This is a genomic window from Streptomyces sp. Ag109_O5-10 (genome assembly GCF_900105755.1).
Lineage (GTDB): Bacteria > Actinomycetota > Actinomycetes > Streptomycetales > Streptomycetaceae > Streptomyces.
The window spans coordinates 6967821-7421137 of sequence record NZ_FNTQ01000001.1 but is presented as its reverse complement, the minus strand read 5'-3'; the positions used below and the strand labels follow the sequence as shown (position 1 = coordinate 7421137).

Sequence of the window (453317 nt, the reverse complement as noted above, 5' to 3'; positions counted from 1 at the left end):
CCGTCGGAGATGCTCCGCCTGAACACGTCCATCAAGCCCACCGCCAAGCCCAAGCGGCTCGGTGTGCTGGACGGTGACAACCAGGGCTTCCCGAACGGGCGCCGGCTCACCGACGACGTGATCGACGAGGCGCTCCAGGTCATGGAGGGCGAACTGGTCGGCTCCAAGAACGACCTGGGCGACGCGGTCGACAAGAACGACAAGAGCTTCGAGAAGTACTTCCCGTACGTGGCCGAGCCGACGGCGGGCTCGCGCGGCAAGGTCGCCAAGGCGGCGGCCGGCAGCAGCACGAAGAGTGCGCTGGGCGACGCGCTGACCGGTTCCGGTGACAACAACATGACGCTGATCGCGGGGTCGGCGGCCGCGGGTGCGGCGGGCGTGCTGCTGATCGGCACCGGGTTCGGCTGGTGGCGACGGCGGATGCGGCGGCCGTACTGATCGCCTTTCCCACCGGGGCAGTCGGGTGGCTGCGGGTCGGCGGCAGCTGATCGCGCAGTTCCTCCCCCAGCACCCCTTACGGGGCGTCCGATGCACGCCCCTCATGTACTGGCGCGGCCCGCACCCACTCAATCCCCCACGGCGCGGGCCGCGCCGCCCCGCGCGAACAGTCAGTCACTAGGAGAGGGCATGGCCCCGGGTACGAACGACAAGCAGCCCGCCGAGACGAAGGACGACGAGCGTGTCACCGCCCTGCGCCGGTTCGCCGCCGCGGGGCGGAACTGGCGGCGGGCCCAACTCGCGGGTTCCGCGCTGCTGATGGCGATCGCGCTGACCGGCGGGGCGATCGCCTTCGGGTCCTCGCGGGACGGCGGGACGGCTCCGGTGGCCACGTCGAGCGCGGTGGACCCGGCGCTGCTGGCGAGTGGGGACCTCGACTCGACGATCGCCTCCCTCCAGGCTCATCTCCGCACCCAGCCGAAGGACTCCGACGGCTGGGCCACCCTCGGCCTCGCCTATGTCGAGCAGGCCCGCACCAAGGGCGATCCGTCCCGCTATCCGCAGGCCGAGAAGTCCCTCAAGCAGGCGCTCCGGATCACCCCGGACAACGACCAGGCGCTGGCCGGCGAGGCCGCGCTGGCCGCCGCCCGGCACGAGTTCGCGCAGGCACTCGGCTACGCGGACCAGGCCCTGAAGCAGAACCCGTACAGCGCGAACGCCCTGGCCTCCCGCATCGACGCCCTGGTCGAACTGGGCCGCTACGACGAGGCCGGCACGGCGGCCGACCTCGCCGACCAACGCAAGCCGGGAGTGCCGGTGTTCACCCGTTACGCGTACGTGCGCGAACTGCGCGGTGACGTCAAGGGCGCCCAGCGGGTGCTGGAGCAGGCCTTGTCCACGGCGACGTCGAAGGGCGACATCTCCTACGTGGCCGCCCAGCTCGGTCTGCTCGCCTGGAACCAGGGCGACTACAAGACCGCGGAGAGCTACTACGCCCGCGCTCTGACGGCCGACGACACCTACATCCCGGCGTTGGAGGGCCGGGCGCGTGTCCAGGCGGCACTCGGCGACCGGGCCGACGCGATCAAGGGCATGGAGCTGGTTGTCTCCCGCTATCCGCTCCCCCAGCAGCTCGTCGAACTCGGCGAGTTGTACGAGGACCGCGACGCCAGGGGTGACAAGGCGAGGGCCGCGGACCAGTACGCGCTCGTCGAGGCCTGGGTCGCGCTGGCCCGCGCCAACGGCGTCAACGCCGACCTGGACACCGCCCTCGCCGCCGCCGACCACGGCAACAGGGCCGAGGCGCTGAAGGCCGCCCGCGCCGAATGGGCCCGCCGCCACACCGTGCACACGGCGGACGCGCTGGCCTGGGCCCTGTACGTCAACGGAAAGCAGAGGGAAGCGCTGCCGTACGCCCGGCAGGCCACCGCCACCGGCTACCACAACGCATCCTTCGTCTACCATCTCGGCGTGATCGAGCTGGCCAACGGCGCGAAGGCGGCCGGCCGGGCCGCCCTCTCCAAGGCCCTCGAGCTCAACCCGGGCTTCTCCCCGCTGGGTGCCCGTGCGGCCCGCAAGGCGCTGGAGGCCACGAAGTGAACCTCCGCCGGATCGCCGCCGTCTTCACCCTGGCCTGCACCGCGACCCTGTTGTCCGCCACGGGCGCGAGCGCGCACCCGCTCGGCAACTTCACCGTCAACAAGTACGACGGTCTCGTCGCCGCCCCCGGGCAGCTCCGCGTGGACCACGTCGAGGACCTCGCCGAGATCCCGGCGACCCAGGCCAAGCCCGACCTGAAGCGGCTGGGCACCGCCAGGTGGGCCGAGCAGCGCTGTACTTCCGCGGCCGACGGCAGCAGGCTCACCGTGGACGGCCGTACCACCGCGCTGACCGTGCGCACCAGCCACGCCGAACTCCGCCCCGGCCAGGCGGGCCTGAACACGCTCCGCGTGGAGTGCCGCTTCACCGCGCCCCTCCCCAAGGGCGCCACCGCCACCCTCACCTTCCACAGCGCGGGCGCCGACACCGGGCCGGGCTGGCGGGAGATCACGGCGCGCGGCGACCGGATGACGCTGACGAAGTCGGACGTGCCGAAGACGTCGGTCTCCCGCGAACTCACCAGCTACCCCAAGGACCTCCTCTCCTCCCCCGCCGACACCACCACCGCCGCCGTCCACGTACGGCCGGGCGGCCCGGCCCTCGGCCGGGAACGGCAGGACACCCCGGGCGCGGAGATCCTCCCCCGGGGCATCGACCGCTGGACCCAGGCCCTGACCGACCTGGTCGCCCGCAACCACCTCACCGTCGGCTTCGCGGTGCTGGCGCTCTTCATCTCGATCGGCCTCGGCGCGATGCACGCCCTCGCACCGGGCCACGGCAAGACCCTGATGGCGGCGACCGCGGCGGCCCGCGGCGGCCGCGCCCGCCTCCGCGACGTCCTCCCGCTCGCCGCGTCGGTCACGGTCACCCACACGCTGGGCGTGGTCGCCCTCGGCGTCCTGGTGACGGCGGGCTCGGCGGCCACCCCGTCGGTGATCGCCTGGCTTGGCATCGCGAGCGGCCTCATGGTCCTGGCCGCGGGCGCCAACCTGACCCGCAGGGCCTGGCGGAACAGGGCCCACGAGCAGGCGCATGCCCACGGCCACCACCACCATCACGACCACCACCATCACGACCACGAGCACGACTCGCCCGAGAAGCGGGAACTGGCCCTCGTGGGGGCGCACGACCACGGCCACCACCACCCTCATGACCACGACCATGCTCATGGCCACGACCACCCTCACGGGCACGACCACGGCGCTCAGCCCCACACTTCAGCCCGTCCGGCGTTTGCGGACGAGGCCGTTCAGGCCGAAGGGGGGTCCGGGGGCGCGGCCCCCGAGCACGGCCACACCAGCGTGCCGCATAGTCACGGCGGGTTCACCCACACCCACCCCACGGCCCCCACCCTCCGCGGCACCCTCCTCCTCGGCTTCGCCGGCGGGCTCGTCCCCAGCCCCTCCGCCGTGGTCGTGCTCGTCGGCGCCGCCGCCCTCGGCCAGGCCTGGTTCGGCCTGCTTCTGGTCGTCGCCTACGGGGTCGGTCTCGCGCTGACACTGACCGCCGCCGGGTTCGCCGTCGTCAGGCTGGGTACGGGAATGACTCGGGTGATGGACAAACGCCCTCGCTGGACCACCCACCCGACGGCGGTGCTGGTCCACAGGACCATTCCGCTCGTCTCGGCACTCGTGGTCGTGGCCCTGGGCGCCGGACTGGTGCTCAAGGGGGCCGCATCCGCACTCCTCTGAGTTACGTTTGTGATGCATTCGCGCGAGCTGCCGTGGGGGGCACCCGTGACCGAAGAGCCGGGCCGTGAGCGAGTGATCGCGGGCCGCTACCGACTGCTCTCCCCGCTGGGCGAGGGCGGCATGGGCGCCGTGTGGCGGGCCCGTGACGAGGTGCTGGGCCGCGACGTCGCCGTCAAGGAGGTGCGGGCGCCCGCGGGGCTGCCCGGCTCGGACGTCGAGCGGATGTACGCCCGGCTGGAGCGTGAGGCCTGGGCCGCGGCCCGGATCGCGAACCGCAACGTGGTGACGGTGTACGACGTGGCGATGGAGGGCGGACGGCCCTGGATCGTCATGGAGCTGATCCCTGGCGTGTCCCTCGCCGACGTGCTGGAGGCGGAGGGGCCGATGTCCCCGCAGCGGGCGGCCGGCGTCGGCGCCGAGGTGCTGTCCGCGCTGCGGGCCGCGCACGCCGCCGGGGTGCTGCACCGGGACGTCAAGCCCGGCAACGTGCTGCTGTCGAACGACGGCCGGGTGGTGCTCACCGACTTCGGGATCGCCACCGTGGAGGGCAGCTCGGCGCTGACCATGACCGGCGAGGTGATCGGCTCACCGGAGTTCCTCGCCCCGGAGCGGGCGCTGGGGCGGGCGTTCGGCCCCGAGTCCGACCTGTGGTCGCTGGGCGTCCTGCTGTACGCGGCGGTCGAAGGCGCCTCGCCCTTCCGGCAGGACACCCCGCTGAGTACGCTGCGGGCCGTGGTCGACGAGGAGTTGCCGCCGCCGTACCGGGCCGGACCGCTCACCCCCGTCATCGAGGGGCTGCTCCGCAAGGACCCGGCAGCACGGATCTCCCCCGAACAGGCCGAGCGGGACCTGCGGTTGGTCGCGGCGGGGGGCACGCCGCACACGGCCACCACCGTCCCGGTCCCGGCGCCGTACGAGGCCCCGACCCTGGTCGCCCAGCGGACCCCGCCGTTCTCCCCCACACCCCCGATGCCCACCCCCGCCGACACCCGGCCGCCCGCCGCCGGCCACGACGACGGCAACCGCAGGGCCGGCACCGTGCTGCTCATCGGCCTGGTGCTGGTGCTCCTCGCGCTCGGCGGACTGACGTACGCCCTGCTCAACCGCGACAACGGCGACGGCGGCGGCGACAACGCCGGGGCGAGCCAGTCGGCCGGCAACCTGAGCTCCCCGGCGCCCAGCCGGAGCAGCAGCGCCGCGTCCAGGTCCCCGTCGGCGTCCGCGAGCAGCAGCGCGCCCCGGCAGAGCGTGAAGGTCAATGTGGCCGGGTCCCGTACGGACTACTCGGGGACCTGTCCACCGTCGACGGCGCAGGCGCCCACGTTCACGGCGACGTTCACGGTGGGGAACGTGCCCGAGGACGTGCAGTACCGGTGGGTGCTGAAGAACGGGAAGCTCGACGACCACGGCTGGAAGACGCTGTCCTTCCCGGACGGCGGCGGGAAGACCCGGCAGACGCAGGTGACCGTGACGACCTGGTCCGACAGCGGGACGCTGAGCGACGCGATCGCCGTCGAGGTGCGCAGTCCGGTGGAGACGACGTCCGACTCGGTGCCGTTCTCGGTCACCTGCACCAAGACGACGGAGACCCCGACCGGCGGGGCCTCCGCGTCGCCCTCGCCCTCTGGTTCCTAGGGCTCAGGGCCTGGCGCTCAGGACGCGTTGCTGGTCAGGACCGGCAGGTAGCCGCCGGACTGGCCGGACGCGGTGGGGTGGTACGACTCGGTGATGTTCAGCCAGTTGACGCTGTGCAGCCAGGAGCTGCCGGAGCAGATCTCGTGGCTGGAGAACGCGCTGCGGACGTCGCCGAAGGTGAACCCGTGGTCGGCCGCGCGCTTGGCGATCGCGGTGTCGATGTAGTCGGCGGCGTTGTTGATGGCGGTGCGCTTGGTCGAGGAGAGGCCGAGGCAGGTCGTACCCAGCAGGTAGAAGCGGGGGTAGCCGAGGACGACGACCTTGGCGTTGGGGGCCTTGGCGCTGATCGCGTCGTACACGGTGTCGAGCTTGCCGGGGAGTGTGGAGTCGACGTACGCCTCGGCGGTGCTGATGCGGGACAGGCAGGTGCTGTCGGAGCTGAGCACACATGTCGTCATGACGTCGGTGAAGCCCGCGTCGTTGCCGCCGATGGTGACGGAGACCAGCGCGGTCGAGGAGCTGAGCGTGCCGAGCTGGCCGGAGAGCACGTCGTCGGTGGTGGCGCCCGAGCAGGCGAGGAACGAGAACGAGGACGGGCTGTGGGCCGCGTTCCACAGGTAGGGGTAGGCGTTGGTGCTGCGGTCGCAGCCGCCACTCGAGCTGATGTAGCTGCCGGCGCCGACGCCGGACGCGTACGAGTCGCCGAGTGCCACGTAGCCCCCGGTCGCGGCCTGCGCTTGCGACGCGGCCGCCCCGGTGAGGGCGAGGCCGGTGGCGAGGAGGAGTGAAGTCACGTATGCCGTAAGTCGGGAACGTCTCATGGAACCTCCCTTTAGCAGGATCTCCGCCACAACTGTCGTAGCAACTACGCGTGTTGACGGGAAGTGTCCATGCCAAAACTGTGCAGGAGTTCGACCTGACGGCCCTTCGGGAGAAACGCGCCCCTGACGCCCGTGTCGTAATCGATCATCAGAACGCGCCGGAATCGGGCGACTTGTTCCCCGGAGGCATCAGGTGCCTCTGGGGAACGGTCATGTCCGGAGACCTGCTTGACGCCCTCCGTTCGGCTGCGCGACATTGAAGCCCGGCATCCGACGCCTTGGGGGGCAAAGTCGGTCATGCAGACCATACGTCTGAAGACATCATCAACAGCGGACGAACAGGCACGGCCAGGACCGGGGAGGGACCTGGGTCCCCTGCTCGCGGGGACCACGACGGCGGTCGCCGGGACGGGTGCGCTGCTGGCGCTCACCGACTCGGGCTCGTCGCTGCGCGGGCCCCTGGCACTGTTCTTCCTGCTCGCCGCGCCGGCCGCGGCGATCGGTGCGGCACTGCGCGGGCTCGATCCGCCGGCCCGCGCGCTCACCGCGCTGGCGGGTGCCGTCGCCCTGGACATGCTGGTCGCCCAGGGCATGCTCGCGACTCACCACTGGTCCTGGCGCGGCGGCATCGTCGCCGTGGCCGCGATCAGCCTTCTGCTGCTTCTGCTGGTACTCCTGCGACCGGTGGAACGCATTCTCGAACGGATGCCCCGGCGAACCGGGAAAATCCGTTCGGGTTGAAGAGCAGGATCGGCCAAAATTTCGTAACGGCCAAACCAATAAAAACGTGAGGACCAGTTCCTGGACTTGCCATACTGGTTCAATCGTCAATACCGTCGTACATCTCACCCGCATCGGATCGTCATCTAGCGGCTCCAGGGGAGGGCTCAAGGACCGCGATGTTCCGGGGCGGGGCGCGGTAGGGGGGTGCCGTGCTCGGTGACCGCAATGACCACTTTCGTTTCTCGGGTGACCACTGTCGTTTCCGAGTCGTGCCGCGCGACCGACTGCCGTTCCGCGGCAGACCGGGCAGCTTTGCCAGCTCACCTGCGGGTACGGAGATTCTTTTTCCGTGCCATGGGTGAGAGAACCCCCCTTTCGAACCGGACACCAATGCGGGCCGCCCATGGGGCGGGCGGTCCACCGGACGAGAGGGACAAGACTCGTGAGTTCTGTTCTACGTCAGCCGACTTCGGGCCAAGATCCGTTCATGGCCACCGAATACCGGCCGATCTCCTCCCACCTGGCGATCACACCGCCGGTGAGTGTGGTGATTCCCGCGATGAATGAGGCGGAGAATCTCCCCTACGTCTTCAAGACGCTTCCCGCCTGGATACACGAAGTGGTCCTGGTGGACGGTAATTCCACCGACAACACCGTGGAAGTGGCGCGAGAGTTGTGGCCCGACGTGAAAGTCGTCGAACAGCGTGGCAAGGGCAAGGGAGATGCCCTGATCACCGGGTTCGAGGCGTGCACCGGCGACATCATCGTCATGGTGGACGCGGACGGCTCGGCCGACGGCCACGAGATCGTGTCGTACGTCTCCGCCCTGGTCTCGGGCGCCGACTTCGCCAAGGGCTCGCGCTTCGCCAACGGCGGCGGCACGGACGACATGACCTTCATCCGCAAGCTCGGCAACTGGGCCCTGTGCACGGTCGTCAACCGCAAGTTCGGCGCCCGCTACACGGACCTCTGCTACGGGTACAACGCCTTCTGGCGGCACTGCCTCGACAAGATCGACCTCGACTGCACCGGCTTCGAGATCGAGACCCTCATCAACATCCGCGTGGTCAAGGCGGGTCTGAAGGTGCAGGAGATCCCGAGCTACGAGTACCTCCGCATCCACGGCACCAGCAACCTGCGTGCCGTCCGCGACGGGCTGCGCGTGCTCAAGGTGATCCTGAAGGAGCGCTCCAACCGGCGTGACCGGCGCCGGCAGGTACGGCACTCCCCGATGCTCACCACGGGCCGGGGAGAGTCGTCTTGAGCGATCCCGACATCTCCGTCGTGATCTGCGTGTACACCGAGGACCGCTGGGAGGACATCCTCGCGGCGGTCTCCTCGGTGCGCGCCCAGTCGTGTCCGGCGCTGGAGACCCTGCTGGTCGTCGACCACAACCCGGCGCTCCTGGAACGGCTCACGAAGGAGTACGAAGAGGTCACCGGAGTGCGGGTGCTCGCCAACGCGGGCCCCCGCGGTCTGTCCGCGGGCCGCAACACGGGCATCGCCGCCTCCTACGGCGAGGTCATCGCCTTCCTCGACGACGACGCCGTGGCCGAGCGGGACTGGCTGCGCCGATTCGCCGAGGGGTACGCCGACCCGAAGGTGATGGCGGTCGGCGGCCGGACCCTGCCCGTCTGGGCCTCGGGCCGCCGGCCCGACTGGTTCCCGGAGGAGTTCGACTGGGTGGTCGGCTGCACCTACCGGGGGCTGCCGGCGGGCCGCGTCCGAGTCCGGAACGTCCTCGGCGGAAACGCTTCTTTCCGGCGCACGGCCTTCGACGCGGCGGGCGGCTTCGCCACCGGCATCGGCCGCGACGGCGACAAGCGCCCGCTGGGCTGCGAGGAGACCGAGCTGTGCATCCGGCTCACCCGGGCCCGCCCGGACGCCGTGCTGCTCATCGACGACCGTGCGGTGATCCACCACCGGGTCCCGGAGGTCCGCGAGCACTTCGGGTACTTCCGCACCCGCGCCTACGCCGAGGGCCTCTCCAAGGCCCTGGTCGCCCGCAGTGTGGGCGCCGGCAAGGGCCTGGAGTCCGAACGCCGTTACACCACGCGTGTGCTGCCCGCGGGGGTCGCTCGTGGCCTGCGGGACGCACTGCTGGCCCGGCCGGGCGGCGCGGGCCGGGCGGGTGCGATCGTCGCCGGGGTGCTGACGGCGGCGGGCGGCTACCTGGTGGGGAGCGTGCGGGCCCGGCGGAGCGGCGCGACCTTCGCCGTCGCCCGGATCGAGGAGGGCTCCCATGGCTGAGACCCCGGTCCCCATCCTCATGTACCACTCGGTCGCGACCTCGCCCAACGACGCCACCCGCGCGCTGTCGGTGGCGCCGGAGGCGTTCGCCGAGCAGATGGCGCTCGTCGGCGACCTGGGCCTCACGCCCATCGACACGGCGGATCTGGCGGCGGGCTGGCGCGACGGTGGCCCGCTCCCCGACCGTCCCGTCCTCATCACCTTCGACGACGGCTACGAGGGCGTCCACCGGCACGCCCTGCCCGTGCTCGCCAAGTACGGCTTCGTGTCCACGCTGTTCGTCTCGACGGGCTGGATCAGGGGCGCGCACGACACCGGAGGCGGCCTGGACGCCATGCTCGACTGGGACCAGGTACGCGCACTCGCGGGCGCCGGCTGCGAGATCGGCGGCCACAGTCACACCCACCCGCAGCTCGACCAGCTGGACGACGAGCGGCTGCGCACCGAGCTGGTGCGCAGCCGGGAGATCGTCACGGACGAACTCGGCGCGCCTCCGGCCTCGTTCGCCTACCCGTACGGCTACTCCAGCCGCAGGGTCCGGCAGGCCGTGCGGGCGGCCGGGTACGCCCAGGCGCTCGCCGTCGGCAACGGTCTCGCCCGCCGCCGTCAGGGTCCGTTCGCGCTGCAGCGCGTCACCGTGCGCCGCAGTACGGACGCCGCGGAGTTCGTACGGCTGCTCGAAGGCCGGTCGATCGCCCGCAACTTCGCCAGGGACCGTGCCCTCACCAAGGGGTACGCCGTTCTCCGCAGAGCACGCCAGGTCCGCCGGAAGGCCATCCGTTCCCGTGTCTGACACGACCACCACAACAGAGGCCAACACACCCGACACAGCGGCGCCCGAGCAGTCGGGGCGCCGCCTTCGCCTGCCCGGACGGGGCGGCTCGCCCGGGGGCAGTCCGCTCTTCCGGAACGCCTACGCGCTGATGCTGAACACCGGCATCTCGGCCGTCCTGGGCCTGGGGTTCTGGCTGGCCGCGGCCCGCTACTACTCCGAGTCGGCCGTCGGCCAGGGCTCCGCCGCCATCGCCGCCATGAAACTCCTCGCGGGCCTCACCGCGGTGACCCTGACCGGCGCCCTGGCCCGCTTCATCCCGGTCGCCGGACGCCAGACCGGCAGACTCATCTTCCGCACCTACGCGGGCAGTTCGCTGATCGTGGCGGTGGCGGCCGGCGTCTTCCTGATGACACTCGGCGTCTGGGGGCCGTCGTACCGCTTCCTGCACGGGCCGCTGCCCGGGCTCGGGTTCGTCGTGGCGGTGATCGCCTGGAACCTGCTCACGCTGCAGGACGGGGTGCTGACCGGGCTGCGCAACGCGCCCTGGGTGCCGGTCGGCAACACCGTGTTCTCGGCCGTCAAGCTGGCGCTGCTCGTCGCGTTCGCGGCGGCGGTCCCGGTGGCCGGTGTCTTCGTCTCCTGGGTCGCCGCGATCGCCACCTCGTTCGTGCCGCTGGGCTGGCTGGTGTTCCGGCGCCTGGTGCCCCGGCACGTCGAGGCGACCGCCGACCACGCGAAGCCGCCCACGCTCAGGGAGATCGGCAGGTTCCTGGCCGGCGACTACACCGGCTCGCTGTTCTCCCTGGCCGTGGTCTACCTGGTGCCGGTCATCATCGCCTCGCAGGTCAGCTCCGAGGACAACGCGTACTTCTACATCACCACCACCATCGGCGGCACCACCAACCTGCTCGCCATCAACATGGGCGCCTCGCTGACCGTCGAGGGCTCGCACGACCCGGCCCGGCTGGCCGGCAACGCGCGGGCCGCGCTGAAGCGGATGGCCCGGATCATGCTCCCCATCTGCGCGCTGCTGTTCTTCGGGGCGCCCTGGATCCTCGGCGTGTTCGGGCCCGGCTACGCGGACGCGGCGACCCCGCTGCTGCGCTGGTTCGCGGTCGGCGCGCTGCTCCGGGTCGTGATGGAGACGTACTTCGCGGTGCTGCGCGCGCAGAGCCGTACCGCGGGCCTGGCCTGGCTGCAGGGGCTGCTGTGCGTGCTGGTCCTCGGCCTGACCCTGCTGCTCCTGCCCCGGATGGGCCTGACCGGCGCGGGCGTGGCCGAGATCTCCAGCCTCGCGGTGATCGTGGCGATCGCGGCGCCCCGGCTGTGGTGGACGCTGCGCGCCGTCCCGGCCGAGGTCCCGGCGGACGCCGCGCCGGACGGGGACCTCGCCGACCTGGGGGCGCGCGAGGTGCCGTCCGCCGCCGCCCCGCGCAGGCGTGGTCCGGCCTGGGCGCTGGACACCGACACCCTCGCCCTCGGTATCCATGTGGACTTCGACCATGTGGAGCGGCGGCCGGACGTCCGGCCGGGGCCGGGAACTCCGCCCACGGGTCAACCCGTTGTCCGGACGGGCGACCGGCCGACGTGGGCACTGCGGCCGCCGCGGAACCTGGGGCTGCCGGTGGAGGAGAGGGAGCCGCACGCGGAGTCCTCGCTGGGACCCGCCGAGGCCTCACTGCTCGGGGAGGCGGTCGACGCGCCGTTCGGGAAGGACGCCGTACCGGAGGAGCCGGTCGGGCCGGCCGAGGTTCCGGAGGAGTCCGGTCCGGCGCGCCCGCTGCGGGAGCGGCTGACGCCCACCCGCCCGGGCGTCGTCCTCGGCTGTCTGCTGGCCGCCGCCTTGCTGCTCTACTGGGTGCCGGCGACCCGGCTCGACGACGCCGACCTGGACCGGATGGGCGGGCTCGGGCTGGTCTCGGTGCTGCCGCTGCCGACGCTGGTCGGGGCGGCGCTGCTGGTCACGGTGTTCGCCGCGCTGCTGTGGCTGCGCCGGGAGCACAAGGCGCTGCTCCTGGTCACGCTGCTGGCGACGGTCGTGTCGCTGCACGCGCTGCCCGCCGTGATCGAGACCGAGCCGCGCTTCCCGACCGCCTGGCAGCACCTCGGGTTCATCGACTACATCGACCGCACCGGCTCGGCCGTGCCCGACCTGGACGCCCGGTGGAGCTGGCCGGGCTTCTTCGCGGCGGCCGCGTTCATCGGCCGGGCGTGCGGGGTCACGGACTTCACCGAGGTCATCCGCTGGTGGCCGACGTTCATCCAGCTCGCCTACCTGGCGCCGATGTTCCTGCTCGTACGGTCGCTGCGGGCGAGCTGGCGGGCGAAGTGGACCGGCATCTGGATCTTCGTGCTGTGCGGCTGGGTCGGCCAGGACTACTTCTCCCCGCAGGGCTTCACGTACCTGCTCTACCTGATGTTCGTGGCGATCCTGCTCGTCTGGTTCCGTGCCCCGCACGTCGTCTGGACCAGGTTCCGGCCGGGCGAGGCGGAGGTCGAGCCGGCGAACCGCCGTCAGCAGGCCGTGCTGCTCATGGTGCTGATCGGCCTGTACGCGGCGACGGTGCCGGCGCACCAGCTCACCCCGTTCGTGATGCTGGGCGTGCTGGCGGTCCTGGTGCTGATCGGCCGGTCCGAACCGCGGGGGCTGCCTCTCCTGTTCGGGGTGGTCGCGGCCGTCTGGCTGGGTTTCATGGCCGAGCCGTACTGGTCGGGGCACTTCAACGAGCTGTTCGGCGGGGTCGGCGGGGTCGGCAGCAATGTCTCCACCTCGGTCTCCGGCCGTATCCAGGGCGGCAGTTCGACCCACAAGCTGGTCCTGTACGTCCGGGTGCTGCTGGCCGGGAGCATGATGGCGTTCGCCGTCTGGGGCTGGTGGCGCCGCCGCTTCCACCGGTACCGCGAGCGTTCCCTGCTGGTCCTGACCTTCGTCCCGTTCCTGGGCTTCGGCATGCAGTCGTACGGCGGCGAGATGGCGCTGCGCGTCTTCCTGTTCGCCGTGCCGGGCGCGGCACTGCTGGCCGGGCTGGCCCTGTTCCCGCGCACCGGGGCCACGGCGAAGGAGCGCGAGAAGGACGGGATCAGCCTGGCTCCGGTGGCCGCGCTGCTGGCGGGGCTGCTGCTCATGGGCGGTTTCCTGGTGGCCCGTTGGGGCAACGAGTCCTTCGAGCGGGTCCGGCCCGGCGAGGTCGCCGCCATGGACTACGTGTACGCCCACGACAGGCCGACGGTACGGCTGCTGTGGCTGAGCAACGACACCGTCAACGACGTGACCCCGGCGATCCCCTGGGGCGCGAAGGACATGGAGCGGGTCGACTATGTGCCGACGCTCGCCCCGACCGATCCGGTGCTGGTGTCGAGCCTGGTCAAGGCGTTGCGGGACGCGGGTCCGAACTCGTATCTGATGGTCAACAGGAGTCAGGTCGTCTATCTCCGGATGGATGCCGGGTACTCGGCGACCTGGGCGGGGCGGCTGATCCAGAACCTGGACGACCGGCAGGACCTGACGAAGGTCCTGGTCAACGACGACGTGACCATGTACGCGCTGCGGAAGCAGCCCGCGGGCGCGGTGGCGAAGCCGGATCCGGGGCCGATCGGACCGCGGATCACCTGGACGCCGTGGTCGGTGATCGGCGGTCTGGCCGCCGTGGCGCTGATCCTGCTGCTGACGGCGCGCGAGGTGGTCCGGGTCGCGATCCGGCCCGGGGTGCGTCAACTGCGGTTGCTGCAGGGCAGCTTCTGGTTCTCGCTGCCGCTGCTGGCGGTGCTGCTGGCCTCGTTGGCACAGCGGTTCATGACGCTCAAGTAGACGCTCGAGCTGGAGGAAGCCCTGCCGAAGTGGCTCACCGGGTTCACCTGGTGAGCCACTTCACCTCGTAGGCCCTCATGTCGAACCGCCTGCCGTCCACCTGGGCGCTGATCGCCCGGTCGAGGGTGTTGACCACCAGGACCGTGCGGTCGCTGGCGAGGACGCGCACGTTGGGCACGTCGTCCCGGGCGACGGAGACCGTCTCGTACTTCGTCCCCGGGGGGAACGCCTTTCCGAACCGCGACAGCAGGTCGTACATGGGCAGTGGCCGCCCGCCGTCCCCGCTGTCGGTGGTGGACCACAGGCAGCCGGCGCAGTCGCCGCCCTTCCCGTCCTCCGGGTTCCAGTAGAAGCCGGAGTCGGCGCCACCCCTGACCAGGGCGATCATCCCGGTGGCCTGGACGGCGACCCGGTGGTCCTCGGTCCAGCCGTCGCGTCGGTCCTGGCCGTCGGCGGGCTCGACGTAGTACTCGGCCCACCACAGCGGCAGGTCGTGCGTCCGCCCGCGCACCCACCGGCTGACGTAGGTCAGCTTCTCGGTGGCGGCGAACTCGTCCGGCAGCATGTCGTCGTCGTTGGTGTAGCTGGACCCGTCGACGACCACGAAGTCGGCGCCCGTCTTGTGGGTGTTCCAGTAGTCGAAGGCGTCGACGACCCGCTGGTCCATGACGCCCCAGTCACCCTTGAGGGTGGCCGAGGCGTTCTCGGTCTGACGCGGGTCGAAGCTGTCCATGACGAGGTAGGGCCCGCCGACCATGATGTTCTTGTCGACGGCCTTCAACGCCTTGTAGACGAGGTTGTAGAGCTCGGTGTAGCCCTCGTAGTCCCAGCGGCCCTTCGCGTTGTTCCAGAAGCCCTTGAACTCGTTCCAGACGATGAAGTGCCGTACGTCGGGATAGCGTCTGGCGACGGTCGCGGCGAGGTCGGCGTAGTCCTGGTAGTGGTCGGGGGTGGGCGCGGTCTCCAGGGCGGCCTGGCTCCAGTCGGTGTTGTCCACCCCGGCCCTGCCGCCCTTCATCCAGTCCGGGGAGCAGCACAGGGTGATCACCGGGGTGCCGCCCGACCTGCGCATGAAGTCGACGCGCCGGTCCAGCGCGCCGAAGTCGTAACGCCCCTTCACCGGCTCGGGGTTGTCGGCGCCCCAGCCCATGATCGCCTGGTCCTGAGGCATCCCGGCGTCCTGGGAGAGCCGGTCCTCGACCCGCTCGGTGGCGGTCGCACTGCCCTGGTCGGCGCTGTACTGGGTGTGCGTGAAGCCCCAGCCCACGGACGGCCCGGTGGTGCCCGGCCCGGTGGCGGGGGTGCCGTGCACCTTGTCGCCGTCGCGGGTCGTGCCCGCGGTGTCGGCGCCGCCCCCGGGAAGTGTGCCGACCAGTGTCACGATCAGGGCGAGCGCGGCCACACCCACCCCGAGCAGGGCGGTGAGCCGCCATCGCCCAGCCCCCGAATTCCACCCATGACGTCCCATCAAGGACAACTCTAACGACGGAAACCGCCCCCGGGGCGGGTATCGGGGATCGGCCGCCGTACAACAGGGGGGCGGGCGTTCGGGGGCCGGGCACGTGACCTCTTCGGGATACTCCGGAAGCTCGGTGCGCATCCGACACTCCTCTCCCACTTCGGAAAACGGGTGCGCCGCGGGCCCCGGTGACAGATCATGGCGGCATGTCTGCCAAGCCGCACGAGACGCTGCCGATCCGGCTCAACGTCGACGACTCCGACTCCCCGTCCGACGTCGTCGACGCGCTGTTCCTCGGCCGCTTCGCGACGGGCGAGCAGCCGTACTCGCACGCGGCCAACATCGACCGGGTGCGGTCCGGGGCGACCCTGCTGCCGAAGGAGGCGCGGGTGCTGCGGGTGGCGCGCGACGACGACCGCAGCGCGACGCTCGCGGAGGGCGAGGGCTGGACCCTGCTCGTCTCCCGCTGGAACCGGGGCGCCGACGTCACCGTCACCGCCACCACCGCCGAACTGGCCGCCAAGGTGCTCGACGAGGCGACGGACGGCGCGGCCGACGAGCCGGAACCGCAGCCGGAGAACGTGACGATGGGCTTCTGGTACGTCTCCCCGCGCCGCGGCCCGCACCGCACCACCCGGCAGATCTCCGCGGGCACCTGGGACGAGGTCCGCGCCAACTACACGGCGCCGGTCGCGGACGCGATGGACCGCCTGATGAAGACGACACCGGAGGACATCGCGGGCCGCCTCCTGCTGCTGCACGGGCCGCCGGGCACCGGCAAGACCTCCGCGCTGCGCACCCTCGCGCGGTCCTGGCGGGACTGGTGCCAGGTGGACTGCGTCCTCGACCCGGAGCGGCTCTTCTCCGACGTCGGCTATCTGATGGACATCGCGATCGGCGAGGAGGACGGCGCCGGCAAGGGCCGCTGGCGGCTCCTGCTCCTCGAGGACTGCGACGAACTGATCCGCGGCGAGGCCAAGCACACGGCCGGGCAGGCGCTGTCCCGTCTGCTCAACCTCACCGACGGCCTGCTCGGACAGGGCCGCAACGTCCTGGTCGGCGTCACCACCAACGAGGACCTGGAGCGGCTGCACCCCGCGGTGGTCCGCCCCGGCCGCTGCCTGGCCCGGATCGAGGTGGGCGCCCTGACCCACCGCGAGGCGGTGAACTGGCTCGGTACGGAGGAGGGCGTGGCCCGGGAGGGGGCGACCCTGGCGGAGCTGTACGCACTGCGCCGGGGCACGGCGCCGACGTCGGTGCCGGGGGCGCGGGAGGGCACGGACGCGGGCCTGTACCTCTAGCCGGTGCTTTGATGGAGGTATGCCCTTCTTCATCGGAACGTCGGGCTGGCAGTACCGGGACTGGCGGGGCGTCCTGTACCCGGCCGACGTGCCCGTGCGTGCGTGGCTGGAGGAGTACGCGGAGCACTTCACCACCGTCGAGCTGAACAACGCCTTCTACCGCCTCCCGACCCGGGAGAACTTCGAGTCCTGGCGGGACCGGGTCCCGCCGGACTTCGTGATCGCGGTCAAGGCGAGCCGCTATCTCACGCACATCAAACGCCTCAAGGAGCCGCAGGAGCCGGTCGACCGGCTGATGACCCACGCGGCGGGCCTCGGCGACCGGCTGGGCCCGGTCCTCCTCCAGCTCCCGCCGACGCTCCGGGCGGACCCGCCGCTGCTGGACGCCTGCCTGGCCTGTTTCCCCCGCGGGGTCCGCGTCGCGGTGGAACCCCGGCACGACTCCTGGTGGACGCGGCAGACCCGCGAGGTCCTGGAGTCCCGGGGCGCGGCCCTGTGCTGGGCCGACGTCCAGGCCCACCCCATGACCCCGCTCTGGCGCACCGCCGACTGGGCCTACGTCCGCTTCCACGAGGGCCGGGCCACCCCCTGGCCGCGCTACGGCCGCCGCTCCCTGGAGACGTGGGTCGACCGCATCGCCACGGCGTACCCCGAGAACCCCGACGTCTACACGTACTTCAACAACGACCCGGGCGGAGCGGCGGTACGGGACGCGGTGGCCTTCGGGAGGGCGGCGCAACGGGCGGGACTGACGGTGACGAGGACACCGGAGCTGAGCACCGCCGGGTGACACCGTGGTTCCCGTCCCGGGCCGAGCGGAGTACGGCACCGCCGAATGCCGCCGTCGTGGCTGGTCGCCGCCGCGGCGGGGTGGGTTTCACTCCTCGACGCCGCAGCGACGACCAGCCACGACGGCGCATCCCGGCGGTGCCGAGCCGCCCTCAGTCCTCCCCGTACGCCGCCCGCAGCGCGTCCCGTACCGCGGCCAGTGCCTCCTTCTCGGCCAGCCCCAGCCGCCGCGTCCGCTCGGCGTAGGCCTGGGCGGCCAGCGACGCCTCGCGCTCGGCGGCCGAGCCCGCCGCGGCGACGAACGTGCCGTTGCGCCCGCGCGTCTCGATCACCCCGTCGGTCTCCAGGGCCCGGTACGCCTTGGCCACCGTGTTCACCGCCAGGCCCAGCGACTCGGCCAGCCCCCGCACCGTCGGCAGCCGGTACCCCACCGGCAGCACCCCGCCCCGCGCCTGCTCGGAGATCTGCGCCCGCACCTGCTCGTACGGCGGCGCGCTGTCATCGATGTGGATCTTCAAGGTCACGGCCCGATTCTCCCGTACCCACGGGAAAATGAGAGGCATCCCGCACACGTCCCGCATAGCGTGCGCCCCATGACAGTGATCGTGCGTGACCTGCGCCCCGACGTCCGGTCCGACGCCGAGGGCTTCGCCCGGGTCCGGCAGCTCTCCCTCCCCTTCATGCTGTTCACCCCGGAGTCCCTGGTCCACGACCTCACGCACACCCACCCCGACGCCCGCTTCCGCCAACTGGTCGCCGAGGAGGACGGCGAGGTCGTCGGCACCGCCCAGGTCGGCCTCGCCCACGAGAGCACGGAGCCGGGCCAGGGCTTCGCCAACGTGTACGTGCATCCGGAGCGCACCGGCCGGGGCGCCGGCACCCTCCTGGCCCGTACGGCGGAGGCGCACCTGTCGGCCGTCGGCGCGAGCACCTCGTACGCCTGGGTCCTTGACGCCCCGTCCAACCGCGCCTTCGCCGAGCGCCGCGGCTACACCGCGAGCCGCTCCGCGCACTTCCTCCGGCTCGACCTCGCGCACGGCGCGCTCCCCCCGCTGCGGACTCCCCCGCCCGGCGTGGAGCTGCGCACCGGCGCCGACTTCGCCGACGACCCGCGCCCGCTCTTCACCCTCGACGCGGAGACGACGCGGGACGAACCGAGCGACATCGACACGGAGTTCGCCGACTACCGGGCCTGGCTGGACGGGACCTGGCGGCACCCGCTGTTCAGCCGCGAGCTGACCTCGGTGGTCCTGGTCGACGGCCGCCCCGCCGCCTTCAGCGCGGCCCGCACCGACGGCGGCACCCGGTACGGCACCGTCATGACCGGCACGGCCCGCGCCTTCCGCGGCCGGGGACTTGCCAAGCTCGCCAAGAACGACTCGCTGCACCGCGCCCGCGCCGCCGGCTTCACGCAGGCGTTCACGGGCAACGACAGCGGCAACGGCCCGATGCTCGCGATCAACAAGTGGTTCGGGTACGACATCTGCGCGACGGAGGTCAGGTATGTCCGCGAACTCGGCTGACCCGGCAGGCACGGTGGACGTCGTGCTGGTCAAGGCGGGCCGCACGAAGATCCGTTACCCCGCCGAGCTGCTGGCCGACGACGGTACCCGGATCGCCGTGCGCGCCCCCTGGGCCGGCGACACGCCACGCGACTTCGGCTTCGTCCGCTTCGAACGGGGCGATGTCTTCACCGAGTTCTACTGGCGGGACCGCTGGTACGCGGTGAAGGAGGTGCGCGCCGCCGACGGCACGCTGAAGGGCTGGTACTGCGACGTCACCCGTCCGGCGACGCTCAGCGGCGGCCGGCTGGTCGTCGAGGACCTCGACCTGGACCTGTGGCGCTCCGCCGACGGTACGGACGTACGCCGCCTGGACGAGGACGAGTTCGCCGAGAGCGGGCTGGCGGCGCGGGATCCGGCGGCCGCGGCGGCGGCCGCGGCCGCGCTCGACTCGCTGGAGGTCCTGGCCCGGGGACCGGATTTCGCCGCCCTGCTGGCCTGAAGCCCCCTGGCACCCGCCGGCACCCGCCGGCGCCCTCACACCGTCGCCACCACCGCGTACCGCTCGTCGTCCACCTGTTTCCCCCACAGTGCCGTCACCGCGGACAGCGGCTCCACGCGTACGTCCGCGGCGAGCGGCGCGAGCAGGGCGGTGAGCCGGCCGGCGGGTACGCCGACCGGGGTCACGGTCCCCCACACCCCCTCCACCAGCACGAACCGTCCCCCGGGCCGCAGCAGGCCCCGCCAGTGCCGCAGCACGCGCGCGGGGTCGGGCAGCGCCCACAGCACATGCCGTACGAGCACGACGTCGAAGAGCCGCTCGCCCACCGGCGGTGCCGCCGCGTCGCCGGGCAGGAACACCGCGTCACGGCCGGCCAGCTTGGCGCGGGCCCGCTCCACCATCGCCGGGGAGCTGTCGACCCCGGTGACGCGGTGGCCCTGCTCGGCGGCGAGGAGGGCCAGGCTGCCGGTGCCGCAGCCGAGGTCGAGGACGTCCGCGGGGCGCTCGGGCAGCCACGCCCGCAGCCGCGCCGTCCAGGCCGCGCGGACCTCGGGCACGCCGAGGCCGTGATCCGGCTCCTCGTCGAACCGGGCCGCCTCGGCATCCCAGTCGACACTCCCCGCAACCGTCCGATCACTTTCATTCCTCATGCCCCCAGCGTGACACCCGCCACTGACACTCATGTGACTGCGACCACTGACAGACCGCCACCGATGAGGAACTCTCGCCACAAGCGTCTATCTCCGTGACAACACGGAACCCGGTAGGCACTGAAGGAGGCAGTCATGCGCCGCACTACCGTGCAGAAGCCCCTGAAGAGGACGGACAGCCGCCGGATCCGCGAGGAGGCCGACGAGCGTCCCGCGGGACGCCCTGAGGTGCGAAAGGACATCGCACGCACCTGGTGGCCGGACGGCTGACCATGCGTCCTGCCGTGAACCTTCAGTCCAGCCGCTTGCGGTAGTGGACGCGGTCGTACGGCCCCTCCACCCGCCGCTCGACGACTTCGTACCCGTGCTTCGGGTAGATCTCCTGGTTCTCCCACATCAGCGCGTTCGTGTAGAGCCTGATCTCGGGCAGGCCGAGCGCACGCGCGCGTGCGTCCACGAACTCCAGCAGCCGCCGTCCCACCCCCTTGCCGCGCGCGTCGGGGTGGACGGCGATGCTGTCGAGGAACAGATGGTCGTCGTGGGCCTCGATGACGACGAGCCCGATGACCGGCTCCCCCACGACGAACACCCGGCCTGCGGCCACATTCGCCATGTGGTCCGCCTCCATGGGCTGCGGCACCACTCCGATCCGCGCGATGTAGTGGTGGTACGCCTTGTCGGTCACAGCCTTCACGGCCGGTACGTCGGCGGGCCGGGCGCGCCGGATCTCGTCGTTCGTCATGGCGTGAACGCTAGTGCCGCGGCAGGCAACGTTTGCCCGTCAAGGAGCGGCGTCCGGTGCGTGCTCTCGGCGTGCCGGCCGGAAGTCCTCGTACTGGATGTACTTGGGCTTTCGGCTGGTGCGGCGAGAGTGCGTGCCGGGCGTCGTGACGGGGCGAACGTTGCCTGTTGCGGCACTAGCTACCTCAGCGCAGCCCGAACACTCCCTTAAGGCGACCATAAGGATCTCCGTCGCCCGCCCCCAGCAGGCGATTTCACAGCTCCTTGGGGCTAGCTTTCTGATCGCCCCCACGGGATCCGGTCCGGCCGAGCCCGCGGTGCGGCGGCGGGCGCCGCGGCGCCGACCCCCATGGTTCCGGGGCCTGACCGGCGGCTCAGGCCGGACAGGCCCCGGCGGCGTTCAGTTGGGCGGCGGCTCAGCTGAACGCCGACGCGCAGGTGGTGGCGGTGGCGTGGGCCGGGTCGAGCGCGTTGGCCACCTCGTGGAAGGCGATCCGGTCGAAGAGCCCGATCGCCACGTGCTCGGAGAGGTCGAGCGAGCAGAGGTCCTGGAGCGAGACGTTGCGGACGTCGGAGCCGCTCAGGTACTGGCTCTGCCAGGGGGTGGCCACCTCGTCGTACTTGGTGGCGATGACCGTGTAGTGCACTCCGGGGACGGTGTCGCCGCCCGCGTTGAGCTTGGTGAGGAAGGCGGAGCCGGGGATCTGGTCGGCGAGGCCGGGGGTGGTGGCCTTGATCAGGTCCGAGGCGCCGGGGAAGTACGGCAGCAGGTTGGTGAGGCCACTGAGGGTGGCGCCGTGGTTGTCGGGGGCGAGGCCGACGAGGGCGTTCACCTTGGCGGAGCCGCCGAGGAACTTCAGGTAGTAGCGGGGCATCATGCCGCCCTGGGAGTGCCCGACGAGGTCGGCCTTGGCGGCGCCGGTCGCGGTGAGCACTTTGTCTACGAAGGCGGAGAGCTGCTCTGCCGACTGGTCGATGGGGCCGAGGCCGTAGAAGACGGGGACGCCGGTCAGCTGGCCGTAGTCGAGGGAGAACACGCAGTAGCCGCGGTCCTCCAGGTACGGGGCGAGGGAGAGCCAGTTGTCGACGGAGTTGCCGAGGGTGCCGTGGACCAGGATCACCGGGCGGGGGTGGGCGGCGGAGGGGCGGCAGGAGTAGTCGTTCCAGCCGGTGGTGGGGGCACTGGAGGCGTGGGCGGTGGCGGCGGGAACGGTGGCGACGGCGGCGGCGAGGAGCAGCGCGGTCAGGGGTCTGAACACTCGTTTCCAGGGCAGCATCGGGTGATCTCCTTGCGGCTCAAGGGAGTTACGACGGCCTTACGCCCTGTGATCCGGATCACGAAGGATGCTGTTCACTCATCAAGTTACGGACGAGTAGTGCAAGCGTGAAGTTACGCGTCGGTAAAACTTCCGAGTAACCGGTCGCACGGAGTCGCCTGATGGGGTGTCACCAGCTGGGCCTGAGGGGACCATAGGGCGCGATACGCCCCAAAGAGTCCCGCAACACGCGCACTCCACCCTCCCCCAGCACGTCACTCCAGCCCCGGACGACCTCCGCGGCCGCCTCCTCCGCGGCCCGCGTGCACGCCCACCCCCGTTCGGTGAGCACGATCAGCCGCGCCCGCGCGTCGCCGGGGTGCGGCCGGCGCTCGGCATACCCCTTGCGCACGATGTCGTCGACGAGCTGACTTGCCGCCTGCTTGGTCACCCCGAGGTGCGCGGCGAGTTCGGTGACGGTGGCCCCGTCCGGGGCGAGCCGGGAGAAGGCGAAGCCATGGGCGGGCCGCACCCCCTCGAAACCGCGGGCGACGACCCCGTCGTTGATGCGCTGGGTCAGTTCACCGGCTGCGGCGAGCAGGGCTGCGGACAGGGCCATGGCCTCGGAGTTCTGCACGGAGGAATTGAAACACCCTTGACAGACTGGTCAAGCAACTTGACCATATAGTCAATGCACTTGACCACTTCGCCAGGAGGCCCCCGTGCCCGTAGTCCGCTCCGCCGAGGCCACCACCCACGAGATCCACGGCGCCCGCTTCGTCTCGTACGCCACTCCCCGCACCGGCAGCAAGGAACTGTGCGCCTGGCGCGGGGAGATACCGGCCGGGACCAAGGCGCCCGCCCACACCGTCAACCGGGAGGAGATCCTCCACCTGCTGGTCGGCGAGCTCCTGGTCACCGTCGACGGCCGCACCGAGCGCGTCCGGGCCGGCGACACCGTCATCGTCAACCCTGGGGCCACCCTCACCGTCGAGAACCCGACCGACCACACCGCGCTCACCTGGGTCACCACGTCCGTCGGCCTGGAGGCCGAGCTGGCCGACGGCAGCCGCATCGTGCCGCCGTGGGCCAACTGACGTACCGGTGACCGATGTCAGCGGTGACGATTCACCTCAACAATCCGGAAGCCGTACGCCGGCGGGCTGACGGTGTACGCGTCACCGTCGACCGGGTCCGCTTCGCCTTCCTTGCAGAGGTCCTCGGACGTCTGGTGCGTGCCGTGCCGGTCAGGTCCACGGTGACGTCCTGTACAGGTCCCGGGGAGGTCGATCGCGGCATTCGGCCGGCGGGTGCCGGTCGTACCCACGTCCCGCACGAAGCCGTCGATACCCGTGTCGAGCCAGAACTTCTCGGTCGGCTCCACTGTCAGTTCGCCAGGGCGGCCGGCCGTACGGCTCCGGCCCCGAAGCGGCGGCGGGCGCGGTCCGCGGCGGCTTCGGCGGCGTAGGCGCGGGCGTCGCCGGGGTCCAGGGAGAGCTGCCGGTAGGCACCGTCGGCCGGCCGCAGCCCGTCGGCGCGGATCGCGAAGGCGCGGACCCGTGCGCGCTGCAGCCCGAGGGAGGCCAGCAGCGCCAGGGCCGTCGCGGCGAGGGCCGGCGAGTGGCCGGTGGGTTCCGGCAGGGGACGCGTGCGGGTGGTGGAGCTGCGGTCGGCGTACCGCGCGGTGAGGGTGAGCCGCTCGGCGACCTGGCTCTCGCCACGCAGTCGTTGGCCGATCCGGTCGGCGAGTCCCAGGACCGCCCGATGGTGCTGGGCAGGGTCGAGGGAGTCCCGCTCCAGCACGAGGTCGGCGGCCAGATGCGCCACCGGTTCCGAGGGGACGACCGGCCGGGGGTCGCGGCCGCGGGCGCGCTCGGCCAGCAGCCGGGCGGGGCCCGCACCGAGAAGCCGCTGCAGGGTCCCCGGGGGCAGGTCGACGATCTGCCCGATGGTGTGCAGGCCGTATCTGCCGAGCTTCTCCGCCGCGACCCGGCCGACCCCCGGAAGAGCGGTGACCGGCCGGGGATACAGCCAGTCGGCCGCGCCGGCGGCGGGAACCCAGGTGGTCTCGCCCGGCGCGGATGCGTCGGCCGCCATCGCCGCGAGCATGCGGTTGCCCGCGAGCCCGGCGCTGGTGTCGATGCCGTACAGGCCTTTCAGCCTCATCAACGCCATCTGGACCGTGTCGTAGGGGGACAGGCCGAAGTACCGGAGCGCCGACGTCAGGTCGAGTTGGACGGCGTTGGGCGGGACGGCCTGGACATGCGGCGTGATACCAGACACCAGTTCGATTATATGGGCGTACTGATCCTCCGTCAGCCTGGCGTGCAGGTGGAGGTGGGCGATGTGCCGCTGCCGCGTACCGGTCCCGCTCATCCGGCGCTCCCGGGGCTTCGGTGGCCGAACTTCTTCAGGTCGGCCGAGCGGGTGCCGGCGGGCTGGAGGTCGGCGTACGGGTGCAGGCGGGCGCCCGCGGTGCCGTCGGCCAGGGTGCGGTGCGGCTGAGCAGGGGTCGGGTGCGGGCGGTCGGCGCCGAGCAGGGCGAGCGCGGCCTGGGGGCCGTTGTCGCGGCGGGCCGCGGCGATCTCGTCCAGGTCCCAGGCCATGGAGCCGACGACAGTACGACGAGTGCCGCGCACCTGGACCGTGCCGCGCACCAGCAGCAGCCCGCTGTGGAACACGGTGTACGCGCACGCCGGATGGGAGTCCTCGAAGAACGCCAGATCGACCAGCCCGGACCCGTCCTCCAGCGTGACGAAGATGATCCGCTTGCCGCTCGCGATCGGCGGGGTCTGGGTGGAGGCCCGCACCCCCGCCACGAGAACCTGCTGACCGGCCCGCATCCCGGCCAGGTGCGCCGCGTCGGTCGCGCCGATCTCGCGGAGCAGCCGGTGGTGGTGCTCCATCAGGTGCCGGGAGACGTCGATGCCGAGCGTGCTCAGCTCGGCGCTCAGGGCCTCGCGACCGGTCATCTCCGGCAGCCCGCTCGGCTCCGCCCCGCCGACGGCCTCCGCGGTGATGGGCAGTTGGCCGGCACCAGCGGTCCGGTGGTGGGACTGGCGATGGAGTTCGGCGATCTGGAGCAGCAGGTCGCGGCGGGTGAGGCGGCCGTCGTGCAGACCGTCCAGGGCGCCGATCTCGGCGAGGCGTTCGGCGACCGGCCTGCTGGGGTGGGCCCGCTGCCAGAAGTCGGACAGCGATCCGTACGGCTGCCCCGCCTCGATCCGCGCGCACTCCGCCTCGCTGATGCCGCGCACCCCGGACAGCGCGAGGCGTACGCCCCACCGGTCTCCGTCGGCTTTCTCCACGGTGTGCTGCACGCGAGAGTTGTTGATGTCGACGGGCAGGACGGGAACCCCGCCCCGGCGGGCGTCGGCGACCAGGACCCGCTTGGGCCACATGCCGGGGTCGTGTTCGAGGAGGCCGGCCAGCAGGAACGCCGGGTAGTGCGCCTTGAGCCAGGCACTCTGCAGGGCGGGCACGGCGAAGGCGACCGCGTGGGCCCGGCAGAAGCCGTACGCGCCGAAGGCCTCGACGGTCTTCCACACCTCGTCCCGCACGGCCGCGCTGTAGCCACGCGCAACGGCCCGCTCGTGGAACCAGTCCCTGATCCTGGGCAGTTGGTCCTTGTCGCCGAGCGCCCGCCGGGTGATCTCCCCGAAGGCCCGGTCGCAGCCGGTCAGCACCCGCAGCGTCTCGATGATCTGCTCGTGCCAGATGGTCACACCGTAGGTGTCGGAGAGCACCGGCTCCAGGTCCGGGTGGGCGTAGGCGGGTGCGCCGCCGTGCCGGGCGGCGATGTACCGCTCGGGCATGCCGCCCGCGACCGGGCCGGGACGGAAGAGGCTAATGTCGGCGATGACGTCCTGCACGTCACGAGGCTGGAGTCGGGACAGCAGGTCCTGCTGACCGGGCGACTCCAGCTGGAACAGGCCCAGCGTCTGACTGGCCTGGATGAGTTTGAAGGCGAAGACGTCGTCCAGCGGCACCTGTTCGGAGTCGTCCAGGTCGATGTGGTTGCCGGTGGTGCGTTCGATCTCGGTGACGGCGTGGGCCATCGCGGACTGCATCCGGACGCCCAGGACGTCGAGTTTGATGTTGCCCAGCGCCTCGATCTCCTCCTTCGCTGCCATGGCCATGGGGTAGTCGCCCTGCGGGGTGGGCTGCACCGGCAGGCGGTCCAGGAGGGTGGCGTCGCTGATGACCACGCCGCAGGGGTGCATGGCCATGCCGTGGACGAGGGAGTCGAGCCCCTCGGCCAGCTCCCACAACGGTCCGTAGCGGGGGGCCTCGGCGGCCAGTTGCCGTAGTTCGGGCAGTTCGGCGAGGGCGCTGGTGATGTCGCAGGCGCGCAGGTGCGGGAAGCTCTTGGCGATCCGGTCCACGTCAGCGGGTGCGATCCCCAGCGCAAGACCGGTGTCACGAAGCGCCCGGCGCGCCCGGTAGGTCTCGGGCATCGCGGTGACCGCCACCCGCTCCTTGCCGAAGCGTTCGAAGATCGTGTCGTAGCACTCCAGGCGGCGGGCGGACTCCACGTCGATGTCGATGTCGGGCAGTGACTCCCGGCGCCTGCTGAGGAAGCGTTCGAACAGCAGGCTGTGGTCGAGCGGGTTGGCGGTGGCGATGTCCAGGGCGTGGCAGACCAGCGAACCGGCACCGGAGCCGCGGGCCGCGACCCGGATGCCCCTGGCCCGGACGTCGGCGACGACCTGGGCCACGGCGAGGAAGTACGCGTCGTAGTTCCAGTGGGAGATGACGGCGAGTTCCTCGTCCAGCCGGTCAAGTGCCGCGCGGTCACGGTCCAGGCCGCGTCGGGCCAGGCCGGCTTCGGACTTCTGCCGCAGCAGCCGGGCCGCGCCGCCGGCTCCGGGCTCGGCGCCGAAGAGCGCCGGCTCGGGGAGGTGCGGGGTGCCGAGGCCGAGGTCCGCCTTCGGATCGACGGTGCACGCGGCCGCGGTGGTGGCGGTGTCCGCCAGCAGCCGGCGGGCCCGGCGGAGGTCCGTTCCGGCGCAGTCGGTGATCATGCGGGCGACGGCCGCCATCCCTCTCTCGTCCCTGAGCCAGCGCTGTCCGCTGTCCAGCCGGCGCCGGTCGATCGGCCTGAGCAGCCGGGCGGCGTCCAGGACGTCGGCGAGGCGGTGCTGTTCGGGGTCGGCGTAGCGGACGGCGTTGGAGAGGACGGCGGTGGTGCCGGTGCGGTCGGCCAGGGCGAGGGTGCGGGCGGCCAGGCGGAGGGATCCCGGACCCGTGCCGGAACGTTTCTGCGCGGCGGCTTCCAATCGAACATCCCTCCCGAAGATCTCCTGCCAGGGCGCCAGCAGCTTCACCGCCACGTCCTCCCGGCCCACCGACAGTGCCCGTACCGGCTCCGAGAGCGGCCCGAGCAGCACGGTCAGGCCGGGGCCGCCGTACTCGCGCAGCGCCTCCCACGGCACCACCGGCGGTGTGCCGGACACGGCGCCGACATGGGCGGCCGAGGTGATCCGGCACAGCCGGGCCCAGCCCGCCCGGTCCTGGGCGAGCAGCACGAACCGCAGCGGCGGCTCGATCACGTGCGCGCCGCCGCGCGCCGGGGTGCGGCGCCGCGGGGCGGGCGGCGGGGGTGCCAAGGCCTCGACCGCGAGGTCGATGCCGAAGACCGGCCGGACCCCCTCCTTCGCACACGCCTGCGCGAATCGAACAGTTCCGGTGACCGTGTCCCGGTCGGTGAGCGCGAGCGCGGACATACCCCGCTCCGCCGCCCGCTGGACGAGCCGTTCGGGCTGGGAGGCGCCGTAGCGGGCGGAGTAACCGGACGCGACGTGCAGATGGGCGAAGCCCGTCATGCCGCACCTCCATCACTCCACCCCTTTTCGGACATACACCCGATATGTTCATCGTACTCGCGTTCGATTACTCTAACCCCACCAGCCTCGGACGACGACCCGCGGGGAGCTCACATTCGAACACATCAGCGATTCTTCGGTGAGGCGACAGCGCCGGCCGGAGGGCGAGGCGACAGCGTCGGCCGGAGAGGGCCGGCGGTGCGTGCCCATGGCCTCCCGCACGCGACACGGACGGCACGACAGGGGGAACGTCACGCGGGCAGGAGCGCCGGGCCACCCCGGGGAACCGGTCGGCGCCGCCGCGCACCGCGCGGACTTCCCGGCACCTGTCGCCGCCTCCGCCGTGACCTACCGCCCCGTCCGAGCCGCTCCGGCGCGGCCACCGCCCGCAAAGGGGAGCAGTTACGCTGAGGCCATGCCTGCCTCCCGCCGTACCGCGCGCCAGACCGATCTGCTGGAGCGTCTGGTCGCGCTGCTGACGGCTGAGGGCTTCGCGTCGTTCACCCTGGACGAGCTGACCGAGCGGCTGCGGTGCTCGAAGACGACGTTGTACCAACTGGCCGACAGCAGGCAGGAACTGGTCCGGGAAGCGGTCAAGCACTACTTCCGGGAGGCCACCAAGTCCGTCGAGAAGCAGGTGGCGATCGTCTCCGAGCCGTCGGACCGGGTGGTGGTCTATCTGAACGCCGTCGCCGCGGAACTCAAGCCGCTTTCCCGGCAGTTCCTCGACGACATGGCCGCTTTCGAGCCCGCCCGCGAGGTGTACGAGGCCAATACGCGCATCGCCGCGGGCCGGCTGAGGCAGCTCATCACGGAGGGCGTCGCGGCCGGCGCCTTCCGGGACGTCCACGCGGCGTTCGTGGGCGAGGTCGTCGCCGCCACCATGCAGGAGATCCAGCGGGGCGAGATCTCCACCCGCACCGGGCTGACCGACTCCGAGGCGTACGCCGAGCTGGCCTCGCTCATCGTCCACGCGGTCTCGCCCTGAGCGGGGCCGGCCACGGCCGGACGCCCCAGTCGCACAGCACCTCCTCGGCGTCGGCGCCGGGCACCCCGGGATGCAGTCGAGGTCGCACCCGGGAGCCCGCGCCGGCGGGCTCATGCGACCCGCACCACGTCGCCTCCGGGATCGGCCGGCTCGCGAACGCGCACACCCGCGAGGGGACCAACGGATCAGTCGCCGGGAAGCATGGCTTTGCCGTACACCGATCGATACGGTAGTACTGTTTTCCGTATCAATACTTCGCGGTGTTCACATCCAGGGGACTGCCATGCCCGCTACCCGAACGCTCCCCTCAGCCGAGGCCGTCGACCTGATCGGCCTGACCCGTGAGCTGGCCGAGAAGGAACTGGCGCCACGCGTCGGCGACGCCGAGGCCGAGGAACGGTTCCCCCGCGAGGTCTTCCGCACCCTCGGCCGGGCCGGCCTGCTGAGCCTGCCCTACCCCGAGGAGCACGGCGGCGGTGGCCAGCCGTACGAGATCTACCTGCAGGTCCTCGAAGAGATCGCGACCGTGTGGTCCAGCGTCGCGGTCGGCGTCTCGGTGCACGCGCTGTCCTGCTACGGCCTCGCCGCCTTCGGCACCGCGGAGCAGAAGCGGGAGTGGCTGCCCCGGATGCTCGGCGGCGACCTGCTCGGCGCCTACTGCCTGTCCGAGGCGCACGCCGGTTCCGACCCCGGGGCGCTGCGCACCCGGGCCGTGCGGGACGGCGACGACTACGTGCTCAACGGCGCGAAGGCATGGACCACGCACGCCGGCCACGCGGACTTCTACACGGTCATGGCGCGCACCTCCGACGACGGCTCGCACGGCATCTCGTGCTTCCTCGTGCCCGCCGACACCCCCGGCGTGAGCGCCGATCCTCCCGAGCGGAAGATGGGCCTGACCGGTTCGGCCACCGCCACCGTCCGGCTGACGGACGTGCGCGTCCCGGCCGGCCGCCGGCTCGGCGCGGAGGGCCAGGGGCTCGCCATCGCCCTGGCCTCGCTGGACTGCGGACGGCTCGGTATCGCGGCGGTGGCGGTCGGCCTGGCCCAGGGCGCACTGGACCACGCCGTGAACTACGCGCGGGAACGGGAGACGTTCGGCCGGGCCATCATCGACCACCAGGGCCTGGCCTTCGTCCTCGCGGACATGGCCGCGGCGGTCCAGTCCGCGCGCGCCACCACGCTCGCCGCGGCACGGCTCAAGGACCAGGGTCTGCCGTTCGGCAGCGAGGCGTCCATCGCCAAGCTGGTGGCCACCGACAACGCCATGAAGGTCACCACCGACGCGGTCCAGGTGCTGGGCGGCTACGGCTACACCCGCGACTTCCCGGTCGAGCGTTACATGCGCGAGGCCAAGGTCATGCAAATCTTCGAGGGCACCAACCAGATCCAGCGTCTGATCATCGGCCGGGCGCTGAAGCAGCACGACCGCGGCACCCTCAGGGTGCGGAACGGGGAGAACTGATGCGCATCGACAACACCGCCGCGATCGTCACCGGCGGAGCGTCCGGCCTCGGCGCGGCGACCGCGGCGGCCCTCGCCAAGCAGGGTGCCCGCGTCTTCGTCCTGGACCTCGCGGCCGGCTCCGCGGACGGCGAGGACATCACCTACCTCACGACCGACATCACCGACGGCGCCGCGGTGGAGGCGGCCGTGGCCACGGCGGCCTCCTGCGGGGCGCCCCTGCGCACCGTCGTCAACTGCGCCGGCATCGCCCCCTCGATGCGGATCCTCGGCAAGAAGGGCGTGCACGACCTGGCCCTGTACGCCAAGGTCGTGCAGGTCAACCTCATCGGCACCTTCAACGTCCTCGCACTCGCCGCCGAGGCCATCGCGCGGACCGAGGCCGACGAGCACGGCCAGCGCGGGGTGGTCGTCAACACCGCCTCCATCGCCGCGTACGAGGGCCAGGTCGGGCAGGCCGCGTATGCCTCCTCCAAGGGCGGCATCGTCGGGCTGACCCTGCCGGCCGCCCGTGACCTCGCCCAGTACGGCATCAGGGTGTGCACCATCGCGCCCGGCATCGTGGAGACCCCGATGCTCGCCACCGTCTCCGACGAGTTCCGCGCCGGACTGGCCGCGAGCGTGCCCTTCCCGCAGCGTCTCGCCCGGCCCGAGGAGTACGCCCGGCTCGCGCTGGCGATCATCGAGCACGACTACCTCAACGGCGAGACCATCCGCATGGACGGGGCGCTCCGGATGGCGCCGCGCTGACCCCGGGCGCGGCTCCCGCGCGGGCGCCGTCCTGTCCGTCCTCGAAGCGGGCCCGGACGCCGTCCACCGTTTCCCGCCGCCGTCCGAAGACCCTCGACCGGTGGCACTGCTGCGCATCGGCACCGCGGTCACGGCGGAGGGCGAAGGCCAGGGCGAGGCACCGACCGGGACGCGGATCCCGCCCGACGGGACATGACATGACATGACATGGCGAAAGGCCCTGCCCCCTTGGGGGGCAGGGCCTCGCCGTGACACGGTGTGTGCCGGACGGCCGAAGTGCCGGGAGCCGGGCCTGGCCTCAGCCGATCTGGGCCCCCGTCGCCGACAGTGCCTCCGTCACCGGCTGGAAGAACGTCTCGCCGCCGGAGGTGCAGTCGCCACTGCCGCCCGAGGTCAGGCCGATCGCGTTGCTGCCCGAGAAGAGCGAACCGCCGCTGTCGCCGGGCTCGGCGCACACGTCGGTCTGGATGAGCCCGCTCACCGTGCCCTCGGAGTAGTTCACGGTGGCGTCGAGGCCGGTGACCGTGCCGTCGTGGACCTGGGTGGTGGAGCCGCTGCGGGTCACCTTCATGCCGACGGTGGCCTCGGCCGCTCCGGTGATCTGCTGGGCGGAGCCGTTGTAGAGGTCGACCTCGCTCGGGTGGGCCACGTCCGAGGTGTACTTGACCAGCCCGAAGTCGTTGCCGGGGAAGCTGGACTGGGCGTTCTGGCCGATCACGTCGCCCGAGGAGTCCGACCAGGTGGAGATGGCCTGGGTGCAGTGGCCGGCGGTCAGGAAGTACGGCTCGCCGCCCTTGACCACGTTGAAGCCGAGCGAGCAGCGCCCGCCCGAGCCGGTGATCGCGTCGCCGCCGGCGACGAAGGGCTTGAACCTCCCCTCCGCGTGACGGAGTTCGGCCTTCTCGCCGAGCCCGTCGACGACCTGGGTGAGCTTGGCCAGCTCGGCCCCGGTGACCGTCCGGTCGGCGGTGACGACGACCTTGTTGCCGACCGGGTCGGTCGCCCACGAGGTGCCGGGGATGGTCGCGTCCTGCTTCAGGGTGGTGCGCGCGCCGTCGAGTTCGGCGAGGGAGTTGGCGACGAGTCTCGCCTTGGCCCCGGCCGCCTCGACGGCCTTGGCTGCGGTGTCGTCGAGCACGTTGACGACGAGGTTCCTCGACCGCGCGTCGTAGTAGGTGCCCGCCGCACCGGTGCCGAGGTCGGCGGCGAGCGTCGAGGCGAGCTTTCCGGCCGCCGGGGCGGACAGGATCCGCGGTGCGGCGGTCCTGGCGGGCTCGCTGGCGTTCGCACTCTGGAAGGTCACTCCGGCGGCGACGAGCGCGGCGACACCCGTGCCGGCGAGCGCCGCCCGGCGCCTGGGTATGCGTCGGTGCTTCAACTCATGTCCTCCTGTGGGGGGTCGGCCCGTGCGGTTGTGGGGACCGCGAGGGCCGGAAGGCTGGTTGACGGCCGCCCACTATTCCGAGCCCCACAGGGAGCACACAAGGTCGACTTCAGGTCTCGCGTGCGCGGATGTTGTGCGCCCCCCGTGCCCGGACCCTTCACAGTCGCCGATCACCGCAGGAGAATTCGTTCTGCAAACACCGCGGGCGAGCAACGGACGGCCGACAGCGACGTCAGCCCCGGCTGTCCCCCGGCTGTCCCTGGCCGGAATTCGCCCCCGCCGCCCCTTCGGTCCCGCCGGGACCATCGGCCCCGGCCGCTGGAGGCAGTTGCTGCTGCGCCCGCTCCAGGAACCTCAGCAGCTCCACCGGGAACGGCAGCACCAGCGTCGAGTTCTTCTCGGCGGCGACCGCCACCACCGTCTGCAGCAGCCGCAGCTGGAGCGCGGCGGGCTGCTCCGACATCTCCTTCGCCGCCTCCGCGAGCTTCTTGGACGCCTGCAGTTCGGCGTCGGCGTTGATGACGCGGGCCCTGCGTTCACGGTCGGCCTCGGCCTGCCGGGCCATGGACCGCTTCATGGTCTCCGGCAGCGAGACGTCCTTGATCTCGACGCGGTCGATGGTGACGCCCCACTCCACGGCCGGGCTGTCGATCATCAGCTCCAGGCCCTGGTTGAGCTTCTCCCGGTTGGACAGCAGGTCGTCCAGCTCGCTCTTGCCGATGATGGAGCGCAGCGAGGTCTGCGCCATCTGCGAGACGGCGAAGCGGTAGTCCTCGACCCGGACCACCGCCTCGGCGGGCCCGGTCACCTTGAAGTAGACGACGGCGTCGACGCGTACGGTCACGTTGTCCCGGGTGATGCCCTCCTGCGCGGGCACGGGCATCGTGACGATCTGCATGTTGACCTTCTGGAGCCGGTCCACGAACGGGACGATCATCGTGAACCCGGGCTCGCGGACCTCCGGTCGCAGCCGGCCGAGGCGGAACACCACGCCCCGTTCGTACTGCCTGACGACCCGTGCCGCGGCCAGCGCGTAGACCGCTCCGACGGACACGAGAGCGGCCCCGGCCGCCACCAACGCCTCGACCATGCCGGCCCCCCAGGGGGTGACTCCATTGGTCCTTCGACGGTAACTCCGCCACCCCGTCAAAAGGGAGCCCCCGCACGCCGGTTGCGTACGGGGGCCCACCGGAAGAGGCGATCCGGGAGGATCGTCAGCCGACGCTCACGCCGTAGTAGCTCAGCGCCTCGGTGACCGGCTGGAAGAAGGTCGTACCGCCGGAGGTGCAGTCGCCGCTGCCGCCGGAGGTCAGACCGTAGGCCACGGACCCGCCGTAGAGCGGGCCGCCGCTGTCGCCGCCCTCGGCGCAGACCGTGGTCTGGATCATGCCGTAGACGACGTCGCCGCTGCCGTAGTTGACGGTGGCGTTGAGCGCGGTGACCCGGCCGCTGTGGGTGCCGGTGGTCGAACCGCGGCGGTACACCGTCGTCCCGACGGCCGGGGTGGCCGCGCTGGTGATGGTCTGGCTGCCGACCGCGCTCGGGTGCGCGATCGAGCTGTTGGTGTACCGGACCAGCGCGAAGTCGTTGTTCGGGAAGCTGTAGCTGACGTTGGTGCCCAGGACCGTGGTGTGGCCGGAGTTGCTGTACCAGGTCGAGGCCACCTCACCGCAGTGCCCGGCGGTCAGGAAGTAGTAGGTGCTGCCGCTGTGCACGTTGAAGCCGAGGGAGCAGCGGTAGGAGCCGCCGTAGATGGCATCGCCGCCGGTGATCAGCTTCTTGAAGGTGCCGGGGGTGTGCTTGATGGTGAGCGCGCCGGAGTTGACGCCCGCCTGCCGCTTGATCTTGGCGATCTCGGCGTTGGAGACCGTGGAGTCGACGGTGACGACGACACGGTTGGTCTTGCTGTCGACGGCCCAGGCGGTGCCGGGGACGTCCGCCTTCAGGACGGAGCTGTTCACGGCCTTCAGCTCGCTGGCGTTGAAGGTGTGAACGTCACTCGCGCTCGCGGTGGGGACGGCGAACGCTGCCGCGGCCAGGAAACCGGAGGCCACGGCGATCAGCCGGGTCCGTCTCGCGATACCGCTGCGGGGGGTCGTGCGCTTGATCCTCACTTGTCGTTCCCTCCCAGGGGAAGTCGGGGGCCCGCGTGGGGTCGGGGCCCGTGAGGCGCAGCCAGTGGGTGGCGCCCGGATTTCGGACACGCAATGCCCCTGACAAGCGCTGTGGGGGAGTATTCGGGCGAACGACCGGTACCCGCAAGGGTGCCTTTCGGCCGTGCGACCGTGTTCGAACCATGCCGAATTTGTGTGATCCCGTTGCGGTCCGGGCGAGTTGACACCCTGCCCTGGTCCGTCGAATATCCGTCGAATGTCCGCCCGATGCCTCAGGCGAGCTGCCGCTCCCCCGCCTCGACGGCGAGGTCCAGCGTGTTGCCCGGCGGCGGGAAAGGGCAGATGAAGTGGTCCGCGAAGGCGCACTGCGGCAGCTGTGCCCGGTTGAAGTCGACGGTGGTCGAGCCGTCGGCGGCCGGAGCGGCCGAATAGAGGAACCCGAACCGGAAGCTGCCCGCTCCGCCGGTCGTGTCGGCGAACACCGCCCACAGCCGGCCGTCGGGCTGCTCGGCGCCCCGGAGCGTCAGCTCCCGCCCGGCCAGGGTGAAGCCGAGCTCCCCGGCGAGCACGAGCGCGCGCTCCACTCCGTCCGCGGTGCCGACGCGGACGGCGCGCGGTTGACCGGCGTACGGCGTGAAGCGTCCCGGCGCCGACCAACGCGGGTCGTACGGGGTGGCGTCGATGCCACGGAAGGCGCGGCGGGCCCCGGCGGCCGGGTCGTACTCCCGTATCCCCCATATGCCCTCGCGGACCAGGACGACCAGCCTGCGCTCGCCGAGCGTGACCCGGGCCGAGGGTTCGGGGTCGGCGGCGAGCCGGACCTCGCCGGTGAAGGGCTCGCCGTCCAGGGCCAGGCCGTCGGCCGTCGTCGCGGTGAGCACGACGCCGTCCCCGTCGGCCGCCCAGATTCCGGGGAGGGCGGGGAGCCGGCCGTCCGGATGGTCCTCGATCCAGTGACTGCCGACCAGCGCGAGCGGCCCGTACGGCGCCGACGCCGTCTCCTCGCGGTGTGCGTGCCAGTGCTTCCAGTCTCCGGCCGCGACCGCGTTCATACGATCAGTCCTTCCGTCGGCTCCGTCGTCGCTCCTGTCATGCCTCTCCTCTGCGCAAGGTATTTCACGGTGCCGTGAGTTGCCCGGCGGGCCGGGCGAGGCCGAGGTGCTCTCGCAGGGTGCTGCCCGGGTAGAAGGTGCGGAAGAGGCCGCGGTGCTGAAGGAGCGCCACGGTGCCGTTGACCAGGCGCTCCAGGTCGCGGCGCGACTCGGCGGGGACCAGGTGGAAGCCGTCGGTGGCGCCCTCGCCGTGCCAGCCGGCGACCAGCTCCGCCAGATCCACCGGACCACCCCGGTACAGCGGCCCCTGCACGGTCTGCCGGGGCCCGCCGCCCCCGTGCCCCGGCTCGGCCGCGCGCTCCCCGTCGCCCAGATCCACCAGAAGGCTCACCAGCACCCGCAGGGCCTCCGGCTCCCGCCCGAACTCCGCCGCCTGCCCCCGCAGTTCCTCCCGTACGGCGGCGGCCTGCGCGGAGGTCGCGGCCCGCACCAGGGCGACGTCGGCGTACCGGGCGGCGGCCTGCCGGGCGGCGGGCTCGGTGGCGTCGGCCACCCGGACCAACTGCTCCGGCGCGGCCTGCTCCGGCGCGGCCCCCGGGGTCTCGGTCCACCGGCCGACCCGGCCCCGGCTCACCCGGTCGAGGTGGGCGACGCCGGCCCCGGGGCCGGCCGTCACCGGCACCAGCCCGATCCGCCGGGTGGCCGGGGCCACCTGCGCCAGTGCGCCCACCGCGTCGGTCTCCGGCCACCCGAACCGGTCGTCGAGCGTCACGAAGTCCAGCCCGCCGCTCTCGGCCAGCCGCGCCAGCTCGACGCAGCGCTCCACGTCGAACACGCCGGCCTGATCCACCGCGGCGGCCAGATGCAGCGGCCCCCGGCCGTACGAGCCGGTCATCACCACGAACCTCCCTGTAGGACAGCTTGTAAGACAGACCCGCGCCGGCCGTGACGCCCGTTCATGACCCGGCTCCCGCCAGGTCGGCCAGGAAGGCGAGGGCCGCGCGCGCCGTGGCGTCGTTCTGCCGGAACGCCGGCCCTCCGGTGCGCGGCCGGGTGAACGCGCCGGGCGTACGGCCGTTCGTGAACGGCCCGAGCGCGAACCGCCGGGGATGCGGCCGCCCGGCCCCGTCGAGGATCCGCCCGTCGGCGGGGTCCACCCTGAGCAGGCCGTCGGCGGTCTCGGCGGCCTCGTCGGCGGGCAGCCCGCGCAGCAGCGTGTCCCGGGCCCGCCCGACGGTGGGCTCGGGCAGCCGCGCCTCGACCAGGGCCCGCGCCTCCACGGCGAACCCGGGAACCGTGTCGGCGGACGCCCGGAACACCCCGTCCTCGGCCGTCACCGTCATCCCGGCGCCGACGAACCGCAGCACCCCGGCCCGGGACAGCGCGAGCATCTGCCGCAGCCGGGGGCCGGGCGGCCCGGAGGCGAGGTAGCTGAAGAACCCGTGCCACCAGGACCCGATGTCGCCGAGGCGGACCAGCTGCCCGTAGACGGAGAGCAGTCCGAGGAACACCGCCAGGTCGGCGCTGTACGCGGGATCGTGCCGGCGGTCCAGGTCCGCCTCGAGGTAGCCGCGCAGCCCCTCCTGGAACTCCTCGTGGGACTCGTACCGCACCCCGTCCAGCGGGTGGTCCAGCGCCTCGAGGTCGAGCCGGTCGGCCGGGTCGGGTACGGCGGCCGCCACCAGCGCCCGCACTTCCGCCTCGCCCTCGGCCGCGGCGTACTTCTCCTCGAAGTCCGGCCAGGCGACGGCCGTCCGCTCGGGATGGACGGTGAACAGCCGGTGGTAGTGCGCGAAGCCCAGCTCCTTCGCCACCAGCGGCCACACGTCCCGCCGGAAGTCGAAGCCCCCGGTCCTGGCCAGCAGCGCGTCGGTCTCGGCGGGGCCGAGGAAACGGGGCAGCGGCGGGCGTTCGCCGGTCCAGTCGTACCCGATCTTCGAGTGGTACGGCACGCCGCGCCGCGACCCGACGTACAGCACCGGCTCCTGCCCGGACGGCACGTAGGTGTCGCCGTCGTAGTGGCCGCCCCGCCCCTCGGTGAGCAGCACCATCAGGTCGACGAAGGCGAGCCCGAACCCCCGCACGAGCACCGGTTCGCCGGGCCGCAGCGCGGACAGGTCGCTGTCGGCGGTGAAGTCGGGCGGCAGGTGGACCAGGCCGTGCTCGTCGGCGTACGCGGCCAACGCGGCCTGCTCCGGGTCGAGTTCGGCGTCCAGGTGGCCAAGGGCGAGGACGACGAGGTCGGCGAGGAGCGGGCGCGGGCGGCCCTCCAGCCAGACCTGCTGGCGGCCCTCGCGGGGCCCGCTGACCCGCAGGGCCCGGCGCGGGTGGTGGTGGACGGTGATGCCGTCCGGGAGGTCGGCGACGGCGCGGTCGTGGACGTGGCGCAGATAGCGGCCCTGGATCTGCCGGTCGGCGAAGGTACGGCCGTCCAGGCCGGCCCACTCGTGCAGGGTGGGGCCCTCCCGCACCGGGCCGGCCATCCGCACCGTCTCGTCCGTGAACATGGTGACGTCCTCGGCGTGCGAGTTCATCCACAGCAGCGGCGACTGGGCGGCCCGCCAGATGCGCCCGGCGCCCGGCGGATGCGGGTCGACCAGGTGGATGTCGAGCCCGCAACCGGCGTACAGTTCGGGCGCGTTGGCGGCGATCCGCTCCAGGAGTCCGGTCCCGCGCGGCCCGGCTCCCACGATCACCAGCTGGGGCCTCATCGGGCAGCCCCGGGCGCGGGTATGCCGGAGGCGCGGACGGTGGCGGTGGCGGTTCTGGCAAGGGTCTCGGAAGACATGCGAAGGCTCCGTGGCGGATCAATCGAACACGGTGGACGCGCACACGGGGTGCGGGTGCCTTCACACAGAGCGCCGGAGTACGGCGCCTTTACGGCCGAGCCCCTCAGCAGGGCCGTCCGTCGACTCTACGGTGCCGTTTCCCCTCGTTGTCAAGGGTGTCCAGAGTGTGAGCGGCGCGTCTCAGGTCGGTTGACGGAAAACCGGAGACCTGTTCCACTTGGCCCATGCATCCGCAGCAGTGGCTGGTCACCCGCTCCCACATCGACTTCGGTCGAGTGTGGTCCTGTTCCTGTTGAGCTGACCCCCTGCCTGCCCCGCGAACAGCGGGGACTCCTCGCGTTCTCCCTGCCTTCACACGCACCCCCTCCCCTCGAAAACAGCCGCCGCGTCAACGCACCCCCAAAGGGGCGCGGGGAACTGCGCGAGCAACCACGTACGACATGCACTCGCCGCACAACCCGCGCCCCACGGCGCCTGGCGCGCGGCCTCACGCCACCGGCGTATCCGGTGAGTTCCTTAATCAAGAAGCGAGTTGCCGGACGCGCGAACCGGGGAGAAATGGCTCCGCGCTCCGGCCGGCGAACCTATCCGGGCAGCGGGTACCCGATCATGTTTTTGTTTTACGACACGGAAACAGGATCAAGGTGAATCCCGAGGCGGCGGTCCGGCCGTCGTACTTCCGTATACGGTGACGGGCGCGCAACCCGGTTGACGCCGCCCGCCGCCGCACCCGAGCCGGGCGCGGCGACCTGAGTGGGCGTCAGACCGCCCCGCGGGCAGGTTGAAGAGGGCAGGAAGGCGCGGCGAGGAGACTCCGGGCCGCCTCCGCCCGTTCACCCGGACGCACCGTTCATCACCCGTACGCCGGGAACAATCATATTTCACTCTCAGTCAGCAGGAGTGTGAGCCACCGCCCTTGGGGTACCTGGGCTCTCGACGTTTTGGCTCTGCACCAGTACCGTCACAAACCCCCCGTGCGGCGTCTATCCACTTGGCGCGACATCCGCATCATGGACGACCATAGGGATGCGGAAGCAAGAAAGACCGCTGTGAGAGGAGGCGTCCATGGGATCGGTACGCAAGGCGAGTGCCTGGCTCGGCCTCGTCGACGACAACGATGACGAGCGTTACTACGACGACGACTACTCCGAAGGGACCGAGCAGCCCGGGGATGCCTGGGTCACCGACCCCCGGGTCAAGGTGGCCACGGACACCGCCGAGGAGAAGGGCCGCCGGATCGGCACGGTCACCCCGGACAGCTTCCGGGACGCCCGCGCGCTCGGCGAGCTGTTCCGCGAGGGCGTGCCGGTCATCGTGAACCTCACGGCCATGGAGCCGGGCGACGCCAAGCGTGTCGTCGACTTCGCGGCCGGGCTGACCTTCGGCCTGCGCGGCACGATCGAGCGGGTCGCCAACCGGGTCTTCCTGCTGACCCCCGCGAACACCGAGATCGTCAGCGGTGAGCCGGCCAGGCGCCGCGAGGACGGCTTCTTCAACCAGAGCTGAGGCAGGGCCCTCACCGGCCCTGCCCCCGCCGTGGGGTTCACCGGAAGGCGTCGAGCCCGGTGAGCGCCTTGCCCAGCACCAGCTGGTGCATCTCGACGGTGCCCTCGTAGGTGAGCACCGATTCGAGGTTGGTCGCGTGCCGCATCACGGGGTACTCCAGCGAGATCCCGTTCGCCCCGAGGATCGTCCGCGCGGTACGGCAGATCTCGATGGCCTCGCGTACGTTGTTGAGCTTGCCGAAGCTGACCTGCTCGGGACGCAGGCGGCCGGCATCCATCCGCCGCCCCAGGTGATGGGCGAGCAGGATCCCCTTGTGCAGTTCGACCGCCATGTCCGCGAGCTTCGCCTGGGTGAGCTGGAAGCCGCCGATGGGCCGGCCGAACTGCTCGCGCGACTTCGCGTAGTCGACGGCGGTCTCGAAGCAGGTGCGTGCCGCTCCCATGGCGCCCCACACGATCCCGTACCGGGCGTGCGACAGACAGCTGAGCGGCCCCTTCAGCCCGGTGACCTCCGGCAGCACGGCGTCGGCCGGCAGCCGCACGTCGTCCAGCACCAGCTCACTGGTGACACTGGCCCGCAGTGACCACTTGTGCCTGATCTCCGGTGCCGAGAACCCGGGGGTGTCCGTGGGCACGGCGAACCCCCGGATCCCGTTGTCCGTCTGCGCCCACACGACGGCGACGCCCGCGACCGACCCGTTGGTGATCCACATCTTCCGCCCGCTCAGCACCCAGTCGCCGCCGGCGTCACGCCGGGCGTAGGTCCGCATGGCGGCGGGGTCGGACCCGTGATCGGGTTCGGTGAGCCCGAAGCACCCGATGACGTCACCCGCGGCCATGCCCGGCAGCCACCGCGACTTCTGCTCCTCGCTCCCGAACCGATGAATGGCATACATCGCGAGCGACCCCTGCACGGACACGAGCGACCGGATGCCGGAGTCGGCGGCCTCCAGCTCCAGACAGGCGAGCCCGTACTGCACGGCGGACGCCCCGGCGCACCCGTACCCGGTGAGCGACATCCCGAGGGCCCCGATCGACCCGAGCTCCTTCGCGAGCTCCCGGATGCCGGGCAGTTCCCCGCTCTCGTACCACTCGGCGACGAACGGCAGCACCCGGTCCGCCGCCCAGCGCCGCACGGTCTCCCGTACGGCGAGATCCTCGGGCTCCAGGAGATCGTCGATCCCGAGCGGGTCACCGGCATCGAACGGAGGCAGCTTCACGGACGCGGACATTCAGAACCCTCCCAAAACTAGCAGCGCTAGTTGCAGTCTCCCTGTTCCCCCGCCCACGCACCACCCGCGCGAGCCACCCCGCCCCGCACCCGCCAACGAAGAACCACCCCCACAGGTCCCCCCACCCCTCCCCCAACCCGCACCGGCGGGACATGCGTGTGAGAAGTCCCGCCCCGCACCCGCCAACGAAGAACCAACCCCACAGATCCCCCCACCCCTCCCCCCACCCGCACGGGTGGTGCGTGGGTGGGAGAAGTCGGCGGCGAAGGCCCCGGTCGGCTACGCGGAGACGCGGGAGCGTTCCGCCTCCCTGGGGGCGGGGAGGTCCACCGGCACCCCGGCGTCGGCGTCCTCGCACTGCATCGCCCGCGGCAACCGCAGCGCCATCACCGCCCCCAGCAACAGCAGTCCCGCACTCACCAGCAACGTCACATGCAGCCCGTGCACATAGGAGTCCCGCGCCGCCCTCCGCAGCGCGGCCCCCGTCGGCCCGCCCAGCCGCCCGGCGACCTCGTACGCCTCGCCCAGCGAACGCCCCGCGGACGCGGACGCCGACGCCGGCACCCCCGGCACCCCGGCCAGCCCCGGCGCGTACGCCGCGTTCATCACGCTGCCGAGGAGCGCGATCCCGATCCCGGCGCCCAGCTGGTACGACGTCTCGCCGATCGCCGCCGCCCCGCCGGCCTGCGCCGCCGGCGCCTCGCTCAGCATCGACTCGTACGCCCCGAAGAGCGTGGTCTCCAGACCGAAGCCGAGCAGCAGGAAGCCGAGGAGCAGCAGACCCGCGTTGTCGGTCCCGCCCATCGACGTCAGCGTGAGCACCGCCGCCGCGGTCAGGCAGAAGCCGAAGCACACCATCCGGCGCGGCCCGAACCGTCGCAGCAGCCGCGCCCCGGCCAGCCCCGCCGCCATCGCGGCGAGCGTCAGCGGCAGCAGCCGCAGCCCCGTCTGCAAGGGCGAAAGGCCCAGCACCAATTGCAGGTACTGCGCGGCGATCAGCTCGAGACCCACCAGCGCCAGCATCGCCAGCACGATGCACCCCACCGCCGTGCAGAACGCGGGCCGCGCGAACATCTTCAGGTCGACCAGCGGGAACGTCCGCCGTCGTTGCCGTCGGACGAACAGCACCAGCAGCAGCGCGCCGAGCACGAGCGGCGCCACCGTCAGCGCACTGCCCGCCGGCTCGCCGCCGCCGAGGCGCTTCACGGCGAACACCACGCCGAACAGGCCGACCGCGGCCATCAGCGCGCCGAGCACGTCCCAGGGGCCGTCGCGGTCGCCGCGGGACTCGGGGAGGAGGAGACGCCCCACCGGGAGGCTCACCAGCATCAGCGGGATGTTGACCAGGAAGACGGAGCCCCACCAGAAGTGTTCGAGGAGGAAGCCGCCGAGGAGGGGGCCGACGGCCGCACCGACCGCCGCCACCGCGCTCCAGATGCCGATCGCGAGGGCCCGCTCACGCCGGTCGGGGAAGACCGCCCGGAGGATGGAGAGGGTCGCGGGCATGATCATCGCGCCGCCGACCCCGAGCAGTGCCCGGGCCCCGATCAACGCCGCCGCGCTCGGCGCGAGGGCGGCCGCCGCGGAGGCGATGCCGAACAGGGTGTAGCCGAGGAGGAGGACGCGCCGCCGGCCCACCCGGTCGCCGAGCGAGCCGAACAGGATCAGCAGCGAGGCGCAGACCAGCGGGTAGACGTCGACGATCCAGAGCAGTTCGATGGCGCCGGGCTTGAGGTCCTCGGTGACGGCGGGCATCGCGACGTGCAGCACGGTCGCGTCGAGGGCGACCAGCAGCAGGCTGACGCAGAGGACGACGAGGACGGCCCAGCGGTTGGCACCGGCACCGGCCCCGGACACCGCCGGACGACGCGGTCGTACGTTGGCCGTGGTCGTCCCGGACATGTACGTACCTCCCAGATGGTCACTCGCGTGGGCGGACCGGCGGGGTGGGGACTCCCCGTCGTACGGCCGGAGAGGAGCGGAAGTCTCCGGCCCGCGCGGCGAACGCGAGTGACATGTCAGCGTACGCGAGTCCGCCGCGGGGGCACGTGGCGGACCTCTCACCCTCTCCGGGGAACTCCTGTGGCGTACGCCACTGCCCCGCTCCGCACCACGCCCGGGCGAACCCCCGGTTCCGCGGCCCGTCGATAATCGAGCCCGTGACCGATCTTGAAACGCCCGTGGCGGCACCGCACGCCCACGCCCTGCGCCGGGCGGCGCCGGCCCTGCTCGGGTACGCGGCCGTACGCGCCCTCGGCCTGGCCGTGCTGGCCGGGTGGAGCGCGGCACGGGGCACGAGCGCGTACACCTTGTTGACGGCACGCTGGGACTCGCTGTGGTACACGCGGGTCGCCGACCTGGGCTACGGCTACGAGGTCCGGCTGCCGAACGGCGACGTCCACTCCAACCTGGCCTTCTTCCCGCTGCTGCCCTGGCTGGAGCGCCTGCTGCACGCGCTCGCGCCGCTGTCGTACGCCGACGCCGGATTCACGGTGAGCCTGCTCGCCTCGCTCGCCGCGGCCTGGGGGATCTTCGCGGTCGCGGACGTCGTGTACGGCCGGCGGGTGGGGGTCTGCGCGGTGCTGGTGTGGGCCGTGCTGCCCGTCGGGATCGTGCAGTCGATGGCGTACAGCGAGTCACTGTTCACGGCGCTGGCCGCGTGGTCGCTGTACGCCGTGCTGACCGGCCGCTGGGTGACCGCCGGGGTGCTGGCCGCGCTGGCGGGACTGACCCGGCCGGTGGGGCTGGCCGTCGTGGCGGCGTTGTGGGCGGCCGGGGTGGTCTCGTTCGTGCGGGATCGTGGCAGAGGCGCGCGGGACGGTGGTACGGATCAGCCGGACGGCGTGCGTCTCGGCGAACGCGCCCCCGAGGCGTCCAGCGCCGCCCGAGCCCGGCGTGCCCCGCGGGCAACCGGCGCACCATACGCGACACGCGCCCCCCTCAACACCACCCCCGGCGGCCCCGCCAGGCGCCGCGCCCTCGGCATGCTCCTCGCCCCCGTCGGCGCCACCGCCTATGTCCTGTGGGTGGGCCACCGCACCGGCCGGGGCCCACTCGGCTACCTGGATGTGCAGGCGGGCTGGCGCAACGGATTCGACGGCGGCTACGCGTTCGCGCACTTCGTCGCCGACAAGTTCACGTCATTTCCGTCCGCTCTGGCCGGAGCGGGTCTGATCCTCGGCGTCGGCCTGCTGCTGTGGCTCTACGTGACCGGCGTCCGCCAGCGGCAACCGCTCCCCTTGCTGGTCTACACGGGTGTCGTCCTCGCGCTCGCGCTGTGCGCGTCGAGCTACTTCGGGTCCAAGCCGCGGCTGCTGATGCCGGCCTTCCCGGTGCTGCTGCCCCTCGCCCGGGCCCTGGCCCGGCTGCGCGCCGGCAGATTGGCGCTGGTCACGGGGGCTGTGGCGCTGGCCTCGGCGGTCTATGGCGCGTTCTGGCTGAACGGCTCCGGACCTCCATGATCGCTTCCGCGCCCCGGTGAGCGGTCGGAGAATTCCACCCCATGCTCTGGTTAACGAATTCATAAGTGCCATAAAACGGCGACCCGACATGATCAAAGGAATTGAAGGGCCGACTCGCCGAGGATTACGGAATCCTTAGAATTCGGAGACCTCCTGAGAGGTTTCCCACATCACATCGTCATCACAAAGCCGCTGTTTCGTCCGGGAACAGAGCTCACTCGCTGTAACGTCGATTGGGTGCGTACCGAACGAAACCTCACCCGTCTGGACCGGGTGTTCGCCAGGCTGGACCGTGAGCCGGAACGGCCGGCCCACATTGATGTGCCGAAGATGAGCCGGCACCGGGTCGTGTTGTTCACCTCGACCCTCGCCTTCTACCTGGCGATCGTGTGGGCCGTCGTGATCACGTCCTGGCTGGTCCGGCTCGACTGGCAGGTCATGTTCTTCCGGCCGTACCAGCAGTGGTCGGGAATCCACTGGTTCGTCGACTACTACGTGGTCCTCGGCCAGCGCGGCCCGACCGCCGTGATGGTCGCGGCCTGGCTGGGCTGGCGCTCATGGCGGCAGCACACTCTGCGCCCGCTGCTCACGCTCGGCGCCTCGCTGCTGCTGCTCAACATCACGGTCGGCGCCGCCAAGCTCGGCATGGGGCGTCTCGGACCGCACTACGCGACCGTCATCGGCTCGAACGAGATGGGCCTGGGCGGCGATATATTCCCCAGCGGACACACCGCCAACGCGGTGGTGACCTGGGGAATTCTGGCATATCTGGCCTCCACCCCGAGAGCCCGCCGCTGGCTCTCCGCCGTCTCGGCGGTCACCTCCCTCGGCGTCGGCATGTCCACCGTCTACCTCGGTACGCACTGGCTGAGCGACGTGTTGCTGGGCTGGGCGGCGGGGCTGCTGATCCTGCTGGCGCTGCCGTGGTGCGAGCCGTTCATCGCCCGCGCCGAGACCTGGCTCTTCGACCTGCGCGACCGCTGGCGCGCCCGTGCCGGCAGCACGCTGCCCGCACCGGTCCCGGTGCCCGTGGTCCTCAAGCCGCGCCCGGCGCCCGTCGAGCAGGCGGCGCCGGAACGCGAGCCGGTCTCCCTGTCCCGCCCGCCCAGGGCCCCGATCCACCTGGCGCCCGGCCCGCACATGGCTCGCTCGGAGCGCACACCGGTGACCCCGGCGGGCAGTCGCCGCCCGCAGCACCCCGAGCGGCCGCCGCGCGGCACCGGCGCCCCCCAGGCGGTCCGCCCGCTGACGGGCGGCTGACGGCCGTACGGAGGCGTCAACGGGGTCCAGGTACGCACAGCCGCCCCGGCACGGCGAAGGCCCCGGTTCCCCACGGCGGGAACCGGGGCCTTCGCCGTCGTACGGTCAGCCCTTCCAGGCGCGCGCCACGACGCCGTCCCGCACCTCGAAGTTGAGCCGCCCCTGCCGGTACTCCATGGTGATGATCGCGCCCGGCGGCAGCGAGCGCACGGTGGTCCATCCGCGCTGCCGGGCGAGCCGTTCCGCGTCGCCCGCGTCGCGGCCTACGTACCCTTGCGGGCTGTCCTGGGGCTCCGTCGGCGGAGCGGTGTCCGGTGCCATGCGGCCCACGCTAGGCCGCTTCCCGCGGCGACGGAAGCCGGAGTCCCGCGTCCGCCCCCGGTCACACTTCTGTCACAGAACCACGACACGCGTTTCGGTCGGACTCCGTCACACGTACGAGCGGTTCCATGCGTCTTCCTGGCGCATTCGAGCGCAATTCCCCGATGCCGGTAGGGTCTTCCGAAAAGCCGCCGGAAAGAACCGGGAGCGGGGATCAGGGACACTCCGGCGCCCGCATTCCATTTCGATTCCGGGCTCCACGCCGAAGCTGACACCGCATAAGAGATTCACCGGTTCGGCACAGAACCCCCGTACCGCGCGGGCAGGCCCGGGGTTGCGGCAACGTGAACTCGGAGCGTGCCGTCCGCACATGAATCGCCCTCACATACGAGTACCCACCCTCATTCGGAGCATGCACATGCCCCCGCGAAACGCGGCGTGCCCCGCCCGGTCGGACCGGGCGGGGCACGGTGGTGCGGGGCAGGGGTTCGCGTCAGAGCGCGAGGCGCTGCCCGGGCATGATCAGGTTCGGGTCGTCGCCGATGACGGCCCTGTTGGCGGCGTAGAGGCGCTGCCAGGTGGTGCCGTGCCGCTCGGCGATACGGCTCAGGGTGTCGCCCTCGCGGACGGTGTAGTCGCCCTTGGCCGAGGTGCCGCCGGTGCCGGCCGTCGAGCGCTGCGGCGCCTTCGCCGCGGGGGCCGACGTCCGGGTGGTCGTCGTGGTCGACGACTTCGCGGACTTCGACGACTTCGTCGCCGACTCCGTGCTGCTCTTCGTGGTCACCGAGGCGTTCTCCGGCGCCGAGCCGGTCGCCCCGGCCCGTCCCGAGCAGACCGGCCACGCGCCCCAGCCCTGGGCGTGCTGGACCTTGGCGGCGACGGCGATCTGCGCTCCCCTGGAGGCCTGGTCGGCCGTCGCCGCGTAGGCGGTGCCGCCGTACGCGCGCCAGGTGGAGGCGGAGAACTGGAGTCCGCCGTAGTAGCCGTTGCCGGTGTTGATGTGCCAGTTGCCGCCGCTCTCGCACTGGGCGATGCGGTCCCACACTCCGTTGTCCGCCGCCGCGGCGTTGCCGGTGGCTGCCAGCAGGCCCAGCGGGGCGAGCAGTGCCGCTCCGGCCAGGGCGGCCGTCGTACGGCCCTTGCGGGAGCCGTTCTTGTTCGCGGCGGTCTCACGGGTGGTATCGGCACACTCGGACATGTATTTCCCTCTCCACGTACCCGGGGTCCCCCAGGCGGGACGCGGTCCCCGCGCAATGGACGCGGTTCCTCGCGCTCGCCCCGTCCGCCGTGGCCGGTCCTGCGGTGGTGCTCTGCCTGGTGCCGGCCGGCGGACGTACCCGAGCGGTGCTCGCTGCACACGGCGGAGGAATCTAGAGATCGGGAACGCCCGAAATCAACCAACTCCCTGTCGGGCCAGGCCAGTTCAGTGTTACCGTGGGTAGCGGCGATTTCCAGCCACCCACTACATTCCAGGATTTCGTGATTTGTCGACCACCGGTTCGACGGATCTGTGATTCACTTCACCGCGTCAAACTCCTTTGGCTTGCGAAGAGTTGACGGGGAGTGCCGGATTCCGCACCACGGGTGACCCTGCGCAGTGGATGGTTCGATCCCGATCCCCCCAATGCGTGACCCCCACCACAGATCGCCCGTTGTCTCCTTCATGAGCCCGCGACCCCGGGGGCTCACGGGCCGGGAGCCACCCGGGCCTTCACGTACCGCATCCCGAGGGAGCCACCGTGCCGCGCATGCTCGACGTCAGCGACGAGGTACGCGCCGAGATCGGCGACGAAGAAGCCGACCGGCTGCTCGCCGGAGACAACGCCCCCGGCAGCTACGACTGCACGTCCTGCCGCACCCCGGGCGACTCCGAACAGGAGCGCACCAGCACCGTCCTGTTCATCGGCGACGAGACCGCCGTCCTCGCCTTCGCCCACGCCACCTGCCTGCCCTCGCAGGTCGTCCAGGTCACCGAGGAGCAGTTGCAGGGCGCGGTCCGCTCCATCAGCGGCGACAGCGCACCCGGCGGCGGGGCGCGGAAGTCCGTGCCCGAGCAGGCGGTGCTCGGGGTGACCAGCGGACTCGTGCTGATCGCCGGGGAGTTGCACCCCGCGCTGGTCGTGGAGCCGACCTCGCCGATCGTGCGGCCCGGTACCGACGGGGTGGGCGACGACTTCCTGCCGCTCCTCATCGAGCAGGGCTTCATGCCGGTGCCGGAGCTGACGGCGGTGCCGCCGGTGCTGCACGGGTGGTCGGTGCTGCTCGCGGTGGGTCAGCTGCACGCGGTGCTGCAGCCCGGGCCGACGGGTGGGCAGCCGGTGGCATGGTGGCAGGCGCACCAGCCGCTGCAGGTGACCGACGGGTGGCGGGCGGCCGCCAACAAGCACCAGCAGGTGCTGATGTTCGCGGCACCGGTGGGGTCGATCGGACGGCAGCCCCGGGAGGATCTGCTGCGCGACGCGATCGACAAGGCGGCGGCGAACGGGAAGCTGGTGGCTGCCGCGCTGCCGCTCGCGGGGGTTTGAGGGGCGCCCCAGGGAATGGGGACTACTGCGTATGGGCGACGGCGGGTAGTTCATGGCCGGTCGCGCGGTTCCTCCCCCGGTCTTCGGCCGGGGGGACCCACCAGCCCAGCACCCCTAAAGGGGCGCCACCGGGCCGCATCTCTTCAAGAAGCCGGTCGTTTGGACATACGTGCACGCATACGACCTTCCCCCCCACCGGCCGTCCTTCTCCGCCGTTCCCGCCGCCCGGGTGGCTCAGGAGGCCTCGGGCAGCCTCTCGGCCACGCCGATCTACGACTCGCTCTACACGGAGTGGGTCAAGGCCTTCCGTACGCTGCCGGGTGACCGCAGCGGGGAGGAGTCCATGGGGTTCGTCGCCTTCGGGACCGCCCCGTTCAGTACCGGCACCCACGGCCTGGGGTCGTACGGAGGGAGCTCGTACAGCGCCTACAGCGCGGGCGCCTACAGCGCCCGGAGCGGCGGCGGGCAGCCGCAGCCGCCGCAGTGGCAGCGGATCGGGACGCTCGGGCGGACCCAGGAGAACGGGATGGCGCCCGTGCCGGTGGCGCTTCCCCCGGCGCCGCGCCGGGGGATGTGACGCATGGGAGAGGGGCGGCCACCGGGTCCGGTGGCCGCCCCTCTCCCATGCGTCCCTACTTCTTCTTCGCGCCGCGCTTCTCGCGCACCCGCACGGAGATATGGATCGGCGTGCCCTCGAAGCCGAACTCCTCGCGCAGTCGGCGTTCGATGAAGCGGCGGTAGCCCGCCTCGATGAAGCCGGAGGCGAACAGCACGAACCGCGGCGGCTTGGTGCCGGCCTGGGTGCCGAACAGGATGCGCGGCTGCTTGCCGCCCCGGACCGGGTGCGGGTGCGCCGAGACCAGCTCGCCCAGGAAGGCGTTGAGGCGCCCGGTGGGCACGCGGGTCTCCCAGCCCGCGAGGGCGGTCTCGATGGCGGGGACCAGCTTCTCCATGTGCCGGCCGGTGCGGGCCGAGACGTTGACCCGGGGCGCCCAGGCGACCTGGCCGAGCTCGGTCTCGATCTCGCGCTCCAGGTAGTAGCGGCGCTCCTCGTCGAGGGTGTCCCACTTGTTGAAGGCGAGGACGACCGCGCGGCCCGCCTCGACGGCCATGGTGACGATCCGCTGGTCCTGCACCGAGATGTTGTCGGAGGCGTCGAGCAGGATGACCGCGACCTCGGCCTTCTCGACGGCGGCCGCGGTGCGCAGCGAGGCGTAGTAGTCGGCGCCCTGCTGGAGGTGGACGCGCTTGCGGATGCCGGCGGTGTCGACGAACTTCCAGGTGATGCCGCCGAGTTCGATCAGCTCGTCGACCGGGTCGCGGGTGGTGCCGGCGAGTTCGTTGACGACGACGCGCTCCTCGCCCGCCACCTTGTTGAGGAGCGAGGACTTGCCGACGTTCGGGCGGCCGATGAGGGCGATCCGGCGGGGGCCGCCGACGCCGGGGCCGCCGAAGGTCTGTGCGGGCGCCTCGGGCAGCGCCTCCAGGACGGCGTCCAGCATGTCGCCGGTACCGCGGCCGTGCAGGGCGGAGACCGGGTGCGGCTCGCCGAGGCCGAGGGACCAGAGGTAGGCCGCGTCGGCCTCGCCGCTGGGGCCGTCGACCTTGTTGGCGGCGAGCACGACGGGCTTGCCGGCCTTGCGCAGCAGCCGTACGACCGCCTCGTCGGTGTCGGTCGCGCCGACCTTGGCGTCGACGACGAAGACGACGGCGTCGGCCGCCTCGATCGCGTACTCGGCCTGGGCGGCCACGGAGGCGTCGATGCCGAGGACGTCCTGCTCCCAGCCGCCGGTGTCGACGACCTTGAAGCGGCGGCCCGCCCACTCGGCCTCGTAGGTCACGCGGTCCCGGGTGACGCCGGGCTTGTCCTCGACGACGGCCTCACGGCGGCCGATGATGCGGTTGACCAGGGTCGACTTGCCGACGTTGGGGCGGCCGACGACGGCGAGGACGGGCAGCGGACCGTGTCCGGCAGCCTCGATGGCGCCCTCGACGTCCTCGATGTCGAAGCCCTCTTCGGCGGCGAGCTCCATGAACTCCGCGTACTCGGTGTCCCCGAGCGCCCCGTGGTCGTACTCGTGCTCAGCCGAGTCGCCGGGCTGGCTGTGGTCGTTCATGAAGTCCGTACCTCGTCGTTCATCGTGGTGATCGGTGGATCAGCCGCGAAAAGGGGCTGATCCACTACTAAGTGTCGCTTAGCGTCCGGTGAGACGCCTGGCGTTTTCCAGGTGGCCGGCGAGCTGCTTCTGGATGCGCTCGGTGGCCTCGTCCAGGGCCTTGCGGGTGCGCCGGCCGGTGCCGTCGCCCGCCTCGAAGGGGTCGCCGAAGACGACGTCGACGCGGGAGCGCAGCGGGGGCAGCCCCTTGACCAACCGTCCCCGCCGCTCGGAACTTCCCAGTACGGCCACCGGGACGATCGGTGCCCCGGAGCGGACCGCGAAGTAGGCCAGGCCCGCGCGGAGGGCGGCGAAGTCGCCGTCGCCGCGGCTGCCCTCGGGAAATATGCCGAGCACTCCCCCGGCCTCCAGGACGCCGAGCGCCCTGGTGACCGCCGTGCGGTCGGTGGAATGGCGGTCCACCTTCAGCTGCCCGATCCGGGTCAGGAACGGGTCGAGCGGGCCGACGAACGCCTCCTTCTTGATGAGGAAGTGCGTCGGCCGGGGCGCCACGCCCATGACCATCGGGCCGTCGATGTTGTGCGAGTGGTTCACGGCGAGGATCGCCGGGCCCTGCGCCGGCACCTTCCAGGCGCCGAGCACGCGCGGCTTCCACAGCCCGTACATCAGGCCGACCCCGATGCGGCGCCCGGTCTCGGCGCCGCGCTGCGACGGAAGGCTCACTTCCCGGCCCGCTTCTCCTCGACGAGGGTGACGACGCACTCGATGACCTGGGCCAGCGTCAGCTCGGTGGTGTCCACCTCGACCGCGTCGCCGGCCTTGGCGAGCGGAGAGGTCTTGCGGGACGAGTCGGCGGCGTCCCGCTTGACCAGGGCCTCGCGGGTGGCGTTGACGTCGGCGCCCTTCAGTTCGCCGCTGCGGCGGGCCGCGCGGGCCTCCGAGGAGGCGGTGAGGAAGACCTTCAGGTCGGCGTCGGGCAGCACGGTCGTGCCGATGTCGCGCCCCTCGACGACGATGCCGTCCGCGGCGGCGCGGGCCAGCGTCCGCTGCAGCTCGCTGATCCTGGTCCGCACCTCGGGCACCGCGCTGACCGCGCTGACCTTGGAGGTGACCTCCTCGGTGCGGATCGGACCGGAGACGTCCACGCCGTCGACGGTGATCGTCGGCTTGACCGGGTCGGTGCCCGAGACGATGTCCGGCTTGCCGGCCACCGCGGCGATCGCGGTCGGGTCGGTGAGGTCGATGCCGTTGTTCACCATCCACCAGGTGATCGCCCGGTACTGGGCGCCGGTGTCCAGGTAGCTCAGGCCGAGCTGCTCGGCCACGGCCTTGGACGTGCTCGACTTGCCGGTGCCCGAGGGGCCGTCGATCGCGACAATCACGGGCTTTACGGCGCCGTTTTCCACGGGTGGACACCTTCCGGGTGCAGGGTGGTGGGTGGTGTGGGGGCGGTAGTGCGCCCCGCACAAGGTTACCGGCCCCCGGGACCGCCGTTTCCAGCCCTACTGCCGCAGCGCCCAGCCCCGGTCCCGCAGCGCCGACGTGAGCACGGGCACCGCCTTCGGCTCCACCCAGAGCTGGACGTGACCGGCCTGCTGACCGGTCGCGTGCTCGATCCGGACGTCCTCGATGTTGACGCCGGCCGCCCCGGCGTCGGCGAAGATCCGGGCCAGCTGGCCGGGCTGGTCGTCGATGAGCACCGCCACGACCTCGTACGTGCGCGGCGCCGAGCCGTGCTTGCCGGGTACGCGCACCTGGCCGGCGTTGCCGCGGCGCAGCACGTCCTCGATGCCGGCCCCGCCCACGCGCCGCTTGGCCTCGTCCGAGGACTGCAGGGCGCGCAGGGCGCCGACCGTCTCGTCGAGGTCGGCGGAGACCTCGGCGAGCAGGTCGGCCACCGGACCGGGGTTCGCGGAGAGGATGTCGATCCACATCCCGGGGTCGGAGGCGGCGATCCGGGTGACGTCACGGATGCCCTGTCCGCACAGCCGTACGGCCGTCTCGTCGGCGTGCTCCAGGCGGGCCGCGACCATGCTGGAGACCAGGTGGGGCATGTGGGAGACCAGGGCCACGGCTCGGTCGTGGGCGTCGGCGTCCATGACGACCGGCAGGGCCCGGCAGAGCGAGACCAGCTCCAGGGCGAGGTTCAGCACCTCGGTGTCGGTGTCCCGGGTGGGGGTGAGCACCCAGGGCCGGCCCTCGAAGAGGTCGGCGGTGGCCGCCAGCGGCCCGGACTTCTCCCGGCCGGACATGGGGTGCGTCCCGATGTACGACGACAGGTCCAGGCCCTTCGCCTCCAGCTCCCGGCGCGGGCCGCCCTTGACGCTGGCCACGTCGGCGTAGCCGCGGGCCAGGCCCCTGGTCATCGCGTCCGCGAGGACGGCGGCGACGTGGGCGGGCGGTGCGGCGACGATCGCCAGGTCGACCGGTCCGTCGGGCGCCTGGTCGGTGCCGGCGCCGAGCGCCGCCGCGGTGCGGGCCTGCTCGGGGTCGTGGTCGGCCAGGTGGACGACGACGCCCCGCTGGGCGAGGGCCAGCGCGGCGGACGTGCCGATGAGACCGGTACCGATGACGAGCGCGGTCCTCACTGGGCGATGTCCTTGCGCAGGGCGGCCGCGGCTCCGAGGTAGACGTGGTTGATGTCGGCGCGGGGCCGCTCGGACTCGATGTGCGCCAGTATCCGCACGACACGGGGCATGGCGCCCGCGATGTCCAGCTCCTGGGCGCAGATCAGCGGCACGTCGACGATGCCGAGCTTGCGTGCGGCGGCCGCCGGGAAGTCGCTGTGCAGGTCGGGAGTGGCCGTGAACCAGATGCTGATCAGGTCGTCGGCGGTCAGGCCGTTCCGCTCCAGGATGGCCGTGAGCAGCGCTCCGACCTGCTCGTCCATGTGGCCGGCCTCGTCCCGCTCCAGCTGGACGGCCCCCCGGACCGCTCGTACCGCCACGGTGCTGCTCCTGTTCTGACGTCGCCCTCTTGCTCCGTCCAGCCTAGTCAGACCGCCGCCGGACCCGTGCGCCGTGCCCGCCCGCTGAGACGTCCCTGGTTTCCGGTCCTTCTGCGGTCCCTAGTCCTTCTGCGCGGCCGGCGCGGACTTCGCGAGGGTCTCCAGGAGCCCGCCGAGCGAGCCGCCGCCCTGGCCGTGGCTCATCGCGCCGATCAGCGTGGTCAGCCTCCCGCCGTCCTCGCCGTCGTCGCCCAGGAGGCTGCCGAGTATGTTTTCGAGGTCATTGCCTGCCATGGCCCCAATGTCACGCTTATGACCCAATTCCGCTACTCGGGGTGAGACGTCCCTGTGCGCCTCCGCACGCCGGGCCCGCCGGTCCGCTCTGATGGAGGCAGACACGCCTCGGGGAGGTCCGCCATGAAACGCCCCGGTCCGTTGCTGACCCTGCTCGCGGGTCTGCTGCTCGGCCTGCTCACGCTGACGCTCGACGCGACGGCGGGGACGAGGAACCTCTCGTCGTCGTACCAGGAGACGCACCGGGAGACGCACCTGGAGACGCCACCGAGTCCGACGCCGGCGATCAGCACGGCGCCCCCGGCCCCGTCGCCGGTGATCGCGCACTTCAGCGACGGGCAGAGCGAGGAGCCCTGGATCACGGGCCGGGTGCGCCCCGACGGCGGTACGAGGCCGGCCGGCGGCCACGGTGCCGCCACGGTGGACGGACAGCCGCTGACGGCGAACCCGGTGCGTCCCTGACATCCGGCCGTGACCCGAGGGAGCCGACCATGACCGTCGACCCGAACGCCGCCACCCAGAGCTGGCCGCCGCCCGAGCCGCACCGGCACAGCCCGCACCCCGCCCGCTACCTCGTCCCCGTCCTGGTGGCCTGCGCGGTCGCGGTCGCCCTCGGCGTGTACGGCACGGTCCACCACCCGACGGGGCGCGTCTTCGGCCTCGGCGCCTTCAGCAGCACATTCGCGGGGAAGTCGTGGCTGGCCTCGATCGCGCTCCTCTTCGCGCTCGTCCAGCTGGTCTCCGCGCTGATGCTGTACGGCCGGCTGCCGGGACCGCGCTGGTCCTCGGGCCTGCACCGCTGGTCGGGCCGGATCGCCTTCCTGCTCGCCGTTCCCGTGGCGGTGCACTGTCTGTACGCGTTGGGCTATCAGACGTACGAAACACGCGTTTTGTGGCACTCCATCCTGGGTTGCTTCTTCTTCGGTGTTTTCAGTGCCAAGATGCTGCTGCTCCGCTGGGAGCGACTCCCTGGCTGGCTGCTGCCGATCGTCGGTGGGCTCGTGTTCGCCCTGCTCACGCTCGTCTGGCTGACGTCCGCATTCTGGTTCTTCCGCATGTTCGGGGTGACGACATGACCGACAGCTCCACTCGGCGCACCGTGCTCACGACAGGTACGGCGGCGCTCGCCGTGGCCTGCGTGGGCTGCGGCAACAACAACGGCAACGGCTCCTCCACCACGTCCGGGACGCCCACCTCGTCAGGGACGCCCGCCTCCCCCGCGTCGCCCACCGCCGGGGCGTCCGCCTCCGGTTCGGCGAGCTCGGCCGCCGGGAACGCGCTGGCGCAGACGAGTGACATCCCCGAGGGCGGCGGCACGATCTTCAAGGACCACAAGATCGTGGTGACCCAGCCGACGAAGGGCGAGTTCAAGGCCTTCTCGGCGATCTGCACGCACGAGGGCTGCACGGTGAGCCGGGTGGTGGACGGCACCATCGACTGCCCCTGCCACGGCAGCAAGTTCCACATCGCCGACGGCTCGGTCGCCCACGGCCCGGCGACGCGGCCGCTGCCGGCCGAGTCGATCACGGTGAGCGGAAATTCGATCACCATGGGCTGACCGGCCACGTACGCTCCCCGGCATGCAGCCCGAGGACCTGGTACGCGACCACACCATCTACACCTGCGTCATGGGGTCGCGGGCCTTCGGTCTTGCCACCGAGGACAGCGACACCGACCGCCGCGGGGTGTTCCTCGCCCCCACCCCCCTGTTCTGGGGCTTCGAGAAGCCGCCCACCCACGTCGAGGGGCCGGGCGAGGAGCGGTTCTCCTGGGAGCTGGAGCGGTTCTGCGAGCTGGCGCTGCGGGGCAACCCGAACATCCTGGAGTGCCTGCACTCGCCCCTGGTCGAGCACGTCGACGACACGGGCCGCGAACTGCTCGCGCTGCGCGGCGCCTTCCTCTCCCGGCGCGCCTACGACACCTTCACCCGCTACGCCGTCGGCCAGCGCCGGAAGCTCGACGCGGACGTCCGGACGCACGGCGCCCCGCGCTGGAAGCACGCGATGCACCTGCTGCGGCTGCTGACGAGCGCCCGGGACCTGCTGCGCACCGGCGAGCTGACGATCGACGTCGGTGACCGGCGCGCGGAGTTCCTGGCGGTGAAGCGGGGTGAGGTCTCCTGGGCGGCGGTCGAGTCCCGGATGGCCCGGCTCGCCGCGGAGACCGAGCGGGCCCTGCGCTCCACCCCGCTCCCGGCGGAACCGGACCACGCGCGCGTGGCCGGCTTCCTGTTCCGGGCGCGCCGGGACTCAGCCCTCCAGACGCACGCGGACCACCAGGTCGTGCAGGGCGCCGTGCGCACTGGGAGCGTCGGGCAGCGCTGAGCCGTTCTGCGCCTCGTCGAGCAGGACGTGCAGCCGCTCCACGTCGGCCGCCACACGCGCGTGGTCCACAGCGGCCTCGCCGTGCTCCTGCTCGGCCTTGGCGGCGATCAGTTCGGGCAGGTGGGCGGGGGCCTCCGGCACCTCTTCGAGGAGTGTGGGCAGATGGGCCAGCACCTCGCCGCTGCGCATCAGATGGATGCCGGTGAGCAGCACCCGGAACGTGTAGAGCAGCGGCTTGAGCTCGCCGGTCTTCTCGAACAGCCGCCACTGGGTGACGGCGAACCCGCGGTAGTGGTGGGCGTGGTGGCCGGTGAGCACGCCGGGGGCGAGCGCGGCCAGCTCGCGGTGCGTGTCGCTCGTGTGCGCGACGAGCGGCGACAGGAGCTGCTCCAGCACGTAGCCGTTGCGGCGCAGCATCAGCCGGGCGAACTTGCGCAGGTCGTGGGTGACGAGGTCCATCTCGACGCCGTAACGCACCCAGGTCTTCGAGCGGGTCTCCTCCGGCTCGCGCAGCCCGACCAGGTCGGCGGCGGGCAGCAGGTGGACGCCCCGCAGGTCCAGGTCGGAGTCCCGGGACGGGAAGCCGTACAGGTGCGCGCCGGAGACGGTCGCGAACAGCAGGGGGTCGGGCTGTTCGGCTACGACGGGCGCCAGGTCGAGGTCCGGATCAAGGTCGTCGATCATGCGCTCAAGAGTCCCAGAGCGCGCCCAGGGTCAGCAGGTCGCCCCCGTACTCGATCCGGTCGGCCCACTCCGTCGGCCAGGCCTCAGCGCCCAGCCGGGCACCGGCGAACGCGCCGGTCAGGCAGGCGATCGAGTCCGAGTCGCCGGAGGAACAGGCGGCCCGGCGCAGCGCGAGCAGCGGCTCGCCGGGGAAGAGCAGGAAGCAGAGCAGCCCGGTGGCCAGGGCCTCCTCGGCGATCCAGCCGGCGCCGGTGGCCAGGCACGGGTCGGCCTCCGGCGAGGCGGTCCGCACGGCCTCCTGGAGGCGGTCGAGGACCTCCAGGCACTCGTCCCAGCCGCGCGCTATGAACGACTCCGGCGACGCGTCCTGGCTGCGCGTCCACAGGTCGCCGAGCCAGGTGTGGTGGTAGCGGGCACGGTTCTCGCGGGCGTACGACCGCAACTGCCCGACGAGCCCGTCCGGTTCGGCCCCCTGCGCGAGCAGGTGCACGGCCCGCGCGGTGAGGTCGGAGGCGGCCAGCGCGGTGGGGTGGCCGTGGGTGAGCCCGGCCTGCAACTGGGCGGCCCCGGCGCGCTGTTCGTCGCTCAGGCCCGGTGCGAGCCCGACGGGGGCGACCCGCATGTTGGCACCGCAGCCCTTGGAGTCGATCTGGCTGGCGTCCTGCCAGACGCGCCCCTCGTCCTTCAGGAGGTTGCAGGCGCGCAGGCAGGTCCGGCCGGGCGCCCGGTTGTTCTCGGGCGACTGGTACCAGTTCACGAACTCCTCGCGCAGCGGCCGCTCCAGCCGCTTGGGGGCGAGCACTCCCCGGTCCATGGCGGTGCGCATCGCGTGTCCCACGGCGAGGGTCATCTGCGTGTCGTCGGAGACGAAGGCCCGCTTCGGCAGCTGCATCTTTTGCCAGGGCCCGGACTTGGCGAGGATCGAGGGCACGTCGTTGAACTCGGTGGGGAAGCCGAGCGCGTCCCCGAGGGCGAGGCCGATCAGGGAGCCGGTGGCGGCGCGCTTGTCGCCGATGTTCGTGGTCATGCGGGGCGTCCTTCCCGGGACGGGCGGAGCAGGGGCGGGTGCAGCGCGGTGGCGGTGCCCGCGCGGTAGAGGGCGGCGGGTTTGCCGCGGCCGCCGGTCAGCCGGGCGGCGCCGGGGACGGGTTCGACGAAGCCGGGGGTGGCGAGCACCTTGCGGCGGAAATTGGGGCGGTCCAGCGGGACGCCCCACACGGTCTCGTAGACGTGCTGCAGCTCGCCGAGGGTGAACTCGGGCGGGCAGAAGGCGGTGGCGAGGCAGCTGTACTCCAGCTTCGCGCCGACCCGTTCATGGGCGTCGGCCAGGATCCGCTCGTGGTCGAAGGCGAGCGTCCTGCCCGGGTCGTACGGCAGCCAGCGCGCCTGGGCCGCGTCGCCGCCGCCGTGCGGCTCGGGGGCGTCGGGCAGCAGGGCGGTGAAGGCGACGGAGACGACCCGCATCCGCGGGTCGCGGTCCGGCTCGCTGTAGGTCCGCAGCTGCTCCAGGTGCAGTCCGGACACGTCCGACAGTCCGGTCTCCTCGGCGAGTTCCCGCCGGGCCGCCGTCTCGGCCGACTCCCGCGGCAGCAGGAAGCCGCCGGGCAGTGCCCACTGTCCGGCGTACGGCTCCTGCCCGCGCTCGACGAGCAGCACGTGCAGGGCGCCGGCGCGGAGGGTGAGGACGGCGAGGTCGACGGTGACGGCGAAGGGTTCGAAGGCGTACTTGTCGTAGCCCTGCATGCGCCCGTCCACCCCCTCGATGATCGATACGACTAATAGTCGCCACGACTATAAAGAGCGGGAGGGGGTCGCGCAAGCCCTCAGTGGCCGTTGGAGCCCCGTTCACGGATACGACGACGGCCGGGCCCGGAGTACCCGGGCCCGGCCGTCGGAGAGCCGGACACGCCCCCTCGCGGGGGTCGTACGGGCCCTGGAAGGGCCTAGAGGTCGACTTCCTTCATCAGCATCCCGACCTCGGTGTTGGACAGGCGGCGCAGCCAGCCCGACTTCTGGTCGCCGAGGGTGATCGGCCCGAAGGCGACCCGCACCAGCTTGTCGACCGGGAACCCGGCCTCCGCCAGCATGCGCCGCACGATGTGCTTGCGGCCCTCGTGCAGGGTGACCTCGACGAGGTAGTTCTTGCCGGTCTGCTCGACGACCCGGAAGTGGTCCGCGCGCGCGTACCCGTCCTCCAGCTGGATGCCGTCCTTGAGCTTCTTGCCCAGGTCGCGCGGGATCGGGCCGACGATGTGCGCGAGGTAGGTCTTCTTCACGCCGTACTTGGGATGGGTCAGCCGGTGCGCCAGCTCGCCGTGGTTGGTGAGCAGGATGACGCCCTCGGTCTCGGTGTCCAGGCGCCCCACGTGGAAGAGCCGGGTCTCCCGGTTGGTGACGTAGTCACCGAGGCACTGCCGCCCGTCCGGGTCCTCCATGGTGGAGACGACACCGGCCGGCTTGTTCAGCGAGAAGAACTGGTACGACTGCGTGGCGACGGTCAGCCCGTCGACGCGGACCTCGTCCTTCTCCGGGTCGACCCGCTTGCCCTGCTCCAGGACGATCTCACCGTTGACCTCGACCCTGGCCTGCTCGATCAGCTCCTCGCAGGCGCGCCGGGAGCCGTAGCCGGCGCGGGCGAGCACCTTCTGCAGCCGCTCGCCCTCCTGCTCGGCGCCCGGGAAGGTCTTGGGGAGCTTCACGTCCTTCTTGCCCGCGTACCGCTCGCGGTTGCGCTCCTCGGCCCGGGCGTCGTACTCACGGGAGCTCGCCGGAGCCGTACGGCCGCGCCCGGTGCTCTGGCCCTGCCTGGGGCCGCCCTTGGCGCCACCGCGCGCCGAGGCGCCCCGGCCGGACTTCGGGCCGTCCTGGGTGGCGCTCGGGCCTACGTCGTAACGCCGCTCCTCCGGGCGCGGCTTCTTCGGCCGGCCGGTGCCCTGCTTGTCGTCGCGGGCGTTCCCGGCGCCGCGGTAGTTACCGCGCCCCCCGCTGCTCCCGCCACGCCCACCGCTGCTCCCGCCGCGGCCGCCGCTGTTGCCACCACGGCTCCCGCCGTTGTTTCCGCTGCTGTTCCTGCCGCTGCTGCTTCGCATCAAGTTTCCGTCTAGTCGTCTGCGTCGTCTGCGTCCGGCGCATCGGGTGCGTCCGGATCGAACGACGGCACGCCCTCCTGGGTCTCGGCCTCGATCGCCTCCGCCTCCGGGAGGAAGGGCGCGAGCTCCGGGAGCTCGTCCAGGCCGCGCAGGCCCATCCGCTCCAGGAAGTAGTTCGTCGTCCTGTACAGGATCGCACCTGTTTCGGGTTCCGCGCCCGCCTCCTCGACCAGACCGCGCTGGAGCAGGGTACGCATCACACCGTCGCAGTTGACCCCGCGGACGACGGAGACCCGGCTGCGGCTCACCGGCTGGCGGTACGCGACGACCGCGAGGGTCTCCAGGGCGGCCTGGGTCAGCCGGGCGGTCTGCCCCTCCAGGACCAGCCGCTCGACGGCGGGCGCGTACGCGGCGCGCGTGTAGAAACGCCAGCCCCCCGCCACGTACCGCAGCTCGAAGCCGCGGCCCTGCGCGGTGTACTCGTCGGCCAGCGCCCGCAGCGCCTTCGTGATCGTCTGCTTCGGACGCTCCAGGAGCTTGGACAGGTGCTCGACGGTGGCCGGCTCGTCCACGACCATGAGGACGGCCTCCAGGGCCGGCTTGAGGTCGAGCTCGGCGACGGGCCGCAGCCCCGCCGGCAGCTCCGCGGTCTCCTCGCTCACGCCTTCTCCTTCTCCGCCTTGGGCGGCTCGGGCGGCCGGTCGAACTCGTCGGTCACCGTCGGCTGGGTCCCCGCGTCCCCGCCGGTCCACCGCACGATCAGGTCCCCGAGCGCGGTCTCCTGGTCGAGGGCGACGGCCTTCTCCCGGTACAGCTCCAGGAGCGCCAGGAAACGGGCCACGACGGTGAGCGTGTTGTCGGTGTCCTCGACGAGCACCCGGAAGCTGGCCTCCCCCAGCTCCCGCAACCGCGCCACCACGATCCCGGCCTGCTCCTGCACGCTGACCAGCGGGGCGTGGATGTGGTCGACGTACACCTGCGGCTTGGGCCTGGGCTGCATCGCCTTGACCGCGAGCTTGGCGAACCCCTCGGGACCGATGCTGATGACGACCTCGGGCAGCAGCTCGGCGAGATGCGGTTCCAGGCCGACCGTACGGGGCCAGCGGCGGGCCTCGTCGTCCAGGCGCCGGTTGAAGATGTCGGCGATCTGTTTGTACGCCCGGTACTGCAGCAGCCGCGCGAACAGAAGGTCCCGCGCCTCCAGCAGCGCCAGGTCGGCCTCGTCCTCGACCTCGGCGGCCGGCAGCAGCCGGGCGGCCTTCAGGTCGAGCAGCGTGGCGGCCACGACGAGGAACTCGGTCGTCTGGTCCAGGTCCCAGTCCGGCCCCATGGCCCGGATGTGCGCCATGAACTCGTCGGTCACCTTGGACAGCGCGACCTCGGTGACGTCCAGCTTGTGCTTGGAGATCAGCTGGAGGAGCAGGTCGAAGGGCCCCTCGAAGTTGGCGAGCCGGACTTTGAAGACGCCGTCGCGCTGTTCCCCGGGTTCTGGAGCTCCGGGTTCCTCGTGCGGCTCGCCCGCGTCGTGGGCAGGCGTTCCGCTCGGCGGCGGGGGTCCCTCCGCTCGAGCCGAGTCGGGAGCGGGGGAGGGTGGGGACAACGCCCCACCGGTCTCAGCCGGAGCCTCGACCTCGGCCGGCACCGTCTCCTCGTCCACCGACGGCACCGCTTCCGGCGCCGGAGGCGAAACCCCCGGCCCCCTCCCCAGCGCACGCCTACGCCCGGCGCCGGGGCCGGATGCGGGAACGTCGTTCGAGGTCATAGCCGTCGCAGGCTACCGCCTACCGCCCAGTCGGCCGACTACCGACCCCGCAGCCGTCGTACGAGGATGCTCGCGTCCCCGCGGGACTCCAGGTCCGCCAGGACCACGGCGACCGCCTCGCGGACGATCCGGCCCCGGTCCACGGCCAGCCCGTGCTCGCCCCGGAGCACGAGACGGGCGTGCTCCAGGTCCATCAGCTCCTCCGCGGAGACGTACACGGTGATCTTCTCGTCGTGCCGCTCCCGCCCGCTGGGCCGCCGGGCGGGCGCCCTGCCCCCACGCTTGCGCGGCTGGGCCTGGGCATCGGCGCCAGAACCTTCCTGCGGCCCCTGCCGGCGCGGCGCCGCGGCCGCCACCGTGGCCGCCCCGTGGTTGCGGGACTCCCCGGCGTCGGCCGGCTCGGCCTCCGCCGCCACGTGCTCCGCGCCCTCCCCGTCGCCACCCTGCACGGGCACCGACTGGGGCGCGTCATCGGCGGCCGCGGCCGCCGTCTCGTCGCTCTCCCCCGCGGGAGCCGGCACCCGGGCCTCGCCGTTGACCGGGCGCCTGGGCGTGGACGGCTGCAACGCCATCCCCCCGGTCGTACGGAACAGTTCGTCGGCCCCGGGCAGACTCACTCGGCGTGACACCGGGCGAGCACCTCCCTGGCGAGCTGGCGATAGGCGGCGGCACCGACGGAGTTGGAGGCGTACGTGGTGATCGGCTCACCGGCGACCGTGGTCTCCGGGAAGCGGACCGTGCGGCCGATGACCGTGTGGTAGACGTGGTCGTCGAACGCCTCGACCACACGGGCCAGCACCTCACGGCTGTGGACCGTGCGCGAGTCGTACATCGTGGCGAGGATGCCGTCGAGCTCCAGCTCCGGGTTGAGCCGCTCCTGGACCTTCTCGATGGTCTCGGTCAGCAGGGCGACACCGCGCAGGGCGAAGAACTCGCACTCGAGCGGCACGATCACCTTGTGCGCGGCCGTCAGCGCGTTGACCGTGAGCAGGCCGAGCGAGGGCTGGCAGTCGATCACGATGTAGTCGTAGTCGGGCAGCAGCGGCTTCAGGGCGCGCTGCAGCGTCGACTCGCGGGCCACCTCGGAGACCAGCTGGACCTCGGCGGCCGACAGGTCGATGTTCGAGGGCAGCAGGTCCATGTTGGGGACCGCGGTCTTCAGGAGGACCTCGTCGGCCGCCATGCCCCGCTCCATGAGCAGGTTGTAGACGGTGAGGTCGAGCTCCATCGGGTTGACGCCGAGACCCACCGACAGCGCGCCCTGCGGGTCGAAGTCCACGAGCAGCACCCGGCGGCCGTACTCCGCGAGCGCGGCACCCAGGTTGATGGTCGACGTGGTCTTGCCGACGCCGCCCTTCTGGTTGCACATCGCGATGATCGTGGCGGGGCCGTGACTGGTCACCGGGCCCGGGATCGGGAAGTACGGGAGCGGACGCCCGGTCGGGCCGACGCGCTCGCGGCGCTGGCGGGCCGCGTCGGGCGCGAGCGTGGCCGCGTACTCCGGATCGGGCTCGTACTCGGCGTCGGGGTCGTAGAAGTGCCCTTCGGGCAGTTCGTCGTAGTCGGCGAATTGGTTGTGGGGCGCGCCACTTCCGTCGCCGGCCATGGCGTTCACGTGATGGCCATCCATGCTCTGGTGTGCTGTCCGCGTGGTCAGCGGAGTCCGGGCTGCTGCGAAGGTACGCACCGCGACGGAGCCGACAGCCTCGAACCCCGCGGGACCCTGGTCCCGTACCGGCATTCCTGGTTGACCACCCCCGGGAGAAAATGTCGACTCATTCACAAGTCGTCTTACCTCCTTGGTGACCAGGAAACTTCTAGACAGGTCAGCGTGGCACTATGCCGACGGTTGGCGACTCTATGGCGTGTCGGGTGTTCGCAGCAACACAATCCGCCGGACCCGGCAGGATGTGTCGGCAATGAAACATCCCGCTGTCAAGGGCGTACGGCCGTCGCACAGCAGGTTTCACCGGTGTGCGAATCGGTCGAAGGGTTACGTTCGAGGCGAGTTGACCGCAAGTCGCAAAGTGACCATACACACATCCGGCCGGACCTTGTCGGGCAAGGTCCGGCCGGATGTGCGCGATTGACGCGGCTTGTTGACGTATCGCCTTTACGAAAAGGTGACTTGCCGGTCCGGGTCGGCTCAGCCGATGAGCGTGTCGAGGTCGACGTGCTCCAGGCCGTGCGCCTCGGCGACCTCCCTGTAGACGACCTTGCCGTCATGCGTGTTGAGGCCCTTGGCGAGCGCGGCGTCGCGGCGCAGCGCCTCGACCCAGCCGTTGTCCGCGAGCGAGACGATGTACGGGAGGGTGGCGTTGGTGAGCGCGTAGGTGGAGGTGTTGGGCACCGCGCCGGGCATGTTGGCGACGCAGTAGAAGACCGACTCGTGGACCTTGAAGGTCGGCTCGGCGTGCGTGGTGGGGCGAGAGTCCTCGAAGCAGCCGCCCTGGTCGATCGCGATGTCGACAAGGACACTTCCCGGCTTCATGCGGGAGACCAGCTCGTTGGTGACGAGCTTCGGGGCCTTGGCGCCCGGGATGAGCACCGCGCCGACCACGAGGTCGGCCTCCAGGCAGGCCTTCTCCAGCTCGAAGGCGTTGGACATGACGGCCTTGACCTTGGTGCCGAAGATCCGGTCGGCCTCGCGCAGCTTGTTGATGTCGCGGTCGAGCAGGGTCACGTCGAAGCCCATGCCGATGGCGATCTGCACGGCGTTCCAGCCGGAGACACCGCCGCCGATGACGACGGCCTTCGCGGGCAGCACGCCCGGGACACCGCCGGGCAGCACGCCGCGGCCGCCCGCGGCGCGCATCAGGTGGTAGGCGCCGACCTGCGGGGCGAGCCGGCCCGCGACCTCGGACATGGGCGCGAGCAGCGGCAGCGCACGGTTGGGCAGCTCGACGGTCTCGTAGGCGATCGCCGTGGTGCCGGACTCCAGAAGGGCGTCCGTGCATTCCTTGGAGGCGGCCAGGTGCAGGTACGTGAAGAGGGTCTGGTCCTTGCGGAGGTAGTGGTACTCCTCCGCGATCGGCTCCTTGACCTTCAGCAGCAGGTCGGCGGTGGCCCACACCTCGTCGGCGGTGTCCAGGATCGTGGCGCCGGCGGCGGTGTACTCGTCGTCCGGGATGGACGAGCCGAGGCCCGCGCCGCGCTCGATGACGACCTGGTGGCCGTGGCGCACCAGCTCGTGCACGCCGGCCGGGGTGATGGCCACCCGGAACTCGTTGTTCTTGACCTCGCGGGGGATGCCGACCTTCACGTCGATCACGGTCCTTGGCTCAGAGGATGTGGGGGCATAGATGCACATACCAGGCATGCGTCGGCATACCAGGAGACACCGCGGAAGAACCGGCGGCAGAGCCAGTTTAATGAAGGTGTTCCGACTGTCTAGCCTTTCATTGCATCAATCTTCGCCGGAAGCACTACGGATTTCGCAGGCGTTAGCGCCGTGTTCCGGGTCCGGGTCGGAGTCCGAGACCCCGAAGAGGTCCGGCGGCTCCTCCCCCAGCATGCGCTCGGCGGCCGAGCGGTGCAGGCTCGCGGCGGTGGAGTCGCCGAGGCGTTCCAGCGTGTCGGCGAGGCGCAGCTGGAGCGCGCCCTGGAGCCGGGTGTCCTCGGCGCGGCGCGCCCACTCCACCGCCTCCTGGCAGGTGCGCAGCGACTCCTCGGGCCGTCCCGCGTACTCCTGGACCCGGGCCAGCTCGCTCAACGCCCTTGCCTGCGCGGGCACGTCACCGCTCTTGCGGTGGCCGGAAACGGCCGCCCGCCAGGCCCGGAGCGCCTCGCCGTAGCGGCCCGCGTAGGTGTGCGCGCCGGCGATACGGCCGTAGAGCCGGGCCGCCTCGGCGCGGTCGCCGCGGGCCAGGCGCTCGGCGAGGGCGCGGCCGAACCAGTCGGCGGCCCGGTCGTAGTCCCCCCGTTCCAGGTAGGTGCCACCTACGGATTCCATTGCGCGGCCGGTCGCGTACGGGTCGTTTGCTCTGCGTCCGGCATCCAAAGCAGACCGATATCGCACCAGTGCGTCCGCCGTCCGCCCGGTCTGCGCGTCCAGGTCGCCGAGGTTCAGCAGCGCGGCGGCCTGCTCGCGGGGCAGGTCCCGGCGCCGGGCGACGTCGAGGACGAGCCCGTGGATGCCGTACAGGTCGGGGGCCGCGGCCTGGGTGCCGAGGTGCGCCACCATGGCCTTGACCAGCTGCGCCATCAGGCGGCGGGCCAGCGTGTCGAGCTCGCCGTCGGCGACCGCCGCGCGGGCGGCGGCCAGCAGGGCAGGACGCCGGACGCGCAGCCAGTCGGCGGCGGCCCGGGGGGTGGGGAAGCGCAGCTCGCGGGGCAGCGCCTGGAGCTTCTCGCGGGCCTGCGGGTTGTCGGTCTCGGTGATCGCCCGGCAGGACTGCAGCAGCCGTACCGTGCGCTCCAGCATCCGGGCGCGGGCCAGCTTGAGCTCGCCGGACCGCTCCTGGCTCTCGGCCAGCACCAGGAGGAGCGGGTGCAGGCAGCCGGGGACCTCGTACTGGGGGAACAGGGAGCCCACGGGGTGCAGCAGGCCCTGCCGGACCAGCTCGTCCAGGGTGGTGCGGGCGGTGTCGATCGTGCAGCCGGCCAGGGCGGAGGCGGTGTGCGGGTCCACCAGGCCGGCCGGGGCCAGGCACAGCAGGCGCAGTATCCGCGCGGACCGGTCCGGTAGCTGGTCGTGCACGAACCGGAGGACCCGGGCCAGCGCGGTGCCGTCGTCCGGCTCCGCGTGCAGCCGTTTGGCCAGGTCGGAGACTGCCGCCTGGGGGCGGGCGGCGAGCCAGCCGCCGGCCAGGACGAGCGCGGCGGGCTGCGCCTGGCAGACCTCGACCAGCGACTCGGCGGACCGGGGGTCGACGGTGATGCGGACCGCGCCGGTGTAGCGGCTGAGCAGTTCCACGGCCGACTTGGTGTCGAGGCCGCCCAGGGTGCAGGGGCGGACGTCCGAGATCCCGGTGAGCGGGCCGCCGGAGACCGCGACGGCCAGGCAGTCCGGGCTGTCGGGGAGCAGGACGTCGACCTCTTCGGCGCCGGGCGCGTCGTCGAGGAGCAGCAGCACCCTGCGCCCCGCGAGGGCGGTGCGCAGGGCGTGGGTGAGGTCGTCGGCAGCGGCGCCGGGCGGGGTGGGCAGTCGCAGGGCGGTGAGGAGGTCGCGGGCGGTGCGCTCCACGGGGACCGGGGTGCCGTCGGGCTCGGTGAGGCGGGCGCGCAGTACCCCGTCGGGGTAGCCGGCGGCGACCTGCCGGACCAGTTCCGCGGCGAGGGCGGTGCGGCCGGAGCCGGGTCGGCCGGCGATCAGCAGGACCCGGGCGCGGGGAGTCTTGCGGCCGGCGATGGTGTCCAGGCCCGCGCGCTCGATGTCGGCGCGCAGTTCCTTCAACTCCCTTGTACGGCCCAGGAACCGGTCGTCCGTGGCCGCGGGCGCCGACCGCCGCACGCCGCCTGTGTCCACCGCCTGATCCGTCACGGGCCACACTCCCGTCCCACCGCACACGCAGGCCCGCCGGGGCTCCGGTTCGGGCGTTTCGGCTCAATCGCGTCGAGCCTAGTTCACGTGCGCGGACGTTCCCGGCAGAGCGTGGCGGGCGCATCGCCCGATCGGATCAGGCGATGGTCACACCGGTACACCCGGAGGATGGGTTCAGGACTCGAAGGGTCGGGCCGGCCAGGGCGCGTCCGCCGGGCGCAGCGCGTCGAGGCCGTCGCCGGTGCGGGCGGCGACCAGCGAGAGGACGCCCGTCACCAGGCAGTTGTTGTGCAGGTCGCCGGCGAGGATCAGGCGGACCAGCTCGTCGACCGGCACGCGCGCGTACTCCAGGTCGATCTCCTCGTGCTCGGTCTCGAAGCGCTCCCCCTCGGCCTCGGCCAGGTCCCGGGCGAGGAAGATTCGCACCGCCTCGTCGCAGCCGCCGGGGGTGGTGTACAGGTCGGTCAGCACCCGCCAGTCCCCCGCCTTGACGTGTGCCTCCTCGTACAGCTCGCGCTGGGCGGCGTGCAGCGGGTTCTCGCCGGGGACGTCGAGCAGGCCGGCCGGGATCTCCCAGAGCTTCTGCCGGACCGGGTGCCGGTACTGGCGGATGAGCAGGACCCGGTCCTCCTCGTCGAGGGCCAGGACGGCGACCGAGCCGGGGTGGACCTGGTAGTCGCGGCGGACCACCGAGCCGTCTGGCATGACCACCTCGTCCGTGCGGACCGAGGTCTTGTTGCCCACGAAGGGGGTCTCCGTCGCCCGGATCTCCCACTCCTCGTGGATGTCCCTGATCGTCATGCCGTGCCGCCTTCCACGTGCAGAGAAGAAAACCGGGGTGCGCACCTTTGAAGGTATGCACCCCGGCCACCGTACAACCGGTGTGTTACTTCACATTCTCCTGCTCGACGGCGCCCTGCTGACGGGCGACCGCGGCCTTCACCAGGCCCGCGAAGAGCGGGTGCGGGCGGGTCGGGCGCGAACGCAGCTCCGGGTGGGCCTGGGTGGCGACCAGGTAGGGGTGGACGTCGCGCGGGTACTCGACGTACTCGACGAGCTTGCCGTCCGGGGAGGTGCCGGAGAACTGCAGGCCGGCCTTCTTCTCCAGCTCCGCGCGGTAGGCGTTGTTCACCTCGTAGCGGTGCCGGTGGCGCTCCTCGACGTACTCCTTGCCGTCGTAGACCTCGCGCACGATGGAACCCTCGGCCAGCTTGGCCGGGTACATGCCGAGGCGCATGGTGCCGCCCATGTCGCCCTCGCCGGCCACGATGTCGAGCTGCTCGGCCATGGTGGAGATGACCGGGTGACCGGTGGCGGAGTCGAACTCGGTGGAGTTGGCGTCCGGGATGCCGGCCAGGTTGCGGGCGGCCTCGATCACGATGCACTGCAGGCCCAGGCAGAGGCCGAGCAGCGGGATCCGGTTCTCGCGGGCGTAGCGGATGGCGCCGACCTTGCCGAGGACACCGCGGTCGCCGAAGCCGCCGGGGATGCAGATGCCGTCGACGTCGGCGAGCTGCTCGGCGGCGCCCGCCGGGGTCCTGCAGTCGTCCGACGTCACCCACTTGATCTTCACGCGGGCCTTGTTGGCGAACCCGCCGGCGCGCAGCGCCTCGGTGACCGAGAGGTAGGCGTCGGGCAGGTCGATGTACTTACCGACCAGCGCGAGGGTGATCTCGTGGTCGGGGTTGTGGACGCGGTCGAGCAGGTCGTCCCAGGTCCGCCAGTCCACGTCGCGGAACGGCAGGTCCAGCTTGCGGACCACGTAGGCGTCCAGGCCCTCGCCGTGCACGGTCTTCGGGATGTCGTAGATCGAGCGGGCGTCCGGGCAGGCGACGACCGCGGCCTCGTCGACGTCGCACATCAGCGAGATCTTGCGCTTGATGGCGGTGGGCACCTCGCGGTCGCAGCGCAGCACGATCGCGTCGGGCTGGATGCCGATGTTGCGCAGGGCGGCCACGGAGTGCTGGGTGGGCTTGGTCTTCAGCTCGCCGGACGGGCCGATGTACGGCAGGAGCGAGATGTGCACCACGAAGACGTTGTCCCGGCCGACCTCGTGCCGGACCTGGCGGACCGTCTCCAGGAACGGCAGCGACTCGATGTCGCCGACCGTGCCGCCGACCTCGGTGATGACCACGTCGACCTCGTCGGTGGCCATGCGGCGGATGCGGTGCTTGATCTCGTTGGTGATGTGCGGGATGACCTGGACCGTGTCGCCCAGGTACTCGCCGCGCCGCTCCTTGGCGATCACCGTCGAGTAGACCTGACCCGTGGTGACGTTGGCGGAGCCGTCCAGGTCGCGGTCAAGGAAACGCTCGTAGTGGCCGATGTCCAGGTCGGTCTCGGCACCATCGTTGGTGACGAACACCTCACCGTGCTGGAAGGGGTTCATCGTGCCCGGGTCGACGTTCAGGTACGGGTCGAGCTTCTGCATCACGACGCGCAGGCCCCGGGCCTTGAGCAGCATGCCCAGGCTGGAGGCCGTCAGGCCCTTGCCGAGCGAGGAGGCGACACCCCCGGTGACGAAGATGTGCTTGGTCGTCGTAGATTTCGGCGGCATGGCCAAGAGGGGGCTCCCGTGGTCGCGGTCTGTCGTGCGGTACGGCTGCCGTCCGGGCGTTTCCGGGGGTGGTGCCGTCGCTGCGGTTCGGGGGATTCACGCCCACCGGTCCACGGGCTACCAGGGTATCAGCGCCGCGGAGACATGGCTTCCGGCCACGCTCCGTACACACGTCGGCACGGACCTGGCCCCTCCCTTACCGGCTTTTCACCCAGGGCTCACCCGTTCGGCCCACGCAGGTTGCCCGGAGCGGCACGCAGATCATCTACGTGCGTCGTATCCTGCTCGGACACTCGCTGCCGAGCCCGGCCGGAAATCACGGCACACCCCCGCCCGCACTCCCGGAACAACGAGAGCTTGGCAGTTCGTTGAGCTATGACTGTCGTTTTGCCTCAGGGCACGGCGGGCTGCTTTGCTTCACCGCTCAACGACGTACAACAACAACCCCCCTTGACCGCACTAGCGACAGCCCCCCGTTTGCCCGGGGGGTGACGTGGCCGTTCGACTGGAGTTGCACGTGGCCGGGCGCATCGAAGACTACGCACTCATCGGAGACATGCAGACCGCTGCCCTGGTCTGCCGGGACGGCACAGTCGACTGGCTGTGCCTGCCCCGCTTCGACTCGCATGCCATCTTCGCCGGTCTGCTCGGCACCGAGGAACACGGCTTCTGGCGGCTCGGCCCGGCGCACGCGGCCGACTCCCAGCCGCCGACCGCGGCGCGCCGCACCTACCGCGGCGACTCGCTGATCCTGGAGTCCGAGTGGGACACCCCGCGCGGCACGGTCCGGGTGACCGATTTCATGCCCCCGCGTGACGGCGCGCCCCAGCTGATCCGCATCGTCGAGGGCGTCACCGGCCGGGTGCCGATGCGCTCGGTGCTGCGCATGCGGTTCTCCTACGGCCGGGTGGTCCCCTGGGTGCACAAGCACGACGGCCGTACGGTCGCCGTCGCGGGCCCCGACTCGGTGTGGTTCGACACGTCGGCCGAGACCTACGGCAAGGGGCTGACCACCTACGCGGACTTCACGGTGGCCCCCGGTGACCGGATCGCGTTCACGATCTCCTGGGAGCCCTCGCACAAGCAGCCGCCCGCGCTGCCGGAGCCGGAGCAGTCGCTGCAGGCGACCGAGGACTTCTGGCGGGAGTGGGTCGAGCACTGCACGTACCACGGCCCGTACCGCGAGGCGGTGGTCCGCTCGCTCATCACGCTGAAGGCCCTGACGTACGCCCCCACGGGCGGGATCGTGGCGGCCCCCACCACCTCCCTGCCGGAGGACGTCGGCGGCGTCCGCAACTGGGACTACCGCTACACCTGGCTCCGCGACGCGGCCATCACCCTGTCCTCGCTGCTGCGCACCGGCTACCGCGAGGAGGCCCGCGCCTGGCGGGAGTGGCTGCTGCGCGCGGTCGCCGGCGATCCCGAGAACCTGCAGATCATGTACGGCATCGCGGGCGAGCGCGAGCTGGGCGAGGCCGAGCTGGACTGGCTGCCCGGCTACGAGAACTCGGCGCCGGTCCGGGTCGGCAACGGCGCGGCGCACCAGCTCCAGCTGGACGTGTACGGCGAGGTCACCGAGGCCCTGCACCTGGCCCACATGACCGGCCTCGCCCGCAACGACTACGCCTCCCTCCTCCAGCTCAAGCTCATCCGCTACCTGGAGGACCACTGGGACGAGCCGGACGAGGGCATCTGGGAGGTGCGTGGACCGCGCCGGCACTTCGTGCACTCCAAGGTGATGGCCTGGGTCGCCGTCGACCGCACGATCAAGCTGATCGAGTCCGGGGACGCGGACGGCCCGCTGGAGCGCTGGAAGGAGCTGCGCGACGACATCCACCGGGACGTCTGCGAGCGGGGCTACGACAAGGAGCGCAACACCTTCACGCAGTCCTACGGCTCGCAGGAGCTGGACGCGTCACTGCTGCTGATCCCCCAGATGGGCTTCCTGCCGCCGGACGACAAGCGGGTCATCGGCACCATCGAGGCGATCCAGCGGGAGCTGTCCACCTCGGACGGCTTCATCCTGCGCTACCCGACCTCGGGCGGCGAGGAGGGCGTCGACGGCCTGTCCGGCGACGAGGGTGCCTTCCTGGCCTGCTCGTTCTGGATGGCCGACGACCTCGCGATGATCGGCCGGGTCGACGAGGCCCGCAAGCTGTTCGAGAAGCTGCTCGCGCTGCGCAACGACCTCGGGCTGCTGGCGGAGGAGTGGGACCCGCGGCTGAAGCGGCAGGTGGGGAACTTCCCGCAGGCGTTCAGTCACGTGCCGTTGATCGACACGGCGCTGCGCCTCACGGCTTCGGGGGCGTACGGGGGATAGTCACCGGGCGGGGCGGGCGAACGCCGTCGGCCGGGCCGGTGCCCGTTCCGGCGGGGGCCCGTTCCGGCGGGGGCCCGTTCCGGCGGGGGCCCGTTCCGACGGGGGCCCGTTCCGACGGGGGCCCGTTCCGGCGAGGTGGTGCCCATTCCGGCGGGGGTGCCCGTTCCGACGGGGGCCCGTTCCGACGGGGGCCCGTTCCGACGGGGGCCCGTTCCGACGGGGGCCCGTTCCGACGGGGGCCCGTTCCGACGGGGGCCCGTTCCGGCGAGGTGGTGCCCATTCCGGCGGGGGTGCCCGTTCCGGCCGAAAGCGCCCGTTCCGGCGGAAGGTGCCGTGAAGGCGTTCTCCCAGGTAGCGTCCGCTCCATGGACAGCGGTAGGGGCAGCGGGCCCGGCAACCAGGGCGCCGGGATCACCGTGCAGCGGGCGCTGGAGCTACCCACGCTGCGCAGCGGGCTGCCGGAGATCCTGGCGGGCGCCGACCGGCTCAGCCGCACCGTGCGCTGGGTGCACGCGGGCGAGGTGCCGAACATCGCGTCGCTGCTGAAGGGCGGCGAACTGCTGCTGACCACCGGCTACGGCCTGGGCACCCGCCCCGCCGAGCAGCGGGCGTTCGTGCGCACGCTCGCCGAGCGGGGCATCGCCGCGCTGGTGGTGGAGCTGGGCGCGCGGTTCTCCCGGCTGCCGGCCACCCTCGTCGACACCGCGAGGGCGACCGGGCTGCCGCTGGTCGTGCTGCACCGCGAGGTGCCGTTCGTGACGGTGACGGAGGAGATCCACACCGAGATCGTCAACCACCACTACACCCTCCTCCAGCGCGCCGAGGAAGTGCACCACCGCTGCACCGAGGCCCTGCTGGGCGGCGGCGGGGTCCCCCAGGTGCTGGCGATCCTGGCCGACTTCGGCGGCAACCCGGTCTTCCTGGAGACCGCCGACGGCAGACTCCTGTACGCCGCCGGTTCCGGGCCCGAGGGGGCCGATCCGCTCCAGGTGTGGGAGGGGCTGCGCGGCCAGCACAAGGACGCGCCGCCGCCGACCGGGGTGGTCCTGGTGGACGTGCCCGGCGGGGGACCGGGCGCGGGCTCGGTCCGGGCCCGGCTGGTGCTGCCCCCCGTCCGCGGGCCGCTCGCGCCCGTGCACCGCATCGCCGCCGAGCGCGCCGCCGGCATCCTGGCCGTCGTCCTGATGCAGGCCCGCCAGGAGGAGGAGCTCGCGGCGCGCGGGCGCGGCGACTTCCTGACCGACCTCGCCGAGGGCCGCATCACCGCCGAGGACGCCCCGGCGCAGGCCCGGGTCCTCGGCTTCAAGCCCGGCGGCAGCCCGCTGCTGCCGGTGGTCATGCGGGTCGGAGACTCCCTGTCCCCCGGCGGCGGCTGGGCGGTGCTGGCCCGCGCGGTGGGTGAGGAGCTGGCCGCCGTGGGCGTGCCCGTCCTGCTCGGCGTACGCCCGGTCGAGGGCCGCGTCCCCCTGCTCCTCGGCCTGCGCTCGGAGGCGGAGCGGACGACCGTCGCGGACCGGGTCGCGGCGGCGCTGCGGGCGGGAGTGGAACGCGCCGGGATGCAGCGCCCCGGCGCCGCTGCCCCGGTCGTCGTGGTCGGCGCGGCCGGCGGCTGGGCGGCGGCCTCGGCGGGTCTGCGGCACGCGGCCGAGACCGCGACGGCCGCCGAGGGCCTCGCCGACCGGCCCTGGTTCGACGCCCGCCGCCTCGACATCGACCTCCTGCTGTGGCGGCTGCGCGACCATCCCGACCTGGCGGCGTTCGTCGACCGCGCGATCGGTCCGCTGCGCGATCATGACCACCGCTCCAGGCCGCCGCTGCTGCCCACCCTGGAGACCTACCTGGCGCACGCGGGCCGCAAGGCGGAGACGGCCCGTGAACTCCACCTCAACCGGCAGACCCTCTACAACCGCCTCGCCCGCATCGGGGAGTTGCTGGGCACGGACCTCGACGACCCGCAGGTGGTCATGGCGTTGAGCCTGGCGCTGCGGGCCCGCCGGCACGTCCCCTAGGACCGCCCGGCCTCACGGTCTCAAGGCCTCACGGCCTCAAAGCCTCGCGGTCCCCCAAGCCCTCACGGCCTCAAAGCCTCACGGTCTCAAAGCCTCGGGTCTCAAGGCAGGGGTCGGGGCTGCGTCAACTCGTCGTAGACGCTGAGTACTTGGGCCACGGTCTCGTCCTCCGTGGGCCAGCTCGCCGCCTGCCGGGCACCCCGCTCGCGCAGCTCCGCACAGCGCTCGGGGTCGTCGAGGAGGCGTACGACGGCGGCGGCGAGAGCCCGTGCGTCGCCGTACGCGACCAGTTCGGCCGCGTCCCCCACCAGGTCGGGGACACCGCCGACGGAGGTCGCGACAAGCGGCACGCGCGCGTGCAGGGCCTCCTGGGCGAGGACGGAACGGGACTCCCAACTGCTGGGCAGCAGCGCCAGATCGGCGGCGGCGAGCAGTTCGGAGACGTCGTCGCGGCGCCCGAGCAGCCGCACGGGCAGCTCCTCGTCCTCGATCCGCCGCTGCAACGCGGGGCGCAGCGGCCCCTCGCCGGCGATGACGAGGAGCGGTACGGGGTCGAGCCGGCACCAGGCACGCGCCGCGTCCAGCAGGTGGTCGTAGCCGCGGTACCGGTCGAGGGAGCCGACGGCGATGAGCAACGGCCGCCCCATGGCGCCGAGTTCGGCACGGACCTTGGGCCGCAGCAACTCCGCCTCGTCCTGCTGCACGGGCTGCCGCGGGCCGGGCAGTGCCACGGCGGCGAGCCGGGCGTCGCGGGCGCCGGTACGGCGGGCCCGGTCCACCAGGTCGGAGGTGGTCCCGAGCACCACGGCGGCCGCCCGCACCACCCGCCGCTCCAGCATCCGCAGCAGGTGTCCTCTGGCGCCCTCGGCGTACGCGCGGTTGTGCCAGGTGACGACGAGCGGGGTGCTGCGGCCGCTCAGCGCCAGCGCCGCGCGGAAGGAGGCGTGCAGGCCGTGGGCGTGCACCAGGTCGGCGTCCGTGCAGGCCGCGCGGAGCGCCGCCACGGACCCCGGGTCGCTGCTGCGCGGCACGTGCACGTGGTCGGCGCCGACGCCCGAGAACCCGTAGGCGCGATCGGCATCGGCGGGGGCGCACACCGTGACCCGCACGCCCCGCGCGACGAGGCCGGCCGCCAGCGAACGCACGTGCACACTGCTGCCGGCGTTGCCACCGCCCAGCACCTGCACGGTGCGCAACGGCGACTGACCGTGCGGTGCGTTGCTGCTCACGGGGCTCACGCGGCCGGGGCTCCTGGTTCGGCGTGGGGCGGTCACGAGGGAACGTACAGAAGGTATCGGGGCCGAGGGCATCGCCGCGCGCCTCCCCCGGACACCGCGTTCCCCTCAAGGATGCCAGCACACAGGGGTGTTCCGGGTATTCCGAGAAGGCACATACCGAGGCGGGCCGGGGCAATGCGCCGAACCGTGTCACCCGGGAGGGTGACGAAAGCGCCGCCGCGGAGGAATCGGCCGACAGCTTCGGCCTGCGGAGGGAGCGGCGGGCGAACGCCGCAGGGGCGGGTGACGCACCGCCGCCCGCCCCCGGTCAGCGATGCGTCAGCGGTCCGCCCGTGCCGTCGCCAGCAGTTCCTCGGCGTGCGCCCGTGCCGTCTCCGAGTCCTCCTGGCCCGCCAGCATGCGGGACAGCTCGCGTACCCGCTCCTCGCCCTCCAGGACCTTCACGCCGGACCGGGTGACCGAGCCGTCGTTGGTCTTCTCGACCAGCAACTGGCGGTCGGCGAAGGCGGCGACCTGGGGAAGGTGGGTGACGACGACCACCTGGGCGGACCTGGCGAGTTTCGCCAGCCGTCGCCCGATCTCCACCGCCGCCTTGCCGCCGACACCGGCGTCGACCTCGTCGAAGAGGTACGTCGGGACCGGGTCGGTGCCCGCGAAGACGACCTCCACGGCGAGCATCACGCGGGACAGCTCACCGCCGGACGCGCCCTTGGCGATCGGGCGGGGCGGAGCGCCGGGGTGCGGGGCGAGCAGCAGCTCGACCTCGTCGGCGCCCGACGGGCCGTAGGCGACCGCCCGGCCGCCGACCTCCACGCCCTCCGGGTCCTCGGTCTGCCGGATGGCGAAGGACACGCGCGCGTGCGGCATCGCGAGGGAGCCCAGCTCGGCGGTGACGGCGGACGCGAAGCGTTCGGCGGCCTCGGTGCGGGCGTCCGTCAGGGCCTGGGCGAGACCGCCCAGTTCCGTCCGCAGGGCGTCCCGCTCGGCGGTCAGTTCGTCGATCCGCTCGTCGTCGCCGTCGAGTTCGGTGAGCCGCGCGGCGCCCTGCTCGGCCCACGCCAGCACCGCGTCGATGTTCTCGCCGTACTTGCGGGTCAGCGCGGTGAGCGCCGCCCGCCGCTCCTCCACGGCCGCGAGCCGCAGCGGATCGGCGTCCAGGTCGTCGGCGTACCCGGCCAGCTCGCCCGCCACATCGCCCAGCAGGATCCCGACCTCGCCGATCCGGTCGGCGAGCGCGGCGAGCGCCGGGTCGTGCGAGCGTACGGCCTCCAGGGCCCGGTGGGCGCCCGCGACGAGGGTGGCCGCGTCGATGCCCTCGGGGTCCTCTGGGTTGCCCGCGAGCGCGGAGTGCGCGGCGGTCGCGGCGGACGACAGCGCCTCGGCGTGCCCGAGCCGCTCGGCCTCCTCGGCGAGCTCGACGTCCTCGCCGGCCCGCGGGTCCACGCCGGCGATCTCGTCCAGCCCGTAGCGGAGCATGTCGGCCTCCTGGGCCCGCTCACGCGCGCGCGTGACGATCTCCTCCAGCTCGACCGCCACGGCCCGCAGCCGCCGGTAGGCCTCGCCGTACTTGGCGAGCGGCACGGCGACCCCGTCGCCGGCGTACCGGTCGAGGGCCTGCCGCTGCCGGGACAGCTTCAGCAGCCCCTGCTGGTCGGTCTGCCCGTGCACGGCCACCAGGTCGTCGGCCAGGTCGGCGAGCAGCCCCACGGGCACGCTCCGCCCGCCCAGGTGCGCCCGCGAGCGCCCCTCGGCGGAAACGGTACGGCTGATCAGCAGCGCACCGTCGTCCAGCTCGGCGCCGGCCTCCTCGGCCCGCAGGGCCGCCGAGGCTCCCTCGGGCACGGTGACCCGGCCCTCCACGACCGCCTTCTCGGACCCGATCCGCACGAGTGCGGGATCGGCCCGACCGCCCAGCAGCAGCCCCAGGCTGGTGACCACCATGGTCTTGCCCGCACCGGTCTCACCGGTGACAGCGGTGAACCCCGGCGACAACTCGACGACGGCGTCGTCGATGACCCCGAGTGACCGTATCCGCATTTCTTCCAGCACGGAGAAGACCTTACGAGGTCCGGGCCGAGAAGTGCGAGGTGCCCTTGTCACTCGGGCGGGTGTCCCTACCTGAAGGGGCAGGGGAACCGCGCGACAAGCCACGCACCACCCGCAGCCGCCGAAGCTCCCCGGCCGTCCCCCACGGACCGCTAGTGCGGCGCACCCCGCCACCCGGACACGGGCAGCGCGAACTTCGCCACCAACCGGTCCGTGAACGACGCGTGATGCAGCCGGGCCAGCCGTACCGGCACCGCCCCCCGCCGCACCTCGACCCGCGCCCCCGGCGGCAGCTCCACCGTCCGCCGCCCGTCGCACCACAGCACCCCCGGCTGGATGTGCGGCAGCACCTCCACCGCCAGCACCGAGTCCGGCGAGGTCACCAACGGCTTCGCGAACAGCGCGTGCGCGGAGATCGGCACCATCAGCAGCGCCTCCACCTCCGGCCACACCACCGGCCCGCCCGCGGAGAAGGCGTACGCCGTCGACCCGGTCGGCGTCGACAGCACGATCCCGTCGCAGCCGAACCCCGTCACCGGGCGCCCGTCGATCTCCAGCACCACTTCGAGCAGCTTCTCGGCGCCCGCCTTCTGCACGGCCGCCTCGTTCAGCGCCCAGTCGGTGTGCACGATGTCCCCGTTGCGGTGCACGACGACGTCGACGGTCATCCGCTCCTCGACCTCGTACGCCCGGCTCACCACCCGGTCCACGACCTTGTCGAGGTCGTCCCGCTCGGCCTCCGCGAGGAACCCGACGCTGCCGAGGTTGACGCCGAGCATCGGCACCCCGGAGGCCCGCGCGAACTCGGCGCCGCGCAGCAGCGTCCCGTCACCGCCGAGCACGATCAGCAGCTCGCAGCCGTCGAGGCTGTGCGGCGACGCCTCCTCGACGAGTTCGACCTCCGCCGGCAGCGGCAGGTCGCGGGCCTCGAAGTCCAGGACCCGTACGCCGACCCCGGCCGCCAGCAGCCCCTTCACCACGAGCTCGGCGCTGCGGATCGCCGCGGGCCGCCCGGTGTGGGCCAGCAGGAAAACAGTACGCGCTCGGTTCTGTGTCAACGCGGCCCCTCCGCCACTGCACGGTCAACGTCGGCCGGATCCAACTGGGGTGCGCCGGCCCGCAGCCACAGAAAGTACTCGACGTTGCCGGACGGGCCGGGCAGCGGGCTGGCGGTGACACCGTTCACCCCGAGCCCCAGCTCCCACGCCTTCTCGGCAACGCCCCGCACGGCCTCCGCCCGCAGCTGCGGACTCCGTACGACACCCCCGCTGCCCAGCCTCTCCTTGCCCACCTCGAACTGCGGCTTGACCATCATCACCAGGTCGGCGTCCGGCCTCACGCACCGCGCCAGGGCCGGCAGCACCAGCCCGAGCGGGATGAAGGACAGATCACCCACGACAAGATCCACAGGCTCCCCATCGATCGCTTCAAGCGTCAACTCGCGTACGTTCGTACGGTCCTTGACGGTGACGCGTTCATCGCTCTGCAGAGACCACGCGAGTTGTCCGTACCCGACGTCGACGGCGACGACGTGCGCGGCCCCCGCGCGCAGCAGCACATCGGTGAAGCCCCCGGTCGAGGCCCCCGCGTCCAGCGCCCGCCGGCCCTCGACCACCAGGCCCTGCGGGACGAACACCGCGAGCGCGCCGGCCAGCTTGTGGCCGCCCCGCGACACGTACTCGGGATCGCTGTCGTCGGACTGGACGACGATCGCGGCGGCGGTCTCCACTTGAGTGGCCGGCTTGGTCGCGAGGGTCTTGCCGACGGAGACCCGCCCGGCGGCGATCAGCTGGCTGGCGTGCTCGCGCGAGCGCGCCAGCTTCCGGCGGACCAGCTCCGCGTCCAGACGGCGACGTGCGACTCCTGCCACGGTGGGTTCAGCTCCTGCTCTGGTGGTACGACGGTGCGGGCGCCCGGTTGCCGTACGGCGGCGCGGGCGCCGGGGAGCCCGGAGGTCCCGAAGGTCCCGGACGGGCGTCGAGCGCGGTCAGCGCGTCACGCAGCCCCCTGTGTACATCCTCGTACACCTCCAGGTGGCCGTCGGTGGCGAGGTGGTCGGCGTCGGACAGCCGGTCGAGCTGTGCGTCGACCTCGGCGTTGCCGGTGGGGGCGCGGGGGACGTTCAGCGGGGCGGGCGCGGCGGGGTCGTGCTCGGGTTCGACGGCGGCCGCTGCCCCGGCCTCCGTCCCCGGGGCCGCCACCAGGCCTTCGGGCGCAGAGTCGGTCATGCCCCGACGCTACATGGAAGCCCTGGGGTACCGTCGATCGCGATGGCCACGATCGAGGAGTGCCGCGCCGCACTCGACAAGCTCTCGCACAGCATGGGCGGCGCCGAGGGCGACGTCCGCGCGGCCGCCGCCATGGACCGCACGGTCAGCTGCCACATCACCGACCTCGACGTCACCTTCGCCGGCCGGCTCACCGGCGGCCGGATCGAGGTCGAGGAGACGTTCCCCGGGCCGCCGCGGGAGAAGGCACAGATCAGACTCGCCATGGCCGGCGACGACCTGCTGGCCCTGGTCGACGGCGAGCTGAACTTCGCCGGCGCCTGGGGTTCGGGCCGGGTGAGGCTGGAGGCGAACCTGCTGGACCTGTTCCGGCTCAGGAAGCTGCTGTGACCCTCGCCCTGCGGGCCGCCGGCACCACCAGCGGGGTCCCCGTCTCCGGGTCCTCGATGATCTGGCAGCGCAGCCCGAAGACCTCCTCGACCAGTCCGGCGGTGACGATGTCGTTCGGGGCGCCCTCGGCGACGACCCGGCCGTCCTTGAGCGCGACGAGGTGGGTGGCGTACCGGGCCGCGTGGTTGAGGTCGTGCAGCACGGCGACCAGCGTCCGCCCCTGCTCCTCGTGGAGTTCGGCGCACAGGTCCAGGACGTCGATCTGGTGCTGGATGTCCAGGTAGGTCGTCGGCTCGTCGAGGAGCAGCAGCGGGGTCTGCTGGGCGAGCGCCATGGCGATCCAGACGCGCTGGCGCTGGCCGCCGGAGAGTTCGTCGACGTACCGGTCGGCGAGCTCGGCGACCCCGGTCTGTGCCATCGACTCCTGGACGACCCGTTCGTCCTCCGCGGACCACTGGCGCAGGATGCCTTGGTGCGGGTAGCGGCCGCGGCCGACGAGGTCGCCGACGGTGATGCCGTCGGGCGCGACGGACGACTGCGGGAGCAGGCCGAGCGCGCGGGCGACCTTCTTCGCGGGCATCGACTGGATGACCTGGCCGTCGAGGAGGACCCGGCCCTGGCTGGGCCTGAGCATCCGGGACAGCGCGCGCAGCAGCGTCGACTTGCCGCAGGCATTGGGGCCGACGATCACCGTGAAGGAGTTGTCGGGGATCTGCACCGACAGCTGCTCGGCGATGACGCGCTGGTCATAGGCGAGGGTGACGTTCTCGGCGGACAGGCGGTTCACGGTGCTCCTCTTGCGGTCCGGCTCACTGTCTGACGCGGTGTTCGGCTGGGGGGTCGTGCTCATATCCGGCCCGCCCGGCGCTCGGTGACGAGGAGCCAGATCAGGTAGACCCCGCCGAGGACACCGGTGACCACGCCCACGGGCAGCTGGTCGGAGCCGAAGGCGCGCTGGGAGGCCCAGTCGGCGGTGACCAGCAGGGTGGCGCCCGTACAGAGGGAGGGCACCAGATTGGGGCCGGGCGAGCGGGTGAGGCGCCGGGCGAGCTGGGGGGCGGTGAGGGCCACGAAGCTGACGGGGCCCGCGGCGGCGGTGGCCGCCGCGGTCAGCAGGACGGCGGCCACCATCAGCAGCATCCGCACCCGCTCGACCCGTACCCCGAGGGCGTTCGCCACGTCGTCGCCCATCTCCATCATCCTGAGGCCCCGCGCGTGGGCGAGGACCAGCGGGACGAGGACCGCGCACAGGGCGAGCAGCGGCCGGACCTGGCTCCAGTCACGGCCGTCGAGGGACCCGGTCATCCAGACGACCGCGCGGGTCGCGTCGACCAGATCGGCCTTGGTGAGCAGGTAGCCGTTGACCGCGGTGACGACCGCGGAGACGCCGATGCCGACCAGGACAAGACGGTAGCCGTGCACGCCCTGCTTCCAGGCCAGGAGGTAGAGGGCGAGGCCGGTCACCAGTCCGCCGAGCAGCGCGCCGACGGTGACCTGGGCGGCGGTTCCGGACATCAGCACGATGACGACGAGCGCCCCGGAGGTGGCGCCCTGGGAGAGGCCGAGGACGTCCGGGCTGCCCAGCGGGTTGCGGGAGACCGACTGGAACAGCGCGCCGCCGAGCCCCAGCGAGGCACCGACCAGCAGACCGACCAGCACCCGCGGCAGCCGCAGCTCGTTGACGATGAAGTCCTGCCCGGCGGTGCCGTTCCCGGCCAGTGTCCGCAGCACGTCGCCGAAGGAGATCGGGAAGTCCCCGGTGCCGATCAGCACGACACTCGCCGCGCACGCGGCCAGCACCAGCGCGACGACCACGGCCAGGGCACGCACGTCGGCCCGCAGGGAGAGCCCGCCGGGGGTGCGCAGCGTACGCGGGCTACGCCCGGTCCGCGCCGCGGCCTTCACGCCGGCCTTCACGCCGGCCTTCACTCCGGTCCTCACAGTTGGGCCGTCCTCCGCCGTCGTACGAGAAGAATGAAGACCGGCCCACCGATGATCGCGGTGACGATGCCGACCTGGAGTTCCGAGGGGCGGGCCACGACCCGGCCGATGACGTCGGCGCCGAGCAGCAGCACGGGCGACAGGACCGCCGCGTACGGCAGGATCCAGCGCAGGTCGGGGCCGGTGAGGGAGCGCACGGCGTGCGGGACCATCAGGCCGACGAAGGCGATCGGGCCGCAGGCGGCGGTGGCCGCGCCGCACAGCACGGTGGCGGCGAGCATGGCGAGGGCCCGGGTGCGGCCCAGGTGGGCGCCGAGGGCGCGGGCGGTGTCGTCGCCCATCGCCACCGCGTTCAGCGGCCGGGCGAGGCCCAGGGCGAGCAAAGTGCCGGCCGCGAGGAACGGCAGCACCTGCAGGATCGTCGAGTTGCCGGCCGAGGCCAGCGAACCCACCGTCCAGAAGCGCAGCTTGTTGAGCGCCGCGTCGTCCGTGATCATCACGGCCTGGAGGTAGCCGTAGAGCGCGGCGCTGATCGCCGTACCGGCGAGGGCCAGCCGGACCGGGGTGGCGCCCCGGCTGCCGCCCAGGAACCAGACCAGGGCGCCGACCACGGCGGACCCGAGGAAGGCGAACCACACGTAGCCACTGAGGGTGGTGACGCCGAAGTAGGTGATGGCGGTGACCACCGCGGCCGACGCGCCCGCGTTGATGCCGAGCAGGCCTGGGTCGGCGAGCGGGTTGCGGGTGAGCGCCTGGAGCACCGCCCCGGACAGGCCGAGGGCGGCCCCGGCCAGCAGGCCGAGGACGGTCCGCGACAGCCGTGTGCCGACGACGACGTCGCCGTACGTCCCCGTGTCGTGGAACAGGCCGTGCCAGACCTGGTCCAACGGCAGCTGTTTCGCCCCGATCGCGATGCTCGCCAAGGCGACGATCAGCAGGATCGCGACGGAGACGAGGAGCCCGAGGGCCCGTATCGCCCGACGGCTCGGGGGCGCGGGAGCGGTCTCCGCGCGCTGTTCGGGGGAACTGTCGACCAACACGAGGTTAGGTTAGCCTACCCTCTCATCGCGCTTCGAGGCCGCGTCCCCCCACCGCTCCCGCTGCCGGCGCGGACAGGGCCCGTCGCATACGCCGCCTCAGAGCCCCAGCCGCGCCAGTGACTTGCCTCCGTCCAGCTCGCAGGAGCCCTCCCCGGCCGTCGTCCAGGCCGCCGCGCAGAGCGCCCGCAGCCCGTCGAGCGCCTCGCCGTCGCCCTGCAGCTCCAGCCGGCCGTCCCCCGCCGTGGCCGTCCAGCCGCCGCACCGGAAGCCGTCGCCGTCGGCCGTGACCTCCGGCTGCCCGGTGAGCAGCCCGCGCAGGTCGGCGTCGACGTACGTCGGCCGGTGCTGCGGCGACGCGGCGAGCAGCTGACGCCCGTCGGTGACGCCGGTCAGCACGAGCAGCGAGTCGACCCCACCGTTGAACGCGCCCTCGATGTCGGTGTCCAGCCGGTCCCCGACCACCAACGGCCGCTCCGCCCCCGTCCGCAGGATCGTCTCCCGGTGCATCGGCGGCAGCGGCTTGCCCGCCACCTGCGGCTCCGCGCCCGTCGCGATCCGGACCACCTCCACAGCCGCTCCGTTGCCCGGCGCGATCCCGCGCCCGCTCGGGATCGTCAGATCGGTGTTGGACGCGAACCACGGCACCCCGCGCGCGACGGCGTACGACGCCTCGGCGAACCGCCCCCAGGGCAGGTCGAGACCGCCGTAGCCCTGCACCACGGCCGCCGGATCGTCGTCGGCGGACTCCACCGGCTCAAGTCCCCGCTCCCGCAGCGCGGCCCGCAGCCCCTCCCCGCCGATCACCAGCACCCGCGCCCCGGCCGGCACCTGCTCGCTGATCAGCCGCGCCACCGCCTGCGCCGAGGTGATGACATCACCGGCCCCCGTCGGAATGCCCAGCTCGGTGAGGTGCTCCGCCACCGCGTCCGGTGTGCGCAGCGCGTTGTTGGTGACGTACGCCAGACGCATGCCGCCCGCCCGGGCGACCTCCAGCGACTCCACGGCGTGCGCGATCGCGTTGCCGCCCGCGTACACCACCCCGTCCAGATCGAGCAGCGCCGTGTCGTACGCCGTGCTCAGGGCCTGTCCGCTGCCCTCGGGACCAGTCCTGACGCCCTGGCTCATCCCCATCGCTCCTCGTCACTCCTCGTCACTCTTCGTCCGCCCGCCTTTCACTGTCGATCATCCCGTACGCCACTGACACACGTACGATGCCGGGATGAACACTGCAGGTCACTCGGAAGCAACGGAGCGCCGAGGCCTGGAACTCACCCCGTTCCGAGGCCTTCGCTACGACCCGGACCGGGTCGGCAGTTTGGCCGCCGTCACCTCTCCGCCGTACGACGTCGTCGTGCGCCCCGACGGCGTGCACCACCTCCAGTCCGCCGACCCGCACAACATCGTCCGCCTCATCCTCCCCCAGGCCGGTACCCCCAGCGCCGGTACCGAACAGGCGGCCGACACCCTGCACCGCTGGCAGGCCGAGGGCATCCTCGCCGCGGATCCCGAGCCGGGCCTGTACGTCTACGAGCAGCAGGACGGAAACGGCCTGCTCCAGCGTGGAGTCATCGGCGCCCTGCGGGTCTCGGAGGCGTCCGAGGGCGTGGTCCTGCCGCACGAGGAGGTCATGGCCCCGGTCGTCGCCGACCGCGCGGCCCTGATGCGCGCCACCTCGGCCAACCTCGAACCGCTCCTGCTCACCTACCGGGGCAACGGCACGACCGCCGAGATCATCGAAACCGTCGTGGCCCGCCCCCCGCTCCTCACCACGACCACGGAGGACGGCTTCCAGCACCGCCTCTGGTCGATCACCGACCCCGCCGAGCTGGCCCTCGTCCAGTCCGACCTGGCCCACCACCAGGCCCTGATCGCCGACGGCCACCACCGCTGGGCCACCTACCTGCGTCTACGCGCGGAGCACCCTTCGCCCAGCCCCTGGGACTACGGCCTGGTCCTCCTCGTCGACACCGCCCGCTACCCGCTGCGCGTCCGCGCCATCCACCGCCTGCTGCACGGCCTGCCGGTCGCGGAGGCGCTGGAGCACGTCAAGGGCCTGTTCCGGGTACGCCGCCTCGACGTCCCCCTGGCCGCGGCCCAGGAGGCGCTGGCGGACGCGGCCTGCGTCGGCAACGCGTTCCTGCTGGCCGGCGACGGCGCCTTCCATCTCATCGACCACCCGGACCCGGACCTCCTGGCCCGTACGGTCCCGGACGACCGCCCGGCCGCCTGGCGCACCCTGGACGCGACCGTCCTGCACGCCGCGCTCCTCGACCACGTCTGGCGCATCCCCGAGGACTCGCCCGCACACATCGCGTACATCCACGACACGGCGGCGACGGTCGCCAAGGCCGAACGCGACGGCGGTACGGCCGTCCTCATGCACCCGGTGCGCGAGGAGGTCGTCCGCGACCTGGCCCGCCAGGGCGTGACGATGCCCCGCAAGTCGACGTCCTTCGGCCCGAAGCCGGCCTCGGGGCTGGTACTGCGGGCACTCGACGTCTGACGGAGAGAGGGCGGACCCCGGCCGGGGTCCGCCCTCTCTCCGTCACTCGATCACTCGGCGTGCGAACTCAGTCCTGCTCGGTGTCGGACTCGTCGGACTCGTCGGACTCGTCCCCGACCTCAGGCCCGGCCGAGGCCTCGGTCCCCTCGGGGGCCTCGGTTTCCTCCGGAGCCTGGGTTTCCTCCGGGGCCTCGGTTTCCTCCTCGTCCAGCGCGTCGACGAACTCGACCCCGTCCAGCTCGGCCAGCCGGTCGGAGGCGTCCGTGCTGCCGTCCCGGTCGGCCTCGACGGCCTTGGCGAACCACTCCCGCGCCTCGTCGGCACGCCCGGCCGCAAGCAGGGCGTCGGCGTAGGCGTACCGCAGCCGCGCGGTCCACGGCTGTACGGAGCTGGAGGCCAGCTCGGGGCTCTGCAGCGTCACGATGGCCGCGTCCAGCTGCCCCATGTCACGCCGGGCGCCGGCGGCGACGAGGCGCATCTCGACCTGGCCTGCCTTGTCGAGCTTGTGCACCTCGGGGGCACCGGCCATGTCCAGCGCCTTCTCCGGCCGCCCGAGCCCGCGCTCGCAGTCGGCCATCACAGGCCACAGGTCGGCGCTGCCGGTCATCCGCCGGGCGGCCCGGAACTCGGCGAGCGCCTCGGCGTACTTCTGGTTCGCGTACGCGGCGAACCCGGCGGCCTCGCGTACTGCGGCGACACGGGAGGCCAGCCGCAGGGCCACCCTGGAGTAGCCGTAGGCGCCCTCGGGGTCCTCGTCGATGAGCCGGGCGACCATCACCAGGTTCCTGGCGACGTCGTCCGCGAGCGTCTTGGGCAGGCTCTGCAGCTCCTGCCGTACGTCCTTGTCGATCTCCTCGCCGGTGACGTCCTCCGGGATGGGCAGCCGCTTGATCGGCTCGCGGTCCCGGTCCCGGTCGTCACGGAAGCGACCGCCACCGCTCCGGTCGTCACGGCGGTCGTCACGGCCCCGGTAGCCACCGCGGCTGTCGTCCCGACGGCCGTACCCGCCGGCGCCTCCACGGTTGTCGTCGCGACGGGGGCCGCGGCTGCGGTCATCACGGCCACGGTCGTCCCGCCGGTCGTCACGGCCTCGGAAGCCACCGCGGGTGTCGTCGCGACGGGCGTAGCCGCCGCCACCACCACGACTGTCGTCACGGCGGTCATCACGACGGCCGTAGCCGCCGCGGTCGTCGCGGTCGTCACGACGGAACGCGGGACGGTCACCGCGGTCGTCACGGCGATCGTCGCGGCGGTCGTCACGGCGGAACGCGGGACGGTCACCGCGGTCGTCACGGCGGAACGCAGGACGGTCACCGCGGTCGTCACGGCGGAACGCGGGACGGTCACCGCGGTCGTCGCGCTGGAACCCCGGACGAGACCCACGGTTGTCGTCACGCCGGCCGTAGCCGCCACCACCACCACGACTGTCGTCACGGCGGTCATCACGACGGTCGTCGCGCCGGAACGCGGGGCGATCCCCACGGTCATCACGGCGATCATCACGACGGTCGTCGCGCCGGTCGTCACGACGGAACGCGGGACGGTCACCGCGGTCGTCACGACGGAACGCGGGACGGTCACCGCGGTCGTCGCGCTGGAACCCCGGACGAGACCCACGATTGTCGTCACGCCGGCCGTAGCCGCCACCACCACCACGACTGTCGTCACGGCGGTCATCACGACGGAAGCCGCCACGGTCATCACGGCGATCGTCGCGCCGATCGTCACGACGGTCATCGCCCCGATCGTCGCGACGGAACGCGGGGCGATCCCCACGGTCGTCACGACGGGGACCACGATCCCGGTCGTCACGGCGCCCGTAGCCACCGCGGTCACCACCACGATCGTCGCGCTGGAACCCCGGACGAGACCCACGATTGTCGTCACGCCGGGCGTAACCGCCACCACCACGACTGTCGTCGCGACGGCCGTACCCGCCACCGCGGTTGTCGTCACGGCGCTCGTCACCGCGACGCTCGTCACCGCGGCGATCGTCCCGATGGCCGTGTCCGGCACCGCGGTTGTCGTCACGGCGGCCATAGCCACCGCTCCGGTTGTCGTCGCGACGGTCATCGCGGCGGGGGTAACCGCCGCGGTCTCCACGGTCGTTGCGGTCTCCGCGGTACCCGCCACGCTCGCCGCCGCGGTCACTACGGTCACCACTGTCCCGTCGCCGCTGGTCGCGCTCCGGTCGATCGTCGGGAGAGTTGGTGGACATGGTGACTCCTGTCTTCGGTACCGCAAGCATTGTAAAAACAAAAGGACCCCTGGTCCCAGCTGAACGCTGGGACCAGGGGTCCTCCAAAGATTGTTCGGCGGCGTCCTACTCTCCCACAGGGTCCCCCCTGCAGTACCATCGGCGCTGTGAGGCTTAGCTTCCGGGTTCGAAATGTAACCGGGCGTTTCCCTCACGCTATGGCCACCGAAACCCTAATGGTTTCGAGCGAACAAGCACACTCTTCAATTGTGTGTTCAGCTCTAGCCGGCAACGGTCGTTGCCTCAGAACTAACACAGTGGACGCGAGCAACTGAGGACAAGCCCTCGGCCTATTAGTACCGGTCACCTCCACCAGTTACCTGGCTTCCAGATCCGGCCTATCAACCCAGTCGTCTACTGGGAGCCTTACCCCATCAAGTGGGTGGGAGTCCTCATCTCGAAGCAGGCTTCCCGCTTAGATGCTTTCAGCGGTTATCCCTCCCGAACGTAGCCAACCAGCCATGCCCTTGGCAGAACAACTGGCACACCAGAGGTTCGTCCGTCCCGGTCCTCTCGTACTAGGGACAGCCCTTCTCAAGACTCCTACGCGCACAGCGGATAGGGACCGAACTGTCTCACGACGTTCTAAACCCAGCTCGCGTACCGCTTTAATGGGCGAACAGCCCAACCCTTGGGACCGACTCCAGCCCCAGGATGCGACGAGCCGACATCGAGGTGCCAAACCATCCCGTCGATATGGACTCTTGGGGAAGATCAGCCTGTTATCCCCGGGGTACCTTTTATCCGTTGAGCGACGGCGCTTCCACAAGCCACCGCCGGATCACTAGTCCCGACTTTCGTCCCTGCTCGACCCGTCGGTCTCACAGTCAAGCTCCCTTGTGCACTTACACTCAACACCTGATTGCCAACCAGGCTGAGGGAACCTTTGGGCGCCTCCGTTACTCTTTAGGAGGCAACCGCCCCAGTTAAACTACCCATCAGACACTGTCCCTGATCCGGATCACGGACCCAGGTTAGACATCCAGCACGACCAGACTGGTATTTCAACGACGACTCCACAACCACTGGCGTGGCCGCTTCAAAGTCTCCCAGCTATCCTACACAAGCCGAACCGAACACCAATATCAAACTGTAGTAAAGGTCCCGGGGTCTTTCCGTCCTGCTGCGCGAAACGAGCATCTTTACTCGTAGTGCAATTTCACCGGGCCTATGGTTGAGACAGTCGAGAAGTCGTTACGCCATTCGTGCAGGTCGGAACTTACCCGACAAGGAATTTCGCTACCTTAGGATGGTTATAGTTACCACCGCCGTTTACTGGCGCTTAAGTTCTCAGCTTCGCCCACCCGAAAGTGAGCTAACCGGTCCCCTTAACGTTCCAGCACCGGGCAGGCGTCAGTCCGTATACATCGCCTTACGGCTTCGCACGGACCTGTGTTTTTAGTAAACAGTCGCTTCTCGCTGGTCTCTGCGGCCACCCCCAGCTCGAGGAGCAAGTCCTCTCACCAAGCGTGGCCCCCCTTCTCCCGAAGTTACGGGGGCATTTTGCCGAGTTCCTTAACCATAGTTCACCCGAACGCCTCGGTATTCTCTACCTGACCACCTGAGTCGGTTTAGGGTACGGGCCGCCATGAAACTCGCTAGAGGCTTTTCTCGACAGCATAGGATCATCCACTTCACCACAATCGGCTCGGCATCAGGTCTCAGCCTTGATGTGCGACGGATTTACCTACCGCACGGCCTACACCCTTACCCCGGGACAACCACCGCCCGGGCTGGACTACCTTCCTGCGTCACCCCATCACTCACCTACTACAAGTCTGGTCCGTCGGCTCCACCACTCCCCTCAACTCCGAAGAGATCAGGGCGGCTTCACGGACTTAGCATCGCTCGGTTCGATGTTTGACGCTTCACAGCGGGTACCGGAATATCAACCGGTTATCCATCGACTACGCCTGTCGGCCTCGCCTTAGGTCCCGACTTACCCTGGGCAGATCAGCTTGACCCAGGAACCCTTAGTCAATCGGCGCACACGTTTCCCACGTGTGAATCGCTACTCATGCCTGCATTCTCACTCGTCAACCGTCCACAACTACCTTCCGGTGCTGCTTCACCCGGCAGACGACGCTCCCCTACCCATCCCAGAAGGCGTTGGCCCTATATTCTGGAATGACACGACTTCGGCGGTACGCTTGAGCCCCGCTACATTGTCGGCGCGGAATCACTAGACCAGTGAGCTATTACGCACTCTTTCAAGGGTGGCTGCTTCTAAGCCAACCTCCTGGTTGTCTCTGCGACTCCACATCCTTTCCCACTTAGCGTACGCTTAGGGGCCTTAGTCGATGCTCTGGGCTGTTTCCCTCTCGACCATGGAGCTTATCCCCCACAGTCTCACTGCCGCGCTCTCACTTACCGGCATTCGGAGTTTGGCTAAGGTCAGTAACCCGGTAGGGCCCATCGCCTATCCAGTGCTCTACCTCCGGCAAGAAACACACGACGCTGCACCTAAATGCATTTCGGGGAGAACCAGCTATCACGGAGTTTGATTGGCCTTTCACCCCTAACCACAGGTCATCCCCCAGGTTTTCAACCCTGGTGGGTTCGGTCCTCCACGAAGTCTTACCTCCGCTTCAACCTGCCCATGGCTAGATCACTCCGCTTCGGGTCTTGAGCGTGCTACTCCAACGCCCTATTCGGACTCGCTTTCGCTACGGCTACCCCACACGGGTTAACCTCGCAACACACCGCAAACTCGCAGGCTCATTCTTCAAAAGGCACGCAGTCACACCACAAGGATGCTCCCACGGCTTGTAGGCACACGGTTTCAGGTACTATTTCACTCCCCTCCCGGGGTACTTTTCACCATTCCCTCACGGTACTATCCGCTATCGGTCACCAGGGAATATTTAGGCTTAGCGGGTGGTCCCGCCAGATTCACACGGGATTTCTCGGGCCCCGTGCTACTTGGGTGTCTCTCAAACGAGCCGTCAATGTTTCAGCTACGGGGGTCTTACCCTCTACGCCGGACCTTTCGCATGTCCTTCGCCTACATCAACGGTTTCTGACTCGCCTCACAGCCGGCAGACTGCAAAAGAGAGATCCCACAACCCCGTATACGCAACCCCTGCCGGGTCTCACACGCATACGGTTTGGCCTCATCCGGTTTCGCTCGCCACTACTCCCGGAATCACGGTTGTTTTCTCTTCCTGAGGGTACTGAGATGTTTCACTTCCCCTCGTTCCCTCCACACTGCCTATGAGTTCAGCAGCGGGTGACAGCCCATGACGACTGCCGGGTTTCCCCATTCGGAAACCCCCGGATCAAAGCCTGGTTGACGACTCCCCGGGGACTATCGCGGCCTCCCACGTCCTTCATCGGTTCCTGGTGCCAAGGCATCCACCGTGCGCCCTTAAAAACTTGGCCACAGATGCTCGCGTCCACTGTGCAGTTCTCAAACAACGACCAGCCACCCATCACCCCACCCTTACCAGGTGAGTGCACTGGGGCCGGCGACTGAAGGAAGATCATTCCCTCAGACACCCAACAGCGTGCCCGACACCCTCGCCTCTTCCCTCATCCGTTCCACGCCCTTACGAGCAGTACTAGGAGGACAAGCAATCCGAGTGTGCCGAGTAGTCAACGTTCCACCCATGAGCTGACCACCGTCGGACATTTGCCGACGTAGTGGCTCTGGCTGCCTCGCGGCAGCTAGATGCTCCTTAGAAAGGAGGTGATCCAGCCGCACCTTCCGGTACGGCTACCTTGTTACGACTTCGTCCCAATCGCCAGTCCCACCTTCGACAGCTCCCTCCCACAAGGGGTTGGGCCACCGGCTTCGGGTGTTACCGACTTTCGTGACGTGACGGGCGGTGTGTACAAGGCCCGGGAACGTATTCACCGCAGCAATGCTGATCTGCGATTACTAGCGACTCCGACTTCATGGGGTCGAGTTGCAGACCCCAATCCGAACTGAGACCGGCTTTTTGAGATTCGCTCCACCTCACGGTATCGCAGCTCATTGTACCGGCCATTGTAGCACGTGTGCAGCCCAAGACATAAGGGGCATGATGACTTGACGTCGTCCCCACCTTCCTCCGAGTTGACCCCGGCGGTCTCCCGTGAGTCCCCAGCACCACAAGGGCCTGCTGGCAACACGGGACAAGGGTTGCGCTCGTTGCGGGACTTAACCCAACATCTCACGACACGAGCTGACGACAGCCATGCACCACCTGTACACCGACCACAAGGGGGCGCCTGTCTCCAGACGTTTCCGGTGTATGTCAAGCCTTGGTAAGGTTCTTCGCGTTGCGTCGAATTAAGCCACATGCTCCGCCGCTTGTGCGGGCCCCCGTCAATTCCTTTGAGTTTTAGCCTTGCGGCCGTACTCCCCAGGCGGGGAACTTAATGCGTTAGCTGCGGCACCGACGACGTGGAATGTCGCCAACACCTAGTTCCCACCGTTTACGGCGTGGACTACCAGGGTATCTAATCCTGTTCGCTCCCCACGCTTTCGCTCCTCAGCGTCAGTAATGGCCCAGAGATCCGCCTTCGCCACCGGTGTTCCTCCTGATATCTGCGCATTTCACCGCTACACCAGGAATTCCGATCTCCCCTACCACACTCTAGCTAGCCCGTATCGACTGCAGACCCGAGGTTAAGCCTCGGGCTTTCACAATCGACGTGACAAGCCGCCTACGAGCTCTTTACGCCCAATAATTCCGGACAACGCTTGCGCCCTACGTATTACCGCGGCTGCTGGCACGTAGTTAGCCGGCGCTTCTTCTGCAGGTACCGTCACTCTCGCTTCTTCCCTGCTGAAAGAGGTTTACAACCCGAAGGCCGTCATCCCTCACGCGGCGTCGCTGCATCAGGCTTTCGCCCATTGTGCAATATTCCCCACTGCTGCCTCCCGTAGGAGTCTGGGCCGTGTCTCAGTCCCAGTGTGGCCGGTCGCCCTCTCAGGCCGGCTACCCGTCGTCGCCTTGGTGAGCCATTACCTCACCAACAAGCTGATAGGCCGCGGGCTCATCCTTCACCGCCGGAGCTTTACAACCCAGGAGATGCCTCCCAGGCTCATATCCGGTATTAGACCCCGTTTCCAGGGCTTGTCCCAGAGTGAAGGGCAGATTGCCCACGTGTTACTCACCCGTTCGCCACTAATCCCCACCGAAGTGGTTCATCGTTCGACTTGCATGTGTTAAGCACGCCGCCAGCGTTCGTCCTGAGCCAGGATCAAACTCTCCGTGAATGTTTACCCGTAATCGGGTCGACACCACGAGAGCGGAACAGTCGGAGGAATGATCCGACCGTTCACAGCGTCCTCGCTGTGTATTCTTCAAAGGAACCACGCCCCAGCCATGACGGCCGGAGACGGGGTATCAACATATCTGGCGTTGACTTTTGGCACGCTGTTGAGTTCTCAAGGAACGGTCGCTTCCTTTGTACTCACCCTCTCGGGCTTTCCTCCGGGCTTCCCTTCGGTCTTGCGTTTCCGACTCTATCAGATCCTTTCTCGACCCGATTTCCTCGGTGCTTTCCAGGTTTCCGCTCTCGCGTTTCCCTTTCCGGCGGTTCCGACTCTATCAGATCCTTTCGGCGTCCGATTCCCGGTCGGCGGGATTGTCTTCTGGCTTTCCGGCTTTCGACCGTCGGCCTTTCGACATTCACTACGTTAGCCGATTCCCGCCGGGACTCATAATCGAGTTCCGCGAGCTCGAATTCGGGCATGCGGGCACGCCGAAATCGACCCCGTCAGGGGAAGTCGTAGGTAGTGGGTGGCCGCTTCCGGCTGCTGGCGATTGCCGTACCCGGTTCAAGCGGCTCGGGCTACATTACGCACCTTCCAGGGACGCGTCAACTTGAGCGGCGCCTCGGTGCATGGGCCCGATAAGGGCTCACGGTGGGGTCGTTGGCGATCCAGTAGCGCCAGGGATGGATGTCGCCGTCACCGCCCTCGCCGGCGACTCCGGTGCGCGGACCGTTGCGTACCTGGTCGGAGGGGGCGGGGGTGCCGGTCAGAATCCGCAACGGGGTCTCTCCGGCGGCGCACGCGTCCGTGCCGTCCAGGGCCCGGTCGACACCAAGGGCGGTGGCCAGCCGGGCCGGCCCTTTGGCCAGTTCTCTGTCATATCGGGCCGAAAGTCGACGTTTGCGGGCGAGTTCGGCGCCTTCGACGATCTCGCCGGCCCGGAGCAGGACCGCGCACGCGGTGCCCTCGGGACCGCAGACCAGGTTCATGCAGAACCACATGCCGTAGGTGAAGTAGACGTACACATGTCCGGGCGGACCGAACATCACGTCGTTGCGGGGGGTGCGACCGCGATAGGCGTGCGAACCGGGGTCGTTCGGGCCGTCGTAGGCCTCCACCTCTGTGAGGCGCACCGCGATCGGGCCGTCCGGGGTGGTGCGGACGAGGATGCGGCCGAGGAGGTCGGGGGCGACCTCCAGTACAGGGCGGTCGAAGAAGCTTCTGCGGAGTGGCGTACGGTCCGGGGGCGCGATCATGGCGTCCGAGCCTAGTCCAGACCGATGACGCCAAGGACTGGTCAAGGATTCGTCTGCTTGCCAGGGTGTGGGCCGGAACCGGTGGTGACCGGATCGCGTTTGTAGGGATCAAGGGTCCGTCCGTACGTAGTAGGCAGTAGTAGAGGAGAGTCATGGGGTTCAAGAAGCTGCTCGCGAGCCTGGGGGCCGGCGGGGCGTCCGTCGAGACGGTGCTCACCGAGGTGAACGTCGTACCGGGCGGTGTCGTCCAGGGCGAGGTGCGGATCCAGGGCGGCTCGGTGAACCAGGAGATCCAGGGACTGTCCGTGGGGCTCCAGGCGCGGGTCGAGGTGGAGAGCGGCGACGAGGAGTACAAGCAGAACATCGGCTTCGGCAAGACGCGGCTCGGCGGTGCCTTCGAGCTGCAGGCCGGGGCCGTGCACGCGGTGCCGTTCGGGCTGGAGATCCCGTGGGAGACGCCCGTCACGATGATCGACGGGCAGGCGCTGCGCGGGATGCACATCGGGGTGACCACCGAGCTGGAGATCGCGCGTGCCGTCGACTCCGGGGACCTGGACCCGATCAACGTGCATCCGCTGCCGGCGCAGAAGGCGATCCTGGACGCCTTCATCCAGCTGGGCTTCCGGTTCAAGAACGCGGACCTGGAGAAGGGGCACATCCGGGGGACGCGGCAGACGCTGCCGTTCTACCAGGAGGTGGAGTTCCACCCGCCGTCCCAGTACCGGGGGCTGAACCAGGTCGAGCTGAGCTTCGTGGCGGACGCGCACGCCATGGACGTCATCCTCGAAATGGACAAGAAGCCGGGGCTGTTCAGCGAGGGCAGTGACACCTTCCGGTCATTCCAGGTGGGTCTGCACGACTTCCACGGGACCGACTGGGCGGCTTATCTCAACCAGTGGCTGTCCGAGGTCGGCAGCAAGCGCAACTGGTTCTAGGCTCGGGAACTGCGGATTCCGTAACGGGTTCCGTAATCGATCAGTATCGATCAGGAGGTACCGAGGTGACCGAGCTCAAGCGGCGGCCTCTCCCCCATGACTTCCATCCGCCCGTCCCGTCGTTCACGGTGACGAGCGAGGACATCGAGGAAGGGGCGACGCTCAAGGACGCTCAGGTCTACGCCAAGGGCAACACCTCACCGCAGCTGCGGTGGGAGGGTTTCCCGGCCGGGACCAAGAGCTTCGCCGTGACCTGCTACGACCCGGACGCCCCGACGGGCAGCGGGTTCTGGCACTGGGTCCTGTTCGACATCCCGGTCTCGGTGACCGAGCTGCCGGCGGGCGCGGGCAGCGGCAAGTTCGAGGGGCTGCCCGAGGGCGCGGTCCAGGTGCGCAACGACTACGGGTCGAAGGACTTCGGCGGTGCCGCGCCGCCGCCCGGGGACGGGCCGCACCGGTACGTCTTCACGGTGTACGCGGTGGACCAGGAGAAGCTCGGTCCGGACGCCGACGTGTCGCCGGCCGTCGTCGGGTTCAACCTGCGGTTCCACGCGCTCGCGCGGGCGCAGCTCATCGGGGAGTACGAGAACCCCGAGCAAGGCTGACGCCGCGCGCGAAATCAGCTGAGCGTTCATTGAACGTTTGCCCGCCCCTGGTCATGGAAGTGATCAGGGGCGGGCAGTTTTTATTGCGTTGTCCATCTCGGCGCGCCCGTCCAGAGTTGATCCAAGCCCGCCGGGGGTGGGCAGGTGCACATGGGAGGTGGGCTGGATGCGTGACACGCTGGTGCTGAACGCGAGCTTCGAGCCGCTGTCTACGGTGACGTTGAACCGCGCCGTCGTTCTGGTGCTCCAGGACAAGGCCGTCGTCGAGCAGGCCCACCCCGAGCTGCGCATGCGCGGTGCCGAGGTGGACATACCTGCGCCTCGGGTCATAAGGCTGTGCAGGTACGTACGGGTGCCCTTTCGGAGACAGGCGCCGTGGTCGCGGCGGGGGGTGCTGGTCAGGGACCGGCACCGGTGCGCGTACTGCGGGCAGCGGGCGACGACCGTGGACCATGTGGTGCCGCGGGCTCAGGGTGGTGCCGACTCCTGGCTGAACACGGTGGCGTCGTGCGCGGAGGACAATCACCGGAAGGCGGACCGGACGCCGGAGCAGGCGGGTATGCCGTTGCTTCGGAAGCCGTTCGAGCCCTCGCCGCAGGATGCGATGCTGTTGGCGATGGGGGCCGAGGATCTGGCGACGTTGCCTGAGTGGCTCTCGGGGGATGTGGCGGCCGCCTAGTCGTCCGCCTGGCCGGGCCCGTCGTGCGGCTGTGGCTGTGTGGGGGCTTGTCGTGCAGTTCCCCGCGCCCCCCGAGAAGGGTGGGCGCGGGGAACGTCTGCTTGTGAGTGGCCCTAGTCGATGTTCGGCCTCTCGCGGCGTTCCTGCTGTGCCGGGACGTTGCCGCCGCCGTTGGAACCGCCGCCCAGGGGGCCGAAGTTGCCCATGGCGCCGGAGAGGCCCTTGAGGGCGTCGCCGATTTCGCTGGGGACGATCCAGAGCTTGTTGGCGTCGCCCTCGGCGATCTTCGGCAGCATCTGGAGGTACTGGTAGGACAGGAGCTTCTGGTCCGCGTCGCCGGCGTGGATCGCCTCGAAGACCGTACGGACCGCCTGGGCCTCGCCCTCCGCGCGCAGGGCCGCAGCCTTGGCCTCACCCTCGGCGCGCAGGATCTGGGACTGCTTCTCGCCCTCTGCGGTGAGGATCGCGGCCTGCCGCGTGCCTTCCGCCGTGAGGATCGCGGCGCGCTTGTCACGGTCGGCGCGCATCTGCTTCTCCATCGAGTCCTGGATGGAGGTCGGCGGCTCGATGGCCTTGAGTTCGACGCGGTTGACGCGGATGCCCCACTTGCCGGTGGCCTCGTCGAGGACGCCGCGCAGGGCCGCGTTGATCTCCTCGCGGGAGGTCAGGGTGCGCTCCAGGTCCATGCCGCCGATGATGTTGCGGAGCGTGGTGACCGTGAGCTGCTCGATGGCCTGGATGTAGCTGGCCACCTCGTAGGTGGCCGCGCGGGCGTCCGTGACCTGGTAGTAGATGACGGTGTCGATGTTCACGACCAGGTTGTCCTGGGTGATCACCGGCTGGGGCGGGAACGGTACGACCTGTTCACGCAGGTCGATGCGGTTGCGGATGGTGTCGATGAACGGGACCACGATGTTGAGGCCCGCGTTCAGGGTCCGCGTGTAGCGGCCGAAGCGCTCGACGATGGCGGCGCTCGCCTGTGGGATGACTTGGATCGTCTTGATCAGGGCGATGAAGACCAACACCACCAGAATGACCAGGACGATGATGACCGGTTCCATCGTCGCTCCCCGTACCCTTCTCCGCCTCGGCGCTTCGGCAGATCTTATGGTTGTTGAAGATCTTGCTGGATGAGTCTGACAGACGCACGCGCAACTCGGGGACTCTTCTGTTCAGTTGAGTCTTACGAGGTCAGATGACGATCGCGGTGGCCCCCTCGATCTCCACGACGTCGACTTCCTGACCCACTTCGTAAGCACGGCCCGGGTCGAGGGCGCGCGCCGACCAGATCTCGCCGGCGAGCTTGATCCGTCCGTCCGCGCCGCCGTCGACGCGTTCGAGTACGACGGCCTGTCTGCCCTTCAACGCGTCGACGCCGGTGGCGAGTTGGGGACGGTGGGCGGCGTGCCGGTTCGCGATGGGCCGGACGACGGCGATCAGTGCGACCGAGACGACGACGAAGACGAGCACCTGGATGACGGTGCCCGCGCCGAGGCCTGCGGTGCCTGCGGCGGCCACGGCGCCGACCGCGAACATGCCGAACTCCGGCATCGCGGTCACCACGAGCGGAATTCCGAGCGCCGCCGCGATGACGAGCCACCACACCCATGCGTCGATGCTGTTCACACAGTCATGGTAGGGCCGGGGGTGCCGACCACGACAGTGTGCTTTGCCGGGTCAGGGACCGTCAGTTCCGGTCAGGACAGGGGCAGTCCGTGGGCGGTCCAGCGGTCGCCGAGCTGCTCGACGACGAGCGGGAGGCCGAAGCAGAGGGAGAGGTTGCGGGAGGTGAGTTCGAGTTCCAGCGGGCCGGCGGCGAGGACCTTGCCCTGGCGGATCATCAGGACGTGGGTGAAGCCGGGGGCGATCTCCTCGACATGGTGGGTGACCATGATCATGGACGGGGCGATCGGGTCGCGGGCGAGCCGGCCGAGGCGGCGGACCAGGTCCTCGCGGCCGCCGAGGTCGAGTCCGGCGGCGGGTTCGTCGAGGAGGAGGAGCTCGGGGTCGGTCATCAGGGCGCGGGCGATCAGGGTGCGCTTGCGCTCGCCCTCGGAGAGGGTGCCGAACTTCCGGTCCACGTAGTCGGTCATGCCGAGGCGGTCCAGGAAGGCGCGGGCGCGCTGCTCGTCGACCTCGTCGTACTCCTCCTGCCAGTGGGCGGTCATGCCGTAGGCGGCGGTGAGCACGGTCTCCAGGACGGTCTGGCGCTTGGGGAGCTTCTCGGCCATGGCGACGCCGGCCATGCCGATGCGCGGGCGCAGGTCGAAGACGTCGACCTTGCCGAGGGTGTCGCCGAGGATGGTGGCGGTGCCCTTGCTGGGGAAGAGGTAGCTGGACGCGACGTTGAGGAGGGTGGTCTTGCCGGCGCCGTTGGGGCCGAGGATGACCCAGCGCTCGCCCTCCTTCACCGACCAGGAGACCTGGTCCACCAGAGCCCGGCCCTCCCGGACCACGGATACGTCCTGAAGCTCCAGAACATCGCTCATGAGCGCGTTGTCTCCCCTTGCAGTGTCGCCGTTCTCGGCTGTCGCGTACGCCTGTGGCCCGGGCCGCGGCGCCGGTGGGCGCGGCCCCCATGAAATCTACGCCACGAGCGCGCCGCTCCATTCCATCGGTCCTGTCCTTAGGGTGGGGGCATGCTCTCGGAACCGCGTTCAGGACGCCTCGCCGCTTGGGGTAATGCCCTTTTGGCCGGACTTGTCTCTCCAGATGACGCCGTGCTCGCCATCGTCGGCGAGGACGCGGTGCACCGGGTGGAGGGGCTGCCCGGTGAGGGCGCTCCGGTCGGGCTCACCCTTGCGTTGGGGCGGCTGCGGACGCTGGGGGCGACCGGGCTGCGGGTCGCGCTGCCGGCGTCGGGACATCCGCTGGGGCTGAGCGGGCCGCCGGAGTTCAACGCGCGGGCGCTGGAGGCCGAGGAGGCGGTGATCTGTCTCGGCGCCGCGGTCGGGCTGGTGCCGGAGGTCCACGAGGCCGGGCCGGCCGGTGATGTGCATGTCGAGGTGGTCTGGCACGTGCTGCCGGTGCGGGAGGCACCTCCGGCCGACGTGCCGTCGCTCGGTGAGGCGGAGCGCGAGCTGGCGGAGGCACTGCGGGACGCGACCGACGTGCTGTCGAAGCTGGACGTCGCGGGGTCGGGGCCGGTGGCGGAGGCGGCGATCGACGCGTACCGGGCGCGGGCGGAGCGGGGCCGGGAGGTGCTGGCCCCGGGGTATCCGCCGCGGGCGGTGCGGGTGCTGGAGCTGGCGCAGCGGGTGGGGCTGCTGGTCTCGCTGGCCTACGACAACGGGCACGGCGGGGCGGTGAGCGCGTCGGAGATGGCTGCGCGGTCGCTGGCACTGCGGCCGGTGGAGCGGACGGCCCGGCGCGCGCAGGTCGCGGCGTACAACTCGGTTGTGGAGGAGCGTGAGCGGGGGCGCTGAGCGCTGGGCGCTCCGCCGGCGGTGCCGCCGATGCCGTCGGTCGTCTGCGGCACCGTCGTGGCCGGTCGCGCAGTTCCTCCCCCAGCCTTCGGCCGGGGGTACCCCCCCAGCGCCCTACGGGGGGCGCTTCGCGACCGCGGACAAGCCGACGGCCTTCCGGGGGCGCCCGGAAGGCCGGAGGTCGGTGCCGCTGTGCGGCGCGGTCTCAGTGGTTGAGGCCGAGGTTGCCGAAGGCCGGGTTCAGCACGCCGATGACGTTGACGCTGTTGCCGACGACGTTGACGGGAACGTGCACCGGGGCCTGGATGACGTTGCCGGAGACGACGCCGGGAGAGCCCTGGGCGCGGCCGTCGGCGTGGGAACCGCCGGTGTGGGCGGAGGCCATCCCCGCGCCCGCGGCCACGATCCCGCCGGCCACCATCGTCACGGCCGCTGCCTTCTTCAGGTTCTTCACTTCTTGAGCCCTCCTTGGCGATCGCCACGGCGGTCGCCGCGGCACGCACTGAAGAACGGCGGCGGCCGGGCAGAGGATGCGCCGTCCGGGTGACATTCCCACGACGGTATGAATCTCAGCCCGGAAGGCGACCCTCCGGGTTGCCGTCGGTGAAGCGTTGCGGAGGGCGTTTCAGCCGGTCACGCCATGGCGAACGGCCCACAGAGCGGCCTGCGTGCGATCGGCGAGGTCGAGTTTCATCAGGATGTTCGAGACGTGCGTCTTGACGGTCTTCTCGGACAGCACCAGGGCACGCGCTATCTCCCGGTTGGAGCGGCCGTCGGCGATCAGCCCCAGCACCTCGCGCTCCCGCTCGGTGAGCGAGCCGCCCCGGCCCTGGCCGGAGGTGGCCTCCTCCTGGGTGAGCAGGGCGCCTGCCACCTCGGGCTGGAGCAGGACGTGCCCGGCGTGCACCGAGCGGATGGCGGTGGCGAGCGCGTCGGGATCGACGTCCTTGTAGACGTATCCGGCGGCGCCCGCGCGCAGGGCCGGGACCACCGTGCGCTGCTCGGTGAAGCTGGTGACGATCAGCACGCGCGCGGGGTTGTCGAGTTCGCGGAGCCTGCGCAGTGCCGCCACGCCGTCCAGGCCGGGCATCTTGACGTCCATGAGGACGACGTCGGGGGTCAGCTCCTGGGCGCGCTCGACCCCTTCGGCGCCGTCGGCGGCCTCGCCGACGACCTCGATGTCGTCCTGGACCTCCAGGAAGGTGCGCAGGCCCCGACGGACGACCTGGTGGTCGTCGACCAGCAGCACCCGGATTGCGTCAGCCACCGGGGACCTCCATCTCGATCGTGGTGCCCTTGCCGGGCGCCGATTCCACGGTCAGCGTGCCGCCGACGCCGCTCGCCCGGTCCCGCATGGAGACCAGGCCGAGGTGGCGTCCAGCGCGCCGGGTGAGGTGCGGGTCGAAGCCGCTGCCGTCGTCGGTGACCCGCAGGACGGCGCCACCGCCGCGCCGGTTCACCGTCACGTCGACGTGCTCGGCCCCGGAGTGCCGCAGGGCGTTGTGCAGTGCTTCCTGCGCGACCCGGAGCAGGGCCTCCTCCTGGGCGGCGGGCAGGGCGCGGAATCCGGCGGCGGCGAAGGTCACGCGCGCGGTGTGGGCGCGGTCGAGGACCTGGACCTGGGTGCGCAGGGTGGCGAGCAGGCCGTCCTCGTCGAGGGCGGCGGGGCGCAGCTCGACGACGGCGGCCCGCAGCTCGTCGACGGCCTCGGCGGCGAGCACGGCGACCTGCTGCAGCTCGCCCTTGGCGCGGGAGGGGTCGCGGTCGACCAGGGCGGCGGCGGCCTGGGCGGTCAGGCGGAGCGAGAAGAGCTTCTGGCTCACCGCGTCGTGCAGCTCGTGGGCGAGCCGGGAGCGCTCCTCGGCGATGGTCAGCTCGCGGCTGCGCTCGTAGAGGCGGGCGTTGGTGAGGGCGATGGCCGCATGCTGGGCGAGGATGGAGAGCAGTTCCTCGTCCTCGGCCGTGAAGCCGCAGCCGCCCTCGGGCTCGGGGCACGCGTCCTGTGCGGGGTGTGCCTCCACAGGCCTCAGCTTGTTGGCGAGGAAGAGGGCGCCGATGACCTCGTCGCCGTCCCGGATCGGCAGGCCCAGGAAGTCGGACATGTCGGGGTGGGCGGAGGGCCAGCCCTCGAAGCGGGGGTCCGTGCGGACGTCTGCCAGCCGCTCGACCTTCGCCTCGCGCAGCATGGCGGCGAGGATGCCGTGCTGGCGCGGGAGCGGGCCGATGGCCTTCCACTGGGCGTCGGTGACGCCGTCGACGACGAACTGGGCGAAGCCGCCGTGGTCGTCCGGCACCCCCAGCGCGGCGTACTGGGCGTCGAGCAGCTCACGGGCGGAGGCGACGATCGTCTTGAGGACGTCGCGCACCTCCAGGTGCCTGCTCATGGCCAGCAGCGCGGAACTCACCGCCGCCAGACCGGACCGGGGACCTTGACTCATGTCCTCACGGTACCGGCGGGGTCCGGCAGCGCGGATCGGGCCGACGGCGGCCGGGCCTGGGCCGGTGGCCGTAGGCCCGGGGACCTAGGGCCCGGGTCCCGGACCGGCGGCTTAGTCCGAAGGGCCCCGCCCGGTTGCGCCCCGCGTCCGAGGCGGCCGGGGCGGTCCGGTTCCTACGTTGGGATCACCGCCGACGCGGGCGGACGGAGCCGAGGGGACGGTTGTCATGCCGGTAGCGATCATCACGGGGGCCTCGAAGGGGCTGGGGCGGGCGCTGGCCGAGGCGCTGGCCGCGCGCGGCTGGGATCTGGTGCTGGACGCCAGGGGGGCCGGGCTGCTGAAGGAGACGGCGGAGGCCGTCGCGGGGCACGGGACACGGGTGACGGCGCTGCCCGGCGATGTCACCGACGCCGGGCACCGGGCCGGCCTGGTGGCCGCCGCACGGGAGCTGGGCGGGGTGGACCTGCTGGTGAGCAACGCCAGCGCGCTGGGCGCCGAGCCGCTGGTGCGCCTGGGCGAGCTGCCCCTGGCGGGGCTGCGCCGGGCGCTGGAGGTGAACGTGGTGGCCGCGCTGGGCCTGGTCCAGGAGGCGCTGCCGCTGTTGCGCGGCTCGGCGGCGGGCGCGGTGGTCACGGTCAGCTCGGACGCGGGCGCCGAGGCGTACGAGACCTGGGGCGGCTACGGCGCCTCGAAGGCGGCTCTGGACCAGCTGGCGGCCGTGCTCGGCGTGGAGGAACCGGGGCTTCGGGTGTGGGCGGTGGATCCCGGGGACATGGCGACCGGGCTGTACGCGGCGGCCGTACCGGACGACGGCGATCCGCGGCCGGCCCCGGAGTCGGTCGTACCGGCCTTCCTGCGGCTCCTGGAGGAGCGGCCCGCGAGCGGGCGGTACGCGGCGCCGGCTCTGGTGGAGGGGCGATGACGACGGTGGTGCGGGTGCCCGAGGAGCTGTCCGCGCGGGTGCCTGCCGAGCAGCGTGGGCCGGGTCTCGAACGGGACGCCGTGCGGCTGCTGGTGTCGCGCGGGACGGCGGTGTCGCACCACGCCTTCGCCGAGCTGCCGCCCCTGCTGCGGGCCGGGGACCTGCTGGTGGTGAACACCTCGCCGACGCTGGCGGCGGCCGTGGACGGGCGGGTCGGGCACGCGCGCGTGGTGGTGCACTTCTCCACGCGCGGGGACGACGGGCGGTGGGCGGTCGAGCTGCGGGAGCCGGACGGGAAGGGGACCACACGCGCGCGTGCGGGTACGCGCGCGGGAAGTGAGGTGCGGCTCCCCGGTGGCGGGCTGCTGTTCCTGGAGGAGCCGCTGAGCGAGCGGGGCGAGCGGCTGTGGTGGGCGCGGGCATCCGCGGACGTGCGCGGGGTGCTGCGGGAGCACGGGCGGCCCATCCGTTACTCCTATACGGACCGGGACCAGCCGCTGTCCGTGTACCAGACGGTGTTCGCGCTGCCGTCGGCGGACGGGGCGGGGAGTGCGGAGATGCCGAGTGCGGGCCGGCCCTTCACGGCGCGGCTGGTGGCGGAGCTGGTGAGCCGTGGGGTGCAGTTCGCGCCGATCAGGCTGCACACCGGGGTGTCGTCGGGGGAGGCGCACGAGCCGCCGTACGCGGAGCGGTTCGCCGTGCCGGAGGCGTCGGCGCGGCTGATCAACAACGTCAGGGCCGGTGACGGCAGGGTGGTCGCGGTGGGGACGACGGCCGTGCGGGCCGTGGAGTCGGCCGCCGGGGTCGACGGGGTGGTGCGGGCGGCGACGGGGTGGACGGAGCTCGTGGTGACGCCGGAGCGCGGGGTGCGGGTGGTGGACGGGCTGCTGACCGGGCTGCACGAGCCGGAGGCCTCGCATCTGCTGATGCTGGAGGCGGTGGCCGGGCGGCCCGCGGTCGACCGCAGCTACGAGGAGGCGCTGCGCGGTCTCTACCTCTGGCACGAGTTCGGCGACGTGCACCTCATCCTGCCGGAGGAGGACCTCACGCAGAGGATTGCGTCAGCAACTCCTGGTGAGATTGATGGGCGGCCGATGTGAGGCCGCACATAGGGCGCACATCACGTACGAACGGACATAGGAGATAAAGAGTCACGGCGCGAACGGGACAGACGTTCTAGTCTGTCCCGATTTGCCCATCTGGGCTCCACTACCGCGGTTCGTACGTCACATCTTTGCCACAGCTTTTTGCGGCCGCTAAGAATGGCTGCCGTCGCTCAGCACCGCGGGTTCCCCCGGCGGTGTTCGTGCAGGAGGAGCAGGTCTCCCCCGCGGACAACGAGCGACTCCGCGCTATTCGAAGAGGTCCACACCAATGCCCAAGCACGCCCACAGTCCCACCCTGACCAAGCACCACAAGATCGCGCTCGCCGGTGTCGCCACGCTCGGCGCCGCCGCCCTCGCCTTCTCGGCCGTGCCCAGCAGCGCCGACACGGTCGCCTCCGGCGCCCCCGAGGCGGCCGCCAGGACCGCCTACGGCACCGCACAGGTCAAGGACGTCACGGGCAAGGTCACGGACCAGCTGGCCCTGCAGAACGTCAAGGTCGAGGCCATCGCCGCCAAGAAGAAGGCCTCCGGCCACCAGCTGCACGTCGCCCACGTGAAGCAGGCCCACGCGGCCCACGTCGCCCACGTGAAGCAGGCCCGTGCGAAGAAGCTGCACGCGAAGCACCTCCACGCGGCCCACGTGAAGCACGCCGCCGCCGTCCAGCAGGCCGCCGCCAAGCGCGCCGCCCAGCAGGCCGCCAGCCGGTCCGCGCAGCGCCCGCAGATCCAGCAGGTCGCCGCGAAGACATACGGCAACAACCTCGACGGCTGGATCCGCCAGGCCCTCGACATCATGAACGCCAAGGGCATCCCGGGCTCCTACAGCGGCCTGCACCGCAACATCATGCGGGAGTCCTCCGGCAACCCGAACGCCATCAACAACTGGGACATCAACGCCATCAACGGCATCCCGTCCAAGGGCCTGCTCCAGGTCATCCCGCCGACCTTCGCGACCTACCACGTCTCCGGGACGTCCTGGAACATCTACGACCCGGTCGCCAACATCACCGCCGCCGCCAACTACGCGGCGCACCGGTACGGCACGATCGACAACGTCAACAGCGCGTACTGAGGCAGGCGCGGACCTCGGCACACACACGCCGAAGGGCGGCACCCCGTTGCGGGTGCCGCCCTTCGGCGTCGTACGGCGTTGGCAAGGACCGGCGCGTGCTACTTCCGCATGACCTCGGGCTCGTGGCGGCGCAGGAAGCGGGCCACAAGGAAGGCGCAGACCACACCGAGGGCGATCAGGGCGACCATGTCCAGGGTCCAGGCGCCGGCGGTGTGCGCCCACAGCGGGTCGTCGGGCTTGCCCTTGCCGGGCGGCGCGATCCCGTTGAAGTCCAGGGTGGCGCCCGCGGCGGCGACGGCCCAGCGCGACGGCATCAGGTACGAGAACTGGTTGACGCCGACCGTGCCGTTCAGGGCGAACAGGCAGCCGGTGAAGACGACCTGGATGATCGCGAACATGACCAGCAGCGGCATGGTCTTCTCGGAGGTCTTCACCAGGGCGGACATGACCAGGCCGAACATCATCGAGGTGAAGCCGAGCGCCATGACCGGCAGGCAGAGCTCCAGGAGCGTGAGGTGGCCGAAGACCACGCCCTCCGCCGGGATCTTCCGGCTGGCGAAGCCGATGACGCCGACCAGCAGGCCCTGCAGGAGTGTGACGACGCCGAGCACGAAGACCTTGGACATCAGGTACGCGGAGCGGGACAGGCCGGTGGCGCGTTCCCGTTCGTAGATGACCCGTTCCTTGATCAGCTCGCGGACGGAGTTCGCGGCACCGGCGAAGCAGGCGCCCACCGCCAGGATCAGCAGCACCGTGGTGGCCGTGCCGTTCGGGACGGGCTGCCCGGTCGCCGGATTGATCTCCGTGTTGACCAGCAGGTCCTTGCCCGAGTCGATGAGCAGGCTCACCGAGCCGAGGACCAGCGGCAGCACGACCGTCAGGATCAGGAAGCCCCTGTCGGAGGCGATCACCGACACGTACCGACGCACGAGGGTGACGAACTGCGACATCCAGCCCTGCGGCTTCTTCGGCTTCATCGCCTGCATCGGCGGCATCTGTACGGCCTGCGGGGCGACGGCGTCGATGTCCGCGGCGTACATCTGGTAGTGCTGCGAGCCCTTCCAGCGGCCCGCCCAGTCGTAGTCGCGGTAGTTCTCGAAGGCGGAGAAGACGTCGGCCCAGGTGTCGTAGCCGAAGAAGTTCAGCGCCTCCTCCGGCGGGCCGAAGTAGGCGACGGAGCCGCCCGGCGCCATCACCAGGAGCTTGTCGCACAGCGCCAGCTCGGCCACCGAGTGGGTGACGACGAGGACCGTGCGGCCGTCGTCGGCGAGACCGCGCAGCAGCTGCATGACATCGCGGTCCATGCCCGGGTCGAGGCCCGAGGTGGGCTCGTCGAGGAAGATCAGCGACGGCTTGGTGAGCAGCTCGAGGGCCACCGACACGCGCTTGCGCTGGCCGCCGGAGAGCGAGGTGACCTTCTTCTCCTTGTGGACGTCGAGCTTCAGCTCGCGCAGCACCTCGTCGATGCGGGCCTCGCGCTCCTCGGCCGTGGTGTCGGCGGGGAAACGCAGCTTGGCGGCGTACTTGAGGGCCTTCTTGACCGTCAGTTCCTTGTGCAGGATGTCGTCCTGCGGGACCAGACCGATGCGCTGGCGCAGCTCGGCGAACTGCTTGTACAGGTTGCGGTTGTCGTACAGCACCTCGCCCTCGTTGGCGGGGCGGTAGCCGGTGAGTGCCTTGAGCAGAGTCGACTTGCCGGATCCCGACGGGCCGATGACCGCGATCACGGACTTCTCCGGGACGCCGAAGGAGACGTCCTTGAGGATCTGCTTGCCGCCGTCGACCGTGACGGTCAGGTGACGCGCGGAGAAGGAGACCTCACCGGTGTCGACGAACTCCTCCAGCCGGTCGCCGACGATCCGGAAGGTGGAGTGGCCGACGCCCACGATGTCGTCCGCGTCGAGCAGCGCGCTGCCGCCCTTGGCGATCGGCATGCCGTTGACGTACGTGCCGTTGTGCGAGCCGAGGTCGCGGATCTCCATGCGGCCGTCGGGCATGGAGTGGAACTCGGCGTGGTGGCGCGAGACCTGCAGGTCGGAGACGACGAGTTCGTTGTCCAGGGCACGGCCGATGCGCATCACGCGACCGATGGAGAACTGGTGGAAGGTGGTCGGGCTGCGGTCGCCGTAGACCGGCGGCGCCCCCGCGCCACCACCGGAGGCCATGGCCGGAGCGCCCTGCTGCTGCGGGATCGCCGACGGGGCCTGCTGCCAGCCCTGTTGCGGAGCCGGCTGCTGCACGGCCGACGGCTGCGGGGCCGGCGGCTGGGACCAGCCCGGGCCACCCGCGCCCTGCGCCGCGAACGGCTGCTGCCGGGGCTGCGGTTGAGCGGCGGCCGCGGCGCCGGAGAGGCCCAGGCGCGGTCCGTCGTTCGCGTTGCCGAGATGAACGGCCGAGCCCGGGCCGATCTCCGAGCGCTGGACCCGGTTGTTCTGCACGAAGGTGCCGTTGGTACTGCCGTGGTCCTCGATGACCCAACTGCGGCCGTCGAAGCGGATCGTGGCGTGCCGCCAGGAGACCCTGGCGTCGTCGAACACGACGTCCCCCTGCGGATCCCGTCCGAGTGTGTATGACCTGGACGGATCGAGCGTCCAGGTGCGTCCGTTTGATTCCAGTACGAGTTCCGGCACTCCAAGCCCCATGAGTAGTCCCCCGAGTTACCCCCATCACAGGGAGTCTAGGGATGTCGAACATCGTCGGGAACTATTTCAGGCTCGGCCCTCTGACCGAAAGCCGGGCCTTGTGGCTGCCTCGGACGAACGCTTCGACTCTTTCCGTTGACGGGGTTGAAACCGGGCCGGAGAGTGGTAATCCACGCGAGGGGGACAAGCGCGGCGGAGTGGTCCGGCGCGGCTGCGGATCGGGGGGCCTGCCATGAGTACTGGTGCGTCCGGTACGGGAATCGAGCACGGAAGGTACGGCGGGCGGCTGCCGTGGGCCGACGTCCTGCTGTCCTCGACAGCCGCCGTGAGCTGGGCATTGATCGGTATGGCGGGTACGGCGGCGCTGGGCCTGCATCTGCTGCGGGCCGATGCGGCGGGCTCACTGGGCCCGATGACCGCGGCCGTTGTGGCGCTCGGGGCGGGTGGTTCGGTCACCCCGGACGGAGATCTGTCCGCTTTCGGGCTGAAGGGGGCAGAGGCCACCACGGCCATCGAGATCACGCCACTTGGGGTGAGCCTGGTCGGTGCGCTCCTTTTGTCATGGTTCTTCTTACGGTCCTTGCGCACGGCCGGAGTTGTGATCTCCCCGGCCGAACTGCTGGCCCGCGCGGGCTCGGTGGTGGTGCTGTTCGTGGCGGTCCTTGGCGGACTGGCCTGGGCGGGGCACTCCGTCGTGACGATCGACGGCGGTGCCCTCGGCCTGGACAGGCTGACGGGCGGCGGGAGCGGCGACGGGGGAGCCGGCGGCGGGCTGAAGATCCCCGGCATCGGTGACATCGGCGGGCTGCTGCCGGACCGCCTCGGCGACCTCGTGCACGCGAAAGCGGCGGTCGGCTTCAGCGTGGACACGACGGCGACCCTGCTCGGCGGACTCGGCTGGTCGGTGGGCATCCTGCTGATCGCCCTGCTGGCCTCGCGCCGCACTCCGCTGCCCCCCGGCTGGGCGCCGGTGCACCGGGTCGTACGGCCGGCGGCTTCGGCGCTGGTGACGGTCCTGCTGGTGGCCGTGGCGGCCGGCTGGGCGGCGGCGGTCTACGCGGCGATCGGCGACCCGCACCCAGCCCGGATCATGGGCGCGGCCCTGCTCGGCGCACCGAACGGCGTCTGGCTCGGCATCCCCATCGGGCTCTTCGTCCCCTTCGACGGCAGGGCCACGGGCGTCCTGACCATGTTCCTGCCGCACCCCCTGGACGAACTGCTGAACTCCGGGTCCGACCAGTCGGTGACCCTGGGCCACCTGGCAGGCCTGGACCGGCGGGTGTGGCTGTTGGCTGTCGCGGCGGCCCTGCTCATGCTGCTGGCCGGGGTGTTCACGGCGGTCCGGACGCCGGTGCGGCGGACTGCGCCCGGTTTCGCCGGGTGGTGTGCCGTGCGGCTGGGGATCGCCACCGCGCTCACGCTGCCGCTGCTGGCCTGGCTGGCGGACGTGTCGGTGGACGCCTCGCTGTCGGTGCTGGGCTTCGACGCGTTCGGGGCGGGGATCCGGCTGCACGGGGAGCTGGGCATGGCGCTGCTGCTCGGCGCGGTCTGGGGTGCGGCGGCGGGAGCCCTGGGGGCGCTGCTGGCGTGGGTGACCGGGGCGGCGGGGTCACGGGCGGCTCCCCTGGCCCTGGGTGGCGCCGCGGCCGCCGGCGGACCCGCAGGCCAGGGGGTCGAGCGGGCTCCGGGGCTGGTCGGCAGCGGCACGACGGGACCGTACGCACCGGGTACGCCGTACCGGCCGCCGAATCCGAACACGAACCCCTATCTCCGGGTGCCGGAGGAGCTGCGGGAGACCGGGGGCGGCCGAGGGGCCCGGCCCGGTGGAGTACCGGCGGCGGGGACGGCACCGCCGGGCGGTTCCGCGGCCCCGGGCCGTCGTGGGCCGGGCGCACCGCCCCCGGCGGACGATGGCCGCCGGGCCCCGGAGGGGAGCCGGGCGGGCGGCAACCCCTCCGACGTACCGCCGTCCGGCCCGGGCGACGTGTACGGCGCTCCGACCGTGGCGCGCCCCTTCGATCCGCCACCCCGCTCCGCGCGGCCCCGGCCGGGAACGCGGCGGCCCGACGCGCCCCAGAGCGGTCCCGGCGCCGGGCCCCCGCCACCGCCTCCTCCCCCGCCACCGCCGCCGCCCGGACGGCCCCGGAGGTGAGGCCCGGGCGCGCGGTTCGTGTCCTTCGTGCGCGTCACGGCGCGTCCGTGCGCGTCACGGCGCGTCCGTGCGGATCACGGGCGGCCGCCGCCGCGTGCGGGTCGGGGCGCTGAACCGTGCGTGAAGGCCCGGCGGGGTACGCCCCGGCCCCGGCCGTGGACTTCGCACGCACGTTCGTTCGTAGGGCGGCGGCAAGGCGTCCGACACCGGCTCGACATCTGTTGTTCCGTGTCCGTCAGGCGGACCACCTGCGCCGCAGGCACTGGGTGCCGGTTACCTTGGTTACACCATGAGCGATCCGCAGACCTCCGAGCTCCCCACCCTCCTCGTCAAGATCTTCGGCAAGGACAGGCCGGGCATCACGGCCGGCCTCTTCGACACGCTTGCCGCCTACATGGTCGACGTGGTCGACATCGAGCAGGTCGTCACGCGTGGCCGCCTGGTGCTGTGCGCGCTCGTGACCCAGCCCCCGGCGGGCCTGGAGGGCGACCTCAGGGCGACCGTGCACAGCTGGGCCGAGTCGATGAAGATGCAGGCGGAGATCATCTCCGGCCACGGCGACAACCGCCCGCGCGGCCTCGGCCGTTCCCTGGTCACCGTCCTCGGCCGCCCGCTGACCGCCGAGTCGACGGCCGCCATCGCCGCCCGGATCGCCAAGACCGGCGGCAACATCGACCGTATCTTCCGGCTCGCCAAGTACCCGGTGACCGCGGTGGAGTTCGCGGTGTCCGGCGTGGAGACCGAACCGCTGCGCACCGCCCTGGCCTCCGACGCGGCCGAGCTCGGCGTGGACATCGCGGTGGTCTCGGCGGGCCTGCACCGGCGGGCCCAGCGGCTGGTCGTCATGGACGTGGACTCGACGCTGATCCAGGACGAGGTGATCGAGCTCTTCGCGGCGCACGCCGGCTGCGAGGACCAGGTCGCCGAGGTGACGGCGGCCGCGATGCGCGGCGAGCTGGACTTCGAGCAGTCGCTGCACGCGCGCGTGGCGCTGCTGAAGGGGCTGGACGAGTCGGTCGTGCAGAAGGTGCGCGCGGAGGTCCGGCTGACGCCGGGCGCCCGGACCCTGATCCGTACGCTGAAGCGGCTCGGCTACCAAGTCGGTGTCGTCTCGGGCGGTTTCACCCAGGTCACCGACGACCTGAAGGAGCGGCTGGGGCTTGACTTCGCCCAAGCCAACACGCTGGAGATCGTCGACGGGAAGCTGACCGGCCGGGTGACCGGCGAGATCGTGGACCGGGCGGGCAAGGCGCGGCTGCTGCGCCGGTTCGCCGCCGAGGCGGGCGTGCCGCTGGTGCAGACGGTGGCCGTCGGTGACGGGGCCAACGACCTCGACATGCTGAACGCGGCCGGTCTCGGGGTCGCCTTCAACGCCAAGCCGGTGGTCCGCGAGGCCGCGCACACGGCGGTGAACTTTCCGTTCCTGGACACGGTCCTGTATCTGCTGGGCGTCACGCGCGAAGAGGTCGAGGCGGCGGACACCCACGACGAGAGCTGAGCGCCGTCCGGCCGGTCCGGACACGCGGGCCCGGCACCGGTCTCCACGGTGCCTGGCCCGCGTCGTGTCACGTCAGTGGCGGTGCGGTGGTGCCCGGTCTCACTCGGACGGTGCCCAGTAGTCCGCGAGCGTGGCCGCACCGGGCTCCAGGGCCTTCCAGGAGCCCTCGTACGTCAGGACGGCGAAGGCGGCGGCGGGAAAGCCCCGGCGGTCCATCCGATCACGGGCGTCGGTGTCCGCGCTGCCGGCGAGGATCTCGGCCAGGCCGTGCACGCCGGGGTTGTGGCCGATGAGGATGACGGTCTGCACCTCGTCGGGCACCTCGTTGAGCACGGCGATGAGCTCGCCCGGCGAGGCCTCGTACACCCGCTCCTCATAGACGGTTTTCGGCCGGTGCGCGAGCTCGTGGACGGCGAGCTTCCACGTCTCCCGGGTACGCACGGAGGTGGAGCACAGGGCCAGGTCGAAGGTGATGCCGCTGTCCGCGAGCTTACGTCCGGCGACGGCGGCGTCCATTCGGCCCCGCTCAGCGAGCGGTCGCTCGTGATCGGTCACCTGTGGCCAGTCGGCTTTCGCATGGCGGAAGAGGACAATCCTGCGGGATTCTGCGACGCTCATGGCACCCAGCTTCGCATGAAACAGGCCATCGGGCGCAGGGAGTTGACATGCGGCTTCGCCCGGTCCGCGGGTGCCGCGCCTGCGGCCGGGCCAGGCCCTGTCGGCACATCCCGTCGGCGCCCGGAGGGCGGACGGGAACGTGACGGGAAGGCCTAGCGGGAGACGATCTGCTGGACCCGCTCGACGAGGTGGGTGACGGCGGGGTCCCCGCCGGTCGCGTGGGCGTCCGCCGGGTTGAGTATCAGGATCAGCAGGGCGACGAAGGCGAGCGCGGGAAGGGCGAGCGCCCACCAGGGGAGCCGGATGTCGACGCTGCCCGGGGTCGCCGGGTGGGACCGGGTGTGCGTGGGGGCCGGCATGGTCGCCTCCGTTGGCTCCGGGGTCTGTCGGCCGCCCTCGCGGCCACACCTCGAAACTACGGAATCCGCGGGCGCCGCCCCATCCGGTGACCCACCCACTTGACCCTGACCCTCACCCCCTAGGGGATGGGGGTGCTAGCCCCACCCTCCGCGCCGCGGGGGCGGTGGGCGGCCGTGGTCAGGGGGACGCGAGCGTCGCGATGACGGCGATGACGATGAAGATGGCGAAGAACGAGCCGAAGACGATCAGCATCTTCTTCTGACCGTTCTGGGGGTTCGGGTCGAGCACTGGCATGGGGCCAGTCTGGCACCTCCGGGAGGGGACGGACCGCGCGGGGTGGCCGCGACACGGCCGACACCGCCGGCGAGGACCGGCGAGGACCGGCGAGGACCGGCGAGGACCGGCGAGGACCGGCGAGGACCGGCGAGGACCGGCGAGGACCGGCGAGGACCGGCGAGGGCCGACGGGGTACCACAGATTGACGGCGGCGGGAGGCAGTGGGACCCCGGTGCGGGGTCAGGCGGTCGCGGCCGCCTCGTCCTCCACGACCCGGTCGCGGCCGGCCAGGACGCCGACGGCCATCTGCGGGATCATCAGGCCGACCATGAGGGCGATCGGCAGGCCCCAGCCACCGCTGTGCTGGTAGAGCACGCCCACCAGCAACGGCCCGGGGATGGAGATCAGGTAGCCGGTGCTCTGGGCGAAGGCGGAGAGCTGGGCGACGCCCGCACCGGTCCTGGCCCGCATCCCGACCATGGTGAGGGCCAGCGGAAAGGCACAGTTCGAGATGCCGAGCAGGACGGCCCAGGCCCAGGCACCGCCGGCTGGCGCGAGGTAGAGGCCGGCGTATCCGGCGAGGCCGCAGACGCCGAGCGCGATCACGATCGGTCCCTGGTGCGGCAGCCGGGTGGCCACCCGCGGGATGACGAAGGCCAGCGGCACGCCCATCGCCATGGTGACGGCCAGCAGCAGTCCGGCCGTGCTCGCGGAGACGCCGGCGTCCCGGAAGATCTGTGCCATCCAGCCCATCGTGATGTAGGCGGCCGTGGCCTGGAGCCCGAAGAACACGGCGAGCGCCCAGGCGGTACGGCTGCGGGTGATCCGCAGGGCGGGCTCCTGCCGCTCCGCACGCGCGGGTGCCTCCGCCTCGGTGGCCGGCGCCGGCGCCGGTGCCGGTCCACGGTCGCGGTCGCGGTCGCGTACCAGCGGAATCCACGGCAGCACCGCGACCGCCGCGAGCCCGGCCCAGACCGCGAGACCGGTCTGCCAGCTGCCGCCCAGGGCGCCGGTCAGCGGCACGGTCACCGCGGCGGCCACCGAGGTGCCGGCGGCGAGGGCCATCGAGTACAGGCCGGTCATGGAGCCGACCCGGTCGGGGAACCAGCGCTTGACGATGACCGGCATCAGCACGTTGCTGACCGCGATGCCCATGAGCGCGAGCGCGCTGCCGGCCAGGAACCCGGCGGTGCTCCCGGCGTACGGCCGTGTCAGCAGGCCGGCCGTGACGGCCGCCATGCCCGCGCAGACCACGGCCGCCGGCCCGAAGCGGCGGGCGAGGCGGGGGGCCGTGACCCCGAAGACGGCGAAGCAGAGCGGGGGCACGGAGGTGAGCAGTCCGGCCACGCTGCCGCTCATGCCGAGACCGTCGCGGACCTCTTCCAGGAGTGCGCCGAGGCTGGTGATGGCGGGCCGGAGGTTGACGGCGGACAGCACGATGCCGACGACGACCAGCCGTGTCGCCCACGCGCGCGTGGCCGTCGCGGGGCTCCTTCCGGGTGCCGTCGTCCGTGCTGTCGCCGTGGTCGCGGTCTCGGTTTCCTTGCCTACCATGAGGCCCATCATAGAATCATAGGATGAATGGTTCATTCCCGGGCCTGCCCGGCAGCTCCCGTCGGGCCCTCGCGTGCGAAGGTGTGTCATGCCTCTGAGTCATCCGCGCCGCTCGGCGCTGTCCGAGCAGGTCATCGCCGCGCTGCGGAACCAGATCACCTCGGGTGAGTGGCCGGTCGGCTCGCGCATCCCCACCGAGCCGGAACTGGTCGAGCAGCTCGGGGTGGCCCGCAACACCGTCCGGGAGGCCGTCCGGGCGCTGGCCCACAACGGCCTGCTGGACATCCGCCAGGGCTCGGGAACGTACGTCTCGGCCACCAGTGAGCTGGCCGGCGTGATGCACCGCCGGTTCGCCGGCGCCGATCCCCGGCACATCGCCGAGTTGCGCTCCACGCTGGAGTCGTCGGCGGCCCGGCTGGCCGCGGCGCGCCGCACCGAGAAGGACCTCAGGCAGCTCGACGCTCTCCTGGCGCGCCGCGAGCAGGCCTGGCGGTCGGGCGACGCGGAGGCCTTCGTGACGGCGGACGCGACCCTGCACCTGGCCGTGGTGGCCGCCTCGCACAACGACGTGCTGACGGCGATGTACGCCGACCTGGGCGAGGTGCTGCGGGAGTGGCTGCGCGCGGACGTCGGCGCCGAGCTGACGCCCCAGTCGTACATGGACCACACCCGGCTGGTCGAGGCGATCCGCGCGGGTGACGCGGACGCGGCCGCCAAGGAGGCGGCGAGCTACCCGTTCCTGTGCCGTCCGGACCGGTTCAGGTCACCTTCCGGTGACTGATCCACACCGTGCGGACGTCCTTCCAGCAGCGGCCGGAGAGCCGTACGGTCATCGCGGGGCCGGTGTCGACCGGGGAGCCGTCGGTGTCGATGTCCCACCACTGGGCGCACTCGATGTGCAGCCGGACCTGGTCGGTGTCGACGTAGGGGTTGTGGCAGTAGGCCAGCACGTGGGAGCCGCGGACGGTGGTCCGGCACGAGGCACCGAAGAGCTGCGGGGCCGGCTTGTGTCCGTCCGGCACGCGCGCGTGGGACTCCGCAGTGGAGAGCGGCGACACCGCGAGGGCGAAGGCCAGGGTCACCGGGGCCAGGCTGCGGGAAAGGCGCACAAGGGGGACCTCCTCGGCCGGGCTGGGGAGGGACATCGCGCGGTGCACGCGCAACCGGGGTGTACCGCCGCGTCTCCAGGGTGCGCCGTCCGGCGGGTGAGCACCCGGCCGGTGGGCCGAACGGGTGAGGCCCGTACCCCTCGCGCGGGATACGGGCCTCGAAGAGCCTGTGCGGGTCAGGCGCCGATGGCGTGCAGACCGCCGTCCACGTGGATGATCTCGCCGGTGGTCTTCGGGAACCAGTCGCTCAGCAGGGCGACGATGCCCTTGCCGGCCGGCTCCGGGTCCTTGAGGTCCCACTCCAGCGGGGAACGGTGGTCCCAGACGGCGGCCAGGTCGCTGAAGCCCGGGATGGACTTGGCGGCCATGGAGCCGATGGGGCCGGCCGAGATGAGGTTGCAGCGGATGTTCTGCTTGCCCAGGTCGCGCGCGATGTAGCGGCTGGTGGCCTCCAGGGCGGCCTTGGCCGGGCCCATCCAGTCGTACTGCGGCCAGGCGTACTGGGCGTCGAAGGTGAGGCCGACGACCGAGCCGCCGTTCTGCATCAGCGGCAGGCAGGCCATGGTCAGCGACTTCAGGGAGTACGCCGAGACGTGCATGGCGGTGGCGACGGACTCGAACGGCGTGTTGAGGAAGTTGCCGCCGAGGGCGTCCTGGGGGGCGAAACCGATGGAGTGGACGACGCCGTCGAGGCCGCCGAGCTCCTCGCCGACGAGGTCGGCCAGGCGCCCGAGGTGCTCGTCGTTGGTGACGTCGAGCTCGATGACCTTGGTGGGCTTCGGCAGCTTCCTGGCGATGCGCTCGGTCAGCGTGGGCCGCGGGAACGCGGTGAGGATGATCTCGGCACCCTGCTCCTGAGCCAGCTTGGCCGCGTGGAAGGCGATGGAGGACTCCATCAGCACACCCGTGATCAGGATGCGCTTGCCCTCGAGGATTCCACTCATGGTGATCAGTGACCCATTCCCAGTCCGCCGTCAACGGGGATGACGGCTCCAGTGATGTACGAGGCGTCGTCCGAGGCGAGGAACCGCACCGTCGCGGCGACCTCCTCGGGCTCCGCGTACCGGCCGAGCGGCACCTGAGACACGATCGTGGCGCGCTGCTCGTCGGTGAGCACCTTGGTCATGTCGGTGTCGACGAAGCCGGGCGCGACGACGTTGAAGGTGATGTTGCGCGAGCCCAGCTCACGGGCGAGGGACCGCGCGAAGCCGACCAGGGCGGCCTTGGAGGCGGCGTAGTTGGCCTGGCCGGGGCCGCCGAAGAGGCCGACGACCGACGAGATGAGGACGACACGGCCCTTCTTGGCGCGCAGCATGCCGCGGTTGGCACGCTTGACGACCCGGAAGGTGCCGGTCAGGTTGGTGTCGACGACCGAGGTGAAGTCCTCCTCGGACATCCGCATCAGGAGCGTGTCCTTGGTGATGCCGGCGTTGGCGATCAGGACCTCGACCGGGCCGTGCGCGTCCTCGATCTCCTTGTAGGCCTGCTCCACCTGCTCGGAGTCGGTGATGTCGCACTTGACGGCCAGGACGCCCAGTTCCTTGAGCACGGCCGGCGGCTCACCGGAGCGGTACGTGACGGCGACCTTGTCGCCGTTGTCGGCGAAAGCGCGGGCGATGGCGAGGCCGATGCCCCGGTTGCCTCCAGTGACGAGAACCGAGCGGCTCAACGGATCACCCTTTCGTTCGGTCTGACACCCGCCCGAACAGCTGGCATGACAGGCGGCTTCATCGAAAACCTATCGGTCCCGCCATCGCCACGGGCAAGCGGGCACCGACAGTGGCTCGGGGGTGTCGCTGTCGGGTTTCTACAGTCGGCGGTCGAATCAGGGCGCCATTCCGGGAGCGTGGGCGGGCAGCCCTTCCTTGCGTGCCGCGTCGAGCATCCGACGGTCGTACGTCATGAACGCCGCCAGTTCCCCCTCCACCGAAAGAGCGCTCGCCACATGGAGGGCATCCAGTGCGCGCAGTCCGGGATCGACACGGGTGGCGAGGTCGCGGACCTCACGACCGAGGAGGATTTCCGTCACCCGCTCATCGAGATCGGCCAGAGCCCGTGGAAAGCTGCCGGCCCGGTCCAAATGCCGCACCGTCTCCACGAAGCCGATCGTGCAGGTGGCCAGCGTGGCCTGCGGGAAGCTCGTGAGGAACGATTCGAGCGCGGAGGCGTTCGCCCTGCCGGTCAGCAAGGTGATCAGCGCAGAGGAGTCCATGTAGATCACCGGTAGTACTCCTCACGCTCGGCGAGCAGGGACTCCAGCGGATCCAGCGCGTCGTCCGGGATGTCGTACCGGGGGAAGTCGGCGAGGTCGCCCACGGTCGCCGCCTTGAGTTTGATCCTCCCGCGGGCAACAAGGTGCGCGTACCGCTCCATGGGGCCCCCGCTCGGGACCAGTATCGCGATGACGTTGCCGTGCCGGGTGACCTCGACGGTCTCCCCCTTCTCCACGCGGGCGAAGACGGCGCTCGGGTTATGAGAGAACTCTCGGACGGAGATGGCACTCATGACGGGCTCCCTCGAAACCGGTCCGACCTCGTACCTACATTGAAGCAATTGTACCCACAATCTCCCAGCCCTGCCTTCTCAGGCATTCACCCGGCCGCGGGATTTCCGCAGCACTTTTTTGTACTTGCGCTCCGAACCGCACCAACATGGTCCATTGCGGGCCGGGGGCCAATCGATTGCCAGACGCCTGCGAGCCAGTTCGGCCGCACACCTGTACCGGGCGGCCGACAGGTCAGGGGACCCGCCCTTCTACGGCGTCCCAGTCGCCGTGGGGGCCGCCGAGCAGGCGTCGCACGCAGTGATGGCCGATGAGTAGTTCCTCAAGGCCGAAGGAGGCCCGAAAGCCGCCGACCACGTCCGCCGTCACCTCGGCGCCGGCGCCGAGGGCGTGCGTGACGCCCGTCGTGTACCACTCCCGCGCTCCGCCAGGCGTCGGCGGCCTCGCGGAGCAGTTCCTCCCGGTCCTCGGGGAACTGCTCCACCAACCGCTCGCACTCCTCCGCGGCTTGGGCGGGAGTGGCGGGGTGCCGGGCGGCACGGGTCTTCTTGTTCTTGCCGGACGTGCGGGGCTTGCCAGCCATGAACTCACCGTAGAGCGGCCGTAGTCGGCGCCGCCGGGGAACCTTGACACACCTCGGCGGATTCCCCACTCGCTTCGGCGAGCAGACCGGCGGCCTGCGGGATCGTGAGCGGAGGGCGGCGTACGAGGCGCCCGCTCGATTCCTCGACGGCTAGACCGACCGTGTCCTCGACCCAGACGGCCAGGGGGTCGCTGCACAGGGCTTCGTACTCGGTTGGCAGTTCGTCTGGGACGGCTGCCGCCCGACGCACGGCATCGCCGAGAGGAGCGCAAGGATGGACGCCAGGCGTGGCGTCGGGGCCGGGGTCAGTCGAACGCTCCAGCGTCTCGCCGATGACACGGTCCGGACGGATCTCCGTCCCGAACAGACGAGTGACGACCTTCGCGATCTCCTCCCGGGCCTCGACGAAGGTCACCCCGGTGGCCATGGTCGCCGACGTCCCGATGCACTGAAGCTCCGGCGCCTCGCAGGCGTCCCGCAGCCGTCGTACCAGGAGGGCGACGTCGGCGCCCTGGCGACCGCGGTATGTGTGCAGCTCGTCGAGGGCCAGGAAGCGGAGGCCCCGGGCCGCGCCGATCAGCTCCCGCCGTTCGCCGGGGCGGGTGAGGAGGTAGTCCAGCATCACGTAGTTGGTCAGCAGGATGTCCGGCTTGTTCCGCAGGACCTGGAGCTTCTGCTCGGCGGCCTCCTGGCCGGTGTACCGGGCGAAGGCGACCTTGCGGGACTCCTCCGGGACACCCCACGTGAGGTACTTCTCCAGTTCGTGGAGCTGGCTGTTGGCCAGTGCGTTCATGGGATAGACGACGATCGCCGAGATCCCGTCGGGGTTGGGCCGGTGCAGGACCTCGTGGACGATCGGCACGATGTAGGTCAGGCTCTTGCCGGAACCGGTACCCGTGGTCACGACGTACGAGTCACCACGGTCGGCGGCCACGATGGCCTCGCGCTGGTGCTGGTGGAGGGAGAGGGTGCGGCTGCCGGGGTCGTTCTCGTGTTCCTTGTGCCGGAAGTACTCGCGGCACAGTGGATGCAGCAGGCCGTCGTCGCACAGCGCGGCCACGGTCCTGCCGCTGCGGAAGGTGGGGTTCAGGGCGAGTTTGGGATCGGGCCAGCGGGTTTTCCGCTTCCGCTCGTCGTCCAGGTGGCTCTCGATGTCCGGATCCCGCACGGCCACGAGCGAGCTCGTGAACGCCTCGTACTCGGCGACGAGGTCGTGGTGGACACCGAAGGCGTCCATGGATCGGCAGGGCTCCCTCAGCTTTGTGCATCCGCTCGGTCGCATCGTGCCGACGAGCCGACCGCTCATCGGAAGACGAACCACGCAACCTGTTCACCTTACTGTCCCTCCCGAGCGCTTTCCCCCGGCTTTCGCTCCTCGCCTCCCCCCTCCGCCCCCGGAAATTTCCCGGGAATCCCGTATCCGGGACATGATTCACTGCCTGTGACGGTCACCACAGAAGCACCTCCGCACCTCGAAGGGACTCCCACCCGTGCCCCATGAAATCGATCAGTCGTTTCTGGCACTTCCGCTACGTCCCCTGGCCGACGCCGCGCTGGCGCGGGCGCGGGCGCTGGGGGCCGAACACGCGGACTTCCGGTTCGAGCGGGTGCGCAGCGCGTCCTTGAGTCTCAGGGACGCCAAGCCCGCCGGATCCTCGGACACCACCGACCTCGGGTACGCGGTCCGGGTCGTGCACGGCGGCACCTGGGGATTCGCGTCGGGGGTGGACCTGAGCCTCGATGCCGCGGCCAAGGTCGCGTCGCAGGCGGTGGCCATGGCGAAGCTCTCGGCACAGGTCATCAAGGCGGCCGGGTCCGACGAGCGGGTGGAGCTGGCCGGTGAGCCGGTGCACGCGGAGAAGACGTGGGTCTCGGCGTACGGGATCGACCCGTTCTCCGTGCCGGACGAGGAGAAGTCGGCGCTGCTCGCGGAGTGGAGCGCGCGGCTGCTGGCGGCGAACGGCGTCAACCATGTCGACGCCTCGCTGCTCACCGTCCACGAGAACAAGTTCTACGCGGACACGGCCGGGACCGTGACGACCCAGCAGCGGGTGCGGCTGCACCCGCAGCTGACGGCCGTGTCGGTCGACGAGTCCAGCGGCGAGTTCGACTCGATGCGGACCATCGCACCGCCGGTCGGCCGCGGCTGGGAGTACCTCACCGGCACCGGCTGGGACTGGGACGCCGAGCTGGAGCAGATCCCGGAGCTGCTGGCCGAGAAGATGCGGGCGCCGAGCGTGGAGGCGGGTCTGTACGACCTGGTGGTCGATCCCTCCAACCTGTGGCTGACCATCCACGAGTCCATCGGCCACGCCACCGAGCTGGACCGCGCGCTCGGCTACGAGGCCGCCTACGCCGGCACCTCCTTCGCCACCTTCGACCAGCTCGGCAAGCTGAGGTACGGCTCCGACCTGATGAACGTCACCGGCGACCGCACCGCCGAGCACGGCCTGGCGACCGTCGGGTACGACGACGAGGGCGTCGCGGCCCAGTCCTGGGACCTGATCAAGGACGGCACGCTCGTCGGCTACCAGTTGGACCGCAGGATCGCGCGGCTGACCGGCTTCGACCGCTCCAACGGGTGCGCGTACGCCGACTCGCCCGGGCACGTCCCCGTGCAGCGGATGGCCAACGTGTCGCTGCAACCCGATCCGGCCGGGCTGTCGACGGAGGACCTGATCGGCGGGGTCGACCGCGGGATCTACGTGGTCGGCGACCGTTCCTGGTCGATCGACATGCAGCGCTACAACTTCCAGTTCACCGGCCAGCGGTTCTTCAGGATCGAGAACGGCCGGATCACCGGGCAGCTGCGCGACGTCGCCTACCAGGCGACGACCACCGACTTCTGGGGCTCCATGACGGCCGTCGGCGGCCCCCAGACGTACGTCCTCGGCGGCGCCTTCAACTGCGGCAAGGCCCAGCCGGGACAGGTCGCCGCGGTGTCGCACGGCTGCCCCTCGGCCCTCTTCAAGGGCGTCAACATCCTCAACACCACGCAGGAGGCCGGTCGATGAGCGCCCGTAACAGCAAGCCGCACGAGATCGTCGAGCGCGCTCTCGAACTGTCCCGGGCCGACGGCTGCGTGGTCATCGCCGACGAGCACTCCACCGCCAACCTGCGCTGGGCCGGCAACGCGCTCACCACCAACGGCGTCACCCGGGGCCGTTCGCTCACCGTCGTCGCCACCGTGGACGGCAAGGAGGGCACGGCCTCGGGCGTCGTCTCCCGGTCGGCCGTGACCGCCGACGACCTGGAGCCCCTGGTGCGGGCCGCCGAGGCCGCCGCGCGCGGTGCCGGGCCCGCCGAGGACGCGCAGCCGCTGGTCACCGGCGTACCGGAGGCGCCGGACTTCACCGACGCGCCCGCCGAGACCTCATCCGCCGTGTTCGCCGACTTCGCCCCGGCGCTCGGCGAGGCCTTCGCACGCGCGCGTGCCGGTGGCCGCGAGCTGTACGGCTTCGCCAACCACGAGCTGGTGTCGACGTACGTGGGCACCTCGACCGGGCTGCGCCTGCGGCACGACCAGCCCACCGGCACGCTGGAGCTGAACGCCAAGTCGCCGGACCGTACCCGCTCGGCCTGGGCCGGACGCTCCACGCGGGACTTCAAGGACGTCGACCCCGGCACGCTCGACGCCGAGCTCGCGGTACGGCTCGGCTGGGCCGAGCGGCGGGTGGACCTGCCGGCCGGCCGGTACGAGACGCTGCTGCCGCCGACCGCGGTCGCCGACCTGCTGATCTACCAGCTGTGGTCGGCGTCCGCGCGGGACGCGGTCGAGGGCCGGACGGTGTTCTCCAAGCCGGGCGGCGGCACCCGTGTCGGCGAGAAGCTGACCGGACTGCCGCTGACCCTGCGCAGCGACCCGAACGAGCCGGGCCTGGAGTCCGCGCCCTTCGTCATCGCGCACTCCTCCGGCGGCGACCAGTCCGTCTTCGACAACGGGCTGCCCGTGGGTGCCACCGAGTGGGTGTCGCAGGGCGAGCTGAAGCACCTGACGACCACCCGGCACACCGCCGGTCTGACCGGGCTCCCGGTCGCCCCGGCGGGCGGGAACCTGATCCTGGACGGCGGCCGGGACCTGTCCCTGGAGGACATGGTCTCCGCCACCGAGCGCGGGCTGCTGCTGACCTGCCTCTGGTACATCCGCGAGGTCGACCCGGCGACGCTGCTGCTCACGGGCCTGACCCGGGACGGCGTCTACCTGGTGGAGAACGGCCAGGTCACCGGGCAGGTGAACAACTTCAGGTTCAACGAGTCGCCGGTGGACCTGCTGGGGCGGGCGACCGAGGCCGGGCGCACGGAAAAGACGCTGCCGCGGGAGTGGAGCGACTGGTTCACTAGGGCTGCGATGCCCGCGCTGCGGGTGCCCGACTTCAATATGAGCTCTGTCAGCCAGGGCGTATAACCTCGTACCTGATTACGAGACCACCCAAGGAGATACGAGAACCGTGACGGACATCGTCGACGAGCTGAAGTGGCGGGGGCTCATCGCCCTCTCCACGGACGAGGACGCATTGCGCAAGGCGTTCGCGGACGGTCCCGTCACGTTCTATTGCGGTTTCGACCCGACCGCGCCCAGCCTGCACCTCGGCAACCTCGTGCAGATCCTGACGATGCGCCGGATCCAGCAGGCGGGAAACCGCCCGCTGGGCCTGGTCGGGGGTGCCACCGGCCTGATCGGTGACCCGAAGCCGAACTCCGAGCGCACGCTCAACGCGCCCGAGGTCGTCGCCCAGTGGGTGGAGCGACTGCGCGCCCAGATCGCCCCGCTGCTGGACTTCGAGGGTCCGAACGCGGCGGTCATGGTCAACAACCTGGACTGGACGCAGGGCCTGTCGGCCATCGAGTTCCTTCGCGACATCGGCAAGCACTTCCGCGTGAACAAGATGATCGCGAAGGAGGCCGTGGCCCGGCGCCTGGAGTCGCAGGAGGGCATCAGCTACACGGAGTTCAGCTACCAGATCCTCCAGGGCATGGACTTCCTCCAGCTGTACCGGCGGTACGGCTGCACGCTGCAGACCGGTGGCAGCGACCAGTGGGGCAACCTCACCTCGGGCACCGACCTGATCCACAAGGTCGAGCCCGACGCCGTGGTGCACGCGCTGGGCACACCGCTGATCACCAAGGCCGACGGCACCAAGTTCGGCAAGACGGAGTCCGGCACGGTCTGGCTCGACCCGGAGATGACCACTCCGTACGCCTTCTACCAGTTCTGGCTGAACGCCGACGACCGGGACGTCTCCAAGTTCCTGCGGATCTTCAGCTTCAGGTCCCACGAGGAGATCGAGGAGCTGGAGCGGCAGACCCAGGAGCGTCCGCAGGCGCGGGCCGCGCAGCGGGCGCTGGCCGAGGAGCTGACGACGCTCGTCCATGGCGCCGACCAGACCGCCGCGGTGATCGCCGCGTCGAGGGCGCTGTTCGGGCAGGGCGAGCTGGCTGAGCTGGACGACCGGACGCTGGCGGCGGCACTGTCCGAGGTCCCGCACGTCAAGGTCGCCGAGCTGGGTCCGGTGGTCGACCTGTTCGCCGAGGTCGGGCTGGTGGCCTCCAAGTCCGCCGCGCGGCGGACCGTGAAGGAGGGTGGTGCCTACGTGAACAACGTGAAGGTGACCGCCGAGGACGCGGTGCCGGATCGTGCGGAGCTGCTGCACGGGCGGTGGCTGGTGCTGCGGCGGGGGAAGAAGAATCTGGCGGCCGTGGAGGTCGTCGGTTCGTGAGCGCCGTGGGGGTGCGGGTGCGTTGCGGAGTGCCGGTGCGTTGTAGCTGGTCACGCAATTGCCCGCGCCCCTTTCGGGATGCCTCGGTTCGAGTCGCTGTGAAGCTCGGAGCGCTCTGACGTTCGGGGCGCTCTGACGTTCGGGGCGCGTCAGATGCGCTGTCTGCGCTTTCCCAGGGTCGCCGTGTACGCCATGTCGCCCAGGAAGACGATGATGATCGCCGCCACCAGCTGGAAGAGGTGACGGGTCCAGTCGATGCCCGGTGTCGCCGCCACGCCGACCGCGCGGGCGACCGCGTTGCCGGCGATGGCGCCCAGGATGCCGAAGATGGTCGTCAGCCACAGAGGGCTGTGCTGCTTGCCCGGGATGACCGCCTTCGCGATGAGGCCCAGCACGAAACCCACGATGATCGCCCACAACCAGCCCATGACTGCCTCCTCGTACGGCTCGACGTGAGCATTACGCCAAGTCTCGGCCCGTACGCCGTACGGCGCATGTCGGTACCGCCGTACGCGCTACGGCGCAGGCCGTTCACGCAGGCGGGAGGGCGACCCGGTCTCGAAGGCGGCGCAGGCGCGGCGTAACGTGGGATGGGTCCTGACCCGGTTCCCCGAGCGGGTGCGGACCGGGTACGGGCCGGGGAGAGGCCGATGCGGGCGGATGGTGGAATGTGATGCGGAAGCAGCGCGGCGACGGCAACGTCCAGGTGTTCCGGATCACCGGAGCCCGTACCGGCCTGGCGGAGGACGTACGCGGCCGGCAGCGGCGGTACGTCATCTCGATGGGCATCCGGACCATGTCGGTGATCCTCGCGGTGACGTTGTGGAACGTCGAACGGTATGTCGCCGTCGTGGCCTTGGTGCTCGGGGCGCTGCTGCCCTATGTCGCCGTCGTCATCGCAAACGCCGGACGGGAGCGGCCGCAGTCGCTGCCTTCGACCTTCGGGGTCGCGCCGACCCGGCTGATGATCGCGCCGCCGCGGGCCGAGGAGGCCCAGGCGGAATCCGTCCCGGAGGACGTGGTGGCGGATCCGGCGGCGGGGGCCGTGAGCGGCGAGCGGCCGGAGTCGGTCTGACCATCATGGACGCCGCGCGGACGGGTGGCGGTTCCCCCGAAGCTCAAGAAATGCTCAGATCGATCGTGCTGTTCCAGTGCCGGGCCAAGGGTGACCCGTGACATACTGCGTACGCGCTCCGCATCCCCCGTCGGAGCGACGGACCGACGCCGGGCAGCTCCCCCCGTGGCTGCTCGGCGTCGCCTTGTTTGCGGGGCTTTTCTGCGAGACGAAGCGGTGCGAGACGAAGCAGTGAGTGACGTTGTCTGTTCAGCGAAGGGCTGTCGTGCCGCCGCGGTGTGGGTGCTGGCGTGGAACAACCCGAAGATCCACACGCCGGAACGGCGCAAGACCTGGCTCGCCTGCGAGGAACACCGGGAGCATCTCTCCCAGTTCCTCGGCGTGCGCGGGTTCCTGAAGGACGTCGTGCCGCTGCGGGAGTGGGAGTCGGCCCAGGCGCCCGAGCAGAACGGGTAGGCCGGGGCAGGCGGGTCGCGCGGGCCTAGCCGCCGATCGCGGACATCGGCCGGTCCGGCTGCACGAACTTCGGATCGTCCAGTCCCGCCCCCGCCTTCTTTCCCCACATCGCCAGCCGCCACCTGCGGGCGATCTCCTCGTCCGGCGCACCGGAGCGGAGCGCACCGCGCAGGTCCGTCTCCTCCCGTGCGAACAGGCAGGTCCGTATCTGGCCGTCGGCGGTGAGGCGGGTGCGGTCGCAGGCCGCGCAGAACGGGCGGGTGACCGAGGCGATGACGCCGACGCGGTACGGCCCGCCGTCGACCAGCCAGCGCTCCGCCGGGGCCGAGCCGCGGTCGTCCGCGCCCTCGGGGGTGAGGTCGAAGCGGGTGCGGAGGGAGGCGAGGATGTCCCCGGCCGTCACCATGCTGTCGCGCTTCCAGCCGTGCTGGGCGTCCAGCGGCATCTGCTCGATGAAACGCAGCTCGTAGTCGTGGGCCACCGCCCAGGCGAGCAGGTCGGGGGCCTCGTCCTCGTTCAGGCCGGGCATCAGGACCGTGTTGACCTTGACCGGGGTGAGGCCGGCGTCGTGGGCGGCCCGGAGGCCGTCCAGGACGTCCTGGTGGCGGTCGCGGCGGGTGAGGGTCTTGAAGACGTCCGGGCGGAGGGTGTCCAGGGAGACGTTGACCCGGTCCAGGCCGGCCGCCTTGAGGGCCGTCGCGGTGCGGCGCAGGCCGATGCCGTTGGTCGTCAGGGACATCCGGGGGCGGGGGGCCAGGTCCGCCACGCGCTCGACGATGCCGACCAGGCCGGGGCGCAGCAGTGGCTCGCCGCCGGTGAAGCGGACCTCCTCGACGCCCAGCAGCCGGACGGCGATGTCGACCAGCCGGACGATCTCGTCGTCCGTGAGCAGGTCGGGCTTGGCCAGCCACTGCAGGCCCTCCTCGGGCATGCAGTACGTACAGCGCAGGTTGCACCGGTCGGTCAGCGAGACTCTCAGGTCGGTGGCCACCCGGCCGTAGGTGTCGATGAGCACGCGGGCCCCCTCCCTCGTTGCGGGTCGGATCTCTGCCGTCCCTTCCCTTGTGAGCCTACGTGACGGCACTGACATCGGGAGAGGCCTGATACCACGAGGTACGACGCGGCCGCGTCGTAGGATCCTACGGTCCCGTCGACGCGGCCAGTCGTACGAAGCTCAGTGCGCTCCGGTGCCGGTCAGGGACCGCACCTCCAGTTCCGCGTACTTGGCGGCGTCCGGGGCCTCCTTGGAGAGGAGAGTGCCCACGACGCCGAGGAGGAATCCGACCGGGATCGAGATGATGCCCGGGTTCTCCAGCGGGAACCAGTGGAAGTCGACGCCGGGGAACATCGACGTCTCCTTTCCGGACACCACCGGCGAGAACAGCACCAGACCGACCGCGGTGACCAGGCCGCCGTAGATCGACCAGAGGGCTCCGGCGGTGGTGAACCGCTTCCAGAAGAGGCTGTAGAGGATGGTCGGCAGGTTGGCGGAGGCGGCGACCGCGAAGGCGAGCGCGACCAGGCCGGCGACGTTGAGGTCCCGGGCCAGGGCGCCGAGCACGATCGACACGGCGCCGATGCCGACGGTGGCGTAGCGGGCCGCGTTGATCTCCTGCTTCTCGGTGGCCTGGCCCTTCTTGATGACGTTGGCGTAGATGTCGTGCGCGAAGGACGACGAGGACGCCAGGGTGAGGCCCGCGACCACGGCGAGGATGGTCGCGAAGGCCACCGCGGAGATGGTGGCCAGCAGGACCGCGCCCCAGTTGGAGTCGACGCCGCCCAGGTGGAGGGCGAGGAGGGGAGCCGCGGTGTTGCCCGACTTGTTGGAGGCGATGATCTCGTCGGGTTTGATCAGCGCGGCCGCGCCGAAGCCGAGGGCGAGGGTCATCAGGTAGAAGGCGCCGATCAGGCCGATCGCCCAGAGGACGGACTTCCGCGCGGCCTTGGCGGTGGGCACGGTGTAGAACCGGATCAGGATGTGCGGCAGTCCGGCGGTGCCGAGGACCAGGGCGATGCCGAGGGACAGGAAGTCCAGCTTGCTGGTGCCGGTGGCGCCGTACTTCAGGCCTGGCTCCAGGAAGGCGGCACCCTTGCCGCTGTTGTCGGCGGCCTTGCCGAGCAGGTCGGAGACGTTGAAGTGGAACTTGGCCAGGACCATGAAGGTCAGCAGCAGGGCGCCCGCGATGAGCAGCACCGCCTTGACCATCTGGACCCAGGTGGTGCCCTTCATGCCGCCGATGGTGACGTAGACGATCATCAGGACGCCGACCAGGGCGACGATGCCGATCTTGCCGCCGTCGCTGGTGATGCCGAGGAGCAGGGAGACGAGGACGCCCGCTCCCGCCATCTGGGCCAGCAGGTAGAAGATCGAGACGACGATCGTGGAGGTGCCGGCCGCGGTGCGGACCGGGCGCTGGCGCATGCGGTAGGCCAGCACGTCGCCCATGGTGTAGCGGCCGGAGTTGCGCAGCGGCTCGGCGACCAGGAGCAGGGCGACCAGCCAGGCGACCAGGAAGCCGATGGAGTAGAGGAAGCCGTCGTAGCCGAACAGGGCGATGGCGCCGGCGATGCCCAGGAAGGACGCGGCGGACATGTAGTCGCCGGAGACGGCGAGGCCGTTCTGGAAGCCGGTGAACTGGCGGCCGCCCGCGTAGAAGTCTGCGGCGTCCTTGGTCTGGCGGCCCGCCCAGACGGTGATGACGAGGGTCGCGGCGACGAACACCGCGAACAGGGTGATGATCAGCGTCCGGTGCTGACTGGCCTCACCGGCCGCCGTCGTGATCGCGGGGCTCTCCGCCGCCAGCGTGATCGCGGGGCTCATGCGTCGCCCTCCATCCGGGACTTGATGGCCTCTGCCTTGGGGTCGAGCTTGGCGGCGGCGTGCCGGGCGTACCACCACGCGATGAGGAACGTGGTGAGGAACTGGGCGAGGCCGAGGACCAGGGCCACGTTGATGTTGCCGACGACCTTGGTGCCCATGAAGTCGCCCGCGTAGTTGGAGAGCAGGACGTACAGCAGGTACCAGGCGATGAAGGCGAAGGTCAGCGGGAAGGCGAAGGAGCGGTGGGAGTGCCGCAGTTCGGCGAACTCCGGACTCTGCTGCACCTCGGCGAACTCCTCGCCGGATGGGTGCCGGGTCTGCGTGTTCGAGGGCGGTGGTGTCTCGGTGGCCACGGAGTCTCCTCGCGATACGGACATGCGGATTCTGACCTCACTACAGGTGGATCACGCACGTGGAGTGATGGCGCGACTCCGGTGCGTGAGTCCGACGGGGGGCCTCGATCCTGCTGTGGCTCCCTCCCCGAGGTCACGGCGCCACGCGTGGTCGGGTTCAACTCGCCCGGGTTCTTTCGGAAGTCGTCGGTGCAAGTCACCTCCGGTCATTGCTGGCCGGTGAGTGCGGGAGATAGCTTCGGCCCTGCACCACCTGTCATGTACCTGCCCAAGCGCCACTCGCGTCCTGGGCAGGCCCGTTTTCGGTTGATGTTCCGGATGATGTGGAGACCCCATGGCTCATCTGCGTTCCAGACGCGGGCTGGCACTCGCCGTCCCGGTCGTCCTGTCGCTGACCGCCTCGCTCGGCCTCCTGCCGACGGCGGCTTCGGCGGCCCCGCCGTCCGCCCGGGCGACCCGGGCGGCGGACGGCCCGAACCTGGCCTACGTCGTCAACACCAGGACGGACCGTCGCACGGTCGAGTCGGTGCAGCGGGCGGTCACCCGCAACGGCGGCACGGTCATCGCGACGTACGACAAGATCGGCGTGCTCGTCGTGCACTCGGCGAACCCGGACTTCGGCGCGGCGCTGCGCGCGGTGCGCGGGGTGCAGTCGGCGGGCGCCACCCGGACGGCCGCGCTGAGCGCGGCGGGGACCACGGACGAGGGCGCCGTGCAGGTGCTGTCCAAGGCGGAGGCCGCGCAGGTCCAGCGGCGGGCGACGGCGGGCCAGGAGCCTCTTGAGGCCGACCAGTGGGACCTGCGGGCGATCGGCGCCGACAAGGCCGCCGCGGTCAACCCGGGGAGCCGCTCGGTGACGGTCGGCATCATCGACACCGGCGTCGACGACACCCACCCGGACATCGCCCCGAACTTCTCCGCCGCGCAGTCCGCCAACTGCGTGAGCGGCAAGGCGGACACGACGTACGGCGCCTGGCGGCCGGCGGACGCCGACCACTACCACGGCACCCATGTCGCCGGCGAGATAGCCGCGGCCCGCAACGGGATCGGCGTGGCCGGCGTGGCACCGGGCGTGAAGGTGGCGAGCATCACGGTGGCCCAGCCCGACGCGACGCAGCTGTTCTACCCGGAGAGCGTGGTCTGCGCCTTCGTCTTCGCCGCCGACCACGGCATCGAGATCACCAACAACAGCTACTACGTTGACCCATGGCTGTACAACTGCATGGACGACCCCGATCAACGTGCCATCGTTGACGCGGTCAACAGGGCGCAGTTGTACGCCCAGCGCAAGGGCACGCTCAACGTGGCCTCGGCGGGCAACTCGAACGACGACCTCGACTCGCACGCCCTCACGGACACCTCGAGCCCGGACGACTCGACGGCCACCACCCGGACGGTCGACCCGCACGAGTGCTTCGACGTACCGACCCAGCTGCCCGGCGTGGTCACCGTCAGCGCGGTCGGCGTCAACGACACGAAGTCCTACTACTCCAGCTACGGCCGGGGCGTCGTCGACGTGGCCGGCCCCGGCGGCGACAAGTACCAGATCCCGGACACGCCGTCGAAGAACGGCCGCATCCTGTCCACCCTGCCGAACGACCAGTACGGCTTCCTCCAGGGCACCTCGATGGCCTCCCCGCACGTGGCCGCGGTGGCCGCGCTGCTCAAGTCGACGCACCCGCACGCCACTCCGGCCCAGCTGTCGGCCCTCCTGAAGGCCGAGGCGGACAACCCGGGCTGCCCGGCGGGCCCGTACGACGGGGACGGCGACGGCGTCGTCGACGCCACCTGCGTGGGCGGCAAGCACGTCAACGGCTTCTACGGATCCGGTGTCGTCGACGCCCTCCGCGCGGTCGAGTAGGCCCCGCAGAGCAGGACTTCCCGCACGGCACGCCCCGCTCAGCGAACGAACTGGAGACCTCAGATGACCGCGCCCCAGCCGCGCCACCGTCGCGTCCTCGCCCTCCCGCTCGGCATGGCCATGGCCACGGCCCTCGCCTTCCTGCCCACTGTCCCGGCGTCCGCCGCCGACACCGGCGTGGCCACGGCCGCGGCCAGGCCCGCCGGTGACGACACGACGTCCCTCAGCTACGTCGTCAACGTCCGTCCCGGACACGGCACTTCCGAGCGCGTGCAGAAGGCGATCGCGCGGGCCGGCGGTTCGGCGGTGATCGCGTACGACGAGATCGGCGTGATAGTCGTCCATTCGTCGAACGCCGACTTCGCCAAGATCATCCGGAAGGTGCCCGGCGTGGACTCGGCCGGGAACACCCGCAACGCGCCGCTGCCCGCCCAGTCGACCACCGACGTGGGCACGCCCGAGGTGCTGAGCTCCGAGCAGATATCGGCGGCGGACGCTCGGGCGGCCGACGGGCAGGACCCGCTGGAGCCGCTGCAGTGGGACCTGCCGGCCATCAAGGCGGACAAGGCGCACGAGAAGACCCTCGGGAGTTCGAAGGTCACCGTCGCCGTCATCGACACGGGCGTGGACGACACCCACCCGGACATCGCCCCGAACTTCTCCGCCGCACAGTCCACCAACTGTGTCTCGGGCAGGCCGGACACGACATACGGCGCCTGGCGGCCCACCGCGGCGGAGAGCCCGCACGGCACGCACGTGGCGGGCGAGATCGCGGGCGCCAGGAACGGGGTCGGCATCACCGGTGTGGCGCCGGGCGTCAAGGTGGCCGGGATCAAGGTCGCCACCACCGCCGGGTACTTCTACACGGAGGCCGTGGTCTGCGGCTTCGTGTGGGCGGCGGAGCACCACATCGACGTCACCAACAACAGCTATTACACCGACCCCTGGTACTTCAACTGCACCGACGACCCGGACCAGAAGGCACTCGTCGACGCCATCACCCGGGCCTCGCAGTTCGCGGAGCGCAAGGGCACGGTCAATGTCGCGGCGGCCGGCAACGAGAGCTACGACCTGGCCTCCCACTCGATCACCGACCCGGTCTCGCCGAACGACGGCACGCCCGTCGACCGGGTGATCGACCCGCACAAGTGCTTCGACATCCCGACCCAGCTGCCGGGTGTGGTCACCGTCGCGGCGACCGGTGCGAAGGGCCTCAAGTCCTCGTTCTCCAACTACGGCCTCGGGGTCATCGACATCGCCGCACCCGGCGGCGACTCGACGGCCTACCAGGCGCCGGAACCCCCCGCCACCAGCGGCCTGATCCTCGGCCCGCTGCCGGGCGGCAAGTGGGGCTACATGGCCGGTACGTCGATGGCGACCCCGCACGTCGTCGGAGTCGCCGCACTGATCAAGTCGACCCATCCGCACGCTTCCGCCGCCCTGGTGAAGGCCCTGCTGTACGCCGAGGCGACCGCCACGCCGTGCACCGACCCGTACGACATCGACGGCGACGGCAAGGTCGACGCGGTGTGCGAGGGCTCCCGGAACCACAACGGCTTCTACGGCTGGGGCACGGCCGACGCACTGGCGGCGGTGACCAGGTAGCCTCCGAGTACATATATTGATCCAGTCAATAATGCATAGTTCAGTCATGACTGGAATCAAGTACGCGTGGTCCGCGCTGGGCGGCGATCCGTCGCTGCCCGCGCGGGTCACGACCGTGACGCGCATAGGCACGCTCCCGGCGCGTCTTCCGGTGCGTCAGCTCGCCCGCGCCTGCACGGGCGTGTGCGCACTGGCCGCCGCCGAGCTGGCGGCACGGCGGACCGGGGCCACGGAGGTGCCCCGCGTGCGGGTGGACGACGGAGCCGTGGCGACGGCGTTCACCAGCGAGCGGCACCTGCTGGTCGACGGGCGGGCGCCGGTTCAGTTCGCTCCGCTGTCCCGGTTCTGGCGCGCGGCGGACGGGTGGGTGCGCACCCACGCCAACTACCCCCACCACGGCGCTCGGCTGCTGCGTGCGCTCGGCCTGCCGGAGCACGCCTCCCCGGAGGAGGCCGCCGCCCGGATCGCCGCGCGGCCCGCACTGGACGTCGAGAACACGGTCTGCTCCGCCGGCGGACTCGCCGTGGCGCTGCGCTCCCCCGGCGAGTGGGCCCGGCACGAGCAGGCGGCCGCCGTGGCCGCGCACCCCCTCGTCGAGCGCGACCGCCTGGACACGGCACGCGCGCGCGTGCTCCCGCCGCTCGACGCCGGCGCCGCTCCCCTGCTGCCCGCCGCCGGGCTGCGCGTCCTGGACCTGACCCGGGTCCTCGCCGGACCGGTCGCCACCCGCACCCTCGGACTGCTGGGCGCCGACGTCCTGCGCCTGGACGCGCCCTGGCTGCCCGAACTCCCCGACCAGCACGCCGACACGGGCTTCGGGAAGCGCTCGGCGACGCTGGACCTGGCGACGGACCGGGCCGCCTTCGAGGAGCTGCTGGCCGCGGCGGACGTCGTGGTCACCGGCTACCGGCCGGGCGCCCTGGACCGGTTCGGGCTCTCCCCCGAGGCGCTGGCCGAGCGGCGGCCCGGGCTGGTCGTGGCCCAGGTGTCGGCGTGGGGCGCGTACGGGCCGTGGGGCGGGCGGCGCGGCTTCGACAGCCTGGTACAGGTCGCCACCGGCATCGCGGAGACCGAGGGCCCGGCGGACCGGCCGGGCACGCTGCCCGCGCAGGCCCTGGACCACGGCACCGGCTACCTGCTGGCCGCAGGCGTGCTGCGGGCCCTGACCGAGCAGTCGTACGACGGGGGCAGCAGGTTCGTGCGGCTGGCGCTGGCGCGGACCGCGCGGTGGCTCACGGAGGAACTGGAGCCGGAACCCGCGGCCGGCGAGCCGTACGAGGGGCCGGACGCCTGGCTCGCCGGGACGGACGGCCCGCTGGGTCGGCTGCGGTACGCGCGTCCGCCGTTGTCCTTCGAGGGCGGCCCGGCCGACTGGGCGCGCCCGCCGGTGCCGTGGGGGTCGAGCCCGGCCCGTTGGGCATGAACGCCGAGGCCCCGAGATGAGGACGGACCCGGGCCGCCCGGCGTGAGCGGGCCGCCGGGGTGGCCGGAAACCCATGAATGGGTGGTATGCCGTTCCGCCGGCTGTTTTCCTGTACTTGCCCGCTTCTGTCATGGCTGGTGGAGAACGGGGGGGCCGTTGACACGACCGACCGCCGAGGTGGCCGCGAGCGGCCCCGCGAGACATCCGGGGACCTGGCGGGCCGTCGCCGTCCTGCTGCTGGCGGCGGTGGCCGCCCTGATACCCCTGCTCGGGCCGTCCGCCGCGCTGCGGGGCACCGGGGAGGCCGCGGCGCCCGGGGTGGGCGGTATCGCGCTGCTGCGCGGGCTGCTGTTCGCCGCCCTGTGCGTGCCGGCGGGTGAGCTGTTCGTGGACCGGCTGGTCCGCCGGCTGCCGGACGCGCCGACCGAACGGCCCACCGGCTGGGCGGTGTTCGCGGCCGCCGCCGGGTTCGTCGCCGCGCTGGGGCTCGCGTCGGTCGTGTCGACGGGCAACCTGGTGCCGCGCTCGCTCGCCGACATCGACGTGGGCGGCCTGTACCGGTCGCGCGACGGCAAGCTGGCGCTGATCGAGGTCAACGCCTTTCTGCTGGCCGGTCTGTGCGCCCGCGCGCGCCGCCCGGCGACCCAGGTGTGGCCGCTTGCCGCGGTGGCCGTCGCCGAGGCGCTGCGGGCCCATCCCGCGCCCGAGCACAGCCCGTTGCTCGGTTCCGCGCTGACCCTGGTGCATCTGGCGTGCGCGACGCTGTGGGCGGGCGGCCTGCTGCACGCGCTGCGCATGCTGCGCCGGTGGCGGGGCCGGGAGGCCGGGGCGGCGCTGCTCGGGCTCTACGCGCGCGTGGCCGCCGTGCTGCTCGCGGCCATCACCGCGACGGGCGTGTGGAGTTCGCTGCGGCGGATGCCCGCGGGCACGGTCCTGGACCAGCTGACGACGACGGCGTACGGGCGCACCCTGCTGGCCAAGGTGACCCTCGTCGCCGCCGTCGCCGTGCTCGCGCTGTGGGCCCGGTACCGGCTGCGCCGGGCGGCCGACCCGCTGACCGCGTACGTCCCCGCGCGGGCCGAGGTGGCCGTGCTGGGGGTGGTGGTCGCGGTGTCGGGGGTGCTGACGGCACTGCCGCTGCCGATCAGGTGGACTTGATCAGGCCGACTTGACCAACTGGACTTGATCAACTGGGCCCGTGCCACAGTCGTCCGCCGGTCAACATGGGCAACGGCAGCCGTCCGTCAGTGATTCAGCCGTTCGTGACGAGCACCTTCAGGGCGGTGCGCTCGTCCATCGCCTTGTAGCCGTCGGGCACGCCCTCGATGCCGACGGTGAGGTCGAAGACCGGCGACGGGTCGATCGTGCCGTCGAGGACGTCGGGGAGCAGGTCGGGGATGTAGGCGCGGACCGGGGCGACACCGCCGCGCAGGGCGATGTTCCGGTCGAACATGACGCCGAGGTCCAGTCCGGTGCCGCTGCCGTGCGGGACGCCGACGAAGCCGATCGCACCGCCGTCGCGGGTGATGTTGACGGCCGTCCGCATGGACTGCTCGGTGCCCACGGCCTCGACGACGGCGTGCGCGCCCTGGCCCCGGGTGAGTGCGCGTACCGCATCCACGGCCGCGTCCCCGCGCTCGGCGACGACGTCGGTGGCGCCGAAGCGGCGCGCGATGTCGGTGCGCACCTCGTGCCGGCCCAGCGCGATGATCCGCTCGGCACCCAGCCGCTTGGCGGCCAGCACGGCGCACAGGCCGACCGCGCCGTCGCCGACGACGGCGACCGTGGCGCCGGGCCGGACGCCCGCGCCGAGGGCCGCGTGGTGGCCGGTGCCGAGCACGTCGGAGAGGGTCAGCAGAGCGGAGAGCAGGTGGTCGTCGGAGGCGGCGTCCTTGGGCAGCTGGACCAGGGTGCCGTCGGCGAACGGGACCCGTACGGCCTCGCCCTGGCCGCCGTCGTACCCGACCGCGCCCCAGAAGCCGCCGTGCTCGCAGGACGTGGTCAGGCCCTCGCGGCAGTAGTCGCAGACTCCGTCGGACCACATGAAGGGGGCGACCACGAGGTCGCCGCGCCGCACGGTGCCCACCTCGGAGCCGGTCTCCTCGACCACGCCGAGGAACTCGTGGCCGATGCGCTGCCCCGGCTGCCGGGCCGCCTCGCCCCGGTAGGCCCACAGGTCGCTGCCGCAGATGCAGGCGCGCAACACCCGTACGACGGCGTCGGTGGGCAGCTGCACCATGGGCTCGGGCACGTCCTCCACGCGCATGTCGAACGGGGCGTGGATGGTGGTGGCGCGCATGGCGAGGGTCCTTCTCGTGCGGTGTCGTGGGGGCGCTCAGGGGGTGGTCGAGCGCACTTCACGGTACGCCGTGCCCGGGGCACGGCGCGCGTCGAGGGTGCCGCGGACCAGCAGGAACTGTGCCGCCGCGTAGGTGAGCATGATCCAGAAGTCGGGTCGCGGCAGTTGCGGCCAGTCGGCGACGCCGGTCGCGATCAGCGTGTCGGAGAGCATGAAGAGCGCGCCGCCGAGCGCGGCCGCCGGACCGAGCCGGCCGGCGGCGGTGTACGCCATGGCGGTGAGCAGGGTGCTGTAGCCGGCCACGGGGACGCGCAGGCCGGCCGGCAGGTCGGGCCAGAGCAGGGCGACCAGGGTGACGAGGGCGGCGGCATAGGCGAGGCCGAGCAGACGCGCACGGGCGTGTGGCGGGCCCTGGCGGCGGAAGAGGACCAGATAGCAGACGTGTCCGGCGGCGAAGGAGGCCATGCCCGCCATGAAGGCGGAGTCGGCGCCGGAGAGGAGCAGGACGTCGCCGCCCCAGCCGCACAGCAGGGCGGCGACCAGGAGCCGCGGGGCGCCCGCGCGGGCGGCGGACGCGGCGAGCAGGGGCATCAGGAGCACCTTGGCGACGACGTGCCCGGTGCGGAAGCCGACGGCCAGGAAGGCGAGGTCGAGGAGGACGGCGAGGGCGAAGGCGGCGAGCAGCTCCCGGGACGCCCTCACGCGGCCACGGACTCCTCGGCCTGTTCCACCGCGGGAGCCGGTGCCCAGCCAGGTCCCCGGAACACCCGTCCGGCCCGCTCCCGCCAGCTGCGCGCGGCCCTGATGTCCTTGGCGATGGCGACGTACTCGTGGGTGGCCACCTTGACGGGGTTGAACGTGTTGATGTTCTTGGTCAACCCGTACACGGGCCGCTCGGTCTCCGCCACCCAGGACCCGAACAGCCGGTCCCAGACGATCAGGATCCCGCCGAAGTTGCGGTCCAGGTAGCCGCCCTGGGAGGCGTGGTGCACACGGTGGTGGGACGGCGTGTTGAACACGAACTCGAACCACCGGGGCATCTTGTCGATGCGTTCGGTGTGGATCCAGAACTGGTAGACGAGGTTGGCGGAGGAGCAGAAGGCGAGCGCGGCCGGGTGCACCCCCACGGCCACCAGCGGGACGTAGAACGGCCAGACGGTCAGCGAGGTCCAGGGCTGGCGCAGCGCGGTGGAGAGGTTGAACTTCTTGCTGGAGTGGTGGACGACGTGGCAGGCCCACAGGATCCGGATGACGTGGTGGCCGCGGTGGGACCAGTAGTAGAAGAAGTCCTGCGCGAGCAGCATCAGCGGGACCGTCCACCACAGGACGGGGACGCGCAGCGGGGTCAGTTCGTACACCGCCGTGTAGATCATGACGATCGGGATCTTCCACACGAAGTCGAAGACGAGCGACCCCAGTCCCATGCCGATGCTCGTGGCCGCGTCCTTGGCCTCGTACCCGGCCTCGTCGTCGTCGGGATGGACGCGGTAGCTGATCACCTCGATCACGGTCAGCAGCACGAAGGCGGGTATCGACCACGTCACGACATCGGGCAGGTTCGGCATGTGGGCACCGTAGAGCCGCCGGTCGACCGCGGCTAGACGTTGTTACCCACAAGTATTCACACCGGTACGCGCTTGCTTGTTGGCGATCTCCGCCAACGGGCTAGATCCCGGCCGCCCCCAGCAGCCTCCCCGCCGCGTACGTGACCCCCATGGCCAGCGCTCCGCCCAGGACGTTGCGCAGCACCGCCGGGCCCACCGCGGCCGCTCCCAGGCGGGCGCTGGCCCAGCCGGTCAGGACGAGCGCCGCAAGGACCGAGCCCACCGTCACCGGGAGCCGCCAGTCGGAGGGCGGCAGGACGATCGCGAGCAGCGGGAGCAGCGCCCCCACGGTGAACGCCAGGAAGCTGGCGAGGGCCGCGGTCCAGGGGCTGGTGAGCTCGTCGGGGTCGATGCCCAGCTCCACGCTCGCGTGGGCCTTCAGGGCGTCGCGTTCCGTCAGCTGGACCGCCGCCTCGCGGGCCACCTCCCGGGACAGGCCACGGCGTTCCAGCAGCTCGGTCAGCTCCTCCAGCTCCGCCTCGGGCTGCTCCTTCAGCTCCCGCTTCTCCAGCGCCAGCGCGGCGAGTTCGGAGTCGCGCTGGGTGGACACCGAGACGTACTCCCCGGCCGCCATCGACATGGATCCGGCGAGCAGGCCCGCCAGGCCCGCCGTCAGCAGGGTGTTGCGGTCGGCCGTGGCGCCCGCGACGCCGACGACGATGCCCGCCGTCGACACGATGCCGTCGTTCGCGCCCAGGACGGCCGCCCGCAGCCAGTTCAACCGGGAGCCGAGCGCTCCCCCGTGGGCCTCGTTGTCGTGCGTGGGTTCGGTCACAGCAGGGAGGATCGCATCCTGGGGCCGACGGGTGCCGTACCGACGTCACCAGACCCGGACCGAGGCCCCTCGCGCGAACACCGGGCTCGTCGCGTCCGCCGGCGGCTCCGGCAGCGGTTCGGCGATCTCCGCCACCGTCGGCCCCGCCTTCGCCGCGATCGGGTCCAGGAAGTCCAGGTCGAAGCCGTACACGCGGGCCGCGTTGCCGCCGAGCATCGCGGCGAGCTCGCCCTGCGGGACGCCGGCGAAGGCGAAGCGCAGGCCCTCCCTGGTGTACGGGAACGTGCCCTCGTCGTGCGGGTAGTCACTGCCCCACATGATCTTGTCCAGGCCGATGCGGTCGCGCAGCGGCACCTCGTGCGGGCGCATGAAGCTGGCGCCGACGAAGCAGTTCTCGTGCCACACCTCGGAGGGCGGCCTGCCCATCGCCTCCGCGAGGCCCACCCCGAACTTCGCCTCCGCGGTCGTCGCCCGCGCCGCCGCCAGCAGGCGGCCGTGGTAGTAGTCCAGCATGGCCAGGACCCCGGGGATCCAGCCGGAGCCCTGTTCGGTCAGGACCAGTTTCAGCTCGGGGTGGCGGCGGAAGGCGCCGCCGAAGACCAGGTGCCACAGCGCGCGGTGGGAGAACCAGGTCGTCTCGACCATGAAGACCGCGCGGGCCGCCGGTTCGTCGCCGAGCGGCGGGGAGGCGGAGCCCGCGTGGTGGTTGACGGGGACGCCGAGTTCCGCGCAGACGGCCCAGATCGGGTCGTACACGCGCGCGTGCAGTTCGGGCAGGCCCGAGCCGGGCGGGGTGCCGGGGAGCATCAGGCCGCCCTTCAGGCCCGCGCCGGCCGCCCACCGGATCTCCTTCACGGCCTCGTCGACGTCGTTGAGGAGGATCTGGAAGACGCCCGCCCGGCGCCCCGGCGCGTCGGCGCAGAAGTCGGCGAGCCAGCGGTTGTGGGCGCGCAGGCCGGCCCAGCGGCGCTCGAACTCCGCCGCCGTCGGCGCGGGGGCCATGAGGGAGCCGGACGGGAAGAACGGCGGGATGGTGTTCGGGAAGATCACCTCCGCGACGATCCCGTCCTCCTCCAGCTCCGCGAGCCGCCGCGCGGAGTTCCAGTTCCGGTCCGCCGAGTCGGCGAGCAGGTCCTCGTACGGGTTGACGTACGTCGCCGCCCACCCGTCGAAGTCGTCCTGGTACCGCCTCTCCAGGTAGGGGCGGTAGTCGAGGAGGTCCGCCCCCGCGTGGCAGTCGGCCGAGATCACCGTGTAGCGGTCGTCGCTCACGACGTCACCCCCAGAGCCGGGAAGTCGTTGCCGGTCAGCCAGTGGCGGCCCACCTCGCGCGAGCGGGCCCAGGACGCCTCCACCACCGCCTGGTCGGCCGGCTGGCCGAGGTCGGCGGGGGTGGGGCCGATGCGGCGGGCCAGCGGGGTCAGGCGGTCCACGTCGAAGCCGAAGGCCTCGGCCGCCGCGAGGCCGAGCATCCGGCGGGTCTCGGTCACCGGGATGTCGTGGAAGGTGCGGCGCAGCCACGCGCGCGTGTCGGGCCAGGTGCCCTCGGGGTGCGGGAAGTCGCTGCCCCAGAGGATGTTGTCGACGCCGATCTCGTAGCGCTGGGCGAGTTCGCGACGCTTGGTGTTGGTGGCGCAGACGAAGACCTGCCGGTCCAGGTACTCGTGCGGCGGGCGTTTCATCTCCTGGAAGGGGGAGAGTTTCTTGCCGCCGTGCGCGCCGAGGTAGAGGCGGTCCATGAACCACAGCAGGTTCGGCAGCCACCAGCAGCCCGACTCGGCGATGCCGAAGCGCAGCCCGGGATGGCGTTCGAAGACGCCGGACCAGAGCAGGAACCACAGCGGGCGGGCCGGCCACCACGTCACCTCGCTGACGTAGATGCCGAGATGGTCGCCGTACTCGCCGCGCGGGGCCGCGCCGGAGTGGGTGAGGACCGGCATCCCGCAGTCGGCGGCGGCCGCCCAGACGGGGTCGTAACGGCGGTCGTGGTACGGCTCCCTGTCGACCCACATGGCGGGGATCATCAGGGCGCCGAGTCCCGACTCCTTCGCGCGGTGCACCTCGGCGACCACGCGGTCCGCCGGGGCCGTGACGGGCAGCAGGGCCACCCCGCAGTGCCGTTCGGGGTGCTCGGACACGAAGTCGGCCAGCCAGCGGTTGTGGGCCTGCGCGCCCGCCATGCCGAGCTCCGGGTCGTGGTCCCCGGACAGGCCGAGGCCGACCCCGAAGGGCGCGGCGGTCCGGCTGTCGACCGCGTCGGCGTCGGGGAAGACCACCTCGGCGGTCACCCCGTCGCCGTCCAGCTCCTTCACCCGCTGCCCGGCGTCCCAGCCCCCGCGCAGTCCCTCCTCGTGGTCCTGGAACCACTTGGCCGCGAACGCCTCGTTGCGGATGCCGAGCCGGGTCATCTCCTCCCGGCGGTGCTCGCGCCCGGCGAGGAACTCGTCGAAGTCCCGGTGGAACCGGGCGTCCAGATAGGGCCGGTACTCCTCGGTGGGCAGCCCGGCGTGGCAGTCGGAGGAGATGATCAGATATGGGTCGTCGTACGCGGTCACCACTGCCCCCTGTTCAGTCCAGAATGAAGCTTTCGAGGTACGAGGGGTTCGTCCGGTCCAGCATCGAGCGCGCCCTGGCCCGGATCTGGGCGTCGCTGTGCGCACTCGCCGGCAGCAGCCAGAAGCGGTCCGCGCGGATGCCCGCCACGACGAGTCCGGCGACCTCCTCGACGGGTGTGAAGGCGACCTCCTTGCCCGCCGCCCGCATCGCCGCCTCCCACTGGTCGAGACTGCGGTACGGAGTCCGGCGCGGCCGTTCCTTGGCGTAGCGGTCGGGGCGGTTGCGGTGCGACTCCCACAGGCCGGTGCGCAGCATGTGGGGCCCCGGGAAGAGCACCGAGGCGCCCACGCGCGCGTGCTCCGCCCTGAGGTGGGCGTACAGGGACTCGGTCATCGTGACGACGGCCGCCTTCGTGACCGCGTACACGGAAGCCGTGGGCAGCGGGGCGATACCGCCGTCCCCGGAGGACGTATTGACCACATGACCGGGTTGACCCGACTTGATCATCCTGGGCAGGACAGCCTGGACGCCGTGGAAGACGCCCCACACGTTGACCTCGAACGCCCACTTCCAGTCGTTCGGTTCGTGCTCCCACATGCGGCCCTCGGCGCCCGAGCCGACCCCGGCGTTGTTGCACAGGACGTGCACCGCGCCGTAGGTGTCGTAGGCCGACTCGGCCAGCTCCAGGACCTGTTCGCGGACGCCGACGTCGACCACGCGCGCGTGCACGTCGGCGCCCTCGGCGCGCAGAGCGTCGGCGGCCTTCTCCAGGGCGGCCGGCTCCACGTCCGCGAGGACCACCTTCAGCCCCTCGGCGGCGAACCGCCGGGCCATCGCGAGCCCGATGCCGCTCGCCGCGCCGGTGACGACGGCGACCTGTCCTTCGCGCAGCTCCATCAGGACCCGCTCCCCTCGCCGTCCCGCGGGGGCGCGTCGTGGATCTGGAGCGGGTCGTCGTAGCGCTGGTGGACGTACGGCAACAGGGCCTGGGCGTCGACCCGTTCGGCGACCCGGCCGCGCTGGCCGCTGGTCTTCTCGCCGAGGGTGAGGTCCAGCAGGCGCAGCACCGGCAGGTCGGCGACCGGGTCGTACGCCGACTCGCGGAGGACAACCTCCCCGGTGACGCGCTCCAGCCGGCGGACCTTCTCCTCACGCACGCAGTGCACCAGAAGCGGGTCACCGTCGAAGCCCGAACCGTCCACCGCCGGAAGGAACTTGAAGTAGAAGTCGGTCTTCGGGGCGGGCTCGGGCAGCGGCAGCGGGCCGTCGACCGTGCCGCGCACCTCCACGAAGGCGATTCCGTGCCGGGCCAGGGCCGCGTGGATCCGCGCGCCCTCCCGCTCGACGGTCACCTCGCCGAGCTTCTTGGGTTCGCCGAAGACCTCGCGGCCGCCGGTGAGGGCGCGCTCGTGGGTCATCGGCATGACCAGCGGGTACCAGCCCTCGACCGCGCCGTGCGCGGCGGCGACCGCGAACGAGCCGGCGCCGAGCGGGTATCCGGGCAGTTCGACCTTGCTGACACTGACCCGGGCCAGGGGCCGGCCGGCCGGTTTGAGTGGCGGCGGCAGGACGGCCGCGACCGCGTCCGGGTCGGTCTCCCAGACGGCCACCACCCCGGTGGACCAGACGTCCGGGAGCTTCGTGGTGCGCGCGGCCGCGATCTCCGCCCCGGTCCGAGCGCCGTACCGTACGCGTGCCATCCGCCGTACCGCCCTTCCGTCGGCCGTCCGTGCTCATGGCGGGGTGCACGTTCGCACCGGGCGGCGAAAAGGTCCATAGCCGCGCGAAGGGCGATCAGGACAAAGTCCGCGGCCGTACGACGGGCCGTCAGGACGGACGAGGCATCAGGACATGCGAACGGGCGACCGCGGCGGGCGGCCTGACGGTCCGGGCTGTCGGTGCGGGCCCGTATCCTCAATGACCATGCTCGAAGACCGTACGACCACAGTGTCCCCCGGCACCCCGTGGCCCGCCGCGTATCCCAAGGGGTACGCCGTCGTCGACGTGGAGACCACCGGACTGGCCCGGGACGACCGGATAATCAGCGCCGCCGTCTACCGGCTGGACGAGCGCGGCGAGGTCGAGGACCACTGGTACACGCTGGTCAACCCCGAGCGCGACCCGGGTCCCGTGTGGATCCACGGCCTGACGAGCGAGGTGCTCGAAGGCGCGCCGCTCTTCACCGAGGTCGCCGAGGAGTTCTCGGCCCGGCTGGACGGCCGGGTGCTGGTCGCGCACAACGCGGTCTTCGACTGGCAGATGATCGCACGGGAGTACGCGCGCGCGAAGGCCGAGGCCCCGGTGCGGCAGCGGCTGTGCACGATCGCGCTCGCCAAGGAGCTGGACCTGCCGCTGCCCAACCACAAACTGGAGACCCTGGCGGCGCACTTCGGTGTCGTGCAGCGGCGGGCGCACCACGCCCTGGACGACGCGCGCGTGCTCGCGGAGGCGTTCCGGCCCAGTCTGCGGGCCGCGGCGGCGGGCAACGTACGGCTGCCGCTCCTGGAGTGCCGCCCCCTGACCGAGTGGTCGGACGCGCCCCGGATCGGACCCCAGGCGAGCGGCGGGTACGGCGGCTACCGGCCCGGCAGCTGGCGGCCGTCCCGCAAGCGGCCGGCCTGCCCCTACCCGAACCCGGGCCGGTACGAGGACGGCAGGCCGCTGAAGCAGGGCATGCGGGTGGCGTTCTCCGGGGACACCTCGATCGAGCGGGATCTCCTCGAGGACCGGGCCGTCGAGGCCGGTCTGCACGTCTCGACGAGCATCTCGCGGCTCACCAGCCTGCTCGTCACCAACGACCCCGACTCGGGCACCTCGAAGGTCCTCAAGGCCCGCCAGTTCGGGACCCCGGTGGTCGACGAGGCGGCCTTCGGGCAACTGCTGCGGGACGTGGCGCCGGCCACGGAGCAGTGACCGCCCGCGCGAGCAGTACGGACCGCCCGCACGAGCCGTACACCCGCCCGCACGAGCCGTACACCCGCCCGCGCGGCCGTACACCCGCCCGCGCGGGCCGTACGGACGGGTGATTGCCGTACGACTCGCCCGGCGCCCGCTCGCCCGTGCGCGGCCGACCGCCCACCCTGTGGCGCATGGCCAAATGTGAAGTTTGCGGCAATGACTACGGAATGACCTTCGAGGTGCACGCGCAGGGCGCGGTCCATGTCTTCGACTGCTTCTCCTGCGCGATCCACCGCATGGCCCCGGTCTGCGAGCACTGCAAGGTCTCGATCATCGGCCAGGGCGTGGAGGCGGACAACCAGTGGTTCTGCGGCGCCCACTGCGCCCGGGAGGCCGGGAAGGCGGGCATCGTCGACCGCGTCTGACCCGGTACCCGCCCGAACGCGCCCCACGACCGAGTTGTACGGTCGTGGGGTGTACCGCTTCCTGTTGACTCGGCAGTGGGTGATCCTCACCCTCATCTCGCTGCTTCTGATCCCGACGATGATCCGGCTGGGGTTCTGGCAGAAGCACCGGTACGAGGAGCGCAGCGCCCGCAACCAGCTGGTCGCCGACGCCCTCGGTGCCAAGCCGGTGCCGGCGGAGCAGGTGACCGAGCCGGGGCACGCCGTGACCCGCAAGGAGCGGTACCACACCGTCACCGCGACCGGCACCTTCGACACCGCCGACGAGGTCGTCGTCCGCCGACGTACCAACTCGGACGACGAGGTCGGCTATCACGTTCTCACCCCCTTCGTGCTGACCGACGGCAAGGTGCTGCTGGTCAACCGGGGCTGGATCCCGTCCGACGGTCCGAGCCAGACCACCTTCCCGAAGATCCCGGCGCCGCCGGCCGGCACGGTCACCGTCCAGGGCCGGCTGATGCCCGACGAGACCACCGCGGCGAGCGGCATCAAGGACCTCAAGGGCCTGCCCGACCGGCAGATCATGCTGATCAACAGCGAGGAGCAGGCGCGCCGGCTCGGCAGGCAGGTGCTCGGCGGCTACATCCAGCAGACGGCACCCGAGCCCAAGGGCGACACCCCGGAACAGATTTCCGACCCGGGCAAGGAAGACGCGCCGCTGAACTACGCGTACATGATCCAGTGGTGGCTGTTCGCGGCGGGCGTCCCCTGGGGCTTCTTCGTGCTGGCCCGCCGTGAGGCACGCACGCGTGCGGAGGCGGCGGAGCAGGAGACGGCCGAGGCGGCCGAACCGGCCGCCGTCTGACCTCCGTACCGCGTCACTCCCCCGGCCCACCCCCTGATTGGCCCCCCGGCGGGCAGGGAAACCGGCTCCCGTGGACCGACGCATCGAGGACTACGCGCTCATCGGTGACGAGCAGACCGCGGCCCTGGTCGGCCGGGACGGCTCCATCGACTGGTTGTGCCTGCCCCGCTTCGACTCGGCGGCCTGCTTCGCCAGGCTCCTGGGCGACGAGGACCACGGCCACTGGCGGATCGCCCCCGGCGGCGCCACCACCTGCACCCGGCGCGGCTACCGGCCCGACACCCTGGTCCTGGACACCGAGTGGGAGACCGCCGACGGCACGGTCCGCGTCACCGACCTGATGCCCCAGCGCGAGCACGCGCCCGACGTCGTGCGCATCGTCGAGGGCGTCAGCGGACGTGTCACCGTGCACAGCACGCTCCGGCTCCGCTTCGACTACGGCTCGGTCATCCCGTGGATGCGCCGCTCCGGCGGCCACCGGGTCGCGGTCGCCGGTCCCGACGCGGTGTGGCTGCGCAGCGAACCGTCCGTACGGACCTGGGGCGAGGACTTCGGCACGCACTCGGAGTTCACCGTCGCCGAGGGCGAGCGGGTCGCGTTCGTGCTCACCTGGCACCCCTCGCACCAGCCGCGGCCACCGCTCGTGGACCCGTACGAGGCGCTGCGGTCCAGCGTCACCGACTGGCGGCGCTGGACCGCCCGCTGCACCTACCACGGCCCACACCGGGACACGGTCGTGCGCTCCCTGATCACCCTCAAGGCGCTCAGCTACGCGCCGACCGGCGGCATCGTCGCCGCGGCCACCAGCTCGCTGCCCGAGGAGCCGGGCGGGGTGCGTAACTGGGACTACCGGTTCTGCTGGCTGCGCGACTCCACCCTCACCCTCGGCGCCCTGCTCGCGGCCGGCTACCACAAGGAGGCCGAGCGCTGGCGCGACTGGCTGGTGCGCGCGGTCGCCGGCGACCCGGCGGACCTGCAGATCATGTACGGCGTCGCGGGCGAGCGCCGGCTGCCCGAGTTCGAGCTGCCCTGGCTGCCCGGCTTCGCCGACTCCAGGCCGGTGCGCGTCGGCAACGGCGCCGTCGACCAGCTCCAGCTGGACGTGTACGGCGAGGTGATGGACTCGCTGTCGCTGGCCCGCACGGCTGGTCTGCCCACCAAGCCCCACATGTGGGCCATCCAGTGCGCGTTGATGAAGTTCCTGGAGGAGGCCTGGCGGCAGCCGGACGAAGGGCTGTGGGAGGTGCGCGGCGGCCGCCGCCACTTCGTGCACTCCAAGGTGCTGGTGTGGGTGGCCGCGGACCGGGCGGTACAGACCCTGGAGGAGCACGCGGAGCTCAAGGGCGAGTTGACGAAATGGCGTGCGCTGCGCGACGAGGTGCACCGGGAGGTGTGCGAGAAGGGCTACGACCCGAAGCGCAACACCTTCACGCAGTACTACGGCTCGCGCGAGCTCGACGCCGCCCTGCTGCTGATCCCGCGCGTCGGCTTCCTGCCCCCGGACGACCCCCGGGTGGTGGGCACGGTGGACGCGATCCGCGACGACCTGGGCCAGAGCGGGTTGCTGCGCCGCTACGACACCGACGCGATCGGCGTGGACGGGATGCCCGGCGGCGAGGGCTCCTTCCTGGCCTGCTCGTTCTGGCTCGCCGACGCGCTGCACATGACGGGCCGCACCGACGACGCGAAGGAACTGTTCGAACGGCTGGTGGGGCTCGTCAACGACGTGGGGCTGCTGTCCGAGGAGTACGACCCGGAGACCGGGCGTCAGCTGGGCAACTTCCCGCAGGCGTTCAGTCACATCGGACTTGTGAACACCGCCCTCACGCTCTTCGGCGGCGAGCAGGCAGGATAGGGGCCATGGATCTTGGACTGAAGGACCGGGTGTACGTCGTCACCGGAGCGACCCGCGGGCTGGGCCACGCGGCCGCGCGCGAGCTGGTCGCGGACGGTGCGAAGGTCGTGGTGACCGGCCGCGACGAGAAGCGGGCCGCCGACGTGGCGGCCGAACTGGGGCCGAACGCGGTGGGCGTGGGCGTCGACAACGCCGACCCGGCGGCGCCGGAGCGGCTGATCGCGACCGCGCGTGAGCGGTTCGGAGGGTTCGACGGGATTCTCGTGAGCGTGGGCGGGCCGCCGGCCGGGTTCGTCGCCGACAACACGGACGAGCAATGGCAGGCCGCGTTCGAGTCGGTGTTCCTCGGGGCCGTACGGCTCGCCCGCGCGGCCGCCGCCGAGATGGGGGACGGCGGCGTCATCGGGTTCGTGCTGTCCGCGTCGGTGTACGAGCCGATTCCCGGGCTGACGATCTCCAACGGGCTGCGGCCGGGTCTTGCCGGGTTCGCCAAGTCGCTGGCGGACGAACTGGGGCCGCGCGGGATCCGGGTGGTGGGGTTGCTGCCGTCCCGGATCGACACGGACCGGGTGCGGGAGCTGGACACGATGTCCGCCGACCCGGAGGCGACGCGGGCCGAGCACGAGGCGCGGATTCCGTTGCGGCGGTACGGGACTCCGGAGGAGTTCGGGCGGGTGGCGGCGTTCCTGATGTCCCCGGCCGCGTCCTATCTGACGGGGATCATGGTGCCCGTGGACGGGGGGATGCGGCACGGGTTCTGACCCTGCCGCGCGGGTCAGCCGGGTCCGCGGGGTGCTGTCGCCGCAGACCGTCCCGGCCGACACCGGCGTCCGGTTCGTGACCGGCCGCACCCCGCTGACCGACGGGTCCCCGACCGGGAGCACGCGCCCACGGGACGGACGGCGATCCGGCGCCCGTGTGCGCGCAGCCCCGGACGGCCTGTCAGGTCACCCTTTCCGCACGGTGCTTCACCGAGGTCAGCCGGACCTCCGCGGGGAGCTTCCGCAGGGCCGCCGAGTCCCGGGCATGTGCCAGGGCCTGAGCCGTCAGGGTGTCCAGGGCCTCTCCCGGGGCCACGTCCGGCTCCAGCTGGAGCCACACCCGTACCTGCGGGGCCGTGCTCGTGCCCCTCAGGACCGCCTGGGCGTGGGAGACACCCTCCTGGCGGGCGGCGTCCGTCGCCAGAACGGTCTCCAGGGCCCGGCCGCGCAGCAGCGCGTTCTCACCGTCTCCGGTGTCCACCAGGACCTCGGTCAGGCGGCGCCGGCGCAGCTGGGCGGTCAGCCACCACAGGGAGAGCAGGAACAGGACGGCCAGTGCGGAAAGGACCGCCGGCCACCACCAGCCCTCGGCGCGCCAGTGGGTGCGCTCGGCCGTGGTGAGCAGGACGTCGTGGCGGCCGTGGTGGATCCACCAGGACGGGGACGGGGCGCCGAGGCCGACGGCCAGGACGGAGCCGCCGAGGGCGAGGAGCAGGAGGCCCGCGAGGGCGAGCAGTACGCGGTTGACGGTGCCGAGCACGACGTCACCCCTTCCGGCCGGGGCGGATCACCTGCAGGGTCAGGGCGGGTACACGGGCCAGCCCCATGGCGTGGATCGCGTCGGTCAGGGCCGTATCCAGGTCGTCCCGCACCTCGTCGAGTTCGCGGAAGTGGGAGACGGCGAGGACGTGGGCGCGGGACCGGTGCAGCCGTACCCGCACCCGGCGCACACCGGAGATCTCCATGGCCCGGTCGCGCAGCAGCAGTTCGGCCGCGTCACGGCGCAGCCCGGCGCGGACGTCGGGGTGGGTGCGCCGCATGGGCAGCAGGTCCCGCAGGCCGGGCGTGACGGCCAGGGCGAGCAGCCACAGGCCGAGGGCCGCGGCGACGCCCGCGCCCACCAGGACCCAGGTGGCGTCGAGCGGCTGCGTCGCGAGCTGACGGGCCAGTTCGCGACGCCATTGCATGGCGGGGTGGCGGGCCCGTACGGCGCCGACGTCGTACAGGAAGGCGCCCGCGGTCACCAGGGCGACCACCGCGACCAGGGTGGCGGGGGCGCGGCGCGGGGACCAGAAGCGGGGCTCGCGGCCGGCCGGCGGTGCGGCTGCCGGTGCCGGTGGCTTCTCGATGACCGGTGTCTGCTCCGTGCTCATCACGCCCTCCCCTGCGTCCGGTCCGGGTGCAGCCGCTCGACGTGGACGGCGACCTCCCGGACGTCCATGTCCACCAACGCGCCTACCCGCTCGACCACATGTCGACGCACGGCCGCGCACCGGGCACCGATGTCGGACGGGTAGTCCAGTTCGAGGTGGACCCGGACCCGGGCCGTGCCGTGGTGCGTGACCACGGTGGCGTGCGGGGGTACGGCGTCCTTCGGGAGAGGGCCGAGCGCCTCGCGGGCCGCCTGTGCGGCGATCTTCGCCACCACCCGGTCGGCGATCCGGACGGCGCCCCGCTCGCCGGGCGCCACGGCCGTCGCGGCAGCGCGCGGCTCATCGCTCGCGGGGGTCATCGCCTGCGGTCGCGCCGGTCGTCACGGGTGCGGAAGAAGTCGCCGAGTTCGAGGTCTCCCTCCGCGAACCGCCCGACGACGAACCCGATGGCCCCGAGCGCCGCCACCAGCAGAAAGGCGCCGAACCCGCCGAAGTACCCGGCGAAGCCCAGCGCCATGCCGGCGATCATGCCGACGACGGCCATACTCATGGTGCGCTCCCCTCAACGGTCCCGGTCAACGGTCCCGGTCGGCGGTCACTGGAGACGGGACTCCGGCTCTTCTTCCTCTTCCTCCGGAAGCTTCACATCACTCACCGCGATGTTGACCTCCACCACTTCGAGACCGGTCATGCGCTCCACGGCGGCGATCACGTTCTCCCGGACCGCGCGGGCCACGTCGGCGATCGACACGCCGTAGTCCACGACGATCTCCAGGTCCAGCGCGGTCTGCACCTCGCCGACCTCGGCCTTCACGCCCCGGCTCACGGACTTGGCGCCTCCGGGCACCCGGTCGCGCACCACGCCGAAGGTACGGGCGAGGCCGCTGCCCATGGCGTGCACGCCGACCACGTCGCGGGCCGCCAGCCCGGCGATCTTCTCCACCACTCCGTCGGCGATCGTCGTCCGCCCCCGGGTCGCCGGATCGCCGCCACCGCGCCTGACCGTCTTCCGGGTCTGTACCGTCGGGTCCTTCTCGGGCTCCGCCGCCATCTCGGTCATCGCCGTGCGTCCCTTCCCGTCGTCGTCCTGCGACCACGGTACGTGCGGATGTCCTGTCGTGCCCCGGAGATGCGGCAGGCTGGAGCAATGACGGCGGAGCGACGGACAGACACGCTGCGGCACCTGCTGGGCCTGGGCAGGCTTCTCCCGCTGGGCGGGCCACAGGACGGGGCGTGGCTCACGGAGTCGGCGGCGGACGCGGTCCTGCGGCGGGCGGCGGCCGGGGTGGCGGGGGTGCGGCTGGGTGCGGTGCGGATCGCCCTGGCGGATCCGGCGGAGGTGGCGGAGGCCGTCGTACCGGCGCCGCCCGGGGCGGTGCCGCCGGGGCCGCTGCGGCTGTCGGCGGAGTTCGCGGCGACGGCCGCCGAGCCGCTGCCCGCGAGCGCGTCCCGGCTGCGCCGGGCACTGGCGACGGCCGTGGAGCGGCTGGGGCTGTGGGTCGTGGAGACGGACCTGCGGGTGACCGACCTGCTGACGGAGGAACCGGCGGAACCGGAGGCCGCCGTGCCCCGGCCGCCGTCGGTCCGTGAGGGGGCGGATCCCGAGGGGGCCCGGGTGACGGCGGCGGCGCTGGCGGTGCCGGGGGTGGTCCGGGTGACGGGAGCACTGAGCCGGGAGGTCCACTTCGACACCGCGCTGCCGCGCCGGCACGTGCGGGTGGAAGTGGCCCTGACCGCCGACGGCCCGCGAGCCGTGGAGGTGGCCCGCCGGGTCCGTACGGCGGTCGGCGAGGCACTGGACGACCGGCCGACGGTGGCTGTGCTGGTGACGGTCGTCAACTGAAGCGCCCCGTAAGGAGCGCGGGAACTGCGCAACCAGCCTCCACCGGCCCGCGGCGAACCGCGCGACCAGCCTCCACCGGCCCCCTCGGCCCGCGGCGAACCGCGCGACCAGCCCCGTCGGCCCCATCCGCCCCCGGCGAACCGCGCGACCAGCCCCATCGGCCCCATCCGCCCCCGGCGAACCGCGCGACCAGCCCCATCGGCCCCATCCGCCCCCGGCGAACCGCGCGACCAGCCCCATCGGCCCCATCCGCCCCCGGCGAACCGCGCGACCAGCCCCGTCGGCCCCATCCGCCCCCGGCGAACCGCGCGACCAGCCCCGTCGGCCCCATCCGCCCACAGGGGGCTACTCGCCCACCCCCGCAAGATCCCGCAGCCGCCGAGCCTGCGCCTGCCGCTCTGCGGCCCGCTGCTCGTCGTAGGTACGGCCGGCGGCCCCCCGCAGCAACGCCTTGGTCTCCACGACGGCGTCCCGCGGCGCGGCCAGCAGCGCCCCGGCCAGGTCCCGTACCGCCGCGTCGAGTTCACCCACCGGCACCGCGACGTTCGCCAGCCCGGAGGCCACCGCCTCCTCGGCCTGGACGTAGCGTCCGGTCGCGCAGATCTCCAGCGCGCGGGCGTAGCCCACCAAGGAGACGAGCGGGTGCGTGCCGGTCAGGTCGGGCACCAGCCCGAGGCTCGTCTCGCGCATGGCGAACTGCACGTCGTCCGCGACGACGCGCAGGTCACAGGCGAGGGCCAGCTGGAAGCCCGCCCCGATGGCGTGCCCCTGAACGGCGGCGATCGACACGATGTCGCTCTGCCGCCACCAGGTGAACGCCTCCTGGAACTCGGCGATGGACGCGTCGAGTTCGGCGTCGTCGCGGCGCGCGAGCTCGATGAAGGTCGGCTCTCCGGGGATCCCCTCCGGCGTGAACATCTGCCGGTCGAGGCCCGCGGAGAAGGACTGTCCCTCACCGCGCAGCACGACCACCCGGACCGACCCCGGCAGCGACCGCCCGGCCTCGGCCAACGCCCGCCACAGTGCGGGGCTCTGGGCGTTGCGCTTGGCCGGGTTGGTCAGGGACACCGTGGCGAGCGCGTCGTCGACGGTGAGCCGTACGCCGTCCTTGTCGAGAACAGGAGCGAGGTCCTGGTCGGGCGAAGCCATGGGGCGCCTCCGATGTGTGCGGTCATCACGCATTGCCGTACGGCATGCTAAGTGACTGCACAGTAACCACCCGGCCGATCACTCGACCGACCGGGTGGCCACCATCGAAGCCGATGGGCCGCCCGGGGTCAGGAAGCGGCTTTCTTGCCCCGCGTCGCCCCGCCACGCCCACGCAGCGTGACACCCGACTCGCTGAGCATCCGGTGGACGAAGCCATACGAGCGGCCGGTTTCCTCGGCCAGTGCCCGAATGCTCGCACCGGAGTCGTACTTCTTCTTCAGGTCTGCCGCGAGCTTGTCGCGCGCGGCGCCGGTCACCCGGCTGCCCTTCTTCAGAGTCTCGGCCACCCGTGCCTCCTCATGGGAAGTGCGCTCTGGTCCCCTCATGATCACCCCTCCGGGGCGTGATGGCCACCCATTCGGCAAGGTCCGTGAGACATCGTTGTGACGACAGGAGCGCATCACCACATGCGGAATTTATGATTCCGTCGCGCGCCATCCGTGAGCCCGAACGGGTTCTCCTGTGAAGTGCCAGGTCAGGAGCGCGAAACGGCCGATCCCTTGTCGACAAAGGGATCGGCCGCGAAATCGATGTAGGACACACCTCGATACGAGGAGATCTCACACAGATGATGGATCACCGATAGGCCGAATGATCCATAGCCAGTGGATCAGGCATTCGATCACAGCACGGCGACGGGACGGGTTCTCAGGCGAGGGCGACCAGATCCGCGTAGTCGGCGCCCCACAGGTCCTCGACGCCGTCGGGCAGCAGGATGATCCGCTCGGGCTGCAGCGCCTCCACGGCGCCCTCGTCGTGGGTGACGAGGACGACGGCGCCCTTGTAGGTGCGCAGGGCGCCGAGGATCTCCTCGCGGCTGGCGGGGTCGAGGTTGTTGGTCGGCTCGTCCAGGAGCAGGACGTTCGCGGAGGAGACGACCAGGGTGGCGAGGGCGAGCCGGGTCTTCTCGCCGCCGGAGAGGACCCCGGCCGGCTTGTCGACGTCGTCGCCGGAGAACAGGAACGAGCCCAGCACCTTGCGGACCTCGACGAGGTCCAGGTCGGGCGCCGACGAGCGCATGTTCTCCAGGACCGTGCGGTCCGGGTCCAGGGTCTCGTGCTCCTGCGCGTAGTAGCCGAGCTTGAGGCCGTGCCCCTCGATGACCTCGCCGGTGTCGGGCTGCTCGACGCCGCCGAGGAGGCGCAGCAGGGTGGTCTTGCCAGCGCCGTTGAGGCCGAGGATGACGACCCGGGAACCCTTGTCGATGGCCAGGTCGACGTCGGTGAAGATCTCCAGCGAGCCGTACGACTTCGACAGGCCCTCGGCGGTCAGCGGGGTCCTGCCGCAGGGCGCGGGCTCCGGGAAACGGAGCTTGGCGACCTTGTCGGAGACGCGGACGGCGTCCAGTCCTGCCAGCAGCTTGTCGGCGCGGCGGGCCATGTTCTGCGCGGCGACCGTCTTGGTGGCCTTGGCGCGCATCTTGTCGGCCTGGGAGTGCAGTGCGGCGGCCTTCTTCTCGGCGTTGGCACGCTCGCGCTTGCGGCGCTTCTCGTCGGCCTCGCGCTGCTGCTGGTAGAGCTTCCAGCCCATGTTGTAGACGTCGATCTGGGAGCGGTTGGCGTCCAGGTAGAAGACCTTGTTGACGACCGTCTCGACCAGGTCGACGTCGTGGGAGATCACGATGAAGCCGCCGCGGTAGGTCTTCAGGTAGTCGCGCAGCCAGATGATCGAGTCCGCGTCGAGGTGGTTGGTCGGCTCGTCGAGCAGCAGCGTGTCGGCGTCGGAGAACAGGATGCGGGCCAGCTCGATACGGCGGCGCTGACCGCCGGAGAGCGTGTGCAGGGGCTGGCCGAGCACCCGGTCGGGCAGGTTGAGCGCGGCGGCGATGGTGGCGGCCTCGGCCTCGGCGGAGTACCCGCCCTTGGTGAGGAACTCGGTCTCCTGGCGCTCGTACTGCCGGAGCGCCTTCTCGCGGGTGGCGCCCTGGCCGTTGGCGATGCGCTGCTCGTTCTCGCGCATCTTGCGGATCAGGATGTCCAGGCCGCGGGCGGAGAGGATGCGGTCGCGGGCGAGTACGTCGAGGTCGCCGGTGCGGGGGTCCTGCGGGAGGTAGCCGACCTCGCCGGAACGGGTGACGGTGCCCGCGGCGGGGATGCCGTCGCCGGCCAGCACCTTGGTGAGAGTCGTCTTGCCGGCGCCGTTGCGGCCGACCAGACCGATGCGGTCGCCCTTGGCGACACGGAACGTGGCGTTCTCGATGAGGATGCGGGCACCGGCGCGCAGCTCGATACCGGAGGCGGAGATCACGGACAGACTCCAGAGCGTACGGATAGTGACGGGTGGACGGCTGAGGACGTTCCCGCCGTCTAATGCGCGAGGAGAATGGCCATGGGCCAAGTCTAACGGGGCGGCGCAAGCGCTTTTTCGGTGCGCGGGTGTTCGGGGCGTCCCGCGCGGGACGGCTCGTTGCCCAGCGGGGTGCGGTGCGGGGCGATTCCGCCCAGGTCGTCCACGGCGACGAGCTGCGCGGTCCAGGCGCCGTGCGCGCAGGGCTGGGCGACGAGCAGGGCGTGGCCGTGACGAACGGCACGTTCGGGGCGGAAGGCGCAGCCCGCGCGGGCGGGCAGCACCCAGCGCAGGTCGCCGTCGGCGGTGCGGTACGCGGCGATCCGGGACGGTGTGACGACCGCGAGGATGCCGCGGCCCAGGGGGCGCAGGACGCCGGCGCCGCCCCGGGCGCGCAGCCAGTCGGTCGCCGCCGGCAGGGCGCGGTGCCAGCGCACGGAGCGGCCGTCGGTGTCGGTGACGAGCCCGTCGTCCCAGACGGTGATCGCCTGCCCGCGCGTGGGCAGCACGCTGAGCGGGCGCCGGCCCGGGCGCGCGTACCGCCAGCGCAGGGTCCGCCCGTCGTACGCCTCGACGACGCCGCCACGCGCGCGTGCGGTGTGTGCGGGCGGGCCGGAGGTGAGGTGGTCGCCGTAGGGGGCGGGGCGGATCTGGTGGGCGCCGGTGAGCAGCCCGGCCGCCAGGAACAGGGCGACGGCGAGGAGGCGCCCGACGGGTCGGCGGGCGGGGGTCGTCCCCGGGAGGGCGCTCGGCGGCCGGTGCGGGAAGGCGGCCGGGGGCCGTTGCCTGCGGGCCGTGACGGACTGCTCCAGGAGGGCTCCGGTGCCGGGTGGCGCGGTTCTCCTGTGCCGCAGAACGGCCACTCCTTCCCCCTTCGGTGCCCGGCCGGGCGGCCCTGTGCCACGGGTCAGGCGCAGAGCGTAGCCACGCCCACGGCAGGCGGCCGGGCGTGACGCGGGGGCGGGACGGGACGTCGCCCGTTCGGGCGTCGGTCCGGTCATCGGCGCGAAGTGGCGGCGCGGATGCCGCAAGGTGGTGGCAGGGGACGGTGCGAGCAGAAAGCGGTGCCCCATGCAGTTCGACGACGACGCGAACCTGGACACCTCCGAGGTGCAGGACGTGCGGGGCAGCCGGATCCCGGGCGGCAGGAAGACCGTGGGCGGTGGTCTGGCGGGTCTGATCGCGCTGCTTCTCGCCCTGTTCCTCGGTGTCGGCCCGGACCAGCTGGGGCTCTCCTCCGGGGACAGCCCGCCCGCGCCCGCCTCCTCCTCGCTGGCGCAGGTGCAGCGGAACTGCCGTACCGGGCAGGACGCGAACGCCAAGGAGGACTGCCGGATCGTGGCCGTGGTCAACAGCGTGCAGGACTTCTGGACGCAGGAGTTCCGGCGCCGCCACGGCACCTACACGGCCGCCCCGACGGTCTTCTTCAGCGGGCGGGTCGGCACCGCGTGCGGGACGGCGACCTCGGCGGTGGGCCCGTTCTACTGCCCGGGCGACCGGAAGGTCTATCTGGACCTCGGCTTCTTCGGCGATCTGCGGTCCAAGTTCGGCGCGAGCGGCGGGCCGTTCGCCCAGGCGTACGTCGTGGCGCACGAGTACGGGCACCATATACAGGACCTGATGGGCACGTTGCGCAGGTCGCGGTCCAACCTGACGGGGGTGAACAGCGATTCGGTGCGGCTGGAGCTGCAGGCCGACTGCTACGCCGGGGTGTGGGCGCACCACGCCACGACCACGAAGGACGAGTCGACCGGCCGCCCGCTGATCACCAGCCTGACGACCGCGGACATCCGGGACGGGCTGGACGCGGCGGCGGCCGTGGGCGACGACCGGATCCAGGAGCGGTTCCAGGGGCGGGTGACGCCGGAGACGTGGACGCACGGGTCGGCCGAGCAGCGGCAGCAGTGGTTCTACCAGGGCTACCGGAGCGGCGACATGGCGCGCTGCAACACCTTCGGATGAGTGGCTGACCTGCAACGACGATACGAGCCGCGGGTGTTGTCAGTGCCGGGTGCGAGACTGGGGACCAGGCCGGAACAACGGCTGTCGGGGGACCGACACACGAGGGAGTGATCGGGATGGCGGGCACGGGTGGCGGGCGGCCGAGCATCTATCCGTCGCTGCTTTACACGGATGCGAAGGCGGCGATCAAGCAGCTGACGGAGGCTTTCGGCTTCACCGAACTGTCGGTGTACGAGGCCGAGGACGGGATGGTGCTCCACGCCGAGCTGGTGCAGGGCAACGGCGCGGTCATGCTCGGCTCCAGGGGCCGCGGCGGCCGGTTCGACGCGGCGATGGAGGGCGGCGGCCCGACCGGCGTGTACATCGTCGTGGACGACGTCGACGCACACCACCAGCGCGCCGTCGACCACGGCGCCGAGATCCTGATGCCCCCGACCGACCAGGACTACGGTTCGCGCGACTACATGGCCCGCGACGTCGAGGGCAACATCTGGAGCTTCGGCACGTACGCCCCGGAGATAACCGGCTGAACTGTCCGGGCGGCGCCCCGTGAGGGGCGCTGGGGGTACCCCGGCCGAAGGCCGGGAGAGGAACTGCGCGACCAGCCACGACGAGCGCCGCGGCCGACGGGCGGCAGCGCCGGTCGCGGCGCTGCCGGCGGACCGTTCAGCCTCCGGTGTGCACCTGGAAGGCGGCCCGGCGGACGGCTTTGGCCAGCGCCGGGTCGGGGTGGGCGGCGGCGAGCGCGACCAGGACCTGCACGGTGCGCGGATGGCCGACGGCGCGGACCTCCTCGAGCAGCGCGGGGACGGTGGGCTGCAGCGCCGACTCCAGGTGGCGGACGAGCAGCGGGGCCTCGCCGTGGTCGGCGACCGCGGCGGCCGTGTCCACCCAGAGCCAGGTGGCCTCTTCCCGGGTGAGCACCTCGTGGGCGTCCTCGGGGTCGACCCCGTCGTGCTCGGCGAGCCACAGCAGGGCGTACGGCCGCAGGGTCGGCTCGTCGACGACCGCGCGGACGTCGGGTTCGGCGGGGGCGCCGACGACGCGCAGCGCCTCGAAGGCGAGGCCGCGCAGCAGGGCGTCCTCACCGCGGGCGGCGTCGACGAGTTCGGTGACGGCGCCGCCGACGGGGCGGGCGGCGAGCCAGGCGCGGTACTCGGCGCGGGCCGCGTTGGGGCGCAGCTGGGCGCAGCCGCGCAGCATCTCCTCCGCGGCGACCTCGATGTTGCCCGCGGGGCTCTGCGCGGCGACGCAGATCTGCTCCAGCTTGACCCAGACCGCCCAGCTGCCCAGCGGGGTGAGGGTGGCCTGGCCGTCGCCGTAGGTCAGCGCGCCGACGGAGGCGAGGGCGTGCAGGGCCCAGTCGAGAAGGGGGGCGAGCTCGGCCTCGTCGGCGGGGGCCGGGTCCTCGGCCGGGGCGTGCTCCGCCGGGTCGGCGTCGGCGGAGCGCACGGCGGCGAGGGGACGGGCGGTCCCGGTGCCGTGCTCCGTGTCGTAGGGGACCTCGCAACGCTCGGTGCGCAGCTCGGTGACCCGCTGTCCCAGCAGGTCCAGGAGCTGCTCGACCGGGACGGGGCCGGCGGACAGCTGGAGGAAGGAGAGCACCTGGGGCATGGCCGAGACGACTTCGGCGACGGCGGCGGGCTCGAACCCGGCGGGCTCCGGGTGGGCGAGCGACCAGGCGTCGAAGAGGGCGACCCAGCCGCGCAGCACGGCGCTGTCGTCGCGGTCCCAGGCGCGCAGGCGCCAGCCGGGGCGCGCGCTGTCCCCGTGCACCTCGACCAGGCCGGCGAGACGGGCGGTGTCCCAGTCCGCGCGGACCTGAGCGGTGGTCAGGCCCAGGTCCTCGGACGCGCGTTCGGCGGACGCGTCGGAGAGCGTGGCCTTGCCGTCGGCGGTCGCGCCGTCGCTGCCCGGCCCGAGGGCGGCGTCGGCCCAGTGGGCGACGCGGGCCGCGCCGGCCAGGCCGGAGCGTGCCATTCTGGCCAGCTCGGCGGGGGCCGGGGTGCCCTCCGGCGGGCGGGGTGCGGGGCGGCGCGCGGGCCGCTGGTTCATCGCTCGGGGGGCGGCGGCCAGGGGTCGCGTTCGGACGAGTCGAAGCCTTGAGTCGCGCGGGATACGGGACGTCACGGGTGCAGTCTTCCGGTTGACGGTCCGAAAACCCAAACGGAATGTCACGGCGGGCGACGGGGCTGGCCAACGCACGGGGGGCGAGGGGAGGCGAGGAGAGATGTTCAGGCCAGTGGTACGACGTTAAACGGAACCTCCGGAACCGGCTGGAGCCGGGGTCTGCGGCTCGGGCCGGAGAGCCGCGGGCACGCGGAGGGGAAGGACCGGCGGGTGCGGGGAGAATCACATCGGGGGCGCCGTCGGGTGCCGGGGCGCTCGCCCGGGATCGCTCCTCCAAGAGCGCGCGCCCGGGGAGCGCGCGCCGGAGCGCATCACATCAGGGGCGTGAGGAACCGGCGCAGTCGTTCCTCGTACTCCTCCGGGTCGGCGTTCCACATGGCGCCGTGCGGGGCGTCCGGGACGGTGTGCAGGGCCACCAGGTCGGGGCGCCGCTCGGCGAGCCTGCGGGAGTACACCCAGGGGGCCACCGCGTCGTCGGGGCCGTGCACGACCAGGGTGGGCACGGTGAGCTGGTCCGGGTCGACAGGGTCGCCGGCGTGGTCGGGGTGCAGGCCGGCGCGGCCCTGGGCGGCCCGCACGGCGAGCGGCAGCAGGGGCTCGGGGGTGTGCCGGGCCTGGGCGAGGGCACGCAGGGTGGCCTCCCAGCTGAGCACCGGGGAGTCCAGGACGAGGCCGGAGATCCGCTCGCGCAGTGCCGAGTGGGCGGCGGCGCGCAGGGCCATGGTGGCGCCGGTGGACCAGCCGTGCAGGACGACGCGGCGGGCGCCGTAGCGGACGGCGTAGCGGATCGCCGCGTCCAGGTCGCGCCACTCGCTCTCGCCGAGGTGGTTCAGTCCGTCCGGGGGGCGCGGGGCGCCGAGGTCGCCGCGGTAGGCGAGGGCGAGCACCGGCAGGCGCCGGGCGTGCAGGAACGCCATGACGTTCATGGCGAGCTCGCGGGTGGTGCCGAGGCCGTGCACCGCGATCACCCAGGTGTCCCGGTCGCCGGGCACGAACCAGGCGGGCAGCGGGCCGAGTTCGCCGGGCAGGTCGATGTCCGCGTACTCCAGGCCCAGGGCCGTGCCCGGGTTGCCGATGTGGACGTTGGCGGTGAGCCAGGCCCGGTCGCCGGTCTCGAAGGTGCCGTGGGTCACCCGTTCCAGCCGTCGCACGACGGTGTCGGGGGTGTCCGCGGCCGACTCCAGGACGGCCCCGACGACCGCGTGGGCGCCGTCGCCGGCCAGCCCGTAGGTGCCGGGGCGCAGCGAGGCGAGGTCGCGGGTGAGGGTGATGCGGCCGGCCGCGGTGCCGTGCACGGTGAGCCGGGGTTCGGTGGGCAGCGGCCGGCCGGGCGGTGCCTTCAGCGCGGCGTCACTCGCGAACCGCCCCGCGGCCACGCCGGCCGCACCGGCGGCGAGTACGGCACCGACGGCAGCGGCCGTGACTTTGACTGGGCGCACCTGTCCAGTGTCCGGGCGGACTCCGGTGTCGGCCAGCGGAGGAGGGAGAAATCGACGAAGCCACTGGATCCGCCTTCCCGCCCGGGCGGGGTTCACCCCTCCGTCTGCCCGTATCCCCTCAGCTGCTGCCCGGCCTGCGCCACCTGTTCCGGGGAGAGCAGGCTCGGGGTCAGGCCCGGTACCGCGGACGCCGTCAGCCACAGGCGGCACATCCACTCCAGCTGGGCGGTGCGGTCGTAGGCCTGGGTGAGGGTGGTGCCGTAGGTGATCGTGCCGTGGTTCTGGAGGAGGCAGGCGGAGCGGCCGGCCAGCGCGCGGAGCATGTTCTCGGCCAACTCGTCGGTGCCGTACGTCGCATAGGGGGCAACCCGGACCGCGCCGCCGAGGGCGGCGGACATGTAGTGAATGGCCGGCAGCTCGGGGACGAGCGTGGAGACGGCCGTCGCGTGGACGGCGTGGGTGTGGACGACGGCCCCGGCGTCGGTGCTGTTGTAGACCGCGAGGTGCATCGGCAGCTCGCTGGTCGGGACCCGGGTGCCGAGCACCCGGCGGCCGGCGAGGTCCACCCCCGTCACGTCGTCCGGACCGAGCCGGTCATAAGGCACACCCGACGGCGTGACCAGCACGGTGTCGCCGACGCGGACCGAGACGTTGCCCGAGGTGCCGACGACCAGTCCGTCGGAGACCGTGCGGCGGGCGGTGGCGACGAGTTCGAGCCAGGCGTCCGCCTCCTCCGCGCGCACATCCCGTCTTCGCGGCTCCGACACACCTGGGGGGCGGGCCCGTCCGCCCCGTCCGTCACGCTCGTCCCGCCGCTGCTCAGCCATGGCCCGATCCTGTCAGGCGACTCTCCAACCTGCCCGCACGGCAGGGCACTTTAGGCCTGGCGTCCCGAATCCAGTAGAGCGCAAATCGCCCCAAACGGTTCCATTTCACATCTTGGCCAAAGATCGCCGAGGACACGCCGATCTTCCAATAATCTCTGGACGATTTTTCGTACACGTCGCCATTCCGGGGGGAAACATGGCCCGTGACCGTATTCCGCCGTCCCGCCACCGCGTCCGCGTCCGCGTGCACAGTCGCGCCCTCGCGGTGTCCGTGGCGGCGCTCGCCCTCGCGACCGCCGTGACCGCGTTCACCGGGACACCCGCGTCCGCGGGGGGCCTACCGAAGGGACACGACGTCTCCTCGCACCAGAAGAACGTCGACTGGCCGGGCGCCAGGGCCAGGGGCGCCCGGTTCGTATACATCAAGGCCACCGAGTCCACCACCTACCGCAACCCGTACTTCGACCGGCAGTACACCGGCTCGCGGGCGGCCGGGATCAGGCGGGGCGCGTACCATTTCGCCCTGCCGGACAAGTCGTCGGGCGCCCGCCAGGCCGCGTACTTCGTGAGCCATGGCGGCACGTGGACGGCGGACGGCTGGACGCTGCCGCCCGCGCTCGACGTCGAGTACGACCCGTACGACAAGAAGCACAAGTGCTATGGGCTCAGCACCTCCCGGATGGTCGAGTGGATCAGGTCCTTCAGTGACGAGCTGAAGCGGGAGACCGGCAGGCGGCCGGTGATCTACACGACCACGAACTGGTGGAACCTCTGCACAGGCGGCAGCGGCGCCTTCGCCGCCGACCACGCGCTGTGGATCGCCCGCCACGGCTCGGCGGACGCCGGGACACTGCCGGCCGGCTGGTCGTCGTGGACCTTCTGGCAGTACGACAACAGCGGAACCCTGCCGGGTGACCAGAATCTCTTCAACGGGTCGGCGGGCCGCCTGAAGGCCGTCGCCCTCGGCCTCTGACCAACGGGCGACCGGGCCGTCGGACCGGAACCGGGACGACGGCCCCGCCACGCTCCGGGTGCGGCGGCCTCACATTCGATTTCATACACCACCACGACCGCCTCAGTTCACCTTCCGTTCATCCAGGTTGCCTACGGTCCAACCACCAATGACTTCGAACGATTGCCTGGGTAAATGGAAAACTTCTCGCTGATCCTCGCGATTGTGGTAGTAACCGCACTCGCGTTTGATTTCACGAACGGTTTCCACGACACCGCCAACGCGATGGCCACGACCATCTCGACCGGTGCGCTCAAGCCCAAGATCGCGGTGGCCATGTCCGCCGCGCTCAACCTGGTGGGCGCCTTCCTTTCGGTGGAGGTCGCCAACACGATCTCCAAGGGTCTCGTCGACGAGAACGGCATTCGTCCCGAGGTCATCTTCGCCGCCCTCGTCGGCGCCATCCTCTGGAACCTGGTGACCTGGCTGGTGGGCCTGCCCTCCAGTTCCTCGCACGCCCTCATGGGCGGTCTGATCGGCGCCACCGTCGCCTCCGCCGGCTTCGGCGCGGTCCACGGCGACGTGCTCGTCACCAAGGTCCTGCTCCCGGCGGTCGCCGCCCCCGTGGTCGCCGGCCTCGCGGCGGCGCTCTCCACCCGCCTCTCCTACACGCTGTCGAGGAACGCCGAGGACGAGGCCACCCGCAAGGGCTTCCGCGCCGGCCAGATCGCCTCCGCCGGCCTGGTCTCGCTCGCGCACGGCACGAACGACGCGCAGAAGACGATGGGCATCATCACCCTCGCGCTGATCGCGGGCGGCTCGATCGCCCCCGGTTCGAACCCTCCCACCTGGGTCATCCTCTCCGCCGGCCTCGCCATCGCGCTCGGCACCTACATCGGCGGCTGGCGGATCATCCGCACCATGGGCACGGGCCTGACCGACCTGCGGCCGCAGCAGGGCTTCGCCGCCCAGACCAGCGCGGCCACCGCCATCCTGGCCTCCTCCCACCTCGGCTTCTCGCTCTCCACCACGCACGTCGTCTCCGGCTCCGTGATGGGCGCGGGCCTCGGCCGCAAGGGCGGCACGGTCCGCTGGTCCACCGCGACCCGCATGGTGGTCGCCTGGGTGCTCACCCTCCCGGCCGCCGCCGTGGTCGGCGCGCTCGCCGAGTCCGTGACGGACCTCGGCGACTGGGGCACGGCCGCCGTCGCCGTCTTCCTCGTGGCCGCCAGCGCCGCGATCTGGAAGCTCTCCCGCCGCGAGGTCGTGGACAGCAGCAACGTCGTCGGCACCGAGGAACCGGCCGGCGTGGTGACCACGGCGATCGCCGCCGTGACCCCGCCGCCCGCGGGCCCGGTCACGGTCACGGACGGCCTGACCGCCACCATCCCCGCCCCTGCCTCCGCCCCGGCCGCTCCCGCGACCGACCCGGCCGCCACCGTCTGACCCCGAGGAAGATCCGACATGAACATCGACTGGGCAGCCATCGGCTCCGTCTTCGGCGTCAGCCTCGTGGCCACCGTGGGTCTGGTGGCCCTCTTCACCCTCGGCATCAAGGGCCTCTCCGCCCGCGAACGCGCCACCGCCCAGGGCGGATCCGCGGCCCTGGCCGTGACGGCCGCCTGGCTCTGCTTCGCCGCCTGCGCGGCCGCGGTGGCGTACGGCATCCACCTGATCGTGGCGAAGGCCTGACACCCGAAGGCCCGCCGCAAAGGGCCTCGTCGGAGCTCCGAAGGCTCCTCTCCGTCCGACAGGAGAGGAGCCTTCCGCATACCCCACAGGCCCCGCCGGACACTCGGTGTGGGCCTTCCCACACACTCCCCTCGCAGGTCAAAGGCAAGTTGACGGGTCTTCCGGGGGCGTGGTGGACTTCCGGAGCCATGTACGGCGGCAAGGGAGGAAGCCGGTGTGAATCCGGCGCGGTCCCGCCACTGTCACCGGGGGAGCAATCCCCGGAAGCCAGGAACTCCCACCGCCGGTCTCGTCGAACCAGGGCGCGGACACCCTGAGTGAGGACATAACGCCATGCGCGGCTGCCGATCGAGGTTGAGTACCCGGCCCGTCCCCGACCCCGCGGCCGGCTGAGCCGATGGGTGCCGATCGCGTCTTCGCGTACGGCGCCGCCGCCGGTCTTCTCGGTGATCTGCTGCTCGGCGATCCGCGCCGGGGGCATCCGGTCGCCGTGTTCGGACGGGCGGCCGGGGCCGTGGAGCGGGTGCTGTGGCGGGACCACCGCGGGTGGGGCGCGCTGCACACCGCCGTGTGTGCCGGGGGTGCCGTGGCGCTGGGTGCCGCGGCGCAGCGGGTCGTACGCCCGTCCGCCGTCGCGTCCGTCGCGCTCACGGCCGCCGCCACCTGGGCCGTCGTCGGGGGCACTTCGCTCTCCCGTGAGGCCCAGACCATCGGGCGGGCCCTGCAGGCGGGTGACGTCGAGGCGGCCCGTGCCCGGCTGCCGCATCTGTGCGGACGGGATCCGCAGGCCCTGGACGCCGGCGGGATCGCCCGTGCGGTCGTGGAGTCCGTCGCCGAGAACACCAGCGACGCGGTCGTGGGCGCACTGGTGTGGGGAGCCGTGGGGGGCGTCCCCGGGCTGCTGGGGTTCCGGGCCGTCAACACCCTGGACGCCATGGTGGGGCACAGGTCGCCCCGGTACCGGCGCTACGGGTGGGCTTCCGCGCGGCTCGACGACGTGGCCGGGTGGCCGGGGGCACGGCTCACCGCCGTACTGGCCGCGGTGGCCGGGGACGACCGGCAGGGGGCCGTACGGGCCTGGCGGGCCGATGCGGTGAAGCATCCGAGTCCCAACGCTGGGCCCGTCGAGGCGTCGTTCGCGGGGGCGTTGGGGGTGCGGCTCGGGGGGACGCTGTCGTACGGGGGGCGGATCGAGCACCGGCCGGTGCTGAACGGGGAGGGGCGGGCTGTGCAGGTCGCGGACATCGAACGGGCGGTGCGGTTGTCGCGGCGGGTGGGATGGCTGGCATTGGGGGTGAGCGCGGCGGGGGCGCTGCTGCGCGGATCGCTCCCGGGAAGGGCGTCATGAACAACGGCGGTCTCCTCGTGGCCGGTACCACCTCCGACGCCGGGAAGAGTGTCGTCACCGCCGGTATCTGCCGGTGGCTGGTGCGGCAGGGCGTGAAGGTGGCGCCGTTCAAGGCGCAGAACATGTCCCTCAACTCCTTCGTCACGCGTGAGGGTGCCGAGATCGGGCGGGCGCAGGCCATGCAGGCGCAGGCCTGCCGGGTGGAGCCGACCGCGCTGATGAACCCGGTGCTGCTCAAGCCCGGCGGCGAGCAGAGCAGTCAGGTCGTGCTGCTCGGCAAGCCCGTCGGCGAGCTGAGCGCGCGCGGGTACCACGGCGGCCGGCAGCAGAAGCTGCTCGGGACCGTGCTCGACTGTCTCGCCGAGTTGCGGGGCACGTATGACGCGGTGATCTGTGAGGGGGCGGGCAGTCCGGCGGAGATCAACCTGCGCCGGACCGACATCGTGAACATGGGGATGGCCCGCAACGCCGGGCTGCCCGTGCTCGTGGTCGGCGACATCGACCGCGGGGGCGTCTTCGCCTCCTTCTTCGGGACCGTCGCGCTGCTGTCGCCGGAGGACCAGGCCCTGGTCGCCGGTTTCCTCGTCAACAAGTTCCGCGGGGACGTCTCCCTCCTCGAACCGGGCCTCGGCATGCTGCACGGGCTCACCGGGCGGCACACCTACGGCGTCCTCCCCTTCCGGCACGGCCTCGGCATCGACGAGGAGGACGGACTGCGGGTGTCCCTGCGCGGGACCGTGCGCGAGTCGAACGTCGCCCCGCCCGTGGGCGACGACGTGCTCCGGGTCGCCGTCTGTGCCATCCCGCTGATGTCCAACTTCACGGACGTGGACGCGCTGGCCGCCGAACCCGGCGTCGTGGTGCGGTTCGTGGACCGGCCGGAGGAGCTGGCCGACGCCGACCTCGTCATCGTCCCCGGCACCCGGGGGACGGTGCGCGCCCTGGAGTGGCTGCGGGCACGGGGACTCGCGGACGCGCTGCGGCGCCGGGCCGCGGAGCAGCGGCCCGTGCTCGGCATCTGCGGGGGCTTCCAGATCCTCGGCGAGCACATCGAGGACGAGGTCGAGAGCCGCGAGGGGGCCGTCGACGGGCTCGGGGTGCTGCCCGTGCGCGTCCGGTTCGCCCGGGAGAAGACGCTCACCCGGCCCGTCGGGGAGGCCCTCGGCGAGCGGGTCGAGGGCTACGAGATCCATCACGGGGTCGGCGAGGTGACCGGAGGCGAGCCGTTCCTGGACGGCTGCCGGGTCGGGCAGGCCTGGGGCACGCACTGGCACGGTTCCCTGGAGTCGGACGGTTTCCGGCGGGCCTTCCTGCGCGAGGTGGCGGCCGCCGCGGGCCGCCGGTTCGTGCCGGCCCCCGGCACCTCGTTCGCCGCGCTGCGCGAGGAGCAGCTCGACCGGCTCGGCGACCTGATCGAACAGCACGCGGACACGGACGCGCTCTGGCGGCTCATCGAGTCGGGCGCGCCGCAAGGACTGCCTTTCATTCCACCGGGAGCGCCCGCATGAGCACTGTGTTGTTGTTGTCGACCGCCGACACCGATCTGCTGGCGGCCCGGGCCGCCTCCGGTGCCGACTACCGGATCGGCAATCCGACGCGCGTCGACGTCGCGGAGGAGCTGCCCGCGCTGGTCGCGGGCGCGGACATCGCCGTCGTGCGGCTGCTCGGCGGCAAGCGCGCCTGGGAGGACGGGCTCGCCGCGCTGAAGGCCGCCGGGATCCCGACCGTGCTGCTCGGCGGCGAGGCGGTGCCGGACGCCGAGCTGATGGCCGAGTCGTCGGTGCCGGCGGGCGTGGTCGCCGAGGCCCTGAGATACCTCGTCGAGGGCGGCCCGGCCAACCTCACCGAGCTGGCCCGGTTCCTCTCCGACACGGTGCTGCTGACCGGCGAGGGGTTCGTCGAACCGCAGAAGATGCCCGAGTACGGCGTCCACGGCGCCCGTGCCCGGCAGAGCGGCCGGCCGACCGTCGGGGTGCTCTTCTACCGGGCCCACGAACTGAGCGGCAACACCGGCTTCGTGGACACCCTGTGCGACGCGATCGAGGCGCACGGCGCCAACGCCCTTCCGGTGTACTGCGGTTCGCTGCGCGGCGCGGACGCCGGGCTGTACGAGCTCCTCGCCGAGGCCGACGCGCTGGTCGCGACCGTCCTGGCGGCCGGCGGCACGCACGCCTCGCAGGCCTCGGCCGGCGGCGACGAGGAGGCCTGGGACATCGGGGCGCTCGCCGACCTCGACGTGCCGGTGCTGCAAGGTCTCTGCCTGACCTCGTCGAAGAGCGCCTGGGCCGAGTCCGACGCGGCCCTCTCCCCCATGGACGCGGCGATGCAGGTCGCGATCCCGGAGTTCGACGGACGTCTGATCACGGTCCCGTTCTCCTTCAAGGAACAGGGACCCGACGACGTCCCGGTGTACGTCGCCGACCCCGAGCGGGCCGGACGCGTCGCCGGAATCGCCGTACGGCACGCCCGGCTCCGGCACCGGCCGAACGCCGAGAAGAGGATCGCGCTGGTCTTCACGGCGTACCCGACCAAGCACTCCCGGGTCGGCAACGCGGTGGGGCTCGACACCCCCGCCTCGGCGGTACGGGTGCTGGACGCGCTGCGGGACGCCGGATACGCGGTCGAGGGGCACCCGGACAACGGCGACGAGCTGATCCACCGGCTCATCAACGCCGGTGGCCACGACGTCGAATGGCTCACCGAGGAACAGCTGGCCGCGGCGCCCGCGCGAGTGCCGCTCGCGGACTACCGGGCGTGGTTCGAGAAGCTCGACCCGGAGCTGCGGGACGCGATGCGGGAGGCGTGGGGCGAGCCGCCTGGCTCGCTGTACGTCGACGGCGACGACATCGTGCTGGCCTCCCTGCAGTTCGGGAACGTCGTCGTCATGATCCAGCCGCCGCGCGGCTTCGGCGAGAACCCGATCGCGATCTACCACGACCCGGACATGCCGCCGTCCCACCACTACATAGCGGCCTACCGGTGGCTGGACAACTCGTTCGGCGCGGACGCGGTCGTGCACATGGGCAAGCACGGCACGATGGAGTGGCTGCCGGGCAAGGGCCTCGGCCTGAGCGCCGGTTGCGCCCCGGACGCGGTCCTCGGCGACCTGCCGCTGGTCTACCCGTTCATCGTGAACGACCCCGGCGAGGGCACCCAGGCCAAGCGGCGCGGGCACGCCACGGTCGTCGACCATCTGGTGCCGCCGATGGCCCGTGCCGACACCTACGGCGACCTGGCCAAGCTGGAGCAGCTGCTCGACGAGTACGCGCTGGTGTCGGACCTGGACCCGGGGAAGGCGCCGGCCGTCCGCGCGCAGATCTGGACGCTGGTGAAGGCGGCCGAGCTCCACCACGACCTGCACGTGGACGAGCAGCCGGAGGACGGCGACTTCGACGAGTTCGTCATGCACATCGACGGCTACCTGTGCGAGATCAAGGACGTGCAGATCCGCGACGGCCTGCACATCCTCGGCGGCGGTCCGGTCGGCGAACCGCGGGTGAACCTGGTGCTGGCCGTGCTGCGCGCCTCCCAGGTGTGGGGCGGGCAGGCGAACGCGCTGCCGGGCCTCAGGGCCTCGTTCGCGGCCCATTTCGGGCTCAGCGAGAAGGAGTTGCTGGCGGAGCCGGGCGCGCCGGTGAAGGTGCCGGTGGAACTGTCGGACCTGGTCGAGGGCCCGGCGCGAACCGCGGCCGACGCGGTCGACCTGCTGGAACAGCTGTGCCGCCGGGTCGCGGAGGGCATGGAGCAGCGGGACTGGGCGGTGGCGGAGAGCCGCGCGCTGGTGCGCGAGGTGCTCGGCACCGAACTCGCCGACGCCGTCGCCGTGCTGGAGTTCGCGTGCACCGAGGTCGTGCCGCGGCTCGCGCGCACCACGGACGAGATCGGGCACATCCTGAAGGCCCTGGCCGGCGGTTACGTCCCGGCCGGTCCGTCCGGCTCCCCCACCCGCGGGCTGGTCAACGTCCTGCCCACCGGCCGGAACTTCTACTCGGTCGACCCCAAGGCCATTCCCTCCCGGCTGAGCTGGGAGGTCGGCCAGTCGCTGGCCGACTCGCTCGTGCAGCGGTATCTGAGCGACACCGGCGCCTACCCGAAGTCCGTCGGCCTGACCGTGTGGGGCACCTCGGCGATGCGCACCCAGGGTGACGACATCGCCGAGATCCTGGCGCTGCTCGGCTGCCGTCCGGTCTGGGACGACGCGTCGAGGCGCGTCACCGGCTTCGAGGTGATCCCCCTGGCCGAGCTGGGCCGGCCCCGCATCGACGTCACGGTCCGCATCTCCGGCTTCTTCCGGGACGCGTTCCCGCACGTGGTCGGGCTGCTCGACGACGCGGTGCGCAGGGTCGCCGAGCTGGACGAGCCGGCCGAGTCCAACTACGTGCGGGCGCACGCCGACGAGGACACCGCCGAGCACGGCGACCGGCGGCGCGCCACCGCCCGCATCTTCGGCTCCAAGCCGGGGGCCTACGGTGCCGGGCTGCTTCCCCTGATCGACGCCCGCAACTGGCGCTCCGACGCCGACCTCGCCGAGGTGTACGCGGTGTGGGGCGGTTACGCCTACGGGCGCGGGCTCGACGGGCGGGCGGCGCGCGGGGACATGGAGACCGCCTTCCGGCGGATCGCGGTGGCCGCGAAGAACGTGGACACCCGCGAGCACGACCTCGTGGACGCCGACGACTACTTCCAGTACCACGGCGGCATGGTCGCCATGGTGCGCCATCTGACCGGCGCCAACCCCGAGGCGTACGTGGGCGATTCGGCTACGCCGGACCAGGTGCGGACCCGGACGCTGGGCGAGGAGACGCACCGCGTCTTCCGGGCCCGGGTGGTCAACCCCCGCTGGATGGCGGCCATGCGCCGGCACGGCTACAAGGGTGCCTTCGAGATGGCGGCGACCGTCGACTACCTCTTCGGCTACGACGCCACGGCGGGCGTGGTCGACGACTGGATGTACGAGAAGCTCAGCGTGGAGTACGTCTTCGACGCGGAGAACCGGGACTTCATGAAGAAGTCCAACCCGTGGGCGCTGCGCGGCATCACGGAACGGCTCCTGGAGGCCGCCGACCGGGGCCTGTGGGCCGAGCCGGACGCGGACACCCTGGAGCGCCTGCGGGCCACGTACCTGGAGCTCGAAGGCGACCTGGAAGGCAACTCGGAGGGCGACGACCAGTGACTACCCCGTTCCCGTTCACGGCCGTCGTCGGCCAGGACGACCTGCGGCTCGCGCTGCTGCTGAACGCCGTCTCGCCGGCGGTCGGCGGGGTGCTGGTGCGCGGCGAGAAGGGCACCGCGAAGAGCACGGCCGTACGTGCCCTGTCGGCGCTGCTGCCGGCCGTGGACGTCGTCGCCGGCTGCCGTTTCTCCTGCGACCCGGCCGCCCCGGACCCGGCCTGCCCGGACGGTCCGCACAACCCTCCCGGGGCCTTCGAGTCCCGCCCGGCACGCATGGTCGAACTGCCGGTCGGCGCCTCCGAGGACCGGCTGGTCGGCGCGCTGGACATAGAACGCGCCCTGGCGGAGGGCGTGAAGGCCTTCGAGCCGGGCCTGCTGGCCGACGCGCACCGGGGCATCCTGTACGTCGACGAGGTCAACCTCCTCCACGACCACCTGGTCGACCTGCTCCTCGACGCGGCCGCGATGGGCGCGTCGTACGTCGAGCGCGAGGGCGTGTCGGTCCGGCACGCGGCGCGCTTCCTGCTGGTCGGCACGATGAACCCCGAAGAGGGCGAGCTGCGGCCGCAGTTGCTCGACCGGTTCGGCCTCACCGTCGAGGTGGCCGCCTCCCGGGAGCCCGACCAGCGGGTGGAGGTGGTACGGCGGCGGCTCGCGTACGACGACGACCCGGCGGGGTTCGCGGCGCGCTGGGCCGGCGAGGAGGCCGCCGTCCGGCAGCGGGTCGTGGCGGCACGGGGGTTGCTGCCGTCGGTGCGGCTGGGCGACGGGGCGCTCCGGCAGATCGCGGCGACCTGCGCGGCCTTCGAGGTCGACGGGATGCGCGCCGACATCGTGATGGCCCGCACGGCGACCGCGCTGGCCGCGTGGGCCGGGCGGACCGAGGTGCTGGCGGAGGACGTGCGCCGGGCGGCGCTGCTCGCGCTGCCGCACCGGCGGCGCCGCAACCCCTTCGACGCGCCGGGCCTCGACGAGGACAAGCTGGACCAGGCGCTGGAGGAGTTCTCCGGGGAGGACGACGGCGACGACGATCCGGATCCGGGCGGTCCCGGTGGGGGTGGCGGACAGCCGGCGCCCGACGACGGCGGCCCGCAGGGCGGGGACACGGCTGCCCGGCCCGAGGCCGGAGCGGACGGCGAACCGCAGACGTCCGGCGGTACTTCGGGCGAGCAGGCCCCGGTGCGGGCCGCCGAGCCCTTTCGCGCCAAGGTGCTGAGCGTGCCGGGGATCGGCGAGGGCGCCGCCGGGCGGCGCTCCCGGGCGCGGACCGAGCACGGCCGTACGACCGGTGCGCGGCGGCCGCGGGGTGCCCTGACCAAGCTGCACCTGGCGGCGACCGTGCAGGCGGCCGCCCCGCACCAGCGGGCGCGCGGGCGGTCCGGGCCGGGGCTCGTGATCCGGCGGGACGACCTGCGGCAGGCGGCCCGGGAGGGCCGCGAGGGGAACCTCGTGCTGTTCGTGGTCGACGCGTCCGGGTCGATGGCGGCCCGGCAGCGGATGAGCGCGGTGAAGGGCGCCGTGCTGTCGCTGCTCCTCGACGCCTACCAGCGGCGGGACAAGGTGGGGCTGGTGACCTTCCGGGGCGCTGCGGCCGAAGTGGCGCTGCCGCCGACCTCGTCGGTGGACGCGGCGGCGGCCCGGCTGGAGTCGCTGCCGACCGGCGGTCGTACGCCGCTCGCCGCCGGACTGCTCAGGGCGCACGACGTGCTGCGGGTGGAGCGGCTGCGGGATCCGGCGCGGCGGGCGCTGGTGGTGGTGGTGACCGACGGGCGCGCCACCGGCGGGCCGGAGCCGGTCGCCCTCGCCGGGCGCGCGGCGCGGCTGTTCGCGGCGGACGGGGTCGCCTCCGTGGTCGTGGACTGCGAGTCCGGCCCGGTGCGGCTGGGGCTCGCCGGGCAGTTGGCGGATGAGCTGGGCGGTACCGCGGTGACGCTCGACGAGCTGCGCGCGGACTCGATCGCCGGGCTGGTGAAGGACGTTCAGGGTCGTTCGAGGAGGGCCGCGTAATGCCGCAGGGACAGCCGAGTGTCGTGCCCGACGACGGGCTGACCACCCGGCAGCGCCGTAACCGGCCGCTGGTGGTCGTGCACACCGGGATCGGGAAGGGCAAGTCCACCGCCGCGTTCGGGCTCGCGCTCCGGGCCTGGAACCAGGGGTGGCCCATCGGGGTGTTCCAGTTCGTCAAGTCGGCCAAGTGGAAGGTCGGCGAGGAGAACGCGCTGCGGGTGCTGGGCGCCTCCGGCGAGGGCGGGACCGTCGACTGGCACAAGATGGGCGAGGGCTGGTCCTGGGTCCAGCGCGACGCGCAGATGGACAACGAGGAGAAGGCCCGGGAGGGCTGGGAGCAGGTCAAGCGGGACCTGGCCGCCGAGACGTACCGGTTGTACGTCCTTGACGAGTTCGCGTACCCGATGCACTGGGGGTGGGTGGACACCGACGAGGTCGTCGACGTGCTGCGGAACCGGCCCGGGACCCAGCATGTCGTGATCACCGGGCGGAACGCGCCGGACAAGCTCGTCGGCCTCGCCGATCTCGTCACCGACATGTCCAAGGTCAAGCACCCGATGGACGCGGGGCAGAAGGGGCAGAGGGGCATCGAGTGGTGATGTCCTCGTCCGTGCCCCGGCTGGTCGTCGCCGCGCCGTCGTCCGGCAGCGGCAAGACCACCGTCGCCACCGGGCTGATGGCCGCGTTCACCGCCCGCGGGCTCGCCGTGTCCCCGCACAAGGTGGGGCCCGACTACATCGACCCCGGGTACCACGCGCTCGCGACCGGGCGGGTGGGGCGGAACCTCGACGCGTACCTGTGCGGGCCGGAGCTGGTCGGCCCGTTGTTCGCGCACGGCGCGCGGGGCTGTGACCTGGCCGTCGTCGAGGGTGTGATGGGGCTGTACGACGGTGCCGCGGGGGAAGGGGAGCTGGCGTCCACCGCTCATGTCGCCAAGCTGCTGCGGGCGCCGGTGGTGCTGGTCGTGGACGCGTCGGCGCAGTCGCGGTCGGTGGCGGCGCTGGTGCACGGGTTCGCGTCGTGGGATCCGGAGGTGCGGGTCGCGGGGGTGATCCTGAACAAGGTGGGGTCGGACCGGCACGAGGAGTTGCTGCGGGAGGCGCTGGATTCGGCGGGGGTGCCGGTGTTCGGGGTGCTGCGGCGGGCTCCGCAGGTCGCTGTGCCCTCGCGGCACCTCGGGCTGGTTCCTGTCGCCGAGCGGCGGGCGGCCGCGGTCGAGGCCGTCGCCCTGATGGCCGCGCGGGTCTCCGACGGGTGTGACCTGGAGGGGCTGATGGGGCTTGCGCGCGGGGCCGGGGTGCTGCCGGGTGCGGCCTGGGACGCGGCCGAGGCCCTGGTCTCCCCGCCCCCGCCTTCGGGGGCCGCCGCCCCCGGACCCCCGCTTCGGCCTGATGGGCCTCGTCCGCAGACGCCGGACGGGCCGGCGGGGGTGCGGGACGGCCTTCGCCCGCGGGTGGTCGAGAGGCCGCTTGTCGCTGTTGCCGGTGGGGCTGCCTTCACCTTCTCCTATGCCGAGCACGCCGAGTTGCTTGCCGCCGCCGGGGCCGAGGTCGTCGTGTTCGATCCGCTGCGGGACGAGCGGCTGCCGGACGGGACGCGTGGGCTGGTGATCGGCGGCGGGTTTCCCGAGGTGTACGGCGGACAGCTGGCGGCCAACGAGGTGCTGCGGAAGGACGTCGCCGCTCTCGCGGAGCGCGGTGGGCCGGTGGCGGCCGAGTGTGCGGGGCTGCTGTACCTGGGCCGGGAGCTGGACGGGCTGCCCATGTGCGGGGTGCTCGACGTGACCGCGCGGATGTCCGAACGGCTCACGCTGGGGTACCGGGACGCGGTTGCCGTGAGTGACAGCGTGCTGGCAGCCGCCGGGACGCGGATGCGCGGGCACGAGTTCCACCGGACCGTGGTGGAGCCGGGGGCGGGGGCGGCTCCCGCGTGGGGGGTGCGTGCGCCCCGGCCGCGGGTCGAAGGTTTTGTACAGCGGGGTGTGCACGCGAGTTATCTGCACACGCACTGGGCGTCCGAGCCCGGTGTGGCCCGGAGGTTCGTGGAGAGGTGCCGGACGTCATGAGCAGCAGCAGGTTGATCGGAGTCGGCGTGGGGCCCGGTGACCCGGAGCTGGTGACCGTCAAGGGGGTCAACGCCCTGCGCGCGGCCGATGTCGTCGTGGTGCCGGTCATGGACAGCGGTGAGCGGGGGCGGGCCGAGGCGACCGTGCTGCACTACGTCGGCGCGGAGAAGGTCGTACGGGTGGTCTTCGCGCTGAACGAGCGCAGTGACCGGGGGCGGCGGGAGGCCGCCTGGGACGCCGCGGGGGCCAGGGTGGCGGAGTTGCTGCGGGAGCACGGGGTGGTCGCCTTCGCCACCATCGGGGACCCGAACGTGTACTCCACCTTCACCTATCTCGCGCAGACCATCGCCGGGCTGGTGCCGGACGTGGTGGTGGAGACCGTACCCGGGATCACCGCCATGCAGGATCTCGCCGCCCGCTCCGGGGCCGTGCTCACCGAGGGGACCGAGCCGCTGACGCTGGTGCCGGTGACGGCGGGCGCCGAGGTGCTCAAGGACGCGCTGAGCGGGGCCGGGACGGTCGTGGCGTACAAGTTCGGGCGACAGGCCGGAGCGGTCGTGGCGGCGTTGCGGGAGACCGGACGGCTGGACGATGCCGTGTGGGGGTCGGCGCTGGGGCTCGCGGAGGAGTCCGTCCGGCCCGCCGCCGAGCTCGACGGCTCCCCGCTGCCGTACCTCTCCACGCTCATCGCACCCCCGCGCCGGGACGGTGGCAGAGGCGGGAAGCTGTGAGCGGTCGGGCGTCAGCTGGAGATGCCCACCACCAGCCAGATGAAGGCCGCGCCGGCGACCGTGCACAGCAGCGTCGAGCGGGCCGGGTGCTCGTGGTGGGCCTCGGGGAGGATCTCGGCGGCGGCCAGGTAGAGCAGGACGCCGCCGAAGAGGCCGAGATAGCCGCCGAGCAGGGCCTCCGGGATGGTGAAGAAGATCGTGGAGAGGGCGCCGAGGACCGGTGCGCAGGCGTCGGCGACCAGCATCGCTATCGCCCGGCGGCGCGCGTTGCCGTAGAGGCTCGTGATCGTGAAGGTGTTGAAGCCGTCCGCGAAGTCGTGCGCGATGACCGCGAGCGCCACCGCCGCGCCCATGCCGCCGCCCACCTGGAAGGCCGCGCCGATCGCCACGCCGTCCATCGCGCTGTGGCCGACCATCGCGCCGGCCGCCGTCAGGCCCACCTCGGGCGCCCGGTGGGCGTGCTCGTCGGCGCCGTGCGCGGCCTGGCGCAGGGCCAGGGTGCGTTCCACCAGATGGGCCAGCAGGAAGCCCGCCACGAACAGGAGCAGGGCGGCCGGCACCCCGAAGACCGCGCGGCCGGCGGCGCGCAGCGCCTCCGGCAGCAGGTCGAGGCCGACCACCCCGAGCATCAGACCGCCGGCCAGTCCGAGGACCAGGTGACGACGGTCGGTCACACGCTGTGCCGTCCAGCCGCCGGCCAGCGTCATCAGGAACGCGCCGAGCGCGACGAAGACCGCCATGTGCCCTTGCTATCCGATCGACCCGCCTCAGCGCACATCCAGCACCACCAGTAACACCCTTTGTCCAGAGAGGACCGAATTCTCATGGCCGATGCCGCCGCCTCCGGCGCTGTCCCCGCCGGCAAGGTGACCTTCGTCGGCGCCGGCCCCGGCGCCGCCGATCTGCTGACGTTCCGGGCCGCGCGCGCGATCGCCGAGGCCGACGTGGTGATCTGGGCCGCGAGCCTGGTCCAGGCCGAGGTCCTCCAGCACGCGCGCGCGGACGCGGAGGTCCTCGACTCCGCGACGATGTCGCTGGAAGACGTGGTCGCCGTGTACGGGAGGGCTCACGCCCACGGGCTGCGGGTGGCCCGCATCCACTCCGGGGACCCGGCGCTCTGGGGCGGCACGCAGGAGCAGGTCGACCGGTGTGCCGCGATCGGCATCGAGGTCGAGATCGTGCCCGGCGTCTCCTCCTTCTCGGCGGTGGCCGCGCTGGCCCAGCGCGAGCTGACGATTCCCGAGGTGGCGCAGTCCGTCGTACTCACCCGGCTGGGCGGCGGCAAGACGCCGATGCCGCCCGGGGAGGAGGTACGGGAGTTCGCCCGGCACGGGACGACGATGGCGGTCTTCCTCTCCGCCGCGCGCAGCGGGCAGCTGGTGCGCGAGCTGCTGGAGGGCGGCTACCCGACGTCCACCCCGGTCGTCGTCGCCTACCAGGCGACCTGGCCGGAGGAGCTGGTCGTGCGGTGCACGATCGAGACGCTGGAGGAGACGGTCAAGGAGCACAAGCTCTGGAAGCACACCCTCTTCCTGGTCGGCCCGGCCCTGGCCGCCCACGGCACCCGCTCGCACCTCTACCACCCCGGCCACTTCCACGGCTTCCGCAAGGCCGACCCCGAGGCCCGGCGGGAGCTGCGCGAGCGGGGGGCCAGTACATGATCACGGTCGTCGGTACCGGGACGGGCGCCCCGCTGCCGCCCGGTGTGCTGGCCGGCGCCCGGCTGGTCGTCGGCGGTCGGCGGCATCTGGCTGCCGCGCCGGTTCCGGAGGATGCCGAGCGGGTGGTGCTCGGTCCGCTGGCGCCCGCCCTCGACGTCGTCGAACGGCATCGGGACAAGGGGCACCGGGTGGTCGTGCTGGCCTCCGGCGACCCCGGGTTCTTCGGGATCGTGCGGGCCCTGGCCGAGCGGTTCGGGGCGGCGGCGCTGGACGTGCGCCCGGGTGTGTCCTCCGTGGCCACCGCCTTCGCGCGTCTCGGGCTGCCCTGGGACGACGCGGTGGTGGTCAGCGCGCACGGGCGGGAGCTGCGCACGGCGGTGCATGCCTGCCGGGCGCATCCCAAGGTGGCCGTGCTGACCGGACCGGGCGCCGGGCCCGCCGAGCTGGGGGCCGCGGTGCCCGCGGACCGGCTGCTCGTCGTGGCGAGCGCCCTCGGTGACCCGGAGCGGGAGCGGCTGGAGCGGGTCACCCCGGCCGAGGCCGCCGCGCGGGACTGGGGTACGGCCGTGAGTGTCGTCCTCTGCCTCGACGAGTCACGGGCGCTGAGCGCGGTGCGGACGGTGGCGGGCGGCCGGGCGCAGCCCGCCGGGTGGGCCCTCGCCGAGGACGAGTTCGCGCACCGCGACTCGATGATCACCAAGTTCGAGGTACGGGCGCTGGCGCTGGCCCGGCTCGGACCCCGCCTCGGCGACCTGGTCTGGGACGTCGGCGCGGGCTCCGGTTCGGTGGCGGTGGAGTGCGCACGGCTCGGCGCCGCGGTCGTCGCGGTGGAGAAGGCGGCGGACGGGGTGGCGCGGATCGCGGCGAACGCGCGGGCGCACGGGGTGTACGTGGATGTGGTGTGTGACATGGCACCGGACGCCCTGGCCGGGCTCCCCGACCCCGACGCCGTGTTCGTCGGCGGGGGCGGGGCCGAACTGCCCGCGATCGTCGCCGCCTGCGCCGCGCGCGCCCGGCGGACCGTGGTGGTCGCGCTGGCCGCCCTGGACCGGGTCCCGGCGGCGCGTGCGGCGCTGACCGGTGCCGGGTTCTCCTGCGACGGGGTGCTGCTCCAGTCCTCCCGTCTCGCGCCGCTGCCGGGTGACGTGACCCGGCTGGCGGCGGCCAACCCCGTGTTCCTGCTCTGGGGGACCCGAACCGGGACACGAACACTGACCCCCTTGTCTGAAGAAGGAGTTGCCCAGTGATCGGCCTCATTTCCGCCACCGCGGCGGGGGCGGCGGCGCGCGACAGGCTGGCCGCGGCATGGCCGGACCGCACGCGGGTGTACGACGGTCCCGTCAAGGACGCCGTCCGGTCCGCGTTCGCGGAGTGCGAGCAGCTGGTGTGTTTTCTGGCCACGGGTGCGGTGGTCCGGCTGATCGCCCCGCTGCTGGGCGCGAAGGCGACGGACCCGGGCGTGGTGTGCGTCGACGAGGGCGGCCGGTTCGCCGTGTCCCTGGTCGGCGGGCACGGCGGTGGCGCGAACGAACTCGCCCGCGAGGTGGGTGAGCTGCTGGCCGCACAGCCGGTGGTGACCACCGCGACCGACTCGGTCGGGCTGCCCGGCCTCGACACCCTCGGCCTCCCCGTCGAGGGCGCGGTGGCGGCCGTGTCGCGGGCCCTGCTGGACGGCGAACCGGTCGCGCTGCACGCCGAGTCGGCGTGGCCGCTGCCGCCGCTGCCGCTGGCCGAGGAGGGCGCCTTCGCCGTCCGGCTGACCGACCGCGCGGTCGAACCCGCCGCGAACGAGGTGCTGGTGCGGCCGCCGTCCCTCGTCGTCGGCGTCGGCGCCTCCCGGGGCGCCCCGGTCGACGAGGTGCTCGGCCTCGTCGGGACGGCGCTGCGGGAGGCGGGCCTCTCGCCGCGCAGCATCGCCGAACTCGCCACCGTCGACGCGAAGTCCGGGGAACCCGGACTCGTCGAGGCGGCCGCGCGGCTCGGTGTCCCGCTGGTGACGTACTCCGCCGAGGAGCTGGCCGGGGTGCAGGTCCCCCATCCCTCGGACGCCCCGCTCGCCGCCGTCGGCACCCCTTCGGTCGCCGAGGCGGCGGCACTCGTGCGGGGCGGCGAACTCCTGGTTCCCAAGCGGAAGTCGGAGCGGGCGGACGGCCGGCCCGCCATGGCGACCTGCGCCGTCGTACGGCGTCCGGCGCGCGGGCGGCTCGCGGTCGTCGGCCTCGGCCCCGGTGCCCGGGACCTGCTCACCCCGCGGGCCAGGGCCGAACTCCGGCGCGCCGCGGTGCTCGTCGGCCTCGACCAGTACGTCGACCAGATCCGCGACCTGCTGCGGCCCGGCACCCGGATCCTGGAGTCGGGGCTCGGCGCCGAGGAGGAGCGGGCGCGTACCGCGGTCGCCGAGGCACGTGCCGGGCACGCCGTCGCGCTGATCGGCAGCGGGGACGCGGGCGTGTACGCGATGGCCTCCCCCGCGCTCGCCGAGGCCTCCGACGACATCGACGTGATCGGCGTACCCGGGGTCACGGCCGCGCTCGCGGCCGGCGCGGTCCTGGGCGCGCCGCTCGGCCACGACCATGTCTCGATCAGCCTGTCCGACCTGCACACGCCGTGGGAGGTCATCGAGCGCCGGGTGCGCGCGGCGGCCGAGGCGGACATCGTCGTGACGTTCTACAACCCGCGTTCCCGGGGCCGCGACTGGCAGCTGCCGAAGGCGCTGGCGATCCTCGCCGGGCACCGGGAGCCCACGACACCCGTCGGGGTCGTCCGCAACGCCTCGCGCCCCGACGAGTCGAGCCGGGTGACCACCCTGGCCGCGCTGGACCCGGCGTGGGTCGACATGATGACCGTCGTGACCGTGGGCAACACGGCGACCCGGAACGTCGCCGGGCGCATGGTCACCCCGCGCGGCTACCGCTGGCAGCAGAACGGCCAGGAGGAGGGCAGGTGAACCGGGTCGTCCATCCCATCGAGCAGGAGTCCTACCGGCGGCTGCGCGCCCGTCTGGACACCTCGCACCTCCCGCCGCTGACCCGGGCGGTGGTGGAGCGGGTCGTCCACTCCGCCGCCGACCTGGAGTACGCGACCGACCTGGTGACCGACGAGGCCGACCTGGTGAAGGCGCACGCCGCGCTGCACGCCGGGGCGCCGGTCGTCGTGGACGTCGAGATGGTCGCCGCCGGGATCACCCGCCGCGAGACGGTGTGCAGACTGCGCGACGCCACGGCCGTTGCCGGCCTGACCCGTTCGGCACACGCGATCCGGCTCGCCCACGAACAGGTCGGGCCCGGCGCACTCTGGGTGATCGGCAACGCGCCGACCGCGCTGGAGGAACTGCTGACGCTGGACGCCGCTCCCGCGCTCGTCATCGGCCTGCCGGTCGGTTTCGTCGGCGCCGTCGAGTCCAAGGCCGCGTTGCGCGAGAGCGGGCTGCCCGCCGTCAGCAACGTGTCCGAGAAGGGCGGTTCGGCGGTCGCCGCCGCCGCGCTCAACGCCCTGCTGTACCACCCCACTTCCGAGGAGACCCTGTGACCACCCCGCCCGCCCTGCTCATCGCCGGCCACGGCACCCGGGACGAAGCCGGGGCCGAGGCGTTCCGCGACTTCGTGCGGGAACTCGGGCGCCGCCACCCCGAACTGCCCGTCGCGGGCGGCTTCATCGAGCTGTCCCCGCCGCCGCTCGGCGACGCCGTGGCCGAACTGGTGGAGCGGGGCGTACGGCGGTTCGCCGCGGTACCGCTGATGCTGGTCTCCGCCGGACACGCCAAGGGCGACATCCCGGCCGCGCTGGCCCGGGAGAAGGAGCGGCACCCGGGGATCTCGTACACCTACGGCCGTCCGCTGGGTCCCCACCCTTCCCTGCTGTCGGTCCTCGAACGGCGCCTGGACGAGGCGCTGGGCGGTTCCTCGCGGACCGCACGGGACCGCGCCGACGTGACCGTGCTGCTGGTGGGCCGGGGTTCGACGGACCCCGACGCCAACGCCGAGGTGCACAAGGCGGCCCGCCTGCTGTGGGAGGGCCGCGGGTACGCCGGGGTGGAGACGGCGTTCGTGTCGCTGGCGGCGCCGGACGTGCCGAGCGGTCTCGACCGGTGTCTGAAACTGGGGGCGCGCCGGATCGTCGTCCTGCCGTACTTTCTCTTCACCGGGATCCTGCCGGACCGGGTGCGGCAGCAGACCGAGGGCTGGGCGGCCGCGCACCCGGAGATCGAGGTGCGTTCGGCGGACGTCGTCGGGCCCGAGCCGGAGCTGCTGGACCTGGTGATGGAGCGGTACCGGGAGGCGGTCGAGGGTGATCTGCGGATGAACTGCGACTCGTGCGTGTACCGGATCGCGCTGCCCGGCTTCGAGGACAAGGTCGGGCTGCCGCAGCAGCCGCACTTCCACCCGGACGACGACGGCCACGACCACGGACACGGACACGGACACCCTCATCATGGCGGGCACGCGCATGCACACTGAGGACGCCGCCGGCGGCGGAGGCGACAGAGGCTCCGGAGGCGGGCACGATCTGCGGCACCACGGCGACGCCGAGGTCCGGGACGGCGGTCCGGCCCTCGTCGACCTCGCGGTCAACGTGCGGACCGGCACTCCCCCGGTCTGGCTGCGGGAGCGGATCGCGGAGTCGCTCGTCGGGCTCGCCGCCTACCCGGACGGGCGGGCGGCGCGGGCGGCGGTCGCGGCGCGGCACGGGCTGCCGGTGGAGCGGGTGCTGCTGACGGCGGGCGCCGCGGAGGCGTTCGTGCTGCTGGCGCGGGCGCTGAAGGTGCGCCGGCCGGTGGTGGTGCACCCGCAGTTCACCGAGCCGGAGGCGGCGCTGCGGGACGCCGGGCACACCGTGGACCGGGTGGTGCTGCGGGAGGCGGACGGGTTCCGGCTGGATCCGGCGGCCGTCCCGGAGGACGCCGACCTGGTGGTGATCGGCAATCCCACCAACCCGACGTCGGTGCTGCATCCGGCCGGGGCGGTCGCCGGGCTCGCGCGTCCGGGGCGGACGCTGGTGGTCGACGAGGCGTTCATGGACGCGGTGCCGGGCGAGCGGGAGGCGCTGGCCGGGCGGACCGACGTACCGGGTCTGGTGGTGCTGCGGAGCCTGACGAAGACGTGGGGACTGGCCGGGCTGCGGATCGGGTACGTGCTGGCCGCGCCTGAGGTCGTCGCCGAGCTGGAGCGGGCGCAGCCGTTGTGGCCGGTGTCCACGCCGGCGCTGGCCGCGGCCGAGGCGTGTGTGGCGCCGCGCGCGCTGGCGGAGGCGGCGCACGCGGCGCACCGGGTCGCCGCGGACCGGGCGCATCTGGTGGCGGGTCTCGAGGAGTTCACGCCGGAGGGGGTGCGGGTGGCGGGACCCGCCGAGGGGCCGTTCGTGCTCGTCCGGATGGCGGGGGCGGCGGCCGTGCGGCGGCAGCTGCGGGTGCTGGGGTACGCCGTGCGGCGGGGGGACACGTTTCCCGGGCTCGACGAGGAGTGGGTGCGGATCGCGGTGCGGGACCGGGTGACGGTGAACCGGTTCCTGCAGGCGCTGGACCAGGCGCTGACGTTGACACGGGTGTGAGCGGGGGAACTGCGGGCCGTCGTACGACCGCGGGTGGCCGTGGCCGGTCGCGCAGTTCCCCCGCGCCCCTCGAAAGCAGGGCGTCAGCGTCGGCGTCGGACCACGGTCACCGCTCCTGCGCCCACCAGAATCAGCGCCAGCGCTCCTCCCAGCACGTACGGCGTCACCGAACTGCCGCCCGTCTCGGCCAGCTTCGCCGGCTTCTCCGGGGCGCCCTGGACCTTCACGTCGGAGACCGGGTCGGCCGGATCGGCGGGGTCGGCCGGGGCCGCCGCGGGGGCGGGTGGCGTCTCGCAGGTCGCCTTCGCCAGGGTCAGGGTTCCCTCCACCTCGGCCACGTTGAGCTTCAGCGGGTTGATGGAGACCTTGAGTTCGAGGGCGACTGCCGCCGCCGTGGTCGAGGTCGTCTCGCGCCTGGACAGGTCGAGGCGGACCTCGCCGACACCGGGGACCTTGACGTCGGTGGGGCCGCCCGCGCTCAGTGTCACGCGCTTGCCGAGCACGGTGACGGCCCCGAGCACGTCGGCGTCGGCCTCCGGCCGTCTGCCGGTCTCGCAGGTGGCCTTGGACGTGACCGTGTCGAGTTCGACGAGGGACAGCAGGGGCAGGCCCGGCAGGTGCAGCCGGGCGTGGGCGAGGTGCACGGAGGCCTCGGCGCGGTCGGCGGTGACGGTCGCCTTCGCCGCGGCGGCGTCCGCGCCGAGGACGTTGAACGGCTTGCCGCCGTCGACTCCGTCGAGTGTGGCGGTCAGCGCCGTCCGGTCGGCGCTCTGCGGTGCCTGGACGGCGTTCAGGGAGACCGCGAGCGGGACGTTCACGGTCTTGTCGAGGAGGGAGACGTCGAGCCCGGTGCGCAGGACGACCGCGCTCGCGCGACCGTGGTCGGTGGTCGCGTGTGCGGTGCCCGTGCCGGCCAGGGCGGCGGGACCCGCGGCCAGGGCCGTGGCCGTCGCGAGGGTCGCGAGACGGCGTGCGGACGTACGGAACGTGTCGCTGTTCAAGGTGGTGGGACCCCCAGAGGAAACTTGCTCGGGACCCGCCAAGAATTACGCACTGTGGGTGAACGGGCGGCAATCCTGCGTCACTTCACTCAATAGTGGACTTTCCGTGCACGCATTCGACTCGGTCGGCACAGGAGTTCCCTTACTCCACGACCTGCCCGTTCAGCACCACTCTCCGGGGGGACGCGAGGACGCGTACGTCCGCGCGCGGGTCGCTCTCGTACACCACCAGGTCCGCCGGCGCGCCCTCCTCGAGGCCCGGCCTGCCGAGCCAGGCACGGGCCGCCCAGCTGGTCGCCGCGAGCGCGTCCAGGGCCGGGATCCCGGCGGTCACCAGCTCGGCGACCTCGCCCGCGACCAGGCCGTGGGCCAGGCTGCCGCCGGCGTCGGTGCCGACGTACACCGGGATCCCGGCGTCGTAGGCGGCCCGGACGGTGTCGTAGCGGTGCTCGTACAGCCGGCGCATGTGGGCCGACCAGCGGGGGAACTTGGCCTCGCCGCCCGCCGCCAGGTCCGGGAAGGTGGCGATGTTGACGAGGGTCGGGACGATCGCGACGCCCCGGGCGGCGAACAGGGGGATCAGGTCCTCGGTCAGTCCCGTGGCGTGCTCGATGCAGTCGATGCCGGCCTCGACCAGGTCCTGGAGCGAGTTCTCGGCGAAGCAGTGGGCGGTGACCCGGGCGCCGAGCCGGTGGGCCTCGGCGATGGCCGCCTCGACGGCGTCCCGGGGCCAGCTGGGGGCCAGGTCACCGAGGTCGCGGTCGATCCAGTCGCCGACCAGCTTGACCCAGCCGTCACCGCGCCGGGCCTCCTGGGCGACGTACGCGACCAGGTCGTCCGGCTCGATCTCGTGGGCGAAGTTCTTGATGTAGCGGCGGGTGCGGGCGATGTGCCGGCCGGCCCGGACGATCTTCGGGAGGTCGTCGCGGTCGTCGACCCAGCGGGTGTCGGACGGCGACCCGGCGTCCCGGATGAGGAGGGTGCCGGCCTCGCGGTCGGTGAGCGCCTGCTTCTCGGCCGTCGCCGCGTCGACGGGGCCGTGCGGGCCGAGGCCGACGTGACAGTGGGCGTCGACGAGACCGGGGAGCGCCCAGCCCGCCACGGTCCGGACGTCACGGGCGCCGGCGGGCCGGTCGTAGGAGATCCGGCCGTCCACCACCCACAGCTCGTCGCGGACGTCCTCGGGGCCCACGAGGACCCTGCCCTTCACGTGCAGCACCGCGTGATCGCTCATGGGCCTCAGCCTAGGACGACCGGCACCCCCTCTTCGATGCGGCCCGGCAGCCGGCCGCCGGCCCTTCCCGGCTAGTGCCGCGGCACTAGTCCGGGGTCTCCTCCTCCACCTGGGCCATGGCCGGGTCGAGGAGACGGGAGAGGAAGTGGCGGGTGCGCTCGTGGGCGGGGTTGCCGATGACCCGGTCCGGCGTGCCGTCCTCGACGACGACTCCACCGTCCATGAAGACGACCCGGTCGGCGACTTCCCGGGCGAAGGTCATCTCGTGGGTGACCACCATCATGGTCATGCCCTCCCGCGCCAGCATCCGCATCACCGCCAGGACGTCCCCGACCAGCTCCGGGTCGAGGGCGGAGGTCGGCTCGTCGAAGAGCATCACCTCGGGGCCCATGGAGAGCGAGCGGGCGATCGCCACCCGCTGCTGCTGGCCGCCGGAGAGGGCGGCGGGATAGGCGTCCGCCTTCTCGGTCAGGCCCACGCGGGCGAGGTTCTCGGCGGCGACCCGTGCCGCCGCCGCCTTGTCCCGGCGCAGCACCCGGCGTTGCGGCAGGGTGAGGTTCTCGGTGACCGTGAGGTGCGGGAACAGGTTGAACTGCTGGAAGACCATGCCGATCCGGCGGCGCACGGCGTCGATGTCGACGTCCGGGTCCGTCAACTCGGTGCCGCCGACGAACACCTGCCCCTGGGTGGGCTCTTCCAGGAGGTTGACGCAGCGCAGCAGGGTGGACTTGCCGGAGCCGGACGGGCCGATGACGCAGACCACCTCGCCCTGGCCGATCTCCAGGTCGATGCCGCGCAGCACCTCGTTGTCGCCGAAGGACTTGTGCAGGCCCTTCACCACGATCTCGGGTCGGCTCACTTGACGGCCTCCTGGGCCTTCGCCTCCATGCGGCGCACGACGAAGCCGAGCGGGATCGTGACCAGCAGGTAGCACAGGCCGGCGACGAGGATCGGCGTGGAGTTGGCGGTCGTACTGGCCAGGTCGCGGCCGTACTTGGACAGTTCGCGCTCCTCCAGGGTGACGCCGAGGAAGAGCACCAGGGAGGAGTCCTTGAAGAGGAGGACCAGTTCGTTGGTCAGCGGCGGGAGGATGATGCGGAACGCCTGCGGGATGACGATCGAGACCATGGCGCGGGCGGGCGAGAAGCCCAGTGAACGGGCCGCCTCCAGTTGTCCCTTGGGGACCGCCTGGATGCCCGCGCGGATCGTCTCGGCCATGTAGGCGGCGGCGACCAGGCCGAGCGCGAGGGCGACCTTGCCGTAGGTGCCGCCGACGATCTCGGTGCCGGGGAAGGCGAGCGGGACGGCGACGCCGATGAAGATGAAGATCAGCAGGGCGGGCAGGCCGCGGAAGATCTCGATGTAGATGCCGGCCAGCCAGCGGTAGGGCCCGACCGACGACAGCCTCATGAGCGCGATCACCATGCCGAGGGCCAGCCCGACGACGAAGCCGGACAGGGTGTAGAGCACGGTGTTCTTCAGCGCCAGCGTGATGACGTCCGGGAACATCTGTCTGGCGATGTCCCACTGGGCGAACTGGTTCTGCAGCCGTCCCCAGTCGGCGCCGACGGCGAAGGCGACGACGGCGGCGACGAAGACGACGTACTGCGCCCCGCGCGAGAGCCGGCGCTTCTGCCGCCGGGACAGGCCCGTGCGGCGCGGCTGGAGTTCCGTGTCCGTCCCTGCGGTCATGAGGCGGCGGGGGACGCGGCCGAGGCGTCGTAGGGACCGATCCACTTCTCGTACAGCTTCTTGTACGTGCCGTCGGCCTTGGCGTCGGTGATCGCCTTGTTGACGGCGGCGAGCAGCTTGGTGTTGCCCTTCTTCACCGTGAAGCCGTACTGCTCGCCGGTGTTGATGTTCCCGGCGACCTGGAAGGCGTCCGCGTTGGCCTTGTCCTTCAGCCAGCCCTGGACCACCGGGTAGTCGATGACGACGGCCTTGACCTGGCCGGTGCGCAGGCCGTTGAGGACGGCGTCGGAGGACTCGAAGGAGACCGGATCGAAGCCCTGCTTGCCGACGTAGTCCTCGCCGGTGGTCTGCGCCTGGGCGCCCAGCTTGATCTTCTTGGCCTTGGCGTCGGCCAGCGAGGTGATGCCGCTGTTCTTGCCGACGAGCAGGGCCTGGGTGGCGTCGAAGTACGGGTCGGAGAAGTCGACGTTCTTCTTCCGCTCGGCGGTGATGGTCATGCCGGCCGCGGCCAGGTCGCACTCGCCCGAGTTGAGGAAGGCACCGGTCTTGAAGTTCTCGAAGGGCGTGTCGAGGATCTGCTGCTTCACGCCGAGGTTTTCGGCGACCAGGTCGATCATCGACACGTCGAAGCCCTGCACCTTGCCGTCGATCTCCGACTGGAACGGCGGGTACGGCAGGTGGGTGCAGGTGGTGAGCTGCCCGGCCTTGACGAGTTCGACCCCGCCGGCTGCCGTCCTGGAGGCGCTGGAGCCGTTGCCGCTCGACGTGCAGCCGGCCACGAGGGCCAGCCCGGCCGCGGCGGTGGCGGCGGCCAGGGCGCGAGCCCGGCGGCGCCCGAGGAGCGTGGTCACGAGACCTCCCGTGAGTCTGTGGGTGAGCTCCCGTCGGTCTGTGAGGGAGCTTTGGATTCCGGTTCTACGGGTTCCGATTATAAGGAGATGTTTGGCTTTCCCAAACCAAACCGATGGCCAGCCGATCGCCCGGCCTAAGAAATCGCCGGTCGGGGCGGTGAAGGGGCGGCGGTTACGCTCGTCTTGATCCACCTGCCGCGACTGAGGAGAGCCCCGCCGTGACCCACCCCTTCCTCGACCTGCCCCCGCTGACCGCCGCCCGCTTCGCCGCGATCGAGGACCGGGTGGCCCGGCTGCTGGACACCCGCCAGGACGTCGTGATCATGCAGGGCGAGGCGCTGCTGCCCCTGGAGGGCGCGATCAGGGCCGCGGCCGGACCGGGGACGACCGCGCTGAACGTGATCACCGGCCCGTACGGGCAGACGTTCGGGAACTGGCTGCGGGACTGCGGCGCGACGGTGATCGACCTCGCGGTGCCGTTCCACACGGCGGTGACGGCCGGGCAGGTCCGGGAGGCGTTCGCCGAGCACCCGGAGATCGACTTCGTGTCCCTGGTGCACGCGGAGGCGGCGACCGGCAACACCAACCCGGTCGCGGAGATCGGCGAGGTGGTACGGGCCCACGGCGCCCTCTTCTACCTGGACGCGGTCGCCTCGGTCGGGGCCGAGCCGGTGCTGCCGGACGCGTGGGGCGTGGACCTGTGCGTGATCGGGGCGCAGAAGGCGATGGGCGGCCCGGCCGGCGTCTCGGCGGTTTCGGTGAGCGCGCGGGCGTGGGCCCGGATGGCGGCGAACCCGAACGCCCCGCGCCGCTCCTACCTCTCCCTGCTGGACTGGAAGGAGCGCTGGGTCGACGGTGGCCGCAAGGCGCTGCCGCACGCGCCGGCGCAGCTGGAGATGCTCGCCCTGGAGGCGTGCGTCGAGCGGATCGAGGCGGACGGCCCGGAGACCGTGATGGCCCGGCACCGCACGGCCGCACTGGCCACCCGCGCCGGGGCGGTGGCCCTCGGCGGCGGCCTGGAGCCGTACGTGTACGCGGAGTCCGACGCGGCACCGGTCGCCACGACGCTCCGGGTGCCGCCGGGCGTGGTCGCGTCGGAGCTGGTCGCCGAGGCGCTGGCGGGCGACGGAACCCTGCCACTGGCCGCGGGCGGGGGCGCCCTGGCCGGGGAGATGATCCGGGTCAACCACTACGGGGTGGACGCGACGGCCGGCACCGTCCGGTCGAGCCTGGCGGCGATCGGCGCGGGACTGGCGGAGCGGGGGCTCGCGGTGGACCCGGAGGGCGCCCGGCGGGCGGTCGAGTCCACCTGGCGGCAGCAGTCCGGACGGTTGCGGGAGCGGACACCCGGCGATATCGGCGCCTGAATTCAAGGAAATCTCGAATTCCTTTTCTGTGGATGGCTTACCCGAGTTCTTCTGCCCGGTTTTTGCGTAGCTAAACGGAGAAAATTTCGTCCAGGTTTCAACCCTGTGACACACTCCACACAGCGGGGTTATTCGCCCGAATTGTAGTGGTACATATTGGGACATACAGGCAGCCAAAATTCGGCCACCGGCGATGCTCGCCGTGCATTTTTGCATTTGCCTCGCTAAATTCAATTCGCATGACTGCCCCACAAGCAGACCTGATCGTCGACCGCCCGCTGGTGACCGACGGTGCCGCTCTCTGGCGTATCGCCAAGGATTCCGGAAGCCTCGATCTGAACTCCTCGTACAGCTATCTGCTGTGGTGCCGGGATTTCGCCGGCACCTCGGCGGTGGCGCGGGGCGCGGACGGCGAGCCCGTCGGGTTCGTGACCGGATACACCCGGCCGGACCGGCCGGACACGCTGCTCGTCTGGCAGGTGGCCGTGGACGCCACGCAGCGCGGGCGCGGCATCGCGGCACAACTGCTGGACGGGCTCACGGCGCGGGTGGCCGTCGACCGGCCGCTCACCGCCGTCGAGACCACCATCACGCCCGGCAACACCGCCTCCGAGCGCCTGTTCACCTCGTACGCCGCCCGGCACGGCGCCGTCGTCGAACGCACGGTGCTGTTCGAGGCCGGTGAGTTCCCCGACGGTCCGCACGACCCCGAAGTCCTGTACCGCATCGGCCCCTTGACCCCCACATCGCACTGAGGAGCCCCGCCGTGACCATCATCCAGCCCGACCTGAGCGTCTTCGAGACCCTGGAGTCCGAGGTCCGCAGCTACTGCCGCGGCTGGCCGACCGTGTTCGACCGGGCCCGGGGCAGCCGCATGTACGACGAGGACGGCCACGAGTACCTCGACTTCTTCGCCGGCGCCGGATCACTCAACTACGGCCACAACAACCCCGTACTGAAACGGGCGCTGCTCGACTACCTGGAACGGGACGGCGTCACCCACGGCCTCGACATGTCGACCACGGCCAAGCGGTCGTTCCTGCAGACGTTCCAGGACCTGGTGCTGCGGCCGCGCGAGCTGCCGTACAAGGTCATGTTCCCGGGGCCGACGGGGACGAACGCCGTCGAGTCGGCGCTCAAGCTCGCCCGGAAGGTGAAGGGGCGCGAGGCGATCGTGTCGTTCACCAACGCCTTCCACGGGATGTCCCTCGGCTCGCTCGCCGTCACCGGCAACGCTTTCAAGCGGGCCGGGGCCGGGATCCCGCTGGTGCACGGCACACCGATGCCCTTCGACAACTACTTCGAGGGGACCGTCCCGGACTTCCTGTGGTTCGAGCGGCTGCTCGAGGACCAGGGGTCCGGGCTCAACAAGCCGGCCGCGGTGATCGTGGAGACCGTGCAGGGCGAGGGCGGCATCAACGTCGCCCGGCCCGAGTGGCTGCGTGCCCTGAAGGAGCTCTGCGAGCGGCAGGACATGCTGCTGATCGTGGACGACATCCAGATGGGCTGCGGACGCACCGGCGCCTTCTTCTCCTTCGAGGAGTCGGGGATCGTCCCGGACATCGTCACCGTGTCCAAGTCCATCAGCGGCTACGGGCTGCCGATGTCGCTGTGCCTGTTCCGGCCCGAGCTGGACGTGTGGGAGCCGGGCGAGCACAACGGCACCTTCCGCGGCAACAACCCCGCGTTCGTCACCGCGGCCGCCGCCCTGGAGAGCTACTGGACCGACGGCCCGGCGATGGAGAAGCAGACCCGGACCAAGGGCGAGCAGGTCGAGCAGGGGCTCATCACGATCGTCGAGGAGAACCTGGCGGACGTGCGCGAGTACCGGGGGCGGGGCCTGGTGTGGGGCCTGGAGTTCCACGACAAGGAGCGGGCCGGGCGGATCGCCCGGCGCGCCTTCGAACTCGGGCTGCTCATCGAGACGTCTGGGCCGGAGAGCGAGGTCGTCAAGCTGCTGCCCGCCCTGACCGTCACCCCGGACGAACTGGACGAGGGGCTGAGCATCCTCGCCCGCGCCGTCCGCGAGACCGTCTGACCGGATCAGAACCAAGGAGGTTGTACACCACCGTGATCGTCCGTTCGTTCAAGGAGATCGAAGGCACCGACCGGCATGTGAAGTCCGCGTCCGGGACCTGGGAGAGCAAACGCATCGTCCTCGCGAAGGAGCGGGTCGGCTTCTCGCTGCACGAGACGATCCTCTACGCGGGCACCGAGACGACGATGTGGTACGCCAACCACATCGAGGCCGTCGTCTGCGTCGAGGGCGAGGCCGAGCTGACCGACCACGAGACCGGGACGTCGTACACGATCACCCCCGGGACCATGTACCTCCTCGACGGGCACGAGCGGCACTCGCTGCGCGTCAAGGCGGACTTCCGCTGCGTCTGCGTGTTCAACCCGCCGGTCACCGGCCGGGAGGACCACGACGAGAACGGCGTCTATCCCCTGCTGACGGAGGAGGGCTGACCATGACCACCGTCACCGACCTGTACCCGAGCCGGGGCCCCGTCGAGGTCGCCGTCCCCCGCAAGGACCCGGTCGTCTGGTCGGCGCCCGGCGCCGCCGGGCCGATCCCCACCGACCGGCTGAAGGCGTTCGAGCGGGACGGCTTCCTCACCGTCGACCAGCTCATCGGGGACGACGAGGTCGCCATGTACCAGCGGGAGCTGGAGCGGCTGATCACCGACCCGGCGATCCGGGCCGACGAACGCTCCGTCGTGGAGCCGAAGTCGAAGGAGATCCGGTCCGTCTTCGAGGTGCACCGGATCAGCGAGGTGTTCGCGAACCTGGTGCGCGACGAGCGGGTGGTCGGCCGGGCCCGGCAGATCCTCGGCTCGGACGTGTACGTCCACCAGTCCCGGATCAACGTCAAGCCGGGGTTCGGCGCCAGCGGCTTCTACTGGCACTCGGACTTCGAGACCTGGCACGCCGAGGACGGCCTGCCGAACATGCGCACGGTGTCCGTCTCGATCGCCCTGACCGAGAACCACGACACCAACGGCGGCCTGATGATCATGCCGGGCTCGCACCGGACGTTCCTGGGCTGCGCCGGTGCCACCCCGGAGGACAACTACAAGAAGTCGCTGCAGATGCAGGACGCGGGCACCCCGTCGGACGAGGCGCTGACGGAACTGGCCTCGCGGCACGGCATCAAGCTGTTCACCGGCCGGGCCGGGTCGGCGACCTGGTTCGACTGCAACTGCATGCACGGCTCGGGCGACAACATCACGCCGTTCCCGCGCAGCAACGTCTTCATCGTGTTCAACAGCGTGGAGAACACGGCGGTGGAGCCGTTCGCCGCGCCGGTGCGCCGGCCCGAGTTCATCGGGGCGCGGGACTTCACGCCGGTCCGCTGAGCGTCCGCCTCTCCCCTTCAGGGGCCGTCACGTCCGACGTGGCGGCCCCTGAGCCGTGTCACGGCGCGGGGTAGTCCGGGCAGCGCTCCTGCGCCCGGGGAACGCGGCGCGGACCTGACCGGCCCGAGCCGCCCGGGTCAGCCCGCGAGGGCGTCGAGCAGGCGGTCCACGTCGTCGGTCGTGTTGAAGAGGTGGAAGGCGGCGCGCAGGTTACCCGCGCGGTCGGAGACCTCGATGCCGGCCCGGCTCAGTGCGGGCTGCCGGCCGCCGAGCCCGGGGACCGAGACGATCGCCGAGCCGGGCGCGGGCACCGGCTCGTGCCCGAGGACCGCGAGCCCGGCACGGAACCGGTCGGCGAGGCCCACGTCGTGGGCGTGCACGGCGGCCATGCCGAGTTCCTCGATCAGGTCGAGCGAGCGGCGCAGGCCGGCGAACGTGAACAGGGCATGGGTGAGGTCGAACCGGCGGGCGGAGTGGGCGAGTTCGGCGACCGGGCCGTAGCAGCTCTGCCACGGCTCCTCGCCCGCGACCCAGCCCGCGAGCAGCGGGGTCAGGCCGCCGAAGTCCTCGGGGAGCACGAGGAAGGCCACGCCGTGCGGGCCGAGCAGCCACTTGAAGGAGACGGACGCGGTGAAGTCGTACCCGTCGGCGTCCATCGGCAGCCAGCCGGCCGCCTGGGAGAAGTCCACGTAGGTGCGGGCCCCGTGCGCACGGGCGGCCTCGCGGAGCGCGGGCAGGTCGGCGAGCCGGCCGTCCGCCGACTGGACCGCGCTGACCGCCACGAGGGCGGTGTCCGGGCGGACGGAGTCCGCGATGCGCTCCAGCGGCACCGCACGGACCTTCAGGTCGCCGCGGACGTGGAACGGGTTCAGTACGGAGGTGAAGTCGTCCTCGGCGGTGAGGACTTCGGCGCCGGCCGGCAGCGAGGCGGCGATCACGCCGGAGTGCGCGGCGACCGAGGCGCCCGCCGCGACCCGGGTCACCGGGACGCCGGCGAGCCGGGCGTAGGCGGCCCGGCACGCCTCCACGTCCTCGTACAGCGGGGTCAGCGGCCGGCCCTCGGCCCGCAGCAGCGCCGCCTCGTGCAGGGCGGCCACGGTACGGGCGGGCAGCAGGCTGTTGCTCGCGCTGTTGAGGTAGACGGTCTTCGGCGCGAACTCGGCGCGGACGAGGCTCTCGAACGACTCCGTGGTCTCCATGCGTCCACTCTGCGGCCCGGGGAACCCCCCGTCCATTGCGGATTTCTACGTGGATACGCTAAGCGACGCTTATACGACAGCCCTGACCTGGCCCTTCTCAGTGCTGCGGGACCGCGCACCCGTCCGGCCCGCAGGCCTCCGCGCCGCCCTGGTCGATCAGCTTCAGGGGGGAGCGCGCGCCCCAGGCCTGGGTGAGCGCCTGCGTGAACACCTCGGCGGGCTGGGCCCCCGAGACCCCGTACTTCCGGTCGAGGACGAAGAACGGCACCCCGTTGGCGCCGAGCTCCGCGGCCTCGCGCTCGTCGGCGCGCACCTCGTCGGCGTAGCGGGACGGGTCGGCGAGCACCGCGCGCACGGCCGCCGCGTCCAGTCCGGCCTCCACGGCCAGCTCCACGAGCCGGTCCTCGCCCTCGGTGAAGAGGGACCGCTCCTCGGCGAAGTTCGCCCGGTAGAGGATCTGGATCAGCTCGTCCTGACGCCCCTCGTCCTTGGCGAAGTGCAGCAGCCGGTGCAGGTCGAAGGTGTTGCCGTGGTCGCGGCCCCGGGTCAGGTACGCGAGGCCCTCGGACGCGGCCTGCGCGCCCAGGTTCTCCTCGCCCGCCTGGGCCTGGGCCTCGCTCATGCCGTACTTCTTGCTGAGCATGGCCAGCACCGGCTGGACGTCGTCCTTGGCGCGGCCGGGGTCCAGCTCGAAGGAGCGGTGCACGACCTCGACCTCGTCGCGGTGCGGGAAGGCGGCGAGCGCCTTCTCGAAGCGCGCCTTTCCGACATAGCACCAGGGGCAAGCGATATCGGACCAGATCTCGACCCGCATGTTCTCGGCTCTCCAGGTATCGGCAGAAGGTCTTCCAACTGCCTGAACCTTCAAACAGCCTCCGTCATTCCCCTCGTTCCCCGCTCACCGCGTACCGCAGGTAGAGGTGGTGGTCCCCCTCGGCCGGCGGGTGCTCGGAGTCCGGCACCCAGCCCTGGCGGGCGTAGAAGGCCTGAGCCCGCCGGTTGTCCACGTGCACGTCCAGCACGGCGGTCCGTCTGCCCTCGGCCCGCCACTGCTCCAGGCAGGCGGCGTGCAGGGCGGTGCCCGCCCCGGCCCGCCAGTGCCCGGGGTCTACATGGAACTGGAACAGCTCGACCGTTTCGGCACCGGCGCCCTCCGGGGTGCGGAACGAGGCGACCCCGATGACCGCCCCCGCTTCCACCACGCACAGCACCTGCCCGTCCGGCCGCTCGACGGCACCGCGCCAGGCGGCCGTCCAGTCGACGCCGTCATCGGGCAGGCCGTCCGGGTAGTACATCGACCGGGCCCGGTGGTGCAGCGCGGCGATGGTCTCCGCCTCGGCGGACAGGGCGGTACGGATCACCCGCAGCCCCTTCACACGGTCACTGATCACGCAACGGAGGACGTGGCCCCGCCCGCGCCGGTTCCGACCCGGCTGAACTGGGCGCGGTAGGCGCTCGGGGTCAGCCCGGTGCGGCGCACCACGTGGGCACGGAGGGAGTCGGCGGTGCCCAGGCCGCAGGCGGCGGCCACCCGGTCCATCGGCAGCGTGGTGGTCTCCAGCAGCTCCCTGGCCCGCTCGACGCGCTGGTGCAGCAGCCACTGCAGCGGACTGACCCCGCTCTCCGCGTGGAAACGGCGGGTGAGGGTGCGCACCGAGACCCCGGCGTGCCGGGCCAGGTCGGCGAGGGTGAGCGGCTTGTCGAGGTTGCGCATGGCCCAGCCGCGGGTGTCGGAGCAGGCGGTGCCGCGCTCGGGCGGCAGCGGGGTGTGGGTGAACTGGGTCTGCCCGCCCGGCCGTACCGGCGCGACCAGGGCGAGGCGGGCGACCTCGTTGGCGACGGCGGCGCCGTAGTCGGTGCGGATCAGGTGCAGGCACAGGTCGATGCCGGCCGCGTAGCCGGAAGAGGTGAGGAACGGGCCGTCCTGGGCGTAGAGGACGTCGCCCTGGACCTCGACGTCGGGGTGCCGGCGGCGCAGTTCGCCGGCGTGCGTCCAATAGGTGGTCGCCCTGCGGCCCTTGAGCAGTCCGGCCTCGGCGAGCGAGAAGGCGCCGGTGCAGAGGGAGGCGATCCGCACGCCGGCGCCGGCCGCCTCGCGCAGTGCCGTCAGCACCCGGGGATCCGGCGAGTGGAGCTTGCCGGTACCGGCCACGATCACCGTGTCCGCCTCCCGCAGCGCCTCCAGGCCGCACGGGACGTACAGGTCGAGTCCTCCCGTCGTGGGGACCGGGCCGGGGTCGGGCGCGCAGATCACCACTTCGTACCCGGGCCGCCCGTCGACCGTCGCCTTGTCGAACAGCATTTCCGGAATGGCGAGGTTGAACATCGACACGGGCGGGGACGCGACGACCGCGACTCGCAGCATGGCCAGAACCTCCGGATGCATGGCGTTCGGGCCACTACTGTACGCGGCGGCCGATCAGCAGCATGGAGTCATGCCAACCGACCAGACCCCACGGTCCGTCAGGATCGACGGCCAAGAGATCCATGCGGAGAAGGGGGAGGAGGGGCGGAGCCGCGCTCCCGCCCTCACCCTGGCCGCCGCCCTGCTGGGCTTCGCGCTCATCACCCTCGACGCGTCGGTGGTGAACGTGGCCCTGCCCGCGATCGGCTCGGCGCTCGGCGGCGGCCTGTCCGGGCTCCAGTGGACGGTGGACGCCTACACGCTGGCCTTCGCCGCGCTGATGCTCTCCACCGGCGCCTTCGCGGACCGGGCCGGGGCGAGCCGGGCGTACGGCCTCGGCATCGCCGTCTTCACCCTCGCCTCGGCTGCCTGCGGTCTGGCGCCGACCCTCCCGGTGCTGATCGGCGCGCGCGTGGCGCAGGGCGCCGCGGCGGCCGTCGTCCTGCCCGCCTCCCTCTCCCTGGTGCGGCACGCGTACGCCGATCCCGGCAGGCGTACGCGGGCGGTGGCGCTGTGGGGAGCCGGCGGCTCGGTCGCGCTGGCGCTGGGGCCGGTGGCGGGCGGCGCGCTGACCGCGGCCTGGGACTGGCGCGGGATCTTCTTCATCAACCTGCCGCTCGGGGCGGCCGCACTGCTCCTGCTGGTGCGCGCACCGCGCTCGGAGCGCCGCCCCGCCCCGCTGGACCTGCCCGGGCAGCTCACCGCGGTCGTCACGCTGACCGCCCTCACCTTCGCGGTCATCGAGGGCGGTACGACGGGACTCGCGGCCTTCGCCGTGGCGCTGGCCGGCGCCGTCCTGTTCGTCCGCGTCGAGCGCCGGCAGGCGCATCCGGTCGTTCCGCCGGCGCTGTTCCGGGACCGGGCGGTGCGGGTGGCCGTGACGACCGGGGCTGCGTGCAGCGTGGCCTTCTACGGCGTGGTGTTCGTCTTCTCTCTCTTCTTCCAGCAGGTCCAGGGCCGTTCGGCGTTGTACACCGGGCTGCTGTTCCTGCCGATGTCCGGGCTGATCGGCCTGACCAACGTGGTGTCCGGAAAGCTGGCCGCCCGCCACGGGCCACGGCTGCCGATGCTGATCGGCCAGGCACTGGCCGCGGCCGGCCTGCTGGGTCTGCTCGCCGTCGGTTCCGGCACGCCCGCGGCCTGGGTGGCCGTCCTGCTCGTCCCGATGGCCGTCGGCTGCGCGCTGACCGTGCCGCCGCTGACCGTCGTGATGATGGACGCCGTACCTGCCGAGCGAGCCGGTCTGGCGGCCGGGGTGCTCAACGCGGCACGGCAGGTGGCCGGCGGGCTCGGGATCGCGGTGTTCGGCGCCCTGGTCGGCGGCGGCTTCGTGGCCGGGATGCGGGCGAGCCTGGCACTGGCCGCGGCCCTGTTCGCGGTGAGCTTCGTGCTCAGCTTCCGTCGCGCAGGTCGGCCGGCCAGTCGGGTCTGAACTCGATGTGGTCGTAGGTCACCACGCACCCCTCCCCCATCGGCGACTGGGTCATGAAGCCGACCAGCGCGCCCGCCGTCTCCTTCTCACCGCCGAGGGTGAAGAGCCGGACGAAGACCCACTTCTTGCCGTCCCTGGAGGCGTGGAAGGCGAAGGCCCGGCCGGTCCGGCTGATCCGCAGCCAGACCGAACTGCCCTCCACCGTGAAGGCGTTGGCGTCGTCGGAGTGCCCCCGGGTGACCACCGTGCAGACGGTGGGCACGTCCGGGGAGTTCTCCAGGCAGAGCTTGGCCCAGGCCCGGTCGCCGACGTGCACGTACAGCACACCGGCGTCGAAGGCGGCACCGAACCCGACGGTGACCCGGGCGATCAGCTGGAAGTCCCCTTCGGGCGCCCCCAGCAGCCGGGGCGCGTCCGTGGCGGGGTCCAGCGCCTCCCCGGTCGGCGACACGAACCGATCCTGCCGGGCCCCGGCCCACCCGGTGAGCACCCCGTCCTCCTGGAACCAGTGCCCGTCGGGCCCGTAAGTGCGGAGCGGGAAAGGAAGTTCGGGAAGTTCGACGTCCATGGTCGGATTGTGTCAGCAGAACTTCTCGATGCGCGCGCCAGGTCAGCGCGTCCCGAAGGGGGCGCTGGGGGTGCCCCCGGCCGAAGGCTGGGGGAGGAACTGCGCGAGCGACCGCCCGCCGACACTCCCCACGCCCCCACAGCGCTACCGCTCGAGCACTCCGTTGAACCGCCGGGGAAGCCCGAGCGGATTCTCGTCCTTCAACTCCGCCGGCAGCAGAGCAGCGGGTGCCCCCTGGTAGGCCACCGGCCGCAGCCACCGCTCGATGGCCGTACCGCCCACGGAAGTCGACGTGGAGGTGGTGGCCGGGTAGGGGCCGCCATGGTGCTGGGCCGGGGCCACGGCGACCCCCGTCGGCCACCCGTTCACCAGCACGCGGCCCGCCAGCGGCGTCAGCTCCGCCAGGATCTCCGCCCCGAGCCCCTCCCCCGCGGCCTCCTCGGCGGAGACGTGCACCGTCGCCGTGAGGTTCCCCGGCAGCCGGGACAGCACCGCCGTCGCCTCGCCCCGGTCCTCGTAGCGGACCACCACGGTCACCGGCCCGAAGCACTCCTCCAGGAGCAGGTCGTACGCCCCGGCCTCGGCGAGCCGGCCCGCCGGCACCGTCAGGAAACCGGCGCTCACCGTGTGCTCGCCGCCGGCCCCCGGCGTCACCGGGCTCTCCACGTCGGGGAGTTCGGTGCGCTCGGCGACCCCGGCGACGAAGTTGTCCCGCATCCGGTGGTCGAGCAGGACGCCCGCGTCGGTGTTGCTGACCGCGTCCGTGAGGGACTTGACCAGGCCGTCACCGGCGGCGCCGGCCGGCACCAGCACCAGCCCCGGCTTCACGCAGAACTGCCCGACGCCCATGGTCATCGACCCGGCGAGCCCGGTGCCGATCTCCTCGGCCCGCTCGGTGGCCGCAGCCTCCGTGACGAGGACCGGGTTCAGGGAGCCCAGCTCGCCGTGGAAGGGGATCGGCACCGGACGCGCGGCGGCCGCGTCGAAGAGCGCGCGGCCGCCCCGGACGGAACCGGTGAAGCCCGCGGCGGCGATCAGCGGATGCCGGATCAGCTCGAGGCCGGCCTCGAAGCCGTGCACGAGTCCGACGACCGCCTCCGGGATGCCGTGCTCGGCGGCGGCCCGGCGCAGCACCTTCGCCACCAGCTCGGACAGGGCCGGGTGGTCGGGGTGGGCCTTGACCACGACGGGGTTCCCGGCGGCCAGCGCGCTCGCGGTGTCGCCGCCCGCGACGGAGAACGCGAAGGGGAAGTTGGAGGCCGAGTAGACGGCGACGACGCCCAGCGGGACCTTGTAGCGGCGCAGGTCCGGGACGGGCGGGGTGGCGGTGGCGTCGGGGTGGTTGATGATGACGTCGAGGAAGGCGCCCTCGTCGACGATGTCCGCGAACGCCCGCAGCTGGTAGACGGTACGGGCCAGTTCCCCGGTCAGCCGGACGGGGCCGAGCGCGGTCTCCGCGTCGGCGGCCTCGACCAGCCGGTCCTTGGCCGCGTCGAGCCCGGCGGCGGCCGAGCGCAGGAAGGCCGCACGGACGGTGCGGTCGGCGAGGGAGCCACGGGCGGCGTGCGCGGCCGTGACGACGGCGTCGACCTCCTCCGCTGTGGCCTCCACCGCAACCTGTTCACGCTGCTTCCCGGTGCGCGGGTCGACGCTCCAGACTGGTGCTGCTGCCACCGCGGGTCCCTCCATGATTGCGTTCTGCCGCAGTATCCGGATCATATTCAGGTCATATCCGGGTCGTTCACCAGCAACGTTCGATATACTGAACGCTGTCTCTGATGGTGAATATGCTGTTGGAGACTATAACCTCGGTTTCTCGTCCAACGAAGGGGTCAAGGGCGATGTCGGCAGGCGAGACAGGCGGCGGGGCACAGGTCAAGTCCGCGGTGCGGACCGTGGAGTTGCTGGAGTACTTCGCCGGCCGGCCCGGTATGCACTCCCTCGCGGCCGTCCAGGAAGCCGTCGGATATCCCAAGTCCAGCCTCTACATGTTGCTGCGCACCCTGGTGGAGCTGGGCTGGGTGGAGACGGACGCGACCGGCACCCGCTACGGCATCGGGGTGCGGGCGCTGCTGGTCGGCACGTCGTACATCGACGGCGACGAAGTGGTCGCGGCGGCCCGGCCGACCCTGGACCGGCTCTCCGACGACACCACGGAGACCATCCACCTGGCGCGCCTCGACGGCACGAACGTGGTCTACCTGGCCACCCGCCAGTCGCAGCACTACCTGCGCCCCTTCACCCGGGTCGGCCGCCGGCTGCCCGCGCACTCCACCTCGCTCGGCAAGGCGCTGCTCGCCACCCACACCGACGAGCAGGTCCGCAAGCTGCTGCCGGAGACCCTGCCGGCGCTGACCGAGCACACCCTCACCGACCGCGAGAAGCTCATCGAGGAGCTGCACCAGATCCGCGAGCAGGGCTTCGCGATCGACCGCGAGGAGAACACGCTGGGCCTGCGCTGCTTCGGCGTCGCGATCCCCTACCGCACGCCGGCCCGCGACGCGATCAGCTGCTCGGTCCCGGTGGCCCGCCTCACCCCCGGCCACGAGCAGATGATCAAGGACGCCCTGTTCGACGCGCGGGACCGCCTGACGCTGGCCACCCGGCGGCTCTGACCCCGGCGGGGCCCGGCGGCCCGCATGAGCGGACGATGAGAACAAGGCCGTACGGGAACGCGCACCCCCACTTCGTTCGTCTGTCTGAGCGGGATGAACAAGACGATCAGGCGGGCGTCCGTCTTCGCGCTGCTGCTCGTGCTCGCTCTGCTGGTCAGGGCGACATGGGTGCAGTTCTACGACGGCCAGGCCCTCGCGGACGACACGAGAAACCGGCGCAACGTCATCGAGACGTACTCTCAGCCGCTCGGGAACATCATCGTGGCCGGTGAGTCGATCACCGGCTCGGCCGGGACGTCGGGCGGCAGCGACCTCAAGTACAAGCGCACGTACACGAACGGCAAGCTCTACGCGGCGGTGACGGGCTACGCCTCGCAGAGTTATGCCCCGACCCAGCTGGAGGGGATCTACCAGGATCTGCTGAACGGCACCGACAGCAGGCTCAGGACGGTCATGGACACGGTCACCGGGAAGCGTGCCGAACCGGGCGACGTGATCACGACGATCGACCCGGCCGTGCAGAAGGCCGCGTACAGCGCGCTCGGGAACAAGAAGGGCGCGGCGGTCGCGATCGACCCGAGGACCGGCAAGATCCTCGCGGTCGTGTCGACCCCGTCGTACGACCCCTCCTCGCTCACCGACGCCAACAGCGCTGGCACGGCCTGGAAGCAGTTGAACGCCGACAGCGACAAGCCGCTCACCAACCGGGCGCTGCGCCAGCCGCTGCCGCCGGGCTCGACGTTCAAGCTGGTGGTCGCGGCGGCGGCCCTGGAGGACGGCCTCTACGCGAACGCCGACGCCAGGACCGACAGCCCCATCCCGTACACCCTGCCGGGCACGACGACCCCCCTGCGGAACGAGAGCGCCTCGGCGCCCTGCGAGAACGCCTCGATCCGCACGGCCCTGCGCTACTCCTGCAACAACGTCTTCGGGAAGATGGCCGTCGACCTGGGCCAGGACAAGGTCAGGGCGATGGCGGAGAAGTTCGGCTTCAACGACGACAGGCTGGACATCCCGGTGCGCGCCTACGCCAGCGTCTACCCGTCGCACATGGACCAGGCCCAGACCGGCCTCTCCGGCATCGGTCAGTTCGACGTCACGGCGACCCCGCTCCAGATGGCCATGGTGTCGGCCGCGATAGCCAACGGCGGCAAGCTGGTCTCCCCGCACATGGTCTCGCAGATCACCGACAGCGGCGGCGACGTGCTGAAGAACTACGACGACGAGGCGGACAGCAAGGAGATCGTCAGCTCCTCGACCGCGCGGCAGCTGCGGTCCGCGATGGAGACGGTCGTCAAGGAGGGCACGGGCACGAACGCGCTCATCGACGGGGTGACGGTGGGCGGCAAGACGGGCACGGCCCAGCACGGCGAGAACAACAGCAAGACGCCGTACGCCTGGTTCACGTCGTACGGCAAGTCCGACAGCACCGGCAAGGAGGTCGCGGTGGCGGTCCTGGTCGAGCAGTCGGACGCGGCCCGGTCGGAGGTCAGCGGCAACGGGCTGGCGGCGCCGGTGGCGAAGGCGATGATGGAGGCGGCGCTCACATAAGCGCCCCGCAGGGGGCGCGGGAACTGCGCGACCAGCCACGATCACCCGCGGCCGACAGCGCACCCCCGCGCCCCACCCCCTACTTCACCCCCAGCACCTGCTCCACCGGATCGATCGCGAAGTACACCAGGAACAGCGCGGACACGGCCCACAACAGCCAGTTGACCTCCTTCGCCTTCCCCAGCACCGCCTTGATCACGACGTACGCCAGGAAGCCCGCTCCGATGCCGTCGGTGATGGAGTAGGTGAACGGCATCGCGGCGATCGTCAGGAACGCCGGGATCGCGATCTCGTACCGGTCCCAGTCGATGTGCTTGACATGGGTCATCATCAGGAAGCCCACGGCGATCAGCGCGGGCGCCGCCGCCTGCAGCGGGACGATGGTCAGCAGCGGCGTGAGGAAGAGGGCGAGACCGAACAGTCCGCCGGTGATCAGGTTGGCGAACCCGGTGCGGGCCCCCTCGCCCACCCCCGCCGCCGACTCGATGTACGCCGTGTTGGAGGAGGCCGAGCCGAGGCCGCCGGCCACCGCCGCCGCGCCGTCGATGAAGAGCACCCGCCCGATGCCCGGCACCTGCCCCTGCTCGTCGAGCAGCCCGGCCTCCGCGCTGATGCCGACGATCGTGCCCATGGCGTCGAAGAAGTCGGACAGGATCAGGGTGAAGACGAGCAGCACGGCGGTGAGCACGCCGGCCTTGCCGAAGCCGCCGAACAGGCTGAAGTGACCGATGAGCCCGAAGTCGGGCGTGCCCACGACCTTGTCGGGGATCTTCGGCGTGGTCAGGCCCCAGCTCTTGATGTCCGCGGCGGAGTTGATGACGATCGCCACCACGGTCATCGTGACGATGCTGATCAGGATCGCCCCCTTCACCTTCCGCGCGACCAGCGCGATGGTCAGGAGCACGCCGACGCAGAAGACGAGCACGGGCCAGCCGGTGAGCCGTCCGACGGCACCGAGCTGCACCGGCACGGTGGTGTCCGCGGCGTCCGGGATCCGGCTGACGAAGCCCGCGTCGACGAAGCCGATGAACGCGATGAACAGGCCGATGCCGACGCCGATCGCCTGCTTCAGCTGCTGCGGGATGGCGTTCATGATGGCCTCGCGCAGGCCGGTCAGGACGAGCACACAGATCAGCAGGCCTTCGAGGACGACCAGGCCCATCGCGTCGGACCAGCTCATCAGCGGCGCCAGCTGGAAGGCCACGACGGCGTTGAGGCCGAGTCCGGCCGCGATGGCGAGGGGCAGGTTGCCGCCGACGCCCATGATGACCGTCATCACACAGGCCACCAGCGCGGTGGCGGTGACGAGTTGGCCGGTGTCGAGGGTGTGGCCGAACTTGTCCTTGGCGCTGCCGAGGATGATGGGGTTCAGGACAAGGATGTAGGCCATGGTGAAGAACGTGGCGAAGCCGCCACGTATCTCCCGGCCGAAGGTGGATCCTCGTTCGGAGATCCTGAAGAACCGGTCGACGCCGTTCCCGGCAGGCGGCGCGGCCCCCTGCGGCGGGGCCGCCTTCTGCGTCTCGGACATGGTCGAACTCCTCGTCCCCAGAGCGTGCGTGTGCGGATGCTGGCTGGATTGTTCCCGCGTCGAACCTGTTTCAGGTTTTCCCTGTGTTACGGAATCAGCAGCTGCCGCAGATCCCGGCGGGCCACTGCCCTGCGGGACGCTCGGAGCCGTCGGCCTTCACCTTCTCGCCGCTGCGGGCCTTGAGCGGGACGCGGTTCGAAGCGGCGCCGCTCACCGTCGACTTGAGGGTGGCGGTGGGTGGCGGCCTGGGCACCGCCGCTCGACAGGCCGAGACGGACGCCGCCCGCACCCGCGGCGACGCGTCCTCGACGTGGGTGACGTGCGGGACGTGTCCGACCTGGGAGCGAAACGGGCCGGAGGGGCCGCCCCGGCCCGTTTCTGTCCCCCAGTCGCCGCGGCGGCCGGAAAGGGTTGCCGTCTTCCTCGACTACGACACGAAGTACGTCGGGTTCGGCAGCTTGTACGTGCGGTCCGCGTGGCCGCCGTCCAGGTCCGAGTACTGGTCGCCGAAGTTGGCGACGATGTCGTACCCGAGGTCCGTCTCGATGTGCTTGCGGGTGCCGGACTTGTACTGCACGGTCGTGCAGGTCCAGCTGCCCGCGGTGGCGCAGCCGCTCAGGTAGGACGGCGGGTTGGCCGCGTCCTTGAGGAACATGTGCGCGCTGTCGAGGTTGACGTCGGCACCGATCTTCTTCAGGTTCTCGACCGCGGCGGTGCGCTGCGCCTCGCTGAGGCCGGAGTTGTAGAAGACCTCCACGCCCGCCTTCGCCGCGTACTGCACGAGCTCGGCGCTGCCGAAGACACCCGGGCGGTCGGCCTTGTTGACGTAGGCCGCCCAGGTGGCGCTGTTGTACGTGTAGTTGTAGCGCTTCTCGTAGTCCAGGCTGAGCAGCAGCGTGTCGTCGATGTCGAAGACGACCGCGGGCTTCTCGCCCTTGCGGTGCGCCTTGCGCGCGGCCCGGTCGATGTAGCGCTCGGCGTCCGCGTCGATGCGCGCCAGGTCCTTGGCGTACGGGCTGGTCGGCGAGGCCTGGTAGACGCCGTTGGCGTCGGCGGCGGTGCCGTAGTAGGTGTCGATGTCCTTCACCAGGAGCCCGATGTTGTACGGCTCGTGGGTGGAGTTCGCGGTCGACTGGCCGGCCGTGGCAGCACCGGCGCCGTAGAGGGCACCGCCGGCGAGCGCACAGGCAGCGGTGACAGCGACTGCTCTGAGTGGTTTCCGCATGTAATCTCCGCGTCTGGGTGGGAAGGTGTTGCACCAGCTCACGCAATGTCTACGCGCATCACACGAAATTCGGCACGCCTGTTATCTGATTGATACTCACCACGGGCCGTACGACTGGTCGGTCGTACGGACTCCGCCGCGGGGCTCCCCCGCCCTCCCCACCCGCCTGTACCCCGTGGCACAGGACACGCGCATGACAGGATTGCGCCGCGGAAAGCTCAGGGAAGTCATAGAGGCGCCCATGATTGCCGCGAAGGGATGACCCGTGACGTCCACCGCGCCTCCCCCCATACCCCGCGCCGCAGGATCGTTTCCGTTCATCGGCCACGCGTTGAAGATGCGCGACAACCTCGGCTTCATCGACTCGCTGCGCGAGACACGGGAGCCGCTCGTGGAGATCGTCCTGCAACCCGGGACGCGCACCATCGTGGTCCAGGACCCGGCCCTGATCCACCAGATGCTCAAGGCCCTGGGGCCCACCCTCGACAAGGGCCGGCTCTACGACAAGCTGGGCCAGCTGCTGGGCGACAGTGTCGTCACCGCCGTCGGCCGGAACCACGTACGCAAGCGCCGCCAGCTGCAACCGGCGTTCGCCCACACCGAGATCAGCCGGTACGTCGACATCATGCGCGGCGAGGTGACGGCCACGGTCGCCCGCTGGGAGCCCGGGCGGACCCTCGACGTACGCGAGGCGATGGTCGGGCTCAGCCTCGACATGCTGGCCAAGACCGTGTTCGCCGGCAGCCTCGACGACGCCGTCTTCCGCCGGCTGCGCAGCGACCTGTCGGTGGTGCTGAACGACGTGGGTGTCCGCATCATGGTGCCCGACTGGGCCGAACGCCTGCCGCTGCCCTTCAACCGCCGCTTCGACCGGGCCCGGGACGGCGTACGCGCCACCATCACCACGGCCGTCGACGATCTGCAGGCCTCCGGGCACGACACCGGGGACATGCTGTCCATGCTGCTGCGCGCCGTCGACGAGGAGACCGGCGAGCCGCTGACCGGGCATCAGATCTGCTCCGAGATCCTCACCCTGGCCGTCGCGGGCACCGAGACCACGGCGTCGGTACTGTCCTGGACCCTCTACGAACTCGCCCGCAACCCCGATGTCGAGGCCCGGATCCTGGCCGAGCTGGACGAGGTCCTCGGCGAACGGCCGGTCGCCTTCGACGACGTGCCCCGGCTGCCGTACCTGAACCGGGTGATCACCGAGTCCCTGCGGCTGCACCACCCCGGCTGGCTGGTCACCCGCCGCACCACCGAGGAGACCCGGCTCGGCGACTGGACCCTGCCCGCCGGCACCGAACTGGCCTACTGCCAGCACGCCCTGCACCGCGACCCCGAGCGCTTCCCCGACCCGCAGGCCTTCTCCCCGGACCGGTGGGCGGACCCCGCGCAGGAGCTTCCGCCGGGCGCGTTCCTGCCCTTCGGGGACGGCAAGCACAAGTGCATGGGGGACCGTCTCGCCCTCACCGAGATGGTCACGGCGCTCGCGACGATGCTGCGTTCGGTACGGCTGGAACTCTCCGAGGGCCAGGTCATCCGCCAGGTGGCCCGGCTCACCGTCAGGCCGCACACCCTGCGGATGACCGTCCGCCCCCGGATCCGTGCCGGAGCCGGGGCCGGCCTCTAGCGCGTGCTTCCTCGGCGGGTCGGCCGACCGGCCCGCCGGGGCATCCCCGCGGTCGTCCCGGAGCCGACGGCGGCCAAGGAGAAGGCGTGGGCGGCGTCCGGGGCCTCGCTGCTGATGCGGCTCCGGCTCACCGGGAAGCCGTGCGGGTGGGCGACGGCCGCCGACGGGGCGAGGACGAACCCCTACGCGGCGCCCGTCAGGTCGGTCCGGTTCAGGGTGCGGAGGTGGCAGCCCTCGTACCCGGCCGTGGGCCGCCCGAAGACGAAGTCGACGTCACTCTCGACACTCTCGACGTGGCGGCGGCGTGCGAAGTACTGGCGGGCGAGGACCTCCGGGACCGTCGAGCCGGCGGATTGTCGGTGCGGACACCGCCGTTGTCGTCCCAGAAGGTGATCGTGCCCTCCCGGAGCCCTCGCCGCCCTTGTCGCCCTGGTCGCCCTGGTCGCCCTGGTCGCCCCGGTCGCCCCGGTCGCCCTGGTCGCCCGCGGATGCTGCCGTTCATCGATCGGCTCTTCTGTCCGGGTCAGCAGGGAGTGACGCGGAAGTGCGGGGAGGCGGCGGCCCCGGCGTCCGCGGCACCCGGCCGACGGTCGCCCCTCATCGGCTCATCTCCTCGGGCGGGGCCCAGGGGGCGCCCAGTTCGGAGTAGAGGGAGAGGGTGTCGGCGCCGGCCGCGACCAGGGCGTCGATGCCGGTCACGACCCGGCGGCCGTCCTCGGGCAGGCGGTGCCAGGCGCCGGCGGGCAGCGCGGCCGGGTCGCCGGCCAGACGAATCGCTTCGACGACCTTCATGAAGGCGCCGGTCGCGTCCGGCTCCACCAGCAGGGCCGCGCCGGTGGTGAGGTGGTCGGCGAGGTTCTCCAGCAGGTCCGTGCTGCCGTACTCGGTCTCCTCCGGGCCGTGGCCGGCCCGCTGCACCAGCACCCGGTCCTGCTTGTACCAGTGGGTGATCCGGCCGCCGGTGCCGTGCACCACGACGTACGGGTCCCCCGGTTCCTCGGCGCAGAGCGTGGCCGCGACCGTGACCGGGCCGCGCGGGGTGGTGACGCGGACGCAGGAGGTGTCGTCGGACTCGATGTCGTTGGCGCGCAGCAACTCGGTCTCGATGCCGGTGACGTCCTCGGCGCGGTCCGTGCCGAGCAGGGCGAGGCCGGTGGCGACGGCGTGCGCGAGGGGGTTGGTGAGGACCCCGTCGACGACGTCGACGCCGTTCAGCCGCCGCTTGCCGGCCCAGGGCGCCCGCCGGTAGTAGGCCTCGGGGCGGGCCCAGGCGCCCGCGCCGCCCACGCCCAGCACGTCGCCGACGGCGCCCTCCTCGATCAGCCGCCGGATCGCGGGCACGGCGTGCGAGCCGAGCGACTGGAAGCCGATCTGGCAGGCCACGCCCGCCTTCGCGACCCCGTCGGCCATCCGCCGGAACTCGGCGTACGACGGCGCGGGCGGCTTCTCCAGGAGCAGGTGCACGCCCCGCTCGGCGGCCGTCAGGGCGAGGTCCGTGTGGGTGGGGATGGGCGTGCAGATCACGGCGATCCGGGCGCCGGTCGTATCGAGAAGGGCGCCGAAGTCCGCCGACTGGGCGGGCTGCCCGAGCCCCTTAGGCAGCTCGTCGGCGCCCAGCGGGGTCAGCTCGCAGATCCCGGCGAGGCGTACGACCCCCTTCTCCTGGAGCCGGCGGATGTTCTCCAGGTGCCATCGGCCGTGGCCGCGCGCCCCCGCCAGTACGAGGTCGATGGGCGAAGAGTTCACAGCGTCCTCCCTGCGTCGTCGATCATTGCGAGCAGAGTAAGCGTTTTCTCCGGTCCGCCCGCGAGGTGTCTCATGCCTTCACCGCCCCCGCGCCGAAGCCGGTGATCAGCCGCTTCTGGACGAAGGTGAAGACGATCACGAGCAGCGGCGGGACGAGGACGGGGAAGGCCGTGAGCCGGGTGCAGCCGGCGGCCCAAGCGGCCTCCTCCGGGGAGTACGGCACGTTGCCCAGGCGGCCTCCTCCGGGGAGTACGGCACGTTCCTGATGAAGCCGCTGATTCAGGATCACCGGCCGGGGTCAGCCCGCGTACGGGTCCGGCACTTCTCCCGGCCGGGCCAGGAACTCGAAGTCGCAGCCGGTGTCGGCCTGGGTGATCTGCTGGTCGTAGAGGGCGCCGTACCCGCGTCGGTACCGCACGGGCGGCGGCGACCACGCGGCCCGCCGCCGCGCCAGCTCCGCTTCCTCCACGTCGAGTCGCAGGGTGCGGGCCGCGACGTCCAGGGTGATGGGGTCCCCGGTGCGGACCAGGGCGAGCGGACCGCCGACGTACGCCTCGGGGGCGACGTGCAGCACGCAGGCGCCGTAACTGGTGCCGCTCATCCGGGCGTCGGAGATCCGCACCATGTCCCGCACGCCCTGCTTGAGGAGGTGGTCGGGGATGGGCAGCATGCCGTACTCGGGCATGCCGGGGCCGCCCCTGGGGCCGACGTTGCGCAGGACGAGCACGCTGTCGGCGGTGATCCCGAGGGAGGGGTCGTCGATGGTGCGCTGCATGGTCCGGTAGTCGTCGAAGACGACGGCGGGACCCGTGTGCTCGAGCAGCCGCGGTTCGGCGGCGATGTGCTTGATGACCGCGCCGTCCGGGCAGAGGTTGCCGCGCAGCACGGCGACCCCGCCCTCGGCGGCCACCGGGTTGCCGCGGGTCCTGATGACGTCGTCGTCGTGCACCCGGGCGCCGGCGAGCTGCTCGCGGTAGGTGTCGTACGACACCGTCGGCCGGTCGAGGTGGAGCAGGTCGGGGATGCGGGAGAGGAAGCCGGGGAGGCCGCCCGCGAAGTGGAAGTCCTCCATGAGGTACCGCTGCCCGCCGGGGCGGACGTCGGCGAGGACGGGCACGGTGCGCGCGATGCGGTCGAAGTCGTCGAGGGTGAGGCGCACACCCGCCCGGCCGGCCATGGCGATGAGGTGGATGACGGCGTTGGTGGAGCCGCCGAGCCCCAGGACGGTGGTGACCGCGTCCTCGAAGGCGTCGCGGGTGAGCAGCTCGGACAGCCTCCGGTCCCGGTGCACGAGTTCGACGATCCGCATCCCCGCCCGGGCGGCCATCCGGTCGTGCCCGGAGTCGACGGCCGGGATGCTGGACGCGCCCGGGACGGTCACGCCGAGCGCCTCGGCGGCGGCGGTGAGGGTGGAGGCCGTCCCCATGGTCATGCAGTGGCCGGGCGAACGGGCCAGTCCGCTCTCCAGCTCCGTCATCTCGCAGTCGCCGATGAGCCCGGCGCGCCTGTCGTCCCAGTACTTCCACATGTCGGTGCCGGAACCGAGGACCTCGCCCCGCCAGTGGCCCGGGAGCATGGGCCCGGCCGGCACGAAGACGGCCGGCAGGTCCACCGAGGCCGCGCCCATCAGGAGGGCCGGGGTGGACTTGTCGCAGCCGCCCATCAGCACGGCCCCGTCGACCGGGTACGACCGCAGCAGCTCCTCCGTCTCCATGGCGAGGAGGTTGCGGTAGAGCATCGGGGTCGGCTTCTGGAAGGTCTCCGAGAGGGTGGCGACCGGGAACTCCAGCGGGAACCCGCCCGCCTGCCACACTCCCCGCTTGACCGCCTGCGCCCGCTCACGGAGGTGCGCATGACAGGGATTGATGTCCGACCAGGTGTTGAGGACGGCGATGACCGGCTTGCCGAGGTGCTCCTCGGGGAGGTAGCCGAGCTGGCGGGTACGGGCGCGGTGACTGAAGGAGCGGAGCCCTTCGGTGCCGTACCACTGGTGGCTCCGCAGCTCCTCGGGCCGCCTGCGCGGGGCGCTCCCACCGGGGCTCACAGCGACCACCCGGCGGCTATGGCGGCTACCTCCGCGCGCCGTTCCTCGGGCAGCTGCCTGCTGGGCGGGCGGACGTCGCGGCGGCAGAGGCCGAGGGCGGCCAGGGCCTCCTTGACGACGGTGACGTTGTCGGCTGAGCCGTCCGCGGCCCGGAGTTCCTCGAACCGGCGGATCCGTTCCCAGACCTTCATGGCGGCCGGGTAGTCACCGGATCGAAGCGCTTCGATCATGGTCAGCGAAACGGCCGGCGCGACGTTCACGAGGCCGGAGGTGAAGCCGGTGGCGCCGGCCGAGAAGTAGGAGGGTGCGTAGGGCTCGGCGAGCCCGGCGACCCAGACGAACCGGTCGAGCCCCGCGTCCCGGGCGAAGGCGGCGAACTTGGCGGCGTCCGGGACGGCGTACTTGACACCGATCACGTTGGGGCAGGCGTCCGCGAGTTCGGCGAGCCGGGCGCCGGGGAGCTGGGGGTTGCGGATGTACGGGACGACACCGAGCTCGGGGACGGCCGCGGCGACGGCCCGGTGGTAGTCGACCCAGCCCGCCTGCGACACGTACGGATGCACGGGCTGATGGACCATCACCATCTGCGCGCCGTGCTCGCGGGCGTGCCGGGCGCCGGCGACGGCGGTCGCGATGTCGTGCCCGACCCCGGCCAGGACGGCCGCCCGGTCCCCGGCCTCGTCGAGGGTCAGCTCGGTGACCAGCTGCCGCTCCTGCGGGGCGAGGGCGTAGAACTCACCGGTGTTGCCGTTGGGGGTGAGGGTGCGGACGCCGCCGTCGAGGAGCCGGCGCAGCAGGGCCCGGTGGGCGTCCTGGTCGACGCCGCCGTCCGCGGCGAACGGGGTCACCGGGATGGCCACCACGTCGGCCAGCGCCGCCCGTTGGCTCTCGAACAGCACGCTGCTCATTCCTGGCCTTCCTGTTCCGCGTGGCCTGCCGCCCGGGGAAACGCCCGGTCGACGAAGGACGCGATGTGGGTGTGCAGGGCGCGGGCGGCACCGTCGGCGTCACCGTCCAGCGCCAGCCGCAGGATCTCCCGGTGCTCACCGGCCTCCTGCTCCCAGGATGGGGAGGCGGCCCAGGCGACCGCGGAGACGAGGGCGGCCTGGTCGCGGACCTCGTCGAGCATCCGGCCGAGGAGCGGGTTGCCGCACGGGAGGTAGAGGGCGCGGTGGAAGTCGCGGTTGGCGAGGGAGCGTTCGGCGGTGTCGGTGGCGTCGCCGGCACGGGTGAGGGCGTCCCGGGCGGCGTCGAGGGAGGCGCCTCGCCGGACGGCCCGCCGCAGCGCCTCGGGTTCCAGGAGCAGCCGCACGTCGTAGACCTCCCGCGCCATGTCCGCGTCCACCCTGCGCACCGTGACGCCCTTGTACTGGCTCATCACGACCAGCCCGGTCCCGGCGAGGGTCTTGAGCGCCTCCCGCACGGGCGTCTTGGACACCCCGAACTGCGCGGCGAGCTCGGTCTCCACCAGGGCCTGACCGGGCGTCAGCCGCCCTGTCAGGATGCGGTGCTTGATCGCGTCCAGCACGAACTGCGTCCGCGACGGAATCGGCACGGGCACAGAGGTCATGCGCGCCTCCCGGGGTCACGTGTCAGGTGCGGGGCCTGATCTGACGTATCTGATCTCGCGTATCGCGTCTCATATATGACGTATGAGGGACGACGCGGATGAAGGTAGGAGGACGGCCGAGTTTCGTCAATGCCCCTGACAGAGAACGCGGTTGGTGGAAGGGAGCCCGGATCGTGAGGTCGGCGGCGGGCCGCCGCCGGACTGCGGGTGGACCACTTCCGCCAGGAGGAGGTGCGCGGGCCGACGAGCTGTCCCCGGGCGAGATGCTGAGCACCCCCGAGCGGAGCCTGCGGCCGTGGGTGGCGGATCGGGGCGGGGAGGTCCGCGAGCAGTGACGCGGCCCCGGCCGCCGCCGTCCCGGAGCCCCCTCGCCTCGCGGGTGGCGAGCCGCAGGTTCCCGTGCTGGACGGCGGGGCCGTCGTACAGGGGGCGGAAGTCGAGGATCCCGCTCAGGAAGCCCGGGCCGGGGAGGCCGAAGAAGCCCGCCGGCGTGCCGCGCACTCCCGCGGCGCGTGGACCGGGACCGGTGCGGCCGAGGTCAGGCCGCCGAAGGCGTACGCGTACGCGGCGGCCGGCGGATCCGCGCTGCGGTCCGCGTGCAGGTGCGAGAGCCGGATCGCGGTGAGCCGCGCCGGATCAGTGTGCCGCCGCGACTCCGCGAAGGTCCCGGTGCCGGCGTCCACCCACACCTCCGCACCGCCGCCCCGCCGCCCCGCACCAGGTAACCGGAGCGCGGGCGGCCGGGCCGAGGGCAGGGGGCGGCGGTGCCGAGGACGATGAGGCTCACGGGCATGGCGAGGAGAGTACGGATCCGGGTCCCCGACCGCTCACCGTTCGCGCCCCTTTACGGCCTCCACTCCGGGTCCCGCCCGCTCAGCCCCACCGCCCGGTCCAGCAACCGCGCGCCCTCCGGCACCGGCACGCGGGGACCGAACGGGCCGCGGTCGCCGTCCGCCGCCAGCCGCAGGAAGCCGTACGCCGCCTCCAGGGCCGTGGGATCGGGGACGTACTCCTGGCCGGTCGCGCGGGCCAGGTCCCAGCCATGGATCACCAGTTCGTCGGTGGCGACCACGGCCGCCACCCCGCCGGGCAGGTCGATCCCGCCCGCGCGCGTCATGCCGTCCCAGGCGGACGGGTCCCGCCAGGCCTCCGCCAGCGCGTCCAGTGCCTTGGGCAGCTCCTGCCGCCAGTCCGGTCCGAGGACGGGCAGCGCCGCGCCCGGGCGGTGGTCGGTGGTCGCCCCCAGCTCCTTGCGGGCCGCGTCCCGGAAGGCCACGGACAGGCCCGCCACATGCCCCAGCAGGTGGCGGACGGCGTAGTCAGGACAGGGCGTCGTCAGCGCGAGCTGCCCGTCCGTCACCCGCTCCGCGAGCTCCGCCACGATCCTCGTCTGCGGGCCGAGGTCGATCATGGTCGTGCCAGTCATCGTGCTGCCTCCCGGTGCGTCGTCGCCTTCAGGAGGTGGACCGCACGGCCTTGCGAAACTCATCGGTCCGCCACACCGACACCCCGCCCAGGAAGCACCACAGCGCGATCACCGGGTCGCAGAGCGCGCACCCGAACGACGAGTCGAGGAAGAACGGGATCAGCGGCGAGCCCTTGATGTCGTGGACGACGTCCCACGCGGTGTGCAGGAGCCAGCCGACGCCGACGAAGGTCCAGGAGTCCAGGCCCCGGTAGGCGACGTACGTGGCCAGTGCGGTGAACGCGAACTCCCAGCCGCCCAGGCCACCGCCGCTCAGGTACGCGGCACCCGCGCCGCCGACCGTCACCGCGTTGAGGCGGCGCCGGTGCGGTTCGCGGACGAGGGACATGAGCAGGACGTAGCCGAGGCCGATGAGGATCGGTGCGATGTAACGCATGGGGCCGACGGTAGGGTCGCGGCCGCCAACGCCCCATGGGTCCCGGCGACAGGGTCCGACGGATTCCCGCCGGGCGGCCCACAGGAGGGGGGTCCCGCCCTGGCCCGCGCCTGCGTCGCCTGCCTGGTTCTAAGGCACCTTCCCGATCCCCCCGCCCCCGTCTTAGACCCACGATGAGCAGGCATGACGACCAGCACCTCCTGGGCCGCGGCCCGCCAGCTCCGCGACCGCAACGCGGCCCTGTACCTCACCGGCGTCGTGGTGTCCGGCTTCGGCACCTCCGCGCTCTGGCTCGTGTCCGGCGTCTGGGTCAAGGGCCTCACCGGCTCCGACGGCCTGGCCGCCCTGTGCACCGCCGCGCTCTGGGCCCCCACCCTCCTCGGCCCCGCGCTCGGCACCCTCGCCGACCGCGTGCGCCGCAAACCCCTGGTGGTCCGCGCGAACCTCGCGCTCGCGCTGCTCCTGCTGCCGCTCTGGACGGTTCGCTCCGCCGCCTCCGTGTGGCTGCTCTTCGCCGTCCTCGTCCTCTACGGCGCGGCGGGCGTCGTCGAGGACGCGGCGAACTCCGCGCTGGTCGTCGCCGCCGTCGACCCGGCGCTCCTCGGTGACTTCAACGGGCTGCGGATGACCGCCCGTGAGGGCATGAAGCTGGTCGCCCCGCTGACCGGCGCCGCGCTGTACACGGCGTACGGCGGGCCGGCCGTGGCGCTGCTGGACGCCTGCACCTTCGTGCTGGCGGCGGGGCTGTGCGCGCTGCTCCGGGTGCGGGAGGAGCGGCCCGGACGGGCACCGCGCGGCAGGTGGCGCGAGCAGACCGCCGAAGGGGTCCGGCTGATCCGGGCGAACCCGGCCGTGCGCTCGCTGGTGCGGGCCGGCGGCGCCACGATGTGCCTCGCCTCGCTCGGCAGCGGCCTGAACTACGCCGTCGTGGCCGCCCTCGGTCACTCCCCCGCCTATCTGGGGGTGCTGTACGCCGTCCAGGGCCTCGGCTCGGTGGGCGTCGGGCTGGTCTCGGGACCCGCGCTGCGGCGGCTCGGGGAGCGGCGGTTCGCGGCGTGCGGGATCGCGCTGACGGGGGTGGCGGTGGCGGGGCGGGCGGTGCCATGTGACCTATCACTGCTCGCCTGCAGCCTGGCCGGTGGTCTCGGCCTCCCCTGTGTCCTGATCGCCGCCTACACCGCCGTACAGCGCGGGATCCCGGCCGCCGCGCTGGGGCGGGCGACCGCGACGGCCGACACGCTGATGTTCACACCGAACGTGCTCGGACTGGCCGTCGGGGCCGCCCTCGTCGAACTCGTCGACCACCGGCTGCTGTTGCCCGTGTTCGGCGGGGCGCTGCTGCTCACCGCCGGGGCACTGGGTCAGCGCAGTGCCTCCCGCACCGCGGCCAGGTCGCCGTCGGACGCCAACCCGGCGTGATAGAGCCGCAGTTCGGTCGCGCCCTGCGCCCGGGCGCGGTCCGCGTCGGCCGCGAGGGTCGCGGGGCTGCCGCCCATGCCGGAGACCACCGTGAAGTTGGCGGCCAGGACGGTGTCCGCGCGCGCGTGTGCGGCGAAGGGCGCGAGCAGGGCCGTACCGGCCGCGCAGGGGACCACGACGCCGTCCGCGACGGAGAGGATCCAGGCCGGGTCCACCCCGACGTTGGCTCCGCAGTGGTACGTCACCGGGTCGGCGTGCAGGAGCACCTGGAAGCCTTCGGGGGCCGCCGCCCGGACGGCGGTCACGGCCGCCTCCTGGAGCGTGCGGGCCTGTCCGTCGCGCCACGCGCGCGTGGCCGCCGCGACCGGCTCGCCGAGCAGCTTCTCCACCGTCGGCCAGCCGGCGTCGTCGCCCCTGCCCCGCCACAGCGGCTCCAGGGCCTCCCGTACGGCGATGGCCAGTTCGTCGGCGTCCAGGCCCTGTACGCCGTACCCGGCCCGGCACGCGGGGCAGAAGCACAGCGCCATCAGGTACTGGCCGGCGTCGCCGAGGCCGACCCCGGCGGTCTTGTCGTGGGCGTGCAGGTGCTGGAGGCCGTACCAGCCGAGGGACTCCAGTTCGGTGCCGGCCGCGCCGGGGCGGACGGCGGCCTCGGCGGCGAGGTCGGCCAGGTAGGCGCGCGTGGCGGGCTGGGCGATGCAGGGTGCCCAGGGGTAGCGGTCGCCGTAGGCGTTGACGACGGAGGTGTCCGGGTGCTCGGCGCCCAGGCGGGAGTTGTGGGCGAGGATCACCCAGGTGTGGACTTCGAGGCCGGCGCCGCGCAGGGCGTCGGCCGCTTCGCCGTGGGCGTCGCCGGGGGCCCAGTCGCCGGCCGGGTGGGGGCGCAGCTCGCGGCCCGTCCAGCGGTCGGCGTCGGCCGGGTAGTAGACGGCGGCGTGTTCGGCGGTGACGATGCGGTGGCGGGGGTGGCGGGGGGTCAGGGCGCGGGTGGAGTGGTAGGCGGAGGCCAGGGTCACCTGGTCGACGCCGAGTGCGGCGATGCGCTCCGGGGCGGCGGGGTCCCCGTTGACGTCCCAGGGGTACACGAACGCCGACGTCTTCAGCCGCCCCGGGCTGCTCGCTCCGGGGTGCGTCACGCGCCCTCCTCCAGCAGTGCGTACCCGCGCTCGATTAGCTGGGCGAGCTGCTTCACGTGGTCCTCGGCCGGCTCGTGCAGCGGGGGGCGGACCTCGCCGACGTCCAGGCCGCGCAGCCGTACTCCCGCCTTGACCAGCGAGACGGCGTAGCCCCGGCCCTGGGCGCGGAGTTCGACGAACGGGCGGTAGAAGCCGTCCAGCAGGCGCTCGGCCGTCGCCCGGTCGCCCTCGCGCAGGGCGGCGTGGAAGGCGAGGGCGATCTCGGGGACGAAGCAGAAGACGGCGGAGGAGTAGAGGTCGATGCCGATGGCCTGGTAGGCGAGCTGGGTCTGCTCGGCGGTGGGCAGGCCGTTGAAGTAGAGGAAGTCGCCGGGGGCCTCGGTGCGGACGGCGCTGACGATGCGCTGCATGAGGTCCAGGTCGCCGAGGCCGTCCTTGAAGCCGATGACGCCCTCGGTGCGGGCGAGTTCGACGACGGTGGGCGGGGCGAACACGGCGTTGTCGCGCTGGTAGACGATCACGGGGAGACCGGTGGCCGCCGCCACCTCGCGGTAGTGCCGGAGCAGGCCCTCCTGGCCGGCGACGACCAGGTAGGGCGGCATGGCGAGGAGGCCGTCGGCGCCGGCGGCCTCGGCGAGACGCGCGTAGCGTACGGCGAGTGCGGTGCCGTAGCCGGCGCCGGCCACCACCGGTACCCGCCCGCCGGCCGCTTCCACGGCCGCGCCCACGCAGGTCTCGAACTCCTCCGGGAGCAGCGCGTGGAACTCCCCGGTGCCGCAGCAGGCGAAGACGGCGGCGGCACCGGCCTCGACCCCGCGGCGGACGTGCTCGCGGTAGGCGTCGAGGTCGAGGGAGCCGTCGGGGCCGTAGGCGGTGACGGGGAAGAAGAGCGGCCCGCGCGGGTCACGGAGCCGGGCGGCGAGAGGGGCTGGCGTCACGGGCGCTCCCTGTCGAGGCGGTCGACGCAGATCGTGTTGCTGATGCATGTCCCTGATCGGCGTCCATATTCATGAACGCGACCACGTTACGAGGCGCCCTTGGGGCCGGTCAAGGCGGCAAACGACCAACAGTCGAGCGGATTGCCGCACTCCACGGCACACTTGACTCGGCGCGCCGCAGCTCCCTAGCGTGTCCATGAATGTGAATGCCAGACACGTACGCGACCGGAGTCGATCCAAGGAGACCGTGCATGCCCACGCCCCGCACGCTACTGCTCACCGGTGCCGCCGGCGGACTCGGCACCCTGATGCGGTCCTTGCTCCCGGAGTACGGCTACGAGCTGCGCCTGTTCGACGTGCGCCCGGTCGAGGGCGCACCGGAGGCGATCACCGCCGACCTGGGCGACAAGGACGCGCTGCGGGCCGCCGTACAGGGCGTGGACGCGGTACTGCACCTGGCGGGGATCTCCCTGGAAGCACCGTTCGAGAAGATCCTCCGCTCGAACATCGAGGGCACCTACAACCTGTACGAGGCCGCGCGCGAGGCCGGCGTGCCGCGCATCGTCTTCGCCTCCTCCAACCACGCCGTCGGCTTCACCCCGGCCCCGCGCGCCGGCGATCCGCTGATCCCGGTCGCCACCCCGCGCCGCCCGGACACCTTCTACGGCCTGTCCAAGTCGTTCGGCGAGGACCTCGCCCAGCTGTACTGGGACAAGCACGGCCTGGAGACGGTCTCCGTCCGCATCGGCTCCTGCTTCGCCGAGCCGGCCGACGTGCGGATGCTCTCGGTGTGGATGAGCCCCGCCGACGGCGCGCGCCTCTTCCACGCGGCGCTGACCGCCGAGGAGGTCGGCCACACCGTCGTCTACGGCTCGTCGGCCAACACCCGGCTGTGGTGGGACCTGAGCACCGCGCGGGCGCTCGGTTACGAGCCGCAGGACGACTCCGAGCGGTTCGCCGAGAAGCTGATCGCCGAGCACGGCGAACTGGACCCGGAGAAGCCGGCCCACACCCACCTCGGCGGCCGGTTCGTCGACGACCCGCCTGTCTGGCCGTACTGAGCGACGGGCCGGGCGGCGGAAAACGATCGCTCACGGCGGCGGGCGGGCACCGAACGGGCCCGCCCGCCGCCGTGTTCGGGCATCCCGGGCGCCCGCTCCCACCCCTGCCGGCACAGCCGCGCAGGTCCGAGGCGGGCACCGCGCCCGGCAAACGGGCGCAGGCGGGCAGTATCGGGCCCGCAACAGGCCTGGTCAGCCTCGCACACCCGCTGTAGAACTTGCTGCATGGCCCGAACGGGCAGCTCCACGCAGCCGCACGCGCAACCACGCGCCTCCCCGCGGCTCCGTGCGGTTCCACAAGGAAGTGGGTGACGGGATGAGCACGCAGACGGCGGAGGAACGCCAGCGCGAGATCGTGCGGGCCGCGCGCGCCACGGGCTCCGTCGACGTCACCGCGCTCGCCGACGCCCTGGGCGTGGCCAAGGAGACCATCCGGCGCGACCTGCGCGCCCTGGAGGACCACGGCCTGGTGCGCCGTACCCACGGGGGCGCGTATCCCGTCGAGAGCGCCGGTTTCGAGACCACGCTCGCCTTCCGGTCGACCAGCCACGTGCCGGAGAAGCGGCGGATCGCGTCGGCCGCCGCCGAGTTGCTGGGCGACGCCGAGACCGTCTTCGTCGACGAGGGCTTCACCCCCCAGCTCATCGCCGAGGCACTGCCGACGGACCGGCCGCTGACCGTGGTGACGGCGTCGCTGCCGGTCGCGGGCGCGCTGGCCGAGGCGGAGAACATGTCGGTCCTGCTGCTGGGCGGCCGGGTCCGGGCCGGCACGCTGGCCACCGTCGACCACTGGACGACGAAGATGCTCGCCGGTTTCGTCCTCGATCTCGCCTACATCGGTGCCAACGGCATCTCGCGCGAGCACGGGCTGACCACCCCGGACCCCGCCGTCGGCGAGGTCAAGGCGCAGGCCGTCCGGGCCGCGCGCCGGACGGTCTTCGCGGGCGTGCACACCAAGTTCGGAGCCGTCAGTTTCTGCCGCTTCGCCGAGGTCGGCGCCCTGGAGTCGATCGTGACGAGCACCCTGCTGCCCACGGCCGAGGCCCACCGCTACTCCCTGCTGGGCCCGCAGGTCATCCGGGTCTGACCCACCATCACCCTCCCCCGAGGGCTCTCCACACCTCTTGATGCCCCATATCTCCCCATTCCTCCAGGAGTGATCCATGCGAACCCCGAGCCGACGGAGGCCGCGAGTCACCCTCGCCATGGCCGCCGCAGGGACGCTGCTCGCCCCGCTGCTCTCCGGCTGCTGGGTCGGTGCGGGCGGGTCCGGTTCCGGCGGCGACTCGATCAACGTGCTGATGGTCAACAACCCCCAGATGACGGAACTCCAGAAGCTCGCCCCGCGCTTCACCCAGGAGACCGGCATCAAGGTCAACTTCACCGTCCTGCCCGAGAACGACGTCCGGGACAAGATCAGCCAGGACTTCGCCAACCAGGCCGGCCAGTACGACGTGGCCACCCTGTCCAACTACGAGATCCCGATCTACGCCCGCAACGGCTGGCTGCACGAGATGGACCCGTACGTCGCGAAGGACCCGGGCTTCGACCAGCAGGACATCCTGCAGCCGATGCGCGAGTCCCTGACCGCCGACGACGGCAAGCTCTACGGCGAGCCCTTCTACGGCGAGTCGTCGTTCCTGATGTACCGCAAGGACGTGTTCGCGGCGAAGGGCCTGACGATGCCCGCCCACCCCACCTGGCAGCAGGTCGCCGACCTCGCCGCCAAGGCGGACGGCGCCCGGTCCGGCATGCGCGGCATCTGCCTGCGCGGCCTGCCCGGCTGGGGCGAGCTGATGGCGCCGCTGACCACGGTGGTGAACACCTTCGGCGGCACCTGGTTCGACAAGGACTGGAAGGCGCAGCTGACCGGGTCCGGCTTCGAGAAGGCGACGAAGTTCTATGTCGACCTGGTCCGCAGGCACGGCGAGTCCGGCGCCCCGCAGTCCGGCTTCGCCGAGTGCCTCAACAACATGACCCAGGGCAAGGTCGCCATGTGGTACGACGCCACCAGCGCGGCCGGCCTCCTGGAGGCGAACGGCTCCCCGGTCAAGGGCAAGCTCGGCTACGTCCCCGCGCCCGTGGAGCAGACCAAGTCCTCCGGCTGGCTCTACACCTGGGCCTGGGGCATCCAGAAGGCCTCCCGCAACCCCGACAAGGCCTGGAAGTTCGTCTCCTGGGCGTCCAGCAAGGAGTACGAGGAGCTGGTCGGCCGGAGCGGCGGCCAGACCGGCGGCTGGTCCAACGTCCCGGCGGGCAAGCGCGCGTCGACGTACACGAACCCGGACTACGTGAAGTCGGCCGCCGCCTTCCAGGAGATGACCAAGGAGGCCATCGAGAGCGCCCGCCCGAACGACCCCGGCGTCCAGCCGCGGCCCGCGCCCGGCATCCAGTTCGTCGACATCCCCGAGTTCACCGATCTCGGCACCAAGGTCTCCCAGGAGATCAGTTCGGCCATCGCCGGACGGCAGTCCGTCGACTCGGCCCTCAAGAAGTCCCAGCAGCTCGCCGAGAAGATCTCCAAGGAGTACGAGGGACGATGACCGTGACGACAGCCCCCTACGCAGCGACACCCGTACGCGCCACGCGGCCGCCCTCCGCCCGCCTGCGCGCCTGGGCCACCCGGGCCCCCCTCCTGCCCGCCCTGGTCTTCATGATCGTCGTGACGCAGCTGCCCTTCGTGGCCACGGTGGTCATCTCCTTCTTCGACTGGAACTCCCTCTACCCGAAGGCCCGCCACTTCGCCGGCGTCGACAACTACCGCCAGGTCCTCACCGACGCCGACCTGCGCCACTCGGTCTGGACGACCGTGCTGCTCACCGTGACCGTGGTCCTGGTCAGCCTGGTCCTCGGCCTCGCCCTCGCACTGCTCCTGAACAACAGGTTCCGCGGCCGGGGCGTCGTGCGCACCCTGCTGATCGCCCCGTTCCTGGTGGTCCCGGTCGCCGCCGCCCTGCTCTGGAAGCACGTCCTCTACAACCCGGAGTACGGCCTCCTCAACGGCCTGTTGCACTACGTCGGCGGACCGCAGCCCGACTGGATCTCCAACACCCCGCTGCTGGCCGTGGAGGCCGCCCTGGTGTGGCAGTGGACGCCGTTCATGATGCTGATCCTGCTCGCCGGGCTGCAGAGCCGGGACCCCGAGCAGATCGAGGCGGCGCGGGTCGACGGCGCGAACGAATGGCAGGTCTTCCGCCACCTCACCCTTCCCCACCTGCGCCGCTACCTCGAACTCGGCGCCCTGCTGGGCTGCATCTACATCGTCCAGAACTTCGACGCGGTCTTCACCATCACGTCCGGCGGCCTGGGCACCGCCAACCTCCCCTACACCGTGTACCAGAGCTTCTACCAGGCCCATGAGAACGGCCTCGCCTCGGCCGCCGGCGTCCTGGTCGTCATCGGCTCGATCATCATCGCGACCTTCGCCCTGCGCGTGGTGTCGTCCCTGTTCCGCGAGGAGGCGTCCCGCGCATGAGCACCCTCACCCTTCGCGTACGACAGCGCCGGGGCCTCGGCATCGGCCTGGTGGCCTGGCTGGTCGGCATCGTCTTCTTCTTCCCCATCGCCTGGATGGCGCTGACGTCCTTCCACTCCGAGGCAGACGCGGCGACCAACCCGCCCTCCTTCGGCGCCGCCCTCACCCTCGACGGCTACCGCGAGTTCTTCGGCGCGGGCGGCGGCGCGAGCCCCTGGCCGGCGCTGGTCAACTCGGCGGTCGCCGCCATCGTCTCCACCCTCCTCGTCCTCGTGCTGGCCTTCCCGGCGGCGTACGCGCTGTCGATCCGGCGGGTGAAGAAGTGGACCGACGTCCTGTTCTTCTTCCTCTCCACCAAGATGCTGCCGGTGGTGGCAGGCCTGCTGCCGATCTACCTCTTCGCGAAGAACACCGGGATGCTGGACAACATCTGGTTCCTGGTCATCCTCTACACCTCCATGAACCTGCCGATCGCGGTGTGGATGATGCAGTCCTTCCTCGCCGAGGTCCCGGTCGCGGTGATCGAGGCGGCGCAGATCGACGGCGCCCGCCTGCCGACGATCCTCGCGCGCGTGGTCGCCCCGATCGCCCTGCCCGGCATCGCCGCCACCTCGCTGATCTGCTTCATCTTCAGCTGGAACGAACTTCTCTTCGCCCGAGTCCTGACGGGCGTGGTCGCCGAGACCGCCCCCGTCTTCCTGACCGGCTTCATCACCAGCCAGGGCCTGTTCCTGGCCAAGGTGTGCGCCGCGTCGCTCGTCGTCTCCCTGCCGGTGCTCGCCGCGGGGTTCGCCGCCCAGGACAAGCTGGTCCAGGGCCTGTCGTTGGGAGCCGTGAAATGAAGGCCGCCGTCATCGAGTCCGTGGGCCGTGCCGTCGTCACCGAGGTCCCCGACCCGACACCCGGCCCCCGCGAGGTCGTGGTGGAAGTCGCCGCCTGCGGGCTGTGCGGCACCGATCTGCACATCCTCCAGGGCGAGTTCGCGCCCAAGCTGCCGATCGTGCCGGGCCACGAGTTCGCCGGCGAGGTGGTCGGCGTGGGCACCCAGGTCACCGAGGTTGCGGTCGGTGACCGGGTCGCGGTCGACCCGTCCCTGTACTGCTACGAGTGCCGCTACTGCCGCGACGGCCACAACAACCTCTGCGAACGCTGGGCCGCGATCGGCGTGACCGTGCCGGGCGGCGCCGCCCAGTACGCGGTGGCCCCCGTCGCCAACTGCGTGAAGCTCCCCGAGCACGTCCGCACCCAGGACGCGGCCCTGGTCGAGCCGCTGTCCTGCGCGGTGCGCGGCTACGACGTCCTCAGGTCGCGGCTGGGCGCGCACGTCCTGATCTACGGTTCCGGGACCATGGGCCTGATGATGCTGGAGCTGGCCAAGCGGACCGGCGCGGCGAGCGTCGACATGGTCGACCTGAACCCGGCCCGCCTGGAGACCGCCCAGCGGCTGGGCGTCTCGGCGACCGCCGCGAACGCGGACGAGCTGGACCGGCCGCGGGGCTGGGAGGTGGTCATCGACGCGACCGGGAACGCGGCGGCGATCCAGGACGGTCTGGGGCGGGTCGCCAAGGCCGGCACGTTCCTCCAGTTCGGCGTCGCCGACTACGCGACCCGGGTGACGATCGACCCGTACCGCATCTACAACCAGGAGCTCACCATCACCGGCTCCATGGCCGTGCTGCACAGCTACGAGCGGGCGGCGGAGCTGTTCGCGAACGGGGTCCTGGACCCGGAGATCTTCATCAGCGACCGGCTGCCGCTGGACAGCTACCCGCAGGCACTGGAGCAGTTCGCGGCGGGCGTGGGACGGAAGATCGTGGTGGTGCCGTAGAAACCGTGGCGGTGGAGAAGTCCTGGTGCCGCAGAAGTTTAAGGGAACGGTAAAGCGGGGTCGCTCGTTCACCCGGCATGACAGCTATGACCCCTGGCTCGAACATCCCTCTTCCGGTCTCCCGGGTGGCGGTGGACGTCGCCGCCCCCGTGCGGCTCGACGTGTCGGGCCTGCTGCTCACGGGCGACGGCAAGGTGCGCTCCGACGACGACTTCATCTTCTACAACCAGCCGAACGGCCCGGGTGTGACGTACCGCTCCGGCGGGGGCACGGCCCCGGACGCGATCACCGTCGACACGGCGGCCGTGCCGCCCGGCATCGAGAAGATCGTCGTCACCGCGAGCCCCGACGCCGCGGGCCAGACCTTCCAGGGCATCGAGCCGACGGCGACGATCCGCAACGCGGACGACGGCTCGGTGCTGGCCACCTTCACCCCGCCGCAGCTGGGCGCGGAGACGGCTCTGGTGGTCGTGGAGATCTACCTGCGGGGCGGCGCGTGGAAGGCCCGCGCGGTCGGCCAGGGGTACGCCGACGGACTGGCCGGCATCGCCACCGACTTCGGCGTGACGGTGGAGGAACCGGCCCCGGCGCCGGCCCCCGCGGCCCAGCCCGTCGCGCCCGCCACTCCCCCGGCCCCGCCCGCTCCGCCCGCCCCCGGCGCCGGGAAGATCAACCTCGACAAGGGCCGGGTCAGCCTCCAGAAGAACCAGACCGTGTCCCTGGTCAAGGGCGGCCGCCCGCTGCTCTCCCAGGTCAAGATGGGCCTGGGCTGGGAGCCCGCGTTCCGGGGCAAGGACATCGACCTGGACGCGTCGGTCATCGCGTACGGCCCGCGGCGCGACCACGTCGACAGCTGCTACTTCGGCAAGCTGTCCATCCTGGGCGGCGCCATCAAGCACTCGGGCGACAACCTCACCGGTGAGGGAGGCGGCGACGACGAGGTGATCGTCGTGGACCTGGGCCGGATCCCCCCGGAGGTCACCGGCCTCGTCTTCACCGTCAACTCGTTCTCCGGCCAGAAGTTCACGGAGGTCGCCAAGGCGTACTGCCGTCTGCTGGACGCCGCGACCGGCGAGGAGCTGGTCCGCTTCGACCTCACCAACGCCGAGGCGCAGACGGGCGTGATGATGGCGAAGCTGATCCGCCAGTTCTCCGGCGAGTGGGACATGACGGCGATGGGCTCGTTCGTGAAGGCCCGGACGGTACGGAACATGGTGAAGCCGGGGGCGGAGGCACTCTGACCCGAGCACGGCGACGGGTGTGCGGCCGTGGACGCTACGGCCGCGACCCCTCGGTGAGCGGTGACGGACAGTGCCGGGCCGCCGAAAGGTGCGGGTGGAGCCGGGTTCCGCCGCTCGCACGCCCCGCGCCGCCACCCGCTCGCCGGGCGGTGAACCGCGCGCCCCCTAGCCGCCAGGACCGTCGGCGCTGTCCGCGACGACCGGATGATCCGCGTCAACCGCAGGGGCCGCGAGGCGTTCGAGCGAGGCCGCTGTCCGTTCCGCGGCGGTCGTGTCACCGACCGAGCTGAACAGCCGGTACGCCTCACCGAGCCGGGCGCGGGCCTGGGCGGGGTCGCCGCAGTGCTCCAGGGCGGTGGCGAGGCCGGTGAGCGCACGGGCCTTGAAGCGGTCCGCGCCGCCGTGGGTGGCCGGGGCGATCACGGCACGATAGGCCGCCACCGCGTCGGACCAGCGCCGAAGGGCCAGCAGGTCACGGGCTATCTCATGGCGCAAAATCACCTGCGCGAACTCCTGGAACCCGGGCACGTCCCCCGCGTCCGTCCCGAGCAGGCCCCGATGCACGGCCAGCGCCTCCTCCGGGTTGCCGGATTCCCGTAGGGCGCTGCCCAGCAGCCGGCGGGAGACCGCCAGCCCGGCCTGGTCGCCGGTCGCCTCGAAGAGCCGTACGGCGTCCTCGGCGGCCCCCGCCGCCTCCGCGGGCCGGCCCAGGTACATGCCGGCACCGGCGATGTAGACCAAGGCCCAGGCCTGCTGGCCGGTGTCACCGGCCCGGGTCGCCGAATCCAGCGCACGGCGGGCGTGTTCCTCGGCCTGCTCGTACGGTCCGCCGCGCACCGCGTACGTCCAGGCCAGGCAGTTGAGCTGGTGGGCCTCGCCCGCCCGGTCGCCGAGCGCGGCGGCGGCGCGGACGCCGTAGGTGAACACGGTGCGCCACTCGGGCCAGGCGTCCCAGCGGTCGGAGAACCAGTACAACGTCCGCGCCGCGTGCAGGATCTCGGTGTACCGCCCCGCATCGAACATGAGCCGCAACGCGCCCACCCAGTGGGCGCGTTCGGTGCTGAGCCACTCCTCCGCCTCCTCGGCCGACACGGGTGCGAAGGCGGGGACGGCCCCCGGCCACGGCTCGGGCGCGCCGGGTGCCTCGAACCAGCGGCCCGCCACCGAGGCCGACCGCAGCAGCCAGTCCGCCATGCGCAGGGCGGCGGCCTCGACGGGCAACGCCGGCTCCTCCGCCTGGAGTCGCTCGCGCGCGAAAAGTCGTACGAGATCGTGCAATGCGTAGCGGCCCGGCGTGGTCTCCTCCAGCAGGCCCCGCTCGACCAGCAGGTCAAGGGCGTCCTGCACCGCGACCAGGTCGTCCTCGCCGGTGAGTACGGCAGCGAGGCGGGGGCCGGTGTGATGGCCGGGGAGCAGGGTGAGCCGGCGCAGCAGCAGCCTGCGGGGAGCGGTGAGCTGGCGGTAGGACAGGGCGAGGGCGCCGCGTACGGCCAGGTCGCCCGCGACCAGGGTGCTCAGCCGCCGTTCCTCGTCCGCGAGTTGGTCCGCCAGCCGGGCAGGGGTCCAGGCCGGGCGGCTGGAAAGGCGGTTGCCGACGATGCGCAGGGCCAGCGGGAGATGCCCGCACAGTTCCGCCAGCCGGCCGATCGCCTCCGCCTGGCCGTCGGTGCGCGGCGTGCCGAGGATCCGTTCCAGCAGTGTCACCGACTCCCTGCCGCTGAGAGCGCCGAGCCGGATGCGCCGTACGCCCTCCAGCCCCGTCAGCGGGCGTCGGCTGGTGACGAGTACGAAACCGCCCTCCGCGTCCGGCAGCAGCGGCCTGGCCTGTGCCTCGTCGGCAGCGTCGTCCAGGACGACCAGCACCCGCCTGGTGCGGAGCGTGGCCCGGTAGACGGCCTCGCGTGCCACCGGGTCCACCGGGATCCGGTCCGGCGGATGCCCGAGCCCCGTCAGCAGCAGGACCAGTGCCTCGGCGGCGGACAGCGGAGTGTCGCTCATGCCGTGCAGTTGCACGCTGACGCAGCCGTCCGGAAAGAGCTCTCCCAGCCGCCGCGCGGCCTGCGCGGCGAGGGTTGTCTTGCCCTGGCCGCCCGGCCCGAAGAGGACCACCGCGCGGGCGCCGGCGCCTCGGGCGAGCGCCTCCAGATCGGCCAGTTCCTGCTCCCGGCCGGTGAAGTCCGGGACTGTGCGCAGGAGATACGGGGGCGCGGCAGGACGGCCCCGTTCCCGGCCGGCGTCGGCCAGCCGCTGCAACCGCTGCGCCTGCTCGCGGTCCAGCTTCAGGGCGGCGGCGAGCGCGTCGACGGTACGGCGCTGCGGCCCACGGCTGCGGCCGCGTTCCATGTCGCCCAGCGCCCGGACGCTGACGCCGGACGCCTGCGACAACTCCTCCAGGGTCAGCCGCGCCGCCCGGCGCAGGGAACGCAGCATCGCACCGAAGGCGGTGGCGCCGTGGGACACATCGGGTGGGGAAAGTCTGGTCATCACGACAATTAGAACAAGCGCTCTCTACTTCCGCCTGCACTTCTGCCTGGCAACGGGTCCCGCACCAGTGGTGTGCTGGACGCTCCGAACCCGAGAGAGGACGAACCGCCATGCCCTACATCACCGTTGGCGAAGAGAACAGCGCACCGATCGAGCTCTACTACGAGGACCACGGCACCGGTCAGCCCATCGTGCTGATCCACGGGTACCCGCTCGACGGCCACTCCTGGGAGAAGCAGCTTCCGGTCCTGCTGGGGGCCGGCCACCGCGTCGTCACCTACGACCGCCGGGGCTTCGGCCGCTCCTCCCAGCCGACCACCGGCTACGACTACGACACCTTCGCCGCCGACCTCGACAAGGTGCTCACCACGCTCGACCTCACGGACGCGGTCCTGGTCGGCTTCTCGATGGGGACCGGCGAAGTGGGCCGCTACCTGGGCAGCTACGGCTCGGGCCGGGTCGCCAAGGCGGTCTTCCTGGCCTCGCTCGAGCCCTTCCTGCTCAAGACCGACGACAACCCGACCGGTGTGGACCAGGCGGTCTTCGACGGCATCCTGGACGCGGTCAGCAAGGACCGGTACGCCTACTTCACCGCGTTCTACCAGGACTTCTACAACCTCGACGAGACGCTGGGCAGCCGGATCAGCGAGGAGGCCGTCCGCAACAGCTGGAACGTGGCGGCCGGCGCCTCCGCCCACGCGTCCGTGGCCTGCGTGCCGACGTGGATCACCGACTTCCGCGCCGACGTGGCGAAGATCGACGTCCCGGCACTGATCCTGCACGGCACCGGGGATCGCATCCTGCCCATCGATGCGACCGGGCGTCCGTTCCACGCGCTGCTGCCGTCGGCCGAGTACGTGGAGATCGAGGGCGCCCCGCACGGCCTGCTGTGGACGCACGCCGAAGAGGTGAACGCCGCTCTGCTGTCGTTCCTCGCCAAGTAGGTCAGAAGAGCGCGCTGTACGCGTTCAGCGCCGGCTGCCCGCCCAGGTGGGCGTAGAGCACGGTGGAGTCGGCGCCGATCTCGCGGCGTTCGACCAGGTCGATCATCCCCGCCATCGACTTGCCCTCGTACACCGGGTCCGTCACCATGCCCTCCGTGCGGGCGGCCAGGCGCATCGCCTCCAGGGTGGCGTCGTCCGGGATGCCGTAGACGCCCGCATGGTAGCGCTCGTCCAACTCGACATCTTCGACGGTCAGTTCCCGCTTCAGTCCGATCAGTTGCCCGGTCCGGTGGGCGATGCGCGCCACCTGCTCACGGGTCTCGGCCGGCTTCGCCGACGCGTCGATGCCGATGACCCGGCGCTCGCGCCCGCCCGCCTCCGCCAGCGCGGCGAACCCCGCGACCATCCCGGCCTGCGTGGACCCGGTCACCGAGCAGACGATCACCGTGTCGAAGAAGACGCCCAGCCGTTCCTCCTGCTCGGCGACTTCGTACGCCCAGCCGGCGAAGCCGAGGCCGCCGAGCGGGTGGTCGGAGGCGCCGGCCGGGATGGCGTACGGCCTGCCGCCGGACTCCTCGACCTCGCGCAGCGCCAGCTCCCAGCTCTCCTTGAAGCCGATGCCGAACCCGGCGCGCACCAGGCGGACATCGGCGCCGGCCAGCCTGCTGATGAGGATGTTGCCGACCTTGTCGTACACCGAGTCCGGCCACTGCACCCAGCTCTCCTGCACCAGTACGCACTTGAGCCCGGCGCGGGCGGCGACGGCGGCGACCTGGCGGGTGTGGTTGGACTGCACCCCGCCGATGGAGACGAGGGTGTCGCAGCCCTTGGCGAGCGCGTCCGCGACCAGGTACTCCAGCTTGCGCGTCTTGTTCCCGCCGTACGCGATCCCGGAGTTGCAGTCCTCCCGCTTGGCCCACAGCCCGGCACCGCCGAGGTGGGCGGTGAGGCGCTCCAGGGGGTGCACGGGCGAGGGGCCGAAGAGGAGGGGGTAACGGGCGTAGGAGGAGAGGGACATGGGGCGCCTCCTGGTGGCGTGGTCAGTCGGCGGTGTCGGCGTCGACCAGGTCGGAGAGGGTGTTCCAGATGTCGGCCGTGATCCGTGCCGCCGCCTCCGCGTCACCGGCGGCGCAGGCCTCGATCAGCCGCTCGTGGAGTCCGGCCGAGCGGCAGGACCCGCCCTCGCCGAACCGGCGCCGCTCCAGACGGCGGATGAGCGGGGTGTAGCGGGTGACGGTGGCGGCGGCCGCGCGATTGCCGGCCACCCGGACCAGCACGTCGTGCAGCTCGTCGTCGGCACGCAGGGCCCCGTCCACGTCACCGGCCCGCACGGCGGCGGCGAACCGGACGTTGGACACGCGCATCTGGTCCAGGTCGGCGTCCCGCAGCCGGGGTACGGCGGCCCGGGTGACCAGCTCGTGCATGGCACCGACCACGGCGGCGGCGTCCCGTACGTCGGCGGCGACGACCGGGGTGACCCGGGTGTAGCTCTGCGGCTTGCTCTCCAGCAGCCCCTCGTCGACAAGGCGCGCGAACGCCTCCCGCACGGGCGCACGGGACAGCCCGAGCCGCTCCGCGAGCTCCGCGTCGCGCACCACCGCGCCCGGTTCGATCTCACCGGCGACGATGGCGTCCCGGATCGCGGCGTAGGCGCGGTCGCGGAGCAGGGTACGGGCGACGGGTCGCAGGGCCTCCATGAACTGACATGTTAGATATCAGTGATGGGCGAGAGCAAGGGGGCGGCGGGCAGGGGTGTGACCCGCACCCCCCGTGAAGGTGCGGGTCACGATCGGAGGGCGCCGGTCAGGCCGCCGTCTCCCACGGCCAGTCGGCGTTGCGGGCCGCCTCCAGCAGCGGGACCATCCGGAAGGCCGCGTCCGAGAGGCCTCCGAAGGTGTGGCGGTTGCCCGTGCCGGACGGGCCGTGGCCCACCCGGTAGCCGGCCAGGTTCCAGGTGTAGACCGGGATGTGCGCCGGCACCTGCTGGGTCGGGTCGCCGTGCCGGTTGAACGCGTACTGCTCGTCGGTGACGATCAGCACCCGGTCCTGTCCCCGGTAGTGGGACCGGATCGCCGAGGTGGTGTCGGTACCGCCCAGGTCGCCGAAGCGGTCCAGGATCCTCAGCACCGACTCGCCCTTGCCGAACGTCAGCCGCCTGCTCGTCGTACCGAACTCGACGAGGTCCGCGTCCGCCGCCCGCAGCGCGAGCGCCGTGCCGAAGACCGCCGCCGCGTCGGCCCGGTTGAGCTCCGAACGCGCGGACAGCCGCGAGTAGAACATCGAGCCCGAACGGTCGACCAGCACCAGCGTCCGTCCCGGCAGCGCGGGCACGTTGGCCAGCGAGTGGCCGAGCGCCTGCTCCAGCGGGTACGACCAGCGCAGCGACGGCGCGTGCCGGTACGCGGCGAGGTACCGGAACGGGAACTGCCGCGACCGCGCCACCTCCGCCGGGTCGCCGATCCGGGCCGCGACCGTGGCCGCGACCTCGTCGGAGACGCCGGCCTCGTCGAAGTTCCGGAGGTTGCGGACGAGCGCCATCATCCCCATGGACGGGATGACCGCCTCCCACGCGGCCCTGTCCATCGGGCCCTGGAGCCAGCCGGCCAGCGCCTCCCAGGTGAGGCCGGCCGCCGCGAGCCGCTCGGCGCCCCCGGGCTCGGTGACGACCGCGCGCCGCCGTCCGACGGGCAGCGCCATCAGCTCGCGGTGGGCGCCGAGCACCGGGCTCGACGCGGGCGGTACGGCGGTGTCCGGGTTGTGCCGCCGGTCCAGCGCGTACCGGAACAGCTCGCCCTGCCACGGCTTGTCCGGGTCCGGCGCCGCGTGCACCAGGTTGAGGATGTCGCCGAAGCGGTATCCCTTGGACGCGGTGTCGTACTTGAGCAGCGACTTGTCGTGGTACAGCCGTCGTACGGCGTCGGCGATCCCTCGCTTGACGGGCTTGGGAACGGCGCGGCCGTATGTCGCCGTCCAGTAGGCGAGCAGTTCGCCGGGCTCGTCGGGCCGCTGGAGCACGGAGGCGACGACCTGACGGTTCGAGGGGCCGTCGGTGGCCCCCGCGGTCAGGCGGGCGTGCACGTACTCGGCGGCGCCGACGATCGAGGCGGTCCGCATGTTGCCCGCGCCGCGCAGCCAGCCCAGCAGACCGGCCGTCCAGGACGGGTCGGTGACGGCGAGCTCACGCAGGAGCTTCGCGAAGCGGTCGTCGCGGTCCGTGCCGGACTCGTAGAAGGTCTGCTGCGAGACGAAGTTGGCGACGGCGAGCAGGAAGAGCTCGGACCGCGCGTCCCGCTCCCGGCCGAGCCCGCCCTGGAAGGTACGGAGCACCCGTCCCGTGGAAGTGACCCGCGAAATGGGCTGGGCCCGGGCCGCCTTGGTGTTGAATCGCGCCATGGTGAATTCCCCCCGAATTCATTGGAGAACGAGAGGAGGCGCGGCAAAAGGAGGGTGTCCGAGGTCGACATCGACTGCGGTTGCTTATCAACTGGCGCGTCTTCCGTTCCGCCACATCGGCCCTGCGCCGACGACGGGATTCGAACCCGCACGAGGGATTTCCCCCCACCAGTCCCCGAAGTATCCGCCGCCTTCGCACCGGCCACCCACCATGAGCTGCGCCTCCCGAGGTCAAGCACACGCACCGGGAGGTGCATGAAGTTTTCGGTGTCCAGAGATCGAAGTCGGCGGAACCGACGTAGGTGCTCTAACCCCTGAGCTACACCGGCGCGTTGTACCGGTGGCGGGACTCGAACCCGCGGCCGCCCCATTATCAGTGGAAGTAGGTCCTGCCTTCGCACCTGGACATGCATCACCTTAGGAGGCGGGCCGCGGGCCGGGCGAGTGAATTAACTGTCGCGCTGCTGGCGCTTCCAGGGCCCCGTGATGGCGAGCATGATGCCCGGGGTCTGGATGTTGGCGTACAGGGTCCGGCCGTCGGGCGAGAAGGTGACGCCGGTGAACTCGCTGTATTCGGGCTCGTCCGCGGTGCCGATGTTCAGCTCGTTGCGCGCGATGGGGTAGGTGCGGCCGCTGTCGGTGGCGCCGAACAGGTGCTGCAGGCCCTCGCCGTCCTCGGCGATGACCAGGCCGCCGTACGGGGAGACGGTGATGTTGTCCGGGCCGTCGAAGTCGCCCTCCACGGACGGGTCGGGGTTGACGCCGATGCGGACCTTGAGGGTGAGGGTGCGGCGCTTGGGGTCGTAGAACCAGACCGAGCCGTCGTGCTGGACGGGGCTCTCCGCGCGGGCGTACGAGGAGACGATGTACACGCCGCCGTCGCCCCACCACATGCCCTCCAGCTTGCGGGCGCGGGTGACCTGGCCGGCGGTGAACTGCTTGCGGACGGAGGTGGTCCTCGCGTCGCGGTCCGGGACGTCGGCCCAGTCGACGCCGTAGACCGTGCCGATCTTCGTGGCGCGGGAGAGGTCGTCGACGAACTGGCCCTGGGAGTCGAAGCACCTGAACGCCTGGAGGGTGCCGGCGTCGTCGGCGAGGGTGCGCAGCTTGCCGCGGCCGTGGTGGAAGTGCTCGGGCGGGGTCCAGCGGTAGAGCAGGCCGTTCGGGTTGGACGCGTCCTCCGTCAGGTACAGATGGCCGCGCTTGGGGTCGACGACGACAGCCTCGTGGGCGTAACGGCCCAGCGCCTTGACGGGCTTGGGGTTCCTGTTGGCCCGCCGGTCCTCGGGGTCGACCTCGAAGACGTAGCCGTGGTCCTTGGTGAAGCCGTTGGTGCCGGCCTTGTCCTCGGTCTCCTCGCAGGTGAGCCAGGTGCCCCACGGGGTGTTGCCGCCCGCGCAGTTGGTGGCGGTGCCGGCGATGCCGACCCACTCGGCGACGTGTCCGCCGGGGCGGACCTCGACGACGGTGCAGCCACCGGCGGCGGCCGGGTCGTAGACGAGGCCCTCGGTGAGCGGGACCGGATACTCCCAGTTGGCGCGGGGGCCGGCCAGCTCGTGGTTGTTGACGAGGAGGGTGGTGCCGCGCGGGCCGTGGAAGGTGGACGTGCCGTCGTGGTTGGAGGGGGTGAACTCACCCGACTCCAGCCTGGTCCTGCCGCTGTACGTGATGACGCGGTACTTGAAGCCGGCGGGGAGCGCGAGGATGCCGTCGGGGTCGGGGAGCAGCGGCCCGTAGCCGACGCGTCCGTGCCCGTGCCCGTGCGCCGCGTCGGCCGACTCGGTCTCGGTGGCGGCGAGGGCGTTCGGCGCGGTGGCGAGCGCGCCGACGCTGCCCGCCAGCGCGACACCGGCACCGGTGATCGCGGATTTCGCGGTGAAGTCCCTGCGGGTGAGCGACATGATGTCTCCTGTGACGGTCGGAGTGCCGTGGAGGGTGGCGAACCTCAACTCGGCGCACACGCTCCCGGCCGCCCTTGAACACCGGTTGAACACACGGCGACATCACGGACGTCCGTTCCATGAACCCGTAATCCCCGCCCCACACCAACCCAAAGGCCACCCCAAGAACACCCCACACAGCCCCCGGCCGATCTTTCTTCCGCCGCAGCTGCGCTCAGCCCGAACGACCACATCCGCCGGCACCCGACCACCCGCGCGCCCCCTCGCACCACAACGCCCCGCCCCACCCCATCCTCTGTCTCCCACCACAGCGGCGCTCAGCCCGAACGACCGCATCCGGCAGCGCCCGACCACCCGCACGCACCCTCACACCGGCGCGCACCACAACACCACGCGCCGCAACATCCTCCGTTTCCCACCACAGCGGCGCTCAGCCCGAACGACCGCATCCGCCGGCACCCGACCACCCGCACGCACCCTCACACCGGCGCGCACCACAACACCACGCGCCGCAACATCCTCCGTTTCCCACCACAGCGGCGCTCAGCCCGAACGACCGCATCCGCCGGCACCCGACCACCCGCACGCACCCTCACACCGGCGCGCACCACAACACCCCGCCCCGCCACATCCTCCGTTTCCCGCCGCGACGGCGCTCGGCCGTACACCGCGCATCCGGCGGTGCCCGGCCTCCGCGCGCCCCCACCCCGCCGGCCCCTACCCCCCGTGCTGCGACCGCGCCTTGAACGCCGCCTTGCGGGCCTCCTTGGCCACCTTCTTGTCGGGGTGGAGCCGGCCCATGGCCTCCAGGACGTCGGCCGTGTCCGGGTGGCCGACCCGCCATGCCTCGGCGAAGAAGCCGCTGTGCTGCTGGGCCAGCCCCTCCACCAGCGCCTGGAGCTCCTCGGAGTTCCCTTCGGCGGCCAGTTGTGCAGCCACCGTGTCGATGGTGAGCCAGAAGATCATGTCCTGGGAGGGCACCGGCACGTCGGCGGCGCCGCGTTCGGCCAGCCAGACCCTCGCCAGGCCGCCGAGCTCGGGGTCGTCGAGGACCTCGCGGAGCGCGGGCTCGGCCTCCCCGCCGAGCAGGGACAGTGCCTGCTGACAGCGCAGCCGCCGCAGCGGGGCGCCCGGGTCCGCACCGCGCGCGGCGGCCAGCAGCTCGCGGGCCGCCGCGAGGGACTCCCGGTGGGCCAGCCACTGCTCGGTCTCGGCCTGCGCGGCCCCCGGCGGGAACGCGGCCGTGCCGTCGAGCAGCGCGTCCGCGCCCTTGTCGGCGAGCTCCCCGACCGCCGGCGCCTCGAAGCCGGCCTCCAGCAGCCGCGCCCGCAGCCCGTACGCGCCGAGCGGGGTGAGCCGCACCATGCCGTACCGGGAGACGTCGGCCTCGTCGACCGGCCCCGCCGCCGGCTCCTCCTCCGTGTCGGCCATCAGCGCCTCGTCGACCGGCTGGTACTCGACGAGCCCGACCGGCTCAAGGAGCCGGAACTGGTCGTCGAGCCGCATCATCGCGTCGGAGACCTGTTCGAGGACGTCGTTGGTCGGCTCCCCCATGTCGTTGGGGACGATCATCGACGCGGCGAGCGCGGGCAGCGGCACCGGCGCCTCGCCGGGACCGCCCTCGCTCACGGTCAGCAGGTACAGGTTGCCGAGGACGCCGTCGAGGAACTCCGCCTCGGCCTCGGGGTCCCAGCCGAGTGACGAGAAATCGACCTCGCCGCCCTCGTCGAGCGCGTCGACGATTCCGTCCAGATCGGGCACGCTCGCGTCGGCGATGACCGTTTCCAGCGCGGCCTGCCACACCGCGAGGACGTCGTGCGGCGAGCCACCGGTGAGCAGCGTCAGCTCCTCCCCCGCCGCCACCGTCCCGGCCTCCTCGTCGGAGATCTCGACGAGTCCCGCGTCCATGGCGACCCGCCAGGCCTCACCGGCGTGGCCGACGGCGTCCTCCCCGGTGAGTCCGAGCGCCTCGGCGGCGGCCGGGAGCTGTTCCTCGACCAGTTCGCCGCCCGCGTCCACGCGGGTGTCGGGCCCGGCCCAGCGGGCGAGCCGGGCGGCCCGGGCGAGCAGTGGCGTGGACAGCGCGGCGTGCGCCAGCTCCGCTTCGGAACGCAACCGCACCGGGGGCAGGGGGGCGCTGTCAGACATCGGCTGGTTCTCCTCGGACGCCTCAACGGTCGTACGGCGACATGGACACCGTATCGACGGCCGTACGACCACGTGCGCGCCGTACGGCTCAGCCGCTCAGCCTAGACGGATTTCCACCCATGCCGCCCGGTTCATCTCCCCGCCCGGCCCCGCCCATGGCTGAAACCTTGACAACTGCCGTGGCCAGGCAGGAGATTGACGCGCGTAGAAGACGGGGGGACAACTGTTCACTCGACGTCTACGCGTGTCATATCCACGTCATACGGCGTTCATGGACGTGTCATGAACGCTCCAAAACAACGCCCTCGTCCCGGCGCTTCCGTATGTCCCCGGAGGGATTCCCTTGCCGAGCAGGTCTTCCGCGCGTCTCGCCGCGCTCACCGTCGCCGCCGTCTGCAGCGCGGCGTCCACCGTCGCCCTCACCTCGCCCGCCCAGGCCGACGGACCGCGCATCCACGACGTCCAGGGCACGACGCGTACCTCGCCGTACGCCGGCCAGAAGGTGACGGACGTCCCCGGCATCGTCACGGCCACGCGCACCTACGGCTCCTCCCGAGGTTTCTGGCTCCAGGACCCGACGCCGGACGACGACCCGGCCACCAGCGAGGGCGTCTTCGTCTTCACCAGCTCCATCCCGAAGGTCGCGGTCGGTGACTCGGTCACGGTCACCGGCACGGTCTCCGAGTACGTCCCGGGCGGCGCCGCCACCGGCAACCAGTCGCTGACGGAGATCACCAAGCCGACGGTCACCACCGTCTCCACCGGCAACGCGGTCCCGGCGCCGGTCGTGATCGACAAGAAGTCGGTGCCGAGCGCGTACACCCCGACGGGCGACACGGCCGCGAGCAACTCGATCAACGGGCTGACCCTGCAGCCGAAGAAGTACGCCCTGGACTACTACGAGTCCCTTGAGGGCATGAACGTCCGGGTCGCGGACGCCCGCGTGGTCACCGCGACCGACCCGTACGCCGAGCTGTGGGTCACGGTGAAGCCGCACGAGAACCGCACCGGCCGCGGCGGCTCGCTGTACCGCTCCTACCGCGACCAGAACACCGGCCGTCTGCAGATCCAGTCCCTCGGCCCGACCGCCGACTTCCCGGTGGCGAACGTCGGCGACACCCTGGCCGGCGCCACGACCGGCCCGATGGACTACAACCAGTACGGCGGCTACACCCTGGTCGCGAGCCGGCTCGGCACCCTGAAGAGCGGCGGCCTGCAGCGCGAGACGACGAAGAAGCAGTCGCACGGCCAGCTGGCGGTGGCGACCTACAACGTCGAGAACCTCGACCCCTCGGACGGCACCTTCGCCGCGCACGCGTCCGCGATCGTGAACAACCTCCAGTCGCCCGACATCGTGTCTCTGGAGGAGATCCAGGACGACAACGGCGCGACGGACGACGGCACGGTCGCCGCCGACGTGACGGTGAACAAGCTGATCGACGCGATCGTCGCGGCCGGCGGCCCGAAGTACCAGTGGCGTTCCGTCAACCCCGTCAACGACCAGGACGGCGGCGAGCCCGGCGGCAACATCCGGCAGGTCTTCCTGTTCAACCCGGAGCGGGTCTCCTTCGTCGACCGCGCGGGCGGCGACTCCACCACCGCGGTGGGCGTCACCGAGGTGCACGGCAAGGCGCAGCTGACGGCCTCCCCCGGCCGCGTCGACCCGGCGAACACCGCCTGGACGGCCAGCCGCAAGCCGCTCGCCGGTGAGTTCGTCTTCCAGGGCAGGACGGTCTTCGTGATCGCCAACCACCTGAACTCCAAGGGCGGCGACCAGGGCCTGACCTCGCAGTACCAGCCGGTGGCGCGCAGCTCGGAGACCCAGCGCCACGCGCAGGCGACGCTGGTCAACTCGTTCGTCCGGAGCATCCTCGACGTCCAGAAGGACGCCGAGGTCATCGCGCTCGGCGACATGAACGACTTCGACTTCTCCGGCACCACCAAGATCCTGGAGAGCCACGGCGCGCTCTGGTCGGCGATCCAGTCGCTGCCGACGAAGGAGCGCTACACCTACGACTACCAGGGCAACGAGCAGGTCCTGGACCAGATCCTGATCAGCAAGCAGATCCGCGGCAAGGGCGACTTCGAGTACGACAGCGTGCACATCAACTCGGAGTTCCACGACCAGGTCAGCGACCACGACCCGCAGGTGCTGCGCTTCCGCCCGTAAGCGGCCGGCCGTGGCTCAGGACCGGCTGAACACCCCGTTCAGCCAGTCCTGCCAGGCGGTCTCGTTCGCCTCGGCGTCGGCGTCCGGCGCGAAGTCGTGGACGCTGATGCCGACCGGGGCGCCCCAGTGGTTCCGCCCGAAGAACCGGATCAGGGCGTCCTCGGTGCGCAGTCCGACGAAGTACGGGTCGCGGTAGTCGACCACCGCTTCCAGGACCCGCCCGCCGGGCCCGTGGACGCTCGTCTTCGCGCCCGCGGACAGGTCGTCCGGCAGGCCGAGGGCGCGGCCCACGGCGACGAAGGCGTCCGGCGCCTGGGACGCCTCCGGACCGTTCAGCTGGGCGAAGCTCACCGGGCGGGGCGCGAAGTGGGTGAGGTACTCGCGCAGGGTGTGCAGGTAGAAGTCGGTGTGCCGGCCCGCGCCGTCGTACTGGTTGTCCCAGTCGTCGGTGAAGATCCCGCTGTGCACGTAGCGCACCCAGGCACGGCGGCCCTCGTCGCGCTCCTCGATGACGTGCTCCAGCTGGTTGGCGCTCTGCGTCGGGAAGCCGACGTCCTCGCTGCGGACGACCAGGTGGTGCGGCGGGTCGTAGGCGGTGACGGTGGAGCCGAAGGCCGCCGCGCCGCCCACCCGTGGCTCGGGCGGCTGCATCGGCCACAGATAGCCGCCGGTGCCGTGGGTGATCGCCTCCCACACCTCCGCGGGCGTGGCGTCGACCTCGAACTCGCGGGCGATCTCGAATTCCTTGGACATGATGGGGCTCCTGCCGCCTACTGTTCCAGCTCGGGGGTGGGCCGGTCCTTGACCGTGGGATGGACGGCGACCACGATCCGGTGGTCCCGGCCGCCCTCCGCGTCGGGTGCGTCGTACTTGCGGATGAGCGCGCTCACGCCCGCCGTCAGCTCCTGCACGAAGGCCGCGCGGTCGGCGGCGGAGGCGAAGCGGACCTCGCCGTCCAGCGCGTAGGTCGCCAGCCGCTTGCGGGCCTTGGCGGCCCCGGTGATCAGCATGCCGACGTCGCGCACCAGGCGCGCGCCGAGCGCGAGCAGCCAGCGCGCGGAGAGCTGGTCGCGGAAGCGGTCCGGGTCCGGCTGTACGGCGGGCAGGGCTGCCGGCGAGATGACGTACGACGCGGCGGTCGCGCGCATCAGCCGCTCGTTGACGTTGCCCTTGCGCCGCTCGCCGGCCAGCTCCACCAGGCCGTGCCGCTCCAGCGTCTTGAGGTGGTAGTTCACCTTCTGCCGGGGCAGCCCGACCCGGCCGGCCAGCATCGCGGCCGACGCGGGCGCGTCGGCCAGTTCGGCGAGCAGCCTGGCCCTTATGGGGTCCAGCGACACGGCCGCTGCCTCGGGGTCCTCGATCACGGTGACGTCCAGCATGGCACCACCGTCCCACCGAAAACTTTTTTTGTCCACAGAGGTGGAGTTTTCGGTGGACCGGCGGAACGCTGGAACGGTGGACGGCCCTCCGGCGGGAGCCGGCGAATCCCGGCGAGCCCCGGCGAACCCCCGCGCTTAGGTGCGGCGGCGCCGGCGCAGCACGCCCACCGCAACCGCGACGACGGTCGCGGCGCCCGCGAACAGCACCGGCCGGGGAAGCCGGACGAGCGCCCGCACGGCCATGCGCGCGGGCTGTGCGACCCGGCCCTCGACGGCGCGCCCCGCCTCGGCGGCCTTCTCCGTCGCCAGGTGCCCGGCGTGCCCCGCCCGCTCCTGCACGGCGTGCCCGGTCCGCAGCGCCTGCTCCTGGAACGTGTGGCGCGCCTTGGCCATCTGCTCCTGTGCCGCGTGGCCGCCCTTCATCGCACGACCCTGGGCCTGCTGACCGGCCTTCGTCGCACCTTCGCGCAGCTGTACGCTCAGCGCGCCGGCCCGGTCCTTGAGGTCGGCGGCGCGGGCCTGGGTACGGCCCTTGAGGTCGGCCTTCGCCGCCAACGCGCCGGCCGTGCCGGTCAGTCGGGCCCCCGTTCCGCGTGCGGTCCTCTTCGTCATCAGTGCTGCCCCTCCTGGTCTCGTCGGCGTCCGCTCTGCCTGCGGACCCTCCGGGTACCCGGTCCGGCCGTCCTCAGCCCTGCTCCCCCCGTTCGCCGAGCCGGGCCAGCTGGCTCTGGAACCAGTCGAGGCGGGCCTGCAACAGAGCCGCCTCCGCGACCAGTTCGGGCACACCGAGGCCTTCTTCCCCCGCCACCCGGCCGCCGGCGGCCCCCGCACCGCCGGCGATCACCCGCAGCCCCTCCCCCGCCAGCCGGGCGAACCCGGCGAGCGAGACGGACGCACGCGCGCGTACACAACCCGCGCAGGCGGCCGCGAGGGCCCGCCAACCGGGCCTGCCCCAGCCCGAGTCGGCGAGCGCGACGGCCGGCGCACCGCAGGCGCACGGCCCCACGGTCGCGGTCCGCACCCGCTGCCGGGCATAGCGGAAGCCACGCTCGAAACGGAGGTAGGCGCCGAGTACGGAGACTTCGAGCAGCACGGCCGCCTGGTGCTCGGCGGTGCACAACAGGGCCTCGGCGACCTCGCGTTCGTGCACGCAGTGGAAACCGCAGTCGCACAGCCGTGCGGGCGGGCGATGCCGTCGGCCGTAGACGCAGGACGCGTCGTCCAGCACTCCGTACGGCAGCGCGCCGCCCAGCGACACTCCGGTGAAGCCGGCCCGCGTACCGTCCTGGGACAGCATCGGGTGGGCGATCTTGTAGCCGGCCGGCGGCTCCGTCGGCCGTTCCGCCGGGAGCCACAGCCTCACCGGGCGGCCGGAGCCTCTTCGGACGCGGCCCTGGTCTCGCGGATCTCCTCGATCTCGTGGATCTCTTCGGGAAGTTCGGGGATTTCGGGTACTTCGCCGTGGCCGGGCAGCCGCTCCTCGGCGACCCCGGTGGCCAGTGCCTTGCCCAGCTTCATGGTGCCTCCCATGACCCATGACCTGCCGTCGGTGACCGTCCGGCCCATAGTGACCCATGAGGGGCTGTTTTGGACACAGGGCCTCGGCTCGCGTCACGACGCCACCGCGCGCGGCAGGTCGATCAACAATTTAGCACCACTAAGCCATACACCGTAGAAAAATTAAGTGGAGCTAAGCTGTCGCCCCGCCGAGACTACTCCCATGACGAACCCGTACGGCACCGCCTGTTCGCCCCGCCCCTTCGGCCGCACCCTCTGCGCGATGGTCACCCCCTTCACCGAAACGGGCGCCCTCGACCTCGACGGAGCTCGGCGGCTGGCCACGCATCTGGTGGCGGAGGGGTGCGACGGCCTGGTGCTGAACGGCACCACCGGTGAGTCGCCGACCACGACGGACACGGAGAAGGCCGAGCTGATCGCGGCCGTCCGGGCGGCGGTGGGCGAGCGGGTGCCGCTCGTGGCGGGCGTGGGCACCGCGGACACCCTGCACACCGTCGAGCTCGCCCTCGCGGCCGAGAAGGCGGGCGCGGACGGCGTCCTGGTGGTGTCGCCGTACTACAGCAGGCCACCGCAGGACGCCCTGGAGGCGCATTTCCTCCAGGTGGCCGAGGCGAGCGGGCTGCCGGTGATGCTGTACGACATCCCGGGCCGCACCGGCACCCGGATCGAGCCGGAGACGCTGGTCCGGCTCGCCGCACACCCACGGATCGTGGCCGTGAAGGACTGCTCGTACGACTTCCTCGGCACCCAGAAGGTGCTGGCGCGCACGGACCTGGCGTACTACGCGGGCTGCGACGAGCACATCCTCGCTCTGTACGCGGTGGGCGCGGCCGGCTGTGTGAGCACGGTGGCCAATGCCGTCCCCTCCCAGGTCGCCGCGATCCTGGACACGTTCGACGCGGGCGACACCGTCCGCGCGGCCGAACTCCAGCTGCGGGCCGTGCCGTTGATCGAGGCGATGACGGCCGCGGGCCTGCCGGGCACGGTCACGGCGAAGGCGCTGCTCGCCGGGGCCGGCCTGCCGGCAGGACCGGTACGGGCGCCCCTGCGGGCCGCCGGCCGGGAGGCGGCGGACCACCTGCGCGCGGTGTACGAGGAGTTCGCGGGGTTCGTGGCCGCCTGATCGGCGCTCTGCGCGGCGACGCCACCACGGTGGCCCGGCGTCGCGAGACCATGCGCCGGTGGTCCGCCCGCCCGCTGCCGTAGTTTGGCCGCGTGCGCCCTCCGCTGCTGTTCCTGGACGTCGACGGACCCCTCAACCCGTACGCGGCCAAGCCCGAGCGGCGCCCGGAGGGATACACGACGATCCGGGCGACCGTCCGTCCGGGCCGGCCGTTGCGGGTGTGGCTGAACCCGTCCCACGGGTCGGCGCTGCTCGCCCTCGGCTACGAGCTGTGCTGGGCGACCACCTGGATGGCCGAGGCCAACCACTGGATCGGCCCGGTCGTCGGCCTGCCCGAGCTGCCGTACGTCGACTTCGGGCGGGGTCTGCTGGCCGAGCGGCCGGACGGGGTCCACTGGAAGACCGAGGCGATCGTGGCGTACGCCGAGGGGAGGCCGTTCGCCTGGGTGGACGACGAGCAGAGCCCGGCGGACACGCTGTACGTCCGCTCCCGTCATCCCGGCCCGGCCCTCCTGCATCACGTCGACCCCCGGATCGGGCTGCGCGAGGACGACTTCGCCGCCCTGGCGGACTTCCGTGCCTCCCTGCCGGACCACGACTGAGCGCCCTCCGTCTCCGGGCCGCCGCGAAAACCCCTTGGCGGAACCGCGCCGGCCCCTGCTACGTTTCCGGAAGCCGTGCAGCAGAGCGAGGAGGTGGTACCCGTGAACGTATCGACATGGGTGCTCCCCTCCGGGGTCACGGTCGGGCGGTAGGTCGTCCGGGAGCGCCGTTCCATGGCACTCCCGAAAGGCACGACCATGCACTTCACTTCCGAACAGCGCCTCGACGACGGCGTTCTTGAGCGCGCGTTCACCCTCGGCGGGATTCCCGGCATCCTGTGGACGCCCGGATCCGCGTCCGCCCCGGCGCCGCTGATCCTGCTCAGCCCGCCTCCTCTCGGGCTGCGCAAGACGTACCCCCGGCTGGTGGCCCGGGCCCGGCGCGCCGCGGCGGACGGCTTCGCCGCGGCCGCCATCGAGCTCCCCGGAAGCGGCGACCGGCCCCGTTGGCCGGCCGCCGAGCAGGCCCGCGCCGAGCTGCGCCGGGTCATGGCAGCCGGCGAGCCGGTCGGCGACGAGCTCATCGACGCCCTGGTGCTCCCGCTCGTCGACAAGGCGGTCCCGGAATGGCAGGCCGCTCTCGACGCCCTCCTGGCGCTCCCCGAGATCGGCGGCCCGGTCGGGTACTCGGGGGGCGTGATCTCCATCGGGATCCGGCTGGCGGTGGCCGAACCGCGCATCGTGGCCGCCGCTCTCTTCGCCGGGAGCTTCGTGCCTCGGGCCATGTTCGAGGAGGCCCGTCAGGTCACCATCCCGCTGCACGTTCTGTTGCAGTGGGACGACGAGGGCAACGACCGGCAGGCGGCCCTGGACCTGTTCGACGCCTTTGGCTCCGAGGAGAAGTCCCTGCACGCCAACATGGGCGGCCACACCGGCGTCCCGCAGTTCGCCGGGGAGGTCGCGGCCGGGTTCTTCGTCCGGCACCTGAAGTGAGACCGGGCCGCCGGGCCACCAGCAGACGGTGGGCCCCTGCCAACGCGGCAGGGGCCCCTGGCGGGGCGGTGAAGCGCGGCCCGGACGGCGCCGCGGGCCGCGTCCGGAGGCGGGCGGGGGGGGTCAGCTCGACGTACTGCCGTCGACCAGCTCGCGGATGACGTCCGCGTGGCCGTTGTGCTGGGCGTATTCCCTGATCATGTGCATCATGACGAACCGCACGTCGAGAGTCCCGAATCGGTGGTGCGTGCGCACGTCATCCAGTGAGACCCCGGCGAAGATCCGGCGGCTGCGCTCGCAGGCGGCCAGGTAACGCGCGACGTCCTCGGTCAGTGTCGCGCCGTCGTCCAACAGGAAGTCACCGTCCCTGCGCTTCGGCCAACCGAAGGGTGCGGGTTCCTCGCTCTCTTCGATGACGTTGACGAACCAGACGGACTCGACCTTGGTGAGATGGCGCACCAGTCCGTGCAGCGTGGTGAGGGACGGTACGACGCGCCGGGCAGCCTGTTCCTCGGTCAACCCGTCGAGCTTCTGCAGCAGTTCTGCGCGATGGTGGTCGAGCCACCCGGCCAGGGACTCCCGTTCGGACGCGATGGTGCGCAGGTCGACGGGCTTGAGCGGCGAGGCGAAGGTCTGCGCCCCAGAGGCGTCATTCATGGGGGCATCCTCGCAGCCGGCGGGTTGACTTCCCATGCTCGCACGTGAGCGCCCTCCCCCGGGCCGTCCCCGGGCCGCGGAAGGGCGCTCGGCCGTATGTCAGTTGTGGCTGTGCAGGACCTCGTTCAGCCCGTCCCAGACCGCGTTGTTCGGGCGGGCCTCGACGGCGCCGGAGACCGAGTTGCGGCGGAAGAGGATGTTGGAGGCGCCGTTCAGCTCGCGCGCCTTGACGATCTGGCCGTCGGGCATGGTGACGCGGGTGCCCGCGGTGACGTAGAGGCCGGCCTCGACCACGCACTCGTCGCCGAGGGCGATGCCGACGCCCGCCTCGGCGCCGATCAGGCAGCGCTCGCCGATGGCGATGATGACGTTCCCGCCGCCGGACAGCGTGCCCATGGTGGAGGCGCCGCCGCCGATGTCCGAGCCGTCGCCGACCACGACGCCGGCCGAGATGCGGCCCTCGACCATCGAGGTGCCGAGCGTGCCGGCGTTGAAGTTGACGAAGCCCTCGTGCATGACGGTGGTGCCCTCGGAGAGGTACGCGCCGAGGCGGACCCGGTCGGCGTCGGCGATGCGCACGCCCTTCGGGGCGACGTAGTCGGTCATCCGCGGGAACTTGTCGACCGAGGTCACCTGGAGGTGCAGGCCCTCGGCGCGGGCGTTCAGCCGGACCTTCTCGATGTCGTCGACGGCCACCGGGCCGAGGGAGGTCCAGGCGACGTTGGCGAGCAGGCCGAAGATGCCCTCCAGGCTCTGGCCGTGCGGCTTCACCAGGCGGTGCGAGAGCAGGTGCAGGCGCAGGTAGACGTCGTGGGTGTCGAGGGGCTTGTCGTCGAGGGAGGAGATGACCGTACGGACCGCGACGACCTCGACACCGCGGCGGGCGTCCGGACCGATCGCCTTCCCGGCGTTCTCGCCCAGGAGTTCCGCGGCCTTCTCCGCGGACAGCCGCTCGGTGCCGGCCGGGCCGGGCTCGGCGAGGAGTTCGGGGGCGGGGAACCAGGTGTCGAGAACGGTGCCGTCGGCGGCGATCGTGGCGAGGCCGGCGGCGGCGGCACCGGTGGGACGAGGAGCAGTCGTGTCGGTCATGAGGGCAACCTAACCGGCCGGGGGCCCGCGAGGCGAACCAGCGTGCGGAGCGTCTCAGGGCACGGTCCGGGCAACGCCCCCCGGTCAGGGAATCACCCGTCCCAGCACCTCCCGCGCGTACCCCTCGTCGTACGGCGTCCCCGTCAGCAGCACCTGGAGGCAGATCCCGTCCATCAGTGCGACCAGCGCCCGTGCCGTGACCGGATCGGTGTGCCGGCCCAGCCGTTCGGCGAGGTCGTCGGCCCACTCGGCGGCGACGGGGCGCAGGGCCGGGCGGCGCAGGGCGGCGAGGTAGAGCTCGTACTCCAGCTCCACGGCGGTCCGGTCGCCGCCGAGCCAGTCGCCGAGGATCCGGGCGAGGGCGGTGGCGAGGTCCGTGGCGGGGTCGTCCAGGCCGCCGTGCGCGGCGACCGTCTTGGCGAAGCCCTCGTTGGCCTGCCGCAGCGCGGCGACCATCAGCTCGTCGAGGGTCTTGAAGTGGTACGTCGTCGAGCCGAGCGGTACGTCGGCCTCGGCCGCGACCGAGCGGTGGCTCAGTCCCGCCAGGCCCTTCTCGCCGACCACCCGGATCGCCGCGTCGATGATCCGCCGGCGGCGGTCGGGGTCGTAGCGGCGTGGCATCAGTGCGCGCCTCCCAGGTTCAGGACGACCACGCCCCCGATGATCAGCACGATCCCGGCCACCTTGACCAGGGTCAGCGTCTCCCCGAACAGCAGGAGTCCCAGCACGGCGATGGTCGCGGTGCCCGCCCCGGACCAGATCGCGTACGCCGTGCCGATCGACAGGGTCTTCAGTGTCTGGGCCAGGAGCAGAAACGACACCAGGTAGCCCAGCGCGGTCAGCAGCGAGGGCCAGAGTCTGCTGAAGCCGTCCGCGTACTTCATCGCCGTCGTGGCGGCGACCTCGGCGGCTATGGCGCCGGCGAGCGTCAGGTATCCCATGTGTACGAGTGTACGCACCGTTGTGTACGAGCGTACACAACGGTGCGACGCCGGATCGCACCGCCGGAAACGGGTTTCCCCGCGGCCGCGTTGCGCGGCCGGCGCGCACCATCCGGCGTCGGTCATTCCCCTCCCTGGCACCACGCGAGGATGTTCAATGTTCACAGAAACCGCTAGCTGAAACGGCTCCCGGCGGACCCGCTACTCCACTAGTGTGTGCACCTCCGCGATCCACCACTGCTCCACACTTCACTCACCCCACCCTCACATCCCCGGCCGCTGCCTTGGCGCCGCTGGAGGAAACGCGCATGCCAGAAACCACCCCCCAACCCCCGCCGCATCCCGCCTGGGAGAACGGCTGGGCCCCCGACACCTCCCGGGCTCCCGGAACCCGAAGACTCTGGCTGGCCGGCACCCTGGCCGTCGCCACCGTCGTCGCCTGCGTCACGGCGATATCCGTCAGTCACAACGCCCCTGACCAGGCGTCACCGAATCCCACGGCGACCGCGAACACCGACAACGGCCCCGGTCTGCTGTCCTTCGCCTCGCCGTCCACGCCGGGTACCACCGCACCGCCGAAGGGCACGTCGGGGATGTCGGCGACCTCGCCGTCCGCGTCCGCGTCCCAGTCCGGCGCGGCGACGGCCACCTCGTCCGGCGCCGGCCCCAAGAGCTCGCCGTCCAGCGCGAAGCCGACCAAGTCAACCCCGTCCAAGGGGAGTTCGGGCGGCTCGGGCGGCTCAGGGCAGCAGCCCGGCAGCTCAGGGGAGTCGGTCCGCTCGGTCAACTACCCGGACCGCTACTGGCACGTGAGCGGCAGCTACGTGTATCTCGACCAGCCCCGTGGCTCCGAGTCCCGCGAGGACTCGACCTTCGATCTGGTCAAGGGCCTGGCGAACGCCTCCTGTTACTCCTTCGCCACGCACGACGGGCTGTACCTGCGCCACCAGAACTTCGTACTGCGCGCCGAGCGCAACGACGGCAGCAGCCTCTTCAGGCAGGACGCCACTTTCTGCCCGCAGAAGTCGCCGTACTCGGACGACGTGCTGTTCCAGTCGGTGAACTACCCGAACTACGCCCTGCGCCACAAGAACTTCCAGCTGCGCCTGGATCCGTTCGGCTACAACACGACCAACCGCCAGGACTTCTTCTTCGACCTCGTGGACGGGCTGAGCTGAGACACGGAGAAGCGGCGGCACCCCGGCAGGGTGCCGCCGCTTTCGCGTGTCCGGTCTCAGACGTTGAACCCGAGCGCCCGCAGCTGCTCGCGGCCGTCGTCGGTGATCTTGTCGGGGCCCCACGGGGGCATCCAGACCCAGTTGATGCGCAGCTCGTTGACGATGCCGTCCGTGGCGGACTTGGCCTGGTCCTCGATGACGTCGGTCAGCGGGCAGGCCGCCGAGGTCAGGGTCATGTCGATCGTCGCGATGTTCGCGTCGTCGATGTGGATGCCGTAGATCAGCCCGAGGTTGACCACGTCGATGCCCAGCTCGGGGTCGACGACGTCGTACAGAGCCTCGCGGAGTTCCTCCTCCGAGGCCGGCTTCATCTCAGCGGTCTCGCTCATGCCGTCTTCCTTTCGGCGTCGGCGCCACCCAGTGCCTGGGCCGTCGCGTCCTTCCACGCCATCCAGCTCAGGAGGGCGCACTTGACCCGGGCCGGGTACTTGGAGACCCCGGCGAACGCGACCGCGTCCTCCAGGACCTCCTCCATCGAGTCGTCGGGCTCGATCCTGCCCTTGGACTGCATCAGCTCCAGGAAGGTCTCCTGGATCTTCCGCGCGTCCGCCAGGTCCTTGCCGACCAGCAGGTCGTTCAGCACGGAGGCCGAGGCCTGGCTGATGGAGCAGCCCTGACCCTCGTACGAGACGTCCTCGATCGTCGTGCCGTCGTACTTCACTCGGAGGGTGATCTCGTCGCCGCACGTCGGGTTCACATGGTGCACCTCGGCGTCGCCATCCCTGAGACCACGCCCGTGCGGGTGCTTGTAGTGGTCCAGGATGACTTCCTGGTACATCGAGTCCAGCTTCACGGTCTCAGCTCACGCCCTTCAGCCGAAGAAGTTCCGTACGTGCTCCAGGCCCTCGACCAGAGCGTCGATCTCGGCCGGAGTGGAGTACAGATAGAACGACGCTCGCGTGGTCGCAGGAATTCCGTAGCGCAGGCAGACGGGGCGGGCGCAGTGGTGGCCCACACGTACCGCGATGCCCTGCTCGTCGAGGACCTGGCCCACGTCGTGCGGGTGGATGTCCCCGAGCGTGAAGGAGATCGCGGCGCCCCGGTCCTCGGCCGTGGTGGGGCCGATGATCCGCAGGTCAGGGACCTGCTGGAGCCGCTGCACCGCGTACTCGGTCAGCGCGTGCTCATGGGCGAGGATCTTGTCCATGCCGATGGCGCCGAGGTAGTCGATGGCCGCGCCGAGGCCGACCGCCTGGGCGATCGGCGGGGTGCCCGCCTCGAACTTGTGGGGTGCCGGGGCGTAGGTCGACGAGTGCATCGACACGGTCTCGATCATCTCGCCGCCGCCGAGGAACGGCGGCAGGTCCTCGAGCAGCTCCTGGCGGCCCCAGAGGACGCCGATGCCGGTCGGGCCGCACATCTTGTGGCCGGTGAAGGCCACGAAGTCGGCCTGGAGTGCCTGCACGTCCAGCGGCATGTGGGGCGCGGCCTGGGAGGCGTCGACGCAGACGAGGGCGCCGACCTCCTGGGCGCGGCGCACTATCGCCTCGACCGGGTTGACCGTGCCCAGGATGTTCGAGACCAGCACGAAGGAGACGATCTTCGTCTTCTCCGTGATGACCTCGTCGATGTTGGACAGGTCGAGGCGGCCGTCGTCGGTGAGGCCGAACCACTTCAGCTTCGCGCCGGTGCGCTGCGCGAGCAGCTGCCACGGCACGATGTTGGAGTGGTGCTCCATCTCCGTGATGACGATCTCGGTCTCGTGGTCCACCCGGTAGGGCTCGTCGGCCCAGCCGAGCATGTTCGCCACGAGGTTCAGCGACTCGGAGGCGTTCTTGGTGAAGATCACCTCGTCGCGGCTGGGCGCGTTGATGAACTCCGCGACCTTGTCGCGCGCGCCCTCGTACATCGCCGTGGCCTCCTCGGCGAGCACATGCACACCGCGGTGGACGTTGGCGTTGTGGCGCTCGTAGTACTCGCTGAGGACATCCAGTACCTGGCGCGGCTTCTGGCTGGTGGCCGCGTTGTCCAGGTACACGAGCTTCTTGCCGTCGTGGACCAGGCGGTCCAGGACGGGGAAGTCCTTGCGGATCGCCTCGGTGTCGAGGAGGCCCGGCAACTGTGTCACGCGGATACGCCACCCTTCGTGTAGGCCTCGTAGCCCTCGTCCTCGAGCTTGTCGGCGAGCTCGGCGCCGCCGGACTCGACGATCCGGCCGCCCGAGAAGACGTGGACGAAGTCGGGCTTGATGTAGCGCAGGATGCGCGTGTAGTGCGTGATCAGCAGGGTGCCGACCTCGCCGGTCTCGCGGACGCGGTTGACGCCCTCGGAGACGATGCGAAGGGCGTCGACGTCGAGCCCGGAGTCGGTCTCGTCGAGGATCGCGATCTTCGGCTTGAGCAGTTCGAGCTGGAGGATCTCGTGGCGCTTCTTCTCGCCGCCGGAGAAGCCCTCGTTGACGTTGCGCTCGGCGAAGGACTGGTCCATGTGGAGACGCTCCATGGTCTCCTTGACCTCCTTCACCCAGGTGCGCAGCTTGGGGGCCTCGCCGCGGATGGCGGTGGCGGAGGTGCGCAGGAAGTTGGAGACCGAGACACCGGGGACCTCGACCGGGTACTGCATCGCCAGGAACAGGCCCGCGCGGGCGCGCTCGTCGACGGACATCTCCAGGACGTCCTCGCCGTCGAGGGTGACGGTGCCGCTGGTGATCGTGTACTTCGGGTGACCCGCGAGCGAGTAGGCGAGGGTCGACTTGCCGGAGCCGTTGGGGCCCATGATGGCGTGCGTCTCGCCCTGCTTCACGGTGAGGTCGACGCCCTTGAGGATCTCCTTCGTGGCGTTGTCGGCCTCGACGGTGACGTGCAGGTCTCGGATTTCAAGCGTTGCCATGGGTGCCTCAGGACTCCTGGGTGAGGGAGACGAGCACGTCGTCCCCTTCGATCTTTACGGGGTATACGGGGACGGGGCGCGTGGCCGGGAGGCCGGACGGCTTGCCGGTGCGCAGGTCGAAGCTGGAGCCGTGCAGCCAGCACTCGATCTGGCAGTCCTCCACCTCGCCCTCGGAGAGCGAGACGTTGGCGTGGGAGCAGATGTCGTAGATCGCGAACACCTCTCCCTCGGTCTTCACGACCGAGACCGGCGTGCCGTCGAGTTCCACCCGCTTCGGGGTGTCCTCCTCCAGCTCGCTCAGCCCGCAGGCGCGTACGAACGCGGTGGACGTCATGCGACCGAGGCCTCCAGCTCCTCCTCGATCTTGGCGAGCAGCCGCTCCTCGATGTCGGCGACACCGATCTGCTGGACCAGTTCGGCGAAGAAGCCGCGGACGACGAGGCGGCGGGCCTCGTGCTGCGGGATGCCGCGGGCCATCAGGTAGAAGAGCTGCTCGTCGTCGAAGCGGCCGGTGGCGGAGGCGTGGCCGGCGCCGACGATCTCGCCGGTCTCGATCTCCAGGTTCGGCACCGAGTCGACCCGCGCGCCGTCCGTGAGGACCAGGTTGCGGTTCATCTCGTAGGTGTCGGTGCCCTCGGCCTTGGCCTCGATGAGGACGTCGCCGATCCACACCGCGTGCGCCTCGTCGCCCTGGAGGGCGCCCTTGTAGGCGACGTTGGACTTGCAGTGCGGGGTGTTGTGGTCGACAAGGAGGCGGTGCTCCTGGTGCTGCCCGGCGTCGGTGAAGTACAGGCCGTACAGCTCGGCCTCGCCGCCGGTGCCGGCGTAGGCGACGCGCGGGTGCAGCCGGACGACGTCGCCGCCGAAGGTGACGACCACGGACTTGAAGCTGGCGTCGCGGCCGACCAGGGCGTTGTGCTGGGCCACGTGGACGGCCTTGTCGTCCCAGTCCTGGACGGAGACGACGGTGAGCTTGGCGCCGTCGCCCAGGACGTACTCGACGTTGGCGGCGGTGACCACGTCACCGGTGTGGTCGATGACGACGACGGCCTCGGCGAAGGCGCCCAGTTCGATGACCTGGTGGCCGAAGGCGACGCCGCCCTGGCCGTGCACGCTCATCCGGATCGGCTCGGTGAGCACCGTCTCCTTGGGGACGGTGACCACGCCGGCCTGCTCGAAGGCCGAGTACGCCTGGGCGGCGACCCGGTCCACCGGGGTGCCGGCCCGGCCGAGCCGGGGGTCGTCGCGGCCGACCAGCTCGACGGTGACGCCCTCGGGGGCCTCCACCGTGACCTTCAGGCTGTCGCCGGTGGCGACCGCCGTGCCGTCGTGCAGCCCGCGCAGGCGCTCCAGCGGAGTGAACCGCCACTCCTCCTCGCGGCCGTGCGGGACCGGGAAGTCCGCGACGTCGAAGGAGGGGGGCGCGCTCATGCGCGTGGCGACGGTCGACTCGGCGGCCACCGCGATGGCGCCGGCGGTGGTGGAGCCCACCGGGGTGTTCTGAGCCTCAGCCATGGCTGTCGGTCTGCTCGCTTTCTTGCGGTGAGTGGCGTGACGGTGACGGCGGTCGGTCAGCCGACCGCGCCTTCCATCTGGAGCTCGATCAGCCGGTTGAGCTCGAGGGCGTACTCCATGGGCAGCTCCTTGGCGATCGGCTCGACGAAGCCGCGCACGATCATCGCCATCGCCTCGAACTCGGTCAGACCGCGGCTCATCAGGTAGAAGAGCTGGTCCTCGGAGACCTTGGAGACGGTCGCCTCGTGGCCCATGGACACGTCGTCCTCGCGGACGTCGACGTAGGGGTACGTGTCGGAGCGGGAGATCGTGTCGACGAGCAGCGCGTCGCACAGCACGTTCGACTTGGATCCGGCCGCGCCCTCGCCGATCTCGACCAGGCCGCGGTAGGACGTACGGCCGCCACCACGCGCCACGGACTTCGACACGATGTTGGACGACGTGTTCGGCGCCATGTGGACCATCTTGGAGCCGGCGTCCTGGTGCTGGCCCTCGCCCGCGAAGGCGATGGAGAGGGTCTCGCCCTTGGCGTGCTCGCCCATCAGGTAGACGGCCGGGTACTTCATCGTCACCTTGGAGCCGATGTTGCCGTCGATCCACTCCATGGTGGCGCCCTCGTAGGCGACGGCGCGCTTGGTGACCAGGTTGTAGACGTTGTTCGACCAGTTCTGGATGGTCGTGTAGCGGCAGCGGGCGTTCTTCTTGACGATGATCTCGACGACCGCGGAGTGCAGCGAGTCCGACTTGTAGATCGGGGCCGTACACCCCTCGACGTAGTGCACGTAGGCACCCTCGTCGACGATGATCAGGGTCCGCTCGAACTGGCCCATGTTCTCCGTGTTGATGCGGAAGTAGGCCTGGAGCGGGATCTCCACGTGGACGCCCGGCGGGACGTAGATGAAGGAACCGCCCGACCACACGGCGGTGTTCAGGGAGGCGAACTTGTTGTCACCGACCGGGATGACGGTCCCGAAGTACTCCTTGAAGAGGTCCGGGTGCTCCTTCAGCGCGGTGTCGGTGTCCAGGAAGATGACGCCCTGCTCCTCCAGGTCCTCGCGGATCTGGTGGTAGACGACCTCCGACTCGTACTGGGCGGCGACACCGGCGACCAGGCGCTGCTTCTCGGCCTCCGGGATGCCCAGCTTGTCGTAGGTGTTCTTGATGTCCTCGGGCAGGTCCTCCCAGGACTCCGCCTGCTTCTCCGTGGAGCGCACGAAGTACTTGATGTTGTCGAAGTCGATGCCCGACAGGTCCGAGCCCCAGTTCGGCATGGGCTTCTTCTCGAAGAGGCGCAGGCCCTTGAGGCGGAGCTTGGTCATCCACTCGGGCTCGGACTTCTTCGCGGAGATGTCCCGGACGACGTCCTCGTTGATGCCGCGCTTGGCGGAGGCACCGGCCGTGTCGGAGTCGGCCCAGCCGTATTCGTACTTGCCCAGGCCTTCGAGCTCAGGGTGGGCAGTCTCCGTGGGCAGAGTCATGCGGGGTTCCTCCCGGCCGTGCTAGCAGATGCGTCAGTGGAAATCTTGGGGATGAACGTCGTGCAGACGCCGTCGCCGTGCGCGATGGTCGCCAGCCGCTGGACGTGCGTTCCGAGCAGCTCGGCGAAGATCTCTGTCTCCGCCTCGCACAGCTGGGGGAACTGCTCGGCGACGTGGGCGACCGGGCAGTGGTGCTGGCACAGCTGTTCGCCGACCGGTGCGGTGCGCGCCGTTGCAGCGTACCCGTCCAGGCTCAGGGCCTTGGCCAGCGCTTCCGTGCGCTCGTCGGGGCTCACGCTCTCGATCGCCTTGCGGTAGGCGCGCGCCTGGGCCGTGATCCGGGCCCGCGCGAAGGCGGCGACCGCCTCCTGGCCGCCTCCCTGCTCGGCGATCCAGCGCAGCGCGTCGGCGGCGAGCTTGTCGTACGACTGGTCGAAGGCGTCCCGGCCGCAGTCGGTGAGCGCGAAGACCTTGGCGGGCCGCCCGCGCGTGCGCGCGCCGTAGACCCGCTGCTCACGAGGGGCCACCACGTCGTCGGCGACCAGCGCGTCCAGATGGCGGCGCACGGCCGCGGGGGTCAGACCCAGGCGTCCGGCCAGCTCGGTGACGGTCGACGGCCCGTGGTCCAGGATCGACCGCGCGACACGGTTGCGCGTCGAGCGCTCACCGGTCGCGAGCTCTTCCTGCGGGGCCCCCGTGGGGGTCTCCCGAGCCTCGCCGACGTTTTTCACAACGCCATTGTTGCGTAATTCCTCGGAGCGAGGCAAGCGGCGTCCGGGCGACAGGACGGTGCCCTGCATCACTTAGGCATACCTAACCAGGCATCGGCCCTGACCTGCGGAAACGATCTTTGATCGATCATCCCTCGGCCAATTCGGTGGCGCGCCACGGCCCCCTCCGGAACACTCCCGAGACATGCCCACACCCCCTCCGACCGGCCCTCTTGTCACCCGCGACGCCCTCGCTCGGCAGCTTCGCCTGCTCGGTGTCAAGTCCGGCGAGACCCTGCTCGCACACACCTCGCTCAGTTCCCTCGGGTGGGTGAACGGCGGAGCCGTCGCCGTCGTCCAGGCCCTTCTCGACGCCCTCGGACCGGACGGCACCCTGGTGGTCCCCACCCAGACCGGCGACCTCTCGGACCCCGCGGTGTGGCGGAATCCGCCGGTGCCCGAGGAGTGGTGGGAGACGATCCGGGCCACCATGCCGCCGTACGACCCCCGGACCACCCCCGCCCGCGGGGTCGGCGTGATCCCGGAGACCGTGCGGACCTGGCCGGGCGCCCTGCGCAGCGCCCACCCGCAGACCTCCTTCGCGGCCGTCGGCCCCGGCGCGGCGGAGATCGTCGACGCGCACGCCCCCGACTGCCGGCTCGGCGAGCGGAGTCCGCTGGCCCGGCTGGAGAAGACGCACGCGCGCGTGCTCATGCTGGGCACCGGCTACGCCACCTGCACCAGCTTCCACCTCGCCGAATACCGGATCCCCTCCCCGCGCGTCCGGGTCGGCCGCCCCGCCCCCGGCGGCGGCTGGGAGGAGGTCACCGAGGTGTCGATCACCTCCGACCGCTTCGACGAACTGGGGTACGACTTCGAACGCGACCGGAGCGTCGTCGTCCGCGGCAGGGTAGGTGCGGCGGAGGCCCGGCTCTTCCCGGTGGCGGACGCGGTGGCCTACGCCGAGCGGTGGCTGGCCGTACATCGCCCCCGTGAGGAGGAGATCTAGCACCCGGCCGTCCGGGTGACGGCGGGCGTCCTTAGACTCTGTCACCATGCGAAGTGAGCCGGTGGTCCAGGTGCGGGACCTGGTGAAGCGGTACGGCGCCAAGACCGCTGTGGACGGCCTCGACCTGACCGCCGAGGCGGGCGTGACCGCCGTACTCGGCCCCAACGGGGCAGGCAAGACGACCACGATCGAGACCTGCGAGGGGTACCGCAAGCCGGATTCCGGCGCGGTGCGCGTCCTGGGCCTCGATCCCGTACGGCAGTCCGCCGAGCTGCGCCCCAGAGTCGGCGTGATGCTCCAGTCGGGGGGCGTCTACTCGGGCGCCCGCGCCGACGAGATGCTGCGGCACGTGGCGAAGCTGCACGCCCATCCGCTGGACGTGGACGCGCTGATGGAGCGGCTGGGCCTCGGCAGCTGCGGGCGGACGTCGTACCGCCGGCTCTCCGGCGGCCAGCAGCAGCGCCTCGCGCTCGCCATGGCCGTGGTCGGCCGCCCGGAGCTGGTCTTCCTCGACGAGCCGACGGCGGGCCTCGACCCGCAGGCCCGCCACGCCACCTGGGACCTGGTCCGGGACCTGCGCGCCGACGGTGTCTCGGTCATCCTCACCACGCACTACATGGAGGAGGCCGAGCAGCTCGCCGACGACGTCGCCGTCATCGACGCCGGCCGGGTGATCGCCAAGGGTTCCCCCGAGGAGCTGTGCAAGGGCGGCGCGGAGAACACTCTGCGGTTCACCGGCCGCCCCGGCCTCGACGTCGGCTCGCTCCTCAAGGCGCTGCCGGCCGACTCCACGGCCGCCGAGCTGACCCCGGGCTCCTACCGGGTCGTCGGCAAGGTCAACCCGCAACTGCTGGCGACGGTGACCTCGTGGTGCGCCCAGCACGGCGTGATGCCCGACCGCATCTCGGTCGAGCGCCACACGCTGGAGGACGTGTTCTTGGAGCTGACCGGCAGGGAGCTGCGCTCATGACCACCGCGACCGACACCGGCACCTTCACCCCCCGGCCGGGTGCCGCCCCGCTCCCCCGCATGATCGCGGCGCAGGCGGCGCTGGAGACGAGGATGCTGCTCCGCAACGGCGAGCAGCTCCTGCTGACGGTGGTGATCCCGACCCTCCTCCTCGTGCTCTTCAGCTCGGCGGACATCGTCGACACGGGCTCCGGCAGGCCGGTCGACTTCCTGACCCCCGGCATCCTCGCCCTCGCCGTCATGTCCACGGCCTTCACCGGCCAGGCCATCGCGACCGGCTTCGAGCGCCGCTACGGCGTCCTGAAGCGCCTCGCCTCCTCCCCGCTGCCCCGCTGGGGGCTGATGACGGCGAAGACCGCGTCCGTCCTGGTCACGGAGATCCTCCAGGTGATCCTCCTGACGGTGATCGCCTTCGCCCTCGGCTGGTCCCCGCACGGCAACCTCCTCGCCGTCCTGCTCCTGCTGGTCCTCGGCACCGCCGCCTTCTCCGGCCTCGGCCTCCTGATGGCCGGCACCCTCAAGGCGGAGGCGACCCTGGCCGCCGCCAACCTGGTGTTCCTGCTGCTGCTGGTGGGCGGCGGGGTCATCGTCCCCCTGGACAAGTTCGGCGGCGCGCAGTCGGTACTCGGCCTGCTCCCCATCTCGGCCCTGTCGGACGGGCTGCGGGACGTGCTGCAGCACGGGGCGGGCATGCCCTGGAGGGACCTGGGGATCCTCGCCGTCTGGGCAGTGGTGGGGCTGGGGGCGGCGGGGAGGTTCTTCCGCTGGGAGTGACGGGGGAATGACGCGGTCCGGTCTTGCGGGGTGCGACGGGTGACGCCCTCGTGTCTCCCGCGCGAATGAGAGGCACACGCAGCGGGAAGACCCCCACCCGTGTTCGAATCCGCGGACTCACCGGCACCAAGATCACTGCAGCCGCTGCTGCACGACGTCGTCATCTGTGTCGACGCTCCGGCCTTCGCCGCCTCACCGCGCGACGGACAACTGCGCGGCGCACACGTCCAGGGCTTCTACGACCATGACCGCCGTCTGTTGCACACGCTGTGCCTGCTCCTCAACGACCGCGAGCCCGAGCCCATCGGTGTCCAGTCCCTCAGCCCGCATCAGGTGCGGTTCACCGCAGTCCTTCGCGACCCGAGAGACCGTACGGACGATCCGACGATGATCGTCGAGCGGGTGCGCACCGCCGGCATGGGCGAGACCATCTCGCTGCGCAACGTCGGCACCCGCGAGCGCCGGCTGCGGGTGGAACTGGCCGCGGCCACCGACCTGGCCGACATCGCCGACGTGAAGCGAGGCCTCCGCCGGGCGCCCGTGCCGTGTACCGGGTCGCGCGGCGGGGTGGGACTGGAATGGCGCTCCGCCTCCGGGCACGCGGAACTCCGTACCACCGCGTCCGTGACCGGCCCCACGGTCGCCGACGGCCCCGAGGGCGGCACCCTCACCTGGTCGCCGGTGGTCCTGAGACCGGGCGACTCGTGGCAGGTCACCGTCACCATCGCGGGCCGTGCGGTTCCCGAGCCGCCGGGACATCCGATACGCCCGGGTGACCCCACCCCGTGGAGCGAGCCGTTTGTCGAGACCGACGACCGGCGGCTACGGGATCTGGTGGCCTGGGGCCTGCGAGACCTCGACGCGCTGCGGCTCGCGGACCCGCTGGGCGGTACCGACGGCGGTGCCGAGGACCAGTTCATCGCGGCGGGCTGCCCCTGGTACCTCACCCTGTTCGGCCGGGACTCGCTCTGGTCGGCACGGATGCTGCTGCCGCTCGGCACCGACCTGGCCCGGGGCACCCTGTGGGCACTGGCCCGCCGTCAGGGCAAGGAGCACGACGTCTTCCGGGAGGAGGCTCCCGGACGCATCCTCCACGAACTGCGCCCCGCCACGGCCCTGCACGGCAACGGCATGCTGCTCCCCTCCCACTACTACGGCTCGGTCGACGCCACCCCGCTGTTCGTGACACTGCTGGTGGAGGCCTGGCAATGGGGGCTGCCGGACGCCGAGGTCGACGCGCTGCTGCCATATGCGGAACGTGCCATGCGCTGGGTCCTGGAACGCACCGGCGAGGACACCGACGGCCTGCTCCGATACAACCCACCCCGGCCCGATGGGCTGCGTCATCAGTCGTGGAAGGACAGCGAGGACGCGGTACGGGACGCCGAGGGCCGCCGCATAGAGCCGCCGTTGGCGCTGTGCGAGGTGCAGGGGTACGCGTACGAAGCGGCCAACGGCCTGGCCGAACTGCTCCAGCACCGGAACCGGCCCGACGAGGCCCAACAGCTCCTGAACTGGGCCACCGCCCTGAAGAAGCGTTTCGCCGACCTGTTCTGGCTGCCGTCCGCCGACGGGCCGGCCGCCCGCTACGTCGCCATCGCGGTGGGCCACGGCCCCACCCCCGTCAGCGGTCCCGCCTCGAACATGGGACAGCTGCTGTCGACGGGAATCCTGGACGAGGACGGCTGCCGTGACGTCGCCGCCTGGCTGGCCCACCCTCAGTTCAACTCCGGGTGGGGCCTGCGCAGCCGGTCGGCCGCCGTGCCCGGCTTCAATCCTCTCAGTTATCACGGCGGTTCGGTGTGGACGCACGACACGGCGATCGCAATGGGTGGGCTGTGCGCGACGGGACACCACCGGGAGGCACAGGCCCTGTTGCACGGACTGCTCGACGCCGCGACCCACTTCGGGTACCGGATGCCGGAGCTGTACGCGGGCGACGCCCGCAGCAACGGCTCTCCCGCCCCCCTGGCCTATCCCGCCGCCTGCCGACCGCAGGGCTGGTCGGCGGCGTCCGGGGTGGCTGTGCTGGCCGCACTGCTGGGGCTGCGGCCCGACACCGCCCGCAGGACTCTCGCAGCGAGACCCGCGATGCGGGTACCGATCAAGGTGCGGGGACTGGTGCTGGCCGGCCGGCCGCTCACGGTCGAGGTCACCGAGGACGGCGGCTGCTCGGTTCCCGAACTGCCCGAGGGGTGGCGATACGTGACGGGCTGAGCAGGCGCACCGAGGAGACGGGCGTACTCGGCAATCATGGGCTCGACGTAGACGCGCACCAGGTCGAAGCGGTCCCTGACGTGTTCACGGGCGAAGTGGCCGGCCTTCCTGGCCGCGTCCGGCTCTGCGAGCAGCCCCCACACCAGGTCGGCGAACTGGGAGGCCAGCGCGTCCTCGTCCTCACAGGGCGGGACCAGAGTGCTTCCGCCCTCGCCCAGGCCGCCGACGCCGGTGGCGACCACGGGCCGGGCCGCGCACATCGCCTCCAGCGGGGCGAGCCCCATGGGCTCGTCGAACCGGGACGGGTAGACGACGACCGCCGCCTCCTCGTAGAGCTTGCGCATGTCGTCGACGCCCGCCTGCCGGAACTCGACGTCCTGCCCCTCCCCCTCGCGGAGCCCGTGGTCCCGGGCGAGCCGTTCCAGAGTGGCGCGGAAGCCGCTCTTCTCATGATGGAAGTCGACCGTGGAGGCCGGATCGGTCAGAACCAGACGAGGCCTGACCGGTGGGGTGCCGGCCGTACGCTCCGCACCGCGGTCGATGATCTTCCGCAGCATCGTGATCGCCACTGCGGCGCCCTTGTTCGGAATGAGCCGGGCCGGCAGGAGGACGACGGGACGCGGTCCGATCTCTCCGAGTTCGGGGACGTCGAGATAAGGCTGGGTGTCCACGCCCAGATAGGTACGGTCCACGGGCTTCTTCAGCACCTCGGCACACTCACTGACCAGGAAGTCGGACACCGCGTGGTGGACATCCCAGACAGCACACTCCCGGGCCAGTTCCTCGCCCTGCGGATCGCGCCAGATGCTGTGGTAGGTGTGCGGCAGGACCAGTCCGAGCTCATTCTGGAGGCTCTTCAGAGCCCGGGCCGGGACGCTGGAGAAATGATGCAGGTTGTGCCCGTGGACAAGGCGGATGGGATCGCGGTCCCGGGTGAGGTGCGCACGGAACCAGTCGGCCAGCTCCCGCACCTCGTGCTCGTCGTCACGGCGCGACACGGACAGGTCGAGCAACCGGTGCGCATGCATCTCGACACCTTCGCGGGGGCGTTCGGGACTCGGGGTCCCCGTGAACACCGTGACCCGGTGCCCACGGGCCACCAAAGCCCGTGAGTACTCCCAGAGATGGGTCTCCACCCCACCCACGCACGGCGGAAAGGACCAGTGGACCAGACCGATGTGCAGAGGGTGATCCGGAGGAGACCCCTCCTCGGTGTCGAGCCCTGCCTGCTGCCACTGCACCGTGCCTCCGTCTGGTTGTCGCGATTGCCCGAAACGAACGCCGGGCTAACGACCTAGTACCGGGACAGGACACTCCGCATAGACGCCGACTGGTTCCGCGCAGTTGCTCTGGCGCCGGTCGAACCGGCGAGGAGAATGGGACGCTACAGCATGGGCATAGCCGGGGGGAGCGTCATGCGGATAGTGCCCGATAAGCGACTGTTCAAGACCGTCCTCAGCTCCGTCACAGGGGCCGTGGCGATCTTTTTGTCCGTGATTGCGCAGGACACGGACGGTACTCGGCTTGTGGAGCTGGCTTCGAGCGCCGGGGTACTCGGAGGCGTCTCGGCGATTTCGGGGTACTTCGTCGTCCACCCCCGCTCCCCGCATTCCTCCGACGAAGCGGAGGCCCAGGGCTCGTTATACGTACCTCCGCCCAACCTTCCGGATCCCTCGAGGTACTTCACCGGACGCAAACAGGAACTCCGCGACATCGCGAAGGCGTTACGGCCCGGCCGCCGCAACGGTGGCATCAGGATCGCCGTCGTCCACGGGCTGGCCGGTGCCGGCAAGTCCCAGTTGGCCGCCGCCTACGCCGAGGAGCGGCTCAGGCACCACCGTTCCCTGGTGTGGTGGCTGTCGGCATCCAGTTACGAGCGGCTCAGAAGCGACCTGCTGGAGCTGGCGGCCTGCCTCGGCATTCCGGAGCACGACTCCAAGAACGTCATGCTCAACCGGCTCTGGGGAAAGCTGCGTGATTCACCCGGCTGGTTGCTCGTGTACGACGACGTGCGACGGGGCAGCATAGGACCGCTGAACGAGGAGAGCGAGGACTCACGTCAGTCTCTGCTGCCGCGGGCCGGGCACGGCGAGGTCCTGATCACCACTCAACAGCGGGAGGGCTGGGACGGGCACCGCGCTGTCTCTACCCTGATCGAGCTGTCCGATCTCGGTGCCGCGGACGGTCTCGCCTTCCTCAGGTTGCGCGTCGACGACGAGAGCAGCGACGGACAGCTCGAAAAGCTGGGTGCGCAACTGGACTGGTGGCCTCTCGCACTGGAACAGGCTGGTGCGTACATCGCCGGGACGGAGATCTCCGTCCCGGAATATCTGCACCGGCTGCCCGACCTGCCCAAAGGCCGCAATGTCGTCGCCGTCACCTTTCGGCTCGCCTTCGAACGGGTGACGGCGGCCGACCCGGTTGCCGAGGACCTCATGCGCCTCTGTTCCTTCCTGGCCTCCGAGGACGTACGCAAGGACATGCTGCTGGGCAACCGAGCGGTGGTCCCCTCTCCGCTGCGGGACGTCATGGAGGACCCCGCCGCGTTCAACCACGTGGTACGTCGGCTGTCCGACTACTCGCTGCTGCGCCGCACCGGGGACAGCAGGCTCAACACCGTCACCTACGCCATGCACCCCCAGGTTCAGTTCCACGTCCGCCAGGACATGGACGAGGAGTCGCGACTGCTGTGGTCACAGGCCGCCGTCCAGCTCCTCGAAGCGGCGTTCCCGAAACGACCGTGGCAGCTGGACCAGCGCATCATGTGCGAGGGGCTGATGCCCCACGTCGTGGCGGTGACCGCCGAGCTGGCCTGGGCCGCCGACGCCGGGGACCACGAGCTCGGCGCTGCCCGCGACCCCCAGGCACTGGCCCGTCTCCTGCACCGGGTCGGCCAGTACCAGGAACACCGCTGCGACTGGAGCCGCGCCCTGGACTATTTCAACCAGGAGGCGGTCCTCCGCGGTCTGCACACCGACGACTATCTGGGGCGTACGACGGCTCGGCTGTCCGTGGCCAACCAGCGCTATCGACGCGCACAGCTCGCCAAGGCGGAGCAGGAGTGCCGTGCGGCGTTGGACGAGTGCGAGAGCCACGAGGGCGTCCCAGGGTTTCTTCCGCTCCGGGCCAACTGTCAGCGGCTGCTGGGCGGGATTCTGCGGGAACGCGCCAAGTTCACCGAGGCTCTCGAAGCGATGGAACTCGCCATCTCGCTGTACGAGAGCCCGGAAGCCCGCTGGGAGGACCTCGACCGGGCCGTCGCCGAGCAGGAACTCGGCCTGATCCATCGCAACGCGAGGCAGCTGAGGCAGGCGCTGGAACATTACCAGGGCGCCGAGGACCGGATGCCCAGCCAGGGCAGTGAGGAGCCCCGCGACCATCTGGTCTTCCGGGCGATGCTGCAGCGTGACCGGGCCATCGTCGCCCAGGACCGGGGCGACCTGGGGACCGCCGAGCGCAAGCTGCGTGCCGCCCTCGTGGTCTTCGACGGCAACCGCGGTACCGACGACTTCGAGACCTCGCAGGTCTGCAAGTTCCTGGCGGACGTCCTGCGGCGCCGCGCCGAGGAGGCGCGCACCCGCGCGCGGGAGACCCACCATCCGATGCGACGCGTCCGGATGATGCGCGAGGCACGCCAGCGGCTCGACGAGGCCGACGCGCTCCTCGGACCGGTGGTGGCCCTGCACTTCAAACGCCGCGAGAGCGAGGAACACAAGTACGCGGCCTGCCTCAACAAGCTGGGGTCTCTACGGCTGGCCCAGGGGCGCCACCAGGAGGCTCTGGATGCCCTGCTGGAGGCGGAGTCCATCTACCGCGGATCCTACGACGCCGGGCATCCCTACCGGGCCAAGACCCTCTCCCGCCTCGGCGCCGCCCTGATCGCCACCGGCGGCACGGTCGTCCTCTCCACGGGCGAGGAAGTGAACGCCGAGCAGACGCTGCTGCTCGCCGAAGAAATCTTCCGTACCCGTCTCGGCGACAGCCATCCCTCGCTCGTCGCGGTGTACGAACGCCTTGCACAGTGCACCACGGACGCCACCGCGAAGGCGGAGCTCCGTGGCCGAGCCCGCCGGATCAAGGAGGCGCTCTACAGCGAGACGCTGCCCGAGCCGCACCCGTCGATCACCCCCGACGCGGCACCCTCGTGAACGCATGCACAAGCGGCCCCCTACCATGGTGCCCGTGCCAAAGCTGACCCCCACCGACCTCGTAGCGGCGCTGCGCAACCCGCTCGCCTTCATCGCCGACCGCTGGACGCCGGATCCCCGGACCGTCCGGCGGGCGGCTCTCGCCGCGCTCGTCATGTCGGTGGTCATCGTGGTCACCGGCGGCGCCGTGCGGCTCACCGGCTCCGGGCTCGGCTGCCCGACCTGGCCCGAGTGCACCGCCGGCTCGCTGACCCCGACCGACGCGCTGAGCTATCACAGCGCCATCGAGTTCACGAACCGCATGCTGACCTACGTGCTGTGCGCGGCAGTGGGCTGGGCGATCATCGCGGCCCGGTCCCAGAAGCCGTTCCGGCGCAGCCTGACCCGGCTGGGCTGGGCGCAGTTCTGGCTCGTGATGAGCAACGCGATCCTCGGCGGCATCGTGGTCCTCGTCGGCCTCAACCCCTACACCGTCGCCGCGCACTTCCTGCTCGCGACGGCGCTCATCACGGTCGCCGCCCTGATGTGGCAGCGCACCCGTGAGGGCGACGGCGAGCCGCGTCCGCTGGTAGGCAAGGCCGTGCAGCAGCTGGTGTGGGCCCTGGTGGTCGTGACCCTGCTGCTCATCACCGCCGGCACGGTGGTGACCGGCGCGGGACCGCACCCGGGCGACTCCGGTGACGTCGAGCGCATCGACGTCAGCTGGTCCGGAGTCGCCGAACTGCACGCGGTGTTCGCCTGGATCGTGGTGTCGCTGACCTTCGCGCTGTGGTTCTTCCTCAAGGGCGTCGGCGCGCCCCAGGGGCCGCGGGACCGCGTCCGTGACCTGTTCCTGATCCTGCTCGGTCAGGGCGTGATCGGATACGTCCAGTACTTCACCCACCTGCCCACGGTCCTGGTTGGCCTGCACATGTTCGGCTCCTGCCTGGTGTGGATCGGCGTCCTGCGGGTCCTGCTCTCGCTGCGGGAACGCGCCGAGGTCACGGCCGACGTGCCCGCTCAGGCGTACGAAGCCGTGAGCGCGTCGATCGCCGGGCCCAAGTAGTCCCGGGTCAGCCGGGCCCGGCGCGCCGTCCACTCCCCGGTGGCCGGGGCGGGGTCGCCGTAGCGGCGGCTGCGGATGTCCTCGACGACCTCGGCGGGCGCGCCCAGCGCGGGCAGCAGGTCCAGGGCCTCGCGTTTGGAGATCAGGCGGCCCTCGCGGGCGGTGACGGTGGCGCGGGCGAAGGTGATCAGGCCGAGGTCGACCCACACGTCCAGGGTCCACGGCGGGACCTTGTCGACGACGGGCCGCCAGTAGTCCCGCTGGTCGCGGACGACGAAGTCGCCCAGTTCGCGGTCCGTCACCGGTGGCAGCAGGCCGGCCGGCGCCCGGCCGTGCAACACCCGTCCGAAGGCGTGCAGTTCGCGCCGGGTCACCGGGCTGACCGGCCGTTTGAACAGCTGTCCGTGCGCCCAGGTCAGGTGGGAGCGGGCTGGGTCGGCCGCGGTCGGCGGGGTCAGATAGGTGCAGTGCAGGACGGGGGCGAGCGGCAGCGTGCGCAGCCGGGCGTGCACCACGGCGACCCGCCACACGACGGCCGGGGTCACCGGGCCCGGCAGCACCGCGATCAGGTCCAGGTCGCTGCGGCCCTCCTGGTAGTCGTCGCCCGCGGCGAGCGAGCCGTGCGCCCACACGGCCACGGGGTCAAGCACCGACAGTTCGCGGACGAAGCGGGCCAGGAGCGTCTCGGTGTCCATGCGCCCAGTCTGGACAGCCCACTCCGGCCCGTGCACCCGTTTCACTCCAGCCCGTACACCCGCTGCGCGTTGCCCGCCGCGATCAGCCTGGCCACGCGCTGGGCGTCGCCGAGCGACCAGGCGTCCTCGGCGACCCAGGTGCCCAGGACCCGGGCGAGGGACTCGCGGAAGAGGTGCGCGCCGACCACGTGCAGTTCGGGCAGGCCATGGGCGCCGCTGGAGAAGAGGATCTTGCCGAAGGGGGCGAGTTCCAGGATCTCGGCGAGGATCGTCGCGGCGCGGGCGCCGGTGCGCACCAGGGCCGCGCCCGAGTCGGCGTACACGTGCGGGAAGACGCCGGCGAGGTGGGCGGCGTGGCGGTGGTACGGGTAGCCGTGCAGCAGGACCAGGTCGGTGCCGAGGCCGGCGGTGGCCCGAACGAAGTCGGTGAGCAGGACCGGGTCGGTGCGGTCGATCCGGGCGCCGGGCTCGCCGAGGCCCGCGTGCAGCTGGAGCGGGAGGCCGGAGGCCACGGCGATCCAGAGCAGGTGGCGCAGCAGGACCGGGTCGTTCAGCTCGCCGCCGACCCGGCGGTCCGCCAGCCAGCGGCCGGCCGCGCCTCGCACCTCGCCGGGGCCGGGGGGTTCGGGGGCCAGGGCCAGGCCGTGCCGGAGTCCGGCGACGGAGGTGAAGGCGACCGCGTTGGCCGCCGCGCCGTGCACCGACTCGGCGAGGTTGGCGAGGAAGGACTCGACGGTGCCTGAGGTGTCGGCGACCTGCTCCGCGAGGAGCTCCAGGCGGACGATCTCGCGGGCCGCGGCGGCGCCGGTCGAGGCCATCTCGGCGGGACCGGTGAGGTCGCCGGGCAGGCCGGTGTCGACGAGGTAGGTGGTGATGCCGGTGCCGCGCAGCAGACGGCGGCCGGCCTCCAGGACGCCGAGTTCGCGGCGCCGGGCCAGGTAGCGGGCCGGTGCGCAGTGCGGTTCCAGGCCGAGGAGCGGCGGGCACCAGCGCCGTACCGCGAAACCGGTCTGGGTGTCGAAGAGGGTGGTGCCGGCGGCCGGGGGGCCTTCGGTGCGGGCGAGCTGGGCCTCGAAGGTGCCGAGGCCCAGTTCCGTACGGAGGACGCCGTGGCAGTACTGGTCCACCAGGGACGGCGTTTCGATCATCCGGGCTCCCCGTGGACGACGGTTGCTTAACCGTCTTAACGGGTGAACGGGATCGAAGTCGCGGGGTGCGGTGGTTCTTCGGCCGCGGGCCGGTGGGTGGGTGTTCACGCCCACGCGGCGCGGCCGCACCGCGGATACGGCCCCGCGCCCCTGGCGGGGCGCCGGATCAGCCGCCGAGCTGAATGCCGGCCATCCGCTTCCACTCGTACGGTCCCGTCGTCACCTTCGCCGCGAACTCGCCGTCGAAGGACTCGTGGACCGTGATGCCGGACTTGGCGACCGCCTGCTCGGCGGTCTCGTACGTCGGGGCCACCAGGTCGCCCCAGAAGCCGTCCTCGCCGACGAGGACGATGCGGGCGCCGCGTTCGCCGATGTACGCCACCTGGCCTTCGGCGCCCCCGTGGGCCTTGGCGAAGGCCCCGATCCGCTTGGCGAGGCGCGCGACCCTGCGCTCGGCCTTCTGGTCAGCCTTCTGCGTGTCAACCTGCTGCGTGTCTGCCATGGACAGGATGCTACTCACGAGTAGATCCACTGGCGAGGGCAGGGTGATGTGACCTGTGTCAGCGCAGGAAGGGGTCGACCGCCACGGCGACGAAGAGCAGCGAAACGTAGGTGATCGACCAGTGGAACAGCCGCATCTCCTTGAGCTTGCCGCCCGTCACCTCGGCCTTCGCGCGGTTCTGCAGCGCGTGCGCCTCCCACAGCCACCAGCCGCCCGCCGCGAGCGCGACCAGGGTGTAGAACCAGCCGGTGTAGCCGAGGGGGGTGAGGAGCAGCGAGACCGCGACCATCACCCAGCTGTAGATGACGATCTGCTTGGCGACCACCTTGTTGGAGGCGACGACCGGCAGCATCGGCACGCCCACGCGCGCGTAGTCGTCCTTCACCTTCATGGAGAGCGGCCAGTAGTGCGGCGGCGTCCAGAAGAAGATGACAAGGAAGAGGATGAGCGGCGCCCAGGAGAGCGAGTCGGTGACGGCCGACCAGCCGATCAGCACCGGCATGCAGCCCGCGATGCCGCCCCACACGATGTTCTGCGCGGTACGCCGCTTGAGGATCATCGTGTAGACGACGACGTAGAAGAGCAGCGCTCCGAGTGACAGCCACGCGCTCAGCCAGTTGACGGTGAGACCGAACAGCAGCGTGGAGCCGACCGCCAGGGTGATGCCGAAGGCGAGGCACTCGCGCGGGCTGACCATGCCGGTCACCAGCGGACGCTGCGAGGTCCGGTCCATCAGCGCGTCGATGTCCCGGTCGATGTACATGTTCAGCGCGTTGGCGCCGCCCGCCGAGAGGTACCCGCCGACGCAGGTGAGCAGCACCAGCGTCAGGTCGGGCACGCCCTGCTGCGCCAGGAACATCACCGGAACGGTGGTGATGAGCAACAGCTCGATGATCCGCGGCTTGGTCAGCGCCACGAAAGCTTTGACACGGGCCCCGAACGGCCGGTGGCTCGGGCTCTCGCTCGCACCGAGCACCCCCGCTGGACGGGATTCGACGGCCGTCACGCACACCCCTGACAGAGACTCCCAGCGAGCCCGCCGTGTGAACTCACGGTAAAGGCTCGCGCGTACCACGCCACTTTAGACGTTGCCCGTACCCCGACCTTCGCGGGGTGGGGTCGTGTTGGCGGGCGTCTCGGCAGAGGGGTGCGGCGGCTCGATTGAGCAGTCAGATGAGCGGTTCCGTATTCATGTGCCGAATGCCTTCTCGGCCAGTCGGGAGGCGGATCCCCGAGAGTCCCGGCAGTCTGGAATCACTCGAAAAAATGCACGTCCTTACGGGGGTAGGCTCGACAACGGCCGGTGGGCACCCAGTGCACCGGCAGCCGGTGCGGGCGTGTGCCCGGGGACCGGTAACCGAACATGTGGAGAGGAGCCCTGACCCAGGGTGAGCACCAAGCCGACCACCACAGACCTCGACTGGACCGAGTTGGACCAGCGGGCCGTAGACACCGCCCGCGTCCTGGCCGCCGATGCCGTACAGAAGGTCGGCAACGGCCATCCGGGTACGGCGATGAGCCTGGCGCCGGCCGCGTACACCCTCTTCCAGAAGGTGATGCGGCACGACCCGTCCGACCCCGAATGGGTGGGCCGCGACCGCTTCGTGCTGTCCGCCGGTCACTCGTCGCTGACCCTCTACACGCAGCTCTACCTGGCCGGCTTCGGTCTGGAGCTGGAAGACCTCGAGGCCTTCCGCACCTGGGGCTCCAAGACCCCCGGTCACCCGGAGTACGGCCACACCAAGGGCGTGGAGACCACCACCGGCCCGCTCGGCCAGGGTGTCGCCAACGCGGTGGGCATGGCCATGGCCTCCCGGTACGAGCGCGGTCTGTTCGACCCGGACGCGCCGCAGGGCGAGTCGCCGTTCGACCACTTCATCTACTGCATCGCCGGTGACGGCTGCCTCCAGGAGGGCATCTCCGCCGAGGCGTCCTCGATGGCCGGCCACCAGAAGCTCGGCAACCTCGTCCTGCTGTGGGACGACAACCACATCTCGATCGAGGGCGACACCGAGACGGCCGTCTCCGAGGACACCGTCAAGCGGTACGAGGCGTACGGCTGGCATGTCCAGCGGATCGCCCCGAAGCCGGACGGCGACCTGGACCCGCACGCCATCTACAACGCGATCGAGGCCGCGAAGAAGGTGACGGACAAGCCGTCCTTCATCGCGATGCGCTCGATCATCGCCTGGCCCGCCCCGAACGCGCAGAACACCGAGGCCGCCCATGGCTCGGCGCTGGGCGAGGAAGAGGTCGCGGCCACCAAGCGCGTCCTGGGCTTCGACCCGGACAAGAGCTTCGACGTCGCCGAGGAGGTCCTCGCCCACACCCGGCAGGCCGGCGAGCGCGGCGCGGCCGCGAAGGCCGAGTGGGAGAAGTCGTTCCAGCAGTGGCGGAACAGCAACGCCGAGCGGGCCGCCGACTTCGACCGCATCGCGGCGGCCGAGCTGCCCAAGGGCTGGGAGGAGAAGATCCCGGTCTTCGAGCCCGGCAAGGGCGTCGCCACCCGCGCGGCCTCCGGCAAGGTGCTCCAGGCGCTCGGCGCGGTCATCCCCGAGCTGTGGGGCGGTTCCGCCGACCTCGCCGGGTCGAACAACACGACCATCGACAAGGACAGCTCGTTCCTGCCGGCGGACAACCCGCTGCCGGGCGCGAACCCCTACGGGCGCACCATCCACTTCGGTATCCGCGAGCACTCGATGGCCGCGGAGATGAACGGCATCACCCTGCACGGCAACACCCGTGTCTACGGCGGTACGTTCCTCGTCTTCTCCGACTACATGCGCAACGCCGTCCGTCTCTCGGCGCTGATGCACCTGCCGGTGACGTACGTGTGGACCCACGACTCCATCGGCCTGGGCGAGGACGGCCCCACCCACCAGCCGGTCGAGCACCTGGCCTCGCTGCGCGCCATCCCGGGCCTGAACGTGGTCCGCCCGGCCGACGCCAACGAGACCGCCATCGCCTGGCGCGAGGTCCTCCGGCGCTACACGAAGGTCTTCGGCAAGGGCGCCCCGCACGGCCTGGCGCTGACCCGTCAGGGTGTGCCCGTGTACGAGCCGAACGAGGACACCGTCAAGGGCGGCTACGTCCTGTTCGAGGCGTCCGGCGGGACCCCCGAGGTCATCCTGATCGCGACCGGCTCCGAGGTGCACGTCGCCGTCGAGGCGCGCGAGCAGCTGGAGGCCGACGGCGTGCCCACGCGCGTCGTCTCCATGCCGTGCGTGGAGTGGTTCGAGGAGCAGGACCAGGGGTACCGGGACAGCGTCCTGCCGCCGTCCGTCAGGGCCCGGGTGTCGGTCGAGGCGGGTATCGGCCTCACCTGGCACAAGTACGTCGGGGAGGCCGGCCGCATCGTTTCCCTGGAGCACTTCGGTGCGTCCGCCGACGGCAAGGTGCTCTTCCGCGAGTTCGGCTTCACGGCCGAGAACGTGGCCGCCAAGGCCCGGGAATCCATCGCCGCCGCCCAGCGCTGACGCTCACATACGACACGTAGGAGATGTAATTCCATGACAGACGCACTCAAGCGCCTCTCCGACGAAGGCGTCGCGATCTGGCTGGACGACCTGTCGCGCAAGCGGATCACGTCCGGCAACCTCGCCGAACTGATCGACCAGCAGCACGTCGTGGGCGTCACCACCAACCCGACGATCTTCCAGAAGGCGATCTCGCAGGGCGACGGCTACGACCAGCAGGTTTCCGACCTCGCCGCCCGCAAGGTGACCGTCGAAGAGGCCATCCGCATGATCACCACGGCGGACGTCCGCGACGCCGCCGACATCCTGCGCCCGGTGTTCGACGCGACCGACGGCCAGGACGGCCGTGTGTCGATCGAGGTCGACCCCCGCCTCGCGCACAACACCAAGGCGACCGTCGCCGAGGCCAGGCAGCTGGCCTGGCTGGTGGACCGCCCCAACACGCTCATCAAGATCCCGGCCACCGAGGCGGGTCTGCCGGCGATCGCCGAGGTCATCGGCCTCGGCATCAGCGTCAACGTCACGCTGATCTTCTCCCTCGAGCGCTACCGCAAGGTCATGGACGCCTACCTGACCGGCCTGGAGAAGGCCAAGGAGCGCGGCCTGGACCTGTCGCTCATCCGTTCGGTGGCGTCGTTCTTCGTGTCCCGGGTGGACACCGAGATCGACAAGCGCCTGGACGCCCTGGGCACCGACGAGGCCAAGGCGCTGCGCGGCAAGGCCGCCATCGCCAACGCCCGGCTCGCCTACCAGGCCTACGAGGAGGTCTTCTCCTCCGACCGCTGGCAGGCGCTGGAGAACGCGGGCGCCCGCAAGCAGCGTCCGCTGTGGGCCTCCACCGGCGTGAAGGACCCGGCGTACAAGGACACCATGTACGTCGACGAGCTGGTGGCGCCGAACACGGTGAACACCATGCCGGAGGCCACCCTCTTCGCGGTCGAGGACCACGGCGAGATCACCGGCGACACGATCACCGGCACGTACGAGCAGGCCCGCGCCGACCTGGACGCGGTCGAGGCGCTCGGGATCTCGTACGACGACGTGGTCCAGGTACTGGAGGACGAGGGCGTCGAGAAGTTCGAGGCGTCCTGGAACGACCTGCTCAAGTCGACCCAGGCGGAGCTGGAGCGCCTGGCCCCCTCGGAGGGCTGACATCTTGTCAAGCAGCAACCCGCTGCGTGACCCCGCCGACCGACGGCTCCCGCGTATCGCGGGGCCGTCGGGCCTGGTCATCTTCGGCGTCACGGGCGACCTCTCCCGTAAGAAGCTCATGCCCGCCGTCTACGACCTCGCCAACCGGGGTCTGCTGCCGCCGGGCTTCTCCCTGGTCGGTTTCGCCCGCCGCGAGTGGGCCAACGAGGACTTCGCCGCCGAGGTCCACGACGCCGTCAAGGAACACGCCCGCACCCCGTTCCGCGAGGAGGTCTGGCAGCAGCTCATCCAGGGGATGCGCTTCGTCCAGGGCACCTTCGACGACGACGACGCGTTCGAGCGCCTGCGCTCCACCATCGAGGAGCTGGACAAGGCGCAGGGCACGGGCGGCAACTTCGCCTTCTACCTCTCGGTCCCGCCGCGCTCCTTCCCGGTGGTCATCCAGCAGCTGAAGAAGCACGGCCTGGCCGACCAGTCCGGCGGCTCCTGGCGGCGCGCGGTCATCGAGAAGCCCTTCGGCCACGACCTGAAGTCGGCCGAGGAGCTCAACAAGGTCGTGCACGAGGTGTTCGAACCGGACCAGGTGTTCCGGATCGACCACTACCTCGGCAAGGAGACCGTCCAGAACATCCTGGCGCTGCGTTTCGCCAACACGATGTACGAGCCGATCTGGAACCGGTCCTTCGTGGACCACATCCAGATCACCATGGCCGAGGACATCGGCATCGGCGGCCGGGCCGGCTACTACGACGGCATCGGCTCGGCCCGTGACGTCATCCAGAACCACCTGCTCCAGCTCATGGCCCTGACCGCCATGGAGGAGCCGGCCTCCTTCAACGCGGACGCACTGGCCGCGGAGAAGGAGAAGGTGCTCGGCGCGGTACGGCTGCCCAAGGACCTCGGCACCTCGACCGTGCGCGGCCAGTACGCGGCCGGCTGGCAGGGCGGCGAGAAGGTCATCGGCTACCTCGAAGAGGACGGCATCAACCCCAAGTCGAAGACCGACACCTACGCCGCCGTGAAGCTCGAGATCGACAACCGCCGCTGGGCGGGCGTCCCCTTCTACCTGCGCACCGGCAAGCGGCTCGGCCGCCGCGTCACCGAGATCGCGGTGGTCTTCCAGCGGGCCCCGCACTCCCCCTTCGACCAGACGGCCACCGAGGAACTCGGGCAGAACGCGATCGTCATCCGCGTCCAGCCCGACGAGGGCGTCACCGTCCGCTTCGGCTCCAAGGTGCCCGGCACCTCGATGGAGATCCGGGACGTGTCGATGGACTTCGCCTACGGCGAGTCCTTCACCGAGTCCTCGCCGGAGGCGTACGAGCGGCTGATCCTGGACGTGCTGCTCGGCGACGCCAACCTCTTCCCGCGCACGGAGGAGGTCGAGCTGTCCTGGAAGATCCTCGACCCGATCGAGGAGTACTGGGACACGCACGGCAGGCCCGCCCAGTACAAGTCCGGCACCTGGGGCCCCGCCGAGGCCGACCAGATGCTGGCACGAGACGGACGGAGCTGGCGCCGCCCATGAAGATAGACCTCACGGACACCACGGCCGGCAAGGTCAACAAGGCGCTGGTACAGGGCCGCCGGGCCATCGGCACGCCCGCCGTGGGCATGGTGCTCACCCTCGTCATCGTCACCGACGAGGAGAACGCCTACGACGCCCTCAAGGCAGCCGAGGAGGCCTCGCACGAGCACCCCTCGCGCACCCTGGTCGTCATCAAGCGCGTCTCCCGCTCCCCCCGCGACCGTACGGCGTCCCGCCTGGACGCGGAGGTCCGGGTGGGCGCGGACGCGGGGTCCGGCGAGACGGTGATCCTGCGGCTGCACGGCGAGGTCGCCGACCACGCCGACTCGGTCGTGCTGCCGCTGCTGCTCCCCGACGCCCCGGTCGTCGTCTGGTGGCCGGTGAACGCCCCGCTCGACCCGGCGAAGGACCCCCTCGGCGCCCTCGCCCAGCGCCGGGTCACCGACACCTACTCCTCCGAGCAGCCGGTACGGGAGCTGTCCGCCCGCGCGGACACCTACACCCCCGGCGACACGGACCTGTCCTGGACCCGGATCACGCCCTGGCGCTCGATGCTGGCGGCGGCCCTGGACCAGGTGGTCTGCGAGGTCAAGGCGGTCGAGGTGGAGGGCGAGGAGTTCAACCCGAGCTGCGAGCTGCTGGCGATGTGGCTCGCGGACCGGCTGGACGTCCCCGTCAAGCGCTCCCTCTCGGCGGGCCCCGGCCTGACCGCGGTCCGCCTCGCCACCAGCGAGGGCGCGATCGCGCTCGACCGCGCCGACGGCTCCCTCGCGACGCTCTCCATCGACGGTCAGCCGGACCGTGCGGTGGCGCTGAAGCGGCGCGACACGGCGGAGCTGATCGCGGAGGAGCTGCGCCGGCTCGACCCGGACGACACCTACGCGTCGGCGCTGCGGTTCGGCGTGGAGCGCCTGAACGCGCCGGCCACCCCGGCCACCCCGGCCACCCCGGCCACGGAACCGGTACCGGAGGCTTCGGCTCCGGAGGTCTCCCCCAAAGGAGAACCGGTCACCCACCCGGCCACAGCCTCCGAAGCCGCTGCCGAGGTTCCCACGACAGAAGCGGCACCGCAGGAAAGGCCGCCGCTGAAGAAGAGGGCGAAGGCGACATGAGCACTCCCCAGCTGGTCGTGCACCGCGACAAGGAGCTGATGGCGCAGGCCGCCGCGGCCCGTCTGATCACGAAGATCGTGGACGCCCAAGCCTCCCGGGGCGAGGCGTCCGTGGTCCTCACGGGCGGCCGCAACGGCAACGGCCTGCTGGCGGCCCTGGCCGCGGCCCCGGCCCGGGACGCCATCGACTGGGGCCGGCTCGACCTCTGGTGGGGCGACGAGCGCTTCCTGCCCGAGGGCGACCCGGAGCGCAACGTCACCCAGGCCCGCGAGGCCCTGCTCGACCAGGTCCCGGTGGACCCGAAGCGCGTGCACGCCATGCCCGCCTCGGACGGCCCCTGGGGCACGGACGTCGACGCGGCCGCCGAGGCCTACGCGGTGGAGCTGGCCGCCGCGGCCGACCCCGAGAACCACGGTCCGGTGCCGACCTTCGACGTCCTGATGCTGGGCGTCGGCCCGGACACCCACGTGGCCTCGCTCTTCCCGGAGCTGCCCGCGGTCCGCGAGACGGAACGCACGGTGGTCGGCGTCCACGGCGCCCCCAAGCCCCCGCCGACCCGCATCTCGCTCACCCTCCCCGCCATCCGCTCGGCCCGCGAGGTCTGGCTGCTGGCGGCGGGCGAGGACAAGGCCGAGGCCGTCGCCATCGCGCTCTCCGGCGCGGGCGAGATCCAGGCCCCGGCGACGGGCGCCCAGGGCCGCCAACGCACCCTGTGGCTCCTGGACTCGGCGGCGGCCTCCCAGCTGCCGCGGTCGCTGTATCCGCCGGCTTCTGCGTGACGAAGCCGGTGAGGCGCTGATGGAAGAACCCGTACGGCCACCGCGGCCGTACGGGTTCTTCCATGTCCGGGCCTAACGCCCGCGCAGTTCCCGGTACTTGGCGACCAGCGCCTTCGTGGACGCGTCCAGGCCGGGTACCTCCGCGCCCTCCGTCAGGGCCGGTTCCACACGCTTGGCGAGGACCTTGCCGAGCTCGACGCCCCACTGGTCGAAGGAGTCGATGTTCCAGACGGCGCCCTGGGTGAAGACCTTGTGCTCGTACAACGCCACCAGCTGGCCCAGGACCGACGGAGTGAGTTCCTTCGCGAGGATGGTCGTGGTCGGGTGGTTGCCCTTGAAGGTGCGGTGCGCCACCTGCGCCTCGGGGACGCCCTCGGCGCGGACCTCGTCGGCCGTCTTACCGAAGGCCAGCGCCTGGGTCTGGGCGAAGAAGTTCGCCATCAGCAGGTCGTGCTGGGCCTTGAGTTCACCGCTCAGCTCGGCGACCGGCTCGGCGAAGCCGATGAAGTCCGCCGGGATCAGCTTGGTGCCCTGGTGGATCAACTGGTAGTACGCGTGCTGCCCGTTCGTGCCCGGCGTGCCCCACACCACCGGACCGGTCTGCCACTGCACCGGCCGGCCGTCCCGGTCCACCGACTTGCCGTTGGACTCCATGTCCAGCTGCTGGAGGTAGGCGGTGAACTTGGAGAGGTAGTGGCTGTACGGCAGCACCGCGTGCGACTGGGCGTCGTGGAAGTTGCCGTACCAGATGCCCAACAGGCCGAGGAGCAAAGGCACGTTGGCCTCGGCGGGGGCGGTGCGGAAGTGCTCGTCGACCAGGTGGAAGCCGTCCAGCATCTCGCGGAAGCGGTCCGGGCCGATGGCGATCATCAGCGAGAGGCCGATCGCCGAGTCGAAGGAGTAGCGGCCGCCGACCCAGTCCCAGAACTCGAACATGTTGGCCGTGTCGATGCCGAAGTCCGACACCTTCTCGGAGTTCGTGGAGAGGGCCACGAAGTGCTTGGCGACCGCTTCCTGACCGGCCTTCAGCTCGCCGAGGAGCCAGTTGCGGGCGGAGGTGGCGTTGGTGATCGTCTCGATGGTGGTGAAGGTCTTCGAGGCGATGACGAAGAGCGTCTCGGCCGCGTCCAGGTCGCGGGTCGCCTCGTGCAGGTCGGCACCGTCGACGTTGGAGACGAAGCGGACCGTGAGATCGCGGTCGGTGAAGCTGCGCAGCACCTCGTAGGCCATCGCGGGGCCGAGGTCGGAGCCGCCGATGCCGACGTTGACCACGTTCCTGATGGGCTTGCCGGTGTGGCCGGTCCAGGCGCCGGAGCGGACGCGGTCGGCGAAGTCGGCCATCTTGTCCAGGACCGCGTGCACCTGGGGCACCACGTTCGCGCCGTCGACCTCGATCACCGCGTCACGCGGAGCGCGCAGGGCGGTGTGCAGGACCGCGCGGTCCTCGGTGACGTTGATCTTCTCGCCGCGGAACATGGCGTCCCGCAGGCCGAAGACGTCGGTGGCGGCGGCCAGCTCGCGCAGCAGCCGCAGCGTCTCGTCGTTGACCAGGTGCTTCGAGTAGTCGACGTGGAGGTCGCCGACCTGGAGGGTGTAGCCCGTGCCGCGTCCGGGGTCGGCGGCGAACAGATCCCGCAGATGGGTCTCGGCGAGCTCCTCCCGGTGCTTGGCGAGCGCGGTCCACTCGGGCGTCTGGTTGAGCCTGGTACGGCCGTCTGCGTTCATTCCGACTTCAGCCTTCTTCCTTGCACCTGTCCTGTTGCGTGCCTGTGCCGCTGCCGTTCCAACCTAGTTGATCAGCTCCGGGCACGGCCTGCCGTCGCGCCGTCCCGCGGCGCAACAACAGGTACGTCCGGCTGGCGCACCGGTGTCAACGAGGTGACGGCCAGGCCGAAGAGGACGGCGGCCGGCAGCGCGGGCCCGTTCAGGCCGTAGGCTCCCGCGACGGCTCCGCCGAGGTGGGCGCCGAGCGGCGCGCCAGAGGTGGCCGAGGTGCGGAAGACGGCGGTGATCCGGCCCGTCATCGACCCGGGCGCGCGTTGCTGCATCAGCGTGACCCGAGGAAGCCGCCGGTGGTGCTGCCGGCCGAGTCCGCGGTCGTGGCCCGCCGCGTGTCCGGCGGTACCCACGGGCGGCCGGGTCCGCAGCGAGGCGATCAGGGCGGCGACGAGCGGACCTCGTGCCGTGTCCACGGGCCAGCCGCGCGCCGCCGGTCCACCCGGTCCGCGACGGCACCGGCGAGCAGGCCGAACAGCAGCCACGGCACGTAGCCGCAGGCGGTCACGGAGGCGATGGCGAGCGGGTTCGCGGTCAGGCGCGCGGCCGGCAGGGGCAGCGCGGACGACCGTGACGCGTCCCGAACCGGGAGACCACGGCGCCCGTCCACAGGTGCCCGCATCCTCCGCGCCACCCGGGTGCCCCCACGCTCATCGTCACCGTCGCCCCCTCACGATTCGCCTGTGCACAAACCGTAGAGGGCACCACTGACAACGGACTGGGCCCAGGCCGCGGAGACAGCTCCGGCCAGGCGCACGCAGGCTCCCGGCCGGTCCCAACTCCTAGATCTCGCCCCGCAGTTTGGCGAGTGCCTCGGCGAGGATCGCCTCGCCGTCCGCGTCGCTGCGCCGCTCCCGTACGTACGCGAGGTGCGTCTTGTACGGCTCGGTGCGCGGCGGGTCCGGCGGGTTGTCCCGGTCCTGACCGGCCGGGAAGCCGCAACGCGGGCAGTCCCAGGTTTCGGGCACCTGCGCGTCGCTGGCGAAGCTGGGCTGCGTCTCGTGCCCGTTGGAGCACCAGAAGGAGATGCGCAGACGCGGCGCGGACTCGCCGCGCTCGGCCTCGCCCATCGGCCCCGCCCCGACCCGGCTACCTCGGATCGCGTTGCCACTTGCCACGGTCGTAACTCCCTGCGTGATGGTGCCGCGAAGCGAGTCGGCGTGCCGCTTCGTTGCGAGCGCCTCAGTCTACGTAAGGCCCAACGCGCGTCCAGTGGTGGGAGTTACCGCCCCAGCACCTAGACGCAAGCCCCATGATAGGCCGCGCTCAGGTGCGCGTACCGAACATGGGGCCTTACGTACAGATTGTGCGTGTGTGAGTCGCGGATCAGCTGTTCGTCTTCATCAGGATGCCGAGGACGATGATGCACGCGAGCCACAGCAGACCGATCACCAGGGTGATCCGGTCCAGGTTCCGCTCGGCGACCGAGGAACCGCCGACGGAGGACTGCATACCGCCACCGAACATGTCGGAGAGGCCGCCGCCCTTGCCCTTGTGCATCAGCACCAGCAGCATCAGCAGCAGGCTGAAGACGATCAGGGCGATCGAGAACCCCAAAACCACGGCTGGACCAACTCTCTCGGATGCGGATGAACGACTCTGGTGAACCACGGGGACAAGGCAGCTGGCCGCCTTGTCCCCGCAAGGGTACGACGGATCGTCCCCGGGGCCTACTCGCTCACCCCGATCACTGATCGCGGAAGCGCACGATCTTGACGAATTCTTCCGCGTCCAGCGAGGCACCGCCCACCAGGGCGCCGTCGATGTCGGCCTGCGCCATGATCTCGGCCACGTTGCCGGCCTTGACGGAGCCGCCGTACTGGATGCGGACCTGGTCGGCCAGCTCCTGGCTGTACAGCTCGGCGACCTTGGCACGGATCGCGGCGCAGACCTCCTGGGCGTCCGGGGCGCCGCAGACCTTGCCGGTGCCGATCGCCCACACGGGCTCGTAGGCGATCACGACGGTCTCGGCCTGCTCGGCCGGGAGGTCCTTGAGACCGCCCTCGACCTGGGCGAGGGTGTGGGAGACGTGGTTGCCCGCCTCGCGGACGTCCAGCTCCTCGCCGACGCACAGGATCGGGGTCAGACCGTGCCTGTAGGCGGCCTTGACCTTGGCGTTCACGATCTCGTCGGTCTCGGCGTGGTACTGGCGTCGCTCCGAGTGGCCGACGACCACGTACGTGCACTTCAGCTTGGCCAGCATGGAGCCGGAGATCTCGCCGGTGTAGGCGCCGGAGTCGTGCGCCGAGAGGTCCTGGGCACCGTACTTGATCTTGAGCTTGTCGCCGTCGACCAGGGTCTGCACGGAACGCAGGTCGGTGAAGGGCGGCAGGACGGCGACCTCGACGGCCTCGTAGTCCTTGTCGGCCAGGGCGAAGGCGAGCTTCTGGACGTGCGCGATGGCCTCGAGGTGGTTGAGGTTCATCTTCCAGTTGCCCGCCATGATCGGCGTGCGCGTGCTCATGTAGGTCAGTCCTCCAGTGCGGCGAGGCCGGGGAGCGTCTTGCCCTCGAGGTATTCGAGGGAGGCACCGCCACCGGTCGAGATGTGTCCGAACGCGTTCTCGTCGAAGCCGAGGATGCGCACGGCGGCTGCGGAGTCCCCGCCGCCGACGACGGTGAAGCCCTTGGACTCGACGAGGGCCTGGGCGACCGCCCGGGTGCCCGCGGCGTAGTCGGGGTGCTCGAAGACGCCCATGGGGCCGTTCCAGAAGACGGTGGCGGCGTCGGCGAGCTTCGAGGCGTACAGCTTGCTGGTCTCCGGGCCGATGTCCAGACCCATCTGCCCGGCCGGCATGGCGTCCGCGGGGACCGTGGCGGGGTGGGTGGGAGCCTTGGCCGACAGGTCCGGGAACTCGGGGGCCACCAGGGTGTCGACGGGCAGCACGATCTCGACGCCGGTCTTCTCGGCGCGCTCCAGGTACTCGGCGACGGTGGCGAGCTGGTCCTCCTGGAGGAGGGAGCTGCCGACCTCGTACCCCTTGGCCTTGAGGAAGGTGTAGACCATGCCGCCGCCGATGAGGATGCGGTCGGCCTTGCCGAGCAGCTGGTCGATCACGGCGAGCTTGTCGGAGACCTTGGCGCCGCCGAGCACGACGACGTAGGGCCGCTGGACGTCCTCGGTGAGCTTCTTCAGGACGCCGACCTCGGTGGCGATCAGGTAGCCGGCGTAGTGCGGCAGCCGGGCCGGGAGGTCGTAGACGGAGGCGTGCTTGCGGTGCACCGCGCCGAAGCCGTCGCCGACGTAGACGTCCGCGAGGGCGGCGAGCCGGTCGGCGAACTCGCCGCGCTCGGCGTCGTCCTTGGACGTCTCGCCCGCGTTGAAGCGCAGGTTCTCGATGACCGCGACCTGGCCGGGCTCCAGGCCGTTCACCGCGTCGTGGGCGGCGGGGCCCACGGTGTCCTGGGCGAACGCGACCGGGGCGCCGAGCAGTTCACCGAGCCGCTCGGCGGCCTGGAGCAGGGAGAACTTCAGGTCCGGGACGCCCTTGGGGCGGCCCAGGTGCGAGGCGACGACCACCTTGGCGCCCGCGTCGGCCAGGGCCTTGACCGTGGGCAGGACGGCACGGATGCGGCCGTCGTCGGTGATGAGACCGTCGGCCATCGGCACGTTGAGGTCGGCACGGACGAAGACCCGCTTGCCGTCGACCCCTTCGGCGAGGAGTTCGTCGATCGTCTTCATGGTTGGGGACTCCTACAGGGGGGCTCTTGATCGTACGAGGACTGATCGAACCGTATGTCGTCGGGTCGATCCTTACGCGCGTCAGGGCCCGGGCGGCGCGACCGTGCGCTGCCCGAGCCCTGCTACCGCATCGTGGTGCCTGTTCGGCCGATCAGAGCTGGTTGCCGACGAAGACCGTGAGGTCGACGAGGCGGTTCGAGTAGCCCCACTCGTTGTCGTACCAGCCGAGGATCTTCACCGTATTGCCCTCCTGGACCATGGTCAGGGAGGAGTCGAAGGTGCAGGAGGCCGGGTCGCCGACGATGTCCGAGGAGACGATCTCGTCCTCGGTGTACGCCAGGTAGCCCTTCAGGTCGCCGTCGTCGGCGGCCTTCTTGAACGCGGCGTTGACCTCGTCCTTGGTGACCTCGCGCTGCAGGGTCACCACCAGGTCGGTGGCGGAGCCGGTCGGGACCGGCACGCGCATGGCGATGCCGTCCAGCTTGCCCTTGAGCTGCGGGAGCACCAGCGCGGTGGCCTTGGCGGCACCCGTCGTGGTCGGGATGATGTTCTCCGCGGCGGCACGCGCGCGACGCAGGTCCTTGTGCGGGAAGTCCAGGATGCGCTGGTCGTTGGTGTACGCGTGCACCGTCGTCATCAGGCCCTTGACGATGCCGAAGTTCTCGTCGAGGACCTTCGCCATCGGCGCCACACAGTTGGTGGTGCAGGAGGCGTTGGAGATGACGTGGTGGTTGGCCGCGTCGTACTTGTCCTGGTTGACGCCCATGACGATGGTGATGTCCTCGTTCTTGGCCGGAGCCGAGATGAGAACCTTCTTGGCGCCGCCGGCGATGTGCTTGGCGGCGTCGTCCTTGTTGGTGAAGATGCCGGTCGACTCGATGACGATGTCGACGCCCAGGTCGCCCCACGGGATGTCGGCGGGGTTGCGCTCGGACAGCACCTTGATGGTGTGGCCGTCGACGGTGATCGTGTCGGCGGTGTGCGACACCTCCGCCTTGAGACGGCCCAGGATCGTGTCGTACTTCAGCAGGTGCGCGGTGGTCGCGGTGTCACCCAGGTCGTTGACAGCCACGATCTCGATGTCAGCGCCCTGCTCCAGCAGCGCGCGGAAGTAGTTGCGACCGATACGACCGAAGCCGTTGATGCCTACGCGGATCGTCACGAACCGATCTCCTCGTTGGTACGCCGGCCATGCGGTGCCGGCGAGCTGAGTTTGGGATGTCCCCGACCACCCATGACCCTACCTCCCTGAGGCTTCCGTGGTGACATCCAGATGCCCCATACACGGCGAGGCGGTCCGTACCCGCCAGTAGGGGTACGGACCACCTCGGATCGTGGGTCGAATTGCCCTGGTTTGCCAGGGAATGCCAACCCGCAGTTACCGCCCTTTCACTCGTTCGTGAGCGGGTCGGCTCACTTGTCGCGTGCCGCCGGCGTCAGTTGTCGAGTGCTGTCAACGCCTTCTTCACCAGAGCGGCACGATCGGCCGCGGAACTGACTTGTTCCAGGCCGAAACCGAGCAGCACGGTGCGGTCGGTGGTGACGGCTCCGTACGTCTTGAACAGGGCGCCGGTGCGCTCCCAGTCCTTCAGGACGGCCGGGCTGCCCGCGGGCGGTCCGGTGACGCTCCAGGGGCCGAGGGAGGTCTCGAAGCCCTCGGTCTCGGTGGCGGTGCCGCCGAGCACGAGCGAGGCGTCGTCGACGAGGACGCCGTGCCCGCCGGTGCTCGGGTCGGTGATGTAGCCGATGGAGATCTCGACGGTCTTGCCTGCGTAGGCGCTCAGGTCGAAGTTCACGGACTGCCAGCCCGCCGAGCTGCCGGTGAAGCTGTTCCAGGTGCCGCTGGTGCCGCTCGCGGTGCACTGGTTGTCCGCGATGGTCAGGTAGTGCTTGAGCCACGGGTGCTCGGCGATCAGGAAGCCCGCCCCGCACTCGCTCGGCACGGCGCTGCTGGTGGCGCCGTTCTTCTCGGGCAGGGTCGTCCAGTCGTCGCTGCCGACCACGTGCGCCTCGACGACCGCGTGGTCGTAGCCGGGTTCGGTGTCCCACAGCAGCCTGGCGCTGAGGGTGGGCCGCTGGGACGCGGTGGCCCCGGTGAGGTCGACGGTGCGGGTGAGGCGCTTGTAGGCGTCGTCGGTGTGGACGGCCGCGGCCATGTACGACCCGGAGTACGGCCCGTAGGGGTTGACGGTGCCGGCGAACTGGCCCGCGCCCGCGCTGGCGAACTGGGGGTACGTGCCGGGCGAGAGCTCGTCGGAGGTGACGGCGTAGGTGCCGGCCTTGTCGAGCGGGTTGGCGGAGGTGCCGCTCAGGGCCCCGCCGAAGCCGTCCAGGGTGCCGGAGCCGGTGAACCCGGTGGCTCCGGGCGTCGACGTACGGGAGTAGGCGCCCAGGTAGTACTGGCTGAAGTCGTTCGACGGGGTGCCGTCGCCGAGGTTCACGCTGCCGCCGGCCAGCTCGCCGGCCTCGATCAGCTTGCCGCCCTCGTTGAGGTAGGCGCGCAGCTGCAGCTGGGTGTCGTTGCCCGGACCGCTCGTGCCCGAGTAGTGGACGACCGTCTCGAAGTGCTTCAGCACGCCCAGCGCGTCGGGTGCGCCCTGGGTGGCGACGTCCCAGACGACCGCCTTGTGCCCGGCGGCCTTCAGCGCGTCGACGTAGGTCTGCGCCTGGGTGGCCTTGGCGCCCTCCTCGGCGACCACCAGGGTGTCCGCCTTGGCCCGCTCGGCGACGGTGTACGTGAAGTGCGCGCTGGAGACCCTCTTGCCGCTCTTCGTCTCACCGGTGAACCACACCTCGACCTTGTCGCCCGGGTCGCCGTCCTTCACCTTGGCCCGGTACTCGTCGAAGTAGAGGTTGTCCCCGCCGCCGTAGGTCTCGCCGCCCTTCCAGGCCTTGAGCGCCCTGTCCCGCGTGCGGCCGCCGTTGACGCGGTACTTGAGCTCCCTGTCACGGATCGCCTTACGGACGACGACGGAGACCTCCTGGTCGGCGCCGCGCGAGTACGACGTGGAGAACGTCGCCGGGGTGAAGTCTGCGGCGCTCAGGCCGACCGAGGAGCTCGGCTGGTCGGGGTGGGCGGCGGTCTCGGCGACGGAGAGCGCGAAGGGGATGTTCTTCTCGAACTCGTCCTGGATCAGCTTCTCGTCGTCCGGGAAGTTGAAGACCGACTGGCAGTCGGCGGCGTTCCAGGCGTCGTTCGGGTCGATGTTCGAGGCGGTCTGGCAGGTCGACATCTCGGGGGTGAACATCGCCATGCCGTTGACGTTCGACGCGTGGCCGTCCGCCTCGCCGTTGGTGGTGTACAGCTCCGAGGAGACCTGCGAGTGATAGCCGGGGATCGCCGGGTTGTCCGGGGTGCCGGCGAGCGCCTTGTAGAGGACGTCGTCCGGGGTGGGGGTCGCCACCTGCCAGCCGACGCCGTAGAGGAGGAGCTCGGCCGCGGAGTGGTAGTTGATGCCGTACGTGAACCCGATCCGCTTCTCGAAGTCGTCCAGCGCCCTGGTCTCGGGCTCGGACTCCGGGCTCGCGCCGCGGTAGGTCTCGCTGGTGGGGTTGGGCGACGAACCCTCGTCGTCGTAGCCCCACTTGTAGCCGAAGTTGCGGTTGAGGTCGACGCCGTCGCCCGTGCTGATGACCCCGTCGCCGTTGACGTCCCGCAGGTTCTTGCGCCACAGGCGGGTGTCGGAGTTCTGGAAGGTGTAGTCGTAACCGTCCGGGTTGGCGGACAGCACGAACCACAGCTCGGTCGAGTCGACGATCTTCTTGACGCGCTGGTTCGTGCCGTAGTTGTCCAGGTAGTAGTGCATCAGCCGGCGGGTCATCTCCGGTGTGATCCACTCGCGCGCGTGCTGGTTGGACACGTACAGCACGGAGGGCTTGGAGCCGTCCTTGGACTTCTTCGCGCCCTTGGTCAGTTTGAGCGCGAGGATGTCCTGTCCGTCGACCGTCCTGCCGATGGACTCGACCTTGGTGAGACCGGGGTTGGCCTGCGCGGTCGCAAGGATCTCCTGTTCGAGCCCGCCGGTGCCGCTGTACGGGCGGAACACGTGCTGGGAGGCGTCCTCGACCCGCAGCTCGGCCTTGGCCGACACCTTGTGCTCGGTGAGGTCGACGCCCTGCTTGGCCAGCTTCTTCGCCTGCTGGTCGGTGAGGTACAGCTCGACTTCCGTCTTTCCGGATCCGGAGACCTGGTCGCCGAGTTCGTTGCCGTCCTGCCCGGCTTCGAGCAGGAGGGGAATCTGTTTCCTGGTGACGTCGGCGTGGAAGACCTTGACCTGGTCGGGGTCGGGTCTCGGGGAACTCCCGGGCTGCGCCTGCGCCATCGGTGCGAGTGCGGCCGAGCCGATCAGGAGCGCGCCGACAGCGAGGATCGATCTCGCTCTGTGTCTCATGAACCCCCCTAGCAGTGGTTCGCCACGGCGGCGAACTCCTGCCAGGCTCATGACACTTCATGATCCAGTCAAGGGCGCCTCATGGCCAGTTCACGGTGGCTTAAAAGGGACGTAAACACCGGTGCCGACGACCGCCGCGGTCGCCGGCACCGGCGGGGTGACGGTGCCTCAGCCTGCGAGGTTGTCTGCCAGCTCCTCGGAGAGGTTGGCCTCGGTGCCCGGGATGCCCAGATCGGACGCGCGCTTGTCGGCCATCGCGAGCAGTCGGCGGATCCGGCCGGCGACGGCGTCCTTGGTGAGCGGCGGGTCGGCGAGCGCGCCCAGCTCCTCCAGGGAGGCCTGCTTGTGCTCCATGCGCAGCCGGCCGGCCGCCGCGAGGTGCTCGGGCACCTCGTCGGCGAGGATCTCCAGGGCACGCTGGACCCTGGCTCCGGCGGCCACGGCCGCGCGGGCGGAGCGGCGCAGGTTGGCGTCGTCGAAGTTGGCGAGGCGGTTCGCGGTGGCGCGGACCTCGCGGCGCATCCGGCGCTCCTCCCAGGCCAGCACCGACTCGTGCGCGCCGAGACGGGTCAGCAGGGCGCCGATCGCGTCACCGTCACGGACGACCACCCGGTCCACCCCGCGCACCTCACGGGCCTTCGCGGCGATGGACAGCCTGCGGGCGGCGCCGACCAGCGCCAGCGCGGCCTCCGGGCCCGGGCAGGTCACCTCCAGGGAGGAGGAGCGGCCGGGCTCGGTCAGCGAGCCGTGGGCCAGGAAGGCGCCGCGCCAGGCCGCCTCGGCGTCACAGGTGGCCCCGGAGACGACCTGCGGGGGCAGGCCCCGGATCGGCCGGCCCCGGCCGTCCACCAGGCCGGTCTGGCGGGCCAGCTGGTCGCCGCCCGCCACCACCCGCACGACGTACCGGGAGCCGCGGCGCAGTCCGCCGGGCGCCATCACGATCAGCTCGGAGCTGTGGCCGAAGATCTCCAGGATGTCCCGCTTGAGGCGCCGGGCCGCCATCGCGGTGTCCAGCTCCGCCTCGATCACGATGCGCCCGCTCACCAGGTGGAGGCCGCCCGCGAACCGCAGAATGGCGGAGACCTCCGCCTTCCGGCAGCAGGTCCGGGTGACGGGTAGCCGGGAGATCTCGTCCTTCACCGCTGCCGTCATCGCCATGGGCCGATCCTTCCATGCATCCGAAAAATACGGTCGTACGCGGCGGCCAACAGCTCCGGGTCGTGCCGGGGTGAACCGTCGGTCCGGGCCACGGGGCTCAGCTCGACCGCGGCTCCCAGCCGCTTGGCGGCCTCGGTGAGCGAGTCGCGGTCGGGCACGGCGGCCTCGTCGGCCAGCACCACGTCCAGGGCGAGTTTAGGGGCGTGTCGCCCCAAAACCTCCAAATGACGCTGCGGTGAGAAGCCTTCGGTTTCTCCCGGCTGCGGTGCCAGGTTCAGCGAGAGGACCTTGCGGGCCTTGGTCTCGGTGAGCGCGTCCAGCAGATCGGGGACGAGCAGGTGCGGGATCACCGACGAGAACCAGGAGCCGGGGCCGAGCACCACCCAGTCCGCGTCCAGGACGGCCGCCACCGCCTCCGGCACGGCCGGCGGGTCGTGCGGCACCAGGTGCACGGACTGGACCTCGCCGGGCGTGAGCGCCACGGTGGCCTGCCCGCGGACGAGGTCCACCTCCTCGGGCCGCTCCGGGTCGTGCCCCTTGACCAGCGCCTGCAGCTCCAGCGGCACGGCGGACATCGGCAGCACGCGCCCGTGCGCGCCGAGCAGCCTGCCCACCAGGTCCAGGGCCTGGACGTGGTCGCCGAGCTGCTCCCACAGGGCGACGATCAGCAGATTGCCGACCGCGTGCTCGTGCAGGTCGCCCTTGGACTGGAAGCGGTGCTGGATGACCCGGGCCCAGGTCTGGCCCCAGTCGTCGTCACCGCACAGGGCGGCGAGAGCCTTGCGGAGATCACCCGGTGGGAGCACACCCAGTTCGTCGCGCAGGCGCCCGCTGGAGCCGCCGTCGTCGGCCACGGTGACGACGGCGGTGAGGTCGCCGGTGATCCGGCGCAGGGCGGCGAGCGAGGCGGACAGGCCCATGCCCCCGCCCAGGGCGACCACCTTGGGCTGGGCACCGCGGCGGCGCGGCCGGGCACCGCGGGCCTCGACGGGACGGCCCGCGCGGGACTCCGGCACCATCCGGCGCAGCCTGCTCAGCCGTGGACTGCGCTCGGTCACTCGCGCCCCATGTCCCGGTGCACGACCACGGTCTCCACTCCCTCTGCGGCCAGGCGGGCGGCGAGCTTCTCGGACACGGCGACCGAGCGGTGCTTGCCGCCCGTGCAGCCGATGGCGATCGTCACGTACCGCTTGCCCTCACGCCGGTACCCGGCCGCGATCAGCCGCAGCAGCTCGGCGTACCGGTCGAGGAACTCCTTGGCGCCCGGCTGGTTGAAGACGTACGCCGACACCTCCTCGTTGAGACCGGTGTACGGGCGCAGCTCCGGCACCCAGTGCGGGTTGGGCAGGAACCGCATGTCGGCGACCAGGTCGGCGTCGACCGGCAGGCCGTACTTGAAGCCGAACGACATCACCGTCGCCCGCAGCTCGGGCTCCTCCTCGCCGGCGAACTGGGCGTCCATCTTGGCGCGCAGCTCGTGCACGTTGAGGCTGGAGGTGTCGATCACCAGGTCGGCGTCGCCGCGCAGCTCGCGCAGCAGCTCCCGCTCGGCGGCGATGCCGTCCACGATCCGGCCGTCGCCCTGGAGGGGGTGCGGGCGGCGCACCGACTCGAAGCGGCGGACCAGCGCGTCGTCGGAGGACTCCAGGAAGACGATCCGGCGGGTGACGCCCCGGCTGTCGAGGTCGGCGAGGGACTCGCGCAGGTTGTCGAAGAAGCGCCGGCCGCGCACGTCGACGACGACCGCGATCCGCGCCACGTTGCCCTGGGAGCGGGCACCCAGCTCGACCATGGTGGGGATGAGGGCCGGCGGGAGGTTGTCCACGACGAACCAGCCGAGGTCCTCCAGGCACTTGGCCGCCGTGGAACGGCCGGCTCCCGACATGCCGGAGATGATCACCAGCTCGGGGATGGCCGCCTCCGGCACCCCGGCAGCGGCGGCGTCCGTGCTCACTTCTGCTCCGTTTTCCTGGCCCGCTTCGGCTTGCGCTTCCTGCGGCTGATCCTGGCGCGCCTCGTTGTGCGTTTCCTCGGGCTCGCCCTGCGTTTGGCTGAACGCCGGATCTCGCTGTGCTGTGGGCTGTGCGTCGCGCTCGGTCATCTCTCCTGGCCCCGTCGATCGTCCGGGGCGCCCGCGGGTACGGGCTCCCCCGAGGCGTCCGCCGTCGTCTCGGGCGCCTCGTCTTCCCTGTCATCCATGATCTCTCCGGTCGCCGTGTTCACGGCGGGTGCGGCCGGGGCCGCCTGGGCGAGGGCCACGGCGATGGTCTCGGCCGTCTTGCGTCCTATCCCGGGTACTTCCTGGATCTGCTCGATTGTGGCGGACCGCAGCTTCTTCACCGAGCCGAAATGCTTGATCAACGCCTGTTTGCGGGTCTCGCCCAGCCCCGGTACGTCGTCCAGGGGGCTGGAACGGAAGCGCTTGGCCCGTTTGGTGCGCTGGTAGGTGATGGCGAAGCGGTGCGCCTCGTCCCGGATGCGCTGGAGCAGGTAGAGGCCCTCGCTGCTGCGGGCCAGGACCACCGGGTCGTCGTCCCCGGGCAGCCAGACCTCTTCGAGGCGCTTGGCGAGGCCGCAGACGGCGATGTCGTCGATGCCGAGTTCGTCGAGCGCCCGCTTGGCGGCGGCGACCTGCGGCCGGCCGCCGTCGACGACCACGAGCTGGGGCGGGTAGGCGAACTTCTTGGGACGGCCGTCCTCGTCCTTGAAACCGTCGACGGGGGCGGCATCGCGGTCGGGTGCGGTGCCGGGGGGTGTGGGGGCGGCGGAGGGTGCGGGAGCGCCGGAGGGTGCGAGGGCAGCGGAGGGTGCGGGAGCGCCAGAGGCTGCGAGGCTGCCGGGGGGTGCGGGGGTGCCGGGGGCCGTCGCCGCGGTGCCGTCGGACTCCGTGAGGGCCTCCTCGGCGCCGTCCTCCACCCACTCGCCGGTCCGCTCCTTGTCCGCGAGGTAGCGGCGGAAGCGGCGGGTGATCACCTCGTGCATGGAGCGCACGTCGTCCTGGCCGGCGAAGCCCTTGATCTGGAAGCGGCGGTACTCGCTCTTGCGCTGCAGGCCGTCCTCGAAGACGACCATGGAGGCCACCACGTCGTCGCCCTGCAGGTGCGAGATGTCGTAGCACTCGATGCGCAGCGGGGCGCTGTCCAGGTCCAGGGCGTCGGCGATCTCCTCGAGCGCACGCGAACGCGTGGTGAGGTCGGAGGCGCGCTTGGTCTTGTGCAGGGCGAGCGACTGCTGGGCGTTGCGCTGCACGGTCTCCATCAGGGCCTTCTTGTCGCCGCGCTGCGGGATGCGCAGCGAGACGTTCGACCCGCGGCGGTCGGTGAGCCACTCCTGGACCGGCTCGACCGGCTCGGGCAGGGCCGGGACCAGCACCTCCTTGGGGACGGCGTCACCGGTCTCCTCGCCGTAGAGCTGCTGGAGGGCGTGCTCGACGAGGGCGCCCGTGGTGACGTCCTCGACCTTGTCCGTCACCCAGCCGCGCTGGCCGCGCACGCGTCCGCCGCGCACGTGGAAGATCTGGACGGCCGCCTCCAGCTCGTCCTCCGCGACGGCGATGAGGTCGGCGTCGGTCGCGTCGGCGAGCACGACCGCGTTCTTCTCCATCGCCTTCTTCAGGGCCTCGATGTCGTCGCGCAGCCGGGCGGCCCGCTCGTACTCCATCTCCTCGGCGGCCTCCGTCATCTGCTGCTCCAGACGGCGGAGGTAGGTGCCGGTGCGGCCGGCCATGAAGTCGCAGAACTCCTCTGCCAGTTCGCGGTGCTCCTCCGGCTCGACCCGGCCGACGCAGGGAGCCGAGCACTTGCCGATGTAGCCGAGCAGGCAGGGACGGCCGGTGCGGGCGGCGTTCTTGAACACCCCGGCCGAGCAGGTGCGCACCGGGAACACGCGCAGCAGCAGATCGACGGTGTCCCGGATCGCCCACGCGTGACCGTACGGCCCGAAGTAGCGCACGCCCTTCTTCTTGTGACCGCGCATCACCTGGACCCGCGGGAACTCCTCGTTCATCGTCACCGCGAGGTAGGGGTAGCTCTTGTCGTCGCGGTACTTCACGTTGAACCGGGGGTCGTACTCCTTGATCCAGGAGTACTCCAGCTGGAGTGCCTCGACCTCCGTGGACACCACGGTCCACTCCACGGACGCCGCGGTGGTGACCATCGTCCGGGTGCGGGGGTGCAGGCTCGCCAGGTCCTGGAAGTAGTTCGCCAGGCGCTGGCGCAGGCTCTTCGCCTTTCCGACGTAGATCACCCGGCGGTGCTCGTCACGGAACCTGTACACCCCGGGAGTGTCCGGGATCTGTCCCGGCTTGGGGCGGTAGCTGGAGGGGTCGGCCATGTCTCACACCCTACTGGCGAGCACCGACACCGCGACGAGCCTGTGGACAACCGTCGGCAGGCCGGGCGGGGCGGCGGGCGCGCCGGAGACCCCCGGAGACCGGGCCGACGGGACAGGCCGGCCGAGCATGCGGGCTTACCGACTGCCGACTACGGGCTACGGGCTACGGGCTACGGGCTACGGGCTACGGGCTACGGAGGGGCGGTAGGCCTGCCAGGGCTTGCGGGCGCCCGGGCCGAGTGGGCGCCGTGGATTCGTGGCCGGTGCGCAGGGGCACACCGGCGGCCGGCCGGGGATCGCGGAGGTACGGCGACGCGCTGCCGGAAGTCGGTGCGGGGACTTGGCGCCTCCGGGCGACCACAGCGGGTAGCCGGGACGCGCGCGGCCGCCTGCTCGCTGCCTCTGCGCACCCGGCGGGGCGGGTCGGGGAATCGGACACCTTGGCGACTTCGCGAGCCGTTCCGGCATATCGCGGGCAGGGACCCCGCGCGCGACCGGCCCGGCGCGGACCCGCCGATCGTGACGGATCTTGCTCCGCTTCCTCCCCAAATCGCCCCCTCGCCCACGAACGATCTCCGGCCTCCTGGCCGAGAGCGGCCCGGCCACGCCCGCACCCTCCCGCCGGTGGACGGGGTCGCGCCCCGGCCAGGCGGGCGCCCCGGACCGGCCGAAGGTGTTGTCGGGGATTGGTCAACACGCTTCAATGCGGGGGAACTCGGGGCCGTGAGCGACGGCCTGCGGACGCGGCCTGCCCAGATGCGGCCGCCCCGGCGCCGACGGGGTGGCCCCGAACCGCGCCAACGGCCTGACCAGCCGTTGAACCCCCCGACAGAAAGGCCCCCTGCATGCGGCACGGCACACAGCACGCGGACGTCGCGACCGCGGAACTGGACTCGGCCCTGCGCGGCGGCCCCTTTCACGTGGCTCTGCGCGCCGCGATCGCCGCCCGCGGGCTGCCGCTCCAGCGCGTGCAGCACCACCTGTCCCGCTACGGCGTCAAAGTGGGCGTCACCAGCCTGAGTTACTGGCAGCAGGGCGCCCGCCGGCCGCAGCGCCCGGAGTCGCTGCGGGCCGTCCGCGCGCTGGAGGAGATACTCCAGCTCCCGGACGAGTCCCTGATCCGGCTGCTCACGGAGACCACCGAGCAGGAAACCGCCGCGCGCCGCCCCGCCGCCCGCTCCTACCGCTCCCTGATCGAGGCCTGCGACGTCCTCGACCGGCTGCAGGCCGAACTCGGCTGGTCCCTCGACGGCGGCCTGCACACCCTGGGACACCACGAGCAGGTGCGGATCGGCACCCACCGGGAACTGGCCGCCCGCGAGTCGCAGCACATCGTGCGCGCCCACCGGGACGGCGTCGACCGCTTCGTGGCAGTCCACCACGGCGATCCCGGCTGCGCCCCGCAGCACATGACCGTGCGTGCGCTGGAGAACTGCCGTGCGGGACGTGTCCGTGCGGACGAGGAGACCGGCCTCCTCGTCGCCGAGCTCCTCTTCGGCACGCGCCTGCGCTCCGGTGACACCTTCCTCTTCCGCTACGCCGTCGAGGACGGCACGGCCGGTGTCTCACGCGAGTACGTCCGCGGCTTCGGCTTTCCGGGCGGCCAGTACACCCTTCAGGTGCGTTTTGCCGCCGACGCACTGCCGACCCGCTGCCATCGGTTCGCCCAGCACTCGGCGGCGGCTCCCCGCAGCGGCCGTCAGACCCTGCCGCTGAGCGGGCTGCACCGCTCCGTGCACCTGGTCGAGCCCCGGGTACGGCCGGGACTGCTGGGGATCGGCTGGGACTGGGAATGAACCGGCGCTGACGCCCAATCCCCGATCAGGCGCCGGGTCCCGCCACGATCCGGCCGTTCGCCTCCTTGACCGGCAGTCCGTTCAGCGGCTCGGTGGCCGGTGACCGCACCACCTTCCCGGTCGCGGCGTCGAACTCGCTGCCGTGGCAGGGGCAGACCAGGGTCGTGCCCCGGAGCCTGTCGATCGGGCACCCCGCGTGCGTGCAGATCGTGCTGTACGCCTTCAGCGCACCGTCGGATGACCGGCTGACAACCACGTTGTGCTCCCGGTAGAGCCGGGCTCCGCCCTCGGCGACCTCGCTGCCGGCTCCGAGGTCGACGGGCACGGTCGGCGTGGCGTCCGCCGTGGCCGCACCACCGGGTGCCTGACAGGCGGCCGCTCCCAGTCCGGCTACCGATGTGACGGCCGCTCCGCGCAGGAGGGTACGGCGACTCGTGAAGGGGCGGGCGGGCACGCGGGGCTCCAGGTGGGTCGGGGCGGGGCAGGCGGGACTCCGGGAGACAGCCGCCCAGGACCGTGCGGGAAGACAGTACCCGGGCGGATCGTCCTGCTTCGGGGGTGGGGGGCGTAGCGCGGGCGCGGCTCGCTCGATAGCGCGTAAACGCTTGCGCAAGCGTTTACGCGGCCGTGGTGGATGGGGTAGCTTCCGGCCGAAGGCTCCGCGCGGCGGCCCGAGCGTGAACCGGCGTGCCGGTCACGCACGGATGCGGCACCGGCGGCCCGAGCCGGAACCACAGAGCCCGCGCCCGGGGCGGTACGCGACAAAGGGAGCCTCATGCCCACCATGGCCGACGTCGCCCGCAGCGCCGGCGTCTCCGTGGCGACCGTCTCCCATGTGCTGAACGAGACCCGCCCGGTGCTGCCCCACACCCGTCAGGCCGTGCTCGACGCCATCGAGGAACTGGGTTACACGCCCAACACCCTCGCCCGCTCCCTGGTCACCTCTCGCACCCGTTCCATCGGGCTGGCGGTGTCGGCGATCAGCAACCCCTACTTCACGGAGATCCTCCAGGGCGTCGAGGCAGCCGTCCTGGAACACGGCTACAGCCTGCTCATCGCCGACCCGCACGACGACCCCGAGCATGAACGCAAGGTCGTCCAGCTCCTCCACGAGCGCCGGGTCGACGGCCTGATCGTCGCTCCCTCCGCCGACCCGCGTGCGCTCCTCGCCTACCTCGGCCGTCATGCCGTACCGACCGTCCTCCTCGACCGGATCGTCGACGGCCACGCGGACCCCGCCTCGCCCTTCGACCAGGTCTGCGCCGAGAACACCGAGCCGACGGCCCGGCTCGTCACCCACCTCGCGGGTCTCGGGCACCGCCGGATCGGCCTGGTCGCGGGGCTGCCCGGGCTGAGCACCACCGGCGAGCGGATCGCCGGCTACCGGCAGGGACTGGCCGCGGCCGGGCTGCCGCTCGACCAGGACCTGATCGTCCCGGGCAACTCGGAGGCCGCGGGTGGCGAGCAGGCCACCGCCGCCCTGCTGTCGCTCGCCGCCCCGCCCACGGCACTGGTCACCGCCAACAACGCGATGACCATCGGCGCCCTGCGCGCGCTGCGCACACGGGGCCTCTCCGTACCGGACGGCATCGCCCTGTGCTGCTTCGACGACTTCGCCTGGGCCGATCTCTTCTCGCCCCGGCTCACCGCCATCGCCCAGCCCAGCAGGGAACTCGGCGCCGAGGCGGTCCGGGTGCTCCTGGAACGGCTGGCGTCACCCGGCCGGCCCGCCCGGACCGTACGGCTCCCCTGCGCCTTCGTGCATCGGACGTCCTGCGGGTGCCTGGAGGAGGACACCGACGAGGACCCCCCTCGTACCCGCAACGCCCCCAGCACGTCCAGCGCCCTTCAGCACCCCGGGAAAGGAACCCTCTCGTGATCGTCGTCGCCGGTGAGGCACTGATCGACCTGGTACCGCAGGGCACGGGCGCCCTCGCGCCCCTGCAGCCGGCGCTCGGCGGCGGCCCGTACAACACGGCCGTGGCCCTCGGCCGCCTGGGCTCCGCCACCGCGTTCTGCTCCCGCGCCTCCGACGACGCCTTCGGCGAGGCCCTGCTGGACGGGCTGCGGCGGGCGGGTGTGGACGTCTCCCTGGTGGAGCGCGGCCCGGAGCCGACCACCCTCGCGGCCGCCACGATCGACCCGCGGGGCTCCGCCTCCTACTCCTTCTACGTCGAGGGCACGGCCGACCGCCTGTTCACCACCCCCGCCGGTCTCCCCGCAACGACCAGGGCCGTCTCCTTCGGTACTCTCTCGCTGGTCCTGGAACCGGGGGCGAGCGCCTATGAGGAGCTGATGCGCGACGCGGCCGGGCAGGGCCTGTTCACCGCACTCGACCCGAACATCCGGGCGGGTCTGATCACGGATCCGGACGCCTACCGGGCCCGCTTCAAGAGCTGGCTGCCCTCGGTGACCCTCCTCAAGCTCTCGGCGGAGGACGCCCTGTGGCTGGGCGGCACCCCGCACGAATGGCTGGCGGCGGGGCCCGCGGCCGTGGTGGTCACGCATGGGGGTGACGGTCTCAGCGCCTTCACCCGCGACGGCACCGTGTACGCCGTTCCCGGTGAGGAGGTCGCCGTCGTGGACACGATCGGCGCCGGTGACACCGTGAACGCGGCCCTGCTGCATGGTCTGGCAGCTCAGGACGCCCTGTCCGCCGAGGCGCTCCTGGGACTGGGCGCCGACGGGTGGACGAGGCTGCTGCGATTCGCGGCGCGGGCGGCCGCGGTCACGTGCTCCCGGGCGGGTGCGGAACCGCCGTACGCCTCCGAACTCGAAGGCTTCGCTCTCTGACTCGCTGTTGAGGGGTCAAGGTCCGTCGTGGCCGCGGAAATCCGGCGGCTGATCGTGGAACGAGCGGCGCCCCGCGGGAAGTTCCCATGGGGCGCCGCACTTTTCTGTACTTTTCCGGACCCGTCACCCAGCGGCCTCAGGCCTTGCGGGGCCGCGTCGTCTTCTTCGCGGGAGCCGTCTTCTTCGTGGCTCCGGCCGCCTTCTTCGTGGCCGTGTTGTCGGCGGTCGTGGCGGTCGCCGTCCTCCTCGCCGTCGACTTGGCCGCGACGGTCTTCTTCGCCGCCGTCCTGCGCGGCGCCTTCACGGAGCTGGCGTCGCTGATGCGGTCGGCGCCGAGGATCTCGCGCAGGAACTTGCCGGTGTGGCTGGCCGGGACCGCGGCGACCTCCTCGGGCGTGCCCTCCGCGACGACGAGGCCGCCGCCGGCGCCGCCCTCCGGGCCCATGTCGACGACCCAGTCAGCGGTCTTGATCACGTCGAGGTTGTGCTCGATGACGATGACCGTGTTGCCCTTGTCGACCAGGCCCCCGAGGACCTTCAGCAGCTTGCTGATGTCCTCGAAGTGCAGACCGGTGGTCGGCTCGTCCAGGACGTAGACCGTGCGGCCGGTGGAGCGCTTCTGCAGTTCGCTGGCGAGCTTCACACGCTGCGCCTCGCCGCCGGACAGGGTGGTCGCGGACTGGCCGAGTCGGACGTAGCCGAGGCCGACGTCCTTCAGTGTGTTCAGGTGGCGGGCGATCGACGGGACGGCCTCGAAGAATGCCGTGGCCTCCTCGATCGGCATGTTCAGGACCTCGGAGATGGACTTGCCCTTGTAGTGGACCTCCAGGGTCTCCCGGTTGTACCGGGCACCGTGGCAGACCTCGCACGGGACGTAGACGTCCGGGAGGAAGTTCATCTCGATCTTGATGGTGCCGTCGCCCGCGCAGTTCTCGCAGCGGCCGCCCTTGACGTTGAAGGAGAAGCGGCCCGGCAGGTAGCCGCGGACCTTCGCCTCGGTGGTCTCGGCGAACAGCTTGCGGATGTGGTCGAAGACACCGGTGTACGTCGCCGGGTTCGACCGCGGGGTGCGGCCGATGGGCGACTGGTCGACGTGCACGACCTTGTCCACGAGGTCGTCGCCGTCCACGCGTGTGTGCCGGCCGGGGACGTTCCGCGCGCCGTTCAGCTCGCGGGCCAGGTGCGTGTACAGGATGTCGTTGACCAGCGTCGACTTGCCGGATCCGGACACGCCCGTGACGGCCGTGAACACACCCAGCGGGAAGGACACGTCGATGTCCTGGAGGTTGTTCTCGCGGGCGCCGTGCACGGTGAGCCGGCGGGACGGGTCCTGCGGGCGGCGGATGTCGGGCAGCGGGATCGCCTTCCTGCCCGACAGGTACTGGCCGGTCTGCGACTCCTCGTTCACCAGCAGTTCCTTCAGGGAGCCGCTGTGCACGACCTTGCCGCCGTGCTCGCCCGCGCCGGGGCCGATGTCGACGACCCAGTCGGCGACCTTGATGGTGTCCTCGTCGTGCTCGACGACGATGAGTGTGTTGCCCATGTCACGCAGCCGGACGAGGGTCTCGATCAGCCGGTGGTTGTCGCGCTGGTGCAGGCCGATCGACGGCTCGTCGAGGACGTACAGGACGCCGACGAGGCCGGAGCCGATCTGGGTGGCCAGGCGGATGCGCTGGGCCTCGCCGCCGGAGAGGGTGCCGGCCGCGCGGTTCAGCGAGAGGTAGTCCAGGCCGACGTCGACCAGGAACTTCAGCCGTTCGTTGACCTCCTTGAGCACGCGCTCGGCGATCTTCTTGTCGCGCGCGTTGAGCTTGAGCTCACCCAGGAATTCGGCGCAGTCGCTGATGGACATCGCCGCGATCTCGGCGATCGACCTGTCCATGATCGTGACCGCGAGGACGATCGGCTTCAGGCGCGTGCCCTGGCACGTCGGGCAGGGCACCTCGCGCATGTAGCCCTCGAAGCGCTCGCGGCTGGCGTCGCTCTCGGCCTCGCTGTGCCGGCGCTTGACGAACGGCACGGCGCCCTCGAAGGGCGTGGTGTACACGCGCTCGCGGCCGTACCGGTTGCGGTAGCGGACCTCGATCTGGGTCTTGTGGCCGTAGAGCAGGGCCTTCTTGGCACGCTGCGGCAGCCCGGCGAAGGGGATGTCCGTACGGAATCCCAGCGCGTCCGCGAGGGCGCCGATCAGGCGGCCGAAGTAGTCCTTGGTGTGGCCGTGCGACCACGGGTGGATGGCACCCTCGTCGAGCGACTTGTCCTCGTCCGGGACGATCAGCTCCGGGTCGACCTCCATGCGCGTGCCGATGCCGGTGCACTCGGGGCAGGCGCCGAAGGGCGAGTTGAAGGAGAAGGAGCGGGGCTCCAGCTCCTCGAAGGACAGGTCGTCGTACGGGCAGTAGAGGTGCTCCGAGTACATGCGCTCGCGCTCCGGGTCGCCCTCGGGGAGGTCGACGAAGTCGAGCACGACCATGCCGCCCGACAGGCCGAGCGCGGTCTCCACGGAGTCGGTGAGGCGGCGCTTGGCGGTGCCCTTCACCGTGAGGCGGTCGACGACCACCTCGATGGTGTGCTTCTCCTGCTTCTTCAGGGCCGGCGGCTCGGAGAGCTGGATGGTCTCGCCGTCCACGCGCGCGCGGGAGTAGCCCTTGGTCTGGAGGTCGGCGAAGAGGTCGACGAACTCGCCCTTGCGCTCGCGCACCAGCGGCGAGAGCACCTGGAAGCGGCTCCCCTCCGGCAGCTCCAGGACCTTGTCCACGATGGCCTGCGGCGACTGGCGGGAGATCGGGCGGCCGCACTCGGGGCAGTGCGGCTTGCCGATGCGCGCGAAGAGCAGCCGGAGGTAGTCGTAGACCTCGGTGATGGTGCCGACCGTCGAGCGCGGGTTGCGCGAGGTCGACTTCTGGTCGATGGACACCGCGGGGGACAGGCCTTCGATGAAGTCCACGTCCGGCTTGTCCATCTGCCCGAGGAACTGGCGGGCGTACGAGGAGAGCGACTCCACGTAGCGCCGCTGGCCCTCGGCGAAGATCGTGTCGAAGGCCAGGGAGGACTTGCCCGACCCGGACAGACCCGTGAAGACGATGAGCGAGTCACGAGGCAGGTCGAGCGAGACGTTCTTCAGGTTGTGCTCGCGCGCGCCACGGACGATGAGACGGTCGGCCACAGCCGGTCCGCACCTTTCTTGAGAGAAGTGACAGGGGCAGAGCCCCGTGCTTCTTCAGACTAGGGGGAGCCACTGACAACGCCGGATGGATTCCTGGATGCGTAAACAATCCCGGACCATCCAGCATGCCCGACGCCGCCACCGACGATATAGCACGCGCATTCGATTTACGGTGCTCGTGCGAAACCTTCACCAGAAGGTGTGACGGAGCTACTGTCAGCCCCATGATTGATCACGCTCATGACCTGGCGTCTGTACACGAAGCGACCGAACGGCTCCTCACCGCAGTCGCCGCACTGGACAACGCGGCCGGTGCGCGACCGTCACGGCTGCCCGGCTGGACGGTCGGCCACGTCCTGGCCCACCTGGCCCGCAACGCGGACGCGCTCGGCAACGTCCTGGGCGGACGTCCCATGTACGTCTCCGCCGAGGCGCGCGACGCCGACATCGAGCGTGACGCGCCGCGTCCGCTCGACGTCCAGCTCGACGACCTGCGCGCGAGCCACGCCGGCTTCCGGGCCCTGGCGGCCGAGCCCGCGGACTGGACACGCACGGTGGAGCTGCGCAACGGGGTCACCGACAGCGCTTCCCGGGTGCCGTTCCGGCGCTGGGCCGAGGTCGAGCTGCACCATGTCGATCTCGGGATCGGGTACGAGCTGGAGGATCTCCCGGCGGAGTTCACCGAGCGGGAGATCGGCTTCCTGGCGGACCGCTTCAACGGGCACCGGGAGGTCCCGCCGACCGGTCTGCGCAGTGACGGCGGTCAGGTCTGGACGACGGGCGGCGGCGCGCCGGGAGATCCGGTCGCCGTCGAGGGCCCCGCCGCCGACCTGCTGGGCTGGCTCGCCGGCCGCCGCGACGGCTCGGCCCTGGTCGTGAAGGGCGGCCCCCTGCCCGCGCTTCCGCCGCTGTAGCGCGCGTGCGGCGCGCGGCACATCGGCACGCCCTCCCCGCTATAGGCTGACCGCCATGACGTACAGCGGAGAGGTGACGGTCGGCGGACCGGCGGACGTGCACGAGCTCAAGGACCTGATGATCACCAAGATCGCGGTCGGGCCGATGGACAACAACGCCTATCTGCTGCGCTGCCGCGCCACCGACGAGCAGCTGCTGATCGACGCGGCCAACGACGCGGAGACGCTCCTCGGCATGATCGGTGACGACGGCATCGCGTCCGTCGTCACCACGCATCAGCACGGCGATCACTGGCAGGCGCTGGCCGAGGTGGTCGCCGCGACCGGTGCGCGCACCTACGCGGGCCGCGAGGACGCCCCCGGCATCCCGGTCACCACCGATGTCCTGGTCGGCGACGGCGACGTGATCCGGGTCGGCCGCGTCGAACTGACCGCCCGCCATCTGGTCGGCCACACCCCGGGCTCCATCGCCCTGGTCTACGACGACCCGCACGGCCATCCGCATGTCTTCACCGGGGACTGCCTCTTCCCCGGGGGCGTCGGCAACACGCGCAAGGATCCCAAGGCGTTCGCCAGCCTGATCCACGACGTCGAGACGAAGATCTTCGGCGAGCTCCCGGACGAGACCTGGGTGTACCCGGGGCACGGCAACGACACCACGCTGGGCACCGAGCGCCCGCATCTGCCGGAGTGGCACGCACGCGGGTGGTGAGTGCGGGGCGCGACGGTGGTGAGCACGGGGCGCGCAGGCCCATCGCGCGCCCCGTGTGAAGAGTTCGCACGCACCGGCCTCCGGCGCACGCTCCCCGCGCGCGCCGTGGCGCCGTCAAGCTGGTGCAGCCCCGCACAGGATGACGGCTCCTGCGCGGTACGGGCCGCCGGTCATCATTCCCCGCCCTCGGCCGGCGGCCCGGCATGCGGCGAGTCCGCTCTCCCCCGCGCAGCGTTCACAAGACCGCAACACCCGTTCCCAGTATGCGGACAAACACCCGCTTGACGTGGACAAACGCGGCGTTCGCTGTCACTCTCCCGCCATGCACCCTGCCCCGAGCGCACTGCGCCGCGCTGCCGCCGCTGCCACCATAGCCCTGCTCGCCACCGCCGTCGGCTGCGCTCCGCAGCCGGACGACAAGGCGTCCGGCGGGTCCTCCTCGTCGGCCGGAACCACCTGTGCCAAGGGCAAGTTGGCGACCCGGACCTCCGGCAAGCTGACCATCGCGACGGACGAACCGGCCTACGAGCCGTGGTTCAAGGACGACAAGCCGGCCAACGGCGAGGGCTTCGAGTCGGCGGTCGCCTACGCCGTGGCGAAGCAGCTGGGGTACGACAGGAGCGCCGTCGTCTGGCAGAGCGTGCCGTTCAACAAGGCGTTCGCGCCCGGTGTGAAGACCTTCGACTTCGACATCAACCAGGTGTCCATCAGCGCCGAGCGCAAGAAGGCCGTGGACTTCTCGTCCGGCTACTACGACGTGCGCCAGGCGGTCGTCGCGCTCAAGGGCAGCAAGGCCGCGAAGGCGACGAGCATCGCGGACCTGAAGAGTCTCAAGCTGGGCGCCCAGGTCGGCACGACCAGCCTGAACTACATCAGCGACGTGGTGAAGCCGTCGCAGGAGGCGGCCGCGTTCTCCAAGAACGACCAGGCCATCTCGGCCCTCAAGAACGGCCAGGTGGACGCGATCGTCGTCGACCTGCCGACCGCCTTCTACGTCACCGCGGCCCAGGTGACGAACGCCAAGATCGTCGGTCAGTTCGAGAACCAGAGCGGTACCCCCGAGCAGTTCGGGCTCGTACTCGACAAGGACAGCGGCCTCACCTCCTGCGTGACGTCGGCCGTGGACGCCCTGCGCAAGGACGGCACCCTGGCGAAGCTGGAGAAGCAGTGGCTGTCCGACGCCGTCGACGCTCCGGTGCTCAAGTGACGCTCACCAAGGACGAGTCCGGCCAGGAGGGCGCGGACGACAAGGGCGACATGCCCGCCGGTGCCCCCGGGGGCGCCGACGGTCACGACGGCTACACCCCCTCCGAACGGCGGCTGGAGCGGGAGCGCTACAAGCGTGCCCGCGCCCGTCGCGCGACCGCGATCGCCGCGCTGTCGACCCTGGTCACGACCGTCGTCCTCTACCTGGTCGTGGTCAGCGCGCCGGGATGGGAGCGCACCAAGGAGACCTTCTTCGACGGCCAGTACGCGCGCGAGGCGTTCCCCAAGGTCCTCGAAGGCCTGTGGCTCAACGTCCGGCTGCTGCTGATCTGCGGCGTAGTGGTGCTCGCCCTGGGCATGCTGATCGCCATCGCCCGTACGCTGCCGGGCCCTGTCTTCTTCCCCCTGCGCGCGCTGGCGGCGGCCTACACGGACTTCTTCCGCGGTCTACCGCTGATCATCAACCTGATGATCGTCGTCTTCGGGGTGCCCGCGCTGCGCCTCCAGGGCGTGACCGTCGACCCCGTGCTGCTGGGCGGGACGGCGCTGACGCTGACGTACTCCGCCTACGTCGCCGAGGTGTTCCGCGCGGGCATCGAGTCCGTGCACCCCTCGCAGCGCGCCGCGGCCCGCTCGCTGGGGCTGACCAACCGCCAGGCGCTGCGGTATGTGGTGCTCCCCCAGGCCGTGCGCCGTCAGGTGCCGCCTCTGCTGAACGACCTGGTGTCGTTGCAGAAGGACACGGGACTCGTCTCCATCGGCGGCGCCATCGACGCCGTACGGGCGTCCGACATCATCGCCCAGCGCAGCCTCAACTACACGCCGTACATCGTGGCCGGGCTGGTCTTCGTGGCGCTGACCATCCCGATGACCCGTTTCACCGACTGGGTGACGGCCCGGATGGACCGGCGGCGGGCCCAGGGAGGAACCATATGAGCGACGCGCCTGTGCTGCGCATGGAGTCCGTCCGCAAGACGTTCGGGGACTCGGTCGTGCTGCGGGACGTGGACCTGGAGGTCGCCCCGCACACGGTGACGGCGCTGATCGGCGCCTCCGGGTCCGGCAAGTCGACGTTGCTGCGCTGCGCCAACCTCCTGGAGGAGATCGACGACGGCGCCATCTGGCTGGACGGCGAGGAGATCACCGACCCGCGCGCCGACCAGGACGCGGTGCGCCGCCGTATCGGCGTGGTCTTCCAGGCGTACAACCTCTTCCCGCACATGACCGTCCTGGACAACATCACCCTGGCGCCGCGCCGGGTGCACGGCCTCTCCCGCGCGGAGGCCGAGGAGCGGGCCGGGGAGCTGCTCGCACGCCTCGGGCTGGGCGACAAGGCCGGCGCCTATCCGGACCGGCTGAGCGGCGGTCAGCAGCAGCGGGTGGCGATCGTGCGCGCCCTGGCGGTGCGGCCCCGACTGCTGCTGCTGGACGAGATCACCGCCGCCCTCGACCCGGAACTGGTGGGCGAGGTGCTCACCGTGGTCCGTGATCTCAAGGGCCAAGGGATGACCATGGTGCTGGCCACGCACGAGATGGGCTTCGCGCGGGACGTCGCCGACCAGGTCTGCTTCCTCGACGGCGGTGTCGTACTCGAACGCGGCACCGCCGAGCAGGTGTTCGGCGACCCGCGGCAGGAGCGCACCCGGCGCTTCCTGCGGCGGATCGTGGAGGCCGGCCGGCTCTGAGACGCTACGCCTCCGCGGTGGCGGCACCGACCAGTGCCGCCACCCGCTCCACGCCGAACACATAGCCCTGCACACCGCATCCGGCGATCACTCCGTCGGCGCGCAGGGAGACGTAGGAGTGGTGCCGGAAAGACTCGCGCTTGTGGATGTTGGAGATGTGGACCTCGAGCACCGGCAGGCCGTCACAGGTGCTGAGGGCGTCCAGGATCGCCACCGAGGTGTGCGAGTAGGCGCCCGGGTTGATGACGATCCCGCAGTGTCCGAGCCGCGCCTCGTGGATCCAGTCGACCAGTTCGCCCTCGTGGTTGGACTGCCGGAAGTCCACCGTGCCGCCGTGCGCGGCCGCCGCCTTGACGCACAGGGCCTCGACGTCCGCGAGGGTGTCGGAGCCGTAGATCTCGGGCTGGCGCTGGCCGAGCAGGTTCAGGTTGGGCCCGTTGAGGATCATGATCGGGGCGTTGGCCAGGGTGCGGGGCACGATTCCTCCGGTCCGTGGGACAAACTCGCTGCGACATCCATGGGAACGACGAACGGCCCGCAAGGACCGCTGCTCGGTCCGGTCTATCACGGTGCGCGGCGGCTCCTGTGAGGGGCGTCTCACCACCGCGCGCCCCCGTAACCAGTGATCACCCTGGGTAGTTGACGGAGCATGCTTGATACACGCACCGTAAGCGCCCCGTCGATGCTGCGGCTGGCGGCCGCCTCGCTCACCGGGACCGCGATCGAGTTCTACGACTTCTTCGTCTACGGGACGGCCGCGGCGCTCGTCCTGGGGCCGCTGTTCTTCCCGACGTTCTCCCCGCTCGCGGGGACGCTGGCGGCGTTCGGGACGTTCGGTGTGGGGTTCGTGGCCCGGCCGCTGGGCTCGGTGCTGTTCGGGCACCTCGGGGACCGGCGCGGCCGGCGCCCGGTGCTGGTCGCGTCCCTGCTGCTGACGGGCGCTTCGACGGTCTCGGTCGGGTTCGTGCCGGCGTACGACAGCATCGGCATGGCCGCCCCCGTGCTGCTGCTGGTGCTGCGCTTTCTGCAGGGGCTGGGGCTCGGCGGGGAGTGGGGCGGGGCGGTACTGTTGACCGCGGAGCACGCGCCCGCCGGCCGGCGCGCGCTGTGGTCGAGCTTTCCGCAGATCGGCCCGGCCTTCGGCTTCCTCCTCGCCAACGGCGTGATGCTGGTCCTGTCGGCGTCCCTGACGGACGCCCAGTTCGCGCAGTGGGGGTGGCGGGTGCCGTTCTGGGCGGCCGGAGCGCTGGCACTGAGCGGGCTGTGGCTGCGTTCCTCGCTCCCCGAGAGCCCGCAGTTCCTGGAGATCGAGGAGCCCGCGCGCATGCCGTTCGCCGAGGTCGTACGGCACCACTGGCGGCTGGTGCTGCTGTCGGCGGGGGCGCTCGCGGTCGGGTACGCGGTGTTCTACGCGGTGACGACCTGGTCGCTGGCGTACGGGACGGAACGGCTCGGGGTGAGCCGTACCGTCATGCTGACGTGTGTCATGGCCGCCGTCGTCGTGAAGGGGGCGCTCACGCCGGTGATGGCTCTGCTGGGCGACCGCTACGGGCGCCGGGGGCTGTGCCTCGTGGGGTGCACGGCGTCGGCGCTGTGGATGTTCCCGATGGTCGCGCTGCTCGCGACCGGACAGCCGCTGCTGATGTTCCTCGGGTTCACCGGTGCCCTGGTCGCCTTCATCACCATGTTCGCGGTGGTCGCCGCCTACCTGCCGGAGCTGTACGAGCCCAGGTTGCGCTGCACCGGGGCGGCCGTCGGCTACAACCTCGGCGGGGTCCTCGGCGGCGGGCTGACGCCGATCGTCGCAACGGCGCTTGCGGAGCACAGCGGGCGCGTGCCGTGGGCCGTGGGGACGTATCTGACGGCGATCGCGCTGCTGAGCCTGGGCTGCTTCACGCTGCTGCCGGAGACGCGTCCGGTGCCGGTGGCGGCGGTCGAGCCGGTCGCCGGGTGAGTACCTCCGGGGCCGCTACGGGTTGATCGCCAGTTCCAGGTAGGCGGCGAACAGCACCAGGTGGACGCCGCCCTGCAGCGGTGTGGCCCGGCCCGGGACCACGGTCAGGGAGCTGACCACCACGGTCAGCGCGAGCAGCAGCATGTGGGTGGCGCTCAGGCCGAGGACCAGGGGGCCGGAGAGCCAGACGGAGGCCAGGGCCACGGCGGGGATGGTCAGGCCGATGCTTGCCATGGCCGAACCGAGCGCCAGGTTGAGACTGGTCTGCACCCGGTCACGGCGGGCCGAGCGCAGGGCTGCGATGGTCTCGGGGAGCAGTACCAGCAACGCGATGACCACGCCGACCACGGCCTGGTGCAGGCCGGCCGCCGCCACTCCGGACTCGATCGTCGGCGACACGCCCTTGGCCAGCCCGACCACCCCGACGAGGGCGAGGCCGAGCAGGCCGAGGCTGATCCAGGCGGCCCGCGCGGACGGGACCACGGCGTGGTCGTCGGCGGTCATCGGGTCGCCCTGCCGGGTGATCGGCAGGAAGTAGTCGCGGTGGCGCACAGTCTGGGTGGTGACGAACAGTCCGTACAGGATCAGCGACGACAGCGCCGCGAACGTCAGTTGCACTCCGGAGAACTCCGGTCCCGGCTTGCTGGTGGTGAAGGTCGGCAGCACCAGGCTGAGCGTGGCCAGGGTGGCCACGGTCGCCAGGGCGGCGCCGGTGCCCTCCGGATTGAAGACCGCGGTGCCGTGGCGGAGCGAGGCGACGAGGAGGCAGAGTCCGACGATGCCGTTGCAGGTGATCATCACGGCCGCGAAGACGGTGTCCCGGGCCAGGGTGGCGCTCTTGGCACCGCCGTCGGCCATGAGGGTGACGATCAGGGCGACCTCGATGATCGTGACAGCGATGGCGAGGACCAGGGAACCGAAGGGTTCGCCGACCCGGTGGGCCACGACCTCGGCGTGATGGACCGCGGCGAGGACCGATCCGGCGAGGACCACGGTGACCAGCGCGACGACCGCGCCGGGCAGGCTGCGGCCCCAGGTGAACAGGAGCAGGACGACCGCGAGCACCGGCACGAGGAGCGTCCACTGGGTGGTGAGCGACCTGAGCCGAGTGATCATGCAGCGATGGTGGCAGAGGCGGACGGGCTTCGCATTCCGTTCCTTTCGGCCTCCGGGGGGCCTGCCGTCGGCGCGGCGCGGCCCCCGGGGCGTGCGAGTGCGGTCGGTCGGTCGGTTACGTGAAGTCGGTCAGGTCCACGACGTCACAGTCGGTGAAGGACGGCGGCCGGGTGCACAGGGCGGCCATCTGCTCGGCGAACTTGCTCGTCTCGGGGTCGTCGTTGTTCCGCATGGCCTCCTCGTAGGAGTTGAACTCGATCACGCCGAAGTAGCGTCCCGGCCGGTTCCGGTCCCGGAGGATCAGGCGGCGGGTGGGGCTGTTCTCGCGGCCGTCGAGCCGGCTGCCCATCTCGTCGGCAAGAGCCTTCAGCTCGTCGATGCGGTCGGTCTCGAAGTCGATGATCTGGACGAATGTCACGGTTGCCTCCACCGGGCGGCGGCGTCCCCGGACCGGGGACGTTCCGCCACCCAACGAAGCATCCGGGGTGGTGGGCCGGCAATGTGCTTCGCACCGCTGCGCGGGGTGGTTGTTCCTACGTCCGACGTGGTCAGACGTCGATGCTGTCCTTCGGAGCGCCTTCGCTCCGGGCCTGCGCCGCCGCGGCCGCCGCCTGCTTCCCGGACGCCCTGAGACTGGTGATCGTGGTGACGATCAGGACCGCGCAGATCACGCCGAGGGACACCGGGATGCTGATCTCCGGGACGTGGACGCCGGACTCGTGCAGCGCGTGCAGCACCAGCTTGACGCCGATGAAGCCGAGGATGATGGACAGGCCGTAGGAGAGGTGGACCAGCTTCTTCAGCAGTCCGCCGATGAGGAAGTACAGCTGCCGCAGGCCCATCAGCGCGAAGGCGTTGGCCGTGAAGACGATGTACGGGTCCTGCGTCAGGCCGAAGATCGCGGGGATGGAGTCCAGTGCGAACAGGACGTCGGTCGTACCGATCGCGAGCATCACGACCAGCATCGGGGTCATGACCCGCTTGCCGTTCTGCTGGATCCACAGCTTGGTGCCGTGGTAGCGGTCGGCCACGCCGAACCTGCGCTCGGCGGCCTTGAGCAGCTTGTTCTCCTCGAACTCCTCTTCCTCCCGGTCGGCCCGCGCCTCCTGGATCAGCTTCCAGGCCGTCCAGATCAAGAAGGCGCCGAAGAGGTAGAAGACCCACGAGAAGCTGGCGAGGATCGCGGCGCCCGCGGCGATGAAGACGGCACGCAGCACCAATGCTATGAGGACACCGACGAGCAGCACCCGCTGCTGGTACTGCGAGGGCACGGCGAACTTCGCCATGATCAGGACGAAGACGAAGAGGTTGTCGACGCTCAGCGACTTCTCGGTGATGAAGCCCGCGAAGAACTCTCCGGCGGGCTGACCGCCGGAGAAGACGAGCAGGCCGAGGCCGAAGAGTCCGGCCAGGGCGATCCAGACGACTGTCCAGATTCCGGCTTCCTTGACGGACACGTCATGCGGCTTGCGGCCGATGAAGAAGTCCACCGCGATCAGGGCGGCCAGCCCCAGGATGGTGAGGACCCACAGGGTCACGGATACATCCACTGGTGCCTCCGGTTAGTGAACGGCAAAGATTCGGCGTTGCGCTACCGGAGGTCTCTTCCACCCGGGACGGGCCGGCGCCCCGGGATCCGACCGGATCCGTATTGACGGGTACGCCGCAGCAGACAGGGAGTACTCCCCTCCGTACGGAAAACAGTACCCCAATCACCAAGGAAAGGTAAAGCGATTGGCAAAGAGAAGGCCAAATCAGCTGGTCGAAGCCCTTTACATGTGCTTGGTGCGGGCTGTCGCGACCCTGGTCAGCACCTGCTGGAGCACCTGACTGCCGGACGGTACGAGGCCGGGCTCGTACGTCCAGGCATGCCCCACCCACGGGTCGGCCAGGTGGTCGTCCGGTACCGGGGAGAGTCGCATCAGTGAACGCCAGAGCGGATCGAGCAACGGGCCGTAGGGGGTGGCGTCCTCGCGGTCGGCGACCAGCAGGAGATGGACGCCGACGTCCGGGCCCTCGTCCGCGAGACAGCGCAGCTGGGTGACGGCCCGGTCGTCGAAGCCGTGCGGGAAGTCGTGCACGATCAGCAGGTGCCGCGAGGTGTCCAGGCCGGGCGGAAGCGCGTCGGACGCGCCACCGCGCACTGCCATCTGCACCAGGTCGACGCGCTCTGTGAGCCGCCCCAGCACACCCGTCACACCGGCGGCGCCCGTCGCGGGCGGCGCGTCCAGCACCCCGGCCTCCGTCAGCGGTGCGAACGCGGACGCACCGGCCCCCGCCGGGTCGACGACCTGCACACCGAACTCCCCCGGCGGGTGGACGGCGAGCAGCCGGGCCGCGAGCGCCACCGCCGTCTGCAGGGCGAGGTGCCGCAGCTCACCCGCCTCCTCGAACAGGGATGCGTCGGGCACGCCGCTGTCGATCCACAGGCCCCGCTCCAACGGCAGCCGGACCAGCATCGGGATGCGCAGCGGGGCGCTCTCCGGAAGGTGGAGGTCACCCAGCCGGACGGCCATCGGCGACTCCGTCGGCACCCGGTAGCCGTGCCAGACCGGGCTGTCCCAGCGCGCGTACGCGGGTGGCAGCGCGGGCTCGACGACCTCGGACTCGGCGGTGAGCTGGGCGAGGTCCCGGTCGAGCACCGCTTGCGCCTGGTCGACCAGCCGAACCTGCCGGGCCTGGGCCGCCTCGCGTGCGGTGTCGCCCGCCGAGCCCAGGCGGCTGCGGGGGTCGGAGAGGACCTGGTCGAGTTCCTTCTCCATGCGTGACTCGGCGAAGTCGACAGCGCTGCGGTAGGCGGCGGTGGAGCGGGCCAGGTCCTCGAACATGCCCCAGACCTGGTTGTAGAGCCGCTCGTCCATGGACCAGCCGGCGGCGTCACCGGCGACGGGCAGCGCGGGCCCGTCCGCCGGGGCCGGAGTCTCGGGGGCCGGAGTCTCGGGTGCCGAAGGCCGGGACGCCTGCCGGCGCTGTGGATGCGTGTAGTCGATGGGACCGCCGGTGGGACCGCCGGTGGGACCGCCGGTGGGACCGCCGGTGGAAGTGGGGGCGGCCGGGACGCGGGGTCCGCCGGCAGCCGGGGGCCTGCCGCCGTCGCCGGGCGTCGGCTCGGACTCGGCGGTCCCGTCGGAGGCCGCACGCCGGCCGGCCGGGTCGCCGGGTGCCTGGGAATCGTAGGGAGACCCGGTTGCGGAAGCAGTGCCCGGCAGATCGGGGCCGGTGACGGAGGCGGCCGTACGCCGGGAGCGGTCGGTGTCCGCGGTGCGGGCCGGGACCGTACGGGCCAGGCCGCGCGCCACCGCCTGTTCGATCCCGCGGGCGAGTTCGGCGGCTCCGAGCAGGCCCTGATCGGCGAGGAGCCCGGTCAGCCCCTCCGCGTAGCCCTGGCCCACCGCACGGATCTTCCAGGCGGCCTGGCGTCGGTACAGCTCCAGGGCGACGACCGCCGACTCGGCGTCCAGGCCGATGAGGGTGTAGCCGGCGATCTCGGTGCCGTCGAGACCGGTGACCGCGGCACGCGGTGCGGCGACGGCGCCGAAGCGGGACGGACCGTCGGGCGTGGTGGGCAGGGCGATTAGGACGCTGACCCGGTGCACGGCCGCGGGCATGGCGTCGAGGTCCACGGCGAGCCGGTGGTCGGCGGCCGCCTGCCGGGAGACCTCGATCCCGGGCAGAGTGGGCTCGCCAGGATGGACCACCCCGTCGGTGCTCCGTACCCGGCCGCTCTCGTCGGCGAGGGTGGCCCCGGTCAGCACTGGCACGTCGGCCGAGATCCGGATCTCGATCCGGTTCTGCGGGAGCGGGTGGTTCTGCCCGCGCACCAGCTCGGCTGCCATGGCCCACGTCTCCCTGTGTTTCGTGTCCTCGTGTACCGGAACTGAGTGCTCCGCCGGGAGTGCGCCGGTGGGCCGTCGGCCGACTGCGGCGCCGTCGTGACTGGTCGCGCAGTTCCTCGCGCCCCTTCGGGGCGCTGACGGACCGCGGCCGGACAGCCCCCGCGCCCCCCTTACGGCGAAGCGCTCAGAGGATCGGCAGGATCGCCGGTACCAGGTCCTGGAAGGTGCGGCCCCTGGCCGGGACGCCCAGGGCCGTCATCGTCCAGCCGGATCCCGACCGGTGCACCTTCGCCATGATCTGGGCGGTGTACTCGCCGCCGCCGTCGAGCGTGTAACGGGCGAGTTCCTGGCCGGTGGTCTCGTCGACCAGGCGGCAGAAGGCGTTCTGCACTTCCTGGAAGGTCTGGCCGGTGAAGGAGTTCACGGTGAAGATGATCTGGTCGACGTGGACCGGCACGCGCGCGAGGTCGACGAGGATGGCCTCGTCGTCGCCGCCCTGGCCCGCGCCGCCGACGAGGTTGTCGCCCGTGTGGCGGACGGAGCCGTCGTCACTCACCAGGTGCCGGAAGAACACGACGTCGACGGGCTGCTTGTCGGCGAACAGCACCGCCGAGGCGTCCAGGTCGATCTCCCGGGTGCGCGAGCCGAACAGCCCACGACGGGGCGCCGCCTTCCAGCCAAGACCCATGCGGACCGCGCTCAGGGAGCCGCCGTCCTTCTTCTCCAGGCTGATGGCCTGACCCTTGGTCATGTTGACGGTCACGGCTGTTTCCCCTCGTCGGTGGTCCCCTGCTCCCGCGGAGTCCGCGGTTGACCAAAACCCTATGCAGCGTCGCTGACAGTGCCGAACCCCGGCCCGCGCTTTGTGTCGGTCCTGCAACACTTCGCGTGCTTGCCGGGGTTCGGCAGCGGATCAGGGGTCAGGCCAGGCCCGCCTCTCTCATCTGACGCAGTTCCTTCTTCATCTCGGAGACCTCGTCACGCAGCCGGGCCGCGATCTCGAACTGCAGGTCGGCGGCGGCGGCACGCATACGCTCCGTCATCTCCTCGATCTGCTCGGCGAGTTCGGCAGCCGGGCGGTCGGTGGGCACCGCTTCCCCGGCCTTGCCCCTGGCGGCCTTGCCGGCCTTCCCGGCCTTCGCGCCCTTGGCCGCCTTGTCGCCCAGCGACGGCACGGGAGCCTTGGCCGCCTTGCCGTCCTTCTGCCTGCGGTAGCCCGAGCCGAGCAGCTGTTCGGTGTCGACCTCCTCGCGGGCGATCTGCGCGACGATGTCGTTGATCTTCTTCCGGAGCGGCTGCGGGTCGATGCCGTTGGCCTTGTTGTACGCGACCTGCTTCTCACGGCGCCGGTTGGTCTCGTCGATGGCCTTCTCCATCGCCGGGGTGATCTTGTCGGCGTACATGTGGACCTCGCCGGAGACATTGCGCGCCGCGCGGCCGATGGTCTGGATCAGTGAGGTGCCCGAGCGCAGGAAGCCCTCCTTGTCGGCGTCGAGGATCGCCACCAGGGACACCTCGGGCAGGTCGAGGCCCTCCCGGAGGAGGTTGATGCCGACCAGGACGTCGTACTCACCGGAGCGCAGCTCGCGCAGCAGCTCGACGCGGCGCAGCGTGTCGACGTCGCTGTGCAGGTAGCGCACCTGGATGCCGAGCTCCAGGAAGTAGTCGGTGAGGTCCTCGGCCATCTTCTTGGTGAGCGTGGTGACCAGGACGCGCTCGTCCTTCTCGGTGCGCTTGCGGATCTCGTGCACAAGGTCGTCGATCTGCCCCTCGGTGGGCTTGACGACGACCTCGGGGTCGACGAGACCGGTGGGGCGGATGATCTGCTCGACGACACCGTCCCCGCGGGAGAGCTCGTACGCGCCGGGGGTCGCCGACAGGTACACGGCCTGCCCGATCCGCTCCTGGAACTCCTCCCACTTCAGCGGGCGGTTGTCCAGGGCGGAGGGCAGCCGGAAGCCGTGGTCCACAAGGGTGCGCTTGCGGGAGGCGTCGCCCTCGTACATGGCGCCGATCTGCGGCACGGTGACGTGCGACTCGTCGATGACCAGGAGGAAGTCGTCCGGGAAGTAGTCGAGCAGGGTGTTCGGCGGGGAGCCGGGCAGGCGGCCGTCGAAGTGCATCGAGTAGTTCTCCACGCCGGAGCAGGTGCCGATCTGGCGGAGCATCTCGATGTCGTACGTGGTGCGCATGCGCAGCCGCTGGGCCTCCAGGAGCTTGCCCTGCTTCTCCAGCTCGGCCAGGCGCTCCCCCAGCTCCTTCTCGATGTCGTTGACGGCCCGGTCCATGCGCTCGGGGCCCGCGATGTAGTGGGAGGCCGGGAAGACGTACAGCTGCCGGTCGTCGCTGATGATCTCGCCGGTGAGCGGGTGCAGGGTGGACAGCGCCTCGATCTCGTCGCCGAACATCTCGATGCGGACGGCGAGCTCCTCGTAGACCGGGAAGATCTCGATGGTGTCGCCGCGGACGCGGAAGGTGCCGCGGGTGAACGCGAGGTCGTTGCGCGTGTACTGGATGTCAACGAAGCGGCGCAGCAGGTCGTCGCGGTCGATTTCGTCGCCGACCCGCAGCGGGACCATCCGGTCGACGTACTCCTGCGGGGTACCGAGGCCGTAGATGCAGGAGACCGAGGCGACCACGATCACGTCGCGGCGGGTGAGCAGCGAGTTGGTGGCGGAGTGGCGCAGCCGCTCGACCTCCTCGTTGATCGAGGAGTCCTTCTCGATGTAGGTGTCCGACTGCGGGACGTACGCCTCGGGCTGGTAGTAGTCGTAGTACGAGACGAAGTATTCGACCGCGTTGTTCGGGAGGAGCTCGCGGAACTCGTTGGCCAGCTGAGCGGCCAGGGTCTTGTTCGGCGCCATCACCAGGGTGGGGCGCTGGAGTTTTTCGATCATCCACGCGGTGGTGGCGGACTTGCCGGTGCCGGTCGCGCCGAGGAGGACGACGTCCTTCTCCCCGGCCTCGATGCGTCTGGCCAGGTCGGCGATGGCGGCCGGCTGGTCGCCGCTGGGCTGGTAGGGGCTGACGACCTCGAAGGGCGCCACCGTGCGTTCGATGTGGGAAACGGGCCGCATGGCTTCAACCGTACGACCCCGCACTGACAACCGGCTCTGATCAGCGGTTCTGCGGTGTACGTGCGCTGTGGTAGCTCTGCTGACGGCCGACGCGGAGTTGTGGGCGGCGGCTCGGGTGGTGGGTGACCTCGTCGGCCGGCACGCCCGGCTTGTGCGCCGCGCGGACCTGGTCGGGCTTGCCCGTGACCATCAGCGGGTCGAAGATCACGACGACGGCGGCCAGGCAGAGGAAGGCGAGCGGGCCGATCAGCATGGGGGCGAGCAGGGAGGCAGGAGAGTCGCCCGGGGACGTCACGCTGGCGCCGTGCAGGTGGACGGTGAGGGCGGCCATGCCGGTGTAGTGCATGCCGCTGACGGCGAGCCCCATGACGAGGCTCGCGCCGACGCTCCACAGGAAGCCGCGGACCTGCCCGGCGGCCCACAGTGCCGAGGTGGCGGCGACGACGCCTATCACGACCGACGCGGCGACCATGACCGTGTCGTACTGCAGGGTTCCGTTGAGGCGCAGCCCGGCCATGCCCAGGTAATGCATCGAGGCGATGCCCAGACCGGTGATCGTGCCGCCCGTGAAGAGCGCGGTTCCGCTCGCGCCCCGGTAGCCGACTATGAAGATCCCGACGCCCACCATGACCATGGCGAGGCCGAGGCTCGCGTACGTGAGGGGCTTGTCGTAGTGGATCGGCGTCTCCTCGACGCTGAACCCCATCATGGCGACGAAGTGCATGGTCCATATGCCGGAGCCGATCGCCGCCGACCCCAGGGCGAGCCAGGCGGGGCGCCACGAGTGGGCCACCAGCATCGCACGGGTCGTGCAGCGCAGCCCGAGAGCGCCACCGAGGCAGGCCATCAGGTAGGCCACCAACGGGGTGACGAGCCCGTAGCTGAATCCGTCGACCGTGCCCTGCATGCGCGGCTGCCCTTCACCCTTTGCGTCCCGGAATGTGTGTACTACGCCCCGTCCCAGGACCGCCCGAACGGTCAGGGTTGACGCAGAGAGTATGACCCGCACCGGAATGGTCGAACGATTTTCCGGCAAAGAAACACGCCCTTGCCTCAGTTGTGCGGCAACGGTGAGCGGGCTTGGGCGACTCCATTCAATCTGTGGCCGTCCCGCACCCGCGAGCCGTTCACTCCCTGCTGTCACTCTTGTGCTGTCCGTATTCGTTCCACGTGAGGAGTGCCCATGCACGCGCGCGCAGTCGCCGTCACGGCCACCGCGCTGCTGGGAACGGCAGCCCTGCTGAGCCCCGTCCCCGCCGCCCGGGCGGGCGACACCGCCGCACCCACGGTGCTCGCGCACCGGGGCGCCGCCGCCTACGCCCCAGAGAACACGCTGGCCGCCATCGACAAGGCCGCCGCACTGGGCTTCACCTGGGTCGAGAACGACGTCCAGCGCACCAAGGACGGCCGGCTCGTCGTCATCCACGACGACAGTCTCCGGCGCACCACCGACGCCGCAAAGGTCTTCCCCGGCCGGGCGCCCTGGAAGGTGAAGGACTTCACCGCGGCCGAGGTGGCCCGGCTGGACGCGGGCAGCTGGTTCTCCCCCTCGTACCGGGGCACGAGGGTGCCGACGCTGGAGCAGTACATGCGCCGGGTCGAGCACAATCACGAGAAGCTGCTCCTGGAGATCAAGAACCCCGAGCTGTACCCCGGCATCGAGCGGCAGGTTCTCCAGCTGCTGCGCAACGAGGGCTGGCTGGACCGCCCGCATCTGGACCGGCTCGTCGTGCAGAGTTTCAGCGCGGACAGCCTGCGCGCGGTGCACGCTCTGCGGCCCGCAGTGACGACCGGCTACCTCGGCACACCGCCCGTGGGCTCCCTGCGGCGGTACGCGGGCTTCGTGGACCTGATCAACCCCTCGGTGGGCTCGGTCTCCGTCGGCTATGTGCGGACCGTGCACGCCCTCAAGGGGCCGCACGGCCGGCCGCTGCGCGTCTTCACCTGGACGGTGGACGACGCGGTCACCACCTGGAAGGCCGTCGGCTACGGCGTGGACGGGATCATCACCAACAAGCCGGACGTGGTGCGGGCCGCGTTGTGCGCGAGCTGACCCGGGCCGGGGAGACGGCGTTGTCAGTGGCGGGCCGTACGGTGGGGCACATGGACAGCGAAGGGCAGTACGGGCAGCGGGTGGTGTGGGCCGTCGTGGGCACCGACATCGGTCCGCTGCTGCTCGCGGCGACCGGCAGCGGCCTGGTCAACGTGGTGTTCCACGCGACCGAGGCGGTGCGGGAACGGACGGTGGAGCGGCTGGCGTCTCGGCTGGGCGCCGAGCCCGTCGAGGCTCCCACGGAGCCGGTGCTGGCCGAGGCGATATCCCAGCTGCGGGCGTACTTCGCGGGCCGGCGGAGGGACTTCGACCTGCCACTGGACTGGTCGCTGATCTCCGGCTTCAACCGGCAGGTGCTGCGGGAGCTGGCCGCGGGTGTTCCGTACGGCACGGTGGTCGGGTACGGCGACCTGGCGGGCCGGGTCGGGCAGCCCGGCGGGGCGCAGGCGGTGGGCGCGGCGATGGGCGCCAATCCGCTGCCGGTCGTCGTGCCCTGTCACCGGGTGGTGGAGAGCGACGGCGGGATCGGCGGGTTCGGGGGCGGTCTGGAGACCAAGCGGAAGCTGCTCGCCCTGGAGGGCGTGCTCCCGGAGCCGCTGTTCTGAGGCTCGTTCCCCGGGCCCTGGCCGTGTCGCGCCCCGCCGGCGGTCAGCCGTAGTGGCGTGCCTCGACGACGTTGCCGTCGGGATCCCTGAAGTAGAAGTTGCGCGGGGCCGTGCCGCGGGCGCCGAAGGAGTCGTGTCCGATGTCGGTCATGGGGACGGCGTGCTCGGCGAGGCGGGCGCGCAGGGCGTCGAAGGCGTCGGACGGCAGGGACAGACAGACGTGGTTGACGGGGTGGCCCGCGCTGCCGTCGGCGCCGGGAAGGGCCGGCATGCGCTCGGCGAGGGTGCGCGGCGCGAGGTCGATGATGGTCTCCTCGGTGACGCGTACGGAAGGGAACGGCACCTCTCCGGCGGTGAACTCGGCGACCCGTAGCGGCTCCAGGCCGAGCATCCGCTCGTAGAAGCCGGCCGCGGCGGCAGGGTCGGCGACCCAGAGGACGACGTGGTCCAGACGTACCGGGTGATTCGTCATGCAGCCCAGGCTGGTGGCATCCCCCACAGGCCGCAAGCGTTTATCCGGGTGGGGCTCCCGCCAGAGATGAGGGAAGACCGACGGACAGGAGGCAGGCGTGGTGCTGGTGGTGTCGGAAGAGGTCGGGGAAGCGCTCGGCGCGGGCCGTGCGGTGGTCGCCCTGGAGTCCACGATCATCGCGCACGGGCTGCCGCGCCCGCGCAACCTCCAGGTGGCGCTGGAGCTGGAGGACACGGTACGGCGGGCGGGCGCGGTGCCCGCGACCATCGCCGTGCTGGACGGGCGGCCCCATGTCGGTCTGGACAAGGACCAGTTGGAGCGGATCGCCAACGAGGACGGGATCCGCAAGCTAGGCCATCGCGACCTGCCGCTCGCCCTGGCCGCGGGGGCGAGCGGGGCGACCACCGTGTCGGCGACGGCGCAGCTGGCGGCGCTGGCCGGCCTCCGGGTGTTCGCGACGGGCGGCCTCGGCGGGGTGCACCGTGAGTGGACGGCGACCCAGGACGAGTCCGCCGACCTGGGTTTGCTGGCACGCACCCGGATCACGGTGGTGTGCGCGGGCGTGAAGTCGATCCTCGACGTGCCGGCGACCCTCCAGCGCCTGGAGACCCTGGGTGTGGCCGTCGCGGGCTACGGTACGGACCGCTTCCCCGGCTTCTATCTGTCCGACTCCGGGCATCCGGTCGACTGGACGCTTAGGACCCCGGAGCAGGTCGCGGACGTGATGCGGGCGCAGGACGCGCTGGACGCTGCGGACTCGGCACTGATCGTCGCCAACCCCGTCCCGGAGGCGGAGCAGCTCGACCCCGCGCTGCACGCGCGCGTGCTCGCCGACGCGCTGCACGCGTGCGAGGCGGAAGGGATCACCGGCCAGGCGGTCACGCCGTTCCTGCTCGGCTATCTGGTCCGGCATACGGACGGCGCCTCGCTGGAGGCGAACCTGGCGGCCGTGCGCGGCAATGTCGGGCTGGCGGCGCGGATCGCCTCGGCGTGGGCCAGGGGGTGACGCCCGAGCGAGCGGCGGCGCCGGATGGGGCAGCGGCACCAGCGGCAACCGGAGCAGAGGTGACGCCTCCCCGGGACGCGCCGACTCTCGAGGAGGCGGTGCCTCGCGGAGAGGCGGCGGGCGGGGCCCTGCTGGTCGTCGGGGACGTCGTCACCGATGTGGTCGCGCGGTACCGGGGGCCGCTCGCGGTCGGCACCGACACGGTCGCCGTGATCCGGACCCTGCCGGGCGGGGCGGGCGCCAATGTGGCCTGCTGGGCAGCGCACGCGGGCTGTGCGGACGTACGGCTGCTGGGGCGGGTGGGGGCGGACTCGGCCCGGTGGCACGAGCGGGAGCTGGCCGCCGCCGGGGTGCGGTCCCGGCTCGTGGTGGACCCCGAGGCCGCGACGGGGACGGTGATCTGCCTGGTCGACAGCGGTGCCTCGGCCGAGCGGACCTTCCTCACGGACAGCGGGGCGTCCCTGCGGCTGGAGCCGGCCGACTGGTCGGACGCGCTTCTCGACGGGGTGGCCCGGCTGCATCTCTCCGGCTATCTGCTGTTCTCCGAGCCGAGCCGGGCCCTGGTGGCGACGGCCCTGGCGGCGGCCCGCGCGCGTGGCGTACCGGTGAGCCTGGACCCGGCGTCGGCCGGGTTCCTCGTGGCACTGGGCGTGGACCGTTTTCTGGCGCTCGTCGAGGGGGTCGACGTCCTGCTGCCGAGCCGGGACGAGGCCTGTCTGCTGACGGGACTGCCCGATCCGGCGGACGCCGCGGCCAAACTGAGCCGCCAGGTCCCGCTGGTGGTGGCCAAGGCGGGGGCGGACGGCGCGTTGGTGGCCCGGGCGGGCGGCGTCCTCGCTCGCGTCCCGGCCGCATCCGCGACGCCCCGGGACACCACGGGCGCCGGTGACGCGTTCACCGGGGCGTTCCTCGCCGCGCTGGTCGCCGGAGCGGACGCCTCGGAGGCGGCGGCACTGGGCTGCCGGGCGGGGGCGCGGGCGGTGGAACGTGTGGGCGCGAGACCACCCGCCCGCGACTGACACGGGCACGGCGCCCCCACCACGAGCGGCGGGCCTACGCCTTGCGGCCCCACGCGGAGATCATCGGGGCGGTGGCGAGGTCCATGCTGCCCGTCGCCACGTTGGCCAGGTGCTGGTCGACGTCCTCGTCGGTGGCGAGGCCGGCCGCGACGAGCCGGCCCCGGATCTGCTGGACGGTGGCGGTCTCCAGGGCGGTGCAGGCGGGCGAGGCCACGGGGAAGTAGGCGTCGGCCGCCACGTCGTGCAGCCCGGCCTCGCGGAGCAGCCGCGGAAGCTTGCGGCCGTACGACAGGTCGGCGCCGCGTTCGGCGAGGAGCTTGCGGAAGCCCTGGCGCAGGCGGTTGGCGAGCTGCTGCTCGGGGCCGTACTCGTAGGGGCAGGTGAGGGGCTGGAGGGCGGGGTCGGCGTCCTCGATCAGCAGTCGACCGCCGGGCCGCAGAGCCTTGATCATGGAACGCAACGCCCGTTCCCGGTCCGGCACGTGGACGAGGACGAGCCGGGCGTGCACCAGGTCGAAGTCCTCCCCCGGCGGCTCCTCGGCGCCGACGTCGTGGGTGCGGACCTCGACGGGCGGGTGGGCGGCCGCGGCGAGCAGTGACGTGTCGATGTCGGTGGCGACGACGCGTCCCGTCGGCCCGACCTTCCCGGCCAGCCAGGACACCACGGAGGTGCCGCCGGCACCGACCTCCCAGCAGCGCCAGCCCGGTTCGGGACCGAACTCGTCGAGGTGGCGGAAGGTGGTGGGATCGAAGAGGTCCGCGAAGGCGTCGAAGCGCCGTCCGGCCTCGGTCTGGCGGTTGTCGAGGAGATATCCGTCGGCCTGTGTCATGAAGCGATGATTTCAGTTGCCCGGCTCACGGCTCGGGAACACGGGGCGGGAGTCCGGTCGTCCACAGGCGGGAACCAACCGGAACTCGCCGTTCCCACAGGCTTACCCGCGTCTCACACCGGGCTGGCAGACTGGCCGGACAGGGCGGGACGCGTTGGGCGAGTGGATCCATGCAAGGAGATCCGGATGACGATGGCAGGGAATCTGCGGAAGGTCACAGGGCTGGGCAGGACCGGCGGCCTGCGCAGGGTGGCGCGGCTGGCCCGGCGGCGGCCCCGCGTCGACCTGAGCCATCACGCACGGTCCCCGCTGGGCTCGTCGGTGGTCAATTGCGTGACGTACGAGGACGGAGTGCGGGTTCCGGAGTGCAGCGACCTGTTCTCCGCGGTGGAGCGGGTGCGCAAGCGTGGCGACGGGTTCGTCTGGCTGGGGCTCCACGAGCCGACCGACAGCGAGTTCGCGGGCATCGGCGAGTTGTTCGACCTGCACCCGCTGGCCGTGGAGGACGCCGTCGAGGCCCACCAGCGGCCGAAGGTGGAGCGGTACGGCGAGACGTTGTTCGCGGTGTTCAAGACGGTCTGCTACGTCGAGCACGAGAAGCTGACCGCGACCAGCGAGGTGGTCGACACCGGCGAGATCATGGTGTTCGTCGGCGAGGACTTCGTGATCACGGTGCGGCACGGCCGGCACGGCTCGCTGGGGCCGCTGCGAGAGGAGCTGGAGGCCACGCCGAGCCAGCTCGCCAAGGGGCCTGCGGCGGTGCTGCACGCCATCGCGGACCACGTGGTCGACGACTACCTGAGTGTCACGGACGCGGTGCAGGGCGACATCGACCAGGTCGAGGCGGCCGTCTTCACGGAGAACGGCGCGCGGACCGACCCGGGCCGGATCTACCAGATGAAGCGTGAACTCCTGGAGCTGAAGCGGGCGGTGGTGCCGCTCGGCCGGCCGATGGAGGAGCTGACCACCCGGCCGATACGGGTGATCTCCCCGGAGATACAGGCCTACTTCAGGGATGTGCTCGACCATCTGATGCGGGCGAAGGAGCAGATCGCGGCCTTCGACGAGTTGCTCAACTCCATTCTCCAGGCGCATCTGGCACAGGTGACGGTCGCGCAGAACGAGGACATGCGGAAGATCACGGCCTGGGCCGCGGTGATCGCCGTGCCGACGATGGTGTGCGGTGTGTACGGCATGAACTTCGATCACATGCCGGAGCTGCACTGGCGGTTCGGCTATCCGCTCGTCATCGGCGTCATATCGGTGGCGTGCCTGGTGCTGTACCGCGGCTTCAGGCGCAACGGCTGGCTCTGAGCCGCCCGGCCGCCCCCGCCCTGAGCGGGGCCCCGGTCCGGTCCCGCCGCCTGGCCGCTCAGCCGCTCCACGCCGGATGCCGCGGATCGTCGGCACGGACCAGGACGTCGGCCGTGCCGGCGGGGTCGGTCTCGGCCGCGTAGCGCTCGAAGGCGGGGAGGGTCCAGTGGTCGGTCTCGGGGGTACGGCGGCGCAGGGCGCCGGGGGTGAGGAGGAGGTGGACGGTCAGGTCGAACGGGAACCAGTGCCGTAGCAGGAGCGGTCCGTGCAGCAGCAGGAGGCCGCCGGGCGGGAGTTGGACATAGGGGCTGCGGGTGGCGCGGTCGGTGGCCGGATCCCACAGATCGGGCAGGACGCGACCGGTCCCGCCGGGGTCGAGGGGGCCGAAGACCTCCCGCCACAGGGCGTTGGTGTCGAACCAGCCGCCGTAGTACGACTCCGCGTCGCGTCTGCCGTGCTCCAGGCGCAGCGAGGCGGGGCGCAGGAAGCCCTCGGTGCCCACGACGAGCGACGGCCGGCCCCGTACCCGCAGCGCCTCACCGACGCGCTCCGCCAGGTCGCCGGGCCGGGCGGCCGGGGCACCGTCGAAGGCGACGCGTGGCCAGGCGCCCCCGTCGGCGGGCTTCAGTTCGGCCAGCCGCTCGGCGAGACGCTCGGCGAGCCGGTCCCAGGTGATCGCTTCGAGTCGCACAGGATCATGATGCCGGGTCGGCCGTCCGGGCACGCCGGGAGTGGTTGCCCGGGGCCGGGCACCGGGGACGGTGAAGGTGAAGGTGACAGGCCGCGAGCCGGGCGTGAGGAGGCCGTCGTCGCCTGGTCGGCGGGGAGGGCGCGAACGACGTGAGATCAGCCCCCGGGGAGGGGAAAGTACCGCATATGACACGTCTCGCAACTCCCCCTCGCCACGGCGGACTTCTGGTCGTGCAGCCGCTGCGGCACAAGCGGTGTGGGGCGTGCCGGCGGGGACCGTTGTCGCTGCTGGTGGTGGAGGACGGGGTGCCGCGGTGCCTCGAGTGCGCCGATCTCGGGCATCTGGTGTTCCTGTCCCGGGGCGACACGGCACTGACCCGGCGGTCGCGGGAGGAGAGCGCGCTGTCGGCGGTGGTGGTCCGGTTCAACCGGCGCAAGAGCCGGTACGAGCGGCAGGGCGTCCTGGTCGAGGAGGCCGCGCTGGCCCGGGCCGAGGCGCGGTGTCTGGCCGACGCCGAGGCACGGCGGCGGCGCCGGGCGCGGGACGCGAGGCGGCGGGCGGCCGAGGACGTGCGGTTCACCGAGGCGTTCGCGGCGGAGATCCTGCGTCTGTTCCCGGGCTGCCCGGTGGACCGGGCCAATGCGATCGCGGCCCACGCGTCGGTGCGGGGCAGTGGGCGGGTCGGGCGGACCGCGGCGGGGCGGGCGCTGACGGAGGGAGCGGTGGTGTCGGCGGTGGTGGCGGGGGTACGGCACGTGGACACGTCGTACGACCAGCTGCTGATGAGCGGGGTGCCACGGTACGAGGCGCGGCGGCGGATCGCGCGGACGGTGGAGGCGGTGCTGCGGGAGTGGGAGGCCGGGGTGACGATCCGCCTGACGGGGTGACGGCGAGCGGGGACCGGGCCGTGGCGCCGGAGGCAGTGACCGGGCCGCCGTGCCGGGGGCTGGAGCGGGGACGGAGGTGGGGGGTGAATCCGGTCGGATGTCTATGTGGTCGGGCTTCACAGTCATGGGGAGGGGTGGCTCGTGGGCATTGATCAGAAAGGCGGAGGCATCCGGGGTCGAGAGTAGGTGTGGTGGTAGTGATCGACGGGCCGTATTACGTGCTGGTCCTGTTGGGGGTGCTGGGGGCCGGCCTGATGGCGGGGGTGTTCTGCGGGTTCTCGGCCTTCGTGATGCGCGGGCTGGCCTCGTTGCCGCCGGCGCAGGGGGTCGCCGCGATGAACGCGATCAACCGCGCGGCCCTGACCCCGGTGTTCATGCTGGTGTTCGCGGGGTCGGCGGTGGTGTCCGCGATGATCGCGGTGGTGACGTTCGTGGTGTGGCCGGACGACGGGAAGGTGGCGCTGCTGGTGGGCAGCGGGCTGTATCTGTTCGGTTCCTTCGGGCTGACCGTGATGGCGAACGTGCCCCGGAACGAGGCGCTGGCCAAGCTGGAGCCGGGCACACCGGAGGCTGTCTCCTACTGGCCGGTGTACGTGCGTGAGTGGACGTTCTGGAACCACGTGCGCACGGTCGCGGCGGCCGCGGCGGCGGTCGTCTATGTACTGGCCCTGTCCTGGGGGTGAGGTACGAGCCCGTCGGCCCCGCACGGAGGCAGTCTGGACAGGGGCTGGATCCCGCCTGGCAGCCGGCTGGATCCCCCTGAGGAAACCCTCGCCGGAAAGCGCTCTCGGCCACTCTGCGGGCGTACCCGAGCGGACGTATCGTGGCCGGAAGAGCGCCGCCCGATGAAGCACGGCCTGGGGTACCGCACGCGAGGAAGACGACCATGGCCGATCCCAAGGGGTTCATGACCACGCCGCGCGAGGAGTGGCCGCGGCGGCCCGTCGAGGAGCGGGTCCGGGACTGGGACGAGGTGTACGTCCCCGGCGCGCTGCTGCCGATCATCAGCAAGCAGGCGGACCGCTGCATGGACTGCGGGGTGCCGTTCTGTCACGACGCGTGTCCGCTGGGCAATCTCATCCCGGAGTGGAACGACCTGGTGTCGCGGGAGGACTGGCGGGCGGCGAGCGACCGGCTGCACGCCACGAACAACTTCCCGGAGTTCACCGGACGGTTGTGCCCGGCGCCGTGCGAGGCCGGGTGCGTGCTCGCGATCAACCAGCCCGCGGTCACGATCAAGAACGTCGAGTGCGCCATCGCGGACCGCGCCTGGGCGGAGGGGTTCGCCTCGCCGCGGCCGCCGGAGCGGCTGTCCGGACGGACCGTGGCGGTGATCGGGTCCGGGCCGACGGGGCTCGCCGCGGCGCAACAGCTGACCCGGGCCGGGCACACGGTCGCCGTGTACGAGAAGGACGACCGGCTCGGCGGGCTGATGCGGTACGGCATACCGGAGTTCAAGATGGAGAAGCGCCATCTGGAGCGGCGGCTGGGCCAGATGCGGGCCGAGGGGACGAAGTTCCGGACGTCGGTGACGGTCGGGCGGGACCTGCATGCGGTGGAGCTGCGGGCCCGGTACGACGCGGTGGTGATCGCGACCGGGGCCACGGCGTGGCGGGAACTTTCGGTGCCGGGCCGGGAGTTGGACGGAATACACCAGGCGATGGAGTATCTGCCCTTGTCCAACCGGGTGTGCGAGGGCGATCTGGCCGAGTCGCCGATGTCGGCGGCCGGGAAGCACGTGGTGATCGTGGGCGGTGGTGACACGGGGGCGGACTGTCTGGGGACGGCGTTGCGGGAGCGGGCCGCCTCGGTGACCCAGCTGGACATCTACGCGCAGCCGGGCACGGAGCGGGACGAGGACATCGAGCCGTGGCCGACGTATCCGAAGATCTACCGGCTGTCGGCGGCCCACGAGGAGGCGCGGGACCTGGAGGCGGCGCCCTCGGCGGACGCGGACGCCCGGTTGTTCGCGGCCTCGACGCTCCGTTTCACGGGTGACGGCAGCGGGCATGTGCGGTCGCTGCATCTGGTGGAGGTGGACCGGGCGCGGCTGCCGGTGCCGGGGACGGGGCGGACGCTCCCGGCCGACCTGGTGCTGCTGGCGCTCGGTTTCTCCGGGCCCGACCGGGAGGACGGGCTCATCGATCAGCTGGGGGTGTCGACGGAGCCGCGCGGCACCATCTCCCGGGACGCGGGGTTCGCCACGAACGTACCGGGCGTCTTCGCCGCCGGGGACGCGGCTCGAGGGCAGTCGCTGATCGTGTGGGCGATCGCCGAGGGGCGGGCGGTGGCGGCGGCCGTCGACCACTACCTGACGGGGAGTTCACAACTGCCGTGGCCGATATCGCCGCACGACCGGCCGATGACGGTGTAGGTGCCGAGGCACGGCCCGAGCAGGGACAGGGACAGGGACAGGGACCAGGCAGGACCCGGCAGGCACGGGCGGCCGTGGCTGTTCCAGAGCCGCCCGCTCACGGCAATGGCGGCTGCCCGGCCGCCGCGTGGGACGCGGCTGCTCGGGCCCGGCCCGGTCGCGGAGACGCAGCCGGGGCAGTTTGCCCCCGGACGCGTACGGGGGGCCTACGGCTTGCGCGCCACCACCCCGTAGCCCGGGATCACCCCGTCGTCCTGTCCCGGTACCGGCTCGCCCAGCTCCGGGTGCCGGTGCTGGACGACCGACACGCCGGGTTCGACGAGTTCGAGGCCGTCGAAGAAGCGGCCGGACCCGGCGCGGGAGCGCAGTGCCCGCGTGACCCCGGACGCCCTGGGTTTCGCGACGCCGCGGCCGACTCCTCCGGGGTGAAGAAGGCGCGGTTGACCCGCGCCATCACCGGCACCCGGGGATCGAGGGCGAGCATCTGCCGGCCCATCTCCTCGTCGACGGGGTGGTTGTCCTTGCCGCCGAGATACCAGTCGTACATGCGCGCCGGATGCGGCTTGCTGGTGTCGGTCACGAGGCACTCCGTAGACGTCTGACGCGAGCGATGATCAATTAAGCACCATTACAAAGAACTTGAATCAGAACAAAGAAAGGAAGACAGGCAGGAAAGACAGGAAAGGCGGGCGGCAGGAGACAGAGATGTTCAGGAGAGCAGGAAGTCGGCCTCCCCCGCCTTGGCACCCTCGATGAAGGCCGTCATCTCGTCCGTGGTGTAGATCAGCGCCGGCCCGTCCGGGTCGGTCGACTGGCGGACGGCGATCCGGCCGTCGGCCAGCTTCATCGCCTCCAGGCAGTTGCCCCCGTTGCCGCCGCTCCACGGCTTGTGCCAGCCCTCGCTGCCCAGTTCCCGGGCAGGCATGCCGTTGTAGATCCGCTCGGTGCGGTTCCGCGGCCCGGACTGGGGTTTTATGCGATCCATTCACAGCTCCTTGCGGAGATCCCGGAGGATCTCCTTCGTGCGTTGTGCCGTAGCGGCCTGCGCCGCCATGCGGTCCATGACTTCGAGGTGGGTCGCCACCTCGGTGCGCGCGTCCAGGTAGACGGCGCCGGTCAGGTACTCGCTGTAGACCATGTCCGGCAGTTCGGGCATGGCGAATCGGAAGAGCACGAAGGGTCCGTACGTCCCCGGGTGCGGCCCGTTGGAGAACGGGGCGACCTGGAGCGTCACATTGGGCAGCTTCGTGACCTCTAGCAGTCGGTCGATCTGCGCGCGCATCACCTCCGGACCGCCGACCGGGCGGCGCAGGGCGGTCTCGTCCATCACCGCCCAGAAGCGGGGGGCGTCGGTACGTGTGAGCAGTTGCTGGCGTTGCATGCGCAGGGCGACGTGGCGTTCGATCTCCTCCGGCTCGGTCTGTCCGACGGCGCCCGACTTCAGCACCCCGCGCGCGTAGTCCTCGGTCTGCAGCAGCCCGGGGACGAAGTGCGGCTCGTAGGAGCGGATCAGGCCGGCCGCGCCCTCCAGGCTGACGTACATCGAGAACCAGCTCGGCAGGATGTCGTGGAACCGCTGCCACCAGCCGGGCCTGTTGGCCTCCTCGGCGAGGCGGACGAAGAGGTCGGCCTCCTCGTCGGTCACCCCATAGGCCTTCAGGAGCAGTTGGAGGTACGGGATCTTGAGGGCGACCTCGGCCATCTCCATCCGGCGGACCGTGGCGGGCGCCACGCGGAGCACGCGGGCGGCCTCCTCACGCTTGAGCCCCGCGCGTTCCCGCAGGTCGAGGAGGCGCCGGCCGAGGACCACCTGGCCCACCGTCGGCGCGGACCGCGGCTCGCTCACGCTCCACCTCCACGAAGTTCCCTGTTTTCGGGCCGGGTTCGCCGGCGCCCCGGCCGTCACACACATACACGGTCACGCGCACACGCGGTCACGCACGTACAGGTGTCACCCGGCATGCTGACAGCCCAGCGGCGCCATTCGAAGACTCATTCGAGGACCCGGCAGGATGACCGAAGCAGCCCAGGCGCCGAATTGGCCGGAACAGCCGGAACTTCCTGTTCGGTCGCATCGATCGCATGGGCCGGATCGGTCCGCCGGATCCTCACTGATCCCAACTGGCGCCGCTCGACATGCTGTTGCGAGCAGTGTGCCACGGCCCTTCACCGCGTCACACAGCACTCTGCATTTTTCAGAGTGCCACTTGCCAAGTGTTCACGGCGGGGAGATAGTGGCAAGCGTGATTCCGTCCGCGCCCTTAGGAACAGACGCCGCCGCAGACCGGTTCGGTCCCGGCGCTGATGGGGGTCCTCCCGTGCGAACCCGTTCGAGCGTGGAGGAGGCAGCCGGCCCGGGTGAGGGCACTGCCAAGCGCCGGTTCCGGTTCGAACTGGCCGCTCATCCCGGTTCCCCCGCCCAGGCGAGACGCCTGGTGCGTGCCCGGCTGACCGGCTGGTCGGTCTGCGCGGACACCTGTGACACAGCCGTCCTGGTCGTTTCCGAGCTGGTCACCAACGCGATCGTGCACACCGCGAGCAGTCGTGTCGTGTGCGAGTTGCACGACCACGACGACACGGTGCGCATCGCCGTGCAGGACGAGGGCTGTGCGCCCGACGAGCCCCACCCGTCCCCGCAGCGCCCGGAGGAGGAGCACGGGAGGGGGTTGCTCCTCGTCGAGGCGCTGTGCCAGGCGTGGGGGGCTCAGGAGCGCGGGTCCGGGCTGCTGGTCTGGGCGGAGCTGCCGCGCCAGACGGACGCGGCCCGGACCGGCGCCGCCCGGACCGACGTCGCCCTGATCGATACCGTCCGGGACGCCGCCGAGCCGTGCAACGACCTGGGCTGGGGCGCACGCCCCGCGCCGGGTCCGTCGCGCGGCTCGTCCCACGAACCGGCACACACGCCGGCGCCCCGGCCGTCGCCGGACTCCGGCGCGGCAGGGCGGGCCCAGGCGCTGCCGGCGCCCCGGCGGAGGCAGCCGTGAACGGCGCGTCCGGCTCCGGCCACACCCTGGGCCTCGACACGTTGATCCGCCTGAAGCGCGACCGGCGGCCGTCCTCCTCGTCCGCGGGTGGCGCCCGCGGGTCGTTCCCGATGCCCGAGGGCATGACGGCGCCATTGGGCTGCGACGCGGTGGCGGTACCGGCTCGGCTCGGGCCGCTGGTGGTCCCGCGGCTGCCGCGGGTGGGATGCGTGTACGCCGACGGCACGCACTGGTGGTGGATCGTCCCGGCGGACTCCGACGACGCCCTCACCTGGCCCGCCCCGGCCCACTACGGTCCGGGCGCCCCGCTTCCCGGCACCGCCCGCCTGATCCACCGCCCCGAGGGCACGGTGCCGTACACCCCGCCGATCCCGCTGTACCTCGCGCTGTGCCGGGTGACCGGCACGACACCGGATTGGTCCCGTCCCCTGACCGCGTGACGCCGCGTGGCGTCAGCCGCATGCTCCGGCGCGGCGTCCCCGCGACTCCGTGTCGTCCCGCGCCGTACCCCCTGCGCACTCCCCCACGCCCCGCGAGCCTCTTCGCGCGCCCTGCCCGGTGGCGGCTGCGCCCGCGATAGTGGCCGTTCGTCCACGGACACGGCCATTGCCACGGACGGACACGGACGGGTACGGGCATGGCCGTGGCCACGGTCTCGGCTCCGGGGAGGATCGCGGTGAGGAAGAGGCGGGAGACGGCGGCGCCCGAGACGTCGGAATCCGAGCAACTGCTGTTCGGCGGGCCGCTCCGCTACGACATGGGCTGGAGCCAGCACGGCAACGCCTTCCTGGAGCTGGACTTCCGCGCCATGATGACCCGGCTGCCCGGCATGCTCGCCTCCAGTCTGCGGCTGGCCCGGCAGGCGGACGCGGGGGCCGCGCGGATCGTGCTGGCCGCTCAGGTCGGCGTCGGGGTGGCCCAGGCCGTGAGCCTGCTCGCCGTGAACAGCGTCCTCGCCCGGCTGATCGGCACCGGCACCCTCGAGGAACGGCTGCGCGGCGCCGCCCCCGCCCTGGTGGCCATGGCCGTCGTCATGTCCGTGGCCGCCCTGCTGCGGGCCGCGTCCACGTACGCCACCGGCCGCCTGGAGCCCAAGGTCGAGCGGGTGGCGACCGCGATGTACCTGGAGCGGGCCGCGGCCGTCGAACTCGCCGCGATCGAGGACCACGCCTTCCACAAGCTGCTGGACACCGCGCAGTACGGCGCCTCCTCGGCACGCCGCATGATCATGTACGGCACGCGCGTGGTGAACGCGATGATCTCGCTGATCACCGCGGCCGGTGTGCTGACGGTGCTGCACCCGGCCCTGCTCCCGCTGCTGATCACGATGACGATCCCGAGCGCCTGGGGTGCCCTGACCAACGCCCGGCGCCGCTACGAGTCGTACCACACGTGGGTGCAGCACGCCCGCGCCGGCCACCTGATCAGCGCCCTGCTCACCGAGCCGGAGGCGGCGCCGGAGATCCGGGTGCACGGGGTCGGCCCGTTCCTGCTGCGGCACTACCGGGCGATGTCGGAGACGGCGGAGGCGGAACAGGCCCGGCTGGCCCGGCTGGCGGCCCGTACCGGTCTGATCGCGGCGGCCTGGACCGGCCTCGCGACCGTCGCCACGTACGCGACACTCGGCGGGCTGCTGCTGAGCGGGGCGATGGCCCTGTCGGTGGCCGGTACGGCGGTGATCGCGATCCGCAGCGGCTCGGCGAGCCTCAACACCCTCGTGCTGGAGATCAACACGCTGCACGAGGAGGCGCTGTTCGTGGGCGACCTGGAGCGGCTGTACGTCGAGGCGGCACAGCGGGCCATCCCGCTCGGCGGTGACCCGTTGCCCGAGGATCCCCAGGAGATCCGTTTCGAGAACGTCACCTTCACCTATCCGAGTGATCATCCGGACGAGACCGTCCACCCCGCCCTGGACGACGTCACGCTCTCCATCCCCCTCGGCCGGATCGTCGCCCTGGTCGGTGAGAACGGTTCCGGCAAGACCACCCTGGTCAAGCTGCTGGCCGGGCTGTACCAGCCGGACCGCGGCCGCATCCTGTGGGACGGCGTCGACGCGGCCCGGGCCGACCGGCAGCGGCTCGCCGAACGGATCGCCATGGTCGCCCAGAACTTCAAGCGCTGGCCGTTCACCGCAAAGGTCAACGTGGCCGTCGGCCGCTCGTCGGCGCCGCTCACCGACGAGCGGCTGGCCGCGTCGGTCGCGGAGGCGGGCGCGCAGGAGGTGGTCGAGGACCTGCCGCGCGGTCTGGACACCCTGCTGGCCCGCCACTTCAGCGGTGGGCACGAGCTGTCCGGCGGCCAGTGGCAGCGGCTGGGCATCGCGCGGGCCGCCTACCGGCGCGGTCACATCCTGATCGTGGACGAGCCGACGGCCGCCCTGGACGCCCGGGCCGAGCTGGAGGTCTTCGAGAAGATCCGGGCGCTGGCGGGCAGCGGGCAGACCGTCGTGCTGATCACCCACCGGCTGGCGTCGGTCCGCCACGCGGACCTGGTGCACGTCCTCGACCAGGGCCGGCTGGTGGAGTCGGGCACCCCTGACGAACTCCTGGCCAGCGGCGGGGTCTACGCGGAGCTGTACGCGCTCCAGGCGGACCAGTTCACGGCGAAACTGCCGGTCCGCAAAGCCGGTTAGCGGTCACGGCCGGCTACCCCTCGACACCGCCGGTGCCGCGCACGATGACCAGGAACGTGTCCGTGGCCAGATCCATCACGACCTCGGCGGGCAGCCCTTCGAGCCGCCGGGCCTGCGCGAACTCCTCCGCAGGCCATGATCCTCGCGGTCCGCCTGCGGGAAAGCGTTCGAGCACGGTTCGCCCGTTCACCATCCTGCACCTCCAGAAATGCGTCGTACCTGTAGGAGTTAACGCTCTGGAGAACACGAACGGCTCGCCCGGTGACGCTACTGAGACATACCCGACACGCGGTCGGGGCGGACGGTGAGGGTCCGTTGACTTTCGGTTTGCTCCCGGCCACTTTCGTGACCGGCTGTGTCAGTCTTCGTACTCGTCGTGATAACGGAGGCGGTCACCGCCCTCCGGCAGCCGGCCGAGAGCCGTCAGGTCGAGCAGGGAGCTTGCCGGGCCGAGTCCGTCGAGGCCGCGGTCGTACACCGAGTAGGTGTGGAAGACCCGGTCGTGCTCCCGCAGGAAGCAGCTGATGCCCGGCCGTTCGACCGGTTCGTCGTCCACCACGATGGTCGCCTCGAAGTCGCGGTTGAAGTCGCGGTCGAAGTCGGTGTGGCCGGACGAGTACCAGGGCAGCGTCCAGCCCATCCGCGCCTTGAACGGCAGGATCCTGGTGAACGGCGCCCGGGAGACCGCCGCGAACGAGGTGCCGCGCGCCCGCAGATGGGCGAGGTGGCCGACCTGGTCGAGGAAGGCGGCGCAGCAGCGGCAGCCGGCCTCCCACTCCGGGGCGAACATGAAGTGGTGCACGACGAGTTGGGGCCGCCCGTCGAAGAGGTCCAGCAGGGTCGCCTTGCCGTCGCCGCCCTCGAAGACGTACTCGGGGTCCACCTCGACCATGGGCAGCCGGCGCCGCTCGGCGCTCAGCGCGTCCCGCGCCCGCATGAGTGCCTTCTCCTTGCGCAGTAACTCCGCACGCGCGGCACGCCACCGCTCACGCGAGACGATCTCCGGAAGCGACATGGGCCCTCCTGTACGACGGTCGGTTCCGGGTGGTGACCGCTGGAGGGAGGAGAACTCATCGGCGCGGCGGAGGATTTCTCCGCCCACGGGCCGTGGCCCGTCCCAAGTCCGAGCTCCTGACCCGTCCCGGCGGCCGGTTCACCCGCACGACGAGGGCGAACGGGCGAACGGGCGCGCTACTACGGGGCGTACGCCCTCTACCGGCGCGCCGCCGAGGCGACGGCGCTGCGGGTGCCGGCGCTGCGGGTGCCGGCGGGCGACCTGCTCGCCGGGCAGGACACGTCCCGCGACGTCGCGGTCCTCTGCGACCTCGACGACGAGGTGCAGGGGCCATCACCCAGATCCTGCTCGGCCCGCCCGGCTCAGAACTCGGCACCCCTGGCTACGACCGCCCGGACAAGGGCGACGCGTACGCCTGCGGGACGTCGCTCCGCGCACACCGGCGGAGCAGCACTCCTGCGGGCCTTCAGGCCGCGACCGGCATCCGCGGCACCGCGACCCCGTGCCGGCGCCCGCCCTGCTCCAGTTCTGCCGCCAGGTCGTCGAGTTGCCGGGTGTGCCGGGCGGTCAGCCGTCCCGTCTCGTCGAGGTGCACGGCGCACGCGGTGGTCGTGTCCACGAGCCGTTCGAGTACGGCCGCCACCGCGTCCGTGCCCTCGGTGTGCCGGGCGAGGGCGGGGAGTTCGGCGGCGGCGAGCGCGATGGCGGTGCGGGCCTCGGCGAGGGTGCGGTAGGCCTCGCGGCGCAGGGCCCAGCGTTCGCCGCGGTCGCCGGACCCGGTCAGGACGTGGTCGAGGTAGGCGTGCGCGGCCCGTCCGGCCGAGGCGAGGCGGGCCCGTACGCCGCCGCCGCGCCGGCCCGCCAGCGGCAGGTGGCCCACGACCAGCACGAGCGCGCAGGCCAGCAGCGTCTCGCCGATCCGGCTGACGGAGGCCTGGGGTTCGCCGCCGACCATGACGAGGGCGAGCACGAGGACGGTGACGACGGCGGTCTGGGCGCCGAAGTGCCGGGTGGCGACCGGGATGAGGGCCCCGCAGACGGCGACCAGCGCGACGAGTCCACCGGGCCGCGGGAGTACGGCGGCGAAGAACGCGAAGACGAGGGCACCGACCACGGTCCCGGCGGCCCGGCACAGCACCCGGGAAGCGAGCGGCCCGAGGTCGGGCTTGACGAGGAAGACGGCGGTGGCGGGCAGCCAGTACCAGTGCTGGTGCCCGCCGTACCAGCGGGCGTGGTGCAGGGCCTGGGCGATGGCGGCGCTGGCCCCGAAGCAGAGGGCGACGCGCAGCCCGTACTCCCGTCCGCCGCTGCCGAGCGCGGCCCGCACGAGGTCGAGGGCGGGGCGGCGGCGGGCCGGTGGCCGCTGCTCGCCGCTCACGGTCCGGTCGAAGGCCTCCGCGGCACGCAGCAGGGCGTCGTCGAGAGCGCGCAGCGCGGGCGCGGACCGCGCGGGCGCGGGCAGCGGTCCGGTGCCGTCGTTCTCCCGGACGGCCGCGGCGAGCCGCCGGGGCCCCTCGGCCGCCCGTGCGGACACCGGCTCGCCGGCCCAGGCGAGGGCGGTGGCCGCCTCGGCGAGGGGCAGGGCCGCGGCATACTGGGCGTGCAGCCGGCGTTCGGCGGCGGAACTGGCGTACCGCCGCAGCCGGGGCCCGGTGAGCGCGTCCTGGGCGTGGTCGAGGGCGGCGGTGAGGGCGGAGCGCTGCCGGCCCGCGGTCTCGCCGCCCACCGCGTCGAGCAGGTCGGCGACGGCGTCGTACACGGCGGCGACGGCGTCCCGCTCCCCGTCGAAGCGGAAGTCACCGGCGATCGCGCCGGGGGTGGGCAGGGCGAGGCGGAGGACGACCAGCCACCCGGCGCCCGCGAGAAAGGCGAGGGCCCGCTGCCAGCCCGCCTCGGCGCCCGGCATCCCGGCGCCGATGGCGGCGGCGACCAGCAGCTGGGTCCCGGCCCCGGAGGCGACGGGTCCGACGGCGCTCGTGCCGCCGGCGACCAGCCCGAGCGCGGTGAGCAGCAGGGTCAGCGGGACGGCGGTCAGGTGCTCCCCGCCGTAGGTGCCGACGAGCAGCCCGAGCGCCCCGGCCGCGGCCGGCACCCCGAGCCGGCGTACGGCGGACCGCCTGCTGCCCGGCCGGTCGTTGACCCCGGCGAGCATGGCGGCGATGGCGGCGACGACGCCGAGGGAGGTGCGGTGCAGCAGGACCGCGGCGAGCAGCAGGGGCCCGGCGGCCAGCGCCCCTCTCGTCACCGCGCTCCAGGCCACGGGCCCGCGCTGGGCGCGCAGGGCGTGGGCGAGCCAGGGCGGCAGGGCGGTACGACGGGACACGGGGCTCCTGTCCGGACGAGGGCGGGGTGTGCCTTCGGGCGACGGTGGCCGGGCTGTTGGCTTCGGTGTTCACGGTAGATCGCGTTCGGGTGCGAAAAGGTGCGTCCGCATTTCGCGGTTGTGACAAGTGCCGCGGAGAGCCGCTTTCTTTATGAACGCAATTCCGTGCGGTCCGGTTCGGGGCGGAACGCGAGCGGGCCCGAGGTCGTGGCCTGCCCCGGGCCCCGGAATGCCGCCCGTCGTCACACGCCCGTACGCTTGGCAACCCGGGTCATCGAATGGGTCACGCAAAGCCGAACAGCAACTCCGCCTCGGCAACGGCCCGGGTCAACTCCGCGGATTTCGCGTGCAGTCCGCCGAGGATGTCGTCGGCTCCCCGCAACCCGGCCCGCTCCAGCAGCCGCTTCTCGTTCGTCACCCACTCGCCCCGGGCCGCGAGCACGGCGTGCCCGGTCTGGAGTGCGGCCGTGGCGACGGCGCCGGCGACCTCGGTAAGGCGGCCGTGCGGGGCGTGGTTGGCCTTCGCGTACGCGAGGGTGGCGCGGGCGGTACCGCGCCACCGTCCGGGTGCGGTGGCGCGCAGTCGTTCGGGGTAGGACGGCGGGCAGGGCAGGGTGCCGCTGAGCACGCGATTGACCGCCAGTTCGGCGACGACCAGGTAGCTGGGGATCCCGGCGAGGTGGAACAGCAGCGGTTCCACCCGGAACCGCCCCTCCTCCGCCTCGGCCAGCTCGTGCTCGACCACGTCGAGATCGCGGTAGTGCACGTCCATCCGGCGCCCGTCGACGGTGAGCCAGGCCCCGCCGTTGAAGACACCGCCGCCCCACCCCCCGACCTCGGAGACCTCACCTTCCCACCCGATGGCACGCAGGTCGGCGGGATCGAAGGCGCCCCGGTAGTAGACGGCCAGATCCCAGTCGCTGTCGGGCCGGTGGGTGCCCTGGGCGCGGGAGCCGCCCAGGGCGACGGCACGGACCGCGGGGAGAGCGGCGAGGCGGGCGGTGATGGCCGCGAGGAAGGTCTGGTCGTCGTCGGCGTTCGTGGCGGACATGGCTCGCAGCATCTCCCGCGGCCCGTCGTCGGTGCCACGCGTTATCGGTGAAGACGTCGGCGGCCGGATCCGCCCGGCTGTCGTGTCCGCCGCGGTACGAGCTGCGGGAAATTCAGGTGCGCTCAGCCGCCGTGGGCACGGATGATCGACCGGTTGTCCGCCGTCACTTCAGGAGCCCCCTGTGATCCAGCGTGTCACCACCCCGGCTCTCTTCCCGCCGCCCGGCTACGCGCACGTCTCCGTCGTGGAGGCCGGCACGAAGCTCGCGTTCCTAGCCGGTTCCGTTCCGCTGGACGACGAGGGGAAGCTCGTCGGCGAGGGTGATCCGCCGCGGCAGGCCGAGCAAGTGATCGCCAACCTGCGGGAGCAACTCCGTTCGGTCGGCAGCGACCTGGAGCACGTGCTGGCGACGGACGTGTACGTCGTGAGCAGTGAGCCAGCGGTGCTCTCCGGCGTGTGGGAGGTCGTCGAGGCCTCCGGGCTCAGCACGGGACCGCACTCGTCGACGCTGATCGGGGTCGCGTGTCTCGGTTACACCGGGCAACTGGTGGAGATCACGGCGACGGCCGTCGTACCCGAGGAGGCGCGCGCGTGAGCGCAGGGGTGGTACTGCGCCGGGCCGGCGGGCCGGACGCCGACGGGGTCGCCGATGTCTGGCTGCGGTCGTTCGCCGCCGCCCTGCCCACCGTCGTCAGGCCGCGTTCGGACGACGAGGTGCGCGCGTACATCCGGGACGTCGTGGTGCCGGCGCGGGAGACGTGGGTCGCGGAGGCGGGCGGGCGCGTCGTGGGCATGATGGTGCTCGCGGAGGATCTGCTGTCCCAGCTGTACCTGGCCCCGGAGTGGCGGGGGCGCGGCATCGGTGACCGGTTCGTGGCGCTGGCCAAGGAGCGCTCCCCGTCGGGGCTGACGCTCTGGACCTTCCAGGTCAACAAGCCCGCGCACCGGTTCTACGAGCGGCACGGCTTCGTCGCCGTCGAGCACACGGACGGCAGCACGAACGAGGAGCGGGAGCCGGACGTACGGTACGTGTGGCGGCCCTGAGCCGGTCCCGGTTCCGGCCCCGCTCCCGGGCGGGCACTCGCACTACGGCCGCCCCGGCGCGGCCCCCCATACCCGGCGCTTCGCCAGCGGCTTCCGGTAGCTGCCCGCCCGGCTGGTCGTGAGTCCCAGCGCCACCAGCGACTCGGCCAGCTTCACCGCCGCGCCGACCCCGTCGACCACCGGAACGCCGAGCTTCTCCCCCACCGCCCGCTGCAGCCCCGTCATCCCGGCGCAGCCGAGGACCAGGACCTCGGCGCCGGCGTCCCGGACCCGCTCGGCCGCGGCGAGGAACGCGGCCTCCGTGCGCGCGGGGTCACCGGCGAGGTCCAGGACCCCGAGTCCGGTGCCGGCGACGGCGACGCAGTTGCGGGCCACCCCGGCGGTCTCCAGGCTGTCCTCGATCTGCCCGCGCGACCGGTCCAGGGTGGTGACGACGCCGTAGCGGCGGCCCAGCAGACAGGCGAGATGGGCGGCGGCCTCGGTGATGTCGACGACCGGCACGTCCACCAGCTCCCGGACGCCTTCCCGCCCGTGTTCGCCGAAACCGGCCATGACCACCGCGTCGTACGGCGGTCCGGCGTACGTGCGCAGCGCGTCCAGGACCGCCGCCGCCGACAGGTAGCTGTCGAGCCAGCCCTCCGCCGACTCGGGACCCCAGTGCGGGGTCAGCCCGGTCACGGCGGTGCCCGGGCCTGCCGCGGCCCGGGCACCTCGTACGATCTCCTCGGTCATCTCCTGCGTGGTGTTGCAGTTGGTGACGACGATCCGCACGTTCCTCAGACCTCCTCGACGACGGGGACCGGGGCGGGGGCCGGCGCGCGGTCACCGCGGCACAGTGCGAGGTACAGGCCGGCGGCCAGGGCGGTGCCGATGAACCAGGAGTACGGCGCCACGTCGCTGAACGTCTTCACCAGCGCGAGCACGGCCGCGACCGCCGCCGCGGGCAGGAACGCCCAGAGTGCCTTGGGGTTGACGCCCTTGCGGTAGTGGTACGGCGAGCCCGGGGCCGCGTCGAAGAGCTGCTGGACGTCCACCCTGCCGCGCTTGATCACGTAGTAGTCGACCATGATGACGCCGAACAGCGGGCCCAGGAAGGCGCCGAGGCCGCCGAGGAAGTAGTTGACGACGGTGGGGTTGGAGAAGAGGTTCCAGGGTGTGACGACCAGGGCGGCCACCGTACTGATCATGCCGCCGACCCTGAAACTGATCTTCTGCGGCCAGACGTTGGCCAGGTCGTACGCCGGTGAGACGAAGTTGGCGACGATGTTGACGCCCATGGTGGCCACCGCGAAGGTCAGTGCCGCCACGACGAGGACCCAGGTGTTGCCGACCTTGGCGACCAGTTCGGCCGGGTCGGTGATGGCCTCGCCGAAGACCTCCAGGGAGCCGGCGGTGACGATCACGGAGACGACCACGAAGGCGGTGGAGTTGATCGGCAGGCCCCAGAAGTTGCCGCGGCGCACGGTGCGGTAGTCGGGCGCGAAGCGGGAGAAGTCGCAGAAGTTGAGCATCAGGGTGCCGTAGGTGGCGAGGATCAGGCCGATCGCGCCGAACCACTGCCGCCACTGCTCGCCGACGGACACCGGGTGCGGGGTGGAGGTGAGCGAGATGGTCCAGTGGGCCTTGGCCAGGATCCAGACGGCGAGCGCGATCATGACCAGCCAGATCGCCGGGCCGCAGAAGTCCTGGAACCTGCGGATCGTCTCCATGCCCCGGCTGATGATCGCCGCCTGGATCAGCCAGAGCGAGACGAAGGAGATCCAGCCGAGGGTGTCGAGGCCCAGGAAGGAGCTCTCCGTGAGGGACTTCAGGCCGGGCCAGGCGGCCAGCAGCATCACGTTGACGGCGACGGACGCCAGGTAGGTCTGGATGCCGTACCACATGATGGCGATCACGGCCCGGATGAGCGCCGGGATGTTGGCGCCCCAGACCCCGAAGCTGATGCGGCTGACCACCGGGAACGGGACGCCGTGGCGCTGGCCGATCCGGCCCATCCAGTTCATGCCGATGTAGATGAGCACGAAGCCGGCGAGGAGGGAGGTGAAGACCTGCCAGACGTTCATGCCGAGGACCAGCAGGCCGGCGGCGAAGGTGTAGTTGCCGAGGTTGTGGACGTCGGACATCCACATCGCGAAGAGGTCGAAGACCTTCCAGTTCCGCTGTTCGGCGGGGGCGAGGTCTTCGTTGGTGAGCCGGGGGTCGGGGACGAACACGGTTGCGCCGGTGGCTTCGGCGCGGTCGGCGAGGGACACGGGGCCTCCAGGGAACCAACCGGTGTACCAGCTTTTGGTATACCAAACTGCGGTCATGGTGCTCCCATCAAGCGTCCGGACCGATGTCCGTCCCGTTACGGCTCCGTAAAAGCCCCCCGGGTCGGCGAAAATGACCTCATGGGCTCCCTCACCACGAAGATCGAACCCCTGGGCGCGGTACGCGAACGCGTCCTCGCGACCCTGCGGCAGGACATCATCGCGGGGCGGCTGGGGCCGGGCGACCGGCTGGTGGAACGCGAACTCGCCGAACGGTTCGGGGTGTCCCGGGTGCCGGTCCGGGAGGCGATCCGGGCCCTGGTCGCCGAGGGCTTCGTCCTCTTCGAGTCGGCCCGCCGCACGGTCGTGCGCCGGCTGACCCCGACCGACGTCAAGGAGCTCTTCGAACTGCGCGAGGCGTTGGAGGTGTACGCGGCCGGGCTGGCGGCGGCGCGGGCGACCCCGGAGGCGCTGGCCGAGCTGCGGGAACTGCTCGACCGGGCGGCCGCGGCGACCGAGGCGGACGACGCCGAGACCATCACCGACATCAACACCCGTTTCCACGACCGGATCCTGGCCCTGGCCGGCAACAGCCTGCTCATCTCGGTCATGGAGCCGGTCGACGGCCGGCTCCGCTGGCTCACCCGGCGCAACGAGGAGTGGCCTCAGCTCCTCACGGAGCATCGCGAGTTGTACGACGCGATCGCCTCCGGCGACCCGGACCGTGCCCGCGCCCGCGCACTCGGCCACGTCCAGGCCAACTACCGCTCGACCGTGCGGCACCTGTTCGGCGAGGACGCCGACGGCTCCCTGCGGGACCCGGCCGCCGGACAGTCATCCACAGGAACACCAGTTCGCACAGAAATCTCGTAGATTTCTCCTCGCCAATGAAGATCGAAAGCGGAGATCGAAACGGATCCGCACGGACCGGGCACGGATCGAGCGGACCCGACGGGGAGGACCTGACCCTGGTGAGGAGGCGGGGGCTGATGAGCGTGCCGCGCTGGTGGGGATGGGCACGGTGGCCGGCATGACGGTGGGTACGGGGAGCGCCGCCGCCGACGAGCCTCCGGACACGCCGTTCACCCCGGTCGCCGCACCGCATCTGGCCGAGGCCGAGCAGCTGGTGCGCCACCAGCGGCTGCTGGCGGCCGGCCACCTGCCGACGGGACTGGCCGGGCACTGGCCGCTGGACGGCACCGGCGCCGACCGCTCCGGCCTGGCGCACCCGGTCACCCTGGGTTCGGGAGCGAGCTGGACCTCCCTCCGCGCCGGTGGTGAACTGAGCTTCGACGGCACCGCCGGTGCCTACGCCGCCACCGCCTCCGTCCTGGACACCACGGCCCCGTTCACGGTCACGGCCTGGGTCCGGCTGGCCGACGACGCCGTGCTCACGAACATGTACACGGCCGTGAGCCAGGACGGCGGCAGCGTCAGCCGCTTCCTGCTCCAGTACGACGACACGGCCGGGACCTGGGCGTTCAAGGTGCGCAGCGCGGACCAGAGCACCAAGGTCTCGGCCCGCGCCGCCACGCGGGTGACGAAGACGGGCGTCTGGACCCACCTGGCGGGCGTCTGGGACGGCACCCGCGTCCAGCTCTACGTGAACGGCGTCCGGGAAGGCAGCGAGGGCACCACCCTGTCCTGGGCCGCGTCCCAGGGCTTCAGCATCGGCCGGGCCCGCTGGGACGGCGGCTACGTGAACCGCTTCAAGGGCGCGGTCGACGACGTCCGCGCCTACGGCCGTGCCCTCGGCGCCGACGAGATCGCCCTGGTCAGCGGGCGTACCGCACGCGCGAACAACGTCTATCTGACGGACACGGCGGCGACCGTGACCTGGGGGCGCCCGGACGACCTCGCGGGCTGGGTGGCCCGGGCCCGCTGCTCGTCCTTCGTCACCGCGGTCCTCAGGCACACCTACGGCTGGGCCACCGACGCCTACTTCCTCCGGTACTTCCAGGAGAAGGGCCCGGAGGCCGCCGACTACTGCTCGGCGTTCCGCAACGACACGGCCGGGCCGCGCTTCCGCCGTATCCGCAAGGTCGCCGACCTGCGGCCGGGCGATCTGATCGCCGTCGACTACAACGGGCAGGACGCGGAGAGCACCGGGCACATCGTGGTGGTCCGCGAGGTCAAGGGCGTCTTCAGCGGGGTCGCCGACTTCACCGGTGAGACCCAGTACGCCGTCGAGATCGTCGACTGCACCTCCGACCCGCACGGCGTCTACGGGCTCAGCAACTACCCGCGCTACCCGGACACCCGCATGGCCGGCAACGTGGACAGCGAGAACTTCCAGGGCGTCGGCATCGGCCACATGATGTTCTACGCCGCCGACACCACCGGCGAGTTCTCCCGGTACCGCTGGAGCGTCAACTCCTCCGCGTCCACCGGCACCCACACGGTCGACGACCGCCCGGTGGCGGCGGCCCGGATCGTCTGAGCCCCGCCGTTCACGCCGGCCGTCGCGCCGGACGTCAGCCCAGTCCGGCCGCCTCCGCCGCCGTCCGCAGCACCTCGCGGAGCATCTCGGGGGTGAGGCGGCCGGTGAAGGTGTTGCGCTGGCTGACATGGAAGCAGCCGAAGAGGTCCAGGCCGCCGAGGGCGACCCGGGTGCCGTGGGCGAAGGCCGGGCGGGGCCGGGGCACGGCCCAGCCCGCCGCCGCGAACGCCGGCAGCGCGGCCTGCCAGCCGAAGGCGCCGAGCACGACGGCCGCGCGCAGCGTCGGCCGCAGCAGCGTCAGCTCCTCGGTCAGCCAGTGACGGCAGGTGTCACGCTCCTCGGGTGTCGGCTTGTTGGCGGGCGGTGCGCAGTGCACGGGTGCGGTGACGCGCACGCCGTACAGCTCCAGGCCGTCGTCGGCGCTCACCGAGGTCGGCTGCGAGGCGAGCCCGACGTCGTACAGCGCCTGATACAGCACGTCGCCGGAGCGGTCGCCGGTGAACATCCGGCCGGTGCGGTTGCCGCCGTGCGCGGCCGGGGCGAGGCCGACGATCAGCAGCCGGGCGTCCGCGGGCCCGAAGCCGGGGACGGGCCGGCCCCAGTACGTCCAGTCGGCGAACGCGGCCCGCTTGGTACGCGCCACGTCCTCCCGCCAGGCGACCAGACGGGGGCAGGCCCGGCAGCCGCTGACGCGCTGGTCGAGGCGGGCGAGCCGGGGGCCGGGGGCACGGGGGGTGAGGTTCACGTTTCAACGGTAGGGCCGGGGCCGGTTTGCCGAAGCCGCTCGGGGTGGGGTGGTGGAGGGGGTCCGCCGGAGCGCTGTCTTGGTCTGTGCGAGGCCGCGGGCGCGGGTGGTAAGTGGCCGGTCGCGCAGTTGCTCCCCCAGCGCGCCTTCGGGGACGCGGTGGCGGCGTCGGGAAAACGGTTCCGTCGCTTTCGGCCTGGGGAGCTAAGGTCGGGACATGGCCTCTGAGGATGCGGACGACGGCAGGGAGCAGGCGAGCGGCGAGGAAGCCGAGGCCTCCGCGCCGGCGGCTCCCGACCCCGCCGCGGTCGCCGCGGCCGTAGCCGCGGGTCCCGCCCCCGGTGAGAACGTGCGGATCGACAGCTGGATCTGGGCCGTCCGCCTGATCAAGACCCGCTCCCTGGGGGCCACCGCCTGCCGGGGCGGTCACGTCCAGGTGAACGGTGAGCGGGTCAAGCCCGCCCACTCCGTGCGCGTCGGCGACGAGGTACGGCTGCGCCACGAGGGGCGGGAGCGGGTCGTCATCGTGAAGCGGCTGATCCGCAAGCGGGTCGGCGCCCCGGTGGCCGCCGTGTGCTACATCGACAACTCCCCGCCGCCCCCGCCTCGCGAGGCCTTCTCCCCCCTCGGCATCCGGGACCGCGGTGCCGGCCGCCCCACCAAGCGCGACCGGCGCGAGCTGGAACGGCTGCGCGGCCTCGGCGGGGTGGGTGGCATGGGCGGCGCGGGTGGGGCCGGCACGGGTGGGACGGGCTCGGTGGGCCGGCCGAGCGGCGGACGTCCCGGCGGACGGTGATCCGGGCCGGCCCGGCGGGGCCCGGCCCGGCGGGGTCCGGCCCGGCCGGGGGACCCGGCTGCACACCCGCTCGGCGAGGTCACCCGGGCCGGGTCGCCGGTACCGCCTTCACCCACGTCCCGTCCTCGGTCAGATACTCGGCCACCTCCAGTCCCGCCTCCTCGAGCGCCTCCTCGAACTGTTCCGGTGTGAGCGGCCGGGCCAGGAAGGTCTGGGTCCAGGTCGCGTCCGGGAACTCGTACTCCGCGTGCACCGAGTTCACCCCGTCCCCGACGGGGTCGGCCGACAGGATCCGGACGGTGTAGCCACCGGGGTCGACCCGCTCCCTCGGTACCTCCACGTGGTAGTCCGCACCCTCCCGCTGGACGAGCACGCAGCCGCCGTCCGCCACGTGCGCCGCGCAGGTGCGCAGCATGCCCCGGCGTACCTCCGCGTCCCCGGTGTGCACCAGGAACGACGCGAGCAGCACCACGTCGAACTTCTCGCCCAGGTCGAGCCCTTCGATAGTGCTGCGTATCGTGCGCGCCCCGCGCACGTGCGCCAGCATCTCCGCCGACTCGTCCACCGCCGTGACCGTGAACCCGCGCTCCAGGAGCGGGTGCGTCACGCGCCCCACACCGCTGCCCAGCTCCAGGATGCGGGCGCCGGCCGGGACCGCCGCCTCGATGATGTCCGGCTCGGACCCGGCGGTCAGACGCGAATAGAGCTCGACCGCGCAGCCGTCCGGGGTGATCGCTCCCGGACCCGTCCCCTCGTACCCCTCACGCATGTCAACCGTCATGCCCGGACAACGGCCGGTCGCCGCACCGCCGTTCCCGCACCCCGGCAGTTCACTCGTTCGAGCAGTTCGAAAGCCCGACGGGAACTTTCCTCGGGGAAGCGGCGGTTGACGGCCGTCACCGGTCCCACGGGAACCACCCGTGCCCGACGTACCAGTGGCCGCCCGCCCTCAGGTGGTCGCCGACCGCCCGTTCCACCGACGTCCGCCGGGGCAGGTCCGGTACCGGCAGGTCCGGGTCGCCGAAGACGAAGCCGACCGGTGTGGTGTCGGCCGGCTCCGGATCCTCCCAGCCGGGCCGGAACCGCTCCTGGAAGCGGACGATGTTGGAGTCCGCCGCCAGGTGCCGGCGCAGCTGGGGGTCGAGCAGCCAGGAGTGGCAGGTCGCGACCGCGTGGGGCTCCTCGGGGAAGTGCCGGGCGAAGAACTCCCGGGCGTGGTCGAGGGAGCGGTCGCAGGCTGCGGGGGTGAGCGGGCCCAGGAAGTCGGGGATGTGCAGGTCCAGGGAGGGCTCGCCGCCGGTCACCTCGGTGCCGGCCGATCTGATCGCCTGCGCCGTGCGCTCGCCCAGTCCCGTCCGCTCGTACTGCAGCCGTCCCAGCTGGTAGAGCCGCCCGCAGAAGTGCCGGGTGAGCCAGTGCCCCTGGCGCACTCCGAGCCCTCCCCTGCCGTGCCGCCTGCGGTGCAGTGCCATGCCGCGGCCGAGGTCGGCGAGCGTGTGGCGGGAGACGTCGTCGGGGATGCCGCGCGCCCGGTGCACCGCGCGGGCGTGCGGCACCGCCGCGAGGAAGACGTACGCGAGGAAGTACTCGCCCAGGGCGGCCGGGGCCTGGGCGGCCCGGTCGGCGAGCCCGGACGGGTCGTCCACCTCCCGGACGGCACCGGTCACGTCCTCGGCGCCCTCCTCCACCAGCCGCCGTACCGCGGGATCGGCGGTCACGGCCCGCCGCAGGGCCACCACCTCGTTGATGTCCTCGTGCGGCACGGCGAGGTCGAGGAGCAGGTCGGGCAGGTCGGCGGCGTCCGGCAGCACGGCTGGGTCCCCCTTGGTGAACGTCTGGTCGAGGAGTACGTTGCAGACAGGAACGGTGATCCGGGATGCGTACAGGCAGTGAACCGGTGACCGCCCGCAGTGCCCTGCGGGCGCGGTTGTGGCTGAGCGTGTGGGGACTGGTCTGGGCGCTCTTCGGCACGGCGGCGTTCGCGCTGGTGGGGCGGCCCGGGTGGGCTGCCGCCTGCGGGGTGCTGTGGCTGGTGGCCACCGTCGACATGGCCGTGATCCTCAGGCACATCCGGCAGGGCCCGCACTATCAGCCGGGCCGCGACGTGCCACCGTACCGGCCCGCGGACGGCCGTCCGCCGCCGTTCCGGCAGCCGCCGCGGCACGGTCACCCCTGAGAGGGAACGGCCGGACACGTTCCGCCGGCCCACCCGGCGCCGGCCTACGTGCCGCCGGCTCACGCGTCGCTGTCGAAACGGGCCGCTTTCAGGTACTCCGGGTTCGGGTCCAGGGCGGCCGCCAGCCGGAAGTGGCGTATCGCGAGGTCGGCGCGGCCCTGGCGCTGGTAGGTGCGGGCGAGCGCGAAGTGGGCGAACGCGTTGTCCGGCTCGCGCTCCAGGACGATGGTGAACTCCAGCTCGGCGGGGCGCAGTTGCGCGGCGGCGAAGAAGGCACGCGCGCGCAGCAGCCGGGCGGCGGTGTTCTCGGGGTGCGCTCCGATCACGCCGTCGAGCAGCTTCACCGCGCCCCGTGGGTCCCGTGCGTTGAGCAGTTGCTCGGCGGCACGGAAGTCGATGACATGCGTCTCCGGAGTACGTCCGGTCGAACCGCTGGTCTCGGGCACGGCAAAGTCCTTCCCTCACTGAAGCGGTTCAACGCCCGGACGGGTGCCAGCTATTTCGTGGACGCATTCCGCTCGTCCGGACCGGACCGGCGCGCACGGCTCAGGAGGTCGGCCCACACCTCCCCGACCCGCTGCCGGAGCGCGTCCAGGGGCACGTCGTTGTCGATCACGATGTCCGCGATCTCCAGGCGCTTCTCGCGCGTCGCCTGCGCGGCCATGCGGGCGCGGGCGTCCTCCTCGGTCATCCCCCGCAGCCGTGTCAGCCGGTCCAGCTGGGTCTCGGGCGCGGTGTCCACGACGACCACGAGGTCGTAGAGCTGCGCGAGGCCGTTCTCCGCGAGGAGCGGGACGTCGTGGACCACTACGGCGTCGTCGGCGGCCGCGCTCTCCAGCTCGCGGGACCGGGCCCCGACGAGGGGGTGCACGATCGAGTTCAGTACGGCGAGTCTCGAGGGGTCGGCGAAGACGATCGAGCCGAGCCTGGGCCGGTCCAGGCTGCCGTCGGCGGCCAGTACCTCCGGGCCGAACGCCTCGGTCACGGCGGCCAGACCGGGGGTACCGGGCGCGACGACCTCACGCGCGATGCGGTCCGCGTCGATCAGCACCGCGCCGTGCCCGACGAGCAGCCGCGACACCTCGCTCTTGCCGGCTCCGATCCCGCCGGTGAGACCAACTTTCAGCATGTCCCGAAGCTTAGGCCCTGCCGCCGACACCGGCCGGGACAGGGCCCGCCGGTCTCAGTTCTCGCCCTCCCGCTCCGCGAGGAAGCGCTCGAATTCGAGGCCGATCTCGTCCGCCGAGGGGATCTCCACCGGCTCGGCGAGCATGTTGCCCCGGGTCTCGGCGCCCGCGGCCGCGTCGTACTGGTGCTCGAGACCCTGCACGAGGGCGGTCAGTTCCTCGTCGCCCTCCTGGATCTGGCTGTCGATCTCCGTCTGGGTGCGGTGCGCGTCCGTGCGCAGGGCGTGCGCGATGCTCGGGAGGACCAGGCCGGTGGCGGCCGTGACGGCTTCCAGGACGGTCAGGGCGGCGTCCGGGTAGGGCGAGCGGGCGATGTAGTGCGGCACGTGCGCGGCGACGCCCAGGACGTCGTGTCCGGCCTCCATGAGGCGGAACTCGAGCAGCGACTCGGCGCTGCCGGGCACCTGGGCCTCGTCGAACGGGCTGCGGTGCCCGGGGACCAGGTCGGTGCGGTTGCCGTGCGGGGTGAGGCCGACGGGGCGGGTGTGCGGGACGCCCATGGGGATGCCGTGGAAGTTCACGGCCAGGCGGACGCCGAGCCGCTCCACGACCTGCCGTACGGCCGCGGCGAAGCGCTCCCACTCGACGTCCGGCTCGGGGCCGGACAGCAGCAGGAAGGGGGCACCGGTGGCGTCCTGCACCAGCCGGACCTCGATGCTGGGCTCCTCGTACTCGGTCCAGCGGTCCCGCTTGAAGGTCAGCAGCGGGCGGCGGGCCCGGTAGTCCACGAGCCGGTCGTGGTCGAAGCGGGCGACGACCTGGTGGGGCAGCGAGTCGAGGAGCCGGTCGACGATCTGGTCGCCGGTCTCACCCGCGTCGATGTATCCGTCGAAGTGGTAGAGCATGACAAGACCGGCCGACTCCTGCGCCAGCGCCATGTCGACGGCCGCCAGCCCCTTCGGCTCCCATGCGTACAAACCCTGCGGATCAAGCACTGTGACCGCTCCTCCTCGTGTTCGTACGGGTCAACGCGGCACTGACCACAGGCATTCCCGCCGTCCCACTGAACAGGCCCCTCTCACCGCCTTCTCGTACCGGGAACGACTGGGGTGCACGCGCGCGTGCCGGGGTCAGGCCGCCATCACCCGCGCGTGGAGCGCCGTCACCGCCTTGCGTGCCGAGCTGAACGCGCCGTGCTGCCAGGCGTCCGCGTAGCTGAGCCAGTCGCCGGCGAACCAGACCCGGCCCGCGGGTTGGTTCAGGGGCTTGTAGCGCGCGTCGTCGGGGCCGCCGGGGGTGTCGTGCCAGGCGGCCTCCAGGTGCGGTGTCTGGCGCCAGTGATGGGAGAAGGAGGAGGCGAGTTCGGTGCGGTACTTGTCGCCGTAGATCTTCACTCCGGCGGCGACCGCGCGCCGCTCCCGCTGGGCCGGGGTGAGCCTGGCGTAGGAGTCGGCGTCTTCGTCGTAGTTGTAGTAGCCGATGAGGACGCCCCGTTCGCCGTGGAAGCCGTACGAGGGGTGCCAGATGTGGGTGACGTCCTGGTCGGTCTCGGTGATGCCGCCGTAGATGCGATGGTCCAGCTCCCACCAGCGGGAGCGGTATTCGAGGCCGATCTTGGCGGCCGACGACGGGGTCACGGCCTCCAGGGCGCTCTGCACGCCGGAGCCCAGGTTGTGCGGCACCTTGGCGAGGATGTTGGGCGGCATCGCGGCCACGCAGTAGTCGGCCTCGACGAGCTTGGTACGGCCGCCCTGGGTGTAGGTCACGGTGACGCCGTGTCCCGTGTCGGTGATCCTGGAGACGACGGCCCCGGTACGTATGCGGCGGTCGCCTATCGCCCGGGTGAGCGCCTTCGGTATCCGGTCCATGCCGCCGACCGGCTGGAACATCAGCATCGCCTGGTCGAATCCGAACTCGAAGGAGAAGTAGCGCCCGACGCCGCTCGCGAGCACCGCGGAGGCGGTCGGGACGTCACCGAGGAGCACCCCCGGGGTGCCTGCGGCGGCCGGCACGGTCGTGTATCCGCGCCGTTCACCGCCTTCGTACGTCAGTTTGTCGCCGAGTTCGCCCCAGTCCTTGAGGAACTCGACGAGCCGCTCCTGGTCGGTGGCCGTCAACGCCCCGTCCAGCGCACCCTTGTTCGTCGCCTTGGCGAGCAACTCGGAGACGTAGCCGTACACGTCGGCCTTGGCGGTGCGGTAACGCTCGGGCCTCGTCATGCCGGCGGACTCGTTGTACAGGTACGCGTCGGCGTTGACGTTCGTGAACACCTCGATGGGGACGCCGAGTTCGCGACAGTAGTCGAGGGTGATCATCCACTGCGGGATCCGGGCCGGACCGGCGTTCATGTAATGGCCGTCGGCGAACCGCGCGGTCTGCGTGTTGCCGTAGAGGTCGGTGGTGGAGTCGCCGCCGCGCACGGTGAAGTTGCGTCCGCCGGTGCGGTCCCTGGCCTCCAGGATCGTACAGTCGTAGCCGGCTTTGCCGAGTTCGTAGGCGGTCGCGAGGCCGGCGATGCCGCCGCCGAGGACGACGACCCGGGCCGCGGCGCGCCCGGTGAGGGTGAAGTCGCTCGCGCTGAGCGCCCGGAAGGGCTCTTCGCGCTGGGCGGCCTGGGCGGTGGGGGCGAGTCCGAGCGCCCCCATGGTGGCGAACATGGCCCCGGCGCCACCGGTGAGACCGACGTTCCGCAGGAACGCTCGTCGACTCGTCCCTGACCTGTACTGAGGCTGTGCCATGACGCGACTCCCCTTCCGATCTTGAACGAAGACCGGGGAAGCGTCCCAGCGCCGCGTTACGGCCCTGCGATTACTCGTGTATCTCACACGTTTCTGCGATCCGGGCTTTACCGCGCGGCCACGGCCGACTCCCTTCAGGGGCGCGGGGAACCGCGCGACCAGCCACGACGGACCGGCGCGGACACCCGGACGTGCACCCCCCAAAAAACCGAGGGGCCGTACCTCGAAAGGTACGGCCCCTCAGTCATCGGCTATGCCCAGCGGCTGGCGATCAGCTCTGGCCTCCGGCCAGCTTCTCGCGCAGCGCGGCCAGCGCCTCGTCCGAGGCCAGCGCACCGGAGGTGTCGGCGCCCTCGGAGGAGTACGAACCGCCACCGGCGGCCGGAGCCGCACCCGCGGCGTCGCCGCCCTCGGCAGCGGCAGCGGCGTCGGCCTCGCGGCTCTTGATGACCTGCTGCTGGTGCTGCTCGAAGCGCTGCTGCGCCTCGGCGTACTGGCGCTCCCACTCCTCGCGCTGCTTCTCGTAGCCCTCGAGCCAGTCGTTGGTCTCGGGGTCGAAGCCCTCGGGGTAGATGTAGTTGCCCTGGTCGTCGTAGGACGCGGCCATGCCGTAGAGGGTCGGGTCGAACTCGACCGAGGCCGGGTCGGCACCGAAGGACTCGTTGGCCTGCTTCAGCGAGAGGCTGATGCGGCGGCGCTCCAGGTCGATGTCGATGACCTTGACGAAGATCTCGTCGTTGACCTGGACGACCTGCTCCGGGATCTCCACGTGGCGCTCGGCCAGCTCGGAGATGTGCACCAGACCCTCGATGCCCTCGTCGACGCGGACGAACGCACCGAACGGAACCAGCTTCGTGACCTTGCCGGGCACGACCTGACCGATCTGGTGGGTGCGGGCGAACTGCTGCCACGGGTCTTCCTGGGTCGCCTTCAGCGACAGGGAGACGCGCTCGCGGTCCATGTCGACGTCGAGGACCTCGACGGTGACCTCCTGGCCGACCTCGACAACCTCGGAGGGGTGGTCGATGTGCTTCCAGGACAGCTCGGAGACGTGGACCAGACCGTCGACGCCACCCAGGTCCACGAAGGCACCGAAGTTGACGATCGAGGAGACCACGCCGGAGCGGACCTGACCCTTCTGGAGGGTCGTGAGGAACGTCTGGCGGACCTCGGACTGGGTCTGCTCCAGCCAGGCACGGCGGGACAGGACCACGTTGTTGCGGTTCTTGTCCAGCTCGATGATCTTCGCCTCGAGCTCCTTGCCCACGTAGGGCTGGAGGTCGCGGACACGGCGCATCTCGACCAGGGAGGCCGGGAGGAAGCCGCGGAGGCCGATGTCGAGGATGAGACCACCCTTGACGACCTCGATGACGGTACCGGTGACGATGCCGTCCTCTTCCTTGATCTTCTCGATGGTGCCCCAGGCACGCTCGTACTGGGCGCGCTTCTTCGAGAGGATCAGGCGGCCTTCCTTGTCCTCCTTCTGGAGGACGAGGGCCTCGATCTCGTCACCGACGGCGACGACCTCGTTGGGGTCGACGTCGTGCTTGATCGAGAGCTCGCGGCTCGGGATGACACCTTCGGTCTTGTAACCGATGTCGAGCAGGACCTCGTCCCGGTCGACCTTCACGATGACGCCGTCGACGATGTCGCCGTCGTTGAAGTACTTGATCGTCTCGTCGATCGCGGCGAGGAAGGCTTCCTCGTTACCGATGTCGTTGACCGCAACCTGCGGGGTGGTGGCGGTGGTCTCGGTGCTGCTCGTCATGTGGGAAAGGGCTCCGGTACGGACATTGAAGTCGTAGGTACTGCTTACGCCGGGAGCCCGTTTCGCTCTGATGAAGCCGGACAGCCAAGGAAGCGCCACACAAACCACTGGTGGCGCCTCGACAACCGAGGGGACATACAACAGATGCGAGCGCAGCCTGCTACGTCTGAGGTGCGCAGGCCCGCAGCGCAACTTGTAGCATACGGGGGCAGCCGGGCAGGGTCAATGCGCGAAGGCGCACACCCGGGGCGGAACGCCGCATACCCGGCACAAGAAACGTCCCACCAGGCCACGCGGGCCTGAAACACCTCGTCCGTGACACGCCCGTGACGGGGTTGCACGGAAGAGTACGACGAGGGAGCCGATCATCCAAGAGCCCGATTCGTTCGACCTGGAAGAGGCCGGTGCGACGACCGGCGACGAGGCCGAACCGGAAGCAACCCGGCGTGCCGCCGGGGCCGCGGAGAGCAGCCGGGCCAACCGGGGCTGGTGGGACCGCAACGCCGACGAGTACCAGGTCGAGCACGGCACGTTCCTCGGCGACGACCGCTTCGTGTGGGGTCCCGAGGGCCTCGACGAGGTGGAGGCGGAGCTGCTCGGCCCGCCGGAGGAGCTGAAGGGCAAGGACGTCCTGGAGATCGGCGCCGGCGCGGCCCAGTGCGCGCGCTGGCTGGCCGCCCAGGGTGCCCGGCCGGTCGCCCTGGACCTCTCGCACCGCCAGCTCCAGCACGCGCTGCGCATCGGCGGATCGTTTCCCCTGGTCTGCGCGGACGCGGGCGCGCTGCCCTTCGCCGACGCCTCCTTCGACCTGGTGTGCTCGGCGTACGGGGCGCTTCCCTTCGTCGCCGATCCGCGTCTGGTCCTGCGCGAGGTGCGCCGCGTGCTGCGGCCGGGCGGCCGGTTCGTCTTCTCGGTGACCCACCCGATCCGCTGGGCGTTCCCGGACGAGCCCGGCCCCGAGGGGCTCTCGGTCGCGGCCTCCTACTTCGACCGGACGCCGTACGTCGAGCAGGACGAGGACGGCCGCGCGGTGTACGTCGAGCACCACCGCACGCTCGGCGACCGGGTCCGGGACATCGCCTCCTCGGGTTTCCGGCTCGTCGACCTGGTGGAGCCGGAGTGGCCGGCCTGGAACACCTCCGAATGGGGCGGCTGGTCCCCGCTGCGGGGCAATCTGATCCCCGGGACGGCGATCTTCGTGTGCGAGCGGGACTGAGCTCACCGGTGAGCGCACGCGCGCGTGCGGGGTGTTTCCGGGGACGTACGACACTGGGGACGTGATCCGTTACGACGCCCTGGACGCGCTGCCCGTGCGGCAGGCCCTGCCCGGCCTGCACGACGCCCTGGAGGGGCACGGCACCGCCGTCCTGGTGGCACCGCCCGGCACCGGCAAGACGACGCTGGTGCCGCTGGCGCTGGCCGGACTGCTGGGCGACGGGCCCGCGCGCCGGGTCGTCGTGGCCGAGCCGCGCCGGATCGCCGCCCGCGCGGCCGCCCGCCGGATGGCCTGGCTGCTCGGCGAGCAGGCCGGGCGGAGCGTCGGCTACACCGTGCGCGGCGAGCGGGTCGTGGGCCGGCACACGCGCGTGGAGGTCGTCACGACCGGCGTGCTGTTGCAGCGCCTGCAACGCGACCAGGAACTGTCCGGCGTCGACGTCGTCGTCCTGGACGAGTGCCACGAACGCCATCTGGACGCCGACACCGTCGCGGCCTTCCTCTGGGACGTGCGGGAGACCCTGCGGCCGGAGCTGCGCCTGGTGGCCGCGTCGGCCACCACGGACGCACAGGGATGGGCACGGCTGCTGGGCGGGGCGCCGGTCGTCGAGGCGGCCGGTGTCTCCTACCCGGTGGAGGTGGTGTGGGCGCCGCCGGCCCGGCCGGTCCGGCCGGCGCACGGGATGCGGGTCGACCCGGCGCTGCTCGCGCACGTGGGGTCGGTGGTGCGCCGGGCCCTTTCCGAGCGGGACGGGGACGTGCTGTGCTTTCTGCCCGGCGTCGGCGAGATCGCGCGCGTGGCGGGCCGGCTGGGTGACCTGGAGGACGTGGAGTTGCTCCAGGTGCACGGCAGGGCACCGGCCGCCGTGCAGGACGCCGTGCTGGCGCCCGGGGCGCGGCGCCGGGTGGTGCTGGCCACGGCGGTCGCCGAGTCCTCGCTCACCGTCCCCGGCGTCCGGGTGGTCGTCGACGCGGGGCTCGCGCGGGAGCCGCGGGTGGACCACGCGCGCGGGCTGAGCGCGCTGGCGACGGTACGGGCGTCGCGCGCGGCCGGGCGGCAGCGGGCGGGGCGGGCCGGGCGGGAGGCGCCGGGGGCGGTGTACCGCTGCTGGTCAGAGGCCGAGGATGCCCGCCTGACGGCCTTTCCGGCCCCGGAGATCAGGGTCGCCGACCTGACCGCTTTCGCCCTCCAGGCGGCCTGCTGGGGCGACCCGGGGGCCACTGGACTGGCGCTGCTGGACCCGCCGCCGGCCGGGGCGATGGCGGCGGCGCGGGAGGTGCTGACGGCGATCGGCGCGGTCGACTCCGCCGGCCGGGCGACGGAACGGGGAGTGCGGCTGGCCCGGCTGGGGGTGCATCCGCGGCTGGGGCGGGCGCTGCTTGACACCCCCCGCGGGGGCGCCGAGGTGGTCGCGCTGCTGAGCGAGGAGCCGCCGCGGGAGTACGGGGACGACCTGGCGGCCGCGCTGCGCGCCGCCCGGCGGGGCGGTGACGGCTATGCCGGACGCTGGCTCGCGGAGGTACGGCGGCTGACGGCGAACGGCGAGGGCGCGTCGGCGGCCGGCCTGGACGACCGCGCCGTGGGCCGGGTCGCCGCGCTCGCCTTTCCCGAGCGCGTCGCCAAGGCCGACGGCGGGTCGTACCTGATGGCCTCCGGCACTCGTGCCGAGCTCGGTGCGGGCAGCCCGCTGCGCGGCGCGCCGTGGCTCGCGGTGGCCGTGGCGGACCGTCCGGTCGGCAGCGGACACGCGCGCGTGCGGCTCGCCGCGGTGGTGGACGAGGACACGGCCAGGTCGGCGGCGGGCCCGCTGTACGCGGAGGATGAGGAGGTCCGCTGGGCCGACGGGGACGTCGTCGCGCGGCGGGTGGAGCGGCTGGGGGCCATCGAGCTCGCGGTGCGGCCGCTGCGGGACGCCGACCCGGCCCTCCTCCGCGCGGCACTCCTCGAAGGGCTGCGGCGCGAAGGACTCGGGTTGTTGCGGTGGACGCCCGACGCCGTCGTGCTGCGGCAGCGGCTCGCGTTTCTCCGGCTGCGCCTCGGGGAGCCCTGGCCCGACGTCTCCGACGACGCGCTGCACGCGCGCGTGGACGAATGGCTGGAGCCGGAGCTCGGCCGCGCCCGCCGACGGGCCGATCTCGGACGGATCGACGCCGGGGAGGCGCTGAAGCGGCTGCTGCCGTGGGCGGGCGGGGAGGCCGGGCGGCTGGACGAGCTGGCGCCCGAGCGGATCGCCGTACCGAGCGGGTCGCGGATCCGGGTCGACTACGGGAATCCCGAGCAGCCGGTGCTCGCCGTGAAGCTGCAGGAGATGTTCGGCCTGCAGGAGTCGCCCTCGGTGGCCGGGGTGCCGGTGCTGGTGCACCTGCTGTCGCCGGCCGGGCGCCCCGCCGCGGTCACCGCCGACCTCGCCTCGTTCTGGCGGGACGGCTACAAGGGCGTGCGGTCCGAGCTGCGCGGGCGGTATCCGAAGCATCCCTGGCCCGAGGATCCCGCCACGGCCGAGCCGACCCGGCACACCAACGCGCGGCTCAGGCGCTGACCGGTTCCGGGACCGGAGTGCCGGCCGGTGCCGGGTCGGCGGGGCGGCGGCCGCGTGCCTCCAGCCAGAGGGAGAGGGCGAGCAGCGCGACGCCGAGGGACAGGAACCCCCAGGGCAGGTAGGAGGTCAGCATCAGGACGAGGGTGCGGTTGTGCTCGACCAGGGCGACCGTGCTCTCGATGTAGTCCTCGCGCATCTTCACGTCGCCGGCGAAGGCCGTCACCTTGGCCCGGCCGCCCAGCAGGGTGCCGCCGCGCAGCTCCTCCTTGTGGAGCTCCTCGCCGTAGACGGGTGCCCCGGTGGCCGGCTCGACCCAGAACCTGCGGACGGTGGTGTACCAGCGGGTGGTGCCGGTCTTCGCGATGCTCTCCGGGGTGATGCCCTGCACCGGCAGCTTCTTGGGCATGGGGACCTTGGTCCAGGGGACGGTCTGCTCGAAGTAGTAGACCTTGACGCCCCGGAAGGTCTGCGTCCCCTTGTAGTGGATGGGGTTGGTGGTGCGGGTCTGCGCGTCGAAGTACTCGTAGTCCCGCTTCTCGGTCAGGAACGGGAACTTGAACTCGATGCCGTCCCGGGTCACCGGGTCGCCGTCGACCATCTCGCCGGTGGCGTGCACGGGTTCCTGGCTGTGCGCGTCGAAGATGTAGCGCTCGGGGATCTCGGAGACCATCTTGCCGTCGGGTCCCTGGACGTAGGACAGGCCGTCCCAGACGACGACGTCACGGCCCGCCGTCTTCTCGATCTTCTGCGCGGCCGCCACGTTGCCCCTGAGGGTCTGCACGATGGTGACCTGGGGGACCTTCTTCGCCTTCATGGTGCCGTAGTCGAGGAGCGTGGCGTTCTTCGCCACCAGGACCATGTCCTGGTACTGGTTCGCCGGGATCTTGGCGAGCCGCGGGAAGGCGTACCAGCGCAGCAGCGGGGACAGCGCCGCGAAGAACACGGCGAAGGCGAGCAGGACCAGACTGGCCTTGCGGCGCATCTCGGCCTCCCGGGGCGGCGGTTACGGGTGTGAGGGCACCGTCGTGAGCAGTGGCTTCGGGGACGTACTTCCGTCCGGCGACCCGAGGGCGCCGACCGTCACCACCAGGACGAGCGCGACGGCGAGACCGGTCGCGGCGGCGATCAGGGCACGCATGCGGGACCTCCCTTCGCCCGACATTTTCCTGATGGATCGTCAGGTCCGGGCACCGTAGCAACGGGAGGGTGAGATGAGAACAGGTCATGCGACGACGAGGGCGCCGTCCCGCGTCGGCGGGAGGGCGCCCTGGTGGTCGTACGGCGGTGGATCAGGAGGAGGCGGAGCCGCTCGGGGAGGCGGAGGCGCTCGGGGAAGCGGGGGCCGAAGCCGGCGCTGACGCGGAGGCGCTCGGCGACGGACTCGGCGAGGGGTCGGCCGCGGCGACCGTCAGCTCCACGGTGAGCGTGGCACCACCCGTGGTGGTGATGCGGAGCAGGAACGTGCCGGTGGTGTCGTCCGCGTACAGCTGGGGCAGCGTGAGCAGGCCGTCCGCGTCCGTCTGGAGGTCCGTGAGGGTGCGGACGGCGTTGCCGTCGGCGTCCTTGAAGTAGGGGCCCTTGTCGTTCTCGCTCGTGTCGTCCGCCGACTTGATCAGCGTGGCGGTGGCGGCGACCTTGCCGGCGACGGCGCCCTGGTAGGTGGCCTTCGCCTGCACCTGGTCGGCGAACTCGCCGCCCGGGGTGCAGGTCGGCGCGGTGGTGTTGACGAGGGCGAGGGTGTCGGCGGCGCGCGCGGTGACGGTCGCGGTGTAGTCGACGCCCTTGACCGTACGGCCGACCACGCCGGTGCGGACCGTGAAGTCGCCGGTCTTCTCGCCCGCTTGGAGCGCCGGGGCGACGGCGACGCCCTTGCTGTCGGTGACGACGGCGGCGGTCTTCTCGCCGCCGCTGAAGGTCGCGTCCGTGTCCCCGACGATGGTGAAGCGGACCCGGACCTTGGCGACGGCCCGGCCGGTCTTGGTCTCCGCACGCGTGCTGATCTGCTTGCCGAACGCGTCGCCGGCCGTCGCCGTGAGTGTGGCGGTGCCCGCGTCCTCCAGGTGGTCCACGGTGTCGGTGGCGGTGGGCGGCGGGGTCGGCGTCGTGCCGGGGGCGCTCGGCGTGGGCTCGGTGGGCTTCGGCGTGTTCTGGGCCGGCTTCGGCGTGGAGCCGCCGGAACCGGAACCCGAGCCGGAGCCGGAGCCGGTCGAGCCGTCGCTGCGGTGCGAGGGCACCGTTCCCGTGCCGTCCGGGACGGAGTGGGTGCCCTTGCGGTAGAACTCGTACCAGGACAGGACCAGGTTGAGGTAGTCCTGCGAGTTGTTGTAGCTGAGGATCGCGCTGTTCATGTCGGCCTGGACGGACAGGTCCCAGCCGTTGCGGCACAGGTAGTGGCCGGCGGCGAGCGCCGCGTCGTAGACGTTGTTGGGGTCCTTGACGCCGTCGCCGTTGCCGTCGCGGCCCGCCCACGCCCAGGTCGACGGGATGAACTGCATGGGGCCGACGGCTTGGTCGTACTGGCTGTTGCCGTCGTACTTGCCGCCGTCGGTGTCCGGGATGAGCGCGAAGCCGTTGCCGTCGAGCTGCGGGCCGAGGATCCGGTGCAGGGTGTTGCCCTCGGCGTCCACGTCACCGCCGCGGGCCTGGCCGGACTCGACTTTGCCGATGGCGGCCAGCAGCTGCCACGGCAGGTTGCAGCCGGGCTTGGAGCCGCGCAGCTCCGCCTCGGCCTTCTTGTAGGCGTCGAGGACGGTGGCCGGGATGCCCGCCTCGGCCGCGCCGCGGGAGACGGCGGTGCCGATGCTCGGCGAGGAGGCCGTGGGGCTCGCGCTGGGGTTCGGGCTGTTCAGCGGCGGCAGGTCCGTGTAGTACGGCGAGTTGCCGGTGGCGCCGTCGGCCGAACCGGCTCCGTTGGGGGCGGAGGAGCTGGCGCCGGCATTGGCCTGTCTGCCCTTGTCTCCGGACGTGGCGCCCGGTGCCTGGGACGCGGACAGTGCCGCTACCGCCAACGCGGCCGCGGCGGTCGTCGCCGCTCCCTTGCGCAGCCGCCTGCCGAATTGCGCCGCCATAAGGTGAACCCCTCCCATGGACGCCTTCTGAGCGCCCGTCTCCGTCTGTCCGCTCGCCCTTGGTGTGACGGACGACCCGGTGCTGTGGTTGCCTCTGTTACCTCTTTCGCGTGGTGAGGTAGCGCATCCGGCCGTGCACGCCCGGGCGGCGACCCAGGCGACCCTACGACAACTTCCCTTCCGCGGACACCCGACGGTGCCCGATTTTCACCAGTTGGCCATCCTCCGTTGAACGGCGGTGGTGTCGCGGATACTTGTCGTACGCGATCACTTGTTCGGCGCTCCGGCCGACGACTGCTCCAGGGGGCCCGGGTGCCGTTCACTCTCAGCCACGCCGCCGCCGTGCTGCCGGCCGTACGCGGCGACGGGACCGGGCGCGGGCGGCTGGTGCCGGCGGTGCTCGTCGCGGGGTCCTTCGCGCCCGACCTCACCTACTACGCGGCGAGCGCGGTGCCGGGCGCAATGGAGTTCGGCGAGTTCACGCACTCCGTCACCGGTGTCCTCACCGTCGACGTGCTGTTCGCCTGGGCGCTGGTCGCGCTGTGGCTGCTGGTCCGGGAACCCCTCGTGGCCCTCGTGCCCCGACCCCGGCAGGGGCGGGTCGCCGCGCTGCTGCGCTGCGGGGCGCCACGCGAGCGTGCCGGGCTCTCCGCGGCCGCCTGGTGGTACGTCTCCGCCGTGCTCGGCGGGCTCACCCACGTCGTCTGGGACGCCTTCACGCACCACGGCCGCTGGGGGACCCGGCTGATTCCGGCCATCGGCCACGACCTCGCGGGCATGCCGCTGTACACCCTGCTCCAGTACGGCAGTTCGGTGGCCGGCGCGGCCGTGCTCGCCGTGTTCGCGGTCCGCGCGGTACGGCGGGCGCCGGCCGGGGAGCCGGTGGGGGTACCGCCGCTGTCGGTGCGGGACCGGTGGTGGGCCGGCGCCGGAATCGCCGGCTGCGCCCTGCTGGCGGCGGTGCAGCGGGCGGTGCGGTGGTGGGAGTACTGGGGGGCCGTGGCGAAGCCCTGGGAGCTGCTGCCGACGGTGCTCTTCGGAACGGGCGCGGGGCTGCTGCTCGGGGTGCTGGGGTACGCCGTGGCGGTCAGGGTGTGGCGTCCGGCTCCGGTGGCCGGCGACGTGCGGCGGAGTGCCTCGGCCGTTCGGTGAGGCTCGCCACGAACACGGTGATGGTGCGGGGGCGGCGGGGGCCGGGGAGCGCGTCGAGGAGCAACGCGAGGTAGCTGCGGGCCAGGTCGAACCACTGGCGCAGGTCGGGCCGGGCGCGGAGCTTGCGCCGGAGGCGGGTGACGGCTCGGCGCACGGTGACGGCGAGGTCGGCGGGGATGCGGGCGGAACTGGCGCCGGCCGCCAGGGCCGGGGCCGACGGGGACGCCGTGACCTGCGTGGAGGCGGAGGCGGAGTGGGCCTTGGCCGGGGGCCTGCTCTGGGGCGTCCGGCGGTGAACCATTCGTATACCCATGGCCGCATCCTTGCCGGTGGCAGAGGCCGAGGCGTTCTGACGGGGTCCACGCGAGTGACGCACCCGCACCCCCTTTCACTCCCCCGCCACTCGCCCATTAGCTCCCCCCGTCCCCTCCCCTTACTCCACTGCACCTTTTTCTCCACGGCTCCCCATTTCCTTCCTCCGCCGCAACGGCGAGCAGCGCCGCAGCGGCGCTTCCCGGCGGTGCCGGACCGGGTGCATCCCGTGGGTTCGGCACCGCCGAGAGCCGCCGTCGTGGCTGAGCACCGTTGCGGCGGAGGAAGGGGAGCGGCGGAGAAGGAGCTGGAAGGAGGGGAGGCCCGCGCCGTCGGGGTCAGGGAACGGCGCCCTCCGCCGGAGAACGACGCCTCCGCCGCAAGGCGGTGCCTTCTGCCGGAGAACGACGCCTCCGCCGCAAAGCGGTGCCTTCTGCCGGAGAACGACGCCTGCCGCCGCAAGGCGGTGCCCTCTGCCGGAGAACGACGCCCTACTCCGCAAAGCGATGCCCGCCGCCAGAGAACGACGCCTCCGCCGCAAAGCGGTGCCCTCTGCCGGAGAACGACGCCCTACTCCGCAAAGCGATGCCCTCCGCCAGAGAACGACGCCCTACTCCGCAAAGCGGTGCCTTCCGACGCCTCCGCTGCAAAGCGGACGCTCTGCCGGAGAACGACGCCTGCCCCCGCAGAGCGGTGCCCTCCGCCGGAGGACGACGCGCTCTGTTGGGCGCTGGGGAAGTGTGCCCTCTGTCGGCTCTCGCCGTAGGTGTCAGTGGGCTGCCGATTCCCAGTCCGGGCCCACGCCCACCGAGACGTCCAGGGGTGCCCGGAGGTGTACCGCGTTGGCCATCTGGTCGCGGAGGACGGCTTCGACCCGGTCCCGCTCGCCGGGGGCGATCTCCAGGACGATTTCGTCGTGGACCTGGAGGAGCATGCGGGACTTCAGGTCCGCTTCGCGCAGCGCGCCGTACACCCGGAGCATGGCGATCTTGACGATGTCGGCAGCCGTCCCCTGGATGGGCGCGTTGAGTGCCATCCGCTCGGCCGCCTCCCGGCGCTGCCGGTTGTCGCTGTTGAGGTCGGGAAGGTAGCGGCGGCGCCCGAAGAGCGTCGCCGTGTAGCCGGTGGCGCGCGCCTCGTCGACGACGCGGCGCAGGTAGTCGCGGACCCCGCCGAACCGCTCGAAGTACGTGTCCATCAGGGCCCGTGCCTCCCCCGCGTCGATGTTCAGCTGCTGGGAGAGGCCGAAGGCGGACAGACCGTACGCGAGGCCGTACGACATCGCCTTGATCTTGCGGCGCATCTCCGCGTCGACGGCCGACCGGTCGACGGAGAACACCTGCGAGGCGACCGTGGTGTGCAGGTCCTCTCCGGAGGTGAACGCCTCGATCAGGCCCTCGTCCTCGGAGAGGTGGGCCATGACACGCAGCTCGATCTGGCTGTAGTCGGCGGTCATGAGCGACTCGAAGCCCTCGCCCACGACGAAGCCCCGGCGGATCGCGCGGCCCTCGTCGGTGCGGACCGGGATGTTCTGGAGGTTCGGGTCGGTGGAGGAGAGGCGGCCGGTCGCGGCGACGGTCTGGTTGAACGTGGTGTGGATGCGGCCGTCGGCGGCGATGGTCTTGATCAGGCCCTCGACCGTGACCCGCAGCTTGGCCTGCTCGCGGTGCCGCAGCATGATCACCGGGAGCTCGTTCTCCGTCTGGCCGGCGAGCCAGGCGAGCGCGTCGGCGTCGGTGGTGTACCCGGTCTTGGTCTTCTTCGTCTTCGGGAGCGCCAGTTCGCCGAAGAGGACCTCCTGGAGCTGCTTGGGCGAGCCCAGGTTGAACTCGTGGCCGGCCGCCGCGTGCGCCTCCTTCACGGCCTGCTGCACCGCGCCCGCGAACATCTGCTCCATCGCTTCCAGGTGCGCGCGGTCGGCGGCGATGCCGTGCCGCTCCAGCCGGGCGAGCAGGGCGGAGGTGGGCAGCTCCATGTCACGGAGGAGGTCCGCGGCGCCGACCTCCTGGAGCCGGGCCTCGAAGGCCTCGCCGAGGTCGAGGATCGCGCGGGCCTGGATCATCAGCGCCTCGGCCTCGGCGCCGTCGTCCGCACCGAACGCCAGCTGGCCGTCGGCCGCGGCGGCCGGGGCCAGCTCGCGGTGCAGGTACTCCAGGGACAGCGCGTCCAGGTCGAAGGAGCGTCGGCCGGGCTTGACCAGGTACGCGGCGAGCGCGGTGTCCATGGTGACGCCCTCGATGGTCCAGCCGTGCTCGGCGAAGACCCGCATGGCGCCCTTGGCGTTGTGGAAGACCTTGGGCCGGGCGGCGTCGGCCAGCCAGGCCGCCCACGCGTTCTCGTCGGCCTCGTCCAGCTCGGCGGGGTCGAACCAGGCCGCCGCTCCCCCGGCCGCGGCCAGGGCGACCTCGGCGACCGAGCCGGTGCCGAGCGCCCAGGTGTCGACGGTGGCGACGCCCAGCGGCCCGGTACCGTGCTCCGCGAGCCAGCCGGCCAGCTCGCCGGTGCCGAGCACGGTGCCGTCGACCTCCACGCCACCTTCGGCGACCGGCGTGGACTCGGCCTCCTCGGCGCCGGGGTCGACGGCGTAGAGCCGCTCGCGCAGCGACGGGTTGCGGATCTCCAGGGTGTCCAGGATCATCGCGACGCTCTTGCGGTCGTACGGCGCGCGCTCCAGGTCCGCGACCGTCTTCGGCAGCTCCACGCCGCGCTCCAGCTCGGTGAGCCGGCGGTTGAGCTTGACGGACTCCAGGTGGTCGCGGAGGTTCTGGCCGGCCTTGCCCTTGACCTCGTCGACACGCTCCACCAGCTCGGCGAAGGAACCGAACTGGTTGATCCACTTCGCGGCGGTCTTCTCGCCGACGCCGGGGATGCCGGGGAGGTTGTCGGACGGGTCGCCGCGCAGAGCGGCGAAGTCCGGGTACTGGGCGGGCGTCAAGCCGTACTTCTCGAAAACCTTCTCCGGGGTGAACCGGGTCAGCTCGGAGACGCCCTTGGTCGGGTAGAGGACCGTGGTGTGCTCGGTGACCAGCTGGAAGGAGTCGCGGTCGCCGGTGACGATCAGGACCTCGAAGCCCGCGGCCTCGGCCTGGGTGGCGAGGGTGGCGATGATGTCGTCGGCCTCGAAGCCCTCGACGGCGAAGCGCTGCGCGTGCATGGCGTCGAGCAGCTCGCCGATCAGCTCGACCTGGCCCTTGAACTCGTCCGGGGTCTTGGAGCGGTTCGCCTTGTACTCGGTGAACTCCTCGGAGCGCCAGGTCTTGCGCGAGACGTCGAACGCCACCGCGAAGTGCGTGGGCGCCTCGTCACGCAGGGTGTTGGCCAGCATCGACGCGAAGCCGTAGATCGCGTTCGTCGGCTGGCCCGTCGCGGTCGTGAAGTTCTCCGCGGGCAGCGCGAAGAACGCGCGGTACGCCAGCGAGTGCCCGTCCATGAGCATCAGCCGGGGACGGGGGCCGCCGGGGGTCTTGTCGGTCTGCTTCGCTGCTGTCTCTGCCACGCCCCCGATCCTGCCACGCCGCACTGACAGTGAGGGCCGACGGCCGGGAGTGCGGTGAGCTCGGCACTGCCGGACAGCGCCGTCGTGGCTGATCGCCGCGGCGGCGGAGAAACCCGGCGGCGGCTTCGAAGCGGGGAGAGGGCGGGGAGAGGCGGACCGGCGGCCGCAGGTCGGCCGCGGGGACGGCGGGACCGGACGGGGTGCCGGGAGAGCGCGGCTCTGTCAGGCATTGGTTCCGCCTCCGCCGGGCAGCCCGTACTCGATCGTCGTCGCCGGCGCGTGCGACTATCGGGTGCACAGGGCAGTGGTGCCGGCGTAGAGGGAGAGCGTGCGATGGCGACGAAGCCGCCCAAGGAGGACCCGGTTCAGGACGCGCCGGAGGTCGCGGAGCCGAAGCACGCGGCCGCGGGGCTGCCCGCGATCGGCCACACGCTGCGCATCGCCCAGCAACAGATGGGTGTGAAGCGCACCGCGCTGACGCTGCTGCGGGTGAACCAGAAGGACGGCTTCGACTGCCCCGGCTGCGCCTGGCCGGAGCCCGACCACCGGCACACGGCCGAGTTCTGCGAGAACGGCGCCAAGGCGGTGGCCGAGGAGGCCACCCTGCGCCGGGTGACCCCCGAGTTCTTCGCCGCGCACTCGGTCGCCGACCTGCACCACCGCAGCGGTTACTGGCTCGGCCAGCAGGGGCGGCTCACCCACCCCATGTATCTCGCCGAGGGCGCCGAGCACTACGTGCCGGTCGACTGGGAGCGCGCCTTCGACATCATCGGCGAGGAGATCGCGGCCCTCTCCTCGCCCGACGAGGCGGTCTTCTACACCTCGGGCCGGACCAGCAACGAGGCCGCGTTCCTGTACCAGCTGTTCGCCCGCGAGCTGGGCACCAACAACCTGCCGGACTGCTCCAACATGTGCCACGAGTCCTCGGGCTCGGCGCTGAGCGAGACCATCGGCATCGGCAAGGGCAGCGTCAGCCTCGAGGACCTGTACAAGGCCGACCTGATCATCGTCGCGGGGCAGAACCCGGGCACCAACCACCCCCGGATGCTCTCCGCGCTGGAGAAGGCCAAGGCCAACGGCGCGAAGATCATCAGCGTCAACCCGCTCCCGGAGGCCGGTCTGGAGCGGTTCAAGAACCCGCAGACCCCGCGGGGCATGGTCAAGGGCGCCGCCCTCACCGACCTGTTCCTGCAGATCCGCATCGGCGGCGACCAGGCCCTGTTCCGGCTCCTCAACAAGCTCGTGCTGGAGACCGAGGGCGCGGTCGACGAGGAGTTCGTGCGCGAACACACCCATGGATACGAGGAGTTCGCGACCGCGGCCCGCGCCGCCGACTGGCACGAGACGCTCACCGCGACCGGACTCACCCGCGAGGAGATCGAGAAGACCCTCGCCATGGTGCTCGCCTCGGAGCGCACCATCGTCTGCTGGGCCATGGGGCTCACCCAGCACAAGCACTCGGTGCCGACGATCCGGGAGGTCGTCAACTTCCTTCTGCTGCGCGGCAACATCGGCCGGCCGGGCGCGGGCGTGTGCCCGGTCCGCGGTCATTCGAACGTGCAGGGCGACCGCACGATGGGCATCTTCGAGCGGCCGGCTCCGGCCTTCCTGGACGCCCTGGAGAAGGAGTTCGGCTTCGCGCCGCCGCGCGAGCACGGCTTCGACGTCGTCCGGGCCATCCGCGCGCTGCGCGACGGCGAGGCGAAGGTCTTCTTCGCGATGGGCGGCAACTTCGTCTCCGCGACGCCCGACACGGAGGTCACCGAGGCGGCGGTGCGCCAAGCCCGGCTGACCGTGCACGTGTCGACGAAGCTCAACCGCTCGCACGTCGTCACGGGCGCGCGGGCGCTGATCCTGCCGACGCTCGGCCGGACCGAACGCGATCTCCAGGGCAGCGGCGAGCAGTTCGTCACCGTCGAGGACTCCATGGGCATGGTGCACACCTCGCGCGGCCGCCTGGAGCCCGCGAGCCCGCACCTGCTGTCGGAGCCGGCCATCGTGTGCCGGCTGGCCCGCCGGGTGCTCGGCGAGAACAGCCGTACGCCGTGGGAGGAGTTCGAGAAGGACTACGCGACGGTCCGGGACCGTATCGCGCGCGTGATCCCCGGCTTCGACGACTTCAACGCGCGCGTGGCGCACCCGGGCGGCTTCGCGCTCCCGCACGCCCCGCGGGACGAACGGCGCTTCCCGACGGCCACCGGCAAGGCGAACTTCACGGCGGCGCCGGTCGAGTATCCCGAACTGCCCGAGGGGCGGCTGCTGTTGCAGACGCTGCGCTCGCACGACCAGTACAACACCACGATCTACGGCCTGGACGACCGCTACCGGGGCATCAGGAACGGCCGCCGGGTGGTCCTGGTGAACCCGGAGGACGCGCGGCTGCTGGGCGTCTCCGACGGGTCGTACGTGGACCTGGTCGGCGAGTGGAAGGACGGTGTGGAGCGCCGAGCTCCGGGCTTTCGGGTGGTGTACTACCCGACCTCCCGGGGCTGCGCGGCCGCGTACTACCCGGAGACCAACGTGCTGGTGCCGCTCGACTCGACGGCGGACATCAGCAACACCCCGGCCAGCAAGTCCGTGGTGATCCGTCTGGAGGCCGGTGTGCCGCACCCGAGAGCCGCCGTCTGAGCGCCCGCTCAGGGCGTCTGGAAGAATCGGCGGCCGACTGAGCGTTTGCTCAGCCGAGAGAGACAGCCGCACGACGAACGGAGCCGGCCCATGGGCGAGCAGCAGCACGTGAAGTTCCCGCAGGAGGTCATCGACGAGTACGCCTCGCTCGGCATTGACCTGGGGGCTCTGTTCTCGGCGGGCCACCTCGGCAACCGGATGGGCGTGCAGATCGTGGAGGCCTCGGCGGAACGGGTCGTCGGCACCATGCCGGTGGAGGGCAACACCCAGCCGTACGGGCTGCTGCACGGCGGTGCCAGCGCGGTGCTGGCGGAGACCCTGGGCTCGGTCGGTTCGATGCTGCACGGCGGCAGTTCGAAGATCGCGGTCGGCGTCGACCTGAACTGCACGCACCACCGCGGCGCCCGCTCCGGCCTCGTCACAGGCGTGGCCACGCCTGTGCACCGGGGGCGTTCGACGGCGACGTACGAGATCGTGATCAGTGACGAGGAGGGGCGGCGGGTGTGCAGCGCACGCCTGACCTGTCTGCTGCGTGACGTGCGCCCGGGCGACGAGGTCCATCTCCAGCAGGGCACCGGCGCCTGAGTGGCAGCCGGCGGGCGGAGGGCCTCGGCGCCACGCGCCGAGGTCAGCGCCCGGTAAGAGAACGCCGGGGTGGCCGGCGCCGCGCACCCCGCCGGGAAATGCGAAAAAGTTCCGAAGGCTTGACTTTCTTTCCTCGGAGTAACTCTACGTAATACGCGTGTAATCTGCATTCGCCGTTTCACCCCAGTTCCCAGCGTCCGCCACGTCTCCCGCCTGCCTCGAAAGTCGCCCACAGCAACGGCCTGATGTCATGGCCAAAACCGTCGAGACGCCTGAACGGATCATGCCGGGTCCTGCAGGTTCTCAGAATGCGGACGGGGCGAATCGGGCTCAATTCCTGCTTTCCCCCCACGATGTACCGCTCTGCATTACCTCGTGTCATAACAAGAGCGTCACAGCCTTCGACAAGCACTCCTCCACGTTCCTCACCCGCGCTTAGAGTCACGGCCAGTCACCGCTCCATAGGGAGTTCGGTACCGGCGCGGCATCCGTCGTTCCCTGCGAGGGGGCGCATGCCCGCGGAAAGGATCGATTGTGCGACAGCGTTCTCTGGTGATTCTTACCTCCGTGCTGACCACCGGAGCCCTGACCCTCACGGCCTGCGGCTCCCGCGGCGACAACAGCAAGAGCGGCGACAGCGGCAACGTGACGGTCACGATCGGCGTCGACGCCCCGCTGACCGGCCAGAACTCCGCCACGGGTCTCGGCATCCAGTACGGCGCCCAGATCGCCGTCGACGACGCCAACAAGAACAAGACCGTCCCGGGCGTCACCTTCAAGATCAAGCCGCTGGACGACAAGGCGATCCCGGCCACCGGCCAGCAGAACGCCACCCAGCTCGTCTCGGACAAGACGGTGCTCGGCGTCGTCGGCCCGCTCAACTCCGGTGTGGCCACGCAGATGCAGCAGGTCTTCGCCACCGCCAACCTGGTGGAGATCTCGCCGTCCAACACCAACCCCGAGCTGACCATGGGCAAGAACTGGCAGACCAGCCCGTCCCGCCCGTTCAAGACGTACTTCCGCACCGCGACCACCGACGCCCTCCAGGGCGCCTACGCGGCGGACTACGCCTTCAACGTCGCCAAGAAGAAGAAGGCGTTCGTCGTCGACGACAAGCAGACCTACGGTGCGGGTCTGTCGAAGATCTTCTCGGAGCAGTTCGCCAAGCAGGGCGGCAAGGTCATCGGCACCGACCACGTCAACACCGGTGACCGCGACTTCTCCACCCTGGTCACGAAGATCAAGAGCTCGGGCGCCGACATCCTCTACTACGGCGGCCAGTACGACGAGTCCGAGGTGCTGACCAAGCAGCTGAAGGCCGCGGGCGCCAACATCCCGCTGTTCGGCGGCGACGGCATGTTCACCCCGACCTACATCCAGACCGCCGGCAAGGCCTCCGAGGGCGACCTGGTGACCTCGATCGGTGTCCCGGTCGACACCCTGCCCGCCGCCAAGGACTTCGTGGCCACCTACAAGGCCAAGAAGTACCCCGGTGACTACGGCACCTACGGCTCGTACTCCTACGACGCCACCACCGCGATCATCAAGGCCGTCGGCAGCGTCGTGAAGGACGGCAAGATCCCGGACGACGCCCGCTCCCAGATCGTCAGCGCCGTCCAGAACACCTCCTTCGAGGGCATCTCGGGCAAGATCTCGTTCGACCAGTACGGCGACACCACGAACAAGCAGCTGACCGTCTACAAGGTCGTCAGCGGTGCGTGGAAGTCCGTCCAGAGCGGTGTGGCCACGCCGAAGTAACCGGCCACACCACCACATCGCACCACCAGGGCCGCGCGGCACAGACCAACCGTCACCGCGCGGCCCGCCCTCTACGCCCCCCTGACTCTCCCCACCACATGGAGGCCATGCGGTGAACACCCTGCCGCAGCAGCTGGCCAACGGGCTGTTCCTCGGCTCGATGTACGGTCTGATCGCCATCGGCTACACGATGGTGTACGGCATCGTCCAGCTCATCAACTTCGCCCATGGCGAGATCTTCATGACCGGAGGCTTCGGCGCCCTCACGGTCTACCTTCTCCTGCCGGACGGCATATCCATGTGGGTAGCCCTGCCGGCGATGCTCATCGGCGGCGCCCTGGTCGCCGTCCTCATCGCCGTCGGCGCCGAACGCTTCGCCTACCGGCCACTGCGCGGCGCACCACGCCTCGCCCCGCTGATCACCGCGATCGGCCTGTCGCTCGCGCTCCAGCAGGCGGTCTTCAACTGGTACCACGTCGACGGCGACGCCAAGACCGCCCGGGTCTTCCCCCAACTGCCGTTCGGGCCACTGCACATCGGCTCCGTGACCGTGCAGAGCGGTGACATCTTCCTGATCATCGCCGCCCCGCTGTGCATGGCGATCCTCGCCCTGTTCGTCCGGCTCTCCCGCACCGGCCGCGCCATGCAGGCCACCGCCCAGGACCCGGACACCGCCCAGCTGATGGGCATCGACACCAACCGCATCATCGTCGTCGCCTTCGCGATCGGCGGCTTCTTCGCGGCCGTCGCCGGTGTGTCGTACGGCCTCAAGTACGGCTCCGTCTCCTACGACATGGGCTTCATCGCCGGTCTGAAGGCGTTCACCGCGGCCGTCCTCGGCGGCATCGGCAACATCTACGGTGCCATGCTCGGCGGCCTCGTCCTCGGCATCGCCGAGGCCATGGCCACCGCCTACATCGCCAACATCCCCGGCATGCAGCAGCTCGGCGGTGGCGGCTGGGCCTCGGTGTGGGCCTTCGTCCTGCTGATCCTCGTCCTCCTCTTCAGACCACAGGGTCTGCTCGGCGAACGCGTCGCGGACAGGGCGTGAGCACCATGACCGACACCACCAACTCCCCGGCCACGGCCGAGCGCGGGCCCGTCCCGCTGCCGCTGGCCGCCGCCCGGCTGCTCGTCGTCGTCGGTGCCGTGGGCACCGTCGCCAGCACCTTCATGAGCTGGACCTGGACGTCCGACTTCCCCGGCGACCTGACGGTCTACGGCTACCCGGCCGGCCTGCAGATCCTCGCCCTCGTGGGCGGTGTCCTCACCCTGCTGTTCGGGCTGACGCTCTGGGACGTCAAGTGGCTGCGCTGGCTGAACCCCGCGGGCGCCACCTCCCCGGTCTTCCTGACAGCGCTGTCGGCCTTCGCCGTCTGCTGGTTCACCGGCATCGCCATCGCCGTGGACCTCGGCGGCCTGGTCAACCTCGACCCGGGCGCCTACGTGGCCATGGCCGCCTCCGCGCTGCCCGTCGTCGGCGCCCTCGCCCTGCCCCACCCGGCCCCCGGCAGCGGCTTCCGCGGCTACCTGACCAAGCCTCAGCTGCCCGCTCCCGGCAAGGCGTCGCCGCTCGTCGAGCGCCTCGTCCTCACGGTCGGCGTCGCGCTCGGCCTGCTGACCTTCTCCTACGGCATCGGCATCGACAACGACGCCAGCGAGACCTTCATCGGTTACCTCCTGCTGCTCGTCTTCGCCGCCTGGGGTCTGATGCACACCGGCCTCGTCGACCGCTTCGCGACCACCGCGGCGCACCACAAGGGATTCGCCTCGGCGCTCGCCTTCGTCGCCGCCGTGGCCTTCCCGTTCACCCAGAACGACGATCACAACGCCAACGTCGGCGTGAACATCCTGATCTTCGCCACCGTCGCCCTGGGCCTGAACATCGTGGTCGGCCTGACCGGTCTGCTCGACCTCGGTTACGTCGCGTTCCTCGGCGTCGGCGCCTACGCGGCCGCCCTGGTCTCCGGCTCGGAGTACTCCCGGTTCTCCGGTGTGCACTTCCCGTTCTGGGCCGCCGCCCTCACCGGCATGGCCGCCTCGCTGGTCTTCGGTGTGCTGATCGGCGCGCCGACGCTGCGACTGCGCGGCGACTACCTGGCGATCGTCACGCTCGGCTTCGGTGAGATCTTCCGGATCACCGTCAACAACCTCGACGGCACCTCCGGACCCAACATCACCCGCGGCCCCAACGGCATCACCCAGATCCCGGACCTGAACATCTTCGGGTTCAACCTCGGCGAGTCGCACGACGTCCTCGGGCACACCCTGGGCAGGTTCGCCAACTACCTGTTCCTGATGCTCATCGTCACGGCGATCGTCGTGCTCGTCTTCACCCGCGCCGCCGACTCCCGTATCGGCCGCTCCTGGATCGCCATCCGCGAGGACGAGACCGCCGCCACCGCCATGGGCATCAACGGCTTCCGCGTCAAGCTGATCGCCTTCGCCCTCGGCGCCTCCCTCGCGGGCCTCGCCGGCACCGTGATGGCGCACGTCAACTACAGCGTGAACCCGCAGCCGTACCAGTTCGCCGGCGCCGCCCCGCCCAACTCGGCCTTCCTGCTGGCCGCCGTCGTCCTCGGCGGCATGGGCACCGTCAGCGGCCCGCTGCTCGGCGCGAGCGTGCTCTACCTGGTCCCGGAGAAGCTCCAGTTCCTGCAGAACTACGAGCTGTTCGCCTTCGGCGTCGCGCTGATCCTGCTGATGCGGTTCCGGCCGGAGGGCATCATCGCCAACCGCCGCCGCCAGCTGGAGTTCCACGAGACCGGCCAGCTCGACGTACCGGCCCAGGCGACGCTGAGCGACGATCCGGCCGTCACCAAGGCAGGGGCGTAAGGACCATGACGACACCTGTACTCGAAGCCCGTGACGTCACGATGCGCTTCGGTGGCCTGACCGCCGTCCGGTCCGTGGACTTCACGGTGAACAGCGGCGAGATCGTCGGCCTGATCGGCCCGAACGGCGCCGGCAAGACCACCTTCTTCAACTGCCTCACCGGCCTGTACGTGCCCACCGAGGGCACGGTCTCCTACCAGGGCAAGGTGCTGCCGCCCAAGCCGCACCTGGTGACGCAGGCGGGCATCGCCCGGACGTTCCAGAACATCCGGCTCTTCGCCAACATGACCGTCCTGGAGAACGTCCTCGTCGGCCGCCACACGCGGACCAAGGAGGGCCTGTGGTCGGCGCTGCTGCGCGGCCCCGGCTTCCGCAAGGCCGAGAAGGACTCCGAGGCGAAGGCCATGGAGCTCCTGGAGTTCATCGGCCTGGCCGCCAAGCGCGACCACCTCGCGCGCAACCTGCCCTACGGCGAGCAGCGCAAGCTGGAGATCGCGCGGGCGCTGGCCAGCGAGCCGGGCCTGCTGCTGCTCGACGAGCCGACGGCCGGCATGAACCCGCAGGAGACCCGGGCCACCGAGGAACTGGTCTTCGCCATCCGGGACAAGGGCATCGCCGTCCTCGTCATCGAGCACGACATGCGCTTCATCTTCAACCTGTGCGACCGGGTCGCCGTCCTCGTGCAGGGCGAGAAGCTCGTCGAGGGCACCTCCGACGTCGTCCAGGCGGACGACCGGGTCATCGCCGCCTATCTGGGCGAGCCCTTCGAGGGCGACCCCGGGACGGCGGAGGCGGCCGAGGTCGAGACCGCGGAGGCCGCCGTCGAGGACCGGACCGCCGACGCGGCCCCGGCCGCCGACGCGGACGCCGCCGACGCGGAGAGCACCGAGGCGGACAGCACCACCAAGGGAGAGGCCCAGTGACCGCACTGCTGGAGGTCGAGGACCTCAGGGTCGCCTACGGCAAGATCGAGGCCGTCAAGGGCATCTCGTTCAGCGTCGAGGCCGGTCAGGTCGTGACCCTCATCGGCACCAACGGCGCCGGCAAGACGACGACCCTGCGGACCCTGTCGGGGCTGCTCAAGCCGGCCTCGGGCAAGATCCTGTTCGACGGCAAGCCGCTCACCGGCGTCCCGGCGCACAAGATCGTCGCGCTCGGGCTCGCCCACTCCCCCGAGGGGCGGCACATCTTCCCCCGCCTGACCATCACGGAGAACCTGCAGCTCGGTGCGTTCCTCCGGAAGGACAAGGCGGGCATCGAGAAGGACATCCAGCGGGCCTACGACCTCTTCCCGATCCTGGGCGAGCGGCGCAAGCAGGCCGCGGGCACCCTCTCGGGCGGCGAGCAGCAGATGCTGGCGATGGGGCGGGCGCTCATGTCCCAGCCGAAGCTGCTGATGCTGGACGAGCCGTCGATGGGTCTTTCGCCGATCATGATGCAGAAGATCATGGCGACGATCCTGGAGCTGAAGTCGCAGGGAACGACGATCCTGCTGGTCGAGCAGAACGCGCAGGCGGCGTTGTCGCTGGCCGACCAGGGACACGTGATGGAGGTCGGGAACATCGTGCTGTCGGGCAGCGGGCAGGATCTGCTGCACGACGAGTCGGTTCGCAAGGCCTACCTGGGCGAGGACTAGGCAGTCGGTCGGCTGCGGGTGCGGGGCCGGTCGCGCGGTTCCCCGCACCTCCGAGAAGACGCAGGCCCGCGCCCCTTTCTCCGGGGCGCGGGCCTACGTACGCACGACCGGCGTCAGCCCTTGCCGGACTTCTTCTCCTCGCTGTCCGCGATGACCGCCTCGGCGACCTGCTGCATCGACATGCGGCGGTCCATCGACGTCTTCTGGATCCAGCGGAACGCGGCCGGCTCGGTCAGGCCGTACTCGGTCTGGAGGACCGACTTCGCGCGGTCGACGAGCTTGCGGGTCTCCAGGCGCTGGGTGAGGTCGGCGACCTCCTGCTCCAGCTGGCGCAGCTCGTTGAAGCGGGAGACGGCCATCTCGATCGCCGGGACGACATCGCTCTTGCTGAACGGCTTGACCAGGTACGCCATCGCGCCGGCGTCGCGGGCGCGCTCGACGAGGTCGCGCTGCGAGAACGCGGTGAGCATCAGGACCGGGGCGATGGACTCCTCGGCGATCTTCTCGGCCGCCGAGATGCCGTCCAGCTTGGGCATCTTGACGTCGAGGATGACGAGGTCGGGGCGGTGCTCGCGGGCCAGCTCGACGGCCTGTTCGCCGTCACCGGCCTCGCCGACGACCGTGTACCCCTCCTCCTCCAGCATCTCTTTCAGGTCGAGCCGGATCAGGGCCTCGTCCTCGGCGATGACGACACGGGTCGTCAGCGGAGGCACGTGCGACTTGTCGTCGGGTGCGTCGACTGGCTGGGGCGACTCGGCGGCGGTCACGGGGGCTCCTCGTTCAGGGCATGGGTACTGCTGACAAGAGCCTACCTAGCTACGGTATGGTGGACGCGCGGAGGGTCGGGGTTCACCTTTGATTCTTCGAGCCCCGGTAGCCCAATTGGCAGCAGGCAACGGATTCAAAACCCGTACAGTGTCGGTTCGAGTCCGACCCGGGGCACTTTTACTTGGATTCCAAGGTCACGTAATTGCGTTGCGAAGGGCCCCTCCGGCCGGCCGGAGGGGCCCTTCGCACATCACTTGGGGCTGTCGTCCTCGCCGATGTGGTGCACCCGGACCATGTTGGTGGAGCCGGAGACGCCGGGCGGGGAGCCCGCCGTGATGACCACGACGTCGCCCTTCCGGCAGCGCCCGTACTTCAGCAGCAGCTCGTCGACCTGGTCGACCATCTTGTCCGTCGAGTCGACGTGCGGGCCGAGGAAGGTCTCGACGCCCCAGGTGAGGTTGAGCTGGGAGCGGGTGGCCGGTTCCGGGGTGAAGGCGAGCAGCGGGATCGGCGAGCGGTAGCGGGAGAGCCGGCGGACGGTGTCTCCCGACTGGGTGAACGCGACCAGGAACTTCGCGCCCAGGAAGTCGCCCATCTCGGCGGCGGCCCGGGCGACCGCGCCGCCCTGGGTGCGGGGCTTGTTGCTCTCGGTCAGCGGCGGCAGGCCCTTGGCGAGGATGTCCTCCTCGGCCGCCTCGACGATCTTCGCCATGGTGCGGACGGTCTCGACCGGGTACTTGCCGACACTGGTCTCGCCGGAGAGCATCACCGCGTCGGTGCCGTCGATGACCGCGTTGGCGACGTCGGAGGCCTCGGCGCGGGTCGGGCGCGAGTTCTCGATCATCGAGTCGAGCATCTGGGTGGCGACGATGACCGGCTTGGCGTTGCGCTTGGCCAGCTTGACGGCGCGCTTCTGGACGATCGGCACCTGCTCCAGTGGCATCTCCACGCCCAGGTCGCCGCGGGCGACCATGATGCCGTCGAAGGCGGCCACGATGGAGTCGATGTTCTCGACGGCCTGCGGCTTCTCGACCTTGGCGATCACGGGAAGGCGGCGGCCCTCCTCGTCCATGATGCGGTGGACGTCCTCGATGTCCCGGCCGCTGCGGACGAAGGACAGGGCGATCACGTCGAAGCCGGTGCGCAGCGCCCACCGCAGGTCGGCCTCGTCCTTCTCGGACAGGGCGGGCACGGAGACGGCAACGCCCGGGAGGTTGAGGCCCTTGTGGTCGGAGACCATGCCGCCCTCGACCACCGTGGTGTGCACGCGGGGGCCGTCGACGCGGGTGACCTCCAGGCAGACCTTGCCGTCGTCGACGAGGACGCGCTCGCCGGGGGTGACGTCACCGGCCAGACCCGTGTACGTCGTCCCGCACTGGTGCCGGTCGCCCTCGGCGCCCTCCTCCACCGTGATGACGAAGGTGTCACCGCGTTCGAGGAGTACCGGGCCTTCGGTGAAGCGGCCGAGCCGGATCTTCGGGCCTTGAAGGTCGGCGAGCATCCCGACGCTGCGCCCGGTCTCGTCGGAGGCCTTGCGGACACGCTGGTAGCGCTCCTCGTGCTCGGCGTAGCCGCCGTGGCTGAGGTTGAATCGGGCGACGTCCATGCCGGCCTCGACCAGGGCCTTGATCTGGTCGTACGAGTCGGTGGCGGGCCCCAGAGTACAAACGATCTTTGCTCGGCGCATGCTTCGAGCCTAGGCCTTACCGGCGGGTAGAGAATTGGTCGTACATGACGACCCAACAACCTTTGCGTGAAGGCCTATTGACAAGTGTTGAATGTGCGGCGTCCCGCTCCTATGAGCATCTCGCACTTGTTGAATACGGCGCACTCGGGTCACCGGATCGAAACCTCCCAGGCCTGTTGCCGACGGTCATGCGCAGGACAGAATCTACGCGCGTCGTTGACCGAATCGCGAGGAGATCAAAAGATGCCCTTGAACCGTCGGAAGTTCCTGGAGAAGTCCGCCGCGACCGGAGCGGGCCTGGCGGTCGCCGGCGCGGCGGCGGCCCCGGCCCAGGCGTCGGTACGGCCGGCCCGGCGGCGGTACTCGCTCACCGTCATGGGCACCACCGACCTGCACGGACACGTCTTCAACTGGGACTACTTCAAGGACGCGGAGTACTCCGACACGGCCGGCAACGCGATGGGCCTGGCGCGCATCTCGACACTGGTCGAGCAGGTGCGCAAGGCGAAGGGGCGCCGCAACACCCTGCTCCTGGACGCCGGTGACACCATCCAGGGCACCCCGCTGACGTACTACTACGCCAAGGTCGAGCCGATCACCGCCAAGGGCGGCCCGGTGCATCCGATGGCGCAGGCCATGAACGCGATCGGGTACGACGCGGCGGCGCTCGGCAACCACGAGTTCAACTACGGCATCGAGACGCTCCGCAGGTTCGAGGAGCAGCTGGACTTCCCGCTGCTCGGCGCCAACGCGGTCGACGCGAAGACCCTGCGGCCCGCCTTCCCGCCGTACCTCATCAAGAAGTTCCACGTCCCCGGCGCCCCGCCGGTCAAGGTCGCCGTCCTCGGTCTGACCAACCCGGGCATCGCGATCTGGGACAAGGCCTACGTCCAGGGCAGGCTCGCCTTCCCCGGCCTGGAGGAGCAGGCCGCGACATGGGTGCCGAAACTGAAGGCGATGGGCGCGGACGTCGTCGTGGTCTCGGCGCACTCCGGTTCCTCGGGCACCTCCTCCTACGGCGACCAGGTGCCGTACGTGGAGAACGCGGCGGCGAACGTGGCCCGGCAGGTGCCGGGCATCGACGCGATCCTGGTCGGCCACGCGCACGTGGAGATCCCCGAGCTGAGGGTCGTCAACGAGGCCACGGGCAGGACCGTCGTCCTCTCCGAACCGCTGTGCTACGCCGAGCGCCTCTCCCTCTTCGACATCGAGCTGGTGTTCACCGGGGGCGGGTGGGAGGTGGAGTCGGTCGCGGCCTCGCTGCTGAACTCCGGCGCGGTCGCCGACGACCCGAGGATCACCCGGCTCCTGACGGACGAGCACGCCAAGGTCGTGGCGTACGTCAACCAGGTCGTCGGCACCGCGACGGAGACCCTCACCACCGTCGAGGCCCGGTACCGGGACGCCCCGATCATCGACCTGATCACCAAGGTCCAGGAGGACGTGGTCAAGGCGGCCCTGACAGGCACGGAGTATGCGTCGCTGCCGGTGCTCGCGCAGGCCTCGCCGTTCTCGCGGACCTCCGAGATCCCGGCCGGCGACGTGACCGTCCGGGACCTGTCGAGCCTCTACGTCTACGACAACACACTGGTCGCCAAGGTGATGACGGGCGCACAGCTCCGGGCGTACCTGGAGTACTCGGCGGAGTACTTCGTGCGGACGGCGGCGGACGCGACGGTCGACGTGGAGAAGCTGACGAACGCGAACGGCCGTCCTGACTACAACTACGACTACGTCTCGGGTCTGCGGTACGAGATCGACATCGCGCAGCCGGCCGGGTCCCGGATCAGGAACCTGACCCACGAGGGCGCCGCCCTCGACGACACCCGGCAGTTCGTGCTCGCCGTGAACAACTACCGCGCCAACGGCGGCGGCGCGTTCCCGTACGTCGCCTCGGCCAAGGAGGTGTGGTCGGAGTCGACGGAGATCCGCACCCGGATCGCCGAGTGGGTGACCGCCAAGGGCGTCCTGGACCCGAAGGACTTCGCGTCGGCGGACTGGAGGCTGACCCGCGACGGCACGCCGGTGTTCTGAGGGAGCAGGGCGGGCGCCGGCCCGGGACCGGCGCCCCGCGCTCAGTCGACCAGCGGGGTGAGCTGCCTCGGCTGCTGCTGTGCCGGGACCCGCTCCTCCGGCCGCTCCAGGCCGAAGCTGGTGAAGGCCGTGCGCGCGGGCAGCGCGTAGGGGTCCTTGCCGGTCAGGGTGTTGAGGATGGTGGCGCTGCGCCAGGCGGCCAGGCCCAGGTCCGGGGCGCCGACGCCGTGGGTGTGGAGTTCGGCGTTCTGGATGTACGCCGTGCCGGTCACCGACGGGTCGAGGACGAGCCGGAACCGCTCGTCCACGCGCGGGCGTTCGCCGTTGTCCCGGCGCAGGTAGGGGTCGAGTCCGGCGAGCAGGCGGCCGAGGGGGCGTTCGCGGTAGCCGGTGGCCAGGACGACGGCGTCGGTGGTGAGCCGGGAGCGGCTGCCCTGCTGGACGTGTTCGAGGTGGAGCTCGACCTTGGTGGTGGCGACGCGTCCGGCGGTGCGGACCTGGACACCGGGGGTCAGCACGGCCTCGGGCCAACCGCCGTGCAGCGTACGGCGGTACAGCTCGTCGTGGATGGCGGCGATGGTGTCGGAGTCGATGCCCTTGTGCAGCTGCCACTGGGCGGCGGCGACCCGGTCCCGGACGGATTCCGTGAGGGCGTGGAAGTAGCGGGTGTAGTCGGGGGTGAAGTGCTCCAGGCCGAGCTTGGAGTACTCCATCGGCGCGAACGCCTCGCTGCGCCCGATCCAGTGCAGCTTCTCGCGGCCGGCGGGCCGGTTGCGCAACAGGTCGAGGAAGACCTCGGCGCCGGACTGTCCGGAGCCCACGACGGTGACGTGCTCGGCGGCGAGGAAGGCCTCGCGGTGGTCGAGGTAGTCGGCCGCGTGGATGACCGGGACACCCGGGGACTCCACGAGGGGCCTGAGCGGATCGGGCACGTACGGGACGGTCCCGACCCCGAGCACCACGTTCCTCGTGTACGTGCGGCCGAGCGACTCGGCCTCGCCCTCGGCGTCGAGCCGGGTGAAGTCGACCTCGAACAGGTCGCGTTCGGAGTTCCAGCGGACGGAGTCGACCTGGTGGGAGAAGCAGAGTCCGGGCAGGCTCTCGGCGACCCAGCGGCAGTAGGCGTCGTACTCGGCGCGTTGGATGTGGAAGCGCTCGGCGAAGTAGAAGGGGAAGAGCCGGTCGCGGGCCTTGAGGTAGTTGAGGAACGACCAGGGGTTCGCGGGGTCGGCGAGGGTCACCAGGTCGGCGAGGAAGGGGACCTGGATGGTGGCTCCGTCGATCAGCAGCCCGGCGTGCCAGTCGAAGCCCGGACGCTGCTCGTAGAAGACGGCGTCGAGTTCGGCGAGCGGGTGGGCGAGCGCGGCGAGGGAGAGGTTGAACGGCCCGATGCCGACGCCGACCAGGTCGCGGGGTGCTTCGGGCTCGTGGCGTGGGGGGTTGGGCGTCGAGCTCATTGGGGCGTGGTTCCTTCCACGAGTTTCAGGAGGAGGGCCAGTTCGTCCGGCCGGGTGTGGGGGTTGAGGAGGGTGGCCTTGAGCCAGAGCCGGCCGTCGAGCCGGGCCCGGCCGAGTACCGCCCGGCCCTCGTGCAGCAGCCTGCGCCGTACGTCGGCGACGTCGTCGTCGGTGGCTCCGGTGGGGCGGAACAGCACCGTGCTGATGTTCGGCCGGTCGTACAGTTCGAAGGCGGGGTGCTCGCGGACCAGGGCGGCGAACTCCCGCGCGCGGGCGCACACCTGGTCGACCAGCGCGCCGAGTCCGGTGCGGCCCAGGGTCTTGAGGGTGACCGCGATCTTGAGGACGTCGGGCCGCCGGCTGGTGCGCAGGGAGCGGCCGAGCAGGTCGGGGTAGCCGGCCTCGGTGTCGTCGTCGGCGTTGAGGTAGTCGGCGTGGTGGTGGAGGACGCCGAGCTCACCCGGCCGGGCGACGGCCAGCAGGCCGGCGGCGACCGGCTGCCAGCCGAGTTTGTGCAGGTCGAGGGTGACGCTGTGGGCGCGCTCCAGGCCGGCGAGCTTGTCCCGGTGCCGGTCGCTGAAGGCGAGGCCGCCCCCGTAGGCGGCGTCGACGTGCAGCCGGGCGCCGTGGGCGGCGCAGAGCCCGGCGATCTCCGGGAGCGGGTCGATGAGCCCGGCGTCGGTGGTGCCCGCGGTGGCGGTGACCAGCAGCGGCCGGGGCAGGTGGGTGAGGGCGGCGTGCAGGGCGGCCGGGTCGAGGGTGCCGTTCGGCGCGGGGACCACGACGGGTTCGGGCAGGCCGAGCAGCCAGGCGGCGCGGGGCAGCGAGTGGTGGGCGTTGGCCCCGTGGACCAGCCGCAGGCCGCTCCCGAGGGCTTCCCGGGCCAGCAGCAGCGCCAGCTGGTTGGACTCGGTGCCGCCGGTGGTGACCACCGCGTCGGAGAGGCCGATGGTGTGCGCGAGGGTGCGGGTGACGAGGGCTTCCAGGGCGGCGGCGGCCGGGGCCTGGTCCCAGGAGTCCAGGGACGGGTTGAGGGCGCTCGCGGCAAGGTCGGCGGCGGTGGCGACGGCCAGCGGCGGGCAGTGCAGATGCGCCGCGCACAGCGGGTCGGCGGGGTCGGCGGCGCCTTCGGCGAGGGCGGTCACCAGGGTGCGCAGGGCGTCAGGGTCGCCGTCGTCCGGGAGGACGTCCCCGACGGCGTCCGCGACCCGCTCGGCCACCGCCTCGGGTCCGCCCGCGGGCAGCGGCCCGCCGCGCGCCCGGCCGCCCGCGCGCAGCGCGTCGAGCACGGTGTCCAGCAGAGGCCGCAGGGCGTCGGGGCCCTGGGGTCCGGATGCGAGGGGCGGCGTGCTCATGGGATCTCCTCGGGGCGCGGCCGAAAGGGGGGGTCCAAAGGGGTTGTCCCCGGGGGGAGTTCCAGCTTGTACGGGATTGGGTCTGCGCGCCCCCAAAGCTCAACGATCGAAACCCGAAAGTGGGTACTGCCGTGCGGGGAAAACCTGTCGGGGCGGTCCGGGGGCGGTGCGCCCGGGGCGCGTCGGAGCAGGCGGTGAAAGGGCGTTGAGACCGCGGCTGACCGGCGCTAACGTCGGTCGCGTGGTTGACGCGTGGAGGATCGACGTGCCCGGCGAGCGCGTGCTGGTGCGGGAACCGCGGCCCGCGGACGAGGCACCGCTGCTGGAACTCTTCGAGGCCTGCGAGGACTGGTTCGTGGCGGCGACCGGACTGCCGTCGGGGCCGGGGGACGTGCAGAGCCTGTTCTACGGGCTGCCCGAGGGCGCCGACCCCGCCTGCAAGGTGCTGCTGGTGCTGGAGCGGGACGGGGTCGTCTCGGGCCTGGTGGACGCGGTACGGGACCATCCGGCGCCCGGCGCGGTCGCGGTGGGGCTGTTCCTGCTGGCGCCCTGGGCGCGGGGCCGGGGGCTGGGACGGGCACTGGCCGAGTCGCTGCTCGCGCATGCCGACGGGGTGTCCCTGGTGACGGCGTCGGTGCCGCCGGGCTGGCGCCCCGGGGAGTGCTTCCTGGAGCGCCTGGGTTTCACGCTGGGTGCGGAGACGTCCCGGACGGCCGAGGTGGGGAACCGGCGGGCGGGGCCGCGGGAGGGCGGGGTGCGCCGGGCGGAGCTGCGGCTGTCCGCGGGCTGACGGGGCCGGCCGGGGGAAGCGAGGACGTCACGGGCGGAAGTCGGCCGCGTGGTCGGCGGCCCACTGCCCGAAGGTCCGTGCCGGGCTGCCGGTGATCTCCTCGACCGTGCCGGTGATCTCCGGTGGCACGCCCACGGTGGCCCCGAAGGTCTTCAGCAGGCCCTGGAGCATCGCCGGCGGGGTCCCCGGGAACAGCGGGGCGGCCTCCTCCGGCGGCACCTCGACGAAGGACAGCTCGCGGCCCACCGCCCGCCCGATCGCGGCGATCTGGTCGGCGTTGGTGGTGGCGGCGGGGCCGGTGAGACGGTGGGCGGCGCCCTCGTGGCCGTCGTCGAGGAGGGCGCGTTCGGCGACCGCGGCGATGTCGTCCTCGTGGATGGGCGCGGTGAGCATGCCGGCGAAGACGCCGTGCACGGTGTTCCCGGCGCGGATCTGGGGCGCCCACCGCAGGGCGTTGGTGGCGAACGCGTTGGGGCGCAGGAACGTCCAGGGGAGCCCGCTGTCGCGGATCCGGCGTTCGGCGGTGGCGTGCATGACGTGGATGGGGTGGGTCTCGTCGGCGCCCTCCTTGATGATCCCGGAGGAGAGCAGGACGACCTGGCGCACCCCGGCCGCGCGGGCCGCGTCCAGGAGTTCGGGCAGCCGCCCGCCGGCCCCCTGGACGTACAGGAAGAGTTTGGTCGCCCCCGCGAGCAGCGGGGCCGGGTCGTCCGGACGGAATCGCACCACCTCGGCCTTGTCGGGCAGGCCGGCCGTCTCCGGGGCCCGGGTGAGCGCCCGCACGGGCTGTCCGCCGGCGACGAGACGTGCGACGAGGGCGCGGCCGACGTTGCCGGTGGCACCGGTGACTACGATCACGGGTTTCTCCCTGGGGCTCTGGTGCTTCTCCGGCACCGAGCCTAGGAGCGGCGGCCGGTCCGCGCATCGTGATGTCGGACCGGCCGTGCCCGGGTCGTCGCGGGTGCGCCGCCCTATGCCTCGCGGACCCGCAACGCCCTTTCCAGGTCGTCCAGTTCGTCGACCAGGCGACGGCGCAGGGCCGTCACCGGCTCGCCGTCGGCCAGGCAGGCCCGGCCGAGGGCGAGGTTCTCGGCGTCGACGGCGTGCGCGGGGAAGGCCTGCCGGCCGGTGACGGTGGCGATGCGGGGGCCGCGCCGGGCGGCGACGGCGACCGCGTCCCGGTAGTAGCGCGGCACGTACTCGCGGACCAGGTCGGCCTGCTCGGGGTGCCAGAAGCCCTCGGCGGTGGCCGTGAACAGGTAGTTGGACAGCTCGTCGCCGGTGAACATCGCCTCCCACGCGATGCGCTTGGCCTCCGGGTCGGGCAGCGCGGCCCGGCAGCGCGCGGCGCCCTCCTGGCCGCTGGCGCTGGGGTCGCGGGCCAGTTCGGCGGCGATCCGCGCCTCGTCGACGGCGCCGAGGACGGCGAGCCGGGTCATGATGCGCCAGCGCAGCTCGGGGTCGAGTTCGGGCCCGCCGGGCACGGTGCCCTCGGCGAGCCAGGCGGCGATGGTGTCGGGGTGGGCGGCGGCGGCGATGAAGTGCCGTACGGCGATCAGGCGCAGCCCGGGGTTGTCGCCGTCCTCGGTGCGCCGGATGAGGTCGCGGCACAGGGCGGACACGGTGGCGAGGGCCGCCGGGCGGTCCTCGGGCCTGAGGTACCGGTCGACCACGTGGACCGCGGTGAAGGCCAGCACGCCCTGGACGAGGGCGAGGTCGGTCTCGCGCGGGAGGTGGACGCGGGCGGTCTCCAGGTAGGCGGTGGGCGACAGCTCGCCGTCGCGGACCGCGTCCCGCAGGGCGTTCCAGACCACCGCGCGGGTCAGCGGGTCGGGCAGGCCCGACAGGTGGGCGAGGGCGGTGTCCGCGGAATCGGCGTCGAAGCGGACCTTGGCGTAGGTGAGGTCGCCGTCGTTGAGCACGAGCAGGGCAGGGCGCTTGCCGAGGACCTGGGGCGCGGTCTGCGGGATGTCGAGGTCGATGCGCTCGCGCAGGGTGAGCCGGCCGTCGTCGGTGAGGTCCTGGTCGTAGACGCCGACGCAGACGCGGTGCGGGCGGCTGCCGGCGCGCTCGACGGTGAGGGTGCGGGTGCCGTCGGCCGCGGCGGCCAGGACCGGGGTGAGGGTGTCGACGCCGGTGGTGCGCAGCCAGGTGTCGGCCCAGGCGTGCACGTCGCGTTCGGAGGCGGCGGCGAGGGAGTCGACGAAGTCGGCGAGGGTGGCGTTGCCGAACCGGTGCCGCTGGAAGTGGATGTTGATGCCGGCCAGGAAGTCCTTCTCGCCCATCCAGGCGACCAGCTGGCGCAGCGCGGAGGCGCCCTTGGCGTAGGAGATGCCGTCGAAGTTGAGCAGGGCGGCGGCGGTGTCGTCGACGGCCTCGGGGGCGACCGGGTGGGTGGAGGGGCGCTGGTCGGCGTCGTAGCCCCAGGCCTTGCGGGCCACGCCGAAGTCCACCCAGGTGTCCGTGTAGCGGGTGGCCTCGGTGAGGGTCTGGTAGCCCATGTACTCGGCGAAGGACTCGTTCAGCCAGATGTCGTCCCACCACCTGAGGGTGACGAGGTCGCCGAACCACATGTGGGCCATCTCGTGGGCGATGACCATGGCGCGGGTCTGCCGCTCGGTGTCGGTGACGGCGGAGCGGTAGACGAACTCGTCGCGGAAGGTGACCAGGCCCGGGTTCTCCATCGCGCCGGCGTTGAACTCGGGGACGAACGCCTGGTCGTAGGAGTCGAAGGGGTAGGGCTCCTCGAACTTCTCGTGGTAGCGGTCGTAGCACGCGCGCGTGATGTCGAGGATCTCCTCGGCGTCGGCGTCCAGGTGCGGGGCCAGGGAGCGGCGGCAGTGGATGCCGAAGGGCAGTCCGCGGTGCTCGGTGCGCACAGAGTGCCAGGGGCCGGCGGCGACGGCGACCAGGTAGGTGGAGATCAGCGGGGTGGCGGCGGCCCGCCAGCGGCCCTCGCCGAGGTGCTCGGTGACGCCGTTGGCGAGCACCGTCCAGCCCTCGGGGGCGGTCACCGACAGCTCGAAGACGGCCTTCAGGTCGGGCTGGTCGAAGGCGGCGAAGACGCGCTGCACGTCGTCCATGAACAGCTGGGTGTAGACGTACGTCGCGTCGTCCGCGGGGTCCGTGAAGCGGTGCATGCCCTCGCCGGTGTGCGAGTAGCGCATCGTGGCCTCGACGCGCAGCTCGTGCTCCCCGGCGGTGAGGTCCTTCAGGGGCAGCCGGTCCTGGTCGAGCGTCCCGGGGTCGAGGGGCTGTCCGTCGAGGGTAACGGCGCGCAGGGCGGCGGGCTTCATCTCGACGAAGGTGTCGCCGTCGGACCGGGCCGTGAACCGGATCACGGTGCGGGAGTCGAAGGTCTCGTCCCCGGTGGTCAGGTCGAGGTCGATCGTGTAGCGGTGGACGTCGAGGAGCTCGGCGCGGCTCTGCGCTTCGTCGCGAGTCAGTACGGACATGCGGGCCATGCTGCCTGATGACACCGACAACGCACAGGGGCGGGGTCGGTACGCGGCATATGTCCGGCCCCGGGGGCGCGGAGTGGCACGAAACGGCGCTGGTGTGCGCACCCCTGCGCCCGGAGCACCTGTTCGAGCGCCTCGTCACCGCACGGGGGTCGCCCTGCGGTGCTCGTCACCGCACGGAGGTCGCCCTGCCGTGCTCGTCACCGCACGGGGGTCGCCCTGCCGTGCCGGACGCTCGTCGAGGCGTGCGCCGGGTTCCCCGGATCAGTGCCCGTCGGTCTCCCCGCCGTTCACGGTGTCCTCGGCGATGGACTCGTGGTGCCTGATCACCTCGGCGATGATGAAGTTCAGGAACTTCTCGGCGAAGGCGGGGTCGAGCTTGGCGTTCTCGGCGAGGGCGCGCAGCCGGGCGATCTGGCGGCCCTCGCGGGCCGGGTCGGCCGGGGGCAGCCGGTGCACCGCCTTGAGGTGGCCGACCTGCTGGGTGGCCTTGAAGCGCTCGGCGAGCATGTGGACGACGGCCGCGTCGATGTTGTCGATGCTGTCGCGCAGCCGGCCGAGTTCCTCGCGGACGGCGGGGTCGACGTCACCGGTACCGGTGTTGCTGGTGGTCATGGGCGTCAACCCTAAAGGGGGCGGCGGGGTGATCCCTAGGGGCCGTCGGCGGGTTCGGCCACCGGCGGACCTGGTTCGCCGTCCTCCTGGAGGTCCTCGTTCCAGTCGTCGGGCACGGCCCGGCTCTGCTGGGCGCGGAAGCGCACCGGTGCGGTGCCGACCCGGCGGGTGAACAGGCGGGAGAAGTAGGCCGGGTCGTCGTAGCCGACGCGGCGGGCGACGGCCGCGACGGAGAGTTCGGTGGTGGCGAGGAGTTCCTGGGCGCGGCCCAGGCGGATGCCGATCAGGTAGTCCTTGGGGCTGCACCCCGCGACCCGGCGGACGACGGTGCGCAGTTCGGCCGGGGTCATGCCGTGCCGGGCCGCGTGGTCGGCGACGGTCATCCCGGTACAGGCGTCCCGGGCGAGCGCGTGCAGCATCGGGTCGCCGCCGGGGGCGAGGTCGGCACGCGCGCGCCGCAGGGCGACCAGGAGCTCGTGCACGGCGGCGCCGGTCTCCACCTCCAGGAGGGGGTTGCCGCGGCGGGCGGCACGGGCGATCCGGGCGATGACGTCCCGGGGTCCGGTGGCGTCCGCGAGCGGGACCACGGGCCGCTCGGGCTCGATGTAGCCGAGTTCCGTGTAGGTCGCGGTGTCGGGTCCGGCGAAGGTCACGAACGCCTCGTCCCAGCCACTGTCCGGATCGGGGCCGTAGTGGTGCGGGACGCCGGGCGTGAGCCACACCAGCGCGGGCGCGGTGACGGCGGTGCGGCGCCCGTCGGGCATCCGGTACCAGCCCCGGCCCGAGCTGATCACCACGGCCACGTGCCCGTCCAGCACGCGCGGGCCGACGGCGGGCACGGCGCCGTACTGGAGGCCGACACCGAGGCAGACCAGGCCGAGGCGGTGGTGGACGGCGCCGGGCGTGAAGAACCGCATCCAGGTGCGGAAGACCGGCGCTCCCTGCGGCACTGCGCGCCCCTTCCGTGCGTCTCCCCGTGCGTCTCTTCCGTGCGGATTTTCCGCGCGTTTCTTCCGTCCAAGTGCTGCTGATCTTTGTCCATGGTCCCGGCGCGCGCCAGCAGGCCAAGGTGAGCGTATGAGCGACTTCACGGTGGGCGAAACGGATTTCCTGCTGGACGGGCGGCCGGTACGGCTGCTGTCCGGCGCGCTGCACTACTTCCGGGTGCACGAGGACCAGTGGGGCCACCGGCTGGCGCTGCTGCGGGCCATGGGGCTGAACTGCGTGGAGACGTACGTCCCCTGGAACCTGCACGAGCCGCACCCCGGCGACTTCCGTGACGTGGAGGCCCTCGGCCGCTTCCTGGACGCGGCGCGGGCGGCGGGTCTGTGGGCGATCGTGCGGCCGGGTCCCTACATCTGCGCGGAGTGGGAGAACGGCGGGCTGCCGCACTGGGTGACGGGCGGGCTGGGCGCGTCGGCACGCACGCGTGACGAGCGTTTCCTGCGGCACACGGACCGCTGGTTCCGCCGTCTGCTGCCCGAGGTCGTGTCCCGGCAGCTGGACCGCGGCGGCCCGGTGATCATGGTTCAGGTCGAGAACGAGTACGGCAGCTACGGCTCCGACACCGCCTACCTGGCCCACCTCACCGGCCTGCTGCGGGCCGAGGGTGTCACGGTGCCGCTGGTCACCTCGGACGGCCCCGAAGATCACATGCTCACCGGCGGCTCGGTCCCCGGACTGCTCGCGACGGTGAACTTCGGCTCGCACGCGCGCGAGGCCTTCGCGACCCTGCGCCGCCACCAGCCGCAGGGCCCGCTGATGTGCATGGAGTTCTGGTGCGGCTGGTTCGACCACTGGGGCGGCGAGCACGTCGTGCGGGACGCCGAGGACGCGGCGGCGGCGCTGCGGGAGATCCTGGAGTGCGGGGCGTCGGTCAACGTCTACATGGCGCACGGCGGCACCAACTTCGCCGGCTGGGCGGGCGCCAACCGGCCCGGCGGCGAACTGCACGAGGGCCCGCTGGAGGCGGACGTGACGTCGTACGACTACGACGCCCCGATCGACGAGTACGGCCGACCCACGGAGAAGTTCTGGCGCTTCCGCGAGGTCCTCGCCGCGTACCACGACGACCCGTTGCCCGACCTGCCCCCGGCCCCGGCCGTGCTGGTCTCCCCGGCGGACGCGGAGGTGACCGGCTGGGCCCCCCTCACCGCCGTCCTGGAGACCCTCGGCACCCCCGAACGCGTCCACCCCGTCCCGCCCACCTTCGAGGAGCTGGACATCGCCCGGGGTCTGGTCCGCTACGAGGTGGACGTGCCGGGCCCGCGGCAGCCGTACCCGCTCACCGCGCGGGGCCTGCGCGACCTCGCGGTCGTGTACGTCGACGGCGAGCGGGCCGGAGTCCTCACCGAGGAGGAACCCCAGCTCAAGAAGCCGGTCGCCGGCCCCGCGCGCGTGGAGCTCTGGGTGGAGTCCCTGGGCCGCGTCAACTACGGCCCCCGTTCCGGCGAGCCGAAGGGCATCACCGGGGGTCTCCTGCACGAGCGCCAGTTCCTGCACGGGGTACGCGCGCGTGGACTCGACCTGGACGCGTTCGAGGCGGGCGTGGACGAGGTGTCCTTCGGCCCGCTCCAGCGGGAGGGCGCGCCGGGTCTGTACCGGGGCACGGTGACGGTGCACGGGGCCGGTGACGCCCGCCTGGAACTGCCCGGCTGGACCCGGGGCTTCGTCTGGATCAACGGCTTCGGCCTCGGCCGGTACTGGTCGGCGGGCCCACAGGAGTCGCTGTACGTCCCCGGCCCGATCCTGCGGGAGGGCGAGAACGAGATCTGGATTCTGGAACTCCAGGGGACTGACCAGGAGACGGCACGCATCGCGCCCCTTTAGGGGCGCGGGAAACTGCGCGATCGGCCCCCACCCGCCTGGACATCGGACAACCTTCCGCCCCCCGATCCTCCCCATCCCCCGCATACTGTGAAAGGACAGCTCCGGCGGCGTCCATGGGGGTGGGAGACGTGGCGAACGGCGGCCCGGTAGAGCACGGCTACCCGCACCTGGACACCGTGCGGGCCGCCATCACGGCGCTGTACCGACGGCTCTCGTACGACACCGTCCAGACCTTCGCCACCAGCGTCCTCCCCGCCGACGTCGCGTTCTGCGACACCGACGACCTCCACCTCGGCGCGCAGCGCGTCGCCCGCGAGATCGTCCGGCACTTCCGCCTGCCTGACGCCCGCATGATCGTCGGCTTCAAGGACATGACCCACGCGGCGAACGTCGAACTCACGGCGGGCCCGGAGTACTTCGTCGAGCTGAACGACCGTTTCCGCACCCACCGCAGGGACATCGGCGCGGCCCTCGCCCACGAGGTGATGCACGTCTACCTGCACCGCCTGGACCTGTCCTTCCCGGGTGTCCGGGAGAACGAGATCCTCACCGACACGGCGACCACCTACCTGGGGGCCGGCTGGCTGCTCCTGGACGCCTACCGGGAGCACGGCGAGGCGTCGCAGAAGCTCGGCTACCTCACCCCGGAGGAGTTCGGCTACGTGCTGGCCAAGCGTTCCCTCGTCTTCCACGAGGACCCGTCGGTGTGGTTCACCAGCCCGCAGGCCTACACGGCGTACCAGAAGGGCATGGCGAGGGCCCGCCAGGACGCGGAACAGCCACCGCTCAGCGCGGCCGGGTGGGCGGGCCGCCGCCGCTACGCCCGGGACCGCCGCCACGCACCCGGCGCGCCGCCCTCGCAGCACGGCGCCTCCTACGCCTTCACCCCCGACAGTGGCGGCCGGCTGCGGGTCTCGTTCCCGTGCCCGACCTGCCACCAGCGGATCCGGGTGCCGGTCCGGGGCCGCGTCCGGGCCCGGTGCTCCCTGTGCCGGACGGTGCTGGAGTGCGACACGTAGGCCACCCAGGCGGGTCCGGCAGCGCTCCGTACAGGTCGCGGGGAACTGCGCGACCGGCCACGACGGCGCCGCAGTCGGCAATCGTCGCCCGGTGCCCGGTGCCCGGTGCTCGGCTGCCGGCTGCCGGCACTCGGCAATCGGCGCAACCCCGGCGGACCGATCAGGCCCCGCCCCCGGTCTCACGCCCCGTACACCGCCCCCGGCGGTTCCGCCTCGGCCAGCAGTTTCAGCGCCGTCTCCCCCGCCTCCGCCGGGGTCCACCGGGCCCCCTTGTCGGCGGTCGGACCGGGCCGCCAGCCCTCCATGACGGTGATCCGGCCGCCCTCCGCCTCGAACACCCGCCCGGTGACGCCGGCGCTCGCGGCGGAGCCCAGCCAGACCACGAGCGGGGCGACGTTCCCGGGGGCCATGGCGTCGAAGCCGGCGTCGGGGGCGGCCATGGCCGCGGCGAACGCGCGCTCGGTCATCCGGGTGCGGGCGGCCGGGGCGACGGCGTTGACCTGGACGCCGTAACGGGCCAGTTCGGCCGCCGCTACCAGGGTGAGACCGACGATCCCGGCCTTGGCGGCACTGTAGTTGCCCTGCCCGACCGAGCCCAGCAGGCCCGCGCCGCTGCTGGTGTTGACGATGCGGGCCACCGGGGTGCGGCCCGCCTTGGCCTCGGCCCGCCAGTGCGCGGCCGCGTGCCGCAGCGGCAGGAAATGGCCCTTGAGGTGCACCCGCATGACCGCGTCCCAGTCGTCCTCGCCGAGGTTGACGAGCATGCGGTCGCGCAGGAAGCCCGCGTTGTTGACGAGGGTGTCGAGGCGGCCGTACGCGTCCAGGGCCGCCTCGACCAGCGACTTCGCACCGGCGTCCGTCGCGATGTCCCCGCCGTGGGCCACCGCCTCGCCGCCCGTCGCACGGATCTCCTCCACGACGGCGGCGGCCGGACTGTCCGCCCCCGGCCCGCCGTCGAGGCCGACGCCGAGGTCGTTGACGACGACCCGGGCACCCTCGGCGGCGAAGGCGAGCGCGTGGGCCCGGCCGAGCCCGCGCCCGGCGCCGGTCACGACGACTACCCGGCCCGCGCAGATTCCGCTCATCTCAGTCCTCCTGGTCGAACGGCTTGTTGGCAGTTGCGGCGTCGAGGAAGGCGGGCCGCTCGCCGCCCCCGTGCACGAGCAGGCTCGCCCCGCTGATGTAGGCGGCCGCGCCGGAGGCGAGGAAGACGGCGGCGGCGCCGACGTCGGTGGGGGCGGCGAGGCGGCCGAGCGGCACGGTGCGGGAGACGGCGGCGAGGCCGTCCGGGCCGCCGTAGTGGAGGCCGGCCAGTTCGGTGCGGACCATGCCGACCACGAGGGTGTTGACCCGGACCTCCGGCGCCCATTCCACCGCCATGGACCGGGCCAGGCTCTCCAGCCCCGCCTTGGCCGCGCCGTAGGCGGCGGAGCCCGGCGAGGGGCGGCCGCCGCTGACGCTGCCGATCATCACCACCGCTCCGCGGGCCCGCCGGAGGTGCTCGTACGCGGCGAGGGAGGCGGTGAGCGGGGTGAGGAGGTTCAGCTCGATCACCCGGGCGTGCCGCTCGGCGTCCGCGTCGGCGAGCCGCCGGTAGGGGGTGCCGCCCGCGTTGTTGACGAGCACGTCGAGCCGGGGCAAGGCGTCGAAGAAGGCGCGCACGGCGGGCGGGTCGCGCAGGTCGAGAGGAGTGAACTCGACGCCGTCCAGGGGCTGTTCGGGTGGCCGACGGGCGCAGGCCAGGACGCGGGCGCCGGTCTCGGCGAAGGCCCGGGCGATGCCGGCGCCGACCCCCCTGGTACCGCCGGTGACGACGACCGTCCTGCCGCTCGGCGAGTTATCCACAGGGCCTCCCGCTCGTCCGCACCGGCTGCTAGCTTCGAAGCCTCACACCTAACAAATGTTTGGTGGAAAGGCAGTTGAGTGCGAAGGTAGCTGATGCGTCCATGGGTGTCTCCACCTCGTCTCCGGAAAAGGGCATCGCGCTCGTCACGGTCGAGCACCCCCCGGTGAACGCTCTGCCGGTGCGGGGCTGGTTCGCGCTGGCGGACGCGGTGCGCGCGGCGGGCCGCGACCCGGGGACCCGTTGTGTCGTGCTGACGGCGCGGGGCCGGGGCTTCAGCGCGGGCGTGGACATCAAGGAGATACAGGCGGACGGGGACGAGGCGCTGCTCGGCGCCAACCGGGGCTGCGCGGAGGCCTTCGCGGCGGTGTACGAGTGCGAGACCCCGGTGGTGGCCGCGGTGCACGGCTTCTGCCTGGGCGGCGGGATAGGTCTGGTGGGCAACGCGGACGCGATCGTGGCCAGCGAGGACGCCGTCTTCGGGCTGCCGGAGCTGGACCGGGGCGCGCTGGGCGCGGCCACCCACCTGGCCCGCCTGGTCCCGCCACACCTGATGCGGACGCTGTACTACACCTCGCGCACGGCGACCGCGGCCGAGCTGCACGCGCACGGCTCGGTCTGGCGGGTCGTACCGCGCGGGGAAATGGACTCCGCGGCACTGGAGCTGGCACGGGAGATAGCCGCCAAGGACGGCCGGCTGCTGCGCCTGGCCAAGGCCGCCATCAACGGCATCGACCCCGTCGACGTGCGGCGCAGCTACCGCTTCGAACAGGGCTTCACCTTCGAGGCCGCCCTCAGCGGGGTGGCCGACCGGATACGCGACACCTTCGGGAAGGAGGGTGCGGGCAGTGACTGACAAGACGATGACCGCCGACGAGGCCGTCGCCCGGCTGACCGGCGGCATGACCCTCGGCATCGGCGGCTGGGGTTCCAGGCGCAAGCCGATGTCGCTGGTCAGAGCGGTGCTCCGGAGCGGCATCGACGATCTGACGCTGGTCTCGTACGGCGGCCCGGACGTCGGGATGCTGGTCGCGGCCGGCCGGGTGCGCAAGCTGGTGACGCCCTTCGTCACCCTCGACTCCGTTCCGCTCGAACCGCACTACCGCGCGGCGCGCGAGCGCGGGGCGTTCGAGCTCATGGAGGTCGACGAGGGCATGTTCATGTGGGGCCTGCACGCGGCCGCCCACCGGCTGCCCTTCCTGCCGGTGCGCGCCGGGATCGGCTCGGACGTCCTGCGGGTCAACCCGGGCCTGCGGACCGTCGCCTCGCCGTACGACGACGGGGAGACCTTCGTGGCGATGCCCGCCCTGCGCCTGGACGCGGCCCTGGTCCACGTCAACCGCGCCGACCGGCTGGGCAACGGGCAGTACCTGGGCCCGGACCCGTACTTCGACGACCTGTTCTGCGAGGCGGCGGACGCGGCCTACGTCTCCTGCGAACGGATCGTGGACACGGCCGAGCTGACGAAGGAGGCGGCCCCACAGTCACTGCTCGTCAAGCGGCTGAACGTGACGGGGGTGGTGGAGGCGCCGGGCGGCGCGCACTTCACGTCCTGCGCGCCGGACTACGGCCGGGACGAGGCGTTCCAGCGGTTGTACGCGTCGACGTCCTGGGCGGAGTTCTCCGGGCGTTTCCTGGCCGGGGACGAGCAGGCGTACCGGTCGGCGGTGCGGAACTGGCAGGAGGGACAGGGATGACAGAGGTGACAGGGGCGGCAGGGGCGACCAACGCGCCGCACACGGAGGTGCTGCGCTCCGAGTACTGCGTCATCGCCTGCGCCGAGGCCTGGCGCGGCTCCGGTGAGATCCTGGCGAGCCCGATGGGCCTGATCCCCTCACTGGGCGCCCGCCTGGCCCGGCTGACCTTCGCGCCGGACCTGCTGCTGACCGACGGCGAGGCCCTGCTGGTCCGCCCGGACGGGACGCCCGAGGGCTGGCTGCCCTACCGGCAGCATCTCGCGCTGGTCTCCGGCGGCCGCCGGCACGTGATGATGGGCGCGAGCCAGCTCGACCGGTACGGCAACCAGAACATCTCCTGCGTCGGCGACTGGTCCCGGCCCCGCCGCCAGCTGCTGGGGGTACGCGGTGCACCGCTCAACACCCTCAACAACCCGACGAGTTACTGGGTCCCGAAGCACTCCCGGCGGGTGTTCGTGGCGAAGGTCGACATGGTCTGCGGGGTGGGGTACGACCGGGTCGCCGCGCATCCGGGCACGGAGCGCTTCCACCGCATCCCGAGGGTCGTCACCGACCTGGGCGTCCTCGACTTCGAGACCCCGGACCACTCGATGCGGCTGGCCGCGCTGCATCCGGGGGTGAGCGTCGACCAGGTCCGGCGGGCCACGGACTTCGAGCTGGCCGTCCCGGACGAGGTGCCGTACACCCGGGAACCGAGCGCGGAGGAGCTGCGGCTGATCCGTGAGGTGCTGGATCCGGCGGGCGCGCGGACGAAGGAGGTCGCCGGCTGATGGAGACGGCACTGACCCGGCTGGCCGGGGTCCGGCATCCGATCGTGCAGACCGGGATGGGCTGGGTGGCCGGCCCCCGCCTGGTCTCGGCGACGGCCGCCGCGGGGGCCCTCGGCATCCTGGCCTCCGCCACGATGACCCTCGACCAGCTGCGGGCGGCGATCGCCGAGGTGCGGTGCCGTACGGACGCCCCGTTCGGGGTGAACCTGCGGGCGGACGCGGCCGACGCCGGCGACCGGGTCCGGCTGATCATCGACGGGGGTGTGCGGGTGGCGTCCTTCGCGCTCGCCCCCTCCCCCGAGCTGATCGCCGAACTGAAGGAGGCGGGCGTGGTGGTGATCCCGTCCGTGGGGGCGCGGCGGCACGCCGAGAAGGTGGCGGCGTGGGGCGCGGACGCGGTGATCGTGCAGGGCGGCGAGGGCGGCGGGCACACCGGCGAGGTGGCGACGAGCGTGCTGCTGCCGCAGGTGGTGGACGCGGTGCGGATACCGGTGGTGGCCGCGGGCGGGTTCTTCGACGGCCGGGGGCTGGTGGCGGCGCTGGCGTACGGGGCGGCGGGGGTCGCGATGGGCACCCGGTTCCTGCTCACCTCGGACTCGGCGGTGCCGGACACGGTGAAGGCGCGGTATCTGGCGGCGACGGTCAGGGACGTCACGGTGACCAGAGCGGTGGACGGGCTGCCGCACCGGATGCTGCGGACCGATCTGGTGGCCGCGCTGGAGAGCTCGGGCCGGGCCCGGAGTCTGCTGCGCGCGGTACGGCGGGCGGCGGGGTTCCGGAAGCTGTCCGGGCTCACCTGGCGGCAGATGGTGCGGGACGGCCTGGCCCTGCGGCACGGCAAGCAGCTGTCCTGGAGTCAGGTGCTGCTGGCCGCGAACACGCCGATGCTGCTCAGGTCGGCGATGGTGGACGGCCGTACGGATCTCGGCGTGATGGCGTCCGGGCAGGTCGCCGGGGTGATCGACGACCTGCCGTCGTGCGCGGAGCTGGTGGCACGGATCATGAAGGAGGCGGAGGAGACCCGGGACCGGCTCACGGCCCTCACGTGAGGGTCTACAACCGCTCGATGATCGTCACGTTGGCCTGTCCCCCGCCTTCGCACATGGTCTGGAGGCCGTAGCGGCCGCCGGTGCGTTCCAGTTCGTGCAGGAGGGTCGTCATCAGCTTGACTCCGGTGGCGCCGAGGGGGTGGCCGAGAGCTATCGCGCCGCCGTTGACGTTGACCTTGGCGGGGTCGGCGCCGGTCTCCTTGAGCCAGGCGAGGACGACCGGGGCGAAGGCCTCGTTGATCTCGACGAGGTCGATCGCGTCGATGGTGAGCCCGGTCTTCTTCAGGGCCTGGGCGGTGGCCGGGATCGGCGCGGAGAGCATCCGGATGGGGTCCTCGCCGCGGACGGAGAGGTGGTGGACGCGGGCCCGGGGGCGTAACCCGTGTTCGCGGACGGCGCGTTCGGAGGCGAGGAGCAGGGCGGCGGCGCCGTCGGAGACCTGGGAGGAGCAGGCGGCGGTGATGGTGCCGCCGTCGACGACCGGCTTCAGGGCGGCCATCTTCTCGAGGGAGGTGTCGCGGCGCGGCCCTTCGTCCACGGCGACCGGGCCGTAGGGCACGATCTCCCGCTCGAAGCGGCCCTCGTCGATGGCGCGCAGTGCCCTGCGGTGGGAGTTCAGGGCGAACTCCTCCTGGTCCCGGCGGCTGATGCCCCACTTAGCGGCGATCATCTCGGCGCCGGCGAACTGGTTGACGGGCTGCCTGCCGTACCGGGCCCGCCAGCCCTCGCTGCCGAGGAAGGGGCCCTCGGTGAGGCCGAGCGGCTCGGCGGCCTGGCGGGAGGCGAAGGCGATGGGGATCTGGGACATGTTCTGGACGCCGCCGGCGACCACCAGGTCCTGGGTGCCGGAGAGGACGGCCTGGGCGGCGAAGTGCACGGCCTGCTGGGAGGAGCCGCACTGGCGGTCGACGGTGACGCCCGGCACCTCCTCGGGCAGCCCGGCCGCCAGCCAGCAGGTCCGGGCGATGTCTCCGGCCTGCGGCCCCACCGCGTCGAGGCAGCCGAAGACGACGTCCTCGACGGCGGCCGGGTCCACGCCTGACCGCGCGACCAGGGCACTCAGCACACGGGCGCCCAGATCGGCCGGGTGCACCCCGCTCAGTCCGCCCTTGCGCCGCCCGACCGGCGTGCGCACCGCTTCGACGATGTAGGCCTCGGCCATCTCGGCAACTCCCTCGGCAGAAAGGGGCTTTCAACGAATGGGTGGGCTACTCACGGACGGCGATCCCGTCCAGCACCATCGACAGGTACTGGCGGGCGATCTCCTCCGGGCTGTGCTGTCCGCCGGGCCGGTACCAGGAGGCGGCGACCCACACGGTGTCGCGCACGAACCGGTAGGTGAGGCGGACGTCCAGGTCGGCGCGGAAGACGCGTGCGGCGACCCCGCGCTCCAGCGTCGACAGCCATGCCTTCTCGAACCTGCGCTGCGACTCGGCGAGGAAGCCGAACCGCTCCTGCGCGACCAGCTGCTTGCTCTCCTTCTGGTAGATGGCGACGGCGGCGCGGTGCCGGTCGATCTCCCGGAAGGACTCGGTGACCAGGGCTTCGAGGGTCTCGCGGGGACCGAGTTCGGCACCAAGGACGGTGTCGTAGCCGTCCCAGAGCTCGTCGAGAAAGGTCCGCAGGATCTCCTCCAGCATCGACTCCTTGGAGTCGAAGTGGTAGTAGAGGCTGCCGGCGAGCATGCCCGCGTGGTCCGCGATCTTGCGCACGGTGGTGGCGTTGTAGCCCTGCTCGGCGAAGACCTCGGCGGCGGTCGCGAGGAGTTCGCGGCGCCGGGCGGGCGCGGCGGTCACCTGGGGCTTCTTCTTGGTCGGCACGGGTACATTCTCGTCCTACGGGTGCTGGCTGCTGACGGAGACGACCTCTCCGGTGAGGTACGAGGAGTAGCCGGACGCCAGGAAGACGATCGCGTTGGCCACCTCCCACGGTTCGGCGTACCGCCCGAAGGCCTCGCGGGCGGTGAGCTCCTCCAGCAGTTCAGCCGAGGTCACCTTCACCAGGTGCGGATGCATGGCGAGGCTCGGCGCCACCGCGTTGACCCGCACGCCGTATCCGGCGGCCTCGATCGCCGCGCACCGGGTCAGCGCCATCACGCCGGCCTTGGCGGCGGCGTAGTGGGCCTGGCCGGCCTGGGCGCGCCAGCCGACGACGGAGGAGTTGTTGACGATCACCCCGCCCCGCCCGCTCTCGCGGAAGTGCCGCAGGGCGGCGCGCGAGCACCGGAAGGTGCCGTTGAGGGTGACGTCCAGGACCCGCGTCCACTGGTCGTCCGTCATGTCGGCGAGGGCCGAAGTGCCGCCGAGACCCGCGTTGTTGACCACGATGTCCAGCCGTCCGTGCTCCCGCACGGCGGTGTCGAAGAGTCCCTGGACCTGGGCCTCGTCGGTCACGTCGCACGGGACCGCGGTCACGGCGCCCGGGTGCTCGCCGGCCAGCTCGGCCGCGTACTCCTTCAGGCGCCGCGGGTGCGCGTCGCTGATCAGCACGCGGGCGCCCTCCTCCAGGAAGCGGCGCGCGGTCGCCCCGCCGATCCCCGCCCCGGCCGCGGCGGTGACGACGGCGCTGCGCCCCTCGAGCAGCCCGTGCCCGGGCACGTACTCCGGACTCTCGACGCCTGTCATGGCTCCACGCTAACCTACCAAACACTTGTTAGGGAAGGACGGTGACGGCGACCGTGGACCTGACCCACAGCCCGGCGGACGAGGAGTTCCGCGCCGAGGCCCGCGCCTGGCTGGCGGAGCACGTGCCCGACCCGCCGCTCCCCTCCCTGGAGACCGCCGGGGGCTTCGCCGCGCACCGCGCCTGGGAGGCCGAACTGGCCGCGGACCGCTGGTCGGTGGTGTCCTGGCCCGAGGAGTACGGCGGCCGGGACGCGGGGCTGCTGCGATGGCTGGTCTTCGAGGAGGAGTACTGGGCGGCGAACGCGCCGGGCCGGGTCGGCCAGAACGGCATCAGCCTGCTCGCGCCGACCCTCTTCGACCACGGCACCGAGGAGCAGCGCGCGCGGGTGCTGCCGCCGATGGCCACCGGGGAGGTGGTCTGGGCGCAGGCCTGGTCCGAGCCCGAGGCGGGTTCCGACCTGGCCGCCCTCACCTCCAGGGCCGTGCGCACGGACGACGGCTGGCTGCTCACCGGCCAGAAGACGTGGTCGTCGAGGGCGGCCTTCGCCGACCGCGCGTTCGGGCTCTTCCGCAGCGAGCCGCATGCACCCAAGCCGCATCAGGGGCTCACCTACCTGATGTTCGACCTGCGCGCGCCCGGGGTGACCGTGCGCCCGATCGGCCGTCTCGACGGGAAGCCGGCGTTCGCGGAGCTGTTCCTGGACGAGGTGTTCGTGCCCGACGAGGACGTGATCGGCGAGCCCGGCCAGGGCTGGCGGATCGCGATGTCGGCGGCGGGGAACGAGCGGGGGCTGACGCTGCGGTCTCCGGGGCGCTTCCTGGCCGCCGCCGACCGGTTGCGGGACCTCTGGCGGGCGCGGGGCGAACCGGAGTCGGCCGCGGCCCGGGTGGCCGCCGCCGTCGCCGGCGCCCGCGCGTACCAGCTGTTCACCTACGCGGCCGCCGCCCGCTTCCTGGACGGCGAGTCGCTCGGCCCCGAGTCCAGCCTGAACAAGGTGTTCTGGTCGGAGCTGGACCTGGCACTGCACGAGACGGCGCTCGACCTGCTGGGCGCGGAGGGCGAACTGGCCGGCACACCCTGGTCGGAGGGCTATGTCTTCTCCCTGGCCGGTCCGGTCTACGCGGGCACCAACGAGATCCAGCGCGACATCGTCGCCGAGCGGCTGCTCGGCCTGCCGAAGGGACGCCGCTGACATGCGCTTCCTCCTCGACACCGGGCAGCGGGACTTCGCCGACGCCCTACGGGCGCTGCTCACGGCCGCGGACACACCGGCGGTGATACGCGACTGGAGCCGCGGCGAGCAGGCGAGCGGACGGGCGTTGTGGGGCCGCGTCGGCAACGCCGGGGTGTTCGGGCTCGCTGTGCCGGAGGAGTACGGCGGGGCGGGGCGCCGGGCCGTCGAACTCGCCGTCGCCTTCGTCGAGCTGGGGCGGTTCGCGGTGCCGGGGCCGCTGGCGGAGACGGTGGCGGCGGCGGTCCTGCTCGACGACGGGGAAGGTCTCGCCAAGCGGTTCCTGCCGGGGATCGCGTCGGGCGGGACGGTGGCGACGGTGGCGTTCGAGCAGCACGGTTACGGGTTCGCCCTGGACGCGGACGCGGCGGACGTACGGCTCGCGGCAGCACCGGAGGGCCTGCTGTTGTCCTCCGGCGCCGGGGCGGTGCGCCGGTCCCTGGACCCCGCCCGACGGCTCGCCCCGCTGTTTCCGGTCGGGGAGCTGCTCGATGCGGAGCCGCCGTGGGGCGAGGCACTGACCTGGGCCCGGCTGGCCACGGCCGCGCAGGCGCTGGGGGTGGGGCTGGCCCTGCTCGACAGAACGGTGGCGTACGTCAAGCGGCGGAACCAGTTCGGTGTGCCCGTCGGGTCGTTCCAGGCGGTCCGGCATCGGCTGGCCGACGTGAAGATCGCGCTGGAGTTCGCGCGTCCGCTGGTGTTCGGGGCAGCGGTGACGATGACTCCGTCGGATGTGGCCGCTGCGAAGCTCAGTGCCTGTGCGGCGGCGTACGCCGGGGCGCGGGCCGCGCTGCAGCTGCATGGGGCGATCGGCTACACGGCGGAGTACGACCTGTCGTTGTGGCTGACCAAGGCACGTGCGCTGCGCGGCGCTTGGGGGGCTCCGGAGGAGTGTCGGGCGGTGGTTCTCGGTCGTCGGTAGGCCACCGGCCGGTGGGGGCTGGTGGCGCAGTTCCCCGTGCCCCTGACGGGGCGCGTTTCAGTGCTCCTTGTTCGAAAGTTCCCGGTACTCCTCCCGCGTCGGCTTCGGGATGTGGGTGTCCGGGCCGAACATGCCCTTCGACATGCTCGCCCGTAGCCGCTGGGCGAGCGTGACCTTGCGTCGTACACCGTTCCCGTCCTCCAGGGGACCGATCTCGTACGGCGGGTTCTGCTCGTGCTGGGTCAGGACGAACAGGCGGTCCTGGCTGAGGGGTTCGTGGACCTCGATGTACTCGCCGTGCGGAAGCAGCTTGATGAGGCCGGTCTCCCTGCCGTGCAGGACCTTGTCGCGGTCCCGGCGCTGCAGGCCCAGGCAGATGCGTTTGGTGACGACGAAGGCCAGGGCGGGGACGACGAAGACGGAGATCCGGACGAACCAGGTGATCGAGTTGATGGAGAGGTGCAGATGGGTGGCGACGATGTCGTTGCCGCCGCCGATCAGCAGCACGAAGTACTCGCTGAGCCAGGCCACGCCGAGGGCGGTGCGGACGGGGACGTTGCGCGGGCGGTCGAGGATGTGGTGCTCACGCTTGTCGCCGGTGACCCACGCCTCGACGAACGGGTAGACGCCGATGGCCAGGAGGAAGAGCGGGAAGAGCGAGAAGGGGATGAGGACGCCCAGTTCCAGGGTGTGGCCCCAGGCGTTGATCTCCCAGCCGGGCATCACGCGGATCAGGCCCTCGGAGAAGCCCAGGTACCAGTCGGGCTGGGCGCCCGTGGTCACCAGGTCGGGGCGGTAGGGGCCGAAGGCCCACACCGGGTTGATGGTGGCGATGCCGCCGATGAGCGCGAGGACTCCGAAGACGAGGAAGAAGAAGCCGCCCGCCTTGGCCATGTAGACCGGCAGGAAGGGCATGCCGATCACGCTCTTCTGGTCGCGTCCGGGCCCCGAGTACTGGGTGTGCTTGTGGTAGAAGACCAGGATCAGGTGGGCGACGACCAGTCCCAGCATGATCCCGGGCAGCAGCAGCACGTGGATCGGGAAGAACCGCGAGATGATGTCGTGCCCCGGGAACTCCCCGCCGAACAGGAAGAACGAGATGTACGAGCCGACGATCGGGATCGAGAGGATCGCGCCGTCGGCGAACCGGACGCCGGTGCCGGAGAGCAGGTCGTCGGGGAGCGAGTAGCCGGTCAGGCCGGTGAGGATGGCGAGGAACAGCAGCAGCCAGCCGAACAGCCAGTTGACCTCGCGCGGCTTGCGGAAGGCGCCGGTGAAGAACACCCGCATCATGTGGACGACCATGCCGGCCACGAAGACCAGCGCCGCCCAGTGGTGGATCTGCCGGATCAGCAGGCCGCCGCGCACGTCGAAGCTGATGTGCAGCGTCGACTCGTACGCCTTGGTCATGATGATGCCGTTCAGCGGCTGGTAGGTGCCGTGGTAGACGACCTCGGCGCCGCTGGGCTCGAAGAACAGGGTGAGGTAGATGCCCGTGAGGATCAGGATGAGGAAGCTGTAGAGGCAGATCTCGCCCAGCATGAAGGACCAGTGGTCCGGGAACACCTTGCGCATGTTCGCCTTGGCCAGGCCGTAGATCCCGAGCCGGCCGTCCGCCCAGTCCGCGAGCTTCTCACCCTTGCCGGGCGGCTCCGCCCGGTCCGCGGAACTTCCCACCCGTGCCTGTCCGTTCACCGTTCGTGCCGCGTCGTCCATACGTCGCGTCGCCTCCCCGCCGGATCACCCCTCAGGGTGGCACGCCGGAGCGCTACAGCCAACGGGGCGACGTAAACTCAGCCCGCCCCGACGCCCGCCCCGACGATGCCCGCCGCCCGCGCCGCCGCCAGCCACTGCGGGAACTCGCCGACGAGACGGTCGTACAGCTCGTCGTCCGGCACCTTCCGCGGGTCCGAACCGGCGTGGAAGAAGCCCGCGTTGTCCACCGCCCGCTTCCCCGGCACCGCCAGTTCGTCGAGCTTGCGCAGGAAGTCGAACTGTCTGCTGTGCGGGTCGCCGAAGCCGACGAACTGCCAGAACAGCGGCAGCCTGGCCGCCTTGCACAGGTAGCGTTCCGCGGCGAGCTTGTTGATCGGGCCGCCGTCGGTCTGGAAGACGACCAGGGCGGGCTCCGTGGACCCGCTGTCCAGGTAGTGGTCGATCACGGCGTCCATGGCCAGGTGGTAGCTGGTCTTGCCCATGTGACCGAGCCCGGCCGCGATCTTCTCGATCCGGCCCGTGTGGTCGGCGAGCCTGATGTCGGTGACCGCGTCGATGTCGGTGGAGAAGAAGACGACGGGAACGACGCCGTCGTCGTCCAGGTGCGCGGAGAGGCCGAGGACCCGGTCCGCGAGTGCCTGCACACTGCCGTCCGCGTAGTAGGGCTTCATCGAGCCGGAGTAGTCGACGACCAGGTAGACGGCGGCCCGCAGTCCGTCGAGGCCGTGCTTGGCGAGGGAGACCCCGGCCGACCTGTACGAGCCGACCAGCGCGGGCGCGGTCCGCTCCACCTTGCTGACACTGATCGCGGCCATGTCCTGTTCCCCCTCGCCCCTGGTTCAGGAGGCCGAGGTTACTTGATCGCGGAAAGGCGGCGGCGCCTGCCCATCGTCCGGTCGGGGACTGTGGGGCAGGCGCCGTCAGTGTTCCGTACGCCTTTGTACGGGACGTCTGTTGAGGTGTGGCTCAGACCATCAGCGAGCGGTCCGTCGGGCGGATCGGGGCCGGGAGGTCGCTGGCGCCGGTGAGGAAGCGGTCGACGCCCTTGGCGGCCGAGCGGCCCTCGGCGATGGCCCAGACGATCAGGGACTGGCCACGGCCGGCGTCACCGGCGACGAAGACGCCCGGCACGTTGGTCTGGAAGTCGGCGTCGCGGGCGACGTTGCCGCGCTCGTCGAGTTCGAGACCGAACTGCTCGACCACACCGTTCACCCGGTCGGTGCCGGTGAAGCCCATGGCCAGGGTGACCAGCTGGGCCGGGATCTTCCGCTCGGTGCCCGGCTTCGGGGTCAGCTTGCCGTCGACGAACTCCACCTCTGTGAGGTGCAGCCACTGGACGTTGCCGTCCTCGTCGCCCTCGAAGTGGGTGGTGGAGACGGAGTAGACCCGCTCACCGCCCTCCTCGTGCGCCGAGGTGACCTTGTAGAGCATCGGGAAGGTCGGCCACGGCTGGTGCGGCGCCCGGTCCTCGCCCGGCCGGGGCATGATCTCCAGCTGGGTGACGGAGGCCGCGCCCTGGCGGTGGGCGGTGCCCACGCAGTCCGCGCCGGTGTCGCCGCCGCCGATCACGACCACGTGCTTGCCCTCGGCCGAGATGGGCGAGACCACGTAGTCGCCCTCCTGGACCTTGTTGGCCAGGGGGAGGTACTCCATCGCCTGGTACACGCCCTTGAGCTCGCGGCCGGGAACCGGGAGGTCACGGGCGGTCGTGGCACCGGCGGCGATGACGACCGCGTCGTACCGCTTCTTCAGGTCGGTCGCCTTGAGGTCGCGGCCGATCTCGATGCCGGTACGGAAGCGGGTGCCCTCCGCGCGCATCTGCTCGATACGGCGGTTGATGTGCCGCTTCTCCATCTTGAACTCGGGGATGCCGTAGCGGAGCAGGCCGCCGATGCGGTCGGCGCGCTCGTAGACGGCGACGGTGTGGCCGGCCCGGGTCAGCTGCTGGGCGGCGGCCAGGCCCGCGGGGCCCGATCCGATGACGGCGACGGTCTTGCCGGACAGGCGCTCGGGGGCCTGCGGGGCGACGGTCCCGGCCTCCCACGCCTGGTCGATGATGGAGACCTCGACGTTCTTGATGGTGACGGCCGGCTGGTTGATGCCGAGCACGCACGCCGACTCGCAGGGGGCCGGGCACAGGCGGCCCGTGAACTCCGGGAAGTTGTTCGTGGCGTGCAGGCGCTCGGACGCGGCGGTCCAGTCCTCGCGGTAGGCGAAGTCGTTCCACTCGGGGATCAGGTTCCCGAGCGGACAGCCGTTGTGGCAGAACGGGATGCCGCAGTCCATGCACCGGCTGGCCTGCTTGCTGATGATCGGCAGCAGCGAACCCGGGACGTAGACCTCGTTCCAGTCCTTGACGCGCTCGGTGACGGGACGGGTCTTGGCGACCTCACGGCCGTGGTTCAGGAAGCCCTTCGGGTCAGCCATTGATCGCCGCCTCCATCATCTTCTCGTGGGTCTCGGTCTCGGAGAGACCGGCTCGCTCGGCGGCGTCCTTGGCGGCGAGCACTGCCTTGTACGTGCTGGGGATGATCTTGCTGAACCGCTGCACGGCCGTGTCCCAGTCGGCGAGCAGCTTGTCGGCGACCGTCGAGCCGGTGTCCTCGGCGTGGCGGCGCACCACGTCGTGCAGCCACCGCTCGTCCGCGTCGTCCAGGGCCTCGATCGCGTCGACGTTGCCGGCGTTGACGTTGTCGCGGTTCAGGTCGATCACGTAGGCGACACCGCCCGACATGCCGGCCGCGAAGTTGCGGCCCGTCTCGCCGAGGACCACCGCGTGGCCGCCGGTCATGTACTCGCAGCCGTGGTCGCCCACGCCCTCCGCGACCACCAGCGCACCGGAGTTGCGGACGCAGAACCGCTCGCCGGTGCGGCCGCGCAGGAACAGCTCGCCGCCGGTAGCACCGTAGGCGATGGTGTTGCCCGCGATGGTGGAGAACTCGGCGAGGTGGTCGGCCGCCCGGTCCGGACGGACGATGACGCGGCCGCCCGAGAGTCCCTTGCCGACGTAGTCGTTGGCGTCGCCCTCCAGGCGGAGCGTGACACCGCGCGGCAGGAAGGCGCCGAAGGACTGGCCGGCCGAGCCGGTGAACGTGATGTCGATGGTGTCGTCGGGCAGGCCCGCACCGCCGAACTTCTTCGTCACCTCGTGGCCGAGCATGGTGCCGACCGTGCGGTTGATGTTGCGGACCTTGATCTGGGCGCGCACCGGCTGGGCGTCGGTGGCGCTGGACGCGGCCAGGGCGTCCGAGGCCAGCTTGATCAGCTCGTTGTCCAGGGCCTTCTCCAGGCCGTGGTCCTGCGCGACGGTCCGGTGCAGGGCCGCGCCCTCGGGCAGCTCGGGCACGTGGAAGAGCGGGGACAGGTCCAGGCCCTGCGCCTTCCAGTGGTTGACGGCACGGGTGACGTCGAGCGCCTCGGCGTGGCCGACGGCCTCCTCGATGGAGCGGAAGCCGAGCTCGGCGAGGATCTCGCGGACCTCCTCGGCGATGAACCTGAAGAAGTTCACCACGTACTCGGCCTTGCCGGAGAAGCGGTCGCGCAGCACCGGGTTCTGGGTGGCGACGCCGACCGGGCAGGTGTCGAGGTGGCAGACGCGCATCATGATGCAGCCGGAGACGACGAGCGGCGCGGTTGCGAAACCGAACTCCTCGGCGCCGAGCAGCGCGGCGATGACCACGTCACGGCCGGTCTTCAGCTGGCCGTCGGTCTGCACGACGATGCGGTCCCGCAGGCCGTTGAGCAGCAGGGTCTGCTGGGTCTCGGCGAGACCGAGCTCCCAGGGGCCGCCCGCGTGCTTCAGGCTCGTGAGAGGGGACGCACCCGTACCGCCGTCGTGGCCGGAGATGAGCACGACGTCCGCGTGCGCCTTGGACACACCGGCCGCGACCGTGCCGACACCGACCTCGGAGACCAGCTTGACGTGAATCCGCGCCTGCGGGTTCGCGTTCTTGAGGTCGTGGATCAGCTGGGCCAGGTCCTCGATGGAGTAGATGTCGTGGTGCGGCGGCGGGGAGATCAGGCCGACGCCCGGGGTGGAGTGCCGGGTCTTGGCGACCCACGGGTAGACCTTGTGGCCGGGCAGCTGACCGCCCTCGCCGGGCTTGGCGCCCTGGGCCATCTTGATCTGGATGTCGTCGGCGTTGACCAGGTACTCGGAGGTGACGCCGAAGCGGCCGGAGGCGACCTGCTTGATGGCGCTGCGCCGCGCCGGGTCGTACAGGCGGTCCGGGTCCTCGCCGCCCTCACCGGTGTTGGACTTGCCGCCCAGCTGGTTCATCGCGATGGCGAGGGTCTCGTGGGCCTCGCGCGAGATGGAGCCGTAGGACATGGCGCCGGTGGAGAAGCGCTTGACGATCTCGGAGACCGGCTCGACCTCGTCGACGGAGATCGACGGACGGTCGCTCTTGAAGCCGAACAGGCCGCGGAGCGTCATCAGCCGCTCGGACTGCTCGTTCACGCGGTCCGTGTACTTCTTGAAGATGTCGTAGCGGTTCGCGCGGGTCGAGTGCTGGAGGCGGAAGACCGTCTCCGGGTCGAACAGGTGCGGCTCGCCCTCGCGGCGCCACTGGTACTCGCCCCCTATGTCCAGGGCGCGGTGGGCCGGCGCGATGCCGGAGGCCGGGTAGGCCTTGGCGTGGCGGGCGGCGACCTCCTTGGCGATGACGTCGATGCCGACGCCGCCGATCTTGGAGGCGGTGCCGCTGAAGTACTTCTCGACGAAGCCCTCTTCGAGACCGACGGCCTCGAAGACCTGGGCGCCGCGGTAGGAGGCGACCGTGGAGATGCCCATCTTGGACATGACCTTCAGGACGCCCTTGCCGAGGGCGTAGATCAGGTTGCGGATGGCCTGCTCGGCCTCCATGCCCGGCAGGAAGGTGCCCGCGCGGGTCAGGTCCTCGACGGACTCCATGGCCAGGTACGGGTTGACGGCCGCGGCGCCGAAGCCGATCAGGAGGGCGACGTGGTGGACCTCGCGGACGTCACCGGCCTCGACGAGCAGGCCCACGTGGGTGCGCTGCTTGGTGCGGATGAGGTGGTGGTGGACGGCCGAGGTGAGCAGCAGAGACGGGATCGGCGCGTGCTCGGCGTCCGAGTGCCGGTCCGACAGGACGATCAGCCGGGCGCCGTTCTCGATGGCCGCGTCGGCCTCGGCGCAGATCTCCTCGATGCGCGCGGCGAGCGAGTCGCCGCCGCCGGAGACCCGGTACAGGCCGGACAGGGTCGCGGCCTTGAAGCCGGGCATGTCGCCGTCGGCGTTGATGTGGATGAGCTTGGCCAGCTCGTCGTTGTCGATCACCGGGAAGGGCAGCACGACCGAGCGGCAGGACGCGGCGGTCGGGTCGAGCAGGTTGCCCGAGGGGCCGAGGGACGAGCGCAGGCTCGTCACCAGCTCCTCCCGGATCGCGTCCAGCGGCGGGTTGGTGACCTGCGCGAAGAGCTGGGTGAAGTAGTCGAAGAGCAGGCGCGGGCGCTCGCTCAGCGCGGCGATGGGCGAGTCGGTGCCCATGGAGCCGATCGGCTCGGCGCCGGCCTTGGCCATCGGCGCGAGGATGACGCGGAGCTCTTCCTCGGTGTAGCCGAAGGTCTGCTGGCGGCGGGTGACCGAGGCGTGGGTGTGGACGATGTGCTCGCGCTCGGGCAGGTCGCACAGCTCGATCTCGCCGGCCTCCAGCCACTCCGCGTACGGCTGCGCGGCGGCGAGGCCCGCCTTGATCTCGTCGTCCTCGATGATGCGGTGCTCGACGGTGTCGACGAGGAACATCCGGCCGGGCTGCAGCCGGCCCTTGCGGACGACCTTGGCGGGGTCGATGTCGAGGACGCCGACCTCGGAGCCGAGGACGACCAGGCCGTCGTCGGTGACCCAGTAGCGGCCCGGGCGCAGACCGTTGCGGTCGAGAACGGCGCCGACCTGGGAGCCGTCGGTGAAGGTGACGCAGGCGGGGCCGTCCCAGGGCTCCATCATCGTGGAGTGGTAGCCGTAGAAGGCGCGGCGGGCCGGGTCCATGGAGTCGTGGTTCTCCCACGCCTCCGGGATCATCATCAGCACGGAGTGCGGCAGCGAACGCCCGCCCAGGTGCAGGAGCTCCAGCACCTCGTCGAAGGTGGCCGAGTCGGAGGCGTCGGGCGTACAGATCGGGAAGACCCGGTCCAGCTTCTCCGGCGGCCCGAACAGGTCGGAGACCAGCTGCGACTCGCGGGCCCGCATCCAGTTGCGGTTGCCCTTGACGGTGTTGATCTCACCGTTGTGGGCGACGAACCGGTAGGGGTGGGCGAGCGGCCACGACGGGAAGGTGTTGGTGGAGAACCGGGAGTGCACGAGCGCGATCGCGGACGCGAAGCGGCGGTCGGACAGGTCCGGGAAGAAGGGCTCCAGCTGGCCGGTGGTCAGCATGCCCTTGTAGACGATGGTCCGCGCGGACAGCGAGGGGAAGTAGACGCCCGCCTCGCGCTCGGCGCGCTTGCGCAGCACGAACGCCCTGCGGTCCAGCGCGATGCCCTCGCTGGCGCCGTCGGTCACGAAGATCTGCCGGAAGACCGGCATGGTGGAGCGGGCGGTGGCGCCGAGCAGCTGCGGGGCGACCGGAACCTCGCGCCAGCCGAGGACGGTGAGGCCCTCCTCGTCTGCGATCGTCTCGATCTGCGAGATGGCGTCCTGGGTGCCGTCCTCCGGGAGGAAGGCGATGCCGGCGGCATACGAACCGGCCGCCGGCAGCTCGAATCCGGCCACCGCGCGGAAGAAGGCGTCGGGCACCTGGGAGAGCAGGCCCGCGCCGTCGCCGGAGTCGGGCTCGGAGCCGGTCGCGCCGCGGTGCTCCAGGTTGCGCAGAACCGTGAGCGCCTGCTCGACCAGCGCATGGCTCGCCTCGCCGGTGAGGGTGGCCACGAAGCCGACGCCGCAGGCGTCGCGCTCGTTGCGGGGGTCGTACATACCCTGCGCAGCAGGGCGAGCATCCATGAACGACCAGTTTCGGTTGTTCGTGGAGTGCTGGGACGGCTGGCGCGGCGTACGCATCGGCTCTCCCGTCGTCGTCAGTGGCGTATAGCAGGTGCCGAGGGACGACGCTGGCCCTCTGCGTTATTGTTGCGAAATTTCACGCAGGTTACATGATGGAGTGGTTCTCGGGAACTGGATACACCGTTCCAACATGCGGACGCCGCAGGGGTTTACGGCGAGGTACCGCCCGAAGCGGTCAAGGTGGTGGGGGACCGATCCGGACAGATCCGTGTCCATCGGTCCGCGGAGCGGGGGTGAGCGTCGCACCACCCCACAGGTGCATGGCAGGCGTCATTGCCTGCGGCGCTTACGGCTCATGCCCAGCGGTTAAGCATTCGAAACCAGCGAGTAACGGGTACTTATGCGGCCCAACGCATAGCTACCAGTTCTCCTATCCTACGGCCGTCCCGAACAGGGTGCCCAGGGCGTACGTCACACCGGCCGCCGCACCCCCCAGCGCGAGCTGCCGCAGACCGCTGAACCACCAGCTCCGCGCGGTCACCTTGGCCACCACGGCACCGCAGCCGAACAGCCCGGCGAGGGCCAGCAGCAGGGCGGGCCAGAGCGCGGTCGCGCCGAGCAGGAACGGCAGCACGGGCAGCAGCGCGCCCAGCGCGAACGACCCGAAGGAGGAGACGGCGGCGACCAGCGGCGAGGGCAGGTCGCCGGGGTCGATGCCGAGCTCTTCCCTGGCGTGTATCTCCAGCGCCTGCTCCGGGTCGGCGGACAGCTGCCGGGCGACCTCACGGGCCAGCCCGGGCTCGACGCCCCGCGCCTCGTACAGCGCGGCCAGCTCGGCCTCCTCGTCCTGCGGGTGCCTGCGCAGCTCTCTGCGCTCCACGTCCAGCTCGGCCTCGACGAGCTCGCGCTGCGAGGCGACGGAGGTGTACTCGCCGGCGGCCATCGAGAAGGCCCCGGCGGCCAGCCCCGCCAGCCCGGTGATCACGATGGTCTGGTGGCCGACGGCCCCGCCGGCCACGCCGGTCATCAGGGCGAGGTTGGAGACGAGCCCGTCCATGGCACCGAAGACGGCGGGCCGCAGCCAGCCCCCGTTCACATCCCGGTGGGTGTGGTTGTCGCGGTGGGCTTCGTGCAGAGTCGCCTGCGTCTCGATGACGGCCATCAAGGGTCCCCCAGGGGTCTCGCCGCATGCCCCGCATAAGCTGAGGCAAAGCTAAGTTTGGACAAGTTCTATCTTTCGACAACACCGACGTTACGCCCCCGCATTCCCCCGCCGCCAGCAAGGAAAGGCTCGGCTAACCTGTGGGTTTACCTCTTGCCGCTCACACGGGCGAGAGGCTGCACAGATGTCGACCGGGTGATGTAGAGGCCCTACAGGCTGCGGTCAACCGCCGTTGGTGGGACACATCCGCAAACGGCTCGCGCCCCGGCGCGAAGCCCCTCCCGGAGAGGCCCGCCCATGTCATCGATCGTCTGCACCCCGCCGGTCCCCGCCCCCGACGAGCGCGCCCGGGAGCTGCACGACCGGGCGCGGGGCGCGCTCCTGGGCCTGGCCGTGGGAGACGCGCTCGGGGCACCGGCGGAGAACATGAAGCCCTCCGAGATCCGCGCCCGCTGGGGCCGCATCACGGGCTACGTGACCGACCGTCCCGCCGGTACGGACGACACCGAGTACGCGATCTTCTCCGGCCTCCTCCTGGCCCGGCACGGCTCGGCACTCACCCCGGCCCACGTCGAGGCGGCCTGGCACGAGTGGATCGCCGACCGCGCCGAGGGCCCCTTCAAGGGCGCCGGCTTCAGCGAGCGCGGCACCCTGGAGAACCTCCGCCGCGGCCTCGCCGCCCCCATCTCCGCCCAGCACCGGCACGCCTGGAGCGACGGCCTCGCCATGCGGGCGGCACCCTTCGGCGTCTTCGCGGCGGGCCGCCCCGCCGAGGCGGCCCGGCTCGTCGCCGTCGACGGCTCGGTGAGCCACGAGGGCGAGGGCATCTACGGCGGCCAGGCGGTGGCGGCGGGGGTCGCGGCGGCGATGGCGGGGGCCCCGCCGACGGCGGTGGTCGCGGCCGCGCTCGCGGTGATCCCGGACGACTCCTGGACGGCCCGCTCCCTGCGCCGGGCCGTCTCGGTGGCCCACGGCGGCGAACGGGCGGTCCGCTCCGCGGTGGTCATCGGCGGCTACCCGTGGACCGACCTGGCCCCGGAGGCGGTGGCCCTCGCCTTCGGCGCGTACGCCGCGGCGGACGGCGACTTCCGCGACGCGGTGCTGACGGCCGTCAACATGGGGCGCGACGCGGACACCACGGCCGCGGTCGCCGGGGCGCTGGCCGGAGCGACGCGGGGAGAGGCGGCGATCCCACCGGAGTGGGGGGCGGCGATCGGCCCGGTACGGGGGAGCTGCCTGCCGTCGATGGCGGGCCACCACGTACTGGAGGTGGCGGAACTGCTGGTGCCGGCGGCGCCGGACCAGACCGAGCCACCCCCTACCAGGTCAGCCTTCCTGCCGACCGGACCGCATCCCGATCCGGCCGACCTCATCCCCACGGAGCCCCGCCCCACCGAGGCAGCCTTTCTGCCGACCGAACCAGACCCCCCGGCACCCGCCTTCCTCCCGACCGAACCACACCCCCCGGCACCCACCCTTCTCCCGACCGAACCACACCCCCCGGCACCCACCCTTCTCCCGACCGAACCACACCCCCCGGCACCCACCTTCCTCCCGACCGAACCACACCCCCCGGCACCCGCCTTCCTCCCGACCGAACCACACCCCCCGGCACCCGGCCCTCTGCCGACCGAGTCCGGTGGTGGACGGGCGCGCGCCCGGGGCTCCAGAGGGCGGAGCCCCCTGGGGGCCGGCTGCGGCGAGGGGCTCCGGTGAACCGGCGTCGTATCGAGGGGCTCCTCCTCGGCCTCGCCGCAGGCGACGCCGCCGGCTGGCCTTCCGCGCGGCACCGCGCGTCCCGCATGCCCGAGTGGACCCGCCGCCTCACCCGGGAACTCGACACCTTCGCCGAGCAGAACGCGACCACCACCCTCCCCGTCCCCATCGCCCTCAACCAGCCTCCCGAGCCCCTCCGCCTCGGCCCCTCCGACGACGCCGAGTGGGCGGCCTTCGCCGCCGAGGCCGTCCTGCGCGCCGGTGACGACACCCTCCTCGGCGACCTCAGCCGTGAGCTCCGTACCCGCGCCGCCATCGACCTCACCTGGACCGCCGTCGCCTCCGAGGTCGCCGCCGCGGCCGAACGCGCCCCGGAGATCGAGTCGGCCGTACTCCCCCTGCGCGCCCGCATCTCCGTCCGCGCCGGCCTCGGCAACCTCGCCGCCGGCCTGCGCCCGCCCGCCACCGGCCACGACAACCCGCACTACTTCGACGACGCAGCCTGTGTCCGCGCCTGCGCCCTCGCCGTCGCCCATCCCGGCGACCCGCAACGCGCCGCCGACCTCGCCGAGTTCGACGCCCGCTACACCCAGGACGGCGACGGGGTGCACGGCGCCCGCGCCATGGCCGCCGCCCTCGCTCTCGCCCTCGTCGGCGCCGAGGTGGAGACCTGCGTGGCCGCGGCCCTCGCCGAACTCCCCGAGGTCACCGAGATCGGCCGCAACGCCCGGCACGCCCTCACCCTCGCCGGCACCGCGGACTCCGCGTTCGCCCTGGTCCCCTTCCTCGAACACCAAATCGTCGACCACGTCTACAGCTACGGCATCGCCGCCGCGGAAACCGTCCCGGTCGCCCTCGCCCTCGCCACCGCCGCGCGCGGCCGGATCGCCGAGGCCGTGCCCGCCGCCGCCTGCCTCTCCCGGGTCGCCGACTCCGCCCCCGCCCTGGCCGGTGCGCTCACCGGCGCCCTCGGCGGCGGTGACACGGTTCCGCCGTCCTGGCGGGACGCCTGCCGCACCCTCTCCGGCTGTGCCCTCCCCCGCCTCACCGGCACGGACCTCGTGGAACTCGCCGAACTCCTGGAAGCCACACAACCGGCCCGTCCAGGTGGATGATTCGGTGCATGACGCCCAAAGAAGAACAAAGCGCCGGAGCTTCGCTCGACGACCGGATCACCGGAGCGCTGGTCGGGGCCGCCGTCGGCGACGCCCTCGGCGGCCCGGTCGAGGGCTACTCCCCCGACCAGATCCTCGAACGCCACGGCGGCCGCGTCCACGGCATCGTCGGCCCCTGGAACGGCGACGCCTGGCGCACCGCCCGCCCCATCGCGCCGTACCACAAGGGCGACGGGCACGTCACCGACGACACCTTGATGACCCACGCGCTGGTACGGGTGTACGACCGCGTCCGCGACCACCTCGACGCGTACGCGATCGCCGACCACCTGGTCCCCGACCTGATGACCAACCCCCGCTGGATCCCGGAACTGGAGACGGAGACCATCCCCCTGCACCGGATCTTCCTCGCGGAGAAATGGCTCGCGGCCCGCCTCCACTACGGCCACGTCGACCCCCGCGAGGCCGGCGTCGGCAACATCGTCAACTGCGGTGCGACGATGTACATGGCCCCCGTCGGCCTGGTCAACGCGGCGCACCCGCAGGCGGCCTACGCCGAGGCCCTGGACGTCGCGGGCGCCCACCAGTCGTCGTACGGCAGGGAGGCGGCGGGCGTCTTCGCGGCGGCGGTGGCGGCGGCGACCGCGCCGGGCGCGACACCGGACTCCGTGGTCGGCGCCTGCCTGTCCGTGGCGAAGGACGGCACCCGAGAGGCGATCGAACGCGTCTGTGAAACGGCGGCACACCACTCCGACTTCGAGTCGGCGCTGGTTCCGCTCCGCGAGGCGATCGCCCCCTACGACACGGTGGGCCCCGACTACCGGTCCCCCTCCCTCGGCGCCCGCCGCCCCTCCCGCCTGCACGCCATCGAGGAACTCCCGGTCGCGCTGGGCATGTTGCTGGTGGCCGGCGGCGACTACCGGCACGCGGTCCTCGGTTCCGTCAACTACGGCCGGGACTGCGACTCCATCGCGACGATGGCGGGCGCGATCACCGGGGCGCTGGGCTCGCCGGTCCCGGAGGACTGGTCGAAGCGGGTCGCCGAGGCCAGCCGCCTCGACCTCTGGGAACCACCCCGGGTCCTGGCCGGAGTGGCCCGGGAGGTCTTCGCCCGCGACGTCGAACGCCGCCGCACCCACGAGGAGTCCTTCGCCCGCCTCGGAGGTCCGAGTTGCTCCGACTGACCTGGGTCCAGCCGGAGGACCTGCTGGGCCACGAGCTGTGCCAGGCCCGGCAGGACGGGCGGGAGCCGTCGGCGATCGCCGCGCGCTGGCGGGCGGCGGGGGGCGCGGAGGCGCCGGACCGGGCAGGCGCGTCGCCGGACCGGGCGTCCCGGTATGTGCGCCAGCTGGCGGAGGATCTCCTCGACGAACTCGCCGACCTGCCGAGTCGGTTGAACGAGCCGACGGATCTGGCCGCGATCAGGGCGCTGTGTCCCGAATGGCCGTCAGCGCCACGGGGAGCACGGTGCGGACCGTCGTGCGACTGCGGGTGCGCGGAGGCCGGCCACGCAGTTCCCCGCGCCCCTGCCGAGGCGCTGCCCAGCCGCCACTCTCATCCAGCCGCGGGCGGCCGGGCCGCGGGGGCGGCACGGGTGGGCACGGGCGGCGCCGGGCCGGCGCCGGTGAGCGTCCCCGCCCCCAGCCCCCGCCCGCCCGCGCCTACCACGCCGCCTGGCTCGGCCGAGCCGTCGGCTGTCTGCTCGGGAAACCCGTCGAGAAGCTTCCCCTGCACGCCATCCGCGAACTCGCCCGCGCCACCGGCAACTGGCCCCTGAACCACTACTTCACGGCCCACGGCGTCCCCGCCGAACTCCTCTCCGCCCACCCCTGGAACCGCCGCTCGGCCCCCACCTCCCTCGCCGAGAACATCGACGGCATGCCCGAGGACGACGACCTCAACTACCCCCTCCTCAACCTCCTCCTGCTCCAACGCCACACCAGGAACTTCACCACCGCCGACGTCGCCGCCCTCTGGCTCGACGAGCTCCCCGCCGGCCGCACCTTCACCGCCGAGCGCGTCGCCTACCGCAACCTCCTCACCGGCGTCGAACCCCCGCACACCGCCCGCCACCGCAACCCCTTCCGCGAGTGGATCGGCGCCCTCATCCGCGCCGACGCGCACGGCTGGACCAACCCCGGCGACCCGGCCGCGGCCGCCGAACAGGCCCACCGCGACGCCACCCTCACCCACACGGCCAACGGCGTCTACGCGGCGATGTTCACCGCGGCCGTCATCGCCACCGCAGCCACCGGCAGCCACGACGTCCACGCCTGCCTGCGCACCGGCCGGTCCGTGATCCCGCCCCACTCCCGCCTCGCCCGCGCCGTCGACCACGCGATCCGGCTCGCGCAGCAGCACGCCGACTTCGACACCGTCGTCGACGCACTCCACGCCGCCTACTCCCCCACCCACCACTGGGTGCACGCCATTCCCAACACCGCCCTGACCGTCGCCGCCCTCACCCACGCCGACGGCGACTTCACCGGCTCCGTCTGCCGCGCGGTGAGCGGCGGCTGGGACACCGACTCGAACGGCGCGACGGCGGGATCCGTCGCCGGGCTGCTCGCCCGTGACCCCGACGCGCTCCCCGACCGCTGGACGGTCCCGCTCAAGAACCGGCTCGCCACCTCCGTCGGCGGCTTCGACGGCACCGGCTTCGACACCCTCGCCCACCTCACCCACCTGGAGGCGACCCGCTCATGACCCACATCGCCGTACTCGGCAGCATGAACATGGACCTCGTCGCGTACGCCGAGAAGGCGCCGCAGCTCGGCGAGACCGTGACGGGACGCGCGTTCCGCACGATCCCCGGCGGCAAGGGCGCCAACCAGGCGATCGCCGCGGCCCGCGCCGGCGCCACCGTCTCGATGATCGGCGCGGTCGGCCACGACGCCTACGGCGTCCGGCTGCGCGAGACCCTCGAACACTCCGGCGTGGATACGGACTCGCTGCGCACGATCGAGGGCCCGTCCGGCACCGCGCACATCGTCGTGGACGACGAGGGCGGCAACGCGATCGTCGTGATCCCCGGCGCCAACGGCACCGTCGACCATCTCTCCCCCGGCGACGAGGGCGTCATCGCCTCCGCCGACATGCTCCTGCTCCAGCTGGAGATCCCGCTCGCCGCGGTCGTGGCCGGCGCGCAGGCCGCACGCCGCCACGGCATCCGGACGGTCCTCACCCCGTCCCCCGCCCGCCCGCTGCCGTCCGAACTCCTCGACAACATCGACCTGCTGGTGGCGAACGAACGGGAAGCGGCCACCCTCACCGACCGCACCGACCCGCGCGACGCGGCGGCCGCGCTCCTCGACCAGGTGCCGCAGGTCATCGTCACCCTCGGTGCGGCCGGCAGCCTCTACCTCACCCGCGACGCCGCCCCGCTCGTCATCCCCGCGCCCCATGTGACCACCGTCGACTCGACCGGCGCGGGCGACACCTTCGTCGGCGCCCTCGCGGTGGCCCTGGCCGAGGAGAAACCGATCCGCGAGGCCCTGTCCTGGGCGGCGGCCGCGGCGGCGATCTCCGTCCAGCGGGAAGGGGCGACGGAGTCGATGCCGTACCGCCCGGAGATCGAAACCCAGTACACCGCATGAGTACGGCACCCGAGGCACCCACGACGCCGACGACCCCGACGACCCCGACGACGTCCACGACACCGGCGCCCGCGCCCCTCACCGGTCTGCGCGTCCTCGATCTGGCCACCCTCTTCGCCGGTCCCCTCGCCGCCACCATGCTCGGTGACTTCGGCGCCGAGGTCGTCAAGGTCGAGCACCCCGCCAAGCCCGACCCTTCCCGGGGGCACGGCCCCGCCAAGCAGGGCGTAGGACTGTGGTGGAAGCTGCTCGGGCGCAACAAGCGCACCCTCACCCTCGACCTGTCAAAGCCCGGCGGCCGCGCCACCCTCCTCCGGCTGGCCGCCACCGCCGACGTGATCATCGAGAACTTCCGCCCCGGCACCCTGGAGAAGTGGGACCTCGGCTGGGAGGAGCTGTCCGCCGCCAACCCGCGCCTGGTCCTGGCCAGGGTCACCGCCTTCGGTCAGTTCGGCCCCTACGCCCGCCGCCCCGGCTTCGGCACCCTCGCCGAGGCGATGAGCGGCTTCGCTGCGATCACCGGCGAACCGGACGCCCCGCCGACGCTGCCGCCGTTCGGGCTCGCCGACTCCATCGCGGCGCTGACCACCGCGTACGCCGTGATGACCGCGCTCGCGGCGCGGGACCGCACCGGCGAGGGCCAGGTCGTCGACATGGCGATCATCGAGCCGATCCTGGCCGTCCTCGGCCCCCAGCCCATCTGGTACGACCAGCTCGGCTACGTCCAGGCACGCACCGGCAACCGGTCCGCCAACAACGCCCCGCGCAACACCTACCGCACGGCGGACGGCAGCTGGGTCGCGGTGTCCACCTCGGCCCAGTCGATCGCCGAACGCGTGATGGGCCTGGTCGGGCGCCCGGACCTGATCGACGAGCCGTGGTTCGCGACCGGAGCCGGCCGGGCCGCGCACGCCGATGTCCTGGACGCGGCCGTCGGCGACTGGGTCGCCACCCGCTCCCGCGCCGAGGTGCTGGCCGAGTTCGAGAAGGCGGAGGCGGCGGTGGCGCCGATCCAGGACGTGCGGGACGTCATGGAGGACCCCCAGTACCAGGCGCTGAACACGATCACGACCGTCCCCGACCCCGACCTGGGCCCCCTGCGCATGCAGAACGTGCTCTTCCGGCTCTCGGCCACCCCCGGCGCGATCCGCTGGACCGGCCGCCCGCACGGCGCCGACACGGAGGAGGTCCTGGCCGAGCTGGGCCTGACCCCGGCCCAGGTACGGGCCCTGCGTGCGGAGGGCGCCGTATGACCACCGCGGCGTTCCCCCTGACCTGGCTGTACGTCCCCGGCGACCGGCCGCACGTCGTCGCCAAGGCGCTGGGCTCCGGAACCGACGTGGTGGTGATCGACCTGGAGGACGCGGTCGCCCCCGACCGCAAGGACTACGCCCGCGCCGCCACCGCCGAGCTCCTCGCCCATCCCCAGCCGGTCCCGGTCCACGTCCGGATCAACGCCCTGGACACCCCCTGGGCAGGGGCCGACATCCAGGCCCTCCAGGCCCTCCCCGGCCTCGTCGGGGTACGCCTCCCGAAGGTCACGAGCCCCGAGGACGTCCGCCGCCTCGCGGCCCGCACCGCCGCCCTCCCCCTCTACGCCCTGCTCGAATCGGCCCTCGGCATCGAACACGCCTATGCCATCGCCGTCGCCCACCCCGCCCTGCGGGGCATCTCCCTGGGCGAGTCGGACCTACGGGCCGACCTGGGCGTACGGGACGACATCGGCCTCGACTGGTGCCGTTCCCGGATCGTGGTCGCCGCGCGGGCGGCGGGCCTCGCCCCGCCGCCCCAGTCGGTCCACCCCGACACCCGTGACCTCAACGGCCTCGCCGCGTCCTGCGCCCACGGGCGCGCCCTGGGCTTCCTGGGCCGCGCCGCGATCCACCCCCGGCAGCTCCCGATCATCGAACGGGCCTACCTCCCCACGGAGGCCGAAGTGGAACAGGCGGAAACAGTCATCAAGGCAGCCACCGCCCAGCAGGGCGCCCAAGCCCTCCCCGACGGCAGCTTCATCGACGCAGCCGTGGTGGCGACAGCCCGCAGAACCCTCTCCCTGCTGAACCGCCACTGACCCCGCCCACCGGCGGAAAGGGCGACCGCCGGGACAAGGCGCCGACGGAGGGAGGCCGCGGGCGGAGAGAGGCCGCGGGTGAGGGCAGTGGCCGGTGAGGGCCAGCCCAGTGGCGGGCGGGGAGGACAGTCGCCGGTGAGCGGCAGCTCAGTGGCAGGCGGGAAGGGCAGCCGCCGGAGAGGGCCAGCTCAGTGGCAGGCAGGAAGACCAGCCGCCGATGAGGGCCACCTCAGTGGCAGGCAGGAAGACCAGCCGCCGATGAGGGCCACCTCAGTGGCAGGCAGGAAGACCAGCCGCCGATGAGGGCCACCTCAGTGGCAGGTGGGGACGGCAGTGGCGGGTGGGGGGGAGGAAGTGGGGGGGTTGTGAGTTCTTTCCGTCGCGACGGCGAGAACCACGACGGTGCTGTCCGGCGGTGCCGCACCCGGCGCAACCCCCCAGCGGCCCCGGACACGAGGAGGGCGCCCGGTTCGATCCCGGGCGCCCTCCTCGTCGTACGGCAGCAGGTCAGCTCTTCGTGGTCCCCGACCCGGCCTCGTCCTTGACCTCGTCCTTGGCCTCGTCCTTGACCTCGGCGTCGTCCTCGACCTCGGCCTCGGCCTGTTCGCCGGACGCCTTCGGCTCACCCGCACCGTCGGCCTCACCGTCGGAGACACCCTCCCCGTCGGACGCGCCCTCGTCGGACGCGCCCACGTCGGAGGCGGCGCCCGGCTCGACCACCGCCTCCCGGCCCGGCCGGTTCTTCGCGGAGACCACGATGTACAGCACCGCGAGCAGGAACACGATCATCGCGGTCCAGTCGTTGAGCCGCAGGCCGAGGACGTGGTGGGCGTCGTCGACGCGCATGTACTCGATCCAGCCGCGGCCCACGCAGTACGCCGCGACGTACAGGGCGAACGCCCGCCCGTGCCCGAGCTTGAAGCGGCGGTCGGCCCAGATGACCAGGAAGCCGACGCCGATGCACCACAGCGACTCGTAGAGGAAGGTCGGGTGGTAGTAGCCGGGAACGCGGCCGCCCTCGGAGGAGGTGATGTGCAGGGCCCACGGAAGGTGGGTCTCGCGGCCGTAGAGCTCCTGGTTGAACCAGTTGCCCCAGCGGCCGATCGCCTGGGCGAAGGCGATGCCGGGGGCGATGGCGTCGGCGTAGGCCGGCAGCGGGATGCCCCGGCGCCGGCAGCCGATCCACGCGCCCACCGCACCGAGCGCGATCGCGCCCCAGATGCCGAGGCCGCCCTGCCAGACCTTGAACGCGTCGACCCAGTCACGGCCCGCGCTGAAGTACAGCTCGTAGTCCGTGATCACGTGGTAGAGACGCCCGCCGACCAGGCCGAACGGTACGGCCCAGACCGCGATGTCGGCCACGGTGCCGGCCCGCCCGCCGCGGGCGATCCAGCGCTTGTTGCCGAGCCAGACGGCTACGAAGACACCGATGATGATGCAGAACGCGTAGCCGCGCAGCGGGATGGGTCCGAGGTGGATCACTCCGCGCGACGGGCTGGGAATGTAGGCAAGTTCTTCCATGGCAGGGTCGACGCTACCGTGCCGGACCGGGCCGACGGCAACCAGCCCGGCTACGGCTCCATAACGGGGGCGTGAGAATCGCCTGATCCCCCTTACTGCTTGTTACTGCTTGTTCGCGTCCTCGACCAGCTGCTTCAGCTTGTCCGGGGTCATGGTCTGGTCCTGGTAGATGTTCTTGCCGTCGAGCAGGACGGTCGGCGTGCCGTCGAACTTGGCGGCCTGGAAGGCCTGGTTGGACTTGACGACCCAGGAATTGTGCGTGCCGTTCCTGACACACTTCTGGAACGCCGGCGTGTCCAGCCCCTGCACCTTGCCCGCCAGCTCGATCAGCTTGTCGTTGCTCGCGAAGGCGTCGTCGGTCTCCTTCGGCTGGTTCTCGTACAGCACGTCGTGGAAGTCACGGAACTTCCCGGCGTCCTGGGCGCAGGCCGCCGCGTTGGCCGCGTTCCGGGAGCCGGTGCCGCCGAGGTTGCCGTCGATCAGCGTGACCAGGTGGTACTCGATTCTGAGCCGGCCCGCGTCGACCAGCTGGTGGAGCGTCGGGCGGTACGCCGTCTCGAAGGCCTGGCAGGCCGGGCAGCGGAAGTCCTCCCAGACGGTGAGCGTCGCCTTGGCGCCGTCCTTGCCGACCGGAATGGCGAGGCTGTCCTTGCCCTGCGCCCCGGAGGGCGCCACGACCGGACCGGAACTCGCGCTGCCCTTGTCCCTGCCCGCGTTCGCGGCGACCACGCCGATCACCGCCGCCAGACCCAGGACGCCGACGACGCTCGCGCCCACGATCAGCGCACGCCGCCGCTTGTCCGAGGCCCGCTGCTTCTCGCGCTCGGCCGCCAGCCGCTCCCGGGCCATCCGCTTTCCGTCACGATTCTTCTCGCTCACACCCCCAGAACGAACCGGGGAGGCGCACCGCGCCTCCCCGGTCCCAGGTCCACCCGTTCGAGTGACCGAATGTTCCGTTGTGTCCAGCCGTACCCTGGTGGGGCCGCGCCTGCGGGCCTACGCCTGTCCGCGTACGCCCTTCGCCAGGCCCCCGGCGAGTTCACGGACGGCCGCGACACCGGCCGCGTGGTCCGGCGCGTCCAGCATCCGCTTCACGAAGGCCGAACCGACGATCACGCCGTCGGCGAAGCCGGCGACCTCGGCGGCCTGGGCCGCGTTGGAGACGCCGAGGCCGACGCAGACGGGCAGCCCGGTGCCGGTGGCCCGGGTGCGCTCGACCAGGTCCTGGGCCTGCGCCCCGACCGATTCACGCGTACCGGTGACACCCATGAGCGAGGCCGCGTAGACGAACCCGCTGCCCGCCGCCGTGATCGTCGCGAGCCGCTCGTCCTTGCTGCTCGGCGCCACCACGAAGACCGTCGCGAGGCCGTGCTTCTCGGCGTGCTCCCGCCACAGGGCCGACTCCTGCACCGGCAGGTCGGGCAGGATGCAGCCCGCGCCGCCGGCCTCGGCCAGCTCCGCGGTGAAGCGTTCGACGCCGTAGCGGTCGATGGGGTTCCAGTACGTCATGACGAGGATCGGCTTGCCGGTGGCCTCGTGGGCCTCCTTCACCGTGCGCATGACGTCCGCGATCCTCACACCGCCGCGCAGGGCGATGTCGTCGGCGGTCTGGATGACCGGGCCGTCCAGGACCGGGTCGCTGTGCGGCAGCCCGACCTCGACGACGTCCGCGCCGCCGTCCAGGGCGGCCTTGATCGCCTCGATGCCGCCGTCCACGGTCGGGAAGCCGGCCGGGAGGTAGGCGATGAGCGCGGCGCGGCCTTCGGCCTTGGCGGCTGCCAGGGTCTCGTCCAGCAGCTGGATGTTCCCGCTCACTTGGCGTCCCCCTCGATCTCGGCGGTGTCGGCGGCGTCGGCCGCGACCTCGGCGTCGGTGTCGTACAGCCCGAAGTAGCGCGCGGCGGTGTCCATGTCCTTGTCGCCGCGGCCGGACAGGTTGACGACGATCAGCCCGTCCCTGCCGAGCTCCTTGCCCACGTCCAGGGCGCCGGCGAGGGCGTGGGCGCTCTCGATGGCCGGGATGATGCCCTCGGTGCGGGAGAGCAGGCGCAGGGCCTGCATGGCCGCGTCGTCGGTGACCGCGCGGTACTCGCCGCGGCCGGAGTCCTTGAGGTAGGAGTGCTCGGGACCGATGCCGGGGTAGTCCAGGCCGGCCGAGATCGAGTACGGCTCGGTGATCTGGCCCTCGTCGTCCTGGAGGACGTAGGACCGGGAGCCGTGCAGGATGCCGGGCTCACCGGCGGTGAGGGTGGCCGCGTGCTCGCCGGTCTCGATGCCGTGGCCCGCCGGCTCGCAGCCGATGAGGCGGACGCCCGTGTCGGGGATGAAGGCGTGGAAGAGGCCGATGGCGTTGGAGCCGCCGCCGACGCAGGCGATCGCGGCGTCGGGGAGCCGGCCGGCCCGCTCCAGGAGCTGGCGGCGGGCCTCGACGCCGATGACCCGGTGGAAGTCGCGGACCATGGCCGGGAAGGGGTGCGGGCCCGCGACCGTGCCGAACAGGTAGTGGGTGTGGTCGACGTTGGCCACCCAGTCGCGGAACGCCTCGTTGATGGCGTCCTTGAGGGTGCGGCTGCCGGACTTCACGGCGACGACCTCGGCGCCGAGCATGCGCATCCGGGCCACGTTGAGGGCCTGGCGCCGGGTGTCGATCTCGCCCATGTAGATGGTGCAGTCGAGGCCGAACAGCGCGCAGGCGGTGGCCGTCGCCACGCCGTGCTGGCCGGCGCCGGTCTCCGCGATCACACGGGTCTTGCCCATGCGCTTGGTGAGCAGGGCCTGCCCGAGCACGTTGTTGATCTTGTGCGAGCCGGTGTGGTTGAGGTCCTCGCGCTTGAGGAAGATCCGGGCGCCGCCGGCGTGTTCCGCGAAGCGGGGGACCTCGGTGAGGGAGCTGGGGCGGCCGGTGTAGTTGACCAGGAGGTCGTCGAGCTCGCGGGCGAACTCGGGGTCGTGCTTGGCCTTGTCGTACTCGACGGCGACCTCGTCCACGGCGGCGACGAGGGCCTCCGGGATGAACTTGCCGCCGAAGGCGCCGAAGTAGCCCTCGGCGGAGGGCACCTGGCCTTCTGGATCAGGGAAGAAGTAGTCGCTGGGCATGCGGAAACCTCACGGTGAGTGCCGGTGAAAGAACACTGTTCGCCGTGGGGCGTCGGGGTTGTCCGTCGGCTGACGGCCGTCAGCGGCTGATCGCGCCGTTCCCCGCGCCCCTGACGGGGCGCTGCCATCGACGTCCGTTGACCTGCCCGGGTTCGTCACCGATGACGTACCGCACCCGGCGGCCGTGGACGCGCCGCGCCGGTGCACGGCAACCGCGAGGACGGCAGCCGCGCGCGAGGCGGGCGTACCGGTCCACTGCTGTCGTCACCGTGAGAGTCATCGGGATCAGCCTACCCGGTGATCAGCCGCGGCCGTGTCGCAGAGCGGGGTGTTCGCCGGCCGCCACCAGGTCGGCCACCGCCGCCTTGGGGTCGCGGCCCGTGACCAGGGACTCGCCGACCAGGACCGCGTCGGCGCCCGCGTTGGCGTACGCGATCAGGTCGTGCGGACCGCGGACGCCGGACTCGGCGACCTTGACGACGTGGGCGGGGATCTCGGGGGCGACCCGCTCGAAGGTGCCGCGGTCGACTTCCAGGGTCCTCAGGTTGCGCGCGTTGACACCGATCACCTTGGCGCCGGCGTCCACCGCGCGCTCGACCTCGTCCTCGTCGTGGACCTCGACGAGCGGGGTGAGGCCGATGGACTCGGCACGCTCGATCAGCGACTCCAGGGCCGGCTGGTCGAGGGCGGCGACGATCAGCAGCGCGAGGTCGGCGCCGTACGCGCGGGCCTCCCACAGCTGGTACGACGTGACGATGAAGTCCTTGCGCAGCACCGGGATGTCCACCCGGGCCCGGACCGCCTCCAGGTCGGCCAGCGAGCCGCCGAACCGGCGCTGCTCGGTCAGGACCGAGATGACGGCCGCGCCGCCCGCCTCGTAGTCAGCGGCGAGCCCGGCCGGGTCGGCGATCGCGGCCAGCGCGCCCTTGGACGGGCTGGAGCGCTTCACCTCACAGATGACCTTGACGCCCTCACCGCGCAGCGCGGCCACGCCGTCCTTGGCGGCCGGCGCCTTCGCCGCGCGCTCCTTGAGCTCGTCGAGGCTGACGCGCGCCTGCCGTTCCGCGAGGTCGGCACGGACGCCGTCGATGATCTCGTCGAGCACACTCACGAGAGCGGCCCCCTTCCGGACGGTTCTTCCAGGCGGTCTCAAACCCATGGGCCGAAAACTCATGGTCACTGCGATGGTATCCGGAGGACGGGGTGGGCCTCACATCCGGCTGACGCCGGTCCCAGTACCTGGACATCCACCGGTTGATCAAGGATGCAACCAGCCACCGAAGGGCAGGTTCCGGACAACGGTGAAGACCAGGAGCAGCACGCCCAGGCTCCACATCTGCACCGGCCCGAGCTGGATCCGGGCGGGCCGGCCGCGTGCCGCGCGCACCGCCCAGACGGTCCACACCACGGCGAAGGCCAGGTAGGCGAGGACGCCCGCCGCGTTGTCCCGCAGCGCGGCCAGGAAGTCGCCGTGGACGAAGGCGTGCGCGCTGCGCAGGCCGCCGCAGCCGGGGCAGTACAGGCCGGTGAGCCGGTAGAGCGGGCAGACCGGGTAGTGACCGGGCTGGTTGGGATCGACGGTGCCGACGTAGGCGAAGGCTCCGGCGACGGCGCCCAGCACGGAGACGGGCACGGCCAGCCGGCCCCGGAGGGTGGGCATCGCCGGCGGGGCGGCTGCGCTGTGGCTGTCGGCGTTCACGCCTCGCATTGTGCCCCGTACGGTCGGCACACGCGCGCGAGGGGCGCCCCCGATGTCTCGGAGCGCCCCTCGGGAGGTGGTGCGGGTCAGCTCTCGGCCGCGGCCGGCTCGCGGGTGGCGGCCGGGGCGGTGGGGGTGTACGCCAGGGCACCGCTCTGCTTCGGCTGGCCGAGGCCCATGGAGCGCATGATCAGGCCGACCACGCCGCCGAGGAGCACGATCGCCATGCCTGCCCAGAAACCCACGGGCTGCGCCATCACCATGAAGGCGCCCGCGACGCAGAAACCGATGAAGGCGATGATGACGCCGGTCCAGGCGGCCGGGGTGTGACCGTGGCTGCTGCCCGCCATGACTTGCTCCTCGTTGCTGGTACGTGTCGTACGGGCCCGAGCTCGTACGTGTCCTTCCGGACGCTCGCCCTCCATTGTCCCGTACCCACAGGGGTGCCAGGAGCTGGGGTGGCGTCTGATTCGCCACATCGGCTGCAGCGCCTCGTAGGCGGCACTGGGGGTCCCCCCGGCCGCAGGCTGGGGAGGAACCGCGCGACCAGCCCCAACGGCACGGCAGACGGCCGTCGGCCCACCGTGGACTCACGGCGCCCCCGGCGAATCGTCACGCGCCCGTGGGATCCTCGCCCCGGTCGAGCGCCTTCCAGATGTCCTCCGGCCGGTCGGGATCCACCGGCTTCGGCGCCCGCCGCGGCCGCTCCGCCCCCGTGCCGCGCTCGTAGCGCCCGGACATGGCGGGCCACAGCCGCCCGTAGCGCAGCGCCAGCAGACCGGCGACCAGGATGAGCGCGCCGCCGGCCGCGGCGACGTACGGCCAGCCCGTGTGGCTGAGCGCGGCGACCGTGGCGGACGTGTCCCCGCTGGCCTCGGCGGCCTTCTCGTCGAGCGCGGAGCCGTCGGCCGCGCCCAGCAGGGCCGCGGCGACGATGCCGGCGCCGGACAGCGCGAGGAGGCCGGAGACCAGGAAGCGCCCGGCCCTGCGGACGGCGAAGACGGCGACGAGCGCGGCAAGGCCCACTATGGCGAGGGCCGCGGGGACGCCCGTGACGTCGCTGCCCTTGGCGGTCAGCGGGAAGTCGCCGCCTGCCACCGTCGCGGTGCCCGCCGCCCAGCGCTGCCGGGTGGACAGCAGGGCCACGGCCGCGCCGAGCGCGCCGAAGAGCAGCGCGACGGCGAGGCTGCGGCGGCCGGACCGGGTGGGCTCGCCGGCTTCGGAAGAGGGGTGAGGAACAGCAGTCACGTACCCCACTATCGCCTGAACCCGGCGCGAACGGTCACCCGGGGTCGGGTGAGAAGCGCCCCACCTGCCCGGCCCGCGCGCCTACTTGCCCAGTCTGTTGGCCGTGTGCACCGCCCGCAGGACCGCCGCCGCCTTGTTGCGGCACTCCTGGTCCTCGGCGACCGGGTCGGAGTCGGCGACGATGCCGGCGCCGGCCTGGACGTACGCCGTGCCGTCGCGGAGCAGCGCGGTGCGGATGGCGATGGCGGTGTCGGAGTCGCCGGCGAAGTCGAGGTAGCCGACGCAGCCGCCGTACAGCCCCCTCCGGGACGGTTCCAGTTCGTCGATGATCTGCATGGCGCGGGGCTTGGGGGCGCCGGAGAGGGTGCCGGCCGGGAAGCAGGCGGTGAGCACGTCGAAGGCGGTGCGGCCGTCGGCGACCTTTCCGGTGACCGTCGAGACGATGTGCATGACGTGCGAGTACCGCTCGACGGACATGAAGTCGACGACCTCGACGGAGCCGGGCTCGCAGACCCGGCCCAGGTCGTTGCGTCCGAGGTCGACGAGCATCAGGTGCTCGGCGCGCTCCTTGGGGTCGGCCATCAGCTCGTCGGCGAGGGCCTGGTCCTCCTGCGGGGTGGCCCCGCGCGGCCGGGTGCCCGCGATGGGGTGCACCATGGCCTGCCCGTCCTCGACCTTGACGAGGGCCTCCGGGCTGGATCCCACGACGTCGAAGCCGTCGAAGCGGAAGAGGTACATGTACGGCGACGGGTTGGTGGCCCTGAGGACCCGGTACACGTCCAGTGCGCTCGCCGTGCACGGGGTTTCGAAGCGCTGGGAGGGGACGACCTGGAAGGCCTCGCCCGCGCGGATGCGCTCCTTGATGTCCTCGACGGCGACCTGGAAGTCGGGGCCGCCCCACAGGGCGGTGTACTCGGGGAGCTCGGAGGGCGGCAGGACGGCGGGCGGCTGGGCGACCGGGCGGGAGAGGTCGGCCTCCATGGCGTCCAGGCGGGCCACGGCGTCGGCGTGGGCCTCGTCGACGCCGGTGTCGAGGTCGTTGTGGTTGATCGCGTTGGCGATCAGCAGGACCGAGCCCTCCCAGTGGTCCATGACGGCGAGGTCGCTGGTGAGGAGCATGGTCAGCTCGGGAAGTGCGAGGTCGTCGCGCTCCCCCGGGCCGATCTTCTCCAGGCGGCGCACGATGTCGTACCCGAGGTAGCCGACCATGCCGCCGGTGAAGGGGGGCAGTTCCTGGTCGTGCGGGGTGTGCAGGGCCTCGATGGTGGCGCGCAGGGCGGCCAGCGGGTCGCCGTCGACGGGCACGCCGACGGGCGGGGTGCCGAGCCAGTGGGCCTGACCGTCGCGGGCGGTCAGGGTCGCCGCGCTGCGGACGCCCACGAACGAGTACCGGGACCATGAGCGGCCGTTCTCGGCGGACTCCAGCAGGAAGGTGCCGGGGCGCTCGGCGGCGAGCTTGCGGTAGAGAGCGACCGGGGTGTCGCCGTCGGCGAGGAGCTTGCGGGTGACCGGGATGACGCGCCGGTCGGTCGCGAGCTTGCGGAAGGTCTCGAGGTCCATGGCGGCAGACCTTACTGATCGGAGGCGGCCGCGCCGGAATCGGCGGCCTCGTGACCGTGCTCGGCGTCCTTGAGGAGCACGTCGGCGTCGAAGCAGGTGCGGTCGCCGGTGTGGCAGGCGGCGCCCACCTGGTCGACCTTGACCAGCACGGTGTCGGCGTCGCAGTCGAGGGCGACCGACTTCACCCACTGGAAGTGGCCGGAGGTGTCGCCCTTGACCCAGTACTCCCGGCGGCTGCGCGACCAGTAGGTGCAGCGGCCGGTGGTGAGGGTCCGGTGCAGCGCCTCGTCGTCCATCCAGCCGAGCATCAGCACCTCGCCGGTGTCGTACTGCTGGGCGATGGCGGGGAGGAGTCCGTCGGCGCTGCGCTTGAGGCGGGCGGCGATCTCCGGGGCGAGGCCACTGGACGGGGGCGTACCCGTCGTACCGGTCGTACTGGTCATGGGTGCCATTGTGCCGCGCGGCACCGACAGTCACGGTCCGTGTCCACTGTCCGGACGGTGCGGGTGGCCGTAGGCTGACGGTATGTCGACCTTCGCCAAGCGTGAACGGCTTCTGCTCGCCGACCTCTTGGAGACCGCCGGTCCCGAGGCTCCGACCCTCTGCGAGGGCTGGGTGACCCGTGATCTGGCCGCGCACGTGGTGGTGCGCGAACGCCGGCCGGACGCGGCCGGGGGCACGATGATCAAGCAGCTGGCGCCGCGCCTGGAGAAGGTGACGGCCGAGTTCGCGGCGAAGCCGTACGAGGAGCTGATCCAGCTCATCCGCACCGGTCCGCCGCGTTTCTCGCCGTTCCAGCTCAAGCAGGTGGACGAGGCGGCCAACACGGTCGAGTTCTACGTCCACACCGAGGACGTCCGCCGGGCCCAGCCCGACTGGTCGCCGAGGGAGCTGGACCCGGTCTTCCAGGAGGCCCTGTGGACCCGGCTGGAGCGGACCGCCCGGCTGCTCGGCCGGGGTCTGCCGACGGGCCTGGTGCTGCGCCGCCCGGACGGCCAGACGGCGGTCGCCCACCGTGGCGCACCCGTGGTGACGGTGACCGGCGAGCCCTCCGAGCTGCTGATGTTCGCGTTCGGCCGGCAGAGCGCGGCGAAGGTCGAGGTGACCGGCGACGAGAACGCGATCGCCAAGCTGAACGAGTCCAAGAAGCTGGGCATCTGAGGAGCCCGCGGTGATCAGGGTCGCGATGACGAGCGTGTACGTGGACGACGTGCCGAAGGCGCACGCGTTCTACACGGACGTCCTCGGCTTCGAGACCCGTACCCTCCTGGACCTGGGCGACGGCACCCTGTTCGTCACGGTCGGCGCCCCGCAGGGTGCCCAGCCGGACCTCCAGCTCCTGCTGGAGCCCGGCGAGGGCCCCCTCGCCGACCCGTACCGCAAGGCCGTCTACGAGGCGGGCCTCCCGGCCATCGTGTTCTCGGTCGACGACATCCGTTCGGAGTACGACCGCCTGCGCACCCTGGGCGTCCGCTTCCCGCACGGCCCCCGGGACCAGGGCCCGGTGATCGCCGCCGTCCTGGACGACACGGTCGGCAACCTGATCCAGCTGACCCAGCCGAAGGACTGACCGCCCTCACCGGGGCAGCTCGGCCCGGCGCAGCCCCGGTACGGCCACGGGGCCGCGAAACGGCCCCGGCCGCCTGTCAGGGCGACCGGGGCCGTGGTTCGGCGTGGCGTCACCGGACGGGGTGGCCCGCCTCCCGGAGCGTCTGCTTCACCTCGCCGATCCTGAGGTCGCCGAAGTGGAAGACGGAGGCCGCGAGGACCGCGTCCGCGCCCGCCGTGACGGCCGGGGGAAGTGGGCGAGGGCGCCGGCGCCGCCGGAGGCGATGACCGGGACCGTGACGTGCTTGCGGACGGCGGTGATCATCTCCAGGTCGTAGCCGTCCTTGGTGCCGTCGGCGTCCATCGAGTTGAGCAGGATCTCGCCCGCGCCCAGCTCGGCGGCCCGGTGGGCCCACTCGACGGCGTCGATGCCGGTGCCGCGGCGGCCGCCGTGGGTGGTGACCTCGAAGGAGCCCGACCCGGTGCGGCGGGCGTCGACCGACAGGACCAGGACCTGACGGCCGAAGCGTTCCGCGATCTCGCGGATCAGGTCCGGGCGGGCGATGGCCGCCGTGTTGACGCCCACCTTGTCGGCGCCGGCGCGCAGCAGCTTGTCGACGTCCTCCGCGGTGCGGACGCCGCCGCCGACCGTCAGGGGGATGAAGACCTGCTCGGCCGTGCGGCGGACCACGTCGTAGGTGGTCTCCCGGTTGCCGGAGGACGCGGTGATGTCCAGGAAGGTCAGCTCGTCGGCGCCCTCCGTGTCGTACACCTTGGCCATCTCGACCGGGTCGCCCGCGTCCCGCAGGTTCTGGAAGTTGACGCCCTTGACGACCCGGCCGTTGTCCACGTCCAGGCAGGGGATGACTCGGACCGCCAGGGTCATGAATCCACGGCTCCTCTGTATGCCTCTAGCTCTGCCTCGACCAGGATGCGCGGGTCGACGAAGCCGGTCACCACGACGAACGTGGTCACCGGGCGCACCGCGTCGAAGACTTCCTTGTGGGCGCGTCCCACCGCGTCCATGTCGCGCGCGTGCGCGAGGAACAGGCGGGTACGGATCACCGACTCCGGTCCGAGACCGAACTCGGCGATCGCCTCCAGGGCGGCGGCGAAGGCCACCCTGGCCTGCTCGTACGGGTCGCCCTCCCCGTACAGCACGGTGCCCTTGAAGGACGTCGTACCGCCCACCACCACACGGTCGCCCGCCGCGACGGCGCGGGCGAAACCGAAGCTCTCCTCCCAGGGACTTCCGCTCTGCACGCGCCGTACGGCATCGGACGTCATCGTGACACTGCCTCCAGTGCTTCTTCCAAGGTGAACGCCTTGGCGTACAGGGCCTTTCCGACGATGGCGCCCTCGACACCGAGGGGTACCAGGTCGGCCAGCGCACGGAGGTCGTCCAGCGACGACACGCCGCCGGAGGCCACGACCGGCCGGTCCGTCGCCGCGCACACGCTCTTCAGGAGTTCCAGGTTCGGGCCCTGGAGGGTGCCGTCCTTGGCGATGTCGGTGACGACGTAGCGGGCGCAGCCCTCCTGGTCGAGGCGGGCGAGCGTCTCGAAGAGGTCGCCGCCGTCGCGGGTCCAGCCGCGGCCGCGCAGGGTCGTGCCGCGTACGTCCAGGCCGACCGCGATCTTGTCGCCGTGCTCGGCGATGACCTTGGCGACCCATTCCGGGGTCTCCAGGGCCGCCGTGCCGAGGTTCACGCGGGTGCAGCCGGTGGCGAGGGCCGCGGCGAGGGTGGCGTCGTCGCGGATGCCGCCGGACAGCTCGACCTTGATGTCCATCGCCCCGGTGACCTCGGCGACCAGCGCGCGGTTGTCGCCGGTGCCGAACGCCGCGTCCAGGTCGACCAGGTGCAGCCACTCGGCGCCCGATCCCTGCCAGGCGAGGGCCGCCTCCAGCGGGGAGCCGTAGGAGGTCTCGGTCCCGGACTCGCCGTGCACGAGGCGGACGGCCTGGCCGTCGCGGACGTCGACGGCGGGAAGGAGTTCGAGCGTGCTCACAGTGTTCCGATCCAGTTGGTGAGGAGCTGGGCGCCGGCGTCGCCGGACTTCTCGGGGTGGAACTGGGTGGCCCACAGGGCGCCGTTCTCCACGGCGGCCACGAACGGCTTGCCGTGCGTCGACCAGGTCACCCTGGGGGCGTGCATGGCCGCGTTGTGCGTCTCCTGGGTCCAGTCGTGGACGGCGTAGGAGTGCACGAAGTAGAAGCGCGCGTCGGCGTCCAGGCCGGCGAACAGCTCGGAGCCCGCCGGTGCGTCCACGGTGTTCCAGCCCATGTGCGGGACGATCTCGGCCTGGAGCGGCTCGACCGAGCCGGGCCACTCGTCGAGGCCCTCGGTCTCGACGCCGTGCTCGATGCCGCGCGCGAACAGGATCTGCATGCCGACGCAGATGCCCATCACGGGCCGTCCGCCGGACAGCCGGCGGTCGATGATCCAGTCCCCGCGCGCCCCGCGCAGGCCCTGCATGCAGGCGGCGAAGGCGCCGACGCCCGGCACCAGCAGGCCGTCCGCGTTCATCGCCTTGTCGAAGTCACGGGTGATCTCGACATCGGCCCCGGCGCGGGCGAGGGCGCGCTCGGCGGACCGGACGTTGCCGAAGCCGTAGTCGAAGACCACCACACTCTTGGGAGCGGTCAATTCCACACCTCCAGCCTCATGACGCCCGCCACCAGGCACAGTGCGGCGCTGATCGAGAGCAGCACGATCAGGCTGGTGGGCATCTTCTGCTTGACGAAGGAGACGATTCCGCCGACCAGGAAGAGGCCGACGACGATCAGGAGGGTCGAGAGGCCGTTCATCGCTTACAGCGCGCCCTTCGTCGAGGGGAGGATGCCGGCCGCGCGCGGGTCGCGCTCGGAGGCGTAGCGCAGCGCCCGCGCGAGCGCCTTGAACTGGCACTCCACGATGTGGTGCGCGTTACGTCCGTACGGTACGTGCACGTGCAGGGCGACCTGCGCCTGGGCGACGAAGGACTCCAGGATGTGCCGGGTCATGGTGGTGTCGTACTCGCCGATCATCGGCGCCATGTTCTCCGGCTCGGTGTGCACGAGGTACGGGCGCCCGGACAGGTCGACCGTGACCTGGGCGAGCGACTCGTCCAGGGGGACCGTGCAGTTGCCGAAGCGGTAGATGCCGACCTTGTCGCCGAGGGCCTGCTTGAAGGCGGCGCCGAGAGCGAGGGCGGTGTCCTCGATGGTGTGGTGCGCGTCGATGTGCAGGTCGCCGTCGGTCTTGACGGTGAGGTCGAACAGACCGTGCCGGCCGAGCTGGTCGAGCATGTGGTCGTAGAAGCCGACGCCGGTGGCGATGTCGGTCTTGCCGGTGCCGTCGAGGTCGATCTCGACGAGGACCGAGGTCTCCTTGGTGGTGCGCTCCACGCGCCCTACGCGGGTCATGCGTCCAGCTCCTTCTTGACTTCACGTACCGCGTCGAGGAACGCGTCGTTCTCTTCGGGGGTTCCGGCGGACACCCGCAGGAAGCCGGGCACGCCGTTGTCCCGGACGAGGACTCCCCGGTCGAGGATCCGCTGCCACACCGCGTGCGGGTCCGCGAACCGCCCGAACTGCACGAAGTTGGCGTCCGACTCGGTGACTTCGAGGCCCGCCGCCCGCAGTTCGGCGACCAGCCGGTCCCGCTCGGCCTTCAGCTGCTCGACGTACTTCAGCAGCGTGTCGGTGTGCTCCAGGGCGGCCAGCGCGGTCGCCTGGGTGATCGCCGACAGGTGGTAGGGCAGCCGGACCAGCTGGACGGCGTCCACCACCGCGGGGTGCGCGGCGAGGTAGCCGAGGCGCAGGCCGGCCGCGCCGAAGGCCTTCGACATGGTCCGGGAGACGACGAGATTCGGCCGACCTTCGAGCAGCGGCAGCAGCGAGGAGCCGTGGCTGAACTCGATGTAGGCCTCGTCCACGACGACCATCGAGGGTTTGGCGGCCTGGGCGGCCTCGTAGAGCGCGCGGACCGTCTCGGCCGGCACCGCGTTGCCGGTGGGGTTGTTGGGGGTGGTGATGAAGACGACGTCCGGCCGGTGCTCCGCGATGGCCGCCGAGGCCGCCTCGACGTCGAGGGTGAAGTCCTCGTTGCGGGGGCCGGAGATCCAGCGGGTGCCGGTGCCGCGCGCGATGAGCGAGTGCATCGAGTACGACGGCTCGAAGCCGATCGCGCTGCGGCCGGGTCCGCCGAAGGTCTGCAGCAGCTGCTGGATGACCTCGTTGGAGCCGTTGGCCGCCCACACGTTCTCGACGGAGAGCGGGTGGTTGCCGGCCTTCGTCAGGTACCTGGCCAGCTCGGTGCGCAGCTGCACCGCGTCCCGGTCGGGGTAGCGGTTCAGGTCCCGGGCGGCCTCGCGCACCCGCTCGGTGATCCGCTCGACCAGGGGTTCGGGCAGCGGGTAGGGGTTCTCGTTCGTGTTCAGCCGTACGGGGACGTCCAACTGGGGCGCGCCGTAGGGGGACTTGCCGCGCAGCTCGTCCCGTACGGGGAGATCGTCGATGCCGAAGCTCACTTGCCCGTCGGTACCTTCCATCCGAACCTCGCCTTGACCGCCGCGCCGTGCGCGGGCAGGTCCTCCGCCTCCGCCAGCGTGACCACGTGGTGCGCGACCTCGGCCAGCGCGTCCCGCGTGTAGTCGACGATGTGGATGCCGCGCAGGAAGGACTGGACGGAGAGCCCGGAGGAGTGGCAGGCGCAGCCGCCGGTGGGCAGCACGTGGTTGGAGCCGGCGGCGTAGTCGCCGAGGGAGACCGGCGCCCAGGGCCCGATGAAGATCGCGCCCGCGTTCCGCACCCGGTCGGCCACGGCGGCGGCGTCGGCCGTCTGGATCTCCAGGTGCTCGGCGCCGTACGCGTCGACGACCCTCAGGCCCTCGTCGACGCCGTCGACCAGGACGATCGCGGACTGCCGGCCCTCGAGGGCGGGCACGATCCGGTCGTCGACGTGCTTGGTGGCGGCGACCTGCGGCGCCAGCTCCTTCTCGACCGCGTCCGCCAGCTCCACGGAGTCGGTGACCAGCACCGCCGCCGCGAGCGGGTCGTGCTCGGCCTGGCTGATCAGGTCGGCGGCGACGTGCACCGGGTCGGCGGTGGCGTCCGCGAGCACGGCGATCTCGGTCGGTCCGGCCTCGGCGTCGATGCCGATCCTGCCGGTGAAGTAGCGTTTGGCGGCGGCCACCCAGATGTTGCCGGGGCCGGTGACCATGGCGACGGGCGGGCAGGACTCGGTGCCGTACGCGAACATCGCGACGGCGGTGGCGCCGCCGGCCGCGTAGACCTCGTCCACGCCGAGCAGGGCGCAGGCGGCGAGGATCGTCGGGTGCGGCAGGCCCCCGAACTCGGCCTGCGCGGGCGAGGCGAGCGCGATCGAGTCGACGCCGGCCTCCTGCGCGGGCACCGCGTTCATGATCACGGAGGAGGGGTAGACGGAACGTCCGCCGGGCGCGTAGAGACCCACTCGCTCGACCGGCACCCACTTCTCGGTGACCGAGCCGCCGGGCGCGACCTGCGTGGTGTGCGTCGTGCGGCGCTGCTCGCGGTGGACGAGCCGGGCGCGCCGGATGGACTCCTCCAGGGCCGCGCGCACCGCCGGGTCGAGCCGCTCCAGCGCGTCCGTGAGCGCCCGGGCCGGGACCCGTACCGACTCCAGGCGTACGCCGTCGAACTTCTCGGCGAAGTCGATCAGCGCCGCGTCGCCCCGATGATGCACGGCCTCGCAGATCGGCCGCACCTTCTCCAGGGCGGCCGAGACGTCGAAGTCGGCTCGGGGCAGCAGGTCGCGCAGCGCGAGGCCCTCGGGGAGGGCGTCGCCGCGCAGATCGATTCGGGAGATCACAGGCTCAATTCTCTCAGACGGCACTCGGAGCCCGTCCGCGCGTATCAATGGCTGATACAGAACGTGAGCCGACGACCGCACCGACCGCGGCTCCGTGGCTTGATACGGGGCGCGCGGCGGCGCCCGGCCCCTAGCCTGGCCGGAACCCGGAAGATCACCGTCACCAGCTGTGTTCGGGATCTCACGCACCGGGCATCACCGGTTGTACCGAACATGACCCGCGAGTAGTTGAGGAAGAAGGAAAAGCCGTGACCCAGGGGGACGGCGTCCGCGACGGGGATCTGCCGGACGATCTGACCGCGGCCGAGGCAGGTATGTGGCAGGCGTTCCGCAACGGCAGCCTGTACGACCTGAGCAGCGGCGACCTGCACGTGGACGATCCGCACGGCGGCCACCCGTGGGGGCCCGAGCGGACCGTGCGGGCCCGGATCGTGTGCTGGCTGCTGCTCGACGGGCCGCCACCGCTGGCCGGCCGGGTCTCCTCGCTGAAGCTGGCCGGCGTCCGGATCACCGGCACCCTGGACCTGGCGGGCGGCACGGTCCTGCCGTACATGGAGCTGCGCGGCTGCCGGTTCGACGACGAGATCCTGCTGCCGGAGGCGCACTTCACGACGGCGCGGTTCGTGGACTGCGCGGCGCCGCGCCTGGAGGCGGCCCGGCTGCACACGGAGGGTGACCTGCATCTGCCGCACTGCCGCTTCCTCGGCGGGGTCCGGCTGACCGACGCGCACATCGGCACCGATCTGCTGCTGAACCAGGCGGTGGTGTACCGGGACCGCAGCGGGCGGTCGATCGCGGCGGACGGCATGACCGTCGGCCAGGACCTGACGGCGGAGCTCCTGGAGACCCACGGCGAGCTCAGCCTGCGCAGCGCCAAGGTGGGCGTCTCGCTGAGCCTGCGCGGGGCGCGGCTGCGCAACCCCGACGGGCGGTTCGCGCTGAACGCGCCCCAGCTGACCGTCGGCCGGACGCTGTACCTGACCCCGGCCGGGGTGGGCGGCCCCTGGCAGAGCGGGACGACCCCGGCGCGCGGGACGCGGATCCAGCGGTTCGAGTGCCAGGGCGGGGTCCGTCTCGACGACGGGCGGTTCGGGGACGCGGTGGACCTGGAGCGGGCGCGGCTGACCTTCACGGACGACCAGGAGCTGTCGCTGCGCCGGGTGCAGGCGCCGGAGCTGCGGTTCCTCGGGGAGGAGCCGCAGCGCGGGCGGGTGGTGCTGTCCGGCGCCCGGGTCGTCAACCTGGTGGACCGCGCGACCAGCTGGCCGGGGCCCGGGCGGCTGCACATGGGCGGCTTCGGCTACGAGAACCTGGTGCCGCAGGGCCCGTTCCCGCTGACCCGGCGCCTGGACTGGGTGGCGGCGGCGACCGCCGAGTACAACCCGGAGCCGTACGAGCGCCTGGCGGCCGTGCTGCGGGCCGCCGGCGAGGACGAGGACGCGCGCGAGGTGCTGCTCGCCAAGCAGCGGCGGCGCCGCGAGACGCTGCCGCCGGCCGCCAAGCTCTGGGGGTTCGCGCAGGACCTGACGGTGGCCTACGGCTACCGTCCGGGCCGGGCGGCGGTGTGGATGGCGGTGCTGTGGGCCGCGGGCACGCTGGCGTTCGCGCACGCCCCGCATCCGCCGATGAACTCGGGCGGCCACCCGGCCTGGGACCCGGCGCTGTTCGTCCTGGACCTGCTGCTGCCGGTGATCGACCTGGGCCAGGTCGGCCAGTGGCGGCTCACCGGGGGCTGGCAGTGGGCGGCGGCGGTGATGATCCTGCTGGGCTGGATCCTGGCGACGACCGTGGCCGCGGGGGCGACGCGGCTGCTGAGGCGGGGGTGACGGCCGGTTCCTTCCGGGGCGACCGCAGGGGTGGTGTAGCTCACAGGAACCGAACAGGTGAGCAACAGTCACCTTTTACTTCTCCTTGACCGGCGACCATACAACTTTCGTGGACTTGGCCATACCGTCTGGCGCTGCCCCGACCTGCGGACTTTCAATGGTCAACGCCATGGCTTCGCTGCGCGCGCTCTTCCGTACCGCACGGAGGGCAACGAACGCTCCGCCTCTCACCGCCGGACCGCTCCCGGCCGACGAGGAGGTGTTCCTCGACGCGCCCGACGACCGGCTCGCCCCCGCGCTGGTCGCGGCCGGCCGGGGCGAGTACGAGGCGGCCGCGACGCTGCTGGCCGGCACCCGGGACGCGGCCGAGTGGGAGGAACGCGACCGGTACGTGCACCGGCTCGCCCTCTTCGCCCGCTCCCGCGCCGAGTGGCTCGGCCAGTGGGCCACGGCCGCCCCGCGCGACCCGGACCTGCTGCTGGTCCAGGCGCAGCTCGGGGTGGACCAGGCCTGGGACTCGCCCGCCCGTGCGGAGCTCCTGCGCCCGCTCAGCCCGCTGATCACGGCGGCCGCGCGCGGCGACGACCGGGACCCGGTGCCGTGGCGGATCGCCCTCGACCACGCCCGCGGCACGAACGCCGGCCACCGCTACTTCGAGGAGCTGTGGGAGGCGGCGGTCCGCCGCGCCCCGCACCACTACGGCTGCCATGTGGCGGCGCTGCGCTACCTGGGCACGTACTGGCACGGCTCGCACCGCGAGTGCTTCGACTTCGCCGACCTGGCCGCCCAGGACGCTCCGGCCGGCTCGCTCGTCCAGGCCCTCCCCGCCCGCGCCGCCTTCGCCTACCTCACCGACGGCTGCGGACCCGAGGTGCCACGGGCCCGCCTGGACGCGGCGGCCGACCGCGCGATCGCGCTCTCCACGCGGTTCCCCGCGGCCGACACCTGGCCGGCCGAGATCCGCAACAAGCTGATGTACCTGCTGGTCCGCCTGGAACGCTGGGAGGCCGCCCGCGCCCAGCTGGAACTCATCGGCCCGTACGTCACGTCCTTCCCCTGGGGCCGGCTCTCCGACGACCCGCTGGGCCATTTCGTACGCCTGCGCGCCCACCTGCTGGCCGGTGCGGAACCGCCTCCCGAGGCCGTGCTGATCCCCTCGCCGAGGGCCGCGGGGCGCCCACGGGCCGAGCACGGCGGACATGTTCCCGCCGATGACCACTAGGCTGGGGCGCCGTGACCACCGTCCGTCTCCCCCTCTTCCCGCTGAACTCGGTGCTGTTCCCGGGGCTCGTGCTGCCGCTGAACGTCTTCGAGGAGCGCTACCGCGCCATGATGCGCGACCTGCTGAAGACACCCGAGGAAGAACCGCGCCGGTTCGCCGTCGTGGCGATCCGCGACGGCCACGAGGTGGCGCCGAGCGCACCGGGCATGCCTGACCCGACGGCGCAGCCCGACCGGGGCCCGGCGGCCGGCTTCGGGCCCGACCCCCTCAAGTCCTTCCACCGGGTGGGCTGCGTGGCGGACGCGGCGACGATCCGGGAGCGGGCGAACGGCACGTTCGAGGTGCTGGCGACGGGTACGAACCGGGTGCGGCTGCTCTCCGTCGACGCGTCGGGACCGTTCCTCACGGCCGAGCTGGAGGAACTGACCGAGGAGCGGGGCGACGAGGCCGGGGCGCTGGCCGAGGGCGTCCTGCGGGCCTTCCGCCAGTACCAGAAACGCCTGGCGGGCGCGCGTGAACGCTCGCTCTCCACGGGCGTCGACCTCCCCGACGAGCCCTCCGTCGTCTCCTACCTGGTCGCCGCCGCGATGATGCACGACACCCCCACCAAGCAGCGCCTCCTCCAGGCCCCCGACACGGCGTCCCGCCTCCGCGACGAGCTGAAACTCCTTCGCTCCGAGACGGCGATCATCCGTAACCTGCCGTCACTGCCCGCGGCGGATCTGACGCGGACACCGACGAGCCTGAACTGAACCGGGGTCTTCCTGAATGCCGAAGAAATCAAAGAAACAGCAGTCCGGCGGCAGTGGCGGAACCCCGGCGACGGTGGCCCTGACCACCGCGGGCGTGGACTTCACGATCCACTCCTACGACCACGACCCCGCCCACCCGTCCTACGGCGAGGAGGCGGCGGAGGCGATGGGTGTGTCCCCCGACCGCGTCTTCAAGACCCTGGTCGCGGACGTCGACGGCGCGCTCACGGTCGCGGTCGTGCCGGTGGCAGGCAGCCTGGACCTCAAGGCCCTGGCCACGGCGGTCGGCGGCAAGCGGGCGGCGATGGCGGACCCGGCCCTGGCCGAGCGCACGACGGGCTATGTCCGCGGCGGCATCTCCCCGCTGGGCCAGCGCAGGAAGCTCCCCACGGTCCTGGACGCCTCGGCCTCGGCCCACGCCACGATCTGCGTCTCGGCGGGCCGCCGGGGCCTGGAGGTGGAGCTCGCCCCGACCGCCCTCGCGAGTCTGACGAACGCGACGCTGGCCCCGATCGGACGTGCGTGACCCCTCGACGAAGTCTCCGCACTGGGTTAAGTACGGAAGACATGTCGAAGAGGACACGCAAGAGGAAGTGGCGCCTGAAGAAGGGCCGCTCGAACCACGGTCGCCGTCCGGCATAGCCCATGGGGGCCGCGGGCGGCACACCCTTCCGGGCGCCCCGCGCCCCTGCCCCACCGCTGTCCGTGGCCCCGGCAGCCCTGCCAGACCACCTACGGGCCGCCGCGGGCTGGCCGCGCGGTTCCCCCCGCCCCTGCTCTTCTGCCGCCGACAGACCGACTGCAGGCCGTCATGGGCTGACCGCGCAGTGCCCCGCGCCCCTGCCACCTCCACAGCCGACAGACCCACCACAGGCCGTCGCGGGCTGACCGCGCAGTTCCCCCGGGCCCCTGCTCTTCTGCCGCCGACAGACCGACTGCAGGCCGTCGCGGGCTGACCGCGCAGTGCCCCGCGCCCCTGCCACCTCCACAGCCGACAGACCCACCACAGGCCGTCATGGGCTGGTCGCGCAGTTCCCCGCGCCCCTGCTCTTCTGCCGCCGACCCCCGCTTCTCAGGCACCGAACGCGCCTGCACACCCACCGCCAGCCCGTCCGGCGTTCAACGACAACGACCGGCCGACGCCACACCGCAGCCCTCCGGCGTCCAGGGACAAGGGCCGGCCGACACCACGCCCCAGCCCGCCCCACGCCCAAGGACGAAAGCCGGACAGCACCACGCCCCAGCCCGTCCGGCGGCGTTTGAGGACAAGGCCGGAGGCCTGAGCGGGGGGGGCGGGGGCGGCAGCCCCCGGGGCGGGCGGTCGAAGGGGGGTCACCCCCTGGAGGATGGGACGGGTAGGGGCGGCGGGGGCGGAAAAGTCACGCGGGTGGAGCGGCGTACGGGCCGTCCTCGTACGGGGGCTCCGGGTCCCGGGGACCGAACAGCGCCGTCAACCCGAGGTGCACCACCAACGCCGCCACCGACCACGCCAGCAACGCCCCCTTGGCCCCGAGCTTCAGCGGCGCCGGGAACGTCACCCCCTTGCCCACGGCCTTCGCGTGAGCGATCACGTCCGACTCCGGCCCCAGCCACATCCCGAGCCGCCAGGCCAGCACCGACGCCAGCAGCCCCCCGACCCCCAGCGCCACCACCAGCGGCACGCCCCCACGCCGCCGCCACAGAAACACCACCACCGCGCTCACGACCCCGAACGCCAGTGCCAGCAGCGTGAACGCGCCGTCCACCCCGGCCGCCTGCTCTCCTTCGCTGTCCTTGAGGTAGACCGCCCAGTTCTTGCCGGACTGCTCCCCCACCAGCGGTACGTGCGGCGCCAGCCACAGCCACAGCAGCCCGAGCAGCACTCCGCTCACCGCCACCACGACGGCGATCACGGCGCCTTCCCGCAGCTCGGTCTTCATCCCTGGACCGTCCTGTCCGTACTCCCCCACGCCCTCCCCGGCAGGCGGCGGAACCTGCCAGGCCTGATGCGGGGACTGGTCGTGCGGCGGCGGAGGCGGCGTCAACGGTGCGGTCACGTTGCCATCGTGCCAGGTCGGCCTGTGGGGCGCGTCACCGGACGGCGGCCCTGCGATACGCCCAGGTGGCGACGGCCAGCGAGACGACGCCCACCCCGGCGCACACCCCCAGGTCAGCGAGGACGACGGCCCAGTCCGGCCGCGCCCCGAAGGTCCGGGCGTAGGCCTCGACGCCGTACGTCGACGGCAGCAGGTCCCGCGCGAACTGGATGATCCCCGGCATCCGGTCCGGCGGCAGCACGCCGAGCAGCAGCGCCGCGGACATGCCCAGCTGTCCGAGCAGCGTGGCGAGTTCGGGACGGGGCGCCAGCAGTCCGCAGGCCGCGCCCAGCCCCGCCAGGGCCGCCCCGGCGAGCGGGACCACCGCGACGAGGATCCACAGGTTCCCGAGCGGCAGCCCGAAGAGCACGCACCCGAAGACGGCCGTGACCAGCGTCCCGGGCACGGTGAAGGAGGCGTACGCCGCGGCCGCCCCGAGCACCACCGAGGCCGGCGGCACGGGCAGCGTCGCGTAGTGGTCGAGCCCGCCGCTCGCCCGCAGCTGCCCGAAGTACTGCGCCAGCAGGTTCAGCGCCACGTAGGCGACGACGACGACCGACGAGCCCGCCACCACGGACTGGGCCTCGCCCCGCGAGTCCACCACCCCGCGCATCATGACCATGATGCCGACGGACTGGAAGGTCGCGACGAACAGCAGCGGGATCCGCGCCACCCGGGCCCGGGACAGCTGCGCGCGGTAGACGGCCACCAGCGACGGCCACAGCCGCGCCCGCGGCCCCAGCTCGGCCGCCTGCCCGCCCGGCGCCGTCTCCTCCACGGCCAGGGCACCGCCCGGCAGAACCTCAGCGGGTACGACACTCACGTCGCGCTGCTCCCTTTCCGTGCGGTACCTGCGGCCCGTACCGCTGCCGCGTCTTTCCGTACGCGCCCGGCCGCCGTCCTGTTCATCCTCGCGTCCGCCGTCACGCCTTCACCAGCCCCTGCCGGGCGGCGCCGCCCAGCGCCAGGTATACGTCCTCCAGGCTGGGCGTGGCGAGGGTGAAGTCGTCGAGGGCGGCGAAGGCGGCCCCGCCGGTCACCGTGGCGACGACGGCACGTGCCTCCTCGGGCGCGAGCCGCAGCGTCCAGCGCCGGCCGGACTCGACGGCACGCTCCCGCAGGACGGCGACCTCGGGCACGTCCAGCGGCGCCAGCTCCCGCCACACCAGCTCGACCCGCACCTCGCCGGCGACCCGCTCCTTGAGCCCGGCCGGAGTGTCGCAGGCGATGACCCGGCCCTGGTCGAGGACGGCGACCCGGTCGAGGACCGTCTCGGCCTCGATGACGTTGTGGGTGACGAGCACCACGGTGGCGCCCCGTTCGGCCCGCCGCCGGTCCACGGCGGCCCACACGGCCCGCCGGGCCACGGGGTCCATTCCGGTCGTCGGTTCGTCGAGCACGAGCAGCGGCCGCTCCCCGACCAGCGCGGCGGCGAAGCAGGCGAGCCGCCGCTGTCCGCCGGAGAGCTTCTTGAGCGCCCGCCCGGCGATCGGCGTCAGGCCCAGCTCCTCGAGGACGGCGTCGCGCTCGCGCCGCGCCTCGCGCACGTCCAGTCCGCGCAGCCGCCCGGTGGTCTCGGCCGCGAGGGACACGGTCAGCTCGTCGAGGGCGGTGGACTCCTGCCCGAGGTAGGCGAGGATCCGCGCGGCCCGCTCCGGGTGCCGCACGATGTCGTGCCCGAGGATCTCGACACTGCCCGCATCGGGCCGCAGCAGCCCGGTGAGCTGCCGCACGAGCGTCGACTTGCCGGCCCCGTTCGGCCCGAGCAGCCCGAAGATCTCCCCGCGCCTGACGTCGAGCTCCACCCCGTCGGTGGCCCGCACCTCGGGCACGGCGGGGGCACCACGCCGCCCTTTGACCGCGGCGTAGGTCTTGGTCAGCCCACGCACGGCACACACGACATCGCCCTGCCGCCGAAGTGCCCGACCCACGCCCGTACTCACAAGGAACGAGCCTACGGGGTCGCCCCCGTTTACTCGCCTTTGGGGCGCCTCAGCTTCCAAACCCCGTGAGGTGCGGCGCCCCGTCAGGGGCGCTGGGGGTACCCCGGCCGAAGGCCGGGGGAGGAACGGCGCGACAAGCCACCACCGGCAGGCACCCGCAATGACGTCCGCGGCCCCGTCACTCACTCCGCCGAGGCATGCTCCCCGGCGCCCGCCGGCACATCGAACTCTCTCCAGAACCCCGCCCGAATGGCGTACCGGTCGTTCTCGTCGATCTGGTCGTCCTTGTGCGCCAGCAACCCGAACCGCGCCGCGTACCGCAGCAGCTCCCCGTCGATCCGGTGCGGAATCCGCGGATACATCCCGGACAGCTTCTGCAGATGCATCTGGTCCCCGAGCCGTGACATCCACCGCCGGGCGAACACCTGACCGACCTCGTACGGATCGCCGCCGACGGTCGTGATGTCCTCCTCCCGGTCGGCCCACCGCTGCTCCGCGGTGGTCAGCTGCGCCAGCGTCGGCATGGAGGCCGCCTCCGCCGGCTCCGCCACCGCCCCCGGCCGGTCCACCCACCCCTTGTCGGAGGACCACCGCAGGGTGGCCGTGGTCGCCGCGGTCTGGACCGGCTGCGCGCCCGGCGCCCGCAGCGCGGCGAGGTCCTTGGGCGTCGGCACCCCCTTGGGCGCCGGCACCCGCTCCGGCGCCCCGTTCTCCACCACGCTCGCCGCGGGTGCCCGCTCCGCGTCCTCGGTCCCCGCCTCTGGGGCCGCAGCCAGCGACGACTCGGGCAGCGGCGCCGAGAGGATCGCGGCGATCTCCGGCCGCGGCACCGGCGGCGGCGCGCAGACCGCGGTCAGCTCCTTGGCCCGGACCGCCTGGGTGATCCACGCCCGGTCCAGCACCCGCCGCTCGTCGGCCTCGGCGACCAGGTCCTCGGACTGGTTGTAGTCCCCGTCGGCGGCCTGCACGGCCCACAGGTGCACGGCGACCCCGTGCTCCTTGGCGGCCATCATGCCGGGCAGCAGGTCCCCGTCGCCGGTCACGAGGACGACGTCGGAGCAGGCCCTGTTCCTGGCCAGCTCGGTCAGCTCGGCGTGCATGGCCGCGTCCACGCCCTTCTGCGCCCAGCGCCCGTCGCTGCGGGTCAGCGCGCCGAGCCGGACGGTCACCCGGGGCATCACGCGCAGCCTGCGGTGTTCCGGCTGGGGGACGCGGTCGGGGGCGCCGTCGAACCAGTAGATGCGCAGCAGTGGACGCTCGGTGTCGGACTCCGCGCGGTCGCGCAGCGCCTGGATCAGCGCGGCGTGGTCGACGGTGATGCGGGATCGGGAGGGCTCACCGGCGAGGAGACTGGCGGCGGCACCCAGCAGATACCCGGCGTCCACCAGGACGATGCAGCGGTCCACGCGACTCACCCTCTTTCCGGGAGGTTTGCTTTCGGGGCTTCCTTCGAGTCTGCCCGACCACGCGGGGGTTAACGGCCCGAACTCGATCTTCGGCGTGGCGTTTCGGGCCCTTGCTCTCCGACAAACCCTGTTACGGACGGTAATTGCCCGAAATGCGTCTGTTGTCAGCATATGTGAATCTGAATTCGGCCCCTAGATCCCCCACAGGAGGCAGATCACCATGGCCAAGAACAAGAACCGCAAGGGTGGCTCCCAGAACCGCACCCCGCAGAGCGAGCAGACCCACGAGCAGCACGGGCAGCGTACGTCGGGCGAGTCCCACGACTCGCCGGTGTCGCACATCCAGGGCAGCCCGGCGGACGTCGCCCGCAAGAAGCAGAAGAGCTTCGGCCACAACTGAGCGACCGCCCAGGTCCCCCCGGGCTGTTGAGGCCCAGGCACGCAGGAGGGGCGCACCCGTTGCGGGTGCGCCCCTTCCGCGTGCGTACCGGCCGGCGGGCCGGGAGCCGGTGCCTATCCGGCCAGGCAGGACGGGCCGAGCAGCACCTTGAGGTCGCCGAAGAGCGCCGGGTCCGGCTTCACCCGGTGCCGGTCCAGACGCAGCACGGTCGTCCTGGTCGGGCCCTGGAGCTTGATCCGGACCTCGCTGTCGCCCTTGTGGTGGCTGAGGATCTCGCCGAGGCGGCTGACCATCGGCGGGGTGACCCGGGTGGCCGGGATGGTGAGGATCACGGGCGCGTTGGTGCCGGCGTTGGAAAGGTCAGGGACGGTCAGCTCCATTCCCACCAGCCGGGGCACGTCCTCGCGCTTGTCGAGGCGGCCCTTGACGAACACCACCGCGTCCTCGACGAGTTGGGTCGAGATGAGCTGGTAGCTCGCCGGGAAGAACATGCACTCGATGGAGCCCGCCAGGTCCTCCACGGTGGCGATCGCCCAGGCGTTGCCCTGCTTGGTCATCTTGCGCTGCAGGCCGGAGATGATCCCGCCGATGGTGACCACCGCGCCGTCCGCGTGCTCGCCGCCGGTGAGCTGGGCGATACCCGCGTCGGCCTTGTCCGAGAGCACGTGCTCCAGGCCGAAGAGCGGGTGGTCGGAGACGTACAGACCGAGCATCTCCCGCTCCTGGGCGAGCAGATAGGTCTTGTCCCACTCCTCGGTGGTGAACTCGACGTCCAGACCGAAGCCGGGTTCGTCGCTCTCCTCCTCGCCCATCCCGCCGAAGAGGTCGAACTGGCCCTCGGCCTCCTTGCGCTTGACCGCGACCACGTTGTCGATCATCGAGTCGAAGTGCGCGGTGAGGCCCTTGCGGGTGTGCCCCAGGGCGTCGAAGGCACCCGCCTTGATCAGCGACTCCGTGGTGCGCTTGTTGCAGGCGACCGCCTCGACCTTGTCGAGGTAGTCGGGGAAGGAGTTGTACTTGCCCTTGGCCTTGCGGCTCCTGATGATCGACTCGACCACGTTCGTACCGACGTTGCGGACGGCTTCGAGGCCGAAGAGGATCACGTCGTCGCCCTGCGCGGCGAAGTTGTGCACCGACTCGTTGACGTTCGGCGGCAGGACCTTGATGCCCATGCGCCGGCACTCGTTGAGGTAGACGGCCGACTTGTCCTTGTCGTCCTTGACCGAGGTGAGCAGTCCGGCCATGTACTCGGCGGGGTGGTTCGCCTTGAGGTAGGCGGTCCAGTACGAGACCAGGCCGTACGCGGCGGAGTGCGCCTTGTTGAAGGCGTAGCCGGCGAACGGGACCAGCACGTCCCACAGGGCCTGGATCGCCTCGTCGCTGTAGCCGTTCTTCCGGGCACCGGCCTGGAAGATGGTGAAGTTCTTGGCCAGTTCGTCGGGCTTCTTCTTGCCCATCACGCGCCGGAGGATGTCGGCCTCGCCGAGCGAGTAGCCGGCGATGATCTGCGCGGCCTTCTGCACCTGCTCCTGGTAGACGATCAGACCGTAGGTGACCGCGAGGACCTCTTCGAGGGGCTTCTCGAGCTCCTTGTGGATCGGGGTGATCTCCTGGAGCTTGTTCTTGCGCAGCGCGTAGTTGGTGTGCGAGTCCATGCCCATCGGGCCGGGACGGTAGAGCGCCGACACGGCGGAGATGTCTTCGAAGTTGTCGGGCTTCATCAGGCGCAGCAGCGAGCGCATGGGGCCGCCGTCGAACTGGAAGACGCCCAGGGTGTCGCCGCGCTGGAGGAGTTCGAAGGTCTTCGGGTCGTCGAGCGGCAGCGACAGCAGGTCGAGGTCGATGCCCTTGTTGGACTTCACCATCTTGACGGCGTCGTCCATGATCGTCAGGTTGCGCAGGCCGAGGAAGTCCATCTTCAGCAGGCCGAGCGACTCGCACTGCGGGTAGTCCCACTGCGTGATGGTCACGCCGTCCGTGTGCCGCACCCAGATCGGGGCGTGATCGACGATGGGCTCACTGGACATGATCACGCCGGCCGCGTGCACACCCATCTGCCGCACCAGGCCCTCGACGCCCTTGGCGGTGTCGATGACCTTCTTCACGTCCGGCTCGTTCTCGTACATCCCGCGGATCTCGCCGGCCTCGTTGTACCGCGGGTGCGAGGGGTTGGTGATGCCGTCCAGGTCGATGCCCTTGCCGAGGACGTCGGCGGGCATCGCCTTGGTGAGGCGGTCGCCCATCGCGTACGGGTAGCCCAGCACGCGCGCGGAGTCCTTGATGGCGTTCTTCGCCTTGATCTTGCCGTAGGTGCCGATCATGGCGACCTTGTCGGCGCCGTACTTCTCGGTCACGTACCTGATCACCTCGACGCGCCGGCGCTCGTCGAAGTCGATGTCGACGTCGGGCATGGAGACGCGCTCGGGGTTGAGGAACCGCTCGAAGATCAGGCCGTGCGGGATCGGGTCGAGGTCGGTGATGCCCATGGCGTAGGCGACGATCGAGCCGGCCGCGGAGCCTCGGCCGGGGCCGACCGCGATGCCGTTGTTCTTCGCCCACATGATGAAGTCGGCGACCACGAGGAAGTAGCCGGGGAACCCCATCTGGATGATGACGTCCATCTCGTAGTCGGCCTGCTTCTGGCGGTCCTCGGGGATGCCGCCGGGGAAGCGGCGCTCCATGCCCCGGCGGACCTCCTCCTTGAACCAGGTGACCTCGGTGTAGCCGTCGGGGATGTCGAACTTCGGCATGAGGTCGCGCTTCTCGAACATGCCGGTGGTGTCGACCATCTCGGCGATCAGGAGGGTGTTGGCGCAGCCCTCCTGCCAGGCGTCCGAGGAGTCGACGGCGTACATCTCGTCCGTGGACTTCAGGTAGTAGCCGGTGCCGTCGAACTTGAAGCGGTCCGGGTCGGAGAGGTTCTTGCCGGTCTGGATGCACAGCAGGGCGTCGTGGGCGGCCGCCTCGTGCGCGTACGTGTAGTGCGAGTCGTTCGTCACCAGCGGCGGGATGCCGAGCTTCTTGCCGATCTCCAGGAGGCCGTCGCGGACCCGGTGCTCGATCTCGATGCCGTGGTCCATCAGCTCCAGGAAGTAGCGGTCCTTGCCGAAGATGTCCTGGTAGTCGGCGGCCGCCTTAAGCGCCTCGTCGTACTGGCCGAGGCGCAGCCGGGTCTGGAGTTCGCCGGAGGGGCAGCCGGTGGAGGCCACGATCCCCTCCGACCACTGGGAGATCGTCTCCTTGTCCATCCGGGGCCACTTCTGCAGCCAGCCCTCGGCGTACGCGTCCGAGGAGAGCCGGAAGAGATTGTGCAGCCCCGTGTTGTTCACGGCCCACATCGTCTTGTGGGTGTAACCGCCGGAACCGGAGACGTCGTCCCGCTTCTGGTGCGGCTGGCCCCACTGGATCTTGCGCTTGTTGCGCCGGGACTCGGGGGCGACGTACGCCTCGATGCCGATGATCGGGGTGACCCCGGCCTTCTTCGCGGAGTGGAAGAAGTCGTACGCCCCGTGCAGGTTGCCGTGGTCGGACATGGCGATGTGGGTCATGCCCATCTCGTTGCAGGCGTTGAACATGTCCTTGAGCCGCGCGGCACCGTCCAGGAGCGAGTACTGGGTGTGGACGTGCAGGTGCGTGAAGGGCGGCTTTGACACGGTTTCGGCCTCCGAATTGAATCAGGTGCGGCGCGAAGCGCCTCGTTGAGGGGCGGTGGTCGGGTGACGGGTGGGCAGGCGTCGACGATCTTCCGACCGGCTGCGGACAGTCTGGCGGGACAGCGGAATCCTATGCCTCGGCACTGACACCCGGCGGGCTGCCCCGCGTACCTTCATGGCGAGAAAGCGGGCACTCCCGGGGACCTTCGCACGTTGGTCCGGGCGAGAGATCCGCGCCACATGTCAGGCACCACACGCACCAGGAGGCACCCAGCGATGTCGGTCCCCCAGCTCAACGGCGAGCAGCGCGGCGAGGAGATCCTCGCCGTCTTCGACACCGCCTTCGGCGAGCTCCTGGCCGCCGACCCGGCCGCGTTCCGCGTGAAGTTCCGGAAGATGGCGGCCTCGGCCTTCGCCTTCTACCGGGGCACGGCCGCGCTCTTCTACCACGACCTGGACGCCGACCACGCCGGTCCGGGCGGCGGGCGCATATACGCCGGGCCGTACCTGGACGAGCGCACCTCGCGCGTGTGGATCCACGGCGACCTGCACGCGGAGAACTTCGGCACGTACATGGACTCCAACGGCCGCCTGGTCTTCAACGTCAACGACTTCGACGAGGCCTACGTCGGCCCGTTCACCTGGGACCTGAAGCGCTTCGCCGCCTCCGTCGCGCTCATCGGGTACGCGAAGGCGCTCAGCGACGAGCAGATCACCGAGCTGGTCGAGGTGTACGCGGACGCGTACCGCGAGCGCATCCACGCGCTGGCGACGGGGGCCAAGAGCGACGAGGTGCCGCCGTTCACCCTGGACAGCGCCGAGGGCCCGCTGCTCGGTGCGCTGCGCGCGGCCCGCTCGCTGACCCGTTTCGAGCTGCTGGACTCGATGACGGAGATCCGCGACTGGGAGCGCCGCTTCGCCTCCGGCGGCGGCTCCATCGAGCTGGACGCGGCCACCCGCTACAAGGTGCTCGCCGCCTTCGACGGCTACCTCGAGACCCTCCCCGAGTCGTCCCTCTCCCGTCCGGACTCCTACCGCGTGAAGGACGTCGTGGGCCGTCGCGGGATCGGCATCGGCTCGGCCGGCCTGCCCTCGTACAACATCCTCCTGGAGGGCGCCACGGACGCCCTCGAGAACGACGTGGTGATCTACATCAAGCAGGCCCAGACCCCGGCCGTCTCGCGGCACGTCACGGACCCCGCGATCCGGGACTACTTCCGGCACGAGGGCCACCGCACGGTGATCTCGCAGCGCGCCCTGCAGGCGCACGCCGACCCGTGGCTGGGCTGGACCGAGCTGGACGGCGCGGGCCAGCTGGTCGCCGAGGTGTCGCCGTACGCGGTGGACCTGGACTGGAGCGACATCGACGACCCGGAGGAGATCGCGGCGGTCGTCGCGGACCTCGGCCGGGCCACGGCGTCGATGCACTCGGCGGCCGACGACACCTCCGGCGAGTCCCTGGTGCCCTTCTCCACCGAGCGGGCCATCGACGCGGCGATCGCGGCCGACGAGGACGGTTTCGCGGGCCTGCTCACCGAGTTCGCGCACAGCTACGGCGCACGCGCGCGTGCCGACCACCAGATCTTCGTCGACCTGTTCCGCAACGGCCGCATTCCAGGGCTGTAACCTTCGCCGATTCTCAGGGCCCTTTTAGGGGCCCCCTACATGAGTACGTGACAGACTCTCCACCGCTATGGACATATCCGGGACCCAGCTCAGAGCCGTGCGCGCGGCGCTGTTCACGGCCTTCGTCGTGACGCTCAGCACCGCGTCGCACGTGCTGCTGTCCCGGGCCCCGCTGCCGTTCACGACGGTTGCCGCGGTCTCCGCCGGCGTGTTCGGCACGGCGTACGCGCTGGCGGGCCGCGAGCGCGGCTTCGGCCGGATCGCGGCCCTGCTGGTCCCGCTGGAGCTGGCCGCCGACACGGTCTTCACCACCGGCCAGCACGCCTGTTACGGCCGGGCGGGCGGTCCCATCGCCGGGCCGCTGCGCGCCGTCGGCTTCGACGTGCTGTGCCACGGCGGCACGGTCGGTACCCCGCTGGCCCGGATGACCGGCGGCTCCCGCGCCGCCGTGGCCCTCACGCAGGCCGACCCGACCGCCGCATGGCTGCTGCTCGCCGCGCACGTCGGCGTCGGCCTGCTGGCCGCCGCCTGGCTGCGCCGCGGCGAGCGTGCCCTCACCCAGCTGCTGCGCGCCGTCGCCGCCACCACCTTCCGCCCGCTGCTCCTCGCGGCCGCCGCGGGCACCGCCCGGCCGGCCCCGGCACGACGGCTGCCCCGCCCGGCACCCCGTCCCGCCGCGGTCCGCGACCTGCTCCTCGCACACTCCCTGGGACGGCGCGGGCCGCCGCGCTCCGGGGCGCTCGCCCTGCCCTTCGCCTGAGCGCCCCGCCCGCCCGAGCACGCCCCTCGTCCGAGCACTCCGAGTTCTCCGAGTTCTCCGAGTTCGCCATGTTCTCCGAGTTCTCCGAGTTCTCCGAGTTCTCCGAGTTCTCCGAGCACGACGAGTCCCCCACACGTATCCCGCGTACGACATGTGCGCGTCCCCTATGGAGATCACCAACATGAGCAAGCGGAACAGCGCAGCTGCCAAGAACGCGGCCCGGGAGCGGCTGCGCATCGAGCGCGAGAAGCAGGCCAAGCGCGCCAAGGTCAGGCGGCAGCTCATCGTGGCCTGCTCGGTCGTGGCCGTGCTGGCCGCGGCGGGCGGCATAGGCTACGCCGTCGTCCAGGCCAACAAGCCCAGCCACTGGGAGGCCGTGAAGGACGAGAAGGTCGTCGCCCCGGCCAACACGACGGGCCCGGACGGCACCACCGTCGTCATCGGCAAGTCCACCGCCAAGAAGACCCTCAAGGTCTACGAGGACCCGCGCTGCCCGGTGTGCGCCCAGTTCGAGCAGACCGTCGGTGACACCTTCAAGAAGGACGTCGCCGACGGCGAGTTCAAGTTCCAGTACGTCGGCGCCACGTTCATCGACAACAAGGACAACGGCGAGGGCTCCAAGAACGCCCTGAGCGCCCTGGGCGCGGCGCTGAACGTCAGCGACCAGGCCTTCCTCGACTACAAGACCGCGCTGTACTCGACGAAGTGGCACCCGGACGAGACGACCGACAAGTTCAAGGACGACAGCTACCTCATCAAGGTCGCCCAGACCGTGCCCGCGCTGAAGGACAACACGAAGTTCCAGGACGCCGTCAAGAAGGGCACCTACGACGCCTGGGCGATGGCCATGTCGAAGCAGTTCGACGACAACAAGGACGGCGTGACCGGCACGCCCGGCTTCGTCATGGACGGCAAGCAGCTCAACGGCGGCTCCCCGCTCCTGACGGTCGCCGACTTCGACAAGGTGGTGGGCGAGGCCCTCAAGGCCTGACCCGACGACCGGCCGCGCGCCTCGGCCGGCGACCACGAGAAGAAGAGCGGGCGAACTTCACCGGTTCGCCCGCTCTCGTTAATACCCGTCAGTAACCTGGTCCTTCATGACCAGTCGTTACAGAGCCGACGAGGGCTCCAACTCGCTTACTCCCCGCCGCCGTACGGTCGTCAAGGCCGCGGCGGCGACCGCTGTCCTGGCCGCACCGCTGGCCGCCGCGCTGCCGGCCCGGGCCGCCTCGGACGCGCCCGCCTTCCTGCACGGTGTCGCCTCCGGCGACCCGCTGCCCGACGGCATCCTGCTGTGGACCCGGGTGACGCCGGCCGCCGACGCGACGCCGGGCTCCGGGATCGGCCCGGACACCGAGGTCAGCTGGGTGGTCGCCACCGACAAGGCGCTGACGAACGTCGTCTCCAAGGGCTCCGTCACCGCGACCGCCGCCTCCGACCACACCGTCAAGGCGGACATCCGCGGCCTGGCCCCCGCCACCGACTACTGGTTCCGCTTCTCGGCCGGCCCCACGGACTCCCCGGTGGCGCGCACCCGTACCGCGCCCGCCACCGACGCCACCGTCTCCGGTCTGCGCTTCGGCGTGGTCTCCTGCGCCAACTGGGAGGCCGGCTACTTCGCCTCCTACCGGCACCTGGCCGCGCGGAGCGACCTCGACGCCTGGCTGCACCTCGGCGACTACATCTACGAGTACGGCACCGGCGAGTACGGCACCCGCGACACCGTGGTCCGGCAGCACGCGCCCACCCACGAGATCATCACGCTCGCCGACTACCGCATACGACACGGCAAGTACAAGACCGACACCGACCTCCAGGCCCTGCACGCCAAGGCGCCGGTCATCGCCATCTGGGACGACCACGAGTTCGCCAACGACTCCTGGTCCGGCGGTGCCGAGAACCACACCGAGGGCACCGAAGGCTCTTGGACGGCCCGTCAGGCCGCCGCCAAGCAGGCCTACTTCGAGTGGATGCCGGTCCGCCCGGCCATCGCCGGCACCACCTACCGCCGGCTGCGCTTCGGCAAGCTCGCCGACCTCTCCCTCCTCGACCTGCGCTCCTTCCGCTCCCAGCAGGTGTCCACGGGCAGCGGCTCGGTCGACGACCCGGACCGCACGATCACCGGCCGCGCCCAGCTCGACTGGCTCAAGGCCGGCCTGAAGGCCTCCGACACCACCTGGCGGCTGGTCGGCAACTCGGTGATGATCTCGCCGTTCGTCATCGGCTCGCTCTCCGCCGACCTGTTCAAGCCCCTCGCCAAGCTGCTCGGCCTGCCCCAGGACGGCCTCGCCCTCAACACCGACCAGTGGGACGGCTACACCGACGACCGCCGCGAGCTGCTGGCCCACCTGCGCTCCAACGCGATCACCAACACGGTGTTCCTCACCGGCGACATCCACATGGCCTGGGCCAACGACGTGCCCGTGGACGCCGGGACCTACCCGCTGTCCGCCTCGGCCGCCACCGAGTTCGTGGTCACCTCGGTGACCTCCGACAACCTCGACGACATCCTCAAGGTCTCCCCCGGCGTCGTCTCCACCGCCGCCGCCCCGGTCATCCAGCTGGCCAACCGCCACGTGCACTGGGTCGACACCGACCGGCACGGCTACGGCGTCCTCGACATCACGGCCGCGCGAGCGCAGATGGACTACTACGTCCTCTCCGACAAGACGAAGGCCGACGCCACCTCGTCCTGGGAGCGCTCGTACCGCACCCGCACGGGCACACAGAAGGTGGAGCGGACGTACGACCCGGTGTAGCCCCGGGGGGACACCACGTCACAGCGTGTCGAGGAAGCCGAGCGCCACCCGCCAGGTGGCCTCGGCGGCCTCCTCGTCGTAGTCCGGCAGACCGGGGTCGGTGTAGAGGTGACCGGCTCCCGGGTACCGGTAGACCTCCACGTCGGCGCCGGCCCGGCCCATCTGCAGGTACCAGGCACTCAGCCAGTCGTCCGTCTCGAAGGCGTCCGGCTCGGCCACGTGCAGTTGCACCGGCAGCTCGTCCACCGAGGCACTGGGCGCGATGTCCGAGGTGCCGTGCAGGAGCAGCAGCCCCCGCGCCCGCTCGTCGCCCAGCGCCAGCGTCTGCGCGATCGAGGCCCCCAGCGAGAACCCGGCGTACACCAGCCCGCGCTCCGAGTACGGCGCCGCCGCCAGCACGGCCCGCTTCAGCAGCTCGTCCTTGCCGATCGACTCGTTGAACTCCATGCCCTCCTCGACCGTGTCGAACGTGCGCCCGTCGAAGAGGTCCGGCGTCCAGACCTCGTGCCCGGCGGCACGCAGCCGGTCCGCGGCCTCGCGCACCGCGGGCCTGAGCCCGTAGGTCGAGTGGAAGAGCATGATGTTCATGAACCCATGGTGCCAGCCCGCCGGGTGACGCCTGTCACCCCCTTCATGTCGATCGGAATGTTCAGGATCCCGCCGAAGCGGTTACGTTCGGACCCATGGAGATGGAGAACGTACTCCGCCCGCTGATCGTGGTCGGCGGCGCCGTCGTCCTCACCCTGCTGATCGGCTGGGCGACCGACCTGCTGCTGCGCAAGGCCGACACCCGGCACAGCGAGACACCCCTGTGGGGCCTGCTGCGGCGCGGCCGCATCCCCTATCAGCTGGTGCTGTGCTCGGCCCTGCTCAGAGGCTCCTACGACCAGGCCGAGCTGATCCTGAGGCACCGGGTCGCCGTCGGCCAGATCCTGACCCTGGTGCTGATCGGGTCGGCCGCCTGGCTGGTGGTGCGGATCGCGGCGGCCGTCGTGGAGACGACCTACGACCGCTACGCCCGCGCCCACCACGACGCGGCCCGGGTCCGCCGGGTGCGCACCCAGGTGTCGCTGATCATGCGGGTGGTGACGGCGGTCGTCGGAGTGGTGGCCGTGGCGGCGATGCTGCTGACCTTCCCGGCGATGCGCGCGGCCGGTGCCTCGCTGCTGGCCTCCGCCGGAATCCTCGGCATCGTCGCCGGCGTGGCTGCCCAGTCCACCCTGGCGAACATGTTCGCCGGCCTGCAGATCGCCTTCGGTGACATGGTGCGCATCGGTGACACGGTCGTGGTCGACGGCGAGTGGGGCACGGTCGAGGAGATCACCCTGACCTTCCTGACGGTACGGACCTGGGACGAGCGCCGGATCACCATGCCGGTGTCCTACTTCACCTCCAAACCCTTCGAGAACTGGTCGCGGGGCACCCCGCAGATGACCGGGATCGTCTACTGGCACGTCGACCACTCGGCGCCGGTCGAGGCCATGCGGGACAAGCTCAAGGACATCCTGCGCGAGTGCCCCGCCTGGGACGGGCGGGCCTACGGCCTGGTCGTCACCGACTCGACGCCGAACACCATGCAGGTGCGGGCGCTGGTGACCGCCAAGGACGCGGACGACATCTGGACGGTCCGGGTGACCGTCCGCGAGCAGATGATGACCTGGCTGTGCGCGGAGCACCCGTACGCCCTGCCCCGGGTCAACACGGCCGACGCGGTCCTGCCGCCCGGCGGGATCGTGCCCTCCCAGGACGGGGCGGCCAACCGGCGCCTGCACGAGCCGCCTCGCACGGGCCGCGGCTGAGACCTCGCTCAGTGGCCGCGTTCGGCGCCGCCGTTGACCTGGACGACCTGCGAGGTGACGTGCCCGGCGGCCGGGGAGGCCAGCCAGTGCAGGGTGGCGGCGACGTCACCGGGTGTGCCGGCCCGCCCCGTGGACGTCTCGGCGACGAGCTGCTCCCGCCGGGCCTCCGCCACCGGCCCACCGAAGAAGTCGGTGTCCTCGACATACCCGGGCGCGACCACGTTCACGGTGACTCCGCGGGGGCCGAGCTGCCGGGCCAGGTCGTGGGCGTACGGGTGCAGGGCCGCCTTGGAGGCGGCGTAGGACCCGCTGCCCGAGCCCCGGAAGGCTGCTATGGAGCTGATGAACAGCACCCGGCCGCCGGGATCGGCGAGCCGGTCCCTCAGTGCCTCCGTGAGCAGCACGGCGGTCAGCGTGTTCTGCCGGAAGTTGCCGGTCCAGACGCGGGCGGCGGCGTCGAGCGGGTCACCGGTCTCCGCGTCGGCCGCGCGCGCCGCGTTCCCGCCGGCGCTGTGGACGAGCACGTCCACGGTCCCGAACTCCTCGGCGACGAAGCGCGCGACCGCGCGCACCTCCTCGGGTTCGGCCAGATCGGCGGCGTACACCTCCGCCCCGGGCACCCCCGCCTTCTCCAGCACCTCTCTGCGCCGCCCGAGCAGCAGCACCCGATCCCCGTCCCCGGCGAACACCCGCGCCGCGGCGAGCCCGATCCCGGTTCCTCCACCACTGATCACAATGTTCCGAGCCATGATCCGAGACTACGAGGGCGGAGCCGTCCGCGCCTGTGACTGTCCACAGGCGCCATGCACTTGTATGACTGCCGCAGCGCAGCGCGCCCGAAGGGCCAGGGCCGTGGGGAACTGCGCGACCGGCCAGGACGGCGCCGCAGCCGACCGACGACACACGACCGATGACGCATCACGGCACATCAGCGCCTCCAGCGGAGCGCTCAGCGCAGGCTACGCACGTCCAGGTGCCGCAGCACCCGGTCCACGATCTCCGGATCCGCCCCCGGCTCGCTGCGCGCCGCCAGCACCTCGTGCCGCGCCGCGCTCAGCATCTCCTGCTGGATCCGCCGCACCCGCTTCAGCCGCCGCATCCGCTTGTCGTGGCCCTCCCGCCGCTCGTCCTCCACCACGTCGGGGCTGATCCGGAACCCGATCTCGAAGGCGCGCCGCAGCATCTGCTCCGTCACGTCCTCCGGCAGATCCTCGACCTGCTCGATCTCCTTCAGGCGCCGCCGTGCCGCCTTCGCCGCCCGTATCCCCAGCTCCTTCTCGATCTCCTTCTCGCGGTCGGTGTCGGCCCGTACCCCCAGCCGTTTCACCAGCCAAGGCAGGGTCAGCCCCTGGAGGACCAGCGTCGCCATGATCACGCCGAAGGCGATGAAGACGATCTCGTCGCGGTCCGGGAAGGCGGAGCCGTCGTCCGTCTTCAGGGGGATGGCCAGGGCCAGCGCCACCGACGCCACCCCGCGCATCCCGGACCACCACATCACGATGGTCTCCCGCCAGCTGGTCGGGATCTCCTCGTCGTAGTCCCGCCGTCGGGCGTGCAGCCGCTTGGTCAGCCAGGTCGCCGGCAGCAGCCAGACCAGCCGCACCACGACCACCACGCCCACGATCGCGGCCGCCCAGCCGAGCAGCTCGCCCCAGCGGCCGGACGCCGTGCGGATCGCGTTGTGCAGCTCCAGGCCGATCAGCCCGAAAGCGACACCGGTGACGAGCGTGTCGACGATGTCCCAGAAGGTGTATCCGGCGAGCCGGGTCATGACGTCGTCGGCGTCGGTGGCGTACTCGGCGATGAACAGCGCCGTGGTGAGCACGGAGAGCACCCCGGAGCCGTGCAGTTCCTCGGCGAGGACGTACGAGGCGTACGGCACGATCAGGGTCAGACCGATCTGCAGGGTCGCGTCGCCGAGCACGTCCATCAGCTTGTTCGCACCCCAGCCGAGCACCAGCCCCACGACGACCGCGACCACGGCGGAGAGCAGGAAGTCCAGCGCGGCCCGCCAGGGCGAGAAGGTGCCGCTGACCACGGCGGCGATCGCCACGTGGTACAGGACGATGGCCGTGACGTCGTTGAAGAGACCCTCGCCCTCCAGGATCGACACCAGCCTGCGGGGCAGCCCGAGCTGTCCGGCGACCGCGGTCGCGGCGACCGGGTCGGGCGGGGCCACCAGCGCGCCCAGCGCGAGCGCGGCCGCGATCGGCAGTCCGGGCACGATCGTGTTGGCGACGACGGCCACACACAGCGTCGTGACGAAGACCAGGGCCACGGCGAGCAGGAAGATCGGCCGTTTGTTGGCCGTGAACTGCCGCCAGGAGGTCCGCCGCACGGCGGCGTAGAGCAGCGGCGGCAGCAGACCCGGCAGGATCAGCTCGGGCGGGATGTTCACGTTCGGCACGAAGTCGGCGACCGCGAGGACGATCCCGAACAACGTCATCAGCACGGGCGCCGGCAGTCCGAGCCGGTCCCCCACCGGAACACTGACGAGGGCCCCGAGCAGCAGCACGAACAACAGGGCCAACTGATCCACGGCCAGCGCTCCGGGTGTAGACGATCACACAGCGGGACTCCAGCGTGCCATGCCGGCTACAAAACCCTGCGCATCCCCCGGTGCGGGATGCCGGCCTCTTCGTACTCCGGGCCGTACGGCTGGTAGCCCAACCGCTCGTAGAAGCCCAGCGCGTGGGTCTGCGCGTGCAGGTCCACCGCGGTCAGGCCACGCGCGCGTGCGGCCTCCTCGATGGCCCGGACCAGGGCGACGCCGATGCCGAGACCGCGGGCCTCCGCGGCGACCGCGAGCCGGCCCAGGGAGCCGAGGGACGGGTCGCCGCCGGTCTTGGCCGCGGCCACCGCGCCGTGCAGCAGCCGGCCGGTGCCGAGGGGCACACCGTCCGCGCGGACCGCCAGGACGTGCACGGCGACGGGGTCGTAGGCGTCGTACTCCAGGTCCTCGGGGACACGCTGCTCGACCACGAAGACCTGCTTGCGCACCGCGAAGCACGCC

General features: G+C 71.7%; 405 protein-coding genes, 1 tRNA gene, 3 rRNA genes, 7 pseudogenes and 1 riboswitch (2 of these 417 cut by a window edge). Of the genes and pseudogenes, 174 read left to right on the top strand and 242 right to left on the bottom strand.

Going from position 1 to position 453317, the window contains the following annotated elements:
• The 4 genes from BLW82_RS33840 to BLW82_RS33825 form a co-directional block, all read left to right on the top strand.
• Positions 1 to 438: the final stretch of a DUF4331 domain-containing protein gene (locus BLW82_RS33840; protein WP_093504929.1), read on the top strand. Its footprint begins 1089 nt before the window's first position; 438 of the gene's 1527 nt are visible here — the last part of the coding sequence; its start codon lies off the left edge, out of view; it ends in the stop codon at positions 436 to 438.
• Positions 439 to 627: 189 nt separating this feature from the next.
• Positions 628 to 2037: a tetratricopeptide repeat protein gene (locus BLW82_RS45775; protein WP_256216035.1), complete on the top strand. Its 1410-nt coding sequence runs from the start codon at positions 628 to 630 to the stop codon at positions 2035 to 2037.
• Entirely contained in the window at positions 2034 to 3728 is a 1695-nt protein-coding gene (locus BLW82_RS33830) for an urease accessory protein UreH domain-containing protein (RefSeq protein ID WP_093504925.1), read from the top strand. The genes BLW82_RS45775 and BLW82_RS33830 overlap by 4 nt, the downstream gene beginning before the upstream one ends.
• Positions 3729 to 3773: 45 nt before the next feature.
• Positions 3774 to 5363: a serine/threonine-protein kinase gene (locus tag BLW82_RS33825; protein WP_093504923.1), complete on the top strand. Its 1590-nt coding sequence runs from the start codon at positions 3774 to 3776 to the stop codon at positions 5361 to 5363.
• Between the two features lie 17 nt (positions 5364 to 5380).
• Here the strand turns inward: BLW82_RS33825 and BLW82_RS33820 are convergent, their stop codons facing one another.
• Entirely contained in the window at positions 5381 to 6184 is an 804-nt protein-coding gene (locus BLW82_RS33820) for an SGNH/GDSL hydrolase family protein (RefSeq protein ID WP_093504921.1), read from the bottom strand.
• 297 nt (positions 6185 to 6481) lie between these two features.
• Between BLW82_RS33820 and BLW82_RS33815 the strand changes: the two genes are divergently transcribed.
• From BLW82_RS33815 to BLW82_RS33795, 5 genes are all read left to right on the top strand, one after another.
• Positions 6482 to 6925: a hypothetical protein gene (locus tag BLW82_RS33815; RefSeq protein ID WP_256216034.1), complete on the top strand. Its 444-nt coding sequence runs from the start codon at positions 6482 to 6484 to the stop codon at positions 6923 to 6925.
• Positions 6926 to 7349: 424 nt separating this feature from the next.
• A complete protein-coding gene (locus tag BLW82_RS33810; RefSeq protein WP_371131438.1) occupies positions 7350 to 8171 on the top strand; it encodes a glycosyltransferase family 2 protein in 822 nt (273 codons plus the stop codon).
• Positions 8168 to 9157 (top strand): glycosyltransferase family 2 protein, encoded by a 990-nt coding sequence (locus tag BLW82_RS33805; protein ID WP_093504917.1) that lies wholly within the window; start codon positions 8168 to 8170, stop codon positions 9155 to 9157. Before BLW82_RS33810 ends, BLW82_RS33805 begins: the two co-directional genes overlap by 4 nt.
• Entirely contained in the window at positions 9150 to 9950 is an 801-nt protein-coding gene (locus BLW82_RS33800; RefSeq protein WP_093504915.1) for a polysaccharide deacetylase family protein, read from the top strand. The genes BLW82_RS33805 and BLW82_RS33800 overlap by 8 nt, the downstream gene beginning before the upstream one ends.
• Positions 9943 to 13740, top strand: a complete 3798-nt coding sequence (locus tag BLW82_RS33795) for a hypothetical protein (RefSeq protein ID WP_093504913.1) — start codon at positions 9943 to 9945, stop codon at positions 13738 to 13740. The genes BLW82_RS33800 and BLW82_RS33795 overlap by 8 nt, the downstream gene beginning before the upstream one ends.
• Before the next feature lie 43 nt (positions 13741 to 13783).
• Here the strand turns inward: BLW82_RS33795 and BLW82_RS33790 are convergent, their stop codons facing one another.
• Positions 13784 to 15208 carry a GH39 family glycosyl hydrolase gene (locus BLW82_RS33790; RefSeq protein WP_093504911.1) on the bottom strand — a complete coding sequence of 475 codons (1425 nt, stop codon included), beginning with the start codon at positions 15206 to 15208 and terminating at the stop codon, positions 13784 to 13786.
• 197 nt (positions 15209 to 15405) lie between these two features.
• Between BLW82_RS33790 and BLW82_RS33785 the strand changes: the two genes are divergently transcribed.
• Positions 15406 to 16500, top strand: coding sequence for a DUF5925 domain-containing protein (locus tag BLW82_RS33785; protein WP_093504909.1), 1095 nt, complete (start codon positions 15406 to 15408; stop codon positions 16498 to 16500).
• Between the two features lie 19 nt (positions 16501 to 16519).
• On the top strand, positions 16520 to 17290 hold the full coding sequence (locus tag BLW82_RS33780; protein ID WP_093504907.1) for a DUF72 domain-containing protein: 771 nt from the start codon (positions 16520 to 16522) through the stop codon (positions 17288 to 17290).
• A 151-nt stretch (positions 17291 to 17441) separates the two neighbouring features.
• On the opposite strand, the gene BLW82_RS33775 is transcribed toward BLW82_RS33780, so the two are convergent.
• The gene (locus BLW82_RS33775) at positions 17442 to 17813 is read right to left on the bottom strand and encodes a GntR family transcriptional regulator (protein ID WP_177233161.1); all 372 of its coding nucleotides are present in this window, start codon (positions 17811 to 17813) and stop codon (positions 17442 to 17444) included.
• Positions 17814 to 17882: 69 nt separating this feature from the next.
• On the opposite strand from BLW82_RS33775, the gene BLW82_RS33770 reads away from it, so the two are divergent.
• Entirely contained in the window at positions 17883 to 18812 is a 930-nt protein-coding gene (locus tag BLW82_RS33770; protein WP_093508417.1) for a GNAT family N-acetyltransferase, read from the top strand.
• The gene (locus BLW82_RS33765) at positions 18793 to 19293 is read left to right on the top strand and encodes a ribonuclease FAU-1 family protein (protein ID WP_093504903.1); all 501 of its coding nucleotides are present in this window, start codon (positions 18793 to 18795) and stop codon (positions 19291 to 19293) included. The genes BLW82_RS33770 and BLW82_RS33765 overlap by 20 nt, the downstream gene beginning before the upstream one ends.
• Before the next feature lie 35 nt (positions 19294 to 19328).
• Here BLW82_RS33765 and BLW82_RS33760 read toward each other — a convergent pair whose 3' ends face one another.
• A complete protein-coding gene (locus tag BLW82_RS33760) occupies positions 19329 to 19943 on the bottom strand; it encodes a class I SAM-dependent methyltransferase (protein WP_093504901.1) in 615 nt (204 codons plus the stop codon).
• 135 nt (positions 19944 to 20078) lie between these two features.
• Here BLW82_RS33760 and BLW82_RS45770 point away from each other — a divergent pair, with 135 nt between their 5' ends.
• Positions 20079 to 20213, top strand: coding sequence for a hypothetical protein (locus BLW82_RS45770; RefSeq protein ID WP_089102986.1), 135 nt, complete (start codon positions 20079 to 20081; stop codon positions 20211 to 20213).
• Positions 20214 to 20235: 22 nt separating this feature from the next.
• On the opposite strand, the gene BLW82_RS33750 is transcribed toward BLW82_RS45770, so the two are convergent.
• The 3 genes from BLW82_RS33750 to BLW82_RS33735 all read right to left on the bottom strand — a co-directional run bounded on the left by BLW82_RS33750 (position 20236) and on the right by BLW82_RS33735 (position 22577).
• Positions 20236 to 20685 (bottom strand): GNAT family N-acetyltransferase, encoded by a 450-nt coding sequence (locus tag BLW82_RS33750; protein WP_093504899.1) that lies wholly within the window; start codon positions 20683 to 20685, stop codon positions 20236 to 20238.
• A 415-nt stretch (positions 20686 to 21100) separates the two neighbouring features.
• A complete protein-coding gene (locus BLW82_RS33740) occupies positions 21101 to 21961 on the bottom strand; it encodes an esterase/lipase family protein (RefSeq protein WP_093504895.1) in 861 nt (286 codons plus the stop codon).
• A 169-nt stretch (positions 21962 to 22130) separates the two neighbouring features.
• Positions 22131 to 22577: a MarR family winged helix-turn-helix transcriptional regulator gene (locus tag BLW82_RS33735; RefSeq protein WP_093504893.1), complete on the bottom strand. Its 447-nt coding sequence runs from the start codon at positions 22575 to 22577 to the stop codon at positions 22131 to 22133.
• Positions 22578 to 22662: 85 nt separating this feature from the next.
• Between BLW82_RS33735 and BLW82_RS33730 the strand changes: the two genes are divergently transcribed.
• Positions 22663 to 23037 (top strand): cupin domain-containing protein, encoded by a 375-nt coding sequence (locus BLW82_RS33730; protein ID WP_093504891.1) that lies wholly within the window; start codon positions 22663 to 22665, stop codon positions 23035 to 23037.
• 17 nt (positions 23038 to 23054) lie between these two features.
• Here BLW82_RS33730 and BLW82_RS33725 read toward each other — a convergent pair whose 3' ends face one another.
• The 3 genes from BLW82_RS33725 to BLW82_RS33715 are packed head-to-tail and all read right to left on the bottom strand — an operon-like array spanning position 23055 to position 27765.
• A complete protein-coding gene (locus BLW82_RS33725; protein WP_093504889.1) occupies positions 23055 to 23324 on the bottom strand; it encodes a hypothetical protein in 270 nt (89 codons plus the stop codon).
• Positions 23325 to 23326: 2 nt separating this feature from the next.
• Positions 23327 to 24316, bottom strand: coding sequence for a DNA polymerase Y family protein (locus BLW82_RS33720; protein ID WP_093504887.1), 990 nt, complete (start codon positions 24314 to 24316; stop codon positions 23327 to 23329).
• Positions 24313 to 27765 carry a DNA polymerase III subunit alpha gene (locus tag BLW82_RS33715; protein WP_093504885.1) on the bottom strand — a complete coding sequence of 1151 codons (3453 nt, stop codon included), beginning with the start codon at positions 27763 to 27765 and terminating at the stop codon, positions 24313 to 24315. The genes BLW82_RS33720 and BLW82_RS33715 overlap by 4 nt, the downstream gene beginning before the upstream one ends.
• Before the next feature lie 415 nt (positions 27766 to 28180).
• Here BLW82_RS33715 and BLW82_RS33710 point away from each other — a divergent pair, with 415 nt between their 5' ends.
• From BLW82_RS33710 to BLW82_RS33700, 3 genes are all read left to right on the top strand, one after another.
• Positions 28181 to 28753 (top strand): TetR/AcrR family transcriptional regulator, encoded by a 573-nt coding sequence (locus tag BLW82_RS33710; protein WP_093504883.1) that lies wholly within the window; start codon positions 28181 to 28183, stop codon positions 28751 to 28753.
• Between the two features lie 283 nt (positions 28754 to 29036).
• Complete coding sequence (locus BLW82_RS33705) at positions 29037 to 30218, top strand: acyl-CoA dehydrogenase family protein (RefSeq protein ID WP_093504881.1); 1182 nt, start codon at positions 29037 to 29039, stop codon at positions 30216 to 30218.
• Complete coding sequence (locus BLW82_RS33700) at positions 30218 to 30967, top strand: SDR family NAD(P)-dependent oxidoreductase (protein ID WP_093504879.1); 750 nt, start codon at positions 30218 to 30220, stop codon at positions 30965 to 30967. Before BLW82_RS33705 ends, BLW82_RS33700 begins: the two co-directional genes overlap by 1 nt.
• A gap of 298 nt (positions 30968 to 31265) precedes the next feature.
• Here BLW82_RS33700 and BLW82_RS33695 read toward each other — a convergent pair whose 3' ends face one another.
• The 6 genes from BLW82_RS33695 to BLW82_RS33670 form a co-directional block, all read right to left on the bottom strand.
• A complete protein-coding gene (locus tag BLW82_RS33695; RefSeq protein ID WP_093504878.1) occupies positions 31266 to 32345 on the bottom strand; it encodes a S1 family peptidase in 1080 nt (359 codons plus the stop codon).
• A 238-nt stretch (positions 32346 to 32583) separates the two neighbouring features.
• Complete coding sequence (locus tag BLW82_RS33690; RefSeq protein ID WP_256216033.1) at positions 32584 to 33441, bottom strand: slipin family protein; 858 nt, start codon at positions 33439 to 33441, stop codon at positions 32584 to 32586.
• Between the two features lie 124 nt (positions 33442 to 33565).
• Positions 33566 to 34465, bottom strand: a complete 900-nt coding sequence (locus BLW82_RS33685; RefSeq protein WP_093504876.1) for a S1 family peptidase — start codon at positions 34463 to 34465, stop codon at positions 33566 to 33568.
• A gap of 272 nt (positions 34466 to 34737) precedes the next feature.
• Positions 34738 to 35517 (bottom strand): DUF1684 domain-containing protein, encoded by a 780-nt coding sequence (locus BLW82_RS33680; protein WP_093504874.1) that lies wholly within the window; start codon positions 35515 to 35517, stop codon positions 34738 to 34740.
• A 64-nt stretch (positions 35518 to 35581) separates the two neighbouring features.
• A complete protein-coding gene (locus BLW82_RS33675; protein WP_093504872.1) occupies positions 35582 to 36412 on the bottom strand; it encodes an LLM class flavin-dependent oxidoreductase in 831 nt (276 codons plus the stop codon).
• A gap of 61 nt (positions 36413 to 36473) precedes the next feature.
• Complete coding sequence (locus BLW82_RS33670; RefSeq protein ID WP_093504870.1) at positions 36474 to 38228, bottom strand: FAD/NAD(P)-binding protein; 1755 nt, start codon at positions 38226 to 38228, stop codon at positions 36474 to 36476.
• A 1143-nt stretch (positions 38229 to 39371) separates the two neighbouring features.
• Between BLW82_RS33670 and BLW82_RS33665 the strand changes: the two genes are divergently transcribed.
• Entirely contained in the window at positions 39372 to 39812 is a 441-nt protein-coding gene (locus BLW82_RS33665) for a cell division protein SepF (protein WP_093504868.1), read from the top strand.
• A gap of 37 nt (positions 39813 to 39849) precedes the next feature.
• Here the strand turns inward: BLW82_RS33665 and BLW82_RS33660 are convergent, their stop codons facing one another.
• Positions 39850 to 41043, bottom strand: coding sequence for an acyl-CoA dehydrogenase family protein (locus BLW82_RS33660; protein WP_093504866.1), 1194 nt, complete (start codon positions 41041 to 41043; stop codon positions 39850 to 39852).
• A gap of 279 nt (positions 41044 to 41322) precedes the next feature.
• A complete protein-coding gene (locus BLW82_RS33655; protein WP_093504864.1) occupies positions 41323 to 42945 on the bottom strand; it encodes an MFS transporter in 1623 nt (540 codons plus the stop codon).
• A 257-nt stretch (positions 42946 to 43202) separates the two neighbouring features.
• Between BLW82_RS33655 and BLW82_RS33650 the strand changes: the two genes are divergently transcribed.
• Positions 43203 to 44504: a mannosyltransferase family protein gene (locus tag BLW82_RS33650; protein WP_093504862.1), complete on the top strand. Its 1302-nt coding sequence runs from the start codon at positions 43203 to 43205 to the stop codon at positions 44502 to 44504.
• Between the two features lie 237 nt (positions 44505 to 44741).
• Complete coding sequence (locus tag BLW82_RS33645; protein WP_093504860.1) at positions 44742 to 45764, top strand: phosphatase PAP2 family protein; 1023 nt, start codon at positions 44742 to 44744, stop codon at positions 45762 to 45764.
• 105 nt (positions 45765 to 45869) lie between these two features.
• Here the strand turns inward: BLW82_RS33645 and BLW82_RS33640 are convergent, their stop codons facing one another.
• Together BLW82_RS33640 and BLW82_RS33635 are read right to left on the bottom strand one after the other, a co-directional pair.
• Positions 45870 to 46085 (bottom strand): I78 family peptidase inhibitor, encoded by a 216-nt coding sequence (locus tag BLW82_RS33640; protein ID WP_093504858.1) that lies wholly within the window; start codon positions 46083 to 46085, stop codon positions 45870 to 45872.
• A gap of 493 nt (positions 46086 to 46578) precedes the next feature.
• A complete protein-coding gene (locus BLW82_RS33635; RefSeq protein ID WP_093504856.1) occupies positions 46579 to 47283 on the bottom strand; it encodes a LysM peptidoglycan-binding domain-containing protein in 705 nt (234 codons plus the stop codon).
• 541 nt (positions 47284 to 47824) lie between these two features.
• Between BLW82_RS33635 and BLW82_RS33630 the strand changes: the two genes are divergently transcribed.
• Entirely contained in the window at positions 47825 to 48610 is a 786-nt protein-coding gene (locus BLW82_RS33630) for a hypothetical protein (RefSeq protein ID WP_093504854.1), read from the top strand.
• A 169-nt stretch (positions 48611 to 48779) separates the two neighbouring features.
• The gene (locus BLW82_RS33625) at positions 48780 to 49187 is read left to right on the top strand and encodes a hypothetical protein (RefSeq protein ID WP_093504852.1); all 408 of its coding nucleotides are present in this window, start codon (positions 48780 to 48782) and stop codon (positions 49185 to 49187) included.
• A 55-nt stretch (positions 49188 to 49242) separates the two neighbouring features.
• Here BLW82_RS33625 and der read toward each other — a convergent pair whose 3' ends face one another.
• The 6 genes from der to BLW82_RS44680 form a co-directional block, all read right to left on the bottom strand.
• Entirely contained in the window at positions 49243 to 50727 is a 1485-nt protein-coding gene (gene der / locus BLW82_RS33620; protein ID WP_093504850.1) for a ribosome biogenesis GTPase Der, read from the bottom strand.
• Between the two features lie 78 nt (positions 50728 to 50805).
• Positions 50806 to 51393, bottom strand: coding sequence for a lysophospholipid acyltransferase family protein (locus tag BLW82_RS33615; protein ID WP_093508416.1), 588 nt, complete (start codon positions 51391 to 51393; stop codon positions 50806 to 50808).
• A gap of 53 nt (positions 51394 to 51446) precedes the next feature.
• Positions 51447 to 52133 (bottom strand): (d)CMP kinase, encoded by a 687-nt coding sequence (gene cmk, locus BLW82_RS33610; RefSeq protein WP_093504848.1) that lies wholly within the window; start codon positions 52131 to 52133, stop codon positions 51447 to 51449.
• 96 nt (positions 52134 to 52229) lie between these two features.
• The gene (locus BLW82_RS33605; RefSeq protein ID WP_093504846.1) at positions 52230 to 53315 is read right to left on the bottom strand and encodes a prephenate dehydrogenase; all 1086 of its coding nucleotides are present in this window, start codon (positions 53313 to 53315) and stop codon (positions 52230 to 52232) included.
• Positions 53312 to 53674, bottom strand: coding sequence for a chorismate mutase (aroH, locus tag BLW82_RS33600; RefSeq protein WP_093504844.1), 363 nt, complete (start codon positions 53672 to 53674; stop codon positions 53312 to 53314). The genes BLW82_RS33605 and aroH overlap by 4 nt, the downstream gene beginning before the upstream one ends.
• A 120-nt stretch (positions 53675 to 53794) precedes the next feature.
• A complete protein-coding gene (locus BLW82_RS44680; protein WP_177233159.1) occupies positions 53795 to 53968 on the bottom strand; it encodes a hypothetical protein in 174 nt (57 codons plus the stop codon).
• A 123-nt stretch (positions 53969 to 54091) separates the two neighbouring features.
• On the opposite strand from BLW82_RS44680, the gene BLW82_RS33595 reads away from it, so the two are divergent.
• From BLW82_RS33595 to BLW82_RS33580, 4 genes are read left to right on the top strand one after another with little or no spacing between them, the layout of a single operon-like run.
• Positions 54092 to 54430 carry a hypothetical protein gene (locus BLW82_RS33595; RefSeq protein WP_093504842.1) on the top strand — a complete coding sequence of 113 codons (339 nt, stop codon included), beginning with the start codon at positions 54092 to 54094 and terminating at the stop codon, positions 54428 to 54430.
• A 29-nt stretch (positions 54431 to 54459) separates the two neighbouring features.
• On the top strand, positions 54460 to 55044 hold the full coding sequence (locus BLW82_RS33590) for a DUF6529 family protein (RefSeq protein ID WP_093504840.1): 585 nt from the start codon (positions 54460 to 54462) through the stop codon (positions 55042 to 55044).
• On the top strand, positions 55041 to 55526 hold the full coding sequence (locus BLW82_RS33585; RefSeq protein WP_093504838.1) for a Rieske (2Fe-2S) protein: 486 nt from the start codon (positions 55041 to 55043) through the stop codon (positions 55524 to 55526). Before BLW82_RS33590 ends, BLW82_RS33585 begins: the two co-directional genes overlap by 4 nt.
• A gap of 22 nt (positions 55527 to 55548) precedes the next feature.
• The gene (locus BLW82_RS33580) at positions 55549 to 56292 is read left to right on the top strand and encodes a nucleotidyltransferase domain-containing protein (RefSeq protein WP_093504836.1); all 744 of its coding nucleotides are present in this window, start codon (positions 55549 to 55551) and stop codon (positions 56290 to 56292) included.
• Here the strand turns inward: BLW82_RS33580 and BLW82_RS33575 are convergent.
• The 12 genes from BLW82_RS33575 to BLW82_RS33520 form a co-directional block, all read right to left on the bottom strand.
• The gene (locus BLW82_RS33575) at positions 56218 to 56976 is read right to left on the bottom strand and encodes a nucleotidyltransferase domain-containing protein (RefSeq protein WP_093504834.1); all 759 of its coding nucleotides are present in this window, start codon (positions 56974 to 56976) and stop codon (positions 56218 to 56220) included. The genes BLW82_RS33580 and BLW82_RS33575 overlap by 75 nt on opposite strands.
• A 4-nt stretch (positions 56977 to 56980) precedes the next feature.
• Positions 56981 to 58003 (bottom strand): ADP-ribosylglycohydrolase family protein, encoded by a 1023-nt coding sequence (locus BLW82_RS33570; RefSeq protein ID WP_093504832.1) that lies wholly within the window; start codon positions 58001 to 58003, stop codon positions 56981 to 56983.
• On the bottom strand, positions 58000 to 58719 hold the full coding sequence (locus BLW82_RS33565; RefSeq protein WP_093504831.1) for an NUDIX hydrolase: 720 nt from the start codon (positions 58717 to 58719) through the stop codon (positions 58000 to 58002). Before BLW82_RS33565 ends, BLW82_RS33570 begins: the two co-directional genes overlap by 4 nt.
• 200 nt (positions 58720 to 58919) lie before the next feature.
• On the bottom strand, positions 58920 to 60065 hold the full coding sequence (locus tag BLW82_RS33560; protein ID WP_093504829.1) for a pseudouridine synthase: 1146 nt from the start codon (positions 60063 to 60065) through the stop codon (positions 58920 to 58922).
• A gap of 11 nt (positions 60066 to 60076) precedes the next feature.
• Entirely contained in the window at positions 60077 to 60727 is a 651-nt protein-coding gene (gene scpB / locus BLW82_RS33555) for an SMC-Scp complex subunit ScpB (protein ID WP_093504827.1), read from the bottom strand.
• Positions 60724 to 61827, bottom strand: a complete 1104-nt coding sequence (locus BLW82_RS33550; RefSeq protein ID WP_093504825.1) for a segregation and condensation protein A — start codon at positions 61825 to 61827, stop codon at positions 60724 to 60726. Before BLW82_RS33550 ends, scpB begins: the two co-directional genes overlap by 4 nt.
• A gap of 38 nt (positions 61828 to 61865) precedes the next feature.
• Positions 61866 to 62456 (bottom strand): hypothetical protein, encoded by a 591-nt coding sequence (locus tag BLW82_RS33545; RefSeq protein ID WP_177233158.1) that lies wholly within the window; start codon positions 62454 to 62456, stop codon positions 61866 to 61868.
• The gene (locus BLW82_RS33540) at positions 62441 to 63568 is read right to left on the bottom strand and encodes a ParA family protein (protein ID WP_093504821.1); all 1128 of its coding nucleotides are present in this window, start codon (positions 63566 to 63568) and stop codon (positions 62441 to 62443) included. The genes BLW82_RS33545 and BLW82_RS33540 overlap by 16 nt, the downstream gene beginning before the upstream one ends.
• Positions 63569 to 63973: 405 nt before the next feature.
• On the bottom strand, positions 63974 to 65098 hold the full coding sequence (ald, locus tag BLW82_RS33535; RefSeq protein WP_093504819.1) for an alanine dehydrogenase: 1125 nt from the start codon (positions 65096 to 65098) through the stop codon (positions 63974 to 63976).
• A gap of 135 nt (positions 65099 to 65233) precedes the next feature.
• Positions 65234 to 67309 carry a tetratricopeptide repeat protein gene (locus BLW82_RS33530; RefSeq protein WP_093504817.1) on the bottom strand — a complete coding sequence of 692 codons (2076 nt, stop codon included), beginning with the start codon at positions 67307 to 67309 and terminating at the stop codon, positions 65234 to 65236.
• A 174-nt stretch (positions 67310 to 67483) separates the two neighbouring features.
• Positions 67484 to 68110, bottom strand: coding sequence for an NUDIX domain-containing protein (locus tag BLW82_RS33525; RefSeq protein ID WP_093504815.1), 627 nt, complete (start codon positions 68108 to 68110; stop codon positions 67484 to 67486).
• Between the two features lie 85 nt (positions 68111 to 68195).
• Positions 68196 to 69866, bottom strand: coding sequence for a CTP synthase (locus BLW82_RS33520; protein WP_093504813.1), 1671 nt, complete (start codon positions 69864 to 69866; stop codon positions 68196 to 68198).
• A gap of 517 nt (positions 69867 to 70383) precedes the next feature.
• On the opposite strand from BLW82_RS33520, the gene BLW82_RS33515 reads away from it, so the two are divergent.
• Both BLW82_RS33515 and BLW82_RS33510 read left to right on the top strand, forming a co-directional pair.
• Positions 70384 to 72186, top strand: a complete 1803-nt coding sequence (locus BLW82_RS33515) for a glycoside hydrolase family 15 protein (protein ID WP_093504811.1) — start codon at positions 70384 to 70386, stop codon at positions 72184 to 72186.
• Positions 72187 to 72551: 365 nt separating this feature from the next.
• Entirely contained in the window at positions 72552 to 74195 is a 1644-nt protein-coding gene (locus BLW82_RS33510; protein WP_093504809.1) for a PucR family transcriptional regulator, read from the top strand.
• A 101-nt stretch (positions 74196 to 74296) separates the two neighbouring features.
• On the opposite strand, the gene BLW82_RS33505 is transcribed toward BLW82_RS33510, so the two are convergent.
• From BLW82_RS33505 to BLW82_RS33485, 5 genes are all read right to left on the bottom strand, one after another.
• Positions 74297 to 75433 carry a glycosyltransferase family 4 protein gene (locus BLW82_RS33505; RefSeq protein ID WP_093504807.1) on the bottom strand — a complete coding sequence of 379 codons (1137 nt, stop codon included), beginning with the start codon at positions 75431 to 75433 and terminating at the stop codon, positions 74297 to 74299.
• Positions 75434 to 75751: 318 nt separating this feature from the next.
• Entirely contained in the window at positions 75752 to 77470 is a 1719-nt protein-coding gene (gene recN / locus BLW82_RS33500; RefSeq protein ID WP_093504805.1) for a DNA repair protein RecN, read from the bottom strand.
• Positions 77471 to 77631: 161 nt separating this feature from the next.
• Positions 77632 to 78537: an NAD kinase gene (locus BLW82_RS33495; protein WP_093504803.1), complete on the bottom strand. Its 906-nt coding sequence runs from the start codon at positions 78535 to 78537 to the stop codon at positions 77632 to 77634.
• Complete coding sequence (locus BLW82_RS33490; RefSeq protein WP_093504801.1) at positions 78534 to 79349, bottom strand: TlyA family RNA methyltransferase; 816 nt, start codon at positions 79347 to 79349, stop codon at positions 78534 to 78536. Before BLW82_RS33490 ends, BLW82_RS33495 begins: the two co-directional genes overlap by 4 nt.
• A gap of 7 nt (positions 79350 to 79356) precedes the next feature.
• The gene (locus tag BLW82_RS33485; RefSeq protein WP_256216032.1) at positions 79357 to 79707 is read right to left on the bottom strand and encodes a hypothetical protein; all 351 of its coding nucleotides are present in this window, start codon (positions 79705 to 79707) and stop codon (positions 79357 to 79359) included.
• A 42-nt stretch (positions 79708 to 79749) separates the two neighbouring features.
• Here BLW82_RS33485 and BLW82_RS33480 point away from each other — a divergent pair, with 42 nt between their 5' ends.
• A complete protein-coding gene (locus BLW82_RS33480) occupies positions 79750 to 80097 on the top strand; it encodes an SCP2 sterol-binding domain-containing protein (protein WP_093504799.1) in 348 nt (115 codons plus the stop codon).
• On the opposite strand, the gene BLW82_RS33475 is transcribed toward BLW82_RS33480, so the two are convergent.
• From BLW82_RS33475 to BLW82_RS33460, 4 genes are all read right to left on the bottom strand, one after another.
• Positions 80081 to 80947 carry an ABC transporter ATP-binding protein gene (locus BLW82_RS33475; protein WP_093504797.1) on the bottom strand — a complete coding sequence of 289 codons (867 nt, stop codon included), beginning with the start codon at positions 80945 to 80947 and terminating at the stop codon, positions 80081 to 80083. The two genes, BLW82_RS33480 and BLW82_RS33475, sit on opposite strands and share 17 nt — an antisense overlap.
• Positions 80944 to 82002 carry a FecCD family ABC transporter permease gene (locus BLW82_RS33470; protein WP_177233339.1) on the bottom strand — a complete coding sequence of 353 codons (1059 nt, stop codon included), beginning with the start codon at positions 82000 to 82002 and terminating at the stop codon, positions 80944 to 80946. Before BLW82_RS33470 ends, BLW82_RS33475 begins: the two co-directional genes overlap by 4 nt.
• A 32-nt stretch (positions 82003 to 82034) precedes the next feature.
• Positions 82035 to 83078, bottom strand: coding sequence for a FecCD family ABC transporter permease (locus BLW82_RS33465; RefSeq protein ID WP_093504793.1), 1044 nt, complete (start codon positions 83076 to 83078; stop codon positions 82035 to 82037).
• 96 nt (positions 83079 to 83174) lie between these two features.
• The gene (locus tag BLW82_RS33460) at positions 83175 to 84203 is read right to left on the bottom strand and encodes an HAD-IIA family hydrolase (protein ID WP_093504791.1); all 1029 of its coding nucleotides are present in this window, start codon (positions 84201 to 84203) and stop codon (positions 83175 to 83177) included.
• A gap of 94 nt (positions 84204 to 84297) precedes the next feature.
• Here BLW82_RS33460 and BLW82_RS33455 point away from each other — a divergent pair, with 94 nt between their 5' ends.
• Positions 84298 to 85581, top strand: a complete 1284-nt coding sequence (locus BLW82_RS33455; RefSeq protein WP_093504789.1) for a DUF1015 family protein — start codon at positions 84298 to 84300, stop codon at positions 85579 to 85581.
• Positions 85582 to 85648: 67 nt separating this feature from the next.
• On the opposite strand, the gene BLW82_RS44875 is transcribed toward BLW82_RS33455, so the two are convergent.
• The 5 genes from BLW82_RS44875 to BLW82_RS33425 form a co-directional block, all read right to left on the bottom strand.
• Positions 85649 to 86473 carry a tetratricopeptide repeat protein gene (locus BLW82_RS44875; RefSeq protein ID WP_218162425.1) on the bottom strand — a complete coding sequence of 275 codons (825 nt, stop codon included), beginning with the start codon at positions 86471 to 86473 and terminating at the stop codon, positions 85649 to 85651.
• 1418 nt (positions 86474 to 87891) lie between these two features.
• Positions 87892 to 88008, bottom strand: a 5S ribosomal RNA gene (gene rrf, locus BLW82_RS33445).
• Between the two features lie 103 nt (positions 88009 to 88111).
• Positions 88112 to 91219, bottom strand: a 23S ribosomal RNA gene (locus tag BLW82_RS33440).
• A gap of 300 nt (positions 91220 to 91519) precedes the next feature.
• Positions 91520 to 93044 (bottom strand): 16S ribosomal RNA (locus BLW82_RS33435).
• The 16S, 23S and 5S rRNA genes sit together here, the layout of an rRNA operon.
• A gap of 605 nt (positions 93045 to 93649) precedes the next feature.
• Positions 93650 to 94300: a DNA-3-methyladenine glycosylase gene (locus BLW82_RS33425; protein ID WP_093504785.1), complete on the bottom strand. Its 651-nt coding sequence runs from the start codon at positions 94298 to 94300 to the stop codon at positions 93650 to 93652.
• 152 nt (positions 94301 to 94452) lie between these two features.
• Here BLW82_RS33425 and BLW82_RS33420 point away from each other — a divergent pair, with 152 nt between their 5' ends.
• The 3 genes from BLW82_RS33420 to BLW82_RS33410 all read left to right on the top strand — a co-directional run bounded on the left by BLW82_RS33420 (position 94453) and on the right by BLW82_RS33410 (position 96519).
• Positions 94453 to 95235, top strand: coding sequence for a sporulation protein (locus tag BLW82_RS33420; RefSeq protein WP_093504783.1), 783 nt, complete (start codon positions 94453 to 94455; stop codon positions 95233 to 95235).
• A gap of 65 nt (positions 95236 to 95300) precedes the next feature.
• A complete protein-coding gene (locus tag BLW82_RS33415; protein WP_093504781.1) occupies positions 95301 to 95840 on the top strand; it encodes a YbhB/YbcL family Raf kinase inhibitor-like protein in 540 nt (179 codons plus the stop codon).
• 166 nt (positions 95841 to 96006) lie between these two features.
• Positions 96007 to 96519 carry an HNH endonuclease gene (locus BLW82_RS33410; RefSeq protein ID WP_093504779.1) on the top strand — a complete coding sequence of 171 codons (513 nt, stop codon included), beginning with the start codon at positions 96007 to 96009 and terminating at the stop codon, positions 96517 to 96519.
• A gap of 113 nt (positions 96520 to 96632) precedes the next feature.
• On the opposite strand, the gene BLW82_RS33405 is transcribed toward BLW82_RS33410, so the two are convergent.
• From BLW82_RS33405 to BLW82_RS33395, 3 genes are all read right to left on the bottom strand, one after another.
• Complete coding sequence (locus BLW82_RS33405; protein WP_093504777.1) at positions 96633 to 97580, bottom strand: SPFH domain-containing protein; 948 nt, start codon at positions 97578 to 97580, stop codon at positions 96633 to 96635.
• A gap of 130 nt (positions 97581 to 97710) precedes the next feature.
• The gene (locus BLW82_RS33400; RefSeq protein WP_093504775.1) at positions 97711 to 98145 is read right to left on the bottom strand and encodes an NfeD family protein; all 435 of its coding nucleotides are present in this window, start codon (positions 98143 to 98145) and stop codon (positions 97711 to 97713) included.
• Between the two features lie 71 nt (positions 98146 to 98216).
• The gene (locus BLW82_RS33395) at positions 98217 to 99008 is read right to left on the bottom strand and encodes an ABC transporter ATP-binding protein (RefSeq protein ID WP_093504773.1); all 792 of its coding nucleotides are present in this window, start codon (positions 99006 to 99008) and stop codon (positions 98217 to 98219) included.
• A 150-nt stretch (positions 99009 to 99158) separates the two neighbouring features.
• Here BLW82_RS33395 and BLW82_RS33390 point away from each other — a divergent pair, with 150 nt between their 5' ends.
• Positions 99159 to 99944 (top strand): hypothetical protein, encoded by a 786-nt coding sequence (locus tag BLW82_RS33390; RefSeq protein ID WP_093504771.1) that lies wholly within the window; start codon positions 99159 to 99161, stop codon positions 99942 to 99944.
• Positions 99945 to 100149: 205 nt separating this feature from the next.
• Here the strand turns inward: BLW82_RS33390 and BLW82_RS33385 are convergent, their stop codons facing one another.
• From BLW82_RS33385 to BLW82_RS33375, 3 genes are all read right to left on the bottom strand, one after another.
• Positions 100150 to 100398 (bottom strand): chaplin, encoded by a 249-nt coding sequence (locus BLW82_RS33385; RefSeq protein ID WP_046728002.1) that lies wholly within the window; start codon positions 100396 to 100398, stop codon positions 100150 to 100152.
• 171 nt (positions 100399 to 100569) lie between these two features.
• Positions 100570 to 101211: a response regulator gene (locus tag BLW82_RS33380; protein WP_093504769.1), complete on the bottom strand. Its 642-nt coding sequence runs from the start codon at positions 101209 to 101211 to the stop codon at positions 100570 to 100572.
• Complete coding sequence (locus BLW82_RS33375) at positions 101204 to 102382, bottom strand: GAF domain-containing sensor histidine kinase (protein ID WP_093504768.1); 1179 nt, start codon at positions 102380 to 102382, stop codon at positions 101204 to 101206. The genes BLW82_RS33380 and BLW82_RS33375 overlap by 8 nt, the downstream gene beginning before the upstream one ends.
• A 226-nt stretch (positions 102383 to 102608) precedes the next feature.
• Between BLW82_RS33375 and BLW82_RS33370 the strand changes: the two genes are divergently transcribed.
• From BLW82_RS33370 to BLW82_RS33360, 3 genes and pseudogenes are all read left to right on the top strand, one after another.
• Entirely contained in the window at positions 102609 to 103304 is a 696-nt protein-coding gene (locus tag BLW82_RS33370) for an SDR family NAD(P)-dependent oxidoreductase (RefSeq protein ID WP_093504766.1), read from the top strand.
• Positions 103301 to 104382: pseudogene (locus BLW82_RS33365) on the top strand (S-adenosylmethionine:tRNA ribosyltransferase-isomerase). The gene BLW82_RS33370 and the pseudogene BLW82_RS33365 overlap by 4 nt, the downstream one beginning before the upstream one ends.
• A gap of 296 nt (positions 104383 to 104678) precedes the next feature.
• The gene (locus tag BLW82_RS33360; RefSeq protein ID WP_093504762.1) at positions 104679 to 105482 is read left to right on the top strand and encodes a transglycosylase SLT domain-containing protein; all 804 of its coding nucleotides are present in this window, start codon (positions 104679 to 104681) and stop codon (positions 105480 to 105482) included.
• Positions 105483 to 105580: 98 nt separating this feature from the next.
• Here the strand turns inward: BLW82_RS33360 and BLW82_RS33355 are convergent, their stop codons facing one another.
• Positions 105581 to 108112, bottom strand: coding sequence for an ABC transporter ATP-binding protein/permease (locus BLW82_RS33355; protein WP_093504760.1), 2532 nt, complete (start codon positions 108110 to 108112; stop codon positions 105581 to 105583).
• Between the two features lie 244 nt (positions 108113 to 108356).
• Between BLW82_RS33355 and BLW82_RS33350 the strand changes: the two genes are divergently transcribed.
• Positions 108357 to 110276, top strand: coding sequence for a streptophobe family protein (locus tag BLW82_RS33350; RefSeq protein ID WP_093504758.1), 1920 nt, complete (start codon positions 108357 to 108359; stop codon positions 110274 to 110276).
• 289 nt (positions 110277 to 110565) lie between these two features.
• The gene (gene serB / locus BLW82_RS33345; protein WP_093504756.1) at positions 110566 to 111774 is read left to right on the top strand and encodes a phosphoserine phosphatase SerB; all 1209 of its coding nucleotides are present in this window, start codon (positions 110566 to 110568) and stop codon (positions 111772 to 111774) included.
• Between the two features lie 99 nt (positions 111775 to 111873).
• Here serB and BLW82_RS33340 read toward each other — a convergent pair whose 3' ends face one another.
• The 4 genes from BLW82_RS33340 to BLW82_RS33325 all read right to left on the bottom strand — a co-directional run bounded on the left by BLW82_RS33340 (position 111874) and on the right by BLW82_RS33325 (position 114594).
• Entirely contained in the window at positions 111874 to 112392 is a 519-nt protein-coding gene (locus tag BLW82_RS33340) for a SixA phosphatase family protein (RefSeq protein WP_093504754.1), read from the bottom strand.
• 152 nt (positions 112393 to 112544) lie between these two features.
• Complete coding sequence (locus tag BLW82_RS33335) at positions 112545 to 112751, bottom strand: hypothetical protein (protein WP_093504752.1); 207 nt, start codon at positions 112749 to 112751, stop codon at positions 112545 to 112547.
• A 178-nt stretch (positions 112752 to 112929) separates the two neighbouring features.
• Positions 112930 to 113046 carry an SGM_5486 family transporter-associated protein gene (locus BLW82_RS45765; RefSeq protein ID WP_089107830.1) on the bottom strand — a complete coding sequence of 39 codons (117 nt, stop codon included), beginning with the start codon at positions 113044 to 113046 and terminating at the stop codon, positions 112930 to 112932.
• A gap of 222 nt (positions 113047 to 113268) precedes the next feature.
• On the bottom strand, positions 113269 to 114594 hold the full coding sequence (locus tag BLW82_RS33325; RefSeq protein ID WP_093504750.1) for a CynX/NimT family MFS transporter: 1326 nt from the start codon (positions 114592 to 114594) through the stop codon (positions 113269 to 113271).
• Between the two features lie 76 nt (positions 114595 to 114670).
• On the opposite strand from BLW82_RS33325, the gene BLW82_RS33320 reads away from it, so the two are divergent.
• The gene (locus tag BLW82_RS33320) at positions 114671 to 115363 is read left to right on the top strand and encodes a FadR/GntR family transcriptional regulator (RefSeq protein WP_093504748.1); all 693 of its coding nucleotides are present in this window, start codon (positions 114671 to 114673) and stop codon (positions 115361 to 115363) included.
• Here BLW82_RS33320 and BLW82_RS33315 read toward each other — a convergent pair.
• From BLW82_RS33315 to BLW82_RS33285, 8 genes are all read right to left on the bottom strand, one after another.
• A complete protein-coding gene (locus tag BLW82_RS33315; RefSeq protein ID WP_093504746.1) occupies positions 115341 to 115691 on the bottom strand; it encodes a hypothetical protein in 351 nt (116 codons plus the stop codon). The genes BLW82_RS33320 and BLW82_RS33315 overlap by 23 nt on opposite strands.
• 176 nt (positions 115692 to 115867) lie before the next feature.
• The gene (gene fabI / locus BLW82_RS33310; protein WP_093504744.1) at positions 115868 to 116635 is read right to left on the bottom strand and encodes an enoyl-ACP reductase FabI; all 768 of its coding nucleotides are present in this window, start codon (positions 116633 to 116635) and stop codon (positions 115868 to 115870) included.
• A gap of 5 nt (positions 116636 to 116640) precedes the next feature.
• Positions 116641 to 117360, bottom strand: a complete 720-nt coding sequence (fabG, locus tag BLW82_RS33305) for a 3-oxoacyl-[acyl-carrier-protein] reductase (RefSeq protein ID WP_093504742.1) — start codon at positions 117358 to 117360, stop codon at positions 116641 to 116643.
• 156 nt (positions 117361 to 117516) lie between these two features.
• Positions 117517 to 117903: a type II toxin-antitoxin system VapC family toxin gene (locus BLW82_RS33300; RefSeq protein ID WP_093508414.1), complete on the bottom strand. Its 387-nt coding sequence runs from the start codon at positions 117901 to 117903 to the stop codon at positions 117517 to 117519.
• A gap of 5 nt (positions 117904 to 117908) precedes the next feature.
• Complete coding sequence (locus BLW82_RS33295) at positions 117909 to 118196, bottom strand: type II toxin-antitoxin system Phd/YefM family antitoxin (RefSeq protein ID WP_093504740.1); 288 nt, start codon at positions 118194 to 118196, stop codon at positions 117909 to 117911.
• Positions 118197 to 118274: 78 nt separating this feature from the next.
• Positions 118275 to 118373 (bottom strand): SEC-C metal-binding domain-containing protein, encoded by a 99-nt coding sequence (locus BLW82_RS46380; protein ID WP_371131514.1) that lies wholly within the window; start codon positions 118371 to 118373, stop codon positions 118275 to 118277.
• 143 nt (positions 118374 to 118516) lie between these two features.
• A complete protein-coding gene (locus BLW82_RS44040) occupies positions 118517 to 118777 on the bottom strand; it encodes a hypothetical protein (protein ID WP_143063729.1) in 261 nt (86 codons plus the stop codon).
• Between the two features lie 4 nt (positions 118778 to 118781).
• Positions 118782 to 120014, bottom strand: coding sequence for a DEAD/DEAH box helicase (locus BLW82_RS33285; RefSeq protein WP_093504738.1), 1233 nt, complete (start codon positions 120012 to 120014; stop codon positions 118782 to 118784).
• A 253-nt stretch (positions 120015 to 120267) separates the two neighbouring features.
• On the opposite strand from BLW82_RS33285, the gene BLW82_RS33280 reads away from it, so the two are divergent.
• Genes BLW82_RS33280 through tyrS form a run of 3 tightly spaced genes read left to right on the top strand, consistent with a single transcriptional unit; the run spans position 120268 to position 124494 of the window.
• Positions 120268 to 121791 carry a TldD/PmbA family protein gene (locus BLW82_RS33280; RefSeq protein WP_093504736.1) on the top strand — a complete coding sequence of 508 codons (1524 nt, stop codon included), beginning with the start codon at positions 120268 to 120270 and terminating at the stop codon, positions 121789 to 121791.
• Entirely contained in the window at positions 121788 to 123182 is a 1395-nt protein-coding gene (locus BLW82_RS33275; RefSeq protein WP_093504735.1) for a metallopeptidase TldD-related protein, read from the top strand. The genes BLW82_RS33280 and BLW82_RS33275 overlap by 4 nt, the downstream gene beginning before the upstream one ends.
• Before the next feature lie 43 nt (positions 123183 to 123225).
• The gene (tyrS, locus tag BLW82_RS33270; RefSeq protein ID WP_093504733.1) at positions 123226 to 124494 is read left to right on the top strand and encodes a tyrosine--tRNA ligase; all 1269 of its coding nucleotides are present in this window, start codon (positions 123226 to 123228) and stop codon (positions 124492 to 124494) included.
• 149 nt (positions 124495 to 124643) lie between these two features.
• Here the strand turns inward: tyrS and BLW82_RS33265 are convergent, their stop codons facing one another.
• A complete protein-coding gene (locus BLW82_RS33265) occupies positions 124644 to 124922 on the bottom strand; it encodes a GlsB/YeaQ/YmgE family stress response membrane protein (protein WP_093504731.1) in 279 nt (92 codons plus the stop codon).
• 245 nt (positions 124923 to 125167) lie between these two features.
• On the opposite strand from BLW82_RS33265, the gene BLW82_RS33260 reads away from it, so the two are divergent.
• Complete coding sequence (locus BLW82_RS33260; protein ID WP_093504729.1) at positions 125168 to 125569, top strand: DUF3099 domain-containing protein; 402 nt, start codon at positions 125168 to 125170, stop codon at positions 125567 to 125569.
• 231 nt (positions 125570 to 125800) lie between these two features.
• Positions 125801 to 126025: a hypothetical protein gene (locus tag BLW82_RS33255; RefSeq protein ID WP_177233156.1), complete on the top strand. Its 225-nt coding sequence runs from the start codon at positions 125801 to 125803 to the stop codon at positions 126023 to 126025.
• Positions 126026 to 126050: 25 nt separating this feature from the next.
• On the opposite strand, the gene moaA is transcribed toward BLW82_RS33255, so the two are convergent.
• From moaA to BLW82_RS33240, 3 genes are all read right to left on the bottom strand, one after another.
• Positions 126051 to 127040: a GTP 3',8-cyclase MoaA gene (gene moaA / locus BLW82_RS33250; RefSeq protein ID WP_218162389.1), complete on the bottom strand. Its 990-nt coding sequence runs from the start codon at positions 127038 to 127040 to the stop codon at positions 126051 to 126053.
• Positions 127041 to 127199: 159 nt separating this feature from the next.
• Positions 127200 to 128846 carry a solute symporter family protein gene (locus tag BLW82_RS33245; RefSeq protein ID WP_093504727.1) on the bottom strand — a complete coding sequence of 549 codons (1647 nt, stop codon included), beginning with the start codon at positions 128844 to 128846 and terminating at the stop codon, positions 127200 to 127202.
• The gene (locus BLW82_RS33240) at positions 128843 to 129199 is read right to left on the bottom strand and encodes a DUF485 domain-containing protein (RefSeq protein ID WP_093504726.1); all 357 of its coding nucleotides are present in this window, start codon (positions 129197 to 129199) and stop codon (positions 128843 to 128845) included. The genes BLW82_RS33245 and BLW82_RS33240 overlap by 4 nt, the downstream gene beginning before the upstream one ends.
• A gap of 334 nt (positions 129200 to 129533) precedes the next feature.
• Here BLW82_RS33240 and BLW82_RS33235 point away from each other — a divergent pair, with 334 nt between their 5' ends.
• The 4 genes from BLW82_RS33235 (at position 129534) to BLW82_RS33220 (ending at position 135246) form a co-directional block, all read left to right on the top strand.
• Positions 129534 to 131060, top strand: coding sequence for a S8 family peptidase (locus BLW82_RS33235; protein ID WP_093504724.1), 1527 nt, complete (start codon positions 129534 to 129536; stop codon positions 131058 to 131060).
• Positions 131061 to 131123: 63 nt separating this feature from the next.
• Positions 131124 to 132665, top strand: a complete 1542-nt coding sequence (locus BLW82_RS33230; RefSeq protein WP_093504722.1) for a S8 family peptidase — start codon at positions 131124 to 131126, stop codon at positions 132663 to 132665.
• Positions 132666 to 132711: 46 nt separating this feature from the next.
• A complete protein-coding gene (locus tag BLW82_RS33225; RefSeq protein WP_093504720.1) occupies positions 132712 to 134088 on the top strand; it encodes a CoA transferase in 1377 nt (458 codons plus the stop codon).
• A 156-nt stretch (positions 134089 to 134244) separates the two neighbouring features.
• Complete coding sequence (locus BLW82_RS33220; protein ID WP_093504718.1) at positions 134245 to 135246, top strand: CopD family protein; 1002 nt, start codon at positions 134245 to 134247, stop codon at positions 135244 to 135246.
• Between the two features lie 94 nt (positions 135247 to 135340).
• Here BLW82_RS33220 and BLW82_RS33215 read toward each other — a convergent pair whose 3' ends face one another.
• The 8 genes from BLW82_RS33215 to BLW82_RS33180 all read right to left on the bottom strand — a co-directional run bounded on the left by BLW82_RS33215 (position 135341) and on the right by BLW82_RS33180 (position 143022).
• Positions 135341 to 136387 (bottom strand): zinc-dependent alcohol dehydrogenase family protein, encoded by a 1047-nt coding sequence (locus BLW82_RS33215; RefSeq protein WP_093504716.1) that lies wholly within the window; start codon positions 136385 to 136387, stop codon positions 135341 to 135343.
• A gap of 36 nt (positions 136388 to 136423) precedes the next feature.
• On the bottom strand, positions 136424 to 137089 hold the full coding sequence (locus BLW82_RS33210) for a lysoplasmalogenase (protein WP_093504714.1): 666 nt from the start codon (positions 137087 to 137089) through the stop codon (positions 136424 to 136426).
• A complete protein-coding gene (locus BLW82_RS33205; protein ID WP_093504713.1) occupies positions 137086 to 137952 on the bottom strand; it encodes a sterol desaturase family protein in 867 nt (288 codons plus the stop codon). Before BLW82_RS33205 ends, BLW82_RS33210 begins: the two co-directional genes overlap by 4 nt.
• A 100-nt stretch (positions 137953 to 138052) precedes the next feature.
• Positions 138053 to 138766, bottom strand: coding sequence for a VIT1/CCC1 transporter family protein (locus tag BLW82_RS33200; RefSeq protein ID WP_093504711.1), 714 nt, complete (start codon positions 138764 to 138766; stop codon positions 138053 to 138055).
• A gap of 45 nt (positions 138767 to 138811) precedes the next feature.
• Positions 138812 to 140038, bottom strand: a complete 1227-nt coding sequence (locus BLW82_RS33195; protein ID WP_093504709.1) for an amidohydrolase family protein — start codon at positions 140036 to 140038, stop codon at positions 138812 to 138814.
• A complete protein-coding gene (locus tag BLW82_RS33190; protein WP_093508410.1) occupies positions 140035 to 141321 on the bottom strand; it encodes an amidohydrolase family protein in 1287 nt (428 codons plus the stop codon). The genes BLW82_RS33195 and BLW82_RS33190 overlap by 4 nt, the downstream gene beginning before the upstream one ends.
• A gap of 13 nt (positions 141322 to 141334) precedes the next feature.
• The gene (locus BLW82_RS33185; protein WP_093504707.1) at positions 141335 to 142219 is read right to left on the bottom strand and encodes an SDR family NAD(P)-dependent oxidoreductase; all 885 of its coding nucleotides are present in this window, start codon (positions 142217 to 142219) and stop codon (positions 141335 to 141337) included.
• Positions 142219 to 143022 carry an acetoacetate decarboxylase family protein gene (locus tag BLW82_RS33180; RefSeq protein ID WP_093504705.1) on the bottom strand — a complete coding sequence of 268 codons (804 nt, stop codon included), beginning with the start codon at positions 143020 to 143022 and terminating at the stop codon, positions 142219 to 142221. The genes BLW82_RS33185 and BLW82_RS33180 overlap by 1 nt, the downstream gene beginning before the upstream one ends.
• 223 nt (positions 143023 to 143245) lie before the next feature.
• On the opposite strand from BLW82_RS33180, the gene BLW82_RS33175 reads away from it, so the two are divergent.
• From BLW82_RS33175 to BLW82_RS33155, 5 genes are all read left to right on the top strand, one after another.
• Positions 143246 to 144235 (top strand): DEDDh family exonuclease, encoded by a 990-nt coding sequence (locus tag BLW82_RS33175; RefSeq protein ID WP_093508409.1) that lies wholly within the window; start codon positions 143246 to 143248, stop codon positions 144233 to 144235.
• Between the two features lie 176 nt (positions 144236 to 144411).
• Positions 144412 to 144645 (top strand): hypothetical protein, encoded by a 234-nt coding sequence (locus tag BLW82_RS33170; RefSeq protein ID WP_093508408.1) that lies wholly within the window; start codon positions 144412 to 144414, stop codon positions 144643 to 144645.
• 49 nt (positions 144646 to 144694) lie between these two features.
• Complete coding sequence (locus BLW82_RS33165) at positions 144695 to 145489, top strand: SURF1 family cytochrome oxidase biogenesis protein (RefSeq protein ID WP_093504703.1); 795 nt, start codon at positions 144695 to 144697, stop codon at positions 145487 to 145489.
• A 70-nt stretch (positions 145490 to 145559) separates the two neighbouring features.
• The gene (locus BLW82_RS33160) at positions 145560 to 147344 is read left to right on the top strand and encodes a glycoside hydrolase family 15 protein (protein ID WP_093504701.1); all 1785 of its coding nucleotides are present in this window, start codon (positions 145560 to 145562) and stop codon (positions 147342 to 147344) included.
• Between the two features lie 5 nt (positions 147345 to 147349).
• Positions 147350 to 148105 (top strand): SDR family oxidoreductase, encoded by a 756-nt coding sequence (locus tag BLW82_RS33155; protein ID WP_093504699.1) that lies wholly within the window; start codon positions 147350 to 147352, stop codon positions 148103 to 148105.
• Between the two features lie 181 nt (positions 148106 to 148286).
• Here BLW82_RS33155 and amaP read toward each other — a convergent pair whose 3' ends face one another.
• From amaP to BLW82_RS33130, 5 genes are read right to left on the bottom strand one after another with little or no spacing between them, the layout of a single operon-like run.
• Positions 148287 to 148865 carry an alkaline shock response membrane anchor protein AmaP gene (gene amaP / locus BLW82_RS33150; protein WP_093504697.1) on the bottom strand — a complete coding sequence of 193 codons (579 nt, stop codon included), beginning with the start codon at positions 148863 to 148865 and terminating at the stop codon, positions 148287 to 148289.
• A gap of 4 nt (positions 148866 to 148869) precedes the next feature.
• Positions 148870 to 149478, bottom strand: a complete 609-nt coding sequence (locus BLW82_RS33145; RefSeq protein ID WP_093504695.1) for a DUF6286 domain-containing protein — start codon at positions 149476 to 149478, stop codon at positions 148870 to 148872.
• Positions 149478 to 149837 carry an Asp23/Gls24 family envelope stress response protein gene (locus BLW82_RS33140; protein WP_093504693.1) on the bottom strand — a complete coding sequence of 120 codons (360 nt, stop codon included), beginning with the start codon at positions 149835 to 149837 and terminating at the stop codon, positions 149478 to 149480. Before BLW82_RS33140 ends, BLW82_RS33145 begins: the two co-directional genes overlap by 1 nt.
• The gene (locus BLW82_RS33135) at positions 149834 to 150028 is read right to left on the bottom strand and encodes a hypothetical protein (protein ID WP_053654947.1); all 195 of its coding nucleotides are present in this window, start codon (positions 150026 to 150028) and stop codon (positions 149834 to 149836) included. Before BLW82_RS33135 ends, BLW82_RS33140 begins: the two co-directional genes overlap by 4 nt.
• Positions 150029 to 150073: 45 nt before the next feature.
• Positions 150074 to 150538 carry an Asp23/Gls24 family envelope stress response protein gene (locus BLW82_RS33130; RefSeq protein WP_093504691.1) on the bottom strand — a complete coding sequence of 155 codons (465 nt, stop codon included), beginning with the start codon at positions 150536 to 150538 and terminating at the stop codon, positions 150074 to 150076.
• A gap of 87 nt (positions 150539 to 150625) precedes the next feature.
• Between BLW82_RS33130 and BLW82_RS33125 the strand changes: the two genes are divergently transcribed.
• Positions 150626 to 151321 (top strand): nucleopolyhedrovirus P10 family protein, encoded by a 696-nt coding sequence (locus tag BLW82_RS33125; protein ID WP_093504689.1) that lies wholly within the window; start codon positions 150626 to 150628, stop codon positions 151319 to 151321.
• A 345-nt stretch (positions 151322 to 151666) separates the two neighbouring features.
• On the opposite strand, the gene BLW82_RS33120 is transcribed toward BLW82_RS33125, so the two are convergent.
• The 4 genes from BLW82_RS33120 to BLW82_RS33105 all read right to left on the bottom strand — a co-directional run bounded on the left by BLW82_RS33120 (position 151667) and on the right by BLW82_RS33105 (position 155679).
• On the bottom strand, positions 151667 to 152470 hold the full coding sequence (locus BLW82_RS33120) for an enoyl-CoA hydratase/isomerase family protein (protein ID WP_093504687.1): 804 nt from the start codon (positions 152468 to 152470) through the stop codon (positions 151667 to 151669).
• Between the two features lie 128 nt (positions 152471 to 152598).
• Entirely contained in the window at positions 152599 to 152817 is a 219-nt protein-coding gene (locus BLW82_RS33115; RefSeq protein ID WP_046727957.1) for a helix-turn-helix domain-containing protein, read from the bottom strand.
• A gap of 361 nt (positions 152818 to 153178) precedes the next feature.
• Complete coding sequence (locus BLW82_RS33110; RefSeq protein WP_093504685.1) at positions 153179 to 154777, bottom strand: ABC-F family ATP-binding cassette domain-containing protein; 1599 nt, start codon at positions 154775 to 154777, stop codon at positions 153179 to 153181.
• Between the two features lie 92 nt (positions 154778 to 154869).
• A complete protein-coding gene (locus BLW82_RS33105; RefSeq protein ID WP_256216031.1) occupies positions 154870 to 155679 on the bottom strand; it encodes a hypothetical protein in 810 nt (269 codons plus the stop codon).
• 208 nt (positions 155680 to 155887) lie between these two features.
• Between BLW82_RS33105 and BLW82_RS33100 the strand changes: the two genes are divergently transcribed.
• Together BLW82_RS33100 and BLW82_RS33095 are read left to right on the top strand one after the other, a co-directional pair.
• Positions 155888 to 156778 carry a KPN_02809 family neutral zinc metallopeptidase gene (locus BLW82_RS33100; RefSeq protein ID WP_093504683.1) on the top strand — a complete coding sequence of 297 codons (891 nt, stop codon included), beginning with the start codon at positions 155888 to 155890 and terminating at the stop codon, positions 156776 to 156778.
• Between the two features lie 116 nt (positions 156779 to 156894).
• Positions 156895 to 157308, top strand: coding sequence for a VOC family protein (locus BLW82_RS33095; RefSeq protein ID WP_093504681.1), 414 nt, complete (start codon positions 156895 to 156897; stop codon positions 157306 to 157308).
• 136 nt (positions 157309 to 157444) lie between these two features.
• Here BLW82_RS33095 and BLW82_RS33090 read toward each other — a convergent pair whose 3' ends face one another.
• The 3 genes from BLW82_RS33090 to BLW82_RS33080 form a co-directional block, all read right to left on the bottom strand.
• Positions 157445 to 158833 (bottom strand): hypothetical protein, encoded by a 1389-nt coding sequence (locus BLW82_RS33090; protein WP_093504679.1) that lies wholly within the window; start codon positions 158831 to 158833, stop codon positions 157445 to 157447.
• A gap of 386 nt (positions 158834 to 159219) precedes the next feature.
• Positions 159220 to 160347: an alpha/beta hydrolase gene (locus BLW82_RS33085; protein WP_093504677.1), complete on the bottom strand. Its 1128-nt coding sequence runs from the start codon at positions 160345 to 160347 to the stop codon at positions 159220 to 159222.
• 92 nt (positions 160348 to 160439) lie between these two features.
• Entirely contained in the window at positions 160440 to 161174 is a 735-nt protein-coding gene (locus tag BLW82_RS33080; protein ID WP_093504675.1) for a class II aldolase/adducin family protein, read from the bottom strand.
• Between the two features lie 196 nt (positions 161175 to 161370).
• Between BLW82_RS33080 and BLW82_RS33075 the strand changes: the two genes are divergently transcribed.
• The 10 genes from BLW82_RS33075 (at position 161371) to cobI (ending at position 175141) form a co-directional block, all read left to right on the top strand.
• Positions 161371 to 162147: a lysozyme gene (locus BLW82_RS33075; RefSeq protein WP_093504673.1), complete on the top strand. Its 777-nt coding sequence runs from the start codon at positions 161371 to 161373 to the stop codon at positions 162145 to 162147.
• Between the two features lie 174 nt (positions 162148 to 162321).
• On the top strand, positions 162322 to 163572 hold the full coding sequence (locus BLW82_RS33070; RefSeq protein WP_093504672.1) for an inorganic phosphate transporter: 1251 nt from the start codon (positions 162322 to 162324) through the stop codon (positions 163570 to 163572).
• Between the two features lie 18 nt (positions 163573 to 163590).
• A complete protein-coding gene (locus BLW82_RS33065) occupies positions 163591 to 163818 on the top strand; it encodes a hypothetical protein (RefSeq protein WP_093504670.1) in 228 nt (75 codons plus the stop codon).
• Between the two features lie 156 nt (positions 163819 to 163974).
• A riboswitch (cobalamin riboswitch) is annotated at positions 163975 to 164115 on the top strand.
• Between the two features lie 100 nt (positions 164116 to 164215).
• A complete protein-coding gene (locus BLW82_RS33060; protein WP_093504668.1) occupies positions 164216 to 165166 on the top strand; it encodes a cobalamin biosynthesis protein in 951 nt (316 codons plus the stop codon).
• Positions 165163 to 166674 carry a cobyric acid synthase gene (locus BLW82_RS33055; RefSeq protein WP_093504666.1) on the top strand — a complete coding sequence of 504 codons (1512 nt, stop codon included), beginning with the start codon at positions 165163 to 165165 and terminating at the stop codon, positions 166672 to 166674. Before BLW82_RS33060 ends, BLW82_RS33055 begins: the two co-directional genes overlap by 4 nt.
• Positions 166671 to 170339, top strand: coding sequence for a cobaltochelatase subunit CobN (gene cobN / locus BLW82_RS33050; protein ID WP_093504664.1), 3669 nt, complete (start codon positions 166671 to 166673; stop codon positions 170337 to 170339). Before BLW82_RS33055 ends, cobN begins: the two co-directional genes overlap by 4 nt.
• Positions 170336 to 172345 (top strand): putative cobaltochelatase, encoded by a 2010-nt coding sequence (locus tag BLW82_RS33045; protein ID WP_093504662.1) that lies wholly within the window; start codon positions 170336 to 170338, stop codon positions 172343 to 172345. The genes cobN and BLW82_RS33045 overlap by 4 nt, the downstream gene beginning before the upstream one ends.
• Positions 172345 to 172944: a cob(I)yrinic acid a,c-diamide adenosyltransferase gene (gene cobO, locus BLW82_RS33040; RefSeq protein WP_093504660.1), complete on the top strand. Its 600-nt coding sequence runs from the start codon at positions 172345 to 172347 to the stop codon at positions 172942 to 172944. The genes BLW82_RS33045 and cobO overlap by 1 nt, the downstream gene beginning before the upstream one ends.
• Positions 172944 to 174410, top strand: a complete 1467-nt coding sequence (locus BLW82_RS33035) for a cobyrinic acid a,c-diamide synthase CobB (RefSeq protein ID WP_093508407.1) — start codon at positions 172944 to 172946, stop codon at positions 174408 to 174410. The genes cobO and BLW82_RS33035 overlap by 1 nt, the downstream gene beginning before the upstream one ends.
• On the top strand, positions 174395 to 175141 hold the full coding sequence (cobI, locus tag BLW82_RS33030; protein WP_093504658.1) for a precorrin-2 C(20)-methyltransferase: 747 nt from the start codon (positions 174395 to 174397) through the stop codon (positions 175139 to 175141). The genes BLW82_RS33035 and cobI overlap by 16 nt, the downstream gene beginning before the upstream one ends.
• Positions 175142 to 175152: 11 nt before the next feature.
• Here the strand turns inward: cobI and BLW82_RS33025 are convergent, their stop codons facing one another.
• Complete coding sequence (locus BLW82_RS33025) at positions 175153 to 175881, bottom strand: ZIP family metal transporter (protein ID WP_093504656.1); 729 nt, start codon at positions 175879 to 175881, stop codon at positions 175153 to 175155.
• A gap of 84 nt (positions 175882 to 175965) precedes the next feature.
• On the opposite strand from BLW82_RS33025, the gene cobM reads away from it, so the two are divergent.
• Genes cobM through cobC form a run of 6 tightly spaced genes read left to right on the top strand, consistent with a single transcriptional unit; the run spans position 175966 to position 182349 of the window.
• Positions 175966 to 176802, top strand: coding sequence for a precorrin-4 C(11)-methyltransferase (gene cobM / locus BLW82_RS33020; protein WP_093504654.1), 837 nt, complete (start codon positions 175966 to 175968; stop codon positions 176800 to 176802).
• A complete protein-coding gene (cbiE, locus tag BLW82_RS33015) occupies positions 176799 to 178049 on the top strand; it encodes a precorrin-6y C5,15-methyltransferase (decarboxylating) subunit CbiE (protein ID WP_093504652.1) in 1251 nt (416 codons plus the stop codon). Before cobM ends, cbiE begins: the two co-directional genes overlap by 4 nt.
• On the top strand, positions 178046 to 179749 hold the full coding sequence (gene cobJ, locus BLW82_RS33010) for a precorrin-3B C(17)-methyltransferase (RefSeq protein WP_093504650.1): 1704 nt from the start codon (positions 178046 to 178048) through the stop codon (positions 179747 to 179749). Before cbiE ends, cobJ begins: the two co-directional genes overlap by 4 nt.
• Positions 179746 to 180330, top strand: coding sequence for a precorrin-8X methylmutase (locus tag BLW82_RS33005; protein ID WP_093504648.1), 585 nt, complete (start codon positions 179746 to 179748; stop codon positions 180328 to 180330). Before cobJ ends, BLW82_RS33005 begins: the two co-directional genes overlap by 4 nt.
• Complete coding sequence (locus BLW82_RS33000) at positions 180327 to 181259, top strand: sirohydrochlorin chelatase (RefSeq protein ID WP_093504646.1); 933 nt, start codon at positions 180327 to 180329, stop codon at positions 181257 to 181259. Before BLW82_RS33005 ends, BLW82_RS33000 begins: the two co-directional genes overlap by 4 nt.
• Complete coding sequence (gene cobC, locus BLW82_RS32995) at positions 181249 to 182349, top strand: Rv2231c family histidinol phosphate aminotransferase CobC (RefSeq protein ID WP_256216030.1); 1101 nt, start codon at positions 181249 to 181251, stop codon at positions 182347 to 182349. The genes BLW82_RS33000 and cobC overlap by 11 nt, the downstream gene beginning before the upstream one ends.
• Positions 182350 to 182432: 83 nt before the next feature.
• On the opposite strand, the gene BLW82_RS32990 is transcribed toward cobC, so the two are convergent.
• From BLW82_RS32990 to BLW82_RS32970, 5 genes are all read right to left on the bottom strand, one after another.
• Complete coding sequence (locus BLW82_RS32990) at positions 182433 to 183350, bottom strand: SCO1860 family LAETG-anchored protein (protein ID WP_093504642.1); 918 nt, start codon at positions 183348 to 183350, stop codon at positions 182433 to 182435.
• Positions 183351 to 183492: 142 nt separating this feature from the next.
• Complete coding sequence (locus tag BLW82_RS32985) at positions 183493 to 184584, bottom strand: amidohydrolase family protein (RefSeq protein WP_177233154.1); 1092 nt, start codon at positions 184582 to 184584, stop codon at positions 183493 to 183495.
• A gap of 85 nt (positions 184585 to 184669) precedes the next feature.
• Positions 184670 to 185443: an amino acid ABC transporter ATP-binding protein gene (locus tag BLW82_RS32980; protein ID WP_093504640.1), complete on the bottom strand. Its 774-nt coding sequence runs from the start codon at positions 185441 to 185443 to the stop codon at positions 184670 to 184672.
• Positions 185440 to 186276, bottom strand: coding sequence for an amino acid ABC transporter permease (locus BLW82_RS32975; protein WP_093504638.1), 837 nt, complete (start codon positions 186274 to 186276; stop codon positions 185440 to 185442). Before BLW82_RS32975 ends, BLW82_RS32980 begins: the two co-directional genes overlap by 4 nt.
• On the bottom strand, positions 186273 to 187127 hold the full coding sequence (locus tag BLW82_RS32970; RefSeq protein ID WP_093504636.1) for a transporter substrate-binding domain-containing protein: 855 nt from the start codon (positions 187125 to 187127) through the stop codon (positions 186273 to 186275). The genes BLW82_RS32975 and BLW82_RS32970 overlap by 4 nt, the downstream gene beginning before the upstream one ends.
• A gap of 218 nt (positions 187128 to 187345) precedes the next feature.
• Here BLW82_RS32970 and BLW82_RS32965 point away from each other — a divergent pair, with 218 nt between their 5' ends.
• From BLW82_RS32965 to thpD, 5 genes are all read left to right on the top strand, one after another.
• Complete coding sequence (locus BLW82_RS32965) at positions 187346 to 188494, top strand: pyridoxal-phosphate-dependent aminotransferase family protein (protein ID WP_093504634.1); 1149 nt, start codon at positions 187346 to 187348, stop codon at positions 188492 to 188494.
• A 239-nt stretch (positions 188495 to 188733) separates the two neighbouring features.
• Positions 188734 to 189249: a diaminobutyrate acetyltransferase gene (gene ectA, locus BLW82_RS32960; protein ID WP_093504632.1), complete on the top strand. Its 516-nt coding sequence runs from the start codon at positions 188734 to 188736 to the stop codon at positions 189247 to 189249.
• A gap of 11 nt (positions 189250 to 189260) precedes the next feature.
• Positions 189261 to 190532 (top strand): diaminobutyrate--2-oxoglutarate transaminase, encoded by a 1272-nt coding sequence (gene ectB, locus BLW82_RS32955; RefSeq protein ID WP_093504630.1) that lies wholly within the window; start codon positions 189261 to 189263, stop codon positions 190530 to 190532.
• A gap of 32 nt (positions 190533 to 190564) precedes the next feature.
• Entirely contained in the window at positions 190565 to 190963 is a 399-nt protein-coding gene (locus BLW82_RS32950) for an ectoine synthase (protein WP_093508405.1), read from the top strand.
• Positions 190964 to 190965: 2 nt separating this feature from the next.
• Positions 190966 to 191853 (top strand): ectoine hydroxylase, encoded by an 888-nt coding sequence (gene thpD, locus BLW82_RS32945; RefSeq protein ID WP_177233153.1) that lies wholly within the window; start codon positions 190966 to 190968, stop codon positions 191851 to 191853.
• A 137-nt stretch (positions 191854 to 191990) separates the two neighbouring features.
• Here the strand turns inward: thpD and BLW82_RS32940 are convergent, their stop codons facing one another.
• The 4 genes from BLW82_RS32940 to BLW82_RS32925 all read right to left on the bottom strand — a co-directional run bounded on the left by BLW82_RS32940 (position 191991) and on the right by BLW82_RS32925 (position 195417).
• Positions 191991 to 193052 (bottom strand): aminotransferase class V-fold PLP-dependent enzyme, encoded by a 1062-nt coding sequence (locus tag BLW82_RS32940; protein WP_093504628.1) that lies wholly within the window; start codon positions 193050 to 193052, stop codon positions 191991 to 191993.
• A gap of 97 nt (positions 193053 to 193149) precedes the next feature.
• A complete protein-coding gene (locus BLW82_RS32935) occupies positions 193150 to 193866 on the bottom strand; it encodes a DsbA family oxidoreductase (protein WP_093504626.1) in 717 nt (238 codons plus the stop codon).
• Positions 193867 to 193930: 64 nt separating this feature from the next.
• On the bottom strand, positions 193931 to 194443 hold the full coding sequence (locus BLW82_RS32930; protein ID WP_177233152.1) for a GNAT family N-acetyltransferase: 513 nt from the start codon (positions 194441 to 194443) through the stop codon (positions 193931 to 193933).
• Positions 194440 to 195417 (bottom strand): GlxA family transcriptional regulator, encoded by a 978-nt coding sequence (locus tag BLW82_RS32925; RefSeq protein ID WP_093504624.1) that lies wholly within the window; start codon positions 195415 to 195417, stop codon positions 194440 to 194442. Before BLW82_RS32925 ends, BLW82_RS32930 begins: the two co-directional genes overlap by 4 nt.
• Before the next feature lie 70 nt (positions 195418 to 195487).
• On the opposite strand from BLW82_RS32925, the gene BLW82_RS32920 reads away from it, so the two are divergent.
• Positions 195488 to 196888, top strand: a complete 1401-nt coding sequence (locus BLW82_RS32920; RefSeq protein WP_093504622.1) for an MFS transporter — start codon at positions 195488 to 195490, stop codon at positions 196886 to 196888.
• Here the strand turns inward: BLW82_RS32920 and BLW82_RS32915 are convergent.
• Together BLW82_RS32915 and BLW82_RS32910 are read right to left on the bottom strand one after the other, a co-directional pair.
• Complete coding sequence (locus tag BLW82_RS32915) at positions 196848 to 197456, bottom strand: DUF1349 domain-containing protein (RefSeq protein ID WP_093504620.1); 609 nt, start codon at positions 197454 to 197456, stop codon at positions 196848 to 196850. The two genes, BLW82_RS32920 and BLW82_RS32915, sit on opposite strands and share 41 nt — an antisense overlap.
• 144 nt (positions 197457 to 197600) lie before the next feature.
• Positions 197601 to 199130, bottom strand: coding sequence for an aldehyde dehydrogenase (NADP(+)) (locus BLW82_RS32910; protein ID WP_093508402.1), 1530 nt, complete (start codon positions 199128 to 199130; stop codon positions 197601 to 197603).
• A 167-nt stretch (positions 199131 to 199297) separates the two neighbouring features.
• On the opposite strand from BLW82_RS32910, the gene BLW82_RS32905 reads away from it, so the two are divergent.
• A complete protein-coding gene (locus BLW82_RS32905) occupies positions 199298 to 200071 on the top strand; it encodes an IclR family transcriptional regulator (protein ID WP_093504618.1) in 774 nt (257 codons plus the stop codon).
• A 93-nt stretch (positions 200072 to 200164) separates the two neighbouring features.
• Complete coding sequence (locus tag BLW82_RS32900) at positions 200165 to 201622, top strand: peptidoglycan D,D-transpeptidase FtsI family protein (RefSeq protein ID WP_093504616.1); 1458 nt, start codon at positions 200165 to 200167, stop codon at positions 201620 to 201622.
• Between the two features lie 79 nt (positions 201623 to 201701).
• Here the strand turns inward: BLW82_RS32900 and BLW82_RS32895 are convergent, their stop codons facing one another.
• From BLW82_RS32895 to BLW82_RS32890, 3 genes are all read right to left on the bottom strand, one after another.
• Entirely contained in the window at positions 201702 to 203153 is a 1452-nt protein-coding gene (locus tag BLW82_RS32895; protein ID WP_093504614.1) for an NCS2 family permease, read from the bottom strand.
• Positions 203154 to 203247: 94 nt separating this feature from the next.
• Positions 203248 to 203406: a hypothetical protein gene (locus BLW82_RS44675; protein WP_177233151.1), complete on the bottom strand. Its 159-nt coding sequence runs from the start codon at positions 203404 to 203406 to the stop codon at positions 203248 to 203250.
• A 174-nt stretch (positions 203407 to 203580) separates the two neighbouring features.
• The gene (locus BLW82_RS32890; protein ID WP_093504612.1) at positions 203581 to 204378 is read right to left on the bottom strand and encodes an HAD family acid phosphatase; all 798 of its coding nucleotides are present in this window, start codon (positions 204376 to 204378) and stop codon (positions 203581 to 203583) included.
• A gap of 265 nt (positions 204379 to 204643) precedes the next feature.
• Here BLW82_RS32890 and BLW82_RS32885 point away from each other — a divergent pair, with 265 nt between their 5' ends.
• Positions 204644 to 206011, top strand: a complete 1368-nt coding sequence (locus BLW82_RS32885) for a cytochrome P450 (RefSeq protein WP_093504610.1) — start codon at positions 204644 to 204646, stop codon at positions 206009 to 206011.
• 597 nt (positions 206012 to 206608) lie between these two features.
• On the opposite strand, the gene BLW82_RS32880 is transcribed toward BLW82_RS32885, so the two are convergent.
• From BLW82_RS32880 to BLW82_RS32845, 8 genes and pseudogenes are all read right to left on the bottom strand, one after another.
• Positions 206609 to 207757 (bottom strand): Gfo/Idh/MocA family protein, encoded by a 1149-nt coding sequence (locus BLW82_RS32880; protein ID WP_093504608.1) that lies wholly within the window; start codon positions 207755 to 207757, stop codon positions 206609 to 206611.
• Between the two features lie 70 nt (positions 207758 to 207827).
• Positions 207828 to 207980: a hypothetical protein gene (locus tag BLW82_RS32875; protein ID WP_177232772.1), complete on the bottom strand. Its 153-nt coding sequence runs from the start codon at positions 207978 to 207980 to the stop codon at positions 207828 to 207830.
• A 75-nt stretch (positions 207981 to 208055) separates the two neighbouring features.
• Complete coding sequence (gene araD, locus BLW82_RS32870) at positions 208056 to 209801, bottom strand: L-arabinonate dehydratase (protein ID WP_093508401.1); 1746 nt, start codon at positions 209799 to 209801, stop codon at positions 208056 to 208058.
• The gene (locus tag BLW82_RS32865; protein WP_093504604.1) at positions 209798 to 210709 is read right to left on the bottom strand and encodes a dihydrodipicolinate synthase family protein; all 912 of its coding nucleotides are present in this window, start codon (positions 210707 to 210709) and stop codon (positions 209798 to 209800) included. Before BLW82_RS32865 ends, araD begins: the two co-directional genes overlap by 4 nt.
• Positions 210706 to 211371 carry a GntR family transcriptional regulator gene (locus tag BLW82_RS32860; protein WP_093504602.1) on the bottom strand — a complete coding sequence of 222 codons (666 nt, stop codon included), beginning with the start codon at positions 211369 to 211371 and terminating at the stop codon, positions 210706 to 210708. The genes BLW82_RS32865 and BLW82_RS32860 overlap by 4 nt, the downstream gene beginning before the upstream one ends.
• 357 nt (positions 211372 to 211728) lie before the next feature.
• Positions 211729 to 212164 (bottom strand): annotated as a pseudogene (locus BLW82_RS32855) (MBL fold metallo-hydrolase); the annotation flags it as partial.
• Positions 212165 to 212215: 51 nt separating this feature from the next.
• On the bottom strand, positions 212216 to 212797 hold the full coding sequence (locus tag BLW82_RS32850; protein ID WP_093504600.1) for a TIGR03086 family metal-binding protein: 582 nt from the start codon (positions 212795 to 212797) through the stop codon (positions 212216 to 212218).
• Between the two features lie 28 nt (positions 212798 to 212825).
• Positions 212826 to 213233, bottom strand: coding sequence for a DUF6010 family protein (locus tag BLW82_RS32845; RefSeq protein WP_093504598.1), 408 nt, complete (start codon positions 213231 to 213233; stop codon positions 212826 to 212828).
• 183 nt (positions 213234 to 213416) lie between these two features.
• On the opposite strand from BLW82_RS32845, the gene BLW82_RS32840 reads away from it, so the two are divergent.
• Positions 213417 to 214652 (top strand): MFS transporter, encoded by a 1236-nt coding sequence (locus BLW82_RS32840; RefSeq protein WP_093504596.1) that lies wholly within the window; start codon positions 213417 to 213419, stop codon positions 214650 to 214652.
• Here the strand turns inward: BLW82_RS32840 and BLW82_RS32835 are convergent.
• Positions 214595 to 215755, bottom strand: coding sequence for a hypothetical protein (locus BLW82_RS32835; RefSeq protein WP_093508400.1), 1161 nt, complete (start codon positions 215753 to 215755; stop codon positions 214595 to 214597). The two genes, BLW82_RS32840 and BLW82_RS32835, sit on opposite strands and share 58 nt — an antisense overlap.
• A 29-nt stretch (positions 215756 to 215784) precedes the next feature.
• Positions 215785 to 216726: a 5-dehydro-4-deoxyglucarate dehydratase gene (locus BLW82_RS32830; RefSeq protein ID WP_093504594.1), complete on the bottom strand. Its 942-nt coding sequence runs from the start codon at positions 216724 to 216726 to the stop codon at positions 215785 to 215787.
• Positions 216727 to 216977: 251 nt separating this feature from the next.
• Here BLW82_RS32830 and BLW82_RS32825 point away from each other — a divergent pair, with 251 nt between their 5' ends.
• From BLW82_RS32825 to BLW82_RS32795, 7 genes are all read left to right on the top strand, one after another.
• Positions 216978 to 217787, top strand: a complete 810-nt coding sequence (locus BLW82_RS32825) for an NAD-dependent epimerase/dehydratase family protein (protein ID WP_093504592.1) — start codon at positions 216978 to 216980, stop codon at positions 217785 to 217787.
• A gap of 316 nt (positions 217788 to 218103) precedes the next feature.
• Positions 218104 to 218874, top strand: coding sequence for a DeoR/GlpR family DNA-binding transcription regulator (locus BLW82_RS32820; protein ID WP_093504590.1), 771 nt, complete (start codon positions 218104 to 218106; stop codon positions 218872 to 218874).
• 76 nt (positions 218875 to 218950) lie between these two features.
• Entirely contained in the window at positions 218951 to 220330 is a 1380-nt protein-coding gene (locus tag BLW82_RS32815; RefSeq protein WP_093504588.1) for an ABC transporter substrate-binding protein, read from the top strand.
• A complete protein-coding gene (locus tag BLW82_RS32810; protein ID WP_093504586.1) occupies positions 220327 to 221262 on the top strand; it encodes a carbohydrate ABC transporter permease in 936 nt (311 codons plus the stop codon). The genes BLW82_RS32815 and BLW82_RS32810 overlap by 4 nt, the downstream gene beginning before the upstream one ends.
• Positions 221259 to 222104 (top strand): carbohydrate ABC transporter permease, encoded by an 846-nt coding sequence (locus BLW82_RS32805; RefSeq protein ID WP_093504584.1) that lies wholly within the window; start codon positions 221259 to 221261, stop codon positions 222102 to 222104. The genes BLW82_RS32810 and BLW82_RS32805 overlap by 4 nt, the downstream gene beginning before the upstream one ends.
• Complete coding sequence (locus BLW82_RS32800) at positions 222101 to 223090, top strand: zinc-dependent alcohol dehydrogenase family protein (protein ID WP_093504582.1); 990 nt, start codon at positions 222101 to 222103, stop codon at positions 223088 to 223090. The genes BLW82_RS32805 and BLW82_RS32800 overlap by 4 nt, the downstream gene beginning before the upstream one ends.
• An 86-nt stretch (positions 223091 to 223176) precedes the next feature.
• Complete coding sequence (locus BLW82_RS32795) at positions 223177 to 224331, top strand: TerD family protein (RefSeq protein WP_093504580.1); 1155 nt, start codon at positions 223177 to 223179, stop codon at positions 224329 to 224331.
• 165 nt (positions 224332 to 224496) lie between these two features.
• Here BLW82_RS32795 and BLW82_RS32790 read toward each other — a convergent pair whose 3' ends face one another.
• A complete protein-coding gene (locus BLW82_RS32790; protein WP_093504578.1) occupies positions 224497 to 226815 on the bottom strand; it encodes an ATP-binding protein in 2319 nt (772 codons plus the stop codon).
• Positions 226816 to 226925: 110 nt separating this feature from the next.
• Between BLW82_RS32790 and BLW82_RS32785 the strand changes: the two genes are divergently transcribed.
• A complete protein-coding gene (locus BLW82_RS32785) occupies positions 226926 to 227759 on the top strand; it encodes an alpha/beta fold hydrolase (RefSeq protein ID WP_093504576.1) in 834 nt (277 codons plus the stop codon).
• A 1-nt stretch (position 227760) separates the two neighbouring features.
• On the opposite strand, the gene BLW82_RS32780 is transcribed toward BLW82_RS32785, so the two are convergent.
• The 5 genes from BLW82_RS32780 to BLW82_RS32760 form a co-directional block, all read right to left on the bottom strand.
• A complete protein-coding gene (locus BLW82_RS32780; RefSeq protein ID WP_093504574.1) occupies positions 227761 to 228777 on the bottom strand; it encodes a 1-aminocyclopropane-1-carboxylate deaminase in 1017 nt (338 codons plus the stop codon).
• 22 nt (positions 228778 to 228799) lie between these two features.
• Positions 228800 to 229456, bottom strand: coding sequence for a GntR family transcriptional regulator (locus BLW82_RS32775; protein ID WP_093504572.1), 657 nt, complete (start codon positions 229454 to 229456; stop codon positions 228800 to 228802).
• A gap of 106 nt (positions 229457 to 229562) precedes the next feature.
• A complete protein-coding gene (locus BLW82_RS32770; RefSeq protein WP_093504571.1) occupies positions 229563 to 231152 on the bottom strand; it encodes a TROVE domain-containing protein in 1590 nt (529 codons plus the stop codon).
• Positions 231153 to 231601: 449 nt separating this feature from the next.
• Entirely contained in the window at positions 231602 to 233053 is a 1452-nt protein-coding gene (locus BLW82_RS32765) for an alkaline phosphatase PhoX (protein WP_093504569.1), read from the bottom strand.
• A gap of 717 nt (positions 233054 to 233770) precedes the next feature.
• Complete coding sequence (locus BLW82_RS32760; RefSeq protein ID WP_093504567.1) at positions 233771 to 235201, bottom strand: hypothetical protein; 1431 nt, start codon at positions 235199 to 235201, stop codon at positions 233771 to 233773.
• A 343-nt stretch (positions 235202 to 235544) separates the two neighbouring features.
• Here BLW82_RS32760 and BLW82_RS32755 point away from each other — a divergent pair, with 343 nt between their 5' ends.
• Positions 235545 to 237371 (top strand): endonuclease/exonuclease/phosphatase family protein, encoded by a 1827-nt coding sequence (locus BLW82_RS32755; protein ID WP_093504565.1) that lies wholly within the window; start codon positions 235545 to 235547, stop codon positions 237369 to 237371.
• A 15-nt stretch (positions 237372 to 237386) separates the two neighbouring features.
• On the opposite strand, the gene BLW82_RS32750 is transcribed toward BLW82_RS32755, so the two are convergent.
• From BLW82_RS32750 to BLW82_RS44670, 5 genes are all read right to left on the bottom strand, one after another.
• Complete coding sequence (locus tag BLW82_RS32750; protein WP_093504563.1) at positions 237387 to 238124, bottom strand: SRPBCC family protein; 738 nt, start codon at positions 238122 to 238124, stop codon at positions 237387 to 237389.
• A 17-nt stretch (positions 238125 to 238141) separates the two neighbouring features.
• Positions 238142 to 238750: an ArsR/SmtB family transcription factor gene (locus BLW82_RS32745; protein ID WP_093504561.1), complete on the bottom strand. Its 609-nt coding sequence runs from the start codon at positions 238748 to 238750 to the stop codon at positions 238142 to 238144.
• A gap of 135 nt (positions 238751 to 238885) precedes the next feature.
• The gene (locus tag BLW82_RS32740; protein WP_093504560.1) at positions 238886 to 239362 is read right to left on the bottom strand and encodes a hypothetical protein; all 477 of its coding nucleotides are present in this window, start codon (positions 239360 to 239362) and stop codon (positions 238886 to 238888) included.
• A 73-nt stretch (positions 239363 to 239435) separates the two neighbouring features.
• Positions 239436 to 240113: a hypothetical protein gene (locus BLW82_RS32735; protein ID WP_093504558.1), complete on the bottom strand. Its 678-nt coding sequence runs from the start codon at positions 240111 to 240113 to the stop codon at positions 239436 to 239438.
• Positions 240110 to 240280, bottom strand: coding sequence for a hypothetical protein (locus BLW82_RS44670; protein ID WP_177232771.1), 171 nt, complete (start codon positions 240278 to 240280; stop codon positions 240110 to 240112). The genes BLW82_RS32735 and BLW82_RS44670 overlap by 4 nt, the downstream gene beginning before the upstream one ends.
• Positions 240281 to 240470: 190 nt before the next feature.
• Here BLW82_RS44670 and dapA point away from each other — a divergent pair, with 190 nt between their 5' ends.
• From dapA to BLW82_RS32720, 3 genes are all read left to right on the top strand, one after another.
• Positions 240471 to 241391 (top strand): 4-hydroxy-tetrahydrodipicolinate synthase, encoded by a 921-nt coding sequence (gene dapA / locus BLW82_RS32730; RefSeq protein ID WP_177233150.1) that lies wholly within the window; start codon positions 240471 to 240473, stop codon positions 241389 to 241391.
• A gap of 92 nt (positions 241392 to 241483) precedes the next feature.
• Positions 241484 to 241993, top strand: coding sequence for a hypothetical protein (locus BLW82_RS32725; RefSeq protein ID WP_093504554.1), 510 nt, complete (start codon positions 241484 to 241486; stop codon positions 241991 to 241993).
• A gap of 198 nt (positions 241994 to 242191) precedes the next feature.
• Positions 242192 to 242926, top strand: a complete 735-nt coding sequence (locus BLW82_RS32720; RefSeq protein WP_093508399.1) for an alpha/beta hydrolase — start codon at positions 242192 to 242194, stop codon at positions 242924 to 242926.
• 123 nt (positions 242927 to 243049) lie between these two features.
• On the opposite strand, the gene BLW82_RS32715 is transcribed toward BLW82_RS32720, so the two are convergent.
• From BLW82_RS32715 to BLW82_RS32700, 4 genes are all read right to left on the bottom strand, one after another.
• Positions 243050 to 243583 (bottom strand): DinB family protein, encoded by a 534-nt coding sequence (locus tag BLW82_RS32715; RefSeq protein ID WP_177233149.1) that lies wholly within the window; start codon positions 243581 to 243583, stop codon positions 243050 to 243052.
• Positions 243584 to 243682: 99 nt separating this feature from the next.
• Positions 243683 to 244672: a 2,3,4,5-tetrahydropyridine-2,6-dicarboxylate N-succinyltransferase gene (dapD, locus tag BLW82_RS32710; RefSeq protein ID WP_093504549.1), complete on the bottom strand. Its 990-nt coding sequence runs from the start codon at positions 244670 to 244672 to the stop codon at positions 243683 to 243685.
• An 84-nt stretch (positions 244673 to 244756) separates the two neighbouring features.
• Positions 244757 to 245293, bottom strand: coding sequence for a TetR/AcrR family transcriptional regulator (locus BLW82_RS32705; protein WP_093504547.1), 537 nt, complete (start codon positions 245291 to 245293; stop codon positions 244757 to 244759).
• The gene (locus BLW82_RS32700; RefSeq protein ID WP_093504545.1) at positions 245293 to 245613 is read right to left on the bottom strand and encodes a DMT family transporter; all 321 of its coding nucleotides are present in this window, start codon (positions 245611 to 245613) and stop codon (positions 245293 to 245295) included. Before BLW82_RS32700 ends, BLW82_RS32705 begins: the two co-directional genes overlap by 1 nt.
• A gap of 308 nt (positions 245614 to 245921) precedes the next feature.
• Between BLW82_RS32700 and BLW82_RS32695 the strand changes: the two genes are divergently transcribed.
• Positions 245922 to 246791, top strand: a complete 870-nt coding sequence (locus BLW82_RS32695; RefSeq protein WP_093504543.1) for an AbfB domain-containing protein — start codon at positions 245922 to 245924, stop codon at positions 246789 to 246791.
• A gap of 56 nt (positions 246792 to 246847) precedes the next feature.
• On the opposite strand, the gene BLW82_RS32690 is transcribed toward BLW82_RS32695, so the two are convergent.
• From BLW82_RS32690 to BLW82_RS32655, 8 genes are read right to left on the bottom strand one after another with little or no spacing between them, the layout of a single operon-like run.
• Complete coding sequence (locus BLW82_RS32690; RefSeq protein WP_046733484.1) at positions 246848 to 247180, bottom strand: metal-sulfur cluster assembly factor; 333 nt, start codon at positions 247178 to 247180, stop codon at positions 246848 to 246850.
• Positions 247177 to 247644 (bottom strand): Fe-S cluster assembly sulfur transfer protein SufU, encoded by a 468-nt coding sequence (gene sufU, locus BLW82_RS32685; protein WP_093504541.1) that lies wholly within the window; start codon positions 247642 to 247644, stop codon positions 247177 to 247179. Before sufU ends, BLW82_RS32690 begins: the two co-directional genes overlap by 4 nt.
• Positions 247645 to 247662: 18 nt before the next feature.
• Positions 247663 to 248919, bottom strand: a complete 1257-nt coding sequence (locus BLW82_RS32680; protein ID WP_093504539.1) for a cysteine desulfurase — start codon at positions 248917 to 248919, stop codon at positions 247663 to 247665.
• The gene (gene sufC / locus BLW82_RS32675) at positions 248916 to 249680 is read right to left on the bottom strand and encodes a Fe-S cluster assembly ATPase SufC (RefSeq protein WP_093504537.1); all 765 of its coding nucleotides are present in this window, start codon (positions 249678 to 249680) and stop codon (positions 248916 to 248918) included. Before sufC ends, BLW82_RS32680 begins: the two co-directional genes overlap by 4 nt.
• A gap of 7 nt (positions 249681 to 249687) precedes the next feature.
• Positions 249688 to 250014 (bottom strand): non-heme iron oxygenase ferredoxin subunit, encoded by a 327-nt coding sequence (locus tag BLW82_RS32670; RefSeq protein WP_093504535.1) that lies wholly within the window; start codon positions 250012 to 250014, stop codon positions 249688 to 249690.
• Positions 250011 to 251195: a Fe-S cluster assembly protein SufD gene (gene sufD / locus BLW82_RS32665; RefSeq protein ID WP_093504533.1), complete on the bottom strand. Its 1185-nt coding sequence runs from the start codon at positions 251193 to 251195 to the stop codon at positions 250011 to 250013. Before sufD ends, BLW82_RS32670 begins: the two co-directional genes overlap by 4 nt.
• A gap of 56 nt (positions 251196 to 251251) precedes the next feature.
• The gene (sufB, locus tag BLW82_RS32660; RefSeq protein WP_093504531.1) at positions 251252 to 252673 is read right to left on the bottom strand and encodes a Fe-S cluster assembly protein SufB; all 1422 of its coding nucleotides are present in this window, start codon (positions 252671 to 252673) and stop codon (positions 251252 to 251254) included.
• The gene (locus tag BLW82_RS32655) at positions 252670 to 253404 is read right to left on the bottom strand and encodes a helix-turn-helix transcriptional regulator (protein WP_093504529.1); all 735 of its coding nucleotides are present in this window, start codon (positions 253402 to 253404) and stop codon (positions 252670 to 252672) included. Before BLW82_RS32655 ends, sufB begins: the two co-directional genes overlap by 4 nt.
• 184 nt (positions 253405 to 253588) lie before the next feature.
• Here BLW82_RS32655 and BLW82_RS32650 point away from each other — a divergent pair, with 184 nt between their 5' ends.
• The 4 genes from BLW82_RS32650 to BLW82_RS45755 all read left to right on the top strand — a co-directional run bounded on the left by BLW82_RS32650 (position 253589) and on the right by BLW82_RS45755 (position 258352).
• Complete coding sequence (locus BLW82_RS32650) at positions 253589 to 254392, top strand: AAC(3) family N-acetyltransferase (protein ID WP_093504527.1); 804 nt, start codon at positions 253589 to 253591, stop codon at positions 254390 to 254392.
• Between the two features lie 46 nt (positions 254393 to 254438).
• On the top strand, positions 254439 to 255362 hold the full coding sequence (locus tag BLW82_RS32645; RefSeq protein WP_093504525.1) for an ABC transporter ATP-binding protein: 924 nt from the start codon (positions 254439 to 254441) through the stop codon (positions 255360 to 255362).
• Positions 255359 to 256135, top strand: coding sequence for an ABC transporter permease (locus BLW82_RS32640; RefSeq protein ID WP_093504523.1), 777 nt, complete (start codon positions 255359 to 255361; stop codon positions 256133 to 256135). Before BLW82_RS32645 ends, BLW82_RS32640 begins: the two co-directional genes overlap by 4 nt.
• A gap of 99 nt (positions 256136 to 256234) precedes the next feature.
• Positions 256235 to 258352: a glycogen debranching N-terminal domain-containing protein gene (locus BLW82_RS45755; RefSeq protein WP_093504521.1), complete on the top strand. Its 2118-nt coding sequence runs from the start codon at positions 256235 to 256237 to the stop codon at positions 258350 to 258352.
• 155 nt (positions 258353 to 258507) lie between these two features.
• Here the strand turns inward: BLW82_RS45755 and BLW82_RS45750 are convergent.
• Positions 258508 to 259488, bottom strand: a pseudogene (locus BLW82_RS45750) (glycosyltransferase family 4 protein); the annotation flags it as partial.
• Between the two features lie 390 nt (positions 259489 to 259878).
• Between BLW82_RS45750 and BLW82_RS32625 the strand changes: the two are divergent.
• Together BLW82_RS32625 and BLW82_RS32620 are read left to right on the top strand one after the other, a co-directional pair.
• Positions 259879 to 262500, top strand: a complete 2622-nt coding sequence (locus BLW82_RS32625; protein WP_093504517.1) for a tetratricopeptide repeat protein — start codon at positions 259879 to 259881, stop codon at positions 262498 to 262500.
• Between the two features lie 25 nt (positions 262501 to 262525).
• Positions 262526 to 263545, top strand: coding sequence for a COX15/CtaA family protein (locus BLW82_RS32620; RefSeq protein WP_093504515.1), 1020 nt, complete (start codon positions 262526 to 262528; stop codon positions 263543 to 263545).
• Here the strand turns inward: BLW82_RS32620 and BLW82_RS32615 are convergent.
• The 4 genes from BLW82_RS32615 to BLW82_RS32600 all read right to left on the bottom strand — a co-directional run bounded on the left by BLW82_RS32615 (position 263500) and on the right by BLW82_RS32600 (position 266902).
• Complete coding sequence (locus BLW82_RS32615) at positions 263500 to 264240, bottom strand: nucleotidyltransferase (protein WP_093504513.1); 741 nt, start codon at positions 264238 to 264240, stop codon at positions 263500 to 263502. The genes BLW82_RS32620 and BLW82_RS32615 overlap by 46 nt on opposite strands.
• A gap of 41 nt (positions 264241 to 264281) precedes the next feature.
• Complete coding sequence (locus BLW82_RS32610) at positions 264282 to 265388, bottom strand: amidohydrolase family protein (protein ID WP_093504511.1); 1107 nt, start codon at positions 265386 to 265388, stop codon at positions 264282 to 264284.
• A 166-nt stretch (positions 265389 to 265554) separates the two neighbouring features.
• The gene (locus BLW82_RS32605) at positions 265555 to 265890 is read right to left on the bottom strand and encodes a hypothetical protein (protein WP_093504509.1); all 336 of its coding nucleotides are present in this window, start codon (positions 265888 to 265890) and stop codon (positions 265555 to 265557) included.
• Between the two features lie 58 nt (positions 265891 to 265948).
• Positions 265949 to 266902 (bottom strand): heme o synthase, encoded by a 954-nt coding sequence (locus BLW82_RS32600; protein WP_177233148.1) that lies wholly within the window; start codon positions 266900 to 266902, stop codon positions 265949 to 265951.
• Positions 266903 to 267278: 376 nt separating this feature from the next.
• Here BLW82_RS32600 and tkt point away from each other — a divergent pair, with 376 nt between their 5' ends.
• Genes tkt through pgl form a run of 5 tightly spaced genes read left to right on the top strand, consistent with a single transcriptional unit; the run spans position 267279 to position 273937 of the window.
• A complete protein-coding gene (gene tkt, locus BLW82_RS32590; protein WP_093504507.1) occupies positions 267279 to 269366 on the top strand; it encodes a transketolase in 2088 nt (695 codons plus the stop codon).
• Positions 269367 to 269399: 33 nt separating this feature from the next.
• On the top strand, positions 269400 to 270518 hold the full coding sequence (gene tal, locus BLW82_RS32585) for a transaldolase (RefSeq protein WP_093504505.1): 1119 nt from the start codon (positions 269400 to 269402) through the stop codon (positions 270516 to 270518).
• 4 nt (positions 270519 to 270522) lie between these two features.
• The gene (zwf, locus tag BLW82_RS32580; protein WP_093504503.1) at positions 270523 to 272046 is read left to right on the top strand and encodes a glucose-6-phosphate dehydrogenase; all 1524 of its coding nucleotides are present in this window, start codon (positions 270523 to 270525) and stop codon (positions 272044 to 272046) included.
• Positions 272043 to 273158: a glucose-6-phosphate dehydrogenase assembly protein OpcA gene (gene opcA, locus BLW82_RS32575; protein WP_093504501.1), complete on the top strand. Its 1116-nt coding sequence runs from the start codon at positions 272043 to 272045 to the stop codon at positions 273156 to 273158. The genes zwf and opcA overlap by 4 nt, the downstream gene beginning before the upstream one ends.
• Positions 273155 to 273937, top strand: coding sequence for a 6-phosphogluconolactonase (gene pgl, locus BLW82_RS32570; RefSeq protein ID WP_093504499.1), 783 nt, complete (start codon positions 273155 to 273157; stop codon positions 273935 to 273937). The genes opcA and pgl overlap by 4 nt, the downstream gene beginning before the upstream one ends.
• A 72-nt stretch (positions 273938 to 274009) precedes the next feature.
• Here the strand turns inward: pgl and pgi are convergent, their stop codons facing one another.
• The 13 genes from pgi to uvrC form a co-directional block, all read right to left on the bottom strand.
• Positions 274010 to 275662, bottom strand: a complete 1653-nt coding sequence (gene pgi / locus BLW82_RS32565; RefSeq protein WP_093504497.1) for a glucose-6-phosphate isomerase — start codon at positions 275660 to 275662, stop codon at positions 274010 to 274012.
• Between the two features lie 71 nt (positions 275663 to 275733).
• Positions 275734 to 276129 carry a hypothetical protein gene (locus BLW82_RS45745; protein ID WP_371131434.1) on the bottom strand — a complete coding sequence of 132 codons (396 nt, stop codon included), beginning with the start codon at positions 276127 to 276129 and terminating at the stop codon, positions 275734 to 275736.
• Positions 276093 to 276323: a hypothetical protein gene (locus tag BLW82_RS45740; protein ID WP_371131433.1), complete on the bottom strand. Its 231-nt coding sequence runs from the start codon at positions 276321 to 276323 to the stop codon at positions 276093 to 276095. The genes BLW82_RS45745 and BLW82_RS45740 overlap by 37 nt, the downstream gene beginning before the upstream one ends.
• A gap of 172 nt (positions 276324 to 276495) precedes the next feature.
• Positions 276496 to 276831 (bottom strand): RNA polymerase-binding protein RbpA, encoded by a 336-nt coding sequence (locus BLW82_RS32555; protein WP_003976875.1) that lies wholly within the window; start codon positions 276829 to 276831, stop codon positions 276496 to 276498.
• 208 nt (positions 276832 to 277039) lie between these two features.
• A complete protein-coding gene (gene secG, locus BLW82_RS32550; RefSeq protein WP_177233337.1) occupies positions 277040 to 277270 on the bottom strand; it encodes a preprotein translocase subunit SecG in 231 nt (76 codons plus the stop codon).
• 130 nt (positions 277271 to 277400) lie between these two features.
• Positions 277401 to 278177, bottom strand: a complete 777-nt coding sequence (gene tpiA, locus BLW82_RS32545; RefSeq protein WP_093504493.1) for a triose-phosphate isomerase — start codon at positions 278175 to 278177, stop codon at positions 277401 to 277403.
• A 5-nt stretch (positions 278178 to 278182) separates the two neighbouring features.
• Positions 278183 to 279394 carry a phosphoglycerate kinase gene (gene pgk / locus BLW82_RS32540; RefSeq protein ID WP_093504491.1) on the bottom strand — a complete coding sequence of 404 codons (1212 nt, stop codon included), beginning with the start codon at positions 279392 to 279394 and terminating at the stop codon, positions 278183 to 278185.
• A 151-nt stretch (positions 279395 to 279545) separates the two neighbouring features.
• Positions 279546 to 280556 carry a type I glyceraldehyde-3-phosphate dehydrogenase gene (gap, locus tag BLW82_RS32535; protein WP_093504489.1) on the bottom strand — a complete coding sequence of 337 codons (1011 nt, stop codon included), beginning with the start codon at positions 280554 to 280556 and terminating at the stop codon, positions 279546 to 279548.
• 274 nt (positions 280557 to 280830) lie between these two features.
• Positions 280831 to 283785: a M14 family metallopeptidase gene (locus BLW82_RS32530; protein WP_093504487.1), complete on the bottom strand. Its 2955-nt coding sequence runs from the start codon at positions 283783 to 283785 to the stop codon at positions 280831 to 280833.
• A gap of 168 nt (positions 283786 to 283953) precedes the next feature.
• Positions 283954 to 284943 carry a DNA-binding protein WhiA gene (gene whiA / locus BLW82_RS32525; protein ID WP_089100932.1) on the bottom strand — a complete coding sequence of 330 codons (990 nt, stop codon included), beginning with the start codon at positions 284941 to 284943 and terminating at the stop codon, positions 283954 to 283956.
• Positions 284934 to 286001: a gluconeogenesis factor YvcK family protein gene (gene yvcK / locus BLW82_RS32520; RefSeq protein ID WP_093504485.1), complete on the bottom strand. Its 1068-nt coding sequence runs from the start codon at positions 285999 to 286001 to the stop codon at positions 284934 to 284936. Before yvcK ends, whiA begins: the two co-directional genes overlap by 10 nt.
• Positions 285998 to 287044, bottom strand: a complete 1047-nt coding sequence (rapZ, locus tag BLW82_RS32515; RefSeq protein WP_093504483.1) for an RNase adapter RapZ — start codon at positions 287042 to 287044, stop codon at positions 285998 to 286000. Before rapZ ends, yvcK begins: the two co-directional genes overlap by 4 nt.
• Positions 287041 to 289275, bottom strand: coding sequence for an excinuclease ABC subunit UvrC (uvrC, locus tag BLW82_RS32510; protein WP_093504481.1), 2235 nt, complete (start codon positions 289273 to 289275; stop codon positions 287041 to 287043). The genes rapZ and uvrC overlap by 4 nt, the downstream gene beginning before the upstream one ends.
• 845 nt (positions 289276 to 290120) lie before the next feature.
• On the opposite strand from uvrC, the gene BLW82_RS32505 reads away from it, so the two are divergent.
• Complete coding sequence (locus tag BLW82_RS32505) at positions 290121 to 291071, top strand: hypothetical protein (protein WP_093504479.1); 951 nt, start codon at positions 290121 to 290123, stop codon at positions 291069 to 291071.
• A gap of 25 nt (positions 291072 to 291096) precedes the next feature.
• On the opposite strand, the gene BLW82_RS32500 is transcribed toward BLW82_RS32505, so the two are convergent.
• Positions 291097 to 291525 (bottom strand): Rieske (2Fe-2S) protein, encoded by a 429-nt coding sequence (locus BLW82_RS32500; RefSeq protein WP_093504477.1) that lies wholly within the window; start codon positions 291523 to 291525, stop codon positions 291097 to 291099.
• A 321-nt stretch (positions 291526 to 291846) separates the two neighbouring features.
• On the opposite strand from BLW82_RS32500, the gene BLW82_RS32495 reads away from it, so the two are divergent.
• Positions 291847 to 292950 carry a LacI family DNA-binding transcriptional regulator gene (locus BLW82_RS32495; RefSeq protein WP_093504475.1) on the top strand — a complete coding sequence of 368 codons (1104 nt, stop codon included), beginning with the start codon at positions 291847 to 291849 and terminating at the stop codon, positions 292948 to 292950.
• Positions 292947 to 293864 (top strand): carbohydrate kinase family protein, encoded by a 918-nt coding sequence (locus BLW82_RS32490; RefSeq protein WP_093504473.1) that lies wholly within the window; start codon positions 292947 to 292949, stop codon positions 293862 to 293864. The genes BLW82_RS32495 and BLW82_RS32490 overlap by 4 nt, the downstream gene beginning before the upstream one ends.
• A 136-nt stretch (positions 293865 to 294000) precedes the next feature.
• Here the strand turns inward: BLW82_RS32490 and uvrA are convergent, their stop codons facing one another.
• On the bottom strand, positions 294001 to 297030 hold the full coding sequence (gene uvrA / locus BLW82_RS32485; protein WP_093504471.1) for an excinuclease ABC subunit UvrA: 3030 nt from the start codon (positions 297028 to 297030) through the stop codon (positions 294001 to 294003).
• Positions 297031 to 297254: 224 nt separating this feature from the next.
• Between uvrA and BLW82_RS32480 the strand changes: the two genes are divergently transcribed.
• The 5 genes from BLW82_RS32480 (at position 297255) to BLW82_RS32460 (ending at position 301547) form a co-directional block, all read left to right on the top strand.
• A complete protein-coding gene (locus BLW82_RS32480) occupies positions 297255 to 297944 on the top strand; it encodes a maleylpyruvate isomerase family mycothiol-dependent enzyme (protein ID WP_093504469.1) in 690 nt (229 codons plus the stop codon).
• A gap of 55 nt (positions 297945 to 297999) precedes the next feature.
• Complete coding sequence (locus BLW82_RS32475) at positions 298000 to 298656, top strand: MBL fold metallo-hydrolase (RefSeq protein ID WP_093504467.1); 657 nt, start codon at positions 298000 to 298002, stop codon at positions 298654 to 298656.
• 322 nt (positions 298657 to 298978) lie between these two features.
• Positions 298979 to 299863, top strand: a complete 885-nt coding sequence (locus BLW82_RS32470; RefSeq protein WP_093504465.1) for an ABC transporter substrate-binding protein — start codon at positions 298979 to 298981, stop codon at positions 299861 to 299863.
• Complete coding sequence (locus BLW82_RS32465) at positions 299860 to 300798, top strand: amino acid ABC transporter permease (protein WP_093504463.1); 939 nt, start codon at positions 299860 to 299862, stop codon at positions 300796 to 300798. Before BLW82_RS32470 ends, BLW82_RS32465 begins: the two co-directional genes overlap by 4 nt.
• Positions 300795 to 301547 (top strand): amino acid ABC transporter ATP-binding protein, encoded by a 753-nt coding sequence (locus BLW82_RS32460; protein ID WP_093504461.1) that lies wholly within the window; start codon positions 300795 to 300797, stop codon positions 301545 to 301547. Before BLW82_RS32465 ends, BLW82_RS32460 begins: the two co-directional genes overlap by 4 nt.
• A gap of 4 nt (positions 301548 to 301551) precedes the next feature.
• Here BLW82_RS32460 and aroQ read toward each other — a convergent pair whose 3' ends face one another.
• Positions 301552 to 302025, bottom strand: coding sequence for a type II 3-dehydroquinate dehydratase (gene aroQ, locus BLW82_RS32455; protein WP_093504459.1), 474 nt, complete (start codon positions 302023 to 302025; stop codon positions 301552 to 301554).
• Between the two features lie 171 nt (positions 302026 to 302196).
• On the opposite strand from aroQ, the gene BLW82_RS32450 reads away from it, so the two are divergent.
• Complete coding sequence (locus tag BLW82_RS32450; RefSeq protein ID WP_256216029.1) at positions 302197 to 303501, top strand: MFS transporter; 1305 nt, start codon at positions 302197 to 302199, stop codon at positions 303499 to 303501.
• A gap of 15 nt (positions 303502 to 303516) precedes the next feature.
• Here BLW82_RS32450 and BLW82_RS32445 read toward each other — a convergent pair whose 3' ends face one another.
• The 7 genes from BLW82_RS32445 to BLW82_RS32415 all read right to left on the bottom strand — a co-directional run bounded on the left by BLW82_RS32445 (position 303517) and on the right by BLW82_RS32415 (position 312437).
• Positions 303517 to 304617 carry a calcium:cation antiporter gene (locus BLW82_RS32445; RefSeq protein WP_093504455.1) on the bottom strand — a complete coding sequence of 367 codons (1101 nt, stop codon included), beginning with the start codon at positions 304615 to 304617 and terminating at the stop codon, positions 303517 to 303519.
• 115 nt (positions 304618 to 304732) lie between these two features.
• The gene (locus tag BLW82_RS32440; RefSeq protein WP_177233147.1) at positions 304733 to 305035 is read right to left on the bottom strand and encodes a hypothetical protein; all 303 of its coding nucleotides are present in this window, start codon (positions 305033 to 305035) and stop codon (positions 304733 to 304735) included.
• Positions 305036 to 305165: 130 nt separating this feature from the next.
• Complete coding sequence (locus BLW82_RS32435) at positions 305166 to 306167, bottom strand: TerC family protein (RefSeq protein ID WP_177233146.1); 1002 nt, start codon at positions 306165 to 306167, stop codon at positions 305166 to 305168.
• A 222-nt stretch (positions 306168 to 306389) separates the two neighbouring features.
• Positions 306390 to 308453, bottom strand: coding sequence for a TerD family protein (locus tag BLW82_RS32430; protein ID WP_093504449.1), 2064 nt, complete (start codon positions 308451 to 308453; stop codon positions 306390 to 306392).
• 184 nt (positions 308454 to 308637) lie between these two features.
• Positions 308638 to 309216 carry a TerD family protein gene (locus BLW82_RS32425; protein ID WP_093504447.1) on the bottom strand — a complete coding sequence of 193 codons (579 nt, stop codon included), beginning with the start codon at positions 309214 to 309216 and terminating at the stop codon, positions 308638 to 308640.
• Positions 309217 to 309373: 157 nt separating this feature from the next.
• Positions 309374 to 311530: an excinuclease ABC subunit UvrB gene (uvrB, locus tag BLW82_RS32420; protein WP_093504445.1), complete on the bottom strand. Its 2157-nt coding sequence runs from the start codon at positions 311528 to 311530 to the stop codon at positions 309374 to 309376.
• A 40-nt stretch (positions 311531 to 311570) separates the two neighbouring features.
• The gene (locus BLW82_RS32415) at positions 311571 to 312437 is read right to left on the bottom strand and encodes an MHYT domain-containing protein (protein WP_093504443.1); all 867 of its coding nucleotides are present in this window, start codon (positions 312435 to 312437) and stop codon (positions 311571 to 311573) included.
• A gap of 276 nt (positions 312438 to 312713) precedes the next feature.
• Here BLW82_RS32415 and BLW82_RS32410 point away from each other — a divergent pair, with 276 nt between their 5' ends.
• Both BLW82_RS32410 and BLW82_RS32405 read left to right on the top strand, forming a co-directional pair.
• Positions 312714 to 313583 (top strand): glycerophosphodiester phosphodiesterase, encoded by an 870-nt coding sequence (locus BLW82_RS32410; RefSeq protein ID WP_093504441.1) that lies wholly within the window; start codon positions 312714 to 312716, stop codon positions 313581 to 313583.
• A 50-nt stretch (positions 313584 to 313633) separates the two neighbouring features.
• Complete coding sequence (locus tag BLW82_RS32405) at positions 313634 to 314188, top strand: methylated-DNA--[protein]-cysteine S-methyltransferase (protein ID WP_093504440.1); 555 nt, start codon at positions 313634 to 313636, stop codon at positions 314186 to 314188.
• A 43-nt stretch (positions 314189 to 314231) separates the two neighbouring features.
• On the opposite strand, the gene BLW82_RS32400 is transcribed toward BLW82_RS32405, so the two are convergent.
• Positions 314232 to 314660: a VOC family protein gene (locus BLW82_RS32400; protein WP_093508397.1), complete on the bottom strand. Its 429-nt coding sequence runs from the start codon at positions 314658 to 314660 to the stop codon at positions 314232 to 314234.
• A 97-nt stretch (positions 314661 to 314757) separates the two neighbouring features.
• Here BLW82_RS32400 and BLW82_RS32395 point away from each other — a divergent pair, with 97 nt between their 5' ends.
• Positions 314758 to 315666 carry a pseudouridine-5'-phosphate glycosidase gene (locus BLW82_RS32395; protein WP_093504438.1) on the top strand — a complete coding sequence of 303 codons (909 nt, stop codon included), beginning with the start codon at positions 314758 to 314760 and terminating at the stop codon, positions 315664 to 315666.
• Positions 315667 to 315764: 98 nt separating this feature from the next.
• Positions 315765 to 316685 (top strand): carbohydrate kinase family protein, encoded by a 921-nt coding sequence (locus BLW82_RS32390; protein WP_093508396.1) that lies wholly within the window; start codon positions 315765 to 315767, stop codon positions 316683 to 316685.
• A 34-nt stretch (positions 316686 to 316719) separates the two neighbouring features.
• Here the strand turns inward: BLW82_RS32390 and BLW82_RS32385 are convergent, their stop codons facing one another.
• Positions 316720 to 317514, bottom strand: a complete 795-nt coding sequence (locus tag BLW82_RS32385; protein ID WP_093504436.1) for a methyltransferase domain-containing protein — start codon at positions 317512 to 317514, stop codon at positions 316720 to 316722.
• 186 nt (positions 317515 to 317700) lie between these two features.
• Here BLW82_RS32385 and corA point away from each other — a divergent pair, with 186 nt between their 5' ends.
• Positions 317701 to 318828, top strand: coding sequence for a magnesium/cobalt transporter CorA (gene corA / locus BLW82_RS32380; RefSeq protein WP_093504434.1), 1128 nt, complete (start codon positions 317701 to 317703; stop codon positions 318826 to 318828).
• A gap of 58 nt (positions 318829 to 318886) precedes the next feature.
• On the opposite strand, the gene BLW82_RS32375 is transcribed toward corA, so the two are convergent.
• Positions 318887 to 319519, bottom strand: a complete 633-nt coding sequence (locus BLW82_RS32375) for a nucleoside/nucleotide kinase family protein (protein WP_093504432.1) — start codon at positions 319517 to 319519, stop codon at positions 318887 to 318889.
• A 185-nt stretch (positions 319520 to 319704) separates the two neighbouring features.
• Between BLW82_RS32375 and BLW82_RS32370 the strand changes: the two genes are divergently transcribed.
• The 3 genes from BLW82_RS32370 (at position 319705) to BLW82_RS32360 (ending at position 322780) form a co-directional block, all read left to right on the top strand.
• Positions 319705 to 320406 carry a DUF2293 domain-containing protein gene (locus tag BLW82_RS32370; RefSeq protein ID WP_093504430.1) on the top strand — a complete coding sequence of 234 codons (702 nt, stop codon included), beginning with the start codon at positions 319705 to 319707 and terminating at the stop codon, positions 320404 to 320406.
• 197 nt (positions 320407 to 320603) lie between these two features.
• Positions 320604 to 321089, top strand: coding sequence for an anthrone oxygenase family protein (locus BLW82_RS32365; protein ID WP_093504428.1), 486 nt, complete (start codon positions 320604 to 320606; stop codon positions 321087 to 321089).
• Positions 321090 to 321292: 203 nt separating this feature from the next.
• Positions 321293 to 322780: a glutamate synthase subunit beta gene (locus tag BLW82_RS32360; protein WP_093504426.1), complete on the top strand. Its 1488-nt coding sequence runs from the start codon at positions 321293 to 321295 to the stop codon at positions 322778 to 322780.
• 206 nt (positions 322781 to 322986) lie between these two features.
• On the opposite strand, the pseudogene BLW82_RS32350 reads toward BLW82_RS32360, so the two are convergent.
• The 3 genes and pseudogenes from BLW82_RS32350 to BLW82_RS32340 all read right to left on the bottom strand — a co-directional run bounded on the left by BLW82_RS32350 (position 322987) and on the right by BLW82_RS32340 (position 324626).
• Positions 322987 to 323327: pseudogene (locus BLW82_RS32350) on the bottom strand (SAM-dependent methyltransferase).
• A 162-nt stretch (positions 323328 to 323489) separates the two neighbouring features.
• Entirely contained in the window at positions 323490 to 323765 is a 276-nt protein-coding gene (locus BLW82_RS32345; protein WP_089100964.1) for a DUF397 domain-containing protein, read from the bottom strand.
• The gene (locus tag BLW82_RS32340; protein WP_093504422.1) at positions 323766 to 324626 is read right to left on the bottom strand and encodes a helix-turn-helix domain-containing protein; all 861 of its coding nucleotides are present in this window, start codon (positions 324624 to 324626) and stop codon (positions 323766 to 323768) included.
• 388 nt (positions 324627 to 325014) lie between these two features.
• On the opposite strand from BLW82_RS32340, the gene BLW82_RS32335 reads away from it, so the two are divergent.
• From BLW82_RS32335 to BLW82_RS32325, 3 genes are all read left to right on the top strand, one after another.
• Entirely contained in the window at positions 325015 to 325764 is a 750-nt protein-coding gene (locus BLW82_RS32335) for an ATP-binding protein (protein WP_093504420.1), read from the top strand.
• Complete coding sequence (locus tag BLW82_RS32330) at positions 325761 to 326204, top strand: hypothetical protein (protein WP_093504418.1); 444 nt, start codon at positions 325761 to 325763, stop codon at positions 326202 to 326204. The genes BLW82_RS32335 and BLW82_RS32330 overlap by 4 nt, the downstream gene beginning before the upstream one ends.
• Positions 326205 to 326521: 317 nt before the next feature.
• A complete protein-coding gene (locus BLW82_RS32325) occupies positions 326522 to 328396 on the top strand; it encodes an ABC transporter ATP-binding protein (RefSeq protein WP_256216246.1) in 1875 nt (624 codons plus the stop codon).
• Between the two features lie 13 nt (positions 328397 to 328409).
• On the opposite strand, the gene BLW82_RS32320 is transcribed toward BLW82_RS32325, so the two are convergent.
• The 4 genes from BLW82_RS32320 to BLW82_RS32300 form a co-directional block, all read right to left on the bottom strand.
• Positions 328410 to 328589, bottom strand: a complete 180-nt coding sequence (locus tag BLW82_RS32320) for a hypothetical protein (RefSeq protein WP_093504414.1) — start codon at positions 328587 to 328589, stop codon at positions 328410 to 328412.
• Between the two features lie 165 nt (positions 328590 to 328754).
• On the bottom strand, positions 328755 to 329411 hold the full coding sequence (locus BLW82_RS32315) for a DUF899 domain-containing protein (protein ID WP_093504412.1): 657 nt from the start codon (positions 329409 to 329411) through the stop codon (positions 328755 to 328757).
• Between the two features lie 466 nt (positions 329412 to 329877).
• Positions 329878 to 331734, bottom strand: coding sequence for an FUSC family protein (locus BLW82_RS32305; protein ID WP_093504410.1), 1857 nt, complete (start codon positions 331732 to 331734; stop codon positions 329878 to 329880).
• A gap of 283 nt (positions 331735 to 332017) precedes the next feature.
• Positions 332018 to 332785 (bottom strand): nucleotidyltransferase domain-containing protein, encoded by a 768-nt coding sequence (locus BLW82_RS32300; RefSeq protein WP_093504408.1) that lies wholly within the window; start codon positions 332783 to 332785, stop codon positions 332018 to 332020.
• A gap of 181 nt (positions 332786 to 332966) precedes the next feature.
• Between BLW82_RS32300 and BLW82_RS32295 the strand changes: the two genes are divergently transcribed.
• Positions 332967 to 333380: a RidA family protein gene (locus BLW82_RS32295; RefSeq protein ID WP_093504406.1), complete on the top strand. Its 414-nt coding sequence runs from the start codon at positions 332967 to 332969 to the stop codon at positions 333378 to 333380.
• On the top strand, positions 333377 to 333829 hold the full coding sequence (locus tag BLW82_RS32290) for a GNAT family N-acetyltransferase (RefSeq protein ID WP_093504404.1): 453 nt from the start codon (positions 333377 to 333379) through the stop codon (positions 333827 to 333829). Before BLW82_RS32295 ends, BLW82_RS32290 begins: the two co-directional genes overlap by 4 nt.
• Positions 333830 to 333871: 42 nt before the next feature.
• Here the strand turns inward: BLW82_RS32290 and BLW82_RS32285 are convergent, their stop codons facing one another.
• A complete protein-coding gene (locus BLW82_RS32285; protein ID WP_093504402.1) occupies positions 333872 to 334600 on the bottom strand; it encodes an aspartate/glutamate racemase family protein in 729 nt (242 codons plus the stop codon).
• Between the two features lie 5 nt (positions 334601 to 334605).
• Positions 334606 to 336081 (bottom strand): NCS1 family nucleobase:cation symporter-1, encoded by a 1476-nt coding sequence (locus BLW82_RS32280; protein WP_093504400.1) that lies wholly within the window; start codon positions 336079 to 336081, stop codon positions 334606 to 334608.
• 138 nt (positions 336082 to 336219) lie between these two features.
• Between BLW82_RS32280 and BLW82_RS32275 the strand changes: the two genes are divergently transcribed.
• Together BLW82_RS32275 and BLW82_RS32270 are read left to right on the top strand one after the other, a co-directional pair.
• Positions 336220 to 336951, top strand: a complete 732-nt coding sequence (locus BLW82_RS32275; protein ID WP_093504398.1) for a GntR family transcriptional regulator — start codon at positions 336220 to 336222, stop codon at positions 336949 to 336951.
• Positions 336952 to 337108: 157 nt separating this feature from the next.
• Positions 337109 to 338518 (top strand): LamG domain-containing protein, encoded by a 1410-nt coding sequence (locus tag BLW82_RS32270; RefSeq protein ID WP_256216028.1) that lies wholly within the window; start codon positions 337109 to 337111, stop codon positions 338516 to 338518.
• A gap of 34 nt (positions 338519 to 338552) precedes the next feature.
• Here BLW82_RS32270 and BLW82_RS32265 read toward each other — a convergent pair whose 3' ends face one another.
• Positions 338553 to 339263, bottom strand: coding sequence for a uracil-DNA glycosylase (locus BLW82_RS32265; RefSeq protein WP_093504396.1), 711 nt, complete (start codon positions 339261 to 339263; stop codon positions 338553 to 338555).
• A 217-nt stretch (positions 339264 to 339480) separates the two neighbouring features.
• On the opposite strand from BLW82_RS32265, the gene BLW82_RS32260 reads away from it, so the two are divergent.
• Positions 339481 to 340059, top strand: a complete 579-nt coding sequence (locus BLW82_RS32260; protein ID WP_093504394.1) for an RNA-binding S4 domain-containing protein — start codon at positions 339481 to 339483, stop codon at positions 340057 to 340059.
• A 79-nt stretch (positions 340060 to 340138) separates the two neighbouring features.
• On the opposite strand, the gene BLW82_RS32255 is transcribed toward BLW82_RS32260, so the two are convergent.
• Positions 340139 to 340828: a class I SAM-dependent methyltransferase gene (locus tag BLW82_RS32255; protein WP_093504392.1), complete on the bottom strand. Its 690-nt coding sequence runs from the start codon at positions 340826 to 340828 to the stop codon at positions 340139 to 340141.
• Positions 340829 to 340955: 127 nt separating this feature from the next.
• Positions 340956 to 341870: an acyltransferase domain-containing protein gene (locus tag BLW82_RS32250; RefSeq protein ID WP_093504390.1), complete on the bottom strand. Its 915-nt coding sequence runs from the start codon at positions 341868 to 341870 to the stop codon at positions 340956 to 340958.
• A 65-nt stretch (positions 341871 to 341935) separates the two neighbouring features.
• On the opposite strand from BLW82_RS32250, the gene BLW82_RS32245 reads away from it, so the two are divergent.
• A complete protein-coding gene (locus tag BLW82_RS32245) occupies positions 341936 to 342235 on the top strand; it encodes a DUF6343 family protein (RefSeq protein ID WP_093504388.1) in 300 nt (99 codons plus the stop codon).
• Between the two features lie 59 nt (positions 342236 to 342294).
• Here the strand turns inward: BLW82_RS32245 and BLW82_RS32240 are convergent, their stop codons facing one another.
• From BLW82_RS32240 to rpsA, 5 genes are all read right to left on the bottom strand, one after another.
• Positions 342295 to 342681 (bottom strand): tetratricopeptide repeat protein, encoded by a 387-nt coding sequence (locus BLW82_RS32240; protein ID WP_093504386.1) that lies wholly within the window; start codon positions 342679 to 342681, stop codon positions 342295 to 342297.
• 50 nt (positions 342682 to 342731) lie between these two features.
• Positions 342732 to 343364 (bottom strand): dephospho-CoA kinase, encoded by a 633-nt coding sequence (gene coaE, locus BLW82_RS32235; protein WP_093504384.1) that lies wholly within the window; start codon positions 343362 to 343364, stop codon positions 342732 to 342734.
• A gap of 54 nt (positions 343365 to 343418) precedes the next feature.
• Entirely contained in the window at positions 343419 to 344357 is a 939-nt protein-coding gene (locus BLW82_RS32230) for a PAC2 family protein (protein WP_093504382.1), read from the bottom strand.
• A gap of 135 nt (positions 344358 to 344492) precedes the next feature.
• Complete coding sequence (locus tag BLW82_RS32225) at positions 344493 to 346019, bottom strand: flavin monoamine oxidase family protein (RefSeq protein WP_371131513.1); 1527 nt, start codon at positions 346017 to 346019, stop codon at positions 344493 to 344495.
• A gap of 352 nt (positions 346020 to 346371) precedes the next feature.
• The gene (gene rpsA, locus BLW82_RS32220) at positions 346372 to 347868 is read right to left on the bottom strand and encodes a 30S ribosomal protein S1 (protein ID WP_093504378.1); all 1497 of its coding nucleotides are present in this window, start codon (positions 347866 to 347868) and stop codon (positions 346372 to 346374) included.
• Positions 347869 to 348235: 367 nt separating this feature from the next.
• On the opposite strand from rpsA, the gene BLW82_RS32215 reads away from it, so the two are divergent.
• The gene (locus BLW82_RS32215; RefSeq protein ID WP_177233335.1) at positions 348236 to 349084 is read left to right on the top strand and encodes a class I SAM-dependent methyltransferase; all 849 of its coding nucleotides are present in this window, start codon (positions 348236 to 348238) and stop codon (positions 349082 to 349084) included.
• Between the two features lie 61 nt (positions 349085 to 349145).
• Positions 349146 to 351623 (top strand): ATP-dependent helicase HrpB, encoded by a 2478-nt coding sequence (gene hrpB, locus BLW82_RS32210; protein ID WP_093504374.1) that lies wholly within the window; start codon positions 349146 to 349148, stop codon positions 351621 to 351623.
• Here the strand turns inward: hrpB and BLW82_RS32205 are convergent.
• The 3 genes from BLW82_RS32205 to BLW82_RS32200 all read right to left on the bottom strand — a co-directional run bounded on the left by BLW82_RS32205 (position 351613) and on the right by BLW82_RS32200 (position 354691).
• Positions 351613 to 352605 (bottom strand): cell envelope lipid trafficking protein PgfA, encoded by a 993-nt coding sequence (locus BLW82_RS32205; protein ID WP_093504372.1) that lies wholly within the window; start codon positions 352603 to 352605, stop codon positions 351613 to 351615. The two genes, hrpB and BLW82_RS32205, sit on opposite strands and share 11 nt — an antisense overlap.
• A gap of 21 nt (positions 352606 to 352626) precedes the next feature.
• Positions 352627 to 352761, bottom strand: a complete 135-nt coding sequence (locus BLW82_RS43550) for an SPW_0924 family protein (protein ID WP_107408585.1) — start codon at positions 352759 to 352761, stop codon at positions 352627 to 352629.
• Positions 352762 to 352912: 151 nt separating this feature from the next.
• The gene (locus tag BLW82_RS32200; protein WP_093504370.1) at positions 352913 to 354691 is read right to left on the bottom strand and encodes a lytic transglycosylase domain-containing protein; all 1779 of its coding nucleotides are present in this window, start codon (positions 354689 to 354691) and stop codon (positions 352913 to 352915) included.
• A 312-nt stretch (positions 354692 to 355003) separates the two neighbouring features.
• On the opposite strand from BLW82_RS32200, the gene BLW82_RS32195 reads away from it, so the two are divergent.
• Positions 355004 to 355843, top strand: a complete 840-nt coding sequence (locus tag BLW82_RS32195) for a DUF4184 family protein (protein WP_093504368.1) — start codon at positions 355004 to 355006, stop codon at positions 355841 to 355843.
• On the opposite strand, the gene BLW82_RS32190 is transcribed toward BLW82_RS32195, so the two are convergent.
• Positions 355779 to 356156, bottom strand: coding sequence for a hypothetical protein (locus BLW82_RS32190; RefSeq protein ID WP_177233145.1), 378 nt, complete (start codon positions 356154 to 356156; stop codon positions 355779 to 355781). The two genes, BLW82_RS32195 and BLW82_RS32190, sit on opposite strands and share 65 nt — an antisense overlap.
• Before the next feature lie 768 nt (positions 356157 to 356924).
• Positions 356925 to 359651: a DNA polymerase I gene (gene polA / locus BLW82_RS32185; RefSeq protein WP_093504366.1), complete on the bottom strand. Its 2727-nt coding sequence runs from the start codon at positions 359649 to 359651 to the stop codon at positions 356925 to 356927.
• A gap of 333 nt (positions 359652 to 359984) precedes the next feature.
• Here polA and BLW82_RS32180 point away from each other — a divergent pair, with 333 nt between their 5' ends.
• The 7 genes from BLW82_RS32180 (at position 359985) to BLW82_RS32150 (ending at position 369093) form a co-directional block, all read left to right on the top strand.
• Positions 359985 to 362279 carry an FdhF/YdeP family oxidoreductase gene (locus BLW82_RS32180; protein WP_093504364.1) on the top strand — a complete coding sequence of 765 codons (2295 nt, stop codon included), beginning with the start codon at positions 359985 to 359987 and terminating at the stop codon, positions 362277 to 362279.
• Between the two features lie 90 nt (positions 362280 to 362369).
• On the top strand, positions 362370 to 362864 hold the full coding sequence (locus BLW82_RS32175; protein ID WP_093504362.1) for a PaaI family thioesterase: 495 nt from the start codon (positions 362370 to 362372) through the stop codon (positions 362862 to 362864).
• 549 nt (positions 362865 to 363413) lie between these two features.
• On the top strand, positions 363414 to 364622 hold the full coding sequence (locus BLW82_RS32170; protein ID WP_093508395.1) for a branched-chain amino acid ABC transporter substrate-binding protein: 1209 nt from the start codon (positions 363414 to 363416) through the stop codon (positions 364620 to 364622).
• Positions 364623 to 364734: 112 nt separating this feature from the next.
• Positions 364735 to 365673, top strand: a complete 939-nt coding sequence (locus tag BLW82_RS32165; RefSeq protein WP_093504360.1) for a branched-chain amino acid ABC transporter permease — start codon at positions 364735 to 364737, stop codon at positions 365671 to 365673.
• A 5-nt stretch (positions 365674 to 365678) separates the two neighbouring features.
• Complete coding sequence (locus tag BLW82_RS32160) at positions 365679 to 367457, top strand: branched-chain amino acid ABC transporter permease (protein WP_093508394.1); 1779 nt, start codon at positions 365679 to 365681, stop codon at positions 367455 to 367457.
• A 5-nt stretch (positions 367458 to 367462) separates the two neighbouring features.
• Positions 367463 to 368380, top strand: coding sequence for an ABC transporter ATP-binding protein (locus BLW82_RS32155; protein WP_093504358.1), 918 nt, complete (start codon positions 367463 to 367465; stop codon positions 368378 to 368380).
• Positions 368377 to 369093 carry an ABC transporter ATP-binding protein gene (locus BLW82_RS32150; RefSeq protein WP_093504356.1) on the top strand — a complete coding sequence of 239 codons (717 nt, stop codon included), beginning with the start codon at positions 368377 to 368379 and terminating at the stop codon, positions 369091 to 369093. Before BLW82_RS32155 ends, BLW82_RS32150 begins: the two co-directional genes overlap by 4 nt.
• 113 nt (positions 369094 to 369206) lie before the next feature.
• Here BLW82_RS32150 and BLW82_RS32145 read toward each other — a convergent pair whose 3' ends face one another.
• A complete protein-coding gene (locus tag BLW82_RS32145) occupies positions 369207 to 369860 on the bottom strand; it encodes an ANTAR domain-containing response regulator (protein ID WP_093504354.1) in 654 nt (217 codons plus the stop codon).
• 100 nt (positions 369861 to 369960) lie between these two features.
• Between BLW82_RS32145 and BLW82_RS32140 the strand changes: the two genes are divergently transcribed.
• A tRNA-Leu gene (locus BLW82_RS32140) sits at positions 369961 to 370035 on the top strand.
• 76 nt (positions 370036 to 370111) lie between these two features.
• Here BLW82_RS32140 and pyk read toward each other — a convergent pair.
• Positions 370112 to 371548, bottom strand: a complete 1437-nt coding sequence (pyk, locus tag BLW82_RS32135; RefSeq protein ID WP_093504352.1) for a pyruvate kinase — start codon at positions 371546 to 371548, stop codon at positions 370112 to 370114.
• A 243-nt stretch (positions 371549 to 371791) separates the two neighbouring features.
• Between pyk and BLW82_RS32130 the strand changes: the two genes are divergently transcribed.
• On the top strand, positions 371792 to 373582 hold the full coding sequence (locus BLW82_RS32130) for a bifunctional metallophosphatase/5'-nucleotidase (protein WP_093504350.1): 1791 nt from the start codon (positions 371792 to 371794) through the stop codon (positions 373580 to 373582).
• A 41-nt stretch (positions 373583 to 373623) separates the two neighbouring features.
• Here BLW82_RS32130 and BLW82_RS32125 read toward each other — a convergent pair whose 3' ends face one another.
• Both BLW82_RS32125 and BLW82_RS32120 read right to left on the bottom strand, forming a co-directional pair.
• On the bottom strand, positions 373624 to 375039 hold the full coding sequence (locus BLW82_RS32125) for a lysine N(6)-hydroxylase/L-ornithine N(5)-oxygenase family protein (RefSeq protein ID WP_093504348.1): 1416 nt from the start codon (positions 375037 to 375039) through the stop codon (positions 373624 to 373626).
• Complete coding sequence (locus BLW82_RS32120; RefSeq protein ID WP_093504346.1) at positions 375036 to 376394, bottom strand: pyridoxal phosphate-dependent decarboxylase family protein; 1359 nt, start codon at positions 376392 to 376394, stop codon at positions 375036 to 375038. Before BLW82_RS32120 ends, BLW82_RS32125 begins: the two co-directional genes overlap by 4 nt.
• A gap of 241 nt (positions 376395 to 376635) precedes the next feature.
• Here BLW82_RS32120 and BLW82_RS32115 point away from each other — a divergent pair, with 241 nt between their 5' ends.
• Positions 376636 to 377184, top strand: a complete 549-nt coding sequence (locus BLW82_RS32115; RefSeq protein ID WP_256216027.1) for a GNAT family N-acetyltransferase — start codon at positions 376636 to 376638, stop codon at positions 377182 to 377184.
• Positions 377185 to 377211: 27 nt separating this feature from the next.
• Here the strand turns inward: BLW82_RS32115 and BLW82_RS32110 are convergent, their stop codons facing one another.
• The 4 genes from BLW82_RS32110 to BLW82_RS32095 form a co-directional block, all read right to left on the bottom strand.
• Positions 377212 to 378042, bottom strand: a complete 831-nt coding sequence (locus tag BLW82_RS32110; protein ID WP_093504342.1) for an NAD(P)H-binding protein — start codon at positions 378040 to 378042, stop codon at positions 377212 to 377214.
• 113 nt (positions 378043 to 378155) lie between these two features.
• The gene (gene pepN / locus BLW82_RS32105; protein ID WP_093504340.1) at positions 378156 to 380639 is read right to left on the bottom strand and encodes an aminopeptidase N; all 2484 of its coding nucleotides are present in this window, start codon (positions 380637 to 380639) and stop codon (positions 378156 to 378158) included.
• 270 nt (positions 380640 to 380909) lie between these two features.
• Positions 380910 to 381260, bottom strand: coding sequence for a chorismate mutase (locus BLW82_RS32100; RefSeq protein WP_093504338.1), 351 nt, complete (start codon positions 381258 to 381260; stop codon positions 380910 to 380912).
• Positions 381261 to 381295: 35 nt separating this feature from the next.
• The gene (locus BLW82_RS32095) at positions 381296 to 382177 is read right to left on the bottom strand and encodes a helix-turn-helix domain-containing protein (RefSeq protein ID WP_093508393.1); all 882 of its coding nucleotides are present in this window, start codon (positions 382175 to 382177) and stop codon (positions 381296 to 381298) included.
• 160 nt (positions 382178 to 382337) lie between these two features.
• Here BLW82_RS32095 and BLW82_RS32090 point away from each other — a divergent pair, with 160 nt between their 5' ends.
• Both BLW82_RS32090 and BLW82_RS32085 read left to right on the top strand, forming a co-directional pair.
• Entirely contained in the window at positions 382338 to 384089 is a 1752-nt protein-coding gene (locus tag BLW82_RS32090) for a glycoside hydrolase family 35 protein (RefSeq protein WP_093504336.1), read from the top strand.
• A 128-nt stretch (positions 384090 to 384217) separates the two neighbouring features.
• Positions 384218 to 385108, top strand: a complete 891-nt coding sequence (locus BLW82_RS32085; protein ID WP_093508392.1) for a hypothetical protein — start codon at positions 384218 to 384220, stop codon at positions 385106 to 385108.
• Between the two features lie 179 nt (positions 385109 to 385287).
• Here the strand turns inward: BLW82_RS32085 and BLW82_RS32080 are convergent, their stop codons facing one another.
• Together BLW82_RS32080 and BLW82_RS32075 are read right to left on the bottom strand one after the other, a co-directional pair.
• Entirely contained in the window at positions 385288 to 386193 is a 906-nt protein-coding gene (locus BLW82_RS32080) for an SDR family oxidoreductase (RefSeq protein ID WP_093504334.1), read from the bottom strand.
• Position 386194: 1 nt separating this feature from the next.
• The gene (locus tag BLW82_RS32075) at positions 386195 to 386953 is read right to left on the bottom strand and encodes an SDR family oxidoreductase (protein ID WP_093504332.1); all 759 of its coding nucleotides are present in this window, start codon (positions 386951 to 386953) and stop codon (positions 386195 to 386197) included.
• A 101-nt stretch (positions 386954 to 387054) separates the two neighbouring features.
• On the opposite strand from BLW82_RS32075, the gene BLW82_RS32070 reads away from it, so the two are divergent.
• Genes BLW82_RS32070 through BLW82_RS32055 form a run of 4 tightly spaced genes read left to right on the top strand, consistent with a single transcriptional unit; the run spans position 387055 to position 390467 of the window.
• Entirely contained in the window at positions 387055 to 387807 is a 753-nt protein-coding gene (locus BLW82_RS32070) for an enoyl-CoA hydratase family protein (protein ID WP_093504330.1), read from the top strand.
• Positions 387800 to 388648 carry a CoA transferase subunit A gene (locus BLW82_RS32065; RefSeq protein WP_093504328.1) on the top strand — a complete coding sequence of 283 codons (849 nt, stop codon included), beginning with the start codon at positions 387800 to 387802 and terminating at the stop codon, positions 388646 to 388648. Before BLW82_RS32070 ends, BLW82_RS32065 begins: the two co-directional genes overlap by 8 nt.
• A complete protein-coding gene (locus BLW82_RS32060) occupies positions 388645 to 389418 on the top strand; it encodes a CoA-transferase subunit beta (protein WP_093504326.1) in 774 nt (257 codons plus the stop codon). The genes BLW82_RS32065 and BLW82_RS32060 overlap by 4 nt, the downstream gene beginning before the upstream one ends.
• Positions 389418 to 390467, top strand: coding sequence for an NAD(P)H-dependent flavin oxidoreductase (locus tag BLW82_RS32055; protein ID WP_093504324.1), 1050 nt, complete (start codon positions 389418 to 389420; stop codon positions 390465 to 390467). Before BLW82_RS32060 ends, BLW82_RS32055 begins: the two co-directional genes overlap by 1 nt.
• A gap of 4 nt (positions 390468 to 390471) precedes the next feature.
• On the opposite strand, the gene BLW82_RS32050 is transcribed toward BLW82_RS32055, so the two are convergent.
• The 3 genes from BLW82_RS32050 to BLW82_RS32040 are packed head-to-tail and all read right to left on the bottom strand — an operon-like array spanning position 390472 to position 393091.
• Positions 390472 to 391629: an acetyl-CoA C-acetyltransferase gene (locus BLW82_RS32050; RefSeq protein ID WP_093504322.1), complete on the bottom strand. Its 1158-nt coding sequence runs from the start codon at positions 391627 to 391629 to the stop codon at positions 390472 to 390474.
• A 46-nt stretch (positions 391630 to 391675) separates the two neighbouring features.
• A complete protein-coding gene (locus BLW82_RS32045) occupies positions 391676 to 392287 on the bottom strand; it encodes a TetR/AcrR family transcriptional regulator (RefSeq protein ID WP_093504320.1) in 612 nt (203 codons plus the stop codon).
• Between the two features lie 15 nt (positions 392288 to 392302).
• Positions 392303 to 393091 carry an SDR family oxidoreductase gene (locus BLW82_RS32040; RefSeq protein ID WP_093504318.1) on the bottom strand — a complete coding sequence of 263 codons (789 nt, stop codon included), beginning with the start codon at positions 393089 to 393091 and terminating at the stop codon, positions 392303 to 392305.
• 53 nt (positions 393092 to 393144) lie between these two features.
• Here BLW82_RS32040 and BLW82_RS32035 point away from each other — a divergent pair, with 53 nt between their 5' ends.
• Both BLW82_RS32035 and BLW82_RS32030 read left to right on the top strand, forming a co-directional pair.
• Positions 393145 to 394284 carry an acyl-CoA dehydrogenase family protein gene (locus tag BLW82_RS32035; protein ID WP_093508391.1) on the top strand — a complete coding sequence of 380 codons (1140 nt, stop codon included), beginning with the start codon at positions 393145 to 393147 and terminating at the stop codon, positions 394282 to 394284.
• Between the two features lies 1 nt (position 394285).
• On the top strand, positions 394286 to 395245 hold the full coding sequence (locus tag BLW82_RS32030) for an acyl-CoA dehydrogenase family protein (RefSeq protein ID WP_093504316.1): 960 nt from the start codon (positions 394286 to 394288) through the stop codon (positions 395243 to 395245).
• Positions 395246 to 395302: 57 nt separating this feature from the next.
• On the opposite strand, the gene BLW82_RS32025 is transcribed toward BLW82_RS32030, so the two are convergent.
• The 5 genes from BLW82_RS32025 to BLW82_RS32005 all read right to left on the bottom strand — a co-directional run bounded on the left by BLW82_RS32025 (position 395303) and on the right by BLW82_RS32005 (position 405081).
• Positions 395303 to 396961 carry a cytochrome bc1 complex cytochrome b subunit gene (locus tag BLW82_RS32025; RefSeq protein ID WP_093504314.1) on the bottom strand — a complete coding sequence of 553 codons (1659 nt, stop codon included), beginning with the start codon at positions 396959 to 396961 and terminating at the stop codon, positions 395303 to 395305.
• 77 nt (positions 396962 to 397038) lie between these two features.
• Positions 397039 to 397776, bottom strand: a complete 738-nt coding sequence (locus BLW82_RS32020; RefSeq protein ID WP_093504312.1) for a vWA domain-containing protein — start codon at positions 397774 to 397776, stop codon at positions 397039 to 397041.
• 151 nt (positions 397777 to 397927) lie between these two features.
• Complete coding sequence (locus BLW82_RS32015) at positions 397928 to 399388, bottom strand: glutamate synthase subunit beta (protein ID WP_093504310.1); 1461 nt, start codon at positions 399386 to 399388, stop codon at positions 397928 to 397930.
• Positions 399381 to 403919, bottom strand: a complete 4539-nt coding sequence (gene gltB, locus BLW82_RS32010) for a glutamate synthase large subunit (protein ID WP_256216026.1) — start codon at positions 403917 to 403919, stop codon at positions 399381 to 399383. Before gltB ends, BLW82_RS32015 begins: the two co-directional genes overlap by 8 nt.
• A gap of 430 nt (positions 403920 to 404349) precedes the next feature.
• Entirely contained in the window at positions 404350 to 405081 is a 732-nt protein-coding gene (locus tag BLW82_RS32005; protein WP_093504306.1) for a VIT1/CCC1 transporter family protein, read from the bottom strand.
• Between the two features lie 297 nt (positions 405082 to 405378).
• On the opposite strand from BLW82_RS32005, the pseudogene BLW82_RS32000 reads away from it, so the two are divergent.
• The 7 genes and pseudogenes from BLW82_RS32000 to BLW82_RS31970 form a co-directional block, all read left to right on the top strand.
• A pseudogene (locus BLW82_RS32000) lies at positions 405379 to 406371 on the top strand (ADP-ribosylglycohydrolase family protein); the annotation flags it as partial.
• A gap of 422 nt (positions 406372 to 406793) precedes the next feature.
• The gene (locus tag BLW82_RS31995; RefSeq protein WP_177233144.1) at positions 406794 to 407912 is read left to right on the top strand and encodes an ADP-ribosylglycohydrolase family protein; all 1119 of its coding nucleotides are present in this window, start codon (positions 406794 to 406796) and stop codon (positions 407910 to 407912) included.
• Between the two features lie 8 nt (positions 407913 to 407920).
• Positions 407921 to 409096, top strand: a complete 1176-nt coding sequence (locus tag BLW82_RS31990) for an ADP-ribosylglycohydrolase family protein (protein WP_093504302.1) — start codon at positions 407921 to 407923, stop codon at positions 409094 to 409096.
• Position 409097: 1 nt separating this feature from the next.
• Positions 409098 to 410618, top strand: a pseudogene (locus tag BLW82_RS31985) (ADP-ribosylglycohydrolase family protein); the annotation flags it as partial.
• Positions 410615 to 411508 carry a ribokinase gene (gene rbsK / locus BLW82_RS31980; RefSeq protein WP_093504300.1) on the top strand — a complete coding sequence of 298 codons (894 nt, stop codon included), beginning with the start codon at positions 410615 to 410617 and terminating at the stop codon, positions 411506 to 411508. The pseudogene BLW82_RS31985 and the gene rbsK, both read left to right, overlap by 4 nt.
• On the top strand, positions 411505 to 412761 hold the full coding sequence (locus BLW82_RS31975; protein WP_093504299.1) for a CaiB/BaiF CoA transferase family protein: 1257 nt from the start codon (positions 411505 to 411507) through the stop codon (positions 412759 to 412761). The genes rbsK and BLW82_RS31975 overlap by 4 nt, the downstream gene beginning before the upstream one ends.
• Positions 412758 to 413579, top strand: a complete 822-nt coding sequence (locus BLW82_RS31970) for an HpcH/HpaI aldolase/citrate lyase family protein (RefSeq protein WP_093504298.1) — start codon at positions 412758 to 412760, stop codon at positions 413577 to 413579. Before BLW82_RS31975 ends, BLW82_RS31970 begins: the two co-directional genes overlap by 4 nt.
• A gap of 507 nt (positions 413580 to 414086) precedes the next feature.
• Here the strand turns inward: BLW82_RS31970 and lgt are convergent.
• From lgt to hisI, 11 genes are all read right to left on the bottom strand, one after another.
• Complete coding sequence (lgt, locus tag BLW82_RS31965) at positions 414087 to 415100, bottom strand: prolipoprotein diacylglyceryl transferase (protein ID WP_093504296.1); 1014 nt, start codon at positions 415098 to 415100, stop codon at positions 414087 to 414089.
• 102 nt (positions 415101 to 415202) lie between these two features.
• Positions 415203 to 415979: a DsbA family protein gene (locus BLW82_RS31960; RefSeq protein ID WP_093504294.1), complete on the bottom strand. Its 777-nt coding sequence runs from the start codon at positions 415977 to 415979 to the stop codon at positions 415203 to 415205.
• 117 nt (positions 415980 to 416096) lie between these two features.
• Entirely contained in the window at positions 416097 to 416915 is an 819-nt protein-coding gene (trpA, locus tag BLW82_RS31955) for a tryptophan synthase subunit alpha (protein WP_093504292.1), read from the bottom strand.
• Positions 416912 to 418195, bottom strand: a complete 1284-nt coding sequence (trpB, locus tag BLW82_RS31950; RefSeq protein ID WP_093504290.1) for a tryptophan synthase subunit beta — start codon at positions 418193 to 418195, stop codon at positions 416912 to 416914. Before trpB ends, trpA begins: the two co-directional genes overlap by 4 nt.
• Positions 418196 to 418274: 79 nt before the next feature.
• Complete coding sequence (trpM, locus tag BLW82_RS46375) at positions 418275 to 418475, bottom strand: tryptophan biosynthesis modulator TrpM (RefSeq protein ID WP_093504288.1); 201 nt, start codon at positions 418473 to 418475, stop codon at positions 418275 to 418277.
• A 21-nt stretch (positions 418476 to 418496) separates the two neighbouring features.
• Positions 418497 to 419306 carry an indole-3-glycerol phosphate synthase TrpC gene (gene trpC / locus BLW82_RS31940; protein ID WP_093504286.1) on the bottom strand — a complete coding sequence of 270 codons (810 nt, stop codon included), beginning with the start codon at positions 419304 to 419306 and terminating at the stop codon, positions 418497 to 418499.
• A gap of 147 nt (positions 419307 to 419453) precedes the next feature.
• The gene (locus tag BLW82_RS31935; RefSeq protein WP_093504284.1) at positions 419454 to 419903 is read right to left on the bottom strand and encodes a DUF2752 domain-containing protein; all 450 of its coding nucleotides are present in this window, start codon (positions 419901 to 419903) and stop codon (positions 419454 to 419456) included.
• A 77-nt stretch (positions 419904 to 419980) separates the two neighbouring features.
• Positions 419981 to 420244: an HGxxPAAW family protein gene (locus BLW82_RS31930; protein ID WP_093504282.1), complete on the bottom strand. Its 264-nt coding sequence runs from the start codon at positions 420242 to 420244 to the stop codon at positions 419981 to 419983.
• Between the two features lie 262 nt (positions 420245 to 420506).
• Positions 420507 to 421151: a TIGR02234 family membrane protein gene (locus BLW82_RS31925; protein ID WP_093504280.1), complete on the bottom strand. Its 645-nt coding sequence runs from the start codon at positions 421149 to 421151 to the stop codon at positions 420507 to 420509.
• A 72-nt stretch (positions 421152 to 421223) separates the two neighbouring features.
• Entirely contained in the window at positions 421224 to 422702 is a 1479-nt protein-coding gene (locus tag BLW82_RS31920) for an anthranilate synthase component I (protein ID WP_093504278.1), read from the bottom strand.
• An 11-nt stretch (positions 422703 to 422713) separates the two neighbouring features.
• On the bottom strand, positions 422714 to 423145 hold the full coding sequence (gene hisI / locus BLW82_RS31915) for a phosphoribosyl-AMP cyclohydrolase (RefSeq protein WP_093504276.1): 432 nt from the start codon (positions 423143 to 423145) through the stop codon (positions 422714 to 422716).
• A gap of 82 nt (positions 423146 to 423227) precedes the next feature.
• On the opposite strand from hisI, the gene BLW82_RS31910 reads away from it, so the two are divergent.
• Complete coding sequence (locus tag BLW82_RS31910; protein ID WP_093504274.1) at positions 423228 to 423863, top strand: TIGR03085 family metal-binding protein; 636 nt, start codon at positions 423228 to 423230, stop codon at positions 423861 to 423863.
• A 10-nt stretch (positions 423864 to 423873) separates the two neighbouring features.
• On the top strand, positions 423874 to 424272 hold the full coding sequence (locus tag BLW82_RS31905; protein WP_093504272.1) for a VOC family protein: 399 nt from the start codon (positions 423874 to 423876) through the stop codon (positions 424270 to 424272).
• Between the two features lie 109 nt (positions 424273 to 424381).
• On the opposite strand, the pseudogene hisF reads toward BLW82_RS31905, so the two are convergent.
• From hisF to hisD, 8 genes and pseudogenes are all read right to left on the bottom strand, one after another.
• Positions 424382 to 425136: pseudogene (gene hisF / locus BLW82_RS31900) on the bottom strand (imidazole glycerol phosphate synthase subunit HisF).
• Entirely contained in the window at positions 425133 to 425537 is a 405-nt protein-coding gene (locus BLW82_RS31895) for a Rid family hydrolase (protein WP_093504270.1), read from the bottom strand. The pseudogene hisF and the gene BLW82_RS31895 overlap by 4 nt, the downstream one beginning before the upstream one ends.
• Entirely contained in the window at positions 425534 to 426259 is a 726-nt protein-coding gene (priA, locus tag BLW82_RS31890; protein WP_093504268.1) for a bifunctional 1-(5-phosphoribosyl)-5-((5-phosphoribosylamino)methylideneamino)imidazole-4-carboxamide isomerase/phosphoribosylanthranilate isomerase PriA, read from the bottom strand. Before priA ends, BLW82_RS31895 begins: the two co-directional genes overlap by 4 nt.
• Entirely contained in the window at positions 426256 to 426897 is a 642-nt protein-coding gene (hisH, locus tag BLW82_RS31885; RefSeq protein WP_093504266.1) for an imidazole glycerol phosphate synthase subunit HisH, read from the bottom strand. The genes priA and hisH overlap by 4 nt, the downstream gene beginning before the upstream one ends.
• Positions 426894 to 427058, bottom strand: a complete 165-nt coding sequence (locus BLW82_RS44665) for a hypothetical protein (RefSeq protein WP_177233142.1) — start codon at positions 427056 to 427058, stop codon at positions 426894 to 426896. Before BLW82_RS44665 ends, hisH begins: the two co-directional genes overlap by 4 nt.
• Before the next feature lie 3 nt (positions 427059 to 427061).
• The gene (hisB, locus tag BLW82_RS31880; protein ID WP_093504265.1) at positions 427062 to 427655 is read right to left on the bottom strand and encodes an imidazoleglycerol-phosphate dehydratase HisB; all 594 of its coding nucleotides are present in this window, start codon (positions 427653 to 427655) and stop codon (positions 427062 to 427064) included.
• On the bottom strand, positions 427652 to 428761 hold the full coding sequence (locus BLW82_RS31875) for a histidinol-phosphate transaminase (protein WP_093504263.1): 1110 nt from the start codon (positions 428759 to 428761) through the stop codon (positions 427652 to 427654). The genes hisB and BLW82_RS31875 overlap by 4 nt, the downstream gene beginning before the upstream one ends.
• The gene (gene hisD / locus BLW82_RS31870; protein ID WP_093504261.1) at positions 428758 to 430083 is read right to left on the bottom strand and encodes a histidinol dehydrogenase; all 1326 of its coding nucleotides are present in this window, start codon (positions 430081 to 430083) and stop codon (positions 428758 to 428760) included. The genes BLW82_RS31875 and hisD overlap by 4 nt, the downstream gene beginning before the upstream one ends.
• 248 nt (positions 430084 to 430331) lie before the next feature.
• Here hisD and BLW82_RS31865 point away from each other — a divergent pair, with 248 nt between their 5' ends.
• The 4 genes from BLW82_RS31865 to ybaK all read left to right on the top strand — a co-directional run bounded on the left by BLW82_RS31865 (position 430332) and on the right by ybaK (position 434409).
• A complete protein-coding gene (locus tag BLW82_RS31865) occupies positions 430332 to 431909 on the top strand; it encodes an oxidoreductase (RefSeq protein ID WP_093504259.1) in 1578 nt (525 codons plus the stop codon).
• A 157-nt stretch (positions 431910 to 432066) separates the two neighbouring features.
• Complete coding sequence (locus tag BLW82_RS31860) at positions 432067 to 433131, top strand: hypothetical protein (protein ID WP_093504257.1); 1065 nt, start codon at positions 432067 to 432069, stop codon at positions 433129 to 433131.
• Positions 433132 to 433142: 11 nt separating this feature from the next.
• Positions 433143 to 433883 carry an LON peptidase substrate-binding domain-containing protein gene (locus BLW82_RS31855; protein ID WP_093504255.1) on the top strand — a complete coding sequence of 247 codons (741 nt, stop codon included), beginning with the start codon at positions 433143 to 433145 and terminating at the stop codon, positions 433881 to 433883.
• A gap of 16 nt (positions 433884 to 433899) precedes the next feature.
• Complete coding sequence (gene ybaK, locus BLW82_RS31850) at positions 433900 to 434409, top strand: Cys-tRNA(Pro) deacylase (RefSeq protein WP_093504253.1); 510 nt, start codon at positions 433900 to 433902, stop codon at positions 434407 to 434409.
• Between the two features lie 853 nt (positions 434410 to 435262).
• Here the strand turns inward: ybaK and BLW82_RS31845 are convergent.
• The 4 genes from BLW82_RS31845 to BLW82_RS31830 form a co-directional block, all read right to left on the bottom strand.
• A complete protein-coding gene (locus BLW82_RS31845) occupies positions 435263 to 435919 on the bottom strand; it encodes a DUF2567 domain-containing protein (RefSeq protein WP_093504251.1) in 657 nt (218 codons plus the stop codon).
• A gap of 34 nt (positions 435920 to 435953) precedes the next feature.
• Positions 435954 to 436781: an ABC transporter permease gene (locus BLW82_RS31840; protein ID WP_093504249.1), complete on the bottom strand. Its 828-nt coding sequence runs from the start codon at positions 436779 to 436781 to the stop codon at positions 435954 to 435956.
• A gap of 100 nt (positions 436782 to 436881) precedes the next feature.
• Positions 436882 to 437856, bottom strand: coding sequence for an ABC transporter ATP-binding protein (locus BLW82_RS31835; protein ID WP_093504247.1), 975 nt, complete (start codon positions 437854 to 437856; stop codon positions 436882 to 436884).
• 227 nt (positions 437857 to 438083) lie between these two features.
• Positions 438084 to 439307: an NYN domain-containing protein gene (locus BLW82_RS31830; protein ID WP_093504245.1), complete on the bottom strand. Its 1224-nt coding sequence runs from the start codon at positions 439305 to 439307 to the stop codon at positions 438084 to 438086.
• 220 nt (positions 439308 to 439527) lie between these two features.
• Between BLW82_RS31830 and BLW82_RS31825 the strand changes: the two genes are divergently transcribed.
• A complete protein-coding gene (locus tag BLW82_RS31825) occupies positions 439528 to 439707 on the top strand; it encodes a hypothetical protein (protein WP_093504243.1) in 180 nt (59 codons plus the stop codon).
• A gap of 113 nt (positions 439708 to 439820) precedes the next feature.
• On the opposite strand, the gene dnaE is transcribed toward BLW82_RS31825, so the two are convergent.
• Positions 439821 to 443360 carry a DNA polymerase III subunit alpha gene (gene dnaE, locus BLW82_RS31820; protein WP_093504241.1) on the bottom strand — a complete coding sequence of 1180 codons (3540 nt, stop codon included), beginning with the start codon at positions 443358 to 443360 and terminating at the stop codon, positions 439821 to 439823.
• A 276-nt stretch (positions 443361 to 443636) separates the two neighbouring features.
• Here dnaE and BLW82_RS31815 point away from each other — a divergent pair, with 276 nt between their 5' ends.
• From BLW82_RS31815 to BLW82_RS31800, 4 genes are all read left to right on the top strand, one after another.
• A complete protein-coding gene (locus BLW82_RS31815; RefSeq protein ID WP_093504239.1) occupies positions 443637 to 444986 on the top strand; it encodes a DUF2252 domain-containing protein in 1350 nt (449 codons plus the stop codon).
• A 67-nt stretch (positions 444987 to 445053) separates the two neighbouring features.
• Positions 445054 to 445746 carry a hypothetical protein gene (locus BLW82_RS31810; RefSeq protein WP_093504237.1) on the top strand — a complete coding sequence of 231 codons (693 nt, stop codon included), beginning with the start codon at positions 445054 to 445056 and terminating at the stop codon, positions 445744 to 445746.
• Positions 445747 to 445927: 181 nt separating this feature from the next.
• The gene (locus tag BLW82_RS31805) at positions 445928 to 446737 is read left to right on the top strand and encodes a thioredoxin domain-containing protein (RefSeq protein ID WP_093508390.1); all 810 of its coding nucleotides are present in this window, start codon (positions 445928 to 445930) and stop codon (positions 446735 to 446737) included.
• A gap of 106 nt (positions 446738 to 446843) precedes the next feature.
• The gene (locus BLW82_RS31800) at positions 446844 to 448505 is read left to right on the top strand and encodes an alkaline phosphatase D family protein (RefSeq protein ID WP_093504201.1); all 1662 of its coding nucleotides are present in this window, start codon (positions 446844 to 446846) and stop codon (positions 448503 to 448505) included.
• Positions 448506 to 448523: 18 nt separating this feature from the next.
• On the opposite strand, the gene BLW82_RS31795 is transcribed toward BLW82_RS31800, so the two are convergent.
• Entirely contained in the window at positions 448524 to 449093 is a 570-nt protein-coding gene (locus BLW82_RS31795; protein ID WP_093504120.1) for a dienelactone hydrolase family protein, read from the bottom strand.
• Between the two features lie 101 nt (positions 449094 to 449194).
• On the opposite strand from BLW82_RS31795, the gene BLW82_RS31790 reads away from it, so the two are divergent.
• Positions 449195 to 450304, top strand: coding sequence for a mechanosensitive ion channel family protein (locus tag BLW82_RS31790; protein WP_093508389.1), 1110 nt, complete (start codon positions 449195 to 449197; stop codon positions 450302 to 450304).
• 8 nt (positions 450305 to 450312) lie between these two features.
• Here the strand turns inward: BLW82_RS31790 and BLW82_RS31785 are convergent, their stop codons facing one another.
• The 3 genes from BLW82_RS31785 to BLW82_RS31775 all read right to left on the bottom strand — a co-directional run.
• Positions 450313 to 451053, bottom strand: coding sequence for an SDR family NAD(P)-dependent oxidoreductase (locus tag BLW82_RS31785; RefSeq protein ID WP_093504118.1), 741 nt, complete (start codon positions 451051 to 451053; stop codon positions 450313 to 450315).
• A 200-nt stretch (positions 451054 to 451253) separates the two neighbouring features.
• Positions 451254 to 452843, bottom strand: a complete 1590-nt coding sequence (locus tag BLW82_RS31780) for a Na+/H+ antiporter (RefSeq protein ID WP_093504116.1) — start codon at positions 452841 to 452843, stop codon at positions 451254 to 451256.
• Between the two features lie 56 nt (positions 452844 to 452899).
• Positions 452900 to 453317, bottom strand: the 3' portion of a protein-coding gene (locus tag BLW82_RS31775; RefSeq protein WP_093504114.1) for a GNAT family N-acetyltransferase. 53 nt of this gene lie beyond the right edge of the window; the window shows 418 of its 471 coding nt (coding positions 54-471); the start codon falls outside the window, past its right edge — the gene reads right to left on this strand; the stop codon is at positions 452900 to 452902.

Excerpts from the sequence above, each read along its gene's own strand:
- BLW82_RS45775 (WP_256216035.1), top strand. The coding sequence starts at position 628 with ATGGCCCCGGGTACGAACGACAAGCAGCCCGCCGAGACGAAGGACGAC.
- BLW82_RS33820 (WP_093504921.1), bottom strand. The coding sequence starts at position 6,184 with ATGAGACGTTCCCGACTTACGGCATACGTGACTTCACTCCTCCTCGCC.
- BLW82_RS33815 (WP_256216034.1), top strand. The coding sequence starts at position 6,482 with ATGCAGACCATACGTCTGAAGACATCATCAACAGCGGACGAACAGGCA.
- BLW82_RS33800 (WP_093504915.1), top strand. The coding sequence starts at position 9,150 with ATGGCTGAGACCCCGGTCCCCATCCTCATGTACCACTCGGTCGCGACC.
- BLW82_RS33790 (WP_093504911.1), bottom strand. The coding sequence starts at position 15,208 with ATGGGACGTCATGGGTGGAATTCGGGGGCTGGGCGATGGCGGCTCACC.
- BLW82_RS33785 (WP_093504909.1), top strand. The coding sequence starts at position 15,406 with ATGTCTGCCAAGCCGCACGAGACGCTGCCGATCCGGCTCAACGTCGAC.
- BLW82_RS33780 (WP_093504907.1), top strand. The coding sequence starts at position 16,520 with ATGCCCTTCTTCATCGGAACGTCGGGCTGGCAGTACCGGGACTGGCGG.
- BLW82_RS33770 (WP_093508417.1), top strand. The coding sequence starts at position 17,883 with ATGACAGTGATCGTGCGTGACCTGCGCCCCGACGTCCGGTCCGACGCC.
- BLW82_RS33765 (WP_093504903.1), top strand. The coding sequence starts at position 18,793 with ATGTCCGCGAACTCGGCTGACCCGGCAGGCACGGTGGACGTCGTGCTG.
- BLW82_RS33760 (WP_093504901.1), bottom strand. The coding sequence starts at position 19,943 with ATGAGGAATGAAAGTGATCGGACGGTTGCGGGGAGTGTCGACTGGGAT.
- BLW82_RS45770 (WP_089102986.1), top strand. The coding sequence starts at position 20,079 with ATGCGCCGCACTACCGTGCAGAAGCCCCTGAAGAGGACGGACAGCCGC.
- BLW82_RS33750 (WP_093504899.1), bottom strand. The coding sequence starts at position 20,685 with ATGACGAACGACGAGATCCGGCGCGCCCGGCCCGCCGACGTACCGGCC.
- BLW82_RS33740 (WP_093504895.1), bottom strand. The coding sequence starts at position 21,961 with ATGCTGCCCTGGAAACGAGTGTTCAGACCCCTGACCGCGCTGCTCCTC.
- BLW82_RS33720 (WP_093504887.1), bottom strand. The coding sequence starts at position 24,316 with ATGAGCGGGACCGGTACGCGGCAGCGGCACATCGCCCACCTCCACCTG.
- BLW82_RS33715 (WP_093504885.1), bottom strand. The coding sequence starts at position 27,765 with ATGACGGGCTTCGCCCATCTGCACGTCGCGTCCGGTTACTCCGCCCGC.
- BLW82_RS33710 (WP_093504883.1), top strand. The coding sequence starts at position 28,181 with ATGCCTGCCTCCCGCCGTACCGCGCGCCAGACCGATCTGCTGGAGCGT.
- BLW82_RS33705 (WP_093504881.1), top strand. The coding sequence starts at position 29,037 with ATGCCCGCTACCCGAACGCTCCCCTCAGCCGAGGCCGTCGACCTGATC.
- BLW82_RS33700 (WP_093504879.1), top strand. The coding sequence starts at position 30,218 with ATGCGCATCGACAACACCGCCGCGATCGTCACCGGCGGAGCGTCCGGC.
- BLW82_RS33690 (WP_256216033.1), bottom strand. The coding sequence starts at position 33,441 with ATGGTCGAGGCGTTGGTGGCGGCCGGGGCCGCTCTCGTGTCCGTCGGA.
- BLW82_RS33680 (WP_093504874.1), bottom strand. The coding sequence starts at position 35,517 with ATGAACGCGGTCGCGGCCGGAGACTGGAAGCACTGGCACGCACACCGC.
- BLW82_RS33675 (WP_093504872.1), bottom strand. The coding sequence starts at position 36,412 with ATGACCGGCTCGTACGGCCGGGGGCCGCTGCATCTGGCCGCCGCGGTG.
- BLW82_RS33670 (WP_093504870.1), bottom strand. The coding sequence starts at position 38,228 with ATGAGGCCCCAGCTGGTGATCGTGGGAGCCGGGCCGCGCGGGACCGGA.
- BLW82_RS33665 (WP_093504868.1), top strand. The coding sequence starts at position 39,372 with ATGGGATCGGTACGCAAGGCGAGTGCCTGGCTCGGCCTCGTCGACGAC.
- BLW82_RS33660 (WP_093504866.1), bottom strand. The coding sequence starts at position 41,043 with ATGTCCGCGTCCGTGAAGCTGCCTCCGTTCGATGCCGGTGACCCGCTC.
- BLW82_RS33655 (WP_093504864.1), bottom strand. The coding sequence starts at position 42,945 with ATGTCCGGGACGACCACGGCCAACGTACGACCGCGTCGTCCGGCGGTG.
- BLW82_RS33640 (WP_093504858.1), bottom strand. The coding sequence starts at position 46,085 with ATGGCACCGGACACCGCTCCGCCGACGGAGCCCCAGGACAGCCCGCAA.
- BLW82_RS33635 (WP_093504856.1), bottom strand. The coding sequence starts at position 47,283 with ATGTCCGAGTGTGCCGATACCACCCGTGAGACCGCCGCGAACAAGAAC.
- der (WP_093504850.1), bottom strand. The coding sequence starts at position 50,727 with ATGAACGACCACAGCCAGCCCGGCGACTCGGCTGAGCACGAGTACGAC.
- BLW82_RS33615 (WP_093508416.1), bottom strand. The coding sequence starts at position 51,393 with ATGTACGGGCTGTGGAAGCCGCGCGTGCTCGGCGCCTGGAAGGTGCCG.
- BLW82_RS44680 (WP_177233159.1), bottom strand. The coding sequence starts at position 53,968 with ATGGCAGGCAATGACCTCGAAAACATACTCGGCAGCCTCCTGGGCGAC.
- BLW82_RS33595 (WP_093504842.1), top strand. The coding sequence starts at position 54,092 with ATGAAACGCCCCGGTCCGTTGCTGACCCTGCTCGCGGGTCTGCTGCTC.
- BLW82_RS33590 (WP_093504840.1), top strand. The coding sequence starts at position 54,460 with ATGACCGTCGACCCGAACGCCGCCACCCAGAGCTGGCCGCCGCCCGAG.
- BLW82_RS33585 (WP_093504838.1), top strand. The coding sequence starts at position 55,041 with ATGACCGACAGCTCCACTCGGCGCACCGTGCTCACGACAGGTACGGCG.
- BLW82_RS33580 (WP_093504836.1), top strand. The coding sequence starts at position 55,549 with ATGCAGCCCGAGGACCTGGTACGCGACCACACCATCTACACCTGCGTC.
- BLW82_RS33575 (WP_093504834.1), bottom strand. The coding sequence starts at position 56,976 with ATGATCGACGACCTTGATCCGGACCTCGACCTGGCGCCCGTCGTAGCC.
- BLW82_RS33570 (WP_093504832.1), bottom strand. The coding sequence starts at position 58,003 with ATGACCACGAACATCGGCGACAAGCGCGCCGCCACCGGCTCCCTGATC.
- BLW82_RS33565 (WP_093504831.1), bottom strand. The coding sequence starts at position 58,719 with ATGCAGGGCTACGACAAGTACGCCTTCGAACCCTTCGCCGTCACCGTC.
- BLW82_RS33560 (WP_093504829.1), bottom strand. The coding sequence starts at position 60,065 with ATGCGAAGCAGCAGCGGCAGGAACAGCAGCGGAAACAACGGCGGGAGC.
- BLW82_RS33550 (WP_093504825.1), bottom strand. The coding sequence starts at position 61,827 with ATGACCTCGAACGACGTTCCCGCATCCGGCCCCGGCGCCGGGCGTAGG.
- BLW82_RS33540 (WP_093504821.1), bottom strand. The coding sequence starts at position 63,568 with ATGCCGGTACGGGACCAGGGTCCCGCGGGGTTCGAGGCTGTCGGCTCC.
- BLW82_RS33525 (WP_093504815.1), bottom strand. The coding sequence starts at position 68,110 with ATGACGATCAGGGACATCCACGAGGAGTGGGAGATCCGGGCGACGGAG.
- BLW82_RS33520 (WP_093504813.1), bottom strand. The coding sequence starts at position 69,866 with ATGCCGCCGAAATCTACGACGACCAAGCACATCTTCGTCACCGGGGGT.
- BLW82_RS33510 (WP_093504809.1), top strand. The coding sequence starts at position 72,552 with ATGGACAGCGGTAGGGGCAGCGGGCCCGGCAACCAGGGCGCCGGGATC.
- recN (WP_093504805.1), bottom strand. The coding sequence starts at position 77,470 with ATGCGGATACGGTCACTCGGGGTCATCGACGACGCCGTCGTCGAGTTG.
- BLW82_RS33485 (WP_256216032.1), bottom strand. The coding sequence starts at position 79,707 with ATGACCGACTCTGCGCCCGAAGGCCTGGTGGCGGCCCCGGGGACGGAG.
- BLW82_RS33480 (WP_093504799.1), top strand. The coding sequence starts at position 79,750 with ATGGCCACGATCGAGGAGTGCCGCGCCGCACTCGACAAGCTCTCGCAC.
- BLW82_RS33475 (WP_093504797.1), bottom strand. The coding sequence starts at position 80,947 with ATGAGCACGACCCCCCAGCCGAACACCGCGTCAGACAGTGAGCCGGAC.
- BLW82_RS33460 (WP_093504791.1), bottom strand. The coding sequence starts at position 84,203 with ATGAGCCAGGGCGTCAGGACTGGTCCCGAGGGCAGCGGACAGGCCCTG.
- BLW82_RS33455 (WP_093504789.1), top strand. The coding sequence starts at position 84,298 with ATGAACACTGCAGGTCACTCGGAAGCAACGGAGCGCCGAGGCCTGGAA.
- BLW82_RS33425 (WP_093504785.1), bottom strand. The coding sequence starts at position 94,300 with ATGATCGCGCCCCCGGACCGTACGCCACTCCGCAGAAGCTTCTTCGAC.
- BLW82_RS33420 (WP_093504783.1), top strand. The coding sequence starts at position 94,453 with ATGGGGTTCAAGAAGCTGCTCGCGAGCCTGGGGGCCGGCGGGGCGTCC.
- BLW82_RS33410 (WP_093504779.1), top strand. The coding sequence starts at position 96,007 with ATGCGTGACACGCTGGTGCTGAACGCGAGCTTCGAGCCGCTGTCTACG.
- BLW82_RS33405 (WP_093504777.1), bottom strand. The coding sequence starts at position 97,580 with ATGGAACCGGTCATCATCGTCCTGGTCATTCTGGTGGTGTTGGTCTTC.
- BLW82_RS33395 (WP_093504773.1), bottom strand. The coding sequence starts at position 99,008 with ATGAGCGATGTTCTGGAGCTTCAGGACGTATCCGTGGTCCGGGAGGGC.
- BLW82_RS33390 (WP_093504771.1), top strand. The coding sequence starts at position 99,159 with ATGCTCTCGGAACCGCGTTCAGGACGCCTCGCCGCTTGGGGTAATGCC.
- BLW82_RS33375 (WP_093504768.1), bottom strand. The coding sequence starts at position 102,382 with ATGAGTCAAGGTCCCCGGTCCGGTCTGGCGGCGGTGAGTTCCGCGCTG.
- BLW82_RS33370 (WP_093504766.1), top strand. The coding sequence starts at position 102,609 with ATGCCGGTAGCGATCATCACGGGGGCCTCGAAGGGGCTGGGGCGGGCG.
- BLW82_RS33360 (WP_093504762.1), top strand. The coding sequence starts at position 104,679 with ATGCCCAAGCACGCCCACAGTCCCACCCTGACCAAGCACCACAAGATC.
- BLW82_RS33350 (WP_093504758.1), top strand. The coding sequence starts at position 108,357 with ATGAGTACTGGTGCGTCCGGTACGGGAATCGAGCACGGAAGGTACGGC.
- serB (WP_093504756.1), top strand. The coding sequence starts at position 110,566 with ATGAGCGATCCGCAGACCTCCGAGCTCCCCACCCTCCTCGTCAAGATC.
- BLW82_RS33340 (WP_093504754.1), bottom strand. The coding sequence starts at position 112,392 with ATGAGCGTCGCAGAATCCCGCAGGATTGTCCTCTTCCGCCATGCGAAA.
- BLW82_RS33335 (WP_093504752.1), bottom strand. The coding sequence starts at position 112,751 with ATGCCGGCCCCCACGCACACCCGGTCCCACCCGGCGACCCCGGGCAGC.
- BLW82_RS45765 (WP_089107830.1), bottom strand. The coding sequence starts at position 113,046 with ATGCCAGTGCTCGACCCGAACCCCCAGAACGGTCAGAAGAAGATGCTG.
- BLW82_RS33325 (WP_093504750.1), bottom strand. The coding sequence starts at position 114,594 with ATGATGGGCCTCATGGTAGGCAAGGAAACCGAGACCGCGACCACGGCG.
- BLW82_RS33320 (WP_093504748.1), top strand. The coding sequence starts at position 114,671 with ATGCCTCTGAGTCATCCGCGCCGCTCGGCGCTGTCCGAGCAGGTCATC.
- fabI (WP_093504744.1), bottom strand. The coding sequence starts at position 116,635 with ATGAGTGGAATCCTCGAGGGCAAGCGCATCCTGATCACGGGTGTGCTG.
- BLW82_RS33300 (WP_093508414.1), bottom strand. The coding sequence starts at position 117,903 with ATGGACTCCTCTGCGCTGATCACCTTGCTGACCGGCAGGGCGAACGCC.
- BLW82_RS33295 (WP_093504740.1), bottom strand. The coding sequence starts at position 118,196 with ATGAGTGCCATCTCCGTCCGAGAGTTCTCTCATAACCCGAGCGCCGTC.
- BLW82_RS44040 (WP_143063729.1), bottom strand. The coding sequence starts at position 118,777 with ATGGCTGGCAAGCCCCGCACGTCCGGCAAGAACAAGAAGACCCGTGCC.
- BLW82_RS33285 (WP_093504738.1), bottom strand. The coding sequence starts at position 120,014 with ATGGACGCCTTCGGTGTCCACCACGACCTCGTCGCCGAGTACGAGGCG.
- BLW82_RS33275 (WP_093504735.1), top strand. The coding sequence starts at position 121,788 with ATGAGCGCCCGTAACAGCAAGCCGCACGAGATCGTCGAGCGCGCTCTC.
- BLW82_RS33265 (WP_093504731.1), bottom strand. The coding sequence starts at position 124,922 with ATGGGCTGGTTGTGGGCGATCATCGTGGGTTTCGTGCTGGGCCTCATC.
- BLW82_RS33260 (WP_093504729.1), top strand. The coding sequence starts at position 125,168 with ATGCGGAAGCAGCGCGGCGACGGCAACGTCCAGGTGTTCCGGATCACC.
- BLW82_RS33245 (WP_093504727.1), bottom strand. The coding sequence starts at position 128,846 with ATGAGCCCCGCGATCACGCTGGCGGCGGAGAGCCCCGCGATCACGACG.
- BLW82_RS33235 (WP_093504724.1), top strand. The coding sequence starts at position 129,534 with ATGGCTCATCTGCGTTCCAGACGCGGGCTGGCACTCGCCGTCCCGGTC.
- BLW82_RS33230 (WP_093504722.1), top strand. The coding sequence starts at position 131,124 with ATGACCGCGCCCCAGCCGCGCCACCGTCGCGTCCTCGCCCTCCCGCTC.
- BLW82_RS33225 (WP_093504720.1), top strand. The coding sequence starts at position 132,712 with ATGACTGGAATCAAGTACGCGTGGTCCGCGCTGGGCGGCGATCCGTCG.
- BLW82_RS33215 (WP_093504716.1), bottom strand. The coding sequence starts at position 136,387 with ATGCGCGCCACCACCATCCACGCCCCGTTCGACATGCGCGTGGAGGAC.
- BLW82_RS33205 (WP_093504713.1), bottom strand. The coding sequence starts at position 137,952 with ATGCCGAACCTGCCCGATGTCGTGACGTGGTCGATACCCGCCTTCGTG.
- BLW82_RS33185 (WP_093504707.1), bottom strand. The coding sequence starts at position 142,219 with ATGGAGCTGCGCGAAGGACAGGTCGCCGTCGTCACCGGCGCGGCGAGC.
- BLW82_RS33180 (WP_093504705.1), bottom strand. The coding sequence starts at position 143,022 with ATGGCACGCGTACGGTACGGCGCTCGGACCGGGGCGGAGATCGCGGCC.
- BLW82_RS33175 (WP_093508409.1), top strand. The coding sequence starts at position 143,246 with ATGCTCGAAGACCGTACGACCACAGTGTCCCCCGGCACCCCGTGGCCC.
- BLW82_RS33170 (WP_093508408.1), top strand. The coding sequence starts at position 144,412 with ATGGCCAAATGTGAAGTTTGCGGCAATGACTACGGAATGACCTTCGAG.
- BLW82_RS33155 (WP_093504699.1), top strand. The coding sequence starts at position 147,350 with ATGGATCTTGGACTGAAGGACCGGGTGTACGTCGTCACCGGAGCGACC.
- BLW82_RS33145 (WP_093504695.1), bottom strand. The coding sequence starts at position 149,478 with ATGAGCACGGAGCAGACACCGGTCATCGAGAAGCCACCGGCACCGGCA.
- BLW82_RS33140 (WP_093504693.1), bottom strand. The coding sequence starts at position 149,837 with ATGACCCCCGCGAGCGATGAGCCGCGCGCTGCCGCGACGGCCGTGGCG.
- BLW82_RS33135 (WP_053654947.1), bottom strand. The coding sequence starts at position 150,028 with ATGAGTATGGCCGTCGTCGGCATGATCGCCGGCATGGCGCTGGGCTTC.
- BLW82_RS33130 (WP_093504691.1), bottom strand. The coding sequence starts at position 150,538 with ATGACCGAGATGGCGGCGGAGCCCGAGAAGGACCCGACGGTACAGACC.
- BLW82_RS33125 (WP_093504689.1), top strand. The coding sequence starts at position 150,626 with ATGACGGCGGAGCGACGGACAGACACGCTGCGGCACCTGCTGGGCCTG.
- BLW82_RS33120 (WP_093504687.1), bottom strand. The coding sequence starts at position 152,470 with ATGGCTTCGCCCGACCAGGACCTCGCTCCTGTTCTCGACAAGGACGGC.
- BLW82_RS33100 (WP_093504683.1), top strand. The coding sequence starts at position 155,888 with ATGCAGTTCGACGACGACGCGAACCTGGACACCTCCGAGGTGCAGGAC.
- BLW82_RS33095 (WP_093504681.1), top strand. The coding sequence starts at position 156,895 with ATGGCGGGCACGGGTGGCGGGCGGCCGAGCATCTATCCGTCGCTGCTT.
- BLW82_RS33090 (WP_093504679.1), bottom strand. The coding sequence starts at position 158,833 with ATGAACCAGCGGCCCGCGCGCCGCCCCGCACCCCGCCCGCCGGAGGGC.
- BLW82_RS33080 (WP_093504675.1), bottom strand. The coding sequence starts at position 161,174 with ATGGCTGAGCAGCGGCGGGACGAGCGTGACGGACGGGGCGGACGGGCC.
- BLW82_RS33075 (WP_093504673.1), top strand. The coding sequence starts at position 161,371 with ATGGCCCGTGACCGTATTCCGCCGTCCCGCCACCGCGTCCGCGTCCGC.
- BLW82_RS33070 (WP_093504672.1), top strand. The coding sequence starts at position 162,322 with ATGGAAAACTTCTCGCTGATCCTCGCGATTGTGGTAGTAACCGCACTC.
- BLW82_RS33065 (WP_093504670.1), top strand. The coding sequence starts at position 163,591 with ATGAACATCGACTGGGCAGCCATCGGCTCCGTCTTCGGCGTCAGCCTC.
- BLW82_RS33060 (WP_093504668.1), top strand. The coding sequence starts at position 164,216 with ATGGGTGCCGATCGCGTCTTCGCGTACGGCGCCGCCGCCGGTCTTCTC.
- BLW82_RS33055 (WP_093504666.1), top strand. The coding sequence starts at position 165,163 with ATGAACAACGGCGGTCTCCTCGTGGCCGGTACCACCTCCGACGCCGGG.
- cobN (WP_093504664.1), top strand. The coding sequence starts at position 166,671 with ATGAGCACTGTGTTGTTGTTGTCGACCGCCGACACCGATCTGCTGGCG.
- cobO (WP_093504660.1), top strand. The coding sequence starts at position 172,345 with ATGCCGCAGGGACAGCCGAGTGTCGTGCCCGACGACGGGCTGACCACC.
- BLW82_RS33035 (WP_093508407.1), top strand. The coding sequence starts at position 172,944 with ATGTCCTCGTCCGTGCCCCGGCTGGTCGTCGCCGCGCCGTCGTCCGGC.
- BLW82_RS33025 (WP_093504656.1), bottom strand. The coding sequence starts at position 175,881 with ATGGCGGTCTTCGTCGCGCTCGGCGCGTTCCTGATGACGCTGGCCGGC.
- cobM (WP_093504654.1), top strand. The coding sequence starts at position 175,966 with ATGGCCGATGCCGCCGCCTCCGGCGCTGTCCCCGCCGGCAAGGTGACC.
- cbiE (WP_093504652.1), top strand. The coding sequence starts at position 176,799 with ATGATCACGGTCGTCGGTACCGGGACGGGCGCCCCGCTGCCGCCCGGT.
- cobC (WP_256216030.1), top strand. The coding sequence starts at position 181,249 with ATGCACACTGAGGACGCCGCCGGCGGCGGAGGCGACAGAGGCTCCGGA.
- BLW82_RS32985 (WP_177233154.1), bottom strand. The coding sequence starts at position 184,584 with ATGAGCGATCACGCGGTGCTGCACGTGAAGGGCAGGGTCCTCGTGGGC.
- BLW82_RS32975 (WP_093504638.1), bottom strand. The coding sequence starts at position 186,276 with ATGACCGCAGGGACGGACACGGAACTCCAGCCGCGCCGCACGGGCCTG.
- ectA (WP_093504632.1), top strand. The coding sequence starts at position 188,734 with ATGACTGCCCCACAAGCAGACCTGATCGTCGACCGCCCGCTGGTGACC.
- thpD (WP_177233153.1), top strand. The coding sequence starts at position 190,966 with ATGACCACCGTCACCGACCTGTACCCGAGCCGGGGCCCCGTCGAGGTC.
- BLW82_RS32940 (WP_093504628.1), bottom strand. The coding sequence starts at position 193,052 with ATGGAGACCACGGAGTCGTTCGAGAGCCTCGTCCGCGCCGAGTTCGCG.
- BLW82_RS32935 (WP_093504626.1), bottom strand. The coding sequence starts at position 193,866 with ATGCGGGTCGAGATCTGGTCCGATATCGCTTGCCCCTGGTGCTATGTC.
- BLW82_RS32925 (WP_093504624.1), bottom strand. The coding sequence starts at position 195,417 with ATGCTGCGAGTCGCGGTCGTCGCGTCCCCGCCCGTGTCGATGTTCAAC.
- BLW82_RS32920 (WP_093504622.1), top strand. The coding sequence starts at position 195,488 with ATGCCAACCGACCAGACCCCACGGTCCGTCAGGATCGACGGCCAAGAG.
- BLW82_RS32915 (WP_093504620.1), bottom strand. The coding sequence starts at position 197,456 with ATGGACGTCGAACTTCCCGAACTTCCTTTCCCGCTCCGCACTTACGGG.
- BLW82_RS32905 (WP_093504618.1), top strand. The coding sequence starts at position 199,298 with ATGTCGGCAGGCGAGACAGGCGGCGGGGCACAGGTCAAGTCCGCGGTG.
- BLW82_RS32900 (WP_093504616.1), top strand. The coding sequence starts at position 200,165 with ATGAACAAGACGATCAGGCGGGCGTCCGTCTTCGCGCTGCTGCTCGTG.
- BLW82_RS32895 (WP_093504614.1), bottom strand. The coding sequence starts at position 203,153 with ATGTCCGAGACGCAGAAGGCGGCCCCGCCGCAGGGGGCCGCGCCGCCT.
- BLW82_RS32890 (WP_093504612.1), bottom strand. The coding sequence starts at position 204,378 with ATGCGGAAACCACTCAGAGCAGTCGCTGTCACCGCTGCCTGTGCGCTC.
- BLW82_RS32865 (WP_093504604.1), bottom strand. The coding sequence starts at position 210,709 with ATGAGCAGCGTGCTGTTCGAGAGCCAACGGGCGGCGCTGGCCGACGTG.
- BLW82_RS32860 (WP_093504602.1), bottom strand. The coding sequence starts at position 211,371 with ATGACCTCTGTGCCCGTGCCGATTCCGTCGCGGACGCAGTTCGTGCTG.
- BLW82_RS32850 (WP_093504600.1), bottom strand. The coding sequence starts at position 212,797 with ATGACTGGCACGACCATGATCGACCTCGGCCCGCAGACGAGGATCGTG.
- BLW82_RS32845 (WP_093504598.1), bottom strand. The coding sequence starts at position 213,233 with ATGCGTTACATCGCACCGATCCTCATCGGCCTCGGCTACGTCCTGCTC.
- BLW82_RS32840 (WP_093504596.1), top strand. The coding sequence starts at position 213,417 with ATGACGACCAGCACCTCCTGGGCCGCGGCCCGCCAGCTCCGCGACCGC.
- BLW82_RS32825 (WP_093504592.1), top strand. The coding sequence starts at position 216,978 with ATGCCCACGCCCCGCACGCTACTGCTCACCGGTGCCGCCGGCGGACTC.
- BLW82_RS32820 (WP_093504590.1), top strand. The coding sequence starts at position 218,104 with ATGAGCACGCAGACGGCGGAGGAACGCCAGCGCGAGATCGTGCGGGCC.
- BLW82_RS32815 (WP_093504588.1), top strand. The coding sequence starts at position 218,951 with ATGCGAACCCCGAGCCGACGGAGGCCGCGAGTCACCCTCGCCATGGCC.
- BLW82_RS32810 (WP_093504586.1), top strand. The coding sequence starts at position 220,327 with ATGACCGTGACGACAGCCCCCTACGCAGCGACACCCGTACGCGCCACG.
- BLW82_RS32805 (WP_093504584.1), top strand. The coding sequence starts at position 221,259 with ATGAGCACCCTCACCCTTCGCGTACGACAGCGCCGGGGCCTCGGCATC.
- BLW82_RS32800 (WP_093504582.1), top strand. The coding sequence starts at position 222,101 with ATGAAGGCCGCCGTCATCGAGTCCGTGGGCCGTGCCGTCGTCACCGAG.
- BLW82_RS32795 (WP_093504580.1), top strand. The coding sequence starts at position 223,177 with ATGACCCCTGGCTCGAACATCCCTCTTCCGGTCTCCCGGGTGGCGGTG.
- BLW82_RS32790 (WP_093504578.1), bottom strand. The coding sequence starts at position 226,815 with ATGACCAGACTTTCCCCACCCGATGTGTCCCACGGCGCCACCGCCTTC.
- BLW82_RS32785 (WP_093504576.1), top strand. The coding sequence starts at position 226,926 with ATGCCCTACATCACCGTTGGCGAAGAGAACAGCGCACCGATCGAGCTC.
- BLW82_RS32780 (WP_093504574.1), bottom strand. The coding sequence starts at position 228,777 with ATGTCCCTCTCCTCCTACGCCCGTTACCCCCTCCTCTTCGGCCCCTCG.
- BLW82_RS32775 (WP_093504572.1), bottom strand. The coding sequence starts at position 229,456 with ATGGAGGCCCTGCGACCCGTCGCCCGTACCCTGCTCCGCGACCGCGCC.
- BLW82_RS32770 (WP_093504571.1), bottom strand. The coding sequence starts at position 231,152 with ATGGCGCGATTCAACACCAAGGCGGCCCGGGCCCAGCCCATTTCGCGG.
- BLW82_RS32765 (WP_093504569.1), bottom strand. The coding sequence starts at position 233,053 with ATGTCGCTCACCCGCAGGGACTTCACCGCGAAATCCGCGATCACCGGT.
- BLW82_RS32760 (WP_093504567.1), bottom strand. The coding sequence starts at position 235,201 with ATGTCTGACAGCGCCCCCCTGCCCCCGGTGCGGTTGCGTTCCGAAGCG.
- BLW82_RS32750 (WP_093504563.1), bottom strand. The coding sequence starts at position 238,124 with ATGTCCAAGGAATTCGAGATCGCCCGCGAGTTCGAGGTCGACGCCACG.
- BLW82_RS32745 (WP_093504561.1), bottom strand. The coding sequence starts at position 238,750 with ATGCTGGACGTCACCGTGATCGAGGACCCCGAGGCAGCGGCCGTGTCG.
- BLW82_RS32740 (WP_093504560.1), bottom strand. The coding sequence starts at position 239,362 with ATGACGAAGAGGACCGCACGCGGAACGGGGGCCCGACTGACCGGCACG.
- BLW82_RS44670 (WP_177232771.1), bottom strand. The coding sequence starts at position 240,280 with ATGGGAGGCACCATGAAGCTGGGCAAGGCACTGGCCACCGGGGTCGCC.
- dapA (WP_177233150.1), top strand. The coding sequence starts at position 240,471 with ATGACGAACCCGTACGGCACCGCCTGTTCGCCCCGCCCCTTCGGCCGC.
- BLW82_RS32720 (WP_093508399.1), top strand. The coding sequence starts at position 242,192 with ATGCACTTCACTTCCGAACAGCGCCTCGACGACGGCGTTCTTGAGCGC.
- BLW82_RS32715 (WP_177233149.1), bottom strand. The coding sequence starts at position 243,583 with ATGAATGACGCCTCTGGGGCGCAGACCTTCGCCTCGCCGCTCAAGCCC.
- dapD (WP_093504549.1), bottom strand. The coding sequence starts at position 244,672 with ATGACCGACACGACTGCTCCTCGTCCCACCGGTGCCGCCGCCGCCGGC.
- BLW82_RS32705 (WP_093504547.1), bottom strand. The coding sequence starts at position 245,293 with ATGCCACGCCGCTACGACCCCGACCGCCGCCGGCGGATCATCGACGCG.
- BLW82_RS32700 (WP_093504545.1), bottom strand. The coding sequence starts at position 245,613 with ATGGGATACCTGACGCTCGCCGGCGCCATAGCCGCCGAGGTCGCCGCC.
- BLW82_RS32695 (WP_093504543.1), top strand. The coding sequence starts at position 245,922 with ATGCCAGAAACCACCCCCCAACCCCCGCCGCATCCCGCCTGGGAGAAC.
- BLW82_RS32690 (WP_046733484.1), bottom strand. The coding sequence starts at position 247,180 with ATGAGCGAGACCGCTGAGATGAAGCCGGCCTCGGAGGAGGAACTCCGC.
- sufC (WP_093504537.1), bottom strand. The coding sequence starts at position 249,680 with ATGGCAACGCTTGAAATCCGAGACCTGCACGTCACCGTCGAGGCCGAC.
- BLW82_RS32670 (WP_093504535.1), bottom strand. The coding sequence starts at position 250,014 with ATGACGTCCACCGCGTTCGTACGCGCCTGCGGGCTGAGCGAGCTGGAG.
- sufD (WP_093504533.1), bottom strand. The coding sequence starts at position 251,195 with ATGGCTGAGGCTCAGAACACCCCGGTGGGCTCCACCACCGCCGGCGCC.
- sufB (WP_093504531.1), bottom strand. The coding sequence starts at position 252,673 with ATGACTCTGCCCACGGAGACTGCCCACCCTGAGCTCGAAGGCCTGGGC.
- BLW82_RS32650 (WP_093504527.1), top strand. The coding sequence starts at position 253,589 with ATGCCCACACCCCCTCCGACCGGCCCTCTTGTCACCCGCGACGCCCTC.
- BLW82_RS32645 (WP_093504525.1), top strand. The coding sequence starts at position 254,439 with ATGCGAAGTGAGCCGGTGGTCCAGGTGCGGGACCTGGTGAAGCGGTAC.
- BLW82_RS32640 (WP_093504523.1), top strand. The coding sequence starts at position 255,359 with ATGACCACCGCGACCGACACCGGCACCTTCACCCCCCGGCCGGGTGCC.
- BLW82_RS32620 (WP_093504515.1), top strand. The coding sequence starts at position 262,526 with ATGGTGCCCGTGCCAAAGCTGACCCCCACCGACCTCGTAGCGGCGCTG.
- BLW82_RS32615 (WP_093504513.1), bottom strand. The coding sequence starts at position 264,240 with ATGGACACCGAGACGCTCCTGGCCCGCTTCGTCCGCGAACTGTCGGTG.
- BLW82_RS32610 (WP_093504511.1), bottom strand. The coding sequence starts at position 265,388 with ATGATCGAAACGCCGTCCCTGGTGGACCAGTACTGCCACGGCGTCCTC.
- BLW82_RS32605 (WP_093504509.1), bottom strand. The coding sequence starts at position 265,890 with ATGGCAGACACGCAGCAGGTTGACACGCAGAAGGCTGACCAGAAGGCC.
- tal (WP_093504505.1), top strand. The coding sequence starts at position 269,400 with ATGACAGACGCACTCAAGCGCCTCTCCGACGAAGGCGTCGCGATCTGG.
- opcA (WP_093504501.1), top strand. The coding sequence starts at position 272,043 with ATGAAGATAGACCTCACGGACACCACGGCCGGCAAGGTCAACAAGGCG.
- pgl (WP_093504499.1), top strand. The coding sequence starts at position 273,155 with ATGAGCACTCCCCAGCTGGTCGTGCACCGCGACAAGGAGCTGATGGCG.
- pgi (WP_093504497.1), bottom strand. The coding sequence starts at position 275,662 with ATGAACGCAGACGGCCGTACCAGGCTCAACCAGACGCCCGAGTGGACC.
- tpiA (WP_093504493.1), bottom strand. The coding sequence starts at position 278,177 with ATGAGCACGCGCACGCCGATCATGGCGGGCAACTGGAAGATGAACCTC.
- pgk (WP_093504491.1), bottom strand. The coding sequence starts at position 279,394 with ATGAAGACGATCGACGAACTCCTCGCCGAAGGGGTCGACGGCAAGCGG.
- BLW82_RS32530 (WP_093504487.1), bottom strand. The coding sequence starts at position 283,785 with ATGAGACACAGAGCGAGATCGATCCTCGCTGTCGGCGCGCTCCTGATC.
- whiA (WP_089100932.1), bottom strand. The coding sequence starts at position 284,943 with ATGGCGATGACGGCAGCGGTGAAGGACGAGATCTCCCGGCTACCCGTC.
- rapZ (WP_093504483.1), bottom strand. The coding sequence starts at position 287,044 with ATGACCGAGCGCGACGCACAGCCCACAGCACAGCGAGATCCGGCGTTC.
- uvrC (WP_093504481.1), bottom strand. The coding sequence starts at position 289,275 with ATGGCCGACCCCTCCAGCTACCGCCCCAAGCCGGGACAGATCCCGGAC.
- BLW82_RS32505 (WP_093504479.1), top strand. The coding sequence starts at position 290,121 with ATGCGGCACGGCACACAGCACGCGGACGTCGCGACCGCGGAACTGGAC.
- BLW82_RS32495 (WP_093504475.1), top strand. The coding sequence starts at position 291,847 with ATGCCCACCATGGCCGACGTCGCCCGCAGCGCCGGCGTCTCCGTGGCG.
- BLW82_RS32480 (WP_093504469.1), top strand. The coding sequence starts at position 297,255 with ATGATTGATCACGCTCATGACCTGGCGTCTGTACACGAAGCGACCGAA.
- BLW82_RS32475 (WP_093504467.1), top strand. The coding sequence starts at position 298,000 with ATGACGTACAGCGGAGAGGTGACGGTCGGCGGACCGGCGGACGTGCAC.
- BLW82_RS32470 (WP_093504465.1), top strand. The coding sequence starts at position 298,979 with ATGCACCCTGCCCCGAGCGCACTGCGCCGCGCTGCCGCCGCTGCCACC.
- BLW82_RS32460 (WP_093504461.1), top strand. The coding sequence starts at position 300,795 with ATGAGCGACGCGCCTGTGCTGCGCATGGAGTCCGTCCGCAAGACGTTC.
- BLW82_RS32450 (WP_256216029.1), top strand. The coding sequence starts at position 302,197 with ATGCTTGATACACGCACCGTAAGCGCCCCGTCGATGCTGCGGCTGGCG.
- BLW82_RS32445 (WP_093504455.1), bottom strand. The coding sequence starts at position 304,617 with ATGATCACTCGGCTCAGGTCGCTCACCACCCAGTGGACGCTCCTCGTG.
- BLW82_RS32430 (WP_093504449.1), bottom strand. The coding sequence starts at position 308,453 with ATGGCAGCCGAGCTGGTGCGCGGGCAGAACCACCCGCTCCCGCAGAAC.
- uvrB (WP_093504445.1), bottom strand. The coding sequence starts at position 311,530 with ATGCGGCCCGTTTCCCACATCGAACGCACGGTGGCGCCCTTCGAGGTC.
- BLW82_RS32415 (WP_093504443.1), bottom strand. The coding sequence starts at position 312,437 with ATGCAGGGCACGGTCGACGGATTCAGCTACGGGCTCGTCACCCCGTTG.
- BLW82_RS32410 (WP_093504441.1), top strand. The coding sequence starts at position 312,714 with ATGCACGCGCGCGCAGTCGCCGTCACGGCCACCGCGCTGCTGGGAACG.
- BLW82_RS32405 (WP_093504440.1), top strand. The coding sequence starts at position 313,634 with ATGGACAGCGAAGGGCAGTACGGGCAGCGGGTGGTGTGGGCCGTCGTG.
- BLW82_RS32400 (WP_093508397.1), bottom strand. The coding sequence starts at position 314,660 with ATGACGAATCACCCGGTACGTCTGGACCACGTCGTCCTCTGGGTCGCC.
- BLW82_RS32385 (WP_093504436.1), bottom strand. The coding sequence starts at position 317,514 with ATGACACAGGCCGACGGATATCTCCTCGACAACCGCCAGACCGAGGCC.
- corA (WP_093504434.1), top strand. The coding sequence starts at position 317,701 with ATGACGATGGCAGGGAATCTGCGGAAGGTCACAGGGCTGGGCAGGACC.
- BLW82_RS32370 (WP_093504430.1), top strand. The coding sequence starts at position 319,705 with ATGACACGTCTCGCAACTCCCCCTCGCCACGGCGGACTTCTGGTCGTG.
- BLW82_RS32360 (WP_093504426.1), top strand. The coding sequence starts at position 321,293 with ATGGCCGATCCCAAGGGGTTCATGACCACGCCGCGCGAGGAGTGGCCG.
- BLW82_RS32345 (WP_089100964.1), bottom strand. The coding sequence starts at position 323,765 with ATGGATCGCATAAAACCCCAGTCCGGGCCGCGGAACCGCACCGAGCGG.
- BLW82_RS32325 (WP_256216246.1), top strand. The coding sequence starts at position 326,522 with ATGGGCTGGAGCCAGCACGGCAACGCCTTCCTGGAGCTGGACTTCCGC.
- BLW82_RS32320 (WP_093504414.1), bottom strand. The coding sequence starts at position 328,589 with ATGGTGAACGGGCGAACCGTGCTCGAACGCTTTCCCGCAGGCGGACCG.
- BLW82_RS32315 (WP_093504412.1), bottom strand. The coding sequence starts at position 329,411 with ATGTCGCTTCCGGAGATCGTCTCGCGTGAGCGGTGGCGTGCCGCGCGT.
- BLW82_RS32300 (WP_093504408.1), bottom strand. The coding sequence starts at position 332,785 with ATGTCCGCCACGAACGCCGACGACGACCAGACCTTCCTCGCGGCCATC.
- BLW82_RS32275 (WP_093504398.1), top strand. The coding sequence starts at position 336,220 with ATGGGCTCCCTCACCACGAAGATCGAACCCCTGGGCGCGGTACGCGAA.
- BLW82_RS32270 (WP_256216028.1), top strand. The coding sequence starts at position 337,109 with ATGACGGTGGGTACGGGGAGCGCCGCCGCCGACGAGCCTCCGGACACG.
- BLW82_RS32260 (WP_093504394.1), top strand. The coding sequence starts at position 339,481 with ATGGCCTCTGAGGATGCGGACGACGGCAGGGAGCAGGCGAGCGGCGAG.
- BLW82_RS32255 (WP_093504392.1), bottom strand. The coding sequence starts at position 340,828 with ATGCGTGAGGGGTACGAGGGGACGGGTCCGGGAGCGATCACCCCGGAC.
- BLW82_RS32245 (WP_093504388.1), top strand. The coding sequence starts at position 341,936 with ATGCGTACAGGCAGTGAACCGGTGACCGCCCGCAGTGCCCTGCGGGCG.
- coaE (WP_093504384.1), bottom strand. The coding sequence starts at position 343,364 with ATGCTGAAAGTTGGTCTCACCGGCGGGATCGGAGCCGGCAAGAGCGAG.
- BLW82_RS32225 (WP_371131513.1), bottom strand. The coding sequence starts at position 346,019 with ATGTTCGCCACCATGGGGGCGCTCGGACTCGCCCCCACCGCCCAGGCC.
- rpsA (WP_093504378.1), bottom strand. The coding sequence starts at position 347,868 with ATGACGAGCAGCACCGAGACCACCGCCACCACCCCGCAGGTTGCGGTC.
- BLW82_RS32205 (WP_093504372.1), bottom strand. The coding sequence starts at position 352,605 with ATGCGCCGCAAGGCCAGTCTGGTCCTGCTCGCCTTCGCCGTGTTCTTC.
- BLW82_RS43550 (WP_107408585.1), bottom strand. The coding sequence starts at position 352,761 with ATGCGTGCCCTGATCGCCGCCGCGACCGGTCTCGCCGTCGCGCTCGTC.
- BLW82_RS32200 (WP_093504370.1), bottom strand. The coding sequence starts at position 354,691 with ATGGCGGCGCAATTCGGCAGGCGGCTGCGCAAGGGAGCGGCGACGACC.
- BLW82_RS32190 (WP_177233145.1), bottom strand. The coding sequence starts at position 356,156 with ATGGGTATACGAATGGTTCACCGCCGGACGCCCCAGAGCAGGCCCCCG.
- BLW82_RS32180 (WP_093504364.1), top strand. The coding sequence starts at position 359,985 with ATGGCGACGAAGCCGCCCAAGGAGGACCCGGTTCAGGACGCGCCGGAG.
- BLW82_RS32175 (WP_093504362.1), top strand. The coding sequence starts at position 362,370 with ATGGGCGAGCAGCAGCACGTGAAGTTCCCGCAGGAGGTCATCGACGAG.
- BLW82_RS32160 (WP_093508394.1), top strand. The coding sequence starts at position 365,679 with ATGACCGACACCACCAACTCCCCGGCCACGGCCGAGCGCGGGCCCGTC.
- BLW82_RS32155 (WP_093504358.1), top strand. The coding sequence starts at position 367,463 with ATGACGACACCTGTACTCGAAGCCCGTGACGTCACGATGCGCTTCGGT.
- pyk (WP_093504352.1), bottom strand. The coding sequence starts at position 371,548 with ATGCGCCGAGCAAAGATCGTTTGTACTCTGGGGCCCGCCACCGACTCG.
- BLW82_RS32130 (WP_093504350.1), top strand. The coding sequence starts at position 371,792 with ATGCCCTTGAACCGTCGGAAGTTCCTGGAGAAGTCCGCCGCGACCGGA.
- BLW82_RS32125 (WP_093504348.1), bottom strand. The coding sequence starts at position 375,039 with ATGAGCTCGACGCCCAACCCCCCACGCCACGAGCCCGAAGCACCCCGC.
- BLW82_RS32120 (WP_093504346.1), bottom strand. The coding sequence starts at position 376,394 with ATGAGCACGCCGCCCCTCGCATCCGGACCCCAGGGCCCCGACGCCCTG.
- pepN (WP_093504340.1), bottom strand. The coding sequence starts at position 380,639 with ATGTCCGTACTGACTCGCGACGAAGCGCAGAGCCGCGCCGAGCTCCTC.
- BLW82_RS32100 (WP_093504338.1), bottom strand. The coding sequence starts at position 381,260 with ATGACCACCAGCAACACCGGTACCGGTGACGTCGACCCCGCCGTCCGC.
- BLW82_RS32095 (WP_093508393.1), bottom strand. The coding sequence starts at position 382,177 with ATGCGGTTCTTCACGCCCGGCGCCGTCCACCACCGCCTCGGCCTGGTC.
- BLW82_RS32090 (WP_093504336.1), top strand. The coding sequence starts at position 382,338 with ATGAGCGACTTCACGGTGGGCGAAACGGATTTCCTGCTGGACGGGCGG.
- BLW82_RS32080 (WP_093504334.1), bottom strand. The coding sequence starts at position 386,193 with ATGAGCGGAATCTGCGCGGGCCGGGTAGTCGTCGTGACCGGCGCCGGG.
- BLW82_RS32070 (WP_093504330.1), top strand. The coding sequence starts at position 387,055 with ATGGGTGTCTCCACCTCGTCTCCGGAAAAGGGCATCGCGCTCGTCACG.
- BLW82_RS32060 (WP_093504326.1), top strand. The coding sequence starts at position 388,645 with ATGACAGAGGTGACAGGGGCGGCAGGGGCGACCAACGCGCCGCACACG.
- BLW82_RS32055 (WP_093504324.1), top strand. The coding sequence starts at position 389,418 with ATGGAGACGGCACTGACCCGGCTGGCCGGGGTCCGGCATCCGATCGTG.
- BLW82_RS32050 (WP_093504322.1), bottom strand. The coding sequence starts at position 391,629 with ATGGCCGAGGCCTACATCGTCGAAGCGGTGCGCACGCCGGTCGGGCGG.
- BLW82_RS32040 (WP_093504318.1), bottom strand. The coding sequence starts at position 393,091 with ATGACAGGCGTCGAGAGTCCGGAGTACGTGCCCGGGCACGGGCTGCTC.
- BLW82_RS32030 (WP_093504316.1), top strand. The coding sequence starts at position 394,286 with ATGCGCTTCCTCCTCGACACCGGGCAGCGGGACTTCGCCGACGCCCTA.
- BLW82_RS32025 (WP_093504314.1), bottom strand. The coding sequence starts at position 396,961 with ATGGACGACGCGGCACGAACGGTGAACGGACAGGCACGGGTGGGAAGT.
- BLW82_RS32020 (WP_093504312.1), bottom strand. The coding sequence starts at position 397,776 with ATGGCCGCGATCAGTGTCAGCAAGGTGGAGCGGACCGCGCCCGCGCTG.
- BLW82_RS32015 (WP_093504310.1), bottom strand. The coding sequence starts at position 399,388 with ATGGCTGACCCGAAGGGCTTCCTGAACCACGGCCGTGAGGTCGCCAAG.
- gltB (WP_256216026.1), bottom strand. The coding sequence starts at position 403,919 with ATGGATGCTCGCCCTGCTGCGCAGGGTATGTACGACCCCCGCAACGAG.
- BLW82_RS32005 (WP_093504306.1), bottom strand. The coding sequence starts at position 405,081 with ATGGCCGTCATCGAGACGCAGGCGACTCTGCACGAAGCCCACCGCGAC.
- BLW82_RS31990 (WP_093504302.1), top strand. The coding sequence starts at position 407,921 with ATGACGCCCAAAGAAGAACAAAGCGCCGGAGCTTCGCTCGACGACCGG.
- rbsK (WP_093504300.1), top strand. The coding sequence starts at position 410,615 with ATGACCCACATCGCCGTACTCGGCAGCATGAACATGGACCTCGTCGCG.
- BLW82_RS31975 (WP_093504299.1), top strand. The coding sequence starts at position 411,505 with ATGAGTACGGCACCCGAGGCACCCACGACGCCGACGACCCCGACGACC.
- BLW82_RS31970 (WP_093504298.1), top strand. The coding sequence starts at position 412,758 with ATGACCACCGCGGCGTTCCCCCTGACCTGGCTGTACGTCCCCGGCGAC.
- lgt (WP_093504296.1), bottom strand. The coding sequence starts at position 415,100 with ATGGAAGAACTTGCCTACATTCCCAGCCCGTCGCGCGGAGTGATCCAC.
- trpB (WP_093504290.1), bottom strand. The coding sequence starts at position 418,195 with ATGCCCAGCGACTACTTCTTCCCTGATCCAGAAGGCCAGGTGCCCTCC.
- trpM (WP_093504288.1), bottom strand. The coding sequence starts at position 418,475 with ATGACTCTCACGGTGACGACAGCAGTGGACCGGTACGCCCGCCTCGCG.
- BLW82_RS31935 (WP_093504284.1), bottom strand. The coding sequence starts at position 419,903 with ATGCGAGGCGTGAACGCCGACAGCCACAGCGCAGCCGCCCCGCCGGCG.
- BLW82_RS31930 (WP_093504282.1), bottom strand. The coding sequence starts at position 420,244 with ATGGCGGGCAGCAGCCACGGTCACACCCCGGCCGCCTGGACCGGCGTC.
- BLW82_RS31920 (WP_093504278.1), bottom strand. The coding sequence starts at position 422,702 with ATGGACCTCGAGACCTTCCGCAAGCTCGCGACCGACCGGCGCGTCATC.
- hisI (WP_093504276.1), bottom strand. The coding sequence starts at position 423,145 with ATGACCAGTACGACCGGTACGACGGGTACGCCCCCGTCCAGTGGCCTC.
- BLW82_RS31910 (WP_093504274.1), top strand. The coding sequence starts at position 423,228 with ATGTCGACCTTCGCCAAGCGTGAACGGCTTCTGCTCGCCGACCTCTTG.
- BLW82_RS31895 (WP_093504270.1), bottom strand. The coding sequence starts at position 425,537 with ATGACGTCCGATGCCGTACGGCGCGTGCAGAGCGGAAGTCCCTGGGAG.
- BLW82_RS44665 (WP_177233142.1), bottom strand. The coding sequence starts at position 427,058 with ATGAACGGCCTCTCGACCCTCCTGATCGTCGTCGGCCTCTTCCTGGTC.
- hisB (WP_093504265.1), bottom strand. The coding sequence starts at position 427,655 with ATGACCCGCGTAGGGCGCGTGGAGCGCACCACCAAGGAGACCTCGGTC.
- BLW82_RS31860 (WP_093504257.1), top strand. The coding sequence starts at position 432,067 with ATGGTCAACGCCATGGCTTCGCTGCGCGCGCTCTTCCGTACCGCACGG.
- ybaK (WP_093504253.1), top strand. The coding sequence starts at position 433,900 with ATGCCGAAGAAATCAAAGAAACAGCAGTCCGGCGGCAGTGGCGGAACC.
- BLW82_RS31825 (WP_093504243.1), top strand. The coding sequence starts at position 439,528 with ATGGCCAAGAACAAGAACCGCAAGGGTGGCTCCCAGAACCGCACCCCG.
- BLW82_RS31815 (WP_093504239.1), top strand. The coding sequence starts at position 443,637 with ATGTCGGTCCCCCAGCTCAACGGCGAGCAGCGCGGCGAGGAGATCCTC.
- BLW82_RS31810 (WP_093504237.1), top strand. The coding sequence starts at position 445,054 with ATGGACATATCCGGGACCCAGCTCAGAGCCGTGCGCGCGGCGCTGTTC.
- BLW82_RS31805 (WP_093508390.1), top strand. The coding sequence starts at position 445,928 with ATGAGCAAGCGGAACAGCGCAGCTGCCAAGAACGCGGCCCGGGAGCGG.
- BLW82_RS31800 (WP_093504201.1), top strand. The coding sequence starts at position 446,844 with ATGACCAGTCGTTACAGAGCCGACGAGGGCTCCAACTCGCTTACTCCC.
- BLW82_RS31795 (WP_093504120.1), bottom strand. The coding sequence starts at position 449,093 with ATGAACATCATGCTCTTCCACTCGACCTACGGGCTCAGGCCCGCGGTG.
- BLW82_RS31790 (WP_093508389.1), top strand. The coding sequence starts at position 449,195 with ATGGAGAACGTACTCCGCCCGCTGATCGTGGTCGGCGGCGCCGTCGTC.
- BLW82_RS31785 (WP_093504118.1), bottom strand. The coding sequence starts at position 451,053 with ATGGCTCGGAACATTGTGATCAGTGGTGGAGGAACCGGGATCGGGCTC.